We start from the raw sequence: 446645 nt of genomic DNA on the forward strand, positions 1-446645 counted from the left end.
CGTGGTGGCACGAGCTGTCGCCGTCGCTGGAGCCCGCCGCCGGGACGTGGGACGGCAAGCCCGACGTCTACCACGCGTTCCAGGCGACGCTGCTGCCCCGCCTCGACCTCGCTCCCTCGCTGGCGACCGCGCTGCAGCCCGGACGGCCGCCGGACTCGGCGTCCGCGGTCGTCCCGGCCGACGCGGACGACACCATGACCGCCCTGCTCGACCCGGACGCCCTGGTCGAGTGGCTGCCCCCGGACGGGATGACCGGGCGGTTCGAGTCCTACGACGCGCGGCCGGGCGGGTCCTACCGCCTGGTGCTCACCCACCCTGCCGGCGGCGGCAAGACCACCGACGACACCGACGTCGTCGACGTGCGGTTCGGGTCGGTGGACCCGGACCGCGTCGTGCAGGAGGTCGACTTCGAGTCCGGCGACCCGGCGTACGCCGGCACGATGCGGATGACCTGGTCGGTCCTGCCCGCGGTCGGCGGCTCACGGGTCGAGGCGACCGCGACCGGCGTCCCGCCCGGCATCGACCACCTCGTGCACGAGGCCGCCCTCCGCGCGACCCTGGGCAACCTGGCCGCCCGGCTCGCTCGCTGACCGGCACCCGGGCGGGTGCCCGACGTCACCACGTGCGGAGTCTCGTTCGGGACCTTCGGCACGTATGATTGACGTGTCAACCAATCCACGCGCACGGGAGGGACCCCGCATGACCGACACCCTGAGCAGCCGTCTGGCAGCGCTGCACGACGACTACGTCCACGCCGTCAACGTCGCGGTCGCCGACGAGGACACCCCGCGCGTCGAGCGGCTGGTCGCCGCCTACGACCGCGAGGCGCTCCAGCTGATGAGCTCGGTCGCCTGAGTCCGGCACGTCACAGCCAGCGCACCTGGCGCTGCTTGGCCTCGGCGTACGACGTGTGGCCGGCCAGCGAGCCCGGCACGCCGGTCTCCCACCAGGCCCCCGACTCGGTCCACGAGGACTCCGCGACCTTGCAGCTGACGACTGCGGGACGCCGCTGGGCGCGAGCGGCCTCGCGGGCGCGGAGGTAGGCCGCCCGGAAGTCCTCGGCGGACGAGCCGAACGGCACGTCCTCGACGTGGGCGCCCAGCGAGGCCGCGTGGGCGGCGAAGTCCACGCGGACACCGCCCTCGCCGGCCCCGGGGCCCCGCGAGTCCGAGAGCAGGTTGTTGAACCCGGCGGCACCCTGGCCGGTCTGCAGCCGGTGGATGACCGCGAAGCCCCCGTTGTCGCACACGACCGCGACATAGGGGTGCCCGGAGAACGCGGCGCTGTAGAGCTCGGAGTTGAGCATCAGGTAGGAGCCGTCGCCGAAGATCGAGGTGACCAGGCCGTCGGGGTGGGTGCGCTCGCGCGCCATGGCCGCACCCCAGGGCGCGACGACCTCATAGCCCATGCACGAGAAGCCGTACTCCAGGTCCATCGTCGCGCCGGAGGTGGAGGAGGTGCCGTGCTTCACCTCGCCGGTGCGCCAGCCGCCGTGGAGCTCGCCGGGCATGCCGCCCGACGCGGTGAGCACGTAGTCGTCGGGGGTCGACTCGTCGTTGACCACCCCGGTGACCGTCGCGTAGGTGAGCACCCCGGCGGGTCCGACGCCGGCTCGCAGGCGGTCGATCTCCGCGTCCCACCGGCCCTTGACCTCCGAGGTGCGCGCGACCCAGGCCGCTGAGGAGCGGGCGTCGCCGGCCGCCTCGGAGAGCTCGACCAGCGTCTCGCGCGCGTCGCCGGTCACCGCGAGCGCGTTGTGCTTCACCGCGTCGAAGCGCGCGGCGTTGACCGTCACGAGCCGCACGTCGGGGGCGAAGCCCGTCCACGACGAGGTGGTGAAGTCCTGCAGGCGCGTGCCCACGGCGAGGACGACGTCGGCCTCCAGGGCCAGGGTGTTGGCCGAGGCGGAGCCGACGATGCCCAGCGCGCCGCCGTAGAGCGGGTGGTCGTGCGGGACGAGCGTGCGGCCGGCGACGGTCTCGACGACGGGCACCTGGTGCTTCTCGGCGAACGCGATCGCCTCGGCGCCCGCACCGGAGTAGCGGGCACCGCCGCCGAGCACGAGCAGCGGACGCTCCGCGTGCGCGAGCACCTCTGCGGCCTCGGCCAGCGCGCGGGTGTCGGGCCGGGGGCGGGGCGTGCGGTGCACGCGCACCTCGAACATCGCGGCCGGGAAGTCGAGCTCCTCGGCCTGCACGTCCTGCGGCAGGGCCAGGGTCACCGGGCCGCAGTCGGCGGGGTCGGTGAGCACGCGCGCCACCTGGGGCAGCGTGGCGATCAGCTGCTCCGGCTTGGTGATCCGGTCGAAATAGCGCGAGACCGGGCGGAACGCGTCGTTGACGGTGGTCGTGGGGTCACCGAAGTGCTCGACCTGCTGGAGCACCGGGTCGGGTGCGCGGCCGACGAAGGTGTCGCCGGGCAGCAGCAGCACGGGCAGCCGGTTGGCGTGCGCGAGGCCCGCGGCGGTGACCATGTTGAGCGCGCCGGGGCCGATCGAGGAGGTCGCGGCCATCACCTGGCGGCGGTCGGTCGCGCGGGCGTAGGCGACCGCGGCCAGCGCCATGCCCTGCTCGTTCTGCCCCCTCCAGGTGGGCAGCTCGTCGGCGACCTCGTGCAGCGCGGTGCCCAGCCCGAGCACGTTGCCGTGACCGAAGATGCCGAAGACGCCGGCGAACAGCGGCACGACCGTGCCGTCGAGCAGCTCGGAGCGCTGGGCGGTCATCCACCTCACGAGCGCCTGGGCGGTGGTCAGGCGGATGGTGCTGCTCACTGGACTCTCCCGTCGGCCGAGGTGACGGGGCACCGGGGGTCGGTCTCCATGCCGTCCCAGGTGCCCCTGACCCAACCGTGCGTCGGGTCGTCGCAGAACGCCAGCTCCCGCTCGTCGGCGGGGCCGGCCATGACGTTGAGGTAGTACATCGGGTAGCCAGGCGCCGCGACGCACGGACCGTGGTAGCCGTGGGGCACGAGCACCACGTCGTGGTCGCGCACCTGCGCGATCTCGTCGATCGCGAACAGCCCCGCCCTCTCGTGCTCGGGCCCGGTGAAGGTGTGGTGGTAGCCGAAGCCGTCGCGCGACGGCGTCACCTGGTCGCTGCCGGCGATCCGGTAGTAGTAGATCTCCTCGTTGACCACCGGGCACGGCTCGCTCGCGTCGTGCTTGTGCGGGGGGTACGACGACCAGTTGCCCGGCGGGGTGACCAGCTCGCAGCAGATCAGCTTGTCGGCGTGGTCCCACACGCCCGGCACGCCGAAGTTGGTGACCTGACGGGTCGCGTTGCCCGCCCCGCGCACCTCGACCGGCACGTCCTCGGCGGAGCCGAAGGCCGAGGGCAGCTTGCGCCCGCAGACCGAGGACGGCAGCGCCACCTCGGCCCCGGCCGCGCTGGTGAGGACGGCCACGGAGTCGCGGCCGACGTAGGCGAAGTCGGTGACGCGGGTGAAGACGGACTCCCTGCCCTGCAGGACGAACCGGTCCTCGCCCTCGACGTCGACGGTGAGCCCGCCGGCGAGCGGCAGCACGAAGATCTCGCTGTCGCCGGTCTCGACCGTGGTCGGCTCACCGGGCAGCAGCCGGAGCACCCGGAGGCCGGTCCACGCCCAGCCGGCGTCCTCGGGCGTGATCGAGACGACCATGGGGCCGCCGTCGTCGGCGTAGGCGCGGTGGAGGGTCATCAGCGCTCCCGGGCCGCGACCAGGACGGACGCGGCGGAGGCGACCGCGCGGGCGACGTCGCCGTCGGGCGGGTAGAGCAGGGCGCGGCCGACGACCAGGCCGCGGACGGTGGGCTGCACCAGCGCGCGACCCCACGAGTCCAGGTCGGCGGCCGGGTCCGGGCCCGGCACCCCGCCGAGCACCACGCACGGCAGGGTCGTCGAGGCGAACACGGCCTCCGGGTCGTCGCAGGACGGCATCTTGAGCCAGGTGTAGGCGCTGGTGGTGCCGAGACCGGAGGCGACCGTGACCGCCCGGGCGAGCGAACGGGTGTCCTTGAGGAGGGTGAGGCTGCCGTCGTCCTCGCGGTGGTAGGGCAGCGGCTCGACCATCGCCATCAGGCGGTGGCTCGCGAGCTCGGCGACCGCACGGGCACAGCCCTCGATCGTGCTGGCCGTGCCGGGGTCCTTGTCGTCGAGGCGCAGCAGCATCTTGCCGCCGTCGAGCCCGAACGCCGCGATGCTGGCCGCGTCGTAGCCGGTGAACCGGTCGTCCATCGTCCAGTCGGCGCCGTCGAGACCGCCGCGGTTCATCGAGCCGATGACGACCTTGCCCTCGAGCGCTCCGAGCAGCAGCAGCTCCTCGACCACGTCGGGGGTGCCGAGCACGCCGTCGACCTCGGGGTCCTGCAGCGCCACGACCAGCCGCGCGAGCAGCGAGCGCCGGTCGGCCATCGCCATCGGGTCTCCCCCGGTGCCGAGGGCGCCGCGGGCCGGGTGGTCGGCGGCGACGAGGAACAAGGTGTCCTTCGCCGACAGCAGCCGGTCCGCGCGCCGGCGGGCGGCGTAGGCCTCGGCGACCGCGCCCGGGTCGGTGGCGCGCACGCGCAGCAGCTCGGACCACTGCTCGTCGGTCAGCCGGGGCCCCGCGACCGGCCCTGCCGTCGTGATGGTGCTCATGCCGAGGCTCCTTGCGTGGCCAGGAGCTCCTCGAGCTCCTGCAGGGTGGGCATCGCGTCGGCGCAGGCCAGCCGCGAGGCGACGACGGCGCCGGCCACGTTGGCCAGCTCGGCGATGCGGGCCGGCTCCCAGCCGGCCAGGAGGCCATGGACCAGTGAGCCGCCGAAGGCGTCGCCCGCGCCGAGGCCGCAGACGACCTCGACCGGGTGGGGCGGCACGACGGTGCGGCCGTCGGCGGTCGCGACCAGGACGCCCTCGCCGCCCTTCTTGACCAGCGCCAGCTCGACACCGGCCTCGAGCAGCCGGTCGGCGGCCCGGTCGGCGTCGCGGGTGCCGACGGCGACCTCGACCTCGTCGCGGTTGCCTACGACGACGGTGACGTCCCTCAGCATCGCGGTGTACTCCTCGCGCGCCTCCCGCGGGGACGGCCAGAACATCGCGCGCCAGTCGAGGTCGAGCACGGTGTGCCTGCCCGAGCCGGCCGCGGGACGACCGCGGTGCTCCAGCATGCGCAGCTGCGTCGAGCGTGCCGGCTCGACGGAGACCCCGGTCCCGGTCACCCAGAGGATCGGCACGTCCCGCACGACGTCCCACGGCACGTCGGCGTCGACCAGGGTCAGGTCGGGCGCGACGGGGTCGCGGTAGAACAGCAGCGGGGGGTCCTCCGGCGGGTCGAGCTCGCAGAAGACGACGGGGGTCTTGAGCGAGTCGCTCGTGCCGACGTACGCCGGGTCGACGCCGAAGCCCCGCAGGGCCTCGCGCACGTAGTCACCGAAGCCGTCGGGGCCCACCTTGGTGAGCACCGCCGTACGCCGGCCCAGCCGGGAGGCGGCGACCGCGACGTTGGTGGCGGTGCCGCCGAGGAACTTCTGGAACGTCGAGACGTCCTTGAGCGGCCCCGTCTGGAGGGGGTAGAGGTCGACCCCCACCCGTCCGACGGTGAGGAGCTCGAGGCCCGCCGGCTGCTGGTCGTTCATGGCAGACGCGTCACTTCGCCGTCGGGAAGTGGAAGCTGGCGTCGCTGGCGTGGTCCACGTGGGGCCAGCGGGCGGTGACCACCTTGGCGCGGGTGTAGAAGCTGACGCCCTCGGGACCGTGCACGTGCTTGTCGCCGAACAGCGAGGCCTTCCACCCGCCGAAGGAGTAGAACGCCATCGGCACCGGGACGGGCACGTTGATGCCGATCATGCCGACGTGCACCCCGCGCTGGAAGCGACGAGCGGCCTCGCCGCTGTTGGTGAAGATCGCCGTGCCGTTGCCGTAGGGGTTGGCGTTGATCAGGGCGATCGCCTCGTCGACGGTGTCGGCGCGGACGACCGACAGCACGGGGCCGAAGATCTCCTCGTTGTAGACGTCCATCTCGGTGCTGACCTGGTCGATGACCGTGGGGCCGACGAAGAAGCCGTCCTCGTAGCCCTCGACCGAGCAGTCGCGGCCGTCGACCGCGATGGTGGCGCCCTGCTGCTCGCCGGTGCCGATCAGGCCGAGGATCCGCTCCTGCGCCTGCTTGGTCACGACCGGCCCCATCTCGCTGCCGTCGGCGCGCCCGGCGCCGACCTTGACCGCGCGGGCCCGGTCGGAGACGGCGGCGACGATCGCGTCGGCGGCGGAGCCGACCGCGACCGCGGCGGAGAGCGCCATGCAGCGCTCGCCGGCCGAGCCGAAGGCCGCGGCGGCGAGGTGGTCCGCGGCGAAGTCGATGTCGGCGTCCGGGAGGATGATCGCGTGGTTCTTGGCGCCGCCGAGGGCCTGCACGCGCTTGCCGTTGGCGCTGGCGCGCTCGTGGATGTACTTCGCGATCGGGGTCGAGCCGACGAACGAGATCGCGGCGACGTCCTCGTGGTCGAGCAGCGTGTCGACGGCGAGCTTGTCGCCGTGCACCACGTTGAAGACGCCGTCGGGGAGCCCGGCCTCCTGCCACAGCTCGGCGATGCGGATGCTGGCGGAGGGGTCGCGCTCGCTCGGCTTGAGCACGAAGGTGTTGCCGCACGCGATGGCGACGGGGAACATCCACATCGGCACCATGGCCGGGAAGTTGAACGGCGTGATGCCGGCGACGACGCCCAGCGGCTCGCGGAACGAGAAGGTGTCCACGTCGCTGGAGACGTTGTCGGAGTAGTCGCCCTTGAGCAGGCTCGGGATGCCGCAGGCGAACTCGACGACCTCGAGGCCGCGCTGCACCTCACCGAGCGCGTCGGAGAGCACCTTGCCGTGCTCGTCGGTGATCAGCTCGGCGACCTCGGCGGCGTGCTGGTTGAGCAGCTCGCGGAAGGCGAAGAGAACCTTGGTGCGCTTGCTGATGGAGGTCTGCGACCACGCCGGGAAGGCGTCCTTGGCGGCCGCGACCGCCGCGTCCACGTCGACGGCGTCGGCCAGCAGCACCTCCTTGGTCTGCTGCCCGGTGGCCGGGTCGAAGACCGGGGCGGTGCGGTCGGAGCGACCGGTGGTCGGCTTGCCTGCGATCCAGTGCTGCACGAGGGCCACGGCGGGCTCCCTTCACGTCGGTGTCGTTCGGGTTCGATACTATGTCCTAACAAACTAACTAATCAACCCTGCGGGGCCTGCCTGTCTCGACCATCACCGGCGGCCGATCCCGGTCCACATGACAGAAAGTCCTGACATGATGAGGGCCATGCCCGCGTCCTCCGGCACCGTCCCCGTGCCCCCGTTCACGCTCGACCGGAGCAGCCCGGTGCCGCTCTACTTCCAGGTCGCCCAGCACCTGGAGCACGCGATCATCGACGGGACGATCCCGCCGGGCACCCTGTTCCACAACGAGATCCAGCTCGCCGACGAGCTCGGGCTGTCGCGCCCGACGATGCGTCGGGCGATGCAGCACCTGGTCGACAAGGGCCTCATCGTCCGGCGGCGCGGGATCGGCACGCGGGTCGTGCAGCCCAAGGTGCGTCGCCAGCTCGAGCTCACCTCGCTCTACGAGGACCTCAGCGCCTCCGGCCAGAAGCCGACCACCGAGCTGCTGTCGTTCGGGACGGCCGAGGCCGACGAGGACGTCGCCGCCCGGCTGGGCGTCACGGTCGGCTCCCTCGTGGCACGGCTCGACCGGCTCCGGTCGGCCAACGAGCGACCGATCGCGCGGATGACCAACTACCTGCCCGAGCGCTTCGCCGACCTCGACCCCGACGTGCTCGCCGACCAGGGCCTCTACCAGGTGCTGCGCACGCGCGGGGTCGTCCTGCACAGCGCCACCCAGACCATCGGCGCGCGCACGGCCACGGCGGCAGAGTCCCGCCAGCTCGGCGAGCCGAGGGGCGCCGCCCTGCTCACGATGCAGCGCACGGCGTACGACGACCACGGTGCGGCGGTGGAGTACGGCACCCATGTCTACGCAGCCTCCCGCTACAGCTTCGAGATCGACCTGCTCACGCCCTGAGCCGGGGTACGTCGACCCAGCCGGCCCCGGCGGCCGAGCGCACCATGGCGTCCAGCGCCTGGGCGGAGGCGACCGCGTCGACGAGCTGCGGTCCCTCGGCCTTGCCCGAGAGCACCGAGCGGACGAACCCCGCGAGCTCGATCACCTTGGTGTCGTCGTAGCTCATCGCGTTGCCCGCGCCCGGCTGGAAGCGACCGAGGTCGCCGGACTCCGTGCCGACGAGCACGCGCTGCGTCGGCTGGTCCACGAAGCGGTCGCCCGCGGAGAGCAGGAGCTCCCCCTGGGTGCGGAAGTCCCACGACACCAGCCCGTGCGTGCCGTGGACCTCGACCGCGTAGTGGTTCTGCTCGCCCACCGCGACCCGGCTGCACTCCAGGCTCACCAGGACCCCCGACCGGGTGCGGGCCAGGGCGCTGACGAAGTCCTCGTTCTCCACGGTGCCGGTCGGGTCGCCGTCGCCACCCAGCGCGTGGCCGTAGGTCGCGGCACCCTCGGGCACGCGCGGCCGCTCGGAGACGAACACGGCGGTCTCGGCCACCAGGCGCTCGAGGTCGCCCAGCACGAAGCGGGTCAGGTCCACCGCGTGCGACGCGAGGTCGCCGAGGACCCCGTGACCGCCGGAGGCCAGCGTGTAGCGCCAGGTCAGCAGGGCGAGGGGGTGGGCGGCGTAGTCGCTGAGCAGCACCACGCGCGCGTGGGTCGGCGTGCCGATCGCCCCTCCGGCGACCAGGTCGCGGAGACGGGCCACCGCGGGGACGGCGCGGTAGTTGAAGCCCACCGTGCCCTGCACCCCCGCCGCGCCGACGGCGTCCGCCACGGCCTCCGCGTCGGCCGGCGAGAGGCCGACCGGCTTCTCGATCCACAGGTGCTTGCCGGCCTCGGCCACCGCCACGCCGATCTCGCGGTGCAGCGCGTTGGGCGCGGTTACCGACACCACGTCGACCCGAGGGTCGGCGAGCAGGTCGCGCCAGTCGGCGTACGCCGTCGCGAAGCCGTGCTTGCGCTGCGCACCGGCCAGCGCGGTCGGGACGCTGTCGGCGACCGCGACGAAGCGCGCGGTGACCGGAAGGTCCGGGTAGTGGTGGCGCAGGCGCGCCCAGGCGCGGACGTGCACGTCGCCCAGCCAGCCGGCACCGATGACGCCGACACCGATCTCGCGGTCGTCCTCGGACATGGGTCCTCCTCGTGAGCCGGCCTCAGGAGCCGGCGTAGATCTCCGGGCGCTCCCCGCGGCCGACCTCCACCCGGCCGGCCCCGCCGAGGGAGTCGACGGCCGCGAAGGCGACCTGGTTGGCCAGGTAGCCGTCCCAGGCCGAGGGCCCGGTGGGCGCCCCGCCGCGGACCGACTCCACCCAGGAGTGGAGCTCGACGCGGTAGGCGTCGGCGAAGCGCGCCACGAAGTCGTCGCCGACCGCGACGCCGTCCATCCGGTCGCGGCGGAACGCGACGCCGTACGGCGGGGTGAGCGAGACGGTGCCCTCGGTGCCGACGACCTCGGTGCGGACGTCGTAGCCGTAGCGGGCGTTGACCGAGACCTCGACGGTCACCACTCGACCCGCCTGGGTCTCGAGCACGGCGACCTGGACGTCCTGCAACGCGCCGTCGGGGACGCGCGGCGCGTGCACGGTCACGGCGTGGACGGGGTCGTCGAGCAGCCAGGGCACGCTGTCGAACTCGTGGATCATCGAGTTGACCAGCACGCCCGCGGAGGTCGCCGACGGGTGCGCGGCGGCGTTGCGGTGGACGCAGTGGGCCGCGCGGACCTCGCCCACGGCACCGGACAGGACGGCCTCGCGCAGCTGCAGGAAGGCGGCGTCGTAGCGGCGCATGAACCCCAGCTGGAGGAGCCGGCGCCCCGAGGCGACCTCGGCGTCGACGACCCGTCTCGCGCCGTCCATCGTCGTGGCGAGCGGCTTCTCCAGCAGGGCGGGGCGTCCGGCGGCGAGGCACGCCAGGGCGAGCTCCTCGTGGAGCGGGTCGGGGGCGGCGACGACGACCGCGTCGACGTGCCGGTGCTCGACCAGCTCCTCGGCCGACCCGAGGGTGAGGGCGCGGACCTCGCCGGCGACCTGCCGGGCGCGCTCGAGGTCGGCGTCGAAGACGGCGGTGACCTCCGCGCCGGGCACCCACCGCGCCAGCGTCTGCACGTGGAAGGTGCCCATCGCGCCGGTGCCGACGACCCCGATGCGCACGGGCCGATGAGTCTCAGGCACTGCCGCCCGCCCCCCGCGCGTCGGGGTGGTCGGTGTGCAGCGTGCCCGCGACCTCGTCCTGCAGCGAGCGCGCGACGTCGGAGTCGGGCATCTCGCGCGCCAGCTCGTGACCGAGCGCCTCGAGCTCGGCACCGCCGGCCATCATCTGGACCAGCTCGTCGAGCGGCAGCTCGGCCTTGGGGAAGTTGCCGATGCTGCGACCGCGGCGCAGCAGCATGAACCGGTCGCCCACGGGATAGGCGTGGTGCGGGTTGTGGGTGATGAAGATGACGCCGAGGCCGCGGTCGCGCGCCTTGGCGATGTACTTCAGCACGACCCCGGACTGGCGCACGCCGAGCGCGGCGGTGGGCTCGTCGAGGATGAGCACGCGCGCGCCGAAGTACACCGCGCGGGCGATGGCGACGCACTGGCGCTCACCGCCGGAGAGCGTGCCGATCGGCTGGTCCACGTCGCGCAGGTCGATGCCCATCGCGGCCAGCTCGGCCTTGGTGATGCGCTTCATCTCCTCGACGTCGAGCCGCTTGAGGGGACCGAACCCCTTGGTGATCTCGGAGCCGAGGAAGAAGTTGCGCCACACCGGCATGAGCGGGACGACCGCGAGGTCCTGGTAGACGGTCGCGATGCCCAGGGCGAGGGCGTCGCGCGGCGAGGCGAACTTGCGGTCCTCCCCGTCGACGACCAGGTGACCGTCGCTGTGCGCGTGGGCGCCCGCGAGGATCTTGATGAAGGTCGACTTGCCCGCGCCGTTGTCGCCCAGGACGCACGTCACCTCCCCCGCGTTGACGGTCGTGCTCACCTCGCGCAGCGCGATGACCGAGCCGTAGCGCTTGCCGATGTCGCGGACCTCGATGAGGGTCGAGCCCTTGGCGGGTGACTCGATCACGCGGCCCGCGGCCTCGACGGCGTCGGCGTTCTCGTTGGTGGTGCTCATCGGATCGACTCCGCTCGTGCCTTGACCCAGTTGTTGACGAGGACGGCGCCGAGCAGCATCACGCCGAGGAAGGCGTAGAGCCAGTCGCTGTCCCAGCCGCTGTAGACGATGCCCTGGCCGACCATGCCGTAGATCAGCGCGCCCAGGGCGGCGCCGATCGCGGAGCCGTAGCCGCCGGTGAGGAGGCACCCGCCGACGACGGCGCAGATGATGTAGACGAACTCCTGGCCGACACCGGTGGTCGACTGGGCGGTCGTGGTCTTGAACAGGCTGAGCATCCCGACCAGCCAGCCGGCGAACGCCGTGGTCATGAAGAGCCCGATCTTGGTCTTGAAGACCGGTACGCCGACCTGGCGCGAGCTGACCTGGGCTCCGCCGACGGCGAAGATCCAGTTGCCGGGGCGCGTGCGCTGCAGGACCCAGGTGGCGACGATGACCACGACGATCGCCCAGAACGTCGCGGAGTAGAGCGTGAGGTAGGGCGACTGGTCGTTGGGCACCCAGGGCAGCCAGCCGAGGTCGATCTGCAGCTTGGCGCCGAAGATCTGGGCGCCCGCGTCGTAGCCGTCGGCGGCCTGGAAGTTGACCACCGAGACCTGGTTGATGATCAGCTTGGTGACCGCCAGGTCGACACCGCGGAGGACGAAGAAGGTGCCGAGGGTGACGATGAAGCTCGGCAGGCCGGTCTTCATCACCAGGACGCCGTTGACGAACCCGAGAGCGAGGGCAAGGACGAGGGCGGTCAGGATCGACAGCCAGACGTTGAGGCCCCAGTGGGTCATCATGATGCCGGTGACCAGGCCGGTGAAGCCGGTCATCGCGCCGGCGGAGAGGTCGAACTCGCCGCCGATCATCAGCAGGGCGACGGCCACGGCCATGATCGCGAACGACGAGGACGTGAAGATCCACGTGCTCGCGCCGGCCGGCACGGCGAACGCGCTGGTCGAGAACGCGAAGTAGCAGAAGATGATGACGGCCGCGACGGCGGCGCCGACGGCCGGGCGCCGCAGGACCGCGGCCAGACGGGCGTGGCTGCCGACCCGCTCGTCCGAGGGCGCGGCCGGGGCGTCGGGTCCCGTGCCCGGTGAGGCCGGGGTGGTCGTGGTGCTCATGGGTGGCTCCTCCTCAAGGTGCCGGGCCGGGGCCCGCTCCGAGACGGAGCGGGCCCCGGTCGGGGTCAGCGAGTGCCGTTCTGGGCGAACTTCAAGACGTCGTCCGCGTTGTCCTTGGTGATGAACGCAGGACCGGAGTAGACCGGCTGCCCACCGCCGATGTCGTTGCCGTTGAGCGCCTTGAGGTAGATCCCGGTGACACCCAGGTAGCCCTGGACGTAGGGCTGCTGGTCGACGGCGAAGAGGATCTTGCCGGACTTGACGTTGGACACCACGTCGGCGTTGACGTCGAAGGTGCCGATGGTGATCTTCTTGCCGACCGCGTCGACGGCCTTGACCGCCTGGCCGGACATGTCGCCGCCGAGGGCCAGGATGCCGTCGATCGAGCCGTCGGCCTGCAGCTTGGACTCGATGGTGGCCTCCGACCCGGCGAGGTCGGTGTTGTCGGTCTGCAGGTTGGTCATCGTGCCGGAGAACTTCGACTTGGCACCGGCGCAGCGCTGCTCGAGGCCGGTGTTGCCCGCCTCCTGGATCACGCAGAGCACGTTCTTGAGCCCGGCCGAGCTGAGCTTCTCGCCCGCCGCCTCACCGGCCAGGGTCTCGCTCTGGCCGACGTGGGTGATCGCGCCGAAGTCCTTCCACTGGTCGATGCCGGAGTTGATCGTGATGACCGGGATGCCGGACTTGATCGCCGACTCGATGCTCGCCTTGAGGCCGTCGGGGTTGGCCATGGAGACCACCAGACCGTCGGTGCCGGCGGCGACCGCGTTGTCGATCAGGGTGGCCTGCTTCCCGACGTCGGGGTCGCTCTGGTATTTCAGGTCGACGCCCTCGTCCTTGCCCGCCTGCACCGCTCCGGCCTTGACGACGTCCCAGAAGGAGTCGCCGGGCGCGCCGTGGGTGATCACGTCGATGCGGATGTCCTTGGACGAGCCCGTGTTGGAGCTGGTGTCCTTGGTCTTGTTGCTGTCCGCGTTGTCGTCGTTCGCCGTGGTGCAGCCGGTGAGCACGAGCGCTCCGGCAGCCAGTCCGAAGGCGAGTGCCCGTCGGATGTTCATGCGTTTCCTCCTTGGTCGACCGCGCTGGGCGCGGGCTGCCGGCAAGAGTGCCGGGAATCGGGAGCCACCGGTCGGCGGCGTGTGGTCACCATCACAGGGCAGGCACCGAGTCCGCGACGGGTGCCACGCCGAGCAGGTAGTCGATGCTGCGGCGGACGTCGGAGCCGGGGCCCTCGCCCTCGGGGGCGCCGTGGAGCTTCACGTCCTGCTCGAGGACGTACCAGCCCTGGTAGCCGTGGGCCTCCAGCGTGCGGACCATCGCCGCGACGTCCACGTCGCCGTGACCCAGGGGCCGGAACATGCCGGCGTCGACGGCCTCACCGAAGGTGAGCTCGCCGGCGATGACCTGCTCGGCCTTCGCCCGGTCGACGTCCTTGAGGTGGACGTGCACCACCCGCTCCGGGTGGGCAGCGGTGATCGCGACCGGGTCGCCGCCCCCGACGAGGAGGTGGCCGGTGTCGACGCAGAGGCCGATGGCGGAGGAGCCGAGGACGCGTTCGGTCTCCTGGCCGGTCTCGACCATCGTGCCGACGTGCGGGTGCAGGCAGGCGATGACCCCCCGGCTCGCGGCGTGCTCGCCGATCCGGTCGAGGTTGCCGAGCAGCGTGGCCCAGCCCTCGTCGTCGAGGGCCGGCCGCTCGTCGTAGCCGTCGGCGCCGGTGGCCGCGGCCAGGACCACCACGCCCGCCCCGGTGGCCAGGCAGGTGTCGATGAAGGCGTCGACCTCGGGGATCGGGTCGTGCTCCGGGTCGTGCAGGACGACGGGCAGGAAGCCGCCGACGGCCTGCAGGTCGAACCGCTCGAGCCTCGCCGCGGTCGCCGACGGCTCGTCACCGAGGAAGCCGGCCGGGCCGAACTCGGTGGCGGCGAGGCCGAGGTCACGCATCTCGCCCAGCACGCGCTCGGGGTCGAGCTGCAGGCCCCAACCGGGGACCTCGCACACCCCCCACGAGATCGGCGCTCCGGCGACCCGGCGGTGGACAGGGAGGTGGGACGTGGCGTGGGTGACAGAGGTCATGAAGGGGATTCTCGACACACCCGGCGCGGTACGTCAATAGTTTGTCCTGACATTCTGACCTGGTGATGGACGCGAGCGGCCCCGTGCCCTCGCGGCGGCCTAGATCGATCTAGCCCATTCAGGCGACCGCGGCGGTCGTCGACCGCGGCACCAGGGCGGGCGGCACGACGATCTCGCGGCCCACCCGGCTCGGGTCGTCCACGCGCTCCAGGGCCAGCCCGAGGGCGTCCTGGGCGAGGCGCGAGGCGTCCTGGCGCACGGTGGTCAGGTCGACCGACGACAGCGCGGCCACCCGGCTGTCGTCGTAGCCCACCACCGAGAGGTCCTGCGGCACCCGCGAACCGGCGCCGCGGAGGGCAGCGAGCAGGCCCACGGCACAGTGGTCGTTGAACGCGACCACCGCGGTCGGTCGCCGTCGGCGGGGGATGCGCAGCAGCTGCTCGGCTGACCGCTCCCCCGCGGTCTCGTCCGGACCACCGTCGAGGGCGTGGACCGCGCTCGCCAGCCCCGCCGCCTCCATCGCCTGCTGGTAGCCGCGTCGCCGTTCGGCCGCACCCGGGGCGTCCCTGCCGTCCGCGTGGGCGATGCGCCGGTGACCGAGGGCGACGAGGTGGTCGACCGCGAGCCGGGCACCGGCCACGTCGTCGGTGCGGACCACGTCGTACGCCGGGCCGGCCGCCCGCCGCGCCACGCGCCGGGCCGCCACCACCAGCGGCACCTGGTCCGCCACGGCCTCGAGCTCCTTGCGCGCCAGGGCCGGACCGAGCAGCACGAGCGCCTCGCACCGCTGCTCCAGCAGGCTGTGCACCGCCTCGGCCTCGGAGCGCGAGGGGGCGGTCGCCCCGAGGGCCAGGTCCCAGCCACGCTGTCCGGCCTCGGCGTAGAGGGCCTCGACCAGCCCGCCGTGGAACTCGTCGCGCAGGCCGAACACCACCCCCACGGTGTGGCTGCGTCCACGGCCCAGCAACCGGGCCCGGTGGTCGGGCCGGTAGCCCAGCTCCTCGGCGGCGCGGAGGACGCGGGCACGGCTGTCCGCGCTCGCCCCGGGCGCGCCCCGGAACACGATCGACACCAGCGCCCTGGACACCCCGGCGCGCTGTGCCACGTCGGCCATCGTCGGTGAGGGTCGCTCGTCCATGCGTCGCAGTCTAGATCGATCTAGTCATCGACCTTGACCGTCACGCTCCGCGTCCCTCAGGCTAGATCGATCTAGTCCCCGATCGCACAGGACCGCTCATGCACCAGCTCTCCCCCGCCACCGCCGACCCCGTCCGCGTCGGGATCGTCGGCACGGGCCGGATCGGCACCTCCCACGCCACCCTCCTCCGCACGCAGGTGCCCGGTGCCCGTCTCGTCGCGGTCGCCGACGCCTTCCCCGACTCCGCGCGCGCGCTGGGCGACCGGCTCGGCGTCCGCGCCGCCGGGTCGCCCGAGGCGCTGTTCGGCGACGCCGAGGTCGAGGCAGTGGTGGTCGCCGCCAGCTCCACCGCACACGCCGACCTGGTGACGGCGGCGGCCGCGGCCGGCAAGGCGGTCTTCTGCGAGAAGCCCGCGGGCATGACGCTGGAGGAGGTCGACCGCGGCATCGAGGCCTGTCGCGCGGCCGGCGTGCCGTTCCAGGTCGGCTTCAACCGCCGCTTCGCCCCGGAGTTCGCGCACGCCCGTCGGCTGGTCGACGAGGGGGTCCTCGGCACTCCGCAGCTGCTGCGCTCGCTGACCCGCGACCCCGGCCTCGCCGATCCCGGCGCAGTCCCGCCCTGGACGATCTTCACCCAGACGCTGATCCACGACTTCGACACGTTGCTCTGGCTCAACCCCGGCGCCCGGCCGGTCACCGTCCACGCGACCGCGGACGCCCTGGTCGCACCCGACTTCAAGGACGCCGGCCTGCTCGACACCGCGGTCGTGGTCGTGACCTTCGACAACGGGGCCCTCGCGACGGCGGAGGCGAGCTTCTCCGCGGCGTACGGCTATGACGTGCGGGGCGAGGTCTTCGGCTCACGCGGCATGGTCACGATGGGTGACGGCGCGACCTCGAGCCTGCGTCTGCACGACGCGTCCGGCCGCCACGCGACCACGGCGCGCGGCGACGTCGAGCTGCTGTCGCACGCGTACGCCGGCGAGCTCACCGCCTTCGTCGAGGCGGTCCGCGCCGGCACCCCGGTCGTGGTCGGCGGCGAGGACGCGCGGCGGGCGCTGCGCGTCGCGCTGGCCTGCATCGAGTCGATGCGGACCGGGACGACCGTCCGCCTGGGCGAGGAGGGCTGAGGCATGGCGTTCACGCTGGCGGTCTGCGCCGAGATGGTGCACACCGACCTCCCGTTCCTCGAGCGGGTCGAGCGGATCCACGACCGGGGCTTCGCCGTCGAGCTCTGGGACTGGACCACCAAGGACCTGCCCGCACTGGCACGCACGGGCGCGCGCTTCACGTCGATGACCGGCTACGTCGAGGGCGAGCTCGTCGACCCCGGCGGCGCCGAGGCGCTCCTGCGCACCGCCGAGGACTCGATCGTGGCCTCCCGCGAGCTCGGCACCCCCAACCTCAACCTCCACGGCACGGGCCTGGACGGGCGCGGGCTGCCGGTGAGACCGGTCCACGTGGTGACCGGCGACATGTGGCTGGCCGCCGTGCGGACCCTGACCCGCGTGGCCGAGCTCGGCGAGCGTCACGACGTCGTGTTCTGCCTGGAGAACCTCAACCTGCCCGTCGACCACCCCGGCACGCCGTTCGCCCTCGCCGCGGACACGCACGCGCTGGTCGCGGCCGTCGACAGCCCCCACCTGCGGATGAACCTCGACCTCTACCACGCGCAGATCGGCGAGGGGAACCTGATCGAGCGGGTGCGGGCGAGCGCGCCGTACCTCGGCGAGGTGCAGGTCGCCGACGTGCCCGGCCGGCGGGAGCCGGGGACCGGCGAGATCCGCTGGGCGGCCGTCGCACAGGCGCTGCACGACACGGGCTACCGCGGCGTGGTGGGGCTGGAGGCCTGGGCGTCGGGGGACAGCGACCTGGCCCTGGAGCGCTTCCGCGACGCCTTCTCCGTCGACGAGTGAGCCTCAGTCCGAGGCGCCGGGGACCTGCTGGTCCCAGTCGAGGACCGACCCGGTGACGACGCCGCTGCGGTCGGAGAGCAGGAACACCACGAGGTCGGCGATCTCGTCCACCTGGCCCAGCCGGCCCATCGGCAGCGCACGGCCCGCCTCGTCGCGCCAGTCGTCACCGGCGCCGTGGAAGCGGCGTTGGATGCCGTCCTCGGCCTCCGTGTCGGTCCAGCCGAGGTTGACCGCGTTGACCCGGATGCGGTCCCAGCGGTGGGCGTGCGCGGTGTTGCGGGTCAGGCCGTTGAGCGCCGCCTTGGACGTGGAGTACGCCGCGAGGTGCGGCTGCCCGCCGTGCGCGCTCATGCTCGACACGTTGACCACCGCCCCGGGTGCGCCTCGCTCGACGAGGTGGGCGACGACGCCCTGCATGAGGAAGAACGGACCGCGCACGTTGACCGCCATCTGGTGGTCGAAGAAGTCCGGGGTGGTCTCGAGCAGGGCGCCCCGGGTGGTGACCGCCGCGCTGTTCACGAGGCGGTCCACACGGCCGAACCGCTCGATCGTCGCCGCGACCGCCGCGCGGCACTGCTCGACGTCGGCCACGTCGCAGGGGACGTAGGCCGCACGGTCGCCGAGGGTCTCGACGAACGCCTCGCCCACCTCGCGCCGGCGGCCGGTGACGACCACGGACGCGCCGTTGCGCAGGGCGGCCCGGGCGACGGCACCGCCGACCCCCTGCGTGCCGCCGCTGACCAGCACCACGTCGTCCTGCAGCAGTCCGTCCTCGAGAGCAGTCATGCCCGTCCTTCCACGTGTCGACCAACTCGCTCCGCGAGTAGCGTGCCCAGCCAGGAGGTGCCGTCATGGCGGAACGCCGTGCCCACCGGGTCAGTGACATCGTGACTCAGTCGGGGCTGAGCCGCGCCACCGTCGACCGGGTGCTGCACGGACGTGCGGGCGTGCGGCCCTCGACCGTCGCCCAGGTGCAGCGCGCGATCGAGGAGCTCGACCGGCAGCGTGACCAGGTCCACCTGTCCGCCCGCCCGCTGATCCTCGACCTGGTCATGCAGGCGCCGCAGCGGTTCTCCGCCGCCTCCCGCCAGGCGCTGGAGGACGAGCTGCAGGCGCTGCGGCCCGCCGTGGTGCGGGTGCGCTCCCACCTCGACGAGCGCAGCGACCCCACGGCCGCGGCCCGGCTGGTCGACGGCCTCGCCGCCCGCGGCTGCGACGGGCTCGTGCTCAAGGCCCCGGACCACCCCGCGGTCCGCGAGGCGGTCGACCGGCTCGCGCGGGCCGGCGTGCCGACCGTGACGTTCGTGACCGACGTGACCGGCTGCGCGCGAGCGGCGTACGTCGGGGTGGACAACCGCGCGGCCGGGGCGACGGCGGCCTACCTCGTGCACCACTGGACCGGGTCGACCGGCGACGTGCTGGTCACCGAGAGCAGCGCGGCGTTCCACGGCGAGGAGGAGCGGATCGCCGGGTTCGCCGAGACGCTGGCGGACCTCTCCCCCGGTCGCGCCGTCCGCACGGTCACCGGCACCGACGGGCTCGACCTGACGATGCACGACGCGGTGGCCGCGGTCCTGGCGGAGCGACCGGGCCTCGACGCGGTCTACTCCGTCGGCGGGGGCAACCGCGCGACGCTCGCGGCCTTCGCGGCCGCCGGTCGCCGCCCGGCCGCCTTCGTCGCCCACGACCTGGACCGCGACAACCGGGGCCTGCTGCGGCGTCACGAGCTCACCGCGGTGCTGCACCACGACCTGCGCGCCGACATGCGGCGGGCGGTCCGGATGCTCCTGCAGGCAAGGGGGATCCTGCCCGGCCGGCCGGTCACGCTGCCGTCGCAGGTGCAGGTGGTGACGCCGTTCAACGAGCCGTCCGGGCTCGCGAGCGACGACGCTCCTCCTGGGCGGTGAGCTCCTCGTCGAACCGCTCGGCGGACCAGTCCTCGGCGACGGCCCGGTGGAGCAGGTCGGCCTGGGTCGGGGGCGCCATCGAGCCGATCGGCGCGTCGTGGTCGAGGTTGGTCGGGAAGGCGTAGGCCTCGGCCACCACGGCCACCACGTCGTCGAGCTCGCGGCCCGGGCGTCCGCGCAGCACCGGGAACACCGCACGGCACATCGCCGTGGTGTCGACGGTCTCCATCGCGCGACCGAAGGCCGAGGACACCTGCAGCAGGTTGGCCATCCGGCGTACGTCGGAGGTGCGGTTGGTGCCCGCGCCGTGGAAGAGCGCCGGGTTGAAGAACACCGCGTCGCCCTTGGCGAGCGGGAGCTGGACGTGGTGCTCCTCGAAGTACGCCGTGAACGCCGGGTCGTGGAAGGCGACGTAGCCCGCGGGCAGCTTCTGCGAGTGGGGCAGGAACATCGTCGGCCCTGTCTCCACCGGCATGTCGCAGTGCGCGACGGCACCCTGCAGCGTCATCAGGGGTGACAGCGCGTGCACCTGAGCGGGATAGGCCATCGCCTGGTCCCGGTCCATGAAGCCGAGGTGGTAGTCGCGGTGCGCGACCTGGGCCTGGCCACCGGGGTTGACCACGTTGACCTGGGAGGTGACCTGGTAGCCGCGGCCCAGCCAGGCCTCGCTGACCAGCGCCAGCACGTCGTTGGCGTAGTAGTCGACGAACGTCTCCGGGAACGCGACGGCGAGCTTGTCGAGCGCGCCCCAGACGCGGTCGTTGGCGCCCGGCGCGGCGAAGTGGTCGCCGGTGGTGGCGCCCTCCGCCTTCTGGCGTGCGATCAGCTCCTCGAAGGCGGCGGTGGCGCGGTCGACGACCGCACGGTCGACGGCGTCGCGGACGACGAGGACGCCCGGACCCTCGGCGAGCGCGCGGGCGAGCTCGGCCTGGACCTCGCGGCGGCTGCCGGTCCGCAGGCGCTTCCCGTAGACCAGGACGCCCTGCACGACCTCGTCGGCGTGCGGGTAGTCGGCCACGTCGGTCGCGGTCTCGCACAGTGCGGCGAGGTCGGCGACGTCGCAGTCGGCGGGGGCGTACCAGCCGGTGGGGACGACGGACGGGCGGCGGGTCAGCGTGCTCATGGGTCGACGCTAGGCCCGCCGCGCCGCTCGTCGAGGCACGAAGTGCCTCAGGAGTGCCTCAGCGCCCGTGCCGCCGCAGCGTCTGCAGGGCGTCGACCGTGAGAGCACCGCGCCACTCGAGCTCCTGACCGGGGCACCAGCCCGCCCAGTCGAAGGTCCAGCCGCCGTCGGCCTCCTGCCCGGCGGCGAGGGCGTCGAGGTCGGCGGCGACCTGGCCGTCGGTGAACAGCCTGCGGCTGCACGCGTCGGGCTCGGGCGAGAGCACCAGCGGCCGCAGGCCCTCGTCGTCCTCCCCGCCGGAGACGGGCACGCTGCCGTCGGCGCGGACGTGGTGCCGCAGCGCCTCGATCCGGCCTTCGCACAGCGGGTCGTCGTCGCAGGCGTCGAGCAGCTTCAGCGCGTACTTCAGGTGGTAGCCGCCGAGCCCCTCCGGCGCGTCGAGCCGGTCGTCGCACCACGCCTGCGCGCGGCCGAGCCACGCGGGCGTGAGGCCGTGGCGGGCGGCCTGGGCGACGTACCCGAAGGTCAGGTGGCAACCCTTGTCGTCGGTGGCCATCCACGGCGCGAGCGGCCAGCCCTCGCTCTCGTGCCGCATGAACGGCACGCCGCCGTCCTCGGTGATCACCGACCCGACCCAGGCCAGGGCCCCCTCGGCCTGGGCGGTGCCGTGCAGCCCGAGGTGGTCGAGCAGCTCGAGCGCCGCGAGGGTGGACGTGGTCTCGCTGTGCGGCGAGCGGATGTCGGGCTCGAGCGCGTGGCCGTAGCCGCCATCGGGGTTGCGGTAGGCGTCGAGCGCCGCGGCCACCCGGTCGGCCTCCACCTCCCCCGCCAGGTGCAGCAGCCGCAGCCGGTCGAGGAGACGGCCGTGCGTGAGGACGAACGTGCGGGCCCGGTCGAGGTCGGGAGTGCTCACCTCGGCCACGCTATGACCTCCGAGGTCATCGCGCAGCGACCGACGCGTGGCTAGCGTCGCGCCATGACGACGCACGCCCCGCCACGACCGGTCGGCTCGCTGCTGCGCGAGTGGCGCGAGCGCCGCCGGCTCAGCCAGCTCGACCTGGCGCTGCAGGCGGAGGTGTCGACCCGGCACCTGAGCTATCTCGAGACCGGGCGGTCCCGGCCTACCGCCCAGATGATCCTGAGGCTGAGCGAGCACCTCGATGTCCCGCTGCGCGAGCGCAACCAGCTCCTGCTGGCGGGCGGCTTCGCGCCGGCGTACCCCGAGAACGCGGTCGACTCCCCCGAGGTCGCCCAGGTCATGTCCGCGTTGCGGGCCGTGCTCGACGGTCACGCGCCCTGCCCCGCGGTGGTGGTCGACCGCTGGTGGGACCTGGTCGACGCCAACTCCGCGGTGACGCCGCTGCTGGACCGGTGCGCCCCTCACCTGCTCGAGCCGCCGGTCAACGTGCTGCGGATGACGCTTCACCCCGAGGGCGTGGCGCCGCGCATCCGCAACCTCCCGCAGTGGCGGTCCCACCTGCTCGAGCAGCTGCTCCACCGGGCGCGGGCGCTGCAGGACGACCGGCTGCTCGCGCTGCACGAGGAGCTGTCTGCGCTGCCCGGGGGCTCGGACCCGGCGCCCCCGCGCGGCCAGGTCGTCGTACCCCTCGTGCTGGAGCACGACGGGCAGGTCCTCTCCCTGTTCAGCATCGCCTCGGTCGTGCGGACCGCGACGGACGTGACCGTGAGTGAGCTGGTCGTCGAGACGTTCTACCCGTCCGACGAGGCGACGGGGGCCTGGCTCCGCGCTCAGGCCTGAGCCTGGGCGACGGCCTCCGCGAGCTGCCCGCGCCAGACCGGGCCGTGGCCCGGGACGACCGTGTCGGCGTCCAGGTCCGCCAGCACCGACAGGGACATGCGGGCGTCCTCGGGGGCGTGGCTGAAGAAGTCGGGCAGCCGTTGCGGGCCGTCGATCCCGGTCACCGGGTGCGCCGTGACCAGCGCGTCGCCGGTCGCGACGACGCCGATGCCAGGGAAGAGGTACGCCGTGTGGCCGCTCGTGTGCCCCGGGCACGGCACCGGGACGGGACCACCGGGCAGGTCGAGAGCCGTCGGTCCTGCCCAGGCCTCGGCGTGCGCCACGCGCGGGTGCTGCAGCGCTCCGGCCCGCATGATGCGGGCCGACCAGGCCGCGACCCGCGGCCGCCAGGCCCGGACCAGCACGTCGAGCGGGCCGGCCTGCTCGCGCCGGTCGCCGCGGGCCAGCGGCACCTCGTCGGGGTGCATGAGCACGGGCACGCCGTACGCCTCGTGCAGGTGGCGGAGCGCACCCATGTGGTCGACGTGGGCGTGGGTGAGCAGGACCGCCCGGACGTCGCGGGGGTGGTGGCCGATCGCGGCGAGCTGCTCCTCGAGCCGCGACACGTCGCCCGGCCAGCCGGTGTCGACCAGGGTCAGGTCGCGACCGTCGCGCACGGCCAGCCAGCCCACGTCGGTGCCGGTCCCGTGGAAGGCGTCGTCCCCCACCTGCTGCATGCGCCCATCCTGCCCCAGCTCAGCCGGCGCGGGCCCTCCTGACCAGCCACGCCTGCCATCCGACGAGCGCCGCGACGAGCAGGACCCACCCGCCCGCCCGGAGCACCTCCGGCGGCGCGAGGGGGACGGCGTAGAGCCCGAGCACGCCGAGCACCCAGCACCACCGCCAGCGCACCGCGAGGTCCGGGGCCCCGCTCGACCTCCGCTCGACCCCCAGCGCCGAGAGGTCGTCCGGCGCGAAGCGTCGCTCGAGCTCGTCGGCCTCGAGCAACTCGGCGTGGGGGTACGCCGCCGCCACGACCCGCCGGACCCGCTCGCGCCGCGCGTCGGTGGAGGTGCGCCGGCCCGGCAGCGCGACCGCCACCACCTCGGCCCGCTCCGCCCGCCAGCCGTGCTCACCGAGGAGCACGGTCCCGCTCGCCCTCACCACCGCCGTCACCTCGCCCGGAAGCGCGTGCGCGCGGGCGTCGGCGGCGTCGTACCACGCGTCGAGCCCGCACGAGCAGCCCCGCGTCGGGGCCGCGTGCCCGCGGCTGCAGCGGGCGACCATGACCGGCGAGGCCCACGGATGGTCGCCGACGTGGGCGGGCAGCAGCCCGTCGTCGCCGATCCGGAACTGGCGGAAGCCGGTGACGTGCTCGAGGACGAGGGTGCTCATGTGGGGGTCTCGGCAAGCTCGGCCACCGGGGCCGGCTCGACCGCCACCCGGGGCTCGGCCACCACGAGCGGCTCGACCTGGACCACCTGCACGACCTCTCCGATGTTCGTCATGGGTCCAGCCTGCGCCGGCGGCCGCGCGGTGTCGATGACGTGCGAGGTCATGCTCGTGCGACACCATGCGGTCATGGGGAGACGTTGGTGGAGCGGGCCGACGGTCACGTGGACCGTGGTCGCGCTCACGACGGCGCAGCTGCTGGTCGCGACGCTGTTCCCGGACCTGCCGCAGTTCGACGGGAAGGCCTTCGCCTCGCGACTGGTCGCCTACCCGCTGATGATGTCGGCACCCGTGCTGGCGTGGTGGCGGTTCGGTGAGCGCCCGCTGCCCTGGCTGGGGTTCACCCTGATCGACATTCCCTTTCTTGTCGATGTCACAGGAAACACCCTCGACCTCTACGACTCGGTCGTGTGGTGGGACGACGCCAACCACTTCGTCAACTGGGCGTTCCTCTGCGGGGGCATCGGCCTGCTCCTGCTGAGATCCCCTCGGGTCCGGCGGGACTGGCTGCTCGTGCTGGCCGTGACCGGCATCGGGGCGGTGCTCGCGATCGCGTGGGAGCTGTCGGAGTACGCCACGTTCATCCGCTTCGGCACCGAGCTCGACACGGCCTACACCGACACCCTCGGCGACGAGGCGCTCGGCACGCTCGGCTCGCTCCTCGCCGCGGTCGTCCTGGTCCGGTCGGGACGTCGCGGTGCCTGAGGTCTCGCTCACCGACCTGCGCCGGCTGCGCGTCGGAGCGCACCTGCTGGACGGACGTGGCGCGGACCCGGCCGCCGTCGTACGCCACCTGGGAGCGCTGCAGGCCCAGGACCGGACGGCCACGCTCTGGTCGATGGGGCTGCGAGCCGGGACCGACGTGGCCGCGGTGCACGCCGCGGTCGAGGGCCGCGAGGTCGTGCGCACCTGGCCGATGCGCGGCACGCTGCACTGGGTGCCGGGCGAGGACGCCCGCTGGATGTGCCGGCTCCTGTCGCGGCCCGCGACACGGTCCGCCCGTCGGCTGCGTGAGGAGCGTGGGGTGAGCGCCGAGCTCGTCGAGCAGGCCGGCGCGGTCCTCGAGACCGTCCTCGCCGAGGGGCCGCGCTCGCGCCCCGCGGTCCTCGCCGCGTGGGAGGCCGCTGGGATCTCGACCGACCAGGGCCGGGGCTACCTCCTGCTGGTCAGCCTGTGCGAGCGCGGCGACCTGGTGCAGGCGGGGGTCGACGGCAAGCAGCCGACCTTCGCGCTGCTCGACCGCTGGGTGCCGGCGTCGCGCGACCTCGGCGACGAGGAAGCACTGGCGGTGGTGGTGGAGCGCTACGTCCGCAGCCACGGTCCCGTCCACGAGAAGGACGTCGCCGGCTGGTGGGGTGGCACCCTGCGGGACGTCCGTGCCGCGGTCGCCTCGCTCGGGGACCGCCTGGCGACGGTCGCCCACGACGGCGCCACCCTGCTCGTGCACGCCGACGCCGAGTCGTCCGCGGAGCCGTCGGTCGTGCTGCTGCCGGCTTTCGACGAGTTCCTCCTCGGCCACAAGGACCGCTCCGCCGTGCTCGCCGCCAGGCACGCCACGTCGGTCGTGCCCGGCGGCAACGGCGTGTTCGCTCCTACGGTCCTCGTCGACGGTCAGGTCGTCGGCACGTGGCGCCGTCAGGAGCGGAAGGACCGGGTCGAGGTGTCCGTCACGCCGTTCGAGCCGCTTCCCCGCCGGACGTTCCGGGCCGTGGAGACGGCCGCGGCGGCGTACGGGGACTTCGTCGGTCTGCCGGTCGACTTCTCGTCGACCTGACAACCGCTACGTCGTCGCGACGACGGGGTCGGCAGCCTTGGCGGTCGGCCGGATCGAGACCGACAGCACGGCGGCGACGCCGCAGAGCCCGGCTGCGGCGTAGAAGGCGCCGTCGTACGTCCCGGTCAGGTCGCGCACGTAGCCCGCCCCGACCGCCGCGATCGCCGCGCCGACCTGGTGCGAGGCGAACGTCCACGCGAACACGATCGGCCCGACACCGGCACCGAACTTGTCGCGGCAGATCGCCACCGTCGGCGGCACCGTGGCCACCCAGTCGAGGCCGTAGACGATGATGAACACCCACATGCTCGGGTGCGTGTGCGGCGCGAGCAGCGCCGGCAGCGTGAGCAGCCCGACGCCGCGCAGCGCGTAGTAGGCCAGCAGCAGGAACCGCGGGTCCCACCGGTCGGTCAGCCAGCCCGAGGCGATCGTGCCTGCCACGTCGAAGATCCCGACCACCGCGAGCAGCGACGCGGCGGTCGTCGCCGGCATCCCGTGGTCGTGCGCGGCCGGCACGAAGTGCGTCGCGATCAGGCCGTTGGTGGTCATGCCGCAGATCGCGAACCCGCCGGCCAGCAGCCAGAACGTCCGCGTGCGCGCCGCGTCCACCAGCACCCGCACCGCGCGTCCCGCGCTCGAGCCCTGGCGCACGTGCGGCGGCGGACCGGGGTCGGCGTCCGTCGCGCCGTACGCCCGGAGGCCGAGGTCGACCGGGTGGTCACGCAGCAGCCACAGCACGAGGGGCACGACGGCCAGCGCCGCGGCCGCGGCGACGGCGGCGGCCGAGCGCCAGCCGTGGTGGGTGGCGATCCACGCGATGACCGGCAGGAAGATCAGCTGGCCGGTCGCGTTGCCGGCGGTGAGGATGCCGCTGACCAGGCCGCGCCGGGCGACGAACCAGCGCGTCGACACCGTCGCCACGAACGCCATCGACATCGAGCCGGTCCCGACGCCCACGAGCACGCCCCACAGCGCGACCAGCTGCCAGGCCTCGGTCATGAAGACGGTGAGCCCGCTGCCGGCGGCGACGAGCAGGAGCGCGGTGACCACCACGCGGCGCACGCCGAAGTGGTCCATCAGCGCGGCGGCGAACGGCGAGAACAGCCCGAACAGCACGAGGTTGACCGCGACCGCCGAGCCGATCGTGCCGTGCGACCAGCCGAACTCCCTGTGCAGCGGGTCCATCAGCACACCCGGCACGGACCGGAACGCGGCCGCTCCGACCAGGGTCACGAAGGTGACGCCGGCGACCAACCAGGCGGGGTGGAGCCCACCGTCGGCGGTGGGGTCTCGGCGGTCGGCCTCCGGGCGCAGCTCGGTCACGCGAGGATTCTCCGGGAGCCGGGTCCGGTCGCGCGAGTGGCCCGAAGGCCGATATGTGTCAGGATCTGGCCATGACTCCGCATCGCGTGGCCGTGCTGCTGCTGCCGCCGGTCATCGGCTACGACGCGACCATCCCGCCCCAGGTCCTCGGGTCGGCGACCGACGCGGGCGGGCACGCGCTGTACGACGTCCGCATGGCCGGCCTCGACGGCGCCCCGGTCGAGACGCTGTCGGGCTACACCCTCGGGCCGCAGGGCGACGCCTCGCTGCTGGAGTGGGCCGACACGGTGATCGTCCCGGGGACTCGGTTCCCGTCCGCGCGCAACGACGGCACCCTCACCCCCGAGGCCCACGACGCCCTGGCGCGGGTCCGCCCCGGGACGCGGTTGGTGTCGATCTGCACAGGCGCCTTCGTCCTCGCCGCGGCCGGGCTGCTGGACGGACGCCGTGCCACCACCCACTGGGAGTACGCCGAGCCGTTCCGCGCGCTCTACCCCGACGTCCTGCTCGACGAGGCCGTGCTCTTCGTCGACGACGGCGACGTGCTCACCTCGGCCGGCCTGAGCGCGGGCGTCGACCTGTGCCTGCACCTGATCCGCACCGACCACGGGGCCGAGGTCGCCAACCGGGTCGCGCGCCACACCGTCGTACCTCCCTGGCGCGACGGCGGCCAGGCCCAGTTCATCGACACCGCGGTCGCCCCCGCACCCGAGCAGTCCACGGCCGCGGCCCGCGCCTGGGCCGCGTCGCGGCTCGACCACCCGCTCGAGGTCGCCGACCTGGCGGCGGCCGCGAGCATGCCGCTGCGCACCTTCACCCGGCGGTTCGGTGCCGAGACCGGACTCTCCCCCGGCGCCTGGCTGATCCAGCAGCGCGTGCGCCACGCCCAGCGACTGCTGGAGACCACCGACCTCCCCGTCGACGACGTCGCCTCCCGCAGCGGCCTCGGCTCCGCCGGCTCCCTGCGCGCCCACCTGCGCACGGTCGCGGGCGTCAGCCCGACGGCGTACCGGCGGACCTTCCGCGGCTGACGGTGATCGAGCAGCGAGCGCAGCGAACGATCAGTCGAGATCAGCAGGAACGTGGTCGCTCAGCGTTGCGGGGCTCGTTCCGTTCGACGATGCCTCGAGCTCGGCGGCAGGTTCTGCCCCGTCTTGGGAGGAGAGGGCGGTCGATGCCAGACGGCTCGGTGTGATGACTTCTGGCTCGACATCTCGGAGTCGCGGCGGTGCGGCGGACCATGACTTGAGGTGTTGAACGACATCGCCGTAGAAGGTGTCGACCAGCGACAGCACGGAGTCGATGAAGGCTCCACGGCCGCGTCCGCGCTTGGCGCCCATCGGTGCGCTCAGTGCGACGCGGAAGCTTCGGATCTCCCGCTTCGGATCGGTGATGAGCAGGGAGGGGTCCTGGCGCACCTTGCCCAAGAGCTCGGCTGAACCGGGACCACGCGAGTTGGCGAGGAAAGCCTCGACTCGAACGTTGTCGGGAGCCGCCTTGAGCTGCTTGATCAGCCAGTTGACCCTGGTGGTGGGGCGCCCCTCACGAGGCGCGTCGAGGTCGACCTGGCACGTGACCTGGCCTGCCCGGAGGTCGGCCACGATCTGCACGGAGTTGACTGTGTTGGGGATTCGGATCGCACCGTGGAGCTGCGCGTCCCTCACGAGTGCGTCGAGCTGGGCTTGGGCCCGCAGGGACGGATCCGCCTGCTCCTTGCGGTTGAGGACGTGCACGACGTCGGTGCCGAGCTGTCGGCCGAGCCGAAGGGCGGTGTAGCGCAGCAACGCGTCGAAGCGGGCGACGACCTCGGGGGCCGTCTTGTCCGTGGGACGCAGAGTTCCCGCAGCGACCGACTCACGGACCGAGACCCAGTTCGATCCCATGTCCTCCAGCTCCATGGCACCACTCTTGGGATGCTCGAGGTAGCGGATCAGCTCGCCGAGGATCCAGGCCTGCTCCGGGTCAGAGACCCCTCGGTGCTCCTTCTGGATCACAGCGGCGGAGAGGATGTAGGTCCACGACCAGTGGTAGATCTCCACCTTCCGGAGCTTGCGCCGGTCGACCTTCGTCGGGTGCTGGCCCGCGGAAGGCGGGATCTCGTTGCTGATCGTGATCAGGGCGTCGTAGCCCTGCTCCCTAGCGATGTCGAGGTAGTTGTCCAGCTGTTCGGGCTGAAGCTCGTTGCGACCGGTCTTGACCTCGACGAGAGCCGTCCAGCTCTTCGAGCCGCGTGACACACGGATCAGGCCATCAGGGAACAGCTTCTTGTCCTGCAGCTGGAAGGGCACCTCGATGTAGGTCTCGACCCGACCCGTCGGAGCACCGAGCGGAGCAAGGAGCGACCTGCTGAACTCCTTCACGACACCCATCACCGCAAGAAGCGCAGAGGTCGCGCGTCTCTCTTGCTCCTCCGCCCCTGAGATTCCCGACGTCGGGATCAGTCGCGCTTGGTTCCACGTCTCTTCAGTCATCCGCTGCTCCGAGTCCACCGTGATGCTGGTTGCGGTCCGGACATTACGCCCGACGACCGCTGCGCGACCGCACTTCTGCGCTCATTGTCGGGGTCGACTTGGGCGTCGCCGTCGCCAGTGATCTCGACTGATCACTCGCTTCGCTCGCTGCTCGATCACCGTCAGCGGTAGGCGTCGAGGAGCTTGCGCTTGACCAGCTTGCCGGTCGCCGAGCGCGGCAGCGAGTCCACGAAGTCGACCGACCGGGGGGCCTTGTAGTGCGCGATCCTCGAGCGCACGTGGGCGATCAGCTCCTCGGCCAGCTGGGGGGACGGCGTCACGCCGTCACGCACCTGCACGACGGCCTTGACCTGCTCGCCCATCTCTGGGTCGCGGACGCCGATCACCGCGACGTCGAACACGGCCGGGTGCAGGGTCAGCGCGGACTCGATCTCGGCAGGATAGATGTTGACCCCGCCGCTGATGATCATGAACGACTTGCGGTCGGTGAGGAACAGGAAGCCGTCCTCGTCGACATAGCCCATGTCGCCGAAGAACGTCCAGAACTCGTGGTCGGGATGCGTCGCCGCCGCGGTCTTCTCCGGGTCCTTGTGGTAGGTGAAGACCTGCTTGTCGCGCTCGAAGTAGATCAGCCCGACCTCGCCCGGCGGCAGCTCGCGGCCGTCGTCGTCGCAGACGTGCACGGGCCCGAGCATCGACCGGCCGACGGAGCCGCGCTTCTCCAGCCACTCGGGCGAGGTGATCATCGTCAGGCCGCTGCCCTCGGTGGAGGCGTAGTACTCCACGAGGATCGGCCCCCACCAGTCGATCATCGCCTGCTTCACGTCCGGTGGGCACGGCGCGGCGGCGTGGATCGCCAGCCGCAGGCTCGAGACGTCGTACGACGACCGCGTGGCCTCGTCGAGCTGCAGCAGCCGGACGAACATCGTCGGCACCATCTGGGTCACCGTCACCCGGTGCTTCTCGATCATCGCCAGCGAGGTCTCGGCGTCGAAGCGCTCGAGCATCACGACCGTGCCGCCGTAGACGTGCACCACGCCGCACCACCGCAGCGGCGCCGCGTGGTAGATCGGGGCCGGCGAGAGGTAGACGACGGTGTCGTCGAACCCGAACGCCGCACCGGCGAGGCCGGCGAGCGGCTCCCCGGGCTCGTCCACCTGGATGCCGAGCATCGGCCCCTTGACCCCCTTGGGCCGCCCCGTCGTGCCGGAGGAGTAGAGCATGTCGCCGCCGCGCGGCTGGTCCTCGAGCCGGCGGTCGCCCGCCGACGCGAGCAGCTCGTCGTACGACGAGAAGCCGGGCACCTGCCCGCCGAACGCGTAGGCGTGCTCGACCGACGGGGTGGCCGCCAGGACCTCGGCGGCCAGCGAGGACAGGGATGCGGAGGCGATGAGGACGGTCGCGTCGCAGTCCCCGGCGATGTAGGCGGCCTCGTCGGCGGTGAGGTGGTGGTTGATCGCGGTGAGGTAGAGCCCGGACCGCAGCGCCGCCCAGTAGATGACCAGGCAGTCGGCCTGGTTGTCGCTGAGCATCGCGACCACGTCGCCCTGCCGGAGGCCCAGGTCGTGCAGGGCGACCGCGAGCTGTCGCGAGGAGTCGTCGAGCTCGCGGTAGGTGATCGTGCGGCCGCTGCCGGCCATCACGACAGCGGCCTTGTCGGGCGTGGTCTGGGCGTAGGTGCCGGGGTACATGCACCGACCCTACGACCGTCGGGCGGAGCCCTCCATGATCACGCCGACCGCCGTCACGAGCTGGTCCGCGAGCTGGTCGTGGGGCAGCAGGCCCATGCCGGACTGCAGGAGCGCGCCGCTGAAGGCGAACGCCAACGTCATCAGGAGGTCGGGTGAGGCGTCCTCCCCGATCGCGACCCGGAACAGCTCGACCCAGTGGGTGCCGATCTCCACGCGGAGCCGCTCGACCTCGGGGTCGGTGCCGAGGAGGCTGCGGGTGACCGCGGCGGCCAGCGCGGGTGAGCCGGTGATCAGGTCGGCCAGGTAGGTGGCGGTCTGCTGCATCCGCTTGGTCGGCGACCGGCCGGTCAGCCGGGGCCCGGGGGCGTCGACGAGCATGCGCCAGAACATCTCGGCGTAGAGGTGGTCCTTGGACGCGACGTAGGTGTACGCCGTCGCCGGCGAGACGCCCGCGTGGGCGGCGACCATGCGGATCGTGAGCTGCTCGTGGCCGACGTCCTCGAGCACCTCCGCGGCGGCGGCGAGGAGCTTCTCGACGGTCTCCTGCTGCCGGGCGTTGAGGCTCCGGCGCGGGTGGTCTGCCCGGTGGTCGAGCTCAGTCGAGACCATCGAGCCGCCCGGCGTAGACGTCCGGCATCCGCGGTCGCACCTGGTCGACGATCGGCAGCGACAGGCCGAGCTCGGCCGCCAGCTCCTGGGCGGCAGCGAGGTCCTTGTCCGCCAGGCCGGACGCCCACGCCTGCTGCTCCTCGCCGATCGTGTAGTCGACCGCCTTGAGCTGCAGGTGCAGCAGCGGGGCGACGGTGTCCTCGGCCTGCTCCAGCACGCGCAACAGGGTCGCGGGGCCCACTCCCCCGGCGGCGGCCAGGCTCGTCGCCTCGCGTACGGCGGCCCAGGTCGCGTAGGTGATCGCGTTGCGGGCCAGCTTGGTCGTCATCCCGGCACCGAGCGGCCCGCAGTGCACGACCGAACGGGAGAACGCCTCGAGCACGGGCACCGCCGCCGCGACCTCGTCGTCGGGGCCGCCGACCATGGTGACCAGGCCGTTCCTGGCCGCCTCCGGGCCGTTGGTGACCCCGGCGTCGAGCAGCGTGACCCCGCTCCCCGCGCACAGGTCGGCCAGCTCGCGCACCGCCGCGAGGCCGACCGTCGACAGCAGCACGACGGTGAGTCCCGGTCGCGACCCGGCGAGCACGCCGTCGTCGCCGGTCAGCACCGCCCGCGCCTGGTCGGCGTCGACGACCGCGACCAGGACGACGTCGCAGGCCTGCGCCACCTCGGCCGGCGAGGCCACGCACGCCGGCACTCCCTCGAGACCGTCCGCGGCCTCGGGGCGTACGTCGAACACCGCGGCGGCCGGGTGCCCGCTGCGGGCCAGGCTGACCGCGACCCCGCCGCCGATCATGCCGAGGCCGATGACCCCCGCCCGCAGGTCAGCCATCGCGGGAGCCCTTGCCTGCCTTGGCGATCTCGGTCTCGACGATCGAGTTGAGTCGCGCAGCCGCGGGCCAGCCGGCGTAGTGGGCGAGGAAGACCACCATCTCGCGCAGGGTCTCGGCGTCGAGGTCGCCGGAGGCGAGAGCCGCCGGGACCTGGATGGTGAGCACGTCGTGGCCGGCAGTCGCGGTGAGCAGGCCGATCAGCATCAGCCGCCGGTCGCGATCGCTGAGCCCCGGCCGCGACCAGACGTCGGCGAAGAGGTGGTCGGCGGTGTAGCGCCAGAACTCGCCCTCCCCGTCGCCGAACGGCATGGAGTAGACCTCCTCCATCCGCGCGAGCGCGCGCTGCCGCTTCTCCTGCGGTGACTCGTTCACCGGAAGACCTGCCCGCCGTCGACGTTGACGACCTGCCCGGTCACCCACGACGCTTCGTCGGACAGCAGGAACAAGCAGGCGCCGACGAGGTCGTCGGGCCGGCCCATCCGCTTGATCGCCAGCTGCCGCTTGACGATGTCGTGCGCCGCGTCGCCCGCCTGCTTGCGGGTCGCTGCCGTGTCGACCGGTCCGGGCGCGATCGCGTTGACCCGGATGCCCATGCCGCCGAGCTCGTGTGCGAGCTGCTGGGTGAGGCTGTTGATCCCCGCTTTGGCGAGGCCGTAGAACCCGGAGTAGAGCCAGGCCGCCGTCGAGCTCTGGTTGACGATCGCGCCGCCACCGCGGGCCTGCATCAGCGGGTGGACCGCTCGGGTGACCACCAGTGCCCCGTCGAGGTTCACCGCCATGAACCGCTTGTAGTAGTCCCAGTCGACGGTGACCAGCAGGTCGAAGGCCATGTCGCCGTAGATCGCGGCGTTGTTGACCAGCAGGTCGACCCCGCCGAGCTCCTCGACCGCGCGGTCGGCCATCGCCTGCGCGGACGCCGGGTCCGAGACGTCGACGCGGACGAAGACCGCGCGACCGCCGTCGGCCTCGATCTGCTCGGCCACCTGCTCGCCGAGCTCCTCGTCGAGGTCGGCGACGACGACCGCGGCCCCCTCCGCCGCGAGGGCGCGGGCATAGGCCTCGCCGATGCCCTGCGCCGCGCCGGTGACGACCGCGACCTTGTCCTGGAAGCGCCCCATGGTCAGGCCCCTTCCGCGACGAGCTTGGTCTCGAGGTACTCCTCGAAGCCGAGCACGCCCATCTCCCGGCCGACGCCGGACTGCTTGTAGCCGCCGAACGGCGCGTCGGCGGCGAACCACACGCCCCCGTTGACCGCGATCGTGCCGGTGCGGATCCGGGCCGCGACGGCCCGGGCGCGCTCGCGGTCGCCCGAGTCGACCGAGCCGGAGAGCCCGAAGTCGGAGTCGTTGGCGATCCGCACCGCGTCGTCGTCGCCGTCGTGCGGGAGCACGACGAGCACGGGCCCGAAGATCTCCTCGCGCGCGACCCTGGACTCGTTCGTCAGGCCCGTCACGACGGTCGGGCGGATCCACCAGCCGCCCTCGCGGTCGGTGTCGATGCCGCCGCCGGTGGCGAACGTGCCACCCTCCTGCCGCGCGAGGTCGAGGTACGCCGAGATCCGGTCGCGCTGGGCCTCGCTGATCACCGGCCCGCAGACCGTGCCGGGGTCGGTGGGGTCCCCGGTGCCGATCGACTCCATGGTCGCGGCCGCGACCTGCACGGCCTCGTCGTACCTCTCGCGCGGGACGAGCAGGCGGGTGGTCAGCGCACAGCCCTGACCAGCATGGACGCAGACCGAGAAGGCCGCCGTGCCGACCGCGGCCGCGAGGTCGGCGTCGTCGAGCACGATCGCCGCGGACTTGCCGCCGAGCTCGAGGAACACCTTCTTCAGCGTCGGTGCGGCTGCTGCCATGACCGACCGACCGGTGCCCGTCGAGCCGGTGAACGACACCAGGTCGACGCGCGGGTCGGTGGCCAGGACCGAGGCGACCTGGTTGGAGCGTGGGGAGACCACGTTGAGCACGCCGGGCGGCAGGTCCGTGTGCTCGGCGGCGATCCGGCCGAGCTCGCACGCCACCCACGGGGTGTCCGGCGCCGGCTTGAGCACGACGGTGTTGCCCGCCGCGAGCGCAGGCCCCACCTTGGCGAGGTTGATCTGGTTGGGGAAGTTCCACGGCGTGATCGCGGCGACCACCCCGACCGCCTCGCGCCGGATCGTCCGCCGCGTCGGGATCCCCATCGGGCTGGCGATGCCGAGGTCGGTCTCCCAGGCGTAGGACTCGGCCAGGTCGGCGAACCAGCGCAGGGACTCCACCGGGACGTCGTACTGCGGGCCGGCGGTCAGGAACGCCGGCGCCCCCGCCTCCGCGGTCGTCAGCGCCCGCATCGACTCGCCGTGGTCGACCAGCGCCTCGTGCAGCTGCCGCAGGCAGTGCACGCGGAAGGCGAGGTCGGTCGACCAGCTGCTCTCGTCGAAGGTCCGCCGCGCGGCCGCGATCGCCGCGTCCACGTCCTCTGCGGTCGCGTCCGGCGCGTGTCCGATCTCCAGACCCGTTGCAGGGTTGAGGATCGGGTACGTCGACCCGTCGCTCGCCGCGACCAGCTTGCCGTCGACCAGCAGCTGCGGAGCGGCCCAGTCGGTCATCGGACCTCCCTCACGTGCTTCCCGGCCTCGACCGGCGGCGGCCAGACCGGCGACGGCAGGTCGTCGTGCCGGTAGTGCCCGGGGACGCCGAGCCCGGTCCCGGAGATCCGCTTCAGCAGCGTCTCGGGCGCCTTGCCGGACTCGATGATCTGCAGGAACGTGTGCGCGGTCGACGGCAGGTCGAACCAGTCGCGCTGCCACGCGAACTTGAGGAGCCCCTCGTCCGGGCCGGACCTCTGGCGCTCGACCCCCATCCACGAGCCGCCGATGCCGAGGATCTCGAACTCCTTGCCGGCGTCGTCGAGGATGCCGGAGCGCTGTTTCCAGAAACCGACGACCATCGCGTTGCGCTCGTCGATCACGGTGGCCTGGTAGTCGTAGTGCCACCCCTCGAGGCCGTCCATCTCGATGCCGATCGCCCAGTCGCGGATCTGGTCGCGGCCGACGGCCATGAAGTGCTCGTCGGGCGAGTACATCCAGCCGTACGTCGCGTCCTCGGCGTACCACTCGGCCAGGACGCGCCAGTCGCCCCGCGACTCCCCCTCCCGGTTGGCGCGCAGCCAGGAGTCCCAGAACTCCTCGAGCTCGTCACGGGTCACGCCTGCGTCGGTCATGTCAGGAGTCCTCCTCGATGCTCAGCGCCATGGCGGGGCAGTAGACGACGGCGTCCTGCACGGCCCGTCGGTGCACGTCGGCGGGACGCTCCTCGAGCAGCACGACCCGGTCGGCGTCCGCGTCGAAGCCGAAGACGTCGGGCGCCTCGCCCTGGCACATCTGGTGGCCCTGGCACAGCTCGGTGTCCGCGACCACTCGCCAGCTCATCGGACCCTCCGGCGGTAGCGCACGCGGCACGGCTGGGCCAGCTGGATGACCATCTTGGAGGTGTCGTCGCGATAGGAGTCCACGGGCTGCGCCGGCTCGAACTCGTAGTCGCGCAGGATCACCGAGAAGATCGCCTTGAGCTGCATCATCGCGAAGGCGTTGCCCACGCAGCGGTGACGGCCGGCGCCGAACGGGATCCAGGTCCACCGGTTGGCCAGGTCCTCCTGGCGGGGGTCGAGGTAGCGACTGGGGTCGAAGGACTCGGGCGACGGGAAGTCCTCGGCGATGCGGTTGGAGACCCGCGGGCTGGCCGCGACCATCGCCCCCGCCGGGACCTCGTGGGCACCGAACCGCACCGGTCCCTTCGCCACGCGCAGCAGGATCACCAGCGGCGGGTGCAGCCGAAGGGTCTCCTTGAGCGACGCCTCGAGCCGCGGGATGGACCGCAGGGCCTGGAAGGAGACCTCCGACCCGTGGGCGTAGAGGTCGTCGAGCTCGGCCACGACGTCCTTCATCACCTCGGGGTGGCGCATCAGCTCGATCAGCTGCCAGGCCGCGGTGCCGGAGCTCGTGTGGTGCCCGGCGAACATCATCGAGATGAACATCCCGGTGACCTCGTCGGGCGAGAAGTGCGGGGTGCCGCCGTCGTCCTTCAGCGACATCAGGACGTCGAGCAGGTCGCGGTCATCACGCGCGACCGGGCCGGCCTCCTCGCGGCGGCGCATGATCCCCTGCACCAGCTCGACCAGCTCCTCGCGCGCGCGGTCGCGGCGGCGGAACGACTCGATGTCCTTGTAGGGGTCGACGTAGGCCCACGCGTCGGTGCCGCGCTCGAGGTCGTGGTAGAGCCGCGCGAAGCGCGAGTCGAGCTCCTCGCGGAAGCGGGTGCCGATCAGGCACGACGAGGTGGTGTAGATCGTGAGCTCGGCGAACCAGTCGAGCAGGTCGATCTCGCCCTCGTCGCCCCAGTCGGCCACCATCCGGTCGATCTCGGCCTCGATCGTCGAGGCGTGCCCGCGCATCATGTCGCCGCGCAGCGCTTGGTTCTTCAGCGCCTCGCGCCGCTTCTCCGGGGTCGTGTCGAAGACGACGCCCTTGCCGAAGATCGGGGTCATGAACGGGTAGGCCTCGGCCTGGTCGAGCACCTCGTCGGGGGCGCGGAAGAAGACCTCGTTGGCCTCGGCGCCGCTGACCAGCACGACGTCGCGACCGGCGAGGTGGAAGCGGCCGACGTCGCCGCACTCGGCCCGCAGCCGCTCGAACAGCCCGATCGGGTCCTCGCGCAGCTCCTGCAGGCAGCCGTGGGGGTCGTCCGGGTAGCGCCGCGACACCTCGGGGATCATGCTCCCTCCAACGGCGCCTCAGGCGTCACCTCGACCACGTTGACGTGCACGCCCCGCGGGGCGGTGACGACGGTGGTGATGGCGTCGGCGATCGCCGAGGCACGAAGCAGCAGGGGGTGCCGTGCCAGGCCGTGCTCGATCCACTTGGTGATCACGGTCTCGGCTGCCGGGCCCTCCCAGTCGCTGCCCATCTCGCTCCTGGTCGGCCCCGGGCGCACGATCGAGACCCGGACGCCGGTGCCCTCGAGCTCCATCTGCATGGCGTGCGCCATGCCCTCCAGGCCCCACTTCGAGGCGGTGTACGCCGACATCCAGGGCCGGGCGCGGTTGGCCACGTCGGAGGAGACCACGACCAGGTCGCCGCGCAGCCGCTCCACCATGCCGGGCACGAACGCCCGCACCAGCCGGTGCACCCCGACGAGGTTGACGTCGAGCTCGCGCTGGAACGTCTCGGTCTCGACCTGGTCCGTGCGGCCCGGCACGAGGACGGCGGCGTTGCTCACCACGACCTCGATGTCGCCGAGCTCGCTGGTCGTGGCCTCGGCGAACTCCTCGACGGAGAGCGGGTCTGCGACGTCGAGCCGGTGCGCGAACGCCTCGCCGCCGGCCTCGCGGATGCTCGCGACGACCTCCTCGCACCGGTCGGTACGACGGGCACCGAGCGCGACCGGGAACCCGGCAGCGGCCAGGGCCACGGCAGTGGCGGCGCCGATCCCGGAGGAGGCGCCCGTGACGACGGCGGGCCGGCGGTCCGGGTGCGGCACCCGGTGGGGAGGCGCGACCATCAGCGCACCACCAGCCGGGCGGGCACGTGCTCGAAGCCGCGCACGTTGGCGGAGTAGAAGCGCACGCAGCGCGCGTGGTCGACCTCCACGGTCGAGACCCGTCGCAGCAGGCTGTCGAGCACGACGCGGGCCTCGAGCCGCGCCAGGTTGGCGCCCAGGCAGAAGTGCCGGCCTCCCCCGAAGCTCACGATCTGCGACAGCTGGTCGTCGGGCCGGTCGAGCCGGAACGTCTCGGGGTCGGTGAAGACGTCCTCGTCGTGGTTGGCCGAGCCCAGGGCGAGGAGCACCTGGGAGCCGGCCGGCGCCGTACGCCCGTGCAGGGTGAGATCCTCGACCAGCAGCCGCGCGAGCAGCTGGGTGGAGGTGTCGTGGCGCAGGGTCTCCTCGATCCACCGCGGGACCAGGGCCGCGTCACCGAAGACACGGTCGCGCTGGGCGGGGTCGGCGGTGAGGTGGAACATCGCGTTGCCGAGCAGCTTGGTCGTGGTCTCGTTGCCGGCCACGACCATGAGGAACAGGAACCCGACCACCTCGGCCTCGCTCATGCGGTCCCCGCCCTCCTGGGCGGCGAGCAGCGCGGTCGTCAGGTCGTCGGTGGGGTGCTGCTTCCGGTGGGCGACGTGCCCGCGGTAGTACTCGAACAGCTGCAGGCTCGCCTCGATGCCGGCGGGAGGCACGTCGCGCAGGCCGTCCTCGCGCATGACCAGCAGGTCGGCGAGGCGGCGCACCTCGTCCCGGTCGGACTCCGGGACCCCGAGCATCTCGGAGATGACGTCCATCGGCACCTTGCCGGCCAGGTCGACGATCCAGTCCAGCTCGACGGTGTCACCGGAGCGGGCGGCGCCGAGGTGGCGGTCGAGGTAGTGGTCGGTGATCCGCTGGATGCGCGGCTCGAGCTCCGCCACGCGACGCGGCGTGAAGCCCTTGGAGACCAGTCGCCGCAGCCGGGTCTGGCGCGGCGGGTCCATCGCGAGGAACGACATGACCGTGTGCGCGTGCTCGTTCCACGCGCTCGCGTCGAGGGAGACCCCCATGCGGTTGCTGTACGCCGCGTCCGAGCGCACGGCCGCGTGCACGTCCGCGTGCCGGGACAGCACCCAGAAGTCGTGCTGCTCGTCGTGGTGGAAGGGATCCTCCCGCCGCAGCCGCGCGTAGACCGGGTAGGGGTCGTCCTGCAGCGCGTGGTCGTACGGGTCGAACACCAGGCGGGGTTCGATGGACGCCTGACTGGACACATGTCCAGGTTAGAGACCACGCAGGCGTGGTGGCAAGACCCTTCGTGCTGGTCGAGGTGGGAGACCGAAGACCGAGCCTCGAGACCACCTCGCACGTTGTCGGCGGCCGCTCCTACGGTGGGCCGATGCCGTCAGTGAGACAGGTCCAGGTCACGTTCGACTGCGCGTCGCCGGAGCGGGTCGCGCGCTTCTGGTGCGAGGTGCTGGGCTATGTCGTCCCACCGCCGCCGCCGGGCGTCACGGACTGGGACGAGTTCAACCGGTCGCTGCCACCGGAGCACCAGGACTCCAGGTTCGCCTGCGTCGACCCCCAGGGCGTGGGGCCGCGGTTGTTCTTCCAGCGGGTGCCCGAGGGCAAGACCGCGAAGAACCGCGTGCACCTCGACGTGCGGGCCGCTCCCGGCCTCACGGGCGACGAACGGCTGGCCGCGCTCGAGGCCGAGTGCGCCCGCCTCGTCGCGCTCGGCGCCACACGCGTCCGGGCGCTGGAGGCCGACGGGTTCAACGACCACTGCATCGTGATGCAGGACGTCGAGGGCAACGAGTTCTGCCTGGACTGAGAGTCTGGGCGATCACGGCGTAGCCGGCGCTGGACGGGTGGAACAGGTCCGCGGAGAACAGGGACGGGTCGGTCGCGAACGCCCGGGACGCCCGCTGGTCGGGGTCGGCTGGGCGGGCACGTGCGGCACCGCGCTGAGGTCGGGCGCGGGAGCGACCACCACCTCGAGGCCCCCGTCGCGCAGCTGCCGCACGGCGTCGCCGAGCGCCGACGGCCGCGTCCACGGGCACGCGGTGCGTGAGGTCGTGGGCCCCGATGACCACGACCGCCGGCGTCGGCGGATGCTCGTGCGCCCAGCAGACCAGAGGGCCCAAGCGCCGTCGGGTTCGACGGTCGGCCGGTGACCGGCTGCTGAGGGTCGTCGAGACCTCCGGCGGCAGACCTGCGTGACGCGGAGCTCGTTGCGCACGATCTCCCCGCCGGGCCTGGTCGCCGTGTAGCGCTCGAAGCCGCAGGTGTAGGCCAGGTCGCCGCGCACGTCCGCAGCGACCAGCTCGTACTCGTAGTCCTGGCAGTCACCGAACGCGCCGGCGACCCAGGTGATCGTGCGGTGGACGTCGTCCCAGCCGACCCGGGCGCGCACGCCCGCTCCGAAGACCGTCACCGGCTCGTCGTGCGACCAGGCGTCGATCCACGACGCCGTGCGGCCGCTGTGCATGTCGATGCCGGTGGCGTGCTGCACCGGGAGCCATTGGTCAAGGAAGGCTTGCAGGGGTGGGGACATCGGAGCCTCCGAAGGGATCGGGCAGAGCGGTGCCGCACGTGGTGCAGGAGGACTCGGTCGACGGCACGATGCCGTCGCACGCGGGGCAGAAGAACAGCCGGCGGTGCGGCGACACCGCCTGCCACAGCCCGGCGAAGTGGGTGTAGTTCCATCGGCGCTCGAACGTGCGGCGCATCGCGGCTCGGTGCTCGGGTCGGTCGAAGAAGGCGTGCGCGTCCTCGACCGTGCGCCACCAGGCGATCAGCGTGTAGTGCGGACCGTCGGCGAAGTTGCACCGGCGGATGAAGCCGGGCGCGCTTGCGAGCAGCGAGAACAGGTCGACGACCGTCCGCCAGAACTCCTCGAAGCGGCCCTCGTCGGCGAAGGTGCCCTGGAGGACGAGGATCGCTCCGGCGCTCTCAGGACCCAGGTGGGCCTCGGGGCCCTGCTGGGTGTTCAGCATCGTCGGGACGATGCGCAGCCCGTCGATGGCTGCCATCGCGGCGAGCGCCTCGGGCGGCGGAGGTCCGGTAAGCAGCGTGATGGCGAGGTTCATCACCGCGCTCCCCTCTTTGATCCGACAATGTGTCGGGTGATCCATCTCACGGTAGGATCAATTCGTGACCGAGGTCAAGAGCTCCCGCCCCTACTCCTCCGCCGTCCGCGACGAGCAGGCCGCCAGGACCCGGGTCCGCATCGTGCAGGCAGCCGACGACCTGTTCCGCGAGCAGGGTTACGCCCGCACGACGATGAAGCAGGTGGCTCAGCGGGCCGGCGTCGCCCGCGACACGGTCCACGCGGTGTTCGGGACCAAGGCCGCGCTCATCCCCGCGATCGTCGACCTGCGCCTCGTGCCGGACGAGTCGGTGCTCAACGTGGCCGACACCCCCGAGGGCCGCGCGGTCGCCGACGAGCCGGACCCGGCCCGCCAGCTCGAGCTGTTCGCGGACTTCATCACCCGGCTCAACGTGGCACTCCGACCCGTCGTCGAGATGATGCGCGGCGCGGCGGCTGCCGAGCCCGCGGTCGCCGAGACGCTGGCGATGCTCGAACGCAACCGTCTGGCCAACATGGAGCGCTACGTCGGCTGGTTCGCCGCGCACGGGACGCTGCGGATGAGCAAGGAGGAGGCGGCGCGCACGATGTTCGCGATCGTGAGCCCCGACGTCGGCCGCATGCTGTGCGACGAGCTCGGATGGAGCCGCGAGCAGCACGCGTCCTGGGTGGCGGACGTGCTCGGGCGAGCTCTCCTTGCCGACTGAGCGAGCCGCGCATCGATGATGGACCGATGACGACCTACTCCGGCACCGACGAGTTCGCGGGTGCGACCTTCATCAGGACGAGCTTCAAGGGCGCCACGCTGCGGTTCTCCGACGTCAGCGGCGTGACGATGCGCGGCGTCGACGTCGGCGGCCTCGACATCGACAGCCATGACCTGTTCTTCGGCAGCCTCTTCGTCAACGGCGTCGACGTGGTGCCGCTCGTGGACGCCGAGCTCGACCGGCAGTTCCCGGGCCGCGAGCTGCAGCGGGCGAAGACTCCTGACGGCCTGCGCGAGGGATGGGTGGCCGTCCAGGCCGCGTGGGAGACGACCGTGGCGGCGACGCCGCCGGCCCTGGTGGACGCCCACGTCGAGGACGAGTGGTCGCTGGCGCAGACCCTGCGACACCTCGTGCTGGCCACCGACACCTGGCTGCGCGGGGCGATCCTCGGGATCGAGCAGCCGTTCCACGAGATCGGCCAGCTCTTCACCGGAGCCGCCGAGATGGGTGTCGACACCTCGGTCTTCCGGGTCGACCCGCCGCCCTTCGAGGAGGTGCTCGAGGTGCGGGCCGAGCGGCAGCAGATGGTGACCGACTTCCTGGCGACCGTGACTGCGGAGGTGCTCACCGAGGAGCGCAGGGACCCGTGGGGGGACGAGGGCTGGCGGCCCACCGTCGGCGACTGCGTCCGGACGATCCTGGAGGAGGAGTGGGCGCACCTGCGCTACGTCCGCCGGGACCTGGCCGTCCTGCGCGGCGCCCGGGCCACCACGGGCTGACCCGGCGCCCGCGCCCTCACGCGGCGAGTGCCGCCAGGACCGCACCAAGGCGCTGCTTGGCGTCGTCGGCGACCAGCCTGAGGGCCTCCGCGTCGGACAGGCCGAGCATGACGTCGGGGTCGAACGCCTCCACGATCGTCGTGTCGTCGTCGACGGCGCGCACCACGACGTTGCACCAGGTGGTGGTCCGCTCCACCGACGGGCCGGTGACGCAGGGCCACGGCCGTGAGGTCCTGACCTCGGTGACGCGGCTCCTCCAGGACGAGCCGCGCATCGCCGACGTGGTCGCCCCGATGCCCGGCGCCACCCTCAGCCAGGACGGTCGCACGGCCGTCGTCCTGGCCGGTGCCGGGGTCGACACCAACGAGATGGTCAAGGTCGCCACCGACCTGAAGGCTCCGCTGCAGGACCTCTCCGGGGACGGGGTGGAGGTCAACCCGACCGGTGCCTCGCTGCTCTGGTCCGACTTCAACGAGGCCAACCTCCAGGCGATGATGAAGTCCGAGATGATGTCGTGGCCGGTCACCATGGCGATCCTCGTGCTCGCCTTCGGCGCCCTCGTCGCCGCCGGCCTGCCGCTGATCCTGACGCTGGCCGGCCTCGTCGCCTCGGCCGGCTCCCTCGTGCTGATCAACCACCTCGTGCCCGTCTCCACCTGGGCGATGAACTTCGCGATGATGTTCGCGCTCGCCCTCGGCATCGACTACGCGCTGTTCCTCGTCGTGCGCTACCGCGCCGCCCGGATGGGGGCCCACGAGTCCAAGCGGCAGGCGATCGCCGAGACCATGGACACCGCGGGCAAGGCCGTGCTCCTGTCCGGCCTGACCGTGCTCGTCTCCCTCTCCGCGGTCATGCTCGTCCCGTCGCCGTCGTTCCGCTCGATGGCCGGCGGGATCATGCTCTCGGTGCTCTTCGTGCCGGCCGCGACCCTGACCCTGCTGCCGCTGGTGCTCTCCTGGCTGGACCTGCGGATCAACAAGCTCTCGCTGCCCTGGGTCCACACCGGCGAGCACCGCTCCGCCCGGTTCGCCGCGTGGGGCGAGCGCCTGTGGCGCCGTCCCGTGCTCTGGGGCCTGGCCTCGCTGGTCGTCCTCCTCGCCCTGGCCGCTCCGGTGCTCGGGCTGCGGACCGCCCTGCCGTCGATCAAGGTCCTCCGTCAGGACAGCGGCATCGCCGGCGCGATGCCCGCGATGCCGGCCAGTGACGGTTCCGACTGGGTCCTGGTCCAGGCGGTGCCTCACACCGACCCGTCCGACCCGGCCCTGTCCGCGACCGTCGACCGGCTCCGCGCCGACCTTCCCGGCTCCGCCCTCGTCGGCGGCGCCGCGGTCGAGAACCTCGACTTCAAGGCACAGCTGGACGAGTCGACGCCGCTGGTGATCGGGGTCGTCCTCGGGCTCGGCTTCCTGTTCCTGCTCATCGCCCTGCAGGCCCCGCTGATCTCCCTGCTCGGAACGCTCGCGAGCCTGCTGTCCACCGCGGCCGCCTTCGGCGTCGCCCGCCTGGTCTTCCAGGAAGGCATGGGCGCGGGCTTCCTCGGCTTCGAGCCGCAGGGCTTCCTCGACGCCTGGGCCCCGGTGTTCTTCTTCGCGATGATGTTCGCGATCGCGATGGACTACACGGTGTTCCTGCTGGCGTCGGCCAAGGAGCACGACGAGCGCTCGGGCGACCCGCACGAGGCGATGGTCGGCGCGCTCGCACACTCCGGCCGGGTGATCTTCACCGCCGGCGCCGTCATGGTCGCGGTGTTCTTCACCTTCGCCGTGTCGGGTCCCCTGCCGCCCAAGGAGATGGGCGTCGTGCTGGGCGTGGCCGTGCTGCTCGACGCGTTCCTCGTGCGTCTGGTCCTGCTGCCGGTGATGCTCCGACTGACCGGACGCGCAGCATGGCACAGCCTCGCGTGGCTGCGCCGCGTCCTGCCGGACATCACGTTCTCCCACGGGTGAGCAGGGGCCGACCTCAGGGCGCCCGTCGCGCGAGCACCTCACCGTGCCGCCGGCGGGCGCCCTCGTCGTGCCGGGTGCCCGCGCGCTCCGGCGTCGTACGCCGCGGCGACGTCGGCGCCGCTCACCAGCCCGGCGGCAGCTGGGTGAAGTCGGGCTCGCGCCGCTCGAGGAACGCGGTGAGCGCCTCGGTGTTGGCGGGTCCGCCCATCAACTCGGCGAAGGCGGCGTCCTCCCGGTCCCGCGCCTCGCGTACGGCGGCCCGCCACGGCTCCGCCATCGTGCGCTTGACCGCCACGAGGGACGAGATCGGCCGGGCCGCCAGCAGCGTGGCGTGACGCAGGGCCTCCTCGAGCAGCGACTCCGGCGGGCACACGCGCCAGACCAGGCCCATCCGCTGAGCCTCCTCGGCGCCGACCCACTCGGCGGAGAGCAGCATCCACGCGGCGTTCTGGCGCCCGACGAGCAGCGGCAGGAGCAGGCTCGAGGCCGCCTCGGGGGCGACGCCGAGGCTGGTGAACGGGCACTTGAGCCGCGCCTCGGAGGACATGAACGCCAGGTCGGCGAACCCGAGGATCGTCGCCCCGATGCCGAGCCCCAGCCCGTTGACCGCACAGACCAGCGGCTTGGGGAAGTCGACCAGGGCGTCGACCAGCCCGGGGAAGCCGGACCCCGCCAGCGACCCGTCCGCGAGCTGGGCCATCTCGACCAGGTCGGTGCCGGCGCAGAAGGCGCGTCCCGCGCCGGTCAGCACGACCACGGCGACCGAGTCGTCAGCCGCAGCCTCACGCACGGCCGCCGTCGTGGCGGCGTAGAGCTCGTTGTCGAAGGCGTTGAGCGCGTCGGGCCGGTTGAGCGTCAACGTGCGCACGCGCGCCTGGTCGTCGGTCAGCAGCACGGTCACGGGGCCTCCTGGGCGATCGGCCTGATGGGCAGGGACCGGCGCGGCCGGAACACGAAGCCGGCGCCCGTGCTGAGCCGCGTCACGGCCACCTCCTCGGGCTCGGGGGCGGGCTCGTGACCGGTGGTCACCCTCACCGTCCAGTCGGCGGGGTCGCCCCCCACCTCCACCGAGCACGTCGGGTCGACGGCCTGCACGACCGCCTCCAGCGCGCGGGTGGCGCCGGGGCCGACGAGCCGCAGCCACCCGTCGTCCTCGCCGGCCGGGCCCCCACCCACGCGCAGGGCGTCGCGCGAGGCGACCGTGCCGACGTACGCCACCGGGTTGAGCAGGGGGTTGAGCCGGAGCACCTCGAGAGCGGCGTCCGGCGTGCGGGGCAGGCCGAGCGCGTCGGCCAGGCGCGACGCGGTGAGCCCGGCGATGCCGATGAGCTGCTTGGACGCGAGCCGGCGGACGGTCGCGTCGTCACCGCGGCGGCGCACCGCCCGGATGAAGGACAGGGCAAGGAGGTGCCACTGCAGGACGACCTCGTCGGCGATCCGCACCAGGGCACTGTGCGAGAACGCCGCGAGGTCGAGGTCGGCGAGCAGCGGCCCGTCGTACGACGAGCGGCCGGGTGAGAGGGGGTCGACCGGGTCGAGCATGACCAGCGCGGCGGCTGACCCGGACAGCGCGAGGCAGTCGTCGGAGGGGTGCACCTCGGGGTGCGACTCGTCGATCACGACCGTCCAGGCGCAGTGCGGGCTGCGGTCCGCCGGGACCCGGGGCGGGCGGTGGACCGGCCGCACCTGGGCGCGCGGGTCGGTCGCGACCGCGGTGGCGTCGAAGGTCGGGTCCTCGATGTCGTGGCACATGGAGCGGACGTAGTCCTCCCCCATCGGCTCGACGTCCATCAGCGCACCGCAGTGGTCGAGCCGGAACTCGCCGTGCCGCGGGTCGTGCACGGTGAAGCGGAAGTCCATGAACTGCGGTGGCGCCCCGATGTCGAGCTGGAGACCCTTGAAGATCGTGACGACGTCGTCGCCGGAGAAGCCGAGGGCCCGCTGCATGCGCCGGGTGTAGACCGGCGAGGCACCGCTCCACTCCTCCACGGCGACCTGCGCCATCTCCTCCCGGCCCCACTCCGCGATGCACCACGCCATGCCCGCCCGGTCGATCAGGTGGCCGCCCAGCAGCAGCTCGGGCACGAGGGTGGCGAGCTGCTCCCGGCTCAGGGACGCGTAGGCGCTAGCCACCGGACCGGGCCCGCTGCTCCCCCGCCGCGATCTCCTTCATCAGGTCGACGACGTAGCGCCCGAAGTCGATCTGGATCGTGTGCCGGGGTGCGGCGTAGTACTGCCCCAGGTGGTCGGCCTCGTCGGCCTGCATGATCCGCACCTGTTCCTCGACCGGCGGCAGCGCGTAGGTCCCCGCCAGCAGCCGGGCGAGCAGCTTGGACTGCTGCTCAGCGAGGTTGACGATCGTCGGCGAGGACTGGGCGAGACCCATGAAGAACAGGTGGTCGACGCCGGGCTTGATCATCCGCTTGAACAGCGGGTAGCGGTGGTCGCTGTCCGGGTGCAGGTCGAGGTCGTCGTCGAAGAACGGGAACCGCATGTCGTAGCCGGTGGCGCAGACGATCACGTCTGCCTCGACGGAGGTGCCGTCGGACAGCCGGACCGTGTGCCCGTCGAGGCGCTCGATCGCCGGCAGCATGTGGATGTCGCCGGACCCGGCCCTGGTCAGGAAGTCTGCGCTGACCGACGGGTGCGCCGACAGGGGCTCGTGATCGGGCTCCGGCAGGCCGTAGCTCGACATCGACCCGACGAGCTCCTTGATCAGCGCCCGTCCGGCGGCGAGCGCCTGCTCACGCGGGATGTCCGGCGGTGCCATCACCTTGTCGGCGGCGACGCCGTTGCGGTACTTCGGCAGCACCCACACCCCGCGACGCGCGGAGACGTAGAGCTTCTCGGCCATCCAGCGGCTCGACAGCTCCGAGGCGATGTCCATCGCGGAGTTGCCCATGCCCACGACGATCACGCGCTTGCCGCGCATCTCCACCGGCTCGAACGGGTTGACGTAGTCGTGGCTGTGGATCAGCTCGCCGGCGAACTCACCCGGGTAGTCGGGCAGCCGCGGCGACCAGTGGTGGCCGTTGGCCACGACCAAGTCGGTGTAGGACCGCGTCTCGCCGGTCGTCAGCGACACCTCCCAGCCGTCCGAGGAGGGACGGGCCCGAGCAACCCCCACGCCGAACGAGATCTTGTCGCGCAGACCAAAATGCTCGACGTACGCCCTGAAGTAGTCGTGGATCTGCGTGTGGTGGGGGAAGTCGGGGAAGGACACGGGCGCCGGGAAGTCCTCGAACTGCAGGCGCGCGGTCGAGGTGTCGATGTGCAGCGACTCGTAGACCGAGGAGTGGCCGTTGGGGTTGCGGAAGTACCAGTTGCCCCCGACGTCGTCGCTCAGCTCGAACTGGTCGTAGGAGATGCCGAACTCCGCCAGCCGCTTCGCGGTCGTGATGCCCGAGCATCCGGCACCGATGATGCAGACGTGCGGCGCGCTCATGACACGCACTCCAGGGCCGTGCGGACGTAGGCGTCGGTGCGCGGCGACGAGACCATGTGGTCGGCCAGCTTGTTGGGCACGTAGGCCACCGTCGTACGTCGGGTGGGGTCGTTGACCACGATCGCGCCGCCGTAGCCGGTCCACCAGGCGGCGCCCTCGGGGATCGCCGGCGCCGACGGGGAGGAGAGGCCGTAGCCGATCCCGAAGCGCAGCGGCAGCATCAGCAGCAGGTCGGGCCCCTCGGCCTGGGGCTCGTGGATCCGCGCGACCGTCTCCTCCGAGAGCAGCCGGGTCCCGCCGACCAGGCCGCCGTGCGACACCGCCGACTGGGCCAGCGCGATCCCCCGCGCCGTCCCGTGGCCACCGGCGCCGCCGACCGCGCCCCGCCGCCACTCGGTCCCGTTGCAGACCTCGGGGGTGAGCAGCGGGTTGGGCACCGTGCGGAGCAGGAAGTGGTCGGGCGGCAGGGCGGCGTAGTCGATGCTCGACGGCGGCGGGTTGATCAGGTCGGCGCACAGCGACAGCTCGTCCTCCGGGACCCCGAGCCGGAAGCCGCCGCCGACCGCGGCCATCACGTCGTCGTGCAGCACGTCGGCCAGCCGGCGACCCGTCGCGCCGAAGGCGATGCCGTCGAGCAGGTGGCCGTGGCAGACGATCTGGTAGGCGGAGGCGGAGCCCGGCTCGTACCACGGCGCCTCCGCGGCGAGCAGGGCCTCGGACCTCTCCAGGTCGAGGATGTCGGTCACCGTCACCGGCGTCGACCAGCCCGGCACCCCGCTCGTGTGGCCGAGCACCTGCCGGACCAGGACGCGGTCCTTGCCCTCGGCGCCGAACTCGGGCCAGGAGGACGCGACGGGGGCGTCGAGGTCGATCTCCCCGCGATCGACGAGGGTGAGGAAGGCCAGCCCGGCCATCGCCTTGGTCACCGACCACACCTGGCAGATCGTGTCGCGCGTCCAGTCGACCCCGGGCCGGGCCGAGCCGCCCCACAGGTCGACCACCAGCTCACCGTCGTGGACGACGGCGACCGCGGCGCCGACGTCCTCGCCGGAGGCGAGGTGGGACTCGAGCAGGGACTGCAGGGGCGCGAAGTCGTCGCGACACGATCCGTCGACCATCCCGGGATCCTAGGCCGAGAACGAGAACCTGTTCCAGTGCCGGCCGGGGACCTCGGCCCCTGGGAGCGGCGCCGGGCCGGTCCTACGGTCGAAGGGCTCGACCACCTGGGAGGTCCCATGCACGTCCGTCTCGCCGCCCTCGCCCTCTGCCTCGGCGCCGCCGCCCTCCCGGCCGGGTGGGCCGCCGCCGGCCCCGACCCGGGTGCGGCCGCGCACGGCGCCCCCGGGGACCGCGACCACGACCACGTCTCGGACGACCTCCAGGGCCGGCTCGCGCGGGCCGCCGCCGGCGACCGGCTCGACCTCATCGTGACCGGCCTGGGCGCGGCCCGGGCCCAGCGGGCCGTCGGCCGGGTGGACCGGGTGCGGCCCCTCCCGATCGTCGGCGGGTTCGCCGCACGGATGACCGCCGGCCAGGCGCGCGCGCTCGCCCGCACCCCCGGCGTACGACGGGTGGAGGCCGACGGCGTGATGCACGCGCTGGACGACGGCACCGACCGCGACTTCGGGGCGTCCCTCGCCCGCAGCGACACCCCGGGCCTCGACGGCAGCGGCGTCCGGCTCTGCGTCGTTGACACCGGCATCGACCCCCAGCACGAGCAGGTCGCGCCGCGCACGGTGACCTTCAAGGACTTCGTCGGCACCCGCACCTCGGCGTACGACGACCACGGGCACGGCACCCACGTCGCCGGCATCGCCGCGGGCGACGGGGTGGGTGGCGCTGGCGCGGCGACGTTCCGCGGGGTGGCGCCGGGCGCGACGCTCTACGCCGCCAAGGTGCTCGACTCCTCCGGGTCGGGCAGCGACAGCCAGGTGATCGCCGGCATCCAGTGGTGCGTCGCGCAGGGCGTCGACGTGATCACGATGTCGCTCGGCGACACCGCCGGCGGGGACGGCACCGACGCGAGCAGCGTCGCGGTCGACAACGCCGTGGCGGCGGGCGTCGTCGTGGTCGTCGCGGCCGGCAACAGCGGCGACGCACCGCGGACGATCAACTACCCCGGCACCGCCCGCGGGGCGATCACCGTCGGCGCGGTGTCCGACTGGTCCTCGCCCCCAGGCACGGCCCGCCACGACGACGGCACGTGGCTCGCCGCCTTCTCCAGCCGCGGCCCGACCACCGACGGGCGCCACAAGCCCGACCTCGCCGGACCCGGGGTGACGGTGACCTCGGCGGCCGCCGGCACCGTGTCGTCGTACTCCACCAAGAGCGGGACCTCCATGGCCACGCCGTACGTCGCCGGCGCGGTCGTGCTGGGGCTGCAGGCCGTCCCGGCAGCGACACCGGCGCAGGTGCGGACGGCGCTGGAGTCCAGCGCCCTCGACGTCGGCGTGCCGGGCAAGGACGACGAGTGGGGTGCCGGGCTGGTCGACGTGCGGGCCTTCGTCGGCACCCTGCGCGGCGACGCCACCGTGCTGCGCACGCCGATGCCGGCCCAGCAGCACGTTGCGACCACCATCCCCACCAACGGCTCGGTCTCGGTGCCGGTCGTCGTGCCCACCGACGGTGTCGGGGTGCCGATCGGGGTGACCATGACCAGCTCCGGCTCGCTGGTGTGCGACCCACTGTTCGGCTGCGCGATCACGTCCTGGTCGCCGGACAACAATCTCGAGCTGCGCTCGCCCGCCGGCACGGTCGTGGCCCGCTCGACGTGCACGTCGAGCGGCCTCTCCTGCGCCACCGGCCGGCAGGAGACGATCGGCTGGACGCCGACCGCCGCGGGGACCTACACGCTGCGCGCCTACGGCAAGGGCGGCGCGGTCACCCTCGACGTCTCCCAGGGCCCGGTGGGCAGCACGGTCTCGCCACCCCCGCCGTCGACCAACCAGCCGCCGGTCGCGGTGGCCGGTCCCGACCGTTCCTACAAGCGGGCCAAGCGGACCAACCAGGCCACCTTCACCCTCGACGGCTCCCTCTCCTCCGACCCCGAGGGCAAGCCGCTCACCTACTCGTGGAAGCTGGGCAGCACGGTGGTCGGGTCCACTGCGCAGGTCACGCTGAGCCGGCCGGTGGGGACCTACACCTATACGCTCACCGTGCAGGACGTCGGCGGGCTGACCAGCAGCGACAGCGTCACGATCACCGTCACCCGCTGACCTCGACCGGCACCTGCCAGCGCACCACCGTGCCGACCCCCGGGCGCAGCTCCTCGACCACGAAGGTGCCGCCCCGGCGCTCGGCGCGCTGACGGAGGTTGTCCAGGCCGCTGCGACGCGTCACCGTGCCGATGCCGCGACCGTCGTCGGCGACGCGCAGCTCCAGCAGCGTGCTGGTGACGGTCAGCCCGACCTCCACCTCGTGGGCGTCGGCGTGGCGGCTGATGTTGGTCAGGGCCTCGCGTACGACGGCCAGCACGTCCCCGGCCAGCGCGGCGTCGACGACCGTGTCGACGGGACCCGAGAAGCGCACGACGGGCTCGGACGGGAGGCCGGCCGCGACGTCGGAGACGACCTCGAGCACGGCCGCACGGATGCCGAGCCCCTGGGGGCCGAGGTGGTCGCGCAGCTGGAAGATCGAGGCGCGGATCTGCTTGATCGCGGTGTCGAGGCTGTCGACGACCTGGTCGACGCGGCGGGCCGCGGGCCGGTCCCCGAGCCCCAGCCCGATGCCCTGCAAGGACATCCCGGCCGCGAAGAGCTGCTGGATGACGTGGTCGTGCAGGTCGCGCGCGATGCGGTCACGCTCCTCGAAGATCGCCATCCGCTGCGCCGCACGGCGGGCGTCGGCGAGCTCGAGCGCGAGGGCGGCGTGGTTGGCGAACGTGGTCGCGGTCTCGAGGTCGGCGGCCCGGAAGCGGGGCCGGTCGGCCAGCCGCGCGACGACGAGCGTCCCGCGGGCGTCGTCGCGACCGGACAGCGGGAGCACCATCACCGGCCCCGCGGGGATGAAGCCGCGCAGGAACACCCGGCCCTTCTCCGCGTCCTCGGCGCCGCTGACCAACTCGGGCTCGCCGGTCCGCAGCACCCGCTCGGTGATCGTGCCCTCGATCTCGTAGCTGGAGCCCATGAGCAGGTCGGCCTCCAGGCCCACCGCGATCGGCACGCTCAGGCGCCGCCCGTCGGCGGTCGGCAGCACGACGGTCACCGCGTCGGCCTCGGCCAGCCGGTGCACGGTCTCCGCGACGACGGCGAGCGCCTCCTCGGCGGGCGAGGACAGGATGAGCACGGTCGTGCTGGTCGAGGCCGCGAGCCACTCCTGGCGCCGCCGGGCGTCGTCGAACAGCCGGGCGTTCTCGATCGCGACCGCGGCGGTCGCGGCCAGGGCACGGGCCAGCTCGACGTCCTCCTCGGTGAACGAGCCGGTGCGCCGCTCGGTGAGGTAGAGGTTGCCGAACACCTCCCCGCGCACCGAGATCGGGACGCCGAGGAAGCTGTGCATCGGCGGGTGGTGCTCCGGGAAGCCGACCGAGCGGGTGTCGTCGCCGAGCTCCTCCAGCCGGATCGGGCGCGGGTCGTGGATCAGCGCACCCAGCACGCCCTTGCCGGCGGGCAGGTCGCCGATCCGGCGGGCCTCGGGCTCGTCGATGCCGACGTGGATGAACTGCTCGAGGGCCAGGCCCTCGGGGTCGAGCACGCCGAGGGCGCCGTACCTCGCCTGGAGGAGCTCGCAGGCCGCCTCGACGATCCTGCGGAGGACCACCTCGAGGGCGAGGTCGCCCACGATCTCCTGCGAGGCGCGCAGCAGGCCGCGCAGCCGTTCCCCGGCCTCTGGCCCCGCGCTGCCCTCCACGGCTGGGAGGCTACTCCGCGGGGGTCAGACGGAAGACGCGTCGGCGCAGCATCGCCGCGACGTCGGCGGTCGCCGTGCGGGCCTGCGTCTCGACCGGGAAGCCCGAGCCCAGCGGGGAGGCGCCGGGCTGGGCGGTCGTCCACGGCAGGTCGACCGCCGCAGCGGCACCGACCACGTGCACGTCGTCGTACGTCGTGCTGCGGAAGGTCTCCCCGACCGGCACGAGACCTCGCGCGTCGGCCAGGCCGGGGGTCTCGGCGACCACGTCCTGCCCGCGGGTGGGGGGTACGACCAGGGACCAGGCGGACGGCACCTCGGTCCCGCTCGCCAGCACCAGCCGGTCCTGCTCGACGGCCTGCAGGCGCGCCAGGGTGAGCACCTCGATCCCCGCCTGGCGCGGGGCGCTGCGATGAGGGCCGGTCGGGCACCACCTGGGGCCGGTCGGCAGGTGATCCGCGGCCCCGCGCGGCGCGACGATCGTGCTGGACCGGTGCAGCGTGGCGCCGGGCGGGCGACCAAGGAGGTGCCGTCATGGCGATGGCCTACGAGCTCGGGTACGACGAGTGCCTGACACTGCTGAGCAGCCGGAGGACGGGCCGCGTCGCGGTCGGGGCTCCCGACGGGCCCCACATCGTGCCGGTGAACTACACCGTGCACGAGGGCACCATCTACATCCGCACCACGCCCTACAGCGTGCTCGGCACCTACGGCCGCAACACGCAGGTCGCCTTCGAGGTCGACCAGGTCGACGACGAGGAACGGGTCGGGTGGAGCGTGGTGGCCCGCGGCCGGTGCAACGCGGTCCTCGACCCCTCCGAGATCCGCCGGATCAACCTCCACGCCGGGCCGCAGCCCTGGGCGGCGGGTCACCGCACCCTGCTGCTCGCCCTGCAGTGGCGCGAGCTCACCGGACGCCGGCTGGCCCACGACCCCGCCGAGCTCGCGGCACGACCGTGACCCCGTCGGCGGAGGCGCCGGAGCGTCCGCTGCGGTCGCTGCTCCAGGCGGTCAACGCTGTGGCGGGGCAGGCCGAGCTGGAGGGGGTGCTGGAGACCGTGGTGCAGCAGGCGACCGAGCTGACCGGGGCCCGCTTCGCCGCGCTCGGGGTCCTCAGCGGGGACGGGGAGGTGCTCCGCTTCGTCACGGCCGGGCCACAGCACCGGGCCTGGGACCGCATCGGCGACCCCCCGCCCGGTCACGACCTGCTCGTGGTGCCGGTCCGGTGCCAGGGCCGCGACTTCGGCCTGCTCTACCTGACCGGCCGGTCCCTGACCGAGGAGGACGGGTCGCTCGTGCACGGGCTGGCCGACGCCGCGGGCCTGATGATCGGCCACCTCCGCGCCTACTCCGTCAGCGAGCGTCGCCGTCGCTGGCTCGAGGCCGCCGACGACGTCTGCCACCTCCTGGCCGACCCGGTGCCGGTGTCACGCGCCCTCGAGCAGGTCGCCCGCCGGGCGCGGTCGGCTGCCGGTGCCCGCGCGGCCGCGGTCGTCGCGCTCCCGGCCGACGGCTCCCCCGTCGTCCGGACGTACGACGGCCCGCCGGGCCTGGTCGCCGACGCGGACCTGGTCAGGGCGGCGCTCGGGCCGGGCGACCGTGAGGTGGTCGGCGTCGGTCTCGAGGCCCGGCTGGACGAGCCGGTCGCCCTGGTGCTGGTCCTGGCACCCGGTGACGACACCGAGCTCGAGCGGGACCTGCTCGCGGCCTTCGCCGACCGGGCCGGGCTGGCGCTCGACCGGGCGCGGGCGGGCCGGGACCGTGAGGAGCTGGCGGTGGTGAGCGAGCGCGAGCGGATCGCGCGCGAGCTGCACGACACCGTCATCCAGTGGCTCTTCGCCGCGGGACTGCAGCTGCAGACGCTGCGCGAGGCGCCGCCCGACCTGGTCCAGGAGGGGGTGGACGTCGCGGTCGAGGCCCTCGACGCGGTGATCCGCGAGATCCGGGGGACGGTGCTCGAGCTCAGCCCGCGTCGAGCAGCTTGGCCGCGATGACGGCCGCCTGCGTGCGGCGCTCGACCCCGAGCTTGGCGAGCACGGTCGAGACGTAGTTCTTGACCGTCTTCTCGGCGAGGAACATGCGCTCGCCGATCTCCTTGTTGGTCAGCCCCTCGGCGATGTACTCCAGCAGCGTGAGCTCCTGCTCGGTCAGCTGCGCGAGCTCGGGCGCGGTGGTCGTGGGGTTGCGCACCCGCTCGAGCACCCGGCGGGTCAGGGCGGGGTCGATCAGCGACTCCCCGGTGGCGACGTGGCGGATCGCGGTGAGCAGGTCGGAGCTCTTGATCTCCTTGAGGACGTAGCCGCTGGCGCCGGCCATGATCGCGGAGAACAGCGCCTCGTCGTCGTCGTAGGAGGTGAGGATCAGCGCGTTGATCGACGGGTCGATCGACCGCACCGAGCGGCACACCTCGATGCCGGACCCGTCGGGCAGGCGAGCGTCGAGGACGGCCACGTGCGGGCGCAGCGCGGGGATGCGGGCAGCCGCCTCCACCGCGGAGCCGGACTCCCCCACGATCTCGATGTCACCGGCGGCCTCGAGGAACGTGCGCACCCCCTGGCGGACGATCTCGTGGTCGTCGAGGAGGTAGACGCGGATGCTCTGCTCAGCAGGTTGACCAGCCATGGCCCCAGCCTGCCACCACCGGCCCTCTCAACCCACCCTCTGGGCGGTCGTCTCGCGGCTCACCTGCCCGACCGGCGCCGACCAGGAGACGCGCACGCCGCCCAAGGGACCCGGCACGACGTCGCACCGGCGTCGCCCGGCCCCGGTCGACCACACCCGGTCGACCTGGGGGGCGCGTGCTGCGCAGCCTGCCGCGCAGGCGTCGTCGGCCACCGTGGCCCGCAGTTCGTCGCCGTCGAGGGCCAGGGCCACCACGACCGCCGCGTCGTCGTGGTGGTGGTCGGCGTGATCGAGCAGCAGCGAGACCACCGTCGCGACTTCGAGCGCCGCGTCCACCGGCACCCGCTCCAGGTCGTCCCCGAGCCGGAGGAGGACCCGGCGTCGCGCGTCGACGGTCGCCTCGCGGACGAGGGCGGCCAGCGCCGGCTCAGCCGGGCGCGGGGTGCGTTGACGGGGGAGGCGAGGGGCCGGCCGGGTCATTCGGACTCCGAGGGGTGGGGCGGTCGCTGCAGCGGGAGGGTCGGGGCCGCGGACCTGCCCGGGCGCGCCTGGTCGCCCAGGTGTTGTAGGGCGAGGAGCGCCCGGGCCATGACGAGGTCCACCGGACCGGCGACGACCGCGGCCCGGGGCGGAGGCGCCGCGCTCACGACGCACCGCCCACGTCGGTCCTGCACGTCACGACCGACGAGCCGCCCTGCCTGGTCCAGCGTCACCGGGACGTTCACCTCAGCGCACGATCGCGACGGGACAGGGCGCGTGGTGCAGCACCTGCTGGCCGACCGAGGCCAGCAGCGGCCGCGAGAACGGGTGTCGGCCCCGGGCACCGAGCACCAGCAGCGCGCAGTCCGCACCGGCGGCGACGAGCGCAGGAGCCGGTCGACCGGCGACGACGCCGACGGTGAGCCGGACGTCGGGGTGGGCTCGCCGCGCGGCGTCCACGACGTCGTGGAGGGCCCGCGGGAGAAGGCGGTCGTCGGCCTCTGCGGCCGGCTCCGCACCGAAGGGATCGGGCGCGTGCACCACGTGCAGCGCGTGCACCGGAGCGCCGGTGAGCTCCGCCCGTCGCTGGGCGAGCTCCAGCGCCGGCACGCCGCTCGGGCAGACGTCGAGCCCCACCACGATCCGGTCGGACTCCGACGAGGTCGGGCGTACGACGACCAGGGGCCCGGTCTGGTGGACGGCGAGGTAGCGGCTCACGGAGCCGACCAGGGCGCCGCCGACGGGCCCGTGCCCCACGGCACCCACCACCACGACGGCGGCGTCCGAGCCTGCCCGGGCGAGCACGGGACGACGTCCTGCATCGCCTTCCAGGACCGGGTGCCGTCAGCTCCCCACCCCTCGGACGCCGGCGGCACCGGCGCCACCACCAGCACCTGGACCGGGTCGTGGCCCAGGGCTGCGGTCTCCGCGGCCCACTCCAGGGCCTTCTCGGCGAGCTGCGACCCGTCGTAGCCCACCACGATCGTGCGGGGGTCGGTGCTCATGACGTTCCCTTCGGCGCGGGTCGTGGACGTCCCCCCAGTCGATGGAAGCGCCGACCCGCGGGGACTCCACGGGGCCGGTCGGGCCCTCGCGGCGCCCCGAAGGTCACCTCGTCGGCAGGCCTTTCCTACGGTGGAGGCATGCAGCTGGAGAACCTCGTCGTCGACGCCCTCGACCCCCGCCTGCTGGGACCGTTCTGGGAGGCAGCGGTCGGCGGCGAGCAGCTGACCGACGAGCCGGGGATCTACGAGACCCGGATGCGCGTCGAGGACGGCCCCTGGCTCGACCTGTGCTTCCAGCAGGTCCCCGAGCCGCCGTCGGTGGCGCCGCGGCTCCACCTCGACCTGCTCGGCGGCGAGCGGCAGTCGGAGGTCGTCGAGCGCCTCCTCGGGCTCGGTGCCCGCCGGCTCGACATCGGCCAAAGCGACGTGCCGTGGGTGGTCCTCGCCGACCCCGAGGGCAACGCGCTGTGCGTGATGGAGGAGCGGGAGGAGTACGCCGGCACCGGCCCGGTCGCCGCGCTGCCGCTGAGCTCCGCGGACCCCGAGCGGGACGGGGACTTCTGGGCTTGGCTGACCGGTTGGGTCGACGGTGACGGGTGTGCCCCGCGCGCCCTGCGGCACCCGTCGGGCCGCGGCCCGTGGCTCGAGCTGCTGCCCGAGTCCGCGCCCAAGGGGACGGCGAAGAACCGGCTGCACCTCGACGTACGCCTCGATGACGGGGAGGACGCCGACGAGACCGAGGCGGGCATCGTCGCGCGCGGCGGGACGCGGCTGCGTCCCGGCTGGGGCGAGCTGCCGTGGCGGTCCTACCTCGACCCGTCCGGCAACGAGCTCTGCGTGCTCCCGCCGGCCGGCAGGTGAGGCTGACCCTCAACGAGCGCCGCCGGCCTCCGGCACGACCGCGACGGTGCCCCTGGCCCGCTCGAGCACGGCGGTGGAGATCGAGGAGCCGAGGAGGCGGGCCACGGACGTGGCCGGGTGGCGACCCACGACCACCAGCTTCCAGGTCCCGCTGCGCGGGGCCAGCACCTCCTCGACGAAGCCGTGCTTGAGGACGACGTCCACCTCGACGTCGGGGTAGCGCTCCGCCAGGCCGGCCACCGAGGTGGCGACCAGCACACGGAGGTTCTCGAGGACGGCGCCGACGGGGTCGTGACCGAGGACCCGCTCGTAGGCGGCGAGCGCCGCGCGACCGCGGGAGCCGACGACGACCATGTGGGCGCTCTCGGAGGCGTCGGTGAGCACCCCGCGCGGGTCCCCGTCCGCCGGCCACGGCTGGGCGTCCAGCAGGGGATGTTGCTCCCGGGCAGCCCGGACGCCGAGGTCGGCCAGGCTCACCGCGTCCTGCCCGACGCACAGCACGGTCAGCGTGCGGTGCTGCCGCCAGGCCTGCTGTGCCGCCCACTCCAGCGCCCGTGCCGCGTGCGCCGAGCCGTCGACGCCGACCACGATCGTGCCCGCCGGGTCCACGCTCCTCATCGGACCACTCCTCCCGGGACCACGCTTTCCCACCTCCAGTGACCCACGTGCGCGTCGTCCTCGCACGGGCCGACCCTCCTCGGCGTGAGGGCCGAGAGGCCTTGGCCGGGGGCTCGCGCGTCACAGCACCAGCACCGCCGCTCCGGTCACGCGGTCGGCGGCGAGGTCCTCCAGCGCGTCGTCGGCGCGGTCGAACGGGTAGGCCGTGACCGTCGGACGGACGGCCAGCCGGTCCGCGAGGTCCAGCAGGTGGCGACCGTCGGCGCGGGTGTTGGCCGTGACGCTCGTGAGCGTCCGCTCCCGGAAGAGGTGGCGCTGGTAGGACATCGGGGGCAGGTCGGTGAGGTGGATGCCGGCGACGGCGAGCGTGCCTCCTTGGTCGAGTGCCTCGAGCGCGACGGGGACCAGCTCGCCCACCGGGGCGAACTGGATCGCGGAGTCCAGCAGGACCGGCGGTGGGTCCGCTGCCCCGGCCGCCGACGCGGCGCCGAGCGAGCGGGCGAGCTCCTGCGCCCGGGGGTCGCGCGTCATCACGTGGACCTCGGCACCCTGCGCGATCGCGATCTGGGCCGTGAGGTGGGCGCTCGCGCCGAAGCCGTAGATCCCGAGCCGGCCGCCCGCGGGCACCCGGGCGCGCGCGAGGGCACGGAAGCCGATGATGCCGGAGCACAGCAGAGGGGCGGCCGAGACGTCGTCGAAGGCGTCGGGGAGGCGGTAGGCGAAGCGCTCGTCGACGACGGCGTGCTCGGCGAACCCGCCGTCGGCGTCCCAGCCGGTGAACCTCGCGGCCGGGCACAGGTTCTCGGCCTCGGCCAGGCACCACCGGCACGCGCCGCAGGTGTGCCGCAGCCAGGCGATGCCGACCCGGTCCCCCAGCGCGAGGAGGCCGGCCCCGTCCCCCAGCGCCACGACCTCCCCCACGACCTCGTGACCGGGCACGCAGCTGGGCCGGTGCGGAGCCAGGTCGTGGTCGGCGAGGTGCAGGTCGGTCCGGCAGACCCCACAGGCCCGGACCCGCACGAGCACCTCGGTGGGGCCGGGCCGCGGGACGGGGCGCTCCCCGAGGACCAGGCGGGGACCGTCTCCCGCGTTCGCGGGGACGCTCCACGCCGGCATCGTCCGTGGCAGGTCACGCGTGCTCGTCCTCATCCTCCGAGGGAAGCGCGGTACGGCAGGGGACGACAGGTCCGAGCGGCCCGGCCCCGAGGGCCGGGCGGCCCTGTCGCTCGGCCGCAGCGCGCACGGATCCTGGAGGCGTCGGGCAACGAGCCCGGCGCGGCTCAGGAGGTGGACCGTGGGGATGCGGCGGTGGTGGCAGGGATGGTCGGTCGCGCTCGCCGTGTCGGCGGTGCTCGTCTCGATCCTGCTGCACCTCGTCCCGGTGCTGCTGTTCGTCACCGCCGTGATGGTCTTCCTCGGCGGGCTCATCGCCTGGACCGTCGCCGACGGGCTGGGGCGCAACGCCCGTCACGCCTGCGAGCAGGGCCTGCTCTGGGGTGGCGTCGGCGGCGCCGCCGCGGCGGGCTGGGTCCCGCTGCTGCACTGGTGGGGTGTCCTGCTGGTGCTGACGGCCGTGCTCACCCAGCCCGACCTCGTGAGCGGCGTCCGAGGGATGGCCCGCCGGCGCCTGGCTCCCCCGGTGCCGCCGGAGCGGATGCCCGACGCCGAGCTGCGTCACCGCTGGCAGGAGACCACGTCCCGGGTGCGGCGGACCACCACGGTCTCCTCGCCCGTCGACGTCGCGCGGATGGTCGAGCTGCTCGAGGAGCGGGCCCGGATCCTCGACGAGGTGGAGTCCCGCGACCCGGCCGGCTTCGACCGCTGGATCAACGACGAGGCGGGCTGGGACCACTCCCGCTGAGCACCGCTCAGCAGCGGATCAGCGGGAGGGTCGGCCGCGTCTCCGGGAGGCGTACGGCGGCCAGGAGCCCGGACAGCGCGGTGAGGGCGCCGACCACCCCGATCGCGACGGGGACGCCGGCGAGGTCGGCGAGGAGGCCGCCGAGCAGCGCGCCCAGCGCGAAGCCGAGGTCGCGCCACAGCCGGTAGACCCCGACGGCCCGGGCCCGCCACGAGGGGGCCGCGACGTCGCCGACGACGGCCAGCAGCGTGGGGTAGACCATCGCGGTGCCGGCCCCGAGCAGGAGGCTGGCGAGCAGCCAGGCGACGAACCCGTCGCCCATCGCGATGCCGGCCAGCGCGACGGCTTGGAGCAGCATCCCGCCGACGACGAAGGGGCGCCGACCCCGCCGGTCGGACAGGGCGCCGGTGACCAGCTGGCCGAGGCCCCACACCGCGGGGTAGGCGGCGACCAGGAGCCCGGTCCGGCCCAGGCTCAGCCCCGCCGAGGTGAACAGCACCGGGAACAGCCCCCAGGCCAGGCCGTCGTTGAGGTTGTTGACCAGGCCCGCCTGGCTGGCCGAGGAGAGGGCGGGGTCGCGCAGGGTCGTGCGCAGCAGGACCTCGCGGCCGTCGAGGTGCGCGGTCGGCGGTGCGGCGGCCTGCTCGGCACGGGCGTGCCCGCGGGTCTCGCGCACGAGCAGCGCGGAGGCACCGAGCCCCAGCGCGGCGTACGCCAGGCCGACGAGGAACGGCACGGGCCGCAGGCCGTGCTCCTGCGCGAGCCAGCCGGTGAGCGAGGCGGTGACGGCGACGGCGGCATAGCCGGCGGCCTCGTTGAGGCCCATCGCCAAGCCACGGCGCGAGGGGCCGACGAGGTCGATCTTCATGATCACCGTGGTCGACCAGGTCAGGCCCTGGCTGATGCCGAGCAGGGCGTTGGCGACCAGCACCCACGTCCAGCTCGGGGCCCACAGCAGCAGCAGCAGCGGCACCGGCACGGCCACCACCCAGCCGGCGAGCAGGACGGGGCGGCGGCCGTGGCGGTCCGCCAGCGCGCCGGCGACGACGTTGGTGGCGGCCTTGGCGACGCCGAAGACGACGATGAACGACAGGGCGGCGCTGAAGCCGGTCAGCCCGAAGGTCTGCTCGGCGAGCAGCGGGACGACGGTCCGCTCCTGGCCGAGCATGCCGCCGACCAGCGCGTTGACCGCGACCAGGAGGGTGAACTGGGCGGCGTTCTCGCGGAGCCCGAGCCGGGGTGCGTTCACGAGACCAGCGCCGGCAGGGCCTCGACGGCGGTGAAGGCCGCGACCGCCAGGAGGAGGCCGAGGAAGGCCGACTGCAGACGGGCGGTGCTCACGCGGCCGGCGACGCGGGCGCCGATCCAGGCGCCGGCGACGGCGGCGACCGTGAGCAGGACGACCGGCCACCAGTCGGGCGCGGGCCCGGAGCCGGCGCGCACCGCGAGGGCGGTCGCGGAGGTGACGGTGATGACGACCAGCGACGTGCCGGCGGCCGGCTCGAGCGGCAGGCCGAGCGCGAGCACCAGCGCGGGGACGACGAGGAAGCCGCCGCCGACGCCGAGGAAGCCGGTGAGCGCACCGACGACCGTGGCGGTGATCAGCACCTTGAGGGCGCGCGGGCAGGCGCAGGCGAAGGTCGGCCGGAAGGTGAGGATGGGGTCGTCGATGCGGCTCGGGCCCGGCGACGGCGACCGGCGGCGACGGACGACCATCGCGGCGGCGACCACCAGCAGCAGCCCGGAGAACGCCGCCATGAGCACGTCGCCGGGGACGTGGGCGGCCGCTCGCGCGCCGAGCACGGCCCCCACGATCGCCGTGGCACCGAAGGCCAGGCCCCGCCCGACCAGCACGTGGCCGCGGCGGCGCGCGGTGACCGCCCCGATCAGCGAGGTGACCCCGACGACGACGAGCGACCCGGTCGTCGCCTGCCCCGGCGTCTGGTCGAGCAGGTAGACGAGCACCGGCACCGCGAGCACCGACCCGCCACCGCCGAGCGCCCCCAGGCTGAGCCCGAGGAGGAGCCCGGCCGCGACGGCGAGCAGGTGCAGCGCCATCAGCCGGCGCGGCGGACCAGGTCGAGCCCGACCGTGGCGGCGTTGTCGAAGGAGTCGTCGACCGCCACGACGCGGCGGCCGGCCGCGGCGACGAGCGACGCGGCGACCGAGGCGCGGTAGCCCCCGGCGCAGTGCACCCAGACCTCGGTCCCGGGGCCCCCCGGCACCTCGTCGAGGCGCTGCGGCAGCTCGTGCAGCGGCAGGTTGGTCGCGCCCTGCACGGCGGCCACGGCGTGCTCGTCGGTGCGACGCACGTCGAGCACGACGACCTTGCGGTGGTGCCGCACCTGGGCGAGGTCGGCGAAGCTCGCGATCGGGAACGACGCGACCTCGTGGCCCGTGCCCTCGACCCACTCCTGCGGAGTGCCGACGGCCGCCGCCTCGAGCCGGTCGACGCCGATGCGCACCAGCTCGCGCTGGGCCTCGGCGACCTGAGCCGCCGATTCGCCGAGCAGGATCAGGGGGGCGCCCCACTCCATCAGCCAGCCGAGGTAGGTCGCGAACGCGCCGTCGAGGCCGAAGTTGAGCGATCCCGGCACGTGGCCCGCGGCGAAGACCGTGCGGTTGCGCAGGTCGACGACCCACTCGCCTGCGTCGATGCGCTTGCGCAGCTCCTGCGGCTCGGCCTGGGCGGGCGGGCTCAGGTCGGGGGCGCTGGGCCCGCCGGCGTTGGCCGGCGCCATGTGGGCGTAGTACGCCGGGTAGGCGGTGAGCCCCTCGAGCAGCTCGCGGACGTAGGTCTCCTCGTCCTGGGTGAGCACCGGGTTGGACTGCTTCTCGCGGCCGATGGTCGAGGACGAGGCGTCGGACTGGGTGGCGGAGCAGAACGAGCCGAAGCCGTGGGTCGGGAAGACCTCGGCCGAGTCGGGCAGCACCTCCGCCAGCCGGTGCGCCGAGGCGTGCTGGTGGCGGACCAGGGCGTCGGTGTGCTCGGGCCCGAGCAGGTCGGGGCGACCGGTGGCGCCGTACAACAGCGACCCGCCGGAGAAGACCGCGACCTGCTCGCCGTCGCCGGCCTCGAGCGCGTAGGACAGGTGGGTGAACGTGTGGCCGGGAGTGGCCAGCGCGGTCACGCGCATCGACCCGACCTCGACGACCTCGCCGTCGCTGATCGGGGTGCGCTCGAAGGAGACCTCGTCGGCCCCGTTGACGACGTACGCCGCGCCCGTCGCCTGCGCCAGGGCGAGGCCGCCGGTGACGTAGTCGTTGTGGAGGTGGGTCTCGAAAACGTGGGTGAGCCGGACGCCCAGCTGCTCGAGGCGGTCCGTGACGCGGTCGATGTCGCGCTGCGGGTCGACCACGAAGGCCAGCTCGCCGTCGTGCACGAGGTAGCTGCGGTCCCCCAGGCTCGGCGTCTCGATCGTCTCGATCTGCACGGCGTGCTCGGTCATCGGGTCTCCTTCGCTCGGTTGGTGGACTGATACCCCCTGGGGTATTATCATCCTACAACACCAAACCCCCGGGGGTATGTCCCCCGGCCCGGACCACGAAGGAGCACCCATGTGCCGTCCCGTCACCTGCAAGACCTGTGGCAAGACCACCTGGGCCGGCTGCGGCCAGCACGTCGCCCAGGTCCGCTCGATCGTCCCCACCTCCGAGTGGTGCGGCGGGCACGCCAAGCAGAGCGACGCCACCAAGCCCACCGGCTTCGCGCGCTTCTTCGGCAGGCGGTGACGGCATGAAGCTCGACCCGTCGACGACGACGCCCGCGCTCAACCGGATCAAGCGGGCCCAGGGCCAGCTGGCCGGCGTCGTGCGCATGCTCGAGGAGGGCCGCGACTGCGAGGACGTCGTCACCCAGCTCGCCGCGGTCTCCAAGGCCCTCGACCGGGCCGGCTTCGCGATCGTGGCCAGCGGCATGCGTGAGTGCCTGGTCGCGGGCGCGGACGGCGAGACCGCCGACCTCGACGTACGCCGGATGGAGCGGCTCTTCCTCTCGCTGGCCTGAGGCGCCAGACTGGGGCCCATGGCCCCAGCGCGCACGTGGTTCCACTCCGCCGTCGTCTACCAGGTCTACCCGCGCAGCTTCCAGGACTCCGACGGCGACGGGGTCGGTGACCTGCGCGGCATCATCGACCGGCTCGACCACCTGGCCACGCTCGGCGTCGACGTGCTGTGGCTCTCGCCGATCTACCCCTCGCCGCAGGACGACAACGGCTACGACATCAGCGACTACCAGGACGTCGACCCGACGTTCGGGACTCTCGCCGACTTCGACGAGCTGGTCGAGCAGGCCCACGCCCGCGACCTCCGGATCGTGATGGACCTCGTGGTCAACCACACCTCCGACGAGCACCCGTGGTTCGTGGAGTCGCGCTCCTCGACCGACAACCCCAAGCGCGACTGGTACTGGTGGCGCCCGCCGCGCGAGGGCCACTCCCCCGGAGAGCCGGGCGCCGAGCCGACCAACTGGCACTCGTTCTTCAGCGGCTCCACCTGGGAGCTCGACGAGGCCTCCGGCGAGTACTACCTGCACCTGTTCTCCCGCAAGCAGCCGGACCTCAACTGGGAGAACCCCGAGGTGCGCGGGGCCGTCCACTCGATGATGCGCTGGTGGCTCGACCGCGGCGTCGACGGCTTCCGCATGGACGTGATCAACATGATCTCCAAGCACCTGCCGCTGCAGGACGGCGAGCAGATCGGGGACGGCCCGTGGGGCGACGGGTCGCCGCACTACATCTGCGGGCCGCGCATCCACGAGTTCCTGCAGGAGATGCACCGCGAGGTCTTCGAGGGCCGCGGCGACCGGCTGCTCACCGTCGGCGAGATGCCGGCGGTGACGGTCGAGGACGCCGTGCTGTTCACGGATCCCGCGCGTCACGAGGTCGACATGGTCTTCCAGTTCGAGCACGTCGGGCTCGACCACGGGGCCCACAAGTGGGACCACCGGCCGCTGCGCCTGGTCGACCTCAAGGAGTCGCTGGGCCGCTGGCAGGAGGGCCTCGCCGAGGCGGGCTGGAACAGCCTCTACTGGAACAACCACGACCAGCCGCGAGCCGTGTCCCGGTTCGGCGACGACGGTGAGTTCCGGGTCGAGTCGGCCAAGCTGCTGGCGACCGTGCTCCACCTGCACCGCGGGACGCCGTACGTCTACCAGGGCGAGGAGCTCGGCATGACCAACGTGCCGTTCGCCGACGCCTCGTCCTTCCGCGACATCGAGTCGGTCAACTACTTCCGCGACGCCACCGGACGTGGCCTGCTCGCCGAGGAGGTGCTCGACGCGCTGCGCATCGGCAGCCGCGACAACGCCCGCTCGCCGATGCAGTGGGACGCCTCCCCGCACGGCGGCTTCACCACCGGCGAGCCCTGGGCGCCCGTCCACCCCAACCACACGGAGGTCAACGCCGAGCAGGCGCTGGGCGACCCCGACTCGGTCTTCCACCACTACCGCCGGCTGGTCGAGCTGCGGCACACCGACCCGGTCGTCGCCGAGGGCGACTTCACGATGCTGCTGCCCGAGGACCCCGTGGTCTACGCGTTCACCCGCTCGCTGGAGGGGACGACGCTGCTCGTCGTCGCGAACTTCGGCGGGTCGGTCCACACCGTCGAGGGCCTGCCGGAGGAGTGGTCCTCGGCCGACCTGGTGCTGGGTTCCTACCCGGCCGGGTCGGAGGCGCCGGCAGCCGACGCGGGCCGGCTCGTGCTCCGGCCGTGGGAGGCACGGGTCCTGCGCGTCACCGGCCGGCGCCCCTGAGCACCAAGAAGCCCCCGACCTCGCGGAGATCGGGGGCTGCCTGTGGCAGGTGAAGGATTCGAACCTTCGAAGCTTTCGCGACGGATTTACAGTCCGCTCCCATTGGCCGCTCGGGCAACCTGCCGGGTGTCGGACCCGGCTTGAGACCGGGATCGACGACAAGGAAGGATAGCGCAGCACGCACTGCCGTCCGAATCCGGGAGGGACCGTCGCCATGGCCGACTCGTCGTTCGACATCGTCAGCAAGATCGACCGCCAGGAGGTCGACAACGCGCTGTCCCAGACCGCCCGGGAGATCTCCCAGCGCTACGACTTCAAGGGCACCGGGGCCGAGATCAAGTGGTCCGGCGAGGCCATCGAGATCGCCGCCAACGCCGACGACCGCGCGTCCGCGGTGCTCGACGTGTTCAAGGAGAAGCTGGTCAAGCGGCAGCAGTCGCTCAAGATCCTCGAGGCCTCCGAGCCGCGCCAGTCCGGGCGTGAGTCCAAGATCTCGGTCACGCTCAAGGAGGGCATCTCCCAGGAGCAGGCCAAGAAGATCGGCAAGCTCATCCGGGACGAGGGCCCCAAGAAGGTCAAGGTCCAGGTGCAGGGCGACGAGCTGCGCGTCTCGGCCCCCAGCCGCGACGCCCTGCAGGAGGTCATCGCCCTGGTCAAGGGGCAGGACTACGACTTCGCGGTGCAGTTCACCAACTACCGCTGAGCCCCGGCGGTCGACCCCGCCGGAAATGTCGGTGGGTCCTGGTGGGATGAGGTCATGACCGCAGCAGCCGCCACCGCCCTGGACCCCGAGTGGGTGCAGGCGTCGCTGGCGGCCGACGAGTCCGCGCGCGAGGGACGGTCCACGCTGCGGCGGGATCTGCTGGACCGGGTCGCCCAGCAGCACGCGACCATCCGTGCCGCCGAGGCCGACGAGCTGGTCACGGTCACCGAGTGGGCCGACCTGCACCGCGCCGACGCAGCTGACCACCTGCTGACCGTCGCCGCGGGGGTCGGCCCCCGACCGCGCCTCGCCGCCTGGGACACCTGCCCGGTCGACCTGTCCGGCATCCCGGTCGACGAGTACGCCCTGGCCGAGCTCGCCACCACCCTCCAGGTCTCCGACACCATGGCGCGGGAGCTGACCGAGGACGCCCTGGAGCTGCGCGAGCGCCTGCCGCGGACCTGGGGCCGGATCGTGGCCCTGCAGGTCCCGGTGTGGAAGGCCCGCATCCTGGCCCGCCGCACCCGGCAGCTGTCCCCTGAGGCAGCCGACTACCTCGACCGGCACCTCGCCGCGCACCTGCACAAGCTGTCGGCCGGCCGGATCAAGGCCGCCGCCGACGCCGCGGTGCTGCGCTTCGACCCCGACCGCGCCGCCGCCGACGCGGCGGAGGCCGGTGAACGACGCGGCGTGTGGTTCGACTTCGAGTCCGGTGAGGCTCTGGAGGGCGCGGCCGGCCCGGACGGCACCGGCCGGTTCAGCGGCGTGGCCGACCTGCCCGACGTGCTGGCCTTCAAGGACGCCCTGGAGGCCAAGGCGTCCGAGCTGGCGATCCTCGGCGACGAGTCGTCGGAGCAGGTCCGGATGTCCAAGGCGCTCGGGGTCCTCGCCGACCCGCAGCACGCCCTCGACCTCACCGCCACCGCCGCAGCCGTCGCGGAAGCCGACCCCGACAGCGATGGGCGTGACCGTCGCCCGGCCCGCCGGCGCACGCCCCTGGGGCTGGACCGCACCATCCACATCCACCTGCACACCGCCACCGAGACCGCCCGGATCCAGGCCTCGGGTCTCCCGGCTGCGGCGTCCCCGGTCAGCCGCGCCGCGGTCGAGCGGTGGATCGCCGAGCTCGCCCCCGGGGTGCGGGTCAAGGTCACCCCGCTGGTCAACCTCAACGACCACGACGCCGTCGACGAGCACGAAGCACCGGAGCACATCAAGGTCCGCGTCGACGAGCGTGACCACGTCTGCGTCTTCCCCTACTGCACCCGCCGCGTCCGAGCCGACCGCGACCACATCGAGCCCTACCTCGACCCCGACGAGGGCGGACCACCGGGCCAGACCTCCGACCTCAACCTCGCCAGGCTGTGCCGCTACCACCACCGCGTCAAGACACACGCGGGTTGGGCCTACCGGCGCCTCCCCTCCGAGCCCGGTGCCTACCAGTGGGTCTCGCCACTGGGCGACCACTTCCTCGTCGACGGCACCGGCACCACCCCCCTCACCTGACCCCGCTCGGTCGGGCGCACGGCCTCGCCCGTCTGGCCCTGCCTGCGTCCGCTTCCTGGACTGGCTGCCGAGCCACGGGGCTCGTGGGCTGCGTCGTCGGGCTCGAGGTCGCGCACTGAGCGCAGACCTCCACTGCCCGGCAAGTCGAAGCGGGCTCACAGCCGGCGTCCACCGCTGGTCAGGTGCTCGACAGGTTGGGCTGCGCACCCTTGCGGCATGACCCTCACCGAGGTCGTCGTGGTCTCCGGCAGCTACGGCGCCGGCCACGACGTCGCCGCCGACGCGATCGAGCACCAGCTCCGCCGCGCCGGCCACGCCGTACGCCGTCTGGACGTGGCCGAGGAGCTGCCCTGGCGGCTCGGCCACCTGCTGCGGTGGCTGTACTTCTCCCAGCTGCGCCTGGCGCCCGGCAGCTGGCGCTCCACCCTCGGCTCCCTCGAGCGCGACGGCCTCGCGCTGCGCGTCGTACGACGGCTGCTCAGTCTGCTCGGCGGCCACCTGGTCCGCGAGGTGGCGGGCGCGGGGCTGGTCGTCTCGACGCACCCCTTCGCCTCGCAGGCGCTGGGCGAGGCGCGGGCCCGTGGAGCGCTGGACGTGCCGGTCGTGACCTACCTGACCGATGCCTCCGTCCACCGGCTGTGGGTGCACCCTGCGGTCGACCTGCACCTGGCGATCCACGAGGTCGCCGCCGGCCAGGCCCGCGCGCTCGGCGGGACCGCGGCCGCGGTGCACCCCGCGGTGCCGGAGCCTTCTGGGGCGGTGCCGGACGAGGCCCTTCCCTGGCCCGCCGGCCGGCCGGCCGCCCTCGTCGTCGGCGGCTCGCTCGGCATCGGCGACCTGCACCGCAGCGCCCTCGACCTGCTCGCGACCGGGCTCGTGACCCCGGTGGTGGCCTGCGGGACCAACGACCGGCTGCGGGAGCAGGTCGCCGCCGAGCCCGGCGTGGTCGCGCTCGGCTGGCGCGACGACCTGCCGGCCCTCATGGCCGCGGCCGCCTGCGTGGTGCAGAACGCCGGCGGGATGAGCTCGCTGGAGTCCCTGACCGCTGGCACCCCCACGCTGACCTACCGGCCGATCGCGGGCCACGGGGAGAGCAACGCCGCGGCGCTCGACCGGGCCGGGCTCGTGCCGTGGGTCGCCGACACCGAGGCGTTGCGCAGTGCGCTCGGCCGCGTGCTCCTGACCCGGCGCTGCGCCGACCTGCCGTCGGCCCCGTCGGTCGTGGAGACCCTGGAGACCGTCGGCCTGCTGACCGGCGTCCCGACCCTGGTGGCCGCATGAGGTCGCTGCTGGGCACCGCCACGCTGGCCGCCCTCGCCGCCCCCGCGCTGCCCTCACCCGCCTCGTGGGGCCCGGTCCGCACCGCGCTGACCCCGGCCGTGTGCACGCCGGCGCTGTCCGGGTTGTCGGACCGGCCCCACGTCGCCCTGACCTTCGACGACGGCCCCGACCGCCGGTCGACCCCGCTGTTCCTCCGCACGCTCGACCGGCTCGGCGTGCGCGCCACGTTCTTCGTCCTCGGCCGGCACCTCGCCGACCACGGCCTCGTCGGCGAGATGGCGGCGGCCGGCCACGAGGTCGGCGTGCACGGCTGGGACCACCGTCCCGCCTCGCTGCACGGCCCGCGCCGCCTGCGTGACGACGTCGCCCGCACCCGCGACCTCGTCGAGGACGCGACCGGCCGGCCCGTGCAGTGGCACCGCCCGCCGTACGGCGTGATCACCGGCGCCTCGACCTGGGCCGCCGGACAGGCCGGGCTGCGCACCGTGCTGTGGTCGGCGTGGGGCCGCGACTGGGAGCGCCGGGCGACTCCGAGCACCGTCGTCGCGCTCGTGGAGCAGCAGCTCGAGCCCGGCGGCACCGTGCTGCTCCACGACTCCGACCGCACCTCGGCCCCCGGCTCGTGGCGCACGACGCTGCGCGCGGTCGAGCAGCTCGTGCCGCAGTGGCTCGACCGCGGCCTCGCCGTCGGGCCGCTCGCCGACCACTGGGGCGGCTACGACACCAGGAGGTCCTCGCTGTCGACGACGTCGGCATAGCTGCCGTCGATCGCGGCGAGGAACGCCGCGTGCACGTCGGCGCCCGGGACGGCGCGGCCACGGTGCTCGAGGCCGACAGCGGCGCAGGCGTCGCCGACGACCGTCACGGTGTGGCCGAGGTCCGAGGCGGCTCGCACGCTCGCGTCGATGCACAGGTTGGTCTGCATGCCGACCACCACGAGGTGGTCGACGTCGAGGTCGTCGAGCAGCTCGTCCAGGCCGGTGCCGAGGAACGCGTTGGGGCTGGCCTTCTGCACGACCGGCTCCCCCTCGATCGGGGCGACCAGCGGGTGGATCTCGACGCCCTCGGTGCCGCGGACGAAGAACGGCGCGTCCGGGGAGGCCATCACGTGCTGCACGTGCACGACCGGGAGGCCGGCCGCGCGGAAGCGACCGAGCACCTCCGCCGCGCGCTGCGCTGCGTCCTCCGGGTCCACAAGCGGGAACGCGCCGCCCGGGAAGTAGTCGTTCTGGATGTCGATGACCATCAGTCCGCTCGCCACTTCCAACGTATAGACGCCAGGGGGGCTTGAAACAAGGGCGGGGGGAGGGTCCAGACTCGCCCGCCATGACGTACGACGCGCAGGTGCTGGTGGTCGGAGCGGGCCCGACGGGGATGACCCTCGCCGCGGAACTGAGGTTCCAGGGGGTCCCGGTCACCGTCCTGGAGCGGGACCTCGAGCCGACCCCGCAGGTGCGGTCCCTCGGCCTGCACGCACGCACCCTGGAGGTGCTGGCGATGCGCGGCATCCTCCCGCGCTTCCTGGACCTCGGGACGACGTACCCCGTCGGCGGGGTGTTCGCCGGGGTCGGCGCCGGGCGCCCGCTCGAGCTCGCCGGCCGCCACGCGCACGTGCTCGGGATCCCGCAGACCACGACCGACCGGCTGCTCGAGGAGTGGGCCGTGGGTCTCGGCGCCGACCTGCGGCGAGGGGCCGAGGTGGTCGCGATCGCCCAGGACGACGCCGGGGTCGACGTCACGCTCGCCGACGGCTCGACCCTGCGGGCGGCGTACGTCGTGGGGTGCGACGGCGGGCGGAGCACCGTCCGTCGGCTGCTCGGCATCGGGTTCCCCGGCGAGCCCGCGCGGTCGGAGTGGCTGCTCACCGAGGCCGAGGTCGGGGTGACCCCCGAGGAGGTGACCGCCGCGATGGCGCAGGCGACCCCCGGGCGCGGCGGTGTGGGGCCCGCTCCGCACGCGCCGGGCACCTACCGCGTCGTCCTGCTGACCGACGAGGTCGCGCCGCGGGACGCGCCCCCGCCGACCCTCGACGACGTCAGGGCCCAGCTGCACAAGGCGATCGGCACCGACCTGGGTCTCCACTCGCCGCGGTTCGTCAGCCGGTTCGGGGACGCGACGCGGCTCGCCGAGCGCTACCGCTCGGGCCGCGTGCTGCTCGCCGGCGACGCCGCGCACATCCACCCCCCGGTCGGGGGGCAGGGCCAGAACCTCGGCATCCAGGACGCGGTCAACCTCGGGTGGAAGCTCGCCGCCGCACTGCGCGGCCACGACGTGCTCGACACCTACCAGGCCGAGCGTCGGCCGGTCGCCGCCGACGTCCTCGACACCACGCGGGTGCTGCGCGTGCTGATGTGGGGCGGGGCCGACGGCGCGGCCGTGCGGTCGCTGCTGACCGAGCTCACGGCGTACGACGGCGTGCACCGGCACCTGGTCGAGAAGGTCACGCGCACGGCCACGCGCTACGACCTCGGCGCCGAGGACCCGCTGGTGGGCCGGGCGCTGCCCGACCTCGAGGTGGGCGCGGGCACGCTGTTCGACCTGACCCACGAGGGCCGGTGGCTGCTGCTCGACCCGGCCGGCCGGCACGCGCCGGACCGCCACGGCGTCGACCACGTCGTCGCCGACTGCCCCGCGCTGCCCGCCCCCGCCGTGCTGCTGCGTCCGGACGGGCACGTCGCGTGGGCCGGCGACGGCGACCTGACCGAGATCCTCGACCGGTGGGTCGGTCGCGGCTAGCGTGTGGCGATGGACCTCTCGGACCTCACCGTCGTGCCACTCTCCCCCGACACGTGGGACGCCTTCGAGGCGCTCGTCGAGCGCCACAACGGCATCTTCAGTGGGTGCTGGTGCACCTGGTTCACCTCGCTCGAGCGGGACCCCGAGCGCACCTACGAGTCCAACCGCGAGCTCAAGCGCACGCTCGTCCACAAGGACCGCAACCACGCGGCGCTGGTGATGGACGGTGACGAGGCGGTCGCGTGGGCGGAGTACGGCCCGCCCTGCGAGCTGCCCAACATCCATCACCGCAAGCAGTACGACGAGACCAAGGACCGCGACCCCGACTGGCGGATCACCTGCATCTTCGTCGACCGCCGCTACCGCCGCTCCGGCGTCGCGAAGCTCGCGCTCCAGGGCGCGCTCGACCTGATCGCGGCCTCCGGGGGCGGGCTGGTCGAGGGCTACCCCCACGAGCGGCCGACCAAGAAGGTCTCCTCGTCGTTCCTCTACAACGGCACGCGGCCGATGTACGAGGCGGCGGGGTTCACCTTCGACCGGTCCAAGGGGCTCAAGAACACGGTCATGCGGCGTGAGGTCGCGCCCGCCGGCTGACGGAGCGGAGCCCCTGGTCACCACGTGGCGACGAGGGGCTCCTGCAGGCCGGACGGCTCGAGCAACGCCGTGTCCATCGAGCCGCTTGGGAGGTTCGTCCCGAGCACCGACGGCGTGTCCCCCCGGGGAGCCGACCATCCCAGCCCGAGAGGCTAGGGCGACCCCCGGGAGTGACGCATCCGTTCCCGATCGCGGGCTGGACCACCGGGGCCACGGGCGGGTGAGTGGCCCCGATCCTCAGTGGCCTCCCACCGCCTCACCGACCGCGAAGAACACCACCATGAGCAACGTCAGGCCACCCAGGCCGAGCACGGCGACCGACCGCTCGTGCCGGCGTACGACGGCCACCGCGGCGGTGAGCAGCGACGCGACGGCGAGGCCGACGATCACCGCGACCACCCCGATGCTCAGGGCCCGCCACGAGTCCGGGATCAGCAGGAAGACCGACCAGTACAGCGGGTAGAGCAGCACCGGCAGCAGGAGCCACACGGCCACCCGGCCCATCCGGGTCTCGGGGAGCACGTTCATCTCGACCTCCCTCCATGGGGTCAGCCGGCCACCACCAGCAGGACGACCAGGGCGACGAGGGCGGCCGCGAAGAGCGCCAGGCCGGCGCGTGCGCGGGCCTCGTGCCGGGCCGCCACGAAGGCGACCGGAGTGCCGAAGAAGCCCAGCGGGACGCCCAGCAGGCCGACGACCCTCACCCAGTCGGGCGGGTTGACGTCGGCGCTGAGGCTCACGAGGTAGGCGAACCCCGTCGCGACCACGAAGAGGGCGCCGAGGACCAGGGTGAGCGTGCCCGCGTCCGGCGCGACCGGGCGGCGGACGTGATGTGCCTGGAGGTTCATGACCTCACCACCACCTTCTCCCTCCATCGTCCCGCCGCCGGCGCCTCCACGGGCGGGCGAGGGCTGTCTGGTGCGTCACGGTTGGGTCGCGGGGGATGATCGGACCCGTGACCGGACTCGCGCGCTACCTGGCTCCCCACGAGCCGACCGGTGAGTCCCACGACCCCGAGGCCGCGGTCGAGCTGCTCCGTTCGCGCCGCTTCGTGGCGCTGACCGGGGCCGGGATGTCGACCGACTCGGGCATCCCCGACTACCGCGGACCCGCCAGCGCCGCCCGCAACGGCCGAGCGCCGATGACCTACCAGGAGCTGGTCTCCGGTCCCGCCGCGCAGCAGCGCTACTGGGCGAGGGCCTACGTCGGGTGGGCGCTCATGCGCGACGCGCTGCCCAACGCCGGGCACCACGCGCTGGCCAGGTTCGAGGCCGGCGGCCGGTGTGCCGGCGTGATCACCCAGAACGTCGACGGGCTGCACGAGCAGGCGGGCACCGCCGACGTGGTCGCCTTGCACGGCCGGATCAGCGACGTGGTCTGCCTGTCCTGCGGCGACCGCACCTCCCGCGCGGTCCTCCAGTGCGAGATGGCCGCGGCCAACCCGGGCTGGCTGGAGTCCCACCGCGAGAGCCTCAGCGAGGTGCACGCCCGGCCCGACGGCGACGCCGACGTCGACGACACGCACCGCTTCGTGGTGCCGACCTGCGACCGGTGCGGCGGGTCGCTCAAGCCCGACGTGGTGTTCTTCGGCGAGAACGTCCCGGTCGACCGCGTCCGGCGCTGCCACGACCTGCTCGACCGGTCCGAGGCGCTGCTCGTGCTCGGGTCCTCGCTGACGGTGATGTCGGGGTTCCGCTTCGTGCGCCACGCCGTCTCCCTCGGCCTGCCGGTCGTCGTGGTCAACCGCGGCGCGACCCGCGGGGACGCCCACGCGACGTACAAGGTGGACGGCGGGACCACCGAGTTCCTCACCCACCCCGCCTGGCTCAAGCCGGCGGCAAGCCGGCCCTAAGCGAGGACTAAGTGGCCTGGGTCACAGTCAGCACATCAGCCAGACCGACCGAGGAGCCCGAGATGTTCACCTCCCAGACCACCACCCAGTCCCACACCACCTGCCCCTGCGCCACCGACTCGCGCTGCTGGACCGCCCACGTCGTGGCCGACCACTCCGAGCAGGGCTGGGTCCGCCTGTGCAACGGCGTCGTCGTCTTCGACGACCACTACTACCTGACCCCCGACGGCCACTCCGAGCCCATCCCGGTCGCCGCCTGACGGTGCATGATCGACCCGTGCGCACCACCTACGTCCTCAACGGCCCGAACCTCAACCTGCTCGGGCACCGCGACCCCGACGTCTACGGCACCGCGACCCTCGCCGACGTCGAGCAGCTGTGCCACGACGAGGGCGACCGCCTGGGCCTGCAGGTGATGTGCCGCCAGAGCAACCACGAGGGCACGCTGATCGACTGGATCCACGAGGCCTTCGAGCAGGAGGCCGCGGTCGTCGGCAACTTCGGCGCCTACACCCACACCTCGATCGCGATCATGGACGCACTGGCTGTCGTCCGGGCCCCGGTGGTCGAGGTGCACATCAGCGACATCTACGCCCGCGAGGAGTTCCGCCACACGTCGTACGTCGGGCTGGTCGCCGACGCCCACGTCGTCGGCCGCGGGATCCGGGGCTACGTCGAGGCGCTGGGCAAGGTGGTCGAGCTGTGGACCTGAGCCCCGCATCGCGACGGCGGTCCTGGGCGCCGCTCGTTTTTTTGCCTTCGGGTCAGTGACCTGACGGTCCGCCACCTCGTTCTCCCGGTACACGCGACCGAGGAGGAGAGACCCATGTCGATGCCCGTGACGATGACCACCGACGAGATCGCCCGCGCGCGCTCGGTGTTCCTCGGCGACCAGGCCCGCGCCGCCCGCCACGCCCGCACCGAGGCCTCCGCGACGGCCACCGCCCGCGTGCTCGTCGCGCTCTACCTCGCCCTCGGCGCCTACGCCGTCCTCGCGGTCCTCGGGATCCTCCCCGCCGCCGCCTGGAGCGCCCTGCGCTGAGGCCGAGCACCGCCGCCGGCCCCCGTCAGAACCCCTGCGGCTGGGTGAAGAACCCGTCGGGGTCCCACCCGTGCCGCACGGTCGCCAACCGTGACGCGTTGGTCCCGAAGTAGGCCCGACGGTAGTGCCGCAGGGCGGCGTCGGCGTAGTTGACGTAGGCGTGATCGCCCCAGGTCGGGGTCATCGCCGCTCGGGCGCCCCGCACGAACGCCAGCGCCGTCGACCGGTCGCCGGGGTGGTGGGTCGCGGTGTACTGCACGGTCGCGAGCGCCCTCCGGTGCACGAACGCGGTGTCGCCGGGGGCCGGGTCCGCGACCGCTCCGCCGAGCGAGTCCAGCGAGATGCCGGCCTCGATGAGCCCGGATCCCTGCGCCGCCTCGAGCCGGTCGACGAGGGTCGTGCGGCCCGAGGACGAGGACCGGGCGTAGGCCACGTGGGACGTCCCCGCGAAGTGCTCGCGCTCCAGCGCCCCGCCGGGCCCGGTGTGGCAGCGGTCGACCGGGATGCCGGAGCACCCGGCGTACGCCCTGGTGACGTCGGCGAAGCTCCGCCGGCGTCGCGAGACGGACGTCGGCCGGGGCACGTCGGCGAGGAGGTGGTCGAGCCGCCGGGTCAGCCCGTCGTCGGGCCCGGCCCAGACCACCGCGACGGCGAGGACCGGGCCGTCCGGGTGGCGCTCCCCCCCGAGCCCCTTGGCCGTGGACCACAGGCGGCGGTCGGCCGAGGGCGCCCATGACTCCCAGGCGCGGAGCACGTCGGGCGCGTCGTCGAGGCGCCACTGGAGGTAGGCGGTGGAGACGGTCGGCGCCGCGAAGGTGTCGAAGGTCAGCGAGGTCACCACCCCGAGGTGGCCCCCGCCTCCGCCGCGCAGGGCCCAGAACAGGCCGGGGTTGCGGCGGGCGCTGGCGACCACGACGTCGCCGGACGCCGTCACCATCCGCACCTGGGTGAGGGCGTCGCAGGTCAGCCCGTGCAGGCGGCTGAGGATGCCCTGCCCGCCGCCGAGGGTCAGCCCGGTGATCCCCACGGTCGGGCAGGAGCCGGCCGGCAGCCCGCGGCGCTGCTGCGCGAGGGCGTCGTACACCTTGATCAGCGGCGCCCCGGCGCCCACCGTGGCGTGCACCGAGCCGCCGACCTGCTCGAGCCGCACGCGGGACAGCGGGCGCACGTCGATGACCAGGCGCCCGTCGCCCGCGGACCAGCCGGGGTAGCTGTGTCCCCCCGACCGCAGGGCCACCGGCACGTCGTGGTCGCGGGCGAACCGGATGCCGGTGGCGACGTCGGCGGCCGAGGCCACCGAGAGGACGGCCAGTGGCCGGGCACCGTCGTAGTCGGCGATCTGGACCTTGCGCACCCGGTCGTACGACGCGTCGCCGGGCCGGGCGAGCGTGCCGGCGACGTGCGCGCGCAGCCACGACCAGTCCCGGGCGCGCACGGTCGTGGAGGCCCGGACGGCCGCGCTGCGACCGACCGGGGCGTCGGTGGTGCACCCCGCCAGCGCTGCGGCGCCGCCCAGCAGCAGCGCCCCGCGGCGGCTCAGCCGCTCGTCCCCCCACGTCCCCGACGTGACCATGGAACAAGTGTGCTCCCCGGATTGTCAGACTGGGGTGATGAGCAGCCGCGTCCGTGTCCGTGCCCCCGAGCTGACCGGCCGCGGGTGGCTGAACACCGGCGGTCGTGACCTGGCTCTGGGCGACCTGCGTGGGCGACACGTCCTGATCGATTTTTGGGCCTTCTGCTGCGTGAACTGCCTGCACGTCCTCGACGAGCTGCGGCCGCTGGAGGAGAAGTGGGCCGACGAGCTGGTCGTCGTCGGCGTCCACTCGCCGAAGTTCGTGCACGAGGCCGACCCGGACGCGCTGGCCGCGGCGGTCGAGCGCTACGCGGTCCACCACCCCGTCCTCGACGACCCCGAGCTCGTCACCTGGCGGGCCTACACCGCGCGGGCCTGGCCGACGCTGGTGCTGGTCGACCCCGAGGGCTACGTCGTCGCGCAGTTCGCCGGCGAGGGCCACGCCCACGCGCTCGACGCGCTGCTGACCGAGCTCGTCCCGCTGCACCGGTCACGCGGGACGCTGCAGCCGGGCGACTCGCCGTACGTCCCTCCCGTCGTCGAGCCGGGTGACCTGCGCTTCCCCGCCAAGGCGGTCCCGCTGCCCGGCGGGACCGTGCTCGTCGCCGACGCCGGGCACCACCGGCTCGTCGAGCTCGAGGACGACCTGACCACGGTGCGGCGCTGCATCGGCACGGGCGAGCGCGGCCTGGTCGACGGGCCCGCGCCGGCGTTCTTCGAGCCCAACGGGCTGTGCCTGCTGCCGCCCGAGGTCGCCGAGGAGGTCGGGTACGACGTCGTGGTCGCCGACACCGTCAACCACGCGCTGCGCGGGGTGCGGCTCGACGACGGCTCGGTCGCCACGCTCGCCGGCACGGGCGAGCAGCTCTTCCCCGACGCCCCCGGCCAGGAGGGCCGGCTGAGCAGCCCGTGGGACGTCGCGTGGTGGCAGGACCGGGTGTGGGTCGCGATGGCCGGGGTCCACCAGCTGTGGACCTTCGACCCGCGCACGGGCACGACCGGGGTCGCGGCCGGCACGACCAACGAGGGGCTCCTCGACGGTCCGCTCACCGCGGCCTGGCTCGCGCAGACCTCCGGTCTCGCGGCGGCCGGCGACCGGCTCTGGCTGGCCGACTCCGAGACCTCGAGCATCCGGTGGGTCGCGGACGGAGCCCTGCACACCGCTGTCGGCACCGGGCTCTTCGACTTCGGCCTGCGCGACGGTCCGGCCGACCAGGCACTGCTCCAGCACCCGCTCGGTGTAACCGTCCTGCCGGACGGGTCGGTGGCGGTCTGCGACACCTACAACGGCGCCGTCCGGCGTCTGGCCGACGGGCGGGTGACCACCCTCGCCACCGGGCTGGCCGAGCCCAGCGGGGCGTTCGTCGACGGCGACACCCTGGTCGTGGTCGAGTCGGCCGCGCACCGGCTGACCCGGGTCTCCCTCGCGGGGGTGGTCGAGGTGGACGGCTTCGCCCACCGCACCCAGCGTCCGGTGACCGAGGTCGCGGCCGGCGCGGTGGAGGTCGTCGTGGACTTCACCCCGCCGCCGGGCCAGAAGGTCGACGACCGGTTCGGGCCCCCCTCCCAGCTGCTCGTCTCCGCGACCCCGCCCGCCCTGATCCGGCAGGGCGAGGGCCGCGGGTCCGACCTGCGCCGCACGGTCGTGCTCGACGCGAGCGTCGGGGACGGCGTGCTCCACGTGGCCGCCCGGGCCGCCTCGTGCGACGTCGAGGGCGGGGAAGGAGCCGCGTGCTACCTCCACCAGCAGGACTGGGGCGTGCCGGTGAAGGTGACCGACAGCGGCACCACACGGTTGGTGCTGCCGCTGTCGGCCTCCTGACTCAGTGCATCGGCACCGCGGCCGAGGCCGTGGAGGTCTCCGGGGTCGCCCCGGGGTCGCTCTTGCGCCGCGGCAGCAAGTACGCCGGGATCAGCGTCAGCGCGACCAGCACGAACGCCACCCAGAACGAGGTCGCGAACGCGTCGCTGCCCCCGGCCGGGGTCCGCACCCCCTTGAGCTGGTTGGTGAGCACGACCGAGAGGACGGCCACGCCGACCGAGCTGGCGATCTGCTGGGTGATGTTGAGCAGCGTCGACCCGCGCGCCACCTGGTGCGGGGTGAGCGTGCGCAGCGCCGCGGTGAACAGCGGCATCATGGTGCCGCCCATGCCGAGGCCCATCACGAACAGCGTGCCCATGAGGAAGACGTAGGACGTGTCGGCGGTGACCTGGGTCAGACCGAACATGCCCAGCAGGATCACCACGATCGCCACCGGGGTGATGCGCCCGATCGGGACCCGGTCGGACAGCGCACCGGCGATGGGCATGGTCAGCATCGCGCCGATGCCCTGGGGAGCGACGAGCAGGCCGGCGTGGAGGGCGTCCTCGCCGCGCACCTGCTGGAAGTAGGTCGGCACGAGCAGCAGGCCACCGAAGAACGCGCCGGCGAACATGAACATCGTGATCGTCGAGACCGTGAGGTTGCGGTCGACGAACAGCCGCAGGTCGAGCAGCGGGTGCTCGGGGCGGAACGAGTGCCAGACGAAGGCGAGGATCAGCACGACGCCGATGACCATCGAGACCCACACGCGGGGGGCGGTGACGGTGCCCTTCTCGGGGATCGAGGAGACGCCGAAGAGGAACAGCGCCAGGCCCGGCGACATGAGCAGCATGCCGAGGAAGTCGAAGGACTCCGAGGGCTCGGGGGCGTCGGAGGGCAGCGCCCACACGGCGTAGGAGATCGCGGCGACGCCCAGCGGGACGTTGATCAGGAAGATCCAGTGCCAGCTCGCCGAGTCGATCAGCCAGCCGCCGATGATCGGGCCGAGGATCGGGCCGAGCAGCATCGGGACGCCGAGGATCGCCATCAGGCGGCCCATGCGGTGCGGGCCGGCCGCCTTGGTCATGATCGTCATGCCGACGGGCATGAGCATGCCGCCGCCCAGGCCCTGCAGGACGCGGAAGGCGATGAGGCTGTTGATGTCCCACGCGACCGAGCACAGCGCGGAGCCCAGCGCGAACAGCGCGATCGCGGAGATGTAGAGGCGCTTGGTGCCGAAGCGGTCGGCGGCCCACCCGGACAGCGGGATCACCGTCGCGAGCGCGAGGGTGTAGCCGGTGACGGTCCACGCGACGTGGGAGTAGGCGATCGGCGCGGGGCCGTCGGAGAAGACCTTCTGGAAGGTCGGGAGCGCGACGTTGACGACGGTGATGTCGAGGATCGACATGATCGCGCCGAGCACGACGACGCCGGCGACCTTGAGCACCTGGGCGTCGATCGCGTCGGGCAGGTCGGGGGACGGTTCGTTCTTGTTGAGCTGGACAGACATCTCTCTCCTCCACGGGGGCGTCTGAGATCCCAGCAGGGGCCACCGACGTTTTTGTTCCCGTCCCGGGTGAATTCCAGGTCACAGGGGTGTCACGGCGCGCGCAGGGCCCGGGGTCGTCCCCCGGGCCCTGCGACGTGCCGTCCTGCCGCCGGTCAGCGGAACCGGAACTCCGCGGTCCTCGACCGGCCGTCGCCGAGCGTCACGACCAGCGTGCGGCAGGTGCCCGCCCAGGTCTTGGGCGTCTTCCACACGTACTGGTAGCGACCGGTCCCGCTGTCGTAGGTCAGGCCGGCGGCGCCCGGCTGGGCGGTCTCCTCCAGCGCGTCCGACGCCTCGGTGGTGTCGCAGCGGTGCGCCCCCGACGCCGGCGAGCCGGCGGCCAGGACGTCGAGGCCGCGGTAGCCGCCGAGCGAGAACTTCACCGGCACCGCCGACCCGGCCTTGACCACGTTGACCACGTCGGGGTTGTCGACCGGGGCGTAGAACCCGTCGAAGGGGTACGCCGGCCCGCCCGCCCGCACGTCCAGGCCGACCTGGCGGGTGGTCACCCCGCCGTCGCCGTCCCGCGCCGTCACCGTCACCTGCGGGGTCCCCGCGGCGGTGAAGGTGTGCGTCGCCGTGCAGCCGGGAGCGGGCTGCTCGCCCGACCCGTCGCCCCACGCCACGGTGCACGTGACCGTGTCGTCGGGGCCGGCGTCGGCCGCCGTGGCGGCGAGGGTCACCGGGGTGCCGGCTGAGACCGTCGCCCCGTCGGCCGGGGAGTCGACCCGCAGTGTGGGCGCCAGGTTGGCCACCAGCACCGTGGTCCCGCCCGTGGCCGGCGGGTTGACCCCGTCGTCCGCGGTGAGCAGCAGCTCGTAGAACCCGTCACGCCGGCAGGTCAGCGTGGTGTCGAGCGCGTGCGCGTCCGCGACGGTGCAGCCCGTGCCGCTCACCGACCAGGTGGCCGGCGCGTCGGCGGCGCCGTGGACCGCGACCGTGCCGCCCTCGTCGAGGCTCACCGGCCCGTCGACGGCGACCGCCGGACCGGCGTCGTCGTCGAGCACCGAGATCGTCGACGCCGACGGCGGGAGGACCCGGCGGCCCGCGCTCTCGGTCACCCCGGCGGCGTCGACCGCCACCGAGAGGACCTCGAGGTCCAGCGGCTCGGCGGCCCGGTCGCCGACGACCTGCACGGTCACCGTCGCGGTCGGGTGGGTGCTGTCGAGCACCACCGTCCCGTGGCCCTCGAGCACGTCGGGGCCCACCTCCGCCGTACCCGCTCGGACGGCCCAGGGCACCGACAGGGTCTCCCCGGCCGGGACCGCCTGGTCGACGCCGATCTCGACCGGGACGGCCGTCGTGCCCGCGTCGCCCTCGGCGACCGGGTCGGCCGGCGCGGTGACGTGCAGCGCCAGCGGGTCGTCGTCGGTCACGGTGACGGTGCCGCCGTGGCCGGGCCGGGCGTTGTCGGTGCCGGTGACCGCGACGTCGACCGAGCGGTCCGCGCCGGGCGCGGTGTCGCCGACGACCGGCACGTGGACCTCGCCCCGGGTCTCGCCGGCGGCGAGCACGACGGTGCCGTGCACGAGCTCACGCCCGTCCGCGGTGGCGGTCCACTCCACGGTGGCCTCCTTGCCGCCGGCCCGGTCCAGGCTCAGCGGGAGGACCACGTCGCGCAGGCTGGTGTCGCCCTCCTGCACGGTGGTGCTCCCGATCGAGGCGACCGGGGCGGCGTCGTCGTCCGTCACGGTGAGCGTCGCGGTCCCGCGGTCGACGACCACGCCGTCCGAGACCGAGAGGACCGTCATCGGCACGGTCTCGTCGTCCTCGTCGAGCGCGTCGTCGACGACACCGACCGGCAGGTCCGCGACCGTGGCGCCGGCCGGGACCGTGGCCTCGCGCACCGGGCCGTCGCCGACCTGGTAGCGCACGTCGAGCTGCCGCGGCGCCGCGACCGTCAGGGTCAGGCGCGCGGTGCCGCCCTCGGCCTCGGTGACGGTGGCGTCGGCGAGGGAGGCGTGGACCCACTGCACGGCCGGTTCGAAGTCCGGGTCGAGCGCGGGCCGGGTCAGCGCCATGCCGTTCCAGTTGGCACCGGTGAGCGCGATCGCCCGACGGCCGCCGAGGTCGAGCACCTCGGGAGCCGGGATCCCGATCCCGCTGGTGCGTCCGGTCCCGGTGTTGGAGTAGGTGTCCCCGCCCCAGGCCAGCACGGACCCGTCGGCGCGCAGCGCGTGGACCGCGGTGCTGTCGTCGGTGTCCACCGCGATCACCGGAGGACCCTCGGGCAGCGTCACCCGCGTGGGGTACGTCGCCTCGCCGCCGGCCGGCAGGCCGAGCACGTCGAGGACGTGGTTGAGGTTGCGGCCCCAGGTCCACACCGAGCCGTCCTCCTTCAGCGCGACGACGCTGGTGCTCCCGACCGAGACGTCGACGACGCCCGAGCCGAGCCCCTCGACCGTCCCCGGGACGTTGACCGTCGAGATGGTGTGGTCACGGCCGAGCATGTAGTCGTTGCCCGAGCAGGACTGCAGGCTGCCGTCGGCGCGACGCACCAGCACCGTGCCGCCGCTCGCCGAGGCGACCTGCACGACGTGGCCGCCGAGGACGGGGTTGACGTCCGCGGTCCCGCGCACGGTCGTGGTGGCGTTGTCCCCGTCGCAGGCCACGACGCCCCACTGGCGCACGCGCCCGTCCCGGGTGACGGCGAGCGAGGTGTTCTCCCCGGTCTCGACCGACACCGCGTCGCTCACCTGCTGGCCCGCGGCGTCGAGCACCTTGATTGGGAAGAGCCGCGTGGCGACGCTGTCGCCGCTGCCGAGCTGCCGGTTGAGGTTGGAGCCCCACGCCACGAGCGCCCCACCGCCGAGGCGGGCCAGCACGTGGTCGCTCTGCGAGGCGACCTGGGCGACGCCGGTGAGCCGGCTGCCCGCCGCCCCGCCGACCCCGAGCACCGGGACCGGGGTCCACCGGTCGGTGTAGGTGCCGTCGCCGACCTGGCCGAAGTTGCGGCCCCAGGCCCACGCCGCACCCTCGTCACCGACGGTGGCGAAGCCGCCCGCGTGGGTGGACTGCACGGAGCGGACGTCGTCGCCGAGTGCCGGGACGTCGACGGGCGTGGTGTAGTCGGCGTCGCCCGACCCGGGCGTGCGCCCGACGCCGATCCGGATGCCCCAGCCCTCGACCGTGCCGCGCAGGCCGCCGACCGGCCCGTCCGGCGTACCGGCGTCGCAGTCGTCGTCGAGGCCGTTGCCGAAGCGCTCCGGTCCCTGCGGGTGCACGTCGGTGCGGGTGTCGTCGCAGTCGGGTCCCCCGGCACCTCCGGCCCAGCCGTCGCCGTCGGCGTCCTCGCCGGTCACCGTGACGGTCCAGGCGGTCATCGCCGAGCGACGTGCGCCGGTCACCTCGACCTGCAGGAACGCGGCGCCGACCTGGCTGGTCTGCAGGGTGTACGACGCGGAGTCGTCCCCGACCGGCTCGCCGCCGTAGGTCCAGGCGTAGTGCAGCGCGTCCCCGTCGGGGTCGTCGGCCTGCACGGTGAAGGTGGTCGCGTCGCCGGCCTGCACGACGGCAGCCGGTGCCGGCGAGGACGCGGTGATCACGGGCGCGCGGTCCGCACCGGCCCGGTGCACGTGGACGGTGTCCACGGCCTGGTTGCCCGCGGCGTCGGTGACCCGCAGGGCGACCGCCCGGGAGGTGGGCAGCTGCACGTCGGCGGTGGAGCCGTGGGCGTCGTCGTACGCCCCGTCCCCGTCGGTGTCCCAGTCGAAGGTCGTCAACCGGGCGCCGTCGCGGCCGGCGCGGCTCGCGGTGGCGTCGAGGTGGACCAGGCCGCTGTCGTCGGTGCGGGTGGCGGGTCCGGCGTCGGCGACCGGCAGGGTCTGGTCGGCGACCTTCTCCAGCGCCTGCACGTGGTCGGCCCAGCCGGCGGCCATGTCCTCGGCGGCGGTGAGCAGCTGCGTGCGCGCAGCGGTCAGGTGGTCCAGCGTGGCGCCCAGCCCGGCGGCGTCCGGTGCGCTGACCGAGCCACCGGCGACGAGCTCGGCCTCCAGGGCGCGGACGTCGGCCTCGCTCATCCCGCGGTTGCGCAGGGTGCGGGTCTCGTCCGCGGTGAGGCCGTTGCGGCGCAGCCGGTCGAGCACGTCCTCGTCGGACTCGGCCTCGTCGACGATGCCGGTGAGGTCCGCGCGCAGGGTGGCGACCAGGTCGCCGGTGGTGTCGTCGTCGCGCAGGTGCGCCGCAAGGGTCTCCGCGGCGTCGCGGACGGCGCGGGCCTGGGCCAGCGCCCACGCGGAGTCTCCAGCCTGCTGGGCGCCCTGGTAGCGCTCGGCGGCGTGGAGCAGCTGCTCGGCCATGGCGCTCTCGGCGGCCAGCGGCGCAGCAGTGGCGTCGAGCGCGTCGGTGAGCGCGTCGCCGGTCGCGGCGGGCTCGGCGACCCCGGGGTCCACGGCGCGGGGCAGGGCGCGGAAGTCGGGGTCGGCCGGGTCCTGCCAGATCCCGAAGTAGTGCTTGGCCTGGTTCATCATCTCGTGCAGCGCGATCGCCTTGACCTTGCTCGGTCCCTTCGCCTTCGCGGCGTCGTAGTCCTTGAGCCACGACTTCGACTTCCACAGGCACATCACGCTCGGCGAGAGCAGGCACGAGGCCAGGGTCTTGGCGTCCTGGATCTTGAGGATCGCCAGGAGCCCCATGCGGGCCTCGATCCAGCTCATGTACTGCTGCCGCGCGGCCTCCTTCATCTGCCGCAGCGACGGGTCCACGGGCGGCACCTCGCCGTCCGGCACGTCGACGTGGACGGCGTCGTGGAACACCGCGTCGGTGGTGTCGAACACCCCGTCCTGGCAGGTGTCGAAGACGATGTCGTAGTCGCCGTCGCCGAGCGCGCCGCTGGGCGTGGTCACCGCGATCGTCTCGCCGATGAAGCTGCCGCCGCCCGTGCCCACGATCGTGTTGGGCGACCCGCTGAGGTCGTCGAGCTCGAGACCGGGTGCGGTGGACCCGGCGCGCACGAGGTAGACGTCGGTCGTCGGGTAGATGTAGTCGTCCACCGTCCCCGAGCGCCCGTAGACGTCGCAGTCGCCCTCGAAGGTGATCGAGCCGTCGATCTGCACGACGCCGTTGCCGCCGTAGGACCGGTGGACGTCGCCGTTGGTCCCCGAGAACCACATCGTGTTGCCCGCCGCGCGGGCCTCGGGCGCGAGGGACCACGTGGCGGCGGCGACGGCCAGGCAGAGCAGGGAGGCCGTCGTACGCCGTCGGCGGTGACGGCGCACCGGCGTCGGCCCGTCGGGCTGGTGGAGGTCGTGCTGGGACATCGGAGTTCTCCCTCGTCGAGACAGGTGGACGCGGCCGCGGTCCGGCCGACGACCGGACTCTGCAGGGAGCCGCTTGCGGCTCGCTTGGCTCCCGCTTGCGGCCGCCCTCGCACGCTAGGAGCCGCGCACCTGCGGCCACATCGACCCGAGGACGGGGCTCCGGGCGGCCCGCGGACCGAGCCGCCCTCAGCCCGTGGGCCGAGCGGGAGGCCCTAACGTGGACGGAATGGACGGAGCGGACGGGACGAACGGGATGGACGACGACCTGGGCACGCCCCTGTGGCTCGAGGGCCCCGCGCGGCGGGTGGTGAGCCTGGTCCCGAGCCTCACCGAGGCGCTCGCCGCCACCCGTCCCGAGGCTCTGGTCGGGGCCACCGACTGGTGCACGCACCCCGCCGACCTCGATGTCGCCCGGGTCCGCGGCACCAAGAACCCCGACCTCGACGCGATCCGCTCGCTGCGGCCCGACGTGGTCGTGGCCAACCGCGAGGAAAACCGCGAGCTCGACGTACGCCGGCTGCGCGAGTCGGGCGTGCAGGTCTGGGTCACCGTCGTCGAGACGGTGCCGCAGGCGCTCGACGCGATGGACCGCCTCTTCGCCGACGCCCTCGGGTGGGGCGTGCCGGACTGGCTGGCCGCCGTACGCCGGGCGTGGGACCGGCCCGAGCCGGGCGTCCGCACGCGCGCCGCGGTCCCGATCTGGCGCGACCCGTGGATGGTGGTCGGGCGCGAGACGTTCACCCGTGACCTGCTGCGCCGCCTGGGCGTGGCCAACGTGTTCGACGACTGGGAGGGGCGCTACCCCTCGGTGACCGTCGAGGAGATCGCGGCCGCCGGACCGGACGTCGTGCTGCTGCCCGACGAGCCCTACGTCTTCACCGCGGACGACGGGCCGGAGGCGTTCCCCGGCCTCGAGACACGGCTGGTCAGCGGGCGCCTGATCACCTGGTACGGACCGTCCCTGCTCGAGGCCGCCGACCTCGACCTGCTCACGTGAGCCGCGGCGCCACCTGGGTGCCCAACCAGCACGGCGCGTGGGCGATGCTCGCCACCCCGCTGCTGGTCGGCGTCCTCGCGGGCGGCGCGTCCTGGACCCAGCTGCCGCTGGCGCTGGTGTGGTTCTGCGGCTACTTCGCGTTCTTCGCCGCCGGGCTGTGGCTCAAGTCCCGGCGCAAGCCCCGCTTCCGTGCTCCGGTCGTCGTCTACTCCGCAGCCTGTGTCCCGCTCGCCGCGGTCGTCCTCGCGCTCCAACCCTCCTTGCTGCGGTGGGCTCCCGCGTTCGCGCCGTTCCTCGTGGTCGGGCTCGTCGAGGCCGTCCGCCGGCGGGACAGGTCGCTGCTCAGCGGCGCCGCGACCACCCTGGCCGCCTCGCTCATGACGGTCGTGGCGTACGACGCCGGGCCGGGCGAGGACTGGACGCGCGCGTGGCTGCTGACCGCGGTGGTGGCCGGCTACCACCTGGGCGTCCTGGTCCACGTCAAGGCGCTGATCCGCGAGCGCCGCAACCCGGCGTACGCCCGGGCGGCCGTGGCGCTGCACGTGCTGCTCACGCTCCTGGCGGCGCTGGTCTCCTGGCCGCTCGTGCTCGTCGGCGTCGTGCTGGTCGCCCGCACCGTGCTCGCGCAGCGGCTCGCCCCGTCGCCCAAGCGGGTCGGCATCGCCGAGCTGGTGGTCAACGTGCTCGTCGTGGTCGTGGCGCTGGGTAGCGTCGGGACATGACCATGACGCTGCGCATCTTCACCGAGCCCCAGCAGGGCGCGACGTACGACGACCTGTTGCGCGTCGCACGGGCCACCGAGGACCTCGGGTTCGAGGCGTTCTTCCGCTCCGACCACTACCTCGGCATGGGCACCGAGGGCCTGCCCGGTCCCTCCGACGCCTGGATCACGCTGGCCGGCCTGGCCCGGGACACGACCACGATCCGGCTCGGGACGCTGATGACCTCGGCGACGTTCCGGCACCCCGGTCCGCTGGCGATCAGCGTTGCCAACGTCGACCAGATGTCCGGCGGCCGCGTGGAGCTCGGCATCGGTGCCGGCTGGTTCGAGGCCGAGCACACGAAGTACGGGATCCCCTTCCCTGCCACGGCTGAGCGCTTCGACCGTCTCGAGGAGCAGCTCGCGGTCATCACCGGGCTGTGGGCCACGGCCGGGGGCTTCTCCTTCGCCGGCGAGCACTACTCCGTCGAGGACTCCCCCGGGCTGCCCAAGCCCGTGCAGCAGCCGCGGCCGCCGGTGATCATCGGCGGCAAGGGCAAGAGGCGCACGCCCGCCCTGACCGCGGCCTACGCCGACGAGTTCAACGTGCCCTTCGAGTCCGCGGCCTTCTCGGGCGAGCAGTTCGCCCGCGTGCGCGCCGCCTGCGAGGAGGCCGGCCGCGAGCCCGTGCGCCTGTCCAACGCGCTGATCCTGGCGTGCGGCCGCGACGACGCCGAGGTCGACCGGCGGCTCGAGGCGATCGGCCAGACGCGGGAGACGATGGACGGTCCGGGCGTCTGCGGCACGCCCGCGCAGGTCGTCGAGCAGCTCGGCAAGTACGCCGAGGCCGGCTCGACCCGGGCCTACCTCCAGGTCCTCGACCTCGCCGACCTCGACCACCTCGAGCTGGTCGCGAGCGAGGTCGCGCCTCAGCTCTGAGGGCGGCCCCGCGCGACCTGCCAGCCGGCCAGGAGCAGCAGCACGAGGACGAACGTCGGCAGGGCCAGCACCGGGGTCGTCAGGTCACACGACACCACCCCGCCGGAGGCGTTGGTGCACTCGGGCGGGTTGACGTCCGACCCGGCGTACGCGCCGAACGTGCGGAAGACGAGCAGCGCGACGACGGTCGCCACGACGACGTCGAGCGCCGCCAGGGCGAGGACCTTCGCAGCGCGCATGTCTCATCATCCGCCCGTGGCGGGACGGGCGCGAGCGTGTGAGGATCCCCCGATGGACGACGCCCGCGAGCTGACGGACCGCGCCCGGCGCATGCTCGCCGCGACCCAGTACCTCACCCTCGCCACCGCCGACCACGACGGGCGGCCGTGGGCCTCGACGCTCTGGTACGCCGCGTGGCAGCCGACGAGCCCCGACGACGGGCTCGACCTCGTGCTGCTCTGGCTCTCACGCCACGAGGCCCAGCACTCGCGCAACGTGCTCGCACGGCCCGAGGCCGCGATCAGCGTGTTCGACAGCAGCCAGCCGGCGGGCACCGGTGAGGGCCTCCAGCTCGACGTGACGGCCGGGCTCGTCCCCTCACCCGAGATCGACGATCCGGTCGCGGTGCTGTCCGAGGCGTCCGTGGCAGCCGGCGGCAACCCGTGGGACCGCGGCAAGGTCGAGGGGCCCGACGCCGTCCTGCACCTGTACGCCGCACGCGTGCGGTCGGCGTACCTCCTCGGCAGGGGCACGCGCGTGCGCCTGCCGCTCGTCTCCGGCTAGCCGGTCATCCAGCCGAGCCCCTCGGCCACCTGCTGCAGCGTCGAGAGGGTGACGAGCAGGCCGGCGACGGAGCACGCGACGGCGGCGAGGAGGATCGCGGCTCCCGCGCCGGCGACCCACCAGCTGTCGGGCGTGCCGGTGGATGGATCCTGTGGGTCGAGGCCTTCATGCTCTCCACCTCCGTCTCCATGCTGGTCCGGCTCCGTGCCGCTGCGCAGGGCCGGACGGGCACGATGCGGGTGAGGGTCAGCCCGCTGACCCGACCCGGACGCAGCAGAGCCCGGGCTGGGGCGCGAGCCGGGCCTGCAGGGTGTCGGCGGACAGCCCGTCGAGCACGCCGTCGACCAGCGCGAGGTTGATGCCGCACACCAGCTCGGTGTGGTCGGCGGCGAGCCGGTCGAAGGGGCAGTTGGTCAGGCAGAGCTCGCCGTCGTCCTCGCGCGGCTCGTAGCCGTGGTCCGCCAGCACGGTGCCGGTGCGGTGCAGCGCCGCGGTCTCCGCGGACTCGTCGGCCGCGGTGCCCAGCTCGCGACCGATGTCGCGGGCCACCTCGAGGACGGCGTCGTCGATCGCCACCCCGCCCCGGACCGACCGGTCGACGGCCTCGGCGAGGACCTCGCCGACCAGGTCGTAGCGGCGGGGCGGCACCGAGAGGGCGACCTCGCGGTCGGAGCGGCGGTAGAGCTTGGCCGGCCGACCGGCGCCGGGCCCGGTGCGCCCGGAGACGCGGCGGTAGTCGACCTCGAGGAGACCGGCCGCGGCGAGCTTGTCGAGGTGGAACTTCACCGAGTGCGCCGGGACCGCGAGCGCGTCGGCGGCCTGCTCGCGGGTCACCGGCTCGGGCTGCCCGGCGACGTACTCGTAGAGCCGACGTCGCGCCGGCTCGGCCAGCACGCCGACGCTCTCCCACTGCTCGGCGTCGCCCATGACGTCCCTCGTTTCTATCGGACAAGTCTATTGACGAAATCATGCCACCGGGTCTAACGTCAAAATCCTACTCCGTTAGAACCGAGGAGGCACCTCATGTCCCAGCTCCGCCACTCCCGGGACGCCGCGCAGCCCGCGGCGGGCACCCCCGCCCCCGTCCCGGCGTACGACGTCCACTCGCCCGCCGGCCAGGCCTACCGCCTGCTCCGCACCGTCTTCACGATCGCCCCGATCGTCTTCGGCCTCGACAAGTTCGCCGGGCTGCTCACCGACTGGACGCAGTACCTCGCGCCCTGGGTGAACGACCTCGTCCCCGGCACCGCCCACCAGGCGATGCTCGCGGTCGGCGTCGTGGAGGTGCTCGCGGGCATCCTCGTCGCCGTGCGCCCCGACCTCGGCGGCTACGTCGTCGCCGCCTGGCTCGCCGGCATCATCCTCAACCTGGTGACGATGGGCGACTACCTCGACGTCGCGCTGCGCGACTTCGGGCTCCTCGTCGCCGCGCTCGCGCTCGCGCGTCTGGCGTACGGCGCACGCACGGCCGCGGCGACCAGCCGATGACCGCCACCGCCGAGGCGCGGCCCTGGCGGCCCCGGGTCGTCCCCGACACCGTCCCGGTCGACCTCGCCGCCGCCGAGGACGCCGCCCGTGACCTGCTCGCCGCGCTCGGCCAGCCGCTCGACGCCCCGCACCTGGCCGAGACCCCGCGCCGGATGGCCCACGCCTACGCCGAGCTGCTGCGACCCGAGGCCTTCGACTTCACGACGTTCCCCAACGACGAGGAGTACGACGAGCTCGTGCTCGTGCAGGACATCCCGCTCACCTCGGTGTGCGAGCACCACATGCTGCCGTTCACCGGGGTCGCCCACGTCGGCTACCTCCCCCGCGACCGGATCCTCGGGCTGTCCAAGCTGGCCCGCCTGGTCGAGGTGACCGCCCGCCGGCCCCAGACCCAGGAGCGGCTGACCAAGCAGGTCGCCGACCACCTCCAGGAGCGGCTCGACCCCCGCGGCGTCGGGGTCGTCGTCGAGGCCGAGCACACGTGCATGTCGCTGCGCGGGGCCCGCGCGGTCGGCTCCCGCACGGTGACCTCCGCCCTGCTCGGCCTGCTGCGCAGCGACCCGTCGTCGCGAGCCGAGTTCCTCGCGCTCACCCGCGGTCACCGGGACGAGCGATGAGCGCCACCGGCACGGTCGTCGTGGTGGGTGGCGGCCTGGCGGGCGCCTCCGCGGTCGGCACGCTGCGGGACGAGGGGTTCACCGGCGACGTCGTGCTCGTCGGCGCCGAGCCGCACCTGCCCTACGAGCGCCCGCCGCTGTCGAAGAGCTACCTCGCCGGCGACTCCACCCTGACCGAGGCGTTCGTGCACGCGGTCGAGTTCTACGACACCCGCGACGTCGACCTCCGGCTCGGCAGCCCGGTCACCGCGCTCGACCTCGACACGCACACCGTCCACGTGGGTCACGAGACGATCGGCTACGACCGGCTCCTGCTCGCGACCGGGTCGGCCGCCCGTCGGCTCCCCCCGGCGGACCGCAGCGGCGCGGCCGTGGCCTACCTCCGCACGGTCGAGGACGCCGACCGCATCCGCGCGGCCCTGCGCCCCGGCCGCCGGGTCGTGGTCGTCGGGGGCGGGTGGATCGGCCTCGAGGTCGCCGCCGCCGCACGCGGCGCCGACTGCGACGTCGTGGTCGTCGAGCCCCTCGCCCAGCCGCTCCTGCGGGTGCTCGGCGAGGAGCTCGGCCACGCCTTCGCAACCCTGCACCGCGGGCACGGGGTCGACCTGCGCACCTCGACCGGTCTCGCGTCGGTCACCTCGCGCGAGCCCGGCGGCCCGGCCGTCGTACGCCTCGACGACGGGACGGCCACCGAGGCCGACCTCCTCGTGGTCGGAATCGGCGCGGTCCCCCAGACCGACCTGGCCGAAGCCGCGGGCCTGGCGGTCGAGGACGGCGTGCTCGCCGACGAGCACCTGGTCACCAGCCACCCCGACGTGCTGGTCGCCGGCGACATCGCCCGGGCCCACCACCCGGCGTACGGCACCCGCATCCGCGTCGAGCACTGGGACAACGCCAAGGCGCAGGGCGCGACCGCCGCCCGCAACCTGCTCGGCGCACGCGAGGCCTACGACCGGCTGCCCTACTTCTTCACCGACCAGTACGACCTCGGCATGGAGTACGTCGGCCACCTCGGTCCCGAGGGGTACGACGAGCTGGTGGTCCGCGGCGACCTCGCGGGCGTGTTCACCGCGTTCTGGCTCCGGGGCGGACGGGTGCGCGCCGCGATGCACGCCAACGACTGGGACGCCATCGACCCCCTGCGGGCGATCGTGACCGCCGGCGAGGTCGACCTCGCCGCGCTCCGCGACCCGCGCGTGCCGCTGGGGGACGTGGCGTCGTGACCACGCGGACCGCGTTCGTGCTCGCCGGCGGCGGCAGCCTCGGCGCGGTCCAGGTCGGCATGCTGCAGGCGCTGGGCGAGGCGGGGATCGAGCCCGACCTGCTGGTCGGCACGTCGGCGGGGGCGGTGAACGCCGCCTGGGTCGCCGGCCACGGCACCTCCGCGGACTCCCTCGCCGAGCTCGCCGACCTGTGGACCCGGGTGCGGCGGCAGGACATCTTCCCCGTGACCGCACGGATGCTGCTCCGGGCGGTCGCCGGGAGGAGCCGTGCGGTCAGCTCGGGCGACGCGCTGGCCGCCCTGGTCCGCACCCACGCCGGCGTGCGGCGGCTCGAGGACGCGACCGTGCCGGTGCAGCTGATGGCCACCGACATCCTCTCGGGGCTGCCGGTCGTCCTCGACCACGGTCCGGTCGACACCGCCGTCCGGGCCAGCGCGGCGGTGCCGGGCGTCTTCCCGCCCGTGCTCACCGGGGGTCGCTGGCTGGTCGACGGAGGAGTCGCGCACGCGGCCGGGATCGGGCAGGCGGTGGCCGCCGGCGCCACGACCGTCCACGTCGTGCCCACCGGCTACCCGTGCGCCCTGCCGCGACCACCGGCCACGCCGCTGGGGATGGCGCTGCACGCGCTCACCCTCCTCGTCGAGCAGCGGCTGGTCACCGAGGTCGCCGCCCTGTCCGGGACCGTGACGATCCGCGTGCTCCCGCCGCTGTGCCCCCTGGCGATCTCGGCTGCCGACTTCGACCACGCCGCCGAGCTCACGCGGCGGGGCCGGGAGGCGACGAGGAGGTGGCTCGACGGCGGCGGCTCGGAGCGGCCGCACCAGGAGCAGCTCCTGTCGTTCCACGGTCACGAGGAGCTGTCCGAAAAATTGTCACCGTGAGGTGAACCGTTCGGCACCTCCCCCACGACAGACCTGGTGAACGGCCCCCGATCACCAGGAGCAGAAGCCATGCGCACTCGCGCCACCCGTCACCTCGCCCTCGCCGCCGGCGTCGCCGGCGTCGCCGTCTTCGCGGCCTCGCCCGCGCTCGCCGGGGCGGACCACGCCCGCGCGGCGGGCCCCTGGACGACGTACTCCGCGGACGTCCCGGCCGGCGCGACCGGCCGCGTGACCGCGGTGTACGACGCCGCCGGCAGGACCGTGATCATGCTGCACGTGAAGGGCCTCAAGCCCCTGACGGAGTACGGCGCCCACGCGCACGTCAACGCGTGCGGCCTGACCGGAGCGGCGGCCGGTCCGCACTGGCAGCACGTGCCGGACCCGATCACGCCGTCGGTCGACCCGACGTACGCCAACCCCCGCAACGAGGTCTGGCTCGACCTCACCACCGACGAGGACGGCAACGGCGTCGCGCAGAGCAAGCAGGACTGGCAGTTCGCGCCGGACTGGCGCCCGCGCTCGGTCGTGCTCCACGCGCAGCACACCTCGACCGCGCCGGGCACCGCCGGCACGGCGGGGGCGCGCCTGGGCTGTCTGAACGTCGACTTCTGAGCCAGGCTGACCCCTGTGAGCGTCGCGGAGACCGACCGCACGGACCGTGAGCTGGTGGCCCTCGTGGCCACCGGCAGCACGGCCGCGCTGGAGGAGCTCTACCGCCGTCACGTCCCGTGGCTGACCGCACGGCTCGCCCGGCGCTGCGCGGACCCGGGCATCGTCGACGAGGCGCTGCAGGACACGTTCGTCGCGGTGTGGCGGGGCGCCGGCCGCTACCAGGGCGACGGCGACCCGGGCGCGTGGATCTGGGGCATCGCGGTGCGACGCCTCGTCGACGCGCTGCGCAAGCGCCCGCCCGCGGCCTACGAGGTGGTCGAGAGCGACCTCGGCCTCGTGGAGTCCGCCGAGGACCGCGTGCTGGTCGGGGTGGAGCACGGCGACCTCGCCGGCGCGCTGGACCGACTCTCCCCCGAGCTTCGGTCGGTCGTGCAGGCCACCGTCCTGGACGGGCTGACCACCAAGGAGGCGGCGCAGCTCCTCGGCCTGCGCCACGGCACCGTCAAGACGCGCATGATGCGCGCCCGGCAGGTCCTGCGGAAGGAGCTGGCATGAGCATCGACGTCCCCGGAGCATGGCACCTCGACGCCGAGCAGGCGGAGCAGTACGCCGCCGGCCGGGTCGGCCCCGCGTTCGCCGCCTCGGCGGAGCAGCACCTCGCCTCGTGCGCGGCGTGCCGCGCCCTCGTCCCGGCCGACCCCGCGCGGGCCGCCCTGGTGTGGGACGCCGTCCTCGAGCGGGTGGAGGCGCCCCGGGTCGGCGTGGTCGAGCGCGCGCTGCGCCACCTCGGCGTCAGCCACGGCACGGCCCGCCTGGTCGCCGCCACCCCGGCGCTGCGCGGGGCCTGGCTGGTCGCGGCGCTCGTCGTCCTCGTCCTCGCCGTGGCCGCCTCCGTGGCCGACCACGGGAGCGCCCGGGCGTTCGTCGCCCTCGCCCCGGTCCTGCCCGTCCTCGGCGTCGCGCTGTGCTTCGGCGACCGGACCGACGCGATGCTCGAGGTGGTGACCGCCTCGCCCTACTCGCTGGTGCGCCTGCTCGCCGCCCGCACCACCTTCGTCGTCGCGACCTCGATGGTGCCCGCGGCGCTGGTCACCCCGCTGCTGCCCGGCGACCGGTTCGTCGCGGTCGCGTGGATGGTGCCGGCGCTGGCGATGTGCGCGGTGGTGCTCGCCGCGGCCCGGCACGTGCAGCCGGTCGTCGTCGCCACCGGCCTGTCGGCGGCCTGGCTGGTCGCCACGTTGTGGGCCTCGTCGCCCGAGGACGCGTTCGTCGCCCAGCACACCGGCCTCGTGCAGCTCGTGGCCCTGGTCGCGCTCGCCGCGGCCGCCGTACCCCTGACCCTCCACCGGCACGCGCCGGTGGCTCCCCCGAGGAGGAACCCGTGACCACCACCATCGAGGCCCACCGCCTGGTGCGCCGCTTCGGCCGCTTCCGCGCGCTCGACGGGCTCGACCTCGTCACGCGTCCCGGCGTGACCGGGCTGCTCGGTCCCAACGGCGCCGGCAAGACGACGCTGCTGCGGGTGCTGGCCACCGTGACGCCGCACGACGAGGGCACGCTACGCGTCCTCGGCCACGACCCGTCGACCGACGTTGGGAGGCTGGCCGTGCGCCGCAGCCTGGGCTACCTCCCCCAGGACGCCGGCTTCCACCCGGGCTTCACCGTCTTCGAGGCGGTCGACTACGTCGCGGTCCTCAAGGAGCACACGCGGTCGCGCGCCCGTCACGACGAGGTACGCCGGGTGCTCGGCCTGGTCGGCCTCTCCGACGTCGCGACCAGCAAGGTGCGCACGCTCTCGGGCGGCATGCGGCGCCGGCTCGGCCTGGCTCAGGCCCTGCTGGGCACCCCCGACCTGCTCGTCCTCGACGAGCCGACCGTGGGCCTCGACCCCGAGCAGCGCATCCGGTTCCGCGACCTCGTCGCGGAGGCCGGTCACGGCCGCACCGTCGTGCTGTCGACGCACCAGACCGAGGACGTCGCCGCCGTCTGCTCGCACGTCGTCGTGGTCAACCGCGGCCAGTCGCTGTTCGACGGCACCGTGGAGGAGCTCACCGCGCTCGCGGAGGGCAGGGTCTGGCTCGACGACCGGCGCGACCCGCGCGCCCAGGCCGCCTGGCGGCTGTCGGGCGGCGTCTTCCACCACGTCGGTGACCCGCCCGCGGGCGCGGAGCTGGTCGCGCCCGCGATCGAGGACGCCTACCTGCTGCTGCTCGGTCCCGACGCCACCCAGGAGAGTGCGGCATGAGCGAGCGCAGCGAGCGAATCGACGACACAGCATGCTTGGCTCCGCCGCCGAGCGGAGCGAAGGCGGTGGAAGCATGAGCGTGCTGACCGTGGCGCCGCCCGTGCGCGTGGTGCCCGCCCTCGCGCGGGCCGAGGCCGTGCGCCTCCTGCTCCACCCCGTGACGTTGGTCGGCTACGGCCTGTGGGTGCTGATGACCAGCACCCTGTGGTGGGGCGACCCGCCGCGGCCGCTCGACGTCTTCGAGTCCGTCGGGTCGGCGCTGAGCTGGATGCCCGGGGTGCTGATGATCCTGGTCGGCTACCTCGTCGCGACCCGCGAGCACCGCGCCGGCACCACCGACGTGCTGGGCTCCCTGCCGTCGCAGGAGCCGGAGCGCGTGCGCGCCCTGTGCCTGGCCTCGCTGGCGCCCGGGGCGGTCGCCCTCGTGCTCAACCTGGCCCTGACCGGCGTGCTGCAGGACCGGTTCGCGCAGTCCCCGACCGTCCCCCAGCTGCTGCAGGCGCCGCTGACCGTCGTCGGCGCCACGCTGCTCGGGGTGATGGTCGCGGCGTGGGCCCCGGTCGCCTTCGCGCCCGCCCTCACCGTGGTCGTGATGATCGGCGCGCACGTCGCGCTGGGCAGCGACCCCGTGGCGTCGCTGTTCGGTCCTGCGGTCTTCTGGGCCGAGTGGGGCGTCACCGGCGGCGAGCTGTGGCACGGGTTCATCGGCGGCTCGCACTGGTGGCACCTGGCCTACGTCGTGGGGCTGTGCGGCCTCGCCGCCGCGGCCGCGATCGTCCGCTCGGTCCGGACCCGGGCGGTCGTGGCCGCAGGGCTCGCGGTCCTGGCCGTCACGGTGCTCGCCGCCGTCCTCCAGCTGCCATGAGACCGCTGCTCCCGTCCGCGCGACTGGCCTTCCGCACCGGCCACGCGGGCCTGCTCCTCGTCGCCGCGGTCGCCCTCGTCGTCGTGTCGGTCCCGTGGCAGGACGGCGGGTTCGCCACGAGCGTGGTCCACCTCGTCGTGCTGCTGGCGGCCCTGGCGGTGGCGCTGTCCTTCGACGACCCGACCGGCGACGTCGCCACCGCGGCCCCCGTCCGCCGCTCCACCTGGACGGCCGCACGGACCGTGGCCACCCTGGAGCGGGTCGTGCCCGTGCTCGTGGTCGGGTTCCTCGTGGCGTGGCTGCGGTTCCGGCCGCTGCCGGGGTGGGGCCTGGCCGCCGAGACCACGGGTCACCTCGTGGCCGCGCTCGCGGTGGTCGCGGGGCTGCGGTCCTGGCGCGGGACGCACCTCCCGTCGTACCCCGCGGTGGGTGGGGTGCTGCTCGTCGCCCTGGTCACCCGCGCGCTCCCCGGCGGCTGGGCGATGGTCGACCCGCAGCCGTGGGGGCCGCCCTACGAGGCGGCGCTGTGGCGCTGGCTCGGCCTCGTCCTCGTCGCGCTCGCCGTGCTGGCGGTCGCGGTGCGCGACCCGCTGGACCGCTGAGACCCTGCGGACCGGCACAACGGCAGCCGGCCGGGGCATCCCAGGCGCGGGACACGTGCGGGTCAGTCCGATGTGCCGGTCGGGGTGGCCGCCTCGCGCCGCAGCTCCTCGAGCACGCGGGCGTCGATGCCCTCCGGCGTCGCGCGGGTCTCGAGGTTGGCCCCGCCCATCCAGATCTCCAGCGCCTGCTCGACCTCGCCGGTGAGCCCGAGGGTGGCCAGGTGACCGGCGACCTCGTCGCGGAGCTCGCCGGTGAGCGGCTGCACGCCCTCGGGCCGGCCGAAGTAGAGCTCCCACAGGTCGCTGATCCGCGCCAGCTCGCGGGGCGCGTCCGGGTGGTCGTCGACCCGCAGGTCCGCGACCGTGCCCGCCTCCGGGTCGTAGCCGCCGCGGGGCCCGACGACCACGAGCGCCGCGCTCTGCCGTCCGCGCAGGTCACCGCCCGCGGCGTCGCCGGCCAGCAGGGCCGCGACCAGCCGCCGCTGCACGGGCTGTCCGGCGGACCCCAGCCAGGCCTCCTCCATCGCCGCGACGACGGGCTCGCCGGTGAGGATGTTGCCCTGGACGGCATAGCAGCTGTCGCCGTCACCGCCGGTGCGGCCGCCGGCCCAGTCGAAGCAGTCGTCGCCGGTGTACGTCGCGGCGCCGGCCAGGCCGACGACGCCCACCTGGCGCTGTGCCCGGCCCTCGTCGCGTGCGGTCGCCTCGTCCAGCGCTGCCTGCGGGTCCTGGCCGGCCTCGAGGGCGTCGAGGAGCTCGTCGAGGTAGCCGACCCGCGCGAACGACTGGGTCGCCACCGCGCCCACGCCCCGGCGTACGCCCGGGACGACGCTGCCGACCGCGAGGAACTTGCTGGCCACGGCGACGCCGAAGAAGTCGCCGTCGCGCACGGCGATCGAGAAGGTCATCAGATCGCCTCGATGTCGGGGTAGCGCGGCTGCCACATGCGCTCGTAGACCTGCTGGATCGGGTCGCTCAACGGAGCGTCCGCGACGCCCTCGGCGGCCGCCTCCTGGGCGACCGCGATCGCCACCGTCGCCGAGACCAGGCGCAGGTCGCCGATGCCCGGCAGGAGCGGGGCGCCCGGGCGCCAGGCGTTGACCAGCCCGGCGAGCGCCTGGCTGGCCGCGGCGATCATGCCCTCGGTGACCACGCGCGCCCGGCACGCGGCCACGCCGAGGCCCAGGCCGGGGAAGATCAGCGCGTTGTTGGACTGCGCGATCGTGTGGCGCACGCCGCCGTGGTCGACCGGGGCGAACGGGCTGCCGGTCGCGATCAGGGCCTGACCGTCGGTCCACTCGAGCAGGTCCGCCGGCGTCGCCTCGGCGCGGCTGGTCGGGTTGGACAGCGGGAAGATGATCGGGCGCGGGCTGTGCCGGTGCATCTCCTCGACGACCTCGCGGGAGAACGCCCCGCCCTTGGTCGAGGTGCCGATGAGGATGGTCGGCTTGACGTGCCTGACCACGTCCATGAGCCCGATGTGCCCCCGCCTCTCCAGCTCCCAGCCCGCCACGTCCTCGCGGGCCCGGGCGTAGGGCTTCTGGAAGTCGAGCAGCGTCGCGTCGTCGTCGACGTACAGCCCCTGGAGGCCGATCGCCCAGAACCTCTCGTAGGCCTCGCGCTCGGTCTCGGCCGCGCCGGTGCGCAGCATGGTGTCGCGGACCAGGTTGGCGATGCCGATGCCCGCGCTGCCCGCCCCGAAGACGACGATGCGGTGCTCGTCGAGGTCGTGGCCGGTCACGTCGACCGCGGCCAGCAGCGCGGCCAGCACGACCGCCGCCGTGCCCTGGATGTCGTCGTTGAAGGTGCAGACCTCGTCGCGGTAGCGGTTGAGGATGCGGTGGGCGTTGCCGGTGCCGACGTCCTCCCAGTGGATCATCGCGTTGGGGAACTGCTGCTCGACGGTGCGCACGAAGAGCTCGACGAACTCGTCGTACCTCTCGCCGCGGACGCGGGAGTGGCGCTCGCCGAGGTACATCTCGTTGCTCAGCAGGCCGAGGTTGTCGGTGCCGACGTCGAGGACGACGGGGATGACCCGCCGCGGGTGGATGCCGGCCGCGGCGGTGTAGACGCTGAGCTTGCCGATCGCGATCTGGATGCCGCCGATGCCCTGGTCACCGATGCCGAGGATGCCCTCGGAGTCGGTCACGCAGACCAGGTCGACGTCGTCGGGACCGAGGCCGTAGTTGAGCAGCGACCGCTCCACCAGCTCGGGCTGGTCGATGGACAGGAAGACCCCGCGCGGGCGGTTGTAGGTGTGGCTGAACCGCTCGATCGCCTCGCCGATCGTGGGGGTGTAGATGACCGGCAGCATCTCCTCGAGGTGGCCGGTGAGCAGGTAGTAGAACAGCACCTCGTTGCGGTCGCGCAGCGCGTTGAGGGTGAGGAACTTGCCGAGCATCGTCCCGGTGTTGCGGAACTGCTCGTAGACGCGGCGGGTCTGGTTCTCCAGCGTGGTGAACCCGGTCGGGACGAGCCCGTCGATGTCGAGCGCCTTGCGCTGCTCGGCGGTGAACGCCGTCCCCCGGTTGGTCATCGGGTTGGACAGCACCGCCCGCCCCCGTGCCCGGATGCGCAGCGTCCCCGCCCCGATGGTGGTGTCCTGCTCGTAGTCGCGCTCCGGCATGTCCCCACCATGCCAAGCGACCGGCGTACGCGCGAGTACGCGCGGACTTGCGTTCCTACTGTTCGCGGGCGTCGCTGGGGTTCAGTTTCACTAGGTACCTAGTGAAACTGTCACTTCCCGAGCGAAGTTTCGCTCGGGGAGTGACAAAGTCACTAGGTACCTAGTGAAACTGGACCCAGCGCTCAGAGGCCGAGGTCGCGGCCGATGAGCTCCTTCATGATCTCGTTCGAGCCCGCCCAGATCTTCGAGACGCGGGCGTCCTTCCAGGCGCGGGCCACGCGGTACTCGTTCATGAACCCGTAGCCGCCGTGGATCTGGACGCAGTGGTCGAGGATCTCGTTCTGGATCTGCGAGGTCCACCACTTGGCCTTGGCGGCGTCGGTGGGGGTGAGCTCCTTCTTGGAGTGGGAGATCACGCACTGGTCGATGTAGGCCTGCGTGACGTCGATCTGCGTGAACATCTCGGCGAACAGGAACTTGATGTGCTGGAAGGACCCGATGCCCTGGCCGAAGGCCTTGCGCTCCTTGGAGTACTCCAGCGTCTCGATCAGGATCTGCTTGGCGTGCGCCAGGTTGGAGATCGCGCAGCCCAGCCGCTCCTGCGGGAGGTTCTGCATCATGTGGATGAACCCGTTGTCGAGCTCGCCGATGATGTCGTCGTCGGTGCAGCGGACGTTCTCGAAGAACAGCTCGGCGGTGTCGGACTCGGGCTGGCCGACCTTGTCGAGCTTGCGACCGCGGCTGTAGCCCTCCTTGGTCGTCTCGACGCCGAACAGCGTGATCCCACGGGCCTTCTTCTCCGGGGAGGTGCGGGCCGCCACCACGACCAGGTCGGCGGAGTAGCCGTTGGTGATGAAGGTCTTCGACCCGTTGATCACCCAGTCGTCGCCGTCGCGGACCGCGGTCGTCTTGAGCGCGGCGAGGTCGGAGCCGCCGGAGGGCTCGGTCATGCCGATCGCGCAGAGGTTCTCACCGCTGGCGACGCCGGGCAGCCAGCGCTTCTTCTGCTCGTCGGTGGTCAGCTCGACGAGGTACGGCGCCACGATGTCGGCGTGGATGCCCACGCAGGACGAGAGGGCGGCGTTGACGTGGCTGAGCTCCTCCATGAGCACCGCGTTGAAGCGGTAGTCGTTGGCCTGGAAGCCGCCGAACTCCTCGGGCACCTCGAGCCCGAGCAGGCCCGCCTCGCCGGCCTTGAGCCAGAAGTCACGACCGAACTGCTTGTTCTCGATGTGCTCCTCGAGGTGGGGCTCGACCTCGCGGGCGAGGAACTCGCGGACGGAGCTGCGGAAGTCCTCGTGGTCGGACTCGTAGATCTCACGCTTCATGGCACACCTCAGGCTGGCTACTGACCGGTAACGAACCTGCCCATTCTCTCAGGTCCCTCGCCCCCGGCGAAGGGGAACCTCAGTGGACTGCGCCACGCCGCACCGCCTCACCGGGACGGGTGCGTGCGCTGGACACACCGGGGCCCAGCCGGTTGCAGGGCCGCACCTTCCACGCCTTCCACACCGAGGGCGCCGGCGGCGGTCACGCTCCCGACATCATCCGCATCGCCTCCGAGCCCTACGTGCTGCCGGCCTCGACCAACCCCACCAGGCCGTTCACGCACAACACGATCGCCGAGCACCTCGACATGGTGATGGTCGCCCACCACCTCAACCCCCAGGTCCCCAACGACCTGGCGTTCGCCGAGAGCCGCGTGCGCGCGGGCACCATCGCCGCGGAGGACGTCCTCCAGGACCTCGGAGCGCTGTCGATCATGTCCTCGGACGCCCAGGCGATGGGCCGGATCGGCGAGGTCGTGATCCGCACCTGGCAGACCGCCCACCGGATGAAGCAGCTGCGGGGCGCGCTGCCGGGCGACGGGCGCAACGACAACAACCGAGCCCGCCGCTACGTCGCGAAGTACACGATCTGTCCCGCGGTCGCGCACGGCCTCGAGGGCGAGATCGGCTCGGTGGAGCCCGGCAAGATGGCCGACCTGGTGCTGTGGCAGCCGGCGCTGTTCGGGGTGCGGCCCACGATGGTGTTCAAGGGCGGGATGGCCGCGGTCGCGGCCCTCGGCGACCCGAACGCGTCGGTCCCGACACCCCAGCCGGTGCTGCCCCGGCTCGGGTACAACGCCCAGAGCCCGTCGGCGTCGTCGACCAGCGTCGCGTTCGTCTCCCAGGCCGCGATCGACGACGGCCTCGCCGACCGCCTGCCGAAGGTCCAGCGGCCCCTCGTGCCGGTCCGCAACGTCCGCGGCCGCGGCAAGACCGACCTGCCGGAGAACTCCGCGATGCCCCGCATCGAGGTCGACCCCGACACCTACGCGGTCCGGGTCGACGGCGAGCTCATCGAGCACGAGCCCGCCACCGAGCTCCCCATGACCCAGCGGTACTTCCTGTTCTGAGGTGTCAGCTGGTGGGCGCGCCGATGGCGCCGCCGTCGTCCTTCCACCGCCCGATCTGCTTGTCCGGCACCGTCCCGTCGTCCTCCACGAGGGCGACCGGCGCGTGCGGCTCGTCGTGGGCGTGGACGTGCGGAGCCATCGGGCCCGGGTCGACCGGCGTGTGGGTGCCGGCGACGTGCTGCTGGTGCATCCGCCGCACCCACGCGCACAGCGCCTCCACCGATGTGGGGTCCGTGCGGGACAGGGCCAGCACCGGGCCACCGTCGCGGGCCGCGGTGGCGTCGGCGACCATCGTGTCGACGTCGACGTGGGGTCCGAGGTCGGTCTTGTTGATCACCAGCAGGTCGGCCCTCGCGATGCCGGGGCCGCCCTTGCGCGCCACGTCCCCACCGCCGGCGACGTCGAGCACGAAGACCTGCGCGTCGACCAGGCCCGGGGAGAACGTCGCGGTGAGGTTGTCCCCGCCGCTCTCGACGAGCACCACATCGACGGGCGCGAAGTCACGCTCGAGGTCCTCGACGGCGAGCAGGTTCATCGTGATGTCGTCCCGGATCGCGGTGTGCGGGCACGCCCCGGTCTCGACCGCACGGATCCGCTCGGCCGGCAGCACGCCGGCGGAGCGCAGGAACCGCGCGTCCTCGTCGGTGTAGATGTCGTTGGTGATCACCGCCAGGCTGAGCTCGTCGGCCAGGTGACGGCACACGAGCGCGATCAACGAGCTCTTCCCGGTCCCCACGGGTCCGGCGACGCCGAGACGGAGCGCTCGCCGGGCGCTGGTCTCGGTCGGAGGGACGTCCGTGGTGGCCGGGGCCGGGGTCTGCGTCATGAGGGTGCTCCTTCGTGGTCACGGCTCGCGTGCCCATCTCGTGTGGTGGTGTCGGTCGCGGGCCGTGGAGCCCACGGCTCGCCGAGCGCCGCGAGACCGGCCGCGAGGTGGCGGCGCAGCGCCAGGTTGTCGTCGGCCAGGGCGGTGAGCAGCACGGCCGGGCCTTCCAAGGGCAGCACCGCCGCGCCCGCGTCCAGGACCCGAGCGGCCGGTGGCCGGGTGGTCCAGCCGGGGTCGACGACCAGCGTCGAGCCGACCGCACGGTGCTCACCGAGCACCGGGGGCGAGGCGGACTCGACGGTGCCGACCTCGAGGTCCTGGCGGTAGAGCGGCCGCCCGGCCAGTCGGACGCTGACCCGCTGCCGCACCTGCCCGCCGCGCTCACCGTGACGTCCCATCAGGATCTCCTCGCGCATGAGGAACCGGGCACCGTCCTCCAGCCGGACGACGACCTCGTTGAGGTGGTCGCAGCCGCGGGCGGCGATCATCGGCTCCGGAAGCCAAATCAAGGTGCCGCCGGCCGCCACGTGGACCCGGACCCGGGTGCGGGACTGCCGGCCGTGCGGTCCGGGGAGCAGCAGCGTCGGCGAGATCTCGGCGAGCACGAGCGAGGTGCCCGCACCGACCTCGACGGTGAGGTCCAGCTCGTCACCGCCGACCCGCCCCGCGGCGCCGGCCGTCAACGCGACCCGGAGGACGTCGGTGACCCCGGCCGCCCACGGCTCCGACGTCTTCGCCCGGGCCATCCGCAGGAGCAACGGCGCTTCGGAGTAGAGCCTGGACGCGCAGGTGCGCACCGAGCCGTCGGCCGCCGACCGCAGCTCGGTGACCAGGTGCGCTCGGGCCCGCATCCGGGCACCCGTCCCCGGGCGCCGGTCGACCTCCACCACCGGTGCGCTCATGAGGCGAACAGCCGCATCGTGACGGTCGTGTGCTGCTCGGCGGCGACGTCGAGCAGCGGAGCGCCCGCGGCCGGAAGGTCGTCGAGGTCACCGCAGCTCGCCGCCACGGCGGTCGCCGCCAGCGTCCCCAGCTCGCCGCCGACCCGGGACAGGCACGCGTGGGTGGCGAACGGGTCCAGGCTCAGCAGCCGCAGGCTGCGGCGGTGGGCCCGGCGACCACCTCGTGCAGGGCCAGCATCGCCGCCTCGATCCGGACGAGGCCGAAGGACGCCGCGGCAGCACCCAGCGCGACCGGTTGGTGCGGGGTCCGACCCAGGTGGGCGAGCCGCGGGTCGGGGCGGATCGCCTCGAGGACCCGCAACAGCTGCCGTCCCAGCTGCCGTGACGTCGCGCGCTGCGCAGGTGACGGCATGCGGGCGTCGGTCTCGAGGTCCAGCGTCGTCAGCCGGGGGACGTCACCGTCGGTCACCGCCCCGCACGCGGCCGAGGCGACCCCGGCGGCGACCAGCCCCACGGTGGCAGCACGACCGCGCAGGAACGACTCCAAGGACGCGATGTCGTGGACCCGGCCAGCCTCGATGGACGGCTCGAGGCCACCGGAGTGGGCGTAGCCGCCGGCCGGGAACCGGCCGTCGGCGAGCAGCAGCAGCGCGGCCAGGCCGCCCGCACCCTTCCCGCCGACGTCGAACGCACGCCGGTCGTCCTCGGCGTGAGCCATGTCCTCGATCGGCGACGACATCGGACCTCCGACCCGACTACTGGAGATAGCCGTAGTCGTCATCACACCACGCGGGCCAAACCCCGGCGGGCCCGGGTTGCCCGCACGGGACGACGGCAACGATCCAGACCGTCAGGCGCGGCGGCGGGCGATCTCGTAGAGCGCGACCCCGGCGGCGACCCCGGCATTGAGCGACTCCAGCTGGTTGGTCATCGGGATCGAGACCAGCTGGTCGCAGGTCTCCGAGACCAGGCGGCCGAGCCCGTCGCCCTCGGAGCCGACGACGAGCACCAGCGGCCCGTCGGCGAGGTCGAGGTCGGGCAGGGAGACCTCCCCGTCGGCGGCCAGGCCGACGACCATGCAGCCCGCCTCCTGGAGGTCCTTGAGCGCGCGCACCAGGTTGGTCGCCTGCGCGACCGGGATGCGCGCGGCGGCGCCCGCGGAGGTCTTCCACGCCGACGCGGTCATGCCCGCGGCACGTCGCTCCGGGATGACGACGCCGTGCGCGCCGAACCCGGCCGCGGAGCGTACGACGGCCCCGAGGTTGCGCGGGTCCGTCACCGAGTCCAGCGCGACGATCAGCGGGGGCTCACCGGCCTCGGCGGCGCGGTCGAGCAGGTCGGTGTGGTGGGCGTAGGTGTACGGCGGCACCTTGGCCGCCAGCCCCTGGTGCACCGCGCGGTCGGTGAGCCGGTCGAGCTCGTTCTTGGTGACCTCGAGCAGCGCGATGCCCCGCTCGGCCACGATGCGGAACACCTCGCGGAGCCGGCCGTCGCGCTCGGCCCCCTCGGCGACGTACACCGTGGTGACCGGCACCCCGGCCCGCAGCGCCTCGACGACGGAGTTGCGGCCGGCGACCCACTCGGTGTCGGTCTGCTTGGAGCGCCGCGGGCGACCCTTCGAGGACTCGGCCTCGGCGCGCTTCTTGGCCTTGAACGCCTTGTGGTTCTCGCGCTCGGCGGCCTTGGGGGTGGGTCCCCTGCCCTCGAGGCCACGGCGCACGCGTCCGCCGGAGCCCGCCGTGGGGTTGCCGCCGGCCCGCTTGCGGACCGCTCCGCGTCGGGATGAGTTGCCGGGCATGTGGTGTCCTGTTCGTGAGGGGTGGAGGGATCAGCGGAGCGACCAGGAGGAGCCCTGGGGCCCGTCCTCGATCTCGATGCCGGCCGCCTTGACCTGGTCGCGGATCGCGTCGGCGGTGGCGAAGTCCTTGGCGGCTCGGGCTTCTTGTCGTTGTGACAGGAGATGGCCGACGAGGGTGTCGACCGCGGAGCGGAGCAGCTCCTCGTCGCCGCCGCCCGAGCCCCGGTCCCAGGCCGGGTCGAACGGGTCGAGCCCGAGGACCGCCAGCATGCCGCGGACGGAGCCGGCCGCGCCGCGCAGCGCGGTCTCGTCGCCGGAGGTGAGCGCCTTGTTGCCCTCGCGCACGACCTCGAAGATCGCGGCGAAGGCGGCGGGGGTCGACAGGTCGTCGTCGAGGGCGGTCTCGAAGTCGGCGCACGAGACGCCCAGCGGCACCTCACCACCGATGACTTCCTGTGCACGCGACAAGAAGTGCTCGATGCGCTGGAAGCCCTGCGCGGCCTCGTCGAGCGCCTCGAACGAGAACTCCACGTGGGAGCGGTAGTGCGCCGAGACCATGTAGTAGCGCAGCTCGATGGCGCGCACCCGCTGGAGCACCGCGGGCACGACGAGGCTGTTGCCCAGCGACTTGCTCATCTTCTCGCCGGCGGTCGTGATCCACGCGTTGTGCATCCACGTGGAGGCGAAGCCGAACCCGGCCGCGCGCGACTGGGCCTGCTCGTTCTCGTGGTGCGGGAAGCGCAGGTCGAGCCCGCCGCCGTGGATGTCGAAGGCCTCACCGAGGTACTTCGAGGCCATCGCCGAGCACTCGATGTGCCACCCCGGGCGGCCGCGGCCCCACGGGGCGGGCCACGACGCGGTCTCCGGCTCGCTGTCCTTGCGGCCCTTCCACAGCGCGAAGTCGCGGGGGTCCCGCTTGCCGCGGGGGTCGGCGTCCTCGGCGGGGGTCATGTCGTCGACGCGCTGCCCCGACACCTCGCCGTACGACGGCCAGGAGCGCACGTCGAAGTAGACGTCGCCCGAGCCGTCGGCGGCGGTGTAGGCGTGGCCCCGCTCGATCAGCCGCTGGATCAGCTCGACCATCTCGGGGATGTGGCCGGTGGCCAGCGGCTCGTAGGTCGGGGGCAGCAGGTTGAGCGCGTCGTAGGCGGCGGTGAGCTCGCGCTGCATGGCGTAGGCGAGGTTGTACCAGGGCCGCCCCTGCTCGGCCGACTTCACCAGGATCTTGTCGTCGATGTCGGTGATGTTGCGGATGAAGGTGACCTCGAGGCCGCGGTAGGTCAGCCAGCGCCGCAGCACGTCGAAGTTCACCGCCGACCGCACGTGGCCGACGTGGGGCTCGCTCTGCACGGTCAGGCCACAGACGTAGATCCCCACCCGGCCCTCGTGCAGGGGCACGAAGTCGCGGACCTCGCGGGAGACGGAGTCGTAGAGCCTGATCACCGGGCGATTCTACGGGGAGCACGGGCTCGCGCTGCCCGCCGCGGGATCACCCACCCCCGCGGGGCAGATGTGACGAAAACGCACCAACGGGACACGAGCGCACGTACCGTCGTGCGGTGCGCACGCTCCTCGTCCCCCTCGCGGCCCTCGCGGTCGTGGTCTCGACAGGCTCGACCACCGAGGCCCGGCCGACCACCGAGGTCCGGTCGACCACCGTGGCCCGGCCGACCACCGACGCCCGCGCGACGGCCCCCGCCCGGCACGTGTCCTACCGCTCCTGGGACACCGACGACCAGCTCCGCGCCGGCACGCTCCGGGGCACCACCGTGACCAGCGGGACGGTCCGCCTCGCGCCGGGGGCCGACCGCGGCACGTGGACGAGTCCGTGGGTGACCCCGCGCTTCGCCGCGACCGAGCTGATCCCGAGCTGGGACGCGATGACCCCCGGCGCGTCCCGCCTGGTCGTCGAGGTCCGCGGCCGCACGAGCGCCGGACCGACCAGCTGGGACACCGCCGCCACCTGGGCGTACGGCGACCGCTGGCTCCGCCGGGCCAGCGGCAGCTCCCAGCCCGACGACGGTGGCCGGATGTCCTACGACACCTGGCTGACCAACGCCTCGGCCGGCGTGTCCGGCTGGCAGCTCCGGGTCACGCTGCGCCGCCCCGCGGGCAGCACCGCGGCCCCCTCGGTCGACACCGTCGGCGCGGTCGCCAGCCGGCTGCCGCAGGTCAGCGACGTCACCACCTCGACCCCCCGCCCGGCGCCCAACAAGGCCCTGGGCACGGTCCTCCCGGTCCCCCGCTTCAGCCAGATGACCCACGAGGGCGACTACCCGCAGTACGACGGCGGCGGCGAGGCCTGGTGCTCCCCCACCTCGACCACGATGGTGCTGGGCTACTACGACGCCCTGCCCAGCCCGTCGGCGTACTCCTGGGTGGCGGACGGCCACCCCGACCCGCAGGTCGACCACGCCGCGCGCATGGTCTACGACGCGACGCTGCAGGGCACGGGCAACTGGGCGTTCAACACCGCCTACGCCGCCCGACGGGCGGGCCGCGCCCACGTCACCCGGCTGCGCGACCTGCGCGGGGCCGAGGCGTGGATCGCCAAGGGCGTGCCCCTGGTCGTCTCCGTCTCGTTCGGCCGCGGCCAGCTGACCGGCGCGCCGATCTCGAGCACCGCCGGCCACCTGCTCGTGATCGTCGGCTTCACCAGGTCGGGCGACGTCGTGGTCAACGACCCGGCGGCGGCGACCAGGAAGGGCGTGCGCCGCACCTACGACCGGGGCCAGTTCGAGGACGCGTGGCTCAAGCGCTACCCCTCCGGCGGCTCGATGAAGGGCTCCGGCGGCGTGGCGTACGTCATCCGCCGATGACGCCGCGGCGCGTGTAGCCGGCGCCCGGGCGGGACACAGGACCACCATGACCGACACCAAGGACCTTCCCGAGGGCGACGTCGTCGCCATCCTGCTCGAGCAGCACCAGCGCATCGAGGACCTCCTCGACGAGGTGGGCACCAGCGAGGGCGACGAGCGCCAGCAGCTCTTCGAGGAGCTCCGCGCCCTCCTCGCCGTGCACGAGACGGCCGAGGAGATGGTCCTGCGCCCGGTCACGATCGACGTGGCCGGCAAGGACGTCGCCGACGCCCGCAACGACGAGGAGCGCGAGGCCAACAAGGTGCTCAAGACCCTCGAGGCGGTCGACGCGGCCGGCGACGACTTCCTGACCACGTTCGAGGAACTCCGGGCCGCGGTGCTCGCGCACGCCAAGGCGGAGGAGACCGAGGAGTTCCCCGCGATCCTCGCCGGCTGCGACGAGGACCAGCGACGCGGCATGGGCACCCTGCTGCGCGCCGCGGAGAAGGTCGCCCCGACCCGGGCCCACCCGATCGCCGCGGGCTCGCCCGTGCGCCAGGCAGCGCTCGGGCCGATGGCCTCGGTCGTCGACCGGACCCGCGACGCCATCTCGGCCGCCCTGTCCTGAGCCGGGGTTGAACCGCACCGGCCGGGGATACTCCGGACGTCCCGACCCCTCACCAGGAGCAGCCTTGAGCATCTCGACGAGCGCCCTGCGCGCCCTGCACGACGTCGGTCTCGCCGCCTGGTTCGGCGGCGGGCTGATGGGGGCGGTGGGGGTCAACAGCACCGCCCGACGGGCCGACAACCTCTCCGAGCGCCACGAGCTCTCCGCCCACCCGTGGGAGCGCTGGGCGCCGGTCAACGCGGCCGCCGTCGGTGCCCACCTGGTCGGTGCCACCGGCCTGCTGCTCACCGACCGGGACACCCTGGCCCACCGGCCCGGGGCCCGCAGGACCGCCCTGGTCAAGGGCGGGCTGACCGGCGCCGCGCTCGCGCTGACCGTGCTGGCCGAGCGCCGGGCCGCCCTGGTGGAGCGTCAGGCCGCGCAGTCGGGGGCCGGTCCCGACGAGCCGGGCAACCTCTCGCCGGGCGACTTCGCCCACGCCCAGGACGAGCTGCGGGTGCTGCGTTGGTCGGTGACCGGCCTGACCGGCGTCGTCCTGGTCCTCGGCTCGGTTCAGGCGCGCAGGTCGACCCAGTAGCGCCGCTTGCCGTGGCGCACGTCCTCGAGCACCCCGCCGTTGCGCAGGATGGTCGCCGCGGACGCCTCGTTGTCGTCGTCGCAGGTGATCAGCGCGCGGTCGACGCCCAGGGAGCGCAGGTGGTCCAGCCCCCACGCGCAGGCGTACGTCGCGAGGCCGCGCCGGCGCGCGGACGGCCGGACTGAGTAGCCGATGTGGCCGCCCTCCTCGAGCCGGAAGTCGTTGAGCTCGTGCCGCACCGACAGGAACCCGAGCACCTGGTCGCGCTCGGTGATCCAGCGCTTGGTGTCCGGCACCATCGCGAAGCCGCGGGCCACGTCGCCGTCGGCGAGCCGGGGCATCGCCTCGGCGTACGCCGCGAACCGCTCGGGGTCGGCGAGGTCGCCGGCGAACCACGGCTCGCCCCGCACCTCGTCGAGCGGCAGGTGGTCGGGCGTGATGCCGGAGCCGTGCGGGTAGTCGCCGGCGGCGGCGTACTCCGCCAGCGCCTCGAGGAACGGCGAGTGCAACGACGGGCGCGGGACGACGAGCTCGGGCATTAGTCGAGCCTAGGAAACCCAGCCCTGCAAGGCGATCGGTTTACTCCGCGGTGAACTCGACGGAGTCCCAGCCGGAGGCGCCGTCGGGCACCACGTCGGTGCGCACCGACGTCTGGGTCTCGCCCGACCGGTCGGTGGCGCGGACGGTGAGCCGGTGCACGCCGGGGCCGACGTCGACCGTGCCGTGCCACTGCACCCAGGTGTCGACCGAGGGCACCCGGGCCAGCTCGACCTCCTGCCAGCCCTTGCCGTCGAGCTGCACCTCCACCTTGTCGATGCCGAGGTGCTGGGCCCAGGCGACGCCCGCGACGGTCACCGAGCCGGCCGCGACGCGGTGGTTGGCGCGGGGCACGTCGATGCGCGACTGGGTCTTGATCGGGCACTTCTCCGCCCACCCGCGCTCGGTCCAGAACGCGTCGACGTCGGAGAACCGCGTGACCTCGAGGTCGACCAGCCACTTCGTGGCGGAGACGAAGCCGTAGAGGCCGGGCACGACCATCCGCACCGGGAACCCGTGCTCGACCGGCAGCGGCTCGCCGTTCATCGCGATCGCCAGCAGCGCGTCGCGGCCGTCGGTCAGCGCCTGCACCGGGGTCCCGCAGGTCCAGCCGTCCTCGGAGGTCTGCAGGACCGCGTCCGCGCCGTCCTGCACCCCCGCCTCGCGCAGCAGGTCGGCGATGCGGACGCCGCTCCAGTGGGCGTTGCCGACCAGCGACCCGCCCACCTCGTTGGACACGCAGCAGAGCGTCACCCAGGCCTCGGTGAGCTCGCGGGCCAGGAGGTCGTCGTAGGACAGCCGGATCTCCTTGTCGACCATCCCGTGGATGCGCAGCGACCAGTCCTCCTTGCGGATCGCGGGCACGCCGATGGTGGTGTCGATCAGGTAGAAGTCGCGGTTGGGCGTGCGCCAGGGCGCCAGGCCCTCGAGACCGAGGTCGGCGCCGGCGGGGACCGTCCCGCGGGTCACCGGCAGGTCGAGCGAGGCGATGTCGCGCTCGACCTCGCGGCGCTTGCGGCCGAACATCCCACCCACCAGACCGGCGGCCGCGGCCCCCAGGCCGACGAGCACGGCCCGGCGCAGGAAGGTACGCCGCCCGGCGTCCGCCCCGGCCGCCCCGTCCGGCCGGTCCGCCTCGTCCGCCCCGTCCCGGTCGGCCCCGCGCAACGGGTCCAGCAGCACCGGCAGCACGAGCAGCCACGTGACCAGGCCGGTGACGACGGGCAGGAGGGAGGCCGGGTCGGCACCGGGTCGGCCGAGCGCGCAGGCCCCGGCGACCACCGCCATCGCGAGGAAGACGCCCTGGCCGCTCAGGTTGCTCCGCAGCCCCACCCGGCCGGCGACGGCGGCGAGCACGAGGAGGCCGACCAGCGTGCCGGCGCGCAGGAGCGGCTTGTCGTTCTGGCCCACCACGCTGACCAGCAGGTGGGCGATCTTGCCGGGCGTGAGCTCGATGACGGTCTCGGAGACCGCGCTCAACGGGGAGAGCCGCTGGCCCAGCAGCGAGGAGGTCGCCAGGGCCACTCCGAGGCCCGCAGCGCCGGTGAGGAGACCGGCGAGCGCGGCCGACCACCCCGCCACCCGGTCCTGTCGCATGCCCTCCATCGTGGACCATCCATCCAACGGATGCGCCATGATGCGGTCGTGCCCGCCGACGTGTCCCCGCCGCACGACCCGCCCCTGCCGAGGGTCGGGGTCGGCACCGACGTCCACGCCTTCTCCGCCGACCCCGCCCGTCCGATGTGGTTGGCGGGGCTGCACTTCCCGGGTGACGAGCCCGGTCTCGAGGGCCACTCCGACGCCGACGTGGCCGCGCACGCGGCGTGCGACGCGCTCCTGTCCGCGGCCGGGCTCGGCGACCTGGGCAGCAACTTCGGCACCGCCGAGCCCCAGTGGGCCGGGGCGTCCGGCGCCACGCTCCTGGCCGAGACGGCCCGTCGCGTCCGCGAGGCCGGCTTCGTGGTGGGCAACGTCGCGGTCCAGGTGATCGGCAACCGCCCCCGCCTCGGCCCCCGCCGCGCCGAGGCCCAGACCGCGCTGAGCGAGGCGGCCGGCGCCCCGGTCACCGTCTCGGCGACCACCACCGACGGCCTCGGGCTCACCGGACGCGGGGAGGGCGTCGCGGCGATCGCGACGGCGGTGGTGGTGTGAGCGACGACCTCCTCCGCACCCACGACGGCCTCCAGCTGCACGTCCGGGCGGAGGGCCCCGACGACGCCCCGGTGACCGTGGTGCTCGCGCACTGCTGGGTCAGCGACCACGACTCGTGGCGCTACCAGGTGCGCGACCTGCACGCCCGCTACGGCCACGACCTGCGCATCGTGACCTACGACCACCGCGGGCACGGACAGTCCGACCCGACCACCCGTGAAGCGGCGACGATCGCCAACCTGGGCAGGGACCTGGGCGCGGTGATCGACGCCTGCGCACCGCACGGGCCGCTGGTGCTGGCCGGCCACAGCATCGGCGGCATGACGATCATGGAGCTCGCCCTGCAGCGGCCCGAGCTGTTCCGGGAGCGGGTCGGCGGCGTCTGCTTCGTGGCCACCTCGGGCGGCTCGCTGCGGTCGGTCACCCTCGGTCTGCCCGACGCGGGGCCGTGGGTGAAGGACAAGATCCCCTACGTGCTGGCCTTCCGCTCCCGCACCCTGAGCCGCAAGCAGCGGCTGCGCGCCCCGGTCATCGAGTCGCTGGTCGTGCGGCGCTTCCTGTTCGGCGACACCATGCGGCTGCGCGACCACATGCTGCTGGTCGAGGGCCTGGTCAACGTGCCCGGCACGACCATGACCGGCTTCTTCGAGGACCTCATGGAGCACGAGCGCCACGGTCACCTCGACCAGGCGCTCGCCGGCATCCCCACGCTCGTGCTGGTCGGCGAGCGCGACCTGCTCACCCCACCGGCGCACGCCCGGGCGCTGACCAACGCCATCCCGGGCGCCCGGCTGATCACCTCTCCCGGCGCCGGCCACATGCTCCCGCTCGAGCGCGACCGCCACGTCTCGGACATGCTCGAGTCGCTCATCGACCCGCTCCTCGAGCAGGTCGCCGAGCCCGCCCCCGACGAACGATGAGCGTCGCGGCCGTCGTGCTCGCCGGCGGCTCCGGCAGCCGCCTCGGGGCCGACCGCAACAAGGTCCTGCTCACCCTGGGTGGCGAGTCCCTCCTGCGTCGCTCGGTCCGCACCGCCACCCTGGTGAGGGGGGTCGCGGTCGTCGTGGTCGTCGTACGCGCCGGAGACGAGCCCGACCTCGACGGCGACTGGCCGGTGCCGGTCGAGACCGCGCCGGGAGGCGGGACCCGCCACGCCTCCGAGTGGTCCGCGCTGCAGCACCTCCGGCCCCGCATCGGGTCCGGCGAGGTCGACGTGGTCGCGATCCACGACGCCGCCCGGCCGCTGGCCTCGGTCGCGCTGTGGGACACGGTCGTGTCCGCCGCCCGGGAGCACGGCGGTGCGCTGCCCGCCCGGCCGGCCGTGGGCGTCGTACGCCGTGACGGGGGCCCGGTCCCCGACCTGGTCACCGTGCAGACGCCGCAGGCGTTCCGGGCGGTCCCGCTGCTCGAGGCGTACGCCGCGGCGGAGCGCGACGGCTTCACCGGCACCGACACGGCGTCCTGCGTGACGGCCTACTCCGAGGTCCGCCTGCGGGCCGTCGACGGGGAGGTGACCAATCTCAAGGTCACCTGGGCCGAGGACCTGCCGCTGGCCGAGCGGCTGCTCCGGCGCCGCTGATCTCCGACACTGGCGCCACTGTCAGGGCGGACCGCCCGCCGCGGAGGCGACGAGCGCGTCGCCGGCCTGGGTGCGGCGGTAGAGCACCGAGCGGCCCGAGCGCCGGCGCCCGACGAGCCCCGCCTCGCGCAGGACGGTCAGGTGGTTGCCGACCGACCCGACCGGCAGCCCGATGAGCGCGGCCAGCTGGGTGGTCGACGCCGGCTCGGCGAGCAGCCCCAGGATCCGCGCGCGGTTGGACCCGAGCAGCCGGTGCAGCGCCTGCGGAGCGACGGCCTCGGCGACGATCCCCATCCCCGAGGCCTGGTAGACGATCGCATAGCGCTGCGCGGGCAGGTGCCACAGCACCGAGCTGGTCGGGCTGCTGACCGGGTGGAACGACAGGGTCGCGCCGCTGCCCAGGTGCTTGGGTGGCAGCTGGTGGCCGCTGATCCGTACGCGCCCCTCGCCGAGGTAGGCCCGGCCCATGCCCTCCAGCGCCGCGCTCCACCCGCCGGAGGCCAGCGCCGCGGTGCGCGAGACGACGTCGGCCTCGAGCACGTGGCGCCGGCGCGGCCACTCCTCGGCCAGCGTCGTGTCCCAGGTCCACTGCATCAGGTCGGCGACCGCGTCCCCGAGCCCGGTCGTGGTCTCGAGCACCTCCGGCAGCCGGTCGCGGCCGTGCGTCTGCCGCAGGTCCGCCCGCACCTGCTCGTCCGAGAGCGCCCGCACGCCGGCCAGCTCCTCGACGAGGTCGCCGACCCGTTCGGGCGCCGCGGTGAGGCAGTCGGCGACCCAGCGCGGCCCGAACCCCTCGGCGACGATCGCCGCCCACAGGGGCCGGGTTGCCATGGTCATCTGGTACGCCGCCGCGTGCCGGGCGTACCACCCCGCCAGCCACGGCGGCGGCGACCCGCGTCGCAGCAGCCCCAGCGCCGCCAGGGTCTCGGCCGAGGTGGACACCGCGAACCTCGCCCGCGCGAGCACGTCCGGCGCCAGCACCCAGTCGCTCATGTTTCGCCTCCTCACGAAACTCTAGGCCGCGTCGTCGTACGCCGGGAGGCTCGCCCTCGTGACGACGTACACCTCCCTGCTGCGGCTGCGCGAGTTCCGCGCACTCTTCGGCGCCCAGGCCGCGAACGTGCTGGCCGGCTCGCTGGCCGGGCTGGCGCTGGCCACCCTGGTCGACCGGGCGACCGGGTCCCCGCTGCTCACCGCGCTCGCGGTCTTCGCCCCGACCCTGGCCAACGTGCTGGGCGCCGCGACCGCGATGTCGCTGGCCGACGGCCGCTCGCCGCGGGCCGCGGTCGTCGCGCTCCAGGCGGCGATCGCGCTGGGGCTGCTGGCGCAGGCCCTGCCGGGGCTGCCCCTGTGGGCCCGGTTCGCGCTCCTGCTGCTGATGGGCCTGCTGAGCTCGGTCAGCGGCGGCATCCGCACCGCGGTGATGTCGGAGGTCGTCGGCATCGAGGCCTACGCGCGGGCGCGCTCGCTGCTCAACGTCTCCGTGGGCGTGATGCAGGTCGCGGGCTACGCGCTCGGGGCGGGGGTGCTGGCCGCGGTCGGCCCGTCCCGCACGTTCCTGCTCGCCGCCGGGCTCGCCGCGACCTCCACGCTCACCCTCCGCCTGGGCGTACGCCGGCACTCGGTCCGCGCGGCCGTCCGCCCGTCCCTGCGCCAGACGGCCACGACCAACGCGTGGCTCGCGCGGCAGCGCCCCCTGCGCCCCGTGCTGCTCGCCCTGTGGGTGCCCAACGGGCTCGTCGTGGGGTGCGAGGCGCTGTTCGTGCCCTACGCGGGCGAGCGGGGCGGCTGGCTGTTCATGGCAGCCGCGGTGGGGATGCTCGCCGGCGACCTCGTCGTGGGGCGGGTGCTCACCCCCGCCTGGCGTGCCCGCGTCGGGCCGTGGCTGCGGCTGCAGCTCGCGGTGCCGTTCCTGTTCTTCGCGCTCTCGCCGGGGCTGCCGGTGGCGATGGTCCTCGCGGCCGTGGCGTGCGTCGGCTATGCCGCGACCCTGCCCCTCCAGGAGCTCCTGCTCGTCCTCACGCCCGACCGCGTGCGGGGCCAGGTGCAGGGCGTCGAGCAGGCGGGCCGGATGACCTGCCAGGGGCTGGGCGCGGTGCTGGCCGGGACGGTTGCCGAGGTGGTGCCGGTCGGCACCGCGATGGGCGTGATGGCCGTGCTGTCGGTGCTGGTCACGCTCGCGGTGATGCCGGGGGTGGCGCGCTCAGGCCGCTCACTGGTCGAGCAGCGCGACCTCGGCGGCGTCGACGAGCCGGCGGGCCGCGACGGGGACCTCGACGAGCACCACGGGGACCCCGCTGTCGAGGAGCCGCGCGACGAGGCCGGGCAGGTCGTCGTCGGCCGGGACCCGGTCGCGGAGGGACGCGGGCACCACGACCGGTGAGCACACCGCGACGAGACCGTCGCGGTCGACGCCGGGGCCGACGTACCCGTCCTCGAGCGTCGTGACCGTGTCGGTCACCGGCCGGACGCCGACGGCGACCGCGCCGACCGCGGAGGCGACCACCCGGCGTACGTCGTCGGCGGTGAGGCCCGGGCACCGCTCGTCCAGCAGGACCAGGCCGTCATCGGGGCCCGCCTGGCCCTCGCCGATCCCGAGCTCGCCCGGCAGGCGGGACAGGCGACCCTGCCAGGCAGTGCCCACCAGGCCCGCCCACGACACGACCGTGCCCGTCCAGCTGCTCACGGGGCCAGCCTCCCAGGAAACCGAAGGGCCCCCGGACCTGGTGGTCCGGGGGCCCTGCTGACGTGGGTCACGCCTCAGGAGGCGAGCACCTCGTCGAGGATCGTCTCGGCCTTGTCCTCGTTGGTGGACTCGGCCAGCGCGAGCTCGGAGACGAGGATCTGGCGCGCCTTGGCCAGCATCCGCTTCTCACCCGCGGACAGGCCGCGGTCGCGCTCGCGGCGCCAGAGGTCGCGCACGACCTCCGCCACCTTCATGACGTCCCCGGAGTGCAGCTTCTCGAGGTTGGCCTTGTAGCGCCGCGACCAGTTGGTCGGCTCCTCGGTGTGCGGTGCCCTCAGGACGTCGAAGACCCGCTCCAGCCCGGCCTTGTCGACGACGTCACGGACGCCGACCAGATCCAGGTTGCACGCGGGGACTCGAACGACGAGATCCTGTTGGGCGACGATGCGAAGCACGAGGTAGAGCTTGTCCTCGCCCTTGATCGTCCGGGTTTCGATGTTTTCGATCACGGCAGCGCCGTGGTTCGGGTAGACAACCGTTTCGCCGACGGTGAAGGTCATGTGTCAGTTACCCCTTTCCAGGTGACCAGTCTAACACGTCGCGAATCGGACATCGTTTCCGTTTGCGCAGGTCAGAGGCCTGTGAGGGCTTGACAAATGCTCTTTACATGTGCCGTGCCGGGGCAGCGCGCCTCGGTCGTGGCGCCACGGCTCGGCGGCTCCACGGCCCTAGCATGCGCCCATGCAGTTCCGACGAAACCCTGGCTACGTCCCCGCCCTGGCGCTGGCCGCGCACCCCTTCCAGGGGCTCGCGATCGCCGCCGGGACGGCCCTGGCCGCGGTCCTCGCCGGACGTGCCCTCCGCGAGGTCGGGGTGGTGTTCGTGGCGGTGCTGCTGGGCCGCCTGACCTACGGCTGGCTCAACGACGTGGCCGACCGCCACCGCGACATCGCCGTGGAGCGGCCGGACAAGCCCCTGGCCCGGGAGTGGGTCGACCCGGGCAGCCTCACCTTCGCCACCGCGGTCGTCGTCTGCTTCGTCGTGCCCCTGTCGATCACCACCGGCGTGGTCTCCGGCATCGCCCACCTGCTCTCGGTCGTGGCGGCCTGGACCTACAACACCCGGCTCAAGACCACCCCGCTGTCGTTCCTGCCGTGGGCGGTCAGCTTCGGCCTGCTGCCGGCGTACCTCTCCTACGGGGGGTGGGGCGGCGACTTCGAGGGCTCCCCGCCCACCTGGCCGGTCACCCTGCTGGCCGCGCTGCTCGGGGTGTGCGTGCACTTCATCGACGCGCTGCCCGACCTGGTCGTCGACAACCGCAACAAGCTGCGCAGCCTGCCGTTGGTCGTCGCCCTGCGCACCGGCGCCGCACGCCTGCTGGTGATCACCTCGGTGGTGACCGCCGCGACCGTCGCCGGGCTCGCCGTGGCGGGTCTCACGGTCGGTCTGACGCAGTAGCCCGCGCCCTCGGGGGGGCGGTTCCCCTAGACTCCCGGGCGTGACCGCCCGTGACCTGCCCGCCCGCGCCCGCACCGCCGCGCTGGCCACCGCGCTCCTGCTGTCCGTGCCGACCCTCGCCGCGTGCGCCGCGTCGGCGACCGACGAGGTCTACACGCCCACCAGGGGCGTGAACAACCGCGACGGCCAGGTCGACGTCCTGCACGCGCTGGTCGTCAGCGACGGCAAGGACAGCGGCCGCCTGATCGCCGGCCTGGTCAACGATGACCAGACCAAGGAGGACACGCTGACCGGCGTGACCGTCGACGGCGGCAGCGCCCAGGTCAAGCTCGGCGACGGCGAGACCACGATCCCGGCCGGCGGCCTGCTCCAGCTCGCCGACGACGACGCCGCCCAGGTGGAGGTCTCCGGCGTCAAGGCCGGCGGCTACGTCCGGGTCACCTTCCAGTTCGCCGACGCCGACCCCGCCACCCTCGACGTGCCCGTGCTGCAGCCCGGCCCGGACTTCGAGGACGTGCAGGTCCCCGGTCAGGTCACCCCGTCGGTCACCGCCGCGCAGGAGCCCACCCCCACCGACAGCGGGGAGTGACCGCGACCATGTCAGCACCGTCGGGCTCGGACGCGCCGTACACCCTGGTCCTGCTCCGCCACGGCGAGAGCGACTGGAACGCCAAGAATCTCTTCACCGGCTGGGTCGACGTCCCCCTGACCGACAAGGGCCGCGACGAGGCCGCCCGCGGCGGCACGCTGATGAGCGAGGCGGGCGTCCTGCCCGACGTGCTGCACACCTCGCTGCTGCGCCGCGCGATCACCACCGCCCAGCTCGCCCTCGACGCCTGCGAGCGGCACTGGGTCCCGGTCCGCCGGTCGTGGAGGCTCAACGAGCGCCACTACGGCGCCCTGCAGGGCAAGGACAAGAAGGCCACGCTCGCGGAGTACGGCGAGGAGCAGTTCATGCGCTGGCGCCGCTCCTACGACACCCCGCCGCCGCCGCTGGACGACGACTCGGAGTTCTCGCAGGTCGGTGACCCGCGCTACGCCGACCTGCCCGACGAGATCATGCCCCGCACCGAGTGCCTCGCCGACGTGATCGACCGGATGCTCCCCTACTGGTACGACGCGATCGTGCCCGACCTGCGCGCCGGCCGGACCGTCTGCGTCGCCGCCCACGGCAACTCGCTCCGCGCGCTGGTCAAGCACCTCGACGACATGTCCGAGGAGGCCGTCGTGGGGCTCAACATCCCCACCGGCATCCCGCTGGTCTACCGCCTCGACGAGCACCTGCGCCCGACCCACCGGGGCGGGGAGTACCTCGACCCCGACGCGGCGGCCGACGCGATCAAGGCCGTCGCCAACCAGGGCCGCTGAGGCAAGCGGCGGGCCTCAGAGGCGCTGGGGCACCTCGCCGGTGACCAGGTAGACCACCCGGCGACCCAGGGACACGGCGTGGTCGCCGATGCGCTCGTAGTAGCGACCCAGCAGCGCCACGTCGATCGCCGGCTCGACCCCGTGGGTCCAGGAGTCGCCGAGCAGCAGGCGGAACGAGCGGCGCCGCAGCTCGTCCATCTCCTCGTCGTCCTGCTCGAGGCGGCGGGCGGCGTCGAGGTCGCGGTCGGCGATCACCTCGGTGGCCTGGCCGACCATGTGGATCGCGACCTCGGCCATGCGCCGCATGGTGGGCTCGATCTCGGCCGGGACGGCGTACGCCGGCATGCGGAGCTGGGCGACCTTGGCCACGTGGACCGACAGGTCGCCCATCCGCTCGAGGTCGGAGACCATGCGGGTCGCGGCGACGAGGGTGCGCAGGTCGGTGGCGACCGGCTGCTGGCGGGCGAGGATGTCGAAGGCCCGCTCCTCGACGGCGGTGCGCAGCGCGTCGATCCGGGCGTCGTCGTCGACCACCTGGGCGGCGATGTGCGCGTCCGCGGTGAGCAGCGCGTGGGTCGCCCGGCTCACGGCCTGCTGCACCATCGTCGACAGGGTGACGAGGTCCTCGATCACGGAGTCGAGCTGGTCCAGGTAGGCGTCGCGCATGACCCCCACCATCACCGCCCCAAACGGCCCCGAGCCGTCAACCAGGTGAACGACGCGTGAACGGAGCCCGAAAGTGCAGGTCAGGGGGCCGCTGATGGTCCGGAGCACGGGTGGCCGCGCCCTACCATCGAGACGTGGACCCGACCGCGCTCAACCTGATCTTCGCTCTCCTCGGCGTGGTCATCGGCGCGATCCCGGTCCTCGCCTGGCGGGTGAGCGACCGTGAGCTGCGCGCCCCGTCCGAGCCGCCGTCGTACGCCGAGGCGGCCGTCGTGCCCGCCGGGGTCTCCACGGTCCTCAACGTCCTCCGCTCCAGCGCCCTGGTGGTCGACGAGGAGGACCGCGTGCTGCAGGCCTCCGCGCCGGCGTACGCGATGGGCCTGGTGCACGGCGCCGAGCTGCGCGTCCCGGAGCTGCGCGACCTCGTGCGGCAGGTGCGCCGCGACGGCGAGACCCGGGTGATCGACCTCGACATCGAGAGCGCGCGCACGCCGCGGCAGGTCCGCGCCCGCGTCGCCGTGCTGAGCAGCCGGCTGGTCCTCGTGCTCGCCGACGACCGCACCCGCGAGCGGCAGGTCGAGGCGATCCGCCGCGACTTCGTGGCCAACGTCTCCCACGAGCTCAAGACCCCGATCGGCGCGCTCACGCTGCTCGCCGAGGCGGTGCAGGAGGCCTCCGACGACCCCGAGGCCGTGCAGCACTTCAGCAACCGGATGAAGCTCGAGGCGGGCCGGCTCGGTCGCCTGGTCCAGCAGATCATCGAGCTCTCGCGCCTCCAGGACGACCGCGCGCTCGACTCCCCCGCCGTCGTCGACGTCGACGCGCTGGTCACCTCGTGCGTCGACGCGGTCGAGGTCGAGGCGAAGGCCAAGGACATCGAGGTCGTGTACGACGGCCAGCACCACCTGCGCATCCTCGGCAACGCCGAGCAGATCTCGCTGGCGCTGGGCAACCTGGTGGCCAACGCGGTGGCCTACTCCGAGCCGCACAGCCAGGTCACCCTCGCCGCGCACCGCTCGGGCACGATGGTCGACCTCTCGGTCGCCGACGAGGGCATCGGCATCCCGGCCGACGAGCTGGAGCGGATCTTCGAGCGGTTCTACCGTGTCGACCCGGCCCGCCACCGGTCCACCGGCGGCACCGGCCTGGGCCTGTCGATCGTCAAGCACGTCGCCGCCGCCCACGGTGGCGAGGTGAAGGTGTGGTCGCGTCCCGGCCACGGCTCGACGTTCACCCTCCGCCTGCCCCGCGCCGCCGCCGGCGGCGCCCCGACCGACCCCAAGGAGAACCCGTGACCCGAGTGCTCGTCGTGGAGGACGAGGAGAGCTACAGCGACGCCCTGAGCTACATGCTCCGCAAGGAGGGCTTCGAGGTGGCCGTGGCCGCGACCGGCGACGGCGGCCTGGAGGAGTTCGAGCGCAACGGCGCCGACATCGTCCTGCTCGACCTGATGCTGCCCGGCCTGCCCGGCACCGAGGTGTGCCGCCGCATCCGCCAGACCTCCCACGTGCCCGTGATCATGGTCAGCGCCAAGGACGACGAGGTCGACAAGGTCGTGGGCCTCGAGCTGGGTGCCGACGACTACGTCACCAAGCCCTACGCCCCGCGCGAGCTCGTCGCCCGGATCCGGGCGGTCCTGCGCCGCGGTGCCGACGTCGACGTGACCCCCGCTGCCCTGGAGGCCGGCCCGGTGCGCATGGACGTCGAGCGCCACGTCGTCCAGGTCGACGGGACCGACGTCTCGCTGCCGCTCAAGGAGTTCGAGCTGCTCGAGATGCTGCTGCGCAACGCCGGCCGGGTCCTCACCCGCGGCCAGCTGATCGACCGCGTCTGGGGCTCGGACTACGTCGGGGACACCAAGACCCTCGACGTCCACGTCAAACGGCTGCGCGCCAAGCTCGAGCCCGACCCGGGCAACCCGGTCCACCTGGTGACCGTCCGCGGGCTGGGCTACAAGTTCGAGGCCTGAGGGCCCGGTCGAGCGCTACTCCGAGCCGTCGGGGCCCTCGGGGCCCTCGGGGCCGACGCCCGACTCCAGCCAGCCCCGGAACGCCTCGAGGTTCTTGGTCGACTCGCCGCGCGCGATGCGCCAGGCCCACTCCTTGCGGATGGAGGAGCCGAAGCCCATCTCCAGGATCGGGTTGAACGAGTCGTCGGCGTAGGCGAGCACCGAGCCGAGCAGCCGGTCGACCTCGTCCTCGGTGACCGCGGAGAGCGGCAGCCGCCCGTCGAGGTAGATGTCGCCGTGGTGGTCCACCGCGAACGCCATCCCGAACAGCTTGAGGTTGCGCTCGAGCAGCCAGCGGTAGACCTGCTCGTGGTTCTCGTCGGGGTGCCGCGCGACGAACGCGTGGACCGCGAACGAGTGCTTGCCGACGTCGAGGCGGCAGGGCGTCTGGAGCTTGCGCTCGCCGGGCAGCGTGACGGAGAAGCTGCCGTGCCCGAGCTCCTCCCACTCGATGTCGGAGCCGCCCAGGGCGCTGCGGACGGTCGCGATGGCGACCTCGCGGGCGTCCGGGCTCGGGGCGTCCGGGCTCGGGGCGTCCGGGCTCGGGGCGTCCGGGCTCGGGGCGTCGGAGGGGGACTCGGTCGAGGTGCGCTCAGCCACCCACGGCCTCCTGTCGGGTGTGCTCGTGGTCCGCGCGCAGCAGGGTCGCGGCGCGGTGGTACGCCGCGAGCGTGCGGTCCGCGGTCCGCTCCCAGGCGAACTCGCGCGCGTGGTCGAGCGCGGCAGCGGCCAGCATGTCACGCAGGCCGGGCTCGTCGACGAGTCGTCTGATCGCGCGGGCGTAGTCGGCCGGGTCGTGGCCCTCGACGAGCAGCCCGGTCACCCCGTCGCGCACGACGGTGGGCAGCCCGCCGACGGCCGCGGCGACCACCGGGGTCCCGACCGCCTGGGCCTCCATGCCGACCAGCCCGAAGGACTCGTTGTACGACGGCACGCAGACGACCGTGGCGGCGGCGTACCAGTCGACCAGGGTGTCGCGGTCCACCGGCGGCACGAACCGCACGAGGTCGGCGATGCCGAGCGAGCGGGCCAGGGAGGCGAGGGCGCCGGGGTGCTCCAGACCGCTGCCGGACGGACCGCCCACGACCGGGACGACGAGCCGCGGCCGCAGGTCGGGGTCGGCGGCGACCAGGTGGGCGACCGCGCGGAGCAGGACGTCGGGGGCCTTGAGCGGCTGCAGCCGCCCGACGAAGGCCGGCACGACGGCGTCGGCCGGGATGCCGAGCCGGGCCCGGGCCCCGGCCTGCGACCGCGGCTGGAACACGGTCAGGTCCACGCCCGGGGGTACGACGTCCACGCGCGCCGGGTCGGCGTCGTAGAGCCGGACCAGCTGGCGGGCCTCGAGGTCGGTGTTGGCGATGAGCATGTCGGCGGCCTCGACCACCTGGTCCTCGCCGACGAGGCGGGCGTGGGGCTCGGGGGTGTCGCCGTCGGCCAGCTGGGCGTTCTTGACCTTGGCCATCGTGTGCATCGTGTGCACGAGCGGGACCGACCAGCGGTCGCGGAGCAGCGCGCCGACCTGGCCGGACAGCCAGTAGTGGGAGTGGATCAGGTCGAACCAGCCCTGCTCGTGCCCGGCCTCGGCCCGCAGCAGGTGCCGCGCGAAGACGCACAGCTGGCCGGGCAGCTCCTCCTTGGGCAGCCCCTCGAACGGGCCGGCCAGCACGTGGTGCACCCGGACCCCGGGGGCGGCCTCCACCGTGGCGGGCGTGAGGGAGGACGTGGCGCGGGTGTAGATCTCGACCTCGAGACCGCGGTCGGCCAGCCGCTTGGACAGCTCGAGGACGTAGACGTTCATGCCGCCGGCGTCGCCGGTGCCGGGCTGGTCCAGCGGGGAGGTGTGCAGACTCACCATCGCCACGCGGCGCAGCGGGTGGGCCGCGAACGGCAGGGGTCGTGCTTCGGTCACCGGGACACCTCCGGACAGGCTCAACCGCGGTCGATCCTGCCCCATTCCCGGGACCGGCAAGCTCAGTCGGCGAGCCCGTGGAGGTTCTTGGCCGTCGGGGAGGTCGGGACCGTGGCCGGGTCGGGGTCGGTGCCGAAGATCCGGTCGGCGGTGTGGGCGGTGGTGACCGTCATCCAGAAGTGCTCGTTCTTGAAGTGGTGCAGCCGGTGGTGGCGCCACACCGCCTTGTAGAGGCGGCCCTTGGGCTTGTAGTCGGTGTGCACGAGGTAGTGCGTCCACTCGTAGACCAGCCCCACGATGCCCACGGTCAGCATGAAGCTGAGGCCGTTGCCGGGGGTCGGGGCGACCCACAGGGGCACGGCCACGGTGAGCACCATCAGGCCGATCATCGTCTGCCACGGGATGAACACCAGCGGGAGGTTGCGCGGGTCGCGGTGGTGCCGGCGGTGCTCGCGGGCCAGCAGGGTGTCGACCATGACGCCGGCGACGCGGCGCGGTCGCCAGTGGAGGATGAAGACGTGGACGACCCACTCGATCACGGGGAACAGCGCCACGAAGGCCAGCGGGGACAGCAGGTCGGTGGCCCGCCAGTCGCCGACGATCACGCGGGCCACGAGCGCCCCGACGAGCGTGGCGGTGATCATCCACGGCGACGGGTGGCGCCAGAACTCCGCGAACGCCTCGCCCAGCGTCACCTTGGTGACGCGGTTGCCGGTGATGCGGGCCTCACGTTGATCGAGCCCAGTCGAGATCTCGTTGGTCGTCATCAGTCCTCCGGGCGGGTGGTGGGGTCGTCGGGATCGGCGGCCTCGAGCAGGAGCAGCGTCTGGAGCAGGCCCTCGGTGACGGGCCCGAGCAGGGCCTGGGCGGCGGCGGAGGCGGCCTCGGGGTCGCCGGCGGCGACGGCCTCGGCCAGCGCGGAGTAGGTGCCGGCCTGCTCGACCTCGGCGGCCATCACCACCGCGAGCGCCTCCATCGCGGGCTCGTAGGCCGCGCGGAGGCTGTTGAACATCAGGCGGAACGCGATGTTGTCGCCCGCGTCGACCACGAGGTCCCAGAACTCCAGCGCGTCGTGCTGCAGTGCGACCGGGTCTGTCGACCCCGCGAGCCGGCGTACGACGGCCCGCAGGTCCGCGCCCACCGCGGCGGCCCGCGCGGGGTCGGCAGCGAGCTTGCGCGCGGCCAGCCCGGCCACCTGGGGACCGAGGAGCAGCCGCGCCTCGAGGAGGCTGCGGGCCACGGCGAGGTCGAGGTCGCCGGTGAGGACGAGCAACCGGGGCAGCAGCTCGAGCCCGGCGTGCAGGCGGAAGTCGCGCACGGTCGTGGTGCCGCCCTGTCGCACCTCGACCAGGCCGGCCTGCGAGAGCCGCTGGAGCGCCTCGCGGACCGCCGGCCGGGAGACCCCGAGGAGCTCGGCGAGCCGGCGCTCGCTCGGGAGGGCCTCACCGGGGCCGAGCGACCCGCCGACGACCTCGTGCGCGAGCTGCTCGAACACCTCGTCGGGGACGGAGCGGCGACGGATCGGCTGCAGGGGCATGCCGGCCACTGTGACCCGGGACAGGCCAGGTGGTCAAGTGGTCAGACCAGGTTGTCCCAGGACCTGGGAGGCGCACGCCGAACCCCGGGCCGGGACACCTCCGCAGGCGGACGCGGGGCGTGGGAGACTCGGCCGATGCGGACCATCGGACTCATCGGCGGCCTGAGCTGGCAGAGCTCCGCGGTGTACTACCGCCTGCTCAACCAGGAGATCGAGCGCCGTCTGGGCGGCCTCCACTCGGCCACGACCGTCATGACCTCGGTCGACTTCGACCGGCTCACCACGCTGCAGCGCGACGAGGACTGGGACGAGGTCGGCCGCGTCCTGTCCGCCGCGGCGCGCAGCACGGAGGCGGCCGGGGCCGACTTCCTCCTGATGTGCACGACGGCGTTCCACCGCGTCGCCGAGCAGGTCGAGGCGTCCGTGGACATCCCGTTCCTCCACCTCGGTGACGTCGTCGCGCAGGCGTGCCTGGACCACAAGCTGCGGTCGGTGGCCTTCCTCGGCACGTCGTTCGCCATGGGCCGCGACTTCTTCCGCGACCGGATCGCCTCCCACGGACTCGAGGTGCTGGTGCCCGACGTCGAGCACCACGGCACGATCGACCGGATCATCTACGACGAGCTCGTGCACGGCCGCGTCAACGACGCCTCCCGCAAGACCGTCGTCGGCATCATCGACGGGCTGTGGGACGCCGGCGCCGAGGGCGTGATCCTGGGCTGCACCGAGCTCGAGGAGCTCATCCACCAGGCCGACGTCGACCTGCCGGTCTTCCCCTGCACGACGCTGCACGTCGAGGCGGCGATCTCGGCCGCCCTCGCCTGACCCCGGCGCCGCTCACCGGCCCAGCACCGCCTCGACGGCCGGCCCCAGCACCTCGCCGGCCCGGCCCCGCACGACCAGGTCGGCCAGGTCGTCGTACGGCGTGCGCTCGTCGTTGACGATGACCAGCCGCGCCCCGTGCCCCCGCGCCTCGGCCGGCAGGCCGGCGGCGGGGTGGACCTGGAGCGACGACCCGGTGGTGAGCAGCAGGTCGGCCGACCGCACCAGGCGGACGGCCTCGTCGACGACCTCGGGGTCGAGCACCTGCCCGAACGAGACCGTCGCCGACTTGACCAGCTGCCCGCACCCGGGACAGGAGGGGTCGTCCTCCCCCGCGTCGAGCCGCTCGAACGCCCAGGTGTGCGGCGCCCGCCAGCCGCAGCCACCGACCACGGGCCCGCGGGGCGTCCCGATGCACCGCACCTCGCGCGCCGTGCCGTGCAGCTCGACGACGTGCTGCGACCCGGCGTCCTGGTGCAGGCCGTCGATGTTCTGCGTGATCACCCCGGGCGAGCGCCCGGCCGCCTCGAGCGCCGCGAAGGCCCGGTGAGCCGGGTTGGGCCGGGCCTCCGGGGCGAAGAACTCCCGTCGCATCTCCCAGCTCAGCCGGCGCACGCCGGCGTCGGCGACGTAGCGCTCGAGCTCGAAGCTCCTGGGGTCGTAGCGCGTCCACACCCCGCCCGGCGACCGGAAGTCGGGGATGCCGGACTCGGTGCTGACCCCGGCGCCCGTGAACCCCACGACCCGCGAGGAGGTGGCGAGCAGGTCGACGAGCTCGAGATGGGCGTCCATGCGGCCACCGTGCCACGGGCCTCCGACAGCCGCGTGAGGTCGCTCACAGCGGGTAAAGAGATCTGCAGCCACACCACGAAGGGGGGACCCCGATGTCCCAGACCACCCAGACGGCCCCGCGGCGCGACCGCACCCACTTCCTCTACATCGCGGTCATCGTGGCCGTGGTGCTCGGCATCGCCGTCGGCTTCCTCGCCCCTGACCTCGGCGCCAAGCTCAAGCCCCTCGGGGACGCCTTCGTCGGGCTGATCAAGATGATGATCTCGCCGGTCATCTTCTGCACGATCGTCCTCGGCGTCGGCTCGGTGGCCAGTGCCGCCAAGGTCGGCAAGGTCGGTGGCCTCGCCCTCGGCTACTTCCTGGTGATGTCCACCTTCGCCCTGGCGATCGGCCTCGTGGTGGGCAACATCCTCCACCCCGGCGCGGGGCTCAACCTCACCGACGAGCTGGCCAAGTCCGGCAAGGAGCAGGCGGCCGGCGCCGGCAGCACCACCGAGTTCCTGCTCGGGATCATCCCGACGACGCTGCTCTCCTCGCTCACCGAGGGCGACATCCTCCAGACCCTGTTCGTCGCCCTGCTGGTCGGCTTCGCGATCCAGACGATGGGCGCCGCCGGCAAGCCCGTGCTGCGCGGCATCGAACACCTGCAGCGCGTGGTCTTCAAGGTGCTCGCGATGATCATGTGGGCCGCCCCGATCGGCGCCTTCGGCGCGATGGCGGCCGTGGTCGGCGAGACCGGCATCGACGCGCTCAAGTCGCTCGCGGTGATCATGCTCGGCTTCTACGCCACGTGTGCGCTCTTCGTCTTCGGGGTGCTGTTCGTGGTGCTCAAGGTGACGACCGGGGTCAACCTGTTCAAGCTGCTGAAGTACCTCGCCCGCGAGTTCCTGCTCATCCTCTCGACGTCGTCGTCGGAGTCCGCGCTGCCGCGTCTCATCGCCAAGATGGAGCACGCCGGCGTCGAGCAGACGACGGTCGGCGTGGTCGTGCCGACCGGCTACTCGTTCAACCTCGACGGGACCGCGATCTACCTGACCATGGCGACGCTGTTCATCGCCCGCGCGATGGGCGACCCGCTGTCGATCGGGGAGCAGATCTCGCTGCTGGTGTTCATGGTGATCGCCTCCAAGGGCGCGGCCGGGGTCACCGGCGCCGGCCTCGCGACGCTGGCCGGCGGCCTGTCGTCGCACCGGCCCGAGCTGCTCGACGGGGTCGGCCTGATCGTCGGCATCGACCGCTTCATGTCCGAGGCCCGCGCGCTGACCAACTTCGCCGGCAACGCCGTCGCCACGGTCGTGATCGGCGCCTGGACCGGGTCGCTCGACAAGGAGCGCATGGCCGCCGTCCTCGACGGTCACCGGCCCTTCGACGAGGCCACGATGCTCGACGAGGACGACCGTCACGAGGAGCCCGTGCCGGTCTGACTAGCGCCAGCGGTACTCCACCTCGGGGCGCCCGGCGCCGCCGTACCTCGGCCGGCGCTCGAGCACCCCGGACGCCTCGAGGTGCTCGAGGTAGCGCCGCGCGGTCACGCGCGAGAGCCCGCACTCCGCGGCGACCTCCGAGGCCGAGCGCGCCTGCCCGGCGCCGCGCAGGTGCGCGGTGACCAGGGCGAGGGTCTCCGGGCTCATCCCCTTGGGCAGGCCCGCGCCCTCGTCCGCGGTCCGCAGCGACCCCAGCAGCTGGTCGATCTCGCCCTGCACGACGTCGGCGCCGGAGGCCGAGAGCCGGGCGCGGTAGTCGGCGTACTGCTCGAGCTTGGCGCGCAGCCCGGCGAACGTGAACGGCTTGAGCAGGTAGGACACGACGCCCTGCGACACCGCCCGGCGTACGACGTCCAGCTCGCGCACCGAGGTCACCGCGACGGCGTCGCAGCCGTGACCCTCGAGCCGCAGCTGGGCGAGCAGGTCGAGGCCGTGCCCGTCGGGCAGGTGCATGTCGAGCAGCAGCAGGTCGGCGGGCGAGGTGCGCAGGATGCGGCGCGCGTCGGCGCAGGAGCGGGCGACGCCCACGAGCGTGAAGCCCGACAGCCGCTGGACCAGCTCCGCGTGGGCGGCCGCGGCGATCGCCTCGTCCTCGACGACCAGCACCGCGATCGGGCTCACGGCTCCTCCCCCAGCCGCACCGAGAAGCGCGCCCCGCCGAGCGCGGACCGGCCCGCCTCGATCGTGCCCCCGTGCCGTCGGGCGACCTGGGCGACCAGCGCCAGGCCGAGCCCGCGTCCGGTCGGGTCGCCGGGCTTGGTCGACCAGCCGCGCTCGAAGGCCCGTTCGGCCGCGTCGGCGTCGAGGCCCGGCCCGCTGTCGTCGACGTCGAGGGCCAGCCAGCGGTCGTCGGCCTCGAGGCGTACGACGACCCGGCGCTCCGCCGCCGAGGCCACCGCGTCGAAGGCGTTGTCCAGCAGGTTGCCGACCACCGTGACCAGCTCGCTGTCGTCCAGCGGCAGCCCCTCGACCGAGGAGGCGGGGTCGACCTCCAGATCGATGCCGCGCTCGGCGGCGACCCCGGTCTTGCCCAGCAGGATCGCGGCGAGGACAGGCGCCTCGCCGACACCTCGGACCCGGTCGGCGAGCCCCTGGGCGGCGAGGCTCTGCCGGACCGCGAACCCGGCCGCCTCGTCGGGCCGGCCGAGCTCGATCAGCGAGACGACGGTGTGCATCTGGTTGGCGGCCTCGTGGGTCTGGGCGCGCAGGGTGTCCGACAGCTGCTGGACCGCGTCGAGGCGGCCGGTGACCTCGGTCAGCTCGGTGTGGTCGCGCAGGGTGACGACCGACCCGAGCAACCGGCCCTCCCAGGCGGCGGGGGCCTGGGACACCAGGAGCACCCGGTCGTCGAGCAGGTGGATCTCGTCGATCATCGCCCCCGACGGGTCGAGCGGCACGCCGAGCTCGGGCAGGGTCCGCCCCCGGACGTCGGCGGGGAGGCCGAGGAGCCGCACCGCCTCGTCGTTGGCCAGCTGGAGCCGGCCGTCGGGGTCGAGCAGGAGCAGGCCCTCGCGGACGGCGTGGAGCACCGCGTCGTAGAACTCGTACATCCGCGTGATCTCCTGCTCGCCCATCCCGTGGGTCTGGCGGCGCAGGCGGCGGTTGATCACCCACGCGCCCGCGATCCCCAGCCCCAGCAGGCCGATCGCGACGAGGGAGAGCCGCGCCACCCGGGCCCAGACCGCCGCGTCGATCTTGTCGAGCCGGATGCCGACGCTCACCAGCGCGACCACGTCGCCGCCCTCGCGCACGGGCACGACCGCGCGCATCGAGGGGCCGAGCGTGCCGGCGTACTCCTGGGTGAACACCTTGCCCTCCGGCGCGCCCCCGAGGTCGCCGATGAACTTCTTGCCGATCAGTGCCGGGTTGGGGTGGGAGTAGCGGGTGCGGTCCAGGCCCATCACCACGACGAAGTCGGTGGCGGTGTCGCGGCGCACCTCCTCGGCGAAGGGCTGGATCCGGCTCGAGGGGTCGGAGGTCCGCAGCGCGGAGGCGACGGCCGGGGAGTCGGCGACCGAGAGGGCGATGTCGACCGAGCGGCGCCGGGCGTCGTCGAGCTGCGAGGCGCGCGCGTCGACGTACGCCAGGACCGTGGCGACGACGATCAGGACCAGCACGATCAGCAGCTGGAGGGCGAAGACCTGCCGCGCCACGGACGACCCGCGGCGCTCCCGACGCACGGTCCCGGCCACGCCCGGATTCTGTCAGCCGTGTCGAGCGAGCCCGTGAACTCAACGAACACAAGGGTGACCGCCGTCACAGACGCGCCGATGGTTGGACGCACAGCACCAACTGACCAACCCGGAGGTTCCCGTGTCCCACCCCGTCTCCCGGCCCGCGCCGGACGCCTCGGCGCCCACCCGGCGCGACCGGACCCACTTCCTCTACATCGCGGTCGTCGTCGCGGTCGCGCTGGGCGTGGCGGTCGGCTTCCTGGCCCCCGACCTCGGCGTCGCGCTCAAGCCGATCGGCACCGCGTTCGTCGCCCTGATCAAGATGATGATCAGCCCGATCATCTTCTGCACGATCGTCCTCGGCGTCGGCTCGGTCGCCAGCGCCACCAAGGTCGGCAAGGTCGGCGGGCTCGCGCTGGGCTACTTCCTGGTGATGTCGACCTTCGCCCTCGCGACCGGCCTGGTGGTCGGCAACCTGCTGCACCCGGGCTCGGGCCTCCACATCAACGACGAGGTCGCCAAGGCCGGGGCCGAGCAGGCCGCCGGCGCCGGGACCACCACCGACTTCCTCCTCGGGATCATCCCGACCTCGCTGCTGTCCTCGCTCACCGACGGCGAGGTCCTCGAGACCCTGCTCGTCGCGCTGCTCGTCGGCTTCGCCCTGCAGGCCATGGGCGCCACCGCCCAGCCCGTCCTCCGTGGGGTCGAGCACCTGCAGCGCGTGGTCTTCCGCGTCCTGTCGATGATCATGTGGGCCGCCCCCGTCGGCGCGTTCGCCGCGATGGCCGCCGTGGTCGGCGAGACCGGGATGGACGCGCTGAAGTCGCTGGCCGTGATCATGCTCGGCTTCTACGCCACCTGCGCGCTCTTCGTCTTCGGGGTCCTGGCGTTCGTGCTCAAGGTGACCACCGGGGTCAACATCTTCAAGCTGCTGAAGTACCTCGCCCGCGAGTTCCTGCTCATCCTCTCGACGTCCTCGTCGGAGTCGGCGCTGCCCCGCCTGATCGCCAAGATGGAGCACGCCGGGGTCGAGCAGACCACCGTCGGCGTCGTGGTCCCGACCGGCTACTCGTTCAACCTCGACGGCACCGCGATCTACCTGACCATGGCCTCGCTGTTCATCGCCTCCGCGATGGGCGACCCGCTGGCCCTGGGCGAGCAGATCTCGCTGCTGGTGTTCATGGTCATCGCCTCCAAGGGCGCCGCGGGCGTGACCGGCGCCGGCATGGCCACGCTCGCCGGGGGGCTCGCCTCGCACCGTCCGGACCTGGTCGACGGCGTCGGCCTCATCGTGGGCATCGACCGCTTCATGTCCGAGGCCCGCGCGCTGACCAACTTCGCCGGCAACGCCGTCGCGACCGTGGTCATCGGCTCCTGGACCGGGTCGCTGGACAAGGAGCGGATGGCGGCCGTCCTCGACGGGGAGCGGCCGTTCGACGAGACCACGATGCTCGACGACCACGCCTCGAGCCCCGCGGTCCCGGCGCAGACCAAGGAGCCCGCGCTGGTCTGAGGCCTCTCCGACCGGCACGACCGCTGAGCCCCGCCTGGTCCAGGCGGGGCTCAGCCGCGTCCCGGCCCGTTGTGCCGGTCCGGAGGGCCTGTGGAGAAGGCGACCTGCTCGAGGCCAGGATCAGGAAGGGTGCCGGGATGGACCCCGGACAGGCGCTGGCGCAGCTCGGGGGCGTCGCGACCTCCCGCGAGCTGCTGCGGCTGACCACGCGTCGGCGGCTCCGCACGGCTCTCGACCGCGGCGAGGTCGTCAGGCTCACGCGCGACGCCTACGCCCTGCCCACGGCTGACGAGGGCCTCCGAGCGGCGGCCCGCGTCTCGGGGGTGGCGAGCCACCTGTCCGCGGCAGCCCACCACGGCTGGAAGGTCCTGCAGCAGCCCGGCCTTCCGCACGTGGTCGTCCCCCGGGACCGCAAGGTCCGGTCCTCCCGCGGCATGCACCTGCGCTACCGCGACCTCGCCCCCGAGGAGGTCCGCCGGCCCGGCGTCACCGAGCCGCTGCGCACCGTCCTGGACTGTGCCCGCGACCTCTCCTGGGACGACGCGCTCGCGGTGGCCGACTCCGCGCTGCGGAGCGGTGAGGTCGACCCGCAGCGCCTGGTCGAGGCCGCGGCCGGGCTCAGGGGGCCGGGCAGCGTGCAGGCCCGCCGGGTCGCCCGCTGCGCGGACGGTCGGGCCCACAACCCGTTCGAGTCGGCGCTCCGGGCCATCTGCCTCGATGTCGACGGCCTCGAGGTCGAGCCCCAGCGCGAGGTGCAGCTGCTCGGCCTGACCATCCACCCCGACCTGGTCTGTGTCGAGCACCGGCTGATCATCGAGGCCGACTCCTTCGCGTGGCACTCGAGCTCGTCGGCCCTGCTCAGCGACTGCGAGCGCTACACGCTGGCCGCGGTGGGCGACTGGCGGGTGGCGCGGTTCGGCTACACCCACGTCCGCACGCAGCGGGACTGGACGCAGGACCTGCTGACCCGGCTCGTCCGACCCTCCGGACCGGCACGACGGCCCGGTCCGACCGACGCCGCGGCGTGAGCAGCGGTCCCCCGGACAGATGTGCCGGTCGGAGTGGCCGCCGTCACGCCGGGAGCCACGCGTGGTCGGGAGGCCCGCTCACGGCCCGTAGAATCGCGCGGTGACTGAGCCTGACCACACCCCGTCCACCCGCCGCTCCGACCTGCGCAACGTCGCGATCGTGGCCCACGTCGACCACGGCAAGACGACCCTCGTCGACGCGATGCTCCACCAGGCGGGGTCGTTCGGCGCCCACGAGCACGTCGCCGAGCGCGCGATGGACTCCGGTGAGCTCGAGCGCGAGAAGGGCATCACGATCCTCGCCAAGAACACCGCGGTCCGCTACACCGGCCCGTCGTCCGGCGGCGAGCCGATGACGATCAACATCATCGACACCCCGGGCCACGCCGACTTCGGTGGCGAGGTCGAGCGCGGCCTGTCGATGGTCGACGGCATCGTGCTGCTGGTCGACGCCTCCGAGGGCCCGCTGCCCCAGACCCGCTTCGTGCTCCGCAAGGCGCTCAACGCCGACATGCCGGTCGTGCTCGTGGTCAACAAGGTCGACCGCTCCGACGCGCGCATCAGCGAGGTGGTCGACGAGACCTACGAGCTGTTCCTCGATCTGCTCGACGACTCCCACAACCCCGACGCGCTGGACTTCCCGGTCGTCTACGCCAGCGCCAAGGCCGGCCGCGCGAGCCTGGAGCAGCCCGAGGACGGCGGGATGCCCGACAGCCCCGACCTCGAGCCGCTGTTCCGCACGATCGTCGAGACCATCCCCGCCCCGGTGTACGACGAGGGGGCGCCCCTCCAGGCCCACGTCACCAACCTCGACGCCAGCCCGTTCCTCGGCCGGCTCGCGCTGCTCCGCGTCCACCAGGGCACGATCCGCAAGGGCCAGCAGGCCGCGTGGATGAAGCGCGACGGGTCGCAGCAGAACGTCAAGATCACCGAGCTGCTGATGACCCAGGCGCTCGAGCGCGTGCCGGCAGAGTCGGCCGGACCGGGTGACATCGTCGCGATCGCCGGCATCCCCGAGATCATGATCGGTGAGACCCTCGCCGACCCCGAGGAGCCCAAGGCCCTCCCGCTGATCACCGTCGACGAGCCGGCGATCTCGATGACGCTGGGCATCAACGACAGCCCGCTCGCCGGCAAGGTCAAGGGCCACAAGGTGACCGCGCGCCTGGTCAAGGACCGTCTCGACCGCGAGCTGGTCGGCAACGTGTCGATCAAGGTCGTCCCGACCGAGCGCCCCGACACCTGGGAGGTCCAGGGCCGTGGCGAGCTGGCGCTGGCGATCCTGGTCGAGCAGATGCGCCGCGAGGGCTACGAGCTGACCGTCGGCAAGCCGCAGGTGGTCACCCGCGAGGTCGACGGCAAGGTGCACGAGCCGATGGAGCGGCTGACCATCGACGCGCCTGAGGAGTACCTCGGCGCGATCACCCAGCTCCTCGCCGTCCGCCGCGGCCGCATGGAGCAGATGACCAACCACGGCACGGGCTGGGTGCGCATGGAGTTCCTCGTGCCCGCGCGTGGCCTGATCGGCTTCCGCACCGAGTTCCTCACCACGACGCGCGGCACGGGCATCGCCCACCACGTCTTCCAGGGCTACGAGCCGTGGGCCGGCGAGATCCGGGCCCGCTCCACCGGCTCGCTGGTGGCCGACCGGGCCGGCGCCGCGACGGCGTACGCCATGACCAACCTGCAGGAGCGCGGCACGATGTTCGTCGAGCCGACGACCGAGGTCTACGAGGGCATGATCATCGGCGAGAACTCCCGCGCCGACGACATGGACGTCAACATCACCAAGGAGAAGCAGCAGACCAACATCCGGTCCGCGACCTCCGACAACTTCGAGAAGCTGATCCCGCCGCGCAAGCTGAGCCTCGAGCAGTGCCTGGAGTTCTGCCGCGAGGACGAGTGCGTCGAGGTGACGCCGCAGTCGGTGCGCATCCGCAAGGTCGTGCTCGACGCCCACGCGCGCGCCAAGACCGCCTCGCGCGCCCGCCGCGCCTGAGCCCTGCCGACGGCCGACGGGCCGAAAAAGACAGGCGCGTCCGGCGAGGGCTCACCGGACGCGCCAGGTCGGAAGGCCTCAGGCCAGACCTCCCACCACCGGGTGCACGCACGCGGGGGGACGACAGCGTGCACACCGGGGACTGCTGAGTTCCGCCCTCCCACGTCAGCGGAGCTCCTCGCACATGATGGTTTCCTGAAAGTTGTTGGTCAATCGACCGAGATCGGCGCTTCTGTCACTGCCGAGGGTATTGATTCGATTCACGATTAAACGCAGTCAAACGAGGTTCAGCGCAACCGTTCCGGTCCCATCCCGGACTAGACCTGAGTCGGCTCCCGTGGGTGCACCCCACCTCCTGGGGGGTGCCGGATCGCGCCCCCCTACCCTGAGACCCGCCCGAACCACCCCGAAGGAGCCCCCATGCAGATCCAGGACACCGCCGCCCTCGTCACCGGGGGAGCCTCCGGGCTCGGCGCCGCCACCGCCACCGCGCTCGCGGAGGCCGGCGCGACGGTGTTCGCCCTCGACCTGGCCGCGAGCATCGAGAAGGCCGGCGAGGCTCCCGCCGGCATCGAGTACGTCGAGGCCGACGTCACCGACCCCGCGTCGGTGAGCGCCGCGGTCGCCCGGGCGGTCGGGTCGGGCAAGCCGCTGCGCACGGTGGTCAACTGCGCCGGCATCGGCACCGCCGGGCGGATCCTGTCCAAGGGCGGCCACCACGACCTCGACCTCTACGCCAAGATCATCCAGATCAACCTGATCGGGTCGTTCAACGTCCTGGCGCTCGCCGCGGAGGAGATCGCGAAGACCGAGCCCGACGAGCAGGGCCAGCGCGGGCTGGTCGTCAACACCGCGAGCGTGGCGGCGTTCGAGGGGCAGATCGGCCAGGTGGCCTACGCCTCCTCCAAGGGCGGCATCGTCGGGATGAACCTCCCCGCCGCGCGTGACCTGGCGCAGTTCGGCATCCGGGTCAACACGATCGCGCCGGGCATCATCGAGACCCCGATGCTCGCGGGCGTCGAGCAGAAGTTCCGCGACGCGCTCGCCGAGGGCGTCCCGTTCCCCAAGCGCCTGGGCCGTCCGGACGAGTACGCCCGCCTCGTCCTCATGCTCGTCGAGCACGACTACCTCAACGGCGAGGTCATCCGACTCGACGGCGCGCTGCGGATGGCCCCGCGCTGAGCCGTCGGGCCTGCATCATGAACCCATGACCTCGGGACCCGCGACCCGCCTGGTCGGCGTCGAGCTGTTCTCCGACCGCGCCGGCGAGAGCGCCACCTTCTACTCCTGGCTGCTGGGACCGGGCAGCGGCGCCTCCGCGAGCGACTGGAACCCGGTCAGCCTGCTGTTCGAGCACGGCGTCTGCGGGATCCGCGTGCGCGGTGAGGACGACGGCCCGGAGTCCTCGTGGGTGCCGGTGCTCTCCACCGCCGACCTGGAGGCGACCGTGGCCCGGGCGGAGTCGTTCGGCTACGCGCGTCTCGAGCGCGACCGGGCGACCTACCTCGCTGCCGGGCCGCACTGGCTGCGCGTCGTGCCGGCCGACCCCCTCCCGGTCGACGTCGACCCGGCCGCGCTCGGCAGCACGACCGTCGAGTGGCTGACCCAGGACGTCCCCCTGGCGAGCGGGCGCCTGGTCGAGACGTTGGGCCTGGACTCCCTGCAGGTCATCGACGACCCCGGCGACTACCGCCTGCTCGCCTCCGACGGCGTGCTCGTGCTCGGCGTGGTCGACTTCTCGCTGCTCTCCGCCCAGCCGCTGTCGCGCGGGTGGCTGGTCTACTTCGACGTCCCCGACCTCGAGCTCACGATCGCGCGCGCGGCCGAGGCCGGCGTCGAGGTGCTGATCCCGCCGACCGACGAGGGGTACGCCGTCTGGGCGGTCCTGCGCGACCCGTTCGGCGTGGTCTTCGCGCTGGCGAGCTACAGCGAGCTGGAGGAGTCCACCCGGATGGTCCGCGACGCCTCCGGCGAGATCGTCCCGATCGGCATGCGGATCACCCGCCACGACTGACGCGCTGCACCGCCGCCTCCAGCAACCCCGCCGTACGCCGGTCGAAGGCGCAGAGCACGCTGCGGGTCACCCGGGTCGGGGTCTCGGCCAGGGTGCGCACCTGGGCCTCGACGGCGTCGTCCTTGGGCCAGCCGTAGACGCCGGCCGACACCAGCGGGAACGCGATGGTGATCTGCTCGAGACCGTGCTGCTCCATGAGCGCCTCCCCGACGGCCAGGGCGTTGGCGTAGCAGGAGACGAGCTGCCCGCGGTTGCCGCCGCGGCCGTCGTACACCGGGCCCACGACGTGGATGACCCACCGCGCGGGCAGGTCGTGACCGGTCGTCCAGCCGGCGTCGCCGGTGGCGAGCCCGCGCGGGAAGCGCTCCTCGCACTCGCGCAGCAGGCCCCGCCCGGCTGCCCGGTGGATCGCCCCGTCGACCCCACCACCGCCGCGCATGCGGTTGTTGGCGGCGTTGACGATCGCGTCGGCCTCGAGCGTGGTGATGTCGGCGGTGACGACCTCGAAGTCCATGGCGCCCGTCAGCGGCGGCCGGTGATCGCCAGCAGGGAGGGGCGTACGTCGACGAGGTAGACGATCGCGGCGACGATGCCGACGAGGTTGATCAGGCTGATCGGGTTCCAGATGAGCAGGTGGGCGACGAACGCCAGGCCGAGCCCGATGAGCCAGCCCGTCTTGTTGCCACGGTCGACGGCCGGGAAGGCGTCGGGGCGGTGACGGGTCGCGTCGATGAACGCGAAGGCCACGACAGCGAACTGGATGACGCTGAAGGCCAACGTGACCAGGCTCGGAACCGCAAAGATGCTCACGGACGTCATCGTAGTTGGCACGAACGGAGGATGTGACGGATGAGGCGCACGAGGATGCTCGGACGGTGAGCGCGACTCGGCGGCTGGTCGGGATGGAGCTGTTCTCGGAGCGACCGGGTGACAGCGCTGCGTTCTACGCCTGGCTCCTCGGTCCGGGCAGCGGCCACGACCCCCAGGACTGGAACCCCGTCAGCCTGCTGTTCTCCCACGGCGTGTGCGGGGTGTGGCGCTCCTCCGTCGGGGGTCCGCCCCCGGGCTGGGTGCCGGTGCTGAGCGTCGACGACCTCGCGGAGTCGGTGCGCCGGATGGAGGCCGCCGGTGGACGGGTGGCCACGCACGAGGGCCGCACCTACCTGGTCAACGCCGACGGCGTCTGGACCCGGGTCGTCGAGCAGGGCCGCCTGCCGCTCGACGTCGACCCCGAGGCGGTGGGCGAGACCAACGCCGACTACTACGACCTCGACGCGCCCGCCCGCGCACGCGAGTGGGCCGAGATCCTGCTGATGGAGCCGGTCGAGCTGATCGGCGACGTCGACGAGCTGTGCTTCGTCGTGGGCGACCGGCAGCCGGCCTTCGGCACGGTGACCTACGTCGACGAGCCGCTCGTGCCGATCCTCCGCCCGGCCTGGGTCGTGTACTTCGCGGTGCCCGACCTGCCCGACGTCGTCCAGCGGGCGTCGGGAGTGGGGACCGGGGTGGCGATCCCGCCCTCGCACGAGGTCTACAACGACTGGTGCGTGCTGGTGGACCCGTTCGGCGTCACGTTCGGCCTGAGCATCTACTACCACCACCTGCTCAGCGACCTGCGCGTGATCACCCCCCGCGGCGAGGAGGCCTTCGCCGACGCGGTGGACCTGCCGTCGGAGTGACTAGGCTCCCTGCGTGCACTACGTCCTCACGCTCTCCTGCCCCGACCACCCCGGGATCGTCCGGGCGATCGCGCAGGGGGCGGGAGCGGCGGACGGCAACATCACCGAGAGCGCGCAGTTCTCCGACCCGGTGACGGGGCTGTTCAGCATGCGGGTGGAGCTCGAGTCCCCGTGGGAGGACGTCGACGCGGTGCGCTCGGCGATCACCTCGGCCGTCCACGAGCTCGGCATGCACCTCCAGATCCGCCCGCGCGACGAGCCGCGGCGGATGCTCATCCTGGTGAGCAAGATCGACCACTGCCTGGTCGACCTGCTCTACCGCTGGGAGCGCGGCGAGCTGCCCGTCGACATCCCGGTCGTCGTGTCCAACCACGAGGACCTCCGCGAGCTGGTGGAGCGCCACGGCATCGAGTTCGTCCACGTGCCGGTGACGCCCTCGACGAAGCCGGAGGCGGAGGCCCAGGTGCTGGCGCTGGTCGAGCAGCACCGGATCGACTTCGTCGTGCTGGCCCGCTACATGCAGGTGCTCTCCGACGACCTGTGCCGCTCGCTGTCCGGCCGGGTGATCAACATCCACCACTCGTTCCTGCCGGGGTTCAAGGGGGCCAAGCCCTACCACCAGGCCCATGCCCGCGGGGTCAAGCTGATCGGCGCCACCGCCCACTACGTCACCGCCGAGCTCGACGAGGGCCCGATCATCGAGCAGGAGGTCGTGCGCGTGAACCACACCCGCACCCCCGAGCAGATGGTCGCCCTGGGCCGCGACGTCGAGCGGCTCGTCCTCGCCCGCGCCGTCACCGCCCACGCCGAGGACCGGGTCTTCCTCTGCGGCGCCCGGACGGTCGTCTTCCACCCCTGACCCCCGGGCCCGGGTTCGGCGGCACGGGCTGGGTTCGGCGGCAGGGGCTGGGTTCGGCGGACGCCGACACCTGATCAGCCAACCGCCTTGTCCGGATCCGCCGAACACTTGCCCGATCCGCCGTTCCCGACGCGGCGAGCCAGGAGGGCCCGACCGGCCGGGGTGTAGCAGGACCCGGCCAGCAGCTGGTTCCACTCGGCGAGCGCACCGGACCGGGCAGCCCGCCCGGTGACGAGCTCGGCGTCGCGGAGGACCCCTGCCGCCTTGTGCACGAGGTCCTTGCTGACGTAGCCACGCCGGATCCAGCCCTGCGCGACGATCCGGCGCCCCCGAGCCAGGTCCACCTCCTGCTGCTCGCGCGGCAGGTGGTCCTTCCCGTCGTACTCCGCCAGGTGCATGGTGCCGACGAACCACAGGTCGGCTCGTGCGATCTCGTCGCCCGCCCCGTCGCGGATCACCTTCTGCGGCTCGACGTCGTAGCCGGCGATCGTGTGCAGGAGGCGAAGCAGCGTCTCGTACGCCGACTCCGAGCGCTCGTCGGCCAGCGCGAGGGCCTCACGCAGGGCCCGAGCCCCCTTGCGGCGGGTGGCGGCCGCTCGTTCGAGGTCCGACCGGGTGCACGCCCCAGCGTGCAGGGCCGAGTCGACGAGCACGACGAGGTCGAGCAGCGACAGGTCACGGGCGCAGACGAGCAGGGTGTCCACGGCCGAGTCGACCCGCAGCCCGTCGAGCTCCGTGGATGGCCGCCAGGGATCGACCCGGACCACTCGCAGGCCCGGTCGTTGGGGTCGCGTCGCCTTGGCGTCCACCGCGGCGATCACCGGCAGCCGGTCGGGCAGGTGGGGGAGCCACCAGCCCCAGAGCTCTGCGGCGGTCAGGTGGGAGAACCGGCCCGACCTCGGGAGCGCGAGCTGCCAGGCGTCGAGCGGCCGCCCGCGGTCGGAGTGGAAGAGCCCCGTCGAGACGCGGTGCCACTCACGCCCCCGCAGTCGGCCCCGCTGGGCGATCGTCGTCATCGGCCCAGGGTGCGACGGACCGATTCCCGGTGCTGTCGGCCGTCCGGTCACGGTGGAGGGCAGGCCCGTCCCCGCAGCTGTGCAGAGCTCGCGGCCCGGCGATTCGGCGGATGCGCAGACAGTTCGGCGGACGGCGACGCGACTCAGCCCCGCGAGGGTGTCGCGATCCGCCGAAGCCCAGCCGGATCCGCCGAACCCGACACCGGGCCCCGCTGCCGAACCCGAACCCGGCCCGGGCCGCCGAACCCCGCCGGCGGCATACCCGAAAACGGAGCCAGGGCCCCGACCCTCCCCCCTGGAGGTCGAGACCCTGGCCGATGTCAGCCGGGACCGCGCTTGCGCAGCCCGGTCCCGGCTGGACCGTGAGTCGAGGCTCAGGCCTTGGTGGCCGGCGCCTTGCGGGTGGCCTTCTTGGCGGTGCTCTTCGCCGTGGCCGAGGACTTCTTGGCGGTGGTCGTCGCCGTGGTGGCCGCCTTCTTGGTGCCGGTCTTCGCCGCGGTCGACGACTTCTTGGCGGTGGTCTTCGCCGCGGTCGAGGTCTTCTTGGTGGCGGTCTTGGCGCCCGTGGAGGCCTTCTTGACCTTCACCTCGACCTCAGCCTCGGCCTGCGGACGGCCGATCGTGCCGATCTCGCCCTTGCGGACGCGGTCCAGCACGGCCTCGCCGCGGTTGGCGAACTTGTTGAGGTCGGCGCGCAGGTCCGCGGTGCGGGCCTCGAGCTTCGCGACGAGCTCACGGACCTCGGCCTGGAGCTCGGTGAGGCGGGCCTCGGCCTTCTTGGGCAGCTGGGCGCGGTCGGCCTGCAGGTCCTTGACCAGGGCCTCGACGCGCTTGGGCAGGCCGTTGAGCTGGGCCTGGAGCTCGTTGAAGCGGGCCTCGGCCTTCTTGGGGAGCTCCTTGTAGTCGGCCTGGAGCTCGGCGTAGCGGGCCTCGGCGCGCTTGGGCAGCGCACGGGCGTCGGCCTGGAGGTCCTTGAGCAGGGTCTCGGCCTTGAGCTGGCGCACCTTGGCCTCCTTGGCGAGGGCGTCGATGCGGTCGGTGACCTCGCTGCGGCCGTAGGTGATGACGCCCTGCTTGCGGGCGTCGTCGAGCTGGGTCTGGACGTCGGCGGCGGCCTTGCGGACCAGCTCGACGGCGTAGTCGCTCGCGCCGACGTAGGCGTAGAACGGCTTGGTGGCGGTCTCGAGAACAGTGGCCTTGGCCATGTCAGATTCCTTCTTCCTGTGTGGGGTTTGCTGCTCGGAACGATCGGTAGACGTCGATCAGCGACTGTTTCTGGCGCTCGGTGAGGCCAGGGTCGGCGAGGATCGCGACTTCCACGGAGTGGACCTCGTGGTCGTCGGGGCTGAGGATCCCCGCCTGCACGAAGAGCGTCTCCGCCGAGATCTGCAGCGCCTTGGCGATCGACTGCAGGACCTCCGCGGACGGCCGTCGCAGGCCGCGCTCGATCTGGCTCAGGTAGGGGTTCGAGATGCCCGTCGCCTCCGCGAGCTGACGCAGGCTGAGCTTGGCCTCGGTGCGCTGCTCTCGCAGGTAGTCACCGAGTGCGCTCGCCCTCATGAACCCCTTCGCCATGCCCCCATCATGCTTGCTCTTGCAAGCACTATCAAGTCAGGAGGAGTGACTCCGGGCACGTTTTCCCTTGTTTACAAGCACGAAACGTGCTTGCAGCAGTTGCTAGCACCCGTTCCTGAGAGGAACCGTAGGATCGGCCCGTGACCGACGCGCTCCCCCAGCACTGCCCGACCCCCCGCGAGCTCGACGACCTCGAGCTGATCGCGCACGGAGCGGTCGAGCCGGCCGGGTTCACCGACGACCCGCAGGGCGTCACGCTCACGCTCCCGGCCGACCTCGCCACCGAGGGCGGGCCCGTTGAGCTGGTCGACCCCGAGGGGCTCCCGCTGGCCCGGGTCACCGTCGAGCGGACGTACGACGCGGGCGAGGGCCGGCGCGGGGTCGTCGGGCCGGTGTCGGTGCTGAGCCACCACGAGTACGGCGCGTTCCGTCGCCTCCACCTCTCCCCCGCCGACGTGCGCGCGTTGGGCGACGTGGTCACGGTCCCCGTGGCCGGTCCGCTGACCGAGCAGGACGTCGAGCGGATCCGCGAGATCGGCGAGCCGGTGGTCCTGCTGGCGCTCACCGGCGCCGGCACCCCGTCGTACGACGGCCGCCCGCTGTCCGGCGTCGGGCTGATCCGGGCGACCCTGGCCGCGGCCGAGCTGATCCCCGACAGCAGGGTCGTGGCCGTGCCGTTGGCGAGCCGGGGTGACGCCGAGGCCGACCAGGCCTTCGGCGAGCGCGTGGTGGCGGCGTACTCCCCCGGCGACGTCGTCGGCGTCACCGGCGAGGGCGACCTGCCGGACCAGGTCGCCGACGTGATCGACTTCGAGCTGCCCGGGCCGGGCGAGCAGGGACTGGTGGTGTTCTTCACCGGGCTGTCCGGCAGCGGCAAGTCGACGCTGGCGCGGGCGCTGCACGACGTGGTGCTCGAGCGCGGCGAGCGCACGGTCACCTCGCTCGACGGTGACGTCGTACGCCGCAACCTGTCGGCCGGCCTGACCTTCTCCAAGGCCGACCGGGAGACCAACATCCGCCGCATCGGGTGGGTGGCCGCCGAGATCTCCCGCCACGGCGGGGTGGCGATCTGCTCGCCGATCGCGCCGTTCGACGAGACCCGCCAGCAGGTGCGGGAGTACGTCGCCGACGCCGGCGGCGACTTCTTCCTGGTCCACGTGGCGACGCCGGTCGAGGAGTGCGAGCGGCGCGACCGCAAGGGGCTCTACGCCAAGGCGCGGCGCGGCGAGATCCCGGAGTTCACCGGCATCTCCAGCCCCTACGAGGCCCCGACCGACGCCGACGTCGTCGTCGACACCACCGGCCGCACGATCGAGGACTGCCTGGCCGAGATCCTGGATGCCCTGAGCGATCACCTGTGAGCTGGTCGGCTGGGCATCCATGGATCACTTATGGACCTGAAATAACCGGCTCTGGGCAACTCTGGTTCTTGTTCCCACAACTGCGCCATTCCGGGCAGTGACCCCGCTGCGACTGTCGACGCGGCCAAGTTCCACGTCGACCTGCGTTCCTACGAGGCCGACGACACGACCTCGTATGTGCGACGTGAGACGGTCGCCGGCCCGGTCCAGCCCCAGGTCGAAGCCGCAGCCGACTGGGTCCTCCGCGACATCGGCACCGAAATAGTCGTGACAGGCACTTTCAGGCGACCGAGCGCCGATCGTCGTCGAGGTGCGGCCGTCGTGGGTCCTGGTCCGCAGTCCAGGGGGACTGCCCCCACCGGTCACGGTCCAGACTCTGAGGGAGGCTCAAGCCGCGCGGAATCCCACCGTGATCGACGTCCTCAGGAGGCTCGGCCTGGCCGAGGACTCCGGTCAGGGCATCGACGTCATTCAGGACTCGATGCGCTACGAGCTCTTGGATGAGCCCGTCTTCGACGACGCGGACGGCTTCTTCACGGTGACGTTGCCCCTCGGCGGGTTGACCTCCGGATCGGAGCGAGCTTGGCTCGCGGAGCACGAACGGCTCGGCCGACTTCTCCCCAACGAACGCATCCTGCTCCTCACGGTGATGAGAGACGGAAGGATCACAAATTCACGCGCTCGGGAAGTCCGTGGTGTCGACAACTCGAAGCTCGGGGTCGCCTGCAACGGCTTCGCGATGCCAACCTGCTCGTCCATCACGGGCAGCGGGGCCGCGCCTACTACACCCTGGGCGTCCTGGGCCCTGAACAGGGCGCGGAGGGGGCGGGGGCCTGCTGCAAGCTGCGGCGGCAGCACCCCTGACCAACGAGCGTGTGCGCAGGCTGACCGGGCTCGACCGCAATCAGGCTCGTGCGGTCCTGAAGCGGCTCGTGAGCGAGGGGCGCCTCGTGCAAGAGGGACAGCGACGTGGCACGTCCTACTCAATTCCCGACGTGCCTAGCCCGTGACCCCTTGATCGAGAAGTGAGCGAGCAGTCGAGACCACGTCGCTGAAGCAATGCCCGGCTAATCCGATCAACCCGCTAGGCTTTGCCGGTCACGGACCCGCTCCCCGAAGGGACCCCCATGGGCGAGATCTTCACCGCCGACTTCTGGTCGATCATCACCGCCGGCCTCCTCGTCGGCATCGTGGTCGGCCTGACCGGGATGGGTGGCGGGGCGCTGATGACCCCGGCGCTGATCTTCCTCGGCGTGGGCTCCACCTCGTCGGTGATCGCTGCCGACCTGACCGCGGCGGCGGTCTACAAGACCGGCGGCGCGCTCGTGCACCGCAAGCACGGCAACCCCAACATGCAGTTGGCCAAGTGGCTGATGCTCGGGTCGATCCCGATGGCGTTCATCGGACCGTTCCTCGTCCACGCGGCGTACGGCGGCGACCAGGCCACGCTGGAGAAGGCGCTCAAGACCGCACTCGGGTTCGCCCTGCTGATCGCGGCCGCGACCTACGCCCTGCGCCTCTACATCGGCATGCGCCAGATCCGTCGGGGCACGGCCGGGGACATGGGTGAGCCGACCATCCGCCCCCTCCCGACGCTGCTGGTCGGCGCCCTCGGCGGCCTGCTGGTCGGCGTCACGAGCGTCGGCTCGGGGTCGGTGATCATGGTCGCGCTGCTGATGCTCTACCCGGCGCTCTCCGCCGTTCGCCTGGTCGGCACCGACCTGGTGCAGGCGGTCCCGCTGGTCCTCTCGGCCGCGATCGCCAACATCATCGCCCAGGGCGGGCTCGACCTGTCCCTCACGATCCCGCTGGTCATCGGCTCCGTGCCGGGCACGGTCCTCGGCTCGCGCCTGGCTCCGCGTGTGCCGCAGTCGGTGCTGCGCCGCGGCATCGTGATCGTGCTGACGATGTCGGGCGTCGCGCTGCTCGACAAGGCCGGCTGGGCGCCGCTCGGGGCGGGCGAGGACGAGACCCACCCGATCCTCATCGCCGGCATCGGTGTCGCACTGGTGGTGCTGGTGCCGATCGTCTGGGGCTTCCTGCGCAAGACCGAGGGCCTGCCCTTCATGGGCTCTCCCACGGTCGCCGAGATCGAGCGGGAAGAGCGCCGCCCCCGCACAGCTCGGTGATCGAGCAGCGAGCGAAGCGAGCGATCAGTCGAGATCACTCCTCGTCGGCGTGCCGCCCATAGTCGTCGTCCAGCCGCACGATGTCGTCCTCGCCGGTGTAACCCCCGCGCTGGACCTCGATGATCACCAGGTCCTCGCTGCCGTTGTTGACCAGCCGGTGCTTGGCGCCGAGCGCCACGTCGATGGAGTGACCAGGGCCGATGACCTGGGTGACGTCGTCGATGATGCAGGTCGCGACGCCGTAGAGCACGACCCAGTGCTCCGACCGGTGCGCGTGCAGCTGGTAGGACAGCCGCTGCCCCGGCGCCACGTGGATGCGCTTGACCTTGTAGCCGGCGCCCACGTCGAGCACGTGCCACGACCCCCAGGGCCGCTCGCACGACTCCATCTCACGCGTCGTCGTGGTGCTGTCGGTCATCGCTCCTCCATCCGCCTGACTCTAGGGTGCCTGGGAGGCGGCGAGCGCGCGGGCGATCACCGTGACCGCCTCGTCGATCTCGGCGGCGACTCTGGCGTAGACCTCCGCCGGCTGCCCCATCGGGTCCTCGGTGTCGAGATCGAGGCCAGCGACCTCCCCCCGCCTGGCAGCGGCGTCGGCAACCAGAGCGGCTGCAGAACCTGCGGTGCGCCCGTCGACCAGCGCAGCGAGCTCGCGCCAGGTGAACGTACGCCGAAGCGCGCCCGGCGCCTCCTCCAAGGCAGTACGCCGGACCGCGGTCGTCGCGGTGAGCACCAGGTCCGCGGCCCGCACCATGCTCTCGTCGAGCCGTCGCGCCACGAAGCCATGCGCCGACCCGCCACGCTCGCCGAGCTGGACCAGAGACTCGTCCGTCATCGCGTGGCCGACGAGGGCACGGGTGCCGGCCGAGGCGACGGAGAAGCATTGGGAGGCGGCCCCGAACTCCGCAAGCCGGAGCTGGAGGAGCCGCTCCGCCACGGGTGATCGGCAGACGTTGCCGATGCAGACGGAGAGCAGACGGAATGGTTCAGCCACGACGAGACGTTATCCGGACCCGGTCAGCAGGCCGACGGCCCGATGGTGCCGACCCCGTCGGTCTTCGCCCCCGGCGTGGTCAGCAGGTGGGCCCGCCCGCTCTGCCCGCGCGCGGAGTACATCGTGTACTCGATGACGTGTTTGCCACCTCTGGGGATGTCCACGGTCACCGAGCCGACCGGTCGCCCGGCGTCAGTCATCGAGTTGACCGGGCGCGCCTTGCCGTCCACTCGGAGCGCGTCGACCCGACCGTCCACCGGACCGTATGCGTAGACCGTGATACGCATGTCCCCGAGCGGGAGCCCCTCCGATCCAGGACCGACGACGAACGGTGTCAGCGGTCCAGGGGGAACCTTCGAACTCAGCACGGTTCGCACCGTCAGGCGCTGGGCGCCGAGATAACAACGGTCGGCCGTGACGTCGGTGCGGTAGTTCAGGTAGTAGGTGAGCTTGTCGAAGCCCGCGTCGTTCAGGTAGACCCCAACCTCTGGTCTACGCTCATCGCTGGTCGGAAGGACCCCTCCGATTTCCGTCGCGGCGAGCTGTTTCTGTTCGCGCGGGATCTGCGAGAACGCCAGCACGCGGCGCTCCTCAACGCCTCTGCTGAGTGCCTGGGCCAGCTGGGTGGCGTCGAACTTGCCTGTGGAGAGACGGCCGAACAGCTGTCGCACAAGTTCGGCAAAGAAGGCGTTCTGCGCTTGATCTGTCGGGACCTGGAGGTAGACGTCACGAAGCAAGGTGTCGACAGCGTTCTGTTCGGTGAGCGTGCGCCCCCCGACCGTCACCGGCCCGGTGGCTCGCAAAAGGTAAGCCAGCGCCACCGGATCTACCGCGACGACCCCGTCGATCTGCTGCCCCTGACTGCGTCGCCACATTTCGGCAAGCACTCGCGCCCCGCGAGGGAAGTCAGGATCGCTCAAGGCATTCTGACTCTGGGTGAACGGCTTCATCCCGAGCACGGCCAGTTGCCCTGGCGACGGCTTGAGCACGGGTCGCCCGAACTCCCCAACTTCGGCGGGCCGCGAGGTCCGCGTCAACTTGATGCGTCCGTCATCTGCCTCGACGATGGCGAACGCGCCGCCCAATCCGCCGAGGGACTTGATCTCGGCGTTGTTCTGAAACACGAGGAAGTAGGTTCGGGGCGCTCGTTCGCCAAGCATGTCGGGCAGCAGCCGAGTCACCGCCGCCGACTCCGTGACGACTGTGGACGCGCGAACGAGCTTCTCCTTCAACCCACTCACGGGGCCCCTGATCTGGGGAAGGAGGCCGCCGGTCTCGATGTCACTGACCTGGTTCGCCTGTGCTTCGAGCTCCTCACCACCCTCGGCTAGGGATGGCGCGATCCTTCGGATCGGAGCCAGCGGAACCTTGCCGCCGCTCGGCTTGAGAAGCGTCCCGCTCAAGGTGGAGCCGGCCTTGACGAGCTGCGGCAACGTGGAGGCGGTGAGGTCACGCGATACCACGGCGACCGTTCGCACCGCGGCGATGTCATCACCGAGGACAGGCAGGTGGGACCCGACCCACCACACGGGGCCACGGGTGTTGCGATACGCAGACCGTGCCGCCGCGGCGCCCAACCCAAGCTCTTTCTGCGCGGCCGTTGTGTCTGCTCGCGACACAGCCGCGTTCATGGAGGTGAGGTGCTGCTCGACGGCAACCAAGGCCGATCGAGCCCGCGACGCCTGCCAAGCCGTGAAGGCGATAGCAAGCACGCACACGAGTACGGCGAGCCCGAGGGCCCGCCGTACTCGTGTCTGGCGTCGCCAGCGACGCCTGCTCAATGCGACAACTGCATTAGCTTGCGATTGCTGAGCCCGAGGTCGTTGTGCCCTTGTAGTTGAGGCCCACTGCCACGTACGTGCCAGCAACCGAGTAGCTCGTGCTCTTCACGTAGCTCCCTGCCACCGTGCACGACGCCACGCCGGTGTTGCTGCCAGAGGACCCAGTCGTCGCGGTGCACGAGTACGTCGTGCCACCGCTGGTGGCCTTGAGGGTGACGTTCCGTCCGCCCAGCAGGGTGGCATTCCCATCGTCCGTGACGAACTTGGCACTCAACTGCCCGTTCGACTTCAGAGCGAAGTCCGTGAACTTGGTAGCGGTGCCGATGCTGAAGGACGTCGTTCCAGATGAAGCCGCATATGAGCTCGTCTGGGCGAAGTTCGTGGTCAGCGTGTAGTCCCCAGCCAGGGTCAGATCGGTCATGTCCAGGGTGACCGAGTTGCTGCCACTGAGAGCCTTGCTTCCGGTGCGCGCATCGGGACCGGCGAGGCTGAACGTGACGGTGCCGGACTGCGGGTTGGGTGCGTTGGTGTTGTCGGCCCCGGCCACGGAAGTCACAACGGCGGAGAAGTTCGCCGACTGATAGGGGGTTGCCGCCGACGCAGACGTGCTGGTGTTGCGGCGGAAGACCGTGACAGAGAACGTGTCGCTGGAGGACCCAAAAGTGGAGTTGCCGGCGTACTGACCCAGCACGGAGTAACTTCCGACGGCATCGTTCACGAAGGTGTAGCTAGCACTCGACCAGTTCGGGTGCCCGGAAACCGGACCAAGGGAGACATCCGTACCTGTTCCAGTCGGCGAACCACCGGTGGGGTAGCGCTTGACGTTGACCGTGCCCGTCGGCCGCGTGTTGGCGTCCGCGGTGTTCTTCACCACAAAGGTGATGGTCTGGCTCGTGCCGTACTGATCGAACGCGTTGGCCGACGTCGCGTCCGTGCTCGTCGCCACCTGCGTGGCTTCGGACGCGACGGCGACGCCATTACCGACAAGCGCGATGCCGACGAGTCCGAGAACGGCCGAACGCAGCGCAATTTGAGTGCGCATCAAACTTCCCCCACTTCGGTCGCTCGGCTGTTCCCCTGCAGTGCGAACGACAGACCGAGCAAAGTCACCATATGCCGAGCTTTCGCGATACCTCAACCTGCTGGAGCTGATATGACCGAATGGACAAGTCGCTCGGGACGTGAGTCCTACGTCAGCGGACGTGCTGGCACGCCCCCGACCGTGACCTGGGGCGCGACGTCGCGAATAACCACAGCCCCGCTGCCGACCACGGCGCCCGCTCCGACCGCCAGCCCCGGGTTCACCTTCGCGCCGGTGCCGAAGAAGGCTGCGCGGCCAGCCGTGACGAAGCCCGACAACGCAGTCGTCGGGGAGACCTCCACGTAGTCGTCGAGGTGAACGTCGTGGCCGATGGAACACCCGACGCTGACATGGACGTGCCGCCCCGTCACGACGTGATTCATGAAGGTCGCGTGAGCGGCGACCATTGTGCCCGGGCCGAGCGTTACCTCCCGGGCCAGCACGGCGGTCGGGTGGACGAGCACCGGGCAGGGCCGTCCGGCTGCCAGCGCGTCGATGCGGGCCCTAGCCCGGGGAGAGCCGATACCGATCGCATAGCCGACCTCGGCGGGCATGGACTCGAGGCGAGCCACTGGACCCAGGTGCTCCAGCCCGTACGCCGCAAGCTTGCCCGCGTCAGGCGAGCCGTCATCGAGGACACCTAGGACGTCGATCTCCTGCTGGCCGGACCTGTTGATTGCCTCGACCACGTCGAGCATCTCCCGGCCGGCTCCACTCCCGCCGATCACGACGATCTGCACCGGCACCTCCTGGGCAAAATCACAGACGGCTCACGCCTGATTGTCGACTCGCCGGGTATGTATTGGCCGCCTCCGAGCGCCCCCGACCCCAACGGCTAGCATGACGCAGGTTCCCTGACGAAGGATTCCTCCCTCCATGACCGACACCCACAGCGACTACCGGCTGAGCCAGCTCGACGAGCTGGAGGCTGAGTCGATCCACATCTTCCGCGAGGTCGCGGCCGAGTTCGAGAAGCCGGTGCTGATGTTCTCTGGCGGCAAGGACTCCATCGTGATGATGCGGCTGGCGGAGAAGGCCTTCTACCCGGCCAAGATCCCGTTCCCGGTCCTCCAGGTGGACACCGGCTACGACTTCCCCGAGGTCCTCCAGACCCGGGACAACTGGTGCGGCCGGCTCGGGGTGAAGTTGATCGTGGCCAGCGTCGAGCAGGCCATCAAGGACGGGATCGTCGTCGACGACGGCAAGACCCCGCGCAACCGCCTCCAGATCGGCACCCTGCTCAACGCCCTCGAAGAGGGCCAGTTCACCGCTGCCTTCGGTGGTGGCCGCCGCGACGAGGAGAAGGCGCGGGCCAAGGAGCGCGTCTACTCCCACCGTGACGAGTTCGGCCAGTGGGACCCCAAGAACCAGCGCCCCGAGCTGTGGTCGCTCTACAACGGCCGGCTGCACGAGGGCGAGCACATGCGCGTCTTCCCGCTGTCCAACTGGACCGAGCTCGACATCTGGACCTACATCGGCCGCGAGGAGATCGAGATCCCCTCGATCTACTTCAGCCACCAGCGTCGCGTCTTCGAGCGCGACGGCATGCTGCTCAGCGAGTCGGAGTACAACCCGCTCAGGAAGGGCGAGGAGGTCAGCGAGCGCCAGGTCCGATTCCGCACGGTCGGGGACCTGACCCTCACCGGCTGCCTCGAGTCGGACGCCGACACGATCGAGAAGATCATCGAAGAGGTCGCCATCGCCCGCGTGACGGAGCGCGGCGCCACTCGCGGCGACGACCGATTCTCGGAGTCCGCCATGGAGGACCGCAAGAAGGAGGGGTACTTCTGATGTCGGAGACCACCGAGGTCATGAAGCAGATGGACCTGCTGCGGTTCGCCACCGCCGGGTCCGTCGACGACGGCAAGTCCACCCTGATCGGGCGACTGCTGCTCGACTCCAAGTCGATCTTCGAGGACCAGCTCGAGGCGGTCCACGCGACCAGCCAGTCGCGCGGCTACGACTACGACGACCTGTCGCTGTTCACCGACGGCTTGCGGTCCGAGCGCGAGCAGGGCATCACCATCGACGTGGCCTACCGCTACTTCGCGACGCCCGCGCGCAAGTTCATCATCGCCGACACCCCCGGGCACGTGCAGTACACCCGCAACATGGTCACCGGCGCCTCGACGGCCGACCTTGGCCTCGTGCTCGTCGACGCCCGCAACGGGATGACCGAGCAGTCACGCCGCCACGCGGTGATCCTGTCGCTGCTCCGGGTGCCCCACCTTGTGCTCGCGGTCAACAAGATGGACCTCGTCGACTACAGCGAGGAGGTCTACGAGAAGATCCACGCCGAGTTCACGCAGTTCGCCACCAAGCTGTCGATCCCTGACCTCGAGGTCATCCCCATCTCGGCGCTCAAGGGCGACAACGTGGTGACCCGCAGCGAGCACATGCCGTGGTACTCGGGCCCCACGCTCATGCACCACCTCGAGCACGTCCACGTCGCCTCCGACCGGGACATGATCGACACCCGCTTCCCGGTGCAGTACGTCATTCGCCCCAAGTCCGACGCCCACCACGACTACCGCGGGTATGCCGGTCGCGTTGCCGGCGGCGTGATGAAGGTTGGCGACGAGGTGCTCGTGCTGCCCTCAGGCATGACCAGCAAGATCAAGGGCATCGACCTCTTCGACAAGGAGATCTACGAGGCCTACCCGCCGATGTCGGTCACCGTCCGACTTGAGGACGACGTCGACGTCTCGCGCGGCGACATGATCTGCCGAGTCAAGAACGCTCCGAAGGTCAGCCAGGACATTGACGCGATGATTTGCTGGATGGTCCCTGATCCCATGCGCATCCGTCAGAAGCTCGCGATCAAGCACACGACGCGCGCCGGGCGTGCCTTGGTCAAGGACATCCAGTACCGACTCGACGTCAACACGTTGCACCGAGACCAGGAGACCAAGGAGCTCGGGCTCAACGAGATCGGCCGCGTCCAACTGCGCACTACGGTTCCGCTGCTATGCGATCCCTACAGCAAGAACAGGACGACGGGCTCCTTCATCCTCATTGATGAAGCGTCTGGAGTGACCGTAGGCGCGGGCATGATAAACGCCACGGATTGAGTCCTATCGACCCAAGTTATACGACTCCGTCGACCAAAATGTTAGGGCCCCAGATGAGGACGCGCGGTCACGAGTCTGTTCTCTAGCCGCGCCATCCAGAACTCACAGCAGGAGTCGACCGATGCCGTGTTGCAGACCTAGAGTGGCGAGGTGCACAGAGCCCTAGTCTTCTACCGTCTCGCGCGGTGGCTCCACCTCCGCGGGTTCAAGTCGCTGGCCAAAATGCTCACAGTGCTGGGTCGCCTTGCTACTGGGGCGTGGGTGCCCGCAAGCGCCGACATCGGCGCAGGTACGACTCTCGGTTATGGCGGCAGCGGCGTTGTAATACACAGTCAAGCCATCATTGGGAAGAATTGCATTATATGTCCGGGCGTCCTGGTAGGGGGGCGAGGGGAACCCCGCGCCGGTAGACCAATGGCGCCAGTGATCGGAGATAATGTCAATCTATGGCAAGGCGCCAAAATACTTGGACAGGTGCAGATTGGTGACAACGTCGAAATTGGTGCCAATGCGGTGGTCATCCACGATGTCCCCACCGGAGGACGCGTCGTTGCACCTCTCGGCCGCCTCCTGGACCCGGAGCGAGGAGATTCTGGCAGCGCTGCAAACGACGCTGTGCGTAAGTGGTGACTCCGGGCTTCCGGTCGCGCCCAAGACTGCTAGCCCGCCGCCGGCGACTGTCACTCACGAGTCCTTCACGCACCAGCCAGGCTCCTCGCCGACTAAATCGTCGTGATTCAAAGAAGATAGTGCTCTCTTGCGGGTTCGTCGGTCGCTCGCTCGGAATGCCGCCCGTCGTGGGCCTCCCTCGCTGCCTCATAGGGGTGCGAAACGCGTACGTCACCTCGTAGCCGCTCATTCACTGGCTGAACAACTGGAGTGCTATGAAGCTAATCAACATGGCCGGAACGCAGGCGGCCACAAGCAGTCGCACGTCGTGACGAAGGAATCCCAGCGGAGGACTGGACGTAGCTCGACCCATCTCTTGGGCGCGCCACCACCAAGGCGCGGTCTCAGCGAGTAGAACACCCAAGGCGACGCCGGGCGTTCCAGCGGCAAGGGCGGCGCAAGGGATGAACAGGCAGCCCGCAAGCAGACGTTGCACGTAAAGCGAACGGATCGACTTGCTATCCCCGATGGCATTGAGTGCAGCGATGCCGGTGGCGCTTAGCACCGCCGCTATGCCGAACGGGATTAGGCAGTTGACCACAATCGCGACGTTGTGTGGATGATCGATATTGAGCTGCTCGGCGAGTGGCAGACTCACGACACCAACCGTGGTGACGCCAGTACCCGCACCGAGCACAGCGAGACCTTGCGCCCGTGAGTGCGAAGCGCCCACTTGGACTCTCTCAAGGCGGGCGAAGTTTGCTAGCAGCACCGGGCCGAGAGCCGAAGCGCAAACATCTACAACGGCATAGACCAAGCGGTATGCAATGCTGTAGGCCCCCACCGCGGCAGGACCAAGCAGTGCGCCGATGAACAACTGATCAAGGCGAAGGCTGAATCCCCATGTAAGCGAGCCGCGCGCGAGGTTCCAGTAATCCGGCCATGGGAAATCGGCGGTCCCTCCGCGTAGTCGCAGAGGATGCCTGCGGATGTGCAGATACAATCCTAAGGCCGTCAGTGCGTTTGTCCACGCCGATTGCAGCAACAGGGACAGTTCCGGCAGCCCACATGCTGCAATCCCGACGGTAATGAGCGCTCCAATTACGCCAGCCGCCGTGGCAACTCTCGAAAAGTCCGCGATCCGAAGTTCGCGCTTCAAACTCGCCTCAAGGCTTGTACTTAGTGGCGCACTAACGAGTGATACGCCAGCCACCCCAAGCATCCAGGAGAGGACGGAAAGTTTCGTTACAAACACCAAAATAAGGCTGGCGGAAAGAACTATGAGATAGGAGCCAACCGCCAACCGGAAAAGTGCACTGCGTACCTTGCCCAGACTCAAAGTTTCTGAACTTCGGATGCAAGTGATCACCACCGGCTGCAGGCAGGAGGCCTGCGCCACCCCGATTAAGCTGAGCGTCAAACTAACCCAACCCAACGTAGTTAGGTCGAGGTGGCTGGCGACAATTAAAAAGGTCAACAGCCCGAGACCACGACCAGCGAGTGACTGCACCAAGGACCAGCCAACGCTCGACCCATGATGTCGCCACGCCACGCGGGACAAGCGAATCGCGTCGCCAAGCAACAACTTCAGCGCCATGAAAGCGTCACCCTTAAGTGTCCAGATCGCCTAGATCAAGTGCAACTGGCAACGGCTCGCTCATAAACTTGGACCGTCTGCAACGCGACCGCCCTTGGGCGTCGATCCTGAACACTTTCCCGCAACTCGCTGCCCGCGAGCGTCGGCGAGGCGGGGCAGGATGCCAAGGCCGCAGCCAGGTCATCCACCCCCGAATGAAGAGGCAACACAATGCCGAACTTATCGGTCAACACTTGTTGCCGGGCGGTGCCTGCATCCAAACACACCACCGGACAATTTGCCGCGAACGATTCGCTCAAGGCTATCGACGAGGTCTCGCGCCGCGAAGCAGACACACTCACCCGCGCGCTACCCAGCAGCTGCGCTACCTCCCGGCGGGCCAGCGCTCCCAAGAAGTGCACTCGCTCGGCACACTGTGAAGCCTCCCGCCGACACTGGACGCCGTACTCTCCGTCCACCTCGCCACCTACAAGCAGCAGGTCGCCATCCCCACCATTCTGAACGTATCGAGCAAAGGCTCGAATTAGGGTGAGCTGGTTCTTCCGAGGGATGAGATTACCTACCGAAATAAAGTCATTTCCAGGTCTCCTCTCGACGGAAAAAAACTCATTCGCGATCGGGTTCGGAATGCGGACCACCGTCACGCCTTCGCGAGTGGCGGCTGCAGCCGCTTCGTCAGAGATTGCGATGACTCGAGAAGCGGATTGGACACCAGCCCGGAATACAGTTCGCAGAGCGCGCGACCGCACGTATCCGGCTGCGACGTTGTGACGCAACTGACTTTCGAAGTGAGGGAACCCGTGAATAGTCAAAACAGTGACCGGATGTGCCTGCCCGTATTGCATGCCGAGATGGGCGTGCAACACATCGACCTGTGAGTCTCGGATTGCTCGCCTTACCATGGGGGGTATGAGGGTAGTGCCGGCCCATATCGGTCTAAGGCGCGGGAGTCGCTGAACCTCTAGGCCGCGCGGCAAATCAACACTATTTGAATACCCAGTAAACGGGTCAATTACCGTCACGGAGACACCCCGATCGACTATCTCCGTGGCAAGTATCTCCATCGCGGCTTCGACGCCTCCCCGAGGCTGCCCAGGCGTCAGAGGGTACGGGCCGAGCAGTCCAACCTTCAACGAAACTGTCCTATCTCAAAATTGCGGGGCATTATAGCGAGGCCCAATTACGACCGTAGATGTCGAGCAGGTTCTCGGCCCAAAGCTCAACACCCATCTTCGACGCTACCCACGATCGAACTTCCTCGCGCGGAGGGGCATGAGCCATCGCACGCATGACAGTCTCAGCGAGTCGGGGCCCGTCGTGTGCCTCGGCGACAAAACAACCAGCGGCCTGGTCCGCGAGCATGCGATGGCCATCAATCGGAGTCAGTGCTGCTGGGAGGCCAGTAGCCAGCGCTTCGAGCACAGCAAACGGCATGCCTTCTGCCGAACTGCTGCCAAGTAAGACATCGGCGGCCGCGTACAGTGTCCAGACATCGTCTGTTTGAGGGACCACTGTAAGTCTCGAACGGCCGTCGAACCCCTCGAGCCGCGCAGCGTCCGTTCCTACTGTTAGGCAGTGCGCATCGGGCAGCAAGTCAAGGGTATGCAGCATCAGCGCGCCTCCCTTGACTTCCCAATCACGTCCAAAGTGCAGAAGAACGGGCACAGATTCTGGAAGTCCGAGTTGTTCACGCGCCAATCTGCGCTGCTCAACTGTAGGGATTGGAAAACGGCTGACGTCAACCGCATTAGGCATCACTTGGGTCCGTCGGCCGAACCGTCTCCGGATTTCGTGCTCGACCGCGGGACTAACGCAAAAATTGGCTGCGATGCCGTGAAGCATCAACCCATAGCGTACACGATTGCGGACTTGCGACCGCAGCGCGCTAGATGGCGTGGTGTGGCTGTGCACGAACGCTGTAACGGACGGCACGCGCCGAGCGGCCGCGGCGCATGCAATGTCGAATCCACTAAAGTGGCTATGAAGAACAGTGGGGAGACGTCGCGGCGGCAGCACAAACGAATCCAAGTCCTTGGGCTCCATGAACGACACGGGAAAGTCTTCCACCAGCCGCAGCCACTCACGGCCCCGAGCAAGGGGGGTGAAAATGAGTTCGAAACTCCACCCGCGTCGCTCGGCCGCAACACCGACAGCACGCAACAACGGAATGAAAGAGCCAGGGTAGGGACCGCCATAGTCAGCCAAATGGATCACGTGCATTCTGAGGGCTCCGTTCGACCGCGTCGCGGTAGACCTGAGCCAGACTCCGCAGTATGAACATCTCCGGCAACTGTCTCAGCTCCGCGCTTCCCGGACGAGTTCAATCTTCGCTCCAGCAGGACCAGTGACAGGATAAGCCAAGGCAACTTCCGGTGATCCCACGACAACAACGCCATGTTGATGACCAAGACCAATTCGGCAAGCAAGAATCCTAGGCGCAAACCAGGATCGCTGGCGCGCCAGGCTGCCTGCATCCCAGCGAAAATAAGAACAACTAGGATAGCCCCGCCAAAGATACCAAGCTCAGCGAGAACACTAACGCCGGTATTGTGAGCCGCGTCCCGGACTCCGATATGCCTGAAGGCTATTTCTGGAAAGGAGCCTGACCCCCAACCCGTAAGAGGTCGGTCGAGCCATCCCTCGATTCCTGCCCGCCACAAGGGCACCCGCGCGTTCAAATCGCCCGCCGCCACCGAATCGCCTGTTCCTCGCAAACGATCTAGAATTCGCAAGTCAACGGCTGACAGCACGAAGAACGCGCATGCGCCAAGCGATGCCAAGGTAAGCAATCTGCGCCCGAGGCGCTTTGCTCCCCACGAGGTGCCGACCACCACTGCCACCAACACACTTGCAACAGCTGTGCGAGAGGCGGTGAGCACCGTGGCTCCGAAGCAGACGAGTGCAACTGCCAAATAGAGGTAAGACGTTCTGCGCTGCGTCTTTAGCGCTATCCCCAGTACGAGTGCACCAACGACGGCAAACAACGCCGCGAGGTCGTTCGCGTTGGCGTGCGCGGCGGACGAGCGGATCTCGTCGTTGATTTGAAATACTTGCGTCTCATACCCCCGCAAGACTTGAAAGGCCGCCAAAGTCGCTCCAACCGACAAGCCTCCAATCGCGGCCTTCACGGAACGGTGCGTTCCGAGCATAATCAGCAGGGCAGTAATGAGACCAAGAGATGCATAGGTAAGGGACTTTTCCACCGTGGCAGACGGGTCGACGCTCCAAAAATAGCTAGCTAGGGCAAGCATCCCCGGAGCGAAGATCAGGGGAGGGATCGTGAATGAAACTCCTGGCCTAATCAAGGCAATGATTCCCCCGACGACTGTAAGCACAAGTCCGGGAATCCGAGCTAATCCGATCCCAGAAACGGAGATCGACTCGAATGGGAGCAAAGAGGCATAGACGAACACGAGGGATGCGAAAGCTCGGTCGCCGATCGGCGCGGCGCGGCGCCGGCTGTGCGCAAACCGGTCGTCATTCACGACACAACCCTTCGATGTCCGAGCGCGGCCAAGATCTCATGAGAGATGGGAAGGCCCAGCCCTAACCCGTCGCTTACTTCACCCCTGGTAATGAGCGCACGGATAAGACCCGGCACGGTGCCGTCGAACAACTCGACTCCCTCTGGCCGCGGCACGACATCAGTCGCTATGACCCTGAGGCCAGCATCTAGCGCCTCACGCACAATCATCGCATCGCCATCGGCAGTCGTCGGACGCAGTAATACTTCGTGCTCACCAAGCACCGCAGCAACCTGTTGAGCATCGAGGTTCCTATAAACTTTGCAGCCTTCGAGCTCTGCCCGCGCACGGGCCGCAGCGCAAGAACTTTCCTCGCCGTAGACGACGACGGCCCATGACCACTCGACCAAACGGTCGTCGCGCTTCGCTGCTAAAGCTGCTTCCAGGCCATATAGAGCGTGTCCGTTACCAACAAACAAGACTGCGGAGTTCGGTCTGCGGCGACCCTCGACTGCGGTCGGGGTCGCGGAGTACGGCGACACAACCTTTACCGTGACACCAGTGGCGTCCCCGATCGCGTCTGCTAGTGATGCGTTCGTGGCCCAGACTCCGTCAACGAACCGAAATCCCCACTTTGCGATGCGTTGGCGAAGCGGATGGCGTAACTGATCGAGAAGGGTCCCCGAGTGGAAGAAGACAACCGTACGCGCGCCACTAAGCACCTGAGCAGCAACTACAACTAAAAGTCGCAGGACATTAGACACGTTGTGTACGTGCAGCGCTCTACGCTCGATGAGCGTGGCGCGCACTGCGGCGCGCTCGCGCCAATCAACAACCATGTGATCCACGCCCGCTGCTGCCAGCGCCTCGCTTAGGCCTTGGACGCAACGGGTAACACCACCCAACGGGGGGGGACGACGTCCCCACACGACAACCTCAGCCATGTGGCATTACCTCCGAAAACATATCGGATAGGCGCTGGGCCATCGCCGATCGGGATTGGTTGCGGCGCAACCACACCTGGCCCGAACGCCCCCGTTCTGCACGACCGGCCTCACTCTCTGCGGCGAAGCAGCGAAAGGCGTCTGCGAGTTTGTCCGGCTCGACTGACCAGCCACAACCAGCACGATCGACCCAGTCCCCCACCAATCCCGGGGAATTTGTGATCACCGGCAAGCCGGCAGCCATGTAGTCGAACAACTTGTTGGGACTCACCGCACTCCGGAACAATTCGACGTCCGCTAGTACGTGTAGACCGAGATCAGCCGCATGTAGTATGTCGACAATCTCCGCCTTTGGCACCGGATCCAAGAAGCGTACGTTCTCTAGATTTCGCTCAATGGCTCCGCTCTGCAAGCTCCTCTTCATTACGCCACTGCCCACCAGAACAACGTCGATACCCAAGTCCGCAACCTCCTCGGCAGCTTTCAAGAGGAGGTCCAACCCGTTCGCTGGCCCGTGAGCACCTGCGTATACGGCCGTGGGTCGCTTGAACTCGTACCGTGCACGCAGGTCCTGCCTTGAGGCAGTAGGCACGAAATCCTCTGGATCCGCGGCGTTCGGTATGTAAACAATCTTTTCCCTCGGGACTCCGCGTGCAACAAGATCGGTCTCGGTGCCCGGCGCCATCACGACAATTCGATCTGCGTGGGCGTAGAGCAGTTCCTCTAAGGCAGTCAGGGCACGGTACACCAAACTGGATGCGCTCATCTGCCCCATATACACCAAAATATGGGGCCAGAGGTCGCGTACCTCCAGCACGAACGGAATCCGTCGGAGCCTAGCCAGAATCAATCCTGCTAAACCTGCAAGGAGATGTGGGGATGACGCGTAAACGACGTCGACCCGCTGCTGCCTTAACCCTGCGAACAATGCAGTCCAGGCATAACTTGCCCAATTCAAGATACGGCGCATCCCATTTGAGGTATAGCTCGCGGTTGGCACAGGAAGGAAGCCGGGTTCGGAGTAGACCATCTCGCCGGTCTGGTAGTTCCTATTAGCAGCGACAATCAGATATTCCCATCCATTCAGACGGGAGAATAGTTCCGCGTGCCGGGTGCCCCCAGCCTGTCCACGCGACACAGCGAAGTGGTTGAGGACCAGTACACGCCGGCTCCCTGAAGAGGCTGGCATGATTAAACTCCCACAGCCGTCAGCATCAGCGGAGAGCCAGATCCGGAAAGGCGCGCCTGAACCGACGAGTCGCCCCAACGAAAATCTACTTGAACGTTCGAGATTTCCCCTACCCCCCAGCGCCCCTGATGCTCGGATGGCCCGGATACCTGCGCCCAAGTCGAACGTTCCCAGCGCCCGTAAGTTGGACTACGCCACCCGAGCCATGGTGATTCCTCACCACGGTGACAGACCAAGTCGGTGAGTCCGAAGAACTCTTCGACTGACGCATCAGGCCCTAACGGCAGGGTCATCGTCCAGCCGCCCCGAGCCTCTTCCACGGCGTCTACTACCGTGACCCCGCCCGGTCCCGCGAGCACGACACGAGCAACACGACCGTGTTCGGTTTGAAAGGCGTTGTGTACCGACAGCACAGCGACACAGTCATCAACCCGCCCAGCACTAGATGCGGCGCTTCGCACCGAACGTAACCACCTGAAGGCGCGATGCGGGAGCAACTGATCGCCACCCAACGGTACGCGAACCGTGTGGGCAGCGGACGTCCGGAAGCCGTTGCGGATGTGGAGAGGTCCGTTGTAGGTGCCCGTGCCAGGGTCCTCGAGGAGCCACCGCTCACCGTCGCGGATCCACACCGATGAAAGGTCTGCATGCTGATGACTGGGGCCACCACCGATCTTGAACCAGAGACGCCGCGCCCCCGCGTCGAGGCGGACGAAGTACCCAGCTTGCACGCATCCCTCATCCAAGCTCGGCAGGGGTCGGTGCCCACGTTCCGGGCCGAGGTACCACGCTAGCTCGTCGTACTCGTCGGCTGTCGAAAGTGGCACGTCGAACCCACTGAGTGCCAGCGAGGCCCAAGCGCTACCCGCTGTGCTACCCGCGGGGCCTGAATCAACAAGGATCCGCCCCTCGTCCCAGTCGCCGAACTGGGGAACGGGTCCGTCGAGAACGCCAAGCCGCAACAGGCCTATTCCGGCAGCCTCCATCGCACACCGTAACTCATCCGGCGCACCTCCCAATAGGTAGCGCACTATAAGCATCTCAAGCACGAATCGGTGATACGAGAGCGAGTCTTCAATCATGAAACCGTCGGGTCGCATGTGTCGGCGCAACTGCATCAACATCAGTCGGTCGCCAATCTTGCGCCAATTCTTGCCGCGCTCAGGAAACATCAACCCAAGCACCACCAGACCCAGCCCGTCGCCGAGAAGGTGGTTGTTTTTCATGCTGCTAAACGTGTACGGCAGTTCCACCAAGATGTGGCGGGCACTAGCCATCAATTGATGGTCCATGCGAGCACGGAGATCAGGATGAAGTCGGTCCCCAACCAAAGCAATCACTTGCGCCCAAGCGACCGCACGTAGCGCCAGCTCAAGGCTCGAATACCAATGAATGCCTCGCTCGGGACGGCACTCCCGTACCCAGCGCTCCACCATCAACACCATGTGGTCGAACCACGGTCCCACCGGATCCAGCACGGACGCGCGAGCGAGCACTACAAGGTCGCGATGGCGTCCAGCTTCCCAAACGTACTTGACGTCGGACAGTCGAGCTTCGGAGCGGATGTCAATCTGCCACCACGGCGTGGTCTCGGGCCACACCTCGCCTGTCAGCGGGTCGGTTCCCCATTCAGCGCGTGCACCCGTCGGTACCCGGCGTCCGAATACTCGCGTTCCTTGATTCACAACTTGGCGGGCGTCGTCCAAGCAGCGCGTGCGGGCGGCGACTCCCTCCGGTACCTGGTCTCCCAGCGACAGCACCACGCTGGTCGGTACCGATGCGGGATCTATCTCACGGAAAAGCAGCCGGTGGAAATTGCTTCGCTTTGATGCCTCGTAGGCGGCGCGCAGTGGTGCCGAATATCCCAAAGCCCGCAGGTCGCCCATCATGCGAGCCACCCGCGCACACATCGAACCGCTTGGCGAACCTGTCATCTCGACTCCTCCCGCAACGCGTCTCGGACTTTCATCCGCGCCGAGGCCAGAGGCCCCTGGTGTCGATGACGGTCTTGCCCTCCAGACTCTCAGAATCGAGACGCTTGAAGACCTGGTGGTCGACCAACAGCGCGACAGTCTGGCTGCGGTGGATGGCATCGGTAGCGGCGGTCAGGATGACGCTGTCGTGCGGCAAGAGATCTCGCGGGAGCGACTCGACATGAGGCTCGGCCGCGAGGATCCGCAGGTCGGGTCTTGCTTCAGCGAGTCCCGCCACCACATCCATTGCGGGGCTTTCGCGCAGGTCATCGACGTTTGCTTTGAACGCGAGACCCAGGCAGGCCACGGTGCTGCCCTGTGGGGCGGCACCGGCGATCCGCGTGACCACGGCGGCCGGCCGCGCGTCATTGATCTCCCGGGCGGAGCGGATCAGGCGTGTGTGCTCCGGGGCCGCGTCCACGATGAACCACGGGTCGACCGCGATGCAGTGCCCGCCGACACCGGGACCGGGGGAGAGCACGTTGACGCGCGGGTGCTTGTTGGCCAGCTTGATGACCTCCCACACGTCGAGATTCATCGACTCGCAGACCGTGGCCAATTCGTTGGCGAAGGCGATGTTGACGTCGCGGAAACTGTTCTCCACCAGCTTGGCCATCTCGGCAGTGGGTGCGTCGGTCAGCACCACCTCGCCCTTGCAAAACAAGTGGTAGACCTCGGCCGCGCGTGCAGCGCAGTCCGGCGTCAGGCCTCCGACCAGACGGTCGTTGGTCACGATCTCGACCATGATGCGACCCGGCAGGACACGCTCAGGACAGTGAGCGACATGGACGTCAGGCGCGTGCGGCGCGTCGTGCGGCAGCTTGAGGTCCGTGCGCTGCTCGGCAATCCACCTGCTCACCCGCTCGGTCGTCCCCGGGGGGCTGGTGGACTCGAGGATGACGACCTCGCCCCCGCGGAGCATGGGCGCGATTGCTCGCGACGCAGCCTCCACGTAGTCGAGGTCGGGCTTCTTACCGTCCTTGAACGGGGTAGGCACGGCGATCAGGTAGGCGCTCGCCTCCGGCATCTGGGTCGTCGCCGAGAGGTTGCCGCGCGCCACAGCACCCGCCACCGCGACATCGAGATCCGGCTCGACGATCGGGACTCGTCCCTCATTGATCGCGGCGACCGTGTCGGCGTTGATGTCCACGCCGGTGACCTTGATCCCCTGCGCTGCGATGGCGGCGCTCGTGGGCAGCCCGATGTACCCCAGGCCCACGACAGCGATCCCGCGATCAAACATCGTGCCCTCCGTTGGTCGATGGAATGAACTCAGCCAGGCGGCGCCCGGCGCCCAGCAGCTGCGCGACCGCCGCCACTGAGCGCGCTGCGGCGTGACCGTCGCCGTAGGGATTCACCGCATTGGCCATGGACTGATAGGCGACTCGGTCGGAAAGCAGAGCATCGAGCTCATCGGCCACCCGAGCCATGTCCGTTCCGATCAGCTTGACGGTGCCCGCATCGACGGCTTCTGGACGTTCGGTGTTGTCACGCATGACCAGTACGGGCTTGCCAAGGCTCGGTGCCTCCTCCTGCACGCCACCCGAGTCCGTCAGGCACAGGTGGGAGGCGCGCATCGCGTGGGCGAACTCGTGGTAGGACATAGGCTCGGTCAGCAGCACCTGGTCGATGTCGCCGAGCTCGGCTTGGAGCACGTCGCGCACGACGGGGTTGCGGTGCATCGGGATCAACCACCGGACGTCGGGCCGTGACTCGGCGACCTTGCGCAGGCCCCTCATAGCATCGGCCATGGGCTGTCCCCAGGATTCCCGTCGGTGTGCTGTCACGAGCACCATGGGGTCCCCGGAGCCCCGCATCTCGTCGATGCGCTTGTCGGTGAACTCCACCGGCCGCTCGACGGCCCAGAGCAATGCGTCGATCACCGTGTTGCCGGTCACCGTGACGGCGTCGTCCGGGATGGCTTCGCGGAGAAGGTTCGCCCTGGAGGTCGCAGTGGGTGCCAGGTGGAGCGCGGCCAGCGGTGAGATCAACCGGCGGTTCGCCTCCTCCGGGAACGGGGACTCCAGGTTGCCCGTGCGGAGCCCCGCCTCGATGTGCACGACGGGCACCTGCCCGTAGAAGGAGGCGATGGCTGCCATGGCAGCCGTCGAGGTGTCGCCCTGAACCATCACCACGTCGGGCCGGACGTCGGCGATCGCCGAGCCGACCTCCTTGAGGGCGCGGCTCGAGAGATCGGCCAGGCCCGCACCAGGGACCATCACGTCGAGATCGATTGCCGGGACGATGCCGAACAGCTCGTTGACCTGGTCGAGCATCTCCCGATGCTGGCCCGTGACCACCGGCACGACCTCGAAGCCCTCAGCCGAGCGCAGGCGTTCGATGACGGGAGCGACCTTGATCGCCTCGGGACGGGTTCCGTAGACCACCATCACGCGCTTCACGACTGCGCCACCTCCTCGCCCATGAACTCGGGCATCGTGACGTCACCCTCGGCAGCGATCCCCCGCCTGGTGATAGTCACCAGGAACGTGCGGGCGACGATCGCAAGGTCCAAGCGCAGGCTGCGCGAGTCGACGTACTCGACGTCGATCTTGAACTTCTGGTCCCACGTGAGCGCGTTGCGGCCGCTGACCTGCACCAACCCGGTGACGCCCGGACGGACCTCGTGGCGCCTGCGCTGTGACTCGCTGTAACGGGACAGGTACTGGACCAGTAGCGGCCTGGGGCCGACGAGGCTCATGTCTCCCTTGAGCACGTTCCAGAGGGTGGGCAGCTCGTCGAGGCTGGTCGACCGCAGCGTGGCGCCGAACGGCGTGATCCGGTCGGCGTCGGTGACCAGACCCCGCTCGGGATCCTGGTCGCGCATAGTCCGGAACTTCACGAGCTCGAAGATCTGCTCGTCCTTGCCGGGCCGCGGCTGACGGAACAGGACTGGCGAGCCGAGGTTGCGGCGGACAAGGACGGCGATGATCGCCTGAAGTGGAGCGGTGAGCGCCAGGCCAACCGTCGCGACAACGATGTCGATCGCCCGCTTGAGCGGGTCGTAGGCCGCGCCCCTCATGTGCTCAGGACCTTGCGCTGGATGACCTCGACCACGCCGTCGAACTGGTCGTCGGTCATGCCCGAACCGGACGGGAGCGTGATGCCCGTGGCGAAGAGACGATCCGCGGCCCCGGACAGGGTGCTGGCGTGGTCCGCAAACAGCGGCTGCAGGTGCATCGGCTTCCAGACAGGTCGGGACTCGATGCCGGCGTCAGTGAGCACAGAGGCAAGGTCTGACGCGCTCCAGGGTGACTGCTCAGGGTCAACCGTGAGGGCCGTGAGCCAGCAGTTGTCCTGCACGTCGTCCGTCCCCCCTAGGATCTCCACGCCCTCAGCTCCAGCGAAGAGCTGACGGTATTGGTCGCGCCACCCGCGTCGGCGCGCGATCATCGCGTCGAGTCTGCTCAGCTGCGCGCGACCGAGGGCTGCGAGCAGATTGGAGAGCCGGTAGTTGAAGCCGAGCTCCGCGTGCTCGTAGTGCACTGCAGGCTCGCGTGCCTGAGTCGCCATCTTGCGCACATGAGCGGCCAGGGCTGCGTCGTCGGTGAGGAGCATGCCGCCACCGGAGGTTGTCATCACCTTGTTGCCGTTGAACGACACGACGGCGACATCGCCGTGAGCGCCCGCGGGCACGTCTGCGTGGCTTGCCCCCAGGGACTCAGCAGCGTCGCTCAGCAAGCGCGCGCCGTGACGGTCACACACCTCCTGGAGACGGGTGTAGTCCGCTGCTTTGCCCAGCATGTCGACAGCGACCACGACCGGCACGCGCGAACCCTGCGATGCGAGGTCGTCGAGCGCCTGATCCAGCAGGTGGGGGTCAAGATTGCCCGTGGACATCTCGCAGTCCACGAAGTAGGGGGTCGCCCCGGTGTAGATGACAGCATTCGCCGTGGCGACGAAGGTGAACGTCGGGACGACCACCACGTCACCCGGCCCAACTCCCCATGAACGGAGGACGAGGTGGAGGCCCGCAGTCCCAGAGGCGAGGCCGACGGCGTAGCCCACTCCGACCCGCTCCGCCATTTCCTGCTCGAACGAGTCCAGATCAGGACCGGCGGGCGCAGCCCAGCCGGACCTCAGGGCACGGACGAGATACTCCTCCTCGAGCGCCCCGACATCGGGTGCGGACAGGTAGACATCGAAACTCAAGCTCCGGCACCCACCGACTGACTGGCAGGCGACGCCGCCCGCTGACCCGGGATGCGCACGCTCAGGCTCGTTGCGTGCTTGCGGAACTCCGCGATGACCTCGCGCTTGGACGCCCACGGGTCGAGCTCACGCGCGATCGTCGGAGCGAACGCCGGGACGGGTGTGTGAGACACCAGCGGGTGGGCGGGGCGAAGGTCGGGCTCCCCGTCGCCCCACAGCTCCTCGTGCATCTTCTCGCCCTCACGGAGGCCGGTGTAGACGACCTCGACGTCCTTGCCGGACAGGTCGATGAGCTGGCGGGCGACGCCATCGATCGAGACCGGCTCCCCCATGTCGAGCACGAGGGCTTCGCCGTCGCGACCGATCGCGGCGGCCTGGATGACGAGCTGGACGGCTTCCTGCACGGTCATGAAGTAGCGCGTGACCGACGGGTCGGTCACCGTCACGGGGCCACCGTTGGCGATCTGCGCCGCGAAGGCTGTCAGCACGGAGCCGCGGCTGCCGAGCACGTTGCCGAAGCGGACCGAAAGGTAGGTGCCGTCGGCCTGCGGAGCGATCGCAGCCGTGAGGCCTTCGGCGAGGCGCTTGGAGTAGCCGAGCACGCTGCACGGGTTGGCGGCCTTGTCGGTGGAGATGTTGACGAACCGCTCGACCCCGTGGGCCTTGGCCGCCTCGAGGATGCTCAGGGTGCCCCAGACGTTGGTCTTGATGGCCTCGCCCGGGTATTGCTCCAGCATCGGAAGGTGCTTGAGCGCGGCCGCGTGGAACACTACGTGCGGCTTGCGCTGCTCGAACAGCGTGTCGATGAAGAGCGAGTCGCGGATGTCGGCGAGCACGACGTCGTCGGAGTCGAGCATCGCCTTGCCATAGATGGAGAGCTGCACCGCGTGCAGGGCCGACTCGTCGCGGTCGAGCATGATCAGCTCGTCGGGGCCGAACTTCGCGATCTGACGGCAGAGCTCCGAACCGATTGAGCCTCCGGCGCCCGTGACCAGCACGCGCTTGCCGGTGAGGTAGCCGGCGACGGCCTCGATGTCGGTGTCGATCTGGTGCCGACCGAGCAGGTCGGTCACCTCGATGTCGCGGATGTCGCTGATCTCGACGCGCCCGGCGTTCATCAGCTCGGCAGTCGCGGGGAGGACCTTGACGGCGACGCCGGCCTCCAGGCCGAGGTCCTGGAGCTCACGCACCAGGTCGGCCCGGGCACTGGGGATCGCGATCACGAGCGCATCGGCTTCGTGGCGACGGGCCGTGTCGGCGAGGGCCTCACGTCCACCGAGGACGCGCACGCCGCGGATGCGACGGTGGCGCAGGCTCTGGTCGTCGTCGAGGAGCGCGACCGGGCGCCAGGCCGCGGCCGGATCGCGCAGCATCGAGGTGATGAGCTGGCGGCCGGCGTTGCCGGCGCCGAAGACGATCACGCGTCGCGCGCCCGCGTCGACCGCACCGCGAGCCGGACGGAAGTCGAGGTCGGCGGCGCTGCGGTAGAAGCCGCGCACCCAGCACATCATCAGCAACGCCAGGATCGTTGCGACCGGGGGCACCGTGCCGGGCACCAGACGGTGGCCGATCAGGTTGGCGACCGTCAATGCTCCGCCCACGGTGGTGGCGACGAGGCTCAGGACCATCAGCTCCTCGAGGGCGCCGATCTGGTAGCGGCCCTGCTGGAGCTTGAACGTCGACCCCAGTGCCAGATGGCCGCAGGTGGCGACCACCGCGAAGAAGACGAGCATTCCCCAAGGCGCCATCGTCGCGGCACTCGAGAGCGAAGCCCCCTCGAGGACGTAGCGAATGAATCCGTAGGTGAGAAAAGCGATGGTCCAGAGCACTCCGTCGATGGCGAAGAGCACTGTGGCCCGCCGGCGCCTGAGAGCGGCGACCATGTGCGACATGTGAAGTTCCCCCCGTGATGGGAATCGCCGCGCCCCCCGGCGTGACGACCTTTCAACGATAAAGGACATTCGCGGTTAGGCATAACCGGGCGAAGCGTCCCCAATCAGGCTAGAGAACGGGCCCCGCCGCGTCTTCCAGCGGTCGTCCTCGATCAGTCGCCCGTTCGGCCAGCGCGATGTGGACCGGATTGGTGCCAATGGTCCCGGACGAGCAGGACCGCCCTCGGGAGAGCCCTGAGCCCGGTCCACCACCGGTCGACCCACATGCCAATCAGGCCCAGCCGTCCGGGGCGAGCCGCCGGATAGCGCGTCCTCAGCTCGCCCTCGGTCAGCCACAGCGCTCGCCACAGCAGGGCGGGCCAGCAGCGCAGCGGCGTCCGCCGGAACGTGACCAGCCAGCCGACGGTGTGCTCCGCGCCGAGGTCTCGGACAAGGTCCCAGGCGGTACTAGCTTCCTGGTCGGCTGACGCGGCTCGAGACGATGTCACCCCTAAACGCATCAGCGAAGACCTTAGCGGCCCAGCCGCCCCGGTCGCGTCGGCGATCACGGCCAGTTGCTGGCGCTCGGGCGTGGTCAGCGCAGCGCTGAGGTGGGCCAGGAGACCCTCGAGCTCTGCGACGCGGCGCTCACCTCCCCGCAGCAGGTGGAGGAGCCCCACGGCGGCGGCTGCGGGCCGCGACGGGACCCGCACTGGCTGGCCGGCGACCTTCATCGTGGCGCGCTCCCGCCACAACGCGTCGAAGACCACCTCCGGCGGGGCGAGGAACCCGGGGAAGTAGTGGTGAACGTCGATCTCCTGCGGCCAGGCGGGGTGCGACATCGACACCGAGTGGGGCGGGATCACGTGCCCACCGGTGGCAGAGACGGCCGGGGGTGACCACCCGGCGCCTGCGAGCACCTCGAGCAGGTCGTCGAACCGTCCGGGTTCGACGAGCACGTCGACGTCCAGCGACTGGCGCGGAGGCCTCAGACCCAGCTCCTCCAGGGTCGGCCCCTTGATGGCCAGCGCGCGGATGTCGTGGTCAGCAGCCAGACGCGCGACGAGGGCATACCCAAGGGGTACGCCCTCGTCGAGGTCGAGGCGGTCTGCGCCAGGAGACGCGGACAATCAGCTGGACGTGGTCGAGCCGGAGGTCGCCGAGGCGTTGGGCGAGGAGGCGACGTAGGTGTAGGCGCCGGTCGGGCAGGACTGCGTGGGGATCGACAGCATGAAGCCGAGCGCACCGGTCGACTGGTTGGGCTTGAGCGCACCCGTTCGCGACACGAAGGTGTAGCTGTCGCCGCTCTTGCCGGCGTAGGTCCAGTTGTTCTGCACGCCCTTGTCGTAGGGCTGGGCCATGGTCGTGCCCGAGCCTGCCGGAGCGGAGACGACCGTGGTGACCGGACCACCCGTGCTGCTCGAGCCCGTGTTCTTGATCGGGCCGACCAGGACGTGAACGCGCTTCTGCTTGGGCATGCACTGGACCTTGAAGGCACTGCCCTGGAGCGTCGCCTGGCCCGAGACGGCCAGCGCCGGCGCTGCCGTCGCGATGGAGATGGCCGGCACCGCCCAAGCGGCGTGCGCCCCCGCGCGGACCACCGTGCGCCTGGAAATGGCGCGCTGCGCGCCTGGAGTGGTGCTACCCCGAGTCATCGATGAAACCCCCCGATATAACAAATGGTGCATGTGCACCCTACGTGACCGGTCACGGTCTTGAACAATCCCCCGAACGGATATCAGCCTCAGCCGGGACCTTCGGCACGGTCGTGCCGACTGAGCACCCCCTCCTGCTCGAGCTCCAGCAAGGTGCCGAGGGTCAGCTGTCCGGAGAGATCCTCACCGTCCTCGCCGGTCGCCACCCCGAACCTCTCCACCAGGATCGCGGCGAGGTCCTCCGCCGCGAGATCCGTGTCGCGCAGGGCAGTCACGAGCGTCCAGGCGAGGCTCGAGAGGGCGAGGACCCGGCCGTCGAGCAGCATCACCACGCCCTCGTCGTCCTCGCCGAGCTCGTCGAGGAACGGTGCGCGGCCCCACGTCGTCATGCTTCGACCCCCAGGTGCTCCTCGACGAGCGGGGCGAGGTGGACCGCCTCGGCGTAGGTGACCACCTGGAGCCCGCCGACCGCGTGGACCAGGTCGGCCACCCGGGCGAGGGGCCGCTCGAGCTGGGTGAGGTAGGAGGTGTGCTCGGCGAGCAGGGCGACCGCCCGCGCCGTCGAGACGCGCTCGACCGTCGGCTCGCCCGCGCCCGGATCGCGGCGCAGCAGGACCAGGCCCGCCGGTGTGGTCCGCTCGGCGCACGGGGTGAGCCCGAGCTCGGTCGGAGCGACCTGGGTCTTGGCCGGGCCGGCGCCGATCACGGAGAGAGGCTTGGGGAACGGCGTCACCCGCCCGTCGCCGGCGACCGAGACGCACTCGTCGGTGACGTAGGACCAGCGGCGGCCCAGGACGGTGGCGACCGTCGTCTTGCCCATGCCGGACGGGCCGACGAGGACCACCGACCTGTCGCCGCGGGCGACCGCGCAGGCGTGGAGCATCAGCCGCTGACCGGCGAGCGCCTCGATGGCGGTCACGGTGAGCGCCTGGGTGAGGTGCTCGAGGCCGGCTGCTAGGTCGTCTTGAGGTTTCGAGGCTCCGCTAGCGCCTCGCACCTCAACCTGCGAGTCGGTGCGGTCGGGCTCGATCACGAGGTCCGGCACGGCCGCGGACGTGTCCAGAAGACAGGCCGACCAGGCTCGGCGTACCTCTGCGGCGAGCTGCTTGTCGTCGAGGGTGACCTTGGCGGTCAGACCAAGGACGTGGAGCCAGATCTCGTCAGGCATCCGTCACCCCCTCGATGAGGCCGCGGGAGGCCAGGTCCTCGAGGAACGCATGGACCGACGGACCGATGACGGCTTCCTCCTCTGCGTAGAGGTCGACCAGCTCAGCGACGATCGCGGTGTGGTCGCGCACGCCGTCGATGCGCTGCCAGATCTCCGCGGCCGACCCCTCGAGCACGAAGGGCGGGTGGTCGAGGTGGTCGAGGTCGAGCAGGGCCGAACGGCCCTCGCGGTCGACGTACGCCACCGACGCGCCTCGGCGCCACACCGTCATGACCCTGGTCAGGAGTCGCCGGGACCGTCGCCGTCGGCCTCGCGGTCCTTGGCGAGCGCCTCGAGCTTCGCGCGCTCGGCCCTGGGGGTCGAGCTGCGCCGGAACAGCGAGCGCCAGCCGGACCTCTGGGTGAGCGACCGGCGCGAGGTGTAGTCGTCGGAGTAGTAGCCGTAGTAGCCGCCGTAGGCCCCGGCGCCCCTGCGGGGCACCTTGTTCATGATCACCCCGAGTGCGCGGCCCCGCACGGCCGTGAGGTGGTTGAGCGCCGTGTTGAGCTCGGCGTCGACCGTGCGCCCGGCGGAGATGACGACGAGGGCTCCGTCGGCGTTTGCGGTCAGCAGGGCGGCGTCGGTGACCGGGAGGAGCGGCGGGGCGTCGAGGATGACGAGGTACTTCTCCCCGAGCTCCGCCACCAGTGAGCGCATCGCGTTGGAGCCGAGCAGCTCGCTCGGGTTGGGCGGGATGCGGCCGGCGGCCATCACCCGCATGTGCTCGCGGCCCGACACCTCCTGCAGGGCGTCGATCGCGTCGACCCGGCCGGTGAGCACGTCGGTGAGGCCGACCCCCTCGACCAGTCCGAGCGAGTCCGCGACGGAGGGACGACGCAGGTCGGCATCGATCAGCACCACGCTCTGACCACCGGCCGCGACGGCGGCGGCGAGGTTGGCCGACACGGTCGACTTGCCGTCGCCGGGGCGAGGGCTCGTCACGACGATCACGCGCGGCGGGTTGTCCACGTCCATGAAGGCCAGGTTGGTCCGCAGCTTGCGGAAGGCCTCGCCCGACGCGGCGTCGTCGGAGGCCTCGGTGCGGCCCTGGAGGGCAAGCTTGGCCCGCTCCCCCTTCTTGTGCTCCAGCAGGTCCGAGACCGGCACCATGCCGACGACACTGACCGGGAAGCGCTGCTCGACCAGGTCGGCGGTCCGCAGCCGGCGGTCGAGCACGTTGCGCACCATCGCGTAGCCGAAGCCGAGCATGAGGCCGAGGACGAGGGCGAGCGCGAGGTTGCGCTCCGGGCGCGGAGAGACCGGTCGGGTCGGGAGCGCCGCGGACTCGACCGGGACGATGTGCGGCACCTTGTTGGCGTTCTTGTTCTGCGGGTCCTCGATCGACTGCACCTGCTCCGCGAGCGCGGCGACCCAGGCGTTGGCGAGTTCCTGCGCGTCCTTCGGGCTCCCGGCCCGTGCGGTGATCTTCAGGAGCACGGTGTCTGGCGGCTGCACCACGTCGATGCGCCCGACCAGTCCGGCCGGGTCCTGGTCGAGGTTGAGGAGACGGTTGACCTCCTGCGCCGTCGCGCGGGACTTGGCGATGTCGACGTACGACGTCGCGCGGCTCTTGGCGAGCTGGTCGTTGAGCGAGCCCAGGGCCGGGTTCTCGCTGCCCCCGATGGCGACGAACCCGCTGGCGTCCGCGGCATAGACCGGGACCCGCGTGAAGGTGTAGGCCGAGGCTGCGCCGATGGTGAGGATCGTGATGAGGAGGACCCCGAGCCAATGGGCGCGCAGGATCCTCAGGTAGTCGCGAAGCTCCACGAGCGCTAGCCGCCTTCCGTCCCCCTGGCCGCCGGCCCCCTACGGACGGCAGCGCTGGGCAATTTCCCCCGCCCAGCATGCCGCGACACCTTAACGCGCGCGGTCACATGCTCACAAAGCGGCCAAACGGGCATTTGTGCGCCGCCGACGCCTCAGGCGCCTCACCTGTTCCACGACGACCGTGCACACGGCCCCGAGGCCGAAGCCCAGCGTGTTGGCCCAGACGTCGCGCCAGGTCGCCGAACGGGCGTCGAGGAAGCCCCACTGGAGGAGCTCGATCGCACCGGAGACGACGAAGCCGGCTCCGAACCAGGCCCACCAGGGGACGCGCGGGACGAGCAGCCGCAAGGTGGCGCCCGTCGGGACGAAGAGCGCGATGTTGCAGACGAACTCGACGACGTCACCGTCCGCGAGCGCGTCCGGGACGCCGTGCCCGCTCAGCCAGCCGCTGATCTCGAGCACGGCCCTGCTCGGAGCGGCTGGGCTCGGGTTGAGCACGAGCCAGGCCGTGACCGCGGCCTCGACCACGAGGGCGACCAGGAGCGCCGCGTGCCACCAGCGGGGCGTCACGCGACGACCCCGGGCCCGAGAGCGGGCATCAACGCAGCTTGGGGCGGACGTGCAGGCCGACCTCGGGGTCGACCAGGACCTCCTGGCCGGCGGGCATGCCGTCGACGACCAGCTGGGCGTCGACCGGGACGTTGCGCTTGATCACCGCGAGGGCGATCGGGCCGAGCTCGTGGTGGCGGGCGCTGCTGCCGACGAATCCGACGGGGCGGCCCTCGTGGGTCACCTCGGCGTGGGCTGTGGGGAGGCGGTTCTCGGTGCCGTCGAGGTGGAGGAGCGTCAGGCGGCGGGGCGGGCGGCCGAGCGTGTGGACCCTGGCGACGGTCTCCTGGCCGCGGTAGCAGCCCTTGTCGAGGTGCACCGCCGGGCCGATCCAGCCCATCTCGTTGGGGATCGTGCGGTGGTCGGTGTCGATGCCGAACCGCGGCTCGCCGCGCTCGATCCGCAGCGCGTCGTACGCCCAGAGGCCGGCGGCCGGGCCGGCCGCCTCGGCGTACTCGTGGAGGCGTGCCCGCGGGACGAGGTCGAACTTGCCGCTCGGGCGCCAGCAGACGGCGAGCTCGGCGGTGGCGTCGGTGATCTCGACGCGCATCATGAACTTCATCCGGTCGAGGAACTCCGCCAGCGTGGCGGCGCGGCCGGGCTCGGTGTGCGCGAGGAGGACCTCGCCGTCGTCGACCGCGTGGAAGTGGTGCTCGACGTGACCCTGCGGCGACAGCACGAGCGCCTGGGTGGGGGTGCCGGGCGCGAGGTCGAGGAAGTGCTGGCTGGTGATGTTGTGCAGGTAGGCCAGCCGGTCGGGACCGGCGATCCGCAGCACCTCGCGGTGGGACAGGTCGACGAACCCGTCGCCGCCCACCAGCGTGCGCTGCTCGCCGTGGAACGAGCCGTAGTGCGCGGCGACCGGCGCGTCGACGCCGTTGCCGGCGACCGCGCCGGGCAGGGAGAGGAGCGGGCTGGTCATGCCCCGAGTCTAGGTCGCGGAGACAGGACGAACGGCACCCGCGGGACCCGCTCGACGGCTACTGGTGCGACTCAGTCCCGGACCCCGCACGTGCCGCAGAGTCCGAAGACGGTCAGGTGGCCCAGGTCGACGGTGAAACCGTGCTCGACGGTGAGGGACTCCAGCATCGGCGCGAAGAGCTCGGGATCGGCCTCGGTGACCTCCCCGCAGGAGCGGCACTTGAGGTGGACGTGGTCGGGGCCCGTGGTCGAGTGGTAGGTCGGCGCGCGGTCGCTCAGGTGGGTGTGCCGCACCAGGCCGAGGCTCTCGAGCAGCTCGAGCGTGCGGTAGATCGTCGAGATGTTGACCGCCTCGGACTGCTCCCGCACCGCGTGCAGGATCTCGTCGGGGGTCCCGTGGCCGAGCCGCTCGACCGCCGCCAGGACGAGCTCACGCTGCGGCGTCAGGCGGTAGCCCTGGGCGCGCAGGCGCTCCTGCCAGTCGGTCGTGGTCACCTGACGAGTCTAGGAGCGGGTCGGGGGAGGTCGAGCAGCAACGCCAACGTCTCGCGGACCTGGCGCAGGACCGTCGCTCCCACGTTGCCTCGCCTTGACCCCAGGCGAGAGGCCGCCACGGCTCTGACGTGCTGACACTGGGCGGCTGATGCGCCGGTCAGGCCGTTCGCCTCGTCAGGAGCGATCACGACCTCGGACATGAAACCGCGCAGCGTCGACGTCAGGGGAACGACCTGCACGACGGAGGGGTCCCCGTCCAGAACTCGTTGAGCAGTGACCACCACCGCCGGATGGCTGGACCCCGCCTCTCGCCCCTGGGGGATGCCGAGGTCGAGCGAGACGACGTCACCCGAGGTCAGCATCGAGCCAGGCTCGCTCGTCGGCGCGGAGGTCCTGGCTCAGCTCCGCCCCCAGCACGTCCTGGCGCAGCGACCTGACCGCCAAGGTGACGGTGTTGCCCACCGTCGTGTGCAGGCGCTCGGCAAGGAGCTTCAGCTCCTCATGAGTTTGCTGGTCAATGCGCACACTCGTGCTGTGCATGCACATCAGCATACAGCTGGGGGCACCCCTCGACAGGGGCCGCGAGGTCGACGGCGAACGGGAGCATGTCGGTGTCCATGCCCATCCAGTCCGCGATCTCGCTCGGCAGCGGCTCCCATGCCATGGGGCCAATCGGACCAGATCTGCCGGCCGTTCGGGCGGAGGCTCTCGGAAGATGCCCCACCAGCACTGGTCCGGCGGTGCCCCCTTCGCATAGCGGGGTGAAACAGGGGCCGCGGCAGGCCACCAGGGCCGGATCGCATCGGGCTGGTTCCGACGGAGTTGTCAACGCCTCGTTTCCAGAGTCCGTGACCCTCCACACCACAAGGGATCGGCAAGGAATGCCGTCGTGCTGGCATGGACGATTCTCGGGCCACACGATTCTCGTGACGAGGGGGGCAGACCACGGACGCAGGGTTTGTCACACCTATCCGCGAAGGGGCCGGCGCACTACCGGGCGGCCTCGTCGAGGAACCACTGGACCGTCTCGCGCAGGCCCTGCTCGATCGGGACGGGCTCGACGTCGGGGAAGAGCGTCTTGAGAGACGTGGCGTCGGCCTGCGAGTGCGGGACGTCGCCGACGCGGGCAGGGCGGCGGTCGATCTCGACCGGACGCCCGAGGCCCCGCTCGATCTCCGCGATCAGCTCCTTGAGCGACGTGCGGCCGCCGAGCGCGAGGTTGACCGGCTCGAGGTGGCTGACCCCGCGGTGGACCGCCTCGGCGAGCACCCGGGCGACCGTGCCGACGTAGATGAAGTCGCGCGTCTGTGACCCGTCTCCCTCGAGCGGGAGCGCGCGCCCGGCGACGGCGGCGTCGACGAAGGCCGGGATCACCGCGGCGTAGGCGTGGTCGGCCGGCTGCAGCGGACCGAAGACGTTGAAGAAGCGGAACGCGATCGTGCGCATGGCGTAGCAGTGGGCGAACGCGATGGCGTACTCCTCCGTCGCCACCTTGCTCACGGCGTACGGCGTCATCGGCGCGACCGCCATGCGCTCGTGCTTGGGCAGCTCGGGGTTGGCGCCGTAGACCGCCGCCGAGGACGCCACCACGACGTGGTCGACCCCTGCCCGGCGGGCCGCCATGAGGACCTCGAGGGTGCCGGTCGCGTTGCGGGCGTGGTTGTCGAACGGGTCCTCCACCGACCACGGGACGGAGACCAGCGCCGCCAGGTGGACCACGGAGTCAGCGCCGGGCAGCACCTGGTCGAGGGCGTTGCGGTCGAGGATCGAGCCCTCGTGCAGCTCGACGTGGAGGCCCTCGAGGTTGCGCCGGTCGCCCGTGCTCAGGTCGTCGAGGACGACCACCTCGTCGCCGTCCGCGAGCAGCTGCTTGCAGAGGTTGGCCCCGATGAACCCGGCTCCCCCGGTGACGACGACGCGCATCCGGCCAGGTTAGTGGCCTCGACTGATCGGTCGCTCCGCTCCCTGCTCGACCACCGTCAGCGGGTGAAGAGGCGCACCGCCTTCTTGAGCCGGCGCCAGGCGGGCTTGGGGGTGCCGTCGGCGCGGAAGAGGCCGTAGTGGGCCTGCTTGCCGGAGCGGTCGGGCAGGTCGACGTCGGTGTACCAGACCAGCATCTTCACCCGCGGCGTCACGACCGCGGTCGCGACGGAGTCGAAGGCGATCTGGGCCTGGCGCTTCTCGGTGACGTGGTCGACCACCCCGGCCTGCAGCGGGATCGAGCCGTCGGAGGCCCGGCCGTTGCCGCCGGTGGGGGCGCCGAACTCGGTGATCCAGATGGGCACGTGGTGCAGGCCGTAGGCGTCCAGGATCCTGGCCAGCGAGTCGTCGCTGTCGGCGATGCGGGTCCACGGGGCGTCGTACCGGGTGGGGTGGCTGGCCAGGTCGGGATAGGTGTACGGGTGGTAGGCGAAGACGTCCATCTCCTTGCAGACCCCGAGGTCGCAGACGGCCCGGAGGAACGCCCGGGCCTCGATGACGCGGTTGGTGGGAGGCAGGGCGGCGAGGCCGCCGAAGACGATGGTGGCCTTCGGGTCGACGGCCCGGATCGAGTGGGCCGCCTGGTCCAGCATCGCGGCGTACGCCTTGGGGCGCGGACGCAGCCAGAAGAGCCAGATGTTCGGCTCGTTCCAGATCTGCCACGTCGTGACGCCGCGGGAGGTGTAGCGCGCGGCCGCCGCCTCGGCGAAGTCCGCGTAGTCGCCGACGTCGCCGGGCGGGCACGCGAGCCTGCCCGAGCAGGACTGCTTGCGCGCCCAGGGCGGGGTGCCGAGCAGGACCGGCAGGAGCTCCAGGCCGCGGGACTCGACCGCGTCGACCACGCGGTCGAACGCGCTCCAGTCGTAGACCCCCGGGGACCGCTCGATCAGTCCCCAGATCATGTCGGTGCGGATCCAGTGCGCCCCCAGGCGGACGGCGCGGTCCAGGGACGCGGCGAGCTCGGCGTCGTCCATGAACATCAGCCGGCCGCCGTAGGACATGCCGACCTGGAGGTTCTTCTCGCGAGCCAGACGCTGGGCCTGCGCGATCGGGGTCGTGGCGAGGGGGTCGGGCGCGGTCCTGTCGCCCAGGAAGACCAGGGTCGCCACCACCGTCGCGATCACCGTCCCGGCGACGACCGCGAAGCGGGTCAGCGGGCCGTAGTCCGCAGCACCGCGCCGTGCTCGGCCCGCGTCGTCGAGCATGGCAAAAGGCTAACGAGAGATGGGTCCTGACATGGGGGAACGCGGCAATCGCCCCAGGTCAGGAGCGTGAGGACGGTATACATGCGCCCATGACCCCTGCGCCCAACGTCGTCGTGATCCTCGCCGGCGGCGTCGGCCAGCGCATGGGGCTCGAGGTCCCCAAGCAGCTGCTCAAGGTCGCCGGGCGGACGATCCTCGAGCACACCGTCGCCGCCTTCGAGGCGCACCCGGCCGTCGACGAGATCCTGCTCGCGATGGCCGAGGGTCACCTCGACTCCGCGCGGCAGATCGTCAAGGCGGGCGGCTACGGCAAGGTCGTCGACATCATCGAGGGCGGCGCCACCCGCACCGAGACCACCTCCAAGGCGCTGGCCGCGATCCGGCACCAGGACGGCAACGTGCTGTTCCATGACGCGGTCCGCCCGCTGGTCACCGCCCGGATCATCACCGACTGCTTCGAGGCCCTCGCGACCCACGCGGCCGTCGACGTCGCCATCCCCTCCGCCGACACGATCATCGAGGTCGACGACGACCAGACGATCCGCGACATCCCCCCGCGCGCCCGTCTCCGTCGCGGGCAGACCCCGCAGGGCTTCCGGCTGCCGGTCATCCGCGCGGCGTACGACGTGGCGCTGCGCGACCCCGACCTCCAGGCGACCGACGACTGCACGATCGTGATGCGCTACAGCCCCGGCACGCCGGTGTACGTCGTCCCCGGCGACGAGCGCAACCTGAAGGTCACCGAGCCGATCGACCTCGTGCTGGCCGACAAGCTGTTCCAGCTCAGCGCCCAGGACCAGCCGCCGCTGCTCGGCGACGCGGCGTACGCCGAGGCGCTCACCGGCAGGGTGATGGTCGTCTTCGGCGGCTCCTACGGCATCGGGCAGACGATCGGCGACCTCGCCACGTCGTACGGCGCCCACGTGCGGGCCTTCAGCCGCTCGATCACCCGCACCCACGTCGAGCGGCGCGACGAGGTCCGAGCGGCGATCGCGGAGGTGCTCGCCGAGCACGGGCGGATCGACTACGTCGTCAACGCCGCCGCGGTGCTGCCCCGCGGTGACCTGGTCGACGCCACCGACGAGCTGGTCCACAGCTCGACCGATGTGAACTACCTCGGCCCGATCTTCGTCGCCCAGGAGTCCTTCGAGGCACTGGCCGAGACCGAGGGGTCCCTCCTGCTGTTCACCTCCAGCTCCTACACCCGCGGGCGGGCCGGCTACGCGCTCTACTCCTCCGCCAAGGCCGCGGTCGTCAACCTCACCCAGGCGCTGGCCGACGAGTGGAGCGGCGCCGGGGTGCGGGTCAACTGCATCAACCCCGAGCGGACGGCGACGCCGATGCGCAAGAAGGCGTTCGGCGACGAGCCGCCCGGCACGCTGCTCGAGGCCGAGGACGTGGCGCGCTCGTCGCTGACCGTGCTGATCTCGCGCGACACCGGGCACATCATCGACCTGCGGCGCGAGACGCCGTTCGAGTGATCACTCGCTTCGCTCGCTGCTCGACCACCGTGAGGGCGCCTAGTCATTCCGGGTCACCGAACCCGGGACCTACGGCCCACTAACCCGCCGTCGGAGTCGGTCGTTTGACCCGCATGCCGAGCTCCCGCTTCGCCTACCTCGATGGGATCCGTGCGGTCGCCATCACCTGCGTGGTCGCGCTGCACTGGCTGCTCTGGTACTCCCCGCTCTTCCACGGCGGCTCCATCGGCGTCGACCTCTTCTTCGTCCTCAGCGGCTTCATCATCACCACCGTCCTGTGGCGCACCCCGACCACCGGCACGGCCGCGCGCGCGTGGACGTCGTTCGTCCGGCGGCGCGTCGTCCGCCTCTACCCGGCGCTCATCGGGCTGGTCGTGGGGTCGGTCGTGCTCTACGCGCTCATCCCCGCCGGCGGCGTCGCCGGTGGCGAGGTGGGCCGCCGCGGCGCCCTGGTCCTGGCCCAGACCTCGTCGATCTGGACCGCGCAGCAGGACGGCAGCTTCCTCTTCTCCGGCATCAAGCCGTTCGGGCACACCTGGTCCCTGGCGGTGGAGTGGTACTTCTACCTGCTCTGGCCGGCCGTCGTCCTCGTCGCCCGTCGCCGCGGGTGGGCGCCCGCCCGTCTCGCTGCCGCCAGCGCGGTCGTCGGAATCGCCTGCTACGTCCTGACGCTGCCGCTCAACGCGTTCTGGTTCTACTACGGCCCCACCGCCCGCTTCGGCGAGCTGCTCGCCGGCGGCGCGCTGGCCCTCGCCATGCAGTCCCGGCCGGCCGACGCTCCCCCGCTGCGCCTGCCCGCCCGGCTGCCTGTCGTCGCGCTCGGTGCCGTCGGCCTCTGGACGCTCCTCGGGCCGGACGCGGACAGCGACCCCTACCGGTACGTCGGGCTGCCGCTCGGCGTGGCCGCCGCGCTCGTGCTCGTGGTCAACGGCTACACCGCCGCCCCCGGCCCCGTGCACAGGTTGCTCAGCCACCCGTGGGTGGCCTACCTCGGCCGGCTCAGCTACAGCCTCTACCTGTGGCACTTCGTGCCGTTCCTGCTGCTCGCCGACGTCGCCCTGCCCAAGCCCGTGCTGGGGCTCGCCGCGGTGGCGATGACCGTGGCGCTGACGCTGGCGAGCTACTACCTGCTGGAGAAGCCGTTCCTCAGGCCGCGCTCGGACGTGCTCGGCCCCCGGCGTACGGCGCCGGCGAAGCGCTCCCTGGTCGAGCAGGGCTCGGCCGGCTGAGCTGGTCCACTGCTCGACCGGGCTCGAGCTCGGCGGATCCGGGACCTGTTCGGCGGACGCCGACCTGCCCGAGCCGGCTGTCGGTGTCGTCATCCGCCGAGCTGTGGCCCGATCCGCCGAACTGTTGCCCGAGGTCTCGACAAGCTCGACCACCCCTCCGCTCGACCACCGCTCCGCTCGACCACCGACTCCGCTCGAGCACCGACTCCGCTCGACCACCGACTCAGCTCGACCGCCGACGCTGCTCGAGGTCTCGACAAGCTCGACCAGCGCAGCGCCGATCAGAGGTGGAGGACGCCTCGCCCGACCAGCGCGTCGAGGAGGTCGTCGGCCGCCACGCGGGTCCGGGCCAGGCCGATCCGGTCGGCCACGTCCTTGCGCACAGCCGCGTCGAGGCGGCCGCCGGCGTCGAGGTCGGCGGCGAAGCGCGCATAGGGCTCGGTGTCGCCGACCAGCTCGCCCGGCAGCCAGTCGAGGACGTCCGCCGGGGCCAGCCCGCGGGAGTAGGTGTCGCGGTCGGGCACGAAGAACGCCATCGGCCGGTCGAGCAGCAGGAAGTCGACCCACACGCTGGAGTAGTCGGTGACCAGGCCGGAGGCGGCACCCATCAGGGAGTAGAGCGGCACGCCGAGCCGCGCGAGGTCGTCGTTGGTGACCGTGACGACGCCCGGGCCGCGGCGGTCCTCCGCGTCGAGCGGATGCGGCTTCACCACCAGCTGCATCCCGCGTGAGGCGAGGTGGTCGAGCAGCGGGGCCACGTCGTCCACGCCCACCCGCGCCCCGCCCTCGGTCCAGGCCCGGGTGACGCCGGTCGCCGCGGTCGACCGGAAGGTCGGCATCCACAGCACGAAGTCACCGGTGATCCCCAACGAGGCAAGGGCATCCGGCGACGGCGGGCGCCACAGCAGGTCGGTGCGCGGGTTGCCCGTGACGAGCAGCCGGTCGACCGGGATCTCGAAGGCCTTCGCCTTGAGCTCGCCGAACAGCCGCGTCCCGGAGACGAGGTAGGTGCTCGGGATGAGCGAGCCGGCGCCCTTGCCGGGCCGCGTCGCCTTGGGGCCGTCCCCGTGCCACAGGTTGACCAGCGGCTTGCGGCGCGAGGGCCGCGGGCTGCCGTAGAGGCCGTGGGTGAAGAACACCGCCTCGGCGCGGAGGTAGGCCCAGACCCCACCCAGCGACGCCTTGTCGCGTACGGCGAGCCGCGGGTGGTCGGGCAGGTCCGCGTGCGGCCCGGACGGCTCGCGCAGCCACACCACCCGGCCGTCGTAGCGCCGCAGCAGCGCGGCGAGCGTCTCGGTCGCGTTGCCCTCGGTCTCGGGGAAGCCGGACACGAGCACCTGCCGCGCCTGCGGCACCATCCCCGACAGCACCCGCAGACCGACGCGCACGCCCCACTGCGCGAGCACGATCAGCGCGTTGCGCACCCGCGTCACAGCGCGGTCACCGGTCCCACCACGTCGGTCTCCTCCGTCGTCGCCCCGACCGGCGGGAGGTCGCGCAGCGGCGCGACCGTCCGGCTGATCACGTAGCCCACCGAGCCGCCCAGCAGCTGGCCGATCCCCCACGCCGCCGCCACCCACACCGTGCCGTGCGGGGCCGCGAGCACGCACAGCGTGAGGACCAGCGCGGCGCACGCCAGCTGGGCCCCCACCATCGCGAACGGGCGGTGGGCGATGCGCAGCCGCATCGCGACCCAGTAGTTGAAGCCGAGGCCCAGCACCCCCAGCGACAGGACCCGCAGCGTGTCGGCGCCCTGGTCGGCGTACGCCGAGCCGAAGACGTGCAGCAGCAGCGGGGCCGCGAGGATCACCGGCACCGCGCCCGCCAGCCCGGCGAGCATCATCGTCTGGCCGCCCCGCCGCACCACCTGGGTGCGGCGCTCCGGGTGCCGCTCGCTCTCGGCGTACATCGAGCTGCCGACCGCGAGCAGGATGGCGTTCTGCAGCGCGATGATCTGGCCGCTGACGAAGAAGAACGCCCCCGCGGCCGGCCCCTGCTCGTTGATCACGATCAGCGGCAGCACCATCTGCGGCAGCAGGGTGAGGGCGAACGTCGCGTAGCCGGCGCCGGCGAAGCCGCGCGCGTGCAGCAGCGCCTGCGAGGGCCGCCACGAGGTCGGGCGCTGCAGGCGGCGCAGGATCATCGCGAGGCTGGCCAGGCCGCACAGCAATGCCGCGCCGCCGGCCGAGCCGTAGAGACCCATCACCCCTGCGCCCGCGAGCGCGAGGGGCAGCGAGCACTTGGCGACGCCGAGCACGAAGCCGTTGAGCCAGAAGTAGGACCGCACGCGGTCGATCGCCAGGAAGACGTTGTCGCTCAGGACGTTGACCGCGGTCCCGGCCACGAGCAGGACGAACACGAGGTCCGCCAGCGGCGAGTCCAGGGCCTGGTGCAGGCGCGGCGAGGTCAGCGGCAGCAGCAGCACGAAACCGCCGGCGAAGACCGCCGCGGCCGTGGCCACCACGCCGACCGAGGCGACCACGTCGGCGGCCTGGCGGTCGCTGCGCGGCATCGTGCGCACCAGCGCGATGTTGAGCCCCAGCTGGGCGAACAGCGCGAGCGTGTCGGAGGTCGCCACCAGCGAGCCGGCGAGACCGACGGTCTCCGGCGACTGCAGCCGCGCGGCCAGCACCCAGAACATCGCCCCGAAGCCCGCCATCAGCACGCTGGTGCCGAACAGCAGCACCGAGTTGCTGAGCATGCGGTCGCCCCGGACCCGCGCCACGGCGCCCGTCACGGCCTTCACGTCCTGCTCCCGGTCACCGGTAGACCCTGCTGTTCCCGGCGCAGTAGACGAGGTTCATCAGCCGCCCGATCTGGCCCAGCGGGTAGCGGTAGGTGATCCGGTCGCCCTGGTAGAAGATCGTGTCCCGCCGCTCGCGGGTCATCAGGGCGTCGGCGAAGAGGTAGGAGTCGACGTTGAGCACGGTCGGGTAGGTCCGGTCCGCGACCTCGGTCGCCGGCACCCCGGCCTGCACCAGCCGCACCGCCTGGTGCCGCGGCGCGAGCACCTTGGGCAGCGCGCCGCTCAGGTCGGGCGCCTGCGCGATCCGCTCCGCCGCGAGCCGGTCGGAGTCGGGCACGACGTAGCGGTCGTAGTAGAGGCCGGCGTTGGCCAGCGCCGGCTTGGCCGGACCGCCACCGATCAGCGACGGCAGCGCGGAGGTGAACACCGCGACCACGACGACCGTCACCGCGGTCAGCCACACCGTCGTACGCCGGCCGATCCAGCCGAGCACGACCCACAGCCCGAGCGCCGCGACGGGAGCGAGCACGAACATGCTCTGCAGGAAGGCGCGGAGGACGCCGTACTCCACCGACAGGGAAGGTACGACGACCACGAGCGCGAGCGCGCCCATCACGCCGAGCACCAGGCACACCTGCTCGCTCGAGACCCGGAGCCCGAGCCGGACCGTCCGGGCGGAGTGGGCCGGCAGGGACGGGACCTGGGGCGGTGCCGCCAGGCTGCGTCGCCGGAACCGCTCACGGACCATCCACCACAACCCGATCAGCAGCAGCAGCTGGATGAGCACGGCGCACAGCAGCCGAGCCGCGTTGGTCAGCGAGCCGAGGTCGACGCCGACCTTCTCGAGCACCGTGCCGACCGGGGTGACCGGGGCCGCGGACGGCTCGACCAGGGCCGGACGGGTGTCGGCCGGCCCGGGGTCCTTGACCAGCGCGAGCCGCCGCGGGAACTCCTTGCGGGCGGCCAGCGTCGCGTCGACGAACTGGTCGAGGCGCTCCCGCTCGCTCACCTGCTTGCCACCGAAGATGAAGAAGTTGCGGTCGGAGGAGCCGACGTCCTTGGCGTCACGGTCGAACATCGACGTGATCGCGTCCCGCGCCACGTCGATCGGGTGACCCCCGGTGTGCGTGACCGGGCCCGTCCAGATCAGGGCGGTCAGGGCCAGCAGCAGCACGGTCGCGGGGTGCAGCAGCACGAGCGGCCGCTCGGTCTTCCTCCCGCGACGGCGGTCGGCCAGCACCAGGATGCCGAGCAGGACCAGCGCGCCACCGAGGGCCAGCCCCAGCAGGTAGGTGGTGGAGTAGTGCGACAGCACGACCCCGAGCCCGAAGGTGACGACCAGGATCCGCTGGGTCCACTGCCACATCGCCGGCTCCGTCGCGACCAGCAGCACCAGCGCGAGGAACAGGAAGGCGACCTCCTGGCGGACCAGGTAGGGCATGTCGGTGTTGAACGTCGGGAACGCCACGACCAGCGCGACCGAGACCAGCGCCAGGCGGCGCGACAGCAGGCGACGGAAGGTGAGGAACAGCAGCACCGGCGCGAGGGCGAAGGCGACCTGCAAGCCGATCTTGAACCAGAAGACGCCGGACAGCCCGGTCACGTTGGTCAGCAGCGTCGGCAGCAGGGTGACGCTGAGACAGGCGGTGTAGGCGTTCTGCAGCAGGTCCATCGACCAGTGGTGCGCGTCCGCGGTCAGCGAGAAGACGTAGTACTCCGCCTGCACGTCGTGGCCGGTGATGCCCCAGCCGCGCAGCGAGGTCGCGAGCAGCAGCGCCAGCGACACCAGGAAGACCGTCCAGGCGTCGCGCGAGAGCGAGCCCTCGCGCAGCATCAGCGCGAGCAGGGCGCCGATGGCGAGCAGCAGCGCGAGGACGGCGACCTGGCCGCCGGCCCCGTTGTTGAGGCGTACGGCGCCCACGACCGACAGCAGGAGCGCCAGGACCCCGAGGGCCTGCGCGGGCTCGACCCGCGCGTCCCACGCCCGCTGCCGCAGGCCGGCGAGCTCCTCACGGGTCGCGAGGGGCACGTCGCGGCGCCACGCCAGCAGCAGCCCGTCGACGACGAACCACGCGAACGCGAGGACGGGAGCGGTGAGCGGCTCGTCGGTGCCGACCACCGGGACCACCCAGTTGACCGTCAGGCCGACCACGAGCAGCAGGAGCAGCGAGAGGCCGGCGGCGTAGGCGAACCGCGACGCGCCGTTCTCCGCCTGCAGACGGGTGCGCCGGTGGACCAGCAGGGCCGGCAGCGCGACGAAGGTGGTCAGCGCGACCAGGGGCCGCACGACCGGGAGGTCGACGTCGAGCGCGATCACCATCTGGAGGACGGCGAGCACGACGAGCTGGACGCCGAGGCCCTTGACCGGCTTGCGCGTCTTGTCGGCCCGCCGAGCGCCTGGGCGCGTGACCGGCTCGCGCACCGCCGCGCCGTCGGCGGAGCGGTTGGCGGCGGACCCGATGGCAGCGACGTCGCTCACGACTCCCCCTCCGGCGGCAGGCCCCAGTGGGACAGCGGGATGTCGTAGAGCTCGGGCCACTGCCGGAGGTAGGGCTCGTGCACCTCGAGCATCGCCTCGAGGAGCTCCTGGGGGCCCGCGTAGTCCTCGGCCCACAGCGGCGGGTGGATCCGCATGAGGGGCCTGACGTCGTCCGGGTGCTCGAGCTCGGAGGTCATGATGACGACCGGGGCACCGGTGGCGATCGCGAAGCGCGGCGCCCCGAAGGAGCCGATCACGTCGCGGCCGAGCAGCCGCATCGGCGTGCGACCCGGGACGTCCACCGCGATCGACAGGGTGTGACCCGCCTGGAGCTCCTCAAGCAGCCCCTGGGAGCCGCGGGCGGCGCTGATCATCACCGAGCCGCCCATCGCGGCGATCTTCAGGTGCTGGCGCAGCCAGGCCGGGAGGGCCCCGAACAGCTTCTCCGCCCCCACCTGGCGCATGTGGAAACCCGCGTCGGCCAGCGGCTTGGCGGTGGCCTCGACGTGACCGTGATGCATCCAGTTGAAGACCACGCCCTTGCCGTGCGCGACGGCCTTCTCGAGGTGCTCCAGGCCCTCGAACCGCAGGTCGGTGGTCAACGACGGGTGCCAGCGCAGCTCACCGCGCAGCGCCTGGCGGTAGACGTAGCGCCTTGCTGCGGCCTCGATGTCGGCCGAGGGGTCGGAGTGCTCGAGCAGGAACGCCATCTGCCTGCGGGCGTCGGCACGCACCCCCTCGTTGCGCCAGCCCACCCACGCGCGCAGCCGGGCCAGGGCGACCATGAGCGGCACGGGCAGGAGGCCCCGCAGGCGTCCGGCGACGACGCCGGCCACGACGACCGGGGTGGCGTCGGTCATGTCGACCCCGAGCACGCGGGTCAGTGCCTTCTCGACGACGGCGTTCACCGGCCGGCCCCCTTCTTGGCGGGCTTCGCACCGGGCCGGGTGGCGGCGCAGTGCACGCGCAGCGCCTCAGGGCGGTCCTGGATCCTGACGGCGACGTCGTAGGCCCCCCGCGCCGGCGCCACGAGCCGGGTGCGGAGGCTGCGCGTGGCACCGGGGGCGATCTCGACGGCGGCGCGCCGCGCGAAGCGCTTCTGGCCCGCGAGGGCCGGGTCCGCGGCGACGGTGAAGCGCAGCGTCTCGGCGGCGGCGAGTTGGCTGACCACGCTGAAGCGCAGCAGCGGGCGGCGCGCGGCGCACAGCTGCAGCGGCGACCGGGTCAGCGCGAGCTCGACGAACGGCTGCTCCTGGCGCGTGGTCGAGAGCCTGATCTGCTCGTCGGACTGTCCGAGGACGACGACGAGCGAGGTCAGCAGGAGGGCCAGGCCGGTCACCGGCAGCGCACGCTGCCACCAGCGCGGAGCCGGCCGGCGGGTCGGCTCCTCGGGCGCGAGGGCATGACTCTCCCTGGGCATGCGGACTCCTCCGGGGTCGAACTTGAGGGGGCGGCCGTCTCTCTCCCCCTGGCCGCGAGGTTGCACTGTCAACGCGTCCGAGCAGACGAGGTTACGCAGGTCAGAGGGCCCCTAGGGGGCGAATGAGCGAAGGAACGACCGCACCCAGGCGTCGTACCTCGCGGGCCCCTGGTTCCACGACTCGACGTGACCGGCACCGGGGACGACGTGCAGCTCGACGTCCCGGGGCTCCAGCCGGGCCAGCCGCTGCGACGACCCCACCGGCACGTCGGGGTCGGACTCCCCGTGCATCACCAGCACCGGCACCTTGACCCACGAGCGGTCCGCCACGTGGTCGACCGCGTCGAGGTCCTGGTCGGTGCGCATCTCGGCCAGGCGCAGGCCCCAGCTGGTGAGGACGTCCGGGGCCGGCAGCCCGACCAGCGGCAGCGTCGCGTCCGCCTCCTTGTGCTCGATCGCCTCGCGTACGTCGAGCAGGGGCGCGTCGAGCACGACGGCCGCCACGCGGGCCGAGAGCGGGGAGCGCTCGAGGAAGCTCGCGATGATCGAGCCGCCCATGCTCGCGCCGAGCAGCACCACCCGCCGAGCGCCACGCTTGTGCGCCAGGCGCACGGCGGACTCGAGGTCCGCCCACTCCGTCGCGCCGAGGTGGGCGGTGCCGCCGCCGTTCTCGGGGTCGGCGCGGTAGCCGATGTCGAGCGAGGGCAGCCCCATCGCGACGGTGGTGCTCATCAGCCGGAACATCTCCGACCGCGCCGCACCGCGGCCGTGCACGAGGATCGCCCAGGTGTCGCCCCGGCCGGGCACGAACCACGCCGGCAGCCCGGTGGAGGGCCCGTCGACCACGACGGTCCGCACGTGCGGGAAGACGCGCCGCGCGTCGCGCGGGTAACCCTCGCGCGTGAAGCGAGCGGTCTCCCCGCTCCTCGGCCGCGCTCCGCCCAGCACCCGCAGCATCCGGGTGGCGCGCTCGTCGTCGCCCTCGACCACCTTCGTCACCTGGCCCCAGCCGCGGCCCCAGTCCAGGCCCCACGCGCGGCCGGCCCGCAGCCAGGTGGGACCGCCGGGGACCTGCTTCAAGGTGACCGTGGAGCGGTCCGCGGCGACGATCTCGACGTAATCTTTCCAGAACTCGGCCGGCACGTGGATCGCGGTCTCCACGTCGTCGGAGACCCGCCAGACCTGCCGTGCACCCAGGCCGACGCCCACCACGACCACGAGCGCCAGCACGGTGGCGAGCGGCCGCACGACACGTGCCGCCCACGGGCGAGGCTGCCGCCGACGTCCCCCTCGTCTAGCCCCCGCCACCGGCGACCTCCTCCAGGACGGCCTCGAGCACGTCGAGGTGAGCGTTCCAGGTCGGGATCGTCCGGGCCACCTCCTGGCCACGCGCACGCAGCGTGTCGAGCGCGACCGGGTCGCGGGCGAGGTCGGTGAGGAGGTCGCGCAGGGCGTCGGGGGTGACCTCCAGCTCCACCACGCCATCACCGAGGCCGAGCGCCCGCATCGCGGGGTCGGCGTTGACCACGACCGCCTCCCCGCACAGCAGCGCCTCCATCGGGGTCATCGGCCCCTCGCCGACGCTCGCGCACACGAAGACGTCGCACGCGCGGTAGGCGTCGGCGGTCACGTCGGGATCGAGCGCGCCGAGGTAGAGGCGGTGCTCGGACTCGGGCACGTCGGCGGGACGGTCGCCGCCGACGAAGACCAGCCGGTAGGCCTCACCGATCGCGCGCGAGACCACGTCGTACCCCTTCTTGGGCACGAAGCGGCCGACGTAGAGCACGAGCACCTCGTCCTGCGGGAGGCCGAGGAGGCGGCGCAGCTCCTCCTTCTCGCCGGGGCGGGGCGGGCGGAAGCGCGTGCGCTCGACGCCGTTGCGCAGCACCTGCGTGCGGGTGCGGGGCAGCTTCGACAGGGTCCACTGCTCGATGACCGGGCTGATCGGGAGCACCCGGGCGGCGCCGGTGAGCACGAGGGTGCCGACGGTGCGCAGCACGAGCCACTGCACGAGGCGGACCACCCGCGAGGGGTGCTCGACCATGCCGACGTGCTGGGTGACGACGTACGGCGTGCGCGTGAGCCGGCACAGCAGCGCGGCCACCCACGAGGAGACGTAGAGCATGTCGTGCACGTGCACCACGTCGGCCCGGCGTACGGCGGCCCACGCGTGCCGCAGCAGCGATGGGCCGAAGATCGGGAACGGGATGCCGCGCCGCTCGAACCAGTTGGCCACCCGCATCCGGCGCACCACGACCCCGTCCTCGACGGTGCGACCCACCCGGCCGGGCGAGGCGCTGGTCAGGACCTCCACGCGGTGCCCCCGGGCCGCCAGACCGCTCGCCACGCGCTGCGCCACGACCTCGAGACCGCCCACGTGCGGGGGATAGAAGTGGGCAAACACCGCGATTCGAAGGCCACTCGGTCGGCTGTCCAAATCTTTACTCTACTGGCGCGTAACGTCGGCCACATCGGGCTCGTTGCCCTCCCGACACCACCAGACATGGGAGTGACGGGGGTACTTGCGACATGACGTTCACGCTACCGGAGCAGCACTCGCGCGGCAGGGGCTCGCAGATCCTCGGCTCCACCGACGCGCCGTCCGCGGCCCCCGCCCCGGAGGCCGACGAGCCGATCTGGGCCGGCTACCGCGTCGCCGCCATCGTGCCGTGCCACAACGAAGCGCTGAGCATCGGCAAGGTGGTCCGCGACCTCAAGCGGCACGTGCCCGGCATGGTCGTCTACGTCTACGACAACTGCTCCACCGACGCGACCGCCGAGGTCGCCCGTGAGGCCGGCGCGGTCGTGCGCCACGAGTCGATGAAGGGCAAGGGCAACGTCGTGCGCCGCGCCTTCGCCGACATCGACGCCGACATCTACCTCATGGTCGACGGCGACGACACCTACGACGCCGCGGCGGCCCCCGACATGATCCGCGCCCTCATCACCGGCCACCACGACCACGTGCTCGGCATGCGCGCCCCGGTCGAGGAGGGCGCCTACCGCCCCAACCACGAGCTGGGCAACCGGGTCCTCAACGCCGTCGTCGGCACGGTCTTCGGCACCAACGTCGGCGACATGCTCAGCGGCTACCGCGTGTTCTCCCGCCGCTTCGTCAAGAGCTTCCCCGCGGTCTCGAAGGAGTTCGAGATCGAGACCGAGCTGACCGTCCACACCCTGTCGCTGCGCACCCCGACCGTCTCGCTGCCGGTCGGCTTCAAGGACCGCTGCGAGGGCAGCGAGAGCAAGCTGCGCACCTACCGCGACGGCTTCCGCATCCTCAAGCTCATCGCCGACCTCGCCCGCCACGAGCGCCCGCTGGCGTTCTACGGCGTGCTCGCCTCGATCAGCCTGGTGCTCTCGATCGTGTTCGCGGTGCCGGTCCTCGCGACGTACTTCGACACCGGCATGGTGCCGCGCCTGCCCACGCTGGCCGTCTCGATCGGCCTCGGCGTCATCGCCTGCCTGGAGATGACCGCCGCGCTGATCCTCGACGGGATCCGCAAGACCCGCCACGAGCTGAGCCGGCTGTCCTATCTTCAGCACCGGGCGGTCAACCCCGTCTGAGGGGCCACTCCCCTCCCGGCCAGGAGGGAGCCCGGGTGTCCGCACCGATCCGCGTCGCGCTCGTGACGCCGTACTTCCCGCCCAGCGTGGGAGGCCTCGAGCGCTACACCCACCGCGAGGCGCTGGCCCTGCGCGACGACCCGGACTTCGAGGTCGTCGTCGTCACCACCGGCACCTCGCGGCGCACGTCCGTCGCGGAGGAGGACGGCGTCACCGTCGTCCGGCTCGCCCCGTGGCTCAAGGTGTCCAACAGCCCGGTCAACGGCTGGTGGCCCGTGCAGCTGCGCCGCCTGCTCGCCCACCACCGCATCGACCTCGTGCACGCCCACGCGCCGACGCCCTACCTCGCCGACGTCGCGGCGTACGTCGCCGGGCGCCGCCCGGTCGTCCTCACCTACCACTCCGGGTCGATGGTCAAGGGCGTCGGCGGGGCGGTCGACGCCCTGCTGACGACCTACGAACGTGCCGTCCTGCCGCGCGTGATGAGGCGCGCCGACCGGCTGGTCTCGGTCTCACCGGTGGCGTCCACCGAGGCGACGGGCCGAGCCGTCGTGGTCCCGCCGGGCGTCGACTCCGACGTGTTCGTGCCCGGGGGCCCGCCGGCCGGCCAGGACGTCGTCTACGTCGGCCGCCTCCAGCGCACCTCGCGCTGGAAAGGCGTGGAGACGCTGCTCGAGGCCCTCGCCCGGCTCTCCTCCCCCGAGGCCCGGCTCGTGCTCGTCGGCGACGGCGACGACGTGCCGTGGCTGCGCTCGCGCGCCACGGACCTCGGCATCGCCGACCGCGTGGTGTGGCGCGGGAGCCTGCACGGCGACGACCTCGTGCACGCCTACCAGGATGCGGCCGTCGTCGTGCTGCCCTCGCTCACCGAGTCGGAGTCGTTCGGGATGACGCTGATCGAGGCGATGTCGTGCGGACGGCCGGTCGTGGGCAGCGCCGTCGGCGGCATCCCCTACGTCGTGCGTGACGGCGTCGACGGGCTGCTCGTGCCGCCCGGCGACGCCACCGCCCTCGCGGCCGCCCTCGACCGCCTGCTGTCCTCGCCGTCGGAGCGGATCCGCCTCGGCGACGCCGGCCGCGCGGCCGCGGTCGAGCGGTGGGACTGGCGCCACAGCCTCGCCGGGACCCTCGGGGTGCTCCGGGACGCCGCGACCGCGCGCCCCCCGCAGGAGGGGACGCACGGCCGGTCTGTGCTGCGGTAGGTCAGCTCGCCTTGGCGGCGGCCACCGCGTTGCGGAAGGCCTGCCACGACGGCTTCGGGGTGCCGTCCAGGTGCCGCAGACCGAAGGAGGCCTCCTTGCGCGTGCTCGCCGCGAGGTCCTGGTTGGTGTACCAGAAGAACGACTGCACGTAGGGGTCGGCGTCGGCCTTCGCGACCGCGTCCTTGGCGATGGAGGCCTGCCAGGCCTCGGTCACGTGGTCGGTCGTGGCGGTCGTCGTGGCCCAGGTCCCGTCCCCGGCCATCCCGTCACCGTCGGTCGGGGCGCCGTACTCCGTCACCCAGATCGGCATGGTGCCGAGGCCGAAGGCGCCGAGGACGGTGCGCAGCGACGTGGGGGTCGCGCTCATCTTGCTCCACGCCGACCAGGTCGCGTAGTAGCTCGCCAGGTAGGGGTAGGTGTAGGGGTGGTAGCTCACCGCGTCCGCGCTGGTGCAGGCGCCGGTGAGGCAGACCGCGTTGAGGAACTCGCGCGGCCCGATCGACGGGGCGGAGTTCTCCAGGGCGGCCAGGCCGCCGACCAGGACCGTCGCCTGCGGGTCGGCCTTCTTGATCGCCGCCGAGGTCGTGGTCAGCAGCGTCGCGTAGCGCACCGGGTCCGGGGTGGGCCAGAACTGGTTGAGGTTGGGCTCGTTCCAGACCTCCCACGTGGTGACGCCGTACGACGAGTAGCGCGCGACCGCGGCGCTCGCGAACGCGGCGAACTGGGCGGGGTCGCGCGGCGGGCACGAGAACCGGGTGCAGTCGGCGTCGCGGGCCCAGGCCGGGGTGTAGGCCAGGATCGGCAGCACCTTGAGCCCGCGGGCCTTCGCGGCGAGCACGACGCGGTCGAAGCCGCCCCAGCTCCAGCTGGTCGGCCCGCCGCCCTGCACGGTGGTCCACGACAGGTCGGCGCGGATCCACCCGAGGCCCAGCGCGGTGGCGTCGTCGAGGGTCGCGTCCAGGTCGGCCTGGCTCATGCGGCTCAGCCGCTCGCCGTACGACATGCCGAAGCGGGGGGCGGTGCCGGTGGTGGCCGTCGCAGGCGCCGTGCTCGTGGCGGGCGCCGTGCTCGTCGTGGGCGCCGTGCTCGTGGCGGGCGCCGTGCTCGTCGTCGCGCTGGTCGTGCTGGTCGGCGCGGGCTCCGTGGTGGTCGTGGTCGGCGAGGAGATCGTCGTCGTCGTGGTGGCGACCGTCGTGGTGGAGGCGGTCGGCGAGCTGGTGGCCGTGCTGGTCGGCGTGCTCGTGCTGGTGCTGGTCGACGCGGTGGGGCTCGCGCTGATCGTGGTCGTGGTCGTGGTGGCCGACGGCTTCTTGGCGCCCTTGGCCGCGGAGGCCGCGGACATGGAGAGCCCGGCGACGATCGTGGCGAGCAGGACGGCGAGGCCGAGGAACGCTGCAAGGGCAGCGCGGAGCGAGGTGGATCGCATGGTGGTGGGTTCCCTTCCCCCGATGGGTAAGTGAAAGGTAAAGGGCAAATCCGGCTATCCCGGTCGTTCTGGGACTCGGTCAGGACACGGCCGACGGGACTGGTGGCCAAGGTCCCGGCGGCCCCAGGACGGGCGTCCGGGGGTGCCTGTCCGATCGGTGGAGCCCAGGCCCCCGGGTCAGCCCCGCGAGGCCACCGGAGCCGCCGCGACCGCGGTCCGCCAGGCCAGCCAGGCCGGCTTGCGGCTGCCGTCGAGGCGGCGCAGGCCGAAGGACGACTCGCGCAGGCTGGTGTCCGCCAGGTCGCGGTCGGTGTACCAGAACAGCGCGGTCACGTCGGCGTTGCGGACCGCCTGCGTCACCACGTCGGTGGCGACGATCGCCTGGTAGGCCTCGCTCACGTGGTCGGTGCCCGGCAGGACCTGCGTGCCGTCGGTGCCGAGTCCCAGGCCCTTGGTCGGCGCGCCGTACTCGGTCACCCACACGCGCTTGTGGCGGTAGCCCCACCGGTTGAGGATGCTGCGCAGCGACCACGAGGTGTGGTTGATCTTGCTCCACGCCGAGGTCGACGAGTCCTGCCCGGCGAGGTAGGGGTAGGTGTAGGGGTGGTAGCTCACCGCGCTCATCGACCCGCACCCGCGGGCCTTGCAGACCGCGGTGAGGAACTGGCGGGGACCGATCGACGGCGGACGGTTCTCCAGCGCCGACAGGCCACCGAGCAGCACGACCGCCCTGGGGTCGACCGACCGGATGCCGCGGAACGTCACGCGCAGCAGGGTCGCGTAGCGCTGCGGGTCCGGCGACGGCCAGAAGATCGAGAGGTTGGGCTCGTTCCAGACCTCCCAGTGGTGGACGCCGCGCGACTTGTAGCGCTGCACCGCCGCCTTGGCGAAGGTCGCGAACCGGCCCGCGCGGTGCGGCGGGCACGAGAACCGCACGCAGCCGGCGTCCCGGGCCCAGGCCGGGGTCCAGGTGAGGATCGGGAGCACGCGCAGGCCGCGGGCCCGGGCGCCCTTGACCACGCGGTCGGTGCCGGACCAGTCGTACGACGACGGGCCGGCGGCCTGGATCGTGGTCCAGGAGAAGTCCATCCGGATCCAGCGGATGCCGAGCCGCTGGGCGTCGTCGAGGGTCGCGTCGAGCCGCTTCTGGCTCATCCGGCTCAGCCGCTCGCCGTACGAGACGCCGAAGACGGTGGCCGGCTTGGTGGTGGCCCGAGACCGCGTGGTGGGTGCGGCGGTGGCCGAGGTGGACAGCACGAGAAGGCTGACCACCAGGCTGCCGAGCACTGCCGCCAGGACGGCGCGCAGCACAGGCTTCATCAAGGTCTCCCTCCCCCGACGGATTGCCCTCGACGCTAGCGGCCCGACGCCCGGTCTGTCCGGGTTTCGGGACTTTCCTCAGAGGCGGACGAGCTTGCCCCACAGGTGGGGCTGGAGCTCCTGGCCGACCGCGGCCATGTCCATCGCGAACCACAGGTCGCCCTCGACCAGGCCGTACATCCGCTGCCCGGCGGTGACCTCCTTGGCCGTGCCGGCGCGCATCACCGCGTCGGTGGTCAGGTGCAGGCGGGCGCCGTCGACCTTGCCGTGCCACAGCTCGCTGATGCCGATGTTGTGGGTGAGCAGCCACTCCACCTCGCCGCCCTCGTGGCAGCGCAGGAAGCCGGTCTCCTGGGCGGCGTCGCGGACCTTGTTGCCCTCGGCGTCGGTGACCCACGAGCGGGCCATGTAGTGGAAGAAGGGCCGGCCGTCCTGCTGGAAGATCAGCTCCTGGCCCCAGGTGAACTTGTCGATCGTGGGGTAGTCGCCCTCGCCGTTGCCGCGCCAGCCGCCCAGCAGCCAGGCCAGGGGCGCGCAGTTGGGGTGGATGTTCTCGGGGATCTCGAAGGGCACGCGGTTCTGTCTCTCGTTTGCTCGGGGCCGGTCAGCGGTCGTGCTGGCTGTCGACGGCCTTGCGGAGGAGGTAGAGCGCCACGACGCCACCCAGCAGGAGCAGGATGACCATGAGGGCGACGAGGACGGGCTCCATCCCGAGGATCGTACCGGGGCTAGCGTTCTCGGCATGACGTCCCAGAGGTCGCTCGTGGTCAAGCTCACCGCCGGTGCTTCCGAGCCCGAGCGGGCCAACCAGGCGTTCACGGTCGCCGCGACCGCCGCCGCGTCCGGGGTGCCGGTCTCGCTGTGGCTGACCGGCGAGGCGGTGTGGTTCGCCGTCCCGGGGCGGGCCTCGTCGTTCCACCTCGAGCTCGCCACCCCGCTGGCCGAGCTGCTCTCCGCCGTCCTCTCGCTGGGCACCGTGACCGTCTGCGGCCAGTGCGCGGCCCGCCGCTCGCTCGCGCTCGAGGACCTCGTGGAGGGTGCCCGCATCGCCGGGGCGGCGACGTTCGTCGAGGAGTCCCTGGCCGAGGGGGCCCAGGCGCTCGTCTACTGACGCACCCCGGCCCTGCGGACCGGCACGACGCGGGGCGCGAGGACCCTGCCCCGCTCGGGTCGGCCGGCCCGGGGCGGTTGTGCCGGTCCGGGCGGTCGGCGCCGCGAGGTGACCCGACCGGCTGCACGGGGCCCGGGTCGGGCCCCGCCCGCGCGCTCGTCTACTGACCGACCCGGCCCTCCGGACCGGCACGACGCGCGGCGCGAGGACCCTGCCCCGCTCGGCTCGGCCGGCCCGGCGCGGTTGTGCCGGTCCGGATGGTCGGCGCCGCGAGGTGACCCGGGGCAGACTGCCCGCATGCGTGCGGTGGTCCAGCGGGTGAGCTCGGCGTCGGTGACGGTCGCCGGTGAGGTGGTCGGGTCGATCGAGGGGCCGGGGCTGCTCGTCCTCCTCGGCGTGACCCACTCCGACGGCCCGGCCCAGGTCGCGTGGACCGCGCGCAAGGTCTGGGAGACCCGGCTGTTCCCCGACGAGCGGTCGGCCTCCGAGATCGGGGCGCCGGTGCTCGTGGTCAGCCAGTTCACGCTGTACGGCGACGCGCGCAAGGGGCGGCGACCGACCTGGGCCGCGGCGGCCCCGGGGCCGGTGAGCGAGCCGCTCTACGAGGCGGTGTGCGAGGAGCTGGCCCGGCTCGGGGCGCACGTGGAGCGCGGGGTCTTCGCGGCCGACATGCAGGTGGCGCTGGTCAACGACGGGCCGGTCACCCTGGTGCTCGACACGTGACGCCTCGGGCCCGTGGGGCTCAGACCCGGAGCGCTCAGACGGCGAGGGAGAGGGTCTCGCGGGCGCCGAGCTCGAGCTCGACGGGGTGGGAGCGGACCGGGCGGCCGGGCGCGAGCACGCGCAGCTCCCAGGGCCCGGGGGCGGCGAAGAACCGGAAGCCCCCGTCGGGCCCGGTCGGCATCTCGGCCACGAACTCGCCGTCGGGGTCGACCAGCCGCACGTAGGCGCGGGCGAGCGGCTCGCCGTACGCCGTGACCGTGCCCTGGACGACCGTCGCGCGCGCGGCGACCGCGTCGGGCAGCGTGTCGAGGTCGAGGCCGCCGGGAGGGGCCGCGCAGCCGACGGGGAGCGTCACAGCACGTCCCCCGGCTCGCTGCCGCGGGCGATCGGGACGCCGACGAGGGAGCCGTACTCGGTCCACGACCCGTCGTAGTTCTTCACCCCGGACAGCCCGAGCAGCTCCGAGAGCACGAACCAGGTGTGCGCCGACCGCTCGCCGATGCGGCAGTAGGCGATGGTCTCGCGCTCGGGGTCGAGCCCGGCCCCGGTGTAGATCTCGCGGATCTGCTCGTCGGTCTTGAACGTGCCGTCCTCGTTGGCCGCCCGGCTCCACGGCACGTTGATCGCGGTCGGGATGTGGCCCGCGCGCTGCGCCTGCTCCTGCGGCAGGTGGGCGGGGGCGAGGAGCCGGCCGGAGTACTCGTCGGGCGAGCGCACGTCGATCAGGTTGGCGGTGCCGATCGCGGCGATCACCTCGTCGCGGAACGCGCGGAGGGCGGGGTCCTGCACGGCGGCGTCGTACGACGTGGCCCGGCGCGCGGGGACCTCGGTGGTCAGCGGCCGCGCCTCGAGCTCCCAGCGCTTGCGGCCGCCGTCGAGGATGCGGACGTCGCGGTGGCCGTAGAGCTTGAAGTACCAGTAGGCGTAGGTGGCGAACCAGTTGTTGTTGCCGCCGTAGAGCACGACGGTGTCGTCGTTGCCGATGCCGTGCTCGGACAGGAGCTTGGCGAACTGGTCCTGGTCGACGAAGTCACGGACCACCTGGTCCTGCAGGTCGCGGGTCCAGTCGAAGCGCAGCGCGCCGCGGATGTGGCCGTGGTCGTAGGCCTCGATGTCCTCGTCCACCTCCACGAGGACGACGTCGTCGTCGTCGAGGTGCTGCTCGACCCAGTCGGGGTCGACGAGAACGTCAGCGCGAGCCATGGGTGCCTCTCGGTGGGGACTCTGTGAACGGGGGGCGGGTCAGTGGACCGCGGAGTCGCGGAGCAGCGTCGCGGCGTGCGACAGCCGGTCGCGCGGGACCAGCCTCAAGCCGAGAAGGTACATCTCGCAGCCGAGGCAGAAGCCGAACGCCGCGTTGAGGAAGGCCGCGGCGAGCGCCATCCCCGCGGCGACGAGGACGACGAGGGTCGACCCGGCGAGGGCGCCGAGCAGGGCGACGGCCGCGAAGACGAGGCCCACGCCCTGTGCGAAGCGGGGCGGCAGCGCGGACTCGGTCTCGGCCGGGGCGCCGAGGCGCGGGCGGACGAACGTGCGGAACAGCCAGGAGTACGGCGTCCGCGCCGGGCCGAGCGCGACGCCGCTGAGGAAGACCAGCCCCTGGGCCACGAGGAGCGCGGTGGTGAGCGGCGACGGGGCGGAGACGAGGACCGCGACGAGGACGGCGGTGGTGAGCCAGGCGGCGAACCGCTGGCCGCGGGGGTCGATCTGGGGGGTGGTCGCGACAGGGTCGACCGTGCGGGTGCTGGACATGCGGGAGCTCCTGCGAGTGGGACAACGGGTGGCGGAGGTCAGGCTCCGCGACACAGCGACGAGCGCACGCGGCAGTGGTCCACTGCGCGGCGGCGGGTCAGCAGGGTCGTCAGCACCCTCCCACGGTAGGTCCTCACGCGGACGTGAGGCCATCTCGGGTCCACGATCCGGATGGAGCGTCCACTTCCCGGACACGTATCCTCGGAGCCTCTCGCTGACCGAAGGAGCCCCCGTGCGCCGAGCGCTCATCACCGGCATCACCGGCCAGGACGGCTCCTACCTCGCCGAGCTCCTGCTGGAGAAGGGCTACGAGGTCCACGGGCTGGTGCGTCGCTCCTCGTCGTTCAACCGCGGCCGCATCGACCCGCTGTGGTTCGCCCCGGGGGGCGACCGGCTGCACCTGCACTACGGCGACATGACCGACGGGGTCAGCCTGGTCAACCTCGTCCACTCCGTGCGCCCCGACGAGGTCTACAACCTCGCCGCGCAGAGCCACGTCAAGGTGTCCTTCGAGATGCCGGAGTACACCGCCTCCGCCGACGCCGTCGGCACGATCCGCCTGCTCGAGGCGATCCGCACCGCCGGGCTGACCGACTGCCGCTTCTACCAGGCGTCCACCTCGGAGATGTTCGGTGCGACGCCGCCGCCGCAGGACGAGCGCACGACGTTCCACCCGCGGTCGCCGTACGGCGCGGCCAAGCTGTTCGCGCACTGGACGACGGTCAACTACCGCGAGGCCTACGGGCTCTACGCCGTCTCCGGGATCCTGTTCAACCACGAGTCCCCGCGGCGCGGCGAGACGTTCGTGACCCGCAAGGTCACCCGCGGCGTCGCCCACATCAAGGCCGGGCTCACCGACCGCCTCGTGCTCGGCAACCTCGACGCGGTGCGTGACTGGGGCTACGCCAAGGAGTACGTCGAGGGCATGTGGCGGATGCTCCAGCAGGACTCCCCGGACGACTACGTCCTCGCGACCGGGGTCGGCACGACCGTGCGCGACTTCGTGCGGATGTCGTTCGAGTGCGTCGGGCTCGACTGGGAGCAGTACGTCGACCACGACTCGCGCTACGAGCGGCCCACCGAGGTGGACGCGCTGATCGGCGACGCCTCCAAGGCCGAGCGCGAGCTGGGCTGGCGGGCCGAGACCAAGGTCGAGGGGCTGGCCCAGCTGATGGTCGAGGCCGACCTCGCCGCGACCGCCCAGGGCTGACCGAGCAGCGAGCGGAGCGAACGATCAGTCGGGACCAACCGGCCCTCGTCACCGGGGTCACCGGGCAGGACGGCGTCTACCTCGCGCGGTCGCTGCGCGCGCTCGGGGTTCCCGTGGTGGGGACACGCCAGGACACCGCCCTCGCGCGGGCCCGCGCCTCGGCGTACCTGTCCGACGTGGACGTCTGGGTGCTCGACCTGCTCGACCCGATGGGGTTCGGGCCACTGCTCTCGGAAGTGCGGCCGAGCCGGGTCTTCCACCTGGCGGGGTCCACGTCGGTCGCGGCGAGCTGGGACGACCCCGCGGGCACGGCCGCGGTCAACGACCACGCGGTGGCCCGCCTGCTGGCCGACGTGCGCGCGCACCGCGACCGCACGGGTGAGGACGTGCGGGTCTTCGTGGCGTCGACCGCGGTCGACGACCCCTCGCCGTACGCCCGGTCCAAGCGGGCCGCCGAGGAGCACGTCCGCGCCGCCCGCGCGGCGGGGCTCTGGGCCGTCTCCGCGCGGCTGCACAACCACGAGAGCCCGCTGCGGGAGCCGCAGTTCGTCACCCGCAAGATCTCCCGGACCGCGGCGGCGATCGCGCTCGGCCGCGCCGACTCGCTGACGCTGGGGAACACCGCCGTACGCCGCGACTGGGGCCACGCGCGCGACCTCGTCGAGGGGGTGCGCCGGATGCTCGAGCAGGAGTCGCCGACCGACCTCGAGCTCGGCACCGGCGTGGCCCACGGGCTGCTCGACCTGGTCACCTGCGCCTTCGCGGCCGCCGGGCTCGGCGACGCGACGCCGTACCTCCGGACCGACGAGACCCTCCTGCGCCCCGGCGACGCCGCCGAGCAGGTCGCCGACCCCGCCCCCGCCCTCGCGGCCCTCGGCTGGCGGGCCACCACACCGTTCGCGCGGATGGTCACCCACCTGGTCGAGACCGACCTGGCCCGCCTCCGGACCGGGGTCGACCACTCCCCGGCGTACCTGTGGCCGGAGCAGTTTCACTAGGTACCTAGTGACTTTGGCACTCCCCGAGCGAAACTTCGCTCGGGGAGCGACAACATTGCCGCCGCAGCTCAGTCCAGGACCGGCGCGAGGGCGGCGAGCACCTGCTCCTTGCGGGGAGCGCCGACGGCGCGGGAGACCTCGCGGCCGTGGGCGTCGAGCACCAGCGTGGTCGGGGTGCGGTGCACCTCGAGCCGGCGGACGGTCTCGAGGTGCTCCTCGGCGTCGATCTCGACGTGACTGACCCCGGGCACGATCTCGGCGATGTCCGCGAGGACCCGGCGAGTGGCCCGGCAGGGAGCGCAGAAGGCGGAGGAGAACTGCAGCAGCGTCGCCCGATGCCCGAACTCGTGGTGCTCGCCCACCATCGTGCGCACGCTCGCGTCGTCGGCCTCCGGGGCCGGTGCCCCGGGCTCCTCACGGAGCGGGGTCGAGTCGCCGGACCAGGCCCCGTCACTCGCAGCCTCCGCGGCCGTGCCGCGGAACCGGCCGTCGGTGCGGGCGCGCCACAGGCCGAACGCGCTCGCCACGACCAGCACGGCGAGGACCACCCAGGCACCAGGACTCATGGGGCAATTCTCCCTCAGCGGGACAAGAGGTCCGGACCTGCGCCAGGACGTGGGAGTGCCGACCGCCCCGATCCCCCGACGGGACGGTCGGCATGCTGTGCAACGACGCGGCCCAGACGTGGTTACGGTCACACCCGAGGAATGTTCACAAAAGCGGACGAGGACCCGCCCCCGCAGGTCCTCGTCGTGCTGAGCAACGGACTGAGATCCCCCCGCGGAACGTCAGTTCGTCGATGTACCAACGACCTCACCGGCGCTCGGTCACGTGCGCTCGACGGCCTCGGCCCCCGGTCTGGTCAGCCTCCGGCGAACGGGGGCAGGAACTCCACGTCGACGCCCTCCGGCACGGGCACCGACCCCGCGTCGCCGGCCCCGACGGGACGGTCGCCCACGATCGCCGAGCAGACCGCGAGCACCCGGGGCAGGTCGGGCCGGTCGGGCAGGGACGCGAGCACGGCCCGTCGTACGTCGGCCACGGACGGGTCGCGCTCCCCCTCCACCGCGACCGTCGCCTCCGCCTGACCCGCGGCAGCGCGGGCCGCCGCCCAGAGCCGGACGTGGACGAGACGGGGAGTCGCAGGTGCCATGTCCGATATCCTGCCAGCACTGGAAGGAGGCCCGGTTGCGCGCGATCCTGCTGCTCACGGGCAGCCTTCAGCCCTCTGCTGAGGTGCTCCCCTCCCTCGGCCTCCTTCCCTTCACCGTCCGGGTCCTGCCTGCCGAGGGCACCGCTCTCCTGGACTCCCCGCCGGTCGACGCGGTCCTCGTCGACGGCCGCAGCGACCTGGCCAAGGCGCGCGACCTCGGGCGCCTGATCCGCACGCTCGGCACCACCACCCCGACGCTGCTCGTGGTCACCGAGGGCGCACTGCCGGTGGTCGCGGTCGACTGGGGGTACGACGACCTGCTGCTCACCACGATCGGCCCGGCCGAGCTCGACGCCCGGATCCGCCTGGCGATCGGGCGGCTCGCGGAGGGCAGGCCCGACGACCCGGAGTCCCACCTGATCCGGTCGGGCGAGGTGACCATCGACGAGGCGTCCTACACCGCGCGGCTCGGGGGCCGGGCCCTCGACCTGACGTTCAAGGAGTTCGAGCTGCTGAAGTACCTCGCCCAGCACCCGGGCCGGGTCTTCACCCGCGAGCAGCTGCTCCAGGAGGTGTGGGGCTACGACTACTTCGGCGGCACCCGCACCGTCGACGTCCACGTGCGCCGCCTGCGCGCCAAGCTCGGCACCGACAACGAAGCCCTGATCGGGACGGTCCGCAACGTCGGCTACCGCTTCGTCGTGCCGCCGGCGGAGTCGCGCGACGAGGAGCGCGTGGACGCGTGAGCCGTCACCTGACCAGCCTCACCGAGGCCGACGTCGCTGCCGTGCGCGCGGTGGTCGACGCCGCCGAGCACGCCGACCACGTGCGCCCCGTCGACGAGGCCGTCGAGCTGCTGCTGGCCCGGGGGCTCGGGTCCGGCGCCGCCCTGTGGCTCGACGAGGGCGGGTTCGCCCTGGTCCGGCCCGGCGAGCCGCGCGAGCTCGACCTCGTCGTACGCCCCGACGCGCGGCGGGCCGGCCTCGGCGCGGCACTGGCGCGGGAGGTCCTGGACGACGGGCCCTGGGCCGCCTGGTCGCATGGCGACCACCCCGGGGCGCGCGCCCTCGCGGCCCGGCTCGGCTTCCGGGCCGAGCGCTCGCTCTGGGTGATGCGGCTCCCCGGCGACGTCTCCCTCCCGCAGGCGCCCTCCGAGGGTCCGACGCTGCGTGCCTTCCGTCCCGGTGAGGACGACGACGAGCTGCTGCGGGTCAACCGCGAGGCCTTCGCCCACCACCCCGAGCAGGCCGGGCTCGACCCGGCGGGGCTCGAGGAGCGCATGGGGCAGCCGTGGTTCGACCCCGCGGGCCTGCTGGTGGCCGATGCCGGCGGGGGCCACCTGGTCGGCTTCCACTGGACCAAGGTGCACGAGGCCTCCGACGACGCGCCCCGGCACGGCGAGGTCTACGTCATCGGCGTCGACCCGTCCGCCCAGGGTGGCGGCCTCGGGCGGCGCCTGCTCGTCGCGGGGCTCGCTCACCTGCGCTCGGTCCTCGGCGACGACGCGGAGGTCGTGCTCTACGTCGAGTCGGACAACGACCCGGCGGTCGCGATGTACGCGAAGTTCGGGTTCGCCCACGCCGCCCGGGACACGCACGTGCAGTATCGGCGGGGTCCAGTTTTACTAGGTACCTAGTGAACCTGTCACTTCCCGAGCGAAGTTTCGCTCGGGGAGCGACAACATCACTAGGTACCTAGTGAAACCGATCAGCCCAGCCCGTCCCGCAGGGCGCGGGTCGCGCGGCGCACGGCCTCGAGCCCGGGGCTCTCGAAGGACAGCACGTTGGCGAAGCCGTGGATCTCGCCCGGCTCGAGCCGGTGCTCGACCGTGGCGCCCGCCTCCTGCAGACGGCGGGCGTAGGCCTCGCCCTCGTCGCGGAGGGGGTCGAAGCCCGCGGTGACGAGGTACGCCGGCGCGAGGTGGCGTACGACGGCCTCGCTCAGCTCGGCGTGCAGCACCGAGGCGCGGGGGTCGGTCGGGTCGGCGCCGGCGAGGTAGGCGGTCTCGGCCCGGTCCATGAACTTCCTGGTGAGGAAGAAGCCCTCGGCGAACGTCGACCGGCTCGGGCGCTGGCTGAACATCTCGGTCATCGGGTAGATCAGCAGCTGGAACTTCAGCGGCACCTCCTCCTGCGCGGCCCGCAGCGCGGTCGCCGCGGCGAGGTAGCCGCCCGCCGAGTCCCCGGCCACCGCGAGGCGCGTGGGGTCGGCGTCGTAGTCCGCGGCGTTGCTCGCCAGCCACTCGTAGGCCGCCCAGGCGTCGTCGACCCCAGCGGGGAAGACGTGCTCCGGGGCCAGGCGGTAGTCGACCGAGAGGACCCGGGCACCGGTCTCCTCGGCGAGGAACCGGCACAGCGCGTCGTGGGAGTCGAGGTCGCCGTAGACCATGCCGCCGCCGTGGAAGAACATCGTCAGCGGACCCGGGTCGACCGTGCCGCGGGGGACGTAGAGCCGCGCGCGCAGCGGCCCGTCGGCACCGCGGACCGTGCGCTCGTGCACCTGCCCGATCGGTTGGCGGCCGCCCCCCAGCCGCGCCTGCCGCAGCACGACCCCCCGGCCGTCGACGAAGTCCTCGTGGTCCTCCGCCGGCCGCGGGAACACCACCTTCATCAGGCGCAGCAGCAGCTGGGTCCCCGGCGACAGCTCGTGGCCGTCGACGCGGACCGGCGGCCCGGCCAGGCGGCGTACGCGTGCCTCCGGCTGGCCGAGCACGCGCGGCATGGCCGCGGCCATCACCTGGTCCGTGCGGCCGCGGGCGAGGCCGAGGAGGTCGGAGGGGGTGCGACGGGGCGAGCGAGGCATGGCGGAACCGTAGCGAGAACGAGTTCACCCCTGGTTCACCGCCGGGTGGGACGATGACCACATGAGCCCCGAGACGTCCCTGCTGCGCGAGTCCCTGACGGATCCCCTCACCCACGAGGACGTCACGGCTTCCACGGTGGGCGCGGTGGACGTCTTCGACGTCGACCCGGCGTACGACGCGACGCTGGGCGAGCTGCCCGACGACCGGTTCCTCGACCGCGAGGTGTCGTGGCTGCGGTTCAACCAGCGGGTCCTGGAGCTCGCCGAGGACGAGTCGGTCCCGCTGCTCGAGCGGGTGCGGTTCGCCGCGATCTTCGCCAGCAACCTCGACGAGTTCTTCATGGTCCGCGTGGCCGGCCTCAAGCGCCGCATCGCGGCCGGGCTCGCGGTGCCGAGCGCCTCGGGCCTCCAGCCCCGCGAGGTGCTCGACCTGATCTGGCAGCGGACGACCGAGCTCATGCAGCGGCATGCTTCTTGTTTCCGCGACAAGATCATCCCGGCGCTCGCCGAGCAGCAGATCCAGCTGCAGCGGTGGAGCGACCTCGACAAGGAGCAGCAGCGCAAGCTCAAGAAGCTGTTCAAGGAGCGCGTCTTCCCGGTCCTCACGCCGCTGGCGGTCGACCCGGCCCACCCGTTCCCCTACATCTCCGGGCTGTCGCTCAACCTGGCCGTGCTGGTGCGCAACCCCAAGACCGGCAAGGAGCACTTCGCACGGGTCAAGGTGCCGCCGAAGTTCGACCGCTTCATCGCCGTCGACGAGCAGCGCTTCGTGCCGCTCGAGGACGTCATCGCCGAGCACCTCAAGCCGCTGTTCCCCGGCATGCAGGTGGTCACCGTCCACACCTTCCGCGTGACCCGCAACGAGGACCTCGAGGTCGAGGAGGACGATGCCGAGAACCTCCTGCACGCACTGGAGAAGGGGCTGCAGCGCCGCCGCTTCGGCCCGCCCGTGCGGCTCGAGGTCGAGGAGAGCATCGACGCCCACGTGCTCGACCTGCTGGTCACCGAGCTCGGCATGAGCGCCTCCGAGGTCGTGTCGGTGCCGGGCCCGCTCGACCTGCGCGGCCTGCACGACATCGCCGACCTCGACCGGGCCGAGCTGAAGTACCCCGCCTTCCTGCCCTCCACCCACGCCCTCCTCGCCGAGGTCGAGTCGGCCTCGCCGGTCGACATCTTCGGCGCGGTCCGCGAGCGCGACGTGCTCCTGCACCACCCCTACGACTCGTTCAGCACCTCGGTGCAGCGCCTCCTCGAGCAGGCCGCGGCCGACCCGCACGTGCTCGCGATCAAGCAGACGCTCTACCGCACCTCGGGCGACTCCCCGATCATCGAGGCCCTGATCGACGCGGCCGAGGCCGGCAAGGAGGTCCTCGTCATCGTCGAGATCAAGGCACGGTTCGACGAGCGCGCCAACATCAAGTGGGCGCGCAAGCTGGAGCAGTCCGGCTGCCACGTCGTCTACGGCCTGGTCGGGCTCAAGACCCACTGCAAGCTCGCGCTCGTGGTCCGCGACGAGCCCGACGGCATCCGCCGCTACGCCCACCTCGGCACCGGCAACTACAACCCCAAGACCGCGCGCCTCTACGAGGACCTCGGCCTGCTCACCGCCGACCCCAACCTCACCGACGACGTGGCCCACCTGTTCAACAACCTGTCCGGCTACGCCCGCCACCCGTCGTACGAGCACCTCCTGGTCGCGCCCCACACGGTCCGCGACGGGCTGGTCGAGCGCATCCGCCGCGAGGTCACCCACCACGAGGTCGGGCGACCCGCGCGCATCCGCATCAAGGCCAACTCGGTGGTCGACGAGGTCGTCATCGACGCGCTGTACGACGCCTCGCGGGCCGGGGTGCCCGTGCAGCTGCTCACCCGCGGGATCTGCGCGCTGCGACCGGGCGTCCCCGGGCTCAGCGAGATGGTGGAGGTGCGCTCGATCCTCGGCCGCTTCCTCGAGCACAGCCGGGTCTTCTGGTTCGAGAACGCCGGCGACCCGGAGGTGCTCATCGGCTCCGCCGACCTCATGCACCGCAACCTCGACCGCCGCGTCGAGGTGCTCACCCCCCTGCTGGCGCAGGCCACCAAGGACGAGGTCGGTCGCATGCTCGACGTCTCCTTCGCCGAGGGCACCTCGGCCTGGCACCTGCAGTCCGACGGCACCTGGCAGCGGCGCACCACCGACGACGGCGGCCAGCCGCTGCTGGACCTCCAGGAGTGGCTGATCCAGCAGTCCCGCCGCCGCAAGGCCTGAGGTCTCGACAGGCTCGACCACCGATCGACGCTCGACCACCGATCGACGCTCGACCACCGATCGACGCTCGACCACCGATCGACGCTCGACCACCGATCGACGCTCGACCACCGGTCCCGCCCAGGGTCAGCAGGTCGCGAAGAGCACCGCGCCCTGGCCGAGGTCGGACATCAGGGTGTCGCGCGCCTTCACGTCGAGCCGCACGAGCCGGCCGTCCTGCACCGCGCGGGTCACCGAGAACCGGTCGCCGAAGGTGCCGCCCTGCCCGGGCGCGGCCCCCCGCGCCAGGTCGGTGCGCGGCTGGAGGTCGTCCTCGGCCTGCGCGTCGGTGGCGAACCACATCCCGATCGTCGCGGCACGCCCGGTCCGCCGCGCCAGGACCAGCCCGTCGAGCGGGTGGACGCCCCCGACCTTGTCGGTGAGGCGGTCCCCCTCCTGCCGGTCGACCGGGTCGGCCTTGGACATCGCGAGGTCCTCGCAGGCGAAGTCGCCGACCCACAGCTGGGCCGAGCGGACGTCGTCGCCGGCGGCCGCGACCAGCTGGGAGACCCCGTCCTCCGCCATCACCGAGTCCTCGTCGCCGGTCCCGACCGGGATCGACTGCTCGAGGAAGGTCGGGTCGTCGGCCATCAGCAGCAGCCGCTGGTCGTGCAGCACCGCGACGTTCTTCTGGGTGGTGGTGAGCGGCTCGTCGAGCGTCGCGACCAGGTCGCCGCTGCCGACCCACACCCCGTCGGGGTCCTTCGGCTCGGCGTACCCGGTCTCGCGCAGGTGGTCGACCAGCGCGTCCAGGTCGACCTCGTCGCGCAGCTTGAGCACGTCGACCGCGCCCTGGCGACCCTGGCCGTAGGCCTCCCACTCGGCGTCGGCCGGCGTGAGGCCGTAGTTGGCCGACATCCCGGCGAACGAGTCCACCAGCGCGGAGGTCGTCGTGACGTCGGCGTCATAGCTGCGGCCGAGGAACGCGGTCAGCCGGTCCTCGTCGAGCGCGGCCTTGCCCCGGGGCGCGTCGAGCGAGGCCGACACGTCGCCCCAGTCGGTGAACCCCAGCCGCAGGCTGTCCTCGGGCAGGGTGCGCATCGCGTCGGCGAACGCCGAGGTCGGTCCGCGCTCCTCGACCCACCACAGGACGCCCCCGGTGGCGACCCCCAGGACGAGGAGCGCGACGAGCCCGACGAGCAGTCGCTGGCGCACCCGGGGTCTCCCTTCACCTCGTCCCGTTGGGTGATGTGACACTAGCCGCATGGCACCACGTGGTCCGGTCCTCGCGGCCGGCGCGGTCACCCTCCGACGACGTCGCGGCACCAGCGAGGTGCTCCTGGTGCACCGCCCGAAGTACGACGACTGGTCGTTCCCCAAGGGCAAGCTCGAGCTGCACGAGTCCCCCCGCACGGCCGCGGTGCGCGAGGTGCTCGAGGAGACCGGCGTCCGCGTCCGGCTCGGTCCGCCGCTGGGCTCCCAGGCCTACCTGGTCGAGAACGGCACGGGCCGGCTCAAGCACGTGCACTACTGGGTCGGCCGCGCGCTGGGCGACCACGACGTGTCGTCGTACACCCCCAACGAGGAGGTCGACGAGGTCCGGTGGGTCACGGTCGAGGACGCCCCCGGGCTGCTCACCTACGACTACGACCGCCAGACGCTGGCCGAGGCCGCGCCGTACGCCAAGCGCAGCGTGCCCCTCGTCGTCCTGCGCCACGCCCAGGCCGCGGCGCGCAGCCGCCACAAGGGGGACGACCGGCGGCGCGGGCTCACCGTCGCCGGCGGGCGCCAGGCCGAGCGGCTCGTCCCGATGCTGCAGGCCTACGGCGTCACGATGGTCGTCTCCTCCAGCAGCGACCGCTGCTGGCGCACCGTCGCGCCGTACGCCGCCGCGCGCGACCTCGGCATCGAGGTCACCCACGGGCTGTGCGAGGAGGACGCCTCCGCCGCCACCGTGGTGCACGAGGTCGCCCGGCTGCTGGAGGAGCGGGTCCCCGCGGTCCTGTGCACCCACCGGCCGGTGCTGCCGATGGTGCTGGAGACCCTCGGGCTCGAGCCGACGCCGGTCGACCCGGGGGCGGCGATCGTGGTGCACCACCGCCACGGCCGGATCGTCGCGATCGAGCGCATCGAGGCCCCGAGCGGGCGCTGAACGGCCCGCGGAGACCACTGACAGCGTTCGTTCACCCGGCGTTCACCTCAAGCGGGGCACCGGTTCACACGGGCTCCCTACGGTCATCGGTGTTGTCCCGACCTGTCGGCCGATCGAGAGCGTGGTGACCCACCGTGGCGACGTACACGACCGCAACCCGCACCTCCCCCAGCACCCACCGCAGCGTGCCGTCCTTCGGCACCTTCCGCCGCGGCGGCGCGGGGGCGACGGCCACCGCGGGCACTGCGGGCGCTGCGGGCGCTGCGGGCACTGCGGGCACCGCGACCCTCGACGCCTCGGTGCTCGCCCAGGGCCGCCGCGACCAGCTGCGCGAGCTGCCCAGCAAGCCCGACCCGGTGATGTCGGCCCAGGAGGTCGACGTCTACTACGGCGACTTCCGCGCCCTGACCAAGGTCAGCCTGGACTTCGGCAAGAACGAGATCACCGCGCTCATCGGCCCCTCCGGCTGCGGCAAGTCGACGCTGCTGCGCTCCCTCAACCGGATGAACGACACCGTGCCCGGCGCGCGGGTCGAGGGGCTCATCACCTACCACGGCCAGGACGTCTACGGCGCCGACGTCGACCCGATCGACGTACGCCGCCGCGTCGGCATGGTCTTCCAGCGGCCCAACCCGTTCCCCAAGTCGATCTACGACAACATCGCCTTCGGCCCCACGTCGATCGGTACGAAGGTCCCCGGCGGCAAGTCCGGCATGGACGACCTGGTCGAGGAGTGCCTGACCAAGGCCGCGCTCTGGGACGAGGTCAAGGGCAAGCTCAAGCAGTCGGCGTACGGCCTCTCCGGCGGCCAGCAGCAGCGCCTGTGCATCGCGCGCACGCTGGCGGTCAAGCCCGACGTGATCCTGATGGACGAGCCCTGCTCGGCGCTCGACCCGATCGCCACCTCCCGCATCGAGGACTGCATGCTCGCGCTGCGGGAGGACTACACGATCATCATCGTCACCCACAACATGCAGCAGGCCGCCCGCGTGGCCGACCGCACCGCGTTCTTCACCGCGCTCGCCGAGGAGGGCTCGGGCGACCGCACCGGCCTGCTCGTGGAGCACGACCTGACCACCAACATCTTCCGCTCGCCCCGCGACAAGCGCACCGAGGACTACATCTCGGGTCGCTTCGGCTGAGCACCCTCCGGTGATCGAGGGCCCACCCCGATGATCACCGGACTGCGCCTGCTCCTCGTCGACCCCCACGTCGAGCCGGGCACCGTGGAGGCGTTCGGTGCCGAGGGCTTCGTGCACCAGGCCGGTCGCGGCACCGACGCGCTGGTCGAGTACGGCTGCTTCTCCCCCGACGCCCTGCTCGTCGCCCCCCGCCTGCCGGACCTCGGGCTGGGGGACTTCGTGGCCGCCGTACGCCGGCGAGGGGACGAGCCGATCGTCCTCGGCGTCGGCGGCGAGCCCGACCTCGGACCCGTCGGCGCCGCGCTGCTGCAGGGCGCCACCGGCACGGTCGACCGGCCGTACGCCGCCAGCGACGTCGCGCTCAAGGTCTCCGCGTCGCTGCCGCGCACCACCGTCCGGCTCCCGCTCCTGCTCGGGCCCCTGCGGCTCGACCCGCTGGCCCACACCGTCCACCTCGACGGCGCCGAGGTCGCGGGGCTGGGGCTCAAGGAGTTCCGGCTGCTCGAGCTGCTCCTCCTCCGCTCCGACCGGGTCGTCTCCCACGTGGAGCTGCGCGACACCCTCGACGGCTGACCGCGCCGGCGCCGCCCGCCCCCCGCCGCGCGCCCGCCGCCGCCGGCGCCGCCCGCCCCCGCCGCGCGTACTCCGACGTACGCGCTGGACAAATCGGACATCGGCAGCTCGTACGTCGGAGTACGCGGGGCCGGGCGGGGCGGCTGTGGAGAGCGCCAGCGCCGATCGAGCCGGCCGCGGCACCCTGCCGCATGCCCTTCACCCCCCGCCTCGCGCTGCCGCCCGGCCTCGTCGTGCCGCGGCGCATCGACCCCGGCGGCGCGACCGGGCCGACCGCCGCCCAGGCACGGGGCCCGCACTGGCACCGGGTCGGCAAGAACTCCTACCGCCCGACCCTCGCCGCGCAGCCCCCGGAGCAGCGCATCTTCGACGCGGTGGGCCAGCTCCCCTCGGGCGGCGCGGTCACGGGGTGGGCCGCGCTCCGCGTCCACGGGGCGGCGTACTTCGACGGCCGTCTCGCCACGGCCGCCGGGTGGGTCGACCGGCCCGTCCTCCTGGCGGCCGGCCGCAGCGAGGGTCGGCGCGCGGCGGCCGGGGTGCTGTTCAGCTACGAGCCGCTGCCTCCCGAGGAGGTCCAGGTCGTGCACGGCCTGCGCGTCACGACGCCGTCGCGGGCGCTGTTCGACGAGCTGCGGACGCTCAAGGTCCCGCGACGTGCGCTGGTCGCGACGGAGATGGCGGTGGCGGCCCGGGTGGTGACGCTCGACGAGATGCGGGTCTACGCACAGCTCCACCGTCGCCGGCGGCGCAGCCTCGCCGCGATCGCCGTCCTCGACCGCGCTCGCCCGGGCGCCCGCTCACCCAAGGAGGTCGAGCTGCGCGACCTCCTCGAGCTCGGGACCGACCTGCCCCTGCTCGGCATCAACGTGCCGGTCTTCGACCTGCACGAGAACTTCCTGCTCGAGGCGGACCTGCTCGGCGTGGAGCGGGGGATGGTCGTGGAGTACGACGGCGAGGACCACGGGTCGAGCGCCAGGCGGGCCCGCGACGCGGAGCGGGCCGACCTGTGCAGGCGCCACGGTCTCGAGCACGTGACGATCGTCGGACCCGACCTGGCCCGTCCGGCGAGGATCGTCGACCGCGTCCAGCAGGCCTGGGAACGAGCCCGCCCCGTCACCGACCAGGTGCGCACGTGGACCACCGAGTGGCCGCCCGGCTGGGCGCCGTGGTGGTGAGGCCCGCCTGCCGGGCCGGCGTACTCCGACGTACGTGCTGCCAATGTCCAATTTGTCCAGCGCGTACGTCGGAGTACGCGGCGGCCGGGCGCGGCGCGGCGGCCGGGCGCGGCGCGGCGGCCGGGCGGGGCGGGCGGCCGGGCTACGGGAGCTGGAGGAGGCGGAGGAGGAAGTAGCAGATCGCGGCCATGAGGCCCGCGGCCGGGAAGGTGAAGATCCAGGCGCCGACGATGTTCTTGGCCACGCCCCAGCGGACGGCGGAGACCCGCTTGGTCGCGCCGACACCCATCACCGCGGAGGTGATGATGTGGGTGGTCGAGATGGGCGCCTCGAACACGAACGCGGTCGTGTAGAGCACGCCCGCGGAGACCGACTCGGCGGCGAAGCCACGGGGCGGGTCGAGGTGGATGATGCGCCGGCCGAGGGTGCGCATGATGCGCCAGCCACCGGAGTAGGTGCCGAGCGAGATCGCGCTCGCCGCGGCGATGATCACCCAGACCGGGAGGCTGTCGTCGGCGGAGACGTGGCCGCCGGTGAGCAGCGCCAGGAAGATGACGCCCATCGTCTTCTGGGCGTCCTGGAGGCCGTGGCCCAGCGCCATCGCGGCGGCGGAGACGGTCTGGGCCAGGCGGAAGCCGCGGTTGGTGCGCGAGGGGTTGGCCTTGCGCCAGATCCACATGATCGCGATCATCACCAGCGCCGCGGCGAGGAAGCCGACGATCGGCGAGGCGATCATCGGGATGACGATCTTGTCGAGGATGACCTGCCAGCGGACCACGCCGCACTGGGCGCCGTCGACGAGCTTGCCCCCGACGGTGCAGCCGGCGTCAGTCATCTCCGAGCCCGCCACCCCGGTGAAGAACTCGCCCGGGGTGGCCAGCGCGAAGGCCATGCCCGCGCCCATGAGCCCGCCGATGAGGGCGTGGGAGGAGGAGGAGGGGAGGCCGAAGTACCAGGTCAGCAGGTTCCACGCGATGGCGCCCAGCAGGCCGGCCATCACGACGGTCAGGCCGTGGGTGTTCTGCGGCAGGGTGATCACCTTGCCGACGGTGTTGGCGACCTCCTGGCCGAGGAAGGCGCCGATGAAGTTCATCACCGCTGCCATCGCCAGGGCCGCCCGCGGGGTGAGCGCACGGGTCGAGACCGAGGTGGCGATCGCGTTGGCGGCGTCGTGGAAGCCGTTGGTGTAGTCGAACGCCAGCGCTACTGCGACGACCGCGATGATGATCGCGAGGTCCACGCTCAGGACTCCTTGACGGCGATCTGCTCGACCACGTTGGCCACCGACTCGAAGGCGTCGATGGCGGCCTCGAGGGAGTCGACGACGTCCTTGAGCTTCATCACCTCGAGCGCCTCGAGCTCGCCGTTGAACAACTTGGCGAGGATGCGGCGGTAGTGCTTGTCGCCGGCGTTCTCGAGCCGGTTGATCTCGATCCAGAACTCGTCGAGGTTCTTCATGCTCTGCAGCCGCGGCATCGAGTCGGCGGTGACCTCGGCGCAGCGCTGGATCACGCTCACCTGCTCGGCGAGCTCGGGCGGCAGGTCGTCGATCTCGTAGAGAAGGACCATGTCGACGGCCTCCTCCATGAAGTCCATGACGTCGTCGAGAGCCGAGGCGAGGGCGTAGATGTCCTCGCGGTCGAACGGCGTCACGAACGTCGTGTTGACCCGCCGGATGATCTCGTGGGTCGCCTCGTCGGCGGAGTGCTCGGCCTCGCGCATGCGGTCGGCGAGCGCGGCGCGGTCGGTGCCCTCGGTGAAGACCTCGTTGAGCAGCCCGGCGCCGTTGACCAGCTGGGCCGCCAGGGTGCTGAACATGTCGTAGAACGAGGCGTCGGCCGGACGGAACCGCAGTGCCACGGGGAGCTCCTGACATCGAGGGATGAACCGCGGAACATGCTAGGGGCACGCGGGCTCCGGGACGCAATCCCCGCCGAAAGGGGCGCAGGCAGTCCCGAGCGCGGGCGATCAGGCGGTGGCCGAGGGCCCGGGGTCGCCCCGGAGCCCCAGGAGATCGTCGATGAGCTGCTGGTCGAGGGGGCCGTCGGCCCGCCCGGCGACGATCATCAGCGACGAGAGCAGCTCGACCTCCTCGCGCTGGACCGGGTCCTCGAGGGGGACGTCGAGTCCGTCGCCCATCATCACTGCATTCCTTCCTCGTCCCACACCGCTCTGACTCGGATTCCTACCCGAAAGGCAGGGGGACACACCACCGCAGGCTCCTGCACATCACGGCAACGCGACAGCGCGCGAAAGGTGACGCGCCGAGAACGGGACGACCCCGGTGCCGCGTGGCACCGGGGTCCAGACGGCCGGCGCAGCCGGCGTCGTACGTCAGAGGGGGCGGACGTTCTCCGCCTGCGGGCCCTTGGGGCCCTGGGTCACCTCGAACTCCACGCGCTGGTCCTCCTCGAGGGACTTGTAGCCCTGCGACTGGATCGCCGAGAAGTGGACGAAGACGTCGTCGCCGCCACCCTCCTGGGCGATGAAGCCGAATCCCTTCTCGGCGCTGAACCACTTGACCGTGCCCTGAGCCATGCTTCTGCCACTCCATCTGAATCGACAATTCCCGGGTGAGCGACCGCTCCGACGAGGTCGTCACGGAGCCGCTCCTCCACGCGATCGCGAGCCTAGCAACCAGACCCAGGCGCACCACCAGCCCCACGGGGCGGGTCTCGTGGCTGCGCGGGACACGCCGCGGGCCAGGGTAGGTTGGGCCCATGCTCGTGCTCAGTCGTCGCGTCGGGGAGAGCATCGTGATCGGCGAGGACGTGACCATCACGGTGCTCGAGGTCCGCGGCGACGTCGCGCGGATCGGGATCCGCGCCCCCCGCAGCGTCGCGGTCCACCGGGCCGAACTCCTGGCCGAGGTCGAGGAGACCAACAAGGCCGCCGCCTCCCCCAGCGCGGACGCGATCGCCGCGCTCACCCGCCGGCTGGGGACCAAGCCGCCCGGCCCGGCCTGAGCCAGGCCGCCCGAGCCGGCCGCCCGAGCCCCCCAGGCTGCGAGAGCGCTCAGCCCTCCCGCAGCAGGACCAGCCGCCAGGCCTCGGGCCCGCGCTCGCGGTAGGTGACGGAGAAGACGCCCGGCCAGCGCTGCTCGACCTGCGCCAGCAGCGGCAGCGGGTCGTGGGGCGCGACCAGCTCGAGCCCGCGGCCCGGGCGCACGGACTCCAGCGCCCCGAAGATCGTGGCGTGCCGGATGGCATGCGGGATCGTGCGCGCGTCGAGCTCGGGGTGCCCCGGGCCGTCCTGCTCGCCGCAGGTGCAGGTGTGCCCGCCGCAGCCGGCCTCCGCCGAGGCGCCCGCCGAGACAGCCGAGGCGCCCTCCCCGAGCAGCTCGTGCATCCCCTCGAGCATGGTGGCCACCGACACGCCGGGGGTCGCGGCGAGCAGCGGCAGCACCAGGTCGTTCTCCTTGCCCAGGTGGGAGTCGAAGACGACCCGGAGCGCCGTCGCGGCAGCGGCCGCGCGCGTGAGGTCGGGGGCGTCGGCGAGCTCCTGCACCAGCTCGCGGACCACGTCGTGCTCGCCCAGCATCGACTGCACCAGGAGCCGACCCTCGAGGGTGGCCTGGGCGGCGGGGTACATCTCCTTCTCCTCGGCGAGCGCGTGCGGGACGAGCTCCGCCTCGCACCACGCGCGCAGGTCGGTGCGCGCCTCCTCCCCCGCGGCGGCCTCGCCCCGGGCGGCGGCGTCGACGAGGGTCTCGACGCGCAGCCGGAGGGCGCCGGCCATCGAGGCGTGGTGGTCCCGGACCGCCTCCGCGGCGCGGGCGTCGGCCTCGTTCGAGGCGATGACGAGCTGTGACATGTCCTGGTCTCCTTCGCGGTGGACGGGTGTCGTCGGAATTAATTACACTCTACTCCGTGGAAACTCCTGCTGCTGACGGCCGACCCCGCGACGGCTACGGCCCGCGCCCCGGGGTCGGCCGCTCGTCCCGGCGGCTCTCGCCCTCCCGCAGCGCGCTGCTGGACCTGCTGCGCTCGCAGGACGAGCCGGTGACCCTGGCCGCCCTCGTGAGCGCCTCGGGGCTGCACCCCAACACCGTCCGGGAGCACGTCGAGGCCCTCGTGCGCGCCGGGCTCGCCCGCCGGCGTACGAGCACGCCGTCGGGACCGGGCCGGCCTGCCCGGCTCTACGAGGCGACCGGCGTGGACGTCGCGCGGACACCGGAGTACGCCGGGCTGGCGGCCACGCTGGCCGCCTCGCTGCACCGCACCAGCCCCTCGCCCACCGAGGACGCCGTCGACGCGGGCCGCGAGTGGGGCCACCGGCTCGCGGAGGAGCGGGGCGCGACCGTGGCGGCGGGCCAGGCCCCCGACCCGGCCGCCGCCCGTCGCGAGGTGGTCGCGCTGCTCGACGACCTCGGCTTCGACCCCGAGCCCGACGCCGAGCACGTCGCCGTCCGGCTGACCTGCTGCCCCCTGCTCGACGCCGCGCAGCAGTGGCCCGACGTGGTGTGCGGGGTGCACCTCGGCCTCACCCGCGGGGCGCTCGAGGCCCAGGGCGCCGACCCCGAGGGCACCGAGCTCCTGCCGTTCTCCGAGCCCGGCGCGTGCCGCCTCCAGCTGGCACACCGTGCCCGGTGAGCGCGTGACCGGTCCCCGCCGCGGCCGCGGGTTCCGGCCGATGCGCGACCTGCCGGTCATCGTGTGGCTGCTGGCCGCGGTGGTCGTGGCGCTGGTCCACCCGTTCGTCCCCGCGCCGCGGTGGCTGATGATCCACCTGCTGATGCTCGGTGCGGTCAGCCATGCCGTCCTGGTGTGGAGCCGCTACTTCACCGACGCCCTGCTGCACTCGCCCGACGACGACCAGACGGCGCAGGACCGGCGGCTGGTGCTGCTCGACGTCGGTGCGCTCGCCGTCGTGGTCGGGGTGCCCTCCGACCTGTGGCTGCTCGTCTGCGCCGGGGCGACCGCGGTCGCGGTTGCGGTGCTGTGGCACGGGTGGAGCATCCTGCGACGGCTGCGGGCGGCGCTGCCCAGCCGCTTCGGCCCCTCGGTCCGCTACTACGTCGCCGCGGCGGGCTTCCTCCCGGTCGGCGCCGCCCTGGGCGTGGTGCTCGCCCGTGGGCTCGGGGAGCGCCGGCACGAACGGCTGATGGTGGCTCACGAGGCGGTCAACCTGCTCGGCTGGGTCGGGCTCACCGTGGTCGGCACCCTGGTCACGCTCTGGCCGACCATGCTGCGCACGCGCATCGCCGAGGGTGCCGAGCGCGCTGCCGCCCGCGCCCTGCCCGTCCTCGTCGGCTCGGTCGCCCTCCTGGCCGCAGGGGCCGCCGCCGGGCTCCGTGTGGTCGCGGTCGCCGGCCTCGCCGGCTACGTCGTGGGGCTGCTGCTGCACGCCCCGACGTTCGTGGACGCCGTACGCCGCAAGCCGCCGGCCGAGCTGCCCGCCTGGTCGGTGCTGGCCGGGGTGACGTGGCTGCTGGGGACGCTGGTGGCGCTCGGCGTCGGCATGGCCGTCGCCCCGACCTGGCAGGACGTCCACGCCGTGGTGGATCGGCTCACCCCGTTCCTCGTGGCGGGCTTCGCCGCCCAGGTGCTGCTCGGTGCCCTGTCCTACCTCGTGCCGGTGGCGCTGGGCGGGGGCCCGCGGGCGGTGCGCGCCGCCAACCGCGTGCTCGACCGGGCCGCGCCGCTGCGGCTGGTCGTGGCCAACCTCGGCCTCGTGCTGTGCCTGCTCCCCGCCCCGGGCGCCGTGCGGGTCGCCGCGTCGTCCCTCACCCTGGTCGCCCTCGCCGTCACGATCCCCCTGCTGCTGGTGGCCGTCCGGGCCTCTCGCCGGGCACGGGAGGCGCCGCTCGAGGAGCGCCCCGCGCGGACCCCGGGCCAGGCCACCGGCCTCGCCGCCACGGGCGTCGCGGTGGTGGCCCTCGCGGTCGCGGTGGGCCTGGCGCTCGACCCGGCCGCGGTCGGCGCGAACGACGTGACCTCCGCCGCCGCCGGGGTCACCCCCACCGGGCGTACGACGACCGTGACGGTGCGGGCCCACGACATGCGCTTCACCCCGGACCGGGTCACCGTGCCCGCCGGCGACCGCCTCGTCCTGGTGGTGACCAACACCGACCACGAGACCGTGCACGACCTGGTGCTCGAGACCGGCGCGGACAGCGGGCGCCTGGCGCCGGGGCGGACCGCCCGGGTCGACGTCGGCGTCGTCGGCCGTGACCTCGACGGCTGGTGCTCCGTGCTCGGTCACCGGCAGCGGGGCATGGTCCTCACCGTCGACGCGGTCGGCGGGCGGGCCCGGCACGACGCTCCCGCAGAGGGGCACCACACGGGCTCGGCCACGAGCAGGCTCGACCTGGCCGCGCGTCCCTCGCCGGGCTGGTCACCTCGTGACGCGGCGCTGCCGCCGGTCCCGCCCGGCCGCGTGCACCGGCGTACGTTCGTGGTGCGGGACGTGGTGCGCGAGGTCGCGCCCGGGGTCACCCAACGGCTGTGGACCTACGACGGCACCGCGCCGGGGCCGGTCCTCCACGGCCGGATCGGCGACCGCTTCGTCATCCGGCTGGTCAACCGCGGCACCGTGGGTCACTCGATCGACTTCCACGCCGGCGAGCTCGCCCCGCAGCGCCCCATGCGCACGATCGCGCCCGGGCACGCGCTGACCTACCGGTTCCGCGCCACGCGCGCCGGGATCTGGATGTACCACTGCTCCTCGATGCCGATGTCGGCCCACATCGCCAACGGCCTGTTCGGCGCGGTCGTCATCGAGCCGCCCGGCCTGCCGGCGGTCGCGCGCAGCTACGTCCTCGTCCAGTCCGAGCTCTACCTCGGGCCCGACGGGGCCGAGGCCGACGCGGACAAGGTGGCCGCGGAGGCCCCCGACCTGGTCGCGTTCAACGGGTACGCCGACCAGTACGACCACGCGCCGCTGCGGGCCCGCGTCGGGGAGCGGGTGCGGGTGTGGGTGCTCGACGCCGGACCGAGCCGGCCGACGTCCTTCCACGTGGTCGGCGCGCAATTCGACACGACGTACGCCGAAGGGGCCTACCTCCTGCGCGGCGGGCCCGGCGGGGCGCAGAGCATCGGGCTGCTGCCGGCGCAGGGCGGCTTCGTCGAGCTGAGCTTCCCGGAGCCGGGCGACTACCCCTTCGTCTCGCACCTGCTGGTCGACGCCGAGCGGGGCGCCCACGGGCTCTTCCGGGTCAGGCCAGCAGCGGCGCGCGGATCGGCAGGTCGTCGTTGAGGACCACCTGACCGCCCTGGTGCGTGCGGGTGTTGACCAGCACCGGCGCCAGCAGGTTGGCGGTCGCCTCGCCCGCCGCGTCGCCGGGGTTGACCACGACGAGGACGAGGACCTCCTCGGCGCGGGCGACGCCCAGCGCGGCGACCGTGGCGTCGTCGATCTCGGGGGCGTAGTCGGGGAAGAACGGCGCCGGGGGCACCACCAGGAACCGCAGCTCGGGGTCGTCGACCGACCGGAGCGCGCACAGCACGCCGTCGTCGTCGAGCCGCACCAGCGCGAAGTGGGTCATGCCGGGGAACCCGGGCATCGGCTCGACGAGCTCGATGACAGGGATGTCCGCGACGACGCTCACGTCACTGCTCCTTCGGGACTTCGGGGGGTCGGCTCGACCGGCGGACTAGCGCAGGAAGTCCGACAGCGAGGGCTGGACCAGCCTAGCCGTGGAGGACAGCGCGGTCTGGTAGGCCAGCTCCTGCATCTTGAGGTCCATCGTGGCCTGCGCGATGTCGACGTTCTCCAGCTCCGACAGCGACGTGCTCATCTGCAGCTTGCTGTCGAGCAGCGTCTGGTCGGCCTTGTCCAGCCGGCTCGCGCGCACGCCCACGTCGGAGAGGGTGGTGGTCAGCCGGCCGTGGGCGGCCTGGAGGCTGCCCATCTTGGCCTGCACCGTGGCCATGTCCCCCAGCCGCAGCGCGTTGGACAGGTCGGTGAGGTCCTGGAACACGTCGGAGCCGGGGGTGCCGAACGCGGTGGGGCCGTCGACGTTGACCGGCACCTTGACCCCCGGCGCGATCGTGCGCTCGACGGTGCCGGGCGTGCCGACGTACGTCCCCGACGCGTCGTAGGCGACGTCGCCGGCGGTGATGCCCCCGAAGACCGGGCGGCCGAGGTAGGTCGTGTTGGCCGTGGAGACCAGGCTGTCGCGCAGCTGGTCGATCTCGATCGCGATCGCGTTGCGGCCCTGCGCGCCCTGGTTGGTGCCGTTGATCGCCTGGATGGACAGGTCGGTGGCGCGGCTGACGGTGTGGAGCGCGGTCTGCAGCGCCGTGTCGAGGCTGCTCAGCCAGCCCTGGCCGTTGGTGATGTTGCGGGCGTACTGCTCGTGGTCGGCCAGCTTGGCGCGCAGACGCATCGCGGAGGTGGTGTCGGCCGGCGAGTCCGAGGGCCGGTTGAGCACGCGACCCGTGGTGAGCTGCTCCTGGGTCTTCGCGAGCCGGGACAGCGCCGTCTGCAGCGACAGGTTCGACCGCGCCGACATCATGTTCTGGGTGATCCGCGTGATGGCCATCAGACCGCCGTCCTGTTGATCAGGGTGTCGAGCATCGAGTCGACCACCGTCATCACCCGCGCCGCCGCCTCGTAGGCGCGCTGGTACTGCACCATCGAGAGCATCTCCTCGTCGAGGTTGACCCCGGCCAGCTGGTCGCGGGCGCCGTCGACCTGCTCGGTCAGCATCTGCTGGCTCGTGGCGAGCCTCCGGCTCGAGGAGACCGAGGTGCCGAAGCCGTTGACCAGCTGCTGGTAGGCCGGGTCGGCGGAGAAGTCCGCCAGGGCAGCGGCGTTGCCGCCCTGGACCACGCCGCCCGCGAGGCTGGACGCGGCCACCTGGGCGGTGCCGGTCAGGGTGACGTCCAGCGAGCCCGCCGGGTCGGCCGGGTCGTAGGTGAAGAACGCCAGCCCGGCGGCGCCGGTGGCGTCGTACCCCGCCTGGTGCAGGGCGTTGACGCCGTCGGCGAGGGTCTGCGCGACGCTGCCGAGGCCCGCGAGGTACGCCGGGATGGTCGTGTTGAGCAGGTCCGTCACGGCCCCGAGCTCGCCGGTCAGCCCGGCCACCGCCGTGGTGCCGTTGAGCGGGTGGGTGAGCTCGAAGCTGACCGGGTTGCCGTCGGCGTCCCCGGTCGGCGTGATGCCCCCGGCGACCTGGAGCGACCCGGCGATGGCGCCGGTCACCAGGGCGACGCCGCCGACGGTCACGTCGAGGCCGCCGGTGCCGTTGGCCACGGCCTTGCCGCCGGTGAGCTGGGTCAGGCGAAGGGCGAGCTGGTCGCGCTGGTCGAGCAGGTTGCCGGCGTCGTCGTTGGTCAGGTTGGCGACCTGGACCGCCTTGTTGGTCGCGGCCAGGTCGGCGGCGACCGTGTTGATCTCGGCGACCAGGCCGTTGGCGCGGACCCGCTGGTCGCCGGCCTCGGACTGGAAGCTGCTGGCCTGGAGGTGCAGCGCGTCGGCGACCTCGCGGCCGCGCGAGATCACCTGCGCCCGGGCGGCGTCGCTGTCCGGGGTGTTGGCCAGGTCGGACCACGCGCCGCGGAACTGCGCCAGGACGGAGGCCAGGCCGGTGTCACCGGGCTCCCCGATGCCGGACTCGAGCCGGTCGAGCACCGCCTGGCGCGTGTCGAGGTAGGACTGCTTGCCGTGCTCGGTGCGCCGGCGCAGGTCGAGGAGGTAGTCCGACATCCGGTCCACGCCGGTGATCCGCACGCCGCCGCCGGTGCCCTGGTCGCGCGACCACATCGCAGGCTGGGTGGGCGTGCCCGCGGTGACCGCGTCGACGCGGCGGCGGGTGTAGCCGTCGACGCCGACGTTGGCGATGTTCTGGCTCGCCGTGTCCATCGCGACACGGTTGTAGCGCAGCGCGCTGAGCGCGGTGTTGAACGAGGCGAACGTGCCGGACATCGGGCCCCGCTCAGATGCTCTGGTCCAGCAGGCGCGGACGCCCGGCGTCGACGACCGCGCGGCCGTCCTCGGCGTAGCTGCCGTCGGACTCGGCCAGGCCCAGGAACGTCTCCCGCGCCGACTGCTGGCCGGCCGAGAGCAGCTCGCGGTTGGCCGAGGCGATCTCGAGGATCTCCTGGGTGTAGGTGACGAACGCCTGGCGGTGGTCCATGAGGATCGAGTGCCACGGCTCCTCGACGGCCTCGGCCAGCGCCCGCAGGCTCGGGCTCGCGGGGAGCCCGACCGCGGCGGCGGCCTCGTCGGCGGCGACCGCGCGCAGCAGCTCGGTCTCGCGCAGCGACTCGACCACGGACTCCACCTCGCGCGCAGCGGTCGCCAGCCAGCGGGTGCGGCCGCTGGAGAGCACGAGCTGCTCGATCTCGAGCTTGTAGAGCATGGTCTCCAGGAGCTCGCGCTCGCGCCACAGGATGAGCGAGAGGTCCTCCATCGACGTCGTCCTTCCTTGACGCTGGTGGTCGGGCCGCGTCCCGACCCCCGTCGGTGGCGCGGCCGGCACATGGGTGCGGTCGATAGGCATCCATCGGCGCCCGGCGCCCCCACCTGAGGAGTTCCGGGGCGCCGGTCCGGACCGGTCTGCCCTAGCAGGGCCCCGCAGCGGACGAAGCAGGACTTCGCTAGTCATTTCGGGTCATCGAGGGCTCCCACTCGCGCCATTTCGACGCCGGGTTGGTCAAATGACCCGCAAACAAGTCACGGGTCCCAGGACCAATGGCCACCCTCATCCGGGTGAGGATCAGCGACGCAGCCCCCGATGCGCCGGACACCGACCAGCTGGTCACCGCCAACATCGCGTTGGTCGGCCACCTGGTGCGGGAGTCCTTGAGCCGCCTGCCCGGTCACGTGCACCGGGACGACCTGACCTCGGCCGGCATGACCGCCCTGGTGCAGGCGGCCCGCAGCTTCGACGCCGCTCGCGGCGTCCCCTTCGTGCGCTACGCCTCCACCCGCATCCGCGGCGCCATCGTCGACGAGCTGCGCGGCATCGACTGGGCCAGCCGCAGCGTCCGCCGCCGTGCGCGCGACCTCGACAACGTGCGCAGCCAGCTCGCCACCCGGCTCGGCCGCATCCCGACCGACGCCGAGGTGGCCACCGCCTCCGGCCTCTCGGTCGAGGAGGTCACCGCCAACGCCGAGGACGTCGCCCGCGCCAGCGTGATGAGCCTGCAGGGCTTCGGCGAGGCCTCGGTCGACGACGTCGTGCCCCACCGTGTCCCCAGCCCGGAGGAGCGGATCGAGCAGCAGGAGAGGATCGGCTACCTCGTCGACGCCGTCGCCCTGCTGCCCGACCGGCTGCGCACCGTGGTGGAGGGCTACTTCTTCGGCGAGCGGCCGATGGCCGAGATCGCCGCGGAGCTCGGGGTCTCCGAGTCGCGCGTGTCCCAGATGCGCGCGGAGGCGCTCGTCCTGCTCAAGGACGCCCTCAACAGCGCCCTGTCGCCCGAGCTCGTCACGCCGCACACCAAGCCCGACGGCTGCGCGGCCCGCCGGCGCGAGGCCTACTTCGCGGCCGTCGCGTCCCGTCGTACCGCCACTGCGCGGCTGGGTGCGACGACGAGCTCGTTGTCCGGTTTCGACCGAAGCGCCTGAAAAAACCTGACGAAAGTCCTCAACCCCTGACCCCAGGGGCCGATGAGATCCCCGAGTCCAGGGAGGGACTCGCTCATCAGATCCACATTCCAGGAGGGAACCACCATGGGTCTTCGCATCAACCAGAACACCGAGGCCTTCAACGCCTACCGCAACCTGTCGGTCACGCAGGGGCAGATGTCCAAGTCCCTGGAGAAGCTCTCCAGCGGCTTCCGCATCAACCGCGCTGCCGACGACGCGGCCGGCCTGGCCATCTCCGAGGGCCTGCGCTCGCAGATCGGCGGCCTGAAGGTCGGCGTCCGCAACGCCCAGGACGGCGTCAGCCTCGCGCAGACCGCTGAGGGTGCGCTCACCGAGGTCCACTCCATGCTGCAGCGCATGAACGACCTCGCCGTGCAGTACAACAACGGCACCCAGAGCACCGAGTCGAAGGCCGCCCTCCAGTCGGAGTTCGACGCGCTCAACACCGAGATCGGCCGGATCAAGGACAACACCAAGTTCAACGGCGTGGACCTCTTCGACGGCACGGCGAAGACGTTCCAGGTGGGCTACGACAACGGCGACACGATCGACGTCGACGCAGCTGCGCTCGCGGACTTCACCGCAGGCGCCGCGATGGCCGCGGTCGACATCGCCGACAGCAACACGCTGCAGGCGGCGATCACCGAGGTCTCCACCCAGCGTGCGTCGCTCGGTGCGATCCAGAACCGGTTCGAGCACACCATCAACAACGTCAACGTCGCGGTGGAGAACCTCTCGGCCTCCGAGAGCCGGATCCGCGACACCGACATGGCCCAGGAGATGATGGCGTTCACCCGCTCGCAGATCCTCTCGCAGGCCGGCACCGCGATGCTCGCGCAGGCCAACCAGGCCTCGCAGGGCGTCCTGCAGCTGCTGCGTGGCTGATCCAGCACCAGCTGAGAAGTGACATGAGCACCGGGCGAGGGTCGAGGATCTCGGCCCTCGCCCGACTGCTCCTCCGACCGGTCCGCGAGGGAGGCAGGCGATGACGGCGAGCATCGGCGGTCTGGCCAGTGGCCTCGACACCGCCTCGATCATCAGCCAGCTCATCCAGCTGGAGGCCACCCAGCAGACCCAGCTCAAGGCTCGCGTCGCGGCGCGCACCACCGCCAAGACCGCGATGCAGGGCATCAACGCCAAGCTCGCCGCGCTCACGACCGCCGCGCAGGACCTGGCCAAGACCACGAGCTGGTCGCCCCTGGCGACGTCGAGCTCCTACGACAAGGTCACCGTCACCGCGGGGACCGGCGGCGTGCCCGCCCAGCTCGACCTGACGGTGGGCACCCTCGCGCAGAGCCACCGGCTCACCTTCACCTCGACCGCCGCCCTGACCGACGTGGTCGTGTCCGGGGGCACCTCGGTCACCCTCGACAAGCTCGACGGCACCGCGCCGCTCACGATCACCACCAGCGACGGCACCCTCGGCAGCCTGGTCAACGCGATCAACACCGCCGGCGCAGGCGTGCGCGCCAGCACCCTGCGGCTGGACGACGGCACCTACCGCCTGACGGTCGAGTCGACCACCACCGGGGCGGCCGGGGACTTCACGCTCACCAACGCCGACGGCAGCGCCCTGCTCGGCGGTGCCACGGTCCGCGCGGGCCAGGACGCCTCGATCACCGTCGGCGCCGACACCATCCACTCCTCCACCAACACCTTCACCGACCTGCTGCCGGGCCTCTCGGTCACCCTCGGCGTGGGCGCGGTCGCGGGCACCGTGGTGACGATCGGCGCCACCAGCGACGCGGCCGCGATGTCGGCCAAGGTCAAGGGCTTCGTCGACCAGCTCAACGCCGTGCTGAGCGACATCGACACCGCCACCAAGAGCGCCTCGGGTGACGCCAAGGGCGGTCCGCTCGCGGGCGACGCCACCCTGCGCCGCGTGCGCGACGCGCTGCTCTCCACGGCGTACTCCGTGGCCGGCGGCACCCTCGCCGACGCCGGCGTGCAGCTGGACCGCTACGGCAAGGTCACCTTCGACGAGGACACCTTCAAGGCGGCGTACGTCGCGGACCCGGCCGCGGTGACTGCCAAGTTCGTATCCGGCACGAGCCCCGGGTGGATGGCGCAGCTCGCCACGGTGGGCGACCAGGCGAGCAGCTCCTACACCGGCTCGGTGACGCAGGCCCTGCAGGGCATGGACAGCGTCATCCGGGACCTCAACGACCGCATCGACGCGTGGGACGACCGGCTCGCGCTGCGCAAGGCGACGCTCACCCGGCAGTTCACCGCGCTGGAGACCGCGCTCAGCCAGATGCAGAGCCAGTCCAGCTGGCTCTCCGGCCAGCTCGCCAGCCTGCCGACGAGCAGCGGCTGACCCACCCCCTGACCACACCACCCGACCCGACGACCCGAGGACGCCATGTACCAGGCCCAGAACGCGCGCAACGCCTACGTCGAGAACGCCGTGGCCACCGCCAGCCCGGCGCGCCTGCTCGTGATGCTCTGCGACCGGCTGGTCCTCGACGTGCAGCGCGGCCTCGACGCCCAGCGCGCCGGCCAGGTGCAGGAGTCGCACAACCAGCTCATCCACGCCCAGGAGATCCTGGTCCACCTGCGCGGCACCCTCGACGTCGAGGCGTGGGACGGCGGCCCCGGGCTCGCCTCGCTCTACGACTGGCTGCACGCCCAGCTCGTGCAGGCCAACCTCAAGAAGGACCCCGCGATCACCGAGGGCTGCCTCTCGCTGGTCACCGACCTCGCCGACACCTGGCGCGCCGCCGCGCTGCAGGCCGCCGCGACCTCCTGAGGACCAGCTCGTGACCTCGTCCTCCACGCCGCCCGCTCCCCCGGACTTCCGGGCGGAGTGGGTCGCCGCGCTCGAGCGGCTCGAGTGCGACGTGGAGACCGCCGAGGCCCTGCTGGCCGTCGAGACGTTCACCGAGGAGTCGGCCGCGTCGCTCGCGCTGCCGTCGTGGGAGCCGCCGGCGCTGCGGGCCCCGCTCCCCTCCGACCTCGAGCCGCGAGCGCGGCTGGTCCTCGAGCGCCAGCTCGCCGTCGCCTACCTGCTCGCGGAGCGGCTCACCCGCACCGGCAAGCACCGCGAGCTGACCGACCGCCTGCGCAACGACGCGCACCCCGACGTGCCGGTGTACGTCGACCTGCGCGCCTAGGCCTCGTCCGCCGGACCGCCCAGACCCGCGTCCCGTGCGCGCGCCACCGCCTCGGCACGCCCGGCCACCTGCAGCTTGGTGAACACGTTGGACACGTGGTTGCGCACGGTCTTGTCGCTCAGCACGAACTTGCGCGCGATCGCGGCGTTGGTCAGCCCGCGCGCGACGAGGTCGAGGATCTCGCGCTCCCGCTCGGTGAGCTGGGGGAAGGGGACCGCCTCCCGGCGTGCCGGGCCGCCGGCGAAGAACGCCAGGACCCGTTCGGCGATGCCCGCGGAGAAGACGACCTCCCCGTTGGCGACGCCGTCGAGCGCACGTCCGATCTCCGCCCCCGTCGACCCCTTGAGCAGGTAGCCCCGGGCGCCGGCGCGCATCGCCGCGAACACCGAGTCGTCGTTCTCCAGCATCGTGAGCACGAGCACGGCAGGAGCCGGGTCGAGCGCGGTGACGGCCCGCGTCGCCTCGACCCCGTTGGTGCCCGGCATGTGCAGGTCCATCACGACCACGTCCGGCGACAGCTCCTCCACGCGGCGGATCGCCTCGTCACCGTCACCGGCCTCGCCGACCACGGTCTTGCCCGGCATCGCGGAGATCGCGGTCGCGAGACCCTCGCGGTAGAGCGGGTGGTCGTCGACGACGAGGACGCGGACGGTCATGAGGAGACTCCCGGGAGGAAGGCGGTCACCGTGGTGCCGCGGCTGCTGCTGTCGACGAGGAGCTCGCCGCCGAGCTCGCGCGCCCTGGTCCGCATCGACCCCAGGCCGACCCCCGACCGTCTGTCGGGCGACAGGCCCGAGCCGTCGTCGCGGACCTCGACCTGCACCATGCCGTCCGCGACGCCCAGCCGCAGCTCGACCCGCGAGGCGCGGGCGTGGCGTACGGCGTTCGCGGTCGCCTCCCGCGCGATGTGGTAGGCCGCGACCTCGACCGCGGCCGGCAGCTCGGGCAGGGACTGCACCACGAGGTCCGCACGGGTGGTGGCCGTGGTGACACGGTCGACCAGCTCGCGCAGGGCCGCCTCGAGGCCCAGCTCGTCGAGCAGCGGCGGACGCAGCTCGTTGACCATCGCCCGCACCTCCCCCACCACGCCGTTGAGGCGTGGGCCGAGGGTGTCGAGGATCCGGCCGGCGGCCTCGGGGTCGTGACCGGTCAACGACCGTGCCGTCTCGACCTGCAGTGCCAGCGCGGCGAGGGACGGCCCGACCCCGTCGTGCAGGTCGCGGCGCAGCCGCCGTCGCTCCTCCTCCCGGGCCAGGACCGCCAGCTCCCGGGACCGCTGCGACTCGCGCGCGAGCTGCACGGTGCGGGCGGCGACCGCGACCTGCGAGGCGAGGTGGTCGAGCACCCGCACCGCGCGCGCGTCGAACCCGCCGACCCGGTGGACGGCCAGGGACCCGAGGTCCTCGCCGGCGTGGACCAGGGGCACCGTGAGCGTGGGCGTCCGGTTGTCCACCTCGAAGCCGTGCGACGCGACGAGGCCCTCGCTCAGCCGCAGCACGACCGACTGCGCGCGCAGGGAGCGGGCCACCTGCTCGGTCACCACGGGGAGGACCTCCTGCTCGATCGACTCCGGGGTCGAGGCCGCGGCCAGGCGGTCGCCGAGCCGCCCGAGGACGGCGTACGGCTCCTCCTCCTCCCCGTGCACGAGGCGGTTGACCCCGCGCTGCAGCCGGTCGCGCAGGGGGAGCACACCGAGCGCCACGGCCGCCGTCGAGAGGAGGGGGACGACCGTGCTCTCCGAGGACAGGCCGCCGAGCGCGGTGCCGAGCAGGGAGACCAGGGCGAGGTAGAGGACGAGCACGAGCCCCGACAGGGTGACGTAGACCAACGAGCGGCTGATCACCACGTCGACGTCGCCGAGACCGTGGCGCAACGCTGCCACCACGACGGCCAGCGGGAGCGGCGCCATGGCCAACGCCGAGACGACCGGTCCGAGCGCGAAGCCGAGCGCGAACAGGATGACGGCGGCCCCGACCCCGACCAGCACCCACTTGAGCTGCTGGCGCTCGGTCCCGCTCGAGCCACGCCACCGCAAGACGAGACCGGCCACGGCCAGGACCACCCCGACCAGCGTGACCGTGGTGAGGAGCGCGCCCACGACCGGGCCGGCCAGCCAGGCGACGTGGGCCGGGTTGGTCAGGCCCGCGTCGGTCAGGCCCGGCGTCGTGGCGTCGTACGGCTGGACGGCGAAGCCGAGCGCCGCGGCCACCGCCGCCGCGCAGCCCAGGACGAACGCCGGTCGCCACCGTCGCGACGGCAGGTGGCCGTCCGGGACGAGCAGCGGCACGACGGAGGCGATCGGGACCAGCCCCAGCACCCAGATCCAGTTGCCCACCCAGAGCGCGGCCTCCGCGAGGGCCCAGCGGTGCTCGAGCGCGCGCAGGCCGTAGTCCGTGGCGACCAGCGAGACCCCCTCGAGCAGCCCCAGCAGCAGGAAGAGCCACCCCAGCGGGTGCTCGGGACGTCGGCTCGCCAACCAGCCACCGGTGGGTCCGAACGCCAGGCACGCCACCACGCCCATCGGCCACCAGTCGGTCACCCCCGCCGCGTGGGGCGGGTCGGCGAACCCGAGGTGCAGCACGAGTCCCAGCACCCCAGCAGCGACACCGGCAGCAGCACCCGCGGCGGGCAGCAACCGGGTCGGCAGGGGAGGCATGGCTCGATCGTGGCCCACCTCGGCCCGCTTGTCATGGGACACCATGTCCCGACCCAACGGGTCGCCGTGACCGTCACGAGGTCGGGATCCCGCCCTCAGGTCCCTGGGACGCCGGGCAGCCGAGTGTTGTCACCTCGACAACCACTCGAAGCAGGAGAACCACCATGAACGACACCCTCGTCGGCCGTCGCTCGGCCGGCTCGGACACCGAGACCCACCGCTCCCCCTGGCAGGTCCGCACCCTCGCCGCGATCGTCACGCTGCTGACGCTCGTCACGTCCTACGGCGCGATCTACTTCAGCTACTTCTTCGAGGACCCCGAGCCCGGCCTCGGCACCTGGGTCTTCGTGACGGTCTTCCTCGGCATCAACGTGACGGCTGCGGCGGCCGTCCGGGGGCTGGTCCACGGACGCCTCGTCGCGCGGCAGGTCCTCGTCGGCTACACCGTGCTGGGGATGCTCTGGTGCGTGGCCAAGCTGGTGTTCTGGCAGGAGACCGAGTCACTGGTGTTCGGCGTGCTCGACCTCGTGTGCCTCGCGCTGCTGCTGGCACCACGGACGCGCCGCCACACCGGCCGTTGAGGACGACGCCTGCACGCCCCTCGACCGCGACCGTCCGGTCGAGGGGCGTGACCCGGTCGGACTACGCCGGGCCCCCAGGCCGGAGGGTCCTGGGACCCGGACGGTAAAAGCCCGGAGATTCCTCCCCGGAAACCTCAGGCCGTCCCTACGTTTGCCGAAGTGGAGGGTGAGCAGGGAGAGCTCACGACGCCGATGGACCGGCACCCCCCGTGGTTCGCAATGGGAGACGAACCCGTGCCTGGGAGGCCCAGTTGTCCATCTTCTCTGCCGACGGCGTCGGTGGTGTGCTCGCGAGTGCCCTCGACGGCATCTCGGCGAGGCAGAACGTCATCGCCGACAACATCGCCAACGTCGACACCCCCAACTTCCGCGCCTCGAGCATCGACTTCGAGACCTCGCTGCGCGAGGCCGTCGCGCGCGGTGACGGCAACGCCTCGCTGAGGATCGAGACCCTGCCGACCGCCACCCCGGTCGGCCTCAACGGCAACAACGTGGACCTCCGCAAGGAGACCATGGCCGCGATGCAGTCGACGTTCCAGTACCAGCTGGTCACGCGCTCGGTCACCGACCGTCTCGCCGACCTGCGCGTCGCGGCGGAGCCCTTCTGATGGGCGCCTTCGAGATGCTCCGCATCGCCAACACCTCGCTGGGCATGCACCAGACCTGGCTGGACGCGCTGGCCCACAACATCGCCAACGTCAACACCGCGACGCCCACCAGCGGCAACGCCTTCCAGGAGCAGCTGGTCGTGGCCCAGGCCCGCACCGACGGGGGCGTCGACGTCGCCACCATCGCGCAGGGGGGCGACCCGCAGGGCCGCCTGGTCAGCGACCCGGACAACCCGCTCGCGGACGCCAACGGCATGGTGCGCATGCCCGACATGGACATGGGTGAGCAGATGAGCAGCCTGGTCATGGCCCAGCGCGGCTTCCAGGCCAGCGTGCAGGTCACCAAGACCGCCCAGGACACCTACGCCAGCGCGCTGCAGATCGGGCGTGCCTGATGACGGTCGGAGGGATCGAGGCCGCGACGGGGGCCGGGTTCACCTCGCTGGTCGGCAGCCTGCCGACCGTCGAGGCCCCCACCGCCCCGACCGGTCCCCAGGGTCTCGAGGGGACGCAGGGCGCCCAGGGCGTCGACTTCAAGTCCGCGCTCACCAGGAGCATCGACGGCCTCGAGGGGCTGCACGACACCACGGACAAGCTCGCCGTCCAGGCGGCCACCGGTGACCTCGGCGCGATCCACCAGTACACCCTCGCGGCCACGGAGATGAGCGTCGCCACCCAGCTGACGGTCGCCGTCCGCAACAAGGCCGTCGAGGCGTTCAACGAGATCATGCGGATGCAGGTGTGATGAGAGACAACCTCACGCGGAGCCTCAAGGGCTTCCAGTCGACGTTCGGCGGCTTCACCACCGGCCAGAAGGTGGTGGCGATCGTCGGGACCGGCGCGCTGCTGCTCGCCGGCTTCATGGTGTTCCGCTGGGCCTCCACGCCGGCGTACGCCCCGCTCTACAGCAACCTGGCCGCCAGCGACGCCTCCGCGGTCATCCAGGAGCTGGACAGCCAGGGCATCGGCTACAAGCTGAGCAACGGCGGCAACACGATCATGGTGCCGGCCGACCAGGTGTACTCGACCCGCATCAGCATGAGCGGCCAGGGCCTGCCGACCTCCAGCGAGGGCGGCTACTCGATCCTCGACAAGCAGGGCCTGTCGACCTCGCAGTTCCAGGAGCGCACCGACTTCAAGCGCGCGATGGAGGGCGAGCTGTCCAAGACCATCGAGGCGATCGACGGCGTGGACGCCGCGGTCGTGCACCTGGCGATGCCGGAGAAGAACGTCTTCACCGAGAACCAGGACCCGACCACCGCCTCCGTGCTGGTCAAGACCCGCGCCGGCCTGACCCTCTCCCCCGAGCAGGTGCAGGCGATCGTCAACCTGGTCTCCTCCAGCGTCGACGGCCTCGACACCGACAAGGTCACCGTCGCCGACGCCACGGGCAAGGTGCTCAGCGCGCCGGGCGCCGTGGGCACCGGCGGCTACACCCAGAACCAGAACCAGATGGTCGTCGACTACCAGAACCGGCTCAGCTCGCAGCTGCAGGGCGTGCTCGACAAGGTGCTCGGCCCGGGCAACTCGGCCAACCAGATCACCGCCCAGCTGTCGTTCGACAAGACCGTCACCGAGACCACCGACTACGCCGACAACAAGGGCCTGGCCCTCTCGGAGTCCGAGGACGTCCAGAAGCTGCGCAACGGCGCGGTGGGCGCGACCGCCGGCGCCAACGGCGTCGTCGGCCCGACCAGCCAGACCGAGACCGGCTCGGGCAACGGGGGCTCGAAGTTCGACGAGACCAACCGCACCACCGACTTCGCGCTCGACAAGTCCGTCGAGACCCGCGAGGCCGCCCCGGGCAAGCTCGAGAAGCTCGGCGTCGGCGTCGTCCTCGACACCCGCGCCCTCGCCGGTCGCGACCCCGCCGAGATCGAGGCGCTGGTCACCTCGGCCCTCGGCCTGGACACCAAGCGCGGCGACACGATCACCGTCTCGAGCCTGCCGTTCGACCGCACCGCGACCGACGCGGCGGCCAAGGAGCTGGCCGACAGCCAGAAGGCCGAGGCCAAGGCGCAGCGCATGGACCTGATCCGCAACGGCGGCCTCATCGGGCTCGTCGCCCTCATGGTCCTGGCCGGCTGGGTCCAGTCCCGCAAGCGGGCCAAGGCCCGGGCCCAGGCCACGGAGTACGTCGTCGAGCAGCTGCGGCGTGACGCGCAGGACCGCCAGGCGCTGGCCGGTGCCGCCGCCGCGGTCGAGGCGCCCAACCCCGCCATGCTGGCGCTGGAGTCCGCGCAGGCCGACGAGACCGCGTCGATGCGCGACGAGATCGCGCTCCTGGTCGAGCGGCAGCCCGAGGACGTCGCGCAGCTGCTGCGCGGCTGGCTCGTGGAGCGGGGCGTCTGATGGCCCTCACCATGTCGAAGGGCGGCGTCCGCAAGGCCGCCATCCTGCTCATCCAGATGGGCCGCGAGCGCGCGGCGTCGGTGCTCGCGCACCTCAGCGACACCGAGGTCGAGCAGATCTCGGCCGAGATCGCGCGCCTGGACTCGATCAACAGCGCGGAGACCGAGGGCGTCCTGACCGAGTTCCGCGACCTGATGGTCGCCCGGGCCCACATCAACCAGGGCGGCCTGAGCTTCGCCCAGCAGCTGCTCGAGCAGAGCCTCGGCCCCGAGCGGGCGGCGGAGGTGATCGCGCGCCTCAACGCGGCGGCGATCCAGATGCCGTTCCAGTTCCTGCACCGCGCCGACCCCGCCCAGCTGCGCTCGTTCATCATCGACGAGCACCCTCAGGTGATCGCGCTGGTGCTGGCGCACATGACGCCGGACAAGGCCTCGCTGCTCCTCTCCGGCCTCTCGCCCGACATGCAGGCCGAGGTCGCGCACCGCATCGCGGTCATGGACCGCACCTCCCCGCAGATCATCAAGGCGGTGGAGGCCACGCTCGAGCGCCGGCTCTCCTCGATGCTGCAGCCCTCGGAGAGCTCGCGCGTCGGCGGGCTCGAGCCGCTCGTCGACATCATCAACCGGTCGGACCGCTCCACCGAGCGGCAGATCGTCGAGGGCCTCGAGGCGCTCGACCCGGTCCTGGCCGACGAGATCAAGTCCAAGATGTTCATGTTCGAGGACGTGACCACCCTCGAGGACCGGTCCATCCAGCTGGTCCTGCGCGAGGTCGACTCCGCCGAGCTGGCGCTCGCGCTCAAGGGCGTGCCCGACGCCGTGCGCGACAAGATCACCAAGAACCTGTCCGAGCGTGCGGCCACCAACCTCATCGAGGAGGTCGAGCTGCTCGGCACGGTCCGCCTGCGCCAGGTCGAGGAGGCCCAGCAGAACATCATCCGGATCATCCGCCGGCTCGAGGAGCAGGGCCAGATCATGGTGAGACGAGGCAACGATGACGAGTTCGTCGCCTGAGCTCGCGCGGGTCGTCCCGCAGGGCACCGAGGGCGTGACCGTCCGCGACGGCGGCATCGCCCGGCACGAGCTGCGTGGCGGCGAGTGGACCCGGTTCGGCGGGGACGCCGTCCGCGGCGACGCAGTCACCGAGGGCACGCTCGCCGGGCTCGTCGACCAGGCCCGCACCGCGGCCCAGGCCCAGGGGTTCAGCACCGGCTGGGCCGAGGGACGCCGGGCCGCACAGCTCGAGGCCGTCGAGACCGCCCGTCGTACCGCCTCCGCGCACGCGGAGGCCGAGGCCCGGCGCGAGGCCGAGCACCAGGCCGCGGTCGCGGCCGTCCAGTCGTTGGCCGAGCAGCTGGCCGCTCAGCTGAGCGCCGTGTGCGCCCACGTCGAGGCGCGCGCTCTCGACGTCGCGCTCACCCTCACCGAGGAGCTGCTCGGCCACGAGCTCACCGTCGCCGAGGACCCCGCCCGCGACGCCGTACGACGGGCGCTCGCGCTCCTGCCCGACGAGCCGGTCACGCGCGTGCGCGTCAGCCCGCTGGACGGGATCAGCGACGAGCTGCGCGACCTGGCCGGCACCGCCTCGGTCGTCGCCGACCCGTCGCTGGGTCGCGGCGAGGTCATGGTCCACGCGGCCGACGTCGTCGTCGACGGCCGGGTCTCAGGCGCGATGGCGCGGGTGCGGGAGGTGCTGTCGTGAGCGAGCGCAGCGAGCGAACCGACACGTCACGCGTGGCTCCGCCGCCGAGCGCAGCGAAGGAGGTGGACGCGTGAGTGTCGTGCTCGACCAGCGCCTCGACGCCGCCCGTGAGGCCGCCCGGCCCCGACGCCTCGGCACGGTCGCCCAGCTGCTCGGGCTGCACCTGGTCGTCCGTGGTCTCGACGCCGCGGTCGGTGACGTGGTCGAGGTCCTCGGCCCTCGTCCGACCGACCCGGTCGTGCCCGCCGAGGTGGCCGCGAGCGGACCGGAAGGCCTTGTCTGCCTGCCGATGGCCGACACCAAGGGCCTCCGCGTGGGCGCGCTCGTCCGCTCGACCGGCGGGCCGCTGACCGTCCCCGTCGGGCCGTCCCTCCTGGGCCGCGTCATCGACGGCCTCGGCCGTCCGCTCGACGGCGGCCCGTCGCTCGCCGACCTGCCGCGCGTCTCGATCGACAACGCGGTGCCGCCCGCGCTGAGCCGCGCCCGCATCACCCAGCAGGTCGGGCTCGGCGTGCGCGCGCTCGACACCCTCGTCCCCTGCGGCCGCGGCCAGCGCGTCGCGATCATGGCCGGCTCCGGCGTCGGCAAGTCCTCGCTGCTCTCGATGATCGCCCGCGGCACCGACGCCTCGATGTCGGTGATCGCGCTGGTCGGCGAGCGTGGCCGCGAGGTCCGCGAGTTCATCGAGAACGACCTCGGCCCCGAGGGCCTGGCCCGCTCGGTCGTGGTCGTCTCCACCTCCGACGCACCCCCGGTCGAGCGCCTGCGCGCGGCGTTCGTCGCCACCCGCATCGCCGAGCACTTCCGCGACCAGGGCGAGGACGTCGTGCTGATGATGGACAGCCTCACCCGCGTCGCGATGGCGCAGCGCGAGGTCGGCCTGTCCGCGGGCGAGCCGCCGGCGACGCGGGGCTACCCGCCGTCGGTGTTCGCGCTGCTGCCGCGGCTGCTCGAGCGCGCCGGCAACTCCGACGTCGGCTCGATCACCGGCATCTACACCGTGCTCGTCGAGGGCGACGACCTGCAGGACCCGGTCGGCGACACCGTGCGGTCGATCCTCGACGGCCACGTCGTGCTCACCCGCCGGCTGGCGACGGCCGGCCACTTCCCGAGCATCGACGTGCTCGAGTCGATCTCGCGGGTCACCGGCGCGGTCACCACTCCTGAGCAGCGGGCCGCCGCCACGCGCCTGCGGCGACTGCTGGCGTCGTACCGCAACGTGCGCGAGCTGGTCGAGATCGGCGCCTACGCCCCCGGCAGCGACCCCGACGCGGACGCCGCGCTCGCGCTGATGCCGCGGATCAACGACTTCCTCCGGCAGGACCTGGAGGCCACCTCACCCCTCGCCCCGACGTGGGCCGCCCTGCAGGAGCTCGTCGCATGACGACCCACCACGACCGGGGGCTCCGCGCGGTGGCGCGCGTCCGTGAGGTGCGCGAGCGCGACAGCCGCCTCGGACTGCTGCACGCCCTCGGCCGTGTGCGCGACCAGGAGGCGCACGTCGAGTCCCTCGGGCGCGCGCTCGACGAGGCCGCCTCGCGGTCCTTCGCCACGCTCGACGAGTTCAGCACCGCGCGCGGCATGCTCAAGGCGATGGCCCAGGCGCTGACGACCGCCGAGCACGACCTCGAGTCGCGGCGCGTCGTCGCCCTGCAGGCCCACACCCGCTGGCAGGCCGACAAGGCCGCGGTCAAGGCGATCGAGCACCTGCTGGACGAGCGTGCCCGCCTGCGTGCCGAGGAGGCCGCCCGCGTCGAGAACCGCGAGATCGACGACATCGTCAGCCGCCTGCACCTGCGGCAGAGCATCCGCCGTCGCGCCGACCGCACCCACCAGCGGGGGGTGGCGTGAGCGTCACCGAGGTCACCGCCAAGGTCGCCCAGATCCAGGCGCAGCTGGCCTCGCTCTCCACGAGCGTGGTCGCGGATCCCCTTGCTGCCCAGGCGTTCGCCAGCCGGCTCACCGCCGCGGGCGCCACCACCGGCACGACCACCGCCGCCCCCGCCGCCGCCTCCACGGGCGGCGTCACCGGCGACGCGGTGGTCGCGGACGCCAGGAAGTACCTCGGCGTGCCCTACGTCTGGGGCGGCACCGACCCCGCCAAGGGCCTCGACTGCTCAGGCCTGGTGCAGCGCGTCTACCAGGACCTCGGGATCGAGCTCCCCCGCGTGTCCTACGAGCAGGCCAAGGCCGGCACGGCGGTCACCGGCGGCCTGGCCAACGCCGAGCCCGGTGACCTGCTGGCGTTCCACTCGCCGGTGAGCCACATCGCGATCTACATCGGCGACGGCAAGATGATCGAGGCGCCGCGCCCCGGCCTCGACGTGCGCGTCACCGACGTCTACGACACCCCGGTGGCGATCCGCCGGATCATCCCGGACGGCGGGATCGCTGCCGCCGGCGCGGACGGCGTCAGTGCGCGCATGAGCCCCACCACGCCGTACGCCGACCTGTTCCGCGCCGCGGGTGCGCGCACCGGCGTCGACCCGGCGCTGCTGGCCGCCGTCGCCAAGCAGGAGTCGGCCTTCAACCCCGACGCGGTCAGCCCCGCAGGCGCGCAGGGCCTCATGCAGCTGATGCCCGGCACCGCGAGGGGCCTCGGCGTCTCCAACCCGCTCGACCCGGCCCAGGCGGTCGACGGGGCGGCCCGCCTGCTCAAGGGCCTCCTGGCCGAGTTCGGCCGCACCGACCTCGCGCTCGCGGCGTACAACGCCGGCCCCGGCGCCGTCCACCGCTACCACGGGATCCCGCCGTACGCCGAGACCCGCACCTACGTGAGCCGCATCATGGCCGACCTGAACGGAGGCACCGTCTGATGCCCCTGCCGCTGCTGCCCCAGGCCGCCGCTCCCCGCGCCGCCGCGCTCGCCGCGCGCGACCTGCTGCGCACCACGCCGTCCGACCCCGACCGGGGCGACCGGGCCGACGACTTCGCCGCCGCGCTGGACAGGGCGACCGGCCGTCCCGACAAGCCGGTCGACCGGCCCGACGACCCCGCTGCCGACCGCGCTGCCGACCGCGCTGACAAGGCCTCGGACGCCGCAGGCCCGTCGCAGGCCCCCGGTCCGTCGGAGGCCGCGGAGAAGAAGGCCGACGCGCGCGAGGACGACGCGACGACCGCCGACGACGCCCCTGCCGCCGCAGCGGTCCCCGTGCCCGTCGCCGTTGCCGCGGCCGGCAGCCCGGTCCCGGCGACCCAGCAGGCGCCCGCGACGACCACGACGACCGCGACGACCCCGCCGGCGACCGACGACGTCGCCACCCCCGTGGCGACCGCGACCGGGCCGGTCACGGCACAGGCTCCGGCGGCGGACGGCGAGACCCCGCAGGCGACAGCGCCCACCGGCGCGCAGGCCACCCCCGTCACCGACACCCCGGTGGACCCCGAAGCCGTCACGGCGACCGTGCCCTCGGAGGCGGGGGCCGAGGCGCAGGCGACGGGCGACGGCGAGCAGAGCGCCGCCCCGGCCGCCGACACCCCGGCCACGACCCGCCACGGGGCCTCGCCGCACGCCGACCACGGGCGTCACCTCGGGCAGGAGACGCGCCCGGACGCCGGCCAGCCGCTCGTCGTCGGCCGCGAGCTCGGCGCCGCCGACGGACGTCACCTCGGCCGGGAGGCCGGGCCGCGGACCGCGTCCCCCGAGGCGCCGGCGCCAGCCGCGCCGGCGGTCACGGGGCTCGCGGCGACCCCGTCGACGCAGGCCACCCAGCCGACCTCCCCGACCGGCACGGCGACCACCGCGGCCACCACGCCGGTCGACGTGCCCGACCAGCTCTTCGCCTCCCTCGGCCGGCTCGTCCGGCGAGGCGACGGGATGCACCGCCTGACCATCAAGCTGCAGCCCGAGGCCCTCGGCGAGGTCCGGGTCGTCCTCACCGTCCGCGACGGGGACGTCTCGGTGCGCCTGTCGGGCAGCGACGCCGCGCAGCGCGCGCTGCTCCAGGGCGCGAGCGACCTGCAGCGGCTGCTCGAGACCGTCGGCGCACGCAACGCCCAGGTGGTCGTCGGCGACCCGACCGCCGGCCAGGGCGGCCAGCCGGGCCTCTTCGGCCAGTCGGGCCAGGCCGGCCAGCCCGGCACCGGATGGGCGCAGCAGGGCGGCCGCGGGACGCAGGTGCCGTCGTACGCCCGTCCCGAGCACGCCGCACCCGACCCGACCCCGACGGCCCCCGCGAGGACCGGCCGGTCCGTCCTCGACGTCACCGTCTGAGAGCAGGAGGAACCCGATGAGCGTCACCCCCGTGGAGGGCACCGTCCCCACCACCGCGCCGACCCTCGGCCTGCTCACCCAGACCGCGGCCGGGTCGGACGACAAGGAGATGTTCCTGCAGCTGCTGGTCGCCCAGATGCGCTACCAGGACCCGATGAACCCGACCGACTCCAGCGAGTTCCTCTCGCAGTCCGCGCAGTTCAACGCGCTGGAGAAGATGTCGCAGGTCGCCGAGCAGACCCAGCAGATGGTCAACCTCCAGGTCGCCTTCGGGGCGAGCTCGATGGTCGGCCGCACCGTGACCTTCGGTCGCGAGGACGGGACGGTCGGCACCGGCTCCGTCAGCTCAGTCCGCTTCGAGAGCACCGGCCCGGTGCTGCTCGTCGCCGGCGAGGACGTGTCCCTCGCCTCAGTCCAGACCGTTGCGCAGGGAAGCGCTGACACGGTGACGCCCCCGGCCTCGGAACCGGCCACGAACGGACAAGGCCCCGAGACCACCGCGCTGTAGACCAGCCGACCAGGCACCACGTCAGTCCTCGCGCCGGGCCCCACCCGGCGCACCACTCGAGTTCCTTGGGAGGGAACCCATGCTTCGCTCGCTCTTCTCCGGCATCAGCGGCCTGCGCGTCAACCAGACGATGCTCGACGTCACCGGCAACAACATCGCCAACGCCAACACCATCGGCTTCAAGTCCAGCAGCACCGTCTTCCAGGACACCCTGAGCCAGATGCTCACCGGCGCCTCCGGCGCCAACGCCGCGCGGGGTGGCACCAACCCGACCCAGGTCGGCCTCGGCGTGCAGCTCGCCGCGACCCAGACCAACTTCACCCAGGGCTCGACGCAGACCACCGGCCGCGCGACCGACCTGATGATCCAGGGCGACGGGTTCTTCGTGACCCGCAAGGGCAACGAGAACCTCTACACCCGCGCGGGCTCCTTCACCTTCGACGAGACCGGCGGTCTCGTGACCCCGACCGGCAACCGGGTCCAGGGCTATCTCTTGGACGGCTCCGGTCTCCCGACCGGCGGCCTGGTCGACATCACCCTCGACACCGCCAACGCCCAGCCGCCCGTGCCCGGCGGCGTCGAGCTGGTGTCCTACAACATCGGCTCGGACGGCAAGCTCCGCGGCGTCTTCGACGACGGCGTGCAGCGCGAGATGGCGCAGATCGCGGTCGCGGACTTCAACAACCCGATGGGCCTGGAGAAGGTCGGCGAGACCTCGTTCCGCGAGTCGGCCAACTCCGGTCTCCCCCAGGTCGGCGTGGCCGGCGAGGGTCGCCGCGGCACGCTCGTCGGCGGCGCGGTCGAGATGTCCAACGTGGACCTCGCGGCCGAGTTCACCAACCTGATCCTGGCCCAGCGCGGGTTCCAGGCGAGCTCGCGGGTGATCACCACCTCCGACGAGGTGCTCCAGGAGCTCGTCAACATCAAGCGCTGACCCGGTTCGGCCCGTCGTACGGCGGCGAGGCCGATCCGGCGCGCTGCTCGGCACCGCCGCGGGGCGACCCGGGCCCTTGGTCCCGGACCGGACGACCTTTTGCCTCAGGTCGGCTCGCGGGGTGCCGATGGGGACATCGAAGCGCCAGGGAGGGCGCTTCGACACACCGACCAAGGATGGTGCCTCCGGTGATCACCCTCACGCGGCTCAGCGGGACCCCGTTCGCGCTGAACTCCGACCTGATCGAGCGCATCGACTCGACGCCGGACACCGTGATCACGCTGGTGGACGGCACCAAGTACGTCGTGCTCGAGGACCTGCAGTCCGTCGTGGCCGAGATCCGCGCCTACCGCGGGGCGGTCATCGCCGAGAGCGCCCGGCTCGCCGACGTCGACCTGCACGCCCCCGCCGCGCCCCAGAGCGCCGGACGCACCCGCCGGCTCCAGGCCGTGACCGAGCGTTCGCGGACGGAGGAGCGCTGAGATGAAGGACGTCACCACGCTCGTCGGCGTCGGCGGCGCCATGGGCGTCATCGTCGTGGCCAACGTGATGGAGGGCGGCAACCCCGCCAGCCTCATGCAGGTCCCGGCGATGCTGCTGGTCTGGGGCGCGACGATCCTGGTCAGCGCCGCCGGCGGCACGATGAGCGACGCCAAGGGCGTGGTCGGCTCGCTCAAGAAGGCCTTCCTCGGGGAGGCGCACACCTCGGCCGACGTCGTCCCGGTCGTCGTCTCCCTCGCCGACAAGGCCCGCAAGGAGGGCCTGCTCGCGCTCGAGGACTCGCTCAAGGACATCGACGACCCGTTCCTGGTCAAGGGCGTCACCATGGCCGTCGACGGCACCGACCCCGAGGAGATGCGCGACATCCTCGAGGGCGAGGTCGCGGCCAAGCGGGCCGAGGTCAAGCACAGCGCCAAGTTCTTCAGCGACGCCGGCGCCTACGCCCCGACGATCGGCATCATCGGCACGGTCATGGGCCTGGTGCACGTGCTGGAGAACCTCGCCGAGCCCGACAAGCTGGGCCACCTCATCGCCGCGGCGTTCATCGCGACCCTGTGGGGCGTCCTCAGCGCCAACGTCGTGTGGCTGCCGATCGGCAACCGGCTCAAGCGGCTCGGGGAGCTCGAGGCGACGCGCATGGAGGTCACGATCGAGGGCGTCCTCGCCATCCAGGCCGGCGCCAACCCGCGGATCATCGCGCAGAAGCTGACCTCCCTGCTGCCCGCCCACGAGCAGGAGCACGCGGAGGCAGCCTGATGTCGTCCCGACGCAAGCACGCCGCGCACGAGGAGGAGCACGAGAACCACGAGCGCTGGCTGGTCACCTACGCCGACATGATCACGCTGCTCATGGTGCTGTTCATCGTGCTGTTCGCCATGAGCACGGTGGACCAGAAGAAGTTCAACGCGCTCAAGGAGGGCCTGGCCGCCGGGTTCGGCCAGTCCACCTCGGTGCTCGACGGGTCGTCCTCGATCCTCGAGGAGCCCGGCATGTCCGTGGCCGAGCCGATCAACCCCCACGCGGTCGCCGAGGCCCCCGAGATCGAGCAGATCGCGGCCCAGGCCGCGACCACGGCGCTGGCCAAGCAGCAGCAGGCGAAGTACGACGAGGCGTCGATCGAGGCGGACCGGCTGCGGGCCGTCGAGGCGCGTCTCCTGGCCGCGCTGCGCCGGCGGCACCTCGAGAGCGACGTGCAGACCAAGCTCGACGGGCGCGGCCTCACGGTCAGCCTGGTCTCGCGCCACGTGGTGTTCGCCAACAACCTGGCGACCTTCACCGACCGCGGCCGGCTCATCGTCCGCACGATCGCCCCCGTGCTGCGCGACGTGCCCGACAAGCTGGCCATCGAGGGACACACCAACCAGGTGAAGGTGAAGCCGAAGTACTTCGCCAGCGACTGGGACCTCTCGGCCGCACGCGCGATCACCGTCCTGCGCTACCTCAACGAGCACGGGCACGTGCCGGCCAAGCGGCTCTCGGCCGTCGGCTTCGGTCACGTCAAGCCGCTGGTCGACCCGTCGAGACCGAGCTCGCAGGAGCTCAACAAGCGGGTCGACATCGTCGTGCTCTCCGCGCTCAACGAGGAGAGCAAGGAGCTGCTCAGCCGCGTCGTCTACGACCGCGAGCACGGCGTGGCCCCGAAGGACACCGTCCGGGCGGGCGCCGACCAGCGCCCCGCCCGCAGACCCGGCCGCAGCGAGCAGGCGAGCGCCGACCACACGACCACCCGCACCACCCCGACCGAGGAGACCCACTGATGAGCGCCACGACAGTCGCGCCCGCCGGGCAGGCGGCGCCCCCCGCCGAGGAGACCACGGGCGGCGGCAAGAAGAAGCTGGTGATGATCGTCGTCCTCCTGCTCCTGGTGGGCGGAGCGGCGTACTGGTTCGTCCTCAAGCCCAAGCCCGCCGGCGCCGACGAGCCGAAGCCCGGCGAGGTGGTCCGCCTCGACCCGATCCAGGTCAACCTGTCCGGCGGCCACTACCTCAAGATCGGCATCGCACTGCAGCTGACCGCGACGGCGCACGAGGCCGACGGGTCGATGGCGCTGGACGCCACGATCGACACGTTCAGCGGCCGGAGCATGGACGCCCTGACCCGCCCGGACAACCGGGAGAAGCTCAAGGCGCACCTGGAGAAGGAGCTCGAGCACCGCTACCACGGAGATGTGATGGGGGTGTACTTCACCGACTTCGTCACCCAGTAGGCCCCGCGCGACCCCGTCGACGGGGGCCAGGCCAGGAAGGCCGCACCGGTACCGGCGCACCAGCAGGACGCGAGCGCCGCCGTCCGGACCACTCGGAGTGGTCCATCAGGACGAAAGCAAAGGGTTTTCCCTCAGGCGGGGTCCGCCCCTGCCGATACTCCGACTGTGACGGATGTGGTGCGCCCGGGGACGGGCACAGGCGCGGCTGCGGCCCGCGCGCGCAGGAGGTCCGGCGGTGAGCCGATCCCCTACGACTTCCGCCGACCCATCCAGCTGTCCCGCGAGCACGCCCGGATCCTCCAGCTGGGGCTCGACGGCTTCGCCAAGCAGGCGACGACCGTGTTCACCTCGACCCTGCGCACGGTGTGCTCGGTGAGCCTGTCCTCGATCGAGCAGCAGACCTACAGCGACTACGTGCAGTCGCTCGGCCCGTCGACGTACATGACGATCTTCAAGCCGGAGCCGATCAACGGCGCCGGCATCCTCGAGATGCCCGTGCAGGCCACGATGGTCTGCGTCGACCACCTCCTCGGTGGTCCCGGCTCGGCCCACCAGCCCGACCGCCCGCTCAGCGAGATCGAGGGCGCCGTCGTCGGCGGCTTCGTCCAGCGCCTGCTCGGCGAGCTGCGCTACTCGCTCGAGGGCATCGTCGCGATGGAGCCCCAGGTCACGGGCGTGGAGTACTCCCCGCAGTTCGCCCAGGCCGCCGCGGCCGGCGACATCATGGTCGTGGCGAGCTTCGACCTCCGCATCGGTGACCGCGACTTCCGCATGACCTTCACGCTGCCCTTCTCGGGGCTGCACCCGCACCTGCTGCACGCCAGCGCGCCGATCACCACCACCGAGCGCGAGCGCGCCCAGCAGGCCGTCGTCGCCGCCCTGCTGCAGGAGCAGTTCCAGGACGTGCCGCTCGACGTCCGCGTGCGCCTGCGCCACACCTCCGTCGCACCGGAGGAGGTCGGCACCCTCGCGGTGGGCGACGTGATCCGGCTCGCCCACCCCGCCGCGGCACCGCTCGACGTCACCGTCGACGAGGTCGTCTTCGCCCACGCCACCCCGGGCACGCACGGCCGCCGCCTCGCGGCGCAGATCGTCGCCGTCCCGCAGCACCGAGCCACCTGACCTGCCGCCTCACCCCCCGCACCTCAGCCCTGAACCGATGGAGATCCGATGACGATCACGCCCGGCGCCCTCCCCGCCTCCGAGGCGGCGCAGCACAACGGCGCCGCGCTCGCCGCGGCCGCCTCCGCGGTCGCGTCCGTGCTGCCGTCCACCTCGCCGCTGCAGGTCGGCGCGCCGTCCCCCGGCACGCTCGGCTCCGCGATGGCGTACGCCGGGGCGGCGCTCGCCTCGTTCGAGGGCGCGGTCTCGGGCAACGTGGCCGTGGTGGTCGGCCAGGAGCTGGTGGACGCGCTGGCCAACAGCCCCCTGGGCTCGCTGGACCTCGCCGCCGCGGTCCAGCCGGCCCTCGACGCGGCCGCGCAGGCCCTCGGCGCCCGGGTCGGTGCGGCCCGCACGGTGCCGCTCGACCTGGTCGTCAACGACCTGGGCCACCCGTTCACCGTCGTCCCGCTGCAGGCGCCGGGCACCTCGGCCGCCCTGTTCCTCCAGGACGAGGCGCTGGTCAGCGCGGCCCAGGCCGCGCAGGTCGCCGCCGAGGCTGCCGCCACGGCAGCACCCGCCGCGACCGCCCCGGCCCAGGTCGGGGGGACGACGCCGGCGCCCCGGGGCCTGGAGCTGCTGCACGGCGTGATCATGGACGTCACCGTCGAGCTCGGCCGCACGCGGATGAGCGTGCGCGACCTGCTCGCCCTGACCCCGGGCACCGTGCTCGAGCTCGACCGCGCCGCCGGCAGCCCGGCCGACCTGCTGGTCAACGGCCGGCTGATCGCGCGGGGCGAGGTCGTCGTGGTCGACGAGGACTTCGGGCTGCGCGTCACCGAGATCGTCGACGAGTCAGCCGCAGGCTGAGCGAGGACCCCGTGGTCGAGCTCGTCGTCCGGCTGGTCGTCAGCCTCACCGTCGTGGTGGGGCTGATGCTGCTGCTCGCCCGCCTGTCGATGCGTCGCTTCCAGGGTCGCGGCGACGCCCTGGTGCGGGTGGTCCACCGGCAGGCCCTGTCACGGTCCTCGTCGATCTCCGTGGTCAGCGTCGGGTCCCGCGTGCTGGTCATCGGCACCACCGAGCAGCAGGTCAACCTGTTGACCGAGCTCGACCCCGAGGAGATCGAGGAGGCCGACGTGACCGTCCTCCCGACCGCCACACCGGCCGAGCAGCAGGCCCTCACCGGCGGCGCGCACGCGACCGCCGCCCGCTCGTCGTACGCCGCCCAGGGCGCGCTGGCCGGCTCCCTGCTGTCCGCGCAGACCTGGAAGCAGGCCTTCGCCGCCGCGACCCGTCGCCAGGTGGCCACCGACCACGGCTCGGGGACGGGAGACCGCGAGGCCTCGTGAAGCCCACCCTGACCCGCCTCCTCGCGGGGGCGCTCCTCGCGATCGTCGCGGGGCTCCTTCTCGCGGCCGGCCCGGCGTCGGCCGACGTGGTCCCGACGCGCTCGACCACCGTCGTGCGCTCGACCACCGTGGCCCCCGTGTCGATGCCGGTGGCGGCGCCGACCCCCTCGCCGTCCGACCCCGCCGGCCCGCAAGGGCCGGGTGGTCCGCAGGGCGACACGACGGTCAACATCCGGCTCAAGGGCCTCACCGACAAGCCGAGCACCCCGGTCGTCACGATCCTCGCGCTCACCCTGCTGTCGGTCGCGCCCGCCGTCCTCCTCGCGACGACGAGCTTCACCAAGATCCTCGTCGTCCTCGGCCTCACCCGGAACGCCCTCGGGCTCAACCAGACGCCGCCCAACCAGGTGCTCGCGGGGCTGGCGCTGTTCCTCTCGCTGTTCGTGATGTCGCCGGTGCTGTCGCAGATCAACGACGAGGGCGTGCAGCCTTATCTCAACGGTGACAAGAATGCGGCGGTCGCCTACGACGACGGTGTGCAGCCGCTCAAGTCCTTCATGCTCGACAACACCGACGACGACGAGCTCAAGCTGCTCACCTCGGTCGCCAAGCGGGACCTGCCGAAGAACCGCGAGGAGGTCGGCCTCGCCACGCTCGTGCCGGCGTTCATCCTCACCGAGCTCAAGCAGGCCTTCATCATCGGCTTCATCATCTTCATCCCGTTCCTCGTCATCGACATGGTCGTGAGCGGGGCGCTGATGGCGCTCGGCATGATGATGATGCCGCCGGTGATGGTGTCGTTGCCGTTCAAGCTGCTGCTGTTCGTGATGGTCGACGGCTGGGCGCTGGTGATCAAGTCGCTGATCTCGAGCTACGGGTAGGCCGGCCGATGACCGACAGCAGCATCATCGACATCGCCTTCTCGACCATGATGGTGGCGTTCAAGCTCTCCGCGCCGATCCTGGTGACCTCGCTCGTGGTCGGCTTCGCGATCTCGCTCTTCCAGGCGATGACCCAGATCCAGGAGTTCACGCTCGCGTTCGTGCCGAAGGTCATCGCGGTCGGCGTGGCGTTGATCATCAGCGGCAACTGGATGCTCCACACCCTGATGGACTTCACCGTCGACCTGTTCGACCGGATCCCGTCGCTGCTCTCCTAGGGGCCGCGCCGTGGAGATCTCCGTCGCCGCCGAGCCGGCCCTCACCTACCTCCTCGCCTCGCTGCGCATCGTGGCGTGGCTCTTCCTGGTCCCGCCGTTCTCGACCAAGGGCATCCCCAACACCGCGCGGGTGGTTCTCGCGGTCGGCCTGTCCTTCGGCCTCGCCCCTGCGGTCGTCGCCCAGGGCCTGCCCACCGGGGGCGTCTCGCTGGTCGTCATCGCCGTCACGCAGGTCGCGATCGGCCTCGCGCTCGGCTTCGTCACGCAGCTGATCCTCGGCACGATCGCGGCCGCCGGGTCCCTGATCGACGTCTTCGGCGGCTTCGCCCTCGCGCAGGGCTTCGACCCGCTGTCGATGAACATGAACACCGTCTTCGGCAAGTTCCACCAGATGCTCGCGATCATGCTGCTGTTCGCGACCGGCGGGCACCTGCTGGTGATCGGCGGCATGCTCCGGACGTTCGACCTGCTGCCGCTCGGCGAGGCCCCGGACCTGTCCGGTGGCCCCTACGTGCTGGTCAAGGCGTTCTCGATGTTCTTCCTCACCGCGGTCCAGATCGCGCTGCCGATGATCGTCGTGCTCTTCATCGCCGACCTGGGTCTCGCGCTGCTGACCAAGGCCGCACCGCAGATGAACGCCCTCAACGTCATGTTCCCGGCCAAGATCGGCCTGGTCCTCCTCCTGCTCGGGATGTCGTTCCCGGCCCTGCCCGAGGCGACCAACCGCCTGGTCGAGCTGGTCAACGACGCCGCGGCCCAGATCGCGGGTGGGTCGTGAGCGGCGGGGGTGGCGAGAAGACCGAGAAGCCCACCGCCAAGCGCCGCAAGGAGGCGCGCAAGGAGGGCCAGGTCGCGCGGACGCCCGACCTCGGCGGCTACGCCACCCTGCTGGTGTTCAGCATGGTCGCGGGCCTGGCGGCCAAGCACGAGGGCGTCGCGATCATGGAGCTGATGCAACGCGCGCTGCGGCTCGTCGCCGAGCCCGACGAGGGCAAGGCGGTGGCGCTGCTCGGGGACAGCCTGCGCCACACCATGACCGTGATCTGCGTCCTCGGAGGCGTGGTGATGGTCATCGGCGTCGCCAGTGCGCTCGCCCAGGGCGGCTTCTTCGTCGCCACCAAGCTGGTCACCCCCAAGTGGTCCAAGCTCGACCCGATCAAGGGCGCCAAGAAGGTCTTCGGCCCGCACTCGGTGTGGGAGCTGGCCAAGGTGCTGCTCAAGAGCACGGTGATCGCGCTCATCTGCTGGAGCGCGATCAAGGCGGTCATGCCGCTGCTCGGTGGCCTCGTGCCCATGAGCGCCTCGCTCACGCTGGTGTCGGACCGGGCGATCGGGCTGCTGCGCACCGTCGCGTTCGCCGGTCTCCTCATGGCCGCCGCCGACTACGCCTTCCAGCGTCGCCGGGTCGGCAAGCAGACCCGGATGAGCAAGGAGGAGCTCAAGCAGGAGGCCAAGCAGACCGAGGGCGACCCCCTGGTCAAGAGCGCCATCCGGTCCCGCCAGCTCGCCGCCGCCCGCAGCCGCATGATGAAGGACGTCGCCACCGCCGACGTCGTCCTGGTCAACCCGACCCACGTCGCCGTCGCCCTGCGCTACGACCCCGACCGCGGCGCACCGCTGGTGGTCGCGCGGGGCGCGGGGGCCATCGCGGCCAAGATCCGCGAGCGGGCCCAGGAGTCCGACGTGCCGCTCGTGCACGACGTCCCCCTCGCCCGCGCGCTGTACGGCGGCTGCCAGGTCGGCCAGCAGATCCCCGCCGAGCTCTTCGCCGCCGTGGCCCAGGTGCTCGCGTTCGTGATCAGCCGCCGCGCCACCGGGACCCGAGGCGGCACCTACGAGTCCCCCCGACCCGACCCCGAGGTGCCCGACGTGAAACGGGTCCGCCGGCGCCGTCGCCGCTGAGCCGCCGCCGCCACCGAGCCGCCGCCGCCACCGAGCACTGAGCACTTCGGTGTCACCTCTCACGACATCGATCTGCTCAGTGCCTCGACGCTCATCCGGCAGCTCACCCCGCACCGCCGGGGGCGGCCGGTCCATCCACGTCGGCGGAACACGGCACCGAGTGCCTCCGCGGTGGCGCACGGGTCCACCTCGCTCTGGTGCCACCCCACTCGCAGGGTGACGTGGTCACCGGTCGCGGCGGCCAGGAGGTCCCGCGTCAGGTCTGCGGCTCGATCAAGGAACGCCTCGTGCCCGAGCCGCCCGTCGAGCTCCACCAGCACGCGGAAGGCGCGGTAGCGCACGTCGCGGTAGACCCCGCCCTGCTTGGTCACCTCGGCCGCCTGGCGCTCTCCCTGCGGCAGCCCGTGGGCCCGCTCCACGCGTCTGAGGTAGACGCTCTCCAGGACCGACTGGACCCCGTCAGCCGCGTCGTCGAGCACCCCCTTGACCCAGGCTCGATCCCGCAGGTTCGGGTGGCCTGCCAGCTCGTTGCGCAGCCGCTCCGGGGTGGTGCGCCGGCTGCGGCACGCCTCGCTGACCAGCTCGAGCGCGGCTGGACGGCTCAGGGCCGAGCACGCGCCGAGCACCGCATCCTCGTATCGCTGGCAGGGTGGGCTGCGATCGAGTCGCACCCGTTCGTCGAAGTCCTGGAGCCGGTGCACCTCGACCCTGCGCTCCGCGATCGGCACTCGACGGGCATCCGAGATCACGACGTGGATGACGTCGCCGGCGAGCCGCACTGCCGAGTCGTGCCCCAGAGCCGCCGGCCAGTAGCGCTGGACCGCGGCCCACGCCCTCGACGACCAGGTCAGCGGCCCGGTGTGGTTCACGTAGACGCCCTTGTGGACCTCGACCAGCCGGTCAGCGCGCAGCCAGCGTCGGAGGTCGAGCGGGGTGCCGCCGTGCTCGATCACCTGACGTCTCGCCACGATGCCGGACTGGGCATCGAGCAGGTGTCTGAGGTCGAGGAGGTCCACGCGCACAGGGTGGGTCGGACGTCCTGACAGCGCCACCCGGCGTACCCCCGGCTGTGGAGAACCGGGGACGGCAAAGAAAGGCCGAAAGCTCAGGTCCGGGCCGGGTGGGCCGATCAGACTGGCAACGGCTCCAGGACGGGGCCGTCGCCGCAGCAACCAGGGATGGTGCGCACGTCAGGTCCGACGAGGACCCGAGCAGTGAAGGACCGTCCCGTGGTGAAGAGGCTGACCCAGCTGGGTGTGCCGGTCGGCATCGTGCTGATCATCGTCATGCTCGTGGTGCCCCTCCCCGCGATGGTCCTCGACCTCCTCATCGCGGCCAACATCAGCGGCGCCCTCGTGGTCCTCCTCACCGGCATGTTCGTGCGCCGCCCCCTCGACTTCGCGTCGTTCCCCTCGATCCTGCTGGTGATGACGCTGTTCCGCCTGGCGCTCAACGTCAGCGCGACCCGGCTCGTGCTCGCCGACGGGTACGCCGGCAAGGTGATCGACACCTTCGGCCACTTCGTGGTCAGCGGCTCGCTGGTCATCGGGCTGATCGTCTTCGCGATCCTCGTGATCATCCAGTTCGTCGTCATCACCAACGGCGCCGGTCGGGTCGCCGAGGTCGGGGCGCGCTTCACCCTCGACGCGATGCCCGGCAAGCAGATGGCGATCGACGCCGACCTCAACGCGGGCCTGATCGACGACGACGAGGCACGGCGCCGTCGCCAGGAGGTGGCCGCCGAGGCCGACTTCTACGGCGCGATGGACGGCGGCTCGAAGTTCGTCAAGGGCGACGCGATCGCGGCCATCGTGATCACGCTGGTCAACCTCATCGGTGGCTTCGCGATCGGTGTCGGCTCCAAGGGCATGGACCTCGGCGAGGCGATCCACACCTACTCGCTGCTGAGCATCGGCGACGGCCTGGTCTCGCAGATCCCGGCGCTGCTGCTCTCGGTCGCCACCGGCCTGGTCGTCACCCGCTCGACGGCCGACGAGGACATGGGCACCGACATCGTCCGCCAGCTCACGCGCCACAAGATGCCGCTGCGGGTGGCCGGCAGCGGCGCGATCGCGCTGTGCCTCATCCCCGGCCTGCCCAAGCTCCCGTTCCTCGTGATCGGCGGCGCCCTGCTGCTCGCCGGCTCCCGCGTCGACGAGTCGGAGCCGTCCGCCGCCGCGGACGCGGAGTCCGCGCCCGCCGTACCCCAGGACACGCCGGAGCAGCTGGTCGCCGACATCCAGGTCGACCCGATCGGCCTCGAGCTCTCGGCCGACCTGATCGACCTCGTCGACCCCTCGGCCGGTGGCGACCTGCTCGACCGGGTCAAGGCGCTGCGCAAGAAGGTCGCCTCCGACATCGGCGTGGTCATGCCGCCGGTGCGCACGCGCGACAACCTCGAGCTGCCGATGAAGACCTACGTGATCAAGCTGTTCGGGGTCGAGGTCGCCCGCGGCGAGGCGCCCCCGGGGACGGTCCTCGCGATCGGGGAGTACCTCTCCGTCCTCCCCGGCACGCCGGTCAAGGAGCCGGTCTTCGGGCTCGATGCCAAGTGGATCCCCGCCGAGCTGCGCGCGCAGGCCGAGATCCAGGGCATCACGGTCGTCGACCGCGCCTCGGTGGTCACCACCCACATGGCCGACGTCGTCCGCACGCACGCGGGCCGGCTGCTGGGGCGCGAGGACGTCAAGCTCCTCAGCGACGTGGTGAAGCAGACGCACCCGGTCGTGGTCGAGGAGCTCCTGGCCCAGCTCTCGCTCGGGGAGATCCAGCGCGTGCTGCAGAACCTCCTCGACGAGCAGGTGCCGATCCGCGACCTCGTCCGCATCTTCGAGGCGCTGTCCCTCCGCGCCCGCGAGACCAAGGACGCCGAGGCGCTGACCGAGTCCGCCCGTGGCGCATTGGGTGCCGCGATCGTGCAGCCCTACGTCAGCGACGGAGCCGTCCACGTCATCTCCTTCGAGCCCCAGCTGGAGCAGCGGATGCTCGAGGCGCTCCGGCCGACCGAGGAGGGCACGGTCGTCGCGTTCGACATGGAGACCGGTCAGGTCGTCCTCACCGAGCTCGCCCGGCTCATGGTCGAGGCCGAGAACCAGTCGGTGCACCCGGTCGTGGCCTGCGCGCCCCAGCTGCGCGGCGCCGTACGCCGGATGGTGCAGCCGTCGCTCGGCCGCATGCCGGTCCTCTCCTACCGTGAGCTGACCGGGTCCGCACAGGTCCGCTCGGTCGGCGTCGTCACCGGGCGCCTCTCGTCGGTCGGCGCGGCAGGGCTGCTCGCATGACCTCGCCCCTGTCCCCCACGGTCCTCGGGCTCGGCGCCCTGCTGTCGTCGCCCGCGCTCCTCGCGTCCTTCTGGGACGGGACGCTGCCGATCGAGACCGGGCTGATCCGCTTCGGGGTGGCCGTGCTCGTGTGCTGGGTCGGCCTGTCCCTGCTCGACGGGCTGCTGCACTCGACCTCGGCGCCACCCCCGCCGGAGGCGGCCTCGCCGCTCGAGGCCACGCAGGTCCTCCCCCCGGTCGAGAAGTAGCGCCGAGCGGTCGACGACGCAGGTCCACGTATGGCGGGCCAGCGCCCGTGGCGATGTGCTGGTGGACACACCGTCCCAGGGAGCTGGTCACCATGCACCGTCACCCGGCCTCGACCGCCCTCGCCGCCGTGGCGCTCGTCCTCGCCGCCGCCACGTCGACCGTCCCCCACGCGACCGCAGCGCGCACGACGAGCGTCCCCGTGCTCGTCATCGGCGACTCGATCACCTACTACGCCGCGCCTGCCCTGCACGAGCGGCGACCCCGGTGGATCGTCGACGCCGACCGTGCCCGCGAGGTGGGCACCCTGCCCTGGCGGATCAGTGTGGACCTGGTGAGGTACGGCGTCCCCCGTCACGTGGTGATCGCCCTGGGCACCAACGAGAGCGCCGGCTGGAGGCGCGCGGACTACAGCGCCGCGCTCAGCATGCTCCCGAGGAGCAGCGAAGTCTTCTTCGTCACGACCTACCGCGACCCCGCGGTGTTCGGCCAGTGGCGGGCCGACATCCAGGAGAGGTACTCCTCCTGGATGCGCGCGATCGCGAGGGACCGTGCCGACGTCCGGCTCATCAACTGGCGTCGTGACGTCCTCGCCGACCCGAGCCTGCTCGTCGACGGCGTGCACGCCTCCCACCCGGCGGGGATCCAGCGGTGGGTCGACCTGGTGGAGGCCACGGTGGCGCACGACTGCCCCTGCAAGGGGACTCCGTTGCTCTAGGTCCTCTGGGTCGTTCGCCCCTTGCCGCCGGCCCGCGCGAGGGCCACGGTGGAGGAAGACCCTCCGCTCGGCAGGAGCCCCCGATGCCCGAGACAGACCACCCCCAGCAGATCGCGTCGCAGACGCGTGGACTCGAGTCGATCTCGACGCGGGCCCCCACCGGGCAGGCTCCGGAAGCGCCCGACGCCGGACCCGCGGAGCTCCTGCCGGAGCTCGAGTACGCCTGCCAGGTCGGCCGGGTCGACTTCAACCAGCTCGTGACCGCCGCCTTCCTGCGTCAGCCGACCTTCAACCAGGACAGGACGCAGCGGCAGGCCTACGAGTACTACTTCCCGCGACTGTCCGCGTCCTTCGAGACCGAGCACGACGGGATCGCCCGCACCTACTACGCGACCAACGTGGTCGCGGCCGCCGTGCTCACCAACGACAAGGACCTGTTCCTCAAGCTCCCCGACTCCCTGGTGCAGGACGTCGACGCCGTCGGACTCCTCTCCCGGCTCACCCTGCTGCACATCCGGGCACGGCAGTACCTCGACCGCGAGGACTACCGCGCGTGCCTGGACCCGGTGTTCCAGGTCATCGTCTACTGCCTGTCGGTCTTCGACTCCCACGCCAACGCCCTCATCACCACCGACGAGGAGCAGGAGGAGGCCGCGAGGCGGAGCGCCCTGATGTCGTTGCTGGCCAGCGAGTCGGGCCGCGCGGAGAAGTACCTCTGGGACCTGGTGTCGCGGAAGGCGCTGCTGCAGTACTTCTACGGGATGCTCACCGGCCTGCTGCTCATCCTCGTGGCCACGCCGCTGCTGCACGCGGCCCCCGAGCTGTTCAAGAGCGGCAGCACCACGGGCAACCGCAACGACGTCCTCCAGTGGGCGCTCGCCGGTGGCGCGGTCGGGGCGTTCATCAGCGTCCTGCAGCGGATCACCAACGGGCGCTTCAACCTGAGCCGCAGCACGATCACGCTGCAGAAGCGCAAGCACGTCTCGGTCCTGATGGTCCTCGGCGCCCTTCGCCCCGTCGTCGGAGCGGTGTTCGGAGTCGTGCTCTTCACGTTCCAGAACGCCGGGCTGGTGCCCTTCCGCCCCGCCGACGGCGTCGACCAGAGCGTGTACTTCGCCGCGCTCGGCTTCCTGGTCGGCTTCAGCGAGCGCTTCGCCCGCGACATGGTGCTCGCGGCCGAGCCCGGGACGGTCGGCGACTCGCGCGTCGTGCAGGAGCAGCAGGTCTACCCCACCCCGGGGGCCGAGATCCACGTCGACCGGACGAGCTCCGGCGCGGCCCCGCGATGAGTGCGACGACCGGTCAGACCAGCACGCCCAACGGCTTCTGGACGAGCCCCGGGAACACCTGGGAGACCGACTTGCCGGGGAATCGCTTGGCGACGACCTCGCCCAGCACCTGCCGGTAGTCGGTGGTGACGGACAGGTCGCCGTCGGTGAGCTGGTCGAGGCCCGGCCAACGGCCGTGGTAGCCGCCGCGGACGCCACCGCCCATGAGCAGCATCATGTTGCCCCAGCCGTGGTCGAGGCCCCCGTTGCCGTTGGGGGCCACCCGCCGGCCGAACTCGCTGATCGTCACGACGGTGACCTTGGAGCGCAGCGGGCCGAGGTCCCGCATGAACGCGCTGACCGAGGCGGCGAACGCGCCGAGCATCTCCTGCATGCGGCCCCAGCCGAGCGTGCCGTAGCCGTCGTGCATGTCCCACGACCCGAAGTCGATCGAGACCACCTCGGTGCCGACGTCGGCCTTGATCAGGGCGGCGGTGTCCTTGAGCGCCTTGGACAGGTCGGTGCCCGGCCAGCCCGTCGGGTAGGCGACCGACGGGGTGTACTTCCCGACGCCGGACAAGGTGCTCACCGCCTCCAGCGCCGACCGCGTGGCGTTGCCGAGTGGTCCGGTGTTGCCGCCCCACATCGTGTTCAGCTGGGTACGACGGCGCGCGGCATAGCCGTCGTCCGCACCGATCAGCCCGATGTCCGAGAGGCCGTTGGTGGCCAGGGTCGGAGCAGGTCCCTCGATCATCGTCGGCGGCATGGTGTCGCCCATGTGGACCGCCTCCACGGCGGAGACGTCGGTGTCCAGGCCGATCATCCGGTTGACCCAGCCGCGTCGCACCGACGAGGTCGGGTCGGCGTCCTCGACGAGCTCCATCGCGGCGAAGTGCGAGCGGTTGGGCACCTTCAGGCCGACGGCCTGCACGGCGGCCATCTGGCCCGCGTCCCACAGCCACTGCAGCGGGGCGAGCTCGGGGTGCAGCCCGAACGTGGAGTCCTTGGCGAGCAGCGGCGCGGTGGGCAGCGCCAGCGTGCCGCGCGCGTCGACGTACGCCGGGTCCCCGTGGGGGACGACGACGCCCAGCCCGTCGACACCGCCGCGCAGGCTGAGGACGACGAGCACGTTGCCCCCCGTCGTCGCGGCGTACGACGCCTGGCGGACCGCGTCGCCGAAGACCGAGGTGACCACGCCGGTGGCCCCGGCCGCGGCCATGCCGCCAAGGAAACGACGGCGCGAGACCGAGGCGGCGCGGAGGTAGTCGGTGCAGCAGTCAGGTGTGGTCACGAGATCACCGGGTCATGTGGGCGGGCGAGTCGAGCAGGACGCCGAGCAGGCGGTACATCCCCCACCGGACCAGGCCGTGGTCCTTGGTGATGACCTGGCTCGGGGAGATGCCGGTGGCCTCGACGCAGGCCTGCAGCAACCGGTTGGTCGACCTGCGGCCGAGGACCACGCGGCTGAGGTGGTCGACGAGCTGGTCGAAGCGGATCGAGCTCTTCGGCAGCCACGACGCGGCGGTGCGGTGGGTGACCTGGTTGCGGGGCCACCAGCCGGCGGCGACCGACCAGTGCATGTCGAAGGAGTTGAGCATCCGGCTCGGGGAGGCCCAGTCCTGCGCGCGCTCGGGCGGCCCGGCCGGGGTCGGCCACTGCGCGACGAGGGTGCTGTTGAGCTGCCAGGACAGGGTGTGCGCGCACGACTCGAGGTCGACCGGCTTCTCCACGCGGGCGCCGAGGACGCGGTAGGTGTGCACCAGGTCGTCGACCGGCGTCCGGACCTTCTTGCCCGCGCTCGCCCAGAACTCGTCGCTGCGCACGAGCTTGCGGAGCACGGCGGAGATGTCCGTGCCACTGCTGCGGTACGTCGCGGCGAGGCTGTCGACGAGCGCTTGCGAGGGGTGGTCGCTGACGAAGCGGGTGGCCAGCTTGCGGCAGATCCGCTGTGCGGTGGCGGGGTGCCGTGCGAGGTGGCGGAGGTAGTCGCGGGTCAGCTGCCGGCCGTCGTCGGAGGCGTTGGAGCGCGAGAACCCCAGCACCGACACGGGTCCGGTGGTGTGACGCCCGGTGGAGTAGTAGCCGACGAAGGTGTCCCACTCGACGGTCCACCCGGACAGGATCGTCGCCGAGTCCTTGACCATCTGCTCGGTGTAGCCGGCCTCGCGGCCGACGGTGTGCAGCTCGAGGAGCTCGCGTCCCTGGTTCTCGTTGGGCGCGTTCCTCACCGACTTGAAGTTGTCGAGGTAGAGCAGCATCGCCGGGTGCAGCGCGCACGCCACGAGCAGGTCCTCGAACCTCCCGAGGGCGTGCGTGCGGATCGTCGCGTCGTACGCCGCCCGCTGGGTGAACGCCGGGAAGTGCTCGCCGTGCACGTGGAAGTGGTCGGTCCAGAACAGCGTCATGGACTCGAGGACCGTGCGGCGCGAGTAGATCCGCTTGAGCAGCGAGTAGTTGGACAGGTCGCGGGCGTACTCCCAGCCCTGCCGTCCGCCGGTGCGGTTGCTGGTCCACTTCTGCGCCGGCGTGCGGTTCACCAGCTCGGGGAACCAGGTGCGCACGGCGTTCGCGCGGGTGGTGTCGGTGATGCTCGCCGGCGCGAGCTGGCGCTCGAACCACGCGGCGGGCGACCCGGCGGCGCGCAGCTCGCGGAGACCGGCGGGGGTGAAGCCGCACCCCATGCGGTTGAGCACGTGGAGCTCGCGAGCGGTGGGGACGGGCGTCGCGGCGTACGTCGCAGCGGCGTACGACGCGCGCGCGGTCGTGCCCGTGAGCACGCGCGCGGCAAGGCTGGGGGACGCCACGAGAACCCTCCCACGTTCGACGAGGCCGGGCCCGACCCCTCCCAAGGCGGACCAACGTCCCTAGTGTGCGGGACCCAGGTGCCGAGATTCTGCTGAATGTCCGGATTCGTCCCGAAGGGGTCGAGGCCCGGGTCGGCCCTCACTACGTTGGAGTGGTCCGAACGGGGCAGTGGTGGCGGGGAGAGCCACCCGGTCGCACCACCACCTGGGGAAGCACAAGGGGAGAGCACGATGGGTCGCACCGTCATCACCGAGATCCGCCGGATCGCGGCCCGCGCCGTCGTGGGCGCCGTCGCCGCCGCTGCGGTCACGGCCGGGGTGGCCGCCCCGAGCCTCACCGGCGCGGCCCCCGTCGCGGCCCCCACCGTCGCCGACGTCTCGCTGGACGTCGCCACCCTCGGCAAGTTCGCGGCGCTGAAGTACTGCGCGACCAAGAGCTTCGCCTCCGACCCCGACAGCGTCCGCGTGCTCTACGGCGTCCGTCAGCGCAGGAGCCTGAGCACCTCCTCGCGCACCTTCGTGCTGCGCAACGGTGCCGGCAAGGTCATGCTCTGCGACCTGTTCGGCAACGACCGCCCGGCGATCCTCCCGCTGCCCACCTCGACCGCCTCCCGGCCGGCGGTGTTCTTCACCAACGGCCAGCGCCGCTGGTCGTGCGACGGCACGACCCTCAGGTCGTTCCGGATGACCACCTGGCTCAAGGTGCAGGACCCGGTGCGCTCGGCTCGCGTGCGCTACACCAAGAACGGCGTGCCCGGTCCGTGGTTCACCTCGGCCCGCCACGGCCGCTTCATCCACCTGCAGAGCTGGATGGGCCCGGCCCTGGCCAACGACGTGCTCAAGGTCGAGCTCCAGCTGCGCGACAAGGCCGGCGCACCGGTCACGGTCAAGGGCATCCCGTCCGGTCCGCGCAGGCTCGACGGGTGCGGCAGCAGCGTCGTCATCGGCTGACCGGAGGCGTCGCGACCGACGTCACACGTTTTCTGTGGAGAGTGCACGGGTATCTGTCCTGTGCCACCACACGACGGTGGCCGTCCCTTCCACGGAGGGGACGCCCCTAAGAATGGAGACCCCCCATGGGTATCGGAGTAGGCATCTTCCTCGCTGTGGTCGGCCTCGTCCTCATGTTCGCCGTCGACGTCAACATCCCCGGGATCGAGGACAACACCCTCGGTCTGATCCTGCTCCTCGCAGGCATCGCCGGCATCGTCCTCGGCATGATCGCCACCCGCAACGCCAACCGCACCAGGACCGTCGAGGAGCGTCACATCTCCTGACGTCCCGCACACCTCGCACGACGCCGGCTCCCGCAGGGGGCCGGCGTCGTCGTACGTCCGGAGTCTTTGCCTTCCGAGGCGTACCCCTGCGCCGACTCGGTGCGATGGACACCCCGACGGGTTGGGAGACCCGTCGATCCGTCGATCGCACCACCACCGGGAGGACCGCATGACCCCGAAGACCCCGAGGCACACGCCCCGTCGCCGCCTCGCCGCCCTGGCCACCACCCCCGTCCTGTTCGTCGCGTACGCCGCCCTGGCGGCCCCGGCGTCAGCCTCGCTGTCCGACCGGGACGGCGACGGGATGCCCAACCGCTGGGAGGTGGCCCACCACCTCAACCCCGACGTCGCCAACGCGCGCGGCGACAAGGACCACGACGGCGTGCGCAACCTCGGTGAGTACCGCCGTCACCTCAACCCGTCCGACGAGGACACCGACAACGACGGCATGGACGACGGCGACGAGGTCCACGACGGCCGGGCCTCGACCGCCCCGCGCGACGCCGACACCGACGACGACGGGGTGAAGGACGGCGACGAGGACGCCGACCACGACGGCCTCGACAACGAGGACGAGGACGACGCGACCGAGTCGTGCCTCGCCGACGACGACGACCGCGACCGCGACGGCGTGGACGACGAGGACGAGAACGACCAGGGCACTCGGGTCCTGGTGGCCGACACCGACGGCGACGGCGTGCTCGACGGCAACGAGGACGGCGACCACGACGGCGTCGACAACGAGGACGAGGACGACAGCTCGCACGACAGCTGTGGCTCGACCCACGAGGACCGGGACGACGACGACCAGGGCGACACCTCCGGCGACACCCAGGACGACTGACCCCCTGCGCCGCTCCCGGCCCCCCGGCGCAGGGGCCGGGAGTGGCACCCCTCCTTCCAGGAACCTGTCCGAAATGTCCCCGTCCCCCACCCCCGGTGCGACCATGACTGTCATGGACCACGGCCTCGACGCCGCGCTCCGCGAGGCGCGCACGGGCAGCCAGGCCGCCTTCGGCGAGCTCTGGCGGGCCTGGTCGCCGGCGGTGTGCGGCTTCCTGCGCGCCAAGGGCGCCCACGACCCCGAGTCGACGACCAGCGAGGTGTTCCTCGGGGGCTTCGAGGCGCTCGACGACTTCGTGGGCGACGCGGGCCAGTTCCGCGCCCTGCTGTTCACGATCGCCCAGCGCCGTGTGGTCGACGAGCTGCGCCGCCGCTCCCGTCGCCCGGTCGAGGTCGAGTGGACCGCCGAGCTCGACGACCGCTGCGACGACAGTGCCGAGCAGCGGGCCCTCGCGTGGCAGGGCGAGTCGGACGCGCGCACCCTGCTCGACGGGCTCCCGCCGGACCAGAAGGACGTGCTGGTGCTCCGCATCTTCGGCGACCTCACGGTGGACCAGATCGCGGCCGCGCTGGGCAAGACCCCGGGCGCGGTCAAGCAGCTCCAGCGTCGTGGGCTCGACAACCTGCGACGACGGGTGGGCGCCGCCCGCCCGGTCGACCTCGCCGCGGAGAGGAGCTGAGATGAGCGACACCGACCTCCTCGACGGACCGTTGGGCGACGCGGTCGCGGCCTACCGCGACGCCCACGTCATCGGTGTCCCCGCCCCGTCCCCCGAGCTCGCCGCGTTCCTCGGGCTCGAGGCACCCCTCCCGGCGCAGGCCACGGCCCCGGGTCCACGCCTGCGGCTCGTGGCCGGCACGACCGCGGTGCTCCTGGCCGTCGGCGGGCTCGGCCTGGCCGAGGTGCTCCCGGCCGCGGCCCAGGAGCTGTTCGACAGGGTCGTCACGGTGCTGACGCCGCTGGACCGTGCGCCCGACCCGCGCCCGGACGACGTACCCCCTGCCGCGGAGCGGCCGTCCACCACGACCCCCGACGAGCCCCCGGCCGAGGCGGCCCCGGCCGCGCCCGCGCAGGTCGGCGCCAGGCACGGCCGGCCCGCGGTCCGGCACGACCGGCCGCACAGCCAGCCGCGGCACGACGACCGGCCTGCCATGGCCGACGACCAGGCGTCCAGCGGACCGGCCCCCGTCCCTCACCCCGCCGCCCCGACCAGCACGCCGGCCACGACCCGCCCGTCCGGTGCGCACGGCTCTGCAGCCGGGTCCGGCAAGGGTCCCGCGACGTCGACGGACGAGACCGACGACCCGACCGAGGGCACCGACGGCGACGGCACCGACGGCAGCACGGACGACGGCACCGCCGGCGCCACCGACGGGAGCCAGGAGGACACCGGCGACGGCTCCGACCCGGCCGGCGACCAGTCGGAGGACGCGACCGAGGAGGGCGCCAGGACCCCGGAGGACACCGGGACCGACGACGCGACGCCCGAGGCGTCCGACGTGGAGTCCCCTGACCAGGAGTGAGCCCCGGCTCAGCGCAGCGTGCGCGCCCGGTAGGAGAACGGGCGCCAGTCGTCGAGCGGCATCCCGCTGCACGCCAGCGTGGTCGAGCGGTGGCAGTCCATCCGCGTGCTCGCGTTGACCAGCGTGAGCACGACGCGGTCCACCTGGCCGCGGGCGAAGGGCACGGTGACGACGCCGTCACCGTCGGCGTCGAGGCGGACCGTGCGCCACCCGAGGGTGCCGTCGCGCTTGTGCAGCGTGACCTCGGCCGCCGCGCCGGTGCGCCGGAGCGGTGCGTCGACCCAGAGGCGCAGCAGCCGGCCCGGCAACGTCGAGGAACGGTGCAGCGCGATGTTGGCGCTGGTCAGGTGGTTGAGGCGGACCGTGCGCATCGAGCCGGTGCCCGGGTGGCGGCGCGACAGGTCGAGCCGGCGAGCCATCGGCGCCTGGGGGTAGGGCGCGTCGTCGCCCTCGAAGTACCACCGCCGCGAGACGTGGCTCAGGGCGGAGTAGTCGGCGAACGTCCGCTGCAAGGTGGTCCCCAGCGTCGCGATGACCGAGCGGGTGGCGCTCAGCGAGTCGCGGCTGACGGCGGCGTCCCAGATGCGGTGGATGACCTGCGGAGCAGATTTCTTGTCAGAGCCAAAATATTCGGAGAGGAACCGCCACCAGGTCCACGCGCCGTAGGGGTAGTAGTCGTCACCGAAGTCGACCGGCACCCCGGGGTGGGCGAGCGTCGAGGTGGACAGGTAGTTCCAGTTGTCGTTGGCCGCGTCGAAGACCTCGTCCTCCATCCACGTGGCCGTGCCCTCCATGAACCACGGGTCCTCGCGGGCGTCGTAGGCGAACTGCACGAGGTGGAACAGCTCGTGGGCCGCGGTGGCGCGCAGGGCCACGATCGGCTCGGTGCTCACCTCGTCGTAGGAGTAGTCGTTGTCGAACACGCAGTAGCCGACGGCCTTGCGTGCGCCGTCGGCCAGGGAGTCGGTCGGGCAGTAGCCGTAGAAGCCCAGGGACGCCACGTCGGCGAGGTAGACGTCGACCTTGTCGTCGGGGCCGTGGGAGGGCAGCGACCCGTCGCCCAGCGGCGCCTCGTAGCCGGCCGCCGCGAAGGAGCGCCACGCCTTCTCCAGCGTCTGCTGGGTGGTCTCGACCCAGTCGGGCACGTGGTCGCCGTCGGCGTCGGTCGACGGCACGGCGTCCTGGCCACGGTCGACCCAGTGCACGCAGAGGTGGGCCGAGCAGCTCGACCGGGACGGCCCGGCGTAGTGGAAGCCCTCGGTGCCGGCAGCCCCCGCGTCGGTGGGTCGGGCCAGGAGGCGCTCGGCCTCGCGCGTGTCGTCCCCGCGCAGCCCGGGCAGGGCCACGCGCAGGTCGCGCAGGGCGAGCGTCGCCTCCCGGGCGCCGGCCGAGGGCACGGCCCGGGCCCGATAGGTCGTCGGCCCGGGACGCGCGAACAGCCTCCGGGCGGCGACCAGGGCCGCCCGCGCGGCAGGCCGGCTCGCCGCAGCAGCCGGGCTCGCGTCGGTGGTCGGGGTGGGCTCGGCGGTCGTGACGACGTACGCCGGCACGGCCGACCCCACGGCGGAGGCGACGAGCGTGGCGAGGCCCAGCGCGACCCGATGACGGAACGCAGACATGGCGGGCGGCTCCTCCCGTGTGGGGACACGCGACCCGGGGCCCAGAAGGTGCGTGCGGGGCAGCGGTCGGTCGGCGACTCTCCCCCTCGGCGACCACGGCCACTGAGGAGGATACGGGGTCGGCACATCGGACACATGGGCACAACGGCCTCTCTGACACCGCTCCTGGGCCAGGCGCCGGCACCCGAACTGGGCGGGCCCTCGTGCAAGCATGCGGGACGTGCCCGACTTCCCGCTCCGGACGGCCCGGCTCGACCTGCGTCCCCACCGCCCCGAGGACCTCGACGACCTGCTCGCCTTCCACAGCGACCCCGACGTGGTGCGCTACGTGCCGTGGCCCGTGCGGGATCGCGCCGCGACCGAGGAGACGCTCAGGACCAAGCTGGGGCAGGGGTCCTGGCGTGGTCCGGGCCAGTGGATGGTGCTGGCCGTCGAGCTGCGCGAGACCGCGACGGTGATCGGCGAGGTCCTCCTCAAGCACGCCGGTGACCAGCAGGGCGAGCTCGGGTTCGCGCTGGCGCGCGAGCACCAGGGCCGGGGGTACGCCGCCGAGGCCGCGCGCGAGCTGCTCCGGGTCGGGTTCGACGAGCTGGGCCTGCACCGGGTCACCGCGGTCTGCATCGAGGAGAACCACGACTCGGCCCGCCTCCTGCAGCGGCTCGGGTTCCGGCGCGAGGCGCGGACCGTCGACAGCGCGTTCCACAAGGGCGCCTGGGTGACGCAGCTGGTCTACGGGATCACCGAGGTCGAGTGGCGGGCCGGCCCTCCTGCGACCGACGACGTCGCGGACGTGCTGGCCGTCGTACGCACCTTCTTCGCGGCCTTCACCTCCGGCGGCGACGTGGACGCCCGGATCGACGCGCTGCGGGCGGTCCTGCTGCCGCAGGCCGTGGTGGTGCGCACGTGCGGCCTGCCGCCGGCGGTGTACGACGTCACGTCGTTCCTCGAGCCGCGGCGGGCCCTGCTCTCGGACGGCACGCTGGTCGACTTCAGCGAGCACGCCGTGCAGGGGCGGGTGGACGTCTTCGGCGACGTCGCGCACTGGTTCGGCAGCTACGAGAAGGACGGGTTCCTCCGCGGCGAGCCCGGTGCGGGGGCCGGGATGAAGTCGGTGCAGCTGGTCCGCACCCCCGACGGCTGGCGGGTCAGCGCGGCGGCCTGGGACGACGAGCGGGACGGCCTGCGGCTGGGCGACCACGTCGCCGACGAGCGCTACGTCTGAGGGTCGAGCCCCTTCAGCTCCACCACGACGTCGAGCCGGTCGTCCCGGTCGGTGACCGTGGTGGGACCGAGCCGTCTGAGCATCGCCAGCGAGGCGTGGTTGGTCGCCACCACCGTGGTCACCAGCCGTTCGACGCCGGCGGGCCGCTCCGCCACGAGCCGGGCGAGGAGGGCGGTGGCGACCCCGCGACCGCGGAACGCCTCGGCGACCGTGACCGCGACGTCGGCCGCGGCGGGGTCGTCGGGGTAGCGGATCAGGTGACCGACCCCGGCGGGGGTCCCCTGCCCGCCCTCGACGACGAAGATCACCAGTGCGACGTGGTGGTCGCCGTCCACCTCGTCGACCAGCCGGTGCAGCATCGCCGCGGTGAGGTGGGGGACGCCGGTCAGGAAGCGCTCGAACTTCGACTCGTCACCGAGGGCGTCGTAGCCCCGGGCGAGCTCGTCGCGGTCCTGCGGCAGCAGCGCCCAGGTAACGGCGAGGGAGCCGTCCCTCAGCCGCACCTCCGTCGCCACACCCCAGACGCTAGCGGGCGGCGCGGCGAGGCGCGGAACCGCAGGGGCGTGGGGCTCAGACGCCTGGCATCCGGCCCCGCGTGCCGATGGTCCGGGTCTGCCGCGCGGTGACCGAGGGCGGGTCGACCACCGACATCGCCCACCAGTTGTGCCACGCGGCGGAGGCCCGGGCGGCGCTCCGCGGACGCAGCTTGGCGGCCGGGCGCTCGACGGTGCGCGCGTGGTGGTGGGAGAACGTGGGCGTCATGGTCGGGGCGAAGTGCATGGTGTGCTCCTGGGTCCGGCCGGACCGGCGGGTCACGGCTCCTGACCAGCGTCGGCCCGCGAGGGACCGACCGGCATCGGAGGAAACCCTCGCCGGGCGGGCCGGGACCCTAGGGTCCGGAGGTCCCCGCCTCGGCGACCAGCCGTCGTACCAGGTCGGCGCGCGAGCGCAGCGCCAGCTTGCGGTAGATCCGCGACAGGTTGGCCTCGACGGTCTTCACCGACAGGAAGAGACGGTCCGCGACCTCGCGGTTGGTCAGCCCCTCGGCCACGAGGGCCGCCACCTGGGCCTCGGTCGCCGAGAGTCGACCACCCTGCGGGCCGACCGCCCCGAGGCCGCCGGCCGCCCCGTCGACCCGGCGCAGCTCGTCCTCGGCGCGCGCTGCCCAGGCGGTCGCGCCCAGGCGCGCGAGCTCGTCGTGGGCCTCCTGCAGGAGCCGCCGGGCCTCGGGTCGCCGCCTCGCTCGCCGCTCGACCTCGCCGGCGACGAGGAGCGTGCGCGCCCGCTCGAACGGCAGGGCCTCCAGGTGCCCCTCGGCGAGCACCCGGCCGAGGGCGTCGGCCGCGCCGGAGAGGTCGCCGCTCGCCGCGCGTACGGCGGCCACGCCCCGCACCGCCTGCGCGGCGGTCGCCGGGTGGCACGCCGACCTCCCCACCAGACGGTCGTCGGCGGCGATGGCCTCTGCCTCGTCGAGCCGCCCGACCGCGACGAGCGCCTCGAGGGCGTCGGCCACGAAGGGGACCTGGCCGGGCTCGGTGGTGCCCGAGTCCCGCAGGAAGTCGCAGACGGCCAGGAGGTGCGGGACCGCCTCCCCCGGTCTGCCGTCGGACAGCTCGGCGAACCCGAGCACGCCGTGGCACCCGGCGGCGGCGAGGTGGTCCTGGAAGCCGACGGACAGCTCGAGACCCTCCAGGGCGTCCCGGCGGGCAGCAGCCAGGTCGCCCTGCACAGCGTTGACCCAGGCGCGCGGCACGATGTTCTGGCCCCTCCCCCGCAGGTGACCCGACTCCTCCCCGATGTCGAGGCACTCCTCGACGCGCCGACGAGCGGCGTCCCACCTGCCGGTGCGGCACTCGAGGTGCGCGAGGTAGCAGAGCACCTCGTCACGGGCGACGTAGCGCCCCAGGGCCTCGAAGCGGTCGAGCTCCTCCTCGAGCCGGCTGCGGGCACCGGCCAGGTCACCGGCCCAGAGCAGCGCCAGACCACGCGTGACGCGCGCGCCGGAGTAGACCGTCGTGCTGTCGGCCGGACCGGCCGGGTCGCCGAGGTCCTCGAGCGCGACCGCCTCCTCCAGGGTGTCCAGGAAGGGCCTGCCGGACAGGAAGTCGACCAGCGCCCCGATGGTGAGCGCGTCGCTCCGGAGCCCCACGTCGTCGTCGGCCGTGACCAGGGACCGAGCCGCCGACACCTCGTCGTCGGCTCGCTGGAGGTCGCCTCGGTAGACCCAGACCCACGCCAGCATGAGGTGCGCCGACGCTGCAGGCCCGTCCTCGACCCCGGGCTGGTCGAGCGCCTCGCACGCCAGGGCCTCGATCTCGAGCGTGTCCTGCCAGCAGATCTCGCAGAGGGTGACCATGACCTCCGCCCGCGACGGCCCCGGCGCCATCGAGTCGAGGGCCTCGCGCAGCAGCACCAGGGCCCGGTTGGCGTCCCCCGCCTCGAAGGTGAGCATCCCGGCGACCACCGAGCGGCTGCGCCGCTCCTCGACGAGGTCGGCCGGCGTGTGACGGACCGCCAGCTGGGCGAGCTCCGCCGCGGCCGCCGCCGCACCCCGGCGCCGCGCCGCCCGGTGAGCCCGGGCGAGAGCCCGGGCGGTCGTCTCGTCGGGTCGGGTCGCCGAGAGCGCGAGGTGCCGGCCCTTCTCCTCCTCGTTGTCGAGGACCGTCGCCAGCCGCAGGTGAGCCGCCCGGAGTGCCGTCGGCGTCGCCGCACCGCTCAGCGCCGAGGCGAAGATCGCGTGGGCGAAGCGGACCCGCCCGCCCTGCACGACCACGAGCCCCTCGTCCTCGGCCCGCGACAGCGCGGCCTCCACGTCGACGTCCGGCTGCGCCGCGGCCAGCAGGTCCACGGTGACCCGCGAGCCGAGGCCGAGCACGAGCAGCACGGCTCGCACGTCGTCGGGGAGCACGGTGAACCGGTTGTGGAGGAGGGCCGAGGTGTCCGGGTCGAGGGGGAGCGGCGCGCCCGGGTCGGGCACGCCCCGGCGTACGACCTCCCGCGCGAGCTGCAGCCCGTAGAACGGGTTGCCCTCGGCGATCCGGTGCAGCCGGCTCACCACGGAGTGCGGCAGGTCGGGCCCGACCCGCTCGCGCAGGAGCCGGCCGAACGGCTCGCGGCCCATCGGCCCGAGCTCGACCCGCGAGACCCGGCGGGAGCCCATCGCGCGCTCCAGGTCGAGGGGCAGGTCGCCGGGCTCGCCCGTGCGGCGCGTGGCCAGCACGCCGACCGGCTGCTCGTCGAGTCGCTGCAGGACGAACCCGACGACGCGGGCCGACGACGCGTCGAGCCACTGGAGGTCGTCGATCGCTACCAGCACCGGGCCGGCCCGCGCCAGCCGGTGGACCACCGACAGCGCGGCGAGCGAGATCGCCCGCGGGTCCTGCATCGCCTCCCCCGCCGTACGACGGAGCAGGGCCGCGTCGAGCGCCTCGCGCTGCGGGGGTGGCAGGTGGTCGAGCTCCTCGTCGCCCACGCCTCGCAGGAGATCGTCGAGCGCGGAGTAGGACAGCGCAGTCTGCGGCTGGGCGACCCGGGTGCCCATGACCCGGAAGCCGAGGCGCCGGGCGTCCTCGACGACCTGCTCACCCAGTGTGGTCTTGCCGATCCCCGCCTGCCCCTCCACGAGCAGGGCCGCGGGGTGGCACCGCGCAGCCGCCAGGAACGCCTGGGCGCTCCTCGCGGGATCCAGGCCCCCCCTGCTCGAGGCCGCGTCCCCGGGCGGCTGCACATCTGGACCATACGAGTGAGCCACGCCGGGTGGCACCGGTCGGAGGTCCCGCCGGACGCGCGCAGCCGGGCCCCTTCCCGGACCAGGTCGCCCCAGGGGGATGGGACCGCGGCCGAACGGTGTTCTCCTGGAGGGCGAGCGAGGAGGTGGCCGGCATGGGGCGACCCGACCCGAGGTGCCCGCTGCGGTTCGGCGAGGCCTGCACGCTCTGCGTCCCCGGCGCGACCGGGCCCCAGGACTGCCAGACGGTGGCCCTGGTGATGGCGGACCCCGACCTGCGCGCCGAGCTCACCCGCCTGCGCGAGGAGTGGGCCCGTGACGCGACCTAGCCGCGTGCCCCTGTCAGGACTCCCGCGGGGCGGGGACGATGTGGGCGTCCGGGCCGGGGTAGGTCAGGCCCTCGTGACCGTCCTCCCACCGCACGACGTACGGCGGCGCACCGTCCTCACCGCGGACCTCGATCACCTCCCCCTGCTTGCGGTGCTGGTGGTCGCTCCTGCTCTCGACGACGACGTGGTCGCCCGCCTGTGCTCGCATGTCTCCACGATGAACCCGCCGCCAGAGCCTGTCCACGGCCACTCGGCCCCATCGGCGGCTCGCCTGCACGGGAGGCGGACCGGGGGCGTGGCCTAGGCTCGTCCCGCGTACGGAACGTCCCTGTGCCACTCGGCACCGCGGTGCGTTCCCTACCCGGGCCTCTGGGGGGTCAGGAGTTTAGTTCTGACCTGCGGTTTCCTTGTCGCTCTTGCGTCGAGTTCTCGTCATGTTGGGACATGTCCCGCGCTTACATGGAACGTCGATCACGTTGAGATAGATCAGGGATGCTCCCCCAGCAGTAGCCAGGAAGGGGTGCAGATGGAGGTAACGGCAGGGCCGTCAGGGCCGGCAGGGCCGACCGGCGTCTGCCGGGTCTCCGGCGGCCCTGAGTCCCAGGTGCTGGGTCTTCGGTGCCCGGGTCGTTGGGTGCGTTGTTCGCGTCAGCGGCGCACGATGGTCGCGGCCAGGCCGGCGGTGGCGATCGAGACGACAGCGGCGGCGGTGAATGCGGCAGTGAACCCGCTTCCGGAGGTGAGCGCGATGGCGGTGAAGGCCGCGGTGCCGAGCGCCGCACCGACCTGCGTGGCGGAGCTGGCGAGCCCCGAGGCCAGCCCGGTGTGGGTCTCGGGTGCCGCAGAGGCGATCACCATGGTGGTTGGTGTGAAGGACAGCGCGACCCCGGTAGCGACCAAGAGCAGGCCGGGCAGGACAGCCGCTGGGTAGCCGCAACCGGGGGGGCCGTAGGCGATCCACAGGTGACCGGCCGCCAGGACGGCAAGGCCGACGACCAGGCTGCGGCGCGGACCGATCGCCTTGAGGACCCGCGGCAACACGGTCAGGTTGACGACGAACCCGGCCACCGACGTGGGCACCATCGCGAGGCCAGCGTGCTCCGGCGACATCGTCAGCGCCTTCTGCAGGTACAGGGCGATGAGCACGAACGTCGAGGCACGAGCTGCGCCACCCAGGACGGCGAGCGCGACACCGGTCGAGAGAACCGGCGAGCCGAACAGCCCCAGCGGCACCAGCGGGTCGGCAGCACGACGCTCGATGGCGACAAACGCGACCAGCAGCGCCGCGGCGGCCGCGAAAGCGATGAGGACACTCCGTGCGGTCAGGCCGTGGCCGGCGGCGCCGAGGCCGCCGTGGACCAGGGCGATGACGGCGGCGGTGATGGTGACCGAGCCGGCGACGTCGAACCGGCGCCGGGCACCGCGGGGGGTGTCGTCGAGGACGCGGCGGGCCAGCGCGACGGCGGTGACGGAGGCGGGGACGGTCACGAGGAACACCGAGGACCATCCGAACGTGCCGGTGAGCAGGCCGCCAGCCAGGACGCCGGTGGCACCGCCGACGGCCGAGGCAGCACCCCATAGGCTCATCGCGCGGGCGCGCTGAGCGCCGGGGAAGTTCAGCATGAGCAGCGACATCGCCGCGGGGCTCAGCGCAGCGGCACCGGCGCCCTGGATAACGCGTCCAGCGACGAGCATCCACTCGTTGGCCGCGGTGGCGGCCACCAAGGTCCCGATGGTGAACGCCGCGGAGCCTGCGATGAACATGCGACGTCGACCCAGGAGGTCCGCGACCCGGCCGAACAGGAGCAGCAGGCCACCGAAGGTAAGCACATAGGCGTTCACAATCCAGCTGAGACCGGTGGGGCTCAGCGCCATGTCGGCCTGGATTGAGGGCAGGGCGACGTTCACGATCGAGGTGTCGAGCATGACGACGAACTGCGCGGAGATGAGCAGCCCGAGCCCCAGGGCTCGGCGCCGGCTCCCGGTGGTCGTGATCGGCTCGGCAGTGGGCGGCGTGGCCGGCGTGGCAGCGGGGGCGGTGGTCGGGGTGATGGTGGCGGTGCGGGTCATGGATCTCACCTGGTCATGGGCGGGGTATGTGGTGCCTTCACCGTTTCGTGCAGTGGGCCTGGGTCGCACCGGCGAGATCGCCGGGATCACCGGGTGCCCGGCATCGCCGGGTCGGCCGGTGGGCAGATGAGGTTGCGCCTCGGTGTCGGATCACTCGTGCCGGGGGCCCGCGCGGCTCGCGTCCAGCGCCGGGTGCCGCACTGGGGTGGGTGGCGCCGCGGTACCGGTCAGAGGCGCTGCGCAGCGGCTGGGCTGTCAGCCCGCGCCGTGATCCGGTCAGCGAGCCACACGGCGTCGTCCTTGACGAAGCCGAGCAGCGCTGAGCCGCGAGTGTGCTGCCACGGCAGCCCGATGAACGACAGGCCCGGTACCGGGCTGATCCCGCGCTCGTGCCGAACGCCGCCGTCGGTGACGACGCCGTCGATGTCGATCCAGGAGTAGTCCGAGCGGAACCCGGTCGCCCAGATCACCGTCGTGGGCCGGGTCTCGGTCCGGTCAGCGAACGTCACCGTGTCACCGGCCGCGGCGAGCAGCCGGGGGCGGACGTCGACACCGGCGGCCCGCAGCTGCTGCATCGGGCTACCGATGACCAGGTCGCCACGGGCCCGCATCCGGCGCGCGAGACGCGAGTCGGCGGGCTTGGCTAGCAGCCGGGTCTTGGTCAGCCACCAGAACAGGTCGCGGCCGAGGATCCGCTGCGGAAGCTCGGGCTCCTCGGTCCCGACCGCGAGCGTCACCCCATGATCGCCGACGCGGCTGCTTGCGAGTTCGAGCGCGATCTGGCGCCCGGAATTCCCGCCGCCGACGACCACGACCCGGCCGGGGCGGATCTGGGACGGATTGCGGTAGTCGGCGCTGTGCAGCTGCCTCACACCCGGGCCTATATCGCCTCCTACCACCGGGATCACCGGGGTCTGAAACGGCCCGGTGGCCACCACGACCTGGCGGGCGTGCAGCCGCCCCTGGCTGGTGTGCGCCACGAACCCGCCATCACCGCCGGGGTCGCGCTCGAGCCGGGTCACGGCGGTCGAGAGCAGCACCGGGAGGTCGAACCGGGCGGCGTACGTCTTGAGGTAGTCGGCGACCTCGAGGCGGGTCGGATAGGTGTTCGCCCGCGCGGGGAACGCCATGCCAGGCAGCCCGTCGTACTGCGCGGGCGTGAACAGCCGCAGCGAGTCCCACCGGTTGCGCCAGGTGGCGCCGAGCTCGGCGGCAGCGTCGACGATGAGGAACCGGAGACCGGCGCGCTGCAGGTGGTAGCCGACGGCGAGACCGGCCTGGCCAGCGCCGATGACGAGCACGTCGAAACGGCCCCGGCGGAACGGCGCCGTGGGTGCCTCGGCGTGGTGGTTGATGTGCGTGCTCACGGTGGTGTCCTCACTGTCGCCGTGCGGTCGATGGTGGCTATCGAGGAGCCCTCACCCGGTCCGGGTGCGATCCGATGCGGACGACGCTATGGACGAGGCCGGGCGGTTCACACCGGCTGAATCGCCGGTTCGGCCGAGTCGTCCGGCCGGGCGCTCGACTCTCCCGTGCCGGCCGCGGGCCGAAGCGGCCTCCTCTGCCACGGGCTAGATCCGCGAACGCCTGGCCGATCGGCTGGTGCAGTGCTCTGCGCCGCCACAGAGACGCAGCCCCGGCGCCATCCGTGAAGCCGGCTCGAGCGGGTCCCACGCGGATCCCGGCGATTTCGCCAGCGCGAGCAGGCACCTCCAGCGACAACGCTCAGAGACGCCGCCGGCACCACCGAGCCGGCCCCATCCGTGTCAGGGAGAAGACGATGTCCACGAAGGTCCCGGAACCCACCGAGCTTCACCACCCACCCGCAGCCCACGCCCACGCCCACGGCCACGTCGCGGGCGCCTTCGGTCAGGAGACCGACGCCTCGCGCCGGCCATGGACCGTGCTGGCCCTGATGCTCGCCGCGCAGGTGATGGTCGTCCTCGACGTCAGCGTCGTGAACGTCGCCCTACCGAGCATCGCCACCGACCTGCAGCTGACCTCGGGCGACTACCAGTGGGCGGTCAGCGCCTACGTGCTGCTCAGCGGCGGGTTCCTGCTGCTCGGCGGACGGATGGCCGACCTGTTCGACCGGCGCCGCATGTTCCTCACCGGACTCGCGGTCTTCACCCTCGGCTCGCTGGCCTCCGGGCTCGCCGCCTCACCACTGATGCTGATCGTGTCCCGCGGCGCGCAGGGCGCCGGCGCCGCCATGCTCACCCCGGCCGCGATGTCGATCGTCATGACGACGTACGCCGGCCGTCAGCGGGCCACCGCGTTGGGCCTGTGGGGCACCGTCGCCAGCATGGGCATCGCCGCAGGCGTGCTCTTCGGCGGCATCCTGACCACCGTCTTCGACTGGCGCGCCGTCTTCTTCATCAACGTGCCCATCGGCGCCGCCGTCCTGACCGGCGTCCTGCGCAAGGTCCCCGCCATGGCCGGCACCGGCGGAGCACGTCGCCTTGACATGTCCGGCGCGCTGACCCTGGTCACCGGGCTCCTCGCCCTCGTCTACGCCGTCGAGTCCACCACCAGCCACGGCTGGACCGCATCCCGCACCCTGGCCGCCGCTGCGGCCGCCGCAGTGCTGCTCGCCGGGTTCGCCGTCAACGAGCGCAAGGTCGCCGACCCGATCGTCCCGCCCGCCACGTGGCGGATCCGCTCCCTGGTCTCGGCCTCGGTCGTCATGGCCGGCGTCACCGGCGCCGTGGTCGGTGTCATCTTCCTGAGCTCGCTGTACCTCCAGCAGGTCCTCGGCGCCTCCGCGCTCGTCGCCGGCCTGGGGTTCCTGCCGCTGGCCGCGTTCATCACCGTCAGCGCCGCCGCAGCGTCCAAGGTCCTCCCGCACGTCGGCGCGAAGAAGCTCATCGCTGCCGGTCTCGTGATCTCGGCGGCTGGTGCCCTGGTGCTCGCCTCGATCGACACCGACCCCAGCTACCTCACCGACGTGCTGCCCGGCTTCGCGCTCCTCGGTCTCGGTGTCGGCCCCATGTTTGTCGCGGTCTCAGTCGCCGCGATGAGCGACGTGCCGCACGAGCAGTCCGGCATGGCGTCGGGTCTGATGATGACCGGTCACGAGATCGGCGCCGCCCTCGGTGTCGCCGCCCTCACCGCCGTTGCCGGTGACCTCACCACCCGCGCCGGCATCATCAACGGCACCCACGACGCCTACCTCGCCGTCGCGATCGGGCTCGTCGCGCTCCTCCTCCCCACCGGCCTGCTGCCCGCCCATGACCCGAACGCCGCTGCCGCCAGCCAAGGTCAAGGTCAAGGTCACGGGCACGGGCACTGATCCCGGCGATTTTCCCGGTGCCGACCGCACCACCCGGCACCGACGCTGGGACCACCCAGCAACGCCACCCAGCAACACCCCCCACAGCACCACTCACATCGAAGGAGAAGCAGATGTCCACCACCAGCAACCCGGCCGGCACCGCGACCACGAGCCGCAGCTACCGCGTCGTCGGCATGACCTGCGGCCACTGTGTCGCCGCCGTCGAGCGCGAGGTTGGCGCCATCGCCGGCGTCACCGACGTGGCCGTCGACCTGCCCACCGGCGACGTCGTCGTCACCAGCACGCACCCGATCGACGACGACGCCATGGCCGCCGCGATCGACGAGGCCGGCTACGAGGTGGCCTCCTGACCCCGCGGCCACCCCCGCAGCACCCCGCAGCACCACCTCCCACCGCAGCACCGCACCGAGGAGACACCGAGATGACCGCGACCACCACCCCGACCGGAACCACCGCCCCCACGACGACCGCCGCCAGCAGCGAGGTCGAGACCAGCCTGACCATCGAGGGCATGACCTGCGCCTCGTGCGTCGGGCGGGTCACCAAGGCGCTGAACCGCGTCGAGGGTGTGGTCGCGGCCTCGGTCAACCTGGCCACCGAGACGGCCACCGTCACCCACGACCCGTCCCTGGTCCCGGTCACCGACCTGACCGCCGCCGTGGACCGGGTCGGCTACACCGCCACCCCCAAGCCGACCCGGACCCCGGACTCCACCGGTCCCAGCGAAACCACCGGCACCGAGAACGCACCCACTGACGACCTGGACGCGCGGCGTGACCGCGAGATCACCCGCCTGGCACGCCGCTGGCGTGTCGCACTCGCCGCCGGCCTGTCGCTGATGGGCGTCATGTACCTGCCGCTGCACCTGGACACCATGGACTGGCTGATGCCGCTCATCTTGGTGATCGCCACCGCCGTGCAGGTCTGGGCCGGCGCCGACATCTACCGCCACGCGTGGACCGCGGCCCGCAACCGGGCCACCACCATGGACACCCTGGTCGCGCTCGGCACCGGCGTCGCCTACGGCTACAGCGCCTTCGTCACCCTCTGGCCCGGCCAGGCCCAAGCCTGGGGCCTCCCGCTTCACCTGTACTTCGAGACCGCCCTGGTCGTCATCGCCCTCGTGTTGATGGGTCGCTGGCTGGAGCTGAAGGCCAAGAAGCGCACCGCCGGCTCCATCAAGGCCCTCGTCGGGCTCGCACCCACCACCGCCCGCGTCGTCCGCGGCACCGTCGAGGTCGACGTCCCGGTCGAGCAGGTCGTTACAGGCGACATCGTCCGAGTCCGCCCCGGCGAGAAGGTCCCGGTCGACGGGGTCGTGACCGACGGCTCCTCGTCCGTCGACGAGTCCATGCTGACCGGCGAAAGCGCCCCCGTCATCAAGAACGCCGGCGACGAGGTCATCGGCGCCACCCTCAACCGGACCGGGACCCTGCTGGTCCAGGTCACCGCCGTCGGCGAGGACAGCACCCTCGCCCAGATCATCCGCCTCGTCGAGGAGGCCCAAGGCGCTCAGGCTCCGATGCAACGGCTCGCCGACCGCGTCTCGGCCTGGTTCGTCCCCGCCGTGCTCGTCGCCGCGGCGCTCACTTTCACCGCCTGGCTGTTCCTGGGCCTCGAGCAGGACGCGCTGGTCAACGCGGTCGGCACCGCGATCGCCGTGCTGATCATCGCCTGCCCCTGCGCGCTCGGGCTGGCGACCCCGACCGCCGTCATGGTCGGCACCGGCAAGGCCGCCGAGCTCGGCATCCTCATCGGCGACGGTCAGGCGCTGGAGACCGCCCGCCGGATCACCGCCGTCGCGCTCGACAAGACCGGCACCATCACCGCGGGCCGCCCCCAAGTCGTCGGTCTCACCGTCACCGACGGATGGACCGAGAACGAGCTGCTCGCCCTCGTCGCCGCCGCCGAGCTCGGCAGCGAGCACCCCGTCGGCGAGGCGATCGTCGCCGCCGCCCGTGATCGCCAGCTGAGGCTCCCGGCCGCGACCGGGTTCGAGGCGGTGCCGGGGCACGGGATCACCGCGCACGCCGACGGACGCCAGGTGCTGGTCGGCAACCACGCCCTGATGCAGCGTCACAGCGTCGACGTCACCACGCTGGTCACCGGCGCCGACCGCTCCGCCCACCAGGCCCGCACCCCGATGTACGTCGCCGTCGACGGCACCGCTGCCGGCCTGATCGAGGTCGCCGACCCCGTCAAGCCGACCTCACCCGAGGCCGTCGCCGCGCTCAAGGCCCTCGGGCTGGATGTGTGGATGCTGACCGGCGACAACGTCGCGACCGCACGCGCGGTCGCCGCGGAGGTCGGGATCGACCACGTCCTCGCAGAGGTCCTCCCCAGCGAGAAGGCCGACCGGGTCGCCGCGCTGCAAGCGGCTGGCCACGTCGTCGCGGTCGCCGGCGACGGCATCAACGACGCTCCCGCCCTGGCCCGGGCCGACCTCGGGGTCGCCATCGGCACCGGCACCGACGTCGCCATCGCCGCCTCCGACATCACCCTCGTCGGCGGCGACCTCAACGGCCTCGTCAACGCCATCGCGCTGTCCCGCGAAACCGTCCTCACCATCAAGCAGGGGCTCGCCTGGGCATTCGCCTACAACGTGCTACTCATCCCGGTCGCCGCCGGCGCCCTGTACTTCTGGGACCACCTCCTGCTCGACCCGGTCCTGGCCAGCGCCGCGATGGCGATGAGCTCGGTCAGCGTCGTCACCAACGCCCTGCGGCTGCGCCGGTTCCGGCCCGGCGCCGACACCCACACCGTGACCGCCCGCGTCGGTCGCTGGTCCTACCTGGCCGCGATCGCCGTCGTCGCCGTCGCCCTCGGTGCCGGGTTCACCTGGCTGTCGCGCACCGACCAGGCCGAGCGCGGCATGAACGGCACCCTCGCGTGGTCCGAAGGCATGGGCATGCCGATGCGCCCGACCATGAGCACGATGGAGGAGACCGACACCCCGCCGATCAGCACCCACGACGCCGACCTGGACGTCAGCATCGCCGCCGACCACACCCTGACGCCAGGTCAGCCGACCACACTGAAGGTCACCGTCCACGACGCCAACACCGGCGACCTCGTCGATGACCTCGTCCGTACCCACCAGGTGTGGATGCACATGATCATCACCCGCGACGACCTCGGCACCTTCGCCCACATCCACCCCGAGCCCACCGGCACCCGGGGCACCTACACCGTCCAGGCGACCTTCCCCACGGCCGGCTCGTACACGCTGCACACCGAGTTCCGCCGCCAGGGGCAGATGGTCGACGTCCTCGACACCCACCGAGTCACCGTCGCCGGCCGCACCCCGACACCGGTGAGCATGCCGGCCGGAGACCTCCGAAGTGCCACATCGGACGGTGTTCGCGTCACCCTCGCCGGGCACGCGCACCTCGGGCAGACCAGCGACTTCACCCTGCGGTTCACCGACCGCGCGGGCCGACCGGTCTCCGACCTCCAGCCTTACCTCGGCGCAGCTGGCCACGTCGCCGTGATGCGCGCCGACGGATCGGCCTTCGCGCACCGGCACGCCGAGACCGTCGACAAGCAGGGGCGCCCGGTGTTCGCCCTGCCGGGCACCACGTTCGGGCCGGAGCTGAACCTGCACGTCAACTTCGACCGACCCGGCGCCTACCGCCTTTGGGCCCAGTTCCGGCTCGGCGACGGCACCGTCATCACCGCCCCCTTCGTCGTCCACGTCGCGGGCCACCACGACGCCGCTCCCGATGTCATCACCGCCAACGCCAGCTGACAACCCGAGCCACAGCCCGACCCGACGCGTCACAGGACGCCACTTCACCGCACACATCCACCACCGCCACCAGCACCAGCACCAGCACCAGCACCAGCACCAGGAGCACATCGTGTCCACAATCCAGCAGCACCAGACCGGCCACCCCGGCCACCGGGCCCAGCAGGCCGCGGACTTCGAACGCCCCGCCGCCCGCAGTGAGGCTCTGACAAAGGTCTACGGAACCGGCGAGGCCCGCGTCGTCGCCCTCGACGGTGTCTCGGTGGAGTTCCACCCCGGCCGCCTCACCGCCATCATGGGCCCCTCGGGGTCCGGGAAGTCGACGTTGATGCACGTCATGGCGGGCCTCGACGCCCCCACCTCGGGCCAGGCCTGGGTCGGGGAGGTCGAGCTCAGCGGTCTGAACGACAAGGGTCTGACCAACCTCCGCCGGGACCGGATCGGGTTCATCTTCCAGGCGTTCAACCTGGTCCCGACGCTCTCGGCCCTGGAGAACATCACCCTGCCCATGGACATCGCCGGCCGCAAGCCCGACCCGGCGTGGGTGGACCAGGTCATCGACACCGTTGGTCTGCGGCCTCGGCTCTCCCACCGGCCCGCCGAGCTTTCCGGTGGTCAGCAGCAGCGGGTCGCGTGCGCCCGGGCCCTAGCCAGCCGCCCCGACATCGTGTTCGCCGACGAGCCCACCGGCAACCTCGACTCCCGCACCGGTGCCGAGATCCTCGCGTTCCTCCAGTCCTCGGCCCGCACGCTGGGCCAGACCATCGTGATGGTCACCCACGACCCGGTCGCCGCCTCCTACGCCGACCGCGTCGTGTTCCTCGCCGACGGCCGCATCGTCGACGAGATCGACAACCCCACCGCGGACCGGGTGCTGGAGCGGATGAAGGCCTTCGACGGCACCGACCGGACCGACCGGACCGGCCGGAACGGAGGCGCGTGATGCTGCGCACCGCGATCCGCAACCTGCTTGCGCACAAGGCGCGGCTGACGATGAGCGCGCTCGCCGTCGTCCTCGGCGTCGCGTTCGTCTCCGGCACTTTGACCTTCACCGACGCGCTGAACAAGACGTTCACCGACCTGTTCAAGGACGCCGCCGCTGACGTCAGCGTCGAGCCGAAGGCGGCGTTCGACACCGGCATGGGCGGCATGGACATGAACTCCGCCTCGTCCTCGCTGCCCGCGTCCATGGTGGAGAAGGTCAGGGCCGCCGACGGCGTCGCCGCGGCCGCTGGCTACGTCCAGGCCGACGGCGTCTACGTCCTCGACCGTGACGGCCACGTCGCCGACACCGGCGGCGCCCCCGGCATCGGGATCAGCTGGACCACCGACCCGAAACTGAACTCCGCGACCCTCATCGAGGGCCGCGCCCCCACCGGGACCGACGAGGTCGCGATCGACAGCGCCACCACGGCCGACCTCGGCTACCACGTCGGCGACAAGGTCACCGTCCTCACTACCGGCCCGCGCCTCCAAGCGACCCTGGTCGGCACCTTCCGGTTCGGGCAGGACGGGGGCCTGGCCGGCGCGTCGATGACCGCGTTCGAGACCGCCACCGCGCAGCGACTCCTGCTCGCCCCCGGCCGGTTCACCGAGGTCGGCGTCGCGGCCGAGGACGGCACCACCCACGCACAGTTGGCCAGTCGCCTCGCCAGCGAGCTTGGGTCCCGCTACCAGGTCACCACCAAGGAGCAGAAGGCCGCCGACCAGGCCGCCTCCCTCGAGGACAGCCTCGCCTTCATCAACACGTTCCTGCTCGTGTTCGCCGGCGTCGCCCTGTTCGTCGGGAGCTTCCTGATCCTGAACACGTTCTCGATGCTGGTCGCACAACGCACCCGTGAGCTGGCACTCCTGCGAGCCCTCGGCGCCAGCCGCCGCCAGGTCACCCGCTCGGTCCTGCTCGAGGCCGGCGTGCTCGGCCTGCTCGGGTCGACGATCGGCCTCGCGGGCGGGTTCGCGCTCGCCTACGGGCTCAAGGCCATGTTCGGGCAGTTCGGGCTCACGATCGACGGCGCGCTGAGCCTCACCGCGGGCACCGTGGCCTGGTCCTACGTCATCGGCGTCGTGATCACGCTGGTGGCCGCCTACCTCCCGGCGAGGCGGGCCGCGAAGGTTCCGCCGGTCGCGGCGATGCGGGCCGACCTCGTCACCACACCTCGGCCGCTGCACACCCGGACCATCATCGGGGTCACCGGCGCCCCACTGGCCGCGACCGCGCTCGGCGCGGGCACCGCAGGCGGGACGCTGCCGCTCGTGGCGGTCGGCGCCGTCGGGCTGCTCGTCGCGGTCATCATCCTCAGCCCGGTGCTCGCCGTCCCGTTCGTTCAGAGGGTCGGGCGGGTCCTGCCGCGGCTGGCCGGCACCACCGGCCGGCTGGCGAAGGAGAACGCAATGCGCAACCCTCGGCGCACCGCGGCCACGTCCTCGGCGCTGATGATCGGGCTCGCACTGGTGACCGGGTTCAGCATCATCGGGGCATCCGCCCGCGCGTCGATCGACCGGACCGTCGACGACGTGCTCCGCGCCGACTACGTGATGTCGGCTGTGATGGGCCAGCCGTTCACCGCGAAGGTCGCCAACCAGGTGCGGCGCGTCGACGGCGTGAAGTCGGTGGTCGTCGAGCGGTACGGCACCGCCAAAGTCGCCGGCCACGAGGGCTTCTTCTCCGCCTACGACCCCGCCGTCGTCGGCGACGCCCTCGCGATCGACATGACCGACGGAAAGTTGGCCGACCTGGCCCCGGACACCATCCTCGTCTCCCGGAAAGAGGCCGGTTCGGCCGGCCTGTCGAAGGGTGACTCGGTGAGGTTCGAGGTCGCGAACGGGCAGAGCCGTCGACTGCGTGTGGCGGGTGCCTACGGCGATGACAACGGCCTGGGACCGTACGTGATCGCGATGGACACCTACACCGCCACCGGAGGGGTGCCACTCGATCAGAACGTCTACGTCACCCTCGACCCCACCGCCGACGCGGCCGCCGCCCACCGGGCCCTCGACCGGGTCGTGGCCGCCTACCCGGTTGTGCAGCTCCGCGACGCCGATGGCTACAAGCAGGACAAGCGCGCCGGCATCGACCAGCTGCTCGCCCTGATCAACGCTCTGCTCGCACTGTCGGTGCTGATCGCGGCTCTCGGAGTGGTGAACACCCTGGTGCTGTCGGTGACCGAGCGGACCCGTGAGGTCGGCCTGATGCGGGCGCTCGGCATGAACCGGCGCCAGGTCCGTCGCATGGTCCGGCTGGAGGCGGTCGTGATCTCGCTGTACGGCGCCGTGCTGGGCATCGGGCTCGGGACCGTGCTCGGCGTGGTGTTGACCACGGTGCTGCACAGCCAGGGTCTGGTCGCGACCGCCGTCCCGGTCCCGCTTCTGGCGTTCGGGCTGGCGCTCGCCGCCGTCATCGGGCTCGTCGCCGCGGCGGTCCCGGCCCGGCACGCGGCGCGGCTCAACGTCCTCGACGCCATCAGCACCGCCTGATCACGTAGTAGCGCCGCTCCTGCCGCCGGGAGCTTCGGTGGGCCCACGCTGCAGCACCGGCTCGTGGGCCCACCATCTCGACGCCTGACCGGGGCGAGACCCCGCCAGCCTGCAAGCGCCCTGACGCTTCCCACCGCTTGCCGGCCATGCACCGAACATGCACCGAACATGCACCAACCGTTCCACTAGGAGAGTCATGACCCTGCAGCCCACTACGCTCTTAGTGCGCGACACGCCCCGGACGGACGCCGCGGGCACGACCAGCCAGGTCGCCGTTCTACGAGCCGGCGTCGAGGACGCCGACCTTGTGCGGACCATGCTCATCGAGCTCGCGACCCACGAGCGAACCGCCCATGCCGTGCATTCCACCAGCGAGGACTGGCAGCGGATGCTCGGCAGCGAAGCGGTGGTCGTACTGATCGCGTACCTCGACGACGAGCCGGTCGGCTACGTCAGCGGCATCCGGCAACTCAACCTCTGGGTCGGCCACGACATCCTCGCGATGGACGACCTCTACGTCCGGGCCGAGGCCCGTGACCGCGGCGTCGGCAACATGCTCATGGCCGCCCTGGCCGAGGTTGCCTCCCAGGGCGACCTGCTGGTCACCTGGGGCGTCCGATCCGACAACGACGCCGGCCACCGCTTCTACCAGCGCCTGGGCGCCACCCTCCGCACCAAGGTCGTCGCCAGCTGGCGCCCCGAGGACTATCGCGCCCATCTCGATGCCGCCCACGAGCGGAAGGGCCAGCGCGCACATGAGGCCTCACAACACCCGAGGCCGCAACGATGATGCGAGGAACGCCACGAACCTTCGTCGGCCCCACCGTGTTCACCCTCGAGGACGCAGTGTGCGTGCACGTCGTCGACGCAGTTCGCAGCCAGCTCGGGGCGATACCGGGGGTCCGTGCTTGCGAGCTGGACGTCTCGGCCGGCGTGCTCGTCGTCACGGCCGAGTCGCCGGTGGACCGCTCGACCGTCCTGGACGTCCTCCACGCCGCCGGCTGCGCGGTCCGAGCCTGAGGGCGTGGCCGACTTCGGCTGCCGAAGGACTCGAAGACCCCGCCCGGCATCACTAGGGTGGCGAGCGTGGCGGAGGTGCTGCGGGGCAGGGAGAGAGAGCAAGCGACGCTCGCCGAGGTCGTGCGGCGAGCGCGAGCCGGGCACGGTTCAGCTCTGCTGCTCCAGGGGCAGCCGGGCGTGGGGAAGTCCACCCTCCTCGATGACGCGGTCGCGGCCGCCGAGGGGATAACCGTGCTGCGCACCCGGGGAGTGGAGTCCGAGGCTCCCCTGCCCTTCGCCGCGCTGCACCGGCTGCTCCGACCGGTCCTGTCACAGCTGGAGGGCATCCCCACCCGCCAGGCCGACGCCCTCCGGGCAGCGTTCGGCGAGACCGCCGAGGACGTCGCGGACCGCCACCTCGTCTTCCTGGCCACGCTGAGCCTGATCTCGGTCGTTGCCGAGGACCAACCGGTGCTTGCCGTCGTCGACGACGCCCACTGGCTCGACGACGCCTCCGCGGCCGCACTGCAGTTCGCGGCTCGCCGCCTCGAAGGCGAAGCCGCCGCGGTCCTCTTCGCCGTGCGCGAGGACGAGACCGGTCAGTTCGACCCTCGCGACCTCACCCTGCTGACGGTTGCGGGCGTCGACGAGTCGGCCGCCGAGGCGCTGATCGCCGACCAGGTCGGCACCACGGTCGCCGCCAGCGTCCGCGCTGAGCTCCTCCACGCCACCGGAGGCAACCCTCTCGGCCTTGTCGAGCTCACCAGGACCCTGAGCCCAGGCCAGCTCGCGGGCGAGGTGAGCCTGCCCGACCGGCTACCCCTGACCGAAGGCGTCGAGCGCGCGTTCCTGGACCGCTTCCGGCGCCTGCCCGAGTCCGCGCAGAGCCTGCTGCTCCTCGCGGCCGCCGACGACAGCGGACAGCTCCTCACCCTCACCCGCGCCGCCGCCCACCTCGGCGCCAGGCCGGAGGCGCTCGACGCCGCGGAGGAGTCCGGCTTGCTCACCGTCGGCGACGGGGGCGTGGTCGCTCTGCGACATCCGCTGGTGCGTTCCGCGATCTACGGCGCGGCCACGAGCAGCCGCCGCCGGCAAGCGCACCGGGCACTCGCCGACGCGCTCGAAGGCGGGTCGGACGAGGACCGGCGCACCTGGCACCTCGCCGCCTCCGTCGCCGGTCCGGACGAGCACGTGGTGGCCGCACTGGACGAGACCGCCGAGCGGGCCCGCCGTCGAGGGGGTCACGAGGCCGCAGCCGCTGCCTGGACCCGCGCGGCAGAGCTGACAACTGATCCGCAGGCGCGCGCGCAGCGGCTGTGCGCCGCTGCGTCGTCCACCCTGGCAGCCGGGCGGCCGGTGGAGACGGTCCAGCTCGTCCGGGCTGCCCTCGTGGACGCAGACCAGCCTCTGTTGCGGGCGGACCTCCTGCAGCTGCTCGCGCAGGTCGAGTGGAACACCCGGTCCCTCGATGAGGGCTATCGCCTGGTCTGCCAGGCCGCCTGGACCGCCGCAGCATCCGACCCAGGACGAGCCCGCGTGCTGGCGATGCTGGCCGCCGCGCTCGCCTCCTTCGGTGCGCGATCCCTGGATGCGCCCGACCCCGCCACGATCGTCGCCCCGCCTGCCGACGACGCGGCGGCGCACGAGCGAGTCGCTGGTTGGCTCCTCGACGGTTTCACCGCGGTCCTCAGCAACGACTGGTCGACCGCGGCGGCCTCGTTCCGCAGCGCGTGGGACACCCCGATCGGACCACATGCCGACCCGCACCTGCACCACAACCTCGCGATCGCGACCATGCACCTCGGTGACGACGCTCGGGCGATCGAGCTCCACGACCTCCAGCTCCAGCGCGCGCGAGACGCGGGCGCGCTCAACATGGTGGAGCACGCCCTGACGCGCGGTGTCGTCTTCCGCATCGCCACTGGCGCCTGGGGGGACGCAGCCGCCGCCGCTCAGGAGGCCCTGCTGCTCGACCGCAACCTCGGCCTGGACGAGCTCACCCCGTTCCCGCTCGCCGAGATCGCCGTGATCGCCGCCCTCCGTGGCGAGCCACGAGCACCGGCCAGGCTGGAGGAGCTCGACGCCGCGGTGAGACGGCACGCGCCCCGCGGCGCCGTCACCGGTCTCGTCGTCGGTCTCGCGAGCTGGGCCGCGGCCTCCCAGCCCAACCTTCCGCCCGCCACCGCTCTGCGCCATCTCGAGCGCATCGAGCTCCCGGTGATGCGCGGGATCGCGGCGATGGACCGGATCGAGACCGCTGCGCGCGCCGGCCGCCGGGAACTGGCCGAGGAGTGGCTCGAGGAGCTCGGCGCGTTCGCCGACGGCACGGACATGCCGTGGGCCAGGGCCGCACTGCATCACTGCCGGGGCGTCCTCGGTGGCCCCGACGCCGAGGGCGAGTTCCGCCAGGCACTGGAGTGGCACGCCCGGTCGACCCGCGTCCCGGCTCGGGCGCGGACCCTTCTCGCGCTCGGGGAGCACCTGCGGCGCCACCGCCGCCGCTCCGACGCCCGCGAACCGCTGCGGGAGGCACTGGACACCTTCGAGGCCCTCGGCGCCGGGTCGTGGGCCGAGCGCGCCCGCCAGGAGCTGCGCGCATCCGGGGAGACGGCGCGCCGCGGCAACGACCTCGTCGCCACCGAGCTGACACCCTCCGAGACCCAGATCGCCGCGCTCGTGCGCCAAGGGCTGTCGAACAAGGACATCGCGGGGCGGCTGTACGTCAGCCCGCGCACCGTCGACTTCCACCTGCGCAACGTCTACACCAAGCTCGGCATCAGCTCCCGCACCGAGCTCGCCGCCCTCGCGCTCGATCCCGCGTGATCCGCCGCCGCGGACTTGCCGCACCCGGCGCCATCCTGGTGATTCTCCCGGTGCCGCACAGACCACCATCGATCGACGATGGAGCTCCAGCCGGGTCACCAGGACGCGGCGACAGCAAATCGAGGAGCACCGTCGTGAACACGATCTACGCCATGTACCCGGAGGCCACTCGCCAGGAGATCGCCGGCCGGGTCCGCGACGCCGACGAGGAGCGACGCCACCTTGTCGCTCGCCGGCACCTTCCGCGCAGCCGCAGTCGTCTCGGGTGGACCATGTGGCGATGACGCGGCACGGGGTGCAGCTGCTGCCCGGGTACGAGGTACGACCGCTGGCTGCCGGCGACGCGGCCGCTCTCGCCCAGGCCTACGTCCGGAATCGGGAGCACCTGGCGCCCTGGGAGCCGCCGCGCGCCGTCGAGTTCTTCACCGAGGCCGGCCAGCTCGCCGACGCCGAAGGCAAGCTCGCTGCCGCCGCAGCCGGGCAACAGGATCCGTGGATCATCTGGCGGGCCGGCGAGGTGGTGGGGCGCGTGAACCTGAGCAACATCGCTCGCGGTGCGTTCCAGAGCGCGTCGCTGGGGTATTGGGTGGACCACCGTCACACCGGGCGAGGCGTGGCCAGTGCGGCGGTCGGCTTCGCCGTCCAGCGAGCCACCGAGATGGGCCTCCACAGGCTCGAAGCCGGCACGCTCGCCGACAACCAACCCTCCCGAGCCGTGCTGCGGCGCTGTGGGTTCACCGAGTACGGGCGGGCTGCGCAGTACCTCTTCATCGCCGGCGCCTGGCAGGACCACGTCCTGTTCCAGCGCATCCTGCACACCCGCGACGCGCTGTGACCGCACCGACGCCTGGGCGAGCGATGACCCGCCGGACCCCTCGATCGTGCCGACCCTGGCGATTCCGCCGGTGCGAACCCCAGGACTCCCCTCGTAGCGTCCCGCACATCTCGTCCCATCGACTGAAGGAGCGACCATGACCACTGCATCCGCGACGGTTGCCACCGGCGACGCCACTCCCCGTCCCCGGACCCGCGGGGCGCTGGGACGGCGCTGGCCCACCGCCCTTGCGGTGACTGCCACGGCAACCAGCCTGGTGCTGGTCTCCCCGCTGCCGGCTCAGGTCCAGACCTGGATCAGTGCCTGGGGGGTCCTGACGGCCGCCGTGATCTACCTGACCTGGGGCACGGCCCGCGGCGACCTGACCGCGCGCCGCTGGCTCACGCTCGAGACGACCGGCGTCCTCTGTTTCGGCGCGCTGGCCATCGCTGCAACCGCGTCCGATGCGGCGACGGCCCGCTACGTTCTGGCTGCCGGCTGGCTCGCCCACGCTGCCTGGGACGCCGTCCACCACCGAGCCGACCGGGTGGTTCCCCGGTGGTACGCCGAGCTGTGCATGGTGTGTGACCTCGTCGTCGCCGCCTCGCTGGTGTTCATCGGCAGCCTGTGATCACCCGCTGGACCACGACCTCACATCCGCTGTCGAGAGGAGACCCGTGATGAAGGAGCATGTCGCGGCCGGTGCTCGTGTCGGTCTCTGGGCCGGCCTCCTGGCCACCGCCGCGGGTGAGATCACCGCATCAACGACCCGACGCGGCCGGTCACCGTCCTCAGGGCTCGCCCGAGGCCTGGTCGACGTGTCCCCGGCGATGCTCGTCGACGGCGGCGTGGCCCTGGTCGGACAGGCCGACAAGCCGGGCCTCCTCGCGATCGCCACCGGCGTCAGCGGCGCAGCAGCGGCCGCCGGCGGCGCGCTCGCACCTCGACACCCGGTCCTTGGCGCAGCGACCGCGGCCGCGCCACATGCGCTGGGCGGCGTGCTGGCACTTCGGCACGGCGACGCGTCCCCGACCGGCACCGCCGGTGCGACCGCCGCCGGCGTTGCGGTGGCCGTCACGGCGATCGCTCGGGTGAATCCCTCGCCCCGCCTGGCCGTCGCCGCGGTCGCGGGGGCAGCAGCCGCTGCGGTGGCAGCGGACCGACGGGCCCGACGGCGCGGCGCCGTCGAGCTCGGCCGTCGGGCCGCGTTGCCCGCGCCGACGCGACCGCTGCCCGGCCTCCCGACGGACGACGCGACCCGGGCCCCGGGCGTCTCGCCGCTGTTGGTCGGGCCCGGGGAGTTCCCCGTCATCGACATCACCGTCCCCGAGCCCCGGGTGGATCTGGACACCTGGCAGCTCGAGGTGGATGGGGAGGTCCAGGCTCCGTTCGCGATGCCGCTGACCGAGCTCCTCGAGCTGCCACTGGAGGAGCGGGACCTGCTGCTGGTCTGCGTCCACAACCCGGTCGGCGGTGATCGAATGGGGTGCGCCCGCTGGACCGGGATCGCGGTCTCCGACCTGCTCGACCGAGCCGGAGTCGATCCGGCGTCCGGTGACGACCGCTGGCTGGTCGTCGAGGCGGTCGACGGCTACTGCAACGTGCTCCCGCTGGCGGAGGCGCGCGAGCATGCGTTCCTGGCGGTCGGGATGGCCGGTCAGCCACTACCGCGTGAGCATGGCAGCCCGGCACGCCTGCTGGTTCCCGGGCGGACCGGACAGGACGGACAGACCAAGTGGGTTCGCCGGCTCACCGTCACCGGCAACCCTCCGCCGTCGTACTGGGGCCGGCGTGGCTGGCTCGACGGGGCCTACCCGGTGGCCCCGTCCGCTCGCATCGACGCACCCGGCCCGCACGCTCATGTGAGGCCCGGCCAGGTCCGGGTGCGCGGCTACGCGTGGGCACCTCCGGTCGGCGTCGAGGCCGTTCAGGTGCAGGTCGACGACGGACCCTGGCTCGACGCCGAGCTGGGCACCGACCTCGGTCCGGACGCGTGGCGGCCGTGGTCGATGGCCTGGGACGCCCCCCTCGGCCGCCACCGGCTGCGCGTGCGGTGCCGCGCCAACGACGGCAAGCTGCAGGATGACATCGACACCACGCCCTACCCCCACGGTGTGCGCGGCATCCACTCGGTCACCGTCCACGTCGGAGGACGAGCAGGTGAAGCGACTGCCCGCAGGACGATCGACGCGGTCAGGACGAGACTGACCTGGAGCCTGCGCAGCGTCGCCGCATGGCAAGCCCGCTCCGCCTAGCGACGGAGGGCTCACACGACGTCGTGACCACACCCCCGCCGCCGGCAGCGGGCTGGTCTGCCTCAGGTGCCTGCCGCCCGCCAGGGTCGAGGCCCGGGTGCACGACCTGGCGTCGGAGGTTGTCGAGCGTTGGCTCGAGATCATCGCCAGCGAGATCGTCGAGCACTGCTCCGCCACCAGCGCGAAGCAGTCCGCCGGCGGCCACGAGCGGGTGGCCTAGGCTCCTACCTGGGACGGATTTCTTCCTTGGGTTCTCACCAGCCTTCTGCCCATGGTTCTGTCCATGTCCCGGGCCTCGGGCCTCTGGGATATGGAAAGAATTGCTCTGACCTGGCCCGTCGATCTCGTGCGCTGCGCACCGTTTCTCATTCACGAGACGCGGGGTCCCCAGATCTGGAGTGCGGTGCTGCATGTCGTGGAACGTCTGTGACCCGGCGGGTCGGTGGTCTAGTCCGTTCGAGTCCTGACGCGATCGCGGTCAACCGTTCTGCTCCTGCGTCGTCTGATCCCATATGCACGTGGACAGGGACGAGATGGAGGAGGGGCCGACGTTGGCGGTGCCGACGAGGTCCCTCGGCGGCGATGGGCCTGCGGCGGTCTCAGAGCTGTTCGTCGTCCATCACCGTCGCCTGGTCGGTCTCGCACGGTTGCTGGTGGACGACCATCAGGTGGCCGAGGACGTGGTCCAAGATGCCTTCGCCGCTCTGCACCGGCACTGGCGCCGCCTTCGGAACCCCGATGCCGCGGCGGCCTATCTGAACCGTGCCGTCGTCAACGGCATCAGAGACGCTTTGCGTCGAGGACGGCGAGCCGACCGGGCGACCTTGCGGCTGGTTCCCCGACCCGAGGAGGTCGACTCCGCAGAGCTGGGAGTCGTTGCTCATCAGGAAGCGGATCGGATGTGGGCATCGGTCACCGCCCTGCCGATGCGCCAGAGGCAGGTGCTGGTCCTGCGCTACTACCTGGACCAGTCAGAAGCCGAGATCGCCGAGACCCTGGGGATCTCCCGGGGCTCGGTCAAGCAACACGCGAGCCGCGGACTGGCCGCCCTCGCTCACGAATGGGAGGAGAAGTCATGACCGCCTCTGATGTCGAGCGCCGCCTGGCCGCTGTCCTCCACCAACACGCGGAGGACGCGATGAACCGAACAGACACCCTGGCCGAGCTCGACAGGTTCCACGATCGCGTCGACCAGGACTCGCCGAGTCAGGGCCGGCGCAGGGCAGGCATCGCTGCGGCCGCGTTGACCGCAGCGGCGGTCGGGGCCGGCGTGCTCTGGATCGGCTTGGGCCAGGGTGGGACGCCTTCACCGGTGGACCCCGCACCGCCGGCCGCGTCGCCGCCCCCCTCTTCAACGGAGTCGGGGGCACCTCAGGCACCCGGAAGCACCGTGGAGGGGTTCGAAGGAGTGGAGTTCCCGCTGACGTTCGTGGTCCCCCGAGGATTCTCCGTCGCGTCCAGGGACACCGGCACGCGTCTCTACTCCATCGAGGGCACCAGCGGCGGCGCGGGAGCGTTCCTGATCAGCACGCTCGCCGGTGCCAAGACATCCGACCTGCCCGAGGACCTCGCTGCACACCTCCGCGAGACTCGAGACGACCTTGTCGTGAGCGGTGTCGGCACGACCGAGGTCGGAGGCCGCCCTGCACAGACGTTCGCCCTTGCACAGAAGCCCGGAACTGCGCCGTCCGACTTGTTCTGCGTGCGCGCCGGATCCTGCTTCAAGCTCCTGCAGGACAAGCCGATGGACGTGACGGCCGTGCGCATCGGACGGGGCCTGGTCCTCTTCTGGGTGGAATACCTGCCCACCGACCAGGCGAAGGTCCAAGGGCCCATGCAGGCCTGGCTCTCCTCAGTCCGCTGGGAGTGAGCCAGGCGATCGAGACCGGCGGTGACGATCCCTCGTCCACGACGAGCTGCCGGGACCCCGACCGCGGAGAACGGGCCCGGCGCGTGGCCTAGGCTCGTCCCTGCGGATGAATTGATCCTTGGGTTCTCACCAGCGTTCTGCCCATGGTTCTTTCCATATCCCGGGCCTCTAGCTCAACTGGCAGAGCAGCGGACTTTTAATCCGCGGGTTGTGGGTTCGAGCCCCACGGGGCCTACTCATCGCCGTCGAAGCAGGACGACCCCCGCCCCCATCCAGCACAAGCGGAAGGGCACCGCGAGCAGGATCCGCGAGGTCTGCTCGTTGGCGAAGGGCAGCAGAACGGCGCTCGCCAGCAGCGAGATCGCACACCATGTCGGGAGCACCCGCGCGCGCAGCACGACGACGACGCCCAGGACGAGCCCCAGCACGAGCAGCAGCACGCCCGGCACGACAAGGCCGGGCATGCCGTTCCAGTTGTTGTCGACGAACGTCGAGACGACGAGCGCGACGGCCAGCAGCGCACAGCCGACCGCTCCTGCGACACCGGCAGCGACGCCGCTCCGGCCGAGACCGGTGCGCGCACGCGCCAGCGCGAGCAGGCCCACTCCGGTGGCCGCGAGCATGACGCCCGCCACCACGAACGGGACCTCGGCGGCCGGGGTGGACTCACGCATCGCGTGATCTACGCAGCCTTCGTCGATGCATCCCTGCGGGAGCGAGTTGTGCGCCAGGCACGCGACCACCCAGGCCGGCCCTCCGACGAGCGAGGCCACGCCCGTGACCCTCGCCCAGGTCGCCCTCACGCCGACCCCTCGGGGTCGGGCACCACGATCGTGCTCAGCATCCGGCGTCTCCGGTCGGGCGCCGGCTCGTTCGCCAGACGCGGGATCAGCACGCTCGCCAGCTCGTGCAGCATCTCGGCCGTCTCCTCGTCGGTCAGGTGGAAGGCCGCCTGGCGGTAACCCACCAGGTCGCGGCCCAGGTCGACGTCGCCCGCCTCGAGGTAGCGGTCGAAGTCGCGCAGCAGCCCGGCGACGAACACCGTGAACGCCTGGCGGTGGTCCTCGACCGACATCGCCGCGGCCTCCTCGGGCCCCACCACCGCTGCCGCCTCCCGCAGGCGGTAGGTGCGCTCGAACGCCCCCCTCACCCGGCGCTCGTCGACCACCTCGAGGACCTCGGCATCGGCGAGCAGGGCGACGTGACGGTACAGCGTCGCGGGGGGTACGTCGGGCAGGTCGTCCCGCAGCTCGCCCGTCGTCCGCGTCCGGCCGCCGAGCAAGGACTGCACGACCCGCAGCCGCACGGGGTGCAGCAGGAGGTCGGCGCTCGGCATGAGCCCGATGTTATCGCGATTGACAACGTTCTCATCGGTGAGAATAGAATGGGGTCATGGCCCGACTCACCCTCAGCGACGACAGCGTCCAGCTCCGCTTCACCACCACCGAGAAGATCCTCGGGCTGGTCAAGGACCAGGACTTCCCGCGCAGCGCGGTGCAGTCCGCCCGGGTCGAGCAGGACGGCCTGCACGCCACGCAGGGCGTCCGCGCGCCCGGGCTCGGCGTCCCGGGCTACCGCAAGGTCGGCACCTGGCGCGGCAAGGGCCGCAGCCTGGTCTCGGTGCGCCGCCACGAGCCCGCGGTCGTCGTCGAGCTGAGCGGCCAGCGCGTCGACCGCCTCGTCGTCGGCGTCGACGGCGACGCCTCGGCCCTCGCGGCGGCGCTCTCCGGCACCGCCTGAGACGAGCCGCCCGCGGCGGGGGTCAGGCGCCTGCCGGCACCCCTCGCCGCTCCAGGGCGAGCTCACGCACGCGGGCGATGTCGTCGTCGGTGAAGACACCGTTGACGCCCGAGATGGTGGCCAGCCGCATGCCGTGCTTGAGGCCGAGGCGGTAGATCTCCTTGACCTTCTCCCACTCGATGTTGCGCCCGACGGTGAACGTCTCGTAGCGGCCCTCCAGCGCCAGGACGACGGTCTCCGCCATGCAGGCGTAGACGACGCCGGGCGGGAGCCCGATGGGGCGCATGCGCACGTCACCGGGCAGCTCGATCTCGCCCGACTCGACGACCAGCACGTCCGGCCGCTTGGCGACGTCCTCGGCCGAGAGGTCGAGCGGCCGGGCCACGTCGGTGATCACGCAGCCCGGCTTGACCTCCATGATGTCCAGCACGCGCTTGCCGGCGCCCGAGGTCGCCGTGACGATCACGTCCATGTCGGCGAGGTGCTCGTCCGGGGTGGCGGCCACCCGGATCTGCGCCCGCGGACCGTCGTCCTCGATCTCGCGCTTGAGCGCGAGGAGCTTGGCGGACTCGGGCGAGACCAGCCACAGCTCGTCGCTGGCCAGGGCGAGCAGCCGCGCGCACACCGACCCGATCGCTCCGGTCGCGCCGACCACCATCGCCTTGCCCTTGATGCGGCCCTTCTCGTCGACCTCCGCGAGGCCGAGCCTGTCGATCGCGTCGTGGGCGGCCCACAGGGCTCCCGAGGCGCTGTAGCTGTTGCCGGTGGTGACCGGGAGCGGCGCCTTCTTGGCCACCGTGACACCCGCGTCGCCGACGACCTTGGTGAACGCCCCGAGGCCCATCACCTGCGCGCCGAGCTTGCGGGCCATCTCGGCCGCCTGCAGCAGCCGTGCGTAGGTGAACTCGGGGCTGTGCGCCATCATCTCCTTCGGCGTCCCGCCCACCGTGATCAGCCAGCCCTCGGCCTCGGCCCCGGTCGGCGACCTGATGCCGGTCACGTGCGTGTAGACGAACGGCGGCGCGTAGGCGAGCGCCTTCTCCATCACGTCGACGACCGGCGACGGCGAGTGCCGTGCGACCAGGCCGAGCGGCTCCACGTTGTCGAAGAACTTCTGCGAGAGCGGATGGATCACGAACGCGAAGCGGCTCCTGCGCCGCGGACCGTTGGGGTGCAGCACCCTCGGCTCGAGCCCGGCCCCGACGATCATGTCGAGCAGGTCGTCGTGGGTGAGCCGCCCTCCCCGGGCAGCGAGCGCGAGCATCATCGCCTGCAGCACGGCGGCGTTGACGGTCACACCCTGCTCCTCGAACGGCTGGGGGGTCGCGTCCAGCACCAGGTCGACGCCGCGCGAGGCGAGCTCGGCGAGCCGCTCCTCCGAGATCGCCGACGTCACCAGCGTCTTGCCGGCCAGGTCCTCCAGCCCGAAGCCGACCAGCTCGTCGTACGTCGCCACGACGACGTCGCAGTCGCGTGCGGCCTTGCGGGCGAGCGCGAGGCTGATCCGGAACCCGGGTGCGTTGATCTCCGCCTTGACCTGCCGGGGCAGGTGGCGCAGCGGCCACAGCCCGACGTCGGCGGCCAGCCCGACCAGCGGGTTCTGGTCGACGAGGGTCGGCACGCCCAGGCGCAGCAGCGGGTCGGCGAACTCGAGGTTGTCGGTGAACTCGCGCAGGACCCGCGTCGTCCGGTCGTGGTTGACCCCGCCGAGCACGACCGTCCGGGCGTTGGCGAACAGCCCCGGCAGGTCCTGCTGGACGTGGCGGATCGCCCACTCCTGCAGCACGTCGCGCAGCTCGTGCCCGTCCGGCACCGGTACGCCGGGGGCCGCGGCTGCCTTGACCCGCTCGATCGCGTGCAGCTCGCCGTCGTACAGCCCGGCGGCGCGCGCCTCGCGGATCCCGGTCACGGCCAGGGCCGCGGCCTCCGCCGACCACTTCTCGACCAGCGCGCCTGCGACCTCGACGTCTCCGTCGGTGCCGAGGCGCATCAGCCGGAAGTCGTGGTCGAGGAAGCGCACGCGCTCGTCGTAGTCGCGGTCCGCGCCGGCGAGGCTGACGTCGACGATCGTGAGCAAGGGGCCGGGCGTGCGGGTCATCACCTCACGCCCCTCAGGCCGCCGGGTCGTTCTCGGCCGAGAGTGCCTGCCGCACGCGCGTGCCCGCCTCGCCGTGGACGATGTCCTCGATGTCGGCCAGCGACCCGATGACGGCCTCCTTGCCCGTGCGGCGCGCGAACCCGCACGCCGCCTCGACCTTGGGCCCCATCGATCCGGCCGGGAAGGGCAGCGCCTCGAGCTCGTCGGGCGTGACCGACCCGAGCCGGCGCTGCGCGGGGGTGCCCCAGTCGACGTAGACGCCGTCGACGTCGGTGGCGATCACGAGGAGGTCGGCCTCGAGCTCCTCGGCGAGGAGTGCCGAGGCCAGGTCCTTGTCGATGACTGCCTCCACGCCGTGCAGGACGCCCTGCTCGTCGAGGACGGTCGGGATCCCGCCGCCGCCCGCGCAGACCACGATCGCGCCCTGGTCGATCAGCCACCGGATCGGGCGGATCTCGACGATGCGCCTCGGCCTCGGGGACGGGACGACGCGACGGAACGCGTGGCCGTCGCGCTTGACCGTCCAGCCCTGCTCGGCAGCGAGCCGGCGGGCCTCCTCCTCGAGGTAGATCGGCCCGATGAACTTCGTCGGGTCGTCGAACGCCGGGTCGGCGGGATCCACCTCGACCATGGTCAGCAGCGTCGCCAGCGCCTGCTCCTGGGGGAGCAGGTTGCCCAGCTCCTGCTCGATCACGTAGCCGATCATCGCCTCGGTCTGCGCACCGAGGACGTCGAGCGGGTAGGGCCGCACGTCCTGGTAGGCCTGCGCCTGCAGCGCCAGCAGGCCGACCTGCGGTCCGTTGCCGTGGGCGACGACGAGCTGGTTGCCGTCGACGACGCGGGCGATGCGCTCGGCGGCGAGCCGGACGTTGACGCGCTGGTTCTCCGCCGTCAGGGGCTCGCCGCGGCGCAGCAGGGCGTTGCCGCCGAGGGCGATCACGATCCTCATCGCGTGCTCCTCCCCTCAGGCCAGCGACGCGACGAGCAGCGCCTTGATCGTGTGCATGCGGTTCTCGGCCTGCTCGAAGGCGAGGTTGGCGGTGGACTCGAAGACGTCCTCGGTCACCTCGATGCCGTCGACGAGCTCCGGGAAGCGCTCGGCGACCTGGGCGCCCACCGTGGTCTCGGAGTTGTGGAAGGCCGGCAGGCAGTGCAGGACCTTCACGCGCGGGTTGCCCGACGCGGCCAGCAGCCCCGCGTTGACCTGGAACGGCAGGCAGGCCGCGACCCGCTCGCCCCACGACTCGATCGGCTCGCCCATCGAGACCCAGACGTCGGTGTAGACGTAGTCGACGCCGGCGACGGCCTCCTTCGGGTCGTCGGTCACGGTGATCCTCGCTCCCGAGTCGACCGCGAACCCGCGGCACAGGTCCACGTGCTCCTGCGTCGGCCACAGCATGCGGGGTGCGCCGATCCGCACGTCCATGCCGAGCTTCGCCCCGACGAGCAGCAGCGAGTTGGCGACGTTGTTGCGCCCGTCGCCGACGAACGCGAACGAGATCTCGTGGGGCGCCTTGTGCAGGTCCTCGGTCATGGTCAGCACGTCGGCGAGCATCTGCGTGGGGTGGAACTCGTCGGTGAGGCCGTTGAACACCGGCACACCCGCGTGGTCGGCGAGCTCCTGGACGACGGCCTGCGACTTGCCGCGGTACTCGATCGCGTCGTACATCCGGCCGAGCACGCGGGCGGTGTCCTTCATCGACTCCTTGTGGCCGACCTGCGAGGACGACGGGTCGATGTAGGTGACATGCGCACCCTGGTCGAACGCCGCGACCTCGAAGGCGCAGCGGGTGCGGGTGGAGGTCTTCTCGAAGATCAGCGCGATGCTCTTGCCCTGCAGCTGCTGCTGCTCGGTGCCGGCGTACTTCTCGCGCTTGAGGTCGCGGGAGAGGTCGAGCAGGTAGTGGATCTCGCGGTCGGTGTGGTGCACGAGGCTGAGCAGGCTGCGTCCTCGCAGGTTGAATGCCATGTCGCTCGTCGTTCCTTCGTTCTCGTCGGTGCCGGTGGTGGTCGAGGGGCGTCAGTAGTCGACGGGGTCGCGCAGGATCGGGCAGGTCATGCAGCGGCCGCCGCCCCGTCCGCGCCCCAGCTCGCTGGCGTCGATCGTGATGACCTCGATCCCGGCCTTGCGGAGCATCGTGTTGGTGTGGGTGTTCCGGTCGTAGCCGACGACGACCCCGGGCTCGAGCGCGACGACGTTGTTGCCGTCGTCCCACTGCTCGCGCTGGACGCCGTAGCGGTCACCACCGGTGGGCACCGTCCGGAGCTCGACCCCGAGGGCTGCACCGACCACGTCGAGGAACGACTTCTCCTCCTTGCGGATGGTGAGCCCGGAGGGGTGGGAGCCCTCAGGCCGCAGGGTGTAGCTGGTGATCCCGTCCACGACGGGGGCGTACGCCGTCACGACGTCGCGGTCGCAGAACGTGAAGACCGTGTCGAGGTGCATCGCCGCACGGGTCCTCGGCAGGCCGGCGACGATCACCTGCTCGGCCGCCTCGGCCTCGAACAGGGCCCTCGCGACCTGGCTGATCGCCTGCTGCGACGAGCGCTCGCCCATGCCGATGACGACCACGCCGTTGCCGACCGGCATGACGTCGCCGCCCTCGAGGGTGGCCGCCCCCCGGTCCACCGGGGGCTGCCGCAGGTCGCCGAACCACACGGTGAACGACTCGTCGCGGAACATCGGGTGGAAGCGGTAGATCGCGGCGGTCAGCAGGGTCTCCTGGCGCCGAGCCGGCCAGTACATCGGGTTGAGCGTGACCCCCTGGAAGATCCACGACGAGTTGTCGCGGGTGAACTGCGTGTTGGGCAGGGGGTTCATCACGAAGCCCTGGGCCGGATCCTGCCCGAGCGCCCGGAGGAAGGCGCCCCCCGCCTCCGCCGGGATGTCGACGTAGGAGATGCCGCCGATGAGGTACTCCGCGAGGCGCGCGGGCGGAAGGCTCTCCAACCAGGCCCGGACGTCCGGGACCAGCCCGGGGCCGATCAGGTCGTCGGTGACCCGGCGGTCCAGCAGCCAGGTGCGGGCCGCGGGGTCGTCGACGACGTCGGTCAGCAGGTCGAGCATCTCGAGCACCTCGACCCCGCGGTCACGCATCTTGGTGGCGAAGTCGTAGTGGTCCCGCTTGGCCTGGCTGACCCAGAGCACGTCGTCGAACAGCAGCTCGTCGGCGGTCTCGGGGGTGAGCCTGAGGTGGGCGAGGCCGGGGCTGCAGACCATCACGCGCCTGAGGCGACCGGCCTCGGACCACACGCCCACGCGGGCGTGCTCCTCGAGTCCTCGGGGTGCGGCGGCCGGACGGGCGGCGGGGGCCTCTGCCTGGTAGGTGCTCATACCGTGATCCACCCCTGGGCCAGCCCGAGCACCGCCACGACCGAGGTCGCCGACACCAGTCCGACCAGGACGCGCTCCACGCTGGTGAGCAGGGTGCGTCCGGCCTGGTGGCGAGCCCAGAGGAACAGGCCCGTGCCGGCGAGGTAGAACAGCGCCGCGACGAACAGGTAGTCGGTGCCGCCGGCGTAGACGAGCCACACCGCGTAGGCGAGCGCCACGCCGCCGATGGCGAGGTCGCGGGCACGGCCCGCGCCGCCGGCGTACGTCTCACCGGTGAGCGCGAGCTTGACCTGGTAGAGCGCCGACCAGAGGTAGGGCAGCAGGATCAGCGAGGTGGCCAGGTAGATCAGCTGGGTGTAGGTGCTCTCGTTGAACAGCGTCCACAGGAGCATGAGCTGCACGCAGCCGTTGGTCAGCCACAGCGCCACCGACGGTGCACCGTGCTCGTTCTCGGCCGCGAGCTGCCTGGGGAGCACGTTCTCCATCGCCGGCAGGCGGAGGATCTCGACGCAGAGCAGGACCCACGAGATCAGCGCACCGAGGAGCGACACCGCGAGACCGATCGAGATGAACGCCGCACCCCAGCTGCCGACCTCGTTCTTCAGCAGGGCTGCCATGGAGGGGTCGGACAGGCCTGCGACCTCCGCGCGGGCCATGAGGCCGTAGGCCAGCAGGTTGACCGCGAGGAGCAGGGCGAGCACGCCGACGAAGCCGAGGATCGTGGCGCGTCCGACGTCGCTGCGACGTCCGGCCCGCTTGGAGTAGACCGCCGCACCCTCGATGCCGATGAACACCCAGACGGTGACCAGCATCATGTTCTTGACCTGGTCCATCGTCGAGCCGAGACCCGCGCCGTCGCCCCAGAAGTCGGCGGTGAAGAGGCCGGACTCGAAGCCGACGGCGGCGATCGCGATGAAGGTGAGGATCGGGACGACCTTGGCGACCGTCACGACGGTGTTGACGACGGCTGCGGCGTGCACGCCCCGCAGGGTCAACGCGTGCACGATCCAGAGCACCGCCGAGGCGCCGACGATGGCGACGGTGGTGTTGCCACCCTCGAACGACGGGACGAAGTAGCCGAGGGTCGCCATGAGCAGCACGAGGTAGCCGACGTTGCCGACCCAGGCGCTGATCCAGTAGCCCCAGGCCGACGTGAAACCGACGTAGTCACCGAAGCCGGCGCGGGCGTAGCCGTAGACACCGCCGTCGACGTCGGCCTTGCGGGAGGCGAGCGTCTGGAAGACGAAGGCCAGCATCAGCATGCCGAGGCCCGTCACGGTCCAGCCGATGAGCAGCGGCCCGGGGGCCGCGCTACCGGCCATCTGCGAGGGGAGGGCGAAGATGCCGCTCCCGATCATCGAACCGACGACCAGCGCGGTCAGCGCCGGCAGGGCCAGTCCACCCCGAGCCGCGTCGCGCCCCTCCCCCTTCGTGGGTGTCGGGACCGCTCTGGTCAGGTGCAGGGTCATCACGTCCTCCTCGGGTGTGCGGGAAAGGGGTCTCCTCCCACCACCCACCCTTCTGGGCGGAGGACGGTCGTGACAGGGCAGGGAGTAGTCAGCCCGATGGTCTTTCGGCCCTAGGAGCGCGCTAGACCGGCTGGGCCGGCCCTGTCGCGGGCGAGCGGGGCGGTCCTACCGTCGGCGGTGTCCCGGCGGAAAGGAACTCCGATGCCACTCTTCATGGACGTGCACTCGCTCGGCGACGGCGTCTCGATAGACGACGTCGCCAAGGCCCACCAGGCCGACCTCGCCACGCAGGAGCCCCACGGGGTCAACTACCTGCGCTACTGGGTCGACGAGAGCAAGGGCCAGATCTTCTGCCTGGTCGAAGCCCCGGACGCCGAGGCCGCCAACACGGTGCACCGCGACGCGCACGGCCTCGTCGCCGACCAGATCTTCGAGGTCAAGGAAGGCCTCTGAGCCCTGGAGCGGGCTCGACGAGCGCGGCACCCGGGACCGCCCGGGTGTGACGCAGGACAACCCTGCGACCCGAATGACTGCGCTCTGTTCAACCTGCGTTCACCTGGCGCGACCCCTCACGTCATCTGTGCTCCATAGCGTCCAGGAACGACAGTCGGTCACATCGGCCGAGTGCCTTCCACAAGGAGCACGACATCCTCATGCGTACTTCCCTCTCCCGCGTCGCCGTCGGGGGCGCCCTGCTGAGCCTCGGCCTGGGCCTCTCGGCCTGCGGTGCCGGCAACGAGACCGCCTCGGGCGACACCAAGTCCGACTCCACGCTCTCCGGCAACATCAAGGGTGCCGGATCGAGCGCACAGGAGGCCGCCCAGGGCGCCTGGGCCGCCGGCTTCCAGACCGACAACCCCGACGTGACCGTCGACTACGACCCGATCGGCTCCGGCGGTGGCCGCGAGCAGTTCATCGCCGGCGGCGTGGACTTCGCGGGCTCCGACTCCTCGCTGTCCACCGACGAGGGCGAGCTCGACAAGGCCAAGGAGCGCTGCGGCGGCTCGGTCATCGAGGTCCCCGACTACGTCAGCCCCATCGCGGTCGTCTTCAACGTCGACGGCGTCGACGACCTGCAGTTGTCCGGCGAGACCGTCGCGAAGATCTTCAACGGTCAGATCACCTCGTGGGACGACCCGGCGATCAAGGCCGACAACCCCGACGCCGAGCTGCCCTCGGAGAAGATCACCCCGGTCCACCGCGGTGACGCCTCGGGCACGACCAAGAACTTCACCGCCTACCTCCAGGCCGCGGCCCCCGACGTGTGGACCGACGAGCCCGACGACGCCTTCCCGATCAAGGGTGGCGAGGCCGCGACCGGCACCTCCGGCGTGATCCAGGCCGTCCAGGGCGGCAAGAACACGATCGGCTACGCCGACGCCAGCCAGGCCGGCGACCTCGGCACCGCCAAGATCAAGGTCGGCGACGAGTACGTCGCCCCGTCCGCCGAGGCGGCCGCCAAGATCCTCGAGATCTCCCCGCAGACCGAGGGTCGCGACGCCTCCGACCTGGTCTTCGACCTGGACCGCAAGACCGAGGAGAAGGGCGTCTACCCGGTCGTCCTCACCTCCTACCTCCTCGCCTGCCCGACGTACGACGACCAGAAGACCGCTGACCTGGTCAAGGCCTTCGTCAGCTACGTCGTGAGCAAGGACGGCCAGCAGGCCGCCGCGGACAACGCCGGCTCCGCCCCGCTGCCGTCCTCCATCGAGGCGAAGGCGCTCAAGATCGCCGAGTCCATCGGCGCCAAGTGAGACCCGCTTCACGACGTACGACGAGACGACAGACGCAGAGCAACGAATGACCGACACCCTCACGCCCAGCCCGGGCCTGGCGACCGGAGGCCGACGCGTCGGGGACCGGGTCTTCGCCGGCCTGGCCCGATCCGCCGGCCTGGTGATCCTCGTGGCCCTCGCCGGCGTCGCGGTGTTCCTCACGGTGCAAGGACTCCCCGCGATCGGCGCCGACCCCAGCAAGCTGCGGGGGGCCAGCAACATCGTGACCTTCGTCGGTCCGCTGCTGTTCGGCACCGTCCTGGCCGCAGCGATGGCGCTGCTGATCGCGACGCCGCTGGCGATCGGGGTCGCGCTGGTGATCTCGCACTTCGCGCCCCGCCGCCTCGCGGCCCCGCTCGGCTACGTCGTCGACCTGCTCGCCGCCATCCCCTCGGTGGTGTACGGCGCGTGGGGCTACTTCTCCTTCGGCGGCAAGATGGTGCCGGTCTACGAGTGGCTCGAGGCCCACGCCGGCTGGCTGCCGTTCTTCAAGGGCCCGGCCTCCGGCACCGGCCGCACGATCCTCACCGCCAGCATCGTGCTGGCGATCATGGTGCTGCCGATCATCACCGCGATCACGCGTGAGGTGTTCAAGCAGACCCCGCAGCTGCACCAGGAGGCCGCCCTCGCCCTCGGCGCGACCCGCTGGGAGATGATCCGGATGACGGTGCTCCCCTACGCCCGCTCCGGCATCGCCTCCGCCACGATGCTCGGTCTCGGCCGCGCCCTGGGCGAGACCATGGCCGTCGCCATGGTCCTGTCCGCCAGCGGCGCGGTCACCTTCAACCTGATCTCCTCGGACAACCCGTCGAGCATCGCGGCCAACATCGCGCTCAACTTCCCCGAGTCCACCGGGCTCGCGGTCAACGCGCTGGTCTTCTCCGGCCTCGTGCTCTTCGTGCTGACCTTCCTCGTCAACTTCGCCGCCCGCGGCGTGGTCGCCCGGGCCGAGCGGAAGGTGAGCTGACATGACGACCCTGACCTCCACCCCTCCCGCAGCCGAGGCGGGCCTGTCGATCCAGCAGCCCCGCCTGCCCGGATGCGCGCCGGTCGGCACGGCCGTCGCGTCCGTCCTGGCCGCCGGCCTGCTCGGCCTCGCGCTCGGCTGGGGCCTCGTGCTGGTCGCCGTCGCGGCCGCCGTGGTCAACCTCGCCGTGCTGCAGGGCTGGTCGCGCGCCGTCGAGTCGCGCCGCGTCGCCGTGGACCGGCTGGTCACGACCCTGGTCTGGTACGCCCTGCTCGTCGCCCTGGTGCCCCTCGGCTCCCTCGTGTGGACCGTGTGGGACAAGGGCCACGGCGTGATCAGCGGCCAGTTCTTCACCTACTCGATGCGCAACGTCGTGGGCGAGGGCGGCGGCATCTACCACGCGATCATGGGCACCCTGCTCATCACCGCCGCCACCGCGGTCGTCTCCATCCCGATCGGGATCCTGGCCGCGATCTACCTCGTGGAGTACGGCGGCCGCTCGCCCGTGGGCCGCACGATCACCTTCCTCGTCGACGTGATGACGGGCATCCCGTCGATCGTGGCGGGCCTGTTCGCCTACGCGCTGTTCGCGCTGATCTTCGGCCCCGGCATCCGCATGGGCTTCGGCGGCGCGATCGCCCTGTCCCTGCTGATGGTCCCGGTCGTCGTCCGCTCGACCGAGGAGATGCTCAAGCTCGTGCCGACCGAGCTGCGCGAGGCGTCGTACGCCCTGGGGGTGGCGAAGTGGCGCACGGTCGTCAGCGTCGTGCTGCCGACCGCGATGGCCGGCATCATCACCGGCGTCTTCATCGCCCTCGCCCGGGTGATCGGCGAGACCGCCCCGTTGCTGATCATCGCCGGGTCGACGGACTCGTCGAACTTCAACCTGTTCTCGGACTCGCGCATGATGACGCTGCCGGTGTTCATCTACTACAGCCTCACCCAGCCCGGTGTGCCGCCGGAGTTCGGCGTCGCCCGCGCCTGGGGTGCGGCGCTGGTGCTGATCATCATCGTGATGACCCTCAACCTCCTGGCGCGTCTCGCGGGCCGCCTCTTCGCCCCCAAGATGGGACGGTGACCCGCGATGGCCAAGAGCATCGTGGTCGATGACCTCGACCTGTACTACAAGGACTTTCTCGCCGTCGAGGGCGTCTCGATGACCATCCCGGCCACGTCGGTGACCGCGCTGATCGGTCCGTCCGGCTGCGGCAAGTCGACGTTCCTGCGCTCGCTCAACCGGATGCACGAGGTGACTCCCGGCGCCCGCGTCGAGGGCAAGGTGATGATCGACGGGCAGAGCCTCTACGACCCCGCCGTCGACCCCGCCGCGCTGCGCCGCCAGATCGGCATGGTCTTCCAGCGGGCCAACCCGTTCCCCAAGATGTCGATCGCGGAGAACGTCCTGGCCGGCAGCCGGCTCAACTCCAAACGGCTCGGCCGCGACGAGGCCGAGGAGATCGTCGAGCGTTCGCTGCGCGGGGCCAACCTCTGGGACGAGGTCAAGGACCGGCTCAAGAAGCCGGGCTCCAGCCTCTCCGGCGGCCAGCAGCAGCGCCTGTGCATCGCGCGCGCGATCGCCGTGCAGCCGCAGGTGCTGCTGATGGACGAGCCGTGCTCCGCGCTCGACCCGATCTCGACGGCCCGGGTCGAGGACCTGATCCACGAGCTCAAGAGCGAGTACACGATCGTCATCGTCACCCACAACATGCAGCAGGCCGCCCGGGTCAGCGACGACACCGCGTTCTTCAACCTCGCGGGCTACGGCAAGCCAGGTCGCCTGGTCGAGATGAACCCGACCTCCAAGGTCTTCTCCACCCCCGACGAGCGCGCCACCGAGGACTACATCTCCGGTCGCTTCGGCTGATCGTGCGACGATCGGGTCCATGACCGACACGCCACCTGCCGGCTGGTACGCCGACCCGGAGGACCCGTCCCAGCAGCGCTACTGGGACGGCACCGCCTGGACCGAGCACCGCGTGCCCGCCACCCAGCACGCCCAGCCGGCCCAGCCGGCCCAGCCGGCCCAGCCGTCGTACGCCCCGACCTACGAGGCGGGCTACGCCGGGCAGCAATGGCACCAGGGCACGGAGACCTCGGGTGGTGCGATCGCCGCGCTGGTGCTGGGCATCCTCTCGATCGTGGCGTGCTTCGGACCCATCACGGGCATCCCCGCGATGATCGTCGGCCGCCGCGCGAGCCGCGACATCGAGGCCTCCGGCGGACGGCTGGAGGGCGCGGGCCTCGCGACCGGTGGCTTCGTCACCGGCCTCATCGGCACGCTGATCGGGATCCTCGTCGTCCTCGGCTTCATCGCGCTGTTCGCGTTCGCCAGGAGCACCGGCGGGACCTACTAGCCCCGGCGTGGGTCCCCGGCCTAGCGTGCGGGGCATGGAGTCCTACGCAGCCGGTGAGCAGACCCCGCCCCTCCTCGAGGAGACGATCGGGGCCAACTTCGAGCGGACGGTGGCCACGCACGGGGACCGCGAGGCGCTGGTCGAGGTGGCCACCGGCCGCCGGTGGACCTACGCCGAGCTCGACCGCGACGTCGACTCGCTCGCCGTCGGGCTGCTGCGGGCCGGCATCACCAAGGGCGACCGGGTCGGCATCTGGGCGCCCAACTGCGCGGAGTGGACCCTCACGCAGTACGCCACGGCCAAGATCGGCGCGATCCTGGTCAACATCAACCCGGCCTACCGCACCCACGAGCTGGCCTACGTCCTCAACCAGTCGGGGGTGAAGCTGCTCGTCTCCGCGCCGGACTTCAAGACCAGCGACTACCGCGCGATGGTCGAGGAGGTGGTCTCGACAGGCTCGACCAGCGTCGAGCGGGTGGTGTTCCTCGGGGACCCGGAGTGGACCGACCTCAACGAGCACGACCCGGGCGTGACGGTCGAGGAGCTCCTCGACTACTCGCTGGAGCCCGACGACCCGATCAACATCCAGTACACCTCCGGCACGACCGGCTTCCCCAAGGGCGCGACGCTCAGCCACCGCAACATCCTCAACAACGGCTACTTCACGACCGAGACGATCAACTTCACTGAACGTGACCGGCTGGCGATCCCGGTCCCCTTCTACCACTGCTTCGGCATGGTGATGGGCAACCTCGGCTGCACCACCCACGGCGCCTGCATGGTGATCCCGGCGCCCGGCTTCGACCCCGCCCTCACCCTCCGAGCCGTCCAGGACGAGCGCTGCACGGGGGTCTACGGCGTCCCGACGATGTTCATCGCGATGCAGAACGCCCCGGGCTTCCACGACTACGACCTGTCGACCCTGCGCACCGGGATCATGGCCGGCTCCCCCTGCCCGGTCGAGGTGATGAAACGCTGCATCGACGAGATGGGCATGACCGAGGTCTCCATCGCCTACGGCATGACCGAGACCTCGCCGGTCTCCTGCCAGACCCGCGCCGACGACGACCTCGAGCGGCGTACGGCGACCATCGGGCGCGTCCACCCGCACGTCGAGGTCAAGGTGGTCGACCCCGCCACGGGCGAGGCCGTCGAGCGCGGCGAGCCCGGCGAGCTGTGCACCAAGGGCTACTCCGTGATGCTCGGCTACTGGCAGGAGCCGGAGAAGACCGCCGAGGCCGTGGTCGACGGCTGGATGCACACCGGGGACCTCGCGGTGATGCGCGAGGACGGCTACTGCACGATCGTCGGACGCATCAAGGACATGGTCATCCGCGGCGGGGAGAACATCTACCCGCGCGAGATCGAGGAGTTCCTCTACACCCACCCCGACGTCGAGGACGTGCAGGTGGTCGGCGTCCCCGACGAGAGGTACGGCGAGGAGCTGTGCGCGTGGATCCGCCTGCGCGAGGGGGCCGAGCCCCTCGACGCCGACCGGGTCCGCGAGTTCGCGACCGGACGGCTGGCGCACTACAAGATCCCGCGCTACGTGCTGCTGGTCGAGGAGTTCCCGATGACCGTGACCGGCAAGATCCGCAAGGTCGAGATGCGCGAGGAGTCGGCCCGGCGGCTCGGGCTCGGCGGGTGACCCGGCCGCGCACCCGCTGCGGCGGGGATCAGCGCAGGAGGCGGTGACCGTCCTCGGCCTGCTCGTGGGTGCGGTCGCGGTCCTTCCACCAGATCGCGCCGAAGCCGAGCAGCATCGCGGCGGCGAGGATCAGGACGATGACGAACATGGGGTGCATGGCATGCCTCTGCTTTCCGGTCAGGGGAGGACCTCGTGGTGCGTGGGGGTGACGGTGTGCCTCACGACGCGGTGGCGACCGCCTGCACCTGACGGGCGACCTCGGCCGAGGCCTGGACGATGTCGTGGCCCAGCGGGGTCGCACCTGTCACCTGGTCCTGGTGCTGCCCGCCGGTGAGGACGAGGAGCGTGGGGTGGACCTCGCGCAGCAACGCCACCGTCTCGATGGCGGCGGGCACGTCGGTGACGGTCGGGCAGACCACCACGACGGCGGTCGGCGCCAGCGTGTCCACGACGCGCATCCACTCCTCGGGCGGGAGGTCCTCGCCGAGGTAGCGCGTGGCGACGTGCTGCCGGCGCAGGAGGGTGGCGAACATCAGCGCCCCGAGCTCGTGGCGGCACCGGGTCGGCAGGCCGACCAGCACCCGCGGGGGGAGGCTGCTCACGCCGGAGGCGTCGTACGCCTGGGAGATGCGGCGCTGCAGGGCCGCGGTCACGAAGTGCTCGCCGGCGATGCTGATCCGCCCCTCCTCCCACGCCTGGCCGATCGCGACGACCGACGGCAGGAGCCAGGAGGTGACGGTGTGCTCGAAGCCGGCCAGGGAGAACGCCTCGTCGATGGCCGCGGTCAGCAGGGCGCCGTCCATGCGCTCGGCCGCCTGGACCAGCAGGTCGCTGTCGGGGAACGCCCCCGCGGGTGCGCCGGTGGGGGCCGGGCCGTCCGCACCGGACCGCTTGACCCGCTCGGCGGCCTGCGCGGCCGACCAGCCGGCGTCGATCAGCGTGGACATGAGCCGGAGGCGCTGGATCGCGCCGTCGTCGTAGAGCCGGTAGCCGGACGCGGACCGCTCGGGGGTGACCACGTCGTAGCGCTGCTCCCAGGCGCGCACCGTGGACGGGGCGACGCCGGACATCGTGGCGGCCTGCTTCACGGTGTACATGCGACAACCTTACACGAAGGTTGCACAATCCGTGATGCCACCGGCCGCGACGGTCGTCACAGACCAGACCCGCTCAGAGGGCGGTGCGGACGGCGTACAGCTCGGGGAAGAAGGTCAGGTCGAGCGCGCGACGGAGGAACGGCGCGCCGCTCGACCCGCCCGTGCCGGTCTTGGAGCCGATGATGCGCTCGACGGTCTTGAGGTGGCGGAAGCGCCAGAGCTGGAAGTTGTCCTCGAGGTCCACCAGCTCCTCGCATGTCTCGTACGCCGACCAATGGCTCTCCGCGTCGGCGTAGATCCCGGCGAACACCGGCACGAGGTCGTCGCGGAAGGTCCACGCCCTCGTCACGTCGCGCTCGAGCACGTCGCGGGGGACGGCGTAGCCGTGACGGGCGAGGTAGCGCAGGAACTCGTCGTAGAGCGACGGCTCCTCCAGCGACCGGCGTACGACGGCCAGCGCCGCCGGGTCGGCCTCGAAGACCGACAGCATGCGGGCGTTCTTGTTGCCGAGGGTGAACTCGACCGCGCGGTACTGCCAGGACTGGAAGCCCGAGCTGTTGCCGAGCACCCCGCGGAACTGGACGTACTCGCTGGGCGTGAGGGTGGCGAGCACCGACCACTGCTCGGCCAGCGTGCGCTGCACGTGCTTGACCCGGGCGACCCGCTTGAGGGCCTGGCCGAGCTCGTCCTCGCGCAGCAGCCGGCAGGCGCTCTCGAGCTCGTGCAGCACGAGCTTGAGCCAGAGCTCGGTGGTCTGGTGCTGGACGATGAAGAGCAGCTCGTCGTGGTGCTCGGGGTCGCTGAGCGGCCGCTGCGCGGACAGCAGGGTCGGCAGGTCGAGGTAGCCGCCGTAGCTCATCCGGTCGGAGAAGTCGGTGACCACCGAGTCCTCGAACTCCCGCGTGTTGTCCCGGACGCCCGACGGCTCGACCATCACCCCTCCGCTCCTGGCTCGTTGGGTCTTCGGTCGTTCGCCTCCCGAACCGCACGTCCGGGAGCAGAATCGGCCGCACCATCTCACTGCAGACGGGGGACCCTCGGTGAACCGTACGCCTCACTCCGCCCTGGCCGCGCTCGCGGCCCTCGCCCTCGCGCTGGGGCTCGCCGCGCCGTCCGCGCTCGCCGTGACACCCTCGGCCGCACCCTCGGCCGCACCGGCCAGCGCCTCGGACTTCCTCTACTACAAGGACGCCACCGCGCCGGCGTGCGTGGGCCCGGTGACGCTCAACGTGAGCGACGACCCCTACTTCACCCGCGACGACTGCGGGCAGGCGAGCTTCACGCTGAGCAGCGACCCCGCGGGCGCGGTGACCGCCAAGCTCTTCCACGGCGACGCCACCACCGCCTTCGCCACGCCCGACGTGACCCTCAGCGGCACCGACGGCGACGTCGCGCTCGACCCCGACGGCACCTGGCCCGCCGGCCCCGTGCGCGTCGAGGTGTACGACGGCGCGACGCCGGCCGGGTCGAGCACGTTGCTGTTCAACACCCTCGTCGCCGAGATCGACCCCGTCGCCGCGACCAAGCCCGGCGACGCGTTCACCGTGACCGGCACGCTGTCGGAGGTCGACATCGACAGCAACCTGACCGGCCGCACCCTCACCGGGGTCCCGGGCAGCTTCACCCTCCGCGTGCTCACGGCCGACGGGCAGACCCTGAAGGATCTCCCGGTGACCGCGGCCGGTGACGGCACCTTCTCGGCCGCTGTCCCGGGCAGCGCGACCTCGGGCGTGGCCCCCGGTCCGGCCGACGGCTTCCGGACGACCCTCGGCCTGCGAGCCGTCGACGCGTCCTACACCGACCCGAGCACGGGCGCCTGGGCCGCCGACGACGCCGGCGCGGGCAGCGTCGACGTGGCCGCGACCCCCAACGGGCTCGTCCTGGAGAACTCCTTCGTGTCCTCGGTCGGCTGGGTCAAGCCGGGCGACGGCTACCCCTCGCGCGTGATCGTGCGCAACTACGACCCCACCCCGAGCGGCCCGGTGCAGGTCGTCGTCCCTGCCCCCGACGGCACCAGTCTCACCGGCTCGAGCGGCCCGGGCACCCACCCGGCCGCACCGTCCGGCGTGACCTGGTCGCTCCCGTCCGTCCCGGCCGCGAGCGGCGGGGAGCCGGGCGTCTCGACCCTGGTCCTCTCCTGGAAGGCGGACACGCTCACCCAGGACCCGACCCTGGTGTGGAAGGACCTGTCGAGCACCGCCTCGCTGTCGACCGGCGGCCAGGACACCGACGCCACGAGCCACGGCCCCAAGGTCATCCCGCCCGACGGCGCCTACGACTCCGCGAGGTACGGCGACCGGCCGTTCCCGATCGTGCCGGTGGACTACCTCGACCGGAAGCACCAGGCCGACCACTCCGGTGAGGGGCTGGCGCGGAAGATCAACTCCCCCGCGGTCCCCGGCTCGACGTACAACCTCTACCAGGAGATGTCGCTGGGCCAGCTCTACCCCGACGGCGACGTGCCCTCCTCCGACATCGCCACCAAGGACTTCACCTACGACAAGGGCTTCCCGTTCACCAGCCCGGCACCGGCCGGCACGTGCCGCGGCGCGACCGTCGGGTCGGACGGCGCGGGGACCCCGCTCTACCCCGAGCGGATCAAGGACGGCTTCTACCAGCTGCCCGGCACGACCGACTACTACGGCGACGACAAGTACGGCTCGGCCGTGGTCGGCTCGGTCTCCGGCGTCGGCGCGCTGATGGACATCGACTCCGCCTGCGGCCCGACCGCCAAGCTGGTCTGGGACGCCGCCGCGATCGCCGACCCCGAGATCGACTACTCCGACTTCGACACCGACAAGGACGGCGTCGTCGACTTCTTCATGGTCGTGTTCGCCGGCTGCGGCGGCAACGGCGCCTCGCAGGAGGGCGCGGCCGCCTGCCCCTACAGCCCGGAGTCCTACGACAACGTGTGGCCGCACTCGTCCTCGCTCGAGGGGACCTATACCGACCCCGACACCGGCCTGCCGGGCTTCACCACCGACGACCAGCTCAAGGACCTGCGCGGCCGGCCGCTGTGGTACACCGACTCCGGCCGCACCACGATGACCACCACCGACAAGGGCGACGCGCTCAAGGTGTTCGTCCGTGTCGGTCCCTACAACGTCAACCCCGAGACCGCGATCGACAAGGCGAGCGTGATCTCCCACGAGTACGGCCACTCCCTCGGCCTGCCCGACTTCTACTCCCTCGGCAGCCGCGAGACCTACGGCGACTGGACGCTGATGGCCGAGGACAAGTCGCAGGACATCGACGCGTTCGGTCGCCAGGAGCTCGGCTGGGTCGTGCCGCAGGTGCTCGACTCCGACCTCACCGTGACCGGGTGGAAGGACTCCAAGGAGGACACGGACACGATCCGGTGGCGCAAGCCGGACGGCACGCCGTACACCCTGACCGAGACGGCCGGCGGCGCGCGCGTCCAGAACTCCCAGATGTACGTCGCCAAGCTCCCCGGTCGCCGGCTGATCACCGAGAGCGACTTCGACACCGGCGACAAGGCGAGCAAGACCCACGCCTGGTGGTCCGGGGCCGGCAACGACTTCGGGTGCACGCCGTCCGGCGGGCACAACCTCGACCTCGCGGTGCCGGGGCTCGCGGACCTGCCCCAGGGCACGACCCTGCAGCTGAGCATGAAGTCGCGCTTCGACATCGAGTGGGACTTCGACTACGGCTTCGTGCTCACCACCAAGGACGGCGGGTCGACCTACACCTCCCACCCCTCCACCCGGGCGGGCAACGCGACGACGACCCCCGCGGCGACCAACCCCAACCAGAACGCCTGCCAGGCGAAGTACGGCAACGGCATCACCGGGGACAGCGCGTCCTACCGCAAGAGCGCGCTGGAGCTGCAGGCCGACCGGGCCACCGGCGCGACGCCGCCGGCGGAGTTCCTCGCCGACTCCTTCGACGTCAGCGACCTGGTCGGGGCCGAGGACGGTGCGGGCGCGCTCCGGCTGAGCTACAGCACCGACCCGGGCCTGGCACGTCCGGGCTGGTTCATCGACGACCTCAAGGTCACCGCCACGCTGCCGGACAACAGCAGCCGCGTGCTGCTCGACACCGACTTCGAGGGCGAGGGCGGGCCCGAGGACTACCGCGTGTTCAACGGCGGCTGCAAGGACGCGACCGCGGTCGCCAAGCAGTGCACCCAGGGGTGGAACTACGTCGACGCCTCCTCGGAGTCGCCGGCCGACCACGCCTACTACCTCGAGCTGCGGGACCGCTCCGGCTTCGACGAGGACAGCAAGGGCGAGAACGACCGGTCGCCGCTGGGCTTCCAGCCGGGCCTCTACGTCTCCTACACCGACGAGAGCCACGGCTACGGCAACGTCGGCACCGACGACCCGCCGGCCCAGTCGCCGCTGGACAGCCAGCCCGAGCCGGGCAGCGAGACGCCCGACCTCGACGACGCGGCCTGGACCGCGGCGAGCGGCGACTCCCGCTTCACCGACTCCGGCGCGGGGCACACCGACAACTACACCGACCCGTCCAACAGCGAGGTCGACAGCCGCTACTCCTCGGTCGCCAACCCGTGGCGGTTCCGCTTCGGCTGCCTGACCTTCGACGTCACGAGGATGTCCGGCACCGGCGTGGGCCCGTCGACCTCCGACGGCGACCTCACCGGTGACGTCACCTTCGACATGGGCGCGGGCTGCGGCACGTTCGACTACGGGTACGGCGACCTGCCGCCGGCGCCGGAGAACACCGCCCCGACCGCGGACGCCAAGGCCACCCCGACCACGGCGAGGACCGGCCAGCAGGTCGCCTTCGACGCCACCGGGTCGACCGACGCCGAGGACCCCTCGGGCCTGGACTACTCGTGGGACTTCGACGGCAACGGCACCAAGGACTCCGCCCTGGCCCGGCCGAAGCACGCCTACGGCAAGGCCGGGACCTACCGGGCCAGGCTGACCGTCACCGACCCGCAGGGGCTGACCGACACCGACACGGTGACCATCACGGTGACCACCACCGCGTCCGACACCGCGCCCACGGCGAACGCCACGGCGACCCCGACCCGCACCAGGACGGGGCGGACCGTGACGTTCTCGGGCCAGGGCTCGAGCGACAAGGAGACCGCGGCGAGCAACCTGCGCTACTCCTGGAGCTTCGGCGACGGGGGCACGACCAAGGACGCCACCGGTCGCACGGTCAGGCACTCGTTCGGCCGACCGGGCACCTACACCGCCCGGCTCACGGTCACCGACGCCAAGGGGGCCCAGGACACCGACACCGTGCGGGTCGCGGTCGGCGTGGTGGACCGCTGCGAGACCGCGAGCGTCAAGAAGAGCGGCGACTGGCGGGTGCGGAAGACCTCGGGCGGCAACCGCTACTGCACCGGCGCGAGGCGGACCAGCACGCTGGTGATGCCGATCGCCGGCGGTCGGCTCGAGCTCTGGTTCGGCCGGGCCAAGGGCGGCGGACGCAGCCGGGTCTACGTCGACGGACGGCTCGTCGGGCGCCTCGACCACTCGCGCTCCGGCGGCCTGCGCCTGGGCTACCACCGCGTGTTCACCGGCCTCGGCGGCGGCAACCACCGGGTCGTGGTCAAGCCCACCGGGGGTCGCGCGTGGGTGGACTACGACGTCTTCTACGCGCGCCGGACGCGCTGACCACGCCGCTCGGCCCGCTGATCACCCCGCGATGCCCCGGGGGGCTAGAACACGTTCCACTAGGCTGGCGGCATGACCCCCGACGCCGCCTCCGAGACGGAGCACGCCGAGCAGGACGCCGCCCACGGCGCGCTGGCCCGGGCGGTGGCCCGGCTGGTCGAGGCCTCGGTGCTGACCGAGGTCCCGCTCGACGAGGTCCGGTCGGTGACCGCCGAGGTCGACCGGCTCAGCGAGCGGCTCGAGACCCAGGCGACCGAGGGGTCGCTGGGCAGCGTGGTCAGCGACGCCGGCGTCCGCAACCACGGCAACGCGGTGCGGGGCCTGCGCAACCCGCTGGCCGTCGTACCCGACGAGCAGCGGTGGGTCGAGGACGACCGGCTGCACTTCCGCTTCCGCCTGGGCGCGGCCTACGAGGGCCCGCCGCACCACGTCCACGGCGGCGTCCTCGCGCTCGTGCTCGACCAGGCGCTGGGCGAGGCCGCGGCCGTGTTCGGCGGCCCCGGCATGACCGGCCGCCTGACCCTGCACTTCCGTCGGGCGACCCCGCTCGGGGACGCCTCCACCGAGGCGTGGGTGGAGAGCAGCAGCGGCGGCAAGACGGTCGCCAAGGGCCGGCTGTACGACGCCGAGGGTCACCTCTGCGTCGAGGCGGAGGGGCTGTTCATCTTCCCGAAGTGGGCCGCCGACCACCCGCAGTGGGCGCGGCTGTCCTCCGAGCGCGTGCGCTGATCAGCCCGAGACCTGCACCAGCCGGGTCGAGCCGGCCGGCACAGGGACGGTGAACGTGCGCCCGACCGGGGTCAGGGCGCTGCTCGTCACCCGCTCCACCAGGCTCGCCGGGACCCCGGCCGACCGGTCCAGCGTGACCGTGGCGACGCGGTCCTGGCCCGACTCGTTGCGGAGGGTGAGGAACCAGCGCGCCGACCCCGGGTCGCCGAACCGCTCGAGCCACACCTGCGGGTCCGAGGACCGGGCGAGGGTCACCGGCCGCCACCCCGCGACCGCGAGGTCGTCGAACAGCGGGGTACAGGCCGCGAAGGCGGTGCGCTGCTCGTCGGTCCACCGCCCGGTCTTCCCGATGCCGGGGAAGATCCCGTAGAACAGGTTCTGCTGCAGGCGCCGTCGGATCGCGGCCCCGTCGAGCGACCCGTCCCCCATCCGGGCGTCGATGGTGCTCACCGGCCGCGTCCCGGCCAGCACCCGCTTGGCCAGGGCGAACGAGTCGACGTCGGTGTAGCGGTCGTTGCTCGCCGCGGCCTTGTCGGCCAGGCCCTGCTCGATGCCGAACCAGTCGATCCCCTGGGCGCCGAACCACGTGGCCGACCGGGCGTCGCTGCCGTTGAAGTTCGCCGACAGGAACATGCCGTGCTCGTGCACCCACCGCGAGAGCCGGGCGACGCGCCCCGCCACGCCGAAGGCCAGCCGGTCGGCGACCCGACCCGTGTCGTAGCTGAAGGTCAGCGGGTAGGCCGCCTGCGCCCAGTTGCCCCGGTCGTAGTCGTCGGCCGCGCCCCACCGCCGCATCCCCGAGACCGAGTCGAGGTGGATCGCGGCCAGCGGCTGGCCGGTCGCGGCGGCCAGGTCGACCGCCCGCTGCACCTGGTGGGTCTGCGACACCTCGTCCCAGTCCAGCCGGTCCTGCGGGTGGAGCGACTCGAAGTGCTGCAGGTAGCCGCGGTAGACCTCGTACAGCAGCCGGCCGTTGAGGTCGCGCGCGCCGGTGTGCAGCGTGGCCAGAGCCCGGTCACGGCCCCGGACGCCGGCGGGGTCGGTGGGCTCCACCGCGGCCTCGGCGCGCAGCCGAGCGAGCTCGACGCCGTACGCCGGGACCGTGGGCGAGTCCGGGTTGGGGTGCTTGTAGCCCCACTGGTGGGTGTAGGCGGTGGCATAGATGCCACGCTCCGCGTCCCACGGCAGGTAGCCGGTCCCCCACGTCGTGTCACCCCCGTCGTTGCCGGTGCCGAGCGCCACCATGCCGAGGCCGAGACCGAAGTCGGCGGCGTGGTCCCCGATCGCGTCGAGGTCGGCGCGCCCGAACCAGCCGCCCTCACGGGCCGGGTCGCTGCGTCGGCGGAAGAAGGCCGGGAACAGCCGGTAGTAGTCACCGATCGCCGACCGGAGCCCCCACGCGCCGCCGGAGCGGAAGAGGACCAGGTCGAACGGCGCCCGCCGCCCGAACCGCGAGGCCGGGCTGATCCCGAGGTCGAGCTCGGCGGTGAGGAGGCCGGCATGGTAGGAGAACCGCGTCAGACGCGGCTGGTCCAGCGGCAGGGCGAGGGTGAGGGCCGTGCGGGCGTCGTGCACCGTGGCCATCGGGTAGCGCGAGGCCTGCTGGAGGTTCCAGCGCGTGAGCGAGGAGTACGTCGCCGAGCCGGCCACCCTGCGCTCGCGCCGGGGGGTGTCGCCCCACCACCAGCCGTCGCCCCCGACCGGCACGCGCACGCGCACCTGCACCGGCACGTCGTGGTCGGAGTCGGCGCTGACGACCCCGTGGACGTGGACGGCCCCGTCGGTGGCGGTCACCGCGGCGGCGACGGCGAGGCCCTGGCCCGGGAGCACGGTGCGCACCCCGACACCCCCACCGTCCCGGGCGTGGGTGGAGGCCGTGCCGGTGCTCCACGACCGGGCGAAGGTGGGCACCAGCGAGAGGTCGTCGAACCAGACCCGGCCCGCGCCCCCCACCAGGCCGGCGACCACCTGGACCGAGGTCGTCCCGGCCGGGGTCCGGAAGCCCGCGGCGACCCGGTGCCAGCCCGCGTCACCGGTGTAGCCCGAGGCGGTCCGGGTCGCCAGGACCCGGCGGCCGTCGTACATCACGGCGCGGACGGCGACGGGGGAGGTGACGCCCGAGGTGGAGGTGGTCGGTGCCGACGGGGTGACCCCGGCCGAGCGGACGAGGGCGCCGATCCTGAGGTAGCGGCCGCCGGTCACCGCCACCGTGGTCCGGAGCGTGCCGGACGTGCCGCGCCTGGGCAGGTCCACGCGCACCGAGCGGCGCCCCCCGTGCCCTCCGGCGACGAGGACGGGCCGTGCGTCGCCACCGGTGAGGCGCCAGCGGTCGGGGACGCCGTCGTGGTCCCGGTCCTGCTCGAGGCCGCGGTTGGGCAGCAGCTCGGCGCCGCCGCCGACCCGTCGCAGCGCCAGCAGCGGCGCAGCGGCCCCCGAGACCCGCCGCCCCTGGTCCAGCACCGACGTGGTCCGGCCCGAGTGGTCGAAGCGCAGCGACAGGCCGTCCCCCGTCGAGACGACGAAGCCGTCCGCTGCTGCCGCCTGCTGGGCGGCCGACAGGGGCAGCGCCAGCGCGGCGGCGGTCGACACCGCCACCACGGAGGAGGCCCCGAGCGCTCTCACGCCGGCACCCTAAGCCGGGGAGGCCGCCCGCAGCGATCTCGTCCCCGAGGGGCGTCGGTCAGCTGCCGACCTTGACGCCCCGCTCGCCGGAGTCGGTGAGCCGGGCCTCCTCGACCGCCTGCGCCTCGAGCCGCTCCCGCATCGCGTCGAGCTCGCCCGGCGCGGACACGAGGTCGGCGGCGCCGTGCTCGAGCCGCTCCAGCGCCTGGCGTCCGAAGATCTGCTGCTCGGTGGCGACCCGCTCGGCGCGACCCGTGCCGAGGAACGTGACCGCCCAGTGCAGGAGCGCGGTGACGCGGTTCTTGAAGCCGGTCAGGTAGATCAGGTGGACCGCGAGCCACATCAGCCAGGCGATGAAGCCGGTGATGCGGATCTTGCCCACCAGCGCGACGGCGCTGAAGCGCGAGATCGTCGCCATGCTGCCCTTGTCGAAGTACTTGAACGGCTTCTGCGGGGCCTTGCCCTTGAGCCGGTTGTCGATCTCCTTGGCGGCGTACTTCGCGCCCTGGATCGCGACCTGCGCGACCCCGGGCAGGTTGTCCAGCGCGATCATGTCGCCGACCACGAAGACCTCGGGGTGGCCGAGCAGGGTGAGGTCGGGGTTGACGCCGATGCGGCCCGCGCGGTCGACCGGCGCGCCGGTCTGCTCGGCCAGGTGCTTGCCGAGCGGGGAGGCCTGGACGCCGGCCGCCCACACCTTGGTGACCGCCTCGATGCGCTCCTGCTCGCCGCTCTTCTGCTGCACGGTCAGGCCGCGCTCGTCGACGTCGACGACCATCTCGCCGAGGCGGACCTCGACGCCGCGCTTCTCCAGCGACCGCTTGGTCGCCTCGCCCAGCTTGGCGCCGAACGGCGGCAGCACCTGGTTGGCCGCGTCGAGCAGGATCACGCGCGCGTCCCGGGCGTTGATGCGGCGGAAGTCGTGCTTGAGGGTGCGCTGCGCGAGCTCGGCGATCTGCCCGGCCATCTCGACCCCGGTCGGGCCGGCGCCGACCACCACGAAGGTGAGCAGCCGCTCGATCTCCTCCTCGGTCTCGGCCAGCTCGGCGAGCTCGAACGCCCCGAAGATGCGCCCGCGCAGCTCCAGCGCGTCGTCGATCGACTTCATCCCGGGGGCGTGGACGGCGAAGTGGTCGTTGCCGAAGTACGACTGCCCCGCGCCGGCGGCCACGATCAGCGAGTCGTACGGCGTGAAGGTCTCGCGCCCGAGCACCTGGGAGGTGACGACGCGGCGCTCGAGGTCGATGTTCGTGACGTCGCCGAGCAGCACCCGGGCGTTCTTCTGGTCGGCCAGGACCTCGCGGGTCGGCGGGGCGATCTCGCCCTGCGACAGGATCCCCGTCGCCACCTGGTAGAGCAGCGGCTGGAACAGGTGGTGGGTGGTCTTGGCGATCATCGTCACCTCGACGTCGGCGCGCTTGAGCGCCTTGGCGCCGAAGAGCCCGCCGAAGCCGGACCCGATCACCACCACGCGGTGCCGGCCGGTCGTCTGGGGGGTCTCGTGCGTCATGTGTGCCTCTCCTTCCCCACGGTGCGGGGGTTCACCTGGTCAACGCGCACAGCCTCGCGGAGACATCCCTCCGGGTCCATGTGCTGCCTCACATGCTGGTGCCCGCTCTCTCCTGCACCATTCCCCCGCGGCCGGGCACGAGTCGGGTGCGACGGTGCGGGCTCGGTCACACGCCCTAGGCTCCCAGCGTGACGCTGCCGCCCCTCCCCCGACCAGGGCTGCGCCCGCGCACGGTGCTCCTGGTCGCGCTGGGCGGGCTGCTCGGGGCGTTGCTGCGGGTCGCGGTGGGCCAGGCGTGGCCGGTCGACCTCTTCCCGTGGTCGACCCTGCTGGTCAACGTCACCGGGTCGGCGGTGCTGGCGTTCCTGCCGGCGCTGGCCGTGGTCCACCGGCGTCCGCTGCTGGCGCCGTTCCTCGGGACCGGGGTGCTCGGCGGCTACACCACCCTGTCCACCGCGTCGTCGGAGACCGTCGCCCTCGGTGACGGCGGGCGGCCCCTGCTGGCGCTGGCCTACGCCGGCGTCACGCTCGGCGCCTGCCTCCTCGCGGTCGGGCTCGTCGACCGGCTCTCCACCCTGCCCCAGCGGGCCGAGTTCGACCGCGACGAGGGGGACCTGTGAGCGAGCGCAGCGAGCGAGCCTGGCCCCTGGCGCCGCCGCCGAGCGGAGCGACGGCGGTGGAGGGGTGAGCCTCTCGGCGTGGGCGCTGGTGGCGCTGGGCGGCGCCGTGGGCGCGAGCGCGCGCTACCTCCTCGGCCACTTCCTCGACGTGCCCGGGCGCCTGCCGTGGGGGACGGTCCTGGCCAACCTGGCCGGCTCGTTCGTCCTCGGTCTCGTGGTCGGGCTCGACCCGGGTCAGCACGGCCGGGCGCTGGTGGGCCTGGGCTTCTGCGGCGCCCTCACGACGTACTCCGCCTTCGCCGTCCAGACCCACCACCTCGGCCCCCGCCGCGGCGCCCTCCTGGTCCTGGTCACCCTCCCCCCGGCGATCGCGCTCTGCACCCTCGGCCGCGCCCTCGTGCTGTAGATCGGAGCTGGGTGGCGGGCGGCCGCCGGCGGAGGCGGCGGCGAGGACCGGGTCAGGCGCAGCGGCCGGTGGCCACCGGGGTGGTGGCGTCGCGGCCCACCACGCCGGCCTTGGCGACCTGGTCGGCGGTGAGGGCGTAGCCGGTCGACTTGTCCTCGACCGAGGCGGCGAACACCACGCCGTAGACCTTGCCGTCGGCGGAGACCAGCGGACCGCCGGAGTTGCCCGGCCGGATCAGCGAGCGGACCGAGAACACCTCGCGGATCACGGTGCCGCGGCCGTAGATGTCGGGGCTGCGCAGCCGCTGCTCGGCGCGGATGCGTGCGGGCTGGACGTCGTACGGCCCGTCCTGGGGGTAGCCGAGCACGGCGCCGGGGTCCCTCGGTCTGCCGGAGGTGTCGACCTGGAGGGTGGGCCGGTCGATGCCGTCGACCTTGAGGACCGCGACGTCGAGGTCGGGGTTGTAGTAGACGACCTCGGCGTCGACCTCGTCGTTGCCGACCAGCACCTTGGGCGAGGTCACCCCCGCCACGACGTGCGCGTTGGTCATCAGGCGGTCGGGGGCGTAGAGGAAGCCGGAGCCCTCGACCCCGCGACCGCAGCGGTTGACCCCGCGGACCTTGAGCACGCTCTGGCCGGCTGCGACCACCTGCGGGTCGCGGGCGATGCCTCTGGGCGGCGGGCCGACGCGCACGATGCGCTCGGCCGCGAACGGCTCGAGGTAGCGCGGGAAGAACGACGACCCGACGACGTCGTTGAAGCTGGTCAGCATCTGCACCGCCGAGGCCGGCATCAGCGAGTTGACCCGGCTCAGCACCTCGGAGCGGCGGATCTCCTTGCTCACCCAGGGCAGGCGGGCGCCGGACGCGGCGACCCCGAGCGCCCACGCCACGACGAGCACGGCGACCACGCTGAGCGCGGCGCCACCCACCGCGTCGAGGGAGCGGACCGGCTGCCAGGTGATCCGGTCACGGATGCGCGCGCCGGCGAACTGCAGGATGCCCTGCCCGAGCGAGGCGCAGAGCAGCATGATGAACAGCGCACCGAGGCTCACCCACACCGACGGGCTGGCGTTGCCGAGCAACCGCGGCGCCGCCCAGACACCGAAGAGGCCACCGAGCAGGAGGCCGGCCGTGGCGAACGCGCCGGTGACGAACCCCTGCCAGTAGCCCGACACGGCGTAGGCGAGGACGAGGACGAGCAGCACCACGTCGAGCAGGTTGAGGCTCACCGGCGGTGCTCCCGGTCGACCCCGGTCTCGTCGGCCTCGTCGGAGAACTGGGCGTCCCCCTCGGCCTCGGCCTCGCGCTGGGCCAGCAGACGCTCGACCTCACGCTTGGTCTCGACGCCGAGCGACGTGGCGATGCGGCGCCAGTCGATGTGCTCCTTGGGCAGGCTGCGGACCACCGAGCGGTCCCACTCGCGCGTCCACCCGACGTGGTCGAACAAGGCGTCGAGGATGCCGGCGGTGAAGCCCCACAGCAGGACGTCCTGGTCGGGCCCGATCATCCAGCCGGGACCGTTCCAGCCCAGCGGGTGGCGCACCGAGAAGCGGTTGGCCGGCTCGAGCAGCGACTCGACGGGGGTGCGGAAGACCGCGTGGACCTCGCGCTCGTTGACCACCCGGACCTCGGAGGGGTGGTCCCAGTAGGCCAGCACCGGCGCGACCGCGAAGTTGCGCGGCGGCAGCCAGATGCGCGGGAGCACCGCGAAGACGTCGACCCCGTCCGGGTCGAGCCCGGTCTCCTCCTGGGCCTCCCGCAGGGCGGTGGCGACCGCGTCCTCGCCGTCGTCGGTCGACCCGCCGGGGAACGAGACCTGCCCCGGCTGCGAGCGCATGGTGTGGGCGCGCTCGGTCAGCAGCAGGTCCGGGCCCTCCGGCCCGTCGCCGAACAGCACGAGCACCGCACCCTCGCGCGGCTTGGGTCGCTTGGGCGGCACGAAGGTGCTGAGGTCCTTGGCCTTCATCGTGCGCACCGACTCGCGCACGGGCTCCAGCCACTCCGGGAGGACGACGTCGTCCATCGTCTCGGTCAGGGGGGCGGGCACCTGGGGAGCCTACCCAGCGGCCGGGGTCGCGATGTCGACCCCCAGGCGGTCCGAGACCAACCTCACGAGGTCGGCGTAGGTGTCGATCCGGCTGTTGTCGAACGTCGCCGAGCCGTCCTCGCGGACCCAGACGACACCGGGCAGGCCGCGGACGCGGTAGGTGTCGGCGAGCACCCCACCGGGGTCGGCGACCTGCGGGAACCTCGCCCTGGCCTTGCGCAGCAGGCCGATCGCCGCGTCGGGCTGGGTGTCCTGGTAGTCCACGCCGAGCACGGCCACCCGGTCACCGGCCTCGGCGAACAGCCGCTGGTAGATCGGCAGCTCCTTGCGGCATCGCACGCACCATGACGCCCACAGGGGTACGACGGCCGGGCCCGCCACGCTGCTCAGGTCGACGGCGCGTCCGCCACCGAGGCACGCCAGCTGCTCCCCAGGCAGGTCGCTGCTGCCGGTGGCTCGCGGGCACGGGGCGATCCGCGCCTGGGCCTTGAGCGTCCGCAGGGCCGGGGTGTCGACCTCGACCCGGGTCTCGACCGGCGGCGGGGTGATCGAGGCCCGGTCGCACGCGGAGAGCGCCAGGACCGCGAGCACCGGGAGCACCGCGGCGAGGACCCTCCTCACGCCCGGCCCTCGGTCTTGACCAGCTTGGCCGCCTTGGCGGGGTCGGTCGGGCCCTCGCCGAAGGCCGGGCACCAGCGGGCGACCGGGCACGCCCCGCAGGCGGGGTTGCGCGCGTGGCACATGCGGCGGCCGTGCCAGATCAGGTGGTGGCTCAGCATCGTCCAGTCACGCGTGGGGAACAGCGCCCCCACCGCGTGCTCGACCTTGACCGGGTCGGTCTCCTCGGTCCAGCCGAAGCGGCGCACCAGCCGGCCGAAGTGGGTGTCGACCGTGATGCCCGGGACGCCGAAGGCGTTGCCCAGCACGACGTTGGCGGTCTTGCGACCGACCCCGGGCAGGGTCACGAGGTCCTCGAGCCGGCCCGGCACCTCCCCGTCGTACCTCTCCACGAGGGCGGCGCTGAGCTTGAGCACCGAGTCGGTCTTGGCGCGGAAGAACCCCGTCGGCTGGATGATGCGCTCGACGTCCTCCCGCGGCGCGCCGGCCATCGCGACCGCGTCGGGGTAGGCGGCGAACAGCTCCGGGGAGATCGCGTTGACCCGCCGGTCGGTGGTCTGGGCGCTCAGGACGGTGACGACCAGCAGCTCGAACGGGGTGCGGAAGTCCAGCTCGCACCGGGCGTCGGGATAGGTCTCGGCCAGGACCCGGTCGATCTTGCGCGCGCGGCGTACGAGGCTGGTCGGAGGCGACGGGACAGGCTCGGGCACGGCGCCAGCGTACGGGGGTCCACCGACGCCGCCACGCCTGTCGGGAGCGCCCGGAACCGTCCGGTTTGGGTGGTGAGTCGTCATCTGACCTGGACATGCGACAAGATGTGACCTGAACCACCGCTCTGGAGGAGGAACCGTGGACTCTGACGTGCTGCGTCAGGCACCCCTGTTCAACGCGCTCGACGACGAGGCCGCCGCCGCACTGGCCGGCTCCCTCGGCACGATCCGGCTCCGTCGGGGCGAGGTGCTGTTCCACGAGGGGGACACCGGCGACAAGCTCTACATCGTCGCCGAGGGCAAGGTGAAGCTCGGCCGCACCTCGAGCGACGGCCGGGAGAACCTGCTGGCGATCCTGGGCCCGGGCCAGATGTTCGGCGAGCTGTCGCTGTTCGACCCCGGCCCGCGCTCGGCGACCGTCACCGCGGTGACCGACGTGGCGTTCTACTCCCTGTCCCACGACGACCTCCTGCGCTGGCTCGACGGCCGCCCCGACGTCGCCAACGGCCTGCTGTCCCAGCTCGCCTCGCGCCTGCGCCGCGCCAACGACGTCGTCTCGGACCTGGTCTTCTCCGACGTGCCCGGCCGGGTCGCCAAGGCGCTGCTCGACCTCGCCGACCGCTTCGGCCGCACCGCCGAGGACGGCATCCACGTGCACCACGACCTCACCCAGGAGGAGCTCGCCCAGCTGGTCGGCGCCTCCCGCGAGACGGTCAACAAGGCGCTGGCCGACTTCGCCTCCCGGGGCTGGCTGCGCCTCGAGCCCCGCTCGGTCGTCATCATGGACCCCGAGCGCCTCGCCCGCCGCGCCCGCTGACCCCGGTGCGCGCCCAGCGCCCAGGGGCGGGTCAGCCGCGGAGGTAGTCCAGCTGGGCGCGGACGGAGAGCTCGGCCGCCCCCCAGAGGACGGGGTCGACGTCGGTGTAGACGTGCTCGACCACCTCGCGCGCGGTGGCGGAGGGGCCCAGGTCGGCGAGGGCGGCGCGGACCTGGTCGAGCCGCTGGGCGCGGTGGGACAGGTAGTGGTCCAGCGCCCCGAGGGCGTCGTCGATCACGGGGCCGTGACCGGGCCAGACCGAGGTCACCGAGCGGGCGGAGGCGAGCGCGTGCAGACGCTCCAGCGAGGAGAGGTAGGCGCCGAGCTTGCCGTCGGGATGGGCGACCACGGTGGTCCCGCGACCCAGGACGGTGTCGCCGGTGAGGACGGCCTGCTCCTGCGGGAGCACGAAGGACAGCGAGTCCGAGGTGTGGCCGGGGGTCCCGACCACGTGTACCTCGAGCCCGTCGACGGCCACCACGTCGCCGTCGTGCAGCCCCTCGGAGCCGAGGCGCCAGGCGGGGTCGAGCGCCCGGACCCCGCAGCCGACGGACTCGGCGAAGGCGCGGGCCGCCTCGGAGTGGTCGAGGTGCCCGTGCGTCAGGAGTACGGCGGCCACGTCGCCGGCGACGGACCTCACCCGGTCGAGGTGGCCGGGGTCCAGCGGACCCGGGTCGACCACCACCGACCGCGACGAGGGGGTCTCGCGCAGCACCCAGGTGTTGGTCCCGTCGAGCGTCATCAGGTTGGCGTTGGGGGCGAGCACACACTCGGCCCGCGACCCGAAGGAGCCACCGGTCCAGGGCTCAGCCACGGCGGCCACGGAGGCCCGGCACCTCGTCCAGCGACCGCCCCACCGACTCACCGAGCGCCACCAGCCGCTCGGGGAGCTCCAGGTAGCCCCCGTCGTCGTCGACCTGCATCTCGGGCAGGATCGGCGTCCGGTCCCGCGAGTCGGCCGACGCGATCGCCTCGGCGACCGAGGTGGCGGCGTACAGCTCCAGGCACGTGGCGTAGGTCGGCGGGAGCATCGCCAGCCGGTCGGCGTCGACGTCGGCGATGACCTCGCGGACGGGCTTCCACAGCACGTGCGAGGACTCGGTGGACACGTCGCGGGTGACCTGCCCCTCGGGCAGCGCGGCGACGAAGAAGCGGGTGTCGTAGCGCCGCGGCTCGAAGACCGGCGTGATCCACGAGCCCCAGAACCCCAGCAGGTCGGTGCGCAGCACCAGTCCGCGCTGCGCGAGGAACGAGGTGAAGGACAGCTCGCGCGCCTCGAGGGCGCGGCGGTCGGCCTCCCAGTCCTCCGCGGTGGTGTCGGCGACCACCGACGACGCGGTGGGCCCGGCGAGCAGCACGCCGGACTCCTCGAAGGTCTCGCGCACGGCGGCGCACACGAGCGCGCGGGCGTGCTGCTCGGTGGTGGCGAGCAGGGTCGCCCACTGCGAGGGGGAGGGACCGGCCCACCCGATCTCGTGGTCGAAGTCGCGCTGGTCGACCCCGCCGCCGGGAAACACGCAGAACCCGCCGGCGAACGCCATCTGGTCGACCCGGCGCAGCAGGTAGACCTCCAGCCCGCCCGGCTCCCCGTCCCCGTCGCGCAGCAGCACGACCGTCGAGGCGTCGCGGGGCTCGGCCACGGGCTGCCCGCTGTCGACGAACGTGCGCACGTGGTCCACGAACGCCTCGGGCAGGCGACGGGTCGGGTCCATCAGACCTCCACGACCAGCTCGACCTCGACGGGCGCGTCGAGCGGCAGGACGGCCACACCGACCGCGGAGCGGGCGTGGACCCCGGCGTCGCCGAAGACCTCCCCGAGCAGCTCGGAGGCGCCGTTGGCGATCGCCGGCTGGCCGGTGAAGGACGGGTCGGAGGCCACGAAGACGACGACCTTGACGATGCGCGCCACCTGGTCGACCGGCACGAGCGAGTTGACCGCCGCGAGCGCGTTGAGGGCGCACTGCCGCGCGCACTCGACGGCCTCCTCGGGCGAGACGGTCCCGCCGACCTTGCCGGTGTGCACCAGCGAGCCCGCGCGCAGCGGGAGCTGGCCGGCGGTGAACACGTGCGAGCCGGAGCGCACGGCAGGGACGTAGGCGGCCAGCGGTGCCGCGACCTCCGGGAGCTCCAGCCCGAGCTCGGCGAGCCGCTGGGTCGGGGTGCTCACTGCTTGGGCCGCTTGAGGTAGGCGACGAGGTTCTCGGGGTTCATCCCCGGGACGACCTGGACGAGCTCCCAGCCGTCCTCGCCCCACGAGTCGAGGATGTCCTTGGTGGCGTGCACGAGCACAGGGACGGTGACGTATTCCCACTTGGTCATGCCGCGACTCTAGGCAGGTCCGCTCAGGGGCGCGAGACCACCTCCGGGTCGAGCAGGCCGTCGACCGCCGCGAGGGCGTCGTTGGCGTCCCCGGCGGTGAGGTCGGCGCCGACCCACCTGCCCAGTCCGGAGACCTCGCGGAACGGCCGGCCGCCCACCAGCACGGTGAGCCCGTCGCACCGAGGGTCGGCCCGGACCCGGCCGACCGCGTCGCGGAGCCCCGGCAGGTGGCAGGTCATGCTCGCCCCGAGGAGCAGCAGCGAGGCGTCGACCTCGACCGCCGCCGCGAGGACGTCGTCGACCGGGCACGACGTCCCGACGTACCTCACGTCCCAGCCGCGCTGCTGCAGCAGGTCGGTGACCATCCGCAGCCCGACCGAGTGCAGGTCACCCGGGGGCGTGGCCGCGACGAGGGAGAGGCCGAGCTGCGCCCGGCCCGCGAGGCGGGGGTAGAGCGCGTACATCGCCAGGTGGGTCACCGCCGTCGCCATGTGCTCCTGCGCCACGCTGAGCGCCCCGCGCTCCCAGAGCCGGCCGAGCTCCTCCTGCGCGGGGGCGATGAGGCCGAGGAGGACGTCGTGGACCGACCAGCCGGCGCCGGCCAGCGCCTCGACCAGGGCGATCGCCTCGTCGTGCCGGCCGGCGATCGCGTGCGCCAGGTAGTCCGCGGCGTCGCCGGACAGCGCGGCCAGCCCCTCGCGCTCGTGGCGGGAGGGCGTACGGCGCACCACGGCCGCGGCGGCAGCCTCGGCCGCCTCCACGTGGCGCACCACCGACAGCACCGTGAGCTCGTCGAGGTGCTCCCCCAGCACGAACGCCACCGCGGCACCGACGCCGGGCCCTCCGGACGGTGGGTCGACCTGCGCCCACCGGTGGGTCTCCCACAGCAGCTGCGGCACGAGGAGGTCGGGGGCACCGACCTCGAGGGAGACGTCGAGGGCGCACAGGTGCAGCTCGACGACCTCTCGGGCCCGGGCGGAGTCGGGGAGGCCGGTCAGCCTCACCACGCGGTCCGCCACCTGGGCCGGGGACAGGGCGAGGCGGGCGAGCGCCCACGAGGTCCACTCCGCACGGGACGTCATCGTCCGCCCCTCCCGCGTGCCCTCGCACGCGTCCCGATGCGCCCAGCGTCGCACCGCCGCGCGCCACGGACAACGGTGTCTGGACCTGGACCTGGGCCTGGACCTGGACCTGGGCGGGCCCGGCCGGGGTCAGACCCCGGTCGCCTCCTGGAGCGCGAGCAGCCCGGCGGCGGCCTCGAGCGCCTCGCGGGCGTCGGTCGCCACGAGGTCGGCGCCGACCCACTCGCCCAGGCCGGGGGCGTGGCGGAACGGCTCACCGCCGACCAGCACCGCGACGCCCTGGCAGCGCGGGTCGGCGCGCACGTGCTCGACAGCAGCCCGCAGACCCGGCAGGTGGGCGGGCATGCTCGCGCCCAGCAGGAGCAGAGTGGCCCCGGCGGTGACGACGGCCTCGACGAGGTCGGCCACCGGGCAGGACGCCCCGACGTACTGGGTGTCCCAGCCCCTCAGCTGCAGCAGGTCGGTGACCACGCGCAGCCCGATCTCGTGCCGGTCGCCGGGCGGCGTCGCGGCGACCAGCGTGCGGTCGAGCCGCGGCTGCTCGAGGAACAGCGGCTGGAGCGCGGACATGGTGACCTGCGTGACCGCGGTCGCGACGTGCTCCTGGGCGACGCTGACCACCCCCCGCTCCCAGAGGCGCCCGAGCTCGAGCTGGGCCGGCGCGAGCACCTCGAGCAGCACGTCGGCGACCGACGAGCCGTCGGCGACCAGGGTCAGGACGTGCTCGATCGCGCGCTGCTGGTGCCCGGCCACGGCATGGCCGAGATAGGTCTGCACCGGAGCCGTCAACCCGGACAGCCCGCCCCTCCCGCGCAACGACCAGCTGCGGCTCTCCAGCGCCCGGGCGGCGGCCTCGGCCGCGCCGACGTGGCGTACGACGGCCGCGAGCGTCAGCTCGTCGAGCCGTTCCGCGAGCGTGGCGTGGACGGCGTCGTGGACCGGGACGACGCGGGGGGCCGAGGTGACCTGGGGCCGGCGGGTCAGCTCCCAGCGCAGCTGGGGGACGAGGAGGTCGGTGCACCCGAGGTCGAGGCTGACGTCGAGGGTGGCGAGGTGCAGCTCGACGATCTCCCGGCCCTCAGGGGTGTCCGGGAGGCCGGTGCGAGCCAGCACCTGCTCCGCGAGCCCCGCAGGGTCGCTGTCCACGCGGCTCAGGGCCCACGAGGTCCACGCGGCCGGCACGACCGTCATCGCGACTTGCTCCTTCACCCGACCGCTCCCACCCGATGGACGCGGCCCTCCCGGGGCTCACTGTCGCACCACTCACCCCTGCGGCACAACGGACCGGGCCGGGCGGAGGGTCATTCCCCGGCGAGCCCCGCGGCCGCACCGACGGCCCCGGAGAGCCCGCCGCAGCCGCGGTCGGCGCCCAGCCGGGCCGCGAGGGTCGGGACGGCCCCGAAGCACCGTCCGAGGGCGAGCACCCGGGCCGCGGGCGCGGTCACGCGCACCGCGGCGACGCGCTCGCGGACCAGGTCGAGGTCGGCGGCGCGGTCGGCCTGGAGGACGACCACCTGGGCGTCGTGGGCGAGTGCGGCCTTGGCGACGGTCTCGGCACAGGCGTCGTCGGCGACGGAGTCGACGCGCCAGCCGGCGCCCTCGAACACCATGCGCGGCAGGCCCGCACGCCAGCCCGCGGGCAGGCGCGGCTCGGTGAGGAGCACGCGCCGGCTGACGGCCGGGAAGGACAGGTCGGGGGCGACCACGCTGAAGAGGAGGGTGCGCAGCATCTCCTGCTGGCGCTCGGACTCCGCGCGCGGCAGCGGGGCCTCGTCCTGGCGGGCGACGAGCGCGTCGTGGAAGGGCACGAGCACGTCCTCGAGGAGCGCGCGCGGTGTGCAGCCGTCCTCGATCGCGTGGACCACCTCGGCGCGGGCCTCGGCGTGGTGGCCGCCCTCGACGTGGTCGAGGAGCTGTCGGACCAGCTCGCGCGCCCGCGCCTCGGGCGTGCGCTCGGAGGGGTCGGGGCGGCGCTGCCCGCCGATGAGCACGGTCTGGCTGACCAGGGTGTCGACCAGCACGCGGGTCTCGGGGTCGACGTGCCGGCCGAGGACGTCGCACAGGCTGCGCAGGAGGCGCGCCCGGTCGACGCCGGGACCCATCTCGGCGAGCCGGTCGCGGGAACGGGCGAAGTGCTCGGCCAGGAGGGCCGGGGCGTCGTAGGCCAGCGCCGCGTCGAGCGAGTGGTAGTAGTCGACGGCGAGGTCGGCGAGCGGGGCGCGCACCTGCTGCGGGAGCGCGGAGGTCACCTCCGCCACGACCGTGTCGAGGTCGGCGTCGGCCCGGCGCAGGGTCCGCGAGCCCCACGATGTCTCTCCCACGTCGACCACCCTGCTGCACCGGTCACCGGTTCAAACCCGGCCACGCAGGAGTCGGGACGTACCTCCCGCAGGTCGGGACGAAGTGACCGCGGGTCGGTCGCCGCCGGGCTAGGCCAGGGGTGGCTCGGTGGCGTCCTCGACCTGCTCGCGGGTCACGCCGGGGGCGCACTCGACCAGGACCAGCCCGTCGGGCGTGACGTCGATGACCGCGAGGTCGGTGATGATGCGCTGCACGACGCCCTTGCCGGTGAACGGCAGCGAGCACTCGTCGACGATCTTGTAGGACCCGTCGCGGGCGGTGTGCTCCATCAGCACGATGACCCGCTTGGCACCGTGGACCAGGTCCATCGCCCCGCCCATGCCCTTGACCATCTTGCCGGGGATCATCCAGTTGGCGATGTCGCCGTGGCGGCTGACCTGCATGGCCCCGAGGATCGCGGCGTCGATCTTGCCGCCGCGGATCATGCCGAACGACGTGGCGGAGTCGAAGAAGCTCGCGCCCCGCCGCAGCGTCACGGTCTCCTTGCCGGCGTTGATCAGGTCGGCGTCGACCGCGTCCTCGGTCGGGTAGGCGCCGACCCCGAGGATGCCGTTCTCCGACTGCAGCACGAGCTCGACGTCGTCGTCGACGTAGTTGGGCACCAGGGTCGGCAGCCCGATGCCGAGGTTGACGTAGGAGCCGTCGGTCAGCTCCGAGGCCGCCCGGGCGGCCATCTCCTCGCGGGTCCAGCTCACTGCGCACCTCCGGGGGTCTCGACAGGCTCGACCGCCGAGGGCCGCACGGTGCGCTTCTCGATGCGCTTGTCGGCAGCCTGCTCGGGCGTGAGCGGGACGACCCGCTGCACGAAGACGCCCGGGGTGTGGATGGAGTCGGGGTCGAGCTCGCCCGGCTCGACCAGCTCCTCGACCTCGGCGATCGTCACGCGACCGGCCATCGCGGCGAGGGGGTTGAAGTTGCGCGCCGACTTGTTGAAGACCAGGTTGCCGTGGCGGTCGCCCCGCCAGGCCCGCACCAGCCCGAAGTCGCAGGAGATGGCCTGCTCGAGCACGAACTCCAGCGGCCCGTCCGGGGTCTCGAAGGGCCGGACCTCCTTGAGTGGCGAGGCGACCGCGATGCTGCCGTCCTCGGCGTACCTCCAGGGCAGCCCGCCCTCGGCGACCTGCGTGCCGACCCCGGTGCGGGTGTAGAACGCCGCGATGCCCGAGCCCCCGGCGCGCAGGCGCTCGGCCAGGGTCCCCTGCGGGGTCAGCTCGACCTCGAGCTCGCCGGAGAGGTACTGCCGGGCGAACTCCTTGTTCTCCCCGACGTACGACGACACCATGCGTCGGATCCGCTTCTCCCGCAGCAGGCGGCCCAGGCCCCAGTCGTCGACGCCGCAGTTGTTGGAGACCGCCTCGAGGTCCTTGACGCCGGCCTGGAGCAGGGCGTTGATCAGCACCGACGGGATGCCGCACAGCCCGAACCCGCCGACCGCCAGCGAGGCGCCGTCACCGATGTCCGCGACCGCCTCGACGGGGTCCCGCACCACTTTGTCCATGCCCAGCACCTTAGGGGGTCGCCCGCGCGGGACCGTGAGGCTCTTCACGCCCGGAAGGGTGCTCCGCGCCGCTAGGCTCGATCACCGTGAGCGACCCCTCCGCGAAGAGCCGCACGAGCGACTGGCCCCACGTCGAGCTGCACGTGGTCAGCGGCAAGGGCGGCACCGGCAAGACCACCGTCGCCGCGGCGCTGGCGCTCGCGCTGGCCTCCCGCGGCAAGCAGGTGCTGCTGTGCGAGGTCGAGGGACGTCAAGGCATCGCCCAGCTGTTCGACGTGCCCCCGCTGCCCTACGAGGAGCGCCGCATCGCCCAGGGTCTCGACGACGGCGGCGACGTCTACGCCCTCGCGATCGACGCCGAGTCGGCGATGCTGGAGTACATCCAGCTCTACTACCGCATGGGCAACCGCACCGCCAAGGTCCTCGACCGCTTCGGCGTGCTCGACTTCGCCACCACGATCGCCCCCGGCCTGCGCGACGTGCTCCTCACCGGCAAGGTGTTCGAGGCCGTCGAGCGCAACAGCCGCAACAAGGGCGCGCGGGTCTACGACGCGGTCGTCCTCGACGCGCCCCCGACGGGCCGCATCGCGCAGTTCCTCAACGTCAACGGCGAGTTCGGCGACCTCGCCAAGGTCGGCATGGTGCGGGGCCAGACCGAGCGGGTGATGAGCCTGCTCAAGTCGCGCCGCACCGCCGTGCACCTGGTGACCGTGCTCGAGGACATGCCGGTCCAGGAGACCGCCGACGGCGTCAAGGAGCTGCGCGGCCACGGGCTGCCGGTCGGTGGCGTCGTGGTCAACCTGACCCGGCCCGCCGAGCTCGACGACGAGTCGCGCGAGGCCGCCCTCGCCGGGAGGCTCTCGGCCGAGGCCACCGGCGCCGACCTGTCCAAGGCCGGTGTCGACGTCACCGACGAGCTGGTCGAGGGCCTGCTCGAGGAGGCCACGGCGTACGCCGAGCGGCGGGGTCTCGAGGACCGCCAGCGTGAGCGCATCGCCGAGATCGACGTCCCGTCGTACGAGCTCCAGCGGCTGCCCGACGGCATCGACCTGGGTGGCCTCTACGAGCTGGCCGAGGACCTCCGAGAGCAGGGGATGGCCTGATGAGCGAGCGCAGCGAGCGAACCGACACGTCATGCGTGGCTCCGTCGCCGAGCGCAGCGAAGGCGGTGGACGCATGAGCACCAAGAACAACCCACGGGTCGGGCCGCTGGCCGCGCGGGGCGGTGAGGCGCCGAGCCTCGACGTCGACGGCCTGCTGCGCGACCCCGGCACCCAGGTCATCGTGTGCTGCGGCTCCGGTGGTGTCGGCAAGACCACGACGTCGGCGGCGCTGGCGCTGCGTGCGGCCGAGATGGGCCGCAAGGTCGTGGTGCTCACGATCGACCCGGCCCGGCGGCTGGCCCAGTCGATGGGCATCGAGAAGCTCGACAACGTGCCCCGGCCGGTGCCCGGGGTCGACGGCTCCGCGGGCGGCTCGCTCGACGCGATGATGCTCGACATGAAGCGCACGTTCGACGACGTGGTGCTCGCCCAGGCCAGCCCCGAGAAGGCCCAGTCGATCCTCAACAACCCCTTCTACGTCACGCTGTCGAGCTCGTTCGCGGGCACGCAGGAGTACATGGCGATGGAGAAGCTCAGCCAGCTGCGCCAGGACTCCCGCAAGTCGGGCCGCTGGGACCTCATCGTCGTCGACACCCCGCCGGCCCGGTCGGCGCTGGACTTCCTCGACGCCCCCGAGCGGCTCTCGGGCTTCCTCGACGGCCGCTTCATCCGGCTGCTGCTCGCTCCGGCCAAGGGCCCGGCGCGGCTGATGACCAGCGGGATGGGCATGGTGACCAGCACGATGGCCAAGATCGTCGGGGCCCAGGTGCTCAAGGACCTGCAGATGTTCGTCGCGGCGTTCGACACCCTGTTCGGCGGCTTCCGCAACCGGGCCCAGCAGACCTTCGAGATGCTCCAGACCCGCGAGACCGCGTTCCTGGTCGTGGCCGCGCCGGAGCCCGACGCGCTGCGCGAGGCGGCGTACTTCGTCGAGCGGCTCGACTCCGAGCACATGCCGCTGGCGGGCCTCGTGGTCAACCGCGCGACGGCCGGCCTCGACGGGCTCTCGGCCGAGCAGGCGGTCGCCGCGGCCGAGCGGCTGGAGTCCCACGGCGGCTCCGCCTCGGCGGGCGCGACGGCCGGCATGCTGCGGCTGCACGCCGACCGGATGCGCCGGGTCGCCCGGGAGCGGCGCCTGCGTCAGCGCTTCTCCGCCGCCCACCCGCACGTGCCCACGGCCGTCGTGCCCGCCCTGTCGACCGACGTCCACGACCTCGCCGGCCTCCGCCAGGTCGGGGACCTGATCAGTAGGTGAACGCATGAAGACCTGGGCGCCTCGCAAGTGAGGCACCCAGGTCTCGAGTGTGGTGAGTCGCGGCGCGGCGCGTCGAGAGCGACGAAGCGATGCGCAGCGAGCGGAGGAGCGTCGGCGCGCCTCACCAGCGCCGCGACGGCGAGCCGGAGGCGAGCAGACGGTGCTGCGTCAGGCGCCGAGCGAGCTGGCGACGGTCGCGCCGGCGCCGGCCTGCTCGACCTGGGCGGCCTCGAGGATGCGCCGCCACGAGGTGACGTTGGGCCGCTTGCGGAGGATGGCCCGGCGCTCACGCTCGGTCATGCCACCCCAGACGCCCCACTCGATCTGGTTGTCGAGGGCCTCGGCGAGGCACTCGGTCTTGACCGGGCAGCCGGCGCACATCATCTTGGCCCGGTTCTGTGCTGCCCCGCGGACGAAGAGCTCGTCCGGCTTGGTCTCCTTGCACTGTGCTTGCGACGCCCAGTCGTCGTTCCACATACGCGTATCCCCTTGCGTGTAGCCCTGCTCTCCCAAACAGGGTGTGGAGAAACTCTCCACAATCAAAGTTAAGGACGTGTCCCGTTTATCGGCAGACCCGCGGGGACCAAATCCTTCTAGTCCCAAATGACTATGAGCAAGGTCCCGAACCGCCGACTACGGTCCTGAAGCAGGCTACCGCCCCGTCACGAAATGACATTCATGTTCTTTCTGTGACTGGTGAGACATCCGAATCGGGACCGTCCCTAGTCATTCCGAACTAGTCGGTCATCGTCCCGCCCGAAATCACAGCGTTGTAGTTTCTCCACAACATCGGGCCGATTTCCGGGCCCCAGGGGCGGGGTTCTCCCCAGGCCGAGCGGTGCCTGTGGAGACTGACCCGTGACGTACCCTTCCCCGTATGGCGAGACGCAATCCGCACCGCGACCTGACCGCTGGAGGCGTCGTCTCCCACCTGGGCGTGATGCTCGCCGTGTCGGCTCTCGTGGGCCTGCTGGTGGCCGGCATCGCCATCCCCTTCGCCGCCCTCGCCGGGGTCGGGGCCCGCACCACCGCCGACAGCCTCAAGAACCTGCCGGCCGACCTCGAGACCGCCCCGCTGGCCCAGCGAACCAAGATCCTCGACGTCCACGGCAAGCGCCTGGCCACCTGGTACGACCAGAACCGCGTCAACGTGCGGCTCGACGACGTCGCGCTCATCATGCGCAAGGCGATCGTGTCGATCGAGGACTACCGCTTCTACGAGCACGGCGCCCTGGACATCAAGGGCACGCTCCGCGCGTTCATCACCAACCAGGCCAGCTCCGGCGTGGTGCAGGGCGGCTCGTCGATCACCCAGCAGATGGTCAAGCAGACGCTGATCAACCAGGCCGGCAACAACAAGAAGAAGATCGCCGCCGCCCAGGCCGACACCTACGAGCGCAAGTGGAACGAGCTGCGCTACGCCATCGCCTTCGAGCGCAAGCACTCCAAGGACTGGATCCTCGAGCGCTACCTCAACGTCGCCTACTTCGGCGACGGCGCCTACGGCATCGAGGCGGCCGCCCGGCACTACTTCTCCGTGCCCGCCAAGAAGCTCACCCTGCGCCAGGCCGCCCTGCTGGCCGGGCTGGTGAAGAACCCCACGAAGTACGACCCCACCGACAACCCCGGCGAGGCCCGCGCCCGGCGCAACGTCGTGCTGGAGCGCATGCGCGAGCTCGGCGTCATCACCGACCAGCGCGCCGCCCAGATGAGCCGCGCCGGCCTGGGGCTCAGGACGACGCCGTCGCGCAACGGGTGCGTCGACGTCACCGGCGAGTTCTTCTGCGACTACCTGCGCGAGTACCTCCTCGCCGACCCCCAGCTGGGCCGCACGGTCAAGGACCGCCGCCGCCTGCTCTTCGCCGGCGGCCTCACCATCAAGACCACCCTCGACCCGGCCATGCAGAAGGCCGCCGACACGGCCGTGCGCGACCACGTCAACCCGACCGACCAGGCCATCGGCGGCCTGGCGATGGTCGAGCCCGGCACCGGCGAGGTCCGCGCGCTCGCCCAGTCGCGGCCGATGGGTGCCGACCGCGCCAAGGGCCAGACCTACCTCAACTACGTCGTCCCGCGGGAGTACGGCGACTCCGGCGGCTTCCCCGCCGGCTCGACGTTCAAGGCGTTCGTGCTCGCCGCGGCGATCAAGCAGGGCATCCCGCTGAGCACCCGCATCAACGCCCCGCAGGAGGTGTTCCTGCCCAACAGCTCCTTCGAGACCTGCGACGGCCCGCTGCGCAGCACCGACACCTGGTCACCGCAGAACTCCACCGGCACGGGCACCTACGACCTCTACTCCGGCACGCGCGACTCGGTGAACACCTTCTTCGCCCAGCTCGAGCAGCGCACCGGCCTGTGCGACCCGGTCACGATCGCCAAGGACATGGGCATCCAGGTCCCCGACAACGACATCGTCCCGCCGTTCACCCTCGGCGTGACCAACACCAACCCGCTGACGATGGCGGGCGCCTACGCCACGTTCGCCGCCCGCGGCCAGTTCTGCGAGCCGCGGCCGGTCGACCAGATCCTCGACGCCGACGGCAAGGTCCTGGCCGACTACGCCCCGCGCTGCTCGCAGGTGCTGCCGACCGCGGTCGCCGACGCGGTCAACGACGTCCTGCGCGGCGTGCAGGAGCCCGGCGGCTTCGGCTACCAGAACGGCCTGGCGCTCAACCAGCCGTCGGCGGGCAAGACCGGCACGATCAACGACAACAAGGCGGTGTGGTTCCTCGGCTACACGCCCAACCTCGCCGCGGCCGCGATGATCGCCGGCGCCAACAGCCTGGGCCACCCGATCACGCTCAACGGGCAGTACGTCGGCGGGCAGTACATCGCCCGCGCCTTCGGCTCCACCCAGGCCGGCCCGATCTGGGGCCAGGCGATGCACGCCATCGAGGGCATGCTGCCCGACGTGAACTTCGTGCGGCCCGACCCGACCGCCATCACCGGCCAGATCGTCGACGTGCCCGACGTGACGGGCAGCCTCGCCGCCGACGCGGCCGACGAGCTGCGCAACGCCGGCTTCGTGCCCAACGTGGGCCGCTACGTCGACTCCCGGCTGCCCAAGGGCCAGGTGGCCTACACCAGCCCGGTCGCCGGGGCGCGCGTCGGCACGGGCACGCTGGTCACGATGTTCATCTCCGACGGGACGCCCAAGAAGAGCGGGTCCTCGGGCGGCGGGTCGTCGGCGACCGGCACGAGCAGCACGCCCACGACAGGGCCGGGCAACAACGGCAACGGCAAGGGCAACGGCAACGGGCGCGGGGGCCGCTAGCCGAGCTGGCGGCGCACCTCCGCGGCGACGGCGCCCCCGTCGGCGCGCCCGCGCGTCTGGGGCGTGACCACGCCCATCACCTTGCCCATCGCCCGCATGCCGTCGGCGGCCGCGCCGGTCTGCTCGATCGCCTGGCGGACCAGCTCGGCGATCGCCGCCTCGTCGAGCGGCTCGGGGAGGTACTCCGCGATGACCGCGGCCTCGGCCTTCTCCTTGGCCGCCGACTCCTCGCGACCGGCGTCGGCGAACGCGGTGGCCGCCTCGCGGCGCTTCTTGGCCTCGGCGGTCAGGACCCCGGTGACGTCGTCGTCGGTGAGCTCGCGGGCCTGCTTGCCGGCCACCCCGGCGTTGGTGATCGCGGCGAGGACCATCCGCAGCGTGGAGGACCGCAGCTCGTCGCGGGCCTTCATCGCGGTGGTGAGGTCCTGGCGCAGTCGGTCCTTCAGCTCGCTCATGCGCCCCAGTGTGACAGCCTGGCCGCGTGCCGATCGACGAGGTTTCCCCCGCTGACCAGGCTGTCACCGCCGCCCGCCGGGGCCTCGGCGCGGTCGGCACGGTCGCCGCGCTGGGGGCCGCCGGGCTCGGCTACGCGTGGTGGGAGGCCCGCTGGTTCACGCTGCGCCACGTCGACCTGCCGGTCCTGCCGGCCGGCGCGCCCGACCTGCGCGTCCTCCACCTCACCGACGTCCACCTCGCGCCCTACCAGGGCCGCAAACGGGCCTGGCTGTCCTCCCTCGCCGCCCTCGAGCCCAACCTGGTGGTGGACACCGGCGACAACCTGGCGCACCGCGACGCCGTCGGCCCTCTGGTCGAGGAGCTGGGGGCGCTGCTCGACGTGCCGGGCGTCTTCGTCCTGGGGTCCAACGACTACTTCGAGCCGACGCTGCGCAACCCCGTGCGCTACCTGCTGCCCGACGACGGCAAGCGGCACACCGACATCGCCCAGCTCCCCTGGCGCGACCTCAAGCACCGCCTGACCGACCGGGGCTGGCTCGACCTGACCAACACCCGCGACTCCCTCGAGGTCCGCGGCGTCCGCATCGCCTTCGCCGGGGTCGACGACCCCCACCTCGGCTACGACGACCTGGGCGCGGTCGCGGGGCCCGCCGACCCCGGGGCCGACCTGCGGCTGGGGGTCGCCCACGCGCCGTACCTCCGGGTGCTCGACCAGTACGCCGCCGACGGCTACGACGCGATCCTGGCCGGCCACACCCACGGCGGGCAGCTCTGCCTGCCGTTCAACCGGGCGCTGGTCACCAACTGCGACCTGGACCGGGCGCGTGCCAGCGGACTGAGCCGTCACGGCCGCACCTGGTTGCACGTCTCGGCGGGGGCCGGCACCTCGCCGTACGCCGTCGCGCGCTTCTGCTGCCGGCCCTCGGCCACCCTGCTGCGGCTGGTCCCCCGCGATCGCTGACGGTGGTCGCGGCGGCCGGGGCCCGATTTCGGGGCCGCCGCCGTGCTCGGCTAGACTCGCGGCGCTCCACGGGCTGTGGCGCAGTTTGGTAGCGCGCCTCGTTCGGGACGAGGAGGCCGCAGGTTCAAATCCTGTCAGCCCGACTCTCCGATGTTCCCGACATCACCGCCGGCCTGGACCCACAAGGTCCGGGCCGGACGCCTTTTTCCGCGCTCCGCGGCGGATGGTCGGACCTGTTGCCGAAAGGTCCGTGACGTGTCCTCAACTGTGGCCGTCGTGTGTGGTCGGCGTTACCAACCCGTGGATCTCGGCTCCGTAGCGTTCTGGTCATCGAAACAAGCACCACCACCCCCCCAGCAGCAGACGAGCTGCACGACTCAGGAGCACGAACGATGGCCCGCAAGATCCTCATCCCCCTCACCACCGTCCTCGCCGCCGGCGCGATCGCCGTCGGATCGGGCGCGAGCTTCACCTCGACCTCCGGAAACACCATCAGCGCGGTCACCTCGGGCACCCTGACGCACGCGAACAGCAAGGACGGCCAGGCGATCTTCACCCTGACCAACATGAAGCCGGGCGACACGCTCAACGGCACCCTGACCCTGACCAACACCGGCACGCTGGCAGCCGACTTCGGACTCACCGAGGTCTCCTCGACCAACAACTTCACGGGCAGCAACCTCACCCTGGACATCGTGGACACCACCGCCAACGCCACCGTCTACTCGGGCACCTTCGGGGGCCTCGCCGACGGCACCAGGAACCCCCTGGGCACCTGGGCGGCCGGCGCCACGCACAACTTCCGCTTCACCGTGAAGCTCGCGCAGGACACCCTCAACGTCGACCAGAACAAGACGGCCAACGCCGTCTACGCCTGGGACTCGGTCCAGACCGCCGGCACGACCTACAACCAGTGAGCTGAGGCGGGGTGGGGCCACCCGGGAAGGTCCCCTACCCCGCCTCGATCCGACGGACCCGCGGGAGGACGGGCCCGTCGAGGAGTGACGCCGCTGGGAGGGATGTCACTCCGCACCACCCCCTCGCCGGAGGGGCGCCCTTGCGGGGAGGGCGCCCCTCCGGGGGCGGTCACCGACACCTCCACCAGTCCAACCACCAGGAGCACGCGATGAGAGCTGAGCAGAAGCCCCGCCCGACCGGCGTACGCCGGGTCGCCCGCTGGGGCGGCAACCTCGCCATCCTCCTGGTCATCGCGGCCTGCGCCACGTGGATCCTGCCGAGCGCGTTCGGCTACAGCCGCTACGTCATCACCGGCGGCTCGATGACCGGCACCTACGACAAGGGCTCGGTCGTCTTCGAGAAGCCGGTGGCCGTCGGCGACCTGCAGGTCGGCGACGTCATCACCTACATGCCCCCGCCGGACTCGGGGGTCCCGCACCTGGTCACCCACCGCATCCTGCGGATGGAGCCGGCCGACGGCGGAGGTGTCCTGTTCACCACCCAGGGCGACGCCAACCCCGACCCCGACCCGTGGCACTTCAAGCTGGTGGACACCTCGCAGCCCGTGGTGCAGTTCGGCGTCCCGCAGGCCGGTTGGGTCTTCATCGCCCTGGCCGATCGCGACCTCCGCATGGTCGTGATCGGCGGTCCGGCCGCCCTTGTCGCTCTGCTGGCGCTCGCCGAGCTGGTCGGCGCGCTGCGCGAGCGGAGGAAGGGCACCACACCCCGAGGTGTCCCCGCGACCGTCCCCTCGCAGAGAACCCCTGCGCCGGACACCGTCCCCGTCTGACCGGCCCACTGTTCCCCCGCCCCCGTGCTGCTCCCCCCGCGCACGGGGGCGGTGGCCGTCTCCGGCGCGACGCCGAAGCTGTTGCCCAGCCGTGGGTCTGGACCCTCTCGTTGTTGCCAGCCTGTGGGGCGCCACTTCCTACCGTTGAACCTGTCGCACCCGCCCCCTTGAAGGAGACCCCATGTCCCGCCGGCTCACCGTGGTCGCCCTGGCGCTCGTCGCCGGGCTCGCGGTGCTGGGCATGCCCACGCAGTCCGGCGCGACCTACGTGGCGCGCACGACCAACTCCGTCAGCACCGTGGCCTCCGCGGCCGACTGGACCCCGCCGACCGTCGCACTGCGCAACCCGGGCTCCCCGGTCAAGGACACGGTCGTCCTGACCGCCGACGCCACCGACGGCGAGTCCGGCGTCGCCTCCGTCGCGATCCAGGCTCTCGCTCCCGGTGGCTCGTCGTGGACCACGATCTGCACGGCCACCACCGCGCCGTACTCCTGCAGCTGGAGCACCAAGGCCGGCTCCGACGGCTCGTGGTCGCTGCGGGCGATCGCGACCGACCGGGCCGGCTACTCGACGACCTCCGCGGTGGTCGACACCACGGTCGCCAACAACCTGCTCGTCCAGCTCGCCGACCCCGGCGACATCGTCAAGGGCGCAGTCACGCTGACCGCCAGCCTGTTCAACACCGGCACGGTGTCCTACGCGGTCAAGGTCGAGTACGCCCCGACCGGCACCACCACCTGGAAGACGCTGTGCACGACGACCGCCACGGCGCCGTACACCTGCACCTGGACGACGACCGCCAACGGCTACACCCAGGGCGCGTCCTACGACCTGCGCGCCGTGGCCACCGCCGGCTCGAGCAGCACCACCTCCGCGGTCGTCGTCGACGTGCTGGTCGACAACGTCGCCCCCACCACGACGATGACCGACCCGGGCAGCCCGCTGCGCGGCACCGTGACCCTGGCCGCGACCGCCACCGACGCCGAGTCTGGGGTGGCCCAGGTGGTCCTGCAGTGGCAGCGCAGCGGCACCAGCACCTGGACCACGGCCTGCACGCTCAGCCTGGAGCCCTTCTCCTGCCGCTTCGACACCACGGCACTGGCGGACGGCACCTACTCCTTCCGCTCCGTCGCGACCGACGTCGCCGGCAACACCAGCACCTCCCTGGTCACCAACCGGACCGTGGACAACACCGTGTCCGCGGTGGCGATGGAGGACCCGGGCGCCTTCCTGTCCGGCACGGTCGCGCTGACCGCGACCGCGAGCTCGACGGCCGGCGTCACCTCGGTCCGCATCGACCGCGCCCCCAGCGGCACCACCACCTGGACCACGGTCTGCACCGACACGACGTCGCCGTACTCCTGCGGCTGGGACACCACGACCGTCGCCGACGGGTTCTACGACTTCCGGGCGGTGCTGGTCGACGGCAAGGGCGTCACCACCACCTCGACCACCGTCTCGGCCCGCCGGGTCGACAACAGCCCGCTGCGGGGGTACGACGTCCAGGCGGTGAGCGGCGGAGCCACCGCCGGGCGCCTCGACACCGGTGACACGATCCGGTTCACCTACACCGACCAGGTCAACCCGGCCTCGGTCACCGCCGGCTGGAACGGCACCGCGGCACTCGCAGTGACCCTGCGCCTGCGCGACGGCGGCCTGGTCGGCCTGGGCGCCAAGGGCGACACGCTCGACGTCCTGCGCAGCGGCGCCTCGGTCAACCTCGGCTCGGTCAACTTGAACAACGACTACATCAAGGGGGGCAAGACCGCCCAGTTCAACGCCACCATGACGATGTCGACCGCCACGGTGAACGGCACGACCTCCTCGGTCGTCACGATCACCCTCGGTGCGCTCGCGAGCGGCGGCGGACTGCGCACCCCTGGGGGCACGGGAAACATGGTGTGGACCCCGTCCGCGAGCGTCACCGACCTGGGTGGACAGACATCGTCGGCCGCGCCCACCACCGAGCTCGGCACCGCCGACCGGGACTTCTGATGGGCGGCCCTATGCTCGCTGAGGTGATCCCCCAGCTCCTCGTCGTCGAGGACGACGACGGCATCGCCGTCCCGCTCGTCCGCACGCTCGAGCGGGAGGGGTACGCCGTCGAGCGGGTCGCGACCGGGTCCGCCGGCCTGGAGCGCGCCTCCCGGGGTGACCTCGACCTCGTCGTGCTCGACCTGGGGCTGCCCGACCTGGACGGCCTCGACGTCTGCCGCCAGCTGCGCAGCGACGGCTTCCCCGGCGGCATCCTCATCCTCACCGCCCGGGGCGGGGAGCTCGACCGGGTGGTCGGGCTCGACGTGGGCGCCGACGACTACCTCGGCAAGCCCTTCGCCCTCGCCGAGCTCCTCGCGCGGACGCGGGCCCTGCTGCGCCGGGCCCACCGGGTGCCGCCCGCGGATGCCGGGGAGCAGGCCGTGCCCGCGGCGCCGGCCGATGGGCTCCGGGTCGACCCCCAGGCCCGCCGGGTCTGGGTCGAGGACCGCGAGGTCGGGCTGACCTCCAAGGAGTTCGACCTGCTCGCCCTGCTCGACTCCGAGCGCGGCGCGGTCCTCACCCGCGAGCGGCTCATGGACGAGGTCTGGGACGAGAACTGGTTCGGCTCCACCAAGACCCTCGACGTGACGATGGGTCGCCTGCGGCAGAAGCTGCAGGAGAGCGCCGCGCCCGTCCAGATCGTCACCGTCCGCGGGGTCGGCTTCCGGCTCGAAGCAGGCTGAGGTGCGCCGGCGGCTCGTCGCGGCGTTCGTGGGCCTGACCGTCCTGGTCGTGGCCCTCTACGGCATCCCGCGGGCCTTCCTCCTCTCCGACCTCGTGCGCATAGACGAGCAGGCCCGCGTCGACCGCACCGCCGACGTGCTGGCCCTGCTGCTCGACGAGCGCCTCGCCGACGGGCGGGGCGTCACCGCGGACTACCTCGACTCGGTCGCCGCTCCGGGCGAGGGGCTGCGCGTCTCGGGGGTCCCGGACGGCCCCGTCCGCACCTCGACGGTGCTCGGTGACCCCGACGGCTCGATCCAGGCGAGCCGACCCCTGGCCGGCGGCGGCCGAGTCACGGTCACCCGGTCCGGCGAGGCGGTGGCCGAGGAGCTCGCCGAGGCACTGCTGCCGCTGGCCCTCCTCGGCCTGCTGCTCGCGGCCCTGGCCGCCCTCGCCAGCTTCCTGCTGGCCGAGCGCCTCGCGCGGCCGTTCCGTGAGCTCGCCGGCACCGCTCGCAGGCTCGGCGAGGGTCGGCTGCACCCCGACGTGCCGACGTACGACGTCCCCGAGGCCGACGCGATCGGGCGCGCCCTGGTCGAGGCCGGCCGGCGCCTGGACCTGCTGCTCGCCCAGGAGCGTCGGGTGGCCGTCCACGCCTCCCACGAGCTGCGGACGCCGCTGACCGCGCTGCGGCTGGAGCTGGAGGACCTCGCGCTCGGTCCCGACGTGTCCCCCGCCGTGACCCAGGGCCTGCACCACGGGGTCGCCGAGCTCGACCGGCTCTCGGCGGCCGTCACCGACCTGCTCGAGCTCGCCGACTCGCACCGCGCCGCGACCGAGGCCGACGTCGACCTCGAGACCCTCGTCGCCGAGGCGGTCGCCCGGAGGCGTGCGGAGGGCGTGCCGGTCGCCCACGAGCCGTCGCAGCCCGCTCCCACGCGGTTCGACCCGCTGCCCGTCCTCCAGGCCCTCGACCTGCTGGTGGAGGAGGCGCTGGCCGCAGGGGCGCGGGAGGCGACGGTGTCGGTGTCCGCGCGGCCCACGCACCTCGAGCTCCGGGTGAGCGGGGCGGCCCGGGCGGGCGACGGCACCGGGGGCGCCCCGGAACGCCTCACTCGGGCGGGTGAGCTGGCGGCCACTGCCGGGGGCCAGGTGGCCCGCGACGGCACGACCCTCGTCCTGCGCCTGCCCCGACGCGCCCCCCTGGGCTCGCGCGATTCGGCACAATAAGGACAGGCCCGCACCGCGGGCCACGCGCCGGGTGATCGACCGACAGGAGCACCACGACCGTGCAGACGGATCCCCAGACCGCTGACGCCGCGATCGAGGAGTACGCCGTCCTCGGCGGACCCACCGACGAGGCCCTCCAGAGCGTCGTCGAGCTCGCCGCCCTGGTGTGCGACGTCCCGCACGCCGCGATCAACCTGATCACGCGCGACCACCAGCACCAGGTGGCGGCGGTCGGCATCGACCCGTCGGTGTGCGCACGCGAGGACTCGATGTGCGCCGCGGTGCTCCACGAGCCGGCCCCGGTGGTGACCCCCGATGCCCGCCAGGACTCCCGGTTCGCCACCAACCCGTTCGTGACCGGCGAGATCGGCACCGTCCGCTTCTACGCCTCGGCCCCGCTGGTGACCCCCGGCGGCGAGGCCATCGGCAGGCTCTGCGTCTTCGACGACCTGCCCCACGACCTGACCGCGCAGCGCGCGCACATGCTCGCCGAGCTCGCGCGACGCGTCGTGGACGTCCTCGAGCTGCGGCTGCGGACGCGCCAGCTCGAGCAGTCCCGCGACGAGCTCCGCCGGTCCAACGAGCTGCTGTCGCTCTTCGCCGGCCAGGTCAGCCACGACCTGCGCTCACCGCTCACCGCGATCATGGCCAACGCCGAGCTGCTCACCTTGGAGCCCGTCGTGCAGGAGGACGAGGGCGTCGCCGCGCTGGCCGACGCGACCCTCGCTGCGGGGCGCCGGATGGCCGCGATGATCCAGGCCATCCTCGACTTCACCGTGGTGGGGGCACGTCTCGACATGACCGACCTCGACCTCGGCGACCTGCTCACCGACGTCCTGACCGACCTCGACCCGATCGTGGAGGAGCGTCGCGCGCGGGTCTCCAGCGGCGAGCTCCCCCAGGTGCGGGGGGACCGCCAGCAGCTCTACGCCGTGCTGCTCAACCTGGTCTCCAACGCGGTGAAGTTCACCCCCGCCACCACCAGGCCCGTCGTCGAGGTCCGGGCGGTCCGCGAGGACGGCCGGTGGCGGATCGAGGTCAGCGACAACGGCCGGGGCATCCCCGCCGAGCAGCGCGAGGGCCTGTTCGACCTCTACAGCAGGGGTGCCGGTTCCGGCGGCGTCGAGGGGACCGGCATCGGGCTGGCCACAGCGCGGCGGGCCGTCGAGGCGCACGGTGGCAGCATCGGGATCGAGGACGCGCCGGGCGGCGGGACGACCGTCTGGTTCACCGTCCCGGACTGATCCCGACCTTTTTCCTCCGGACCTGTCGTAGCCGGGCCGTCCCGTTCGTGGAGCAGATGACCCGACAGGATGGGCCCGGGCAACCGGCGCCCCGCAACGCTCAGGAGAACCTCATGCCGCAGTACCTGCTGTCCGTCAGCCACCCCGCCGACTTCGACCCGAGCTCGGTCGCCGAGGAGGACATGCAGCGCATGTTCGCCCAGGTCGGCGCCTTCAACGACGAGCTCCGCTCCTCCGGCTCGTGGGTCTTCGCCGGCGGCCTCATGCCCGTCAGCGACGCCACCTGCGTCGACGCCACCGGCCCCGAGCCCGTCGTCACCGACGGCCCCTTCGTCGAGGCCAAGGAGTACCTCGGCGGCTTCTGGGTCATCGAGGCCGCCGACCTCGACGCCGCCCTCGCGATCGCCACCAAGGGCTCGGCCGCCTGCGAGGGCAAGGTCGAGGTGCGGCCCTTCCAGGGCGAGTGAGCCACCCCCTCCCGCCCGACGAGCCGGCCGGCCGGCCCGACGACCCGGCCGGGCCCGCGCGCGCGACCGTCGAGGCCGTCGTACGCCGTGAGCACGGGCGGGTGCTGGCGGGACTCGTCCGTCGCTTCGGCGACATCGACCTGGCCGAGGACGCCCTCGGCGAGGCCCTGGTGACCGCGCTCGAGCGCTGGCCGGCCGACGGCGTCCCACCCAACCCCGCCGGCTGGCTCACCACCACCGCCGCCCGCAAGGCGCTGGACCGGCTGCGACGGGAGAGCCGCCGCGGTGACAAGCACGCGGAGGCAGCGATGCTGCACGACCCCACGCCACCGGACCCGACCGGCCCGGTCACCGACGACCGCCTGCGGCTGATCTTCACCTGCTGCCACCCGGCGCTCGCCGAGGAGAACCGCGTCGCGCTCACCCTGCGGCTGCTCGGCGGGCTCACCGTCGCCGAGATCGCGCACGCCTTCCTGGTGCCCGAGACGACGATGGCCCAGCGGATCACCCGCGCGAAGCAGAAGATCCGCAACGCCCACATCCCCTACGCGGTGCCCGCCGCGGAGGACGTCCCGCGCCGGCTCACCACGGTGCTCGCCGTTCTCTACCTGGTGTTCAACGAGGGCTACCTCGCCTCGGGGCCCGACGCCGACCCGGTGCGCGAGGACCTGTGCGCCGAGGCGATCCGCCTGACCCGCCAGGTGCGCGAGGTGGTCGCCCCCCTCGGTCCGCAGCCCGAGGTCGACGGGCTGCTCGCCCTCATGCTGCTGATCGAGGCACGGCGGCCCGCCCGGCTCCGCGACGGCGTGCTGGTCACCCTCGACGAGCAGGACCGCTCCCGGTGGGACCGGGCGCTGGTCGAGGAGGGGCACACCCTGGTCCGCGGCTGCCTCGCCGTCGGCCGGCCCGGTCCCTACCAGCTCCAGGCCGCGGTCAACGCGGTGCACACCGACGCCCCCGCGGCCGCGGACACCGACTGGTCGCAGGTCGTCGCGCTCTACGACCACCTCATGCGCCTGGCCCCGAGCCCGGTCGTCGCCCTCAACCGCGCGGTCGCGGTCGCCGAGCTCGACGGGCCGGAGGTCGCTCTGGCGCAGGTCGACCGGCTCGGCCTCACGTCGTACCACGCCTGGCACGCCACCCGCGCCGACCTCCTGCGCCGCCTCGGCCGCGTCCCCGACGCCCTCGCGGCGTACGACGAGGCCCTCCGGACCGCCGGCAACTCCGCGGAGCGCACCTGGCTGGAGAGGCGGCGGGGTGCAGTTTCACTAGGTACCTAGTGACGTTGGCACTTCCCGAGCGAAGTTTCGCTCGGGGGGTGACAAGTTCACTAGGTACCTAGTGAAACCATCGCGCTCTTCCAGAGGCTGGGGGGCGTGCGTGGCAGACTGCCCGCATGGCTGACAAGGACACCGAGGGCCCTGACGAGTCGTCGCTGGAGCTCCCGTCGCTGTTCGGCAGGAAGAAGAAGCCCAAGCGGGACAGGTCGGCCCCCGCCCCGGCGCGTGGGTCGTCGCGTACGCCGGCCGCCGAGGACACCGCGGTCGTCGAGCCGGTGCGTGAGCCGGTGACCGAGCCGGTGACCGAGCCGGTGGCCGAGCCGGTGAGCGAGCCGACCACCGTCGTCGAGCCCGTGACCGAGCCGGTGCGCGAGCCCGAGCCCCCTACCCAGCAGATCCCCCCGGCCGCTCCGGCCCCGGTCCGGCAGGAGGAGCCGAGCCGAGGGTCCGCACCGGCGGCCGACCCGGCGCCGGCCGGCGCCCGCAAGGCCCCGGCCAGAGCCGCCCGTCGCGCGAGGCCGGCGCGCTCCCTCCCGCCGCTCGCCGCGTCGGTGGCCGCGCTCGTGGTCGGCGCCCTCGTCGGCCTGCTCGGGGTGGGCCTCACGATCGGGTCGCTCAAGGCCTGCGACGCCATCACCGGCACCGACTCGTGCGGGGGCCCGGGTCTGCTCGTCGTCCTCGCCGTCGTGATCGTGATGGTGATGGCCGGCAGCGCCCTGCTCCGCGCGTTCGGCGTGAGCGAGCCCGGCGGCCTGAGCTTCCTCGGGGTCGCGATCTTCGTCGCGATCTGCCTGGTCTTCCTGCTCGAGCAGCTGCTCGAGCCGTGGATGATCGTCGTCGGCCCGGCGCTGTGCGCGCTGGGCTACGGCACGGCCCACTGGGTGGTCAACCGGTTCAACACCGAGCTCCTCGCCGAGGACGGCCCGGAGGCCCACGACATCCGCTGAGCCCGAGCTCAGCGCGAGGCGGCGACCAGCTCGGCGATCTGCACGGTGTTGAGCGCCGCGCCCTTGCGCAGGTTGTCGTTGCTGACGAAGAGCACCAGGCCCCGCTCGCCCTCGACGCTCTGGTCCTGCCGCACGCGTCCGACGTACGACGGGTCGTTGCCCGCCGCCACCAGCGGCGTCGGGACCTCGCTCACCACGACCCCCGGGGCGTCGGCGAGCAGCTCGAGCGCCCGCTTGGCCGGCAGGGCCGAGGCGAACTCGGCGTTGATCGACAGGGAGTGGCCGGTGAAGACCGGGACGCGGACACAGGTGCCGGAGACGCGCAGGTCGGGGATCTCGAGGATCTTGCGCGACTCGTTGCGCAGCTTCTGCTCCTCGTCGGTCTCGTTGGACCCGTCGTCGACGACCGAGCCGGCCATCGGCAGGACGTTGAACGCGATCGGCGCGACGTACTTCGAGGGCGCCGGCAGGGTGACCGACGAGCCGTCGTAGGCCAGGGGGCGCGGGTCGTCCACGGCGGCGAGCTGGCCCGCGAGCTCCTCGACGCCGGCGATGCCGGAGCCGGAGACGGCCTGGTAGGTGCTGGCGACCAGGCGGACCAGGCCGGCCTCGTCGTGCAGCGGCTTGAGCACCGGCATCGCGGCCATCGTCGTGCAGTTGGGGTTGGCGATGATGCCCTTGACCGCCTGCGAGATCGCGTGGGGGTTGACCTCGCTGACCACCAGCGGGACCTCGGGGTCCTTGCGCCAGGCCGAGGAGTTGTCGACGACGAGGACCCCGGCCGCCGCGAAGCGGGGCGCCTGGGCGCGCGAGGCGGTGGCACCGGCCGAGAACAGCGCGATGTCCAGCCCGGCCGGGTCGGCGGTCTCGGTGTCCTCGACGACGACCTCGCGGTCGCCCCAGGCCAGCGTCCTGCCCGCCGAGCGGGAGGAGGCGAAGAACCGCAGCTGGTCCACGGCGAAGCCGCGCTCGAGCAGGATGTCGCGCATCGCGACGCCGACCTGACCGGTGGCGCCGACGATGCCGACGTTGAGCGGACGGCTCATCGACCGGTCCCCCCGTAGACGACGGCCTCGACCTGGTCGGAGTCGAGGTCGAAGGCGGCGTGGGCGGCGCGCACGGCGTCGTCGACCTGGAGCTCGTCGACGACCACCGAGATGCGGATCTCGGAGGTCGAGATCATCTGGATGTTGACGCCGGCCGCGGCGAGCGCGGAGAAGAACTTCGCGGTCACGCCCGGGTGGGAGCGCATCCCGGCCCCGATGAGGGAGACCTTGCCGATCTGGTCGTCGTAGAGCAGGGAGGCGAAGCCGACCTCCTCCTTGATCCGGTCGAGCGCGGTCATGGCCGTGCCGCCGTCGGCCCGCGGCAGGCTGAAGGAGATGTCGGTCAGGTTGGTCGCGGCGGCGGAGATGTTCTGCACGATCATGTCGAGGTTGATGCCGGCCCCGGCCAGCGCCTCGAAGATGCGGGCCGCCTCGCCGATCTTGTCGGGCACGCCGACCACCGTGATCTTGGCCTCGGAGCGGTCGTGCGCGACGCCGGCGATGATGGCCTGTTCCATGGTGCTGCTCTCTCCAGTCGGGGCCGCGGGCGCGGTCGGGGGCGTGTTGCTGATCCAAGTGCCGGTCAGCTTGCTGAACGACGAGCGCACGTGGATCGGGATGTCGTAGCGGCGGGCGTACTCCACGCATCGCAGGTGCAGGATCTTGGCGCCGCAGGCAGCCATCTCGAGCATCTCCTCGTAGGAGACGTGCTCGCGCCGCTGGGCGCTGGGGACGATGCGCGGGTCGGCGGTGAACACGCCGTCGACGTCGGTGTAGATCTCGCAGCAGTCGGCGCGCAGCGCCGCGGCCAGCGCGACCGCGGTCGTGTCCGAGCCGCCCCGACCCAGCGTGGTGATGTCCTTGGTGTCCTGGCTGACGCCCTGGAAGCCCGCCACGATCGCGATCGCGCCCTCGCCGAGGGCCTTCTGGATGCGGCCCGGGGTGACGTCGATGATCTTGGCCTTGCCGTGGGAGCTGTCGGTGATGACGCCCGCCTGGCTGCCGGTGAAGGACCGCGCCTCGTGACCGAGGTTGCCCACCGCCATGGCGAGCAGGGCCATCGAGATGCGCTCGCCCGCGGTGAGCAGCATGTCGAGCTCGCGCGGCGGCGGCATCGGGGAGACCTGCTGGGCCAGGTCGATCAGCTCGTCGGTCGTGTCGCCCATCGCGGAGACGACGACGACGACGTCGTGGCCGGCCCGCTTGGCGTCGACGATGCGCTGCGCGACGCGCTTGACCCCTTCGGCATCAGCAACGGAGGACCCCCCGTACTTCTGCACGACAACACCCACGACACCCTCGATTCCCTGGTCTGCGACGCGCCGATCCTACCTGCGGTGCACGCGCCCACCGAACCGATATCGGCGTACGACGTCCCGCCCGGACGGCGCCCACGTCACAGATCTTGCGGGGAGGAGAGCCAGGTCACGCCCCGGGCCGGAAGATCTTCGCCCCGAGGGGTCAGTCGCGCTCGAGGATCTCCAGCGCCTCGATGACCGCGTCGTCGTCGGAGCCCAGGTCGGTGTCGAGACGGTCGTGGGCCACGACCGCCTGCAGCGCCCGCAGGACCGCGATCGCCTCGGAGCCCCACGACACGTGGTAGGACAGCTGCCACCACCACAGCGCCTCGGTGACCCGCCCGCTGCGGTAGTGCCGCAGGCCGTGGGCGATCGCCGTGGCGATCGAGGTCAGCTCGTCCGACAGCAGGGTCGGCACGACCTCGGGGGTCTCGGCGTAGGGGTCGAAGACCACGGTGAAGGCGTCGAAGTCCTCGAACAGCACCCCGAGCCGGTGACGCATGGCGTCGAGGTCGGGGTCGGGCCCGGCGTCGGGCTCGTACTCCTCCTGCAGCTCGAAGTCGACCTGCATGCCGAGCCGGGCGCCGGCCAGCAGCAGCTGACTGGTCTCCAGCAGCATGAGGGGGACCGCAGAGCCGCCCTCCTCGCCGCGCGAGACGGCCTGGACCGCGATCAGGAACGACTCGACCTGGTCGGCGATCGTCTGGGCGAAGTCCACCAGCTCCTCGTCGAGCGGTGCACGGCCTTCCTCCGTCATGAGGTTGTCACCCATGAACGACCCTCCTCCCTTCAAACGCTCGTCCGAGCGTCACTTCGTCGGCGTACTCGAGATCTCCGCCCACTGGCAGTCCACTCGCGAGACGGGACACACGCAACCCCATGGTGCCCAGGAAGCGCGTGAGATACGTCGCGGTGGCCTCTCCCTCGAGATTGGGGTTGGTCGCCAGGATCACCTCGGCGACCGTCCCGTCGGCCAGGCGCGTCATCAGCTCGCGGATGCGCAGCTGCTCGGGCCCGACCCCGTTCATCGGCGAGATCGCCCCGCCGAGCACGTGGTAGCGCCCCCGGAACTCCTTGGTGCGCTCGATGGCGACCACGTCCTTGGACTCCTCGACCACGCAGATCAGGCTCGCGTCACGCCGCGGGTCGCGGCAGATGCGGCAGGTGTCCTCCTCGGCCACGTTGCCGCAGATCGTGCAGAACCGCACCAGGTCCTTGAGCTTGACCAGCGTCTCGGCCAGGCGGCGTACGTCGGCGGGGTCGGCCTCGAGCAGGTGGAAGGCGATGCGCTGGGCGCTCTTGGGCCCGACGCCCGGGAGCCGACCGAGCTCGTCGATGAGGTCCTGGACGATGCCTTCGTACATCAGAAGCCCAGCGGGCCCGGCCCACCGCCGGAGTCGCCGCCGCCGAGCCCGTCGAGACCGCCGAGCCCGGCCGCGAGGGGTCCGATCGTCTCCGAGGCCAGCGCGTCGGCCTTGGCCCGGGCGTCGCGGTAGGCCGCGACGATGAGGTCCTCGAGGTCCTCGGTGTCCTCGGGGTCGAACGAGCCGGAGCGGATCTTGACCTGGGTCATCTCACCGGTGCCGTTGACGGTGACCGTGACCAGGCCGTCGGCGACCGTGCCCTGGACCTCGGTCTCGGCGAGCTGCTCCTGGGCCTGCATCATCTGGGCCTGCATCGCCTGGGCCTGCTGGAGCAGGGCGTTCATGTCGAAGCCGCCGAACTGGTCTGAGCTCATCGTGGGTGCCTTTCGTGGGCGGGATCGTGGGGTCGTCCGGGTGGTCTGGGTCGTGAGGGTCGCGGGCGCGGGTGCTGCGGCCGGACCGGTCGGGCTAGCCGCGAGGGATCTCCTCGATCACCTGGGCGCCGAGCTTGGCGGTGAGCATCTGCTCGGTGTCGAGGTGGACGTCGAGGTCGTCGTCGGAGCGGCTGGCGTCGGCGTCGTCGGCGGCGGTCGCCACGCGGGGCGGCGGGGACGGCTCGGGGAGGGGCGCCGGCGGCTCGCGACGGGCGGTCTCGCCGGAGGGCGCCTGGCGACCGGCCGCGCCGGCCGGCCCCCCGGTCGCCCCCCCGGTCGGTGCAGCGGGAGCTGAAGCGGGAGGTGCGGTGGGAGGTGCGGTGGGAGCTGCGGCAGCAGGACCGGGCGCGGGGGCGTCCGCCGCAGGAGCGGGGGTGGGGGGTGCGGTGGCCGACCTGGTGACGGTGACGGGATGCGCGCCCGGGGACGCCGAGGGGTCGAGGATCGCCTCGACCTTGAGGTCGGCACCGACCAGGTCGATCAGCGCCTGCCGGACGAGCTCGGGGTTGCCGCCGTCGACGAAGGACTGGCGCGCCCCCGGGTTGTTGAACCCGAGGGTCAGCACGCGGCCGTCGAGACCCACCGCCTGCGCGTGCTGGCTGAGCACCATCCAGGCGAACCTGCGCGTGCCCTTGACCCGGTCGAGCAGGTCGGGCCACAGACGGCGTACGTCGACCAGCGTCAGCCCGGCCGCACCACCGGACGCGGCCGGCTGGGCCGCAGCGGGAGCCGTCGGCGGGGCCGGGGCCGGGGCCGGGTCGGGCTCCGACCGGGTCTGGGGCGCCGCTGGAGCGGGGGGCCTCGACTCCGCAGCCGGAGCAGCCGGAGCAGCCGGAGCAGCTGCAGGCGGAGCCGGGGCAGCTGCAGCAGGAGGAGGAGGAGTCGGTGCAGGTGCCGGCGCGGCGGGGGCCGGGTCGGGCCGCGCGGACGCCGCCGCAGGAGCGGCGACGGGAGCAGGGGCGGCGACGGGAGCAGGGGCGGGAGCCGCAGCAGCGCCCCGGGCCGGCGCGGGGGCGCCACCCATCTCCAGGCGACGCTCGAGCCGGTCGACGCGGGCACGGAGCCCGCGCTCGGAGTCCTCGGCACCGGGGAGGAGCAGCCGCGCGCAGAGCAGCTCCAGGAGCATCCGCGGCGGGGTGGTGCCCTTCATCTCGCCCAGGCCGTCGGCCACCAGCTCGGCGGCACGCGTGAGCTCGGCCCGGCCGAAGCGCGCGGCCTGCTGGCTCAGGCGCTCGGCGACGTCCTCGGGCACGTCGATCAGGCCGGAGGCCGAGGCGTCGGGGACCGCCGAGATGATGACCAGGTCGCGCAGCCGGCGCAGCAGGTCCTCGACGAAGCGGGCGGGGTCCTGCCCGGTCTCGACGACCTTGTCCACCGCGTCGAAGACGGCCGCACCGTCGTCGGCCGCGAGCCCGTCGACCACCTCGTCGAGCAGGCTGTCGGGGGTGAAGCCGAGCAGCCCGACGGTGAGGGCGTAGGTCACGCCGTCCTCGCCCGAGCCGCCGATGAGCTGGTCGAGCACCGACAGGGTGTCGCGCGCCGAGCCGCCTCCGGCCCGCACCACCAGCGGCAGGGCGCCGGGCTCGATGTGGACGCCCTCCTTGTCGCACAGCTCGGAGAGGTAGGAGGTGAGCACCTTGGGCGGGATCAGCCGGAACGGGTAGTGGTGGGTCCGCGAGCGGACCGTGCCGATGACCTTCTCGGGCTCGGTCGTGGCGAAGATGAACCGCACGTGCTCCGGCGGCTCCTCGACGATCTTGAGCAGGGCGTTGAAGCCCGCCCGGGTGACCATGTGGGCCTCGTCGATGATGTAGATCTTGTAGCGGTCGCGCATCGGGCGGAACGTCGCCTGCTCCCGCAGCTCGCGGGCGTCCTCGACACCTCCGTGGGAAGCAGCGTCGATCTCGATCACGTCGACCGAGCCCTGCCCCCCGGTCGCCAGCTCCCGGCAGGACGGGCACTCCCCGCAGGGCTCCTCGATCGGACCCTGGGCGCAGTTGAGCGCCCGCGCGAGGATGCGCGCGCTGGTGGTCTTGCCGCACCCGCGCGGGCCGGAGAAGAGGTAGGCGTGGTTGACCCGGTTGTTGCGCAGCGCGGCACGCAGCGGACCGGTCACGTGGTCCTGGCCGATCACCTGGGTGAAGGTGTCGGGCCGGTAGCGGCGATAGAGCGCGAGGGGGGCGTCCACAGGTCGACCCTAACCGGGGGTGGGGACAGCCGGTGGACGGCTGCCCACAGACGACGAGGCCCCCCGCGCACCCAGCAGAGCTCGCCTGCCCTTGCTGCCTTCCGGCCCTGGGGGAGTTCAGCGAGATGCCGCCGCACGGGGGGTTGCCGAGAGTCTAGGCCACCCCCTCCGCAGGACCCGGGCCGGGCCGATTTCCAGGCACCGGGGCCCGCGGGTAACCTCTCCCACGGAGGATTCGCCTAGTGGCCTATGGCGCTCGCTTGGAAAGCGGGTTGGGTGCAAGCCCTCAGGGGTTCGAATCCCCTATCCTCCGCCGATCGGCGCGAAGCCACCCGCGAGCCCGGACCCCAGGGTCCGGGCTCGCTGCCGTCCCGGGGTACGACAGTCCCCCCGTCACGAGCGGCGCTGGAAGTTCCAGGCCAGCTCCAGGGCCCGGCGTACGGCGGCGGGGTCGGCCCGGTCGAGGTAGACCTCGACCTTGTGGTGGGACTCCATCCGCGGCGGCACCCCGAACGTCCGCGGGTGCGCCTCGAGCAGCGCCTCCCGCTCCGTGAGCGGCACCCGCACGACCAGCGTGGTCGGGTCGGCCAGCCGCGCGACGAGCCGGTCGTCGACGTACCACCCGGGACGCGTCGTGGTGCCCTTGCGCTTGACGCCCGCCAGCGACTCCGCGTGGGCGCCCACCTCGCCGGGAGTCATGCGGGGCAGCGTACGCCGGGCCGCGCACCCCACCGAGGTGGTTGACCGCTGATGTGACAGGAGTCCAGGATGTCCGGGTTCGGGCACTTGGACTCTCGGGAGGAACCCCATGCCACGCAGCATCCGCATCGCCACCGCACTCGCGCTGAGCACCACCTCGCTCGTCGCCGGCGGCGTCGCCGGCGCGCCTGGCGCCTGGGCCGCCTGCGCCGAGGAGGGACACAGCTACTCCACGCCCTACCGGGGCCGTCAGGTGTGGGTGCCGACCTCGACGTTCTCCGACTGGAAGAAGGGCGGCACCATCACCCGCACGGTCAGCGACGGCGAGACCACGTCCAAGACCACCGGGTCCACGCACTCGATCGGCGTCGACGGCAAGGTCGGCGGCAAGATCGGCCCGATCGGCGCCGAGGTCACGGTGAAGTACAACTACACCCACTCCGCGTCGACGACGACCGGCACCAGCGTGACCCGCTCGTGGTCCTACAGCTTCAAGGTGCCGACCGACGCCCTCTACCGCGCCCGGGCCTACAAGAAGGGCTGGGTCTACAAGTACAAGCGGACCATCTTCTACACCAACGGCTGCGACCCGCAGGTGAAGTGGTTCTACGGCGCCGCCCCGGTCAAGTCCAACTCCGGCACCTACTACTGGGCGCTGGAGAAGTACGCCAACAAGGGCAAGCTCCGCTACGACGGTCTCTGAGCCGCCGACCCGGGCACGGAGCGCTCCGGGGAGGATGACCTCCATGCGCCTCGGGATCCGCACCCTCCTGCTCGGCCTCACCCTCCCCACGCTCGCGTACGCCGGGGTGGTCGGCCCGCCGTCCGACGCCGCCGGCGCGAAGAGGGACGACGCCTTCGGACGCCTCGTCCTGGTGCTCGACTCGTCGGGGTCGATGAAGGAGCGCACCGCGGGGGGTGAGACCCGCATCGACGCGGCGAAGCAGGCCCTCGGCGAGGTCGTCGAGGGCCTGCCGGCCGATGCCGAGGTGGGCCTGCGGGTCTTCGGCTCCGAGGTCTTCTCCCGCCGCGACAAGGGTGCGTGCACCGACACGCGCAACGTCGTCCCGGTCGGTCCCGTCGACCGCGCGGCGCTCACCGACGCGGTGGCGGCCTACCGCCCCTACGGCGAGACCCCCATCGGCAACGCGCTGCGGGGCGCGGCGAAGGACCTCGGCCCCAGCGGCAAGCGGACCATCGTGCTCCTCTCCGACGGCGAGCCCACCTGCGCGCCCGACCCGTGCGTGGTGGCCCGGCAGCTGGCCGGCCGCGGCATCGACCTGCGGATCAACGTCGTGGGGCTCGACGTCTCCGGCCGCGCCAGGCAGGTGCTGCGGTGCGTCGCGCGCGCCGGTGGCGGCACCTACTACGACGCCCGCTCCACCGCCGACCTCGTCACCAGCCTGGTGAAGCTCAGCGTGCGCGACGTCCGCGGCTTCCGGCTCGAGGGGGAGCCGGTCACCGGCGGGACGAGCATCGAGGACGCCCCCACCGTGGAGGCCGGGACCTACGTCGACACCACGCTGCCCGACGAGGGCACGCGCTACTACCGCGTGGCCCGCCCCGAGGGCGGAGGCGTCTCGGTCTCCGCGCTGATCCGGCCCCCGCGCGAGGAGGCCAACTGGCACAGCGCGCTCACCGTCGCCCTCCATGCACCCGACGGGGAGCGGTGCACCTCTGCGCTGGGACAGAGCTTCCAGGTCATCGGCTACACCCCCCTCACCAGCGCGGGCACCGAGTACAACGCCTCCCGCCCCACGATCAGCGACAGCTGCGAGCAGGCGGACGAGCTGGTCGCGGCGGTGACGCTGGGCGACGGCGCGCCCACCGACTTCCGCCTCCAGATCGGGACCTACCCGGCCGTCACCGACCCCGAGCAGCTGCCCGAGGCCGCCGAGAAGGACGGCCCCTGGGTGGCCGACGTGCGCATCCCGCGCTCGGGGCCGGTCACGCCGGTGGTCGGCGGTGTCACCCCTGACGACGCGCCCGCGCTCGAGCCGGGCACGACGTACGCCGACACGATCGAGGCCTCCGAGCAGCTGGTCTACAAGGTGCCGGTGGCCTACGGCCAGGCCGTCCGCGTCTCGGCCCGGGTGGAGCCCGACGCGCGGGCCGACGCCGCCCTCGGCGTGCAGGGCAACCCGACCAGCATCCTGGCGCTGACGGCTCTCGGGCAGACCCTCCCCCGCGCCTTCGACCAGGCCAAGGGCGTCGACGGGGGCGGGTTCTACAACGGGGCCGAGCCCCACCTGGTGACCGCGGTCCTGCCCCCGGTGCGGTGGCGCAACGTCGAGTCCTTCGACCCCGGCATCGCCGCGCACAACCACGCCGGGTTCGTCTACGTCGTGCTCGGCATGGGGCTGCTCGACAGCGAGCGGCCCGACCAGTTCGCCGCCCCGGTCAGGATCCGCGCCGAGACCGTGGGCGAGCCAGCCGGCGAGCCGGCGTACGCCGGACAGGTGCGGGCGCCGACGGACGAGTCGAGCCCGACCACCGGGACCGCGAGCGCCGACAGCGGCGACGCGAACGACGACGACAACGAGGAGAAGGCCACCGCCGACGGGCTGCCCCTCGCAGCCCTCCTCGGCGGGGGCGTCGTCGTGCTGCTGGCGGCCGCCGCCCTGGTCCTCGGCCTGCGCCGCCGCGCACGGTGAGCCCGGGCGCGAGCGGCGCCGGCCACCCGCCGTGCGGGACACTGGACGCGTGAGCGCCTCGCCCGACCTGCCCCGACATACCGCCGAGCCCCGCCCCCCGGCCATCGGCGCCGCCGCATGACCTGGGTGCTGCTGGGGACCGCCCTGCTGCTGGTGCTGGCCTGCGGCGGGTTCGTCGCCGCGGAGTTCGCTTTCGTCACCGTCGACCGCGCGACGGTCGACCGCCGGGCCGCGGAGGGTGACGCCGCCGCCCAGGGCGTCCAGCAGGCGCTGCGCACCCTCTCCACCCAGCTCTCGGGCGCGCAGGTCGGCATCACGGTCACCAACCTCGCGATCGGCTTCCTCGCCGAGCCCGCGATCGCACGCCTGATCGAGGGCCCGCTGGCCGACGCCGGCGTCGGCCGCAACGCGGTGCACGGGGTCGCCCTCGCCGTCGGCCTGGTGAGCGCGACGCTCCTGACGATGCTGTTCGGCGAGCTGGTCCCCAAGAACCTCGCGATCGCCCACCCGCTCGGCACCGCCCGGGCCACCCAGCGCTACCAGCGCACCTTCACCACCCTGGCCGCGATCCCGATCCGGGTGCTCAACGGCGCGGCCAACGCGCTGGTCCGGCGGCTCGGCATCGAGCCCCAGGAGGAGCTCCGATCGGCGCGCAACGCCGGCGAGTTCGCCTCGCTGGCCGCACGCTCGGCCTCCGAGGGCACCCTCGACGCGGAGACCGCCGGCCTGGTGCAGCGCTCGGTCGCCTTCGGCGACCGCACGGCCGGGGAGATCATGACCCCGCGCGTGCGCATGGAGGCCGTCCGCGTGGGCGACACCGCGCTCGACGTCATCGCGCTGGCCCGCTCCAGCGGCCGCTCCCGGTTCCCCGTCCTGGGTCGCGAGGCCGACGACGTGGCCGGCGTGGTGCACGTCAAGCACGCCGTGGCGGTCCCGCGGGTCGGCCGCAGCCGCACCAAGGTGCGCGACCTCATGGTCGACGTGGCGACGGTGCCCGAGACCCTCCAGCTCGACCCCCTCCTCGCCCGCCTGCGCGACGAGAGCTTCCAGCTCGCCGTCGTCGTCGACGAGTACGGCGGCACCGCCGGCATGGTGACCGTCGAGGACGTGGTCGAGGAGATCGTCGGCGAGATCTCCGACGAGCACGACTCCCTCGACGCGGTGTCCCGCCCCCACGCCGACGGCACCTGGACGCTCTCCGGCCTGCTGCGCCCCGACGAGATCGCCGGCCTCACCCGGGTCGCGCTGCCGGCCCACGAGGACTACGACACCCTGGGCGGTCTCGTGCTGCGCGAGCTCGGCCGCATCCCCGAGGCCGGCGACGCGGTCGAGGTGCCCCTCCCGCTGCGGGTCGACGAGGACGGCGAGCCGCACGACTCCGAGGTGGCCCGCCTGACGGTGGTCCGCATGGACGGCCTGCGCGTCGACAAGGTCCGGCTCGAGGTCCTGCCCGGGGCGCACGGACGGGGCGACGACCGTGGGTGACGGCGCCGCCCTGCTCCTCGCCGTGGTGCTGCTGGCGCTCAACGCGTTCTTCGTCGGCGCCGAGTTCGCCCTCATCTCGGCCCGGCGCACCCGCATCGAGCCGCTGGTCGCGGGCTCCCGCGCCGCGCGTACGACGTTGCGCGCGATGGAGCGCGTGTCCCTCGTGATGGCCGGCGCCCAGCTGGGCATCACCGCCTGCTCGCTCGGGCTCGGCGCCGTCGGTGAGCCCGCGGTGGCGCACCTGCTCGAGCCCGTCTTCGCCCGGCTGGGCCTGCCCGAGGCGGTCCTGCACCCGGTGGCGTTCGTGCTGGCCCTGGCCGTCGTCGTGGCGCTGCACGTCGTGCTCGGCGAGATGGTCCCGAAGAACATCGCCCTCGCCGGCCCCGAGCGCGCCGCCCTGCTCCTCGGTCCACCGATGATGCTGGTGGTCACCCTGCTGCGACCGGTCGTCGTGGTGCTCAACGCGACGGCCAACGGCATCCTGCGCCTGCTGCGCGTCGAGCCGCGGGACGAGATCGCCTCCTCCTACACCCGCACCGAGGTCTCGGCGATGCTCGACGAGTCCCGCCACGAGGGCGCGCTCGGCGACGACGAGTACGACCGGCTGGCCGGCGCGCTGGGCTTCACCGAGCGCACGGTGGAGACGGTCCTCCTCCCCCTGGACGACCTGGTCACCCTGCCCCAGGACGCGCCCCTGGCCGACATCGAGACCGCCTGTGCCGAGACCGGGTTCTCGCGGTTCCCGGTGCGCGCACCCGACGGCGCCCTGGTGGGCTACGTCCACGTCAAGGACGTGCTCGAGACCGACCCCGGGGAGGACGACCGGCTGGAGGACAAGCGCATCCGGTCGTTCGCGACGATCCGCCCCTCCCAGCGGCTGCACGAGGCGTTCTCGACCCTGCGCCGCCGCGGTGCCCACCTGGGTCGCGTCGTCGACGACGAGGGCGAGCTGCTCGGGCTGGTCGCGCTCGAGGACGTGCTCGAGGAGCTCGTGGGCGAGATCCGCGACAGCGTGCACAGCTGAGGACGACGAGGGGCCCGGCCGTGACGGCCGGGCCCCTCGCGCTGCTGGTCCCGAGGACCGCCCGCGTCAGGCGAAGCCGTTGGCCTTCAGCCACTCGGCCGCGACGTCGGCGGGGTCCTGCTTGTCGATGTCGACCTTGCCGACGAGCTCGGTGAGCCCCTCGGTGTCGAGCTTCTGGCCGACGGCGTCGAGGGTGTCGAGCACGTCACCGGCGACCTCGTCGCGCACCAGCGGCACGATGTTCTGCGAGCCGAACAGCGACTCGGGGTCGTCCAGCACGACCAGGTCCTGCTCGGCGATCTGGGGGTTGGTGGTGAACAGGTTGGCCGCGTCGATGCGCCCCTGGGTCAGGAACTTCAAGGTCTGCGGGCCACCGGCGTCGGTGGTGGTGAACGTGCCGAACTTGACGCCGTACACCTTCTCCAGGCCGGGCACGCCGGTCGGGCGGGTCTTGAACTCCGGTGCGGCGCCGAGGGTCAGGTCCGGGGCGTCGTCCTTGAGGTCGCCCACCGAGCTGAGGTTGTACTTCTGGGCGGTCTCGCTGGTGACGACGAGCGCGTCCTTGTCCTCGGCCTTGCTGTAGGCGCCGACCTGCAGACCGTCCGGGACGACCTTCTTGAGCTCCTGGTAGACGCCCTCGGGGTCGGAGGCGGACACGTCACCACCGGACTCGGCGGCGAAGAAGTCGCGTAGGACGCCGGTGTACTCCGGCACCACGTCGATCGAGCCGTCCTCGATGCCCTTGATGTAGAGCTCGCGGCTGCCGATGTTGAGCTTGGTGGAGACGTCGACCCCCTTGGCCTCGAGCGCGCCGGCGTAGATCTCCGCGAGCAGCGCGCTCTCGGAGAAGTTCGCCGACCCGATCGTCACCGCGCTGCTGCTGCCGCCGCTCCCGCTCGCGTCCTTGGTGTTCTCCGCCATCGGGTCCCCGTCCGAACCGCAGGCGCTCAACCCCAGGGCGAGCACGGCGGCGAGCGTCGTCAGGGCCTTGATGCGTCTCATGCTGTTGCCTTCTCTGTCGTGGACCCCGAGGTCCGTTCCTGGTCGGCACCTCGCCGGCCAGTCCTGCGCGTCGTGCGCCCGGAGAGACCCGGGGAGACGACGAGTCGTTGGAGACCGGCGAGCCCGAGGTCGACGATCAGGGCGAGGGCCGCGACGAGCACCGCGCCGCCGGCCATCTGCGGGTAGTCGCGGATCTGGATGCCGTCGATCAGGAAGCGGCCGAGACCGCCCAGGCTCACCGACGCCGCCAGGGTCGCGGTCGCGATCACCTGGAGGGTGGCCGACCGCAGGCCGGAGGCGATCAGGGGCAGTGCGCACGGCACCTCGACGCGCCACAGCACCTGGGTGCCGCGCATGCCCATGCCCTTGGCCGCGTCGCGGGCGGCCGGGTCGACCTGCTCGATGCCGGCGTAGGTGCCGGCGAGGATCGGTGGGATCGCGAGGATCGCGAGCACCGCGAAGACGGGGGCGTAGAGCCCGAGGTCACCGGTCCAGGTGTCACCGAGGGTCATCACGGACAGGAAGAGCAGGCCGAGGCTGGGGATCGCGCGCATGGCGCCCGTGACGCCCACGCCGACCACGCGGCCGCGGCCGGTGTGACCGATGACCAGCCCGAGCGGGATCGCGATCACCGCGGCCACGACCAGCGACACCGCGGAGTAGGCCAGGTGCTCGAGCAGGCGCGTGGTGATGCCGTCGGGGCCCTGCCAGTGCGCGCCGTCGGTCAGCCACCCCCACATCCCGTTCACGCGTCCACCGCCTTCGCTCCGCTCGGCGGCGGAGCCACCCGTGAGCTGGTGGTTCGCTCGCTTCGCTCGTTCACGCGCGCACCTCCGTCTCGACCGCGGCGTCCCCGTCGGGGGCGCGGCGGCCGCCGGCTCGCTGCCAGGGCGTGAGCAGGCGGGTGGCCAGGACGACGAGCAGGTCGAACACGAGCGCGAGGACCACGCAGCCGACCACGCCGGCCACGATCGGGTCGAGGAAGTCGCGCTGGAAGCCGTCGGTGAACAGCGAGCCGAGCTGCTGCACGCCGATGAGGGCGGCGACGCTGACGATGCTGACGTTGCTGACCGCGGCGACCCGCAGGCCGGCACCGATCACGGGCACCGCGAGCGGGAGGTCGACGGTGAAGAACCGGCGCACGCCGCCGAATCCCATCGCGCGGGCGGCGGCGACGACGTCGTCGGGCACCGACCCGAGCCCGTCGGCGACCGTGCGGGTGAGCAGGGCGATGGTGTAGATCGTCATCGCCACGACCACGTTGACCGGGTCGAGGACCTGGGTGCCGAGCAGCAGCGGCATCAGGATGAACAGCGCCAGGGACGGGATCGTGTAGAGCAGGCCGGTGCCGGCGACCACGGGGACGTAGCACCAGGACCAGCGGCGCGCCAGCCAGCCCAGGGGGAGGGAGACCAGGAGCCCGAGGAGGGTGGGAACGGCCGACAGCCAGGCGTGCTGGAGCGTGAGGGACCAGATGTCGTCGAGGTGGCTGCCGATCCAGTCCATCAGCCGGCCCCCGGCTTGTCGTCGGCCGGCCCGGCCACGTGCTCCTGAGGTCCTTGGTGCTCCCGGGTGCCGCCCGGACCGCTGCGGCCCCGGTGGCCCTCCATCGCCGCGACCACCTCGGCGGCGGTGACGGTGCCGACCAGCACGCCGTCGCGGTCGACGACGACCCCGCGCCCGCTCGGCGAGGACAGGGCGGAGTCGAGGACGGCGCGGGCCGATCCGTCGCGGGCCGCGACCGTGCCGCCGCGGTGGAGGTCCTTCTCGGCCACGGCGCCGTGCACCCGGCCGGGCTCGACCCAGCCCAGCGGCTTGCGGTCGTGGTCGACGACCAGCAGCCAGGAGGAGTCGCCGCGCGCGTGCACCGAGGGCTCGTCGCCCAGGAGGACCCAGGGCTCGTCGTGGGGCTCGAGGCTCGGCGCGCTGCGGAAGCCCAGCCCGCGGTAGCCCCGGTCACGGCCGACGAAGTCGGCCACGAAGTCGTCGTACGGGTCGGCGAGGAGGGAGCCGGGGTCGGCGAGCTGGGCGACGGTGCCGCCCACGCGCAGGACCGCGACCTGGTCGCCGAGCTTGACCGCCTCGTCGATGTCGTGGGTGACGAAGAGGATCGTCTTGCCCAGCTCGCCCTGCAGGCGCAGGAACTCCTCCTGGAGCTGCTCGCGCACGATCGGGTCGACGGCGCTGAACGGCTCGTCCATCAGCATCACCGGCGGGTCCGCCGCGAGGGCCCGGGCGACCCCGACGCGCTGCTGCTGGCCGCCGGAGAGCTGGTGGGGGTAGCGGCCGGCGTACTCCGTGGGCAGACCGACCCGCTCGAGCAGCTCGAGGCTGCGGGCGCGGGCCCTGTCCTTGTCCCAGCCCAGCAGGCGCGGGACCGTCGCGACGTTGTCACCCACGGTGCGGTGGGGGAAGAGCCCGGCGTGCTGGATGACGTAGCCGATGCCGCGGCGCAGCGAGGCCGCGTCCATCGTGGCGGTGTCCTGCTCGTCGACGGTGATCCGGCCCGACGTCGGCGTGATCATGCGGTTGACCATGCGCAGCGACGTCGTCTTGCCGCACCCCGAGGGCCCGACCAGCACCGTGATCTGTCCCTGTGGGGCAACGAGGTCCAGACCGCCCACCGCGACCGTCCCGTCCGGAAAGGACTTGGTCACGCCTTCGAAGCGGATCATTCGGCGACCCTCTCACACACGTGGGCGAGTCAAGGGACGGCACGAACGATGGACACCTCCGAGGAGGCCGCGACCGCGCAGCGCTGCGCAGGCGGTCCATCGACACGCCGCGACCCGCCTCGAACGACGGATTCACGCGTCAGAAATCGGATCAGGTCCGGAAAACGAAGCGTCCGGCCGCTGCTGACGGGGGATACAACAACGACCGGACACCTCGATCATAGGCGCTCGATCGGGCGCCACTCAACAAATCGGAGCGATGGTCCCGTGATCTTTCGCGAGGGAGGGCCCCGCGGGCCGTCACCGGATCGTGACCTGACGGTTGGCCAGGCCGGACCGCGCCGCACGCTCCTCGGGGGTGAGCGGGTCGCCGACCTCGACCAGCGCGGCCAGACGCTCGGCGATCGCCGCTGCCGGCTCCTCCAGCGCCTCGGCCCCGGTGCCGACCGGGAGGTCCCAGACCGGCACGAGCACGCCGTGCGTGCGGAACATCCCCACCAGGCGCGAGTCCTCGGTCAGCCGGTCCCCACCACCGGCGTGCAGGCGCGCGAGGGCGTCGAGCAGCCGGTCCTCGTCGTAGGGCATCACCCAGCGCAGGTGCTCCTTGGGCCCGACGCTCGTCCAGTACGCCGCGTCGACCGACAGCAGGCGGGCGGTGGGCGACGCGGCCCCGTTGGCCTGCTCCAGGCTCGCGGCCAGCGACCCGTCGGGGTCCTCGACGTCGGAGATCCAGAAGTCGAAGCCGTCGTGCACCTCGACCGCCAGCGGCTCGTCGACCAGGAGGTCCTGGAGCCGCGGACCGTCCCCCGGCGCCTCGGTGAGCCCGACCAGGGCTCCCGGCTCGGCGTCGTAGGCCTGCAGCAGGACCGCGGCCAGCTCGCGGCTCGGGTCGCCGAAGGAGTGCTGCACCTGGAGCCCGAGCCAGATCGTGCCGTCCTCGCGGACCAGGGCGGGCGCGGCGGCGGGGAGGAGCGAGCAGAGGCGGACCGTGCGGTCGTCGGGCACGGCGTCCGGCCGCAGGGCCAGCGGGGCCGTGGCCGCGGGCACCAGCTCGCGCAGCGCGATCAGGTCGCACTCGGCCCGGAGCCCCTCGAACGGGCGTCGCACCAGGACCGCGGCACCGCCGCGCTCGCTGCCGTGGCAGTTCTTGTAGCGCCGGCCCGACCCGCACGGGCACGGCTGGCGGGGGCCGACCTCATCCGGGGTCGTCTCGGACTCGGTCGCGGCCGCACGGGCCCGGTCGCGGCTGCGCTTTCCCATGCGGGAAGGCTAGTGGAGGGTGCGCAGCGCCTCGGTCAGCGCGCCGGGCCCAGGGGGATGCGCACGTGCACGGTGGTCGCGTCGCGGTCGTCCTCGACCCACCACTGTGCGACGAGGGCCTCCACGATGGAGAGCCCTCGCCCGGAGACTGCGGTCTCGGCCGCCGAGATCGGATGGGGCGACGTGCCGGACCCACCGTCGGTGACCGAGATCACCAGGTCGTCGCCGTCGACGAACCACGCGACGGCGAGCTGGTTGACGGGGAGGGGGTGCGCGTGGCGCACGCTGTTGCCGACGAGCTCGGAGACCACGACACGCGCGTCGTCCACCGTCTCGCCCCGGAACCCCTTGTCCAGGAGCCACTGCTTGAGCTCGGTGCGCACGAAGGAGGCGGACGGAGCCTGGAACGGGACGGTGAGGCTCACCGTGTCCAGCTCGTCCGTCGACATCCCCAGGGCCTTCCGTCTCGTTGCTCTCGTGGCCTTTCCACGGCAGGAAGGCGCACCTGTGCCTCCGCCCAGAGAGTCCCCACCCCTGGGGGTACCAAACTCAGGCCAGCCATGAAAGTACCCGGTCGGGGATGTCGGTGATCACAGCCTCCGCACCGAGGTCCAGACAGATCTGGAGGTCGGCCTCGGTGTTCACCGTCCACACGTGGATCCGGCGGCCGTCCTCGCGGAGCCGGCGGCCCAGCTTGGGCTTGTCCTTGAGCTGCTCGATCCCCGGCCCCGCGATCCAGTCGTCGCCGAGGGCCTGCCGGGTGACCTTCCACGACTGCCCCTCGATGAGGAGCACGACCTCCATCTCCGGCGCCAGCCGGCGGACCCTGGTCAGGGCGACCCCGGACATGCTCATCACGCGCACCGGGGCGCCGGCCCCGGTCCAGCCGTGCTTCCACAGCATGTCGACGAGCGTCCGCTCGACCATCCCGGCGTAGCGGGTCGGGTGCTTGGTCTCGATGGCCAACTCGAGGACCCGGTCGTAGTCGCGGACCACCTCGATCAGCCGGGCCAGGGTCAGCACGCGGTTGAACTCCTCGTCGACCTCGACCGACTCGTCGTCCAGGTCGGCCCACGGGCTCTTCCACGACGCCGCGTCGAGGTCGGAGAGCTGCTCGAGCCGCATGGTCGAGACCAGGCCACGGGCGTTGGTCGTGCGGTCGACGCGACGGTCGTGCACGCAGACCAGGTGGCCGTCGGCGGTCAGCCGGACGTCGCACTCCAGGGCGTCGGCCCCGTCCTCGATCGCCTGCACGTAGGCGGCCAGCGTGTGCTCCGCGCGCGCCATGCTCGACCCGCGGTGGGCGACCACCTGGGGACGCCCGTCCGGCTTGTGCATGGGTCTCATGGTGGCACCCCCCGGGCGGTCAGCGGCGGTACGCCGCGAACACGGTTCCGAGGCTTTGCCGCAGCCTCACCGGGTCGTCGCCCGGGTCGGCCCCGGCGAGCAGGAGGCGGGCCAGCACCCGGGCCTTGAGCGCCCCGAGGTGCCCGGTCGGGACCAGCCCCCTGCGGTGCAGGTCCGAGCCGGACCCCGGGCCGCCGTACGTCCTGGTCGCGACGGCGCCGGCCCCGGCCCGTGAAGCGAGCAGGACCGGGATGCGGGCGACGACGCCGTCGAGCGCCTCGGCGACCTCGGGGCGCAGCTGGCCGGCCCCGAAGCCCTCGACGACGAGGGCGTCGCTGACCGAGGCGACGGCGAGGTAGGCCGCGGGGTCGTCGTCGAGCCCGGCGGTCACCAGCCCGACCCGGGGCCAGGGCCGGTCGCCGCGGTCCGGCCGCGGGAGCGGTGTACGACGCTCCAGGCGGGCCAGCAGGACCGGAGCGCCCTCGACGACGCGGCCGACCGGGCCGAGCTCCGGCGAGCCGAACGCCGCCGGGTTGCTGGCGTGGCGCTTGGCGACGAACCGTGCCGCGTGGATCTCGTCGCCGACCGCCACGAGCACGCCCTGGCCGCGGCATCGCGGTGACGCGGCGGTCCCGACCGCCGCGACCAGGTTGGCCGGACCGTCGGCACCGGGCTGGTCGGCCGAGCGCATCGCGCCGGTCACGACCAGCGGCTCGTCGTGCGCCCAGAGGAGGTCCCAGAGGAACGAGGTCTCCTCCAGGGAGTCGGTGCCCTGGACGACCACGACGCCCCCGGCACCGTCGCGCACCGCCTCCTCGGCGAGGTCCAGCACCCGCAGGCAGGTGTCGAAGGTGAGCGTCGAGCTGTCCACCCGCGCGACGTCCACCGGCTCGATGACGAGGTCCGGCGGCAGCGGGACCCCCGCGAGCAGGTCGGAGCCGGACAGGTCGGGCAGCAGCTCGCCCCCGGTCAGCTCGTCCATCGTCATCGCGATGGTGCCGCCGAGGAAGAGCACGCGGACCCGGGTCATGGGGGGCCACGCTAGCCGCGCCGGCCGAGTGGCGGGGGCTCGCCCGCGCCCGAGGGACGACCTGGCGGATCGGCAGAGGGGGCGGGATTCGAACCCGCGGTGGGTCTCCCCACGACCGCTTTCAAGGCGGTTCCGATAGGCCACTCCGGCACCCCTCCGAGCAGCAGGCCCCGCCGTCGGCCGGGCTGCGCTCAGCGGGAGTCTACGAGTGCCGCGACGGCGGTCGGGTCAGGCGGACTCGAGCCGCACGAGGGGCTCGCCCTCCTGGACGACGTCGCCGGGCTGGACGGGGACCTCGGTGACGGTGCCGGCCCACTCGGACAGCACGGGGATCTCCATCTTCATCGACTCCAGCAGCACCACGGCGTCGCCGGCCTCGACGCTGGCGCCGGGCTCGACGAGCACGTGGAGCACGTTGGCCACCATCTCGGCGGTGATGTCGTGGTGGGACGAGGGGCTCATGGCAGGGACGGTACGCCGCTCGCGCGGTTACTCGCGCGTTCGCCTCAGGGCCGCGGCAGCACCAGCTCGTCACGGCGGTTGAGCAGCGACGGGTTCTCCGTGCGGGCCTCGGCCACGAGCGCCCGCGACACCTCGCCGACGACCACCTGCTCCCCGTCCTCGACGGCGACCACCACGTCGCCCCACGGGTCGACGAGCAGCGAGTGGCCCGAGTACGTCGGCCCGGGCTGGCCGACCGCGGCGACGTAGGCGACGTTCTCCACGGCGCGGGCCGCCACCAGCGTCTGCCAGTGCCGGACCTTGCGGGGTCCCGCGACCCAGGCGGCCGGGCACACGAGCAGGTCGGTGCCGCGTGCGGACAGCGCGCGGGCCATCTCGGGGAACCGCAGGTCGTAGCAGGTCATCAGCCCCACCCGGAGCCCGGCGACGTCCACGACCACCGGCTCGCCGTCGCCGGCCCGGACGCGGTCGGACTCCTGGTAGCCGAAGGAGTCGTAGAGGTGCAGCTTGCGGTAGGACGCCAGCACGCCGCCGCCGTCGACCACCACCAGCGTGTTGTACGGCGGCCCGCCGGGCTCGCCGGTCCGCTCCAGCATCCCGGCGACCCAGACCCCGCCGTGGGACCCGGCCCGCTCGACCAGGGCGGTGACGAACGGGCCGTCGAGCGCCTCGGCATCGGGACGCAGGTCGTCCCCGGGGCCACCGAGGTCGCGCTGGGTGACCTCGGGCCAGACCACGAGGTCGGCGGGCGCGACGTCGACGGAGCCGAGGTGGCGCCGGTTGTCGGCGGGGTCGCGGGACGCGGCGGCCTGCACCAGCGCGACGCGGACCGGGTCGGGCCCCTCGGGCACGGAGTCAGGGTGGCCGGGGTGGCCGGGGTGGCGGGTGGCGTGGGCGTCCATGGCTCCAGCGTGGCACGCTCCGCTCATGACGATCCTGGACCCGCTCGCCGTCCCCGGCGCCGGCCCGGCGGGGACGCCGGACCCGGGCCGCATCGGGGCGGTGGTCCTCTGCGGGGGGACCGCGGCCCGCATGCAGGGCGCCGACAAGGCCTCCATCGAGCTCGACGGCGTGACGCTGCTCGAGCGGGCGCTGGCCGCGACCGTCACCGCGATCGAGGTGGTCGTGGTCGGCGAGCAGGTGCCGACCACGCGCCCGGTCACCTGGACCGTCGAGGACCCCCGCGGCGGTGGCCCGGCCGCCGGTCTCCTCGCCGGGCTCGACGCCTTCCTGCGGCCACCGGGCGTCGTGCTGGTCCTGGCCGTCGACATGCCTCGGGTCACCCCCGGCACGTTCGCCCGCCTGATGGGGGTGCTCGAGGACGACCCGGCGGTCGACGCCGCGCTGCTCGTCGACCACGACGACCGCACCCAGCCGCTGTGCGGGGCCTACCGTGGCGCCGCGCTCGCCGCCGCCCGGCCCGCCCGGACCGAGGACCGCCACGGCCTGCCCGTGCACCGCCTGCTCGAGCCGCTGCGCGTGGCCCACGTCCGGGCGGTGGCCGACGAGGCCCGTGACGTGGACACCTGGGAGGACCTGCGCGAGCTGCGGGGCCGCGCGGCCCGCGAGCACACGTCGTACGACGAGCCCTGATCGGGCCAACCCCTTGCGCGGCACCCGGCCCGACCACCACGCTGGCCGGGTGAACCTGCACGACTGGATCGACGAGCTGTGCGACGCCCTCGACCTCGAGGCCGAGTTCGACGAGGCACTGGTCCTCGACGTGGCCCGTGAGGCCGCGCACCGGGTCGAGCGGCCCGCGGCACCGGTGAGCACGTTCCTCCTCGGCTACGCCGCCGCCCTGGCCGGCGGGTCGCTGGAGCGCACCGAGGAGCTCGCCGGGCGCGTGCTCGACCTGGCCTCCAAGTGGGAGGGCGGCGAGGAGATCGAGATCGAGGACGTGGACGACGACGGCATCGACGGGGTCGCCGCCGCCGACGAGGAGGAGTAGCCCTCAGGCCTCGGCCAGCGGGAGCGCCGGTGCGACCGCGTCCCCGCCGGCGCGGTGGCGCGCTTGCGTGGGCAGCGACGCCGGGGGCTCCCCCGGGCCCAGCGGGGCCAGCGTCCCGAGCGCCTCGGCCACCACCACGGCGTCGTCGCCGCACTGCAGGCGGAAGTCGGTCGCGGGGTTGACGTAGGAGTGGCCCTCACGGCCGATCGCGACGAGCGTGGCCCCGTGGTGGCGGCGCAGGTGGGCCGACAGCTCGTCGACGGTGAGGCCGACGTAGTCGTCGGGCAGCCTCACGCGGTAGAGCTCGGACCCGTCGCCGCCGGACACGAGGTCGGTGACGATCTCGGCGAGCCCGGGGTGGAGCGCGGACCTGGCCAGCAGGCGCGAGGAGGTGCCCGAGGTCACCATGACCTCGTCGGCGTGCGCGCGCCTGAAGTGGTCGGCGTGCTGGGGGTCGTTGACCTCGACGACCGTGCGCACGTGCGGCGCCACGGACTCGATCGCCATCACGACCAGGATCGAGCGCAGGTCGGCCGCGTGGGAGGGCGAGGTCGGGCAGATGATCGCCACCTCCGCGTCGCGGATGCCGGCGCGGTCGAGGTCGACCACGTCGGTGACGTCGCCCCGGACGAAGTGGACACCGGCCCCCGCCGGGTTCCTCTCGCTGTCGTGGAGCACCACGACCCGGCGCTGGTGGTCCTCACCGGCCAGCCCGGCGACCAGGTCGCCCGCGGTGGCGTTCCACCCGCAGACGACGACGTGGCCGCGGTAGCCCGCTGCACCCATGCCCTGTCCCTCCTCGAGCAGGTGGTCGATCACGAGGCCCACCAGCGCCCCGGTGATCGCCGCCACCCCCAGCCGTGTCCCGCCCGTGTGCACGGAGGTCCCGATTGTCCTGGGTCGCCCGCCCACCTGCACCGGCCAGAGGTCCTGTCGTCGAGGAGGAGCGGGCCATGCGTGGGGTGACCCGCCCTCCTAGGGTGGGTCCATGCGTGCCGTCATCGCCACCAGCGAAGGAGGACCCGAGGTCCTCGAGGTCCAGGAGCGTCCCGACCCGACCGCGGGTCCCGGCCAGGTCGTGCTCGACGTGGCCGCCACCGCGGTCAACCGGGCCGACCTGCTGCAGCGGCAGGGGCTCTACCCGCCGCCGCCCGGCGCCTCCGACGTGATCGGGCTCGAGTGCAGCGGCACCGTCGCCGAGGTCGGCGAGGGCGTCGACGGCCTGGCGGTCGGCGACGAGGTCTGCGCCCTGCTCTCCGGCGGGGGGTACGCCGAGAAGGTCGCGGTCCCTGCCGGGCAGGTGATGCCGCTCCCGCGGGGCGTCGACCTGGTCACCGCCGCCGCGCTGCCCGAGGTGGCGTGCACGGTCTTCAGCAACGTGTTCATGGTGGGCCGGCTGCGCAAGGGCGAGACGTTCCTCGTCCACGGCGGGTCGGGCGGCATCGGCACGTTCGCGATCCAGCTGGCCAAGGCGGTCGGTGCGCGCGTGGCGACGACCGCCGGGAGCGAGGAGCGGCTGGCCCGGTGCCGCGAGCTCGGCGCCGACCTCACGGTCGACTACAAGGAGCAGGACTTCGTCGAGGTGCTGCGGGCCGACGGCGACGGGGCCGACGTCATCCTCGACAACATGGGCGCGAAGTACCTCTCCCGCAACATCGAGGCCCTGGCCACCAACGGCCGTCTGGTCATCATCGGCATGCAGGGCGGCACCAGGGCCGAGCTCGACATCAACGCCCTGCTGCGCAAGAAGGCCGCGGTCGTCGCGACCGCGCTGCGCTCCCGGCCCGAGGAGGAGAAGGCCGCGATCTGCGCCGGCGTCGTCGAGCAGGTCTGGCCCCTGGTCTCCGACGGGCTCGTCAAGCCGATGGTGCACGAGGTCGTGCCGTTCGACGAGGCGGCCCGGGCCCACTCGCTGGTCGAGGACGGCACCGCCTTCGGCAAGGTCCTGCTCGTCCCCTGAGCGGTCGCAGGCCGGTCGATAGGCTGGGGCGATGGACCAGTCGCACCCCACCTCGGACCAGCACGCCCCCGAGCCCACGGGCACGGAGACGCCCGCGGGTGGTGACGGCGCGCCCGCGGCCTACGTCGTCATCGGCCCCGACGGGCAGCCGGTCGCGCTGCAGCCCGCCGACGACGGCAGGGACGACCAGGGCGACGACGGCGAGCGCCACGTGACCGACCTGGTCGAGCAGCCTGCCAAGGTGATGCGGATCGGCAGCATGATCCGCCAGCTGCTCGAGGAGGTGAAGTCCGCGCCGCTGGACGAGGCCTCCCGCGCCCGGCTCGCGCAGATCCACGCCTCCTCGATCAAGGAGCTCGAGGAGGGCCTGGCCCCCGAGCTGGTCGAGGAGCTCGAGCGGCTGTCGCTGCCGTTCACCAGCGAGACCCCGTCGGACTCCGAGCTGCGCATCGCGCAGGCCCAGCTGGTGGGCTGGCTCGAGGGGCTGTTCCACGGGATCCAGACCGCGATCTACGCCCAGCAGATGGCCGCCCGGGCCCAGCTCGAGCAGATGCGCCGGGCACTCCCGCCGGGCATCGCGGACGCGATGGGCACGGCGGGCCAGCCGGGGCACGTGCACCAGCAGGGCGGCGACGACGGCGGGGACCAGCGCAGCGGGGGCATGTACCTCTGATCGCGCGCCCGGCGGGGCCGACATCGGTCTGGTCGTGTCCCCGTGGGGGTGGTGCGACGGCCGCAGGATCGGCTACGGTGACCGGATCACTTTGGTCCAATTCGGATCGAAGTGGTTGGGCCCGGTCACGGGCCGTCGACCGCCCCTGACGTCCCCGGGAGCCCTTGCATGCGGCAGACCTCCGCCCAGATCGACCACGCCATCCTCGACGTGGCGGCCGGCATCTTCGCGACGCACGGCTTCGCGCACACCTCGGTGCAGCAGATCGCCGATGCCGTGGGCTACTCCAAGCCCGGCCTCCTGCACCGCTTCGGCAGCAAGGAGGCGCTGCACCGCGCGGTGCTCGCCGAGGTCCAGGAGACGGTCGAGGAGGTGGTCGCCCTCGCGACCGCCCACCACCACCACACCGACCAGCTCCAGCTGGTCCTCGACCTGGTCACCCGCCGCGCCCTCGAGCGCCCCGGCATGGTCCAGATGATGCTGCGGTCCTTCGACCCGGTCAGCCAGGAGCCGGGCATCGAGAAGGTCCAGCACGCGGGCTACCGCCTGATCGACAGCCTCGACGCCCCCCTCAACGGACCGCTCGAGCGGCTGCGCGTGGCCCTCGGCCTGGAGCTGATCGTCAACGCCGCGATGACCCAGCACTCCACGGTCGACGCCGACATGCACGTGCCGGCCGAGGAGCTCGTCCCGACGCTGGTCTCCCTGGCCCGCCACGTCGTCGCCGGCCCCGTCTGAGCGACGCCGCCCGGGCCCCGGTGACCTGGCCGGCCCCGTGGTTCCGCCTCAGACCGGGGAGGCCGGGAAGCGGCCGGCCCAGGGCTGCGCCTCCTCGAGCTGCGCCGCCAGCTGGAGGAGCAGGCCGTCGGTGCCGAGGGCCCCGACCAGCTGGACCCCGAGCGGGAGCCCGTCGGCGGTCCAGTGCAGCGGCAGGCTGATCGCAGGACGACCGGTGAGGTTGGCCAGCTGGGTGTAGGGCACCCACCCGAGGCTCTGCGAGATCAGCTGGTCCAGCACGCCGGAGGCCTGGAGCGCCTTGCCGGCACGCACCTTGGCGATCGCCCGCGAGGCGCGCTGGAGCAGCGGCGGGGTGGTGGTGGAGTCGACCGGGATCGGCGGCTTGGCCAGCGTCGGGGTGAGCAGCAGGTCGTACTCCTCGTGGAAGCCGGCCAGCTTGTGCACGTGGTCGTTGACGTTGGCCATCGAGCGCAGCATCGGCAGCAGGCCGGCCGCGCGACCGAGCTCGGCCAGCGCGAGGGTGTCGGCCTCGAAGTCGCTGTCCGAGGCGCCGAGCCGCGCCTTGGCCTCGGCGACCTGGCCGTGGAGCTGGGCGAACCAGATGGTGAGGAAGTCGCGGGCCAGCGCCTCGTCGTCGTGCGGGGGCGAGACCTCCTCGACCTCGTGGCCCAGCTCGGTGAGCAGGCGCGCCGCCCCCTCGACCGCCGCGACCGCCTCGGGGTCCGGCCGGTCGTTGATCGCCGAGGAGGAGGTGAAGCCGATCCGCAGCCTGCCGGGCCGCTCCCGGATCCGGTCGGCGAACGGGACGTCGTGGGAGGCCCCCAGGTAGGCCTCGGCCGGGTGGGAGCCGACGATGGCGTCCAGCAGGCCGGCGCTGTCGCGCACGGTCCGCGAGACGACGCCCTGCGTCACCATGCCGAACATCGCCTCGCCGGTGTGCGGGCCGTACGGCGTCAGCCCGCGGCTGAGCTTGAGCCCCACCAGGCCGTTGCAGGCCGCCGGGATGCGCACCGAGCCCCCGCCGTCGTTGGCCCCGGCAGCCGGGACGATGCCCGCGGCCACCGCGGCACCGGACCCGCCGGACGAGCCGCCCGGGGTCCGGGTGGTGTCCCACGGGTTGCGCGCCGGGCCGAAGAGCTCGGGCTCGGTGACGCCCTTGGCGCCGAGCTCGGGGGTGTTGGTCTTGCCGAAGACCACCAGCCCGGCGTCGAGGAAGCGCTGCGTGACCAGCGCGTGCCGTCCGGCCACGTCGGCGGCCAGGGCCCGGGAACCGCCGGAGGTGGGGAACCCGGCGTACTCCTGGCCCAGGTCCTTGACCAGGAACGGGACACCGGCGAACGGCCCCTCGAGCGGTCCGGCCGCCCGCTCGTCGGCGACGCCGTCGAGGTCGACCACGACGGCGTTGATCGCGGGGTTGACCTCGTCGCGCCGCCTGCGGGCGAGGTCGAGCAGCTCGACGGCCGTCACCTCGCCGTCGGCGACGAGGGCGGCGAGCGCGGTGGCGTCGTGGGCGAGGTACTCCTCGGGCGTCATGGCTGGAGGCTACGGGCCACCCGAAGGGGCCGGCCCCGGGCCCGGGGCTCAGAGGCCGAACAGGTCCTCGAGCACCTGGGCGACGCCGTCCTCGTCGTGGGGCGGCGCGTGGTGCTCGGTGGCGGCGAGCACGGACCCGTGGGCGTTGGCCATCGCGTAGCCGCGGCCCGCCCACTCCAGCAGCGCGAGGTCGTTGGGCATGTCGCCGAACGCCAGCACGTGCTCGGGGCCGATGCCGTGCTCGGCGCACACGGCTGCGAGGGTCGTCGCCTTGGTGACCCCGGCGGCGCTCATCTCGACCAGCGCACCCACGGACGACCAGGTGGTGGTCACCAGCCCGCCGACCAGCGCCTCGACCCGGGCCCAGAAGCCCGCGGGGTCCAGCTCCTCGTGGCGGGCGAGCAGCTTGGCCACCCCGTCGCCGGCGATCTCCTCCAGGGACGCCACACGGAGGTCGGGCCCGGTCGGCCCCTCCGGGTGGAAGACCGGCTCCTTGCCGAACCCGTCGGCCCGCTCGACGGCGAACGCGGTGCCCGGCACCTCCCGACGTACGACGTCGGCCACCTCGAGCACGACCTCGCGCGGGATCGGGCGCAGCTCGGACACCGCGTGCTGCGCCACGTCGTAGACGATCGCGCCGTTGCTGCAGATCGCCAGCCCGTGGTCGCCGACGTGGGGCCAGAGGGTCTCCATCCAGCGGACCGGACGCCCGGTGACGAACACGACCAGCACCCCGCGGGCCTCGAGGGCCTCGATGACGCGGCGCGTGCGGTCGGTGACCGTGCCGTCGGTGTGGAGGAGCGTGCCGTCGAGGTCGGTCGCGACGAGGCGTACGCCGGCCGGGTCGAACGCGGTCACGCCGGGAACCAGCGCTCGAGCTCGCGAGCGACCCCGTCCGCGTGGACGGTGTCCGTGACGTGGTCGGCGACCGCCTGGACGTCGTCGGAGGCCTGGCCCATCGCGACGCCGCGACCGGCCCACTGCAGCATCTCGATGTCGTTGCGGCCGTCGCCGATCGCCAGCACGTCCTGGGCCGGGACGCCGAGCCGGGCCGCGACGTCGGCGAGACCGCTGGCCTTGGACACGCCCTTGGGGGCCAGGTCGAGCCAGGCCGTCCAGCCGATGAAGTAGCTGATGTCGTGCAGCCCGGCGTCCTCCGCGAGGCGGTGGAAGTCCTCCTCGGAGGACTCGGGGTCCCGGACGATGACGCGCGTCACCGGCTCGGCCACCAGCTCCTCGACGGACTGCAACGTGATCTGGCCGTTGATCTCACCGTCGGGGAAGTGGCGGTTGACCCGGTAGCCGACGCCGACCTCCTCCACCGCCACGAGCACCTGCGGCATCTGGTCGAGGATGCGGCGCACGACGTCGGAGGCGTCGAAGGTCACGGCCTCGAGCACCTCGACGGGAGGATGGGAGAAGACCACCGACCCGTTGGAGGCCACCGCGAGCACCTGGCCGTGGGGGTCGCGGCGGCGCAGGTCGAGCAGCTCCACCACGTGGGTCATGCCGAAGGTGGAGCGGCCGGTGGCCAGGACCACGGGGACGTCGGCGTCGACCGCACGGGCGACCGCCTGCAGCACGGCAGGGCTGATCGTCTCGTCGACGACGCTGCTGCCGTGGGGTGCGGAGAAGAGGGTGCCGTCGATGTCGAGGGCGACGAGCCTCGGGGACCAGGTCAACGACCCACCGGCTCGAGGACCTCGCGGCCCTGCAGGTAGGGGCGCAGCGCCTCGGGCACGCGCACCGAGCCGTCGGCCTGCTGGTGGGTCTCGAGGATCGCCACGATCGTGCGGGTCATCGCGCAGAGCGTGCCGTTGAGGGTGGCGAGGTGCTGGTTGGCGCCCTGCGCGCTCCGGCCGCGGATGTCGAGCCGGCGGGCCTGGAAGTCCGTGCAGTTGGAGGTCGAGGTGAGCTCGCGGTAGCGACCCTGTGTCGGGATCCACGCCTCGCAGTCGAACTTGCGCTGCGCGGAGAGCCCGAGGTCCCCCGCCGCCACGTCGATCACCCGGAACGCGAGCCCCAGCTTGGTGAGGAACTCCTTCTCCCACGCGAGCAGGCGCTGGTGCTCGGCGTAGGACTCCTCGACGGTCGTGTAGGTGAACATCTCCACCTTGTCGAACCAGTGCACGCGGATGATCCCGCTGGTGTCCTTGCCGTAGGAGCCTGCCTCCTTGCGGTAGCAGGGGCTGAACGCCGCGTAGCGCAGCGGCAGCTGCGACAGGTCGAGGATCTCGTCGGAGTGGTAGGCCGCCATCGGCACCTCGGAGGTGCCGACGAGGTAGAGCTCCTCCCCCTCGATCCGGTAGACGTCGTCGGCCGCCTGACCCAGGAACCCCGTGCCGTCCATCGCGCGGGGACGCACCAGGGCGGGCGGGATGACGGTGGTGAAGCCGGCCGCGCGCGCCTGGTCCATCGCCAGGTTGACCAGCGCGAGCTCGAGGTCGGCCCCCGCACCGGTCAGGTAGTAGAAGCGGGCACCCGAGACCTTGGCGCCCCGCTCGATGTCGATCGCGCCGAGCATCCGGCCGAGCTCGACGTGGTCGCGCGGCTCGAAGCCCTCGGCCTCGAAGTCGCGGGGGGTGCCGACGTGCTCCAGCACGACGTAGTCGTCCTCACCACCGGCCGGCGCCTCGGGTGCGGCCGGGTTGGGGATCGCGCGCACCGCGTCGGCGTACTCCGTCTCGGCCTCGACCTGCGCGGACTCCGCCTCCTTGACCGCGGTGGACAGCGTCCTGGTGCGCGCGAGGAGCGCCTGCTTCTCCTCGCCCTGGGCCTTCGGGATCTGCTTGCCGAGCGACTTCTGCTCGGCCCGCAGGCGCTCGAAGTCCGCGATCGCCGCGCGGCGGCGGGTGTCGGCCGCGACCGCGCGGTCCACGGACTCCGGCGACAGCCCGCGGCGGCCCTGGGCCTCACGGATGGCGTCGGGGTCGTCGCGGAGCAGGCGTGGATCGATCACCGGATCATGCTAGGCCGCGGGAACGGGCGTGACGCGACGCACCCCGGACGGGCGACCCGGCTCACGGTTTGCCGGGGAGCCCCCGGAGATACTGAGCGGGATCCCTCGGCGGCCGCCGGGTGTGACGGCCGGATCGACACGAGGTGACCATGACCTTCAGCGCGGAGACGCGCCGGCGCCTGCTCGCAGGGGCGCTGGTGAGCCTGCTCGTGCTGCTCGCGGCCTGCCTGCTGGTGGGCCTGGCGCCGCACACCGCCGACCGCGTCGACGTGTGGTTCGGCCAGCCCCTGGCCGGGTTCACCGACCGGCACCCGGGGGTCGAGCGCGCCGCCGAGGTGCTGGCGGAGCTGTTCCGGGTCCCACCGGTCGCGCTCTACACCCTGGCCATCGCGGGCCTGCTGCTGGTCAAGCGCCACGTGCGGCCCGCCGCCTGGGTCGTCGCCGTCACGCTCGCCACCACGCTCCTCACCACCCTGCTCAAGCAGTCCTTCGCCCGCCCGCGGCCGTCGTACGCCCACATGCAGCTGCTCGACGGCGCCTTCCCCTCGGGGCACTCCAGCGGCACGGCCTGCCTGGCCGGGATCCTCATGGTGCTCGCCACGATGTTCCTGCGCCGCCGCAGCCAGCGCCGCCTGGTCGCGGTCGGCGGCGTGCTGCTGGCCCTGCTCCTCGGTCTCGACCGGCTGCTGCTCGGCGTGCACGGGCTCACCGACGTCGTCGCCGGGTTCGCCCTGGCCGCGCTGGTGGTGTGCGCGGCGACCTACCTCGCCGACCCGACCCCCCGCGCCAAGCCCGTCGACCCGCTGCCCAGCGTCACGCCGAGCAACGGGCGCCTGGCCGTCATCCTCAACCCGATCAAGGTGGAGAGCCCCGAGGCGTTCCGCGCGCTGCTCGACACCCGGGCCGCCGAGCTGGGCTGGCACGACCCGCTGTGGTTCGAGACCACGATCGAGGACCCGGGCCGCAGCATGGCGGCCGCGGCCGCCGAGGCGGGCGCCGAGCTGGTCGTGGTCTGCGGCGGCGACGGCACGGTCCGCACCGTCTGCGCCGAGCTGGCCGGGACCGGCATCCCCGTCGGGGTCGTGCCCGCCGGCACCGGCAACCTGCTGGCCCGCAACCTGGACCTGCCGCTCTACCTCAACAACGCCGTCGAGGTCGCCCTCAACGGGCAGGACCGGGCGATCGACCTGGTCCGGATCTCAGGCGACGGCATCGGCGAGGACGAGCACTTCCTCGTCATGGCCGGCATGGGCTTCGACGCCGCGATCATGGAGGGCGCCAACGAGCAGATCAAGGCCAAGATCGGCTGGCTCGCCTACGTCGTCTCGGGCCTGCGCAACCTGATGTTCCCCGCCGCCGCGGTCGAGATCTCGGTGGACGACGGCGAGCCCACCAAGCACCGCGCCCGCACGATCGTCGTCGGCAACGTCGGCTTCCTCCAGGCCGGCCTCCCCCTCCTGCCCGACGCCACCATCGACGACGGCAGGCTCGACGTCGTCCTGGTCAACCCCGCCCGCTTCCTGCACTGGCTGCTGGTCGTCGTGCGCGTGGTCACCCGCGGCAAGAAGCTCGACGAGACGGTCAACCGCATGACCGGCCGCAAGGTCGTCATCCGCGCCTCCGCCGAGATCCCCCGCCAGATCGACGGGGACTTCATCGGCCTGGGCCACGAGATCACCTGCGAGTGCCTCCACGGGAAGCTGCTCGTCCGCGTGCCTCGCTGAGGCGCGCGCTGTCCGGCGTACCCCGAGCCCGCCGGATCAGCGGGGGGTCAGCAGGAACACCTTGATCTTGCGCTCCGTCCGCTCCTCGTACTTGCGGTAGTTCGGCCACGTCCGCTGCATGAACTGCCAGGCCTCCTCGCGCTCGTCGCCCTCGAGGCGGCGACCGTGCATCGGCTGGGTGCGGCCCTTGACGGTGACCTCGCACTCGGGGGTCGCCTCGAGGTTGACCACCCACACCGGTTGCTTGGGGCCGCCGAAGTTGGAGCCGGCGATGAGCCAGTCCTGCCCCCGAGGTACGGCGAGCAGGGGCGTCGAGCGCGGCTGTCCGCTCTTGCGACCGGTGACGGTGAGGGTCAGGTTGGGCAGGCCGGCGATGTCGAGGAGGGTGACCCGGCCCCGGGTGAGCCGCTGCAGCGCATGGTCGGTGGCGACGATCTGCGGCAGGTAGTTCGGCATGAACTCGAGGGCGCCGATGCGCACGGCGAGCGGAGTGAGGAGACCCATGGGCAGAAGGGTAGGTGGCGAGATCGTGCGGCAGTCGACTTCGGGACCGACCTCACACGGCCCGGGACGAGCGCCGGGTCAGGCGGTCTGGGCGCCCTCGCCGTCGCGGGACTCCCGGACGGCGACCTCGCCCTCGACCTGCTCGACGATCGCCGCGTCTGCCTCGGGGTCGCTGCGGCGACCGACCTTGGCGCGCGGACGGGCCGGGGTGGGCGCGGGGGCCTCGCCCCGGCTGCGGGCCCGGGCGGAGGAGACGACCGCGTCCTCCTCGGGCGAGAGCGGCTGGTCGCTCTCCCAGGCCACCAACCCCTTGGCGTAGGAGCGGGCGTCGCTGCGGCCGTGGATCGAGGTGAGCACGACCCCGGTGCCGGCGTCGTCGACCAGCGCCAGCGACCACGACAGGCGTCCGCCCATGTCGCCGAACGCGTCGTAGCGCAGCAGCTCGGGCCGGTGCAGCGCCAGGCGGCTCTGGTCGACCAGCGCGGCGACCTCGGCGCGGAGCCCGGCGACGTCGGTCGGGAGGTCCGAGGAGGCGGTCCGCCGCCGGCGGGCGACCTGCTGGCGCTGGGCGGACAGCGCGACGACCAACGCGGCCACGGCGAGGGCGAGCGCGAGGAGGACGAGCGAGGCGAGCGTCGAGTCCGTCACCCGGCCAGGGTAGGTCCGCCCTCAGGCTCCGTCGCGCAGACGCGCCAGCCACGCGGTCGCCCGGTTGAACTCCTCGTCGGTGGTGCCGGGCCGGATCGTGGCGGCCTTGCCGTCGTGCCGCTCGTAGGAGCCGAGGAACCGCACGTCCGCACAGATCCGCCGCAGGCCCATGAGGGCCTCGCCCAGGCGACGGTCCTCGATGTGGCCCTCGGCGTCGACGGAGAAGCAGTAGTCGCCGAGCGCGTGGCCGGTCGGTCGCGACTCGATGCGGGTCAGGTCGACGCCGCGCGTGGCGAGCTGGTCGAGGATCTCCAGCAGCGCGCCGGGGTGGTTCTCCCGCATGAACAGCACCAGGCTGGTCTTGTCCCGGCCCGTCGGAGGGCTCGGGCGGCCGGGCCGGGTGACCAGGACGAAGCGGGTGACCGCCTCGGCGTTGTCGCCGATGCCGGTGGCGAGCGCCTCGAGGCCGTAGCGCTCGGCGGCCAGCGGCGCGGAGATCGCGGCGTCCCACAGCGGCGTGGCGTCGGGGTCGGCCAGGGCCGCCGCGGCCGCCGCGGTGGAGGTCGCGTGGACGACGGTCGCGCCCGGCAGGTGGCGCGCCACCCACCCCCGGGTCTGCGCCTCGGCGTGGGGGTGGGTGCCGACGACGCGCACGTCCTCGAGCCGGTGACCGGGGCGGGTGAGCAGGGAGAACGCGACCGGCACGGTCATCTCGCGGCGGATCATCAGCGGCTCGCCGGTGGCCAGCTCGTCGAGGGTGACCGGGACCGAGCCCTCGACGGAGTTCTCGATCGGCACCACCGCGGCGTCGGACTCGCCGGCGCGCACCTCGTCGAGCGCGACGGTGACGGTCGTGCAGGGGACGGCCTCGACCGAGGCGGCCTCGGGCAGGGTGCGCAGGGCCTGCTCGGTGAAGGTGCCGGCGGGGCCGAAGTAGGACCAGCGGCCGGCCGGCGTGCGGGGCTCGGGAGGCTGGGTCACCGCGTCAGCGTAGCGGCGGACCGCTCGGCGACCTGCGCCCAGAACGTCGAGGTCAGCTCGGCGTTCGCGTCCGGGCCCGCTCGCAGCCAGCGGGGCAGGTCGCGACGGCACTGCGGGCCGGCGCACTCGTGGTACTCCGTCCACAGCCTGCGCAGGCGGGCGACCACGTCGGCGTACATCGGGTCCTCGATCCGGTTGACCATCTCGTTGGCGTCCTCGCGCAGGTCGTAGAGCTCCTCGTAGCCGCGGTCGTACCTCATGTAGGCGTAGCGCGGCGTGCGCAGACCGGCGTAGGACAGCCCCGTGTGGAAGCCGTTGGCCCGGCGGACGCGGCGGTCGTTCTCCTGCCACAGCCGTCCCTCGGTGACCACGGGCGCACGCCAGCCCTGGTCGCCGTCGAGGAGCGTGGTCAGGCGGCTCGTCCCGTCGAGCGGGTGGTCGGAGGTGAGGTACGGGATGGCCCGGCCGAGCTCGAGGATCGTCGCGGTCAGGTCGACGGTCGTGACCGGGTCGGAACGGGTCGTGCCGCTGCGGAGGCCGGGGCCGGTGACGAGCAGCGGGACCCGGGTGGACGGCTCGTAGGGCTTGATCTTGCCCTTGAGGTGACGGTGCTCGCCGAGGAAGAAGCCGTTGTCGCTGGTCAGGAACAGCACGGTCCGCTGCCACTCGCCGCGCTGCTTGAGCTCGTGGACGAGGCGGGCGACCTGGCGGTCGACCACGTAGAGCGACTCCGCGCGCTGGCGCGCCGACTCCAGCGTCGCCGCCTCCATCGAGCCGTTGGGCTCGGGACGGTTGCGCATGAACGGGGGCTTGTCGCTGATGTCGGTCTCGCTGGGGTCGGCGTCCCCGCCGAAGCCCGGCGCCTTGGTGAGCATGCGGTCGAAGCGGCCGCGCACCCACGCGGGGACGTACGGCGTCCCGAGGGGCTGGCGCACCCCGTCGGGCTCGGTGTACGTCGGGTCGTCGGGCTCGTGCGGCGTGCCGAAGTGGGGCGCGACGAACGCGAGGTACATGAAGAACGGGTCCCGGCTGCGGGAGTAGCGGTCGACCAGCCTGGTGGCGATCGTGCCGGTGGTCACCGTGGAGTACTGCCCGCGGTGCTGTTCGATGCGCCCGTCGTGGTTGATCGGCTGGTCCAGGTAGTTGTAGGTCCCCCCCGGCATGCGGCTGGACGGCGGCGGCCCGAACGCGGCGTACCAGTCGGTCCAGCCGGGGGGGACGTAGTGCAGGCTCGGCTCGCCGTTGCGGCGGCGCAGCTCGCCGTAGCCGTTGAGGTACTTGCCCACCAGGGCGGTGCGGTAGCCGGAGCGACGCAGCGCGGTGGCGATCGTGCCGTGGTCGCGGAAGGCCGGGAACCCCCAGGGCGGGACCTGCGAGATCACGCCGTGGTTGTGGGACAGCTGACCGCTGAGGAAGGAGGCCCGGGCCGGGCAGCACAGCGGGTTGGGCGAGAACGAGTTGCGGAACTCCACGCCCCCCTGGCGCAGCTCGCGCCGGACGGTCGGCATGAAGCGCAGGTCGTCGGCGCGCATGTCGTCGGTCATCACCACGACGACGTTGGGCTTGGGCCCGAACCGCGCACGAGCCGCCGGGTCGCCGACCGGGGTCACGCGCCGGGGACCGTCGGCGGGCACGGACAGGGTGGTGGCCGCTCTCGGCGACCGGTGGTCGCTGCCGGCGCCGAGGGTCGGGGAGACGAGGACGGCGAGCCCCGCGGCGACGAGGCCGGCCACGACCGCGGTCGCGGCGGCCCACGTGCGCACACCCAGCGACTCACGCCTCGCCATCGGGATCCTCTCCTCCGGCGGACCAGGGTCCGGCACGCCGCGGGAGATTCTAGGTGCGGGGTCCGCTGGTCTGAACCACACCGCGCGCTCTGCGGGCGATCCCGGGCGGGGCCGCGGGGGCGGCGGTCCCAGTGCTCGGATTCGCCTGAGCGCCGGGCCCCTCGCGGCGCATCATCGACGGGTGCTCAGTGCGATGGTCCTGCTCGTGATGATGACGGCGATCTTCTGGCCCGCCTACCAGGTGACGCGGCCGGCGATCCTGGCCCGCAGCCCCGCGCCTCGTCCGAGCGCGACATCGCCGGCCCCGGAGGAGCCGGCGATGCTCGTGAGCCGTCTGGACGACTACGTCCAGCAGGGTCTGGTGGACCTGCGGATCATGCTGGTGCAGGCGGCGCGGCGACGTCAGGGCTGAGGCGACCGGCGCCGAGCCGGGTCAGCGACCGGCGACCGGGTAGCCGCTCTCCTGCTCGCTGAGGTCGGGTCCCGAGGAGGTCCGGACCTTCTGCGCCGCCACCTCGGCGGCACCGGTCACCTTGTCCTTGACCACGGGCGCGGCCTCCTTGGCCTTGTCCGCGGCCGCTGCGGCAGCCGCCTGGACCTGGGGGTCGTTGCGGACCCGCAGCGCCATGCTCCGGATCTGCTCGTAGCGCTCGCGGCCGGCGGCGCTGCCCGCCACGTAGCCGATGGCGAAGCCGGTGAGCAGCAGCAGTCTCTTCATGGTCATCTCCTGGTGGTCTCGGGTGCGTCGGTGCTGGTGCCGGACCCGTCGGGCCGGCGGGGTTCGTCGGTGGTGGAGCCGGAGTGCTCGGCGTCGTACTCCGCGGCCACGCGACCCTCGGGGTCGGCCGCCTCGCGGATCTGGCGGGCGAGGGCGATGTCCTTCTCCTCCTTCTCGCGCGCCTTCTCGATGTTGCGGTCGTCGCGCGGCGGGAGCTGCAGCTCCTCCTCGGCCGGGATGCCGGCCTGGAGCTCACGCCCCCGCTCGAGCTCGGAGTCGATCTCGGCGCCGAAGAGCAGGGACAGGTTGGTCAGCCACAGCCACAGCAGGAAGACCACGACGCCGGCGATGGAGCCGTAGGTCTTGTCGTAGCTGGAGAAGTTCGCGACGTAGAAGCCGAAGACCACCGAGACGAGCACCCAGGTCACGATCGCGACCGCGGCGCCGACGGAGATCCAGCGGAACTTGGGCTGCTTGACGTTGGGGGTGGCGTAGTAGAGCAGCGCCACGATCACGACCACCGTCAGGGCGAGCACCGGCCACTTGGCGATGCTCCACACCAGGACCGCGGTCGAGCCGAGGCCGATGACGTTGCCGATCGACTCCGCCAGGGGGCCGCTGACCACGAGCATGACCAGCACGGCGGCCGAGAGCAGCACGGCGACCAGGGTGATGAGGACCTGGATCGGGCGGAGCTTCCAGAACGGGCGACCCTCGTCGATCTCGTAGATCGAGTTCATCGCCCGCGAGAAGGCGCCGATGTAGCCGCTGGCCGACCAGAGCGCGCCGGCGAGACCGACCACGAAGCTGACCCCCGCCGCCTGCGAGGACGCCATCGACTCCAGGGTCGGCTGCACGGTCTGCAGGGTGCTCGGGGAGACCAACGGACGCAGCACGTCCATCACCGTGGACAGGACCTTCTGGGGGTTGGCGACCAGCCCGATGATCGACAACAGCGCGAGGGCCGCCGGGAACAGCGCGAGCACCGAGTAGTAGGTGAGCGCGGCCGCCTTGTCGGTGCACTGGTCCTCGCCGAACTCCCGCCAGGTCTTGCGCAGGACGTACTTCCAGGACCGCTTGGTCAGGTCGGTCGGCCCCTCGGGCTTGGCGTCGGGGTCGAGCTCGTGGGTCTCGTCCTTGGTGCGGCTGGTCATCGTCGGTGCCTCCACCACCACAGGCCCGCCACGACCACGACCGCGGCCACGGCACCCGCGACCAGCTCGGGTCGCGGCTTGCCCGAGTCGGTGGTGGCGCGGTCCTTGACGTCGGCCGCCTTGGCCTTGGCCTGGCTCTTCACGTCGAGCTTGTGGGTCAGCGCGTCGATCGTCGCGGCGAGGTGCTCGCGCTGGGCGGCGATGTCGGCCTCGATCTGCTCGGGGGTGCGAGGGGTGTCCTCGGCGCCGTCCTGGCCGGTGTCCTGGGCGACCTGGCCCTGGTGGCCGTCGAGGTTGTCGGGTGTGCTCACGGGTGGTTCCCCTTCACTGTCTCCACGTCGGCCTTGATCCCGTCGATCGCCCGCTCGGGCTTGGGCGGGGTGGCCTCGGCGACGTTGGCCTTGCCCTTGAGCGCCGCCACACCCGCGGCGGCGAACAGCACGACCGTCACGATGAGCGCGGCCGCCCAGGCCGGGAGCACGAGGGCGAGGAGCAGCACGACGGTGGCCAGCAGGGTCCCTACGCCGTACAGCGCCAGGACGCCGGCGGCGCCGAACATGCCGAGCCCGAGGCCGGCCCGCTTGCCCTTCTCGGCCATCTCGGCCTGGGCCAGGCGGATCTCCGACCGGACCAGCTCCGGGATCTGCTGCGAGACTGAGGACACGAGCTGACCCAGGGACGCCTCGGCGGGGTCCGGGGGAGCCGGTGGCTCGTAGGTGACGTCCGAGTGACTCATGTGGCCACCGTGTCCCTCGGCCCTGCCGAGCAAACCCCCTCCGATACCCGGAGGGGTATGGTGTCCACCACCCGACGAAGGAGAAGCATGCGCGAGACCGACATCGACGGACTGCGGAAGGCACTCGACGAGGGCGCGACGCTCATCGACGTCCGCGAGCCCCAGGAGTACGCCGAGGCGCACGTGCCCGGCGCGGTCCTGATCCCGATGGGTCAGCTCTCCTCGCGGCTCGACGAGGTGCCGGGCGACCGGCCCGTCTACGTCATCTGCCGCAGCGGCAACCGCAGCGGCGCGATGGGCCCGCTCCTCGACGCCAACGGGTTCGACAGCGTCAACGTGGTCGGCGGCACCGCGGCCTGGGTCCAGGCCGGCCACCCCTACGACCAGGGCCTGTGACATGGGCGGACAGGGGACGCTCGGGCCCTTCGGTCTCGAGGTCGTCGAGACCCCGACGCTCGGTGACCGCAGCTACCTCGTGCACGACGGCTCCGTGGCCGCGGTCATCGACCCTCAGCGCGACCTCGACCGGGTGACGACGCTGCTCGACCGTCTCGGCGTCCGGCTGGTCGCGGTGCTCGAGACCCACGTCCACAACGACTACCTGACCGGCGGCCTGGCGCTCGCCCGGGCGACCGGGGCGGCCTACCACCTCAACGCCGCCGACGACGTGTCGTTCGAGCGCGACGGGCTGCGCGACGGGGACGTGGTCGCCGTGGGTGAGCGGATCCGCCTCACCGCCCTGGCCACCCCGGGCCACACCTTCACCCACCTGTCCTACGCCCTCACCGACGACGACGCGGGGCTCGACGAGGCGCTCGCGGTGTTCACCGGGGGATCGCTGCTGTTCGGCGCCACGGGCCGTCCCGACCTGCTCGGCGACGAGCACACCGACGCGCTCGCGCGCCACCAGCACGCCTCGGCCCACCGGCTGGCCGACCTCCTCCCCGCCTCCGCCGAGGTCCTGCCGACCCACGGGTTCGGGTCGTTCTGCGCCGCGACGCAGTCCGAGGCGACCGCCTCGACCATCGGCGACGAGGTGCGCGGCAACCCGGTCCTCACCCAGGACGAGCAGGCCTACGTCGAGGACCTGCTCGCCGGGCTCGGCGCCTACCCGGCGTACTACGCCCACATGGCGTCCGGCAACGCCCAGGGCCCCGGCGCGCCCGACCTCAGCCCCGCCCAGGAGGCCGACCCGGCCGAGCTCCGGCGGCGGCTGGAGTCCGGGGAGTGGGTGGTCGACCTGCGCGACCGCCGGGCGTTCGCGGCCGGTCACCTGCGCGGGTCCTACAACTTCGGCCTCGACGGCGGCTTCGCGACCTACCTCGGCTGGCTGGTCGCGTGGGGCACCCCGCTGACGCTGCTCGGGTCGACCCCGGAGGACGTGGCGGAGGCCCAGCGCGAGCTGGTCCGCATCGGCATCGACCGCCCGGCGGCCCAGTCGACCGGCGGCCCCGACGACTGGGCCCGGACCCCCGAGGACGTGCGGTCCTTCGAGCGCGGCAGCTTCGCCGACCTCGCCCAGGTGCGGCACCACCGTGAGGTGCAGGTGCTCGACGTGCGCCGCGACGACGAGCGGGCCGAGGGGGCCGTCGTCGGCAGCGCCCACGTCCCGCTCCAGCAGCTGCTCGACCGCATCGACGACGTCCCTGCGGGCGAGGTGTGGGTGCACTGCGCCGCCGGCTACCGCGCCTCGATCGCCGCCTCCCTGCTCGACGCGGCGGGCCGTCACGTGGTCGCGGTCGACGACGACTGGAGCAACGCCCCGGGCTCGGGGCTCCCCGTGGCCCCCGGCGGCCGCGCGACCGGCCGGGAGGACCGGGGCGCGTGACGCTCGTCCTGGCCGCGGTGGCCGGGCTCCTCATCGGGCTCAGCCTCGGGGCGCTGGGCGGCGGCGGGTCGATCCTGGCCGTGCCCGTGCTCGTCTACGTGCTCGGGGAGTCGGCCTCGCAGGCCACCACCGGCTCGCTGGTCGTGGTCGGCGTGACCGCCCTGGTCGGCGCGGTCAGCGCCCACCGGCACGGCACCGTGCTGTGGGCGCGAGGCCTCGCGTTCGGCGCGACGGCGGTCGCCGGCGCGGTGCTCGGGGCGCGCGCCTCGACCGCCGTCGGCGAGGCGGTGCTGCTCGGCGGCTTCTCGGTGCTCATGCTCCTGGTCGCCGCGCTGATGAGCTGGCGGCTGGTGCAGCAGCGCCGCGGCCTGGTCACGGGACCGAGCCGCCCCGACGGCCCGGTCCTCACCCTGCACCCCCTGACCGTCGACGTACGTCGGGCAGCGGTCGTGCTGGTCACCGCGACCGCCGTGGGGCTGCTGACCGGGTTCCTCGGGGTCGGTGGGGGCTTCCTCGTCGTGCCCGCGCTGGTGCTCGCCCTCGACCTGCCGATGGACCGTGCGGCCGCGACCAGCCTCGTGGTGATCGTGCTGACCAGCGCGAGCGCGTTCGTCGTACGCGTGGGGTCGGGCGTGCAGCCCACCTGGGTCCCCGTCCTGCTGCTCACCGTCGCGGCGGCCGCCGGTGCCGTGGGGGGCACGTGGCTGGCGCAGCGCACCCGGCCCGAGCGGCTGGCGGGGGCCTTCACGCTGCTGGTGCTGGGCGTGGCGGTCTACACCGCTGCGCGGGCGCTCCCCGCGCTGGCCTGAGCGCGGCGGCTCAGTGCCTCACTCGTCGGCGGTGAACGTGCGCGGCGAGCGCTGGAGCGGGAACATCGAGCGGTAGCCCGGCGCCTGGGCGAGGAAGTACTCGTCGAAGTCGAGCCGGCCGGCGTCCTGGCCGTGGGCCACCAGGACCAGGCGGTCCCAGAAGAACTCGCAGGTGGCGCCGACCGAGGGGGCCATGACCGGGTCGGTCATCGCCTGCTCCGCGACCAGCTCCGTGCCGCCGGGGACCTCGCGGCTGGGCACCAGCTTGACCTGGAGGTCCCAGTGGTCGAGGCCCTCGTCGTCGACCATGGCCAGCGAGACGAAGCGGCCCGGGTCGGTCACGCCGACCCGGAAGCCGAACTCCGGCGCCTCGGCGTCGTCCGGGGAGAACCGGAACATCGAGCGGCCGTCGTCACCGGTGCGCCAGTCACCCAGCCAGGAGCGCATCCGCTCGCGCTCGCTCAGCCAGGCCCACACCTCGTCCGGCGAGAGCCGGAAGGTCCGCCGGTAGGTCACCACCGGGACCCCGTCGGCGCGCCGGCGCAACCGTCCGGTCACCGTCGGCATCCGGCGCGGAGCCCGCGCCGGAGGGATCTCCGCCGCTGCCGTACCCCTCGTCCGCACCATGTCGCGCACACCCCTTATGTCGCACCGGACCACCCCTGGTCCGATGACTCCTCGACGGGCCACCCCTGGTCCGTCGTCCGTCCCGCTCGGCCACCCCTGGCTCTGCGAAACACCCCGTATGTCCAGATTGCACGATGTCGGACCTGTGGTCCACTCGACACCGCGCAATCAACCTACGTCGAGACGTTCGTCCCGAACAGGGGGGACCGGAGGGGTGCATGCTAGTCAGATCTGACTAGCCCGCCTGGTCGATTCGCAGAATTTCCTGACATCCCTCTTCGCGATCCCCTGCTCTCCGCAAGATCTTCGGCAGGTCCCGAGCCGGACGGTGGGCCCCTCGTCGGCCGCAGGGTCCCGGCAGGTCCTTCCAGAACGGGGACTCCCTGATCCCCCCGGCCTTCCCTACGCTGCTGGACGGGGGAGCGGTCCACCGGCGCCACCCCGGACGAGAGGGAAGCGCGCGTCTCTCTCAGGCGGCTCTGATCCTCCTCCCAGGACGGGGCCGCCGCCCCGTTTCTGCCCCCGGTCGCCGGGGCGCCAGCGGCCACCGACCGCTCCGTAGGCTCGCGCCCATGCGCTCCTTCACGTGTCCGGGCTGCGGGCAGACGCTCTTCTTCGAGAACTCGGTGTGCCTGGGCTGCGGCCAGGCCGTGGGCTACTCCCGCACCGAGCGCACCCTGCTGCTGCTCGGCGACACGTTCACACCGTGCCTCAACCTCGACCTCAACGGGTGCAACTGGATCCCCGACGTGGCGGGCGAGCAGTGCTTCGCCTGCTCGCTCACGCGCACCCGGCCCGCCGACGGCGACCTCGAGGGCCTGCCGCAGTACTACCTGGCCGAGCAGGCCAAGCGCCGCCTGGTCGACGAGCTCGACCGGCTCGAGCTGCCGGTGCGGCCGCGCGACGAGGCGACCGGCCGCGGCGTGACGTTCGACCTGCTCTCCAGCGTCGCCGAGGACGTCGTCACCGGTCACGCCGACGGGGTGATCACCATCGACCTCGCCGAGGGCGACAGCGCCCACCGGGAGAAGGTCAAGGACAACCTGGGCGAGGCCTACCGCACGCTGCTGGGCCACTTCCGCCACGAGATCGGGCACTACTACTGGCAGGTGCTGGTCGAGGACCCCGCCGAGGCCGGTGACGCCGCTCGTCGCGAGGACTTCCGGGCCCGGTTCGGCGACGAGACGGCGTCCTACCAGGACGCGATCGACCGGCACTACTCCGTCGGGCCCCCGGAGGGCTGGGAGGAGTCCTACGTCTCGGCGTACGCCACCATGCACCCCTGGGAGGACTTCGCCGAGACCTTCGCCCACGTGCTCCACATCGGCGACGCCCTCGAGACCGCCCACGCGTTCGGGCTGACCGTCGACCCGCAGGTCGCGCTGCGCCGGTTCTCCGACGTGGTGGTCGGCACCTGGCTCCCCCTCTCGACCGCGCTCAACCAGATGAACCGCTCGATGGGCCTGCAGGACCTCTACCCCTTCGTCCTCGCCCCCGCCGTCCTCGACAAGCTCGAGTGGGTGGAGGGGCTCATCAGCGGCAGGCCCTAGCCCGGCGTACGCCCCCCGCCCGGCGGCTGCGCGTCAGGTTCGGGGCGGGCGGGGCTGGGCCGGGGCGACGTCGACGCGGACGTCCATGGTGGACTCGGTGGCCTCGGTGAAGATGACGCCCTTGACCGGGGGTACGTCGGCGTAGTCGCGTCCCCAGGCGACGGTCACGTGGCGCTCGGCGGTGACGCAGTCGTTGGTCGGGTCGACGGGGAGCCAGCCGGGGGCACCGGCCGCGGCGGCCTCCGGGGGGACCCAGACCTCGAGCCAGGCGTGGGTGGCGTCGGCCCCGACGACGCGCTCGCGGCCGGGCGGGGGGTCGGTGGCGAGGTAGCCGCTGACGTAGCGCGCGGCGAGACCGAGGCTGCGCAGGCCGGCGATGGTGAGGTGGGCGAAGTCCTGGCACACGCCGTGCCGTGCGGCGAGGACGTCGGGCACGCGGGTGGCGACGCCGGTCGAGCCGGGGCGGTAGTCGAAGTCCTCGTGCACCCGGTGGGTCAGGTCGACGACGGCCTCGACGAGGGGGCGGCGGGGCGGGAACGACACGGCGGCGTAGGCGGCGACCTCCGGGCCGAGGTCGACCAGCGGTGAGGCGAACGCGTGCTGGGCGGCGATCGCGGCCTCGGGCAGGTCGCGCCGGCGGAGGGGGCGGGCGTCCTCCCACGCGATGGCGGCAAAGCGCTCGACCACGGGCAGCTCCGGCACGTGGCTCTCGACGACGCTGACCGCGCTGACCACCAGGCGCCGATGGGGCTCGGTGACGTGGAAGTACGTCGCGGTGTTGCCCTCGCTGTCGAGGTGGGTGTGGAGGTCGGCGTGGCCGGGCTCGGTCCACAGCTCGTGCTCGAGCACCCGCTGCCCGGGCAGGTCGCGCGGGCGCGCCACGACCATGCCGTAGGAGTCGGTGACGTCGTCGTCGTAGGTGTACGTCGTGTGGTGGGCGATGCGGTGCCGTCTCATCCGACCGCCTCCGGCGACTGCTCGACGACCAGGCGGGGCACGGCGAGCTCCTGGCCCAGCGGACGCGGCGCGAGCGGGTGGGAGAAGAACCCGACCTCGACGGCGTCGGACAGCTCGCGCAGGCGCCGCTGGGTGCGCTCGGCGAGGGCGACGAGCTCCTCGCGGTGCTCGGTGAACAGCTCGCCGTCGGGCAGGCCCGGCCCGCCGACGCGGGGCGTGGCGGCGGCGAGCGCTCCCGGTCCCCGGGCGGCGAGGTCGGTCTCGGCGTCGGCCACGACCTGGCGCAGCCGCTCGGCCCGGTCGGTGCCGGGCAGGGTCGCGGCGCGGGCCTGGAGGCGGGCGAGCTGGAAGGCGACCGAGCGGGGGTTGGTGCGGTCCAGCAGCAGCAGGTCGAGCATCGAGTCGACGCCCGCGCGGGCGCCGTAGCGACGCCGGTGGGTGACCACCGACTCGCCCGAGGACAGCAGCGCGAGCACGAGGTGCCGCTCGACCGCCGGTGGGTGCGTCTCGCCCACGACCCAGCGCACGGCGGTCGCGGTCTGCAGCGCGCGCTCGAGCCCGCGGCCGACGTCGAGGAGGGTCCAGCCGACGTCGCGGACCATGTTCTCGGCGAAGATGCCGGTGAGCGCGAGGGTGCCCGACAGCACCTGGGCGCCAGTCTCGAGCAGGTGGGCCGGGCCGTCGCCGGGGTCGAGGGCGGCGAGGCCGGAGCGGGCGCGCTCGAGGGAGCCCAGCACCGTGAAGACGTCCATCGACAGCTGGTCGCGGACCGAGCCGGCAGCCGCGGCGACCCCGGCCAGGGACTGCGCGACGGAGCCCGGCCGGTCGGCGTCGACGAGCAGCTGCCACAGCTCCTGGTCGATGACCGCGTCGCGCAGCTGCTCCCCCGCGGCGAGGCCGGGATAGGTCCCGGTGGTGTGGGTCAGGGCCCGGGCCAGCACGTCGACCGCCCCGCGGGCGGGGTCGCGGCGGGCGAACGGGAAGTCGGCGGCGAGGGCGCGCAGGGTGAGGGCCAGGCGGGTGGTGGACTCCGCGCGCTCGGTGTAGCGGCCCAGCCAGTAGAGGTTCTCCAGCGCCCGCGGCACCATCGGCACCGCGCTCGGCCGGGCCACGGGGACCTCCGGCTCGGGCGGCGTCGGGGTCGCGGCGGGCTCGCCCCGGAGCACCCACACGTCCTTGCTCAGCTGCACGTGGTCGCGGCGGCCGGTGTCCGCGTCGTAGGCGTGGGGGACGACCCGTCCCAGCGCCCCCGGCATCACGGCGTACGACGGCCCGCGGGCGACCGCGAACGCGCGGACCGTGAGGGGCCGCGCCTCCAGCCCGGCCCCGCCGACGGTCGGCGTGGTGGACAGCGGCAGCACGCGCTGCCCCACCCACCCCCCGGGATCGGCCTCGATGCGGGCGCGCAGCCCGTCCCGCTGCCGGGTGCTGAGCCCCGGGCCGTGGATGCCGCGGCCGGCGCGGGGGTCGAGGGGCCGCACGACGAGGTGCTCGAGGTGGGCGGTGACGTGGGCGAGCCCGTCGGGGTCGCCGCACCACCACGCCTCGGCCGAGGGCAGCAGGAGGGGCTCGTCGAGCAGGGCACGGCTGAGGTCCGGGAGGAGGGCGTGGAAGGCGGGCGACTCCACCAGCCCGGCGCCGAAGGCGTTGGCGCTGACGAGGTGGCCGCGCCGGGCCGCCTCGAGCAGACCGGGGACGCCGAGCTCGCTGTCGGGACGCAGCTCGAGGGGGTCGCACCACGCGGTGTCGACCCGGCGGAGGAGGACGTCGACCGGCCGCCGGTCCAGGTGGTCCCCGGCCTCGCGGGTCCAGACCCGGCCCTCGCGCATGACCAGGTCCGAGCCGGTCACCAGCGGCAGGCCGAGGACCGTGGCGATGTAGGCCTGGTCGAACGCGGTCTCGCTCAGCGACCCCGGGGTGAGGACGACCACGCGGGGGTCCTCGACGCCGACGGGGGCGAGGTCGACCAGCGCCTCGCGCAGCTGGGAGAAGAACGGCGTGAGGCGGTGCAGCTCGGCGCGGCGGTGGGCCTCGGGCAGCAGGCGGGAGACGACGCGGCGGTTCTCCATGGCGTAGCCCAGCCCCGAGGGCGCCTGGACCCGGTCGGCGGTGGCCCGCCACTCCCCCGAGCCGTCGCGGCCGAGGTCGATCGCAGCGAGGACCACCCGCCGGCGGCCGGCCGGGTGGGCGCCCCAGGTGGCCCGCTGGAACAACCCGTGGCGCCACACCACCTCCGGCGGGACGAGGCCGGAGGTGAGCAGCCGCCGCGGGCCGTAGAGGTCCTCGAGGACCCGGTCGAGCAGGAGCGCGCGCTGGGCCACGCCGCGGGAGACCGCCTCCCAGTCCTCGGCGGGGACCACGGTCGGGAGCGGGTCGAGCCGCCACCCCGAGGCGGTGCTCGCGCCGTCCTGCCCGGGTGGCGCGTGGTAGGTGACGCCGTCGTCCTCCAGGAGCCTCGCCGCCTGCCCCCGCACGGACCTCAACCCGGTGGGGTCCCAGGAGTCCAGCGCCAGCGCGTCCCAGCCCGGGCGGGAGGACCCGTCGGGCCCGACGAGCTCGTCCCACCCGGCGGGGGTGCCGGGCAGGCGGTCGCGGTAAGCGGTGACCAGGGGTGGCACGGGACCGGTCAGCCGCCCCAGGAGCGCGGCACGTGGCGGCGCAGGTCGAGGGTGTGGGGGTGCTCCGGGCTGCGGGTGCGGCGCAGCTCGGCCTCCAGGTCGGCGACGGCGACGCGTCCGGTCGTGTGACCACGTTCCTCGAACCGGGTGGCCCGGCGTGCCTCGGCCTCCATGGCGTTCACCGGGGGCACGTCGTAGGACCGGCCCCCGGGGTGCACGACGTGGTAGGTGCATCCCCCCAGCGACCGCTCCTGCGCGAGGTCGACCACGTCGAGCCGGAGGGGCGAGTGCACCTCGATCGTCGGGTGCAGGGCGGAGTGCGGCTGCCAGGCCCGGAAGCGCACGCCGGCCACCAGCTCGCCGGTGCGTCCCGTGGGGGTCAGCGGCACGGGCACCCCGTTGCACGTCACCGCGTGCCGGCCCGCGAGCGCGTTGGTCACCTTGACCTGGAGCCGCTCGACCGAGGAGTCGACGTAGCGCGCCGTGCCGCCTCCGGCCGCCTCCTCCCCCAGCACCCGCCAGGGCTCGATCGCCTGGCGCAGCTCGAGCTCGACCCCGCCGACCACGGTCGTGCCGATGCGCGGGAACCGGAACTCGACGTACGGCGCGAACCAGCCCTCCTCGACCGCCAGGCCGTGGGCCCGCAGGTCCGCCACGACCTCCGCGATGTCGGCCTCCGCGCCGTAGGGGAGCATGAACCGCTCGTGCAGCTCGGTCCCCCAGCGGACCAGCGGCTTGCGGTAGGGCGAGCGGGCGAACCTCGCCACCAGGGCGCGCACGAGCAGCGCCTGCACCAGCGCCATCTCGGCGTGCGGCGGCATCTCGAACCCGCGCAGCTCGAGCAGCCCGAGCCGTCCGCGGGAGGAGTCGGGGCTGTAGAGCTTGTCGATGCAGAACTCGGCCCGGTGGGTGTTGCCGGTCAGGTCGGTGAGCAGGTGGCGCAGGGCGCGGTCGACCACCCAGGGCGGGGCGCCGCCCTCCCCCTGGCTGAGCCGCTCGATCTCGGCGAACGCGATCTCCAGCTCGTAGAGCGACTCCGGCCGGCCCTCGTCGACGCGCGGCGCCTGGCTGGTCGGGCCGACGAAGCGGCCCGAGAACAGGTAGGACAGCGACGGGTGGTGCTGCCAGTAGGTCAGCATGCTGACCAGCAGGTCGGGCCGTTGCAGGATCGGGGACCGGTCGGGGGTGGGGCCGCCCAGGGTCAGATGGTTGCCGCCGCCGGTGCCGGTGTGGAGGCCGTCGAGGTCGAACTTCTCGGTGGTGAGCCGGGCCCGGCGGGCCACGTCGTAGAGCTCCTGGGTGACCCGGCACAGCTCGCCCCACGAGGCGGTCGGCTGCAGGTTGACCTCGATGACGCCGGGGTCGGGGGTGACCATGAGCGTGGCGAGCCGCGCGTCCGGGGGCGGTCCGTAACCCTCGACCACGACGCGTGTGCCGACCTCGACGACGCACTCCTCCAGCAGCGCGACCAGGTCGGTCAGGTCCTCCAGGTGGTCCAGCGGCGGGAGGAAGACGTGCACGAAGCCGTCGCGGGCCTCGACCACGACGGCGGTCAACGGCGCCTCCGGGTCCTCGACGACGACCGCAGACGGGAGCTTGCGCGCGGACGTGCCACCGGGCGTCGTGGCACTCACTGGTGACAGGTACGACGGCTCGGGGTCCTCGCGCGGGTCCTCCCACGACACCGAGCCGAGCGGGAGCCGGAGGCCGGCCGGGGAGTCCCCGGCGGTGAGCACGAGCCGGCCCCGCCGCAGGCGCCAGACCGGGCTCGCCCAGCCGCCGTCCTCGTCGGGCACCGGGTGCACGGGCAGCACCCACGCGACCGGGTCGGTCTCGGCGGCGTCGAGCGCGGCCACGTCGCCCGCCGTCGGCTCGGCCCCGGGGCGCTCACCCGCGGGCCGTCGTACGTCGTCCACGACGCGGGTCAGCGGGTCCTCGAAGGCGGCGTGCAGCTGGCCCGGGGGGAGCCCGAACCGCTCGGTGACCAGCCGGGCGAGGGCCGCGGCGTGCTCCCGGGCCGACGGGTCGGGGTCGTCGGTCCAGGGGTCGGCGAGGAGCTCGGGGTGGCTCCACAGGGCGACCCCGTCGTGGCGCCAGTGCAGGGCGATCTGCCAGCGCGGGAGGGGCTCGCCGGGGTACCACTTGCCCTGGCCGCGCTGGACCAGCGCGTCCCGGCCGAACACGTCACCGAGCCGGGCGGCCAGGTCGGTGGCGAGCGCGCGCTTCTCCGGCCCGTCGGCCTCGGTGTTCCACTGCGGGCTCTCCATGTCGTCGACGGAGACGAACGTCGGCTCGCCGCCCATGGTCAGCTCGAGGCCCTCGTCGGCGATGATCCGGTCGACCTCGGCCCCGAGGGCGTCGACGCGCGCCCACTGCTCGGCGGTGTAGGGCTTGGTGACCCGCGGGTCCTCGTGGAAGCGGGTGACCACGTTGGAGAAGTCCAGCGTCACCTCGCAGGGGTCGACCAGGCCGCTGATCGGGGCGGCGCTGGAGGGGTGCGGCGTGGCGGACAGCGGGATGTGGCCCTCGCCGGCGAACAGCGCGCTGGTGGGGTCGAGCCCGATCCAGCCGGCGCCCGGGACGAACACCTCGGTCCAGGCGTGCAGGTCGGTGAAGTCCGCGACCGGGCCGCTCGGGCCGTCGAGGCTCTCCTGGTCCGGGGCGAGCTGCACGAGGTAGCCGGAGACGAAGCGCGCCGCCAGGCCCAGCTGCCGCAGGACGCTGACCAGGAGCCACGCCGAGTCCCGGCAGGACCCGATGCCGGCGCCGAGCGTCTCGTCGGGCGTCTGGACGCCGGGCTCCATGCGGATCGAGTAAGCCACCGCCTCGTGGACCGCCAGGTTGACCCGCACCAGCGCGTCGACGATCGGGCGGCCCTCCAGGTCGGCGAGACCGCCGACCAGCGTCTCCACGAGCGGGCCGGGCCCGCTGCCGGGGGGCTCCGCCACCGGCCGGAGGTAGGGCTCGAGGTCGTGGCGCAGCAGCGCGTCGTACTCGAAGCCGAACTCCTCGGCGTACTCCTCGACGAAGAAGTCGAAGGGGTTGACCACCTGGAGGTCGGCGATGAGGCCGACGGTGACCTCGAGGCGGTCGACCGGCTCGGGGAAGACCAGCCGGGCCACGTGGTTGCCGAACGGGTCCTGCTGCCAGTTCACGAAGTGGCCCTCGGGGGCGACGCGCAGCGAGTAGGCCTCGATCGGCGTCCGGCTGTGCGGCGCCGGCCGCAGCCGGACGGTGTGGGGACCCAGCCCGACCCGCCGGTCGAACGTGTACGTCGTGCGGTGCTCGAGCGCCACCTTGATCCCCATGGGGCGAACTCTGTCACCCGGTGGGCGTGTGACGTCCGCCCTACCAGATACCGTCGGTATTCGACTAGCCTGGGCGCCTTCCCGACCGACCAGGAGTGAACCGTGCCGCTGCAGAACGTCGCCCCGATCGAGGCCACCGTCGAGATCGACGCCCCCGTGGACAAGGTGTGGGGCCTGGTCTCCGACCTGCGCAACATGAGCCGCTGGAGCCCCCAGAACGCCAAGACGTTCCTGCGCGGCGACGGCGGGGTCGGCACCAAGATGATCAACGTCAACCGCCGCGGCCTGCTGGTGTGGCCGACCCAGTCCAAGGTCGTGCGCTTCGCTCCCCGGAAGGAGATCGCCTTCCGGGTCAAGGAGAATTACACCGTCTGGTCCTACGAGCTGGAGGACCTCGGCGACGGGCGCACCCGCTTGACCTCGCGCCGCGAGGCACCGCAGGGTGTGAGCGACCTGTCGGTGCGCCTGACCAAGGTGGCCTTCGGCGGCGTCGACTCCTTCACCACCGAGCTGGAGCAGGGCATGCAGCAGACCCTCACCAGGATCAAGGCGGACGCGGAGCGCTGAGCGACTCCCCCGACCCTCCCGAGCCGCGGGACGACCCCGCGGAGAGGGAGGCGCGCGCCCGTGCCGAGCGCCGGGCGCGCAGGGCCCGCATCGAGCAGCAGCAGACGTGGGTCGACCTGCAGGTCCGGCAGGCGATGGAGCGCGGCGACTTCACCGACCTCCCCGGGCTCGGCAAGCCGCTGGAGGACCTCGGCCCCGCCGAGCAGGGGCACGACCCCGACTGGTGGCTCAAGCGCCTGGTCGAGCGGGAGAAGATCACCGTCCTGCCGCCCGCCCTGCAGCTGCGGCGCGACGACGCCGCCCTCGACGACCACCTCGACCGGCTCGGCGGCGAGGCGGAGGTCCGGCGCGAGCTGACCGAGTTCAACGACCGCGTGCGGCGGGTGCTCTACTCCACCCACGGCGGGCCCCCGGTCACCACCCCTCCCCGCGACGTCGAGGAGGAGGTGCGCCGCTGGCGGGCTCGCCGCGAGGAGCGCCGTGCCCGTCGTACGGCGGCGCTCGCGGCCCGGGAGCCCGAGGCACCACCGCCCTCGCGACGCGGCAGGTGGTGGCCGTTCGGCCGGACAGGTGCAGCGGGACCTTCCGACGGTTGAGTTGCCCGAATTGCCCTGTCGCGGGACTCTGGGCTCCGGCAGCCTGAGACTGCCCCCGATCCCATCGGTCACCCCCTCGGCCGAGCCTCCGCCCACCCAGGAGACACCCACCCGTGGTTCCGCGTCGCACCAGCGAGGTCTCCGACCAGGTCCGCGAGATCTACGCGGGCCTGGGCTCCCGCGACCCCGAGCGCACCGCGCGGACCTGCCGCGAGGACGTGACGGTCCACGTCGCCGGCTCCCACCCCCTGTCCGGCACCTACGTCGGGGTGCCGGCCGTGCGCGACCTCTTCGCGCGCATCGAGGCCGCGGCCGGGCGCGGCACCTTCACGGTCACCGGCCTCATGGCCGACGACGACGAGCGCGAGCTGCTGGTGGAGGCGTGCGTGGCCCACCGCGGCTTCGTCCGCACGATCGTCCACCGGCTCGTCCTGTGCGAGGGCCGGCTCGCCGCGCTGCACGAGCACCCGATGGACCAGGCCGCCGAGAACGAGTTCTGGCGAGGGCTCCTCCCCTCCTGACGGTCGCGACGGTGGGCCTGCTCACAACCGGACATGTCCGACCCGTCCCGACCGTTCACCCCTGCGTGCGAGCGATGACCTACGCCGAGTACGGCGACACCTCCGTCCTGTCCCTGACCGACCGGCCCGACCCCAAGGTCGGACCCGGCGAGGTCCTGGTGCGCGTGCGCGCGGCCTCGGCGGCGTTCGCGGCGAGCCAGGAGGGGCACACCCCCGGCAAGATCGTCGTCACCGTCTGAGCCGAGGGACCCTCACAGCCGCTCGCGGTGGTGGGGCGTGTGCCAGCCGGACAGGTCGGGCCCCCGGGGGACGATCGCGGTCGGGTTGATGTCGGTGTGCACGACGTAGTAGTGCTGCTTGACCTGCTCGAAGTCGACGGTGTCGCCGAAACCGGGGGTCTGGAAGAGGTCGCGGGCGTAGCCCCACAGGGCCGGCATCTCGACCAGCTTGTTGCGGTTGCACTTGAAGTGGCCGTGGTAGACGGCGTCGAAGCGCACCAGCGTGGTGAACAGCCGCACGTCGGCCTCGGTGATCGTGTCGCCCATCAGGAAGCGGCGACCGGTCAGCCGCTCCTCGAGCCAGTCCATGGCCGTCCACAGCCGGTCGTAGGCCGCGTCGTAGGACTCCTGGTCGCCGGCGAAGCCGCAGCGGTAGACGCCGTTGTTCACCTCGGTGTAGACGCGCTTCATCACCTCCTCCATCTCCTCGCGGCAGTCCGCGGGCCACAGGTCCGGCGCGTCGGGGCGGTGGTGGTCGCGCCACTCGAAGAAGAGGTCGTGGGTGATCTGCGGGAAGTCGTTGGTCACCACCTGCGTGGTCCCGACCTCGACCATCGCCGGCACCGTGATGCCCTTGGGGTAGTCGGGGAAGCGGTTGAGGTAGGCCTCCTGCAGGCGGTGGATGCCGAGGACCGGGTCCGTCTCGTCGGGGTCGAGGTCGAAGACCCACGACCGGGCGTCGTGGGTCGGGCCGGGGGTGCCGAGCGAGATCACGTCCTGCAGCCCGAGCAGCTCACGCACGATGATCGAGCGGTTGGCCCACGGGCAGGCCCGGGCGGCGACGAGACGGTAGCGGCCCGGGGTCGCCGGCCACGTGCGCGACTCCAGCTGCCCGACGTACGGATCCTGGCTGCGGCCCTCCTCGAGCGTGATCCGGTCGGGGATGTAGTCGGTGTCCCGCTCGAACCCGCCCTTCTCGAGGTAGCGCGGGGTCCAGTCCTGCGCCTGCGTCCTGTCGTCGGTGGTGGTCATGTCAACAACGTATCCACAGGGCCGGGCCGCGAACCGTGCGTGGCAGTGTGGGGCCATGTCTCGTGCCGCTCGGGCCGCGCTCCCGACCCTCGCCGTCCTGGCCCTGCTGACCGGTGGACTCACGGCCTGCACCGACCAGGACGCGGTGGCGAAGGAGGCCGCCGACGCCTTCGCCGCGGGCCTCTCCAAGGGTGACGTGGCGGCCACCGCCGGCAGGTCGGCCCAGGCGGCCTACGCCGAGCTGAGCCGGCCACTGGGCGACACCGAGCCCGAGGTGCGGGTCGAGCAGGTCGGCGACGGCGACGACGAGCGCTCGGTCGCGCTCGCGTGGACCTGGGACCTCGGCCCCGGGGACTCCACCGACCTCGGCTACACGACCGAGGTGAGGTTCACCCGGGACGGCGACACGTGGCGGCCGACGTGGGCCCCCGCCGTCGTGCACCCCGACCTGCGCGACGGCGAGCAGGTCGACGTGCGCGTCCTGCGGGCCGAGCGCGGCGACATCCTGGGCGCGCGGGGCGCCCGGCTCGTGACCGCCAGGCCGATCCAGACCTTCGGGCTCGACAAGTCGCGGATCGAGCCGTCGCAGGTGAGGTCGAGCGCCCGGGCCGTGGCCCGCTTCCTCCGGGTCGGGGTGCCCGCCTTCGTCAGGCTCGCCGAGGCCAGCGGCCCCAAGGCCTTCGTCGAGGCCCTCGCGCTGCGGCCGGCGCACGCCCGGGAGGTCGGCCCGGCCTTCAGCGACATCCCCGGGGCCGGGGTCGTGCGCGGCACGCGCCACCTCGGGATCACCCGCGACTTCGCGGCGCCGATCCTCGGCCGGGTCGGCCCGGTGACCGCCGAGATCGTGGAGAAGTCCGAGGGCCGCTACCGCGCGGGCGACCAGGCAGGCCTGTCCGGCCTCGAGGCGAGGTACGACGCGCAGCTCGCCGGCAAGCCGGGCGCGGCCCTGCTCGCCCTCGACGCCGACGGCACGGAGCGGACGCTGGCCCAGGTCGAGGCCACGGCGGGCGCGCCCCTGAGGCTGACCCTCGACGCGCCCCTGCAGCAGAAGGCGGAGTCGGCCCTGGCCACGCTGCCGCGGTCGGCCGGGGTGACCGCGCTCGTGGCGGTCCGGCCGAGCGACGGGGCGGTGCTCGCCGCGGCCAACGGGACCGGCAACAACGGGCTCGACGCGGCGACGTACTCGCGCTACGCGCCGGGCTCGACGTTCAAGGTGGTCACCACCCTCGCGCTGTTGCGCGCCGGCCTCCGGCCCGGCTCGACGGTCTCGTGCCCCCGCACGATCGACGTCGACGGCAAGGACTTCGAGAACTACGACGACTACCCCGCCGGGGGCTACGGCGACATCCCGCTCGCGACGGCCCTCGCCAACTCCTGCAACACCGCCTTCGTCGGCGAGCGGGACAAGGTCGACGGGTCCGCCCTCGGCGACGCCGCCGCCTCCCTGGGACTGGGCGTCGACCACGACCTCGGCGCCCCGGCGTACTTCGGCCAGGTGCCGCCGCCCGAGGGCGAGACCGAGCTCGCGGCCGACACGATCGGCCAGGGCAAGGTGCTCGCCTCCCCGCTGGCGATGGCGACGGTCGCCGCGTCGGTCGCGGCCGGCACGACCGTCGTGCCCCACCTCGTCGCCGGCGTGGAGCCCACCGGCAGCGCCGAGCCGCTGACCCCCGCGGAGTCCCGGTCGCTGCGCTCGATGATGCAGGGGGTCGTCGCCAACGGCTCCGGGCGCGTCCTGGCCGGCCTCGGCGGCGGCGTCGGCGCCAAGACCGGCACGGCGGAGTACGGCGACCCCCGGCCCGACGGGTCCCTGGCCACCCACGCCTGGATGATCGCCTTCCGCGGCGACCTCGCCGTCGCGGCGTTCGTCGAGAAGGGCGCCTCCGGATCCCAGGTCGCCGGGCCGGTCCTGGTGGACTTCCTCTCCTGAACTCCGGTCGCCCCGCATACTGGCGCGGTGAAGGTGAGGACCGCGGTCGGGACCCACGAGCCGGGGACGGTCGTGGTCGCCGAGGACGACGTCGACATCCGTGACCTCGTGCAGCTCGTGCTCGAGGGCCTGGACCTCGACGTCGTGGCCGTCGGCAACGGCGCCGACGCGCTCGAGGCGTGCCGCGAGCACCGCCCCCGCCTGCTGCTCCTCGACGTCACCATGCCGGTGATGGACGGTCTCGAGACCTGCCGCCGCGTGCGGGCCGACCCCGAGCTCAAGGACCTCAGGGTGATCCTCATGACCGGCCGCGCCCTGCGCCGCGACTTCGAGGCCGGGATGGACGCCGGGGCCGACAGCTACATCGTCAAGCCGTTCGGCCCGATCGAGCTCCGCGAGCTCCTCGAGCACTGACCCGGCGTCCGGTCGCCTCAGGTCCTCTCGGGCAGGTCGAGCTCGAACCACGCCAGGCACTCGACGGGGTCACGCCCCGACCTGCTGGCGAGCGCGCCCACGATCTCGAGCCCTCGTCCGTGGGCCGCGGTCTCGGGCGGGGTCGGGGCGACCCGGATGGGGCCGAGACCGCCGTGGTCCGCGACCCGCACGCGGAGCACCCGGCCGGCGAGCGTGACGTGCACGCGGCAGCCGCCGTGCGTGTGGACCAGGGCGTTGGTGGCGAGCTCGTCGAGGCACAGCACCGCGTCGCCCACGAGCCCGGCGTCGAGGCCCCAGTCCTCGAGCACCGTGCGGAGGAAGCGCCGGGCGTGCCCGACCGCGCCGGGCTCGCCGGGCATCTCGTGGCTCGCGCTCAGGACGGCGCCGGGGCCCCGGCCGGCCCGGGCGGCCCGTGCCGGCGCGCGACGACGCTGCTCGTGGCGGGTGGTGGCCAGGTCCTTGCCGATGGAGCGGCCCAAATCGACCAGGCCCGCGACGAGCTGCGGGCCGCCCTGCTGGACCCGGTCGAAGTAGAGGACGAAGCCGCCGAGGTGCTCGCCGTCGTAGGAGACCGGGGCGGCGGCCACGTAGCGGATCCCGGTGTCGGCCTGGCCCCCCACGAACGACGGGAACCGCGGCTCGAGCTCCTCGAGGGTGCCGGCCACGAGCTCGCCGTCGCGGGCGGCGCCGTTGAGGGGCACCTCCCAGGCCGCGTCGATGCGGCACCACTCGAAGCTGCCGCCCTCGTCGCCGCGGTCCGTGGCCGTGAAGAGCAGCTGGCGGCGGCCGCCCTCGCTCACGGCGAACCCGGCCCGGGTGACGTCGGGCAGCGCGACGAGGCGCTCGAGCGCGCGCTGAGCCACCCGGTCGAGCGCACTGGGCCCGGCTCGATCCGCAGGGCGAGCGGAGGTCACCTCCCGATGCTAGGACACCCCGGACGGGATCAGGGCGCCTTCGAGCCGCGCCGGTCCTCCTGCTCCACCAGCGCGTCGAGGTCCGCGAGCCGGTCCAGACCGCGCACCGCCTGGCGCATGCGCGGGGCGTGCTCGAAGCGCTCGCGGTGCCGGTCGAGGAACCACCAGTAGCCCGCGGTGAACGGGCAGGCGTCGTCGCCGACCCTCACCTTGGGGTCGAATCGGCAGCCGCCGCAGTGGTCGGTCATCCGGTCCAGGTAGGCCCCGCCGGAGGTGTAGGGCTTGGTCGCCATCACCCCGCCGTCGGCGTGCTGGGACATGCCGACCACGTTGGGCACCATCACCCGGTCGTAGCCGTCCACGAACGACCGGTGGAACCAGTCGGTCAGCTCGGCGGGGTCCCAGCCGCGCTGCAGCGCGTAGGAGCCGAGGATCATCAGGCGTGGGATGTGATGGACCCAGCCGTGCGCGTGCACGCCGGCGAGGGTGTGCGAGAGGCAGGCGGCCTCGGTCGCGTCGGCGTCGAGGTCGGCGAACCAGCCGGGGATCCTCCGCCGGGCCCGCAGGGCGTTGCGGTGGCGGTAGTCCTCGCCGAGGTGCCAGTAGAGGTGCCAGACGTAGTCGCGCCACCCCATCACCTGGCGCACGAACCCCTCGACGCTCGCCAGGCGGGTGCCGTCGGTCGCGTGCCGCTCCGCTGCCCGGCGTACGACGTCGAGCGGGTCGAGCAGGCCGAGGTTGAGGGGCGCGGAGACCAGGGAGTGGGCCATCCAGGGGTCGTCGTGGAGGACCGCGTCCTCGTAGGTGCCGAACACCTCCAGGCGGTGCTCGAGGAAGTGGTCGAGCGCGCGGTGGGCCTCGTCCTGGGTGACCGCGAAGCGCCGCGGCCCGTCGGCCCCGAGGAACGCGACCTCACCGGAGGCCTCCCAGTCGTCGAGGTCGCGCCGGACCTGCTCGTCGATCTCGTCCTCCTCGGGCCACCACGGTCCCGGGACGTCCAGCCCCGTGCGGGGAGGTGGCTCGCGGTTGTCCTTGTCGTAGTTCCAGGCGCCACCGACCGGCTCGTCGCCGTCCATCAGCACGCCCGTGCGACGGCGCGAGTCGCGGTAGAAGTCCTCCATCAGCAGGCGCTTGCTGCCTCGCCCCTCGGCCCACGAGGTGAAGTCGTCCATCGACGTGACGAAGCCGCGCGCGGGGAGGAGCTCGACCTCCTTGCCGCCCGGCTGCGACCGCACGAGCGCCAGCGCCGCACGGGAGGTCGGGTGGACCACCTGGAGACCCTTGCTGCGCACCCGGGCCAGCCCGTCGGCGTACGTCTCCGCCCTGACGTGCTGCACCCGGTCGCCGAGCTCGGCGGCGCGGTGGCGCATCGCGGAGAGCACGAGGTGGGCCTTGGCGCGCTGGAAGCGGCGGCGCCGGAACACCGCGCGCGACTCGATCATCAGGAAGCGACCGTCGTGGTCGTCGGTGAAGTGGTCGCCCAGCTGGTCGCCGAACAGCAAGCGCATCGTCACGGCACCGTCACCGGCCGGCCTCCGCATGCCGCCGCTCCGCGTCCCGGGCCAGGTCGCGGACCATCGAGGCGAACACCAGCTTGTGGCCCGGCAGCTCGGCGAACCACATCAGCCGCCCGGGGATCCCGAAGGGCCCGCCGGGCTCGAACACGACGTCCTGCGTGAGCAGGGTGCGGTCGGCGCTCAGCGGCATGACCTGCAGGCGCATCCAGGCCGTGCCCGGCATCCGCGCCTCGGTGCGCAGCACCAGTGCCTCGCCCGGCGTCAGCTCCTCGACCCGCCACAGGTCGACCGCGTCGCCCACCTTGAGCCGGCGCCGCGGGCGCCCCCGCATCCCGGGGCCGCCCACGGCCTCGTCGAGCCGGCCGCGCAGCCGCCACGCGGGGTCGAGCAGGCCCCATCCCCCGGGTCCGCCGACCGACATCACGGTGTCCCAGACGACTCCGGCCGCGGCCGCCACCGGACGGGCGCGGTGCTCGGTGATCGCTCGGCTCGGGTCCACGCCGCGAACGTACCCGCGGCGCCGCCGCGCACCCGCGGATCGGAGAACGGGAAACCTCAGGGAAGTCTCAGCCCCTCGACCTTGTCGGCCCCTGTGGCCTGTGCCACAGTCCGCCCATGACCGACCATCACGCCGTGCAGCTGCCCTTCCGCCCCGCGACGCTCGACGAGCCCGTCGCGCACTGGGCCAAGGAGAAGCCCGACGAGCTGGCGGTCGACTACGGTCCCCGCAGCTGGACGTGGGCCGAGTGGGACGAGCGCGTACGCCGCACGGCCGGTGCGCTGCGCGGGCTGGGCGTCGGCAAGGGCGACACGGTCGCGTTCCTCGACAAGAACCACCCGGCCTGCGTCGAGGTGACGCTCGCCTGTGCCTCGATCGGCGCCGCCAACGCGATCGTCAACTGGCGCTCGGCCGGCGACGAGGTCGACTACGCGGTCAACGACTCCGGCGCCAAGGTGGTCTTCGTGGGCACCGAGCTGGCCCCCACGATCGACCGGATCCGCGACAACCTGACCGCCGTCGAGCATGTCGTGCGCGTGACCCCCGACGGGTCGGAGGGCGACGAGTACGAGGCTCTCCTGGCCGAGGCCACCCCGGTGCCGGTCGGCGAGGGCGGCGGCTCGTCGGAGGACGTCTGCCTGGTGATGTACTCCTCCGGCACGACCGGGCGTCCCAAGGGCGTCATGCTCCGCAACGCCAACATGGTCGCCCACACCTACAACGCCCACGAGGGCTGGGGCTTCGAGGAGGGCGACCGGTCGCTGGTGGCGATGCCGCTGTTCCACGTGGGCGGCTCGTCGTACATCCTCTTCAGCATCTTCGACGGGGTGCCCAGCATCATGACCCGCGAGCCCGACGGCGGCTCGCTGGCCAAGGCGATCCTCAACGGCGCCAACTGCGCCTTCCTCGTGCCCGCCGTGCTCGCGCAGGTGCTCCAGAGCGGCGAGGACGCGGTCAAGCTCTTCGGCGCGCTCAAGATCTACACCTACGGCGCCGCGCCGATGCCGAGCGCGCTGCTGCGCGCGGCGATGCAGGCGTGGCCCGACACCAAGTTCATGCAGGTCTACGGCCTGACCGAGGTCTGCGGCGTGATCACGCACCTGCTGCCCGAGGCCCACCACGACAAGGAGCACCCCGAGCGGCTCGTCTCCGCGGGCACGTGCCTGCCCGCGACCGAGGTGCGCGTGGTCGACGTCGAGTCCGGCGAGGAGGCGGCGACCGGTCAGCCGGGCGAGCTGTGGTTCCGGACGCCGCAGCTGATGAAGGGCTACCTCAACAAGCCCGAGGAGACCGCCGAGGTCATCGACGACGACGGCTGGTTCCACACCGGCGACATCGGCCACGTCGACGAGGGCGGCTACGTCTACGTCTCCGACCGGCTCAAGGACATGATCATCAGCGGCGGCGAGAACATCTACTCCCCCGAGGTCGAGCGGGTGCTCTCCGAGCACCCGGCGATCGCCGAGGCCGCGGTCATCGGCGTGCCCGACGACACCTGGGGCGAGTCGGTCAAGGCCGTGGTCGGCCTCAAGCCGGACACGCAGGCCACCGAGCAGGAGATCATCGACTTCTGCCTGGAGCGCCTGGCGAAGTTCAAGTGCCCCAGGAGCGTGGACATCATCGAGGCGCTGCCGCGCAACCCCACCGGCAAGATCCTCAAGAAGGACCTGCGGGCGCCGTACTGGGAGGGCCGCGAGTCCCAGGTCGTCTGACCGCGCTCAGGCGCCGCCCACCCGGGACGACAGCGCGGCGTGCTTGCTGCGCACGAGCGCCACGGCACCGACGAGGACGACCGCGCCCACGACGAGGCCGACCGGCAGCTCGTGCACGGCCAGGCCGACCACGAGGGCGGCTCCGGCGGTGACGAGGAGCGCCATCACGCAGACGTTGAGCAGCGTCTCGAGGAGGAGCAGGCCGACCTCGGCCGGCGTCAGGTCACGACTGGTCATGCCGAGAACCTAGTGGCTCAGCGGACGACGTGGACGTTGAACGCCGGCGTGCCCAGCGCGCCCATGAGTCGCAGCCACAGCGGGAGGTACATCTCGGTGCCGCGGGCGGTCTCGATGCCACCGAGGTCGACCACGTCGGTGTGCCCGAGCTCGCCGAGCAGTCCCGTCACCACCTGCTTGGCCTCGGCGTCCTCGCCGGAGACGAAGACGCTGTGCGGACGGCCGAGCTGCTCGGGATGCACCATCAGGTCGGCGTTCATCGTGTTGAGCGTCTTGACCACCCGGGCGTCGGGGAACGCACGCTGCACCTGCTCGCCGAGCGAGTCGGTGTCCTTGATGCTCAACGTGGGCGGCATGCCCTGGCTGAAGTCGAGCGGGTTGGACACGTCGACCAGCACCTTGCCCGCCAGGTTGTCGGCCCCGGCGAGGCCGAGCACCTCCAGCGTGGCCAGGCCGTTGCTCGCGTTGACGACGAGCTCCGCCCCGGCGGCCGCGGCGGCGTACGTCGCGAGGGGGGCGGGCAGGTCGCCCTCACGCGCGCCGGTCACCGCGGGGTCGCGGGTGCCGATGGTGACGTCGTGACCGAGCTCGGTGAGCCGGCCCCCGATCGCCTTGCCCACCATGCCCGTGCCGAGCACGGCGATGCGCATCACTCGCTCCCGATGTCGATCATCCAGGGGATGCCGAAGCGGTCGACGAGCATGCCGAACTCGTCGCCCCACATCTGCTTCTGCAGCGGCATCGTCACGCTGCCGCCGTCGGCGAGCGCCTCGAAGTAGCGCCGCATCACCTCGGCGTCCGCGGCCGGCCCCGAGATGCTGATGCTGTCGCGGTCACCCGAGACCGGGTCGTAGCCGGGGCCGGTGTCGGAGGCCATGAGCGTGAACCCCGCCTCGCTCTCGAGCTGGGCGTGCATCACCCCCTCGGGGTCCACGCCCTCCGTGGCGCCGTACTCCCCGAAGGTGCTGAGGCGCAGGTCGCCGCCGAGCACTCGTTGGTAGTGCTCCATCGCCTGGCGGGCGTTGCCGTTGAACGTGAGGTAGGGGTTGAGCTTCATCGCCATCGACCCAACGTAGGACGCTGCGCCGACGACCGCCAGGGACCTAGAGCCGTCGAAGCACCGCCCCGGTGTGCCCGGGCGCGTGGACCTCGCCGAGCCCCAGCGCCACGGGTGTCGGTGTCGACCAGACGACCTCCCAGGTGCCCTCCGGCAGCGGCACCGTGGCGGCGTCACCGAGCGCGGCGACGACGACCAGCGAGCCGCGCTCCATGCGGAACCAGCGGGCGTCCTCGTCGACCTCGCAGGAGGTACGACGCATGTCAGGATCGGTGAGGTCGGCCTCGGCCCGGCGCAGGGCAGCGAGCTCGCGGTAGGACTGCAGCAGCACCGCGTGGTCCCCGGTGGCGGCCTCGTCCCAGTCGAGCTTGGACGAACGGAACGTCTCGGGGTCCTGCGGGTCCGGCACCGAGTCGGCGTCCCAGGCCATGCGCTCGAACTCGCGGAGCCGGCCCTCGGAGACCGCCTTGCCCAGCTCGGGCTCGGGGTGCGAGGTGAAGAACGCGAACGGCGTCGAGGCGCCCCACTCCTCGCCCATGAACAGCATCGGGGTGAACGGTCCGGTCAGGGTGAGCATGGCCGCCAGCGCGAGCTGGTCGGTGTCCAGCGACTCGGCGAGCCGGTCCCCGCGCGCACGGTTGCCGACCTGGTCGTGGTTCTGGTTGCAGACCACCAGGCGCCAGGCGGGCAGGCGCGCGCGGTCGACCTCCACACCGTGCTCGCGGTCGCGGAAGGACGACCAGGTGCCGTCGTGGAAGAACCCCTTCTCGCAGACCTTGGCCAGTGCGGAGAGCGGCTCGAAGTCGGCGTAGTAGCCCTCGGTCTCGCCCGTCAGCGCGACGTGCACGGCGTGGTGGAAGTCGTCGGACCACTGCGCGTCGAGGCCGTAGCCGCCGGCCTCCCGCGGGGTCACCAGGTGCGGGTCGTTGAGGTCGGACTCGGCGATCACCGTGATCGGCCGGCGCTGCTGGGCCGAGATGCGCGCCGCGAGCATCGCGATCTCCTCCAGCAGGTGCACCTCGGAGGTGTCGGTCAGGGCGTGCACCGCGTCGAGGCGCAGCGCGTCGACGTGGAGGTCCTCGAGCCAGCGGCGCACGTTGTCGAGGACGTAGGACCGCACCTCCGCCGACTGCGCGCCGTCGAGGTTGACCTCGGCTCCCCAGGGGTTGTCGCCCTCGGCCTTGAGGTAGGGCCCGAACATCGGGAGGTAGTTGCCCGACGGCCCGAAGTGGTTGTAGACCACGTCCTGCACGACCCCGAGCCCGGCCGCGTGGCAGGCGTCGACGAACCGGGCGTAGGCCGCGGGGCCGCCGTACGGCTCGTGGACGGCGCCCCAGAGCACGCCGTCGTAGCCCCAGCCGTGCTCGCCGTTGAAGGCGTTGACCGGCATCAGCTCGACCAGGTCGACCCCGATCTCGCGCAGGTGACCCAGGCGCGTGATCGCGGCGTCGAGCGTGCCCTCGGGAGTGAAGGTGCCGACGTGCAGCTCGTAGACCACCGAGCCGGCCAGCTGGCGACCGGTCCATGCCTCGTCGGTCCACGAGAAGGCCGCGGGGTCGACCGTCCGCGAACGATCGTGGACGCCGCGCGGCTGGCGCCACGAGCGCGGGTCGGGGACGACGTCACCACCATCGATGCGATAGCCGTAGTCCACCTCGCCGAGCGGCTCGGGGCCGTCGGGGGTCCACCAGTCGTCCTCGCCGCGACGCATCGGGACCTCGCGCGTCAGCTCGGACCCGGGCGCACCCACCGAGAGCGCGACCTCGTGGGCCAGCGGGGCCCAGACGTCGAAGCGTCCCCGCTCCGGCTCGCCCGCTGTGGTGACCAGCAGGGCGACCGGCAGCTTCGCGAGGAGGTCGGCGAGGGCGACGTAGCCCTGCCAGACCTTGCCGGTGAGTCGGTCGCGCCACTGCCCGGGCGGCAGGGCGACGGTGGTGTCGCCCCAACCGCCGCGGCGCTCGAGACCGACCGGCAGGCGCGTGCCGACGGCGACGACCCCACCGCGGTCGAACGCCACCGCGTGCTCGGCGGCCTCCCCGACCACCTCCAACGGGCTGAAGCGGGTGAGCAGCTCGGGACGGTCGCGGCGCACCGACAGGGCGAGGTGGGTCAGCAGCAGCTTGGCGCTGCCGTCGTCGTCGAGCTTCTCGGGGCGGTCGGGACGCCGTCCGAGGCGCAGGTCGCGCAGCAGGTCGGCGCGGCGCTCGTAGTCGACCGGCCGGCGGTTGTCGGGGTCGACCAGGCTCTGCTCCCACAGCTCGGAACCCTGGTAGACGTCGGGAACCCCGGGGACCGTCAGCGTCAGCAGCTTGGCGGTGAGCGAGTTGCTCCACCCGGGAGCGGCCAGCTCGGCCGCCACCTCCTCGACGAGCGCGCGGACGCGAGGGTCGTCGTACGCCGCGTCGACGGCGGCGTGGACGACCGCCTCGTAGGCCTCGTCGGGCGCGGTCCACTGCGTGCGGTCGCCCGCCTCACGCATCGCCTTCTCCGCATAGGCGTGCAGCCGCTCGCGCGACGCCGGCCAGCAGCCGACGACGGCCTGCCAGAGCAGGTTGCCGAACGCCGGGTCGGGCAGGGGTACGGCGGCGAGCAGCTGGTCGAGCACCTCGCTCCAGCGCTGCGGCAGCTCGGCGATGACCGAGATGCGGGCGCGGACGTCCTCGCCGCGCTTGGTGTCGTGCGTGCTGCCGGCCGTCATCGCCTGCGGCCAGACTTCTTGTCGCTGCGACATCAAGTCGAAGAAGCCGGACTGGTCGAGGGAGAAGACGCTCGGGTCGCCGCCGACCTCGTTGAGCGACGTCAGCCGGCCGTAGCGGTAGAACGAGCAGTCCTCCACGCCCTTGGCCATCACCATGCCGCTGGTCTGCTGGAAGCGCAGCGCCGCGGGGTCGGCCCCGTCGAACAGCACCGGCTCGAGCGCGGTGTAGGCCTCCTCCAGGTCGGGTCGGTGGCGCCGGGCGCCGGCGAAGGCCTGCTCGAGGTGCTCGCGGCCCTCCGGCAGGTAGGAGCGGTAGACCGGGAAGCACGCCAGCAGCTCGGCCACCGCGTCGTCGAGGGTCGTGGTCTCGACAGGCTCGACCACCGAGGGGCCGGCGTCCCGGACGATCCGCCGCACCTCCGAGTGCAGCATCCCGTCGGCCACGGCTCGCTTGGCGTCGTGCACGAGGGCGTGCCAGTCCAGCTCCTGCCCGCCGCGCAGACGGGTGTCGAGCTCGGTCAGCGGCTGCTCGCCGGCCGGGTCGGTGAGGAGGCGGTCGATGTGCGCGAGCACGTCGTAGCCGGTGGTGCCGGCCGTGTCCCAGGTGGTCGGGAGCTCCTCGCCGGGCTCGAGGATCTTCTCGACCAGGACGTAGGCGTGGCCGGTCGCCTCGGCGAGCGAGGCGAGGTAGCCGACCGGGTCGCGCAGGCCGTCGGGGTGGTCGACCCGCAGGCCGTCGACGAGCCCCTCGTCGAACCACCGCACGATCTCGGTGTGCGACTTGTCGAACCACTCGGGGTCCTCGACCCGGATGGCGACCAGGGTGTTGACCGCGAAGAAGCGCCGGTAGTTGAGGTCGGTGTCGGCCCGCCGCCAGGACACCAGCTCGTAGTGCTGGCGCGCGTGGACGGCGTCGGGGTCCTCCTCGGCGCCCAGCTCGGCCGTCCCGGGAGCCAGCGGGAAACGCTGGTCGTGGTAGTGCAGCTCACCGGCGAGGACGCGCAGGTTGCGGATGCGGGGCGGGCCGCCGGCCGGGTCCTCGACCAGGTCGTCGTCCCCCACGACCGGGATGCGCACGCGCCCGTCGCCGAAGTCCCAGTCGATGTCGAAGGCCGAGGCGTACGGCGACTCCTGGCCGTGGGTCAGGACGTGCCACCACCACTCGTTCTCCCACGGTGCCGCGACGCCCACGTGGTTGGGGACGATGTCGACCAGCACGCCCATGCCGAGGCGCCGGGCCTCGCTCGAGAGGGCGGCCAGCCCACTGGCCCGCCCGCGGGACGGGTCGATCGCACGATGGTCCGCGACGTCGTACCCGTGGCTGCTGCCGGACTCCGAGGCCAGCAGCGGGGACAGGTAGACCCAGTCGACGCCGAGGTCACGCAGGTAGGTCAGGGTCTTGGCGGCCTCGAGGAGGTCGAAGTCCTCGGTGACCTGCAGGCGGTAGGTGCTGGCGGGTGTGCGCAACGGGGTTTCCTCAGCGGGCTCGTGGTTCTGGGACCCTCAGCCAGGTCCCGGACCCCTCGACCGTACCCACGACTGGAACGCTCAACTACGCTCCGGCACCACGGGGAGGTGGCCTGCGACACCTCACACGGCGGGGGGCAGGCGCCGCCGCTGCACCCATCCGGGCGCGAGTGCGATCCGAACCACAGGACGACCCTCGGGGCGGCCTGCCGCCGTACCCTGGACACCGGACTCGCACCCACCCGGAGGTACACCCCCCATGCCCAAGCTCTCGGACTTCAAGGCCACCCGTCTCGACGGCACCGTCGAGGACCTCTCGTCGTACGACGGCAAGGTGGTCCTGGTGGTCAACACCGCCTCGCAGTGCGGGTTCACCCCGCAGCTCGAAGGCCTGGAGAAGCTCTACGAGCAGTACGCCGACCAGGGCCTGGTCGTGCTCGGGTTCCCCTGCAACCAGTTCGGCGGCCAGGAGCCCGGCGACTCCGAGCAGATCGGCGCCTTCTGCCAGAAGAACTACGGCGTGACCTTCCCGATGTTCGAGAAGATCGAGGTCAACGGCGACGACGCCCACCCGCTCTACCAGTGGCTCCGCGAGGAGAAGGGCGGCGTGCTGGGCTCGAAGATCAAGTGGAACTTCACCAAGTTCCTGATCAACAAGGACGGCGAGGTCGTCGACCGCTTCGGCCCCACGACCAAGCCCGAGAAGCTGGTCAAGGACATCGAGGACCAGCTCGAGGCCTGACGCTCGTCGAGGCCCGCCCGGGCCCGCCGACGCCCGTCGTACTCCGACGTACGTGCTGGACAAATCGGACATCCACCACGCATACGTCGGAGTACGACGGCGCCGGGCGCCGGCGCCGGGCGTTGGGCCCCAGCGGCGGTCAGGCGTCCGGCGCCTGCTCGGAGAGCGCGGCGAGGGAGGCCGCGACGCTGGAGTCGGGGTCGGCCACGGACGGGGCGTGCTCCTTCAGCACCAGCACGCTGCCCGCCAGGAGGGTGATGCGGTCACCGGGCTGGTGCGGCTTGTCGGCCAGCGCGGCCCCGGCGGTGTCGATCACCTCGTCCCAGGCGCGGGCGTACTCGTCGGGCGGGACGACCACCTCGACGTCGTCGTGGCCGCCGTTGAAGTAGAGCAGGAAGTGGTCGTCGCTGATCGGGTTGCCGGTCCGGTCGAGGCTGGGAATGCCGTGACCGTTGAGGTACATCCCGATCGCCTTGGCGCCGTCGTGCCAGGAGCTGTCCTCCATCGGGTCGCCGCTGGGGTGCAGCCACACGATGTCGTTGAGCCGGGTGCCGTCACCGGTGCGGACCGTGTCGCCGGTGAAGAACCGCTTGCGGCGGAAGGTCGGGTGCTCGCGACGCAGCCGTGAGACCGTGGAGGTGAACTCCACCAGCGGCTGGTCGATGTTGTCCCAATCCATCCAGGAGATCTCGGAGTCCTGGGCGTAGGTGTTGTTGTTGCCCTGCTGGGTGCGCCCCAGCTCGTCGCCGTGCAGGATCATCGGCACGCCCTGGCTGAGCAGGAGCGTGGTGATGAAGTTGCGCTGCGCACGCGCGCGCAGCGCCAGCACCTCGATGTCGTCGGTCGGGCCCTCGACGCCGTGGTTCCACGACCGGTTGTGGCTCTCGCCGTCGCGGCTGTCCTCGCCGTTGGCCTCGTTGTGCTTGTCGTTGTAGGACACCAGGTCGCGCAGCGTGAAGCCGTCGTGGGCGGTGACGAAGTTGATGCTGGCGAACGGCCGGCGGCCGGAGTGCTCGTAGAAGTCCGCGGAGCCCGCGAGCCGGGAGGCGAACTCGCCGAGCGATCCCTCGCCGCGCCAGTAGTCGCGCACGGTGTCGCGGTACTGGCCGTTCCACTCCGTCCACTGCGGCGGGAAGTTGCCGACCTGGTAGCCACCGGGGCCGACGTCCCAGGGCTCGGCGATCAGCTTGACCTGGCTGACGACCGGGTCCTGCTGCACGAGCTCGAAGAACGTCGAGAGCCGGTCGACGTCGTAGAACTCGCGCGCCAGGGCGGAGGCGAGGTCGAAGCGGAAGCCGTCGACGTGCATCTCGGTCACCCAGTAGCGCAGCGAGTCCATGATCAGCTGCAGCGAGTGGGGGTTGCGGACGTTGAAGGAGTTGCCGGTGCCGGTGTAGTCCATGTAGTACTTCGGGTCGTCGTCGACCAGGCGGTAGTACTGCGCGTTGTCGATGCCGCGGTAGCTCAGGGTCGGCCCGAGGTGGTTGCCCTCGGCGGTGTGGTTGTAGACCACGTCGAGGATCACCTCGATGCCGGCGGCGTGGAGCTCCTTGACCATGCTCTTGAACTCCTGCACCTGCTGGCCACCGACCGCCGAGGAGGCGTAGTCGGCGTGCGGGGCGAGGAACGCGAGGGTGTTGTAGCCCCAGTAGTTGCGCAGCCCCTTGTCCAGCAGGGTGGAGTCCTGCACGAACTGGTGGACCGGCATGAGCTCGATCGCGGTGACGCCGAGCTTCTTGAGGTGGGCGATGACCGCCGGGTGCGCGACCCCGGCGTAGGTCCCGCGCAGCGCCTCGGGCACCTCGGGGTGCCGGAAGGTCAGGCCCTTGACGTGCGCCTCGTAGATCAGCGTCTCGTTGTACGGCGTGTGGGGGCGTCGGTCGCCCTCCCAGTCGAAGAACGGGTTGATCACGACGCCGAGGGTCATGTGGCCCGCGGAGTCCTCGTCGTTGCGCCCCTCGATGGTGAGGGCGTTGGACTCGTCGCCGAACTGGTAGCCGAACAGCGCCTGGTCCCAGTCGATCTCGCCGTCGGTCGCCTTGGCGTAGGGGTCGAGGAGGAGCTTGTTGGGGTTGCAGCGGTGACCGCGCTCGGGGTCGTAGGGACCGTGGACGCGGAAGCCGTAGCGCTGGCCGGGCTGCACCTGCGGGAGGTAGCAGTGCCAGACGAAGGCGTCGACCTCGGTCAGCTCGACGCGGGTCTCGGTGCGCTTGCCGCGCGGTCCGACGTCGAACAGGCAGAGCTCGACGCGCTCGGCGACCTCGCTGAAGAGGGCGAAGTTGGTGCCGGAGCCGTCATAGGTCGCTCCGAGCGGATAGGGGTTGCCGGGCCAGGCCTGCACAGGGCTCCTCGGGGTGGGGCTGGAGTCTCTTGATCGATACAAACGTACCCACGTGGAGGCCGCCCAGACAGCCGAGGGCGTGAGGCTCAGGTCTCCCAGGCCGGGACCACGAGGCGGAAGGTGCTGCCCCGGCCCAGCTCCGAGTCCACCTCGACGCGGCCGTGGTGGCGCGCCATCACCCGCTTGACGATCGCGAGCCCGAGGCCGGACCCCGGACGCCGCTTGGCGTCGGGGTTGGACGAGCGGTCGAACTCGTCGAACAGGGTGGCGAGGTCGCCCTCGGCGATCCCGATCCCGGTGTCGGTGACCGAGAGGACCGCGTCACGGCCACGGCGCTCGAGGGAGACCTCCACGCTGCCGCCGTCGGGGGTGTACTTGACCGCGTTGGCGTAGACGTTGCCCACCGCCATCAGCAGCTCCTCCGGCATCCCCCGCACGAGCAGCACGCCCTCACCGCCGGGCCCGGTGACCTCCAGCTGCGGCCGCAGGTGCTCGACCGACTGTCCGGCCATGGCGTCCTCGACGACCGCGCGCAGGTCGACCGGCACGGGCACGAACGGACGGCGGCCCTCGTTGACCCGCGCGAGCATGAGCATGTCGGCGCAGAGCCGGTCGAGCCGGTCGACGTTGCGGGAGATCACGCGCACGCTCCTGGCCGGGATGCTGTCCTCGTCGAGGACCTCCCCGAGCAGCTCGGTGTGGCCGCGGATCGCGGTCATCATGTTCTTCAGCTCGTGGGTGACGCTGCGGATCATCTCGCCCTTGTAGTGGTCGAGGTCGGTCAGCTGGGCCACGAGGAGGCGCTCGCGCTGGTAGAGCCGCGCGCGGCGTACGGCGAGGCCGATCTCGCGACCGATCTCCAGCGCCGCCTCCCGCTCCTGGACCGACCACCGGGCATGGGTGCCGAGCCGGAAGAGGGTGAGGTAGCCCAGCACCTCGGTGCCCGCCCCGATCGGCACGAAGGTGACGCTGGCGGCGCCGAACTCCTGCACGACCAGGCGCACCGCGGCGCTCTCCTCGACCGTCAGGATGTCGCCCGCGTCGTCCCCCTCGGCGGTGATGGTGATCGTGCGGTGGGGCCAGGTGCCGTGGACCATCTTGCGCGTCGCGCGGGAGATGACGACCCCGAGCTCGGCGGCCTCCTCCTCCCCCAGCCGGTCGGCCAGCGGCTTGAGCGCGCTGATCTCCTCGGCCGGGTAGAGGAGCCCGTCGCGGTCGACCTGCACCCGCGCGCGGTCGATCGGCGGCGCCTCGGGGGACTCCAGGTCCATGAAGAGCCTGATCCGCACCAGGTCGCAGCCGAAGCCCTCCAGCAGCGGGTCGTGGCAGGCCGTGAGCACGTCGACGATGTCCAGGCCCGCCGCGGCGGCCTCGACCACCTCGCGCACGGCCTGGTCGATCCGCAGCCGCTCCTCGAGCACCGCCCGCTCGTGCGCGTGGTGCAGCGCGAGGCCGGCCTGGACGGCGTACACCTCGAGGACGCGGCGCTCCGCGAGGGTGGGGCGGCGTCCGTGCTCGGGGAGGTCGACGCTGAGGACGCCGAGGAGGTCGCCGCCGGGGCCGATCAGCGGGGCGTAGAGCGCGTCGAGCGGGTGCCACGCGTCGGGGTCGACGGGCACCGGGATGTCGGGCACCCAGGTGCTCGCCGCGTCCTTCGGCAGCCGGTCGTGCGGCAGGAAGCGCAGCGAGCCCCAGTGCTCGGCCAGGTCGATCTCCTCGAGCATCCCCTGGGCCGGGATGCGCCGGTTGAGCAGGACCGCGCAGCCCGCGGGGTCCCCGGCGACGGCCACGGCCTCGAACATGTGCATCGGGCCGCTGTCGTCGAGACGGTCGACCAGCGCGACCTGGAAGCCCAGGCGCGCGACGACCCCGTCGACGACGCGCTGGAGCATCGTCAGCACGTCGCTCGAGGCGTGCATGGAGGCGATCAGGTCGGTCACGCCGTCGAGCGCGGCCAGGCCGGCCTCGGTCTCGGCGGAGTGCTCGTGTCGCGGGCCCATCACGTGTCCCCCCACGTGATCGCTCGCGTGGTCACTCACGTGCCCAGTCCCCAACGACCTGTCCCCTCGCCCCAGCGGGCGATCCGCCCTACGGACAAAATAGGTCGACTTCGCTGCTTTGGGGAGGGGTGCGGCCCCGCGGATGCGCTCCGGGGAGTCACCCGACGGGGGGATAACCTGGCCCGATGCCTGCTGAGCTCCACCATCCCCACGTGCGGGTGGACATCGCGGCCGGCTCCTTCGACCACTTCGCCAGGCTCGTCCGCCGCGCGCTGGACGTCCCGACAGCCCTGGTCACCCTCGTCGAGCAGGACCGGCAGTGGTTCCCCGGGGCCGTCGGCCTCGGCGACCCGTGGGCCCTCACGCGGGAGACACCGCTGGCCTACTCCTTCTGCCAGCACGTCGTGCACGACGCCGAGCCGCTGGTCGTCGACGACGCCCGCGAGCACATCCGGCTGCGCGCCAACCCCGCCATCGTGGAGATGGGCGTCGTGGCCTACGCCGGCCACCCGATCACCAACGCCGCCGGGGAGGTCGTCGGGGCGCTCGCCGCGATCGACACCTGCTCGCGCCGCTGGAGCCACGACGAGATGGGCGCGCTGGCCGACCTGGCCCTCGCCTGCTCCGGCGAGCTCGCCTCCCGCGAGCTGGCCGACGAGGCCATGCGGCGCGAGCGCGAGGCCCTCGACCTCCACGAGCGCAGCCGGGTGGCGCTGTCGCTGAGCAACGCCCTCGTGCAGGCCTCGACCACCGGGGAGGTGGCGCTGGCCACCGAGCAGGTCGTGCGCGAGCACCTGGGCGCCGGCAAGTGCGGCATCTGGCTGCGGCCCTCGGCCGGCCTGGCCGACCCCGACGTCCTGCGCTTCGTGCCCACGGCCACGCCGTGGGCGGCCGCCCTGGAGTACGTCCGCATCCCGCTCAGCACCGCCAACCCGGTGGGCGCGGCCCTGGTCGAGGCGCACCCCCTCTACTACCCGACCCACGCCGCCCAGCTGCTCGACTTCCCGGCCGTCACGACGTCGGTGAGCTCCGGCGAGGCCCGGGCCCTCCTGCCCCTGCTCGCCGAGGGCCGCGCCTTCGGCACGCTCGTGGTCGTCTGGGACGAGCCCCTGGAGTTCACCGAGGACCTGCGGTCGACCCTGCAGATGGCCGCCCAGGCCGTCGCCCAGGCGGTCCGCCGCGCGGTCTACGCCGAGGAGCGCAGCCGCTCCCTCCTCACCTTCCAGAAGGGGCTGCTCCCGCGCCTGCCCGAGATCCCGACCCTCGAGCTCGCGGCCCGCTACCTCCCCGCCTCGGAGCACGACCGCATCGGCGGCGACTGGTACGACGTGTTCCCGCTGCCCTCGGGCGACGTCGCCGTGGTCATCGGTGACGTGGCCGGGCACAACACCGCCTCCGCGGCGACCATGGTCCAGGTGCGCACGATGATGCGGTCGCTGTCGTGGGGCGTCGAGGACACCCCGGCCGGCAACGTGGGCCGGCTCGACCGCTTCCTGCTCGACGTGGGCGAGGAGGGCGTGGCGACGATGGTGAGCGCCCACCTGTCCTCGGAGGCCGACGACGAGGGACGCCACCTGCTGCGGTGGACCAACGCCGGTCACCCCCCGCCGCTGCTGCTCGAGGAGGACGGCCGGGTCCGCTGGCTGGAGGACGCCGACTTCTCCCACACCGACGTCATGGTGGGGGTCGACCCGCACGTCACGCGGTCCGACCACGTCGCGCTCGTGCCGCGCGGCGGGACGGTCCTGCTGTTCACCGACGGGCTGACCGAGCGGCGGGGCGAGGACCTGACCGAGGGGCTGGACCGCCTGGCGGCGGCGGCCGCCGCGCACCACCGCCTCCCGCTGGAGCTCTTCGTCGACAGCCTGCTCGAGGTGATGGCACCCGGCGACCTCGACGACGACGTAGCGCTGCTCGCGCTGCGCTTCCGCGACGCGGGCGCGGCCTGACCGGTCCGGCCCTCCTGCACGGATCGGCCGTGCACGAACTCGCACCACCACGAATCGGGCGAACCCCCTCCCGGTCGACCGGTCCCTGATGCATGATCCATCGGACGGCCCGCTGCGGGCCCCGAAAGGACGCTCGATGACGCGACGTGCCCGACGCCCCTCTCGGCTGGGCCTGGTGACCCTCGCCGGTGGCGTGCTCCTGCTCGGTGCCCTGAGCCCTGCCTCCGCCATGCCGGCGGCGAGCGACGGCGGCAGCACCACCTCGACCTGCTTCGACCCCTCGGCCTGGGGCATCGGCGGCTCCGCGGCGCGCGGGGGCCACGGGGGCCTCGACCACGCCGCGGTCAGCGCGGCCCAGCAGCGCGCGATCGAGCGCCAGACGGCCAGGATCCTCGCCGCGAAGGGCAAGGGCGGCAAGAAGCCCGGTGGCGGTGGCGGTGGGGGCTCCACCGGCGGCACGGTGACGCCCGTCTCCGTCCCGGTCTACGTCCACGTGATGACCGCCAGCAACGGCGACGGCGACGTGAGCAACTCCCAGGTCACCCAGCAGATCGCGGTGCTCAACAAGACCTACGCCGGGCAGGAGTCGTCGGCGGCGTCCAACACGGGCTTCAGCTTCACGCTCGCCGGCCTCGACCGGCACGCCAACGACGCGTGGCACACCGACCAGCAGAGCACGACCTACCGGGCCGCCACGCGCCTGGGCGGCAAGAACGCGCTCAACATCTGGCTGGTCGACTTCTCCTACCTCGGCATCGCGACCTTCCCGTGGGACTACGCCGCCAACCCCGCCATCGACGGGATCCGGGTGCAGTACTCCTCGCTCCCGGGCGGGAGCATCGCCAACTACAACCTCGGCGAGACCGCGACGCACGAGGCCGGCCACTGGCTCGGGCTCTACCACACGTTCCAGGGCGGCTGCCAGAACCCGGGCGACGAGGTGAGCGACACCCCGGCCCAGAGGAGCGCGACGACCGGCTGCCCCGAGGGGCGGGACTCGTGCCGCAACCAGCCGGGTCTCGACCCGATCCACAACTACATGGACTACTCCTACGACAGCTGCTACAACCAGTTCACCGCCGGCCAGACCAGCCGGATGCAGCAGATGTGGACGGCCTACCGCGCAGGGTGACCTGAGCACGGCAGGCGACGTGGAGGCCCGGGACCAGGTGGTCCCGGGCCTCCGGCTCGCCCGGGGGTCTTGACCACGCGCACCGAGGGGAGTCTCATGGGGCCGTTGGTCCCCACTCGGGAGGATTCGCCATGTCCGCACCCCGCCCCACCCCGGCCGACGACCAGGTCCCGCCGCCCCCCGAGGGCTCGGCCTCCCGGGGCCTGTGGGTCGCGATCTGGGCGCTCCTCGCGCCGGCCGTCGTGCTCCCGCTCCTGGTCGGGATCTACGACCGGACCGATCCCGAGCTGGCCGGGTTCCCCTTCTACTTCTGGTTCCAGTTCGCCCTGATCCCGGTGGCAGCGGTGCTCACCCTCGCCGCGTTCGCGCTGTCGCGGAGGGCCGACGCCCGCGACCGGGCGGCTCGGGCGGCTCGACCGGGACGGGGTGGTCGCTGATGGACGCCGTGGCGGTCAGCGTCTTCGTCTTCCTGTTCCTGCTCGTCACCGTGCTGGGCTTCGCGGCGGCCCGGTGGCGTCGCGCCGACGACATGGGGAGCCTCGACGAGTGGGGCCTCGGCGGTCGCGGGTTCGGGTCCTTCATCGCCTGGTTCCTCATCGGCGGCGACCTCTACACGGCGTACACCTTCGTGGCCGTGCCGGCCCTGATGTACGCCGGCAGCGCGGTCGGGTTCTTCGCCGTCCCCTACACGATCGTGGTCTACCCGATCATCTTCCTGTTCCTCCCGCGACTGTGGTCGGTCAGCCACCGGCACGGCTACGTCACGCCGGCCGACTTCGTGCGCGGGCGCTACGACTCGCGGCCCCTGGCGCTGGCGATCGCCCTGACCGGCATCCTCGCGACGATGCCCTACATCGCGCTGCAGCTGGTCGGCATCGAGGTCGTGCTCCAGGTGATGGGCCTGCAGGCCGGCGAGGACGCCTCGTGGATCGTCCAGGACGCGCCGCTGTTCCTGGCCTTCGCCGTGCTCGCCGCCTACACCTACTCCTCGGGCCTGCGCGCCCCCGCGCTCATCGCCTTCGTCAAGGACGCGCTGATCTACGTCGTCATCATCGTGGCCGTGATCTACCTGCCCACCAAGCTCGGTGGCTGGGGCGCGATCTTCGACGCCGTCGGGGCGTCGTTCGACAAGTTCAACAAGGACAACGCCGACGCCATCGCGACTGGCGCTGCTGCGCCCAAGGCGATCGTGCCGCCCGCGACGGCGCAGTGGGCCTACGCCTCGCTGGCGCTGGGGTCGGCCCTCGCCCTGTTCATGTACCCCCACTCGGTCACCGGCGTCCTGTCGACCCGCGACCGCTCGGTGATCCGGCGCAACGCGGCGCTCCTGCCGGCGTACACCTTCCTGCTGGGGCTGCTGGCCCTCCTCGGCTTCGTCGCGATCGCGGCCGGGGTGCAGGTGAGCAACGGTCAGCAGGCCGTGCCGCAGCTGTTCGAGAACGAGTTCCCCAGCTGGTTCGCCGGCGTCGGGTTCGCCGCGATCGCGATCGGTGCGCTGGTGCCCGCAGCGATCATGTCGATCGCCGCGGCCAACCTCTGGACGCGCAACATCTACAAGGCCTTCCTCAAGCCCGACGCGACCGCGTCGGAGGAGGCCACGCAGGCCAAGGTGGTCTCGCTGCTGGTCAAGGTCGGGGCGCTGGTCTTCGTGCTCGGGCTCCCCAAGGAGTTCGCGATCAACCTCCAGCTGCTGGGCGGCGTCTGGATCCTGCAGACGCTCCCCGCGCTCGTGGTCGGGCTCTACACGCGGTGGTTCGACCGGTGGGCGCTGCTCGCCGGCTGGGCCGTCGGCATGGCCTGGGGCACCTGGCTGGCGTACGGCGTCGAGGTCGTCGGCAAGCCCGGCAGCCACTTCGGCGGTCCGCTGGTCGCCGTGCCCGGCACCGAGACCAAGGTCTACATCGCCGTGCTCGCGGTGATCGCCAACCTGGTCGTCACGATCGTGCTCACGCTGCTGTTCCGCGCGGTCGGGGTCGCCGGCGGCGAGGACGAGACGCGCGCGGAGGACTACGCCGCCGACGTCGGGGACGTCGGGGTCGAGGACGAGCTGGACCCCCACGCGCCGAGCCACACCTGACCCGGCAGGCAGGTCACCGGTCGATCCGGAGGCAGCGGCGCACCTTGCGCTGCCCACCTGGGAGGCTCATCTGGTCGGCGAGGTCCGCGACGGAGTAGCGCACGAGCTGCGGGACGACCGCGTCACCGCGGTCGTAGTAGAGCCGCACGCTGGCCTCGCTGAGCATCCAGAGCCCACCGCGGCCGTCGAAGGCGATCCCCTCCGCACCCGGCACCACCGGCACGCGCTGGCCCCGGGGTCCGATGAGGACGCCGCAGCCGCTGCGCGTCATGGTGACCCACAGGCCCTTGGCCGCCCGCTCCCGCAGCCGGCCGTAGGTCAGGCCCTGCAGGCCGCTGGGGGCGTGGTCGGTCTCGCGGGCACGCAGCACCCCGCGGGGGGACCGTCGGATCCGGCGGGGGTCGAACCAGTCGATGCGGCCCTTGCCCGGCGCCGCGTGGCGTCCGAGGCCCAGCCCCCTGCCCGGCACGAGGACGCCGACCGAGCCGCGCACCCCGTCCTCGAGGCGCCAGACGCGGCGCACCGCGTCCTGGTGCCCGATGCGGTGCGGGTCGAGCAGCCACAGCCGGCGGGTCTCCACGACCCAGAGCCGCTTGGGTCCGTCGGCCACCACGGCCCCGCCGTGGCGGCAGTACGTCGTCCCGCGGCCCGGCACGGCGCCCTGGAGCTTGGCCTGCACCTTGACGACCCGCGCGCGGCGCAGGTCGATCTGGAGCAGCCGACAGGCCCGCTTGCTGCGCGGGGCGCTGCCGTTGTAGCCCGTCACCCAGCCGGTGCGGCCCTGGACGGCGAGCCCCTGCGGGACGAAGCGGCCGATCCTCCCGCCGAGCCACATCCCGCGGCAGATGGCCTCGTCGCCCCAGAAGCGGGTGAGCCGCCGGGGCAGGTGGGCGGGGCGCTGACCGTGCACCTCGCGGGAGGACAACGGGCCGCAGCGCTCGGTCCGGGAGGCGGACTGACGCGCCGACCCCTCGGGGTGGTCGGGCCCACCGTCGGACACCGCCAGGCGGACGGCGAGCCCGCTGACCGCGAGCACCACGACCGTGACGCCGGCGACGACGGCCCGGCGGCGGGGCCGCGCGAGCCTCCCGCTCGGGGTCGGGGCGGGCGGTTCCGCGGCGGGGCTCACCGCAGAAGGATAGGGCGATCTGTGAAAGTTGGTCACCAAAGGGGCACCAGTGGCGATCTCGCCCCCTCCGAGCAGCTCAGCCGGCTCAGCCGGCGAGCAGCTCGAGCGTCCGCGTGCGTCCGGCCGAGAGGGTCACGTCGGCGCCGTCGTGCTCACCGGCCACCGGATGGATCATCACCTCGTCGACGCCGAACCGCTCGGCGAGCGCCGTCACCTCGCCCCGCGCGGTCTCCCGGTCTCCGACGACCCAGCGCGCGCGCATCGCGTCGTACACCTGCTGGTGGGCGGGCGGGAGGTCGACCGCCTCGGCCTTCTCCACGCTGGCCTGGGCGCGCATCGGCTGGCCGGTGCGCAGCGCGACCATCGCCAGGAGGTAGGGCCGGGCGAGGCGCTCAGCCTCCTCGGCGGTGTCGGCGACGCAGGCGTTGACGGTGAGGAACGTGGTCGGACGCTCGGCGTGGGCGCTGGGCCGGAAGCTCTCGCGGTAGAGCGCGAGCGCCTCGGCGGTGCCCTGGCCCGAGAAGTGGTGGGCGAAGACGTAGGGCAGACCCTCCTGCGCCGCGAGGCGGGCGGAGTAGTCCGAGGAGCCGAGCAGCCAGACCGGCGGGCGCGAGCGCGCCTGCGGGGTCGCGCGCAGGGCGTACTCCTGGCCGCGCAGATCGAGGGCGACCCCTTCGGGTGACATCATCGCCAGCACGTGCCGCACGTGGTCGGGGAAGTCGTTGACCGCGTCGGGACCGATCCCCGACCCGGTGCGCAGCGCCCAGCTGGTGACCGGGTCGCTGCCGGGTGCGCGGCCGATGCCGAGGTCGATGCGGCCGGGGTGGGCGGCCTCGAGCAGCGCGAACTGCTCGGCGACCACGAGCGGGGCGTGGTTGGGCAGCATCACCCCGCCCGACCCGACGCGGAGGCGGTCGGTGGCCGCGGCCAGCATCGAGATCAGGACGGCCGGGTTGGTCGCGGCGACCGACGGCATGTTGTGGTGCTCGGCGACCCAGTAGCGGCGCAGGCCGAGGTCGTCGGCACGGCGGGCCAGCGACCGGCTCGCGGCGAGGGCGTCGCTGGTCGACTGGTCCTCGCGGACCGGGACGAGGTCGAGGACGGAGAGGGCGGGAGAGCTCACGTCAGACGACAACGGGCGGGTGGCACGGGACATTCCGTGCCACCCGCCCGCTCTCCCTTCAGGCCCTCGCCGACCCTCAGGAGCCGGTGACCTGCTGGTCGAGCCGCTGCAGGGTGTCCTCGAGCTGGTCGGCCGAGACCAGGGGGAACAGGCCCTTGTCGAGCAGCGCGCGGTCGGTGACCTTGCTCCAGTCGTAGGTGTGGCGCACGAGCGTGCGGTCGGAGCCCTGGCTCTCCAGCTCCCACACCCACTCCCAGCCCGGGGGCTCCTTGCCCGCGGGCGCGGTCTGCCAGGACAGCAGGTGGTTCTTGTCGAAGCCGGTGACGGTGTTGTCGGTCTGGTAGTCGCCACCCATGTGGTCGCCGGTCATGTTCATCCGGAACGAGTCGCCGACGCCCTCGATGCGGTCACCCTTGGCCACCGCGGTCACGAAGCCCGACCCGTCGAGGTCGGCGTGCCGGTCGGGGTTGCTCAGGACGTCGAAGATGGCGTCGCTGGAGGCGTTGATGGTGCGTTCGACGGTGATCGTGGAGTCGCTCATGGACAACCCATGCTCGTTCCCCAGAGCCTCAAACGTCCCCTGGGTCGCCGGCGGGCCCGACTCGCCCCGTCAGGTCAGCTCCTCGAGCGGGGCGACCAGGCCGGGTCGCGGCCGATCAGCCCGATCAGGCGGTCCTGGACGTCGGCGCCCTCGGGCACCGGCACGCGCTGCCCGAACTGGCCCGAGGCGGAGAGCACGTCGGCCATCGGCTCCATCCCGGCCAGGGACTGCTCGCAGAAGGTCCGGGGCAGGCGGTCGTCCTGGCCGGTGGCCCGGGCCAGGTCCCACGTGTGCATGACCACGTCGTTGGTGTAGAACCGGTCGACCACGTCGGCCAGCGTCATCTCCCCGAACATCTCGGAGGTGTAGGGACGCCCGGCCTCCGCCGGGTCGTCGAGCAGGCGCTGCACCTCGGCGCCGCGCCGGTCCCAGGCCGCGGCCAGGCCGTCGTCGTCGGGACTCTCCGGGGTCAGGTCGACGCCCAGGCTGCTGCTCAGCAGGCCCGGCAGCCACTCGAGCAGGTGGTGCACGACCGCGCGCGCGTCCCAGCCGTCGGGCGGGGCGTCGGCCGACCAGTCCTCCACCCCGCGCACCCGGCGGGCGAAGAGCTCGGTCGCGACGCGATGACGGTCGGCAGGGTCCTCGGGCCAGTCGCTCACGGGCCCACCCTGGGCCATCCGTGCGCCGCGGACAACCCCGTGGCGCCGACCCGGGTCGGGGACACTGGACCCATGGGCCTCAGCGACGACCTCAAGAAGGACCTGCAGAAGGCGGTGACCTCGGTGGGCGGCTACGTCGCCGCACGCGAGGAGCAGATCAGCGAGCTGATCGAGCGCACCGCCGGCAAGGTCGACGAGCGCACGGAGAAGCGCTACTCCGGCACGATCGACAAGGTGAAGGCCGGGCTGCACACCGGCGTGGCCAGGCTGGCCGAGCAGAAGGACGACGAGGGCGGTCCGGCGACGAGCTAGCCGAGCGCCTCGGGGTGCGGCCGCTCCTCCGGGGGTACGACGGCCAGCAGCGCCTCGACGCTGCCCTCCAGGAAGCGGGCCACCACCTCGCGGTCGTGCTCGTCGAGCTCGGCGTCGAGCTGCTCGAGCCGCTCGAGCATCGGGGTGAGCAGCCGCACGGTGTCGACCCGGCCGCGGTCGGTGATCTCCACGACCAGCCGCCGCCGGTCGCTGGGATGGGGGGTGCGGACCGCGTGGCCGTGGGCCACCAGCCGGTCCACGATGCCCGACGAGGCGGCCGTGCTCACGTCGAGCCGCCGGGCGATCTCGGCCGGGCCGAGGGGCCCGCGCGCGAGCATCTCGAGCGTCCGGACCTCGCTGCGGGTCAGGCCGGCCTGCTGGGCCACGGCGGGCTGCACCAGCTCGGCGACCGCCACCAGCCGACGCAGCGCGACCAGGGCCGGTGAGCTCGCGGCTGGGCGCTGGGCGACGTCCATTTGAATCTCGCTAACTGGGTTAGTAACTTCTTGAGAGACATCCTCAGCCTACCCCCGGAGACCCCCGTGAGCCTGCTGCGACTCCTGACCGCTCGGCGTACCTCCTGGGTGGTGGTGGTGCTCGGCCTCCTCGCCGCCGGCGCCCTCATCGGGGCGGTGGGACAGGCCGAGCAGCCCGTCGGCCCCCTCGTCTCCGCCGCCAGGGGCGCGGACAGCACCGAGGGCACGGCCCTGCAGCAGCGGCTGCCGGAGGCCGACGGCTCGGTGGCGGTCGTGGTGGCCACGGCGCCCGGCGACGGCACGCTGCCGCCGGCAGCGACCCGCCGGATCGCTGCCGCGGTCGCCGACGCCGCCGGCCCCGGGGTGCTCGGCGACGACAGCGAGGAGAGGCTGCAGGTCCTCGGCCCGCCGGTGCAGCCCAGCAAGGACGGCACCGCCGCCCTCACCGTGCTCCAGGTCCCCGACCTCGGCAACGAGGCCAACGCCGAGGCGATCGACCGGCTGCGCGACCGGCTCGACACGGCCGCCCCTCAGGACGTGCGGTTCCAGGTGACCGGCCCGGCCGCGGTCCAGGCCGACCTCGCCTCGGTGTTCGACGGCGCGACCTTCCGGCTGCTCGCGGTCACGGGCGCGGTCGTCGCCCTGCTGCTGCTCATCACCTACCGCAGCCCTGTCCTGTGGCTGGTCCCGCTCACCGTGGTCGGCGTCGCCGACCAGCTCGCCGGCGTGCTCGCCACCCGCTTCCTCGCCGCGATCGACGTGCCGTGGGACGAGTCGACGATCGGCATCCTGTCGGTGCTGGTGTTCGGCGCAGGCACCGACTACGCCCTGCTCCTGATCTCGCGCTACCGCGACGAGCTGCACGTGCACGAGGACCGCGGCGAGGCGATGGCGGCGGCCCTGCGGCCCACCCTGCGGGCCGTGGTCCCGAGCGCGGTCACCGTCGTCATCGGGCTGGTCACCCTCGCCCTCTCGGTCTTCCCGACCACCCGCGGCCTCGGGCTCGCCTGCGCGGTCGGCGTTCTCACCGCGGGGGTCATGGTGATGGCGGTGCTCCCCGGCGCGCTCGTGCTGGTCGGCCGTTGGGCGTTCTGGCCGCGCATCCCGCACTACGACGGCCGGGCACCGTCCCACGACCGCTCGCTGTGGGCCAGGGTCGGCCACGGCGTCGCGCGGCGTCCGGTCGCCATGGCGGCCACGCTGGTCGTCGTGCTCCTCGGCGTCGCCCTGGGCACGCTGCGCCTCGACAGCGGCCTGAGCACCGCCGACCAGTTCCTCGACACCCCCGAGTCGATCACCGCCGCCGACCGGGTGGCGCAGTCCTTCCCCGCCGGCCTCGTCGACCCCCTCGCGGTCGTCACCGAGGCCGACCCCGACGAGGTCGCCGCCGCGGCCGGACGGGTCGACGGGGTCGAGTCCGCCCGCGTGGGTGCACGGGGGGACGGCGTCGCCCAGGTCGACGTCGTCCTCGACGGGTCCGGGTCCACCGCCTCGCGCATCGAGTCGCTGCGCTCCGCGCTCTCGTCGTACGACGGCACGCACGTCACCGGGACCGAGGCGGTCGCGCTCGACGAGGAGAAGGGCAGCGAGCGTGACCGCGGCCTGATCATCCCGCTGATCCTCGGGCTCGTGGTGGTCGGCCTGGCCCTGCTGCTGCGCTCGGTGGTGGCTCCGCTGCTGCTCGTGCTCAGCGTGGTGCTGACCTACTTCGCCAGCCTGGGCCTCGCGGGCTTCCTGTTCGGGCCGGTCCTCGGCTTCGAGGCGATGAGCTCCAACGTGCCGCTGCTGGCGTTCCTGTTCCTGGTCGCGCTCGGTGTGGACTACAACATCTTCCTCGTCACCCGCGCGCTCGAGGAGACCCCGGGGCACGGCCTGCGCGACGGGATGGTGCGGGCCCTGGCCAGCACGGGCGGGGTGATCACCAGCGCCGGCGTGCTGCTGGCCGCGGTGTTCGCCGCCCTGGGGGTGCTCCCCCTCGTGGTGCTCGCCCAGCTCGGGGTGATCATCTGCATCGGCGTGCTGATCGACACCCTGCTCGTGCGCACCGTGCTCGTGCCGGCCCTGGCGATCTGGCTCGGTGACCGGTTCTGGTGGCCGCGCAGAGTCGACGCCGGCGGGGCGTGAGCCGGGCCTGAGGCACCGGACAAGGCCGAGACCCGCCGGGCCCGAGGGCGCGGCGGGTCTCGGTCGAGGGTCACTTCCTGGTGCTGTAGTGCAGCGGGTGCCCGGTCCACGCGCCCATGGCGATCGTGAACTTCTTGACGCACCGACCGCCCGCGAGGTACTTGCGGGTGTAGACGTCCTTGACGTAGCGGCAGGTCGACAGGCCCGTGCTGAGCGTCGGCTTGCTGGTGGTGCCCTTGACGTTGACCACGTCCATGCCCAGGGCGTAGGGACGGAACCACACGCAGCTGACCAGGCTGCCGCTGGCGCACTTGGTCCGGCTCGGACCGGTCGTGCGCGGGGCACCGAAGGTCGTGTTGACCAGGTCGGGGTAGTTGCCGTAGCGGTTGCAGACGCCGCTGTCGCTGCCGTCGGGACCGCAGCCGCCGTCACCGGTGTTGACCGCGACCGGCAGGTTGAACAGCTTGACCCGCGACCAGGCGTAGCTCACGTCGCGCCGGTTCTGGTGGGTCCGGCCGCCGAGGCTGGAGGTGGTGATCAGGTTGAGCACCCGGTGGCCGTGCGTCGCGTCGCGCTCGTTGAGCTTGTTGGCGGCGAAGTGGCGCTTCCAGTCCTTGATCCGGGGCGCGGTGGGCACCTCGCTGAGGATCAGGTCCACCGCGTTCCAGATGTCGTTCTTGAACGTGCAGGCGCTCCAGCGGGCAGCGCGGCAGTCCGCGTCCTTGGGGTCGGGGCGCATGCGCACCGGCCGGTCGAACGGCGAGCGGCCGTTGTTCATGACCGAGCCCAGGCCCACCGCGCGCGCCAGGCGCAGCATCGAGACGTAGGAGTCGGCGAACGTGGCGCCCTGGACCACCGGGTCGCTGGTGCACTGCGACTGGGCGGACCAGACGGGGCGCCCGTTGATGTCCTTGATGTACTGCGTCGCGGCCTGGCCGCGGTCGAACATCACGCCGTCCCAGCCGTCGGCCTTGAGGTCGGCGAGGATGCTCTTGATCCGGGTCTGGACGGCCCGCTCGTTGGCGTCGACGAACCACCACGTCGTCTTGCCGCCATCGGTCCTGCGGCCGACGGCGGGCGTGCCGTTGGGGTCGAGGAGCGTGCCCTTGTTGAAGCAGAACGCGCCGTCACCGTTGCTGATGTCGAGCCGGTCCTGGGTGCCGTTGCTCGGCGCCCAGAAGAACTGGATGTAGCGGTAGGCCTTGGCGCCGGTGGCGTGGATCGCGTTGACCGTCGGGGTCTCGTCGGTCGGGTGCTTGGCCGTGGTGACCACGACCGCGGCGCGGCCCCACTTCCGCTTCAGCGTGCTCACGTTGGCCATGGTGATCGGCGTGCTGCCGTCGTAGTAGAAGACGCCGTTGCGAACCTGCTTCTTGGAGTTCGTGAACGGGTTCTTGACCGTCGTCGCGCGGGCCGACGTGCCGTCGGGCGCGCCGTTGGCCGGCGCCTGGACCAGCGAGAGACCGACCAGGGCGGTCGCCGCGACGGCGAGCACCCCGACCCCTCGACGTGCGGACCGTCGTCCGAGACCTCGTGCCACCGTTGTTTCCCCCTGCGTCGTTGGTGAGAAGTAACCGGACAAGTCTCACCCGAGGAGCGTCCGCTTCACACACGTTTGCGCGAATCCTATGAGGCGGGGTGGCTCCGGGGCGAACCGAGACGGCGCAGCAGGAGGACGGCCCCGGCGAGCACCGCGGCGACGACCGCGAACCCGCCCAGCACGGCTCCACCGAGGGGTCGTGCGGGGCCCACGGACTCGACGGCGACCGGGGTCCCGGGGGCCTTGAACAGGCGTACGTCGCCCTGTCGCCACACCAGGTCGAGGTCCGCTGCGCTGCGCAGGCTCGAGGAGGGGCGGGCGTACTGCAGCCCCGATCCGAGCTCGGCGGGCCGGGCCAGCAGGAGGTAGTCGGCGCCGACCCGCTCGAGGCCCCCCGGCGACGGCGACACGAGGAAGTCGTGGACGGCCCGCAGGTCGGCCACGGCCGCCTGGAGGAACCCGCGCTCCTCGATCAGCGGCTGGCGGCCCTCGAGCGGGTTCTCGACGTGGCTGAAGTACTCCAGCGTCCCGCGGGTGGCCACGTTGGAGACCACCCGGGAACCGCGGGGGAGGTGCGAGCGCATCCAGGTCAGAGCCGCCAGGCCGTCGCCCTCCAGGACGTGCCGGGTCTGCATCGTGCGGTAGGTCAGCGGCGCCGACAGCACGAGGACCGCGGCGACAACCGCCACGACCGCGCCCCGGGCGGCCCGGGGGCGCCGTGCGGCGCGGGCGGCGAGGCGCTCGAGGACGGCCACCCCGCCGGCCACCATGAAGCAGTAGCCCAGCGGGAAGTAGCCGGCGATCCGGGCGTTGCCCGTGTGCTCGGGCACATAGGTGTCGTAGCGCAGCTCGAAGTACAGGACGGCCACCGCCATCAGCCCCATCGCCGCGACCGCGACACCCACCCCGCGCGCGGCCCGCGTGCGCCACGACACCGCGGCGCCCGCCAGGCCGACCACCCCGAGCACGACCAGCCAGCCCCAGTGCCAGGAGAGCAGCCCGTGGGCGGGCAGCGGCGAGAGCAGCGAGTCCCGCAGCGAGTCCCGCACCACCGGCTGGTCGAAGCGGCCGTTGCTGAACTGCACGAAGTCGAAGGTCGGGTCGCTCCCGCCGGAACCACGGGCGGGGTTGCCGGCGTCGGCCAGCGGGCTCGGCCGGCCCTGGACGGCGACGCCCTGGGTGACCAGGACGACGACCGCGGCGACCCCCGAGAGGCCGAGGACCGCGAGACGGCGGAAGAGGCCCTCCCGGCGGGTGGCCACCTCGAGCAGGACCGCAGGCACCAGCACCAGGCCGGTCACCGCGGCGGCGATGCCGTGCACGCTGACGTCCAGGGCCAGGGTCACCGCGGCGAGCAGGACCAGGTGGTGCTCGGACCGGCGCACGCCGACGACGGCCAGGCGCACGGCCGCGAACCCGAAGGCGATGCCGAGCGCCTCGGGCGAGTTGTTGCCCGCGGTCTCGACGAAGAACGTGGTCGCGGTCAGCACGAGCACCCCCGCGGCCGCCGGCAGGGGCCGGAACCACGAGCGCAGCGCGAGGTAGGCGGTGGCCACGAGCAGGAGGGTCATGGGCAGCCGCCACACCGCGACCGCGAGCGGGTCGGCCAGGTGCGGGGTGAGCCCCAGGAACGCCTGGGAGAGCAGGTTGAAGTCGAGGTAGTCGGGCTGCCACCGGACCTCACGGCCCCACTCGAGCACGTGGTCGGGCACGCCACCTGCCAGCGACAGCTGGCGACCCAGGCCCCAGTAGAACCACTGGTAGCTGTGCGAGGGCCGGTAGCCGCGACCCAGGACGCTGACCGACAGCGGCGCGGAGGCGACGAGCACGAACGCCGCGACCAGCGCGTGCCGCCACCGCACCCGGCGTACGGCGGCCAGGAGCGCGACCAGGCCGGCCAGCCCCAGCAGCCCGGTCGTCCACCCCATCGTCACCGGGGACAGCCGAGCGAGCCCGATCAGCGCGACCCCCAGCACGGTCGCGGAGACCAGGCTCAGGCAGACAGCGGCGGCGAAGCGGTCACCGGCTGACCAGGACGGGCCGGGCTGGCGACCCGCCCTGCGGCGTACGGCGTCACGAGCGGCCAGCAGGCCCGCACCCGGCAGCACGAGGACCGCGGCCCCCGCGGCCAGGCCGGTCAGGGCCGCCCAGACCGTCGCGCCGTCGACCACCGCCATCCCGGGGCCGTCTCAGGCCGGGTCGTCGACGAGGAGCAGGGGCCGGCCGCCCCATGCCGGCAGGTCGACCTCGACCGACCGGACGCACGCGTCGTCGGCGAGCCGCTTGCCGCTGAAGAGGTCCACGACGTGACGGCACGTGCCACCGGGGATCTCGACCTCGAGGCCGCGGACGGGCCGGGGCCTGACGTTGACCAGGACCACGCCGTGCTCGTAGGTGCGCGACCACACGCACCGCACGTCGGAGACGCACTTGCGCGAGACCGGCTCCTCGTCGACCGGCTCGCCCAGCTGGGCGTCGGTGAGCTCGGGGTAGAGGGCGTAGCGGTTGCACACCCCGCTCCTGGTGCCCCCCTTCGGGCACCCGCCGTCACCGGTGTTGACCGCGAGCGCGAGGTCGAAGAGCTTCACCCGTGCCCACTCGTAGTAGACGGTCGCGCGGTTCTGGCCCCGCGGCCCGCCCAGGGTGAAGGTGGTCAGGAGCCCGACGGTCCGGCGCCCGTGGTCGGGGTCCTTCTCGCTGAGCCGGTTGGCCCGGAAGGTCTCCTTCCAGTGCTGGTCGCGGGGGAAGGCGATCGCCTCGTTGAGCACCAGGTCGACGCCGGCCCACGCGTCGTCGAGGGTGCGGCATCCCTGGCGACCACGCACGGAGCACCGCGGGTCCTTGGGGTCGGGTCGCAGGGGGATGCGGGAGTCGAAGGGCGAGGTGCCGTAGTTGAGCATGACCTTCAGGCCCGCCTGCCGCGCGAGACCCAGGGTCGCGACGTAGGCGTCGGAGAACGTCGCGCCCTTCTGGTGCGGGTCGGACGTGCACGAGGAGGTGGCGTTCCACACCGGCCGGTGGTGGGCGTCGGCGGCGCTGGTCAGCGCGGCGCCGCCGCGGTCGAACATCACGCCGTCCCAGCCCACGGCCTCGAGCTTGCGGAGCTGGTCGAGGATCTCGGCGCGCACGGCCTTCTCGTTGGCGTCGATGAAGTGCCAGTCGGCGGCCTGGGACCCCTTGCCCGTGCGGCGCCCGAGGACCGGCGCGTCGCCGGAGCGGCAGAACGCCCAGCCGGGATGGGTCTTGAGGTTGATGCCCTCGTAGGCCTCGTCGTCCGGGGCCCAGTAGAACTGGACGTAGCGGTAGGCCTTCGCGCCGAGCGCGTGGATGGCGTCGACCGCCTTGCGCTCGTTGTCCTTGGCGGTCGTGACCACGACCGACGGGCTCCCCAGCGCGGACAGGTCGGCGCCCACGTTGAGGGGGTGCGCGCCCTGGTAGTAGAAGGTGGGGTTGCGCACCTCGCCCGACTTGTCGATCACGGGGTTCGACCCCGTCGACCGTTCGGGGGCGTCATTCCCGCCACTGCACGCGGTCAGGGCGAGCGCGGCGAGGAGCAGCGAGACGAGGAGGGGGCTCCTGCGGCGCCCGAGGCGCCTCGTCCGGTGGTCGGGCTGAGGCGAGGCCGGGTGCACCAGCACGTCCCTTCGTCGGTCGGTCGCGGACAGGCTCCGCATCCTAGAGGGGCCTGACCGCCCGGACATGGACGGCGTACCCGTCGCCGAGCGCCTGCACGGTCGGCGGCTCGGTCCCGAAGCCGTAGCCGGCCAGCGCCCCCAGCACGGGTCGCACCCCCGCGTCGACGTCGGCCGGGTGGTGCCAGCCGGGCGAGTGCTCGACCAGGTGGAGGGATCCGCCTGGCCGCAGCACCCGCCACACCTCGGAGGTGAGGTAGGCCGAGCGCCACACCGGCGGGACCGACACCGCGAGCACGTGGTCGACGGACGCCGTCGCCGGCCCCAGGTGCAGCAGGTCCGCGTGGACGAGCACGGCCCGGCCCTCCTCGAGCCAGCCGGCCAGGGTCACCCGCGCCTGCGCGACCGCCTCCGCCGACCGGTCGACCGCGAGCACGTGGCCCTCGGGCCCGACGGCCTCGCACAGCCGTGCCGCGGCGGTGCCGTCGCCGCAGCCCACCTCCAGCACCGTCTCGCCGCCGCTCAGCCGCAGCTGCTCGACCGCCCACACCTGGCGCAGGACGGAGTCGGGCATGCGGCGAGGCTACGGGTCCCCGGAAGCCCGGACGGGCCCCCTGCGTGCGGGTTACCGTGGTCGTCCGCCTCACCTGGGAGCCCGAGGTATGTCCCCCACGCCGCCACGTCCCGCGTCCGCACGGTCCGCCGTCGCCGCGGTCCTGACCGTCCTGCTGGCCCTCCTCGCCGGGCTGCTGTCCGCGGGCCCTGCCGACGCGCGGATCTACGACGCCGTGGTCGTCGACGACCCGGCCGGCGACCTGGTCGACGCCCGCTTCCCCGACCTCGTCCGGGTCAAGTTCCACCACGACGTCACCGACGGCCGGGAGTACTTCATCGCCAAGCTCCAGCTCAACCGCCACGTGCGCTGGCAGGGCTTCCGGACCGTGGGGTTCCGGGCCAACCGCTACTCGGTGACCACCAACTCCCTCGAGGGCCGCTACCGCGTCCACGTCCGGAGGCCCGGCGGGTCGGAGTACGTCTGCCACCGCTGCTCGGTCCGGGTCTCCCCGGCCCGCAGGCGGATCGTCTTCGTCCTCCCGTGGCGACGCATCGGCCGCCCCGAGCACGTGCGCGTGTCGCCGTCGTACGTCTCGTCGGGCTACCTGATGGACACCGCCGACGCCCCCTACCGCGTCCTGTACTGACCCACCGCGAGGGGGCACTTGTCCTGCTCCCCCGGCCGCGCCAGAGTCGGGGCATGAGTCCGGCGAGCAGCGACGCGCAGTGGTACGAGGCCAAGGTCCCCCCGCCCCTCCTCGGGCTGGCCGGGCTGTTCCTGCAGCACCGGCTCGCCCCCGCCGGGGGCGGGTCCTGGCCCAGGCGCGCCGCGGGCCTCGGCCTGAGCGGCGGTGCGGTTGCGCTGATGGGGTCCGCGGCCGGCACGTTCCGCCGGCGCGGGACCACGGTCGACCCGCTGCACCCGGACCGCGCCGAGCAGCTGGTCACCGACGGGCCGTTCGCGCGGACCCGCAACCCGATGTACCTCGGGATGGCCGCCGTGCTGGCGGCGCACGCCGTCGCCCGGGGCGGCGTGCTCACGTGGCTGCCCGTGGCGGGCTTCGTCGCGGCGATCGACCGCATCCAGGTGCCGCCCGAGGAGCGGGCCCTGCACCGGGTCTTCGGCCAGGACTACGCCGACTACACCCGCACCGTCCGGCGCTGGGTCTGAGGAGCACGGCGATGACCCGGCCCACGAGCGACCCCGAGAGCACCGACGAGACCCGCTGCGCGCCCACCGGCGCATCGGCCGTGCAGGTGCTGACCCCACGCGAGGTGCCGCTGGGCGGGCCGCGCGCGATGACCGTCCGCAGGACGCTGCCGCAGCGGGCGGTGAGCCTCGTGGGCCCCTGGTGCTTCCTCGACCACTACGGCCCGGACGAGGTCGGCACCACCGGGGGGATGAGGGTGCCGCGGCACCCCCACACCGGGCTGGCCACGGTGAGCTGGCTGTTCACCGGCGAGGTCGACCACCTCGACTCGGCGGGCCACGCCGCCCGCGTCCGCCCCGGCGAGCTCAACCTCATGCTGGCGGGCCGCGGGATCACCCACTCGGAGTTCTCCACCGCGGAGACGACCGTGCTGCACGGCGTCCAGCTGTGGTTCGCGCTGCCCGAGGCGACCCGGCACTCACCGCCGGGCTTCGCCCACCACGTGCCCCGCCCGGTGCGCGTCGGCGACGCCGAGCTGCGGGTGTTCCTCGGCTCGCTGGCCGGCGAGACCTCCCCCGTCGACCCCCGCACCGGCCCGATGGTCGGGGCCGAGGTGCTGCTCCCCTCCGGCAGCTCCCTCGTCCTCGACGCGTCCTCGGGCCTGGACCCGGCGTTCGAGCACGCCGTCCTCGTCGACACCGGCGAGGTGAGGCTGGTGGACGGCGACCCGGCCTCCGACGTGCTCGTCCCGCGTGACCACCTGGTCCACCTGCCGCCCGGGCGCGAGCGCCTCGAGCTGCGGGCCGGCGACGGTGCCACGGGGGACGCGCGGCTGGTGCTCCTCGGCGGCGAGCCGTTCGGGGAGCAGATCGTGATGTGGTGGAACTTCGTCGGCCGCAGCCACGAGGAGGTCGCCGACTTCCGCGCCCGCTACCAGGCCGAGCTCGGCTTCGAGGAGCCCGACCGCCCGCTCGAGGGCGAGGAGTGGTTCGGGCCGTTCCCCGAGGACACCCCCGACCCGCTGCCGGCCCCGGCGCTCCCCCGCACGCGGATGAGGCCGCGTGGCTGAGGGTCCGCGCCGGGCCGGCGCGACGTCGTACGCCGCAGGGGTGTGTCAGAGGCTGGTGCGGGCCAGCACCAGCGGGTGGTCGGTGGCCCAGTCGACCAGTCCGCCGTCGACCTTGAGGTAGCCGGAGAACGTGACGCCCGGGGTGCCCCAGACCCAGTCGATGCCGGCACGCCGCGGCAGGGCGCACGGAGCGGGGGTGACCTCGCCGGTCACCGGGTCCGTGGTCGGCGCGGCCGGGGTGCTCCACCAGGTCGAGGACGAGGTGAAACCGTTGGCGACCATGCGGCAGTAGAAGTTCACCCGGCGGTCGTTGAAGTCGCCGACGAAGACCACCGGCAGACCGGTCTGCGCGGTCAGGCGGGTCACGGCGGCCAGCTCGCGGCGCACCGAGATGTTGCGACGCCGCTGCCACTTCAGGCCCTTGCCGGCCACGTTGTGGACCGACATCACGACCGTGCGCTTGCCGGTCACGCGGTCGCGGAGGATCACCACGGGCATGGTGCGCACGAAGCGGCGGTAGGGGATGCGGAGCGAGGAGTCCGTGCCGACCAGCTCGAAGCGATCGCGGCGGAACGCGATCGCGTCCCGCGGGTCCTTGCCGGGGAAGAAGAGCTGGTAGGTGTCCCCCGCGATCCGGTTGAAGGCGCGCGCCTGGGGCTTCTCCAGCTCCTGGAGGCCGACCAGGTCGACGCCGTTGTCGCGGAGCAGCTGCACCGACCAGGCCATCCGTGTGGTGCCCGAGGGGCGCGGGTCCGCGCCGGCCGTGTGCGAGTTGCCGAGCACGTTGAGGGTGGCGGTGACGAAGGTGCCGGGCACCGCCTCGCCGAGGGTGCCGGGGTCGGTGGTGAGGCCGTCCGCGACGGCCTGCCCTCCGGTGGTGGCCAGGAGCGCGGCTCCCAGCGTGGCGGCGGTGGCGACGGTGAGGCGTCGCGCCGATCCGAGTCCGAACATGCGCATGTGGTCTGCCCTCCCAAGCAGATGTGGTCGCCGCCCTCTCCCTGGGCGACACCTCGAGCGTAGGGACCTCCGGGCCGCTTGTCCGGACTTTGGTCCCAAATCACCCCGATCAGCCCAGATCAGACGGGCCGGACATGGCACCGCCCCCGGCCCGGGGAGGGCACGGGGGCGATGGCCGGGCGGACCGTGCCGCGTCAGGCCTTGCGCTGCTCGACGACCACGGTCGACATGATCTTGTCGGCGAAGGTCTGCTTCTTGGCGTCCCACAGCGGCCACAGGTAGCCCAGGTAGCACGGGATGCCGTCGACGATGTGGACGATCATGCGCACGAAGCACAGGCCGGCGCCCATCGGCTCCCCCGAGTCCTCCTTGACCAGGCGGATGCCGAGAGCCTGCTTGCCGATGCTCCAGCCGGTGCGACCCTGCCGGAAGACGGTGTTCCACAGCAGGATGGCGAAGATCAGGACGTAGCCGATGACCGCGATCACGATGCCGACGGCGTTGCCGCCCTCGACGGACTGGACCCCGGTCGTCGGGTCGGTGGTGGCCCTCGCGCCCGCCCCGGCGATCGCGATGCCGATGCCGATCACGACGTAGGCCGGGATCGCCACGAGCAGGTCGACGAGGTAGGCCCCGACCCGCTTGCCCCAGTGGGCGTAGGCCAGGCCGGCGCCCTGCTGGGCGTAGGGGTCGGCGTAGGGGTCCCCGTAGCCACCTGCCTGGCCGTAGCCCTGGCCGTAGCCGGGCGGCGGGGGCGGCGGGGGCGGTGGCGCGGACGAGCCGCCCTGGTCCCCGGACGCGGGCGGGTCGCCCCAGGCGGGCGGGTCGGACTGGTTGCTCATGGTGCGGGAAACCCCCCTCTGGTGTGCGGCCCCGAGAGGTGACCCGGGCGCCGTGCCGGGCACGGGTGGCCCGGGCGCACAGCAACCTAACAGCGGCGCCGGGCAGAGTGGGGGCATGACGCACACGCCTGGGGAGGCCGGGACGGCACCGCCGACCCGCCTGCACCGACGCCTCCCCGGACTCGACCTCGGGCACGTCCGGCTCGGCTCCGGGCCCAGTCCCGTCCGCGAGCTCGGCGCGGAGCTCGGGGTGCCTGCCGGGCTCTGGGTCAAGGACGACGGGGCCTACGGCGACGGGCCGTGGGGCGGCAACAAGGTCCGCAAGCTCGAGTGGATCCTCCCCGAGGCGCAGCGGCGCGGCGAGCAGGTCCTGTTCAGCGTCGGTGGCATCGGGACGCACTGGGGACTCGCGCTCGCGACGTACGCCCGGAGGCTGGGGCTGAAGACGCTCCTCGGGCTCGTCGACCAGCCCGTCGACGACCACGTGCGCGAGCAGCTGGCGCGGCTGCTCACCAGCGGCGCGGAGATCCACCGGTTCTCCTCCCCGGCGCGGCTCAGGGCGGCCGCGCCCTGGCTGCTGTGGCGGGGTCACCGCGGCCGCCGGCTGCCGTGGTACCTCCCCGCCGGGGGCTCCAACCCGTTCGGGACGCTGGCCTACGTCGACACCGCGCTCGAGATCGCCGACCAGGTCGCGACCGGCGAGCTGCCCGAGCCCGGCACGGTGGTCGTGCCCGTGGGGTCGGGCGGCACCGTCGCCGGCCTCACCCTCGGGCTGCGCCTGGCCGGCCTGCGCAGCCGCGTGCTCGGCGTCGTGGTCAACGACGCCCTGCGCCTCGACGCCGAGGCCATGGCGGGGCTCGCCACCCGCACCGCCGAGCTGCTCACCTCACGCGGCGCCGGCCACCTCGCGCCGGTGTCGCCGGCCGACCTCGACCTGCGCACCGACTGGCTCGGCACGACGTACGGCGACCCGACGCCGGCCTCGCAGGCCGCGGTCCGTGACGCCGCTCGTGCGGGGCTGGGGCTCGAGCCCGTCTACACCGGCAAGGCCCTCGCCGCCGTACGCGACCTGCACGACCGGCTCGACGGGCCGGTCCTGTGGGTGCAGACCCACGGCCCGCGCTGACCCCCCGGGCTACCGACCGGACCATGCCGCCTGACCCGAAAGGACGGCGTGACCCGCCGCGCGCCTGGCGCGTTGTCCCGTCATGGGAGACACGAGGATCGCCGCAGCGCTGGCCTGCGCGCTGCTGGTGACGCTGGCGCCAGGTGCGGTGGGCCGGGCCGACGGGGCAGTGGGCGACGCGCTGGTGGCCGAGGCGCAGCGGCCGCGGCTGTTCGCCAGCGACGGCACGGACACGGCCCGTGCGGCGCGCAACCTGGCCGAGATCAACCTGGTCCCGTCGGTGGACACCGGCTACACGCCCCGCACCGACCCACCACGGACCGACGACCGGGCGTGCCCGCCCTCGCGGTGCCGCGACTACGACCTGCCCCGCCCGGCCGGGGTGAAGGTGACCCGGCCGCGGGTGCGGGTCCTGCTGCCGGTCGGCTACGCCTCCGACCCCGCGGTGCGCTACCCGGTCGTCTACCTGTTCAACGGCTCGCTGAGCCCCTACGTGCGCTGGACCCGCTCGACGATGCTCACCTCGATGTCGCGGAGCATGAAGGCGATCTTCGTGATGCCCGAGGGTGGCTACGCCGGCAACGCCGGCTACTTCACCGACTGGAAGGACGGTTCCTTCGACTGGGAGACCTGGCACACCAGGCACCTGGTCCCCTGGGTCGACCGGCACTTCCGGACGCTGCCGGGCGCCCGGGCCGCGGCCGGTGCGTCGATGGGCGCGTTGGGGGCGCTCAGCTACGCCGCCCGGCACGCCGGGCTGTTCCGTGCGGTGCTGTCGATCTCCGGGCTGATGGACACCGCCTCGCTGGTGCAGAACGGCACGGTGCTGCAGGACCTGCCCGACGACGTCGCCGACCAGGCCGGCATCCGCGGGCCCGACCTGCGACGGATCTGGGGCGACCCGGTGCGCGACCGTGCCACGTGGGCGGCCCACAACCCGGTCGACCTGGTGCCCCGGCTGCGCGGGGTCTCGCTGTTCGTCGCGGCGGGGACCGGCTACCCGCAGTACGACCCCGCCGACGCGATCCACTCCGGGGTGACCGAGCAGAACCTGTGGAACACCCACCGCGGGTTCTTCGCCGCCCTCACCCGGGACGGGATCCCCTACCGGGCACGGATCTCGGTCGGCCAGCTGCACGACTGGCCCTACTTCCACGACGCCATGGTGTGGGGGCTGCCTCGGATCATCTCCGCCGCGGCCCGCCGCCGTTGACCCGTCGGTAGGGTCGGGACATGCAGCGACGACTCAGCGACGAGGACCGTGAGTTCCAGGCCCGCATGCGGGAGATCATGACCACCAAGGTCCCGCAAGAGGTGCGTGACAAGGTCCGGCTGGGCCGGCTCCTGGGCAAGGACGACATCCGGGCCGCCCACCGCGCGCTGCACGCCGAGGGCGTGGCCGTGCCGTCGTGGCCCGAGGAGTACGGCGGCTGCGGCTGGACCCCGCTGCAGAAGGCCATCTGGAACACCGAGATGCAGCTGGCCTACGTGCCGCCGCCGCTGGCGTTCAACGCCGGCATGATCGGCCCGGTCATCGCGCAGTTCGGCAGCAAGGAGCTCAAGGACCGCTTCCTCCCGCCGACCGCGTCGCTCGACATCTGGTGGGCCCAGGGCTTCTCCGAGCCCGACGCCGGCTCCGACCTCGCCGGCCTGCGCACCACCGCGGTCCGTGACGGCGACGACTACGTGATCAACGGGCAGAAGACCTGGACCACGCTCGGTCAGTACGCCGACTGGATCTTCGTGCTCGCCCGCACCGATCCCGACGCCCGCAAGCAGGCCGGCATCTCGATGTTCCTGGTCGAGATGAGCACGCCCGGCGTCGAGCTGCGGCCGATCGTGCTGGTCGACGGGCACCACGAGGTCAACGAGGTGTTCTTCACCGACGTGCGCGTGCCGGCCGACCAGATGGTCGGCGAGGAGAACTCCGGCTGGTCGCAGGCCAAGTTCCTGCTCGGCAACGAGCGGGTCGGCGTCGCCCCGGTGTGGGCGATCAAGCGCCGCCTGGCCGACCTCAAGGCCCACGCCGCCACGGTCGCGACCGTCGACGGCACGGTGCTGGAGGACCCGCTGGTCGCGGCCCGCATCGCCGAGCTCGAGGCCGACATCATGGCGCTCGAGCTGACCGTGCTCCGCGTCGCGGCCAACTCCAAGGACGGCCGGCCCGACCCGGCCTCCTCGATCCTCAAGCTGCGCGGCAGCGAGCTCGAGCAGGCCGTGTTCTCCCTCGGCGTCGACGTCGCCGGCGCGATGGCCTCGGCCTGGGAGCCGGCCGACGAGTTCGTGCCCCCGGCCGACGGGTCCGACGAGGTCGGCGGCATCCCCGAGTGGGCGACCCACGCGATGCCCTACTACCTCAACTTCCGCAAGGCCTCGATCTACGGCGGGTCCAACGAGGTCCAGCGCCAGATCATCGCCACCGGCATCCTCGGCCTCCGCGGCTGACCGACCCGCCGACGACCCGCGACGACCCGCGACGACCCGCGACCACACAGACTCCGGAGACACACCATGGACTTCACCCCCACCGCCGAGCAGAAGGCCCTGCGGGACGCCGTGCGCGACCTGCTGGGCCGCCGCGAGCCCTCCACGGCGGTCGGCCGTCCCCGCCTCGACCCCGAGCTGTGGGGTGCCCTCGCCGAGATGGGCGTCCTCTCGCTGGCCTGGGAGGTCGCCGACGACGACGAGCCCGCTGCCGGTGCGGTGGAGGTCTCGCTGGCCGCCGCCGAGCTCGGTCGCGCGCACGCGGTCACGCCGTACGCCGAGAGCGTGACGGCCGCCCACGTGCTCGCCGCGACCGAGGAGGGTCGCGCCGTGCGCGAGGACCTCGGCACGGGCGAGGCCGTCGTCATCCCCGTCCTCACCGAGCCCAACCGGGCCTGGGGCGCGCCCCCGACCGTGACCGCCAAGGAGTCCGGCGACGGCTGGGAGCTGACCGGCACCAAGGGCCCGGTCGCCTACCCCGAGGCCGCGACCCACGTCGTCGTGACCGCCGACCAGGGGGTCTTCCTGGTGGCGTCGCCGACGGTCGAGGGCTCGGTGCTCGTGCTCGACGCCACCCCGGCGACGCTGCTCACCGACGACCCGGCGCTGCTGGTCCACGCGGTCGCGCAGGGCACCCTCGCGGCGTGCGCCGAGCAGCTGGGCGCGCTGGAGCAGGCGCTGGCGATGACGGTCGACTACCTCAAGAGCCGCAAGCAGTTCGGCGTCCCGCTGATGAGCTTCCAGACGCTGACCCAGCGCGCCGCGGTGATGTACACCCACCAGGAGCTCGCCCGCTCCGCGGTGCAGTACGCCGCGCTGGTGCTGGCCGACGCGACCGCGGCCGACGACGGCGTCGACGTGGCCGCGACCGTGGCGCGCGCCAAGGCCGTGGTCGGCAAGGCCGCGACCCTGGTCGGTGAGGAGGCGGTGCAGCTGCACGGCGGCATCGCGGTCACCCAGGAGTACGCCGTCGGGCACCTGCTCTCCCGGCTGGTCACCCTCGAGCACCTCTACGGCGACACCCGCAGCCAGCTGTCCCGCCTGGGCCGCTCGATCGCCGACCACGACGTCGTCCGCGTGCTGTAGATCGGAGTGACGGTCGCTCATCTCCCGTCGTACCACCGCAGGAGCGACCACAGCACCGCACCAGTCCCGCCAGGGTTGGCAGCCCGCACCCGGGGGCAAGTAACCCGCGACACGTTGTCGCGGTTACCCCTTTACTGCAACACCGTGTCGCACTAACCTCGAGCACCTGGCCGTGCCCGGCCAGGCTCAGCCGTCCACGACGAGGTGACGACATGACCGCAGCCCCCAGCCGCCCGGCCACCCGCTCCCCGCGCGCCGCACGACGTACGCCGCGCCCGGCCCGCTCGCTGCCCGGCAACACGCGCGCGCCCCAGGTGGCGTCCTACGAGGAGACGCTGCGCACCCTGTCCGAGGCGTCCGTGCACCAGCACTTCGACGCGTTCAAGGACATCGACTGGGACCACCCCGACTTCGCGATCCGCCGCGACGACCCGCGCTGGGTGCTGCCCGAGGCCGACGTGCTCGGCCGCCATCCCTGGTACAAGGCGCTCCCGCTCGAGCGTCAGATCGAGATCGGGATCTACCGCCAGGCCAACATCTGCAAGGTCGGGCTGCAGTTCGAGCAGATCCTGATCGCCGGGCTCATGCAGCACGCGTTCCACCTGCCCAACGGGTCGCCGGAGTTCCGCTACTCCACCCACGAGGCGACCGAGGAGTGCCACCACACGCAGATGTTCCAGGAGTTCGTGAACCGCTCCGGCGTCGACGCCCCCGGCGGCCCGCGCTGGTTCCGTGCGGTCGCGCCGTTCCTGCCGCTCGTCGCCCGCCCCCTCAAGGCGGCGTTCTTCGCCGGCATCCTGGCCGGCGAGGAGCCGATCGACCACGTGCAGAAGACCGTGCTGCGCGGCGGCGGCGAGATGCACCCGCTCATCCGGCGGATCATGCAGATCCACGTCGCCGAGGAGGCCCGTCACATCGGGTTCGCCCACATGTACCTCGAGCAGGTCGTCCCCCGGATGAACCGCGCCCAGAAGCTCGGGCTCTCGGTCGCCTACCCGGTCGTGATGCGGGTGCTGTGCGACGCGATCCTCGTGCCCCACAAGCAGATGGTCGAGGACATGGGCATCCCCCAGCACGTCGTCGACGAGCTCTGGTGGGACTCAGAGGAGTCGCAGGAGATGCTGCGCGACCTGTTCGGCGACGTCCGCACGCTCGCCCACGAGCTCGGCCTGATGAACCCAGTCAGCCGCCGGGTCTGGCGCGCGATGCGCATCGACGGACGCCCCTCGAGGTTCCGCAGCGAGCCGGCGGCCGCGTCGGCGAGCCGCGCCGCCTGACCCGCCATGCCGTACGTCGTCACCCAGTCCTGCTGCGCCGACGCCTCCTGCGTCGTCGCCTGCCCGGTCAACTGCATCCACCCCGCCCCCGGGGAGCCCGGCTTCGCCGAGGCCGAGCAGCTGTACGTCGACCCGGAGTCCTGCGTGGACTGCGGCGCCTGCACCACGGCCTGCCCGGTCGGGGCGCTCGTGCCGCACACGCTGCTGACGCCCGAGCAGGAGCCGTTCCTGGCGACCAACCGCGACTACTACACGGTCCACCCGCACTCCGACCGCGCACCGCTGGCGATCGTCGCGCCGCAGCGCCGGTTGCGGCGGCCCGGTCCGTTCCGGGTCGCGGTCGTCGGGGCGGGACCGGCCGGGCTCTACACCGCCGACGAGCTGCTCAAGCACCCCGAGATCAGCGTCGACGTGCTCGACCGGCTGCTCACGCCGTACGGCCTGGTGCGCGCGGGGGTCGCACCGGACCACCAGCACACCAAGCAGGTCACGGACCTGTTCGCCGCGATCGAGGAGCAGCCCGGCTTCCGCTACCGGCTGGGCGTCGACGTCGGGCGGACCATGTCTCATGACGACCTGAGGGCGCAGTACGACGCCGTCGTCCACGCCGTCGGTGCGTCCGGGGCGAAGCGTCTCGGCATCGAGGGCGAGGACCTGCCCGGCTCGGTCTCGGCGACGGAGCTGACCGGGTGGTACAACGGCCGCCCCGAGTGCCAGGACCTGCTCGTGCCGCTCGACCGCGAGCGAGCCGTCGTGGTGGGCACCGGCAACGTCGCGCTCGACGTGGCCCGCCTGCTCACGATCGACCCCGACGAGCTGGCGACCACGAGCATCGCCCGGCTCCCCGAGACCGCGCTCGGCCGCAGCGCCGTGCGGGAGGTGGTCGTGCTGGGTCGGCGGGGTCCCGAGCACGCGGCCTTCACCGTCCCCGAGCTGATCGGCCTGCGCGGCCTCGTGGCCCGGGGAGCGCTGCGGGTGGTGGTCGACACGGGCGGGCGGCCCCTGGACCCGGCCGACCCGAAGTCCGCGCTCCTCGCCGACCTCGCGGAGCTGTCGCGGGTCGGAGACCGACCGCCCCGCACCCTCGTCGTGCGGTTCCACACCACGCCGACCCGGGTGCTCGGCACCGAGCGGGTCGAGGGGCTCGAGGTGACCCGCGACGGCGTGAGCGAGGTGCTGGCGGCCGGGCTCGTGGTGCGGTCGGTGGGGTTCAAGGGCGCTCCCGTGCCGGGACTGCCCTTCGACGACGCGACCGGCACCGTGCCGCACGAGGCCGGACGGGTCGAGCCGGGGACGTACGTCGTCGGGTGGATCAAGCGCGGCCCCCGCGGCTTCATCGGCACCAACAAGTCCGACGCGGCCGAGACCGTCTCGGCGATCCTCGACGACCTCGACGCCGGGCTGCCCGCACCGGACGCGGTCCCCGGGCCCCTGCCCGGCGTGATCGGGCTCGAGGGCTGGCGCGCGATCGACGCGGAGGAGCGCCGCCGCGGCGCGGCGCAGGGCCGGACCCGCGCCACGATCGTCGACCTCGACGAGCTGCGCCGGATCGCCGAGGAGGCCGAGCACCGGACCCCCGCCACCCGGCCCACCCGCAGGCCGGCGCTCCGGCGTCGCCGCAGCTGACCGGCGGGCCGGTGAGCCGGTGAGCCGGTGAGCCGGTGAGCCACATCGGCGCCCATGTCGGGGCCGGCCCCGCCCGCTATCCTGCGCAGGTCCACACGAGAGCGACACGAGCGGGGCGTGACCCGGATGGCCGGCCACAGCGGCAAGACCGACGGTCGACAGTCACGCTGGGACGAGCACAACGAGGCCCGTCGCACCGCCGTCCTCGACGCCGCGATCGCCGCGATCGAGGCGGCCCCGGAGGGCGCCGAGGTGCCGGTGGCCGACATCGCCGCCCGCGCCGGGCTCAGCCGCACGGTGCTCTACCGCCACTTCGACGACCGGGCCGACCTCGACAAGGCGATCCGCGGCCGGATCTTCGAGCACCTCCAAGGGGTGCTCCTCCCGCGCGTGACCCTCGACGGCACCCCGGTGGAGATCATCCAGCGCATCGTCGGGGCCTACGTCGACTGGGCGACCGCCCACCCCCGTCTGCACCACGTCGTCCACCAGCAGCCGCTCGGCCTGCCGGGCAGCCCCACCGACCAGGCCATCGGCCAGCTGGCCCGCCAGATCCGTGACCTCATCGTGCTGGGCACGACGGTGCTGGCCTTCGAGGCCGACGACGACGTCCAGGCCGCGCTGGACCCCCTCGTCTTCGGCTTCATCGGCATGGTGATGGCCGCGGTCCACCGGTGGCTCGGGCGAGCCGATCCGGCGCCGGCGGCCGAGGCGTTCACCGGCCTGCTGAGCGAGGCGATCTGGATGCAGATCCACGGGATGGCCGCGGCTCGCGGTCTCGAGCTCGACGCCGACGTGCCGATCGAGCAGCTGCTCGCCGGCGCCCTGGAGAGCCCGGAGTCGGAGCCGGCGCTCGAGTCGACGGAGACGCCGTGAGGGGCGCGAGCGGCGTGGTCACCCTTCCCCGGCACTCGGTGCGCTGGGTGCTGGCCCACGGCATCATCCGCGCGCTCAACGCCCGGGAGGCCCGGCGCGGCAACCCGATCGCCCGCCTCATGAGCGACCCGACCGCACGGGCCGAGCCGTGGTCGACGTACTCCGGCGTCCGCGAGCAGGGACCGGTCCTCGGCGAGGGCTCGTTCCGCGTCACGGCCTCCCACGCGGTCGCCGCGGAGATCCTGCGCAGCGACGCCTTCGGCGTCCCGGCGGCCAACGCCCACTTCCCCGAGCCGCTGCACTCGATCTTCCTGGCCACGCTCTCGGAGTACGACGTCGGGCCGGTCGACCCGCCGTCCCTCCTGGCCCTCGACGCCCCCGACCATACCCGGCTGCGCCGCCTGGTGGCCCGGCACTTCACGGCTCGCCGGGTGGCACAGCTGGAGGCCGACGTCGTCGCGACGACGAAGGCGCTGCTCGACGGGCTCGACGGGCTCGACGGGCTCGACGGGCTCGACCGGCCGCACGGCGACGGAGCGGTCGACCTGGTCGAGCACTTCTCCGCCCGGCTGCCGGTCGCGGTGATCTCGCGCCTGCTCGGGGTGCCCGACCACCGGCGGGACGAGGTCCTCGCCTGGGGCAACGAGGGTGCCAAGCAGCTCGACGGCGGGCTGGGCTACCGCGAGTTCCTCGGCACCACCCGGGCCGTGACCGACATGCACCGCGCGATGGACGAGCACATCGCCGACCTGCGTGCCCACCCCGGGGACGACCTGCTGAGCAGCGTGATCCGCTCGGCGGACGCCCTGCCCGCCGACGAGCAGCCGACCGCGGTCGAGCTGCGGATGATCGCGCTGCTGGTGCTGGGCGCCGGCTTCGAGACCACGGTCAACCTGATCAGCAACGCGGTCGCGCGCCTCGACGAGCACCCCGAGGAGAAGGC

General features: G+C 72.6%; 444 protein-coding genes, 5 tRNA genes, 1 other RNA gene and 2 pseudogenes (2 of these 452 cut by a window edge). 217 read left to right on the forward strand and 235 right to left on the reverse strand.

What is annotated here, in order from left to right; all coding sequences use genetic code 11:
* Both J2S63_RS06915 and J2S63_RS06920 read left to right on the forward strand, forming a co-directional pair.
* Nucleotides 1–590, forward strand: the 3' end of a protein-coding gene (locus J2S63_RS06915; protein ID WP_310300371.1) for an AGE family epimerase/isomerase. It extends 1081 nt beyond the left edge of the window; the window shows 590 of its 1671 coding nt (coding positions 1082–1671); the start codon falls outside the window, past its left edge; it ends in the stop codon at nucleotides 588–590.
* Nucleotides 591–699: 109 nt separating this feature from the next.
* Nucleotides 700–855, forward strand: coding sequence for a hypothetical protein (locus J2S63_RS06920; RefSeq protein ID WP_310300372.1), 156 nt, complete (start codon nucleotides 700–702; stop codon nucleotides 853–855).
* 10 nt (nucleotides 856–865) lie between these two features.
* On the opposite strand, the gene iolD is transcribed toward J2S63_RS06920, so the two are convergent.
* From iolD to J2S63_RS06945, 5 genes are read right to left on the reverse strand one after another with little or no spacing between them, the layout of a single operon-like run.
* Nucleotides 866–2770 carry a 3D-(3,5/4)-trihydroxycyclohexane-1,2-dione acylhydrolase (decyclizing) gene (iolD, locus tag J2S63_RS06925; RefSeq protein WP_310300375.1) on the reverse strand — a complete coding sequence of 635 codons (1905 nt, stop codon included), beginning with the start codon at nucleotides 2768–2770 and terminating at the stop codon, nucleotides 866–868.
* A complete protein-coding gene (gene iolB, locus J2S63_RS06930) occupies nucleotides 2767–3675 on the reverse strand; it encodes a 5-deoxy-glucuronate isomerase (protein ID WP_310300378.1) in 909 nt (302 codons plus the stop codon). The genes iolD and iolB overlap by 4 nt, the downstream gene beginning before the upstream one ends.
* Nucleotides 3675–4613 carry a Cgl0159 family (beta/alpha)8-fold protein gene (locus J2S63_RS06935; protein ID WP_310300381.1) on the reverse strand — a complete coding sequence of 313 codons (939 nt, stop codon included), beginning with the start codon at nucleotides 4611–4613 and terminating at the stop codon, nucleotides 3675–3677. The genes iolB and J2S63_RS06935 overlap by 1 nt, the downstream gene beginning before the upstream one ends.
* The gene (gene iolC, locus J2S63_RS06940; protein ID WP_310300383.1) at nucleotides 4610–5590 is read right to left on the reverse strand and encodes a 5-dehydro-2-deoxygluconokinase; all 981 of its coding nucleotides are present in this window, start codon (nucleotides 5588–5590) and stop codon (nucleotides 4610–4612) included. Before iolC ends, J2S63_RS06935 begins: the two co-directional genes overlap by 4 nt.
* A gap of 10 nt (nucleotides 5591–5600) precedes the next feature.
* Complete coding sequence (locus J2S63_RS06945; RefSeq protein ID WP_374725107.1) at nucleotides 5601–7097, reverse strand: CoA-acylating methylmalonate-semialdehyde dehydrogenase; 1497 nt, start codon at nucleotides 7095–7097, stop codon at nucleotides 5601–5603.
* A gap of 148 nt (nucleotides 7098–7245) precedes the next feature.
* Here J2S63_RS06945 and J2S63_RS06950 point away from each other — a divergent pair, with 148 nt between their 5' ends.
* Nucleotides 7246–8004: a GntR family transcriptional regulator gene (locus tag J2S63_RS06950; protein ID WP_310300385.1), complete on the forward strand. Its 759-nt coding sequence runs from the start codon at nucleotides 7246–7248 to the stop codon at nucleotides 8002–8004.
* On the opposite strand, the gene J2S63_RS06955 is transcribed toward J2S63_RS06950, so the two are convergent.
* The 7 genes from J2S63_RS06955 to J2S63_RS06985 form a co-directional block, all read right to left on the reverse strand.
* The gene (locus J2S63_RS06955) at nucleotides 7994–9178 is read right to left on the reverse strand and encodes a Gfo/Idh/MocA family protein (RefSeq protein ID WP_310300388.1); all 1185 of its coding nucleotides are present in this window, start codon (nucleotides 9176–9178) and stop codon (nucleotides 7994–7996) included. The genes J2S63_RS06950 and J2S63_RS06955 overlap by 11 nt on opposite strands.
* A 22-nt stretch (nucleotides 9179–9200) precedes the next feature.
* Nucleotides 9201–10196 (reverse strand): Gfo/Idh/MocA family protein, encoded by a 996-nt coding sequence (locus tag J2S63_RS06960; RefSeq protein WP_310300391.1) that lies wholly within the window; start codon nucleotides 10194–10196, stop codon nucleotides 9201–9203.
* Nucleotides 10197–10209: 13 nt separating this feature from the next.
* Complete coding sequence (locus J2S63_RS06965; RefSeq protein WP_310300394.1) at nucleotides 10210–11148, reverse strand: ATP-binding cassette domain-containing protein; 939 nt, start codon at nucleotides 11146–11148, stop codon at nucleotides 10210–10212.
* Entirely contained in the window at nucleotides 11145–12260 is a 1116-nt protein-coding gene (locus J2S63_RS06970) for an ABC transporter permease (protein ID WP_310300397.1), read from the reverse strand. The genes J2S63_RS06965 and J2S63_RS06970 overlap by 4 nt, the downstream gene beginning before the upstream one ends.
* A gap of 65 nt (nucleotides 12261–12325) precedes the next feature.
* Nucleotides 12326–13318, reverse strand: a complete 993-nt coding sequence (locus J2S63_RS06975; protein ID WP_310300399.1) for a sugar ABC transporter substrate-binding protein — start codon at nucleotides 13316–13318, stop codon at nucleotides 12326–12328.
* A 91-nt stretch (nucleotides 13319–13409) separates the two neighbouring features.
* Nucleotides 13410–14336, reverse strand: a complete 927-nt coding sequence (locus tag J2S63_RS06980) for a TIM barrel protein (protein WP_310300402.1) — start codon at nucleotides 14334–14336, stop codon at nucleotides 13410–13412.
* Nucleotides 14337–14454: 118 nt separating this feature from the next.
* Nucleotides 14455–15474, reverse strand: coding sequence for a LacI family DNA-binding transcriptional regulator (locus tag J2S63_RS06985; RefSeq protein ID WP_310300405.1), 1020 nt, complete (start codon nucleotides 15472–15474; stop codon nucleotides 14455–14457).
* Between the two features lie 98 nt (nucleotides 15475–15572).
* Here J2S63_RS06985 and J2S63_RS06990 point away from each other — a divergent pair, with 98 nt between their 5' ends.
* Both J2S63_RS06990 and J2S63_RS06995 read left to right on the forward strand, forming a co-directional pair.
* Nucleotides 15573–16604, forward strand: coding sequence for a Gfo/Idh/MocA family oxidoreductase (locus J2S63_RS06990; protein WP_310300408.1), 1032 nt, complete (start codon nucleotides 15573–15575; stop codon nucleotides 16602–16604).
* Nucleotides 16605–16607: 3 nt separating this feature from the next.
* The gene (locus J2S63_RS06995; protein WP_310300411.1) at nucleotides 16608–17390 is read left to right on the forward strand and encodes a TIM barrel protein; all 783 of its coding nucleotides are present in this window, start codon (nucleotides 16608–16610) and stop codon (nucleotides 17388–17390) included.
* 3 nt (nucleotides 17391–17393) lie between these two features.
* On the opposite strand, the gene J2S63_RS07000 is transcribed toward J2S63_RS06995, so the two are convergent.
* Nucleotides 17394–18176, reverse strand: a complete 783-nt coding sequence (locus tag J2S63_RS07000) for an SDR family oxidoreductase (protein ID WP_310300414.1) — start codon at nucleotides 18174–18176, stop codon at nucleotides 17394–17396.
* Nucleotides 18177–18241: 65 nt separating this feature from the next.
* Between J2S63_RS07000 and J2S63_RS07005 the strand changes: the two genes are divergently transcribed.
* Nucleotides 18242–19297 (forward strand): LacI family DNA-binding transcriptional regulator, encoded by a 1056-nt coding sequence (locus J2S63_RS07005; RefSeq protein ID WP_310300417.1) that lies wholly within the window; start codon nucleotides 18242–18244, stop codon nucleotides 19295–19297.
* Here the strand turns inward: J2S63_RS07005 and J2S63_RS07010 are convergent.
* Nucleotides 19248–20420, reverse strand: a complete 1173-nt coding sequence (locus tag J2S63_RS07010; RefSeq protein ID WP_310300421.1) for a phytanoyl-CoA dioxygenase family protein — start codon at nucleotides 20418–20420, stop codon at nucleotides 19248–19250. The genes J2S63_RS07005 and J2S63_RS07010 overlap by 50 nt on opposite strands.
* Before the next feature lie 58 nt (nucleotides 20421–20478).
* Nucleotides 20479–21333, reverse strand: coding sequence for a hypothetical protein (locus J2S63_RS07015; protein WP_310300425.1), 855 nt, complete (start codon nucleotides 21331–21333; stop codon nucleotides 20479–20481).
* Nucleotides 21334–21396: 63 nt separating this feature from the next.
* Here J2S63_RS07015 and J2S63_RS07020 point away from each other — a divergent pair, with 63 nt between their 5' ends.
* Nucleotides 21397–22179 carry a helix-turn-helix domain-containing protein gene (locus tag J2S63_RS07020; protein ID WP_310300428.1) on the forward strand — a complete coding sequence of 261 codons (783 nt, stop codon included), beginning with the start codon at nucleotides 21397–21399 and terminating at the stop codon, nucleotides 22177–22179.
* On the opposite strand, the gene J2S63_RS07025 is transcribed toward J2S63_RS07020, so the two are convergent.
* On the reverse strand, nucleotides 22170–22895 hold the full coding sequence (locus tag J2S63_RS07025; RefSeq protein WP_310300431.1) for an MBL fold metallo-hydrolase: 726 nt from the start codon (nucleotides 22893–22895) through the stop codon (nucleotides 22170–22172). The genes J2S63_RS07020 and J2S63_RS07025 overlap by 10 nt on opposite strands.
* Nucleotides 22896–22914: 19 nt before the next feature.
* Nucleotides 22915–23553, reverse strand: coding sequence for a hypothetical protein (locus J2S63_RS07030; RefSeq protein WP_310300434.1), 639 nt, complete (start codon nucleotides 23551–23553; stop codon nucleotides 22915–22917).
* A gap of 186 nt (nucleotides 23554–23739) precedes the next feature.
* Here J2S63_RS07030 and J2S63_RS07035 point away from each other — a divergent pair, with 186 nt between their 5' ends.
* Together J2S63_RS07035 and J2S63_RS07040 are read left to right on the forward strand one after the other, a co-directional pair.
* Nucleotides 23740–24315 (forward strand): DUF2238 domain-containing protein, encoded by a 576-nt coding sequence (locus tag J2S63_RS07035; RefSeq protein WP_310300436.1) that lies wholly within the window; start codon nucleotides 23740–23742, stop codon nucleotides 24313–24315.
* Nucleotides 24308–25384, forward strand: a complete 1077-nt coding sequence (locus tag J2S63_RS07040; RefSeq protein ID WP_310300439.1) for a winged helix DNA-binding domain-containing protein — start codon at nucleotides 24308–24310, stop codon at nucleotides 25382–25384. The genes J2S63_RS07035 and J2S63_RS07040 overlap by 8 nt, the downstream gene beginning before the upstream one ends.
* A 6-nt stretch (nucleotides 25385–25390) precedes the next feature.
* Here the strand turns inward: J2S63_RS07040 and J2S63_RS07045 are convergent, their stop codons facing one another.
* Nucleotides 25391–26707, reverse strand: a complete 1317-nt coding sequence (locus J2S63_RS07045) for an MFS transporter (protein ID WP_310300442.1) — start codon at nucleotides 26705–26707, stop codon at nucleotides 25391–25393.
* A 71-nt stretch (nucleotides 26708–26778) separates the two neighbouring features.
* Between J2S63_RS07045 and J2S63_RS07050 the strand changes: the two genes are divergently transcribed.
* Entirely contained in the window at nucleotides 26779–27738 is a 960-nt protein-coding gene (locus J2S63_RS07050; protein ID WP_310300445.1) for a GlxA family transcriptional regulator, read from the forward strand.
* A gap of 30 nt (nucleotides 27739–27768) precedes the next feature.
* On the opposite strand, the gene J2S63_RS07055 is transcribed toward J2S63_RS07050, so the two are convergent.
* From J2S63_RS07055 to J2S63_RS07110, 12 genes are all read right to left on the reverse strand, one after another.
* A complete protein-coding gene (locus J2S63_RS07055) occupies nucleotides 27769–29178 on the reverse strand; it encodes a hypothetical protein (RefSeq protein ID WP_310300448.1) in 1410 nt (469 codons plus the stop codon).
* Between the two features lie 161 nt (nucleotides 29179–29339).
* Nucleotides 29340–30869 carry an acyl-CoA synthetase gene (locus J2S63_RS07060; RefSeq protein ID WP_310300451.1) on the reverse strand — a complete coding sequence of 510 codons (1530 nt, stop codon included), beginning with the start codon at nucleotides 30867–30869 and terminating at the stop codon, nucleotides 29340–29342.
* A 9-nt stretch (nucleotides 30870–30878) separates the two neighbouring features.
* Nucleotides 30879–31478 (reverse strand): TetR/AcrR family transcriptional regulator, encoded by a 600-nt coding sequence (locus J2S63_RS07065; RefSeq protein ID WP_310300454.1) that lies wholly within the window; start codon nucleotides 31476–31478, stop codon nucleotides 30879–30881.
* A complete protein-coding gene (locus J2S63_RS07070) occupies nucleotides 31465–32310 on the reverse strand; it encodes an NAD(P)-dependent oxidoreductase (RefSeq protein ID WP_310300457.1) in 846 nt (281 codons plus the stop codon). Before J2S63_RS07070 ends, J2S63_RS07065 begins: the two co-directional genes overlap by 14 nt.
* On the reverse strand, nucleotides 32303–32683 hold the full coding sequence (locus J2S63_RS07075) for a carboxymuconolactone decarboxylase family protein (protein ID WP_310300459.1): 381 nt from the start codon (nucleotides 32681–32683) through the stop codon (nucleotides 32303–32305). The genes J2S63_RS07070 and J2S63_RS07075 overlap by 8 nt, the downstream gene beginning before the upstream one ends.
* A complete protein-coding gene (locus J2S63_RS07080) occupies nucleotides 32680–33429 on the reverse strand; it encodes an SDR family oxidoreductase (protein WP_310300461.1) in 750 nt (249 codons plus the stop codon). The genes J2S63_RS07075 and J2S63_RS07080 overlap by 4 nt, the downstream gene beginning before the upstream one ends.
* Before the next feature lie 2 nt (nucleotides 33430–33431).
* Nucleotides 33432–34895, reverse strand: coding sequence for an aldehyde dehydrogenase (locus J2S63_RS07085; RefSeq protein WP_310300464.1), 1464 nt, complete (start codon nucleotides 34893–34895; stop codon nucleotides 33432–33434).
* Nucleotides 34892–35509, reverse strand: a complete 618-nt coding sequence (locus J2S63_RS07090) for a nuclear transport factor 2-like protein (protein ID WP_310300466.1) — start codon at nucleotides 35507–35509, stop codon at nucleotides 34892–34894. The genes J2S63_RS07085 and J2S63_RS07090 overlap by 4 nt, the downstream gene beginning before the upstream one ends.
* 1 nt (nucleotide 35510) lies before the next feature.
* Nucleotides 35511–35717, reverse strand: coding sequence for a ferredoxin (locus J2S63_RS07095; protein ID WP_310300469.1), 207 nt, complete (start codon nucleotides 35715–35717; stop codon nucleotides 35511–35513).
* A complete protein-coding gene (locus J2S63_RS07100; RefSeq protein ID WP_310300472.1) occupies nucleotides 35714–37060 on the reverse strand; it encodes a cytochrome P450 in 1347 nt (448 codons plus the stop codon). The genes J2S63_RS07095 and J2S63_RS07100 overlap by 4 nt, the downstream gene beginning before the upstream one ends.
* The gene (locus J2S63_RS07105; RefSeq protein ID WP_310300475.1) at nucleotides 37057–37845 is read right to left on the reverse strand and encodes an SDR family oxidoreductase; all 789 of its coding nucleotides are present in this window, start codon (nucleotides 37843–37845) and stop codon (nucleotides 37057–37059) included. Before J2S63_RS07105 ends, J2S63_RS07100 begins: the two co-directional genes overlap by 4 nt.
* Complete coding sequence (locus tag J2S63_RS07110) at nucleotides 37845–39080, reverse strand: cytochrome P450 (RefSeq protein WP_310300478.1); 1236 nt, start codon at nucleotides 39078–39080, stop codon at nucleotides 37845–37847. Before J2S63_RS07110 ends, J2S63_RS07105 begins: the two co-directional genes overlap by 1 nt.
* A gap of 125 nt (nucleotides 39081–39205) precedes the next feature.
* On the opposite strand from J2S63_RS07110, the gene J2S63_RS07115 reads away from it, so the two are divergent.
* Entirely contained in the window at nucleotides 39206–39640 is a 435-nt protein-coding gene (locus J2S63_RS07115; protein ID WP_310300480.1) for a VOC family protein, read from the forward strand.
* Between the two features lie 12 nt (nucleotides 39641–39652).
* On the opposite strand, the gene J2S63_RS07120 is transcribed toward J2S63_RS07115, so the two are convergent.
* The gene (locus J2S63_RS07120) at nucleotides 39653–40363 is read right to left on the reverse strand and encodes a Cif family virulence factor (RefSeq protein WP_310300482.1); all 711 of its coding nucleotides are present in this window, start codon (nucleotides 40361–40363) and stop codon (nucleotides 39653–39655) included.
* The gene (locus tag J2S63_RS07125) at nucleotides 40335–40898 is read right to left on the reverse strand and encodes an antibiotic biosynthesis monooxygenase family protein (RefSeq protein ID WP_310300485.1); all 564 of its coding nucleotides are present in this window, start codon (nucleotides 40896–40898) and stop codon (nucleotides 40335–40337) included. Before J2S63_RS07125 ends, J2S63_RS07120 begins: the two co-directional genes overlap by 29 nt.
* 64 nt (nucleotides 40899–40962) lie before the next feature.
* On the opposite strand from J2S63_RS07125, the gene J2S63_RS07130 reads away from it, so the two are divergent.
* Both J2S63_RS07130 and J2S63_RS07135 read left to right on the forward strand, forming a co-directional pair.
* Complete coding sequence (locus tag J2S63_RS07130) at nucleotides 40963–41604, forward strand: TetR/AcrR family transcriptional regulator (RefSeq protein WP_310300488.1); 642 nt, start codon at nucleotides 40963–40965, stop codon at nucleotides 41602–41604.
* Nucleotides 41605–41630: 26 nt separating this feature from the next.
* On the forward strand, nucleotides 41631–42383 hold the full coding sequence (locus tag J2S63_RS07135; RefSeq protein ID WP_310300491.1) for a DinB family protein: 753 nt from the start codon (nucleotides 41631–41633) through the stop codon (nucleotides 42381–42383).
* A gap of 16 nt (nucleotides 42384–42399) precedes the next feature.
* On the opposite strand, the gene J2S63_RS07140 is transcribed toward J2S63_RS07135, so the two are convergent.
* The gene (locus J2S63_RS07140; protein ID WP_310300494.1) at nucleotides 42400–42579 is read right to left on the reverse strand and encodes a DUF302 domain-containing protein; all 180 of its coding nucleotides are present in this window, start codon (nucleotides 42577–42579) and stop codon (nucleotides 42400–42402) included.
* Here J2S63_RS07140 and J2S63_RS07145 point away from each other — a divergent pair.
* Nucleotides 42566–44329 (forward strand): MMPL family transporter, encoded by a 1764-nt coding sequence (locus J2S63_RS07145; RefSeq protein WP_310300498.1) that lies wholly within the window; start codon nucleotides 42566–42568, stop codon nucleotides 44327–44329. The two genes, J2S63_RS07140 and J2S63_RS07145, sit on opposite strands and share 14 nt — an antisense overlap.
* A 121-nt stretch (nucleotides 44330–44450) precedes the next feature.
* Here J2S63_RS07145 and J2S63_RS07150 read toward each other — a convergent pair whose 3' ends face one another.
* From J2S63_RS07150 to J2S63_RS07165, 4 genes are read right to left on the reverse strand one after another with little or no spacing between them, the layout of a single operon-like run.
* Entirely contained in the window at nucleotides 44451–45230 is a 780-nt protein-coding gene (locus J2S63_RS07150; RefSeq protein WP_310300501.1) for an enoyl-CoA hydratase/isomerase family protein, read from the reverse strand.
* Complete coding sequence (locus J2S63_RS07155) at nucleotides 45227–46462, reverse strand: hypothetical protein (protein WP_310300504.1); 1236 nt, start codon at nucleotides 46460–46462, stop codon at nucleotides 45227–45229. Before J2S63_RS07155 ends, J2S63_RS07150 begins: the two co-directional genes overlap by 4 nt.
* A complete protein-coding gene (locus tag J2S63_RS07160) occupies nucleotides 46455–47774 on the reverse strand; it encodes a flavin-containing monooxygenase (RefSeq protein ID WP_310300506.1) in 1320 nt (439 codons plus the stop codon). The genes J2S63_RS07155 and J2S63_RS07160 overlap by 8 nt, the downstream gene beginning before the upstream one ends.
* Nucleotides 47771–48892, reverse strand: coding sequence for a serine hydrolase domain-containing protein (locus J2S63_RS07165; protein ID WP_310300509.1), 1122 nt, complete (start codon nucleotides 48890–48892; stop codon nucleotides 47771–47773). Before J2S63_RS07165 ends, J2S63_RS07160 begins: the two co-directional genes overlap by 4 nt.
* A gap of 117 nt (nucleotides 48893–49009) precedes the next feature.
* On the opposite strand from J2S63_RS07165, the gene J2S63_RS07170 reads away from it, so the two are divergent.
* Entirely contained in the window at nucleotides 49010–50989 is a 1980-nt protein-coding gene (locus tag J2S63_RS07170; RefSeq protein ID WP_310300512.1) for a S8 family serine peptidase, read from the forward strand.
* On the opposite strand, the gene J2S63_RS07175 is transcribed toward J2S63_RS07170, so the two are convergent.
* Both J2S63_RS07175 and J2S63_RS07180 read right to left on the reverse strand, forming a co-directional pair.
* Nucleotides 50979–52622 (reverse strand): sensor histidine kinase, encoded by a 1644-nt coding sequence (locus J2S63_RS07175; protein ID WP_310300515.1) that lies wholly within the window; start codon nucleotides 52620–52622, stop codon nucleotides 50979–50981. The genes J2S63_RS07170 and J2S63_RS07175 overlap by 11 nt on opposite strands.
* A 10-nt stretch (nucleotides 52623–52632) precedes the next feature.
* Nucleotides 52633–53001 (reverse strand): hypothetical protein, encoded by a 369-nt coding sequence (locus tag J2S63_RS07180; RefSeq protein ID WP_310300518.1) that lies wholly within the window; start codon nucleotides 52999–53001, stop codon nucleotides 52633–52635.
* 152 nt (nucleotides 53002–53153) lie between these two features.
* Between J2S63_RS07180 and J2S63_RS07185 the strand changes: the two genes are divergently transcribed.
* Together J2S63_RS07185 and J2S63_RS07190 are read left to right on the forward strand one after the other, a co-directional pair.
* The gene (locus J2S63_RS07185) at nucleotides 53154–53579 is read left to right on the forward strand and encodes a pyridoxamine 5'-phosphate oxidase family protein (protein ID WP_310300521.1); all 426 of its coding nucleotides are present in this window, start codon (nucleotides 53154–53156) and stop codon (nucleotides 53577–53579) included.
* On the forward strand, nucleotides 53576–54613 hold the full coding sequence (locus J2S63_RS07190; RefSeq protein WP_310300524.1) for a sensor histidine kinase: 1038 nt from the start codon (nucleotides 53576–53578) through the stop codon (nucleotides 54611–54613). Before J2S63_RS07185 ends, J2S63_RS07190 begins: the two co-directional genes overlap by 4 nt.
* Here J2S63_RS07190 and J2S63_RS07195 read toward each other — a convergent pair.
* The 4 genes from J2S63_RS07195 to J2S63_RS07210 all read right to left on the reverse strand — a co-directional run bounded on the left by J2S63_RS07195 (nucleotide 54582) and on the right by J2S63_RS07210 (nucleotide 56725).
* Nucleotides 54582–55241 (reverse strand): response regulator, encoded by a 660-nt coding sequence (locus J2S63_RS07195; RefSeq protein ID WP_310300527.1) that lies wholly within the window; start codon nucleotides 55239–55241, stop codon nucleotides 54582–54584. The genes J2S63_RS07190 and J2S63_RS07195 overlap by 32 nt on opposite strands.
* A gap of 27 nt (nucleotides 55242–55268) precedes the next feature.
* Complete coding sequence (locus J2S63_RS07200) at nucleotides 55269–55721, reverse strand: hypothetical protein (protein WP_310300530.1); 453 nt, start codon at nucleotides 55719–55721, stop codon at nucleotides 55269–55271.
* A gap of 246 nt (nucleotides 55722–55967) precedes the next feature.
* Complete coding sequence (locus J2S63_RS07205) at nucleotides 55968–56525, reverse strand: universal stress protein (protein WP_374725108.1); 558 nt, start codon at nucleotides 56523–56525, stop codon at nucleotides 55968–55970.
* On the reverse strand, nucleotides 56435–56725 hold the full coding sequence (locus tag J2S63_RS07210; protein WP_310300532.1) for a universal stress protein: 291 nt from the start codon (nucleotides 56723–56725) through the stop codon (nucleotides 56435–56437). Before J2S63_RS07210 ends, J2S63_RS07205 begins: the two co-directional genes overlap by 91 nt.
* Nucleotides 56726–56863: 138 nt before the next feature.
* On the opposite strand from J2S63_RS07210, the gene J2S63_RS07215 reads away from it, so the two are divergent.
* Nucleotides 56864–57586, forward strand: coding sequence for a VOC family protein (locus tag J2S63_RS07215; RefSeq protein ID WP_310300535.1), 723 nt, complete (start codon nucleotides 56864–56866; stop codon nucleotides 57584–57586).
* A gap of 9 nt (nucleotides 57587–57595) precedes the next feature.
* Here J2S63_RS07215 and J2S63_RS07220 read toward each other — a convergent pair whose 3' ends face one another.
* Together J2S63_RS07220 and J2S63_RS07225 are read right to left on the reverse strand one after the other, a co-directional pair.
* A complete protein-coding gene (locus J2S63_RS07220; protein WP_310300539.1) occupies nucleotides 57596–58204 on the reverse strand; it encodes a universal stress protein in 609 nt (202 codons plus the stop codon).
* 120 nt (nucleotides 58205–58324) lie between these two features.
* Entirely contained in the window at nucleotides 58325–59353 is a 1029-nt protein-coding gene (locus J2S63_RS07225) for a zinc-dependent alcohol dehydrogenase family protein (protein WP_310300542.1), read from the reverse strand.
* 145 nt (nucleotides 59354–59498) lie between these two features.
* Between J2S63_RS07225 and J2S63_RS07230 the strand changes: the two genes are divergently transcribed.
* A complete protein-coding gene (locus tag J2S63_RS07230) occupies nucleotides 59499–60065 on the forward strand; it encodes a hypothetical protein (protein WP_310300545.1) in 567 nt (188 codons plus the stop codon).
* Between the two features lie 7 nt (nucleotides 60066–60072).
* On the opposite strand, the gene J2S63_RS07235 is transcribed toward J2S63_RS07230, so the two are convergent.
* The 3 genes from J2S63_RS07235 to J2S63_RS07245 are packed head-to-tail and all read right to left on the reverse strand — an operon-like array spanning nucleotide 60073 to nucleotide 63514.
* Complete coding sequence (locus J2S63_RS07235; protein ID WP_310300548.1) at nucleotides 60073–61314, reverse strand: MFS transporter; 1242 nt, start codon at nucleotides 61312–61314, stop codon at nucleotides 60073–60075.
* Entirely contained in the window at nucleotides 61311–62123 is an 813-nt protein-coding gene (locus J2S63_RS07240) for a sulfite exporter TauE/SafE family protein (protein WP_310300550.1), read from the reverse strand. Before J2S63_RS07240 ends, J2S63_RS07235 begins: the two co-directional genes overlap by 4 nt.
* The gene (locus tag J2S63_RS07245; RefSeq protein WP_310300553.1) at nucleotides 62123–63514 is read right to left on the reverse strand and encodes an MBL fold metallo-hydrolase; all 1392 of its coding nucleotides are present in this window, start codon (nucleotides 63512–63514) and stop codon (nucleotides 62123–62125) included. The genes J2S63_RS07240 and J2S63_RS07245 overlap by 1 nt, the downstream gene beginning before the upstream one ends.
* A 109-nt stretch (nucleotides 63515–63623) precedes the next feature.
* On the opposite strand from J2S63_RS07245, the gene J2S63_RS07250 reads away from it, so the two are divergent.
* From J2S63_RS07250 to J2S63_RS07260, 3 genes are read left to right on the forward strand one after another with little or no spacing between them, the layout of a single operon-like run.
* On the forward strand, nucleotides 63624–63797 hold the full coding sequence (locus J2S63_RS07250) for a DUF8730 family Cys-rich protein (RefSeq protein WP_310300557.1): 174 nt from the start codon (nucleotides 63624–63626) through the stop codon (nucleotides 63795–63797).
* Nucleotides 63798–63801: 4 nt separating this feature from the next.
* Entirely contained in the window at nucleotides 63802–64071 is a 270-nt protein-coding gene (locus J2S63_RS07255) for a metal-sensitive transcriptional regulator (protein WP_310300561.1), read from the forward strand.
* Between the two features lie 18 nt (nucleotides 64072–64089).
* A complete protein-coding gene (locus tag J2S63_RS07260; RefSeq protein ID WP_310300564.1) occupies nucleotides 64090–65817 on the forward strand; it encodes a glycoside hydrolase family 13 protein in 1728 nt (575 codons plus the stop codon).
* A 43-nt stretch (nucleotides 65818–65860) separates the two neighbouring features.
* Here J2S63_RS07260 and J2S63_RS07265 read toward each other — a convergent pair.
* Nucleotides 65861–65941: transfer RNA gene (locus J2S63_RS07265), tRNA-Tyr, on the reverse strand.
* 90 nt (nucleotides 65942–66031) lie between these two features.
* Between J2S63_RS07265 and J2S63_RS07270 the strand changes: the two genes are divergently transcribed.
* The 4 genes from J2S63_RS07270 (at nucleotide 66032) to J2S63_RS07285 (ending at nucleotide 70065) form a co-directional block, all read left to right on the forward strand.
* Nucleotides 66032–66520, forward strand: coding sequence for a YajQ family cyclic di-GMP-binding protein (locus tag J2S63_RS07270; protein ID WP_310300567.1), 489 nt, complete (start codon nucleotides 66032–66034; stop codon nucleotides 66518–66520).
* Between the two features lie 54 nt (nucleotides 66521–66574).
* Nucleotides 66575–68026 carry an HNH endonuclease gene (locus J2S63_RS07275; protein WP_310300570.1) on the forward strand — a complete coding sequence of 484 codons (1452 nt, stop codon included), beginning with the start codon at nucleotides 66575–66577 and terminating at the stop codon, nucleotides 68024–68026.
* A 216-nt stretch (nucleotides 68027–68242) separates the two neighbouring features.
* On the forward strand, nucleotides 68243–69307 hold the full coding sequence (locus J2S63_RS07280) for an MGDG synthase family glycosyltransferase (RefSeq protein WP_310300573.1): 1065 nt from the start codon (nucleotides 68243–68245) through the stop codon (nucleotides 69305–69307).
* Nucleotides 69304–70065, forward strand: coding sequence for a polysaccharide deacetylase family protein (locus J2S63_RS07285; RefSeq protein WP_310300575.1), 762 nt, complete (start codon nucleotides 69304–69306; stop codon nucleotides 70063–70065). Before J2S63_RS07280 ends, J2S63_RS07285 begins: the two co-directional genes overlap by 4 nt.
* Here the strand turns inward: J2S63_RS07285 and J2S63_RS07290 are convergent.
* A complete protein-coding gene (locus tag J2S63_RS07290) occupies nucleotides 70023–70568 on the reverse strand; it encodes a cysteine hydrolase family protein (protein ID WP_310300577.1) in 546 nt (181 codons plus the stop codon). The two genes, J2S63_RS07285 and J2S63_RS07290, sit on opposite strands and share 43 nt — an antisense overlap.
* A 65-nt stretch (nucleotides 70569–70633) precedes the next feature.
* Here J2S63_RS07290 and J2S63_RS07295 point away from each other — a divergent pair, with 65 nt between their 5' ends.
* Entirely contained in the window at nucleotides 70634–72043 is a 1410-nt protein-coding gene (locus J2S63_RS07295; RefSeq protein WP_310300580.1) for an FAD-dependent monooxygenase, read from the forward strand.
* Between the two features lie 9 nt (nucleotides 72044–72052).
* Nucleotides 72053–72637: a GNAT family N-acetyltransferase gene (locus J2S63_RS07300; protein ID WP_310300582.1), complete on the forward strand. Its 585-nt coding sequence runs from the start codon at nucleotides 72053–72055 to the stop codon at nucleotides 72635–72637.
* Nucleotides 72638–72874: 237 nt separating this feature from the next.
* Here the strand turns inward: J2S63_RS07300 and J2S63_RS07305 are convergent, their stop codons facing one another.
* Together J2S63_RS07305 and J2S63_RS07310 are read right to left on the reverse strand one after the other, a co-directional pair.
* Complete coding sequence (locus J2S63_RS07305; protein WP_310300587.1) at nucleotides 72875–73165, reverse strand: hypothetical protein; 291 nt, start codon at nucleotides 73163–73165, stop codon at nucleotides 72875–72877.
* Nucleotides 73166–73185: 20 nt separating this feature from the next.
* Nucleotides 73186–73485: a hypothetical protein gene (locus J2S63_RS07310; RefSeq protein WP_310300590.1), complete on the reverse strand. Its 300-nt coding sequence runs from the start codon at nucleotides 73483–73485 to the stop codon at nucleotides 73186–73188.
* A gap of 107 nt (nucleotides 73486–73592) precedes the next feature.
* Here J2S63_RS07310 and J2S63_RS07315 point away from each other — a divergent pair, with 107 nt between their 5' ends.
* The 4 genes from J2S63_RS07315 (at nucleotide 73593) to J2S63_RS07330 (ending at nucleotide 75531) form a co-directional block, all read left to right on the forward strand.
* The gene (locus tag J2S63_RS07315; RefSeq protein ID WP_310300592.1) at nucleotides 73593–74489 is read left to right on the forward strand and encodes an NAD-dependent protein deacetylase; all 897 of its coding nucleotides are present in this window, start codon (nucleotides 73593–73595) and stop codon (nucleotides 74487–74489) included.
* Nucleotides 74490–74551: 62 nt separating this feature from the next.
* Nucleotides 74552–74749 (forward strand): DUF5999 family protein, encoded by a 198-nt coding sequence (locus tag J2S63_RS07320; protein WP_310300594.1) that lies wholly within the window; start codon nucleotides 74552–74554, stop codon nucleotides 74747–74749.
* Between the two features lie 17 nt (nucleotides 74750–74766).
* Complete coding sequence (gene aroQ / locus J2S63_RS07325) at nucleotides 74767–75201, forward strand: type II 3-dehydroquinate dehydratase (RefSeq protein ID WP_310300597.1); 435 nt, start codon at nucleotides 74767–74769, stop codon at nucleotides 75199–75201.
* Between the two features lie 114 nt (nucleotides 75202–75315).
* Nucleotides 75316–75531: a hypothetical protein gene (locus J2S63_RS07330; RefSeq protein ID WP_310300600.1), complete on the forward strand. Its 216-nt coding sequence runs from the start codon at nucleotides 75316–75318 to the stop codon at nucleotides 75529–75531.
* A 25-nt stretch (nucleotides 75532–75556) separates the two neighbouring features.
* On the opposite strand, the gene J2S63_RS07335 is transcribed toward J2S63_RS07330, so the two are convergent.
* Nucleotides 75557–77104 (reverse strand): FAD-binding oxidoreductase, encoded by a 1548-nt coding sequence (locus J2S63_RS07335; protein WP_310300602.1) that lies wholly within the window; start codon nucleotides 77102–77104, stop codon nucleotides 75557–75559.
* 37 nt (nucleotides 77105–77141) lie between these two features.
* Here J2S63_RS07335 and J2S63_RS07340 point away from each other — a divergent pair, with 37 nt between their 5' ends.
* Nucleotides 77142–78926, forward strand: a complete 1785-nt coding sequence (locus tag J2S63_RS07340; protein ID WP_310300605.1) for an NHL domain-containing thioredoxin family protein — start codon at nucleotides 77142–77144, stop codon at nucleotides 78924–78926.
* Nucleotide 78927: 1 nt separating this feature from the next.
* On the opposite strand, the gene J2S63_RS07345 is transcribed toward J2S63_RS07340, so the two are convergent.
* Complete coding sequence (locus J2S63_RS07345) at nucleotides 78928–80415, reverse strand: DHA2 family efflux MFS transporter permease subunit (RefSeq protein ID WP_310300608.1); 1488 nt, start codon at nucleotides 80413–80415, stop codon at nucleotides 78928–78930.
* Between the two features lie 152 nt (nucleotides 80416–80567).
* The gene (locus J2S63_RS07350) at nucleotides 80568–85712 is read right to left on the reverse strand and encodes a PxKF domain-containing protein (RefSeq protein ID WP_310300611.1); all 5145 of its coding nucleotides are present in this window, start codon (nucleotides 85710–85712) and stop codon (nucleotides 80568–80570) included.
* A gap of 253 nt (nucleotides 85713–85965) precedes the next feature.
* Between J2S63_RS07350 and J2S63_RS07355 the strand changes: the two genes are divergently transcribed.
* From J2S63_RS07355 to J2S63_RS07365, 3 genes are read left to right on the forward strand one after another with little or no spacing between them, the layout of a single operon-like run.
* Nucleotides 85966–86709, forward strand: a complete 744-nt coding sequence (locus tag J2S63_RS07355; RefSeq protein WP_310300613.1) for a helical backbone metal receptor — start codon at nucleotides 85966–85968, stop codon at nucleotides 86707–86709.
* Nucleotides 86706–87431 (forward strand): YwiC-like family protein, encoded by a 726-nt coding sequence (locus J2S63_RS07360; RefSeq protein WP_310300616.1) that lies wholly within the window; start codon nucleotides 86706–86708, stop codon nucleotides 87429–87431. The genes J2S63_RS07355 and J2S63_RS07360 overlap by 4 nt, the downstream gene beginning before the upstream one ends.
* A complete protein-coding gene (locus J2S63_RS07365; protein WP_310300619.1) occupies nucleotides 87428–88348 on the forward strand; it encodes an LLM class F420-dependent oxidoreductase in 921 nt (306 codons plus the stop codon). Before J2S63_RS07360 ends, J2S63_RS07365 begins: the two co-directional genes overlap by 4 nt.
* On the opposite strand, the gene J2S63_RS07370 is transcribed toward J2S63_RS07365, so the two are convergent.
* Nucleotides 88339–88587: a hypothetical protein gene (locus tag J2S63_RS07370; protein ID WP_310300622.1), complete on the reverse strand. Its 249-nt coding sequence runs from the start codon at nucleotides 88585–88587 to the stop codon at nucleotides 88339–88341. The genes J2S63_RS07365 and J2S63_RS07370 overlap by 10 nt on opposite strands.
* Nucleotides 88588–88639: 52 nt before the next feature.
* Between J2S63_RS07370 and J2S63_RS07375 the strand changes: the two genes are divergently transcribed.
* Entirely contained in the window at nucleotides 88640–89131 is a 492-nt protein-coding gene (locus J2S63_RS07375; protein ID WP_310300625.1) for a pyridoxamine 5'-phosphate oxidase family protein, read from the forward strand.
* A 246-nt stretch (nucleotides 89132–89377) separates the two neighbouring features.
* Here the strand turns inward: J2S63_RS07375 and J2S63_RS07380 are convergent, their stop codons facing one another.
* Nucleotides 89378–90058 carry a helix-turn-helix transcriptional regulator gene (locus J2S63_RS07380; RefSeq protein ID WP_310300627.1) on the reverse strand — a complete coding sequence of 227 codons (681 nt, stop codon included), beginning with the start codon at nucleotides 90056–90058 and terminating at the stop codon, nucleotides 89378–89380.
* 96 nt (nucleotides 90059–90154) lie between these two features.
* Between J2S63_RS07380 and J2S63_RS07385 the strand changes: the two genes are divergently transcribed.
* The 10 genes from J2S63_RS07385 to J2S63_RS07430 all read left to right on the forward strand — a co-directional run bounded on the left by J2S63_RS07385 (nucleotide 90155) and on the right by J2S63_RS07430 (nucleotide 97664).
* Entirely contained in the window at nucleotides 90155–90619 is a 465-nt protein-coding gene (locus J2S63_RS07385; protein ID WP_310300630.1) for a hypothetical protein, read from the forward strand.
* The gene (gene folE, locus J2S63_RS07390; protein WP_310300633.1) at nucleotides 90616–91236 is read left to right on the forward strand and encodes a GTP cyclohydrolase I FolE; all 621 of its coding nucleotides are present in this window, start codon (nucleotides 90616–90618) and stop codon (nucleotides 91234–91236) included. Before J2S63_RS07385 ends, folE begins: the two co-directional genes overlap by 4 nt.
* Nucleotides 91233–92459 carry an NAD(P)/FAD-dependent oxidoreductase gene (locus J2S63_RS07395; protein ID WP_310300636.1) on the forward strand — a complete coding sequence of 409 codons (1227 nt, stop codon included), beginning with the start codon at nucleotides 91233–91235 and terminating at the stop codon, nucleotides 92457–92459. Before folE ends, J2S63_RS07395 begins: the two co-directional genes overlap by 4 nt.
* Nucleotides 92456–93340: a patatin-like phospholipase family protein gene (locus tag J2S63_RS07400; RefSeq protein ID WP_310300639.1), complete on the forward strand. Its 885-nt coding sequence runs from the start codon at nucleotides 92456–92458 to the stop codon at nucleotides 93338–93340. Before J2S63_RS07395 ends, J2S63_RS07400 begins: the two co-directional genes overlap by 4 nt.
* Before the next feature lie 69 nt (nucleotides 93341–93409).
* A complete protein-coding gene (locus J2S63_RS07405; RefSeq protein WP_310300642.1) occupies nucleotides 93410–93952 on the forward strand; it encodes a superoxide dismutase family protein in 543 nt (180 codons plus the stop codon).
* 15 nt (nucleotides 93953–93967) lie between these two features.
* Nucleotides 93968–94507: an RNA polymerase sigma factor gene (locus J2S63_RS07410; RefSeq protein ID WP_310300645.1), complete on the forward strand. Its 540-nt coding sequence runs from the start codon at nucleotides 93968–93970 to the stop codon at nucleotides 94505–94507.
* A complete protein-coding gene (locus tag J2S63_RS07415) occupies nucleotides 94504–95337 on the forward strand; it encodes a hypothetical protein (RefSeq protein WP_310300648.1) in 834 nt (277 codons plus the stop codon). The genes J2S63_RS07410 and J2S63_RS07415 overlap by 4 nt, the downstream gene beginning before the upstream one ends.
* A complete protein-coding gene (locus J2S63_RS07420; protein WP_310300649.1) occupies nucleotides 95334–96197 on the forward strand; it encodes an ATP-binding cassette domain-containing protein in 864 nt (287 codons plus the stop codon). Before J2S63_RS07415 ends, J2S63_RS07420 begins: the two co-directional genes overlap by 4 nt.
* A 73-nt stretch (nucleotides 96198–96270) precedes the next feature.
* Nucleotides 96271–97062, forward strand: a complete 792-nt coding sequence (locus J2S63_RS07425; RefSeq protein ID WP_310300653.1) for a hypothetical protein — start codon at nucleotides 96271–96273, stop codon at nucleotides 97060–97062.
* Nucleotides 97059–97664, forward strand: coding sequence for a hypothetical protein (locus J2S63_RS07430; protein WP_310300654.1), 606 nt, complete (start codon nucleotides 97059–97061; stop codon nucleotides 97662–97664). The genes J2S63_RS07425 and J2S63_RS07430 overlap by 4 nt, the downstream gene beginning before the upstream one ends.
* Before the next feature lie 62 nt (nucleotides 97665–97726).
* On the opposite strand, the gene J2S63_RS07435 is transcribed toward J2S63_RS07430, so the two are convergent.
* From J2S63_RS07435 to J2S63_RS07445, 3 genes are all read right to left on the reverse strand, one after another.
* Entirely contained in the window at nucleotides 97727–98572 is an 846-nt protein-coding gene (locus J2S63_RS07435; RefSeq protein WP_310300657.1) for a DUF1028 domain-containing protein, read from the reverse strand.
* Nucleotides 98572–100290 (reverse strand): NAD-dependent malic enzyme, encoded by a 1719-nt coding sequence (locus J2S63_RS07440; RefSeq protein WP_310300659.1) that lies wholly within the window; start codon nucleotides 100288–100290, stop codon nucleotides 98572–98574. The genes J2S63_RS07435 and J2S63_RS07440 overlap by 1 nt, the downstream gene beginning before the upstream one ends.
* Nucleotides 100291–100472: 182 nt before the next feature.
* Complete coding sequence (locus tag J2S63_RS07445; protein WP_310300662.1) at nucleotides 100473–101618, reverse strand: acyl-CoA dehydrogenase family protein; 1146 nt, start codon at nucleotides 101616–101618, stop codon at nucleotides 100473–100475.
* Between the two features lie 119 nt (nucleotides 101619–101737).
* Here J2S63_RS07445 and J2S63_RS07450 point away from each other — a divergent pair, with 119 nt between their 5' ends.
* A complete protein-coding gene (locus tag J2S63_RS07450; protein WP_310300664.1) occupies nucleotides 101738–102688 on the forward strand; it encodes an urease subunit alpha in 951 nt (316 codons plus the stop codon).
* A 4-nt stretch (nucleotides 102689–102692) separates the two neighbouring features.
* Here J2S63_RS07450 and ureG read toward each other — a convergent pair whose 3' ends face one another.
* From ureG to cysS, 5 genes are all read right to left on the reverse strand, one after another.
* Nucleotides 102693–103514, reverse strand: a complete 822-nt coding sequence (gene ureG / locus J2S63_RS07455; protein ID WP_310300667.1) for an urease accessory protein UreG — start codon at nucleotides 103512–103514, stop codon at nucleotides 102693–102695.
* Complete coding sequence (locus J2S63_RS07460; RefSeq protein ID WP_310300670.1) at nucleotides 103511–104416, reverse strand: urease accessory protein UreD; 906 nt, start codon at nucleotides 104414–104416, stop codon at nucleotides 103511–103513. Before J2S63_RS07460 ends, ureG begins: the two co-directional genes overlap by 4 nt.
* A 181-nt stretch (nucleotides 104417–104597) precedes the next feature.
* The gene (locus tag J2S63_RS07465; protein ID WP_310300673.1) at nucleotides 104598–105155 is read right to left on the reverse strand and encodes an urease accessory protein UreF; all 558 of its coding nucleotides are present in this window, start codon (nucleotides 105153–105155) and stop codon (nucleotides 104598–104600) included.
* A gap of 111 nt (nucleotides 105156–105266) precedes the next feature.
* Entirely contained in the window at nucleotides 105267–106214 is a 948-nt protein-coding gene (rlmB, locus tag J2S63_RS07470; RefSeq protein ID WP_310300676.1) for a 23S rRNA (guanosine(2251)-2'-O)-methyltransferase RlmB, read from the reverse strand.
* Nucleotides 106215–106244: 30 nt separating this feature from the next.
* Nucleotides 106245–107657 (reverse strand): cysteine--tRNA ligase, encoded by a 1413-nt coding sequence (gene cysS / locus J2S63_RS07475; RefSeq protein ID WP_310300679.1) that lies wholly within the window; start codon nucleotides 107655–107657, stop codon nucleotides 106245–106247.
* Nucleotides 107658–107773: 116 nt separating this feature from the next.
* Here cysS and J2S63_RS07480 point away from each other — a divergent pair, with 116 nt between their 5' ends.
* The 3 genes from J2S63_RS07480 to J2S63_RS07490 all read left to right on the forward strand — a co-directional run bounded on the left by J2S63_RS07480 (nucleotide 107774) and on the right by J2S63_RS07490 (nucleotide 110217).
* On the forward strand, nucleotides 107774–109033 hold the full coding sequence (locus J2S63_RS07480) for a C39 family peptidase (RefSeq protein ID WP_310300682.1): 1260 nt from the start codon (nucleotides 107774–107776) through the stop codon (nucleotides 109031–109033).
* A 46-nt stretch (nucleotides 109034–109079) separates the two neighbouring features.
* Entirely contained in the window at nucleotides 109080–109640 is a 561-nt protein-coding gene (locus J2S63_RS07485) for a hemerythrin domain-containing protein (RefSeq protein WP_310300684.1), read from the forward strand.
* Nucleotides 109641–109704: 64 nt separating this feature from the next.
* Nucleotides 109705–110217, forward strand: a complete 513-nt coding sequence (locus tag J2S63_RS07490) for a hypothetical protein (protein WP_310300687.1) — start codon at nucleotides 109705–109707, stop codon at nucleotides 110215–110217.
* On the opposite strand, the gene J2S63_RS07495 is transcribed toward J2S63_RS07490, so the two are convergent.
* Together J2S63_RS07495 and J2S63_RS07500 are read right to left on the reverse strand one after the other, a co-directional pair.
* On the reverse strand, nucleotides 110193–110756 hold the full coding sequence (locus J2S63_RS07495) for a GNAT family N-acetyltransferase (RefSeq protein WP_310300690.1): 564 nt from the start codon (nucleotides 110754–110756) through the stop codon (nucleotides 110193–110195). The two genes, J2S63_RS07490 and J2S63_RS07495, sit on opposite strands and share 25 nt — an antisense overlap.
* Before the next feature lie 40 nt (nucleotides 110757–110796).
* Entirely contained in the window at nucleotides 110797–112350 is a 1554-nt protein-coding gene (locus J2S63_RS07500; RefSeq protein WP_310300694.1) for a molybdopterin-dependent oxidoreductase, read from the reverse strand.
* Between the two features lie 48 nt (nucleotides 112351–112398).
* On the opposite strand from J2S63_RS07500, the gene ispF reads away from it, so the two are divergent.
* The 3 genes from ispF to J2S63_RS07515 are packed head-to-tail and all read left to right on the forward strand — an operon-like array spanning nucleotide 112399 to nucleotide 114484.
* Entirely contained in the window at nucleotides 112399–112905 is a 507-nt protein-coding gene (gene ispF / locus J2S63_RS07505; RefSeq protein WP_310300700.1) for a 2-C-methyl-D-erythritol 2,4-cyclodiphosphate synthase, read from the forward strand.
* Nucleotides 112902–113825: an alpha/beta fold hydrolase gene (locus J2S63_RS07510; RefSeq protein ID WP_310300702.1), complete on the forward strand. Its 924-nt coding sequence runs from the start codon at nucleotides 112902–112904 to the stop codon at nucleotides 113823–113825. Before ispF ends, J2S63_RS07510 begins: the two co-directional genes overlap by 4 nt.
* A complete protein-coding gene (locus J2S63_RS07515; protein WP_310300705.1) occupies nucleotides 113822–114484 on the forward strand; it encodes an IspD/TarI family cytidylyltransferase in 663 nt (220 codons plus the stop codon). Before J2S63_RS07510 ends, J2S63_RS07515 begins: the two co-directional genes overlap by 4 nt.
* A 21-nt stretch (nucleotides 114485–114505) precedes the next feature.
* Here J2S63_RS07515 and J2S63_RS07520 read toward each other — a convergent pair whose 3' ends face one another.
* Nucleotides 114506–115477 (reverse strand): ArsR/SmtB family transcription factor, encoded by a 972-nt coding sequence (locus J2S63_RS07520; protein WP_310300708.1) that lies wholly within the window; start codon nucleotides 115475–115477, stop codon nucleotides 114506–114508.
* A 58-nt stretch (nucleotides 115478–115535) separates the two neighbouring features.
* Here J2S63_RS07520 and J2S63_RS07525 point away from each other — a divergent pair, with 58 nt between their 5' ends.
* Complete coding sequence (locus tag J2S63_RS07525) at nucleotides 115536–116867, forward strand: MFS transporter (RefSeq protein ID WP_310300709.1); 1332 nt, start codon at nucleotides 115536–115538, stop codon at nucleotides 116865–116867.
* A gap of 377 nt (nucleotides 116868–117244) precedes the next feature.
* On the opposite strand, the gene J2S63_RS07530 is transcribed toward J2S63_RS07525, so the two are convergent.
* The gene (locus J2S63_RS07530) at nucleotides 117245–117730 is read right to left on the reverse strand and encodes a CarD family transcriptional regulator (RefSeq protein WP_310300712.1); all 486 of its coding nucleotides are present in this window, start codon (nucleotides 117728–117730) and stop codon (nucleotides 117245–117247) included.
* A 181-nt stretch (nucleotides 117731–117911) separates the two neighbouring features.
* Between J2S63_RS07530 and J2S63_RS07535 the strand changes: the two genes are divergently transcribed.
* Genes J2S63_RS07535 through J2S63_RS07545 form a run of 3 tightly spaced genes read left to right on the forward strand, consistent with a single transcriptional unit; the run spans nucleotide 117912 to nucleotide 119996 of the window.
* Entirely contained in the window at nucleotides 117912–118628 is a 717-nt protein-coding gene (locus tag J2S63_RS07535; RefSeq protein WP_310300714.1) for a UbiA family prenyltransferase, read from the forward strand.
* Between the two features lie 40 nt (nucleotides 118629–118668).
* Nucleotides 118669–119217 carry a hypothetical protein gene (locus J2S63_RS07540; protein ID WP_310300716.1) on the forward strand — a complete coding sequence of 183 codons (549 nt, stop codon included), beginning with the start codon at nucleotides 118669–118671 and terminating at the stop codon, nucleotides 119215–119217.
* Nucleotides 119218–119225: 8 nt separating this feature from the next.
* Complete coding sequence (locus J2S63_RS07545) at nucleotides 119226–119996, forward strand: phosphoglyceromutase (protein ID WP_310300719.1); 771 nt, start codon at nucleotides 119226–119228, stop codon at nucleotides 119994–119996.
* Nucleotides 119997–120011: 15 nt separating this feature from the next.
* On the opposite strand, the gene phoU is transcribed toward J2S63_RS07545, so the two are convergent.
* Nucleotides 120012–120662: a phosphate signaling complex protein PhoU gene (phoU, locus tag J2S63_RS07550; RefSeq protein WP_310300721.1), complete on the reverse strand. Its 651-nt coding sequence runs from the start codon at nucleotides 120660–120662 to the stop codon at nucleotides 120012–120014.
* A 134-nt stretch (nucleotides 120663–120796) separates the two neighbouring features.
* Between phoU and J2S63_RS07555 the strand changes: the two genes are divergently transcribed.
* The gene (locus J2S63_RS07555; RefSeq protein ID WP_310300722.1) at nucleotides 120797–121957 is read left to right on the forward strand and encodes a sensor histidine kinase; all 1161 of its coding nucleotides are present in this window, start codon (nucleotides 120797–120799) and stop codon (nucleotides 121955–121957) included.
* Entirely contained in the window at nucleotides 121954–122631 is a 678-nt protein-coding gene (locus J2S63_RS07560) for a response regulator (protein ID WP_310300724.1), read from the forward strand. The genes J2S63_RS07555 and J2S63_RS07560 overlap by 4 nt, the downstream gene beginning before the upstream one ends.
* Nucleotides 122632–122646: 15 nt before the next feature.
* On the opposite strand, the gene J2S63_RS07565 is transcribed toward J2S63_RS07560, so the two are convergent.
* The 4 genes from J2S63_RS07565 to J2S63_RS07580 all read right to left on the reverse strand — a co-directional run bounded on the left by J2S63_RS07565 (nucleotide 122647) and on the right by J2S63_RS07580 (nucleotide 126116).
* Nucleotides 122647–123159, reverse strand: coding sequence for a type III secretion system chaperone family protein (locus tag J2S63_RS07565; protein ID WP_310306626.1), 513 nt, complete (start codon nucleotides 123157–123159; stop codon nucleotides 122647–122649).
* Nucleotides 123160–123262: 103 nt separating this feature from the next.
* Nucleotides 123263–124579 (reverse strand): D-inositol-3-phosphate glycosyltransferase, encoded by a 1317-nt coding sequence (gene mshA, locus J2S63_RS07570; protein WP_425573325.1) that lies wholly within the window; start codon nucleotides 124577–124579, stop codon nucleotides 123263–123265.
* A 62-nt stretch (nucleotides 124580–124641) separates the two neighbouring features.
* Nucleotides 124642–125346 carry a sterol desaturase family protein gene (locus tag J2S63_RS07575; RefSeq protein ID WP_310300727.1) on the reverse strand — a complete coding sequence of 235 codons (705 nt, stop codon included), beginning with the start codon at nucleotides 125344–125346 and terminating at the stop codon, nucleotides 124642–124644.
* On the reverse strand, nucleotides 125346–126116 hold the full coding sequence (locus J2S63_RS07580) for a FadR/GntR family transcriptional regulator (protein WP_310300730.1): 771 nt from the start codon (nucleotides 126114–126116) through the stop codon (nucleotides 125346–125348). Before J2S63_RS07580 ends, J2S63_RS07575 begins: the two co-directional genes overlap by 1 nt.
* 135 nt (nucleotides 126117–126251) lie before the next feature.
* On the opposite strand from J2S63_RS07580, the gene J2S63_RS07585 reads away from it, so the two are divergent.
* Nucleotides 126252–126941, forward strand: coding sequence for an aspartate/glutamate racemase family protein (locus J2S63_RS07585; RefSeq protein WP_310300733.1), 690 nt, complete (start codon nucleotides 126252–126254; stop codon nucleotides 126939–126941).
* A 12-nt stretch (nucleotides 126942–126953) separates the two neighbouring features.
* Here J2S63_RS07585 and J2S63_RS07590 read toward each other — a convergent pair whose 3' ends face one another.
* Nucleotides 126954–127730, reverse strand: coding sequence for an SIR2 family NAD-dependent protein deacylase (locus J2S63_RS07590; RefSeq protein WP_310300736.1), 777 nt, complete (start codon nucleotides 127728–127730; stop codon nucleotides 126954–126956).
* A 92-nt stretch (nucleotides 127731–127822) separates the two neighbouring features.
* Here J2S63_RS07590 and J2S63_RS07595 point away from each other — a divergent pair, with 92 nt between their 5' ends.
* Entirely contained in the window at nucleotides 127823–129154 is a 1332-nt protein-coding gene (locus tag J2S63_RS07595; RefSeq protein ID WP_310300738.1) for a cation:dicarboxylate symporter family transporter, read from the forward strand.
* On the opposite strand, the gene J2S63_RS07600 is transcribed toward J2S63_RS07595, so the two are convergent.
* Both J2S63_RS07600 and J2S63_RS07605 read right to left on the reverse strand, forming a co-directional pair.
* The gene (locus J2S63_RS07600) at nucleotides 129155–129835 is read right to left on the reverse strand and encodes a response regulator (RefSeq protein ID WP_310300740.1); all 681 of its coding nucleotides are present in this window, start codon (nucleotides 129833–129835) and stop codon (nucleotides 129155–129157) included.
* On the reverse strand, nucleotides 129832–131406 hold the full coding sequence (locus J2S63_RS07605; protein WP_310300743.1) for a sensor histidine kinase: 1575 nt from the start codon (nucleotides 131404–131406) through the stop codon (nucleotides 129832–129834). Before J2S63_RS07605 ends, J2S63_RS07600 begins: the two co-directional genes overlap by 4 nt.
* A gap of 121 nt (nucleotides 131407–131527) precedes the next feature.
* Between J2S63_RS07605 and J2S63_RS07610 the strand changes: the two genes are divergently transcribed.
* The 5 genes from J2S63_RS07610 (at nucleotide 131528) to J2S63_RS07630 (ending at nucleotide 137942) form a co-directional block, all read left to right on the forward strand.
* Nucleotides 131528–132901: a cation:dicarboxylate symporter family transporter gene (locus J2S63_RS07610; RefSeq protein ID WP_310300746.1), complete on the forward strand. Its 1374-nt coding sequence runs from the start codon at nucleotides 131528–131530 to the stop codon at nucleotides 132899–132901.
* 137 nt (nucleotides 132902–133038) lie between these two features.
* Nucleotides 133039–133929: a hypothetical protein gene (locus J2S63_RS07615; protein ID WP_310300749.1), complete on the forward strand. Its 891-nt coding sequence runs from the start codon at nucleotides 133039–133041 to the stop codon at nucleotides 133927–133929.
* 100 nt (nucleotides 133930–134029) lie between these two features.
* A complete protein-coding gene (typA, locus tag J2S63_RS07620) occupies nucleotides 134030–135928 on the forward strand; it encodes a translational GTPase TypA (RefSeq protein ID WP_310300752.1) in 1899 nt (632 codons plus the stop codon).
* A gap of 420 nt (nucleotides 135929–136348) precedes the next feature.
* Complete coding sequence (locus J2S63_RS07625) at nucleotides 136349–137110, forward strand: SDR family NAD(P)-dependent oxidoreductase (protein ID WP_310300757.1); 762 nt, start codon at nucleotides 136349–136351, stop codon at nucleotides 137108–137110.
* 25 nt (nucleotides 137111–137135) lie between these two features.
* Nucleotides 137136–137942, forward strand: coding sequence for a VOC family protein (locus J2S63_RS07630; RefSeq protein WP_310300759.1), 807 nt, complete (start codon nucleotides 137136–137138; stop codon nucleotides 137940–137942).
* Here J2S63_RS07630 and J2S63_RS07635 read toward each other — a convergent pair.
* Both J2S63_RS07635 and J2S63_RS07640 read right to left on the reverse strand, forming a co-directional pair.
* Nucleotides 137926–138456, reverse strand: coding sequence for a macro domain-containing protein (locus tag J2S63_RS07635; RefSeq protein WP_310300762.1), 531 nt, complete (start codon nucleotides 138454–138456; stop codon nucleotides 137926–137928). The two genes, J2S63_RS07630 and J2S63_RS07635, sit on opposite strands and share 17 nt — an antisense overlap.
* Nucleotides 138457–138464: 8 nt before the next feature.
* The gene (locus J2S63_RS07640) at nucleotides 138465–138752 is read right to left on the reverse strand and encodes a DUF2516 family protein (protein WP_310300765.1); all 288 of its coding nucleotides are present in this window, start codon (nucleotides 138750–138752) and stop codon (nucleotides 138465–138467) included.
* Between the two features lie 65 nt (nucleotides 138753–138817).
* Here J2S63_RS07640 and J2S63_RS07645 point away from each other — a divergent pair, with 65 nt between their 5' ends.
* Both J2S63_RS07645 and purU read left to right on the forward strand, forming a co-directional pair.
* Nucleotides 138818–139621 carry a VOC family protein gene (locus tag J2S63_RS07645; RefSeq protein WP_310300768.1) on the forward strand — a complete coding sequence of 268 codons (804 nt, stop codon included), beginning with the start codon at nucleotides 138818–138820 and terminating at the stop codon, nucleotides 139619–139621.
* 13 nt (nucleotides 139622–139634) lie between these two features.
* Nucleotides 139635–140480: a formyltetrahydrofolate deformylase gene (gene purU / locus J2S63_RS07650; RefSeq protein WP_310300771.1), complete on the forward strand. Its 846-nt coding sequence runs from the start codon at nucleotides 139635–139637 to the stop codon at nucleotides 140478–140480.
* Between the two features lie 74 nt (nucleotides 140481–140554).
* Here the strand turns inward: purU and J2S63_RS07655 are convergent, their stop codons facing one another.
* The 3 genes from J2S63_RS07655 to J2S63_RS07665 all read right to left on the reverse strand — a co-directional run bounded on the left by J2S63_RS07655 (nucleotide 140555) and on the right by J2S63_RS07665 (nucleotide 143071).
* Nucleotides 140555–141496 carry a putative endonuclease domain-containing protein gene (locus J2S63_RS07655; RefSeq protein WP_310300774.1) on the reverse strand — a complete coding sequence of 314 codons (942 nt, stop codon included), beginning with the start codon at nucleotides 141494–141496 and terminating at the stop codon, nucleotides 140555–140557.
* A 374-nt stretch (nucleotides 141497–141870) separates the two neighbouring features.
* Nucleotides 141871–142701, reverse strand: coding sequence for a hypothetical protein (locus tag J2S63_RS07660; protein WP_310300777.1), 831 nt, complete (start codon nucleotides 142699–142701; stop codon nucleotides 141871–141873).
* 1 nt (nucleotide 142702) lies between these two features.
* Entirely contained in the window at nucleotides 142703–143071 is a 369-nt protein-coding gene (locus tag J2S63_RS07665; RefSeq protein ID WP_310300780.1) for a helix-turn-helix domain-containing protein, read from the reverse strand.
* A gap of 140 nt (nucleotides 143072–143211) precedes the next feature.
* Between J2S63_RS07665 and cysC the strand changes: the two genes are divergently transcribed.
* From cysC to J2S63_RS07675, 3 genes are all read left to right on the forward strand, one after another.
* Complete coding sequence (cysC, locus tag J2S63_RS07670; protein WP_310300783.1) at nucleotides 143212–144432, forward strand: adenylyl-sulfate kinase; 1221 nt, start codon at nucleotides 143212–143214, stop codon at nucleotides 144430–144432.
* Nucleotides 144433–144730: 298 nt separating this feature from the next.
* Nucleotides 144731–145435: an ATP-binding protein gene (locus J2S63_RS21270; protein WP_486348066.1), complete on the forward strand. Its 705-nt coding sequence runs from the start codon at nucleotides 144731–144733 to the stop codon at nucleotides 145433–145435.
* 124 nt (nucleotides 145436–145559) lie between these two features.
* Complete coding sequence (locus J2S63_RS07675; RefSeq protein WP_310300786.1) at nucleotides 145560–146561, forward strand: sulfite exporter TauE/SafE family protein; 1002 nt, start codon at nucleotides 145560–145562, stop codon at nucleotides 146559–146561.
* A 34-nt stretch (nucleotides 146562–146595) separates the two neighbouring features.
* On the opposite strand, the gene J2S63_RS07680 is transcribed toward J2S63_RS07675, so the two are convergent.
* From J2S63_RS07680 to J2S63_RS07700, 5 genes are all read right to left on the reverse strand, one after another.
* Nucleotides 146596–146979, reverse strand: coding sequence for a phosphomannose isomerase type II C-terminal cupin domain (locus tag J2S63_RS07680; protein WP_310300789.1), 384 nt, complete (start codon nucleotides 146977–146979; stop codon nucleotides 146596–146598).
* A 21-nt stretch (nucleotides 146980–147000) separates the two neighbouring features.
* Nucleotides 147001–147555, reverse strand: coding sequence for an arsenate reductase/protein-tyrosine-phosphatase family protein (locus tag J2S63_RS07685; RefSeq protein WP_310300791.1), 555 nt, complete (start codon nucleotides 147553–147555; stop codon nucleotides 147001–147003).
* A 23-nt stretch (nucleotides 147556–147578) separates the two neighbouring features.
* Complete coding sequence (locus J2S63_RS07690) at nucleotides 147579–149267, reverse strand: DUF4012 domain-containing protein (protein ID WP_310300793.1); 1689 nt, start codon at nucleotides 149265–149267, stop codon at nucleotides 147579–147581.
* A gap of 82 nt (nucleotides 149268–149349) precedes the next feature.
* Entirely contained in the window at nucleotides 149350–150378 is a 1029-nt protein-coding gene (locus tag J2S63_RS07695) for a hypothetical protein (protein ID WP_310300796.1), read from the reverse strand.
* A 146-nt stretch (nucleotides 150379–150524) separates the two neighbouring features.
* Complete coding sequence (locus tag J2S63_RS07700) at nucleotides 150525–151157, reverse strand: PglD-related sugar-binding protein (RefSeq protein ID WP_310300798.1); 633 nt, start codon at nucleotides 151155–151157, stop codon at nucleotides 150525–150527.
* Between the two features lie 136 nt (nucleotides 151158–151293).
* Here J2S63_RS07700 and cysD point away from each other — a divergent pair, with 136 nt between their 5' ends.
* From cysD to J2S63_RS21275, 3 genes are all read left to right on the forward strand, one after another.
* Nucleotides 151294–152208, forward strand: coding sequence for a sulfate adenylyltransferase subunit CysD (gene cysD / locus J2S63_RS07705; RefSeq protein WP_310300800.1), 915 nt, complete (start codon nucleotides 151294–151296; stop codon nucleotides 152206–152208).
* Nucleotides 152208–153488 (forward strand): sulfate adenylyltransferase subunit 1, encoded by a 1281-nt coding sequence (locus tag J2S63_RS07710; protein ID WP_310300803.1) that lies wholly within the window; start codon nucleotides 152208–152210, stop codon nucleotides 153486–153488. Before cysD ends, J2S63_RS07710 begins: the two co-directional genes overlap by 1 nt.
* 414 nt (nucleotides 153489–153902) lie before the next feature.
* Nucleotides 153903–154118 (forward strand): LbetaH domain-containing protein, encoded by a 216-nt coding sequence (locus J2S63_RS21275; protein WP_374725110.1) that lies wholly within the window; start codon nucleotides 153903–153905, stop codon nucleotides 154116–154118.
* Nucleotides 154119–154347: 229 nt separating this feature from the next.
* On the opposite strand, the gene J2S63_RS07715 is transcribed toward J2S63_RS21275, so the two are convergent.
* The 24 genes from J2S63_RS07715 to J2S63_RS07830 all read right to left on the reverse strand — a co-directional run bounded on the left by J2S63_RS07715 (nucleotide 154348) and on the right by J2S63_RS07830 (nucleotide 179126).
* On the reverse strand, nucleotides 154348–155694 hold the full coding sequence (locus J2S63_RS07715; RefSeq protein WP_310300806.1) for an oligosaccharide flippase family protein: 1347 nt from the start codon (nucleotides 155692–155694) through the stop codon (nucleotides 154348–154350).
* Between the two features lie 35 nt (nucleotides 155695–155729).
* Nucleotides 155730–156827 carry a glycosyltransferase family 4 protein gene (locus J2S63_RS07720; RefSeq protein WP_310300810.1) on the reverse strand — a complete coding sequence of 366 codons (1098 nt, stop codon included), beginning with the start codon at nucleotides 156825–156827 and terminating at the stop codon, nucleotides 155730–155732.
* Nucleotides 156828–156858: 31 nt separating this feature from the next.
* Complete coding sequence (locus J2S63_RS07725) at nucleotides 156859–157914, reverse strand: glycosyltransferase family 4 protein (protein WP_310300813.1); 1056 nt, start codon at nucleotides 157912–157914, stop codon at nucleotides 156859–156861.
* Nucleotides 157905–159179 (reverse strand): O-antigen ligase family protein, encoded by a 1275-nt coding sequence (locus J2S63_RS07730; protein ID WP_310300816.1) that lies wholly within the window; start codon nucleotides 159177–159179, stop codon nucleotides 157905–157907. Before J2S63_RS07730 ends, J2S63_RS07725 begins: the two co-directional genes overlap by 10 nt.
* Nucleotides 159180–160094: 915 nt before the next feature.
* Nucleotides 160095–161291, reverse strand: a complete 1197-nt coding sequence (locus J2S63_RS07735; RefSeq protein ID WP_310300819.1) for a glycosyltransferase family 4 protein — start codon at nucleotides 161289–161291, stop codon at nucleotides 160095–160097.
* 2 nt (nucleotides 161292–161293) lie between these two features.
* On the reverse strand, nucleotides 161294–163180 hold the full coding sequence (locus J2S63_RS07740) for a heparinase II/III domain-containing protein (protein WP_310300821.1): 1887 nt from the start codon (nucleotides 163178–163180) through the stop codon (nucleotides 161294–161296).
* A gap of 76 nt (nucleotides 163181–163256) precedes the next feature.
* Nucleotides 163257–164507, reverse strand: coding sequence for a UDP-N-acetyl-D-mannosamine dehydrogenase (gene wecC / locus J2S63_RS07745; protein ID WP_310300824.1), 1251 nt, complete (start codon nucleotides 164505–164507; stop codon nucleotides 163257–163259).
* Complete coding sequence (gene wecB, locus J2S63_RS07750; protein WP_310300826.1) at nucleotides 164500–165666, reverse strand: non-hydrolyzing UDP-N-acetylglucosamine 2-epimerase; 1167 nt, start codon at nucleotides 165664–165666, stop codon at nucleotides 164500–164502. Before wecB ends, wecC begins: the two co-directional genes overlap by 8 nt.
* Nucleotides 165663–166286 (reverse strand): sugar transferase, encoded by a 624-nt coding sequence (locus tag J2S63_RS07755; RefSeq protein ID WP_310300829.1) that lies wholly within the window; start codon nucleotides 166284–166286, stop codon nucleotides 165663–165665. The genes wecB and J2S63_RS07755 overlap by 4 nt, the downstream gene beginning before the upstream one ends.
* Entirely contained in the window at nucleotides 166283–167416 is a 1134-nt protein-coding gene (locus J2S63_RS07760) for a DegT/DnrJ/EryC1/StrS family aminotransferase (protein ID WP_310300832.1), read from the reverse strand. The genes J2S63_RS07755 and J2S63_RS07760 overlap by 4 nt, the downstream gene beginning before the upstream one ends.
* Nucleotides 167413–169149: a polysaccharide biosynthesis protein gene (locus J2S63_RS07765; RefSeq protein WP_310300835.1), complete on the reverse strand. Its 1737-nt coding sequence runs from the start codon at nucleotides 169147–169149 to the stop codon at nucleotides 167413–167415. Before J2S63_RS07765 ends, J2S63_RS07760 begins: the two co-directional genes overlap by 4 nt.
* 311 nt (nucleotides 169150–169460) lie before the next feature.
* Nucleotides 169461–170417: a nucleotidyltransferase family protein gene (locus J2S63_RS07770; RefSeq protein WP_310300838.1), complete on the reverse strand. Its 957-nt coding sequence runs from the start codon at nucleotides 170415–170417 to the stop codon at nucleotides 169461–169463.
* A complete protein-coding gene (locus J2S63_RS07775) occupies nucleotides 170418–170855 on the reverse strand; it encodes a hypothetical protein (RefSeq protein WP_310300841.1) in 438 nt (145 codons plus the stop codon). It lies immediately after the preceding gene.
* A 176-nt stretch (nucleotides 170856–171031) separates the two neighbouring features.
* A complete protein-coding gene (locus tag J2S63_RS07780) occupies nucleotides 171032–171331 on the reverse strand; it encodes a hypothetical protein (RefSeq protein WP_310300844.1) in 300 nt (99 codons plus the stop codon).
* Nucleotides 171328–172110 (reverse strand): phosphoenolpyruvate carboxykinase (ATP), encoded by a 783-nt coding sequence (locus tag J2S63_RS07785; protein WP_310300846.1) that lies wholly within the window; start codon nucleotides 172108–172110, stop codon nucleotides 171328–171330. Before J2S63_RS07785 ends, J2S63_RS07780 begins: the two co-directional genes overlap by 4 nt.
* Nucleotides 172103–172375, reverse strand: coding sequence for a PqqD family protein (locus J2S63_RS07790; RefSeq protein WP_310300850.1), 273 nt, complete (start codon nucleotides 172373–172375; stop codon nucleotides 172103–172105). Before J2S63_RS07790 ends, J2S63_RS07785 begins: the two co-directional genes overlap by 8 nt.
* 14 nt (nucleotides 172376–172389) lie before the next feature.
* The gene (locus J2S63_RS07795; RefSeq protein ID WP_310300853.1) at nucleotides 172390–173916 is read right to left on the reverse strand and encodes a tyrosine-protein kinase domain-containing protein; all 1527 of its coding nucleotides are present in this window, start codon (nucleotides 173914–173916) and stop codon (nucleotides 172390–172392) included.
* 111 nt (nucleotides 173917–174027) lie between these two features.
* Nucleotides 174028–174486: a VanZ family protein gene (locus J2S63_RS07800; protein ID WP_310300856.1), complete on the reverse strand. Its 459-nt coding sequence runs from the start codon at nucleotides 174484–174486 to the stop codon at nucleotides 174028–174030.
* A gap of 28 nt (nucleotides 174487–174514) precedes the next feature.
* Nucleotides 174515–175447, reverse strand: a complete 933-nt coding sequence (gene ygfZ / locus J2S63_RS07805; RefSeq protein WP_310300858.1) for a CAF17-like 4Fe-4S cluster assembly/insertion protein YgfZ — start codon at nucleotides 175445–175447, stop codon at nucleotides 174515–174517.
* Between the two features lie 71 nt (nucleotides 175448–175518).
* Nucleotides 175519–175941, reverse strand: coding sequence for a Fur family transcriptional regulator (locus J2S63_RS07810; RefSeq protein ID WP_310300861.1), 423 nt, complete (start codon nucleotides 175939–175941; stop codon nucleotides 175519–175521).
* Nucleotides 175938–176303 carry a type II toxin-antitoxin system PemK/MazF family toxin gene (locus tag J2S63_RS07815; protein WP_310300865.1) on the reverse strand — a complete coding sequence of 122 codons (366 nt, stop codon included), beginning with the start codon at nucleotides 176301–176303 and terminating at the stop codon, nucleotides 175938–175940. The genes J2S63_RS07810 and J2S63_RS07815 overlap by 4 nt, the downstream gene beginning before the upstream one ends.
* The gene (locus J2S63_RS07820; protein WP_310300868.1) at nucleotides 176287–176481 is read right to left on the reverse strand and encodes a hypothetical protein; all 195 of its coding nucleotides are present in this window, start codon (nucleotides 176479–176481) and stop codon (nucleotides 176287–176289) included. The genes J2S63_RS07815 and J2S63_RS07820 overlap by 17 nt, the downstream gene beginning before the upstream one ends.
* Before the next feature lie 450 nt (nucleotides 176482–176931).
* Nucleotides 176932–177864: an NAD-dependent epimerase/dehydratase family protein gene (locus J2S63_RS07825; RefSeq protein WP_310300871.1), complete on the reverse strand. Its 933-nt coding sequence runs from the start codon at nucleotides 177862–177864 to the stop codon at nucleotides 176932–176934.
* A 56-nt stretch (nucleotides 177865–177920) separates the two neighbouring features.
* Nucleotides 177921–179126, reverse strand: a complete 1206-nt coding sequence (locus J2S63_RS07830) for a cellulase family glycosylhydrolase (protein WP_310300875.1) — start codon at nucleotides 179124–179126, stop codon at nucleotides 177921–177923.
* 89 nt (nucleotides 179127–179215) lie between these two features.
* Here J2S63_RS07830 and ispD point away from each other — a divergent pair, with 89 nt between their 5' ends.
* Together ispD and J2S63_RS07840 are read left to right on the forward strand one after the other, a co-directional pair.
* Complete coding sequence (gene ispD / locus J2S63_RS07835; RefSeq protein WP_310300877.1) at nucleotides 179216–180607, forward strand: 2-C-methyl-D-erythritol 4-phosphate cytidylyltransferase; 1392 nt, start codon at nucleotides 179216–179218, stop codon at nucleotides 180605–180607.
* A gap of 113 nt (nucleotides 180608–180720) precedes the next feature.
* The gene (locus J2S63_RS07840; RefSeq protein ID WP_310300879.1) at nucleotides 180721–181836 is read left to right on the forward strand and encodes an acyltransferase family protein; all 1116 of its coding nucleotides are present in this window, start codon (nucleotides 180721–180723) and stop codon (nucleotides 181834–181836) included.
* Between the two features lie 281 nt (nucleotides 181837–182117).
* On the opposite strand, the gene J2S63_RS07845 is transcribed toward J2S63_RS07840, so the two are convergent.
* The 7 genes from J2S63_RS07845 to J2S63_RS07875 form a co-directional block, all read right to left on the reverse strand.
* Nucleotides 182118–183269, reverse strand: a complete 1152-nt coding sequence (locus J2S63_RS07845) for a CDP-glycerol glycerophosphotransferase family protein (RefSeq protein ID WP_310300882.1) — start codon at nucleotides 183267–183269, stop codon at nucleotides 182118–182120.
* Nucleotides 183266–184582 carry a lipopolysaccharide biosynthesis protein gene (locus tag J2S63_RS07850; RefSeq protein WP_310300885.1) on the reverse strand — a complete coding sequence of 439 codons (1317 nt, stop codon included), beginning with the start codon at nucleotides 184580–184582 and terminating at the stop codon, nucleotides 183266–183268. The genes J2S63_RS07845 and J2S63_RS07850 overlap by 4 nt, the downstream gene beginning before the upstream one ends.
* Before the next feature lie 13 nt (nucleotides 184583–184595).
* Entirely contained in the window at nucleotides 184596–187061 is a 2466-nt protein-coding gene (locus tag J2S63_RS07855) for a hypothetical protein (RefSeq protein WP_310300887.1), read from the reverse strand.
* A complete protein-coding gene (locus tag J2S63_RS07860; RefSeq protein ID WP_310300889.1) occupies nucleotides 187058–187969 on the reverse strand; it encodes an LpxL/LpxP family acyltransferase in 912 nt (303 codons plus the stop codon). Before J2S63_RS07860 ends, J2S63_RS07855 begins: the two co-directional genes overlap by 4 nt.
* Entirely contained in the window at nucleotides 187966–188481 is a 516-nt protein-coding gene (locus tag J2S63_RS07865) for a hypothetical protein (protein WP_310300892.1), read from the reverse strand. Before J2S63_RS07865 ends, J2S63_RS07860 begins: the two co-directional genes overlap by 4 nt.
* A gap of 111 nt (nucleotides 188482–188592) precedes the next feature.
* The gene (locus J2S63_RS07870; RefSeq protein ID WP_310300895.1) at nucleotides 188593–189729 is read right to left on the reverse strand and encodes an alpha/beta hydrolase; all 1137 of its coding nucleotides are present in this window, start codon (nucleotides 189727–189729) and stop codon (nucleotides 188593–188595) included.
* A gap of 46 nt (nucleotides 189730–189775) precedes the next feature.
* Nucleotides 189776–190858, reverse strand: a complete 1083-nt coding sequence (locus tag J2S63_RS07875; RefSeq protein WP_310300898.1) for a glycosyltransferase — start codon at nucleotides 190856–190858, stop codon at nucleotides 189776–189778.
* 152 nt (nucleotides 190859–191010) lie between these two features.
* On the opposite strand from J2S63_RS07875, the gene J2S63_RS07880 reads away from it, so the two are divergent.
* Together J2S63_RS07880 and J2S63_RS07885 are read left to right on the forward strand one after the other, a co-directional pair.
* Entirely contained in the window at nucleotides 191011–192048 is a 1038-nt protein-coding gene (locus J2S63_RS07880) for a glycosyltransferase (protein ID WP_310300902.1), read from the forward strand.
* Nucleotides 192049–192083: 35 nt separating this feature from the next.
* Nucleotides 192084–193250, forward strand: a complete 1167-nt coding sequence (locus J2S63_RS07885; protein ID WP_310300905.1) for a glycosyltransferase family 4 protein — start codon at nucleotides 192084–192086, stop codon at nucleotides 193248–193250.
* A 1-nt stretch (nucleotide 193251) separates the two neighbouring features.
* On the opposite strand, the gene J2S63_RS07890 is transcribed toward J2S63_RS07885, so the two are convergent.
* Nucleotides 193252–194226, reverse strand: coding sequence for a GH39 family glycosyl hydrolase (locus J2S63_RS07890; protein ID WP_310300908.1), 975 nt, complete (start codon nucleotides 194224–194226; stop codon nucleotides 193252–193254).
* Here J2S63_RS07890 and J2S63_RS07895 point away from each other — a divergent pair.
* A complete protein-coding gene (locus J2S63_RS07895; protein WP_310300912.1) occupies nucleotides 194225–194710 on the forward strand; it encodes a hypothetical protein in 486 nt (161 codons plus the stop codon). The two genes, J2S63_RS07890 and J2S63_RS07895, sit on opposite strands and share 2 nt — an antisense overlap.
* Before the next feature lie 143 nt (nucleotides 194711–194853).
* Here the strand turns inward: J2S63_RS07895 and J2S63_RS07900 are convergent, their stop codons facing one another.
* Complete coding sequence (locus J2S63_RS07900) at nucleotides 194854–195996, reverse strand: cellulase family glycosylhydrolase (protein WP_310300914.1); 1143 nt, start codon at nucleotides 195994–195996, stop codon at nucleotides 194854–194856.
* Between the two features lie 78 nt (nucleotides 195997–196074).
* A complete protein-coding gene (locus J2S63_RS07905; RefSeq protein ID WP_310300918.1) occupies nucleotides 196075–196569 on the reverse strand; it encodes a heme-binding beta-barrel domain-containing protein in 495 nt (164 codons plus the stop codon).
* A 169-nt stretch (nucleotides 196570–196738) separates the two neighbouring features.
* Between J2S63_RS07905 and J2S63_RS07910 the strand changes: the two genes are divergently transcribed.
* Nucleotides 196739–197107 (forward strand): DsrE family protein, encoded by a 369-nt coding sequence (locus J2S63_RS07910; protein WP_310300920.1) that lies wholly within the window; start codon nucleotides 196739–196741, stop codon nucleotides 197105–197107.
* A 297-nt stretch (nucleotides 197108–197404) separates the two neighbouring features.
* Entirely contained in the window at nucleotides 197405–197830 is a 426-nt protein-coding gene (gene dtd, locus J2S63_RS07915; RefSeq protein WP_310300922.1) for a D-aminoacyl-tRNA deacylase, read from the forward strand.
* A gap of 34 nt (nucleotides 197831–197864) precedes the next feature.
* Here dtd and J2S63_RS07920 read toward each other — a convergent pair whose 3' ends face one another.
* Genes J2S63_RS07920 through J2S63_RS07930 form a run of 3 tightly spaced genes read right to left on the reverse strand, consistent with a single transcriptional unit; the run spans nucleotide 197865 to nucleotide 199582 of the window.
* On the reverse strand, nucleotides 197865–198185 hold the full coding sequence (locus tag J2S63_RS07920; RefSeq protein ID WP_310300925.1) for a DUF1416 domain-containing protein: 321 nt from the start codon (nucleotides 198183–198185) through the stop codon (nucleotides 197865–197867).
* Entirely contained in the window at nucleotides 198182–199033 is an 852-nt protein-coding gene (locus J2S63_RS07925; protein ID WP_310300927.1) for a sulfurtransferase, read from the reverse strand. The genes J2S63_RS07920 and J2S63_RS07925 overlap by 4 nt, the downstream gene beginning before the upstream one ends.
* Nucleotides 199034–199072: 39 nt before the next feature.
* On the reverse strand, nucleotides 199073–199582 hold the full coding sequence (locus J2S63_RS07930; RefSeq protein WP_310300929.1) for a DUF4395 domain-containing protein: 510 nt from the start codon (nucleotides 199580–199582) through the stop codon (nucleotides 199073–199075).
* A 232-nt stretch (nucleotides 199583–199814) separates the two neighbouring features.
* Here J2S63_RS07930 and gmd point away from each other — a divergent pair, with 232 nt between their 5' ends.
* Together gmd and J2S63_RS07940 are read left to right on the forward strand one after the other, a co-directional pair.
* Nucleotides 199815–200792, forward strand: a complete 978-nt coding sequence (gene gmd, locus J2S63_RS07935; RefSeq protein WP_310300933.1) for a GDP-mannose 4,6-dehydratase — start codon at nucleotides 199815–199817, stop codon at nucleotides 200790–200792.
* A 23-nt stretch (nucleotides 200793–200815) separates the two neighbouring features.
* Nucleotides 200816–201790: a GDP-mannose 4,6-dehydratase gene (locus tag J2S63_RS07940; RefSeq protein ID WP_310306630.1), complete on the forward strand. Its 975-nt coding sequence runs from the start codon at nucleotides 200816–200818 to the stop codon at nucleotides 201788–201790.
* 68 nt (nucleotides 201791–201858) lie between these two features.
* On the opposite strand, the gene J2S63_RS07945 is transcribed toward J2S63_RS07940, so the two are convergent.
* Nucleotides 201859–202356, reverse strand: a complete 498-nt coding sequence (locus tag J2S63_RS07945; RefSeq protein ID WP_310300936.1) for a TlpA family protein disulfide reductase — start codon at nucleotides 202354–202356, stop codon at nucleotides 201859–201861.
* A gap of 296 nt (nucleotides 202357–202652) precedes the next feature.
* Nucleotides 202653–202943, reverse strand: a complete 291-nt coding sequence (locus J2S63_RS07950) for a MoaD/ThiS family protein (protein ID WP_310300938.1) — start codon at nucleotides 202941–202943, stop codon at nucleotides 202653–202655.
* Nucleotides 202944–202978: 35 nt separating this feature from the next.
* Here J2S63_RS07950 and J2S63_RS07955 point away from each other — a divergent pair, with 35 nt between their 5' ends.
* Nucleotides 202979–203689: a winged helix-turn-helix transcriptional regulator gene (locus J2S63_RS07955; protein ID WP_310300940.1), complete on the forward strand. Its 711-nt coding sequence runs from the start codon at nucleotides 202979–202981 to the stop codon at nucleotides 203687–203689.
* Nucleotides 203686–204579, forward strand: a complete 894-nt coding sequence (gene mshD, locus J2S63_RS07960) for a mycothiol synthase (RefSeq protein ID WP_310300942.1) — start codon at nucleotides 203686–203688, stop codon at nucleotides 204577–204579. The genes J2S63_RS07955 and mshD overlap by 4 nt, the downstream gene beginning before the upstream one ends.
* Before the next feature lie 71 nt (nucleotides 204580–204650).
* Here mshD and J2S63_RS07965 read toward each other — a convergent pair whose 3' ends face one another.
* Nucleotides 204651–205745 carry an alpha/beta hydrolase gene (locus tag J2S63_RS07965; protein ID WP_310300943.1) on the reverse strand — a complete coding sequence of 365 codons (1095 nt, stop codon included), beginning with the start codon at nucleotides 205743–205745 and terminating at the stop codon, nucleotides 204651–204653.
* 61 nt (nucleotides 205746–205806) lie between these two features.
* Here J2S63_RS07965 and J2S63_RS07970 point away from each other — a divergent pair, with 61 nt between their 5' ends.
* Nucleotides 205807–207993, forward strand: coding sequence for an RNA degradosome polyphosphate kinase (locus J2S63_RS07970; RefSeq protein WP_310300945.1), 2187 nt, complete (start codon nucleotides 205807–205809; stop codon nucleotides 207991–207993).
* Between the two features lie 126 nt (nucleotides 207994–208119).
* On the opposite strand, the gene J2S63_RS07975 is transcribed toward J2S63_RS07970, so the two are convergent.
* Nucleotides 208120–209187, reverse strand: coding sequence for a hypothetical protein (locus tag J2S63_RS07975; protein ID WP_310300948.1), 1068 nt, complete (start codon nucleotides 209185–209187; stop codon nucleotides 208120–208122).
* A 49-nt stretch (nucleotides 209188–209236) separates the two neighbouring features.
* Here J2S63_RS07975 and J2S63_RS07980 point away from each other — a divergent pair, with 49 nt between their 5' ends.
* The 4 genes from J2S63_RS07980 (at nucleotide 209237) to J2S63_RS07995 (ending at nucleotide 213014) form a co-directional block, all read left to right on the forward strand.
* Nucleotides 209237–210124, forward strand: coding sequence for an NUDIX hydrolase (locus J2S63_RS07980; RefSeq protein WP_310300951.1), 888 nt, complete (start codon nucleotides 209237–209239; stop codon nucleotides 210122–210124).
* Between the two features lie 359 nt (nucleotides 210125–210483).
* Nucleotides 210484–211266 (forward strand): phosphate ABC transporter ATP-binding protein PstB, encoded by a 783-nt coding sequence (gene pstB / locus J2S63_RS07985; RefSeq protein ID WP_310306632.1) that lies wholly within the window; start codon nucleotides 210484–210486, stop codon nucleotides 211264–211266.
* A gap of 30 nt (nucleotides 211267–211296) precedes the next feature.
* Nucleotides 211297–211839, forward strand: coding sequence for an ANTAR domain-containing protein (locus tag J2S63_RS07990; protein ID WP_310300953.1), 543 nt, complete (start codon nucleotides 211297–211299; stop codon nucleotides 211837–211839).
* 191 nt (nucleotides 211840–212030) lie between these two features.
* On the forward strand, nucleotides 212031–213014 hold the full coding sequence (locus J2S63_RS07995; protein ID WP_310300957.1) for a hypothetical protein: 984 nt from the start codon (nucleotides 212031–212033) through the stop codon (nucleotides 213012–213014).
* Between the two features lie 142 nt (nucleotides 213015–213156).
* On the opposite strand, the gene J2S63_RS08000 is transcribed toward J2S63_RS07995, so the two are convergent.
* The 4 genes from J2S63_RS08000 to J2S63_RS08015 form a co-directional block, all read right to left on the reverse strand.
* Nucleotides 213157–214254 carry an inorganic phosphate transporter gene (locus J2S63_RS08000; protein ID WP_310300960.1) on the reverse strand — a complete coding sequence of 366 codons (1098 nt, stop codon included), beginning with the start codon at nucleotides 214252–214254 and terminating at the stop codon, nucleotides 213157–213159.
* A gap of 2 nt (nucleotides 214255–214256) precedes the next feature.
* Nucleotides 214257–214874 carry a DUF47 domain-containing protein gene (locus J2S63_RS08005; RefSeq protein WP_310300963.1) on the reverse strand — a complete coding sequence of 206 codons (618 nt, stop codon included), beginning with the start codon at nucleotides 214872–214874 and terminating at the stop codon, nucleotides 214257–214259.
* Between the two features lie 108 nt (nucleotides 214875–214982).
* Complete coding sequence (locus tag J2S63_RS08010) at nucleotides 214983–215156, reverse strand: hypothetical protein (RefSeq protein WP_310300966.1); 174 nt, start codon at nucleotides 215154–215156, stop codon at nucleotides 214983–214985.
* 192 nt (nucleotides 215157–215348) lie between these two features.
* The gene (locus tag J2S63_RS08015) at nucleotides 215349–215552 is read right to left on the reverse strand and encodes a cold-shock protein (protein WP_310300970.1); all 204 of its coding nucleotides are present in this window, start codon (nucleotides 215550–215552) and stop codon (nucleotides 215349–215351) included.
* 182 nt (nucleotides 215553–215734) lie between these two features.
* Between J2S63_RS08015 and csrA the strand changes: the two genes are divergently transcribed.
* A complete protein-coding gene (csrA, locus tag J2S63_RS08020; RefSeq protein ID WP_310300973.1) occupies nucleotides 215735–215980 on the forward strand; it encodes a carbon storage regulator CsrA in 246 nt (81 codons plus the stop codon).
* Nucleotides 215981–216029: 49 nt separating this feature from the next.
* Here the strand turns inward: csrA and J2S63_RS21280 are convergent.
* Both J2S63_RS21280 and J2S63_RS21285 read right to left on the reverse strand, forming a co-directional pair.
* Nucleotides 216030–216290: pseudogene (locus tag J2S63_RS21280) on the reverse strand (DUF2249 domain-containing protein); the annotation flags it as partial.
* A gap of 126 nt (nucleotides 216291–216416) precedes the next feature.
* A pseudogene (locus J2S63_RS21285) lies at nucleotides 216417–216827 on the reverse strand (hemerythrin domain-containing protein); the annotation flags it as partial.
* 56 nt (nucleotides 216828–216883) lie between these two features.
* Between J2S63_RS21285 and J2S63_RS08030 the strand changes: the two are divergent.
* Both J2S63_RS08030 and J2S63_RS08035 read left to right on the forward strand, forming a co-directional pair.
* Nucleotides 216884–217606, forward strand: coding sequence for a helix-turn-helix transcriptional regulator (locus J2S63_RS08030; RefSeq protein ID WP_310300978.1), 723 nt, complete (start codon nucleotides 216884–216886; stop codon nucleotides 217604–217606).
* Nucleotides 217607–217610: 4 nt separating this feature from the next.
* A complete protein-coding gene (locus J2S63_RS08035; protein WP_310300980.1) occupies nucleotides 217611–220211 on the forward strand; it encodes a multicopper oxidase domain-containing protein in 2601 nt (866 codons plus the stop codon).
* Here J2S63_RS08035 and fliW read toward each other — a convergent pair.
* Genes fliW through flgN form a run of 4 tightly spaced genes read right to left on the reverse strand, consistent with a single transcriptional unit; the run spans nucleotide 220171 to nucleotide 223371 of the window.
* Complete coding sequence (fliW, locus tag J2S63_RS08040; protein ID WP_310300983.1) at nucleotides 220171–220563, reverse strand: flagellar assembly protein FliW; 393 nt, start codon at nucleotides 220561–220563, stop codon at nucleotides 220171–220173. The two genes, J2S63_RS08035 and fliW, sit on opposite strands and share 41 nt — an antisense overlap.
* A 45-nt stretch (nucleotides 220564–220608) precedes the next feature.
* Nucleotides 220609–221499 carry a flagellar hook-associated protein FlgL gene (gene flgL / locus J2S63_RS08045; protein WP_310300986.1) on the reverse strand — a complete coding sequence of 297 codons (891 nt, stop codon included), beginning with the start codon at nucleotides 221497–221499 and terminating at the stop codon, nucleotides 220609–220611.
* The gene (gene flgK / locus J2S63_RS08050; protein WP_310300989.1) at nucleotides 221499–222884 is read right to left on the reverse strand and encodes a flagellar hook-associated protein FlgK; all 1386 of its coding nucleotides are present in this window, start codon (nucleotides 222882–222884) and stop codon (nucleotides 221499–221501) included. The genes flgL and flgK overlap by 1 nt, the downstream gene beginning before the upstream one ends.
* 10 nt (nucleotides 222885–222894) lie before the next feature.
* Nucleotides 222895–223371: a flagellar export chaperone FlgN gene (flgN, locus tag J2S63_RS08055; RefSeq protein WP_310300992.1), complete on the reverse strand. Its 477-nt coding sequence runs from the start codon at nucleotides 223369–223371 to the stop codon at nucleotides 222895–222897.
* A gap of 299 nt (nucleotides 223372–223670) precedes the next feature.
* Here flgN and J2S63_RS08060 point away from each other — a divergent pair, with 299 nt between their 5' ends.
* From J2S63_RS08060 to J2S63_RS08080, 5 genes are all read left to right on the forward strand, one after another.
* Nucleotides 223671–224531 carry a sigma-70 family RNA polymerase sigma factor gene (locus tag J2S63_RS08060; protein ID WP_310300995.1) on the forward strand — a complete coding sequence of 287 codons (861 nt, stop codon included), beginning with the start codon at nucleotides 223671–223673 and terminating at the stop codon, nucleotides 224529–224531.
* A 105-nt stretch (nucleotides 224532–224636) separates the two neighbouring features.
* Nucleotides 224637–225437 carry a flagellin N-terminal helical domain-containing protein gene (locus tag J2S63_RS08065; protein WP_310300998.1) on the forward strand — a complete coding sequence of 267 codons (801 nt, stop codon included), beginning with the start codon at nucleotides 224637–224639 and terminating at the stop codon, nucleotides 225435–225437.
* A 100-nt stretch (nucleotides 225438–225537) separates the two neighbouring features.
* Nucleotides 225538–226869, forward strand: a complete 1332-nt coding sequence (fliD, locus tag J2S63_RS08070) for a flagellar filament capping protein FliD (protein ID WP_310301002.1) — start codon at nucleotides 225538–225540, stop codon at nucleotides 226867–226869.
* A gap of 45 nt (nucleotides 226870–226914) precedes the next feature.
* Nucleotides 226915–227301, forward strand: a complete 387-nt coding sequence (fliS, locus tag J2S63_RS08075) for a flagellar export chaperone FliS (RefSeq protein ID WP_310301005.1) — start codon at nucleotides 226915–226917, stop codon at nucleotides 227299–227301.
* Between the two features lie 10 nt (nucleotides 227302–227311).
* Nucleotides 227312–227665: a hypothetical protein gene (locus tag J2S63_RS08080; protein ID WP_310301009.1), complete on the forward strand. Its 354-nt coding sequence runs from the start codon at nucleotides 227312–227314 to the stop codon at nucleotides 227663–227665.
* Here J2S63_RS08080 and J2S63_RS08085 read toward each other — a convergent pair.
* Nucleotides 227662–228321, reverse strand: coding sequence for a response regulator (locus J2S63_RS08085; RefSeq protein ID WP_310301012.1), 660 nt, complete (start codon nucleotides 228319–228321; stop codon nucleotides 227662–227664). The genes J2S63_RS08080 and J2S63_RS08085 overlap by 4 nt on opposite strands.
* Nucleotides 228318–230321, reverse strand: coding sequence for a sensor histidine kinase (locus J2S63_RS08090; protein ID WP_310301015.1), 2004 nt, complete (start codon nucleotides 230319–230321; stop codon nucleotides 228318–228320). The genes J2S63_RS08085 and J2S63_RS08090 overlap by 4 nt, the downstream gene beginning before the upstream one ends.
* Nucleotides 230322–230485: 164 nt before the next feature.
* On the opposite strand from J2S63_RS08090, the gene J2S63_RS08095 reads away from it, so the two are divergent.
* The 24 genes from J2S63_RS08095 to J2S63_RS08210 all read left to right on the forward strand — a co-directional run bounded on the left by J2S63_RS08095 (nucleotide 230486) and on the right by J2S63_RS08210 (nucleotide 249439).
* A complete protein-coding gene (locus tag J2S63_RS08095) occupies nucleotides 230486–230902 on the forward strand; it encodes a hypothetical protein (protein ID WP_310301017.1) in 417 nt (138 codons plus the stop codon).
* 251 nt (nucleotides 230903–231153) lie between these two features.
* Nucleotides 231154–231510: a flagellar basal body rod protein FlgB gene (locus J2S63_RS08100; protein WP_310301020.1), complete on the forward strand. Its 357-nt coding sequence runs from the start codon at nucleotides 231154–231156 to the stop codon at nucleotides 231508–231510.
* Complete coding sequence (locus J2S63_RS08105) at nucleotides 231510–231905, forward strand: flagellar basal body rod protein FlgC (RefSeq protein ID WP_310301022.1); 396 nt, start codon at nucleotides 231510–231512, stop codon at nucleotides 231903–231905. The genes J2S63_RS08100 and J2S63_RS08105 overlap by 1 nt, the downstream gene beginning before the upstream one ends.
* Nucleotides 231905–232255 carry a flagellar hook-basal body complex protein FliE gene (gene fliE / locus J2S63_RS08110; RefSeq protein WP_310301025.1) on the forward strand — a complete coding sequence of 117 codons (351 nt, stop codon included), beginning with the start codon at nucleotides 231905–231907 and terminating at the stop codon, nucleotides 232253–232255. Before J2S63_RS08105 ends, fliE begins: the two co-directional genes overlap by 1 nt.
* Complete coding sequence (gene fliF, locus J2S63_RS08115) at nucleotides 232255–233862, forward strand: flagellar basal-body MS-ring/collar protein FliF (RefSeq protein WP_310301028.1); 1608 nt, start codon at nucleotides 232255–232257, stop codon at nucleotides 233860–233862. The genes fliE and fliF overlap by 1 nt, the downstream gene beginning before the upstream one ends.
* Complete coding sequence (gene fliG / locus J2S63_RS08120; protein WP_310301031.1) at nucleotides 233862–234875, forward strand: flagellar motor switch protein FliG; 1014 nt, start codon at nucleotides 233862–233864, stop codon at nucleotides 234873–234875. The genes fliF and fliG overlap by 1 nt, the downstream gene beginning before the upstream one ends.
* On the forward strand, nucleotides 234856–235563 hold the full coding sequence (locus tag J2S63_RS08125) for a FliH/SctL family protein (RefSeq protein ID WP_310301034.1): 708 nt from the start codon (nucleotides 234856–234858) through the stop codon (nucleotides 235561–235563). The genes fliG and J2S63_RS08125 overlap by 20 nt, the downstream gene beginning before the upstream one ends.
* A gap of 70 nt (nucleotides 235564–235633) precedes the next feature.
* Nucleotides 235634–236947, forward strand: a complete 1314-nt coding sequence (locus tag J2S63_RS08130) for a FliI/YscN family ATPase (protein WP_310301037.1) — start codon at nucleotides 235634–235636, stop codon at nucleotides 236945–236947.
* Nucleotides 236944–237414: a flagellar FliJ family protein gene (locus J2S63_RS08135; RefSeq protein ID WP_310301040.1), complete on the forward strand. Its 471-nt coding sequence runs from the start codon at nucleotides 236944–236946 to the stop codon at nucleotides 237412–237414. Before J2S63_RS08130 ends, J2S63_RS08135 begins: the two co-directional genes overlap by 4 nt.
* Entirely contained in the window at nucleotides 237411–238379 is a 969-nt protein-coding gene (locus J2S63_RS08140; protein WP_310301043.1) for a transglycosylase SLT domain-containing protein, read from the forward strand. The genes J2S63_RS08135 and J2S63_RS08140 overlap by 4 nt, the downstream gene beginning before the upstream one ends.
* Entirely contained in the window at nucleotides 238379–239776 is a 1398-nt protein-coding gene (locus J2S63_RS08145) for a flagellar hook-length control protein FliK (protein WP_310301046.1), read from the forward strand. The genes J2S63_RS08140 and J2S63_RS08145 overlap by 1 nt, the downstream gene beginning before the upstream one ends.
* A 16-nt stretch (nucleotides 239777–239792) precedes the next feature.
* Nucleotides 239793–240284: a flagellar hook capping FlgD N-terminal domain-containing protein gene (locus tag J2S63_RS08150; protein ID WP_310301049.1), complete on the forward strand. Its 492-nt coding sequence runs from the start codon at nucleotides 239793–239795 to the stop codon at nucleotides 240282–240284.
* A gap of 79 nt (nucleotides 240285–240363) precedes the next feature.
* Nucleotides 240364–241218, forward strand: coding sequence for a flagellar hook-basal body complex protein (locus J2S63_RS08155; RefSeq protein ID WP_310301052.1), 855 nt, complete (start codon nucleotides 240364–240366; stop codon nucleotides 241216–241218).
* A gap of 188 nt (nucleotides 241219–241406) precedes the next feature.
* The gene (locus J2S63_RS08160) at nucleotides 241407–241700 is read left to right on the forward strand and encodes a flagellar FlbD family protein (RefSeq protein ID WP_310301055.1); all 294 of its coding nucleotides are present in this window, start codon (nucleotides 241407–241409) and stop codon (nucleotides 241698–241700) included.
* A 1-nt stretch (nucleotide 241701) separates the two neighbouring features.
* Nucleotides 241702–242475, forward strand: coding sequence for a motility protein A (locus J2S63_RS08165; protein WP_310301059.1), 774 nt, complete (start codon nucleotides 241702–241704; stop codon nucleotides 242473–242475).
* The gene (locus J2S63_RS08170) at nucleotides 242475–243476 is read left to right on the forward strand and encodes an OmpA/MotB family protein (RefSeq protein ID WP_310301061.1); all 1002 of its coding nucleotides are present in this window, start codon (nucleotides 242475–242477) and stop codon (nucleotides 243474–243476) included. The genes J2S63_RS08165 and J2S63_RS08170 overlap by 1 nt, the downstream gene beginning before the upstream one ends.
* Nucleotides 243476–243925, forward strand: a complete 450-nt coding sequence (locus tag J2S63_RS08175) for a flagellar basal body-associated FliL family protein (protein ID WP_310301063.1) — start codon at nucleotides 243476–243478, stop codon at nucleotides 243923–243925. Before J2S63_RS08170 ends, J2S63_RS08175 begins: the two co-directional genes overlap by 1 nt.
* A 165-nt stretch (nucleotides 243926–244090) precedes the next feature.
* Nucleotides 244091–245047 carry a flagellar motor switch protein FliM gene (locus J2S63_RS08180; RefSeq protein ID WP_310301066.1) on the forward strand — a complete coding sequence of 319 codons (957 nt, stop codon included), beginning with the start codon at nucleotides 244091–244093 and terminating at the stop codon, nucleotides 245045–245047.
* A 48-nt stretch (nucleotides 245048–245095) separates the two neighbouring features.
* The gene (gene fliN, locus J2S63_RS08185) at nucleotides 245096–245896 is read left to right on the forward strand and encodes a flagellar motor switch protein FliN (protein WP_310301069.1); all 801 of its coding nucleotides are present in this window, start codon (nucleotides 245096–245098) and stop codon (nucleotides 245894–245896) included.
* A gap of 11 nt (nucleotides 245897–245907) precedes the next feature.
* Entirely contained in the window at nucleotides 245908–246378 is a 471-nt protein-coding gene (locus J2S63_RS08190; RefSeq protein WP_310301071.1) for a flagellar biosynthetic protein FliO, read from the forward strand.
* Nucleotides 246375–247259: a flagellar type III secretion system pore protein FliP gene (gene fliP, locus J2S63_RS08195; protein ID WP_310301074.1), complete on the forward strand. Its 885-nt coding sequence runs from the start codon at nucleotides 246375–246377 to the stop codon at nucleotides 247257–247259. Before J2S63_RS08190 ends, fliP begins: the two co-directional genes overlap by 4 nt.
* A gap of 8 nt (nucleotides 247260–247267) precedes the next feature.
* A complete protein-coding gene (gene fliQ / locus J2S63_RS08200) occupies nucleotides 247268–247537 on the forward strand; it encodes a flagellar biosynthesis protein FliQ (protein ID WP_310301077.1) in 270 nt (89 codons plus the stop codon).
* Between the two features lie 10 nt (nucleotides 247538–247547).
* Nucleotides 247548–248315, forward strand: a complete 768-nt coding sequence (locus J2S63_RS08205; RefSeq protein WP_310301080.1) for a flagellar biosynthetic protein FliR — start codon at nucleotides 247548–247550, stop codon at nucleotides 248313–248315.
* Nucleotides 248312–249439 (forward strand): EscU/YscU/HrcU family type III secretion system export apparatus switch protein, encoded by a 1128-nt coding sequence (locus J2S63_RS08210; protein ID WP_310301082.1) that lies wholly within the window; start codon nucleotides 248312–248314, stop codon nucleotides 249437–249439. Before J2S63_RS08205 ends, J2S63_RS08210 begins: the two co-directional genes overlap by 4 nt.
* A 59-nt stretch (nucleotides 249440–249498) precedes the next feature.
* On the opposite strand, the gene J2S63_RS08215 is transcribed toward J2S63_RS08210, so the two are convergent.
* The gene (locus tag J2S63_RS08215) at nucleotides 249499–250455 is read right to left on the reverse strand and encodes a hypothetical protein (RefSeq protein WP_310301084.1); all 957 of its coding nucleotides are present in this window, start codon (nucleotides 250453–250455) and stop codon (nucleotides 249499–249501) included.
* Between the two features lie 216 nt (nucleotides 250456–250671).
* Between J2S63_RS08215 and flhA the strand changes: the two genes are divergently transcribed.
* The 4 genes from flhA to J2S63_RS08235 all read left to right on the forward strand — a co-directional run bounded on the left by flhA (nucleotide 250672) and on the right by J2S63_RS08235 (nucleotide 254973).
* Nucleotides 250672–252720: a flagellar biosynthesis protein FlhA gene (gene flhA / locus J2S63_RS08220; RefSeq protein ID WP_310301087.1), complete on the forward strand. Its 2049-nt coding sequence runs from the start codon at nucleotides 250672–250674 to the stop codon at nucleotides 252718–252720.
* A complete protein-coding gene (locus J2S63_RS08225) occupies nucleotides 252717–252968 on the forward strand; it encodes a hypothetical protein (protein WP_310301091.1) in 252 nt (83 codons plus the stop codon). The genes flhA and J2S63_RS08225 overlap by 4 nt, the downstream gene beginning before the upstream one ends.
* Before the next feature lie 92 nt (nucleotides 252969–253060).
* A complete protein-coding gene (locus J2S63_RS08230; RefSeq protein ID WP_310301093.1) occupies nucleotides 253061–253684 on the forward strand; it encodes an SGNH/GDSL hydrolase family protein in 624 nt (207 codons plus the stop codon).
* Between the two features lie 83 nt (nucleotides 253685–253767).
* Nucleotides 253768–254973, forward strand: coding sequence for a hypothetical protein (locus J2S63_RS08235; protein ID WP_310301095.1), 1206 nt, complete (start codon nucleotides 253768–253770; stop codon nucleotides 254971–254973).
* A gap of 13 nt (nucleotides 254974–254986) precedes the next feature.
* Here J2S63_RS08235 and J2S63_RS08240 read toward each other — a convergent pair whose 3' ends face one another.
* Together J2S63_RS08240 and J2S63_RS08245 are read right to left on the reverse strand one after the other, a co-directional pair.
* Nucleotides 254987–256243, reverse strand: coding sequence for a DUF1501 domain-containing protein (locus tag J2S63_RS08240; RefSeq protein ID WP_310301101.1), 1257 nt, complete (start codon nucleotides 256241–256243; stop codon nucleotides 254987–254989).
* A 4-nt stretch (nucleotides 256244–256247) separates the two neighbouring features.
* Nucleotides 256248–257756: a DUF1800 domain-containing protein gene (locus J2S63_RS08245; RefSeq protein WP_310301102.1), complete on the reverse strand. Its 1509-nt coding sequence runs from the start codon at nucleotides 257754–257756 to the stop codon at nucleotides 256248–256250.
* Between the two features lie 231 nt (nucleotides 257757–257987).
* Between J2S63_RS08245 and J2S63_RS08250 the strand changes: the two genes are divergently transcribed.
* The 5 genes from J2S63_RS08250 to J2S63_RS08270 all read left to right on the forward strand — a co-directional run bounded on the left by J2S63_RS08250 (nucleotide 257988) and on the right by J2S63_RS08270 (nucleotide 261400).
* Nucleotides 257988–258707 (forward strand): hypothetical protein, encoded by a 720-nt coding sequence (locus J2S63_RS08250; RefSeq protein WP_310301132.1) that lies wholly within the window; start codon nucleotides 257988–257990, stop codon nucleotides 258705–258707.
* 125 nt (nucleotides 258708–258832) lie between these two features.
* On the forward strand, nucleotides 258833–259033 hold the full coding sequence (locus J2S63_RS08255; RefSeq protein ID WP_310301135.1) for a DUF6458 family protein: 201 nt from the start codon (nucleotides 258833–258835) through the stop codon (nucleotides 259031–259033).
* A 169-nt stretch (nucleotides 259034–259202) separates the two neighbouring features.
* Complete coding sequence (locus tag J2S63_RS08260; RefSeq protein ID WP_310301138.1) at nucleotides 259203–259877, forward strand: hypothetical protein; 675 nt, start codon at nucleotides 259203–259205, stop codon at nucleotides 259875–259877.
* A gap of 112 nt (nucleotides 259878–259989) precedes the next feature.
* Nucleotides 259990–260556, forward strand: a complete 567-nt coding sequence (locus tag J2S63_RS08265) for an RNA polymerase sigma factor (RefSeq protein ID WP_310301139.1) — start codon at nucleotides 259990–259992, stop codon at nucleotides 260554–260556.
* A 1-nt stretch (nucleotide 260557) separates the two neighbouring features.
* Nucleotides 260558–261400, forward strand: coding sequence for a hypothetical protein (locus J2S63_RS08270; protein WP_310301142.1), 843 nt, complete (start codon nucleotides 260558–260560; stop codon nucleotides 261398–261400).
* Nucleotides 261401–261408: 8 nt separating this feature from the next.
* Here the strand turns inward: J2S63_RS08270 and J2S63_RS08275 are convergent, their stop codons facing one another.
* A complete protein-coding gene (locus J2S63_RS08275) occupies nucleotides 261409–263019 on the reverse strand; it encodes an MXAN_6640 family putative metalloprotease (RefSeq protein WP_310301144.1) in 1611 nt (536 codons plus the stop codon).
* A 220-nt stretch (nucleotides 263020–263239) separates the two neighbouring features.
* Here J2S63_RS08275 and J2S63_RS08280 point away from each other — a divergent pair, with 220 nt between their 5' ends.
* A complete protein-coding gene (locus J2S63_RS08280) occupies nucleotides 263240–264241 on the forward strand; it encodes a GNAT family N-acetyltransferase (protein ID WP_310301146.1) in 1002 nt (333 codons plus the stop codon).
* On the opposite strand, the gene J2S63_RS08285 is transcribed toward J2S63_RS08280, so the two are convergent.
* The 3 genes from J2S63_RS08285 to J2S63_RS08295 form a co-directional block, all read right to left on the reverse strand.
* A complete protein-coding gene (locus J2S63_RS08285) occupies nucleotides 264232–264756 on the reverse strand; it encodes a GNAT family N-acetyltransferase (protein ID WP_310301149.1) in 525 nt (174 codons plus the stop codon). The two genes, J2S63_RS08280 and J2S63_RS08285, sit on opposite strands and share 10 nt — an antisense overlap.
* A 55-nt stretch (nucleotides 264757–264811) precedes the next feature.
* Nucleotides 264812–265021: a hypothetical protein gene (locus J2S63_RS08290; protein ID WP_310301150.1), complete on the reverse strand. Its 210-nt coding sequence runs from the start codon at nucleotides 265019–265021 to the stop codon at nucleotides 264812–264814.
* A 109-nt stretch (nucleotides 265022–265130) separates the two neighbouring features.
* Nucleotides 265131–267968, reverse strand: coding sequence for a helix-turn-helix transcriptional regulator (locus J2S63_RS08295; RefSeq protein WP_310301153.1), 2838 nt, complete (start codon nucleotides 267966–267968; stop codon nucleotides 265131–265133).
* A gap of 155 nt (nucleotides 267969–268123) precedes the next feature.
* Between J2S63_RS08295 and J2S63_RS08300 the strand changes: the two genes are divergently transcribed.
* Nucleotides 268124–268297, forward strand: a complete 174-nt coding sequence (locus J2S63_RS08300) for a DUF6767 domain-containing protein (protein ID WP_310301156.1) — start codon at nucleotides 268124–268126, stop codon at nucleotides 268295–268297.
* A 13-nt stretch (nucleotides 268298–268310) separates the two neighbouring features.
* Here the strand turns inward: J2S63_RS08300 and J2S63_RS08305 are convergent, their stop codons facing one another.
* From J2S63_RS08305 to J2S63_RS08315, 3 genes are all read right to left on the reverse strand, one after another.
* Nucleotides 268311–268505: a DUF1918 domain-containing protein gene (locus J2S63_RS08305; protein ID WP_310301159.1), complete on the reverse strand. Its 195-nt coding sequence runs from the start codon at nucleotides 268503–268505 to the stop codon at nucleotides 268311–268313.
* A gap of 440 nt (nucleotides 268506–268945) precedes the next feature.
* Nucleotides 268946–270457 carry an MFS transporter gene (locus tag J2S63_RS08310; RefSeq protein ID WP_310301162.1) on the reverse strand — a complete coding sequence of 504 codons (1512 nt, stop codon included), beginning with the start codon at nucleotides 270455–270457 and terminating at the stop codon, nucleotides 268946–268948.
* A 137-nt stretch (nucleotides 270458–270594) separates the two neighbouring features.
* Nucleotides 270595–271734 carry a flavin-containing monooxygenase gene (locus tag J2S63_RS08315; protein ID WP_310301165.1) on the reverse strand — a complete coding sequence of 380 codons (1140 nt, stop codon included), beginning with the start codon at nucleotides 271732–271734 and terminating at the stop codon, nucleotides 270595–270597.
* Nucleotides 271735–272147: 413 nt separating this feature from the next.
* Here J2S63_RS08315 and J2S63_RS08320 point away from each other — a divergent pair, with 413 nt between their 5' ends.
* From J2S63_RS08320 to J2S63_RS08330, 3 genes are all read left to right on the forward strand, one after another.
* On the forward strand, nucleotides 272148–273659 hold the full coding sequence (locus J2S63_RS08320; RefSeq protein WP_310301168.1) for an MFS transporter: 1512 nt from the start codon (nucleotides 272148–272150) through the stop codon (nucleotides 273657–273659).
* 113 nt (nucleotides 273660–273772) lie between these two features.
* Nucleotides 273773–274012 (forward strand): heavy-metal-associated domain-containing protein, encoded by a 240-nt coding sequence (locus J2S63_RS08325; protein WP_310301171.1) that lies wholly within the window; start codon nucleotides 273773–273775, stop codon nucleotides 274010–274012.
* 71 nt (nucleotides 274013–274083) lie between these two features.
* Nucleotides 274084–277410, forward strand: coding sequence for a heavy metal translocating P-type ATPase (locus J2S63_RS08330; RefSeq protein WP_310301174.1), 3327 nt, complete (start codon nucleotides 274084–274086; stop codon nucleotides 277408–277410).
* On the opposite strand, the gene J2S63_RS08335 is transcribed toward J2S63_RS08330, so the two are convergent.
* Nucleotides 277391–277684, reverse strand: a complete 294-nt coding sequence (locus J2S63_RS08335) for a hypothetical protein (protein ID WP_310301179.1) — start codon at nucleotides 277682–277684, stop codon at nucleotides 277391–277393. The two genes, J2S63_RS08330 and J2S63_RS08335, sit on opposite strands and share 20 nt — an antisense overlap.
* Here J2S63_RS08335 and J2S63_RS08340 point away from each other — a divergent pair.
* The 12 genes from J2S63_RS08340 (at nucleotide 277673) to J2S63_RS08395 (ending at nucleotide 289880) form a co-directional block, all read left to right on the forward strand.
* The gene (locus J2S63_RS08340; RefSeq protein WP_310301181.1) at nucleotides 277673–278353 is read left to right on the forward strand and encodes an ABC transporter ATP-binding protein; all 681 of its coding nucleotides are present in this window, start codon (nucleotides 277673–277675) and stop codon (nucleotides 278351–278353) included. The two genes, J2S63_RS08335 and J2S63_RS08340, sit on opposite strands and share 12 nt — an antisense overlap.
* Nucleotides 278353–280884, forward strand: coding sequence for an ABC transporter permease (locus J2S63_RS08345; protein ID WP_310301184.1), 2532 nt, complete (start codon nucleotides 278353–278355; stop codon nucleotides 280882–280884). The genes J2S63_RS08340 and J2S63_RS08345 overlap by 1 nt, the downstream gene beginning before the upstream one ends.
* Before the next feature lie 196 nt (nucleotides 280885–281080).
* Entirely contained in the window at nucleotides 281081–281674 is a 594-nt protein-coding gene (locus J2S63_RS08350; protein WP_310301187.1) for a GNAT family N-acetyltransferase, read from the forward strand.
* Nucleotides 281675–281979: 305 nt separating this feature from the next.
* Nucleotides 281980–284706: a helix-turn-helix transcriptional regulator gene (locus J2S63_RS08355; RefSeq protein ID WP_310306634.1), complete on the forward strand. Its 2727-nt coding sequence runs from the start codon at nucleotides 281980–281982 to the stop codon at nucleotides 284704–284706.
* A gap of 134 nt (nucleotides 284707–284840) precedes the next feature.
* Complete coding sequence (locus J2S63_RS08360; protein WP_310301190.1) at nucleotides 284841–284990, forward strand: hypothetical protein; 150 nt, start codon at nucleotides 284841–284843, stop codon at nucleotides 284988–284990.
* The gene (locus J2S63_RS08365) at nucleotides 284987–285541 is read left to right on the forward strand and encodes a GNAT family N-acetyltransferase (RefSeq protein WP_310301193.1); all 555 of its coding nucleotides are present in this window, start codon (nucleotides 284987–284989) and stop codon (nucleotides 285539–285541) included. Before J2S63_RS08360 ends, J2S63_RS08365 begins: the two co-directional genes overlap by 4 nt.
* Nucleotides 285542–285677: 136 nt before the next feature.
* A complete protein-coding gene (locus tag J2S63_RS08370; RefSeq protein WP_310301196.1) occupies nucleotides 285678–286151 on the forward strand; it encodes a DUF6010 family protein in 474 nt (157 codons plus the stop codon).
* A 49-nt stretch (nucleotides 286152–286200) separates the two neighbouring features.
* A complete protein-coding gene (locus J2S63_RS08375; RefSeq protein WP_310301198.1) occupies nucleotides 286201–287775 on the forward strand; it encodes a molybdopterin-dependent oxidoreductase in 1575 nt (524 codons plus the stop codon).
* A gap of 97 nt (nucleotides 287776–287872) precedes the next feature.
* On the forward strand, nucleotides 287873–287995 hold the full coding sequence (locus J2S63_RS08380; RefSeq protein WP_310301201.1) for a hypothetical protein: 123 nt from the start codon (nucleotides 287873–287875) through the stop codon (nucleotides 287993–287995).
* A 298-nt stretch (nucleotides 287996–288293) separates the two neighbouring features.
* Nucleotides 288294–288854: a SigE family RNA polymerase sigma factor gene (locus tag J2S63_RS08385; protein WP_310301203.1), complete on the forward strand. Its 561-nt coding sequence runs from the start codon at nucleotides 288294–288296 to the stop codon at nucleotides 288852–288854.
* Nucleotides 288851–289645 (forward strand): hypothetical protein, encoded by a 795-nt coding sequence (locus tag J2S63_RS08390; protein WP_310301205.1) that lies wholly within the window; start codon nucleotides 288851–288853, stop codon nucleotides 289643–289645. Before J2S63_RS08385 ends, J2S63_RS08390 begins: the two co-directional genes overlap by 4 nt.
* A 162-nt stretch (nucleotides 289646–289807) precedes the next feature.
* Nucleotides 289808–289880: transfer RNA gene (locus J2S63_RS08395), tRNA-Lys, on the forward strand.
* Nucleotide 289881: 1 nt separating this feature from the next.
* Here the strand turns inward: J2S63_RS08395 and J2S63_RS08400 are convergent.
* Nucleotides 289882–290418, reverse strand: a complete 537-nt coding sequence (locus J2S63_RS08400) for a hypothetical protein (RefSeq protein ID WP_310301207.1) — start codon at nucleotides 290416–290418, stop codon at nucleotides 289882–289884.
* A gap of 26 nt (nucleotides 290419–290444) precedes the next feature.
* Entirely contained in the window at nucleotides 290445–290981 is a 537-nt protein-coding gene (locus tag J2S63_RS08405; protein WP_310301210.1) for a helix-turn-helix domain-containing protein, read from the reverse strand.
* A gap of 56 nt (nucleotides 290982–291037) precedes the next feature.
* Here J2S63_RS08405 and J2S63_RS08410 point away from each other — a divergent pair, with 56 nt between their 5' ends.
* Complete coding sequence (locus tag J2S63_RS08410) at nucleotides 291038–291385, forward strand: hypothetical protein (RefSeq protein ID WP_310301212.1); 348 nt, start codon at nucleotides 291038–291040, stop codon at nucleotides 291383–291385.
* 22 nt (nucleotides 291386–291407) lie between these two features.
* Here J2S63_RS08410 and J2S63_RS08415 read toward each other — a convergent pair whose 3' ends face one another.
* The 5 genes from J2S63_RS08415 to arcD are packed head-to-tail and all read right to left on the reverse strand — an operon-like array spanning nucleotide 291408 to nucleotide 298286.
* Entirely contained in the window at nucleotides 291408–293483 is a 2076-nt protein-coding gene (locus tag J2S63_RS08415) for a DUF8754 domain-containing protein (protein ID WP_310301214.1), read from the reverse strand.
* 13 nt (nucleotides 293484–293496) lie between these two features.
* A complete protein-coding gene (gene arcC / locus J2S63_RS08420) occupies nucleotides 293497–294432 on the reverse strand; it encodes a carbamate kinase (RefSeq protein ID WP_310301215.1) in 936 nt (311 codons plus the stop codon).
* 15 nt (nucleotides 294433–294447) lie between these two features.
* Complete coding sequence (locus J2S63_RS08425) at nucleotides 294448–295452, reverse strand: ornithine carbamoyltransferase (RefSeq protein ID WP_310301217.1); 1005 nt, start codon at nucleotides 295450–295452, stop codon at nucleotides 294448–294450.
* Between the two features lie 51 nt (nucleotides 295453–295503).
* Nucleotides 295504–296817: an arginine deiminase gene (locus J2S63_RS08430; RefSeq protein ID WP_310301219.1), complete on the reverse strand. Its 1314-nt coding sequence runs from the start codon at nucleotides 296815–296817 to the stop codon at nucleotides 295504–295506.
* Nucleotides 296814–298286, reverse strand: coding sequence for an arginine-ornithine antiporter (gene arcD / locus J2S63_RS08435; RefSeq protein ID WP_310301221.1), 1473 nt, complete (start codon nucleotides 298284–298286; stop codon nucleotides 296814–296816). Before arcD ends, J2S63_RS08430 begins: the two co-directional genes overlap by 4 nt.
* Nucleotides 298287–298487: 201 nt before the next feature.
* Here arcD and J2S63_RS08440 point away from each other — a divergent pair, with 201 nt between their 5' ends.
* The 7 genes from J2S63_RS08440 to J2S63_RS08470 all read left to right on the forward strand — a co-directional run bounded on the left by J2S63_RS08440 (nucleotide 298488) and on the right by J2S63_RS08470 (nucleotide 305030).
* Nucleotides 298488–298739: a DUF4242 domain-containing protein gene (locus tag J2S63_RS08440; RefSeq protein WP_310301223.1), complete on the forward strand. Its 252-nt coding sequence runs from the start codon at nucleotides 298488–298490 to the stop codon at nucleotides 298737–298739.
* Nucleotides 298740–298939: 200 nt separating this feature from the next.
* Nucleotides 298940–300040 (forward strand): phosphate ABC transporter substrate-binding protein PstS, encoded by a 1101-nt coding sequence (pstS, locus tag J2S63_RS08445; protein WP_310301225.1) that lies wholly within the window; start codon nucleotides 298940–298942, stop codon nucleotides 300038–300040.
* Nucleotides 300041–300086: 46 nt separating this feature from the next.
* Complete coding sequence (gene pstC / locus J2S63_RS08450) at nucleotides 300087–301028, forward strand: phosphate ABC transporter permease subunit PstC (RefSeq protein ID WP_310301227.1); 942 nt, start codon at nucleotides 300087–300089, stop codon at nucleotides 301026–301028.
* 1 nt (nucleotide 301029) lies between these two features.
* Nucleotides 301030–302106, forward strand: coding sequence for a phosphate ABC transporter permease PstA (gene pstA / locus J2S63_RS08455; RefSeq protein WP_310301230.1), 1077 nt, complete (start codon nucleotides 301030–301032; stop codon nucleotides 302104–302106).
* Between the two features lie 6 nt (nucleotides 302107–302112).
* The gene (pstB, locus tag J2S63_RS08460; protein ID WP_310301232.1) at nucleotides 302113–302892 is read left to right on the forward strand and encodes a phosphate ABC transporter ATP-binding protein PstB; all 780 of its coding nucleotides are present in this window, start codon (nucleotides 302113–302115) and stop codon (nucleotides 302890–302892) included.
* Nucleotides 302893–302911: 19 nt separating this feature from the next.
* On the forward strand, nucleotides 302912–303382 hold the full coding sequence (locus J2S63_RS08465; protein ID WP_310301234.1) for a DUF2510 domain-containing protein: 471 nt from the start codon (nucleotides 302912–302914) through the stop codon (nucleotides 303380–303382).
* 34 nt (nucleotides 303383–303416) lie between these two features.
* Nucleotides 303417–305030: an AMP-binding protein gene (locus J2S63_RS08470; protein WP_310301236.1), complete on the forward strand. Its 1614-nt coding sequence runs from the start codon at nucleotides 303417–303419 to the stop codon at nucleotides 305028–305030.
* A 28-nt stretch (nucleotides 305031–305058) separates the two neighbouring features.
* On the opposite strand, the gene J2S63_RS08475 is transcribed toward J2S63_RS08470, so the two are convergent.
* The 3 genes from J2S63_RS08475 to kynA all read right to left on the reverse strand — a co-directional run bounded on the left by J2S63_RS08475 (nucleotide 305059) and on the right by kynA (nucleotide 307061).
* Nucleotides 305059–305187 (reverse strand): hypothetical protein, encoded by a 129-nt coding sequence (locus tag J2S63_RS08475; protein WP_310301238.1) that lies wholly within the window; start codon nucleotides 305185–305187, stop codon nucleotides 305059–305061.
* A 61-nt stretch (nucleotides 305188–305248) separates the two neighbouring features.
* Nucleotides 305249–306127 carry a MerR family transcriptional regulator gene (locus J2S63_RS08480; protein WP_310301240.1) on the reverse strand — a complete coding sequence of 293 codons (879 nt, stop codon included), beginning with the start codon at nucleotides 306125–306127 and terminating at the stop codon, nucleotides 305249–305251.
* Nucleotides 306128–306200: 73 nt separating this feature from the next.
* Nucleotides 306201–307061 (reverse strand): tryptophan 2,3-dioxygenase, encoded by an 861-nt coding sequence (gene kynA / locus J2S63_RS08485; protein WP_310301242.1) that lies wholly within the window; start codon nucleotides 307059–307061, stop codon nucleotides 306201–306203.
* A 106-nt stretch (nucleotides 307062–307167) separates the two neighbouring features.
* Between kynA and J2S63_RS08490 the strand changes: the two genes are divergently transcribed.
* Both J2S63_RS08490 and J2S63_RS08495 read left to right on the forward strand, forming a co-directional pair.
* Nucleotides 307168–311739: a PKD domain-containing protein gene (locus J2S63_RS08490; protein ID WP_310301244.1), complete on the forward strand. Its 4572-nt coding sequence runs from the start codon at nucleotides 307168–307170 to the stop codon at nucleotides 311737–311739.
* Nucleotides 311740–311811: 72 nt separating this feature from the next.
* The gene (locus tag J2S63_RS08495; protein ID WP_310301246.1) at nucleotides 311812–312468 is read left to right on the forward strand and encodes a PaaI family thioesterase; all 657 of its coding nucleotides are present in this window, start codon (nucleotides 311812–311814) and stop codon (nucleotides 312466–312468) included.
* Here J2S63_RS08495 and J2S63_RS08500 read toward each other — a convergent pair whose 3' ends face one another.
* Nucleotides 312469–315090, reverse strand: a complete 2622-nt coding sequence (locus J2S63_RS08500; RefSeq protein ID WP_310301248.1) for a hypothetical protein — start codon at nucleotides 315088–315090, stop codon at nucleotides 312469–312471. It abuts the gene before it with no gap.
* Nucleotides 315091–315148: 58 nt separating this feature from the next.
* Nucleotides 315149–316600: an NAD(P)/FAD-dependent oxidoreductase gene (locus J2S63_RS08505; protein ID WP_310301250.1), complete on the reverse strand. Its 1452-nt coding sequence runs from the start codon at nucleotides 316598–316600 to the stop codon at nucleotides 315149–315151.
* A gap of 188 nt (nucleotides 316601–316788) precedes the next feature.
* On the opposite strand from J2S63_RS08505, the gene J2S63_RS08510 reads away from it, so the two are divergent.
* Together J2S63_RS08510 and J2S63_RS08515 are read left to right on the forward strand one after the other, a co-directional pair.
* Nucleotides 316789–317220, forward strand: coding sequence for a fluoride efflux transporter FluC (locus J2S63_RS08510; RefSeq protein ID WP_310301252.1), 432 nt, complete (start codon nucleotides 316789–316791; stop codon nucleotides 317218–317220).
* 64 nt (nucleotides 317221–317284) lie between these two features.
* The gene (locus tag J2S63_RS08515) at nucleotides 317285–317626 is read left to right on the forward strand and encodes a fluoride efflux transporter FluC (protein ID WP_310301254.1); all 342 of its coding nucleotides are present in this window, start codon (nucleotides 317285–317287) and stop codon (nucleotides 317624–317626) included.
* Nucleotides 317627–317678: 52 nt separating this feature from the next.
* Here J2S63_RS08515 and J2S63_RS08520 read toward each other — a convergent pair whose 3' ends face one another.
* Genes J2S63_RS08520 through nth form a run of 4 tightly spaced genes read right to left on the reverse strand, consistent with a single transcriptional unit; the run spans nucleotide 317679 to nucleotide 321003 of the window.
* Nucleotides 317679–318857, reverse strand: coding sequence for a MarP family serine protease (locus J2S63_RS08520; RefSeq protein ID WP_310301255.1), 1179 nt, complete (start codon nucleotides 318855–318857; stop codon nucleotides 317679–317681).
* Nucleotides 318854–319675: an NUDIX hydrolase gene (locus tag J2S63_RS08525; RefSeq protein WP_310301257.1), complete on the reverse strand. Its 822-nt coding sequence runs from the start codon at nucleotides 319673–319675 to the stop codon at nucleotides 318854–318856. Before J2S63_RS08525 ends, J2S63_RS08520 begins: the two co-directional genes overlap by 4 nt.
* A 9-nt stretch (nucleotides 319676–319684) precedes the next feature.
* Nucleotides 319685–320296: a TlpA family protein disulfide reductase gene (locus J2S63_RS08530; RefSeq protein ID WP_310301259.1), complete on the reverse strand. Its 612-nt coding sequence runs from the start codon at nucleotides 320294–320296 to the stop codon at nucleotides 319685–319687.
* Nucleotides 320293–321003 carry an endonuclease III gene (nth, locus tag J2S63_RS08535; protein ID WP_310301261.1) on the reverse strand — a complete coding sequence of 237 codons (711 nt, stop codon included), beginning with the start codon at nucleotides 321001–321003 and terminating at the stop codon, nucleotides 320293–320295. Before nth ends, J2S63_RS08530 begins: the two co-directional genes overlap by 4 nt.
* Before the next feature lie 139 nt (nucleotides 321004–321142).
* On the opposite strand from nth, the gene J2S63_RS08540 reads away from it, so the two are divergent.
* The gene (locus J2S63_RS08540; RefSeq protein WP_310301262.1) at nucleotides 321143–321820 is read left to right on the forward strand and encodes a Crp/Fnr family transcriptional regulator; all 678 of its coding nucleotides are present in this window, start codon (nucleotides 321143–321145) and stop codon (nucleotides 321818–321820) included.
* Nucleotides 321821–321851: 31 nt separating this feature from the next.
* Here the strand turns inward: J2S63_RS08540 and J2S63_RS08545 are convergent, their stop codons facing one another.
* The 9 genes from J2S63_RS08545 to J2S63_RS08585 all read right to left on the reverse strand — a co-directional run bounded on the left by J2S63_RS08545 (nucleotide 321852) and on the right by J2S63_RS08585 (nucleotide 329080).
* The gene (locus tag J2S63_RS08545) at nucleotides 321852–322634 is read right to left on the reverse strand and encodes an MBL fold metallo-hydrolase (protein ID WP_310301264.1); all 783 of its coding nucleotides are present in this window, start codon (nucleotides 322632–322634) and stop codon (nucleotides 321852–321854) included.
* On the reverse strand, nucleotides 322627–323532 hold the full coding sequence (locus J2S63_RS08550) for an NUDIX hydrolase (RefSeq protein ID WP_310301267.1): 906 nt from the start codon (nucleotides 323530–323532) through the stop codon (nucleotides 322627–322629). Before J2S63_RS08550 ends, J2S63_RS08545 begins: the two co-directional genes overlap by 8 nt.
* Entirely contained in the window at nucleotides 323532–323987 is a 456-nt protein-coding gene (locus J2S63_RS08555; protein WP_310301269.1) for a RidA family protein, read from the reverse strand. Before J2S63_RS08555 ends, J2S63_RS08550 begins: the two co-directional genes overlap by 1 nt.
* The gene (sp36, locus tag J2S63_RS08560) at nucleotides 323984–324139 is read right to left on the reverse strand and encodes a Sp36 family protein (RefSeq protein ID WP_310301272.1); all 156 of its coding nucleotides are present in this window, start codon (nucleotides 324137–324139) and stop codon (nucleotides 323984–323986) included. The genes J2S63_RS08555 and sp36 overlap by 4 nt, the downstream gene beginning before the upstream one ends.
* A 23-nt stretch (nucleotides 324140–324162) precedes the next feature.
* Nucleotides 324163–325221: a cobalamin B12-binding domain-containing protein gene (locus J2S63_RS08565; protein WP_310301275.1), complete on the reverse strand. Its 1059-nt coding sequence runs from the start codon at nucleotides 325219–325221 to the stop codon at nucleotides 324163–324165.
* A 129-nt stretch (nucleotides 325222–325350) separates the two neighbouring features.
* On the reverse strand, nucleotides 325351–326430 hold the full coding sequence (locus J2S63_RS08570) for a cobalamin-dependent protein (protein ID WP_310301276.1): 1080 nt from the start codon (nucleotides 326428–326430) through the stop codon (nucleotides 325351–325353).
* A 92-nt stretch (nucleotides 326431–326522) separates the two neighbouring features.
* Entirely contained in the window at nucleotides 326523–327542 is a 1020-nt protein-coding gene (locus J2S63_RS08575) for a hypothetical protein (protein ID WP_310301278.1), read from the reverse strand.
* A gap of 108 nt (nucleotides 327543–327650) precedes the next feature.
* Entirely contained in the window at nucleotides 327651–328277 is a 627-nt protein-coding gene (locus J2S63_RS08580) for a CoA transferase subunit B (protein WP_310301280.1), read from the reverse strand.
* Nucleotides 328274–329080, reverse strand: a complete 807-nt coding sequence (locus J2S63_RS08585) for a CoA transferase subunit A (RefSeq protein WP_310301282.1) — start codon at nucleotides 329078–329080, stop codon at nucleotides 328274–328276. Before J2S63_RS08585 ends, J2S63_RS08580 begins: the two co-directional genes overlap by 4 nt.
* A gap of 86 nt (nucleotides 329081–329166) precedes the next feature.
* On the opposite strand from J2S63_RS08585, the gene bagA reads away from it, so the two are divergent.
* A complete protein-coding gene (gene bagA, locus J2S63_RS08590) occupies nucleotides 329167–330183 on the forward strand; it encodes an ATPase BagA (protein WP_310301284.1) in 1017 nt (338 codons plus the stop codon).
* 73 nt (nucleotides 330184–330256) lie between these two features.
* Nucleotides 330257–331438 carry an ArsA family ATPase gene (gene bagB / locus J2S63_RS08595; protein WP_310301287.1) on the forward strand — a complete coding sequence of 394 codons (1182 nt, stop codon included), beginning with the start codon at nucleotides 330257–330259 and terminating at the stop codon, nucleotides 331436–331438.
* 168 nt (nucleotides 331439–331606) lie between these two features.
* Here the strand turns inward: bagB and J2S63_RS08600 are convergent, their stop codons facing one another.
* Nucleotides 331607–331915: a WhiB family transcriptional regulator gene (locus J2S63_RS08600; protein WP_310301289.1), complete on the reverse strand. Its 309-nt coding sequence runs from the start codon at nucleotides 331913–331915 to the stop codon at nucleotides 331607–331609.
* Between the two features lie 400 nt (nucleotides 331916–332315).
* On the opposite strand from J2S63_RS08600, the gene J2S63_RS08605 reads away from it, so the two are divergent.
* Nucleotides 332316–334712: a transglycosylase domain-containing protein gene (locus J2S63_RS08605; RefSeq protein ID WP_310301291.1), complete on the forward strand. Its 2397-nt coding sequence runs from the start codon at nucleotides 332316–332318 to the stop codon at nucleotides 334710–334712.
* Here J2S63_RS08605 and J2S63_RS08610 read toward each other — a convergent pair.
* On the reverse strand, nucleotides 334709–335167 hold the full coding sequence (locus J2S63_RS08610; protein WP_310301293.1) for a GatB/YqeY domain-containing protein: 459 nt from the start codon (nucleotides 335165–335167) through the stop codon (nucleotides 334709–334711). The two genes, J2S63_RS08605 and J2S63_RS08610, sit on opposite strands and share 4 nt — an antisense overlap.
* A 32-nt stretch (nucleotides 335168–335199) precedes the next feature.
* Between J2S63_RS08610 and J2S63_RS08615 the strand changes: the two genes are divergently transcribed.
* The 11 genes from J2S63_RS08615 to J2S63_RS08665 all read left to right on the forward strand — a co-directional run bounded on the left by J2S63_RS08615 (nucleotide 335200) and on the right by J2S63_RS08665 (nucleotide 345745).
* Nucleotides 335200–336129 (forward strand): metallophosphoesterase, encoded by a 930-nt coding sequence (locus J2S63_RS08615; protein WP_310306636.1) that lies wholly within the window; start codon nucleotides 335200–335202, stop codon nucleotides 336127–336129.
* A gap of 69 nt (nucleotides 336130–336198) precedes the next feature.
* A tRNA-Pro gene (locus J2S63_RS08620) sits at nucleotides 336199–336272 on the forward strand.
* 249 nt (nucleotides 336273–336521) lie between these two features.
* On the forward strand, nucleotides 336522–337046 hold the full coding sequence (locus J2S63_RS08625) for a TasA family protein (protein ID WP_310301295.1): 525 nt from the start codon (nucleotides 336522–336524) through the stop codon (nucleotides 337044–337046).
* Nucleotides 337047–337255: 209 nt separating this feature from the next.
* Nucleotides 337256–337876: a signal peptidase I gene (locus tag J2S63_RS08630; protein ID WP_310301297.1), complete on the forward strand. Its 621-nt coding sequence runs from the start codon at nucleotides 337256–337258 to the stop codon at nucleotides 337874–337876.
* A gap of 181 nt (nucleotides 337877–338057) precedes the next feature.
* Entirely contained in the window at nucleotides 338058–339872 is a 1815-nt protein-coding gene (locus tag J2S63_RS08635) for an Ig-like domain-containing protein (RefSeq protein ID WP_310301299.1), read from the forward strand.
* A gap of 23 nt (nucleotides 339873–339895) precedes the next feature.
* Nucleotides 339896–340597 (forward strand): response regulator transcription factor, encoded by a 702-nt coding sequence (locus tag J2S63_RS08640; protein WP_425573331.1) that lies wholly within the window; start codon nucleotides 339896–339898, stop codon nucleotides 340595–340597.
* A 1-nt stretch (nucleotide 340598) separates the two neighbouring features.
* A complete protein-coding gene (locus J2S63_RS08645; protein WP_310301300.1) occupies nucleotides 340599–341807 on the forward strand; it encodes an ATP-binding protein in 1209 nt (402 codons plus the stop codon).
* A gap of 59 nt (nucleotides 341808–341866) precedes the next feature.
* Nucleotides 341867–343051: a GAF domain-containing sensor histidine kinase gene (locus tag J2S63_RS08650; RefSeq protein ID WP_310301302.1), complete on the forward strand. Its 1185-nt coding sequence runs from the start codon at nucleotides 341867–341869 to the stop codon at nucleotides 343049–343051.
* 113 nt (nucleotides 343052–343164) lie between these two features.
* Nucleotides 343165–343518, forward strand: a complete 354-nt coding sequence (locus J2S63_RS08655; protein WP_310301304.1) for a YciI family protein — start codon at nucleotides 343165–343167, stop codon at nucleotides 343516–343518.
* A complete protein-coding gene (locus tag J2S63_RS08660) occupies nucleotides 343515–344798 on the forward strand; it encodes an RNA polymerase sigma factor (protein WP_310301308.1) in 1284 nt (427 codons plus the stop codon). Before J2S63_RS08655 ends, J2S63_RS08660 begins: the two co-directional genes overlap by 4 nt.
* 116 nt (nucleotides 344799–344914) lie before the next feature.
* Nucleotides 344915–345745 (forward strand): hypothetical protein, encoded by an 831-nt coding sequence (locus J2S63_RS08665; protein ID WP_310301310.1) that lies wholly within the window; start codon nucleotides 344915–344917, stop codon nucleotides 345743–345745.
* An 8-nt stretch (nucleotides 345746–345753) separates the two neighbouring features.
* Here J2S63_RS08665 and J2S63_RS08670 read toward each other — a convergent pair whose 3' ends face one another.
* From J2S63_RS08670 to ffs, 7 genes are all read right to left on the reverse strand, one after another.
* Nucleotides 345754–346791, reverse strand: coding sequence for an aspartate-semialdehyde dehydrogenase (locus J2S63_RS08670; protein WP_310301313.1), 1038 nt, complete (start codon nucleotides 346789–346791; stop codon nucleotides 345754–345756).
* Nucleotides 346788–348083, reverse strand: coding sequence for an aspartate kinase (locus J2S63_RS08675; protein WP_310301315.1), 1296 nt, complete (start codon nucleotides 348081–348083; stop codon nucleotides 346788–346790). Before J2S63_RS08675 ends, J2S63_RS08670 begins: the two co-directional genes overlap by 4 nt.
* A 169-nt stretch (nucleotides 348084–348252) precedes the next feature.
* Entirely contained in the window at nucleotides 348253–348861 is a 609-nt protein-coding gene (locus J2S63_RS08680; protein ID WP_310301317.1) for a DUF5063 domain-containing protein, read from the reverse strand.
* On the reverse strand, nucleotides 348854–349453 hold the full coding sequence (gene recR / locus J2S63_RS08685) for a recombination mediator RecR (RefSeq protein ID WP_310301319.1): 600 nt from the start codon (nucleotides 349451–349453) through the stop codon (nucleotides 348854–348856). Before recR ends, J2S63_RS08680 begins: the two co-directional genes overlap by 8 nt.
* Entirely contained in the window at nucleotides 349453–349827 is a 375-nt protein-coding gene (locus tag J2S63_RS08690; protein ID WP_310301322.1) for a YbaB/EbfC family nucleoid-associated protein, read from the reverse strand. Before J2S63_RS08690 ends, recR begins: the two co-directional genes overlap by 1 nt.
* A gap of 94 nt (nucleotides 349828–349921) precedes the next feature.
* Nucleotides 349922–352075, reverse strand: a complete 2154-nt coding sequence (locus tag J2S63_RS08695) for a DNA polymerase III subunit gamma and tau (protein ID WP_310301324.1) — start codon at nucleotides 352073–352075, stop codon at nucleotides 349922–349924.
* Nucleotides 352076–352128: 53 nt separating this feature from the next.
* Nucleotides 352129–352221, reverse strand: an RNA gene (gene ffs, locus J2S63_RS08700) — signal recognition particle sRNA small type.
* Between the two features lie 82 nt (nucleotides 352222–352303).
* Here ffs and J2S63_RS08705 point away from each other — a divergent pair.
* Nucleotides 352304–352388 (forward strand) — tRNA-Ser (locus J2S63_RS08705).
* Nucleotides 352389–352468: 80 nt separating this feature from the next.
* Here J2S63_RS08705 and J2S63_RS08710 read toward each other — a convergent pair.
* Nucleotides 352469–352774, reverse strand: a complete 306-nt coding sequence (locus J2S63_RS08710) for an MmcQ/YjbR family DNA-binding protein (protein ID WP_310301326.1) — start codon at nucleotides 352772–352774, stop codon at nucleotides 352469–352471.
* A gap of 109 nt (nucleotides 352775–352883) precedes the next feature.
* Here J2S63_RS08710 and J2S63_RS08715 point away from each other — a divergent pair, with 109 nt between their 5' ends.
* The 4 genes from J2S63_RS08715 (at nucleotide 352884) to J2S63_RS08730 (ending at nucleotide 357937) form a co-directional block, all read left to right on the forward strand.
* Complete coding sequence (locus tag J2S63_RS08715; RefSeq protein WP_310301329.1) at nucleotides 352884–353477, forward strand: hypothetical protein; 594 nt, start codon at nucleotides 352884–352886, stop codon at nucleotides 353475–353477.
* 43 nt (nucleotides 353478–353520) lie between these two features.
* Nucleotides 353521–355428, forward strand: a complete 1908-nt coding sequence (locus tag J2S63_RS08720) for a VWA domain-containing protein (RefSeq protein WP_310301331.1) — start codon at nucleotides 353521–353523, stop codon at nucleotides 355426–355428.
* A gap of 117 nt (nucleotides 355429–355545) precedes the next feature.
* Nucleotides 355546–356913 carry a hemolysin family protein gene (locus J2S63_RS08725; RefSeq protein WP_310301333.1) on the forward strand — a complete coding sequence of 456 codons (1368 nt, stop codon included), beginning with the start codon at nucleotides 355546–355548 and terminating at the stop codon, nucleotides 356911–356913.
* The gene (locus J2S63_RS08730) at nucleotides 356906–357937 is read left to right on the forward strand and encodes a hemolysin family protein (RefSeq protein ID WP_310301336.1); all 1032 of its coding nucleotides are present in this window, start codon (nucleotides 356906–356908) and stop codon (nucleotides 357935–357937) included. The genes J2S63_RS08725 and J2S63_RS08730 overlap by 8 nt, the downstream gene beginning before the upstream one ends.
* A gap of 66 nt (nucleotides 357938–358003) precedes the next feature.
* Here the strand turns inward: J2S63_RS08730 and J2S63_RS08735 are convergent, their stop codons facing one another.
* The 11 genes from J2S63_RS08735 to J2S63_RS08785 form a co-directional block, all read right to left on the reverse strand.
* Nucleotides 358004–358939, reverse strand: a complete 936-nt coding sequence (locus tag J2S63_RS08735; RefSeq protein WP_310301338.1) for an ABC transporter substrate-binding protein — start codon at nucleotides 358937–358939, stop codon at nucleotides 358004–358006.
* Nucleotides 358936–359679 carry an ABC transporter permease gene (locus tag J2S63_RS08740; RefSeq protein WP_310306640.1) on the reverse strand — a complete coding sequence of 248 codons (744 nt, stop codon included), beginning with the start codon at nucleotides 359677–359679 and terminating at the stop codon, nucleotides 358936–358938. The genes J2S63_RS08735 and J2S63_RS08740 overlap by 4 nt, the downstream gene beginning before the upstream one ends.
* A gap of 79 nt (nucleotides 359680–359758) precedes the next feature.
* On the reverse strand, nucleotides 359759–360445 hold the full coding sequence (locus J2S63_RS08745) for an ABC transporter permease (RefSeq protein WP_310301340.1): 687 nt from the start codon (nucleotides 360443–360445) through the stop codon (nucleotides 359759–359761).
* On the reverse strand, nucleotides 360445–361614 hold the full coding sequence (locus tag J2S63_RS08750) for an ATP-binding cassette domain-containing protein (RefSeq protein WP_310301342.1): 1170 nt from the start codon (nucleotides 361612–361614) through the stop codon (nucleotides 360445–360447). The genes J2S63_RS08745 and J2S63_RS08750 overlap by 1 nt, the downstream gene beginning before the upstream one ends.
* A 300-nt stretch (nucleotides 361615–361914) precedes the next feature.
* The gene (locus J2S63_RS08755; protein ID WP_310301344.1) at nucleotides 361915–362874 is read right to left on the reverse strand and encodes a DUF5926 family protein; all 960 of its coding nucleotides are present in this window, start codon (nucleotides 362872–362874) and stop codon (nucleotides 361915–361917) included.
* A gap of 35 nt (nucleotides 362875–362909) precedes the next feature.
* Entirely contained in the window at nucleotides 362910–363323 is a 414-nt protein-coding gene (locus J2S63_RS08760) for an ATP-binding protein (RefSeq protein WP_310301346.1), read from the reverse strand.
* A gap of 100 nt (nucleotides 363324–363423) precedes the next feature.
* A complete protein-coding gene (locus J2S63_RS08765; RefSeq protein WP_310301347.1) occupies nucleotides 363424–364212 on the reverse strand; it encodes a glycerophosphodiester phosphodiesterase in 789 nt (262 codons plus the stop codon).
* 28 nt (nucleotides 364213–364240) lie between these two features.
* Nucleotides 364241–365251, reverse strand: coding sequence for an asparaginase (locus J2S63_RS08770; protein WP_310301349.1), 1011 nt, complete (start codon nucleotides 365249–365251; stop codon nucleotides 364241–364243).
* Between the two features lie 73 nt (nucleotides 365252–365324).
* Nucleotides 365325–365409 (reverse strand) — tRNA-Ser (locus J2S63_RS08775).
* Between the two features lie 70 nt (nucleotides 365410–365479).
* Nucleotides 365480–365713, reverse strand: a complete 234-nt coding sequence (locus J2S63_RS08780) for a biotin/lipoyl-binding carrier protein (protein WP_310301351.1) — start codon at nucleotides 365711–365713, stop codon at nucleotides 365480–365482.
* Between the two features lie 44 nt (nucleotides 365714–365757).
* Nucleotides 365758–366615, reverse strand: a complete 858-nt coding sequence (locus tag J2S63_RS08785; protein WP_310301352.1) for a carbon-nitrogen hydrolase family protein — start codon at nucleotides 366613–366615, stop codon at nucleotides 365758–365760.
* A 25-nt stretch (nucleotides 366616–366640) separates the two neighbouring features.
* Between J2S63_RS08785 and mobA the strand changes: the two genes are divergently transcribed.
* The gene (gene mobA / locus J2S63_RS08790; protein ID WP_310301354.1) at nucleotides 366641–367306 is read left to right on the forward strand and encodes a molybdenum cofactor guanylyltransferase; all 666 of its coding nucleotides are present in this window, start codon (nucleotides 366641–366643) and stop codon (nucleotides 367304–367306) included.
* 49 nt (nucleotides 367307–367355) lie between these two features.
* The gene (locus tag J2S63_RS08795; RefSeq protein WP_310301356.1) at nucleotides 367356–367664 is read left to right on the forward strand and encodes a DUF6457 domain-containing protein; all 309 of its coding nucleotides are present in this window, start codon (nucleotides 367356–367358) and stop codon (nucleotides 367662–367664) included.
* A 3-nt stretch (nucleotides 367665–367667) separates the two neighbouring features.
* Here J2S63_RS08795 and J2S63_RS08800 read toward each other — a convergent pair whose 3' ends face one another.
* A complete protein-coding gene (locus J2S63_RS08800) occupies nucleotides 367668–368516 on the reverse strand; it encodes a potassium channel family protein (RefSeq protein ID WP_310301358.1) in 849 nt (282 codons plus the stop codon).
* 136 nt (nucleotides 368517–368652) lie between these two features.
* Between J2S63_RS08800 and J2S63_RS08805 the strand changes: the two genes are divergently transcribed.
* The 3 genes from J2S63_RS08805 to J2S63_RS08815 all read left to right on the forward strand — a co-directional run bounded on the left by J2S63_RS08805 (nucleotide 368653) and on the right by J2S63_RS08815 (nucleotide 371035).
* On the forward strand, nucleotides 368653–369624 hold the full coding sequence (locus tag J2S63_RS08805; RefSeq protein WP_310301360.1) for an NAD(P)H-quinone oxidoreductase: 972 nt from the start codon (nucleotides 368653–368655) through the stop codon (nucleotides 369622–369624).
* Between the two features lie 31 nt (nucleotides 369625–369655).
* Entirely contained in the window at nucleotides 369656–370297 is a 642-nt protein-coding gene (locus J2S63_RS08810; RefSeq protein ID WP_310301362.1) for a bacterial proteasome activator family protein, read from the forward strand.
* Between the two features lie 168 nt (nucleotides 370298–370465).
* On the forward strand, nucleotides 370466–371035 hold the full coding sequence (locus J2S63_RS08815) for a TetR/AcrR family transcriptional regulator (protein ID WP_310301364.1): 570 nt from the start codon (nucleotides 370466–370468) through the stop codon (nucleotides 371033–371035).
* Nucleotides 371036–371083: 48 nt separating this feature from the next.
* Here the strand turns inward: J2S63_RS08815 and J2S63_RS08820 are convergent, their stop codons facing one another.
* Genes J2S63_RS08820 through serS form a run of 4 tightly spaced genes read right to left on the reverse strand, consistent with a single transcriptional unit; the run spans nucleotide 371084 to nucleotide 375527 of the window.
* Nucleotides 371084–372568 (reverse strand): amidase, encoded by a 1485-nt coding sequence (locus J2S63_RS08820; RefSeq protein WP_310301366.1) that lies wholly within the window; start codon nucleotides 372566–372568, stop codon nucleotides 371084–371086.
* A 48-nt stretch (nucleotides 372569–372616) separates the two neighbouring features.
* On the reverse strand, nucleotides 372617–373426 hold the full coding sequence (locus tag J2S63_RS08825; RefSeq protein WP_310301368.1) for an HAD family hydrolase: 810 nt from the start codon (nucleotides 373424–373426) through the stop codon (nucleotides 372617–372619).
* Nucleotides 373423–374250 carry an HAD family hydrolase gene (locus J2S63_RS08830; protein ID WP_310301370.1) on the reverse strand — a complete coding sequence of 276 codons (828 nt, stop codon included), beginning with the start codon at nucleotides 374248–374250 and terminating at the stop codon, nucleotides 373423–373425. Before J2S63_RS08830 ends, J2S63_RS08825 begins: the two co-directional genes overlap by 4 nt.
* Nucleotides 374247–375527, reverse strand: a complete 1281-nt coding sequence (gene serS / locus J2S63_RS08835; protein WP_310301373.1) for a serine--tRNA ligase — start codon at nucleotides 375525–375527, stop codon at nucleotides 374247–374249. Before serS ends, J2S63_RS08830 begins: the two co-directional genes overlap by 4 nt.
* Nucleotides 375528–375676: 149 nt before the next feature.
* On the opposite strand from serS, the gene J2S63_RS08840 reads away from it, so the two are divergent.
* The gene (locus tag J2S63_RS08840) at nucleotides 375677–377251 is read left to right on the forward strand and encodes a bifunctional phosphatase PAP2/diacylglycerol kinase family protein (protein ID WP_310301375.1); all 1575 of its coding nucleotides are present in this window, start codon (nucleotides 375677–375679) and stop codon (nucleotides 377249–377251) included.
* A 36-nt stretch (nucleotides 377252–377287) separates the two neighbouring features.
* Here J2S63_RS08840 and J2S63_RS08845 read toward each other — a convergent pair whose 3' ends face one another.
* The 4 genes from J2S63_RS08845 to J2S63_RS08860 form a co-directional block, all read right to left on the reverse strand.
* Nucleotides 377288–377755, reverse strand: coding sequence for a nitroreductase family deazaflavin-dependent oxidoreductase (locus J2S63_RS08845; protein ID WP_310301377.1), 468 nt, complete (start codon nucleotides 377753–377755; stop codon nucleotides 377288–377290).
* Between the two features lie 78 nt (nucleotides 377756–377833).
* Nucleotides 377834–378403, reverse strand: coding sequence for a DUF4446 family protein (locus J2S63_RS08850; RefSeq protein ID WP_310301379.1), 570 nt, complete (start codon nucleotides 378401–378403; stop codon nucleotides 377834–377836).
* A gap of 21 nt (nucleotides 378404–378424) precedes the next feature.
* On the reverse strand, nucleotides 378425–379384 hold the full coding sequence (gene pheA / locus J2S63_RS08855) for a prephenate dehydratase (protein ID WP_310301382.1): 960 nt from the start codon (nucleotides 379382–379384) through the stop codon (nucleotides 378425–378427).
* On the reverse strand, nucleotides 379381–381171 hold the full coding sequence (locus tag J2S63_RS08860) for a sulfatase family protein (protein ID WP_310301384.1): 1791 nt from the start codon (nucleotides 381169–381171) through the stop codon (nucleotides 379381–379383). The genes pheA and J2S63_RS08860 overlap by 4 nt, the downstream gene beginning before the upstream one ends.
* A gap of 181 nt (nucleotides 381172–381352) precedes the next feature.
* Here J2S63_RS08860 and J2S63_RS08865 point away from each other — a divergent pair, with 181 nt between their 5' ends.
* On the forward strand, nucleotides 381353–381583 hold the full coding sequence (locus tag J2S63_RS08865; protein WP_310301386.1) for a hypothetical protein: 231 nt from the start codon (nucleotides 381353–381355) through the stop codon (nucleotides 381581–381583).
* A gap of 21 nt (nucleotides 381584–381604) precedes the next feature.
* Here J2S63_RS08865 and J2S63_RS08870 read toward each other — a convergent pair whose 3' ends face one another.
* Genes J2S63_RS08870 through J2S63_RS08885 form a run of 4 tightly spaced genes read right to left on the reverse strand, consistent with a single transcriptional unit; the run spans nucleotide 381605 to nucleotide 383779 of the window.
* Complete coding sequence (locus J2S63_RS08870) at nucleotides 381605–381889, reverse strand: hypothetical protein (protein WP_310301389.1); 285 nt, start codon at nucleotides 381887–381889, stop codon at nucleotides 381605–381607.
* Between the two features lie 2 nt (nucleotides 381890–381891).
* Nucleotides 381892–383043, reverse strand: a complete 1152-nt coding sequence (locus J2S63_RS08875) for a YihY/virulence factor BrkB family protein (RefSeq protein WP_310301390.1) — start codon at nucleotides 383041–383043, stop codon at nucleotides 381892–381894.
* A complete protein-coding gene (locus tag J2S63_RS08880; protein ID WP_310301392.1) occupies nucleotides 383040–383354 on the reverse strand; it encodes a DUF3618 domain-containing protein in 315 nt (104 codons plus the stop codon). The genes J2S63_RS08875 and J2S63_RS08880 overlap by 4 nt, the downstream gene beginning before the upstream one ends.
* Nucleotides 383351–383779, reverse strand: a complete 429-nt coding sequence (locus tag J2S63_RS08885; protein WP_310301394.1) for a phage holin family protein — start codon at nucleotides 383777–383779, stop codon at nucleotides 383351–383353. Before J2S63_RS08885 ends, J2S63_RS08880 begins: the two co-directional genes overlap by 4 nt.
* Nucleotides 383780–383866: 87 nt before the next feature.
* Between J2S63_RS08885 and J2S63_RS08890 the strand changes: the two genes are divergently transcribed.
* From J2S63_RS08890 to J2S63_RS08900, 3 genes are read left to right on the forward strand one after another with little or no spacing between them, the layout of a single operon-like run.
* The gene (locus J2S63_RS08890) at nucleotides 383867–384175 is read left to right on the forward strand and encodes a rhodanese-like domain-containing protein (protein WP_310301398.1); all 309 of its coding nucleotides are present in this window, start codon (nucleotides 383867–383869) and stop codon (nucleotides 384173–384175) included.
* Between the two features lies 1 nt (nucleotide 384176).
* A complete protein-coding gene (locus J2S63_RS08895; protein WP_310301401.1) occupies nucleotides 384177–385607 on the forward strand; it encodes an MBL fold metallo-hydrolase in 1431 nt (476 codons plus the stop codon).
* Nucleotides 385604–386416: a sulfite exporter TauE/SafE family protein gene (locus J2S63_RS08900; protein WP_310301405.1), complete on the forward strand. Its 813-nt coding sequence runs from the start codon at nucleotides 385604–385606 to the stop codon at nucleotides 386414–386416. The genes J2S63_RS08895 and J2S63_RS08900 overlap by 4 nt, the downstream gene beginning before the upstream one ends.
* Before the next feature lie 18 nt (nucleotides 386417–386434).
* Here the strand turns inward: J2S63_RS08900 and J2S63_RS08905 are convergent, their stop codons facing one another.
* Nucleotides 386435–386974 (reverse strand): SRPBCC family protein, encoded by a 540-nt coding sequence (locus tag J2S63_RS08905; RefSeq protein WP_310301407.1) that lies wholly within the window; start codon nucleotides 386972–386974, stop codon nucleotides 386435–386437.
* A 641-nt stretch (nucleotides 386975–387615) separates the two neighbouring features.
* On the opposite strand from J2S63_RS08905, the gene J2S63_RS08910 reads away from it, so the two are divergent.
* Nucleotides 387616–388593, forward strand: coding sequence for a zinc-binding metallopeptidase family protein (locus J2S63_RS08910; protein ID WP_310301410.1), 978 nt, complete (start codon nucleotides 387616–387618; stop codon nucleotides 388591–388593).
* Between the two features lie 33 nt (nucleotides 388594–388626).
* Here J2S63_RS08910 and J2S63_RS08915 read toward each other — a convergent pair whose 3' ends face one another.
* Genes J2S63_RS08915 through J2S63_RS08925 form a run of 3 tightly spaced genes read right to left on the reverse strand, consistent with a single transcriptional unit; the run spans nucleotide 388627 to nucleotide 395476 of the window.
* Nucleotides 388627–389550 carry a transglutaminase family protein gene (locus J2S63_RS08915; RefSeq protein WP_310301413.1) on the reverse strand — a complete coding sequence of 308 codons (924 nt, stop codon included), beginning with the start codon at nucleotides 389548–389550 and terminating at the stop codon, nucleotides 388627–388629.
* Nucleotides 389547–392168 (reverse strand): circularly permuted type 2 ATP-grasp protein, encoded by a 2622-nt coding sequence (locus J2S63_RS08920; RefSeq protein WP_310301415.1) that lies wholly within the window; start codon nucleotides 392166–392168, stop codon nucleotides 389547–389549. Before J2S63_RS08920 ends, J2S63_RS08915 begins: the two co-directional genes overlap by 4 nt.
* An 8-nt stretch (nucleotides 392169–392176) precedes the next feature.
* Nucleotides 392177–395476: a transglutaminase family protein gene (locus J2S63_RS08925; RefSeq protein WP_310301418.1), complete on the reverse strand. Its 3300-nt coding sequence runs from the start codon at nucleotides 395474–395476 to the stop codon at nucleotides 392177–392179.
* Between the two features lie 102 nt (nucleotides 395477–395578).
* Here J2S63_RS08925 and J2S63_RS08930 point away from each other — a divergent pair, with 102 nt between their 5' ends.
* From J2S63_RS08930 to J2S63_RS08945, 4 genes are all read left to right on the forward strand, one after another.
* The gene (locus J2S63_RS08930; RefSeq protein WP_310301421.1) at nucleotides 395579–396043 is read left to right on the forward strand and encodes an SRPBCC family protein; all 465 of its coding nucleotides are present in this window, start codon (nucleotides 395579–395581) and stop codon (nucleotides 396041–396043) included.
* 116 nt (nucleotides 396044–396159) lie between these two features.
* On the forward strand, nucleotides 396160–396639 hold the full coding sequence (locus J2S63_RS08935; protein WP_310306642.1) for a DnaJ family domain-containing protein: 480 nt from the start codon (nucleotides 396160–396162) through the stop codon (nucleotides 396637–396639).
* Between the two features lie 113 nt (nucleotides 396640–396752).
* A complete protein-coding gene (locus J2S63_RS08940; protein WP_310301424.1) occupies nucleotides 396753–397160 on the forward strand; it encodes a nuclear transport factor 2 family protein in 408 nt (135 codons plus the stop codon).
* Between the two features lie 74 nt (nucleotides 397161–397234).
* On the forward strand, nucleotides 397235–397399 hold the full coding sequence (locus tag J2S63_RS08945; protein WP_310301427.1) for a hypothetical protein: 165 nt from the start codon (nucleotides 397235–397237) through the stop codon (nucleotides 397397–397399).
* Nucleotides 397400–397411: 12 nt separating this feature from the next.
* On the opposite strand, the gene J2S63_RS08950 is transcribed toward J2S63_RS08945, so the two are convergent.
* A complete protein-coding gene (locus J2S63_RS08950; RefSeq protein ID WP_310301430.1) occupies nucleotides 397412–398410 on the reverse strand; it encodes a glutathione S-transferase C-terminal domain-containing protein in 999 nt (332 codons plus the stop codon).
* A gap of 55 nt (nucleotides 398411–398465) precedes the next feature.
* Between J2S63_RS08950 and J2S63_RS08955 the strand changes: the two genes are divergently transcribed.
* A complete protein-coding gene (locus tag J2S63_RS08955) occupies nucleotides 398466–400340 on the forward strand; it encodes a penicillin-binding transpeptidase domain-containing protein (RefSeq protein WP_310301433.1) in 1875 nt (624 codons plus the stop codon).
* A 27-nt stretch (nucleotides 400341–400367) separates the two neighbouring features.
* Nucleotides 400368–400754, forward strand: a complete 387-nt coding sequence (locus tag J2S63_RS08960; protein WP_310301436.1) for a response regulator — start codon at nucleotides 400368–400370, stop codon at nucleotides 400752–400754.
* 17 nt (nucleotides 400755–400771) lie between these two features.
* On the opposite strand, the gene J2S63_RS08965 is transcribed toward J2S63_RS08960, so the two are convergent.
* From J2S63_RS08965 to J2S63_RS08975, 3 genes are read right to left on the reverse strand one after another with little or no spacing between them, the layout of a single operon-like run.
* Nucleotides 400772–401689 carry an ATP-binding protein gene (locus tag J2S63_RS08965; RefSeq protein ID WP_310301439.1) on the reverse strand — a complete coding sequence of 306 codons (918 nt, stop codon included), beginning with the start codon at nucleotides 401687–401689 and terminating at the stop codon, nucleotides 400772–400774.
* 29 nt (nucleotides 401690–401718) lie between these two features.
* Nucleotides 401719–403197: a cryptochrome/photolyase family protein gene (locus J2S63_RS08970; protein ID WP_310306644.1), complete on the reverse strand. Its 1479-nt coding sequence runs from the start codon at nucleotides 403195–403197 to the stop codon at nucleotides 401719–401721.
* Nucleotides 403198–403210: 13 nt separating this feature from the next.
* The gene (locus J2S63_RS08975) at nucleotides 403211–403705 is read right to left on the reverse strand and encodes a DUF2867 domain-containing protein (protein WP_310301442.1); all 495 of its coding nucleotides are present in this window, start codon (nucleotides 403703–403705) and stop codon (nucleotides 403211–403213) included.
* Between the two features lie 116 nt (nucleotides 403706–403821).
* Here J2S63_RS08975 and J2S63_RS08980 point away from each other — a divergent pair, with 116 nt between their 5' ends.
* The gene (locus tag J2S63_RS08980) at nucleotides 403822–405417 is read left to right on the forward strand and encodes a long-chain-fatty-acid--CoA ligase (RefSeq protein ID WP_310301445.1); all 1596 of its coding nucleotides are present in this window, start codon (nucleotides 403822–403824) and stop codon (nucleotides 405415–405417) included.
* Between the two features lie 6 nt (nucleotides 405418–405423).
* On the opposite strand, the gene J2S63_RS08985 is transcribed toward J2S63_RS08980, so the two are convergent.
* From J2S63_RS08985 to treY, 4 genes are read right to left on the reverse strand one after another with little or no spacing between them, the layout of a single operon-like run.
* Entirely contained in the window at nucleotides 405424–405654 is a 231-nt protein-coding gene (locus J2S63_RS08985; RefSeq protein WP_310301448.1) for a hypothetical protein, read from the reverse strand.
* 17 nt (nucleotides 405655–405671) lie between these two features.
* Nucleotides 405672–406304: an NADPH-dependent F420 reductase gene (locus J2S63_RS08990; RefSeq protein WP_310301451.1), complete on the reverse strand. Its 633-nt coding sequence runs from the start codon at nucleotides 406302–406304 to the stop codon at nucleotides 405672–405674.
* Nucleotides 406304–406717, reverse strand: a complete 414-nt coding sequence (locus J2S63_RS08995) for a VOC family protein (protein WP_310301454.1) — start codon at nucleotides 406715–406717, stop codon at nucleotides 406304–406306. Before J2S63_RS08995 ends, J2S63_RS08990 begins: the two co-directional genes overlap by 1 nt.
* A gap of 40 nt (nucleotides 406718–406757) precedes the next feature.
* On the reverse strand, nucleotides 406758–410876 hold the full coding sequence (treY, locus tag J2S63_RS09000) for a malto-oligosyltrehalose synthase (protein WP_310301456.1): 4119 nt from the start codon (nucleotides 410874–410876) through the stop codon (nucleotides 406758–406760).
* 259 nt (nucleotides 410877–411135) lie between these two features.
* Between treY and J2S63_RS09005 the strand changes: the two genes are divergently transcribed.
* The gene (locus J2S63_RS09005; RefSeq protein ID WP_310301459.1) at nucleotides 411136–411618 is read left to right on the forward strand and encodes a glutathione peroxidase; all 483 of its coding nucleotides are present in this window, start codon (nucleotides 411136–411138) and stop codon (nucleotides 411616–411618) included.
* A 139-nt stretch (nucleotides 411619–411757) separates the two neighbouring features.
* Here J2S63_RS09005 and glgX read toward each other — a convergent pair whose 3' ends face one another.
* Both glgX and J2S63_RS09015 read right to left on the reverse strand, forming a co-directional pair.
* Nucleotides 411758–413959 (reverse strand): glycogen debranching protein GlgX, encoded by a 2202-nt coding sequence (gene glgX, locus J2S63_RS09010; RefSeq protein WP_310301462.1) that lies wholly within the window; start codon nucleotides 413957–413959, stop codon nucleotides 411758–411760.
* 86 nt (nucleotides 413960–414045) lie between these two features.
* Nucleotides 414046–415959 carry a sensor histidine kinase gene (locus J2S63_RS09015; protein WP_310301465.1) on the reverse strand — a complete coding sequence of 638 codons (1914 nt, stop codon included), beginning with the start codon at nucleotides 415957–415959 and terminating at the stop codon, nucleotides 414046–414048.
* A gap of 185 nt (nucleotides 415960–416144) precedes the next feature.
* Between J2S63_RS09015 and J2S63_RS09020 the strand changes: the two genes are divergently transcribed.
* From J2S63_RS09020 to mctP, 4 genes are all read left to right on the forward strand, one after another.
* On the forward strand, nucleotides 416145–417908 hold the full coding sequence (locus J2S63_RS09020; RefSeq protein ID WP_310301468.1) for a SpoIIE family protein phosphatase: 1764 nt from the start codon (nucleotides 416145–416147) through the stop codon (nucleotides 417906–417908).
* Between the two features lie 136 nt (nucleotides 417909–418044).
* Nucleotides 418045–419040 carry a zinc metalloprotease gene (locus J2S63_RS09025; RefSeq protein ID WP_310301472.1) on the forward strand — a complete coding sequence of 332 codons (996 nt, stop codon included), beginning with the start codon at nucleotides 418045–418047 and terminating at the stop codon, nucleotides 419038–419040.
* A 131-nt stretch (nucleotides 419041–419171) separates the two neighbouring features.
* A complete protein-coding gene (locus J2S63_RS09030) occupies nucleotides 419172–419477 on the forward strand; it encodes a DUF3311 domain-containing protein (RefSeq protein WP_310301475.1) in 306 nt (101 codons plus the stop codon).
* Complete coding sequence (gene mctP, locus J2S63_RS09035; protein WP_310301478.1) at nucleotides 419477–421117, forward strand: monocarboxylate uptake permease MctP; 1641 nt, start codon at nucleotides 419477–419479, stop codon at nucleotides 421115–421117. Before J2S63_RS09030 ends, mctP begins: the two co-directional genes overlap by 1 nt.
* Before the next feature lie 13 nt (nucleotides 421118–421130).
* On the opposite strand, the gene J2S63_RS09040 is transcribed toward mctP, so the two are convergent.
* The 4 genes from J2S63_RS09040 to J2S63_RS09055 all read right to left on the reverse strand — a co-directional run bounded on the left by J2S63_RS09040 (nucleotide 421131) and on the right by J2S63_RS09055 (nucleotide 424569).
* Complete coding sequence (locus J2S63_RS09040; RefSeq protein ID WP_310301481.1) at nucleotides 421131–422246, reverse strand: hypothetical protein; 1116 nt, start codon at nucleotides 422244–422246, stop codon at nucleotides 421131–421133.
* An 85-nt stretch (nucleotides 422247–422331) separates the two neighbouring features.
* Nucleotides 422332–423369 carry an LLM class flavin-dependent oxidoreductase gene (locus J2S63_RS09045; protein ID WP_310301484.1) on the reverse strand — a complete coding sequence of 346 codons (1038 nt, stop codon included), beginning with the start codon at nucleotides 423367–423369 and terminating at the stop codon, nucleotides 422332–422334.
* Between the two features lie 76 nt (nucleotides 423370–423445).
* On the reverse strand, nucleotides 423446–423910 hold the full coding sequence (locus J2S63_RS09050; RefSeq protein WP_310301487.1) for an SRPBCC family protein: 465 nt from the start codon (nucleotides 423908–423910) through the stop codon (nucleotides 423446–423448).
* A 74-nt stretch (nucleotides 423911–423984) separates the two neighbouring features.
* Entirely contained in the window at nucleotides 423985–424569 is a 585-nt protein-coding gene (locus J2S63_RS09055) for a TIGR03086 family metal-binding protein (protein WP_310301490.1), read from the reverse strand.
* Nucleotides 424570–424641: 72 nt separating this feature from the next.
* On the opposite strand from J2S63_RS09055, the gene J2S63_RS09060 reads away from it, so the two are divergent.
* Nucleotides 424642–424881, forward strand: a complete 240-nt coding sequence (locus tag J2S63_RS09060; RefSeq protein ID WP_310301492.1) for a hypothetical protein — start codon at nucleotides 424642–424644, stop codon at nucleotides 424879–424881.
* Here the strand turns inward: J2S63_RS09060 and J2S63_RS09065 are convergent.
* Nucleotides 424878–425357 carry a MarR family winged helix-turn-helix transcriptional regulator gene (locus J2S63_RS09065; RefSeq protein WP_310301494.1) on the reverse strand — a complete coding sequence of 160 codons (480 nt, stop codon included), beginning with the start codon at nucleotides 425355–425357 and terminating at the stop codon, nucleotides 424878–424880. The two genes, J2S63_RS09060 and J2S63_RS09065, sit on opposite strands and share 4 nt — an antisense overlap.
* Before the next feature lie 66 nt (nucleotides 425358–425423).
* On the opposite strand from J2S63_RS09065, the gene J2S63_RS09070 reads away from it, so the two are divergent.
* Nucleotides 425424–427481 carry an MMPL family transporter gene (locus tag J2S63_RS09070; RefSeq protein WP_310301496.1) on the forward strand — a complete coding sequence of 686 codons (2058 nt, stop codon included), beginning with the start codon at nucleotides 425424–425426 and terminating at the stop codon, nucleotides 427479–427481.
* A gap of 70 nt (nucleotides 427482–427551) precedes the next feature.
* Here J2S63_RS09070 and J2S63_RS09075 read toward each other — a convergent pair whose 3' ends face one another.
* The 4 genes from J2S63_RS09075 to J2S63_RS09090 all read right to left on the reverse strand — a co-directional run bounded on the left by J2S63_RS09075 (nucleotide 427552) and on the right by J2S63_RS09090 (nucleotide 433227).
* Nucleotides 427552–428976, reverse strand: a complete 1425-nt coding sequence (locus J2S63_RS09075; RefSeq protein WP_310301499.1) for a hypothetical protein — start codon at nucleotides 428974–428976, stop codon at nucleotides 427552–427554.
* A 131-nt stretch (nucleotides 428977–429107) separates the two neighbouring features.
* Nucleotides 429108–431198: a hypothetical protein gene (locus J2S63_RS09080; RefSeq protein ID WP_310301501.1), complete on the reverse strand. Its 2091-nt coding sequence runs from the start codon at nucleotides 431196–431198 to the stop codon at nucleotides 429108–429110.
* Between the two features lie 12 nt (nucleotides 431199–431210).
* Nucleotides 431211–432500 (reverse strand): hypothetical protein, encoded by a 1290-nt coding sequence (locus tag J2S63_RS09085; RefSeq protein ID WP_310301503.1) that lies wholly within the window; start codon nucleotides 432498–432500, stop codon nucleotides 431211–431213.
* 196 nt (nucleotides 432501–432696) lie between these two features.
* Nucleotides 432697–433227, reverse strand: coding sequence for a class I SAM-dependent methyltransferase (locus J2S63_RS09090; protein ID WP_310301507.1), 531 nt, complete (start codon nucleotides 433225–433227; stop codon nucleotides 432697–432699).
* 88 nt (nucleotides 433228–433315) lie between these two features.
* Between J2S63_RS09090 and J2S63_RS09095 the strand changes: the two genes are divergently transcribed.
* Genes J2S63_RS09095 through J2S63_RS09105 form a run of 3 tightly spaced genes read left to right on the forward strand, consistent with a single transcriptional unit; the run spans nucleotide 433316 to nucleotide 435428 of the window.
* Entirely contained in the window at nucleotides 433316–433855 is a 540-nt protein-coding gene (locus J2S63_RS09095; protein WP_310301509.1) for a hypothetical protein, read from the forward strand.
* A 53-nt stretch (nucleotides 433856–433908) separates the two neighbouring features.
* Nucleotides 433909–434379: a methyltransferase family protein gene (locus J2S63_RS09100; RefSeq protein WP_310301512.1), complete on the forward strand. Its 471-nt coding sequence runs from the start codon at nucleotides 433909–433911 to the stop codon at nucleotides 434377–434379.
* Between the two features lie 11 nt (nucleotides 434380–434390).
* Entirely contained in the window at nucleotides 434391–435428 is a 1038-nt protein-coding gene (locus J2S63_RS09105; protein WP_310301514.1) for a pirin family protein, read from the forward strand.
* A gap of 45 nt (nucleotides 435429–435473) precedes the next feature.
* Here the strand turns inward: J2S63_RS09105 and J2S63_RS09110 are convergent, their stop codons facing one another.
* Together J2S63_RS09110 and J2S63_RS09115 are read right to left on the reverse strand one after the other, a co-directional pair.
* Nucleotides 435474–436379, reverse strand: coding sequence for an endonuclease/exonuclease/phosphatase family protein (locus tag J2S63_RS09110; RefSeq protein WP_310301516.1), 906 nt, complete (start codon nucleotides 436377–436379; stop codon nucleotides 435474–435476).
* Nucleotides 436380–436579: 200 nt separating this feature from the next.
* A complete protein-coding gene (locus tag J2S63_RS09115; RefSeq protein ID WP_310301519.1) occupies nucleotides 436580–437227 on the reverse strand; it encodes an Rv1078 family RDD domain-containing protein in 648 nt (215 codons plus the stop codon).
* Between the two features lie 115 nt (nucleotides 437228–437342).
* On the opposite strand from J2S63_RS09115, the gene J2S63_RS09120 reads away from it, so the two are divergent.
* From J2S63_RS09120 to J2S63_RS09155, 8 genes are all read left to right on the forward strand, one after another.
* Nucleotides 437343–438353 carry a 1-aminocyclopropane-1-carboxylate deaminase/D-cysteine desulfhydrase gene (locus J2S63_RS09120; protein WP_310301521.1) on the forward strand — a complete coding sequence of 337 codons (1011 nt, stop codon included), beginning with the start codon at nucleotides 437343–437345 and terminating at the stop codon, nucleotides 438351–438353.
* Nucleotides 438354–438435: 82 nt separating this feature from the next.
* Complete coding sequence (locus tag J2S63_RS09125; RefSeq protein ID WP_310301523.1) at nucleotides 438436–439566, forward strand: alpha/beta hydrolase; 1131 nt, start codon at nucleotides 438436–438438, stop codon at nucleotides 439564–439566.
* A 20-nt stretch (nucleotides 439567–439586) separates the two neighbouring features.
* Nucleotides 439587–440798: an acyl-CoA dehydrogenase family protein gene (locus tag J2S63_RS09130; protein WP_310301525.1), complete on the forward strand. Its 1212-nt coding sequence runs from the start codon at nucleotides 439587–439589 to the stop codon at nucleotides 440796–440798.
* Between the two features lie 66 nt (nucleotides 440799–440864).
* Nucleotides 440865–441923 (forward strand): acyl-CoA dehydrogenase family protein, encoded by a 1059-nt coding sequence (locus tag J2S63_RS09135; RefSeq protein ID WP_310301527.1) that lies wholly within the window; start codon nucleotides 440865–440867, stop codon nucleotides 441921–441923.
* Nucleotides 441924–442135: 212 nt separating this feature from the next.
* Complete coding sequence (locus J2S63_RS09140) at nucleotides 442136–443200, forward strand: AurF N-oxygenase family protein (protein ID WP_310301529.1); 1065 nt, start codon at nucleotides 442136–442138, stop codon at nucleotides 443198–443200.
* A 6-nt stretch (nucleotides 443201–443206) separates the two neighbouring features.
* A complete protein-coding gene (locus tag J2S63_RS09145; protein ID WP_310301531.1) occupies nucleotides 443207–444826 on the forward strand; it encodes an FAD-dependent oxidoreductase in 1620 nt (539 codons plus the stop codon).
* Nucleotides 444827–444952: 126 nt separating this feature from the next.
* Complete coding sequence (locus J2S63_RS09150) at nucleotides 444953–445702, forward strand: TetR/AcrR family transcriptional regulator (protein ID WP_310306646.1); 750 nt, start codon at nucleotides 444953–444955, stop codon at nucleotides 445700–445702.
* Nucleotides 445699–446645: the 5' portion of a cytochrome P450 gene (locus tag J2S63_RS09155; protein ID WP_310301533.1), read on the forward strand. The gene runs 421 nt beyond the window's last position; the window shows 947 of its 1368 coding nt (coding positions 1–947); the start codon lies at nucleotides 445699–445701; its stop codon lies off the right edge, out of view. Before J2S63_RS09150 ends, J2S63_RS09155 begins: the two co-directional genes overlap by 4 nt.

This window comes from Nocardioides marmoribigeumensis (genome assembly GCF_031458325.1).
Classification (GTDB): Bacteria; Actinomycetota; Actinomycetes; order Propionibacteriales; family Nocardioidaceae; genus Marmoricola_A; species Marmoricola_A marmoribigeumensis.

Excerpts from the sequence above, each read along its gene's own strand:
- J2S63_RS06920 (WP_310300372.1), top strand. The coding sequence starts at position 700 with ATGACCGACACCCTGAGCAGCCGTCTGGCAGCGCTGCACGACGACTAC.
- iolB (WP_310300378.1), bottom strand. The coding sequence starts at position 3,675 with ATGACCCTCCACCGCGCCTACGCCGACGACGGCGGCCCCATGGTCGTC.
- J2S63_RS06935 (WP_310300381.1), bottom strand. The coding sequence starts at position 4,613 with ATGAGCACCATCACGACGGCAGGGCCGGTCGCGGGGCCCCGGCTGACC.
- iolC (WP_310300383.1), bottom strand. The coding sequence starts at position 5,590 with ATGAACGACCAGCAGCCGGCGGGCCTCGAGCTCCTCACCGTCGGACGG.
- J2S63_RS06950 (WP_310300385.1), top strand. The coding sequence starts at position 7,246 with ATGCCCGCGTCCTCCGGCACCGTCCCCGTGCCCCCGTTCACGCTCGAC.
- J2S63_RS06955 (WP_310300388.1), bottom strand. The coding sequence starts at position 9,178 with ATGTCCGAGGACGACCGCGAGATCGGTGTCGGCGTCATCGGTGCCGGC.
- J2S63_RS06965 (WP_310300394.1), bottom strand. The coding sequence starts at position 11,148 with ATGAGCACCACCAACGAGAACGCCGACGCCGTCGAGGCCGCGGGCCGC.
- J2S63_RS06970 (WP_310300397.1), bottom strand. The coding sequence starts at position 12,260 with ATGAGCACCACGACCACCCCGGCCTCACCGGGCACGGGACCCGACGCC.
- J2S63_RS06975 (WP_310300399.1), bottom strand. The coding sequence starts at position 13,318 with ATGAACATCCGACGGGCACTCGCCTTCGGACTGGCTGCCGGAGCGCTC.
- J2S63_RS06980 (WP_310300402.1), bottom strand. The coding sequence starts at position 14,336 with ATGACCTCTGTCACCCACGCCACGTCCCACCTCCCTGTCCACCGCCGG.
- J2S63_RS06985 (WP_310300405.1), bottom strand. The coding sequence starts at position 15,474 with ATGGACGAGCGACCCTCACCGACGATGGCCGACGTGGCACAGCGCGCC.
- J2S63_RS06990 (WP_310300408.1), top strand. The coding sequence starts at position 15,573 with ATGCACCAGCTCTCCCCCGCCACCGCCGACCCCGTCCGCGTCGGGATC.
- J2S63_RS06995 (WP_310300411.1), top strand. The coding sequence starts at position 16,608 with ATGGCGTTCACGCTGGCGGTCTGCGCCGAGATGGTGCACACCGACCTC.
- J2S63_RS07000 (WP_310300414.1), bottom strand. The coding sequence starts at position 18,176 with ATGACTGCTCTCGAGGACGGACTGCTGCAGGACGACGTGGTGCTGGTC.
- J2S63_RS07005 (WP_310300417.1), top strand. The coding sequence starts at position 18,242 with ATGGCGGAACGCCGTGCCCACCGGGTCAGTGACATCGTGACTCAGTCG.
- J2S63_RS07010 (WP_310300421.1), bottom strand. The coding sequence starts at position 20,420 with ATGAGCACGCTGACCCGCCGCCCGTCCGTCGTCCCCACCGGCTGGTAC.
- J2S63_RS07020 (WP_310300428.1), top strand. The coding sequence starts at position 21,397 with ATGACGACGCACGCCCCGCCACGACCGGTCGGCTCGCTGCTGCGCGAG.
- J2S63_RS07025 (WP_310300431.1), bottom strand. The coding sequence starts at position 22,895 with ATGCAGCAGGTGGGGGACGACGCCTTCCACGGGACCGGCACCGACGTG.
- J2S63_RS07030 (WP_310300434.1), bottom strand. The coding sequence starts at position 23,553 with ATGAGCACCCTCGTCCTCGAGCACGTCACCGGCTTCCGCCAGTTCCGG.
- J2S63_RS07035 (WP_310300436.1), top strand. The coding sequence starts at position 23,740 with ATGGGGAGACGTTGGTGGAGCGGGCCGACGGTCACGTGGACCGTGGTC.
- J2S63_RS07050 (WP_310300445.1), top strand. The coding sequence starts at position 26,779 with ATGACTCCGCATCGCGTGGCCGTGCTGCTGCTGCCGCCGGTCATCGGC.
- J2S63_RS07055 (WP_310300448.1), bottom strand. The coding sequence starts at position 29,178 with ATGACTGAAGAGACGTGGAACCAAGCGCGACTGATCCCGACGTCGGGA.
- J2S63_RS07060 (WP_310300451.1), bottom strand. The coding sequence starts at position 30,869 with ATGTACCCCGGCACCTACGCCCAGACCACGCCCGACAAGGCCGCTGTC.
- J2S63_RS07065 (WP_310300454.1), bottom strand. The coding sequence starts at position 31,478 with ATGGTCTCGACTGAGCTCGACCACCGGGCAGACCACCCGCGCCGGAGC.
- J2S63_RS07070 (WP_310300457.1), bottom strand. The coding sequence starts at position 32,310 with ATGGCTGACCTGCGGGCGGGGGTCATCGGCCTCGGCATGATCGGCGGC.
- J2S63_RS07080 (WP_310300461.1), bottom strand. The coding sequence starts at position 33,429 with ATGGGGCGCTTCCAGGACAAGGTCGCGGTCGTCACCGGCGCGGCGCAG.
- J2S63_RS07085 (WP_310300464.1), bottom strand. The coding sequence starts at position 34,895 with ATGACCGACTGGGCCGCTCCGCAGCTGCTGGTCGACGGCAAGCTGGTC.
- J2S63_RS07090 (WP_310300466.1), bottom strand. The coding sequence starts at position 35,509 with ATGACCGACGCAGGCGTGACCCGTGACGAGCTCGAGGAGTTCTGGGAC.
- J2S63_RS07095 (WP_310300469.1), bottom strand. The coding sequence starts at position 35,717 with ATGAGCTGGCGAGTGGTCGCGGACACCGAGCTGTGCCAGGGCCACCAG.
- J2S63_RS07100 (WP_310300472.1), bottom strand. The coding sequence starts at position 37,060 with ATGATCCCCGAGGTGTCGCGGCGCTACCCGGACGACCCCCACGGCTGC.
- J2S63_RS07105 (WP_310300475.1), bottom strand. The coding sequence starts at position 37,845 with ATGGTCGCGCCTCCCCACCGGGTGCCGCACCCGGACCGCCGGCCCGCC.
- J2S63_RS07115 (WP_310300480.1), top strand. The coding sequence starts at position 39,206 with ATGCCGTCAGTGAGACAGGTCCAGGTCACGTTCGACTGCGCGTCGCCG.
- J2S63_RS07120 (WP_310300482.1), bottom strand. The coding sequence starts at position 40,363 with ATGTCCCCACCCCTGCAAGCCTTCCTTGACCAATGGCTCCCGGTGCAG.
- J2S63_RS07125 (WP_310300485.1), bottom strand. The coding sequence starts at position 40,898 with ATGAACCTCGCCATCACGCTGCTTACCGGACCTCCGCCGCCCGAGGCG.
- J2S63_RS07135 (WP_310300491.1), top strand. The coding sequence starts at position 41,631 with ATGACGACCTACTCCGGCACCGACGAGTTCGCGGGTGCGACCTTCATC.
- J2S63_RS07160 (WP_310300506.1), bottom strand. The coding sequence starts at position 47,774 with ATGAGCGCGCCGCACGTCTGCATCATCGGTGCCGGATGCTCGGGCATC.
- J2S63_RS07165 (WP_310300509.1), bottom strand. The coding sequence starts at position 48,892 with ATGGTCGACGGATCGTGTCGCGACGACTTCGCGCCCCTGCAGTCCCTG.
- J2S63_RS07170 (WP_310300512.1), top strand. The coding sequence starts at position 49,010 with ATGCACGTCCGTCTCGCCGCCCTCGCCCTCTGCCTCGGCGCCGCCGCC.
- J2S63_RS07185 (WP_310300521.1), top strand. The coding sequence starts at position 53,154 with ATGGCGATGGCCTACGAGCTCGGGTACGACGAGTGCCTGACACTGCTG.
- J2S63_RS07195 (WP_310300527.1), bottom strand. The coding sequence starts at position 55,241 with ATGGCTGGTCAACCTGCTGAGCAGAGCATCCGCGTCTACCTCCTCGAC.
- J2S63_RS07200 (WP_310300530.1), bottom strand. The coding sequence starts at position 55,721 with ATGACCCGGCCGGCCCCTCGCCTCCCCCGTCAACGCACCCCGCGCCCG.
- J2S63_RS07210 (WP_310300532.1), bottom strand. The coding sequence starts at position 56,725 with ATGAGCACCGACCCCCGCACGATCGTGGTGGGCTACGACGGGTCGCAG.
- J2S63_RS07215 (WP_310300535.1), top strand. The coding sequence starts at position 56,864 with ATGCAGCTGGAGAACCTCGTCGTCGACGCCCTCGACCCCCGCCTGCTG.
- J2S63_RS07220 (WP_310300539.1), bottom strand. The coding sequence starts at position 58,204 with ATGAGGAGCGTGGACCCGGCGGGCACGATCGTGGTCGGCGTCGACGGC.
- J2S63_RS07225 (WP_310300542.1), bottom strand. The coding sequence starts at position 59,353 with ATGAGGACGAGCACGCGTGACCTGCCACGGACGATGCCGGCGTGGAGC.
- J2S63_RS07240 (WP_310300550.1), bottom strand. The coding sequence starts at position 62,123 with ATGGCGCTGCACCTGCTCGCCGTCGCGGCCGGGCTCCTCCTCGGGCTC.
- J2S63_RS07245 (WP_310300553.1), bottom strand. The coding sequence starts at position 63,514 with ATGACCGAGCACGCCGTGCAGATCGAGACGATCGAGACGCCGAGCCTG.
- J2S63_RS07250 (WP_310300557.1), top strand. The coding sequence starts at position 63,624 with ATGTGCCGTCCCGTCACCTGCAAGACCTGTGGCAAGACCACCTGGGCC.
- J2S63_RS07255 (WP_310300561.1), top strand. The coding sequence starts at position 63,802 with ATGAAGCTCGACCCGTCGACGACGACGCCCGCGCTCAACCGGATCAAG.
- J2S63_RS07260 (WP_310300564.1), top strand. The coding sequence starts at position 64,090 with ATGGCCCCAGCGCGCACGTGGTTCCACTCCGCCGTCGTCTACCAGGTC.
- J2S63_RS07270 (WP_310300567.1), top strand. The coding sequence starts at position 66,032 with ATGGCCGACTCGTCGTTCGACATCGTCAGCAAGATCGACCGCCAGGAG.
- J2S63_RS07275 (WP_310300570.1), top strand. The coding sequence starts at position 66,575 with ATGACCGCAGCAGCCGCCACCGCCCTGGACCCCGAGTGGGTGCAGGCG.
- J2S63_RS07280 (WP_310300573.1), top strand. The coding sequence starts at position 68,243 with ATGACCCTCACCGAGGTCGTCGTGGTCTCCGGCAGCTACGGCGCCGGC.
- J2S63_RS07285 (WP_310300575.1), top strand. The coding sequence starts at position 69,304 with ATGAGGTCGCTGCTGGGCACCGCCACGCTGGCCGCCCTCGCCGCCCCC.
- J2S63_RS07295 (WP_310300580.1), top strand. The coding sequence starts at position 70,634 with ATGACGTACGACGCGCAGGTGCTGGTGGTCGGAGCGGGCCCGACGGGG.
- J2S63_RS07300 (WP_310300582.1), top strand. The coding sequence starts at position 72,053 with ATGGACCTCTCGGACCTCACCGTCGTGCCACTCTCCCCCGACACGTGG.
- J2S63_RS07305 (WP_310300587.1), bottom strand. The coding sequence starts at position 73,165 with ATGAACGTGCTCCCCGAGACCCGGATGGGCCGGGTGGCCGTGTGGCTC.
- J2S63_RS07310 (WP_310300590.1), bottom strand. The coding sequence starts at position 73,485 with ATGAACCTCCAGGCACATCACGTCCGCCGCCCGGTCGCGCCGGACGCG.
- J2S63_RS07320 (WP_310300594.1), top strand. The coding sequence starts at position 74,552 with ATGTTCACCTCCCAGACCACCACCCAGTCCCACACCACCTGCCCCTGC.
- J2S63_RS07330 (WP_310300600.1), top strand. The coding sequence starts at position 75,316 with ATGTCGATGCCCGTGACGATGACCACCGACGAGATCGCCCGCGCGCGC.
- J2S63_RS07335 (WP_310300602.1), bottom strand. The coding sequence starts at position 77,104 with ATGGTCACGTCGGGGACGTGGGGGGACGAGCGGCTGAGCCGCCGCGGG.
- J2S63_RS07340 (WP_310300605.1), top strand. The coding sequence starts at position 77,142 with ATGAGCAGCCGCGTCCGTGTCCGTGCCCCCGAGCTGACCGGCCGCGGG.
- J2S63_RS07345 (WP_310300608.1), bottom strand. The coding sequence starts at position 80,415 with ATGTCTGTCCAGCTCAACAAGAACGAACCGTCCCCCGACCTGCCCGAC.
- J2S63_RS07350 (WP_310300611.1), bottom strand. The coding sequence starts at position 85,712 with ATGTCCCAGCACGACCTCCACCAGCCCGACGGGCCGACGCCGGTGCGC.
- J2S63_RS07355 (WP_310300613.1), top strand. The coding sequence starts at position 85,966 with ATGGACGACGACCTGGGCACGCCCCTGTGGCTCGAGGGCCCCGCGCGG.
- J2S63_RS07365 (WP_310300619.1), top strand. The coding sequence starts at position 87,428 with ATGACCATGACGCTGCGCATCTTCACCGAGCCCCAGCAGGGCGCGACG.
- J2S63_RS07370 (WP_310300622.1), bottom strand. The coding sequence starts at position 88,587 with ATGCGCGCTGCGAAGGTCCTCGCCCTGGCGGCGCTCGACGTCGTCGTG.
- J2S63_RS07375 (WP_310300625.1), top strand. The coding sequence starts at position 88,640 with ATGGACGACGCCCGCGAGCTGACGGACCGCGCCCGGCGCATGCTCGCC.
- J2S63_RS07380 (WP_310300627.1), bottom strand. The coding sequence starts at position 90,058 with ATGGGCGACGCCGAGCAGTGGGAGAGCGTCGGCGTGCTGGCCGAGCCG.
- J2S63_RS07385 (WP_310300630.1), top strand. The coding sequence starts at position 90,155 with ATGTCCCAGCTCCGCCACTCCCGGGACGCCGCGCAGCCCGCGGCGGGC.
- folE (WP_310300633.1), top strand. The coding sequence starts at position 90,616 with ATGACCGCCACCGCCGAGGCGCGGCCCTGGCGGCCCCGGGTCGTCCCC.
- J2S63_RS07395 (WP_310300636.1), top strand. The coding sequence starts at position 91,233 with ATGAGCGCCACCGGCACGGTCGTCGTGGTGGGTGGCGGCCTGGCGGGC.
- J2S63_RS07405 (WP_310300642.1), top strand. The coding sequence starts at position 93,410 with ATGCGCACTCGCGCCACCCGTCACCTCGCCCTCGCCGCCGGCGTCGCC.
- J2S63_RS07415 (WP_310300648.1), top strand. The coding sequence starts at position 94,504 with ATGAGCATCGACGTCCCCGGAGCATGGCACCTCGACGCCGAGCAGGCG.
- J2S63_RS07425 (WP_310300653.1), top strand. The coding sequence starts at position 96,271 with ATGAGCGTGCTGACCGTGGCGCCGCCCGTGCGCGTGGTGCCCGCCCTC.
- J2S63_RS07430 (WP_310300654.1), top strand. The coding sequence starts at position 97,059 with ATGAGACCGCTGCTCCCGTCCGCGCGACTGGCCTTCCGCACCGGCCAC.
- J2S63_RS07435 (WP_310300657.1), bottom strand. The coding sequence starts at position 98,572 with ATGACCTTCTCGATCGCCGTGCGCGACGGCGACTTCTTCGGCGTCGCC.
- J2S63_RS07440 (WP_310300659.1), bottom strand. The coding sequence starts at position 100,290 with ATGCCGGAGCGCGACTACGAGCAGGACACCACCATCGGGGCGGGGACG.
- J2S63_RS07445 (WP_310300662.1), bottom strand. The coding sequence starts at position 101,618 with ATGAAGCGTGAGATCTACGAGTCCGACCACGAGGACTTCCGCAGCTCC.
- ureG (WP_310300667.1), bottom strand. The coding sequence starts at position 103,514 with ATGACGCAGACCCCGGCCCCGGCCACCACGGACGTCCCTCCGACCGAG.
- J2S63_RS07460 (WP_310300670.1), bottom strand. The coding sequence starts at position 104,416 with ATGAGCGCACCGGTGGTGGAGGTCGACCGGCGCCCGGGGACGGGTGCC.
- J2S63_RS07465 (WP_310300673.1), bottom strand. The coding sequence starts at position 105,155 with ATGTCGTCGCCGATCGAGGACATGGCTCACGCCGAGGACGACCGGCGT.
- rlmB (WP_310300676.1), bottom strand. The coding sequence starts at position 106,214 with ATGCCCGGCAACTCATCCCGACGCGGAGCGGTCCGCAAGCGGGCCGGC.
- J2S63_RS07485 (WP_310300684.1), top strand. The coding sequence starts at position 109,080 with ATGACCGACACCAAGGACCTTCCCGAGGGCGACGTCGTCGCCATCCTG.
- J2S63_RS07495 (WP_310300690.1), bottom strand. The coding sequence starts at position 110,756 with ATGCCCGAGCTCGTCGTCCCGCGCCCGTCGTTGCACTCGCCGTTCCTC.
- J2S63_RS07500 (WP_310300694.1), bottom strand. The coding sequence starts at position 112,350 with ATGCGACAGGACCGGGTGGCGGGGTGGTCGGCCGCGCTCGCCGGTCTC.
- J2S63_RS07515 (WP_310300705.1), top strand. The coding sequence starts at position 113,822 with ATGAGCGTCGCGGCCGTCGTGCTCGCCGGCGGCTCCGGCAGCCGCCTC.
- J2S63_RS07520 (WP_310300708.1), bottom strand. The coding sequence starts at position 115,477 with ATGAGCGACTGGGTGCTGGCGCCGGACGTGCTCGCGCGGGCGAGGTTC.
- J2S63_RS07530 (WP_310300712.1), bottom strand. The coding sequence starts at position 117,730 with ATGACCTTCACCGTCGGCGAAACGGTTGTCTACCCGAACCACGGCGCT.
- J2S63_RS07535 (WP_310300714.1), top strand. The coding sequence starts at position 117,912 with ATGCAGTTCCGACGAAACCCTGGCTACGTCCCCGCCCTGGCGCTGGCC.
- J2S63_RS07545 (WP_310300719.1), top strand. The coding sequence starts at position 119,226 with ATGTCAGCACCGTCGGGCTCGGACGCGCCGTACACCCTGGTCCTGCTC.
- phoU (WP_310300721.1), bottom strand. The coding sequence starts at position 120,662 with ATGCGCGACGCCTACCTGGACCAGCTCGACTCCGTGATCGAGGACCTC.
- J2S63_RS07575 (WP_310300727.1), bottom strand. The coding sequence starts at position 125,346 with ATGACGACCAACGAGATCTCGACTGGGCTCGATCAACGTGAGGCCCGC.
- J2S63_RS07580 (WP_310300730.1), bottom strand. The coding sequence starts at position 126,116 with ATGCCCCTGCAGCCGATCCGTCGCCGCTCCGTCCCCGACGAGGTGTTC.
- J2S63_RS07585 (WP_310300733.1), top strand. The coding sequence starts at position 126,252 with ATGCGGACCATCGGACTCATCGGCGGCCTGAGCTGGCAGAGCTCCGCG.
- J2S63_RS07590 (WP_310300736.1), bottom strand. The coding sequence starts at position 127,730 with ATGGACGCCCATCTCGAGCTCGTCGACCTGCTCGCCACCTCCTCGCGG.
- J2S63_RS07595 (WP_310300738.1), top strand. The coding sequence starts at position 127,823 with ATGTCCCAGACCACCCAGACGGCCCCGCGGCGCGACCGCACCCACTTC.
- J2S63_RS07615 (WP_310300749.1), top strand. The coding sequence starts at position 133,039 with ATGGACCCCGGACAGGCGCTGGCGCAGCTCGGGGGCGTCGCGACCTCC.
- J2S63_RS07625 (WP_310300757.1), top strand. The coding sequence starts at position 136,349 with ATGCAGATCCAGGACACCGCCGCCCTCGTCACCGGGGGAGCCTCCGGG.
- J2S63_RS07630 (WP_310300759.1), top strand. The coding sequence starts at position 137,136 with ATGACCTCGGGACCCGCGACCCGCCTGGTCGGCGTCGAGCTGTTCTCC.
- J2S63_RS07635 (WP_310300762.1), bottom strand. The coding sequence starts at position 138,456 with ATGGACTTCGAGGTCGTCACCGCCGACATCACCACGCTCGAGGCCGAC.
- J2S63_RS07655 (WP_310300774.1), bottom strand. The coding sequence starts at position 141,496 with ATGACGACGATCGCCCAGCGGGGCCGACTGCGGGGGCGTGAGTGGCAC.
- J2S63_RS07660 (WP_310300777.1), bottom strand. The coding sequence starts at position 142,701 with ATGGCCAAGGCCACTGTTCTCGAGACCGCCACCAAGCCGTTCTACGCC.
- J2S63_RS07665 (WP_310300780.1), bottom strand. The coding sequence starts at position 143,071 with ATGGCGAAGGGGTTCATGAGGGCGAGCGCACTCGGTGACTACCTGCGA.
- J2S63_RS07675 (WP_310300786.1), top strand. The coding sequence starts at position 145,560 with ATGGGCGAGATCTTCACCGCCGACTTCTGGTCGATCATCACCGCCGGC.
- J2S63_RS07680 (WP_310300789.1), bottom strand. The coding sequence starts at position 146,979 with ATGACCGACAGCACCACGACGACGCGTGAGATGGAGTCGTGCGAGCGG.
- J2S63_RS07695 (WP_310300796.1), bottom strand. The coding sequence starts at position 150,378 with ATGCGCACTCAAATTGCGCTGCGTTCGGCCGTTCTCGGACTCGTCGGC.
- cysD (WP_310300800.1), top strand. The coding sequence starts at position 151,294 with ATGACCGACACCCACAGCGACTACCGGCTGAGCCAGCTCGACGAGCTG.
- J2S63_RS07710 (WP_310300803.1), top strand. The coding sequence starts at position 152,208 with ATGTCGGAGACCACCGAGGTCATGAAGCAGATGGACCTGCTGCGGTTC.
- J2S63_RS21275 (WP_374725110.1), top strand. The coding sequence starts at position 153,903 with ATGGCGCCAGTGATCGGAGATAATGTCAATCTATGGCAAGGCGCCAAA.
- J2S63_RS07715 (WP_310300806.1), bottom strand. The coding sequence starts at position 155,694 with ATGGCGCTGAAGTTGTTGCTTGGCGACGCGATTCGCTTGTCCCGCGTG.
- J2S63_RS07725 (WP_310300813.1), bottom strand. The coding sequence starts at position 157,914 with ATGCACGTGATCCATTTGGCTGACTATGGCGGTCCCTACCCTGGCTCT.
- J2S63_RS07735 (WP_310300819.1), bottom strand. The coding sequence starts at position 161,291 with ATGCCAGCCTCTTCAGGGAGCCGGCGTGTACTGGTCCTCAACCACTTC.
- J2S63_RS07740 (WP_310300821.1), bottom strand. The coding sequence starts at position 163,180 with ATGATGGGCGACCTGCGGGCTTTGGGATATTCGGCACCACTGCGCGCC.
- wecC (WP_310300824.1), bottom strand. The coding sequence starts at position 164,507 with ATGTTTGATCGCGGGATCGCTGTCGTGGGCCTGGGGTACATCGGGCTG.
- J2S63_RS07755 (WP_310300829.1), bottom strand. The coding sequence starts at position 166,286 with ATGAGGGGCGCGGCCTACGACCCGCTCAAGCGGGCGATCGACATCGTT.
- J2S63_RS07765 (WP_310300835.1), bottom strand. The coding sequence starts at position 169,149 with ATGCTCGTCTTCTTCGCGGTGGTCGCCACCTGCGGCCATCTGGCACTG.
- J2S63_RS07780 (WP_310300844.1), bottom strand. The coding sequence starts at position 171,331 with ATGACGACGTGGGGCCGCGCACCGTTCCTCGACGAGCTCGGCGAGGAC.
- J2S63_RS07785 (WP_310300846.1), bottom strand. The coding sequence starts at position 172,110 with ATGCCTGACGAGATCTGGCTCCACGTCCTTGGTCTGACCGCCAAGGTC.
- ygfZ (WP_310300858.1), bottom strand. The coding sequence starts at position 175,447 with ATGACCAGCCCGCTCCTCTCCCTGCCCGGCGCGGTCGCCGGCAACGGC.
- J2S63_RS07815 (WP_310300865.1), bottom strand. The coding sequence starts at position 176,303 with ATGCTGACCTCGGGTGACGTCGTCTCGCTCGACCTCGGCATCCCCCAG.
- J2S63_RS07820 (WP_310300868.1), bottom strand. The coding sequence starts at position 176,481 with ATGCACAGCACGAGTGTGCGCATTGACCAGCAAACTCATGAGGAGCTG.
- J2S63_RS07825 (WP_310300871.1), bottom strand. The coding sequence starts at position 177,864 with ATGCGCGTCGTCGTCACCGGGGGAGCCGGGTTCATCGGGGCCAACCTC.
- J2S63_RS07830 (WP_310300875.1), bottom strand. The coding sequence starts at position 179,126 with ATGCTCGACGACGCGGGCCGAGCACGGCGCGGTGCTGCGGACTACGGC.
- ispD (WP_310300877.1), top strand. The coding sequence starts at position 179,216 with ATGACCCCTGCGCCCAACGTCGTCGTGATCCTCGCCGGCGGCGTCGGC.
- J2S63_RS07840 (WP_310300879.1), top strand. The coding sequence starts at position 180,721 with ATGCCGAGCTCCCGCTTCGCCTACCTCGATGGGATCCGTGCGGTCGCC.
- J2S63_RS07865 (WP_310300892.1), bottom strand. The coding sequence starts at position 188,481 with ATGCCCAGGGAGAGTCATGCCCTCGCGCCCGAGGAGCCGACCCGCCGG.
- J2S63_RS07880 (WP_310300902.1), top strand. The coding sequence starts at position 191,011 with ATGACGTTCACGCTACCGGAGCAGCACTCGCGCGGCAGGGGCTCGCAG.
- J2S63_RS07895 (WP_310300912.1), top strand. The coding sequence starts at position 194,225 with ATGCGGCTCAGCCGCTCGCCGTACGACATGCCGAAGCGGGGGGCGGTG.
- J2S63_RS07890 (WP_310300908.1), bottom strand. The coding sequence starts at position 194,226 with ATGAGCCAGGCCGACCTGGACGCGACCCTCGACGACGCCACCGCGCTG.
- J2S63_RS07900 (WP_310300914.1), bottom strand. The coding sequence starts at position 195,996 with ATGAAGCCTGTGCTGCGCGCCGTCCTGGCGGCAGTGCTCGGCAGCCTG.
- J2S63_RS07910 (WP_310300920.1), top strand. The coding sequence starts at position 196,739 with ATGACGTCCCAGAGGTCGCTCGTGGTCAAGCTCACCGCCGGTGCTTCC.
- dtd (WP_310300922.1), top strand. The coding sequence starts at position 197,405 with ATGCGTGCGGTGGTCCAGCGGGTGAGCTCGGCGTCGGTGACGGTCGCC.
- J2S63_RS07925 (WP_310300927.1), bottom strand. The coding sequence starts at position 199,033 with ATGGCTCGCGCTGACGTTCTCGTCGACCCCGACTGGGTCGAGCAGCAC.
- J2S63_RS07930 (WP_310300929.1), bottom strand. The coding sequence starts at position 199,582 with ATGTCCAGCACCCGCACGGTCGACCCTGTCGCGACCACCCCCCAGATC.
- J2S63_RS07945 (WP_310300936.1), bottom strand. The coding sequence starts at position 202,356 with ATGAGTCCTGGTGCCTGGGTGGTCCTCGCCGTGCTGGTCGTGGCGAGC.
- J2S63_RS07950 (WP_310300938.1), bottom strand. The coding sequence starts at position 202,943 with ATGGCACCTGCGACTCCCCGTCTCGTCCACGTCCGGCTCTGGGCGGCG.
- J2S63_RS07965 (WP_310300943.1), bottom strand. The coding sequence starts at position 205,745 with ATGCCTCGCTCGCCCCGTCGCACCCCCTCCGACCTCCTCGGCCTCGCC.
- J2S63_RS07970 (WP_310300945.1), top strand. The coding sequence starts at position 205,807 with ATGAGCCCCGAGACGTCCCTGCTGCGCGAGTCCCTGACGGATCCCCTC.
- J2S63_RS07980 (WP_310300951.1), top strand. The coding sequence starts at position 209,237 with ATGGCACCACGTGGTCCGGTCCTCGCGGCCGGCGCGGTCACCCTCCGA.
- pstB (WP_310306632.1), top strand. The coding sequence starts at position 210,484 with ATGTCGGCCCAGGAGGTCGACGTCTACTACGGCGACTTCCGCGCCCTG.
- J2S63_RS07990 (WP_310300953.1), top strand. The coding sequence starts at position 211,297 with ATGATCACCGGACTGCGCCTGCTCCTCGTCGACCCCCACGTCGAGCCG.
- J2S63_RS07995 (WP_310300957.1), top strand. The coding sequence starts at position 212,031 with ATGCCCTTCACCCCCCGCCTCGCGCTGCCGCCCGGCCTCGTCGTGCCG.
- J2S63_RS08010 (WP_310300966.1), bottom strand. The coding sequence starts at position 215,156 with ATGATGGGCGACGGACTCGACGTCCCCCTCGAGGACCCGGTCCAGCGC.
- J2S63_RS08015 (WP_310300970.1), bottom strand. The coding sequence starts at position 215,552 with ATGGCTCAGGGCACGGTCAAGTGGTTCAGCGCCGAGAAGGGATTCGGC.
- csrA (WP_310300973.1), top strand. The coding sequence starts at position 215,735 with ATGCTCGTGCTCAGTCGTCGCGTCGGGGAGAGCATCGTGATCGGCGAG.
- flgL (WP_310300986.1), bottom strand. The coding sequence starts at position 221,499 with ATGGCCATCACGCGGATCACCCAGAACATGATGTCGGCGCGGTCGAAC.
- flgK (WP_310300989.1), bottom strand. The coding sequence starts at position 222,884 with ATGTCCGGCACGTTCGCCTCGTTCAACACCGCGCTCAGCGCGCTGCGC.
- flgN (WP_310300992.1), bottom strand. The coding sequence starts at position 223,371 with ATGGAGGACCTCTCGCTCATCCTGTGGCGCGAGCGCGAGCTCCTGGAG.
- J2S63_RS08065 (WP_310300998.1), top strand. The coding sequence starts at position 224,637 with ATGGGTCTTCGCATCAACCAGAACACCGAGGCCTTCAACGCCTACCGC.
- fliD (WP_310301002.1), top strand. The coding sequence starts at position 225,538 with ATGACGGCGAGCATCGGCGGTCTGGCCAGTGGCCTCGACACCGCCTCG.
- fliS (WP_310301005.1), top strand. The coding sequence starts at position 226,915 with ATGTACCAGGCCCAGAACGCGCGCAACGCCTACGTCGAGAACGCCGTG.
- J2S63_RS08085 (WP_310301012.1), bottom strand. The coding sequence starts at position 228,321 with ATGACCGTCCGCGTCCTCGTCGTCGACGACCACCCGCTCTACCGCGAG.
- J2S63_RS08090 (WP_310301015.1), bottom strand. The coding sequence starts at position 230,321 with ATGCCTCCCCTGCCGACCCGGTTGCTGCCCGCCGCGGGTGCTGCTGCC.
- J2S63_RS08095 (WP_310301017.1), top strand. The coding sequence starts at position 230,486 with ATGAACGACACCCTCGTCGGCCGTCGCTCGGCCGGCTCGGACACCGAG.
- J2S63_RS08105 (WP_310301022.1), top strand. The coding sequence starts at position 231,510 with ATGGGCGCCTTCGAGATGCTCCGCATCGCCAACACCTCGCTGGGCATG.
- fliE (WP_310301025.1), top strand. The coding sequence starts at position 231,905 with ATGACGGTCGGAGGGATCGAGGCCGCGACGGGGGCCGGGTTCACCTCG.
- fliF (WP_310301028.1), top strand. The coding sequence starts at position 232,255 with ATGAGAGACAACCTCACGCGGAGCCTCAAGGGCTTCCAGTCGACGTTC.
- fliG (WP_310301031.1), top strand. The coding sequence starts at position 233,862 with ATGGCCCTCACCATGTCGAAGGGCGGCGTCCGCAAGGCCGCCATCCTG.
- J2S63_RS08125 (WP_310301034.1), top strand. The coding sequence starts at position 234,856 with ATGACGAGTTCGTCGCCTGAGCTCGCGCGGGTCGTCCCGCAGGGCACC.
- J2S63_RS08135 (WP_310301040.1), top strand. The coding sequence starts at position 236,944 with ATGACGACCCACCACGACCGGGGGCTCCGCGCGGTGGCGCGCGTCCGT.
- J2S63_RS08145 (WP_310301046.1), top strand. The coding sequence starts at position 238,379 with ATGCCCCTGCCGCTGCTGCCCCAGGCCGCCGCTCCCCGCGCCGCCGCG.
- J2S63_RS08150 (WP_310301049.1), top strand. The coding sequence starts at position 239,793 with ATGAGCGTCACCCCCGTGGAGGGCACCGTCCCCACCACCGCGCCGACC.
- J2S63_RS08155 (WP_310301052.1), top strand. The coding sequence starts at position 240,364 with ATGCTTCGCTCGCTCTTCTCCGGCATCAGCGGCCTGCGCGTCAACCAG.
- J2S63_RS08165 (WP_310301059.1), top strand. The coding sequence starts at position 241,702 with ATGAAGGACGTCACCACGCTCGTCGGCGTCGGCGGCGCCATGGGCGTC.
- J2S63_RS08170 (WP_310301061.1), top strand. The coding sequence starts at position 242,475 with ATGTCGTCCCGACGCAAGCACGCCGCGCACGAGGAGGAGCACGAGAAC.
- J2S63_RS08175 (WP_310301063.1), top strand. The coding sequence starts at position 243,476 with ATGAGCGCCACGACAGTCGCGCCCGCCGGGCAGGCGGCGCCCCCCGCC.
- fliN (WP_310301069.1), top strand. The coding sequence starts at position 245,096 with ATGACGATCACGCCCGGCGCCCTCCCCGCCTCCGAGGCGGCGCAGCAC.
- fliQ (WP_310301077.1), top strand. The coding sequence starts at position 247,268 with ATGACCGACAGCAGCATCATCGACATCGCCTTCTCGACCATGATGGTG.
- J2S63_RS08225 (WP_310301091.1), top strand. The coding sequence starts at position 252,717 with ATGACCTCGCCCCTGTCCCCCACGGTCCTCGGGCTCGGCGCCCTGCTG.
- J2S63_RS08230 (WP_310301093.1), top strand. The coding sequence starts at position 253,061 with ATGCACCGTCACCCGGCCTCGACCGCCCTCGCCGCCGTGGCGCTCGTC.
- J2S63_RS08235 (WP_310301095.1), top strand. The coding sequence starts at position 253,768 with ATGCCCGAGACAGACCACCCCCAGCAGATCGCGTCGCAGACGCGTGGA.
- J2S63_RS08250 (WP_310301132.1), top strand. The coding sequence starts at position 257,988 with ATGGGTCGCACCGTCATCACCGAGATCCGCCGGATCGCGGCCCGCGCC.
- J2S63_RS08255 (WP_310301135.1), top strand. The coding sequence starts at position 258,833 with ATGGGTATCGGAGTAGGCATCTTCCTCGCTGTGGTCGGCCTCGTCCTC.
- J2S63_RS08260 (WP_310301138.1), top strand. The coding sequence starts at position 259,203 with ATGACCCCGAAGACCCCGAGGCACACGCCCCGTCGCCGCCTCGCCGCC.
- J2S63_RS08265 (WP_310301139.1), top strand. The coding sequence starts at position 259,990 with ATGGACCACGGCCTCGACGCCGCGCTCCGCGAGGCGCGCACGGGCAGC.
- J2S63_RS08270 (WP_310301142.1), top strand. The coding sequence starts at position 260,558 with ATGAGCGACACCGACCTCCTCGACGGACCGTTGGGCGACGCGGTCGCG.
- J2S63_RS08275 (WP_310301144.1), bottom strand. The coding sequence starts at position 263,019 with ATGTCTGCGTTCCGTCATCGGGTCGCGCTGGGCCTCGCCACGCTCGTC.
- J2S63_RS08290 (WP_310301150.1), bottom strand. The coding sequence starts at position 265,021 with ATGCACTTCGCCCCGACCATGACGCCCACGTTCTCCCACCACCACGCG.
- J2S63_RS08300 (WP_310301156.1), top strand. The coding sequence starts at position 268,124 with ATGGGGCGACCCGACCCGAGGTGCCCGCTGCGGTTCGGCGAGGCCTGC.
- J2S63_RS08305 (WP_310301159.1), bottom strand. The coding sequence starts at position 268,505 with ATGCGAGCACAGGCGGGCGACCACGTCGTCGTCGAGAGCAGGAGCGAC.
- J2S63_RS08320 (WP_310301168.1), top strand. The coding sequence starts at position 272,148 with ATGTCCACGAAGGTCCCGGAACCCACCGAGCTTCACCACCCACCCGCA.
- J2S63_RS08325 (WP_310301171.1), top strand. The coding sequence starts at position 273,773 with ATGTCCACCACCAGCAACCCGGCCGGCACCGCGACCACGAGCCGCAGC.
- J2S63_RS08330 (WP_310301174.1), top strand. The coding sequence starts at position 274,084 with ATGACCGCGACCACCACCCCGACCGGAACCACCGCCCCCACGACGACC.
- J2S63_RS08345 (WP_310301184.1), top strand. The coding sequence starts at position 278,353 with ATGCTGCGCACCGCGATCCGCAACCTGCTTGCGCACAAGGCGCGGCTG.
- J2S63_RS08350 (WP_310301187.1), top strand. The coding sequence starts at position 281,081 with ATGACCCTGCAGCCCACTACGCTCTTAGTGCGCGACACGCCCCGGACG.
- J2S63_RS08365 (WP_310301193.1), top strand. The coding sequence starts at position 284,987 with ATGACGCGGCACGGGGTGCAGCTGCTGCCCGGGTACGAGGTACGACCG.
- J2S63_RS08370 (WP_310301196.1), top strand. The coding sequence starts at position 285,678 with ATGACCACTGCATCCGCGACGGTTGCCACCGGCGACGCCACTCCCCGT.
- J2S63_RS08375 (WP_310301198.1), top strand. The coding sequence starts at position 286,201 with ATGAAGGAGCATGTCGCGGCCGGTGCTCGTGTCGGTCTCTGGGCCGGC.
- J2S63_RS08390 (WP_310301205.1), top strand. The coding sequence starts at position 288,851 with ATGACCGCCTCTGATGTCGAGCGCCGCCTGGCCGCTGTCCTCCACCAA.
- J2S63_RS08405 (WP_310301210.1), bottom strand. The coding sequence starts at position 290,981 with ATGCCGAGCGCCGACCTCCTGCTGCACCCCGTGCGGCTGCGGGTCGTG.
- J2S63_RS08410 (WP_310301212.1), top strand. The coding sequence starts at position 291,038 with ATGGCCCGACTCACCCTCAGCGACGACAGCGTCCAGCTCCGCTTCACC.
- J2S63_RS08415 (WP_310301214.1), bottom strand. The coding sequence starts at position 293,483 with ATGACCCGCACGCCCGGCCCCTTGCTCACGATCGTCGACGTCAGCCTC.
- arcC (WP_310301215.1), bottom strand. The coding sequence starts at position 294,432 with ATGAGGATCGTGATCGCCCTCGGCGGCAACGCCCTGCTGCGCCGCGGC.
- J2S63_RS08425 (WP_310301217.1), bottom strand. The coding sequence starts at position 295,452 with ATGGCATTCAACCTGCGAGGACGCAGCCTGCTCAGCCTCGTGCACCAC.
- J2S63_RS08430 (WP_310301219.1), bottom strand. The coding sequence starts at position 296,817 with ATGAGCACCTACCAGGCAGAGGCCCCCGCCGCCCGTCCGGCCGCCGCA.
- arcD (WP_310301221.1), bottom strand. The coding sequence starts at position 298,286 with ATGACCCTGCACCTGACCAGAGCGGTCCCGACACCCACGAAGGGGGAG.
- J2S63_RS08440 (WP_310301223.1), top strand. The coding sequence starts at position 298,488 with ATGCCACTCTTCATGGACGTGCACTCGCTCGGCGACGGCGTCTCGATA.
- pstS (WP_310301225.1), top strand. The coding sequence starts at position 298,940 with ATGCGTACTTCCCTCTCCCGCGTCGCCGTCGGGGGCGCCCTGCTGAGC.
- pstC (WP_310301227.1), top strand. The coding sequence starts at position 300,087 with ATGACCGACACCCTCACGCCCAGCCCGGGCCTGGCGACCGGAGGCCGA.
- pstA (WP_310301230.1), top strand. The coding sequence starts at position 301,030 with ATGACGACCCTGACCTCCACCCCTCCCGCAGCCGAGGCGGGCCTGTCG.
- pstB (WP_310301232.1), top strand. The coding sequence starts at position 302,113 with ATGGCCAAGAGCATCGTGGTCGATGACCTCGACCTGTACTACAAGGAC.
- J2S63_RS08465 (WP_310301234.1), top strand. The coding sequence starts at position 302,912 with ATGACCGACACGCCACCTGCCGGCTGGTACGCCGACCCGGAGGACCCG.
- J2S63_RS08470 (WP_310301236.1), top strand. The coding sequence starts at position 303,417 with ATGGAGTCCTACGCAGCCGGTGAGCAGACCCCGCCCCTCCTCGAGGAG.
- J2S63_RS08475 (WP_310301238.1), bottom strand. The coding sequence starts at position 305,187 with ATGCACCCCATGTTCGTCATCGTCCTGATCCTCGCCGCCGCGATGCTG.
- J2S63_RS08480 (WP_310301240.1), bottom strand. The coding sequence starts at position 306,127 with ATGTACACCGTGAAGCAGGCCGCCACGATGTCCGGCGTCGCCCCGTCC.
- kynA (WP_310301242.1), bottom strand. The coding sequence starts at position 307,061 with ATGGTCGAGCCGTCGGGCGTCCGGGACAACACGCGGGAGTTCGAGGAC.
- J2S63_RS08495 (WP_310301246.1), top strand. The coding sequence starts at position 311,812 with ATGACCCCCGACGCCGCCTCCGAGACGGAGCACGCCGAGCAGGACGCC.
- J2S63_RS08505 (WP_310301250.1), bottom strand. The coding sequence starts at position 316,600 with ATGACGCACGAGACCCCCCAGACGACCGGCCGGCACCGCGTGGTGGTG.
- J2S63_RS08550 (WP_310301267.1), bottom strand. The coding sequence starts at position 323,532 with ATGGACCCGACCCGTCGCCTGCCCGAGGCGTTCGTGGACCACGTGCGC.
- sp36 (WP_310301272.1), bottom strand. The coding sequence starts at position 324,139 with ATGACCAAGTGGGAATACGTCACCGTCCCTGTGCTCGTGCACGCCACC.
- J2S63_RS08565 (WP_310301275.1), bottom strand. The coding sequence starts at position 325,221 with ATGACGTCCCGTGCGGAGTGGACCTCGTGGGCGCTCGCCCGCCTCGCC.
- J2S63_RS08585 (WP_310301282.1), bottom strand. The coding sequence starts at position 329,080 with ATGGACAAAGTGGTGCGGGACCCCGTCGAGGCGGTCGCGGACATCGGT.
- bagB (WP_310301287.1), top strand. The coding sequence starts at position 330,257 with ATGAGCACCAAGAACAACCCACGGGTCGGGCCGCTGGCCGCGCGGGGC.
- J2S63_RS08600 (WP_310301289.1), bottom strand. The coding sequence starts at position 331,915 with ATGTGGAACGACGACTGGGCGTCGCAAGCACAGTGCAAGGAGACCAAG.
- J2S63_RS08605 (WP_310301291.1), top strand. The coding sequence starts at position 332,316 with ATGGCGAGACGCAATCCGCACCGCGACCTGACCGCTGGAGGCGTCGTC.
- J2S63_RS08610 (WP_310301293.1), bottom strand. The coding sequence starts at position 335,167 with ATGAGCGAGCTGAAGGACCGACTGCGCCAGGACCTCACCACCGCGATG.
- J2S63_RS08625 (WP_310301295.1), top strand. The coding sequence starts at position 336,522 with ATGGCCCGCAAGATCCTCATCCCCCTCACCACCGTCCTCGCCGCCGGC.
- J2S63_RS08630 (WP_310301297.1), top strand. The coding sequence starts at position 337,256 with ATGAGAGCTGAGCAGAAGCCCCGCCCGACCGGCGTACGCCGGGTCGCC.
- J2S63_RS08635 (WP_310301299.1), top strand. The coding sequence starts at position 338,058 with ATGTCCCGCCGGCTCACCGTGGTCGCCCTGGCGCTCGTCGCCGGGCTC.
- J2S63_RS08655 (WP_310301304.1), top strand. The coding sequence starts at position 343,165 with ATGCCGCAGTACCTGCTGTCCGTCAGCCACCCCGCCGACTTCGACCCG.
- J2S63_RS08665 (WP_310301310.1), top strand. The coding sequence starts at position 344,915 with ATGGCTGACAAGGACACCGAGGGCCCTGACGAGTCGTCGCTGGAGCTC.
- J2S63_RS08670 (WP_310301313.1), bottom strand. The coding sequence starts at position 346,791 with ATGAGCCGTCCGCTCAACGTCGGCATCGTCGGCGCCACCGGTCAGGTC.
- J2S63_RS08680 (WP_310301317.1), bottom strand. The coding sequence starts at position 348,861 with ATGGGTGACAACCTCATGACGGAGGAAGGCCGTGCACCGCTCGACGAG.
- recR (WP_310301319.1), bottom strand. The coding sequence starts at position 349,453 with ATGTACGAAGGCATCGTCCAGGACCTCATCGACGAGCTCGGTCGGCTC.
- J2S63_RS08690 (WP_310301322.1), bottom strand. The coding sequence starts at position 349,827 with ATGAGCTCAGACCAGTTCGGCGGCTTCGACATGAACGCCCTGCTCCAG.
- J2S63_RS08710 (WP_310301326.1), bottom strand. The coding sequence starts at position 352,774 with ATGACTCCCGGCGAGGTGGGCGCCCACGCGGAGTCGCTGGCGGGCGTC.
- J2S63_RS08715 (WP_310301329.1), top strand. The coding sequence starts at position 352,884 with ATGCCACGCAGCATCCGCATCGCCACCGCACTCGCGCTGAGCACCACC.
- J2S63_RS08720 (WP_310301331.1), top strand. The coding sequence starts at position 353,521 with ATGCGCCTCGGGATCCGCACCCTCCTGCTCGGCCTCACCCTCCCCACG.
- J2S63_RS08725 (WP_310301333.1), top strand. The coding sequence starts at position 355,546 with ATGACCTGGGTGCTGCTGGGGACCGCCCTGCTGCTGGTGCTGGCCTGC.
- J2S63_RS08735 (WP_310301338.1), bottom strand. The coding sequence starts at position 358,939 with ATGAGACGCATCAAGGCCCTGACGACGCTCGCCGCCGTGCTCGCCCTG.
- J2S63_RS08740 (WP_310306640.1), bottom strand. The coding sequence starts at position 359,679 with ATGTGGGGGTGGCTGACCGACGGCGCGCACTGGCAGGGCCCCGACGGC.
- J2S63_RS08745 (WP_310301340.1), bottom strand. The coding sequence starts at position 360,445 with ATGGACTGGATCGGCAGCCACCTCGACGACATCTGGTCCCTCACGCTC.
- J2S63_RS08750 (WP_310301342.1), bottom strand. The coding sequence starts at position 361,614 with ATGATCCGCTTCGAAGGCGTGACCAAGTCCTTTCCGGACGGGACGGTC.
- J2S63_RS08755 (WP_310301344.1), bottom strand. The coding sequence starts at position 362,874 with ATGGGAAAGCGCAGCCGCGACCGGGCCCGTGCGGCCGCGACCGAGTCC.
- J2S63_RS08760 (WP_310301346.1), bottom strand. The coding sequence starts at position 363,323 with ATGTCGACGGACGAGCTGGACACGGTGAGCCTCACCGTCCCGTTCCAG.
- J2S63_RS08765 (WP_310301347.1), bottom strand. The coding sequence starts at position 364,212 with ATGCACAAGCCGGACGGGCGTCCCCAGGTGGTCGCCCACCGCGGGTCG.
- J2S63_RS08770 (WP_310301349.1), bottom strand. The coding sequence starts at position 365,251 with ATGACCCGGGTCCGCGTGCTCTTCCTCGGCGGCACCATCGCGATGACG.
- J2S63_RS08780 (WP_310301351.1), bottom strand. The coding sequence starts at position 365,713 with ATGAGCCCCTCGTCCCACCACGACATCACCGCCGAGATGGTGGCCAAC.
- J2S63_RS08785 (WP_310301352.1), bottom strand. The coding sequence starts at position 366,615 with ATGGACGCCCACGCCACCCGCCACCCCGGCCACCCCGGCCACCCTGAC.
- mobA (WP_310301354.1), top strand. The coding sequence starts at position 366,641 with ATGACGATCCTGGACCCGCTCGCCGTCCCCGGCGCCGGCCCGGCGGGG.
- J2S63_RS08805 (WP_310301360.1), top strand. The coding sequence starts at position 368,653 with ATGCGTGCCGTCATCGCCACCAGCGAAGGAGGACCCGAGGTCCTCGAG.
- J2S63_RS08810 (WP_310301362.1), top strand. The coding sequence starts at position 369,656 with ATGGACCAGTCGCACCCCACCTCGGACCAGCACGCCCCCGAGCCCACG.
- J2S63_RS08815 (WP_310301364.1), top strand. The coding sequence starts at position 370,466 with ATGCGGCAGACCTCCGCCCAGATCGACCACGCCATCCTCGACGTGGCG.
- J2S63_RS08820 (WP_310301366.1), bottom strand. The coding sequence starts at position 372,568 with ATGACGCCCGAGGAGTACCTCGCCCACGACGCCACCGCGCTCGCCGCC.
- J2S63_RS08840 (WP_310301375.1), top strand. The coding sequence starts at position 375,677 with ATGACCTTCAGCGCGGAGACGCGCCGGCGCCTGCTCGCAGGGGCGCTG.
- J2S63_RS08845 (WP_310301377.1), bottom strand. The coding sequence starts at position 377,755 with ATGGGTCTCCTCACTCCGCTCGCCGTGCGCATCGGCGCCCTCGAGTTC.
- J2S63_RS08860 (WP_310301384.1), bottom strand. The coding sequence starts at position 381,171 with ATGGCGAGGCGTGAGTCGCTGGGTGTGCGCACGTGGGCCGCCGCGACC.
- J2S63_RS08870 (WP_310301389.1), bottom strand. The coding sequence starts at position 381,889 with ATGAAGAGACTGCTGCTGCTCACCGGCTTCGCCATCGGCTACGTGGCG.
- J2S63_RS08875 (WP_310301390.1), bottom strand. The coding sequence starts at position 383,043 with ATGACCAGCCGCACCAAGGACGAGACCCACGAGCTCGACCCCGACGCC.
- J2S63_RS08885 (WP_310301394.1), bottom strand. The coding sequence starts at position 383,779 with ATGAGTCACTCGGACGTCACCTACGAGCCACCGGCTCCCCCGGACCCC.
- J2S63_RS08890 (WP_310301398.1), top strand. The coding sequence starts at position 383,867 with ATGCGCGAGACCGACATCGACGGACTGCGGAAGGCACTCGACGAGGGC.
- J2S63_RS08895 (WP_310301401.1), top strand. The coding sequence starts at position 384,177 with ATGGGCGGACAGGGGACGCTCGGGCCCTTCGGTCTCGAGGTCGTCGAG.
- J2S63_RS08910 (WP_310301410.1), top strand. The coding sequence starts at position 387,616 with ATGCGCTCCTTCACGTGTCCGGGCTGCGGGCAGACGCTCTTCTTCGAG.
- J2S63_RS08915 (WP_310301413.1), bottom strand. The coding sequence starts at position 389,550 with ATGAGACGGCACCGCATCGCCCACCACACGACGTACACCTACGACGAC.
- J2S63_RS08925 (WP_310301418.1), bottom strand. The coding sequence starts at position 395,476 with ATGGGGATCAAGGTGGCGCTCGAGCACCGCACGACGTACACGTTCGAC.
- J2S63_RS08945 (WP_310301427.1), top strand. The coding sequence starts at position 397,235 with ATGACCTACGCCGAGTACGGCGACACCTCCGTCCTGTCCCTGACCGAC.
- J2S63_RS08950 (WP_310301430.1), bottom strand. The coding sequence starts at position 398,410 with ATGACCACCACCGACGACAGGACGCAGGCGCAGGACTGGACCCCGCGC.
- J2S63_RS08955 (WP_310301433.1), top strand. The coding sequence starts at position 398,466 with ATGTCTCGTGCCGCTCGGGCCGCGCTCCCGACCCTCGCCGTCCTGGCC.
- J2S63_RS08970 (WP_310306644.1), bottom strand. The coding sequence starts at position 403,197 with ATGCGCTTGCTGTTCGGCGACCAGCTGGGCGACCACTTCACCGACGAC.
- J2S63_RS08980 (WP_310301445.1), top strand. The coding sequence starts at position 403,822 with ATGACCGACCATCACGCCGTGCAGCTGCCCTTCCGCCCCGCGACGCTC.
- J2S63_RS08985 (WP_310301448.1), bottom strand. The coding sequence starts at position 405,654 with ATGACCAGTCGTGACCTGACGCCGGCCGAGGTCGGCCTGCTCCTCCTC.
- J2S63_RS08990 (WP_310301451.1), bottom strand. The coding sequence starts at position 406,304 with ATGCGCATCGCCGTGCTCGGCACGGGCATGGTGGGCAAGGCGATCGGG.
- J2S63_RS08995 (WP_310301454.1), bottom strand. The coding sequence starts at position 406,717 with ATGGCGATGAAGCTCAACCCCTACCTCACGTTCAACGGCAACGCCCGC.
- J2S63_RS09005 (WP_310301459.1), top strand. The coding sequence starts at position 411,136 with ATGCCCAAGCTCTCGGACTTCAAGGCCACCCGTCTCGACGGCACCGTC.
- J2S63_RS09015 (WP_310301465.1), bottom strand. The coding sequence starts at position 415,959 with ATGGGCCCGCGACACGAGCACTCCGCCGAGACCGAGGCCGGCCTGGCC.
- J2S63_RS09020 (WP_310301468.1), top strand. The coding sequence starts at position 416,145 with ATGCCTGCTGAGCTCCACCATCCCCACGTGCGGGTGGACATCGCGGCC.
- J2S63_RS09025 (WP_310301472.1), top strand. The coding sequence starts at position 418,045 with ATGACGCGACGTGCCCGACGCCCCTCTCGGCTGGGCCTGGTGACCCTC.
- J2S63_RS09030 (WP_310301475.1), top strand. The coding sequence starts at position 419,172 with ATGTCCGCACCCCGCCCCACCCCGGCCGACGACCAGGTCCCGCCGCCC.
- mctP (WP_310301478.1), top strand. The coding sequence starts at position 419,477 with ATGGACGCCGTGGCGGTCAGCGTCTTCGTCTTCCTGTTCCTGCTCGTC.
- J2S63_RS09050 (WP_310301487.1), bottom strand. The coding sequence starts at position 423,910 with ATGAGCGACTCCACGATCACCGTCGAACGCACCATCAACGCCTCCAGC.
- J2S63_RS09060 (WP_310301492.1), top strand. The coding sequence starts at position 424,642 with ATGGGCCTCAGCGACGACCTCAAGAAGGACCTGCAGAAGGCGGTGACC.
- J2S63_RS09065 (WP_310301494.1), bottom strand. The coding sequence starts at position 425,357 with ATGGACGTCGCCCAGCGCCCAGCCGCGAGCTCACCGGCCCTGGTCGCG.
- J2S63_RS09080 (WP_310301501.1), bottom strand. The coding sequence starts at position 431,198 with ATGGCGGTGGTCGACGGCGCGACGGTCTGGGCGGCCCTGACCGGCCTG.
- J2S63_RS09090 (WP_310301507.1), bottom strand. The coding sequence starts at position 433,227 with ATGCCCGACTCCGTCCTGCGCCAGGTGTGGGCGGTCGAGCAGCTGCGG.
- J2S63_RS09095 (WP_310301509.1), top strand. The coding sequence starts at position 433,316 with ATGTCCCCCACGCCGCCACGTCCCGCGTCCGCACGGTCCGCCGTCGCC.
- J2S63_RS09100 (WP_310301512.1), top strand. The coding sequence starts at position 433,909 with ATGAGTCCGGCGAGCAGCGACGCGCAGTGGTACGAGGCCAAGGTCCCC.
- J2S63_RS09105 (WP_310301514.1), top strand. The coding sequence starts at position 434,391 with ATGACCCGGCCCACGAGCGACCCCGAGAGCACCGACGAGACCCGCTGC.
- J2S63_RS09110 (WP_310301516.1), bottom strand. The coding sequence starts at position 436,379 with ATGTTCGGACTCGGATCGGCGCGACGCCTCACCGTCGCCACCGCCGCC.
- J2S63_RS09115 (WP_310301519.1), bottom strand. The coding sequence starts at position 437,227 with ATGAGCAACCAGTCCGACCCGCCCGCCTGGGGCGACCCGCCCGCGTCC.
- J2S63_RS09120 (WP_310301521.1), top strand. The coding sequence starts at position 437,343 with ATGACGCACACGCCTGGGGAGGCCGGGACGGCACCGCCGACCCGCCTG.
- J2S63_RS09125 (WP_310301523.1), top strand. The coding sequence starts at position 438,436 with ATGGGAGACACGAGGATCGCCGCAGCGCTGGCCTGCGCGCTGCTGGTG.
- J2S63_RS09130 (WP_310301525.1), top strand. The coding sequence starts at position 439,587 with ATGCAGCGACGACTCAGCGACGAGGACCGTGAGTTCCAGGCCCGCATG.
- J2S63_RS09135 (WP_310301527.1), top strand. The coding sequence starts at position 440,865 with ATGGACTTCACCCCCACCGCCGAGCAGAAGGCCCTGCGGGACGCCGTG.
- J2S63_RS09140 (WP_310301529.1), top strand. The coding sequence starts at position 442,136 with ATGACCGCAGCCCCCAGCCGCCCGGCCACCCGCTCCCCGCGCGCCGCA.
- J2S63_RS09145 (WP_310301531.1), top strand. The coding sequence starts at position 443,207 with ATGCCGTACGTCGTCACCCAGTCCTGCTGCGCCGACGCCTCCTGCGTC.
- J2S63_RS09150 (WP_310306646.1), top strand. The coding sequence starts at position 444,953 with ATGGCCGGCCACAGCGGCAAGACCGACGGTCGACAGTCACGCTGGGAC.